This window comes from Micromonospora taraxaci (genome assembly GCF_007830095.1).
GTDB classification, from domain to species: domain Bacteria; phylum Actinomycetota; class Actinomycetes; order Mycobacteriales; family Micromonosporaceae; genus Micromonospora; species Micromonospora taraxaci.
The window spans coordinates 625,841-1,083,109 of record NZ_VIWZ01000001.1 but is presented as its reverse complement, the minus strand read 5'-3'; the positions used below and the strand labels follow the sequence as shown (position 1 = coordinate 1,083,109).

General features: G+C 71.0%; 438 protein-coding genes, 5 tRNA genes, 2 pseudogenes and 3 riboswitches (2 of these 448 only partly in view). Of the genes and pseudogenes, 153 read left to right on the top strand and 292 right to left on the bottom strand.

All coding sequences use genetic code 11. The annotated features are described in order from the left end of the window. From FHU34_RS05185 to FHU34_RS05175, 3 genes are all read left to right on the top strand, one after another. Positions 1-238, top strand: the 3' portion of a protein-coding gene (locus tag FHU34_RS05185; RefSeq protein WP_145778919.1) for an LLM class F420-dependent oxidoreductase. 713 nt of this gene lie to the left of the window's left edge; 238 of the gene's 951 nt are visible here — the last part of the coding sequence; its start codon lies off the left edge, out of view; the stop codon is at positions 236-238. Next, a complete protein-coding gene (locus FHU34_RS05180) occupies positions 235-543 on the top strand; it encodes a cupin domain-containing protein (RefSeq protein WP_088987605.1) in 309 nt (102 codons plus the stop codon). Before FHU34_RS05185 ends, FHU34_RS05180 begins: the two co-directional genes overlap by 4 nt. 77 nt (positions 544-620) lie before the next feature. Then, the gene (locus FHU34_RS05175; RefSeq protein WP_145778918.1) at positions 621-3,581 is read left to right on the top strand and encodes a hypothetical protein; all 2,961 of its coding nucleotides are present in this window, start codon (positions 621-623) and stop codon (positions 3,579-3,581) included. 111 nt (positions 3,582-3,692) lie between these two features. Here the strand turns inward: FHU34_RS05175 and thiC are convergent, their stop codons facing one another. The 7 genes from thiC to thiE all read right to left on the bottom strand — a co-directional run bounded on the left by thiC (position 3,693) and on the right by thiE (position 9,569). Beyond that, positions 3,693-5,285, bottom strand: a complete 1,593-nt coding sequence (gene thiC, locus FHU34_RS05170; protein ID WP_145778917.1) for a phosphomethylpyrimidine synthase ThiC — start codon at positions 5,283-5,285, stop codon at positions 3,693-3,695. A gap of 17 nt (positions 5,286-5,302) precedes the next feature. Further along, complete coding sequence (thiD, locus tag FHU34_RS05165) at positions 5,303-6,088, bottom strand: bifunctional hydroxymethylpyrimidine kinase/phosphomethylpyrimidine kinase (protein ID WP_145778916.1); 786 nt, start codon at positions 6,086-6,088, stop codon at positions 5,303-5,305. After that, positions 6,085-6,825, bottom strand: coding sequence for a thiamine phosphate synthase (locus tag FHU34_RS05160; protein WP_145778915.1), 741 nt, complete (start codon positions 6,823-6,825; stop codon positions 6,085-6,087). The genes thiD and FHU34_RS05160 overlap by 4 nt, the downstream gene beginning before the upstream one ends. Then, positions 6,822-7,601, bottom strand: a complete 780-nt coding sequence (locus tag FHU34_RS05155; RefSeq protein WP_269682317.1) for a thiazole synthase — start codon at positions 7,599-7,601, stop codon at positions 6,822-6,824. Before FHU34_RS05155 ends, FHU34_RS05160 begins: the two co-directional genes overlap by 4 nt. Continuing rightward, positions 7,598-7,798 (bottom strand): sulfur carrier protein ThiS, encoded by a 201-nt coding sequence (thiS, locus tag FHU34_RS05150; protein ID WP_145778913.1) that lies wholly within the window; start codon positions 7,796-7,798, stop codon positions 7,598-7,600. The genes FHU34_RS05155 and thiS overlap by 4 nt, the downstream gene beginning before the upstream one ends. After that, positions 7,789-8,946 (bottom strand): glycine oxidase ThiO, encoded by a 1,158-nt coding sequence (thiO, locus tag FHU34_RS05145; protein ID WP_145785445.1) that lies wholly within the window; start codon positions 8,944-8,946, stop codon positions 7,789-7,791. The genes thiS and thiO overlap by 10 nt, the downstream gene beginning before the upstream one ends. Then, entirely contained in the window at positions 8,943-9,569 is a 627-nt protein-coding gene (gene thiE, locus FHU34_RS05140) for a thiamine phosphate synthase (protein WP_145778912.1), read from the bottom strand. The genes thiO and thiE overlap by 4 nt, the downstream gene beginning before the upstream one ends. Next, positions 9,564-9,673, bottom strand: a riboswitch (TPP riboswitch). It overlaps the preceding gene by 6 nt. 302 nt (positions 9,674-9,975) lie before the next feature. Here thiE and FHU34_RS05135 point away from each other — a divergent pair. Together FHU34_RS05135 and FHU34_RS05130 are read left to right on the top strand one after the other, a co-directional pair. Then, positions 9,976-15,807, top strand: a complete 5,832-nt coding sequence (locus tag FHU34_RS05135) for a ThuA domain-containing protein (protein ID WP_145778911.1) — start codon at positions 9,976-9,978, stop codon at positions 15,805-15,807. 65 nt (positions 15,808-15,872) lie between these two features. Continuing rightward, positions 15,873-16,403, top strand: a complete 531-nt coding sequence (locus FHU34_RS05130; RefSeq protein WP_244311556.1) for a hypothetical protein — start codon at positions 15,873-15,875, stop codon at positions 16,401-16,403. Positions 16,404-16,575: 172 nt separating this feature from the next. Here the strand turns inward: FHU34_RS05130 and FHU34_RS05125 are convergent, their stop codons facing one another. After that, on the bottom strand, positions 16,576-17,538 hold the full coding sequence (locus FHU34_RS05125) for an aldo/keto reductase (RefSeq protein WP_208744927.1): 963 nt from the start codon (positions 17,536-17,538) through the stop codon (positions 16,576-16,578). 176 nt (positions 17,539-17,714) lie between these two features. Beyond that, positions 17,715-18,287 carry a peptidoglycan-binding domain-containing protein gene (locus FHU34_RS05120; protein ID WP_167524763.1) on the bottom strand — a complete coding sequence of 191 codons (573 nt, stop codon included), beginning with the start codon at positions 18,285-18,287 and terminating at the stop codon, positions 17,715-17,717. A 169-nt stretch (positions 18,288-18,456) separates the two neighbouring features. Here FHU34_RS05120 and FHU34_RS05115 point away from each other — a divergent pair, with 169 nt between their 5' ends. Then, on the top strand, positions 18,457-21,255 hold the full coding sequence (locus FHU34_RS05115; RefSeq protein WP_145778908.1) for an AfsR/SARP family transcriptional regulator: 2,799 nt from the start codon (positions 18,457-18,459) through the stop codon (positions 21,253-21,255). 38 nt (positions 21,256-21,293) lie between these two features. On the opposite strand, the gene FHU34_RS05110 is transcribed toward FHU34_RS05115, so the two are convergent. Beyond that, positions 21,294-22,973 carry an ABC-F family ATP-binding cassette domain-containing protein gene (locus FHU34_RS05110; protein WP_145778907.1) on the bottom strand — a complete coding sequence of 560 codons (1,680 nt, stop codon included), beginning with the start codon at positions 22,971-22,973 and terminating at the stop codon, positions 21,294-21,296. Between the two features lie 41 nt (positions 22,974-23,014). Continuing rightward, a complete protein-coding gene (locus FHU34_RS05105) occupies positions 23,015-23,620 on the bottom strand; it encodes a class I SAM-dependent methyltransferase (protein ID WP_145778906.1) in 606 nt (201 codons plus the stop codon). 103 nt (positions 23,621-23,723) lie between these two features. Between FHU34_RS05105 and FHU34_RS05100 the strand changes: the two genes are divergently transcribed. Then, a complete protein-coding gene (locus FHU34_RS05100; protein WP_244311555.1) occupies positions 23,724-24,854 on the top strand; it encodes a hypothetical protein in 1,131 nt (376 codons plus the stop codon). Positions 24,855-24,862: 8 nt separating this feature from the next. On the opposite strand, the gene truA is transcribed toward FHU34_RS05100, so the two are convergent. The 68 genes from truA to FHU34_RS04760 form a co-directional block, all read right to left on the bottom strand. Beyond that, entirely contained in the window at positions 24,863-25,693 is an 831-nt protein-coding gene (gene truA, locus FHU34_RS05095) for a tRNA pseudouridine(38-40) synthase TruA (RefSeq protein ID WP_145778904.1), read from the bottom strand. Positions 25,694-25,760: 67 nt separating this feature from the next. Further along, positions 25,761-26,318, bottom strand: a complete 558-nt coding sequence (rplQ, locus tag FHU34_RS05090; protein ID WP_145778903.1) for a 50S ribosomal protein L17 — start codon at positions 26,316-26,318, stop codon at positions 25,761-25,763. Between the two features lie 34 nt (positions 26,319-26,352). Further along, positions 26,353-27,375, bottom strand: a complete 1,023-nt coding sequence (locus FHU34_RS05085; RefSeq protein WP_007465227.1) for a DNA-directed RNA polymerase subunit alpha — start codon at positions 27,373-27,375, stop codon at positions 26,353-26,355. Between the two features lie 98 nt (positions 27,376-27,473). Beyond that, the gene (rpsD, locus tag FHU34_RS05080) at positions 27,474-28,100 is read right to left on the bottom strand and encodes a 30S ribosomal protein S4 (RefSeq protein ID WP_007465229.1); all 627 of its coding nucleotides are present in this window, start codon (positions 28,098-28,100) and stop codon (positions 27,474-27,476) included. Positions 28,101-28,113: 13 nt separating this feature from the next. Then, positions 28,114-28,521, bottom strand: coding sequence for a 30S ribosomal protein S11 (gene rpsK / locus FHU34_RS05075; protein ID WP_030329919.1), 408 nt, complete (start codon positions 28,519-28,521; stop codon positions 28,114-28,116). A gap of 87 nt (positions 28,522-28,608) precedes the next feature. Then, the gene (gene rpsM / locus FHU34_RS05070; RefSeq protein ID WP_030329917.1) at positions 28,609-28,989 is read right to left on the bottom strand and encodes a 30S ribosomal protein S13; all 381 of its coding nucleotides are present in this window, start codon (positions 28,987-28,989) and stop codon (positions 28,609-28,611) included. A gap of 213 nt (positions 28,990-29,202) precedes the next feature. Further along, the gene (gene rpmJ, locus FHU34_RS05065; RefSeq protein ID WP_088952025.1) at positions 29,203-29,316 is read right to left on the bottom strand and encodes a 50S ribosomal protein L36; all 114 of its coding nucleotides are present in this window, start codon (positions 29,314-29,316) and stop codon (positions 29,203-29,205) included. 91 nt (positions 29,317-29,407) lie between these two features. Next, the gene (infA, locus tag FHU34_RS05060; protein WP_007073013.1) at positions 29,408-29,629 is read right to left on the bottom strand and encodes a translation initiation factor IF-1; all 222 of its coding nucleotides are present in this window, start codon (positions 29,627-29,629) and stop codon (positions 29,408-29,410) included. 295 nt (positions 29,630-29,924) lie between these two features. Next, positions 29,925-30,503: a DUF1707 SHOCT-like domain-containing protein gene (locus tag FHU34_RS05055; RefSeq protein ID WP_145785443.1), complete on the bottom strand. Its 579-nt coding sequence runs from the start codon at positions 30,501-30,503 to the stop codon at positions 29,925-29,927. Between the two features lie 254 nt (positions 30,504-30,757). Further along, positions 30,758-31,609, bottom strand: a complete 852-nt coding sequence (gene map / locus FHU34_RS05050; protein ID WP_145778902.1) for a type I methionyl aminopeptidase — start codon at positions 31,607-31,609, stop codon at positions 30,758-30,760. Between the two features lie 87 nt (positions 31,610-31,696). After that, positions 31,697-32,350, bottom strand: a complete 654-nt coding sequence (locus FHU34_RS05045; RefSeq protein ID WP_088950228.1) for an adenylate kinase — start codon at positions 32,348-32,350, stop codon at positions 31,697-31,699. Further along, positions 32,351-33,679: a preprotein translocase subunit SecY gene (secY, locus tag FHU34_RS05040; RefSeq protein ID WP_145778901.1), complete on the bottom strand. Its 1,329-nt coding sequence runs from the start codon at positions 33,677-33,679 to the stop codon at positions 32,351-32,353. Between the two features lie 235 nt (positions 33,680-33,914). Continuing rightward, positions 33,915-34,358 (bottom strand): 50S ribosomal protein L15, encoded by a 444-nt coding sequence (gene rplO, locus FHU34_RS05035; RefSeq protein ID WP_088987584.1) that lies wholly within the window; start codon positions 34,356-34,358, stop codon positions 33,915-33,917. After that, on the bottom strand, positions 34,358-34,540 hold the full coding sequence (gene rpmD / locus FHU34_RS05030) for a 50S ribosomal protein L30 (protein WP_030329904.1): 183 nt from the start codon (positions 34,538-34,540) through the stop codon (positions 34,358-34,360). Before rpmD ends, rplO begins: the two co-directional genes overlap by 1 nt. Next, a complete protein-coding gene (gene rpsE / locus FHU34_RS05025; protein WP_013288621.1) occupies positions 34,540-35,154 on the bottom strand; it encodes a 30S ribosomal protein S5 in 615 nt (204 codons plus the stop codon). The genes rpmD and rpsE overlap by 1 nt, the downstream gene beginning before the upstream one ends. Before the next feature lie 33 nt (positions 35,155-35,187). Then, the gene (gene rplR, locus FHU34_RS05020; protein ID WP_145778900.1) at positions 35,188-35,577 is read right to left on the bottom strand and encodes a 50S ribosomal protein L18; all 390 of its coding nucleotides are present in this window, start codon (positions 35,575-35,577) and stop codon (positions 35,188-35,190) included. Continuing rightward, positions 35,574-36,116 (bottom strand): 50S ribosomal protein L6, encoded by a 543-nt coding sequence (gene rplF, locus FHU34_RS05015; protein WP_145778899.1) that lies wholly within the window; start codon positions 36,114-36,116, stop codon positions 35,574-35,576. Before rplF ends, rplR begins: the two co-directional genes overlap by 4 nt. Positions 36,117-36,132: 16 nt before the next feature. Continuing rightward, complete coding sequence (rpsH, locus tag FHU34_RS05010; RefSeq protein ID WP_007465270.1) at positions 36,133-36,540, bottom strand: 30S ribosomal protein S8; 408 nt, start codon at positions 36,538-36,540, stop codon at positions 36,133-36,135. 116 nt (positions 36,541-36,656) lie between these two features. Further along, positions 36,657-36,842, bottom strand: a complete 186-nt coding sequence (locus FHU34_RS05005) for a type Z 30S ribosomal protein S14 (RefSeq protein ID WP_007465272.1) — start codon at positions 36,840-36,842, stop codon at positions 36,657-36,659. A gap of 1 nt (position 36,843) precedes the next feature. Beyond that, positions 36,844-37,410: a 50S ribosomal protein L5 gene (rplE, locus tag FHU34_RS05000; protein ID WP_074314595.1), complete on the bottom strand. Its 567-nt coding sequence runs from the start codon at positions 37,408-37,410 to the stop codon at positions 36,844-36,846. After that, positions 37,410-37,730: a 50S ribosomal protein L24 gene (gene rplX, locus FHU34_RS04995; RefSeq protein WP_007465276.1), complete on the bottom strand. Its 321-nt coding sequence runs from the start codon at positions 37,728-37,730 to the stop codon at positions 37,410-37,412. The genes rplE and rplX overlap by 1 nt, the downstream gene beginning before the upstream one ends. Then, the gene (gene rplN, locus FHU34_RS04990) at positions 37,727-38,095 is read right to left on the bottom strand and encodes a 50S ribosomal protein L14 (protein ID WP_007073026.1); all 369 of its coding nucleotides are present in this window, start codon (positions 38,093-38,095) and stop codon (positions 37,727-37,729) included. The genes rplX and rplN overlap by 4 nt, the downstream gene beginning before the upstream one ends. Before the next feature lie 97 nt (positions 38,096-38,192). After that, complete coding sequence (gene rpsQ, locus FHU34_RS04985; protein ID WP_112584814.1) at positions 38,193-38,471, bottom strand: 30S ribosomal protein S17; 279 nt, start codon at positions 38,469-38,471, stop codon at positions 38,193-38,195. Next, a complete protein-coding gene (gene rpmC / locus FHU34_RS04980) occupies positions 38,468-38,704 on the bottom strand; it encodes a 50S ribosomal protein L29 (protein ID WP_007465283.1) in 237 nt (78 codons plus the stop codon). The genes rpsQ and rpmC overlap by 4 nt, the downstream gene beginning before the upstream one ends. After that, positions 38,704-39,129 (bottom strand): 50S ribosomal protein L16, encoded by a 426-nt coding sequence (gene rplP / locus FHU34_RS04975; protein ID WP_053653940.1) that lies wholly within the window; start codon positions 39,127-39,129, stop codon positions 38,704-38,706. The genes rpmC and rplP overlap by 1 nt, the downstream gene beginning before the upstream one ends. Before the next feature lie 3 nt (positions 39,130-39,132). Further along, entirely contained in the window at positions 39,133-40,002 is an 870-nt protein-coding gene (gene rpsC / locus FHU34_RS04970; protein WP_145778898.1) for a 30S ribosomal protein S3, read from the bottom strand. Further along, the gene (rplV, locus tag FHU34_RS04965) at positions 40,002-40,460 is read right to left on the bottom strand and encodes a 50S ribosomal protein L22 (protein ID WP_088987577.1); all 459 of its coding nucleotides are present in this window, start codon (positions 40,458-40,460) and stop codon (positions 40,002-40,004) included. The genes rpsC and rplV overlap by 1 nt, the downstream gene beginning before the upstream one ends. A 42-nt stretch (positions 40,461-40,502) precedes the next feature. After that, positions 40,503-40,784 carry a 30S ribosomal protein S19 gene (gene rpsS / locus FHU34_RS04960; RefSeq protein WP_007465299.1) on the bottom strand — a complete coding sequence of 94 codons (282 nt, stop codon included), beginning with the start codon at positions 40,782-40,784 and terminating at the stop codon, positions 40,503-40,505. A gap of 12 nt (positions 40,785-40,796) precedes the next feature. After that, positions 40,797-41,636 carry a 50S ribosomal protein L2 gene (gene rplB, locus FHU34_RS04955; protein WP_030329891.1) on the bottom strand — a complete coding sequence of 280 codons (840 nt, stop codon included), beginning with the start codon at positions 41,634-41,636 and terminating at the stop codon, positions 40,797-40,799. 12 nt (positions 41,637-41,648) lie between these two features. Continuing rightward, on the bottom strand, positions 41,649-41,951 hold the full coding sequence (gene rplW, locus FHU34_RS04950) for a 50S ribosomal protein L23 (RefSeq protein ID WP_007465304.1): 303 nt from the start codon (positions 41,949-41,951) through the stop codon (positions 41,649-41,651). Then, the gene (rplD, locus tag FHU34_RS04945; RefSeq protein ID WP_088987575.1) at positions 41,948-42,598 is read right to left on the bottom strand and encodes a 50S ribosomal protein L4; all 651 of its coding nucleotides are present in this window, start codon (positions 42,596-42,598) and stop codon (positions 41,948-41,950) included. Before rplD ends, rplW begins: the two co-directional genes overlap by 4 nt. Beyond that, positions 42,595-43,260, bottom strand: coding sequence for a 50S ribosomal protein L3 (gene rplC, locus FHU34_RS04940; RefSeq protein ID WP_088987574.1), 666 nt, complete (start codon positions 43,258-43,260; stop codon positions 42,595-42,597). The genes rplD and rplC overlap by 4 nt, the downstream gene beginning before the upstream one ends. Positions 43,261-43,271: 11 nt before the next feature. After that, positions 43,272-43,580: a 30S ribosomal protein S10 gene (gene rpsJ / locus FHU34_RS04935; RefSeq protein WP_007073037.1), complete on the bottom strand. Its 309-nt coding sequence runs from the start codon at positions 43,578-43,580 to the stop codon at positions 43,272-43,274. A 350-nt stretch (positions 43,581-43,930) separates the two neighbouring features. Next, a complete protein-coding gene (gene tuf, locus FHU34_RS04930) occupies positions 43,931-45,124 on the bottom strand; it encodes an elongation factor Tu (RefSeq protein ID WP_145778897.1) in 1,194 nt (397 codons plus the stop codon). Between the two features lie 212 nt (positions 45,125-45,336). Continuing rightward, positions 45,337-47,433 (bottom strand): elongation factor G, encoded by a 2,097-nt coding sequence (fusA, locus tag FHU34_RS04925; protein ID WP_145778896.1) that lies wholly within the window; start codon positions 47,431-47,433, stop codon positions 45,337-45,339. Between the two features lie 74 nt (positions 47,434-47,507). Continuing rightward, the gene (gene rpsG / locus FHU34_RS04920) at positions 47,508-47,978 is read right to left on the bottom strand and encodes a 30S ribosomal protein S7 (protein WP_007465317.1); all 471 of its coding nucleotides are present in this window, start codon (positions 47,976-47,978) and stop codon (positions 47,508-47,510) included. A 1-nt stretch (position 47,979) separates the two neighbouring features. After that, the gene (gene rpsL, locus FHU34_RS04915; RefSeq protein ID WP_007465318.1) at positions 47,980-48,354 is read right to left on the bottom strand and encodes a 30S ribosomal protein S12; all 375 of its coding nucleotides are present in this window, start codon (positions 48,352-48,354) and stop codon (positions 47,980-47,982) included. Between the two features lie 504 nt (positions 48,355-48,858). Then, positions 48,859-49,293 (bottom strand): phage holin family protein, encoded by a 435-nt coding sequence (locus FHU34_RS04910; RefSeq protein WP_145778895.1) that lies wholly within the window; start codon positions 49,291-49,293, stop codon positions 48,859-48,861. 489 nt (positions 49,294-49,782) lie between these two features. Further along, complete coding sequence (locus FHU34_RS04900) at positions 49,783-50,151, bottom strand: hypothetical protein (protein ID WP_145778894.1); 369 nt, start codon at positions 50,149-50,151, stop codon at positions 49,783-49,785. A gap of 94 nt (positions 50,152-50,245) precedes the next feature. Next, a complete protein-coding gene (locus FHU34_RS04895; RefSeq protein WP_145778893.1) occupies positions 50,246-54,133 on the bottom strand; it encodes a DNA-directed RNA polymerase subunit beta' in 3,888 nt (1,295 codons plus the stop codon). Between the two features lie 80 nt (positions 54,134-54,213). Next, the gene (gene rpoB, locus FHU34_RS04890) at positions 54,214-57,645 is read right to left on the bottom strand and encodes a DNA-directed RNA polymerase subunit beta (protein ID WP_145778892.1); all 3,432 of its coding nucleotides are present in this window, start codon (positions 57,643-57,645) and stop codon (positions 54,214-54,216) included. 569 nt (positions 57,646-58,214) lie between these two features. Next, on the bottom strand, positions 58,215-58,604 hold the full coding sequence (gene rplL / locus FHU34_RS04885) for a 50S ribosomal protein L7/L12 (protein ID WP_145778891.1): 390 nt from the start codon (positions 58,602-58,604) through the stop codon (positions 58,215-58,217). Between the two features lie 55 nt (positions 58,605-58,659). Next, a complete protein-coding gene (gene rplJ, locus FHU34_RS04880) occupies positions 58,660-59,205 on the bottom strand; it encodes a 50S ribosomal protein L10 (protein ID WP_145778890.1) in 546 nt (181 codons plus the stop codon). Between the two features lie 340 nt (positions 59,206-59,545). Beyond that, positions 59,546-60,235, bottom strand: a complete 690-nt coding sequence (locus tag FHU34_RS04875) for a hypothetical protein (RefSeq protein ID WP_145778889.1) — start codon at positions 60,233-60,235, stop codon at positions 59,546-59,548. Then, positions 60,232-61,122, bottom strand: a complete 891-nt coding sequence (locus FHU34_RS04870) for an ABC transporter ATP-binding protein (RefSeq protein WP_145778888.1) — start codon at positions 61,120-61,122, stop codon at positions 60,232-60,234. The genes FHU34_RS04875 and FHU34_RS04870 overlap by 4 nt, the downstream gene beginning before the upstream one ends. 80 nt (positions 61,123-61,202) lie before the next feature. Further along, complete coding sequence (gene rplA, locus FHU34_RS04865) at positions 61,203-61,919, bottom strand: 50S ribosomal protein L1 (protein WP_145778887.1); 717 nt, start codon at positions 61,917-61,919, stop codon at positions 61,203-61,205. Positions 61,920-61,997: 78 nt separating this feature from the next. Next, positions 61,998-62,429, bottom strand: a complete 432-nt coding sequence (rplK, locus tag FHU34_RS04860; protein WP_145778886.1) for a 50S ribosomal protein L11 — start codon at positions 62,427-62,429, stop codon at positions 61,998-62,000. 186 nt (positions 62,430-62,615) lie between these two features. Beyond that, on the bottom strand, positions 62,616-63,338 hold the full coding sequence (gene nusG, locus FHU34_RS04855) for a transcription termination/antitermination protein NusG (protein ID WP_088987561.1): 723 nt from the start codon (positions 63,336-63,338) through the stop codon (positions 62,616-62,618). Between the two features lie 39 nt (positions 63,339-63,377). Further along, positions 63,378-63,770: a preprotein translocase subunit SecE gene (gene secE, locus FHU34_RS04850; protein ID WP_145778885.1), complete on the bottom strand. Its 393-nt coding sequence runs from the start codon at positions 63,768-63,770 to the stop codon at positions 63,378-63,380. A 214-nt stretch (positions 63,771-63,984) separates the two neighbouring features. Next, positions 63,985-64,057 (bottom strand) — tRNA-Trp (locus FHU34_RS04845). Positions 64,058-64,186: 129 nt separating this feature from the next. Continuing rightward, a complete protein-coding gene (locus FHU34_RS04840) occupies positions 64,187-64,579 on the bottom strand; it encodes a MaoC family dehydratase (protein WP_145778884.1) in 393 nt (130 codons plus the stop codon). A 1-nt stretch (position 64,580) separates the two neighbouring features. Next, entirely contained in the window at positions 64,581-65,027 is a 447-nt protein-coding gene (locus FHU34_RS04835) for a MaoC family dehydratase N-terminal domain-containing protein (protein ID WP_145778883.1), read from the bottom strand. Between the two features lie 124 nt (positions 65,028-65,151). Continuing rightward, positions 65,152-65,319, bottom strand: a complete 168-nt coding sequence (rpmG, locus tag FHU34_RS04830; protein ID WP_007073056.1) for a 50S ribosomal protein L33 — start codon at positions 65,317-65,319, stop codon at positions 65,152-65,154. A gap of 132 nt (positions 65,320-65,451) precedes the next feature. Then, a tRNA-Met gene (locus tag FHU34_RS04825) sits at positions 65,452-65,524 on the bottom strand. A 24-nt stretch (positions 65,525-65,548) separates the two neighbouring features. Next, positions 65,549-65,621: transfer RNA gene (locus FHU34_RS04820), tRNA-Thr, on the bottom strand. 93 nt (positions 65,622-65,714) lie between these two features. After that, a complete protein-coding gene (locus FHU34_RS04815) occupies positions 65,715-68,243 on the bottom strand; it encodes a putative bifunctional diguanylate cyclase/phosphodiesterase (protein WP_145778882.1) in 2,529 nt (842 codons plus the stop codon). A gap of 33 nt (positions 68,244-68,276) precedes the next feature. Then, entirely contained in the window at positions 68,277-68,435 is a 159-nt protein-coding gene (locus FHU34_RS32835; RefSeq protein ID WP_167524762.1) for a hypothetical protein, read from the bottom strand. Between the two features lie 884 nt (positions 68,436-69,319). After that, complete coding sequence (locus FHU34_RS04810) at positions 69,320-70,510, bottom strand: epoxide hydrolase family protein (RefSeq protein WP_145778881.1); 1,191 nt, start codon at positions 70,508-70,510, stop codon at positions 69,320-69,322. Between the two features lie 353 nt (positions 70,511-70,863). Further along, positions 70,864-71,229 carry a hypothetical protein gene (locus FHU34_RS04805; protein ID WP_145778880.1) on the bottom strand — a complete coding sequence of 122 codons (366 nt, stop codon included), beginning with the start codon at positions 71,227-71,229 and terminating at the stop codon, positions 70,864-70,866. A 418-nt stretch (positions 71,230-71,647) separates the two neighbouring features. Then, positions 71,648-72,919 carry a pentapeptide repeat-containing protein gene (locus FHU34_RS04800; RefSeq protein ID WP_145778879.1) on the bottom strand — a complete coding sequence of 424 codons (1,272 nt, stop codon included), beginning with the start codon at positions 72,917-72,919 and terminating at the stop codon, positions 71,648-71,650. 158 nt (positions 72,920-73,077) lie between these two features. Then, positions 73,078-74,514: a tyrosine-type recombinase/integrase gene (locus FHU34_RS04795; protein WP_145778878.1), complete on the bottom strand. Its 1,437-nt coding sequence runs from the start codon at positions 74,512-74,514 to the stop codon at positions 73,078-73,080. Then, the gene (locus FHU34_RS04790; protein WP_030329852.1) at positions 74,511-74,696 is read right to left on the bottom strand and encodes a helix-turn-helix transcriptional regulator; all 186 of its coding nucleotides are present in this window, start codon (positions 74,694-74,696) and stop codon (positions 74,511-74,513) included. The genes FHU34_RS04795 and FHU34_RS04790 overlap by 4 nt, the downstream gene beginning before the upstream one ends. Continuing rightward, a complete protein-coding gene (locus FHU34_RS04785) occupies positions 74,693-76,447 on the bottom strand; it encodes a replication initiator (protein WP_145778877.1) in 1,755 nt (584 codons plus the stop codon). Before FHU34_RS04785 ends, FHU34_RS04790 begins: the two co-directional genes overlap by 4 nt. Further along, the gene (locus FHU34_RS04780) at positions 76,444-76,986 is read right to left on the bottom strand and encodes a DUF2637 domain-containing protein (RefSeq protein WP_145778876.1); all 543 of its coding nucleotides are present in this window, start codon (positions 76,984-76,986) and stop codon (positions 76,444-76,446) included. Before FHU34_RS04780 ends, FHU34_RS04785 begins: the two co-directional genes overlap by 4 nt. Next, on the bottom strand, positions 76,983-77,171 hold the full coding sequence (locus tag FHU34_RS04775) for a hypothetical protein (RefSeq protein WP_112671649.1): 189 nt from the start codon (positions 77,169-77,171) through the stop codon (positions 76,983-76,985). Before FHU34_RS04775 ends, FHU34_RS04780 begins: the two co-directional genes overlap by 4 nt. A 3-nt stretch (positions 77,172-77,174) precedes the next feature. Then, the gene (locus FHU34_RS04770) at positions 77,175-77,429 is read right to left on the bottom strand and encodes a hypothetical protein (protein WP_145778875.1); all 255 of its coding nucleotides are present in this window, start codon (positions 77,427-77,429) and stop codon (positions 77,175-77,177) included. After that, positions 77,426-79,048: an FtsK/SpoIIIE domain-containing protein gene (locus FHU34_RS04765; protein WP_244311554.1), complete on the bottom strand. Its 1,623-nt coding sequence runs from the start codon at positions 79,046-79,048 to the stop codon at positions 77,426-77,428. The genes FHU34_RS04770 and FHU34_RS04765 overlap by 4 nt, the downstream gene beginning before the upstream one ends. A gap of 148 nt (positions 79,049-79,196) precedes the next feature. After that, positions 79,197-79,592 carry a transcriptional regulator gene (locus FHU34_RS04760; protein WP_091402451.1) on the bottom strand — a complete coding sequence of 132 codons (396 nt, stop codon included), beginning with the start codon at positions 79,590-79,592 and terminating at the stop codon, positions 79,197-79,199. A gap of 663 nt (positions 79,593-80,255) precedes the next feature. On the opposite strand from FHU34_RS04760, the gene FHU34_RS04755 reads away from it, so the two are divergent. Then, on the top strand, positions 80,256-80,699 hold the full coding sequence (locus tag FHU34_RS04755; protein ID WP_145778873.1) for a hypothetical protein: 444 nt from the start codon (positions 80,256-80,258) through the stop codon (positions 80,697-80,699). Here the strand turns inward: FHU34_RS04755 and FHU34_RS04750 are convergent. The 4 genes from FHU34_RS04750 to FHU34_RS33545 form a co-directional block, all read right to left on the bottom strand. Beyond that, positions 80,689-81,465, bottom strand: coding sequence for a glycosyltransferase family 2 protein (locus tag FHU34_RS04750; RefSeq protein WP_244311553.1), 777 nt, complete (start codon positions 81,463-81,465; stop codon positions 80,689-80,691). The genes FHU34_RS04755 and FHU34_RS04750 overlap by 11 nt on opposite strands. Next, on the bottom strand, positions 81,453-82,274 hold the full coding sequence (locus FHU34_RS04745; RefSeq protein WP_145778872.1) for a GntR family transcriptional regulator: 822 nt from the start codon (positions 82,272-82,274) through the stop codon (positions 81,453-81,455). The genes FHU34_RS04750 and FHU34_RS04745 overlap by 13 nt, the downstream gene beginning before the upstream one ends. Positions 82,275-82,423: 149 nt before the next feature. After that, positions 82,424-82,573 carry a hypothetical protein gene (locus FHU34_RS33550; protein ID WP_244311552.1) on the bottom strand — a complete coding sequence of 50 codons (150 nt, stop codon included), beginning with the start codon at positions 82,571-82,573 and terminating at the stop codon, positions 82,424-82,426. Positions 82,574-82,760: 187 nt separating this feature from the next. Then, positions 82,761-83,096 (bottom strand): hypothetical protein, encoded by a 336-nt coding sequence (locus FHU34_RS33545; RefSeq protein WP_244311551.1) that lies wholly within the window; start codon positions 83,094-83,096, stop codon positions 82,761-82,763. Between the two features lie 551 nt (positions 83,097-83,647). Between FHU34_RS33545 and FHU34_RS34210 the strand changes: the two genes are divergently transcribed. The 3 genes from FHU34_RS34210 (at position 83,648) to FHU34_RS04720 (ending at position 85,857) form a co-directional block, all read left to right on the top strand. Beyond that, entirely contained in the window at positions 83,648-84,076 is a 429-nt protein-coding gene (locus FHU34_RS34210) for a GntR family transcriptional regulator (protein ID WP_167524761.1), read from the top strand. 22 nt (positions 84,077-84,098) lie between these two features. Next, a complete protein-coding gene (locus tag FHU34_RS04725; protein ID WP_167524760.1) occupies positions 84,099-85,160 on the top strand; it encodes a GmrSD restriction endonuclease domain-containing protein in 1,062 nt (353 codons plus the stop codon). A 298-nt stretch (positions 85,161-85,458) separates the two neighbouring features. After that, positions 85,459-85,857: a hypothetical protein gene (locus FHU34_RS04720; RefSeq protein ID WP_145778869.1), complete on the top strand. Its 399-nt coding sequence runs from the start codon at positions 85,459-85,461 to the stop codon at positions 85,855-85,857. A gap of 22 nt (positions 85,858-85,879) precedes the next feature. Here FHU34_RS04720 and FHU34_RS04715 read toward each other — a convergent pair whose 3' ends face one another. Beyond that, the gene (locus FHU34_RS04715) at positions 85,880-86,935 is read right to left on the bottom strand and encodes a site-specific DNA-methyltransferase (protein ID WP_145778868.1); all 1,056 of its coding nucleotides are present in this window, start codon (positions 86,933-86,935) and stop codon (positions 85,880-85,882) included. A 993-nt stretch (positions 86,936-87,928) separates the two neighbouring features. Continuing rightward, positions 87,929-88,012: transfer RNA gene (locus tag FHU34_RS04710), tRNA-Tyr, on the bottom strand. A gap of 147 nt (positions 88,013-88,159) precedes the next feature. Between FHU34_RS04710 and FHU34_RS04705 the strand changes: the two genes are divergently transcribed. Continuing rightward, positions 88,160-88,654, top strand: coding sequence for a YajQ family cyclic di-GMP-binding protein (locus tag FHU34_RS04705; protein ID WP_088987555.1), 495 nt, complete (start codon positions 88,160-88,162; stop codon positions 88,652-88,654). 147 nt (positions 88,655-88,801) lie between these two features. Further along, on the top strand, positions 88,802-89,440 hold the full coding sequence (locus FHU34_RS04700; protein ID WP_145778867.1) for a class I SAM-dependent methyltransferase family protein: 639 nt from the start codon (positions 88,802-88,804) through the stop codon (positions 89,438-89,440). A 625-nt stretch (positions 89,441-90,065) separates the two neighbouring features. Here the strand turns inward: FHU34_RS04700 and FHU34_RS04695 are convergent. The 10 genes from FHU34_RS04695 to FHU34_RS04650 all read right to left on the bottom strand — a co-directional run bounded on the left by FHU34_RS04695 (position 90,066) and on the right by FHU34_RS04650 (position 100,060). After that, positions 90,066-90,593 (bottom strand): dihydrofolate reductase family protein, encoded by a 528-nt coding sequence (locus FHU34_RS04695; protein ID WP_145778866.1) that lies wholly within the window; start codon positions 90,591-90,593, stop codon positions 90,066-90,068. A 77-nt stretch (positions 90,594-90,670) separates the two neighbouring features. Beyond that, positions 90,671-91,930 (bottom strand): MFS transporter, encoded by a 1,260-nt coding sequence (locus FHU34_RS04690; protein WP_145778865.1) that lies wholly within the window; start codon positions 91,928-91,930, stop codon positions 90,671-90,673. Between the two features lie 147 nt (positions 91,931-92,077). Further along, positions 92,078-92,953, bottom strand: coding sequence for a zinc metalloprotease HtpX (htpX, locus tag FHU34_RS04685; protein ID WP_145778864.1), 876 nt, complete (start codon positions 92,951-92,953; stop codon positions 92,078-92,080). 125 nt (positions 92,954-93,078) lie between these two features. Next, positions 93,079-94,566: an NADH-quinone oxidoreductase subunit N gene (locus FHU34_RS04680; protein ID WP_145778863.1), complete on the bottom strand. Its 1,488-nt coding sequence runs from the start codon at positions 94,564-94,566 to the stop codon at positions 93,079-93,081. Continuing rightward, positions 94,563-96,071: a complex I subunit 4 family protein gene (locus FHU34_RS04675; RefSeq protein ID WP_145778862.1), complete on the bottom strand. Its 1,509-nt coding sequence runs from the start codon at positions 96,069-96,071 to the stop codon at positions 94,563-94,565. Before FHU34_RS04675 ends, FHU34_RS04680 begins: the two co-directional genes overlap by 4 nt. Beyond that, on the bottom strand, positions 96,068-97,999 hold the full coding sequence (locus FHU34_RS04670) for an NADH-quinone oxidoreductase subunit 5 family protein (RefSeq protein WP_145778861.1): 1,932 nt from the start codon (positions 97,997-97,999) through the stop codon (positions 96,068-96,070). The genes FHU34_RS04675 and FHU34_RS04670 overlap by 4 nt, the downstream gene beginning before the upstream one ends. Further along, entirely contained in the window at positions 97,996-98,358 is a 363-nt protein-coding gene (gene nuoK / locus FHU34_RS04665) for an NADH-quinone oxidoreductase subunit NuoK (protein WP_145778860.1), read from the bottom strand. The genes FHU34_RS04670 and nuoK overlap by 4 nt, the downstream gene beginning before the upstream one ends. Beyond that, positions 98,355-98,915 (bottom strand): NADH-quinone oxidoreductase subunit J family protein, encoded by a 561-nt coding sequence (locus FHU34_RS04660; protein WP_244311550.1) that lies wholly within the window; start codon positions 98,913-98,915, stop codon positions 98,355-98,357. Before FHU34_RS04660 ends, nuoK begins: the two co-directional genes overlap by 4 nt. Before the next feature lie 25 nt (positions 98,916-98,940). Next, positions 98,941-99,549, bottom strand: coding sequence for a NuoI/complex I 23 kDa subunit family protein (locus tag FHU34_RS04655; RefSeq protein WP_145778859.1), 609 nt, complete (start codon positions 99,547-99,549; stop codon positions 98,941-98,943). Positions 99,550-99,634: 85 nt separating this feature from the next. Then, on the bottom strand, positions 99,635-100,060 hold the full coding sequence (locus FHU34_RS04650; protein ID WP_145778858.1) for an ester cyclase: 426 nt from the start codon (positions 100,058-100,060) through the stop codon (positions 99,635-99,637). 89 nt (positions 100,061-100,149) lie between these two features. On the opposite strand from FHU34_RS04650, the gene FHU34_RS04645 reads away from it, so the two are divergent. After that, on the top strand, positions 100,150-101,169 hold the full coding sequence (locus FHU34_RS04645; protein WP_145778857.1) for a glutathione S-transferase family protein: 1,020 nt from the start codon (positions 100,150-100,152) through the stop codon (positions 101,167-101,169). Positions 101,170-101,578: 409 nt separating this feature from the next. Here FHU34_RS04645 and FHU34_RS04640 read toward each other — a convergent pair whose 3' ends face one another. Both FHU34_RS04640 and FHU34_RS04635 read right to left on the bottom strand, forming a co-directional pair. Further along, positions 101,579-102,541 carry a complex I subunit 1/NuoH family protein gene (locus FHU34_RS04640; RefSeq protein ID WP_145778856.1) on the bottom strand — a complete coding sequence of 321 codons (963 nt, stop codon included), beginning with the start codon at positions 102,539-102,541 and terminating at the stop codon, positions 101,579-101,581. Next, the gene (locus FHU34_RS04635; RefSeq protein WP_145778855.1) at positions 102,541-103,332 is read right to left on the bottom strand and encodes an NADH-quinone oxidoreductase subunit C; all 792 of its coding nucleotides are present in this window, start codon (positions 103,330-103,332) and stop codon (positions 102,541-102,543) included. The genes FHU34_RS04640 and FHU34_RS04635 overlap by 1 nt, the downstream gene beginning before the upstream one ends. Before the next feature lie 105 nt (positions 103,333-103,437). Between FHU34_RS04635 and FHU34_RS04630 the strand changes: the two genes are divergently transcribed. After that, entirely contained in the window at positions 103,438-104,481 is a 1,044-nt protein-coding gene (locus tag FHU34_RS04630; RefSeq protein ID WP_167524759.1) for a glucose 1-dehydrogenase, read from the top strand. Between the two features lie 16 nt (positions 104,482-104,497). On the opposite strand, the gene FHU34_RS04625 is transcribed toward FHU34_RS04630, so the two are convergent. The 3 genes from FHU34_RS04625 to FHU34_RS33200 all read right to left on the bottom strand — a co-directional run bounded on the left by FHU34_RS04625 (position 104,498) and on the right by FHU34_RS33200 (position 107,314). Continuing rightward, the gene (locus FHU34_RS04625; protein ID WP_145778853.1) at positions 104,498-105,814 is read right to left on the bottom strand and encodes a DUF2252 domain-containing protein; all 1,317 of its coding nucleotides are present in this window, start codon (positions 105,812-105,814) and stop codon (positions 104,498-104,500) included. Positions 105,815-106,215: 401 nt separating this feature from the next. Next, positions 106,216-106,797 carry an NADH-quinone oxidoreductase subunit B gene (locus FHU34_RS04620; RefSeq protein ID WP_145778852.1) on the bottom strand — a complete coding sequence of 194 codons (582 nt, stop codon included), beginning with the start codon at positions 106,795-106,797 and terminating at the stop codon, positions 106,216-106,218. Between the two features lie 244 nt (positions 106,798-107,041). After that, positions 107,042-107,314, bottom strand: coding sequence for a hypothetical protein (locus FHU34_RS33200; RefSeq protein ID WP_208744926.1), 273 nt, complete (start codon positions 107,312-107,314; stop codon positions 107,042-107,044). A 247-nt stretch (positions 107,315-107,561) separates the two neighbouring features. On the opposite strand from FHU34_RS33200, the gene FHU34_RS04610 reads away from it, so the two are divergent. Together FHU34_RS04610 and FHU34_RS04605 are read left to right on the top strand one after the other, a co-directional pair. Then, a complete protein-coding gene (locus FHU34_RS04610; RefSeq protein WP_423438988.1) occupies positions 107,562-108,122 on the top strand; it encodes an RNA polymerase sigma factor in 561 nt (186 codons plus the stop codon). Continuing rightward, entirely contained in the window at positions 108,115-109,326 is a 1,212-nt protein-coding gene (locus FHU34_RS04605; RefSeq protein WP_145778850.1) for a hypothetical protein, read from the top strand. The genes FHU34_RS04610 and FHU34_RS04605 overlap by 8 nt, the downstream gene beginning before the upstream one ends. 53 nt (positions 109,327-109,379) lie before the next feature. Here FHU34_RS04605 and FHU34_RS04600 read toward each other — a convergent pair whose 3' ends face one another. Continuing rightward, positions 109,380-110,867, bottom strand: coding sequence for a pyridoxal phosphate-dependent decarboxylase family protein (locus FHU34_RS04600; RefSeq protein WP_145778849.1), 1,488 nt, complete (start codon positions 110,865-110,867; stop codon positions 109,380-109,382). A 27-nt stretch (positions 110,868-110,894) separates the two neighbouring features. After that, complete coding sequence (locus tag FHU34_RS04595; RefSeq protein WP_145778848.1) at positions 110,895-112,301, bottom strand: MFS transporter; 1,407 nt, start codon at positions 112,299-112,301, stop codon at positions 110,895-110,897. Between the two features lie 171 nt (positions 112,302-112,472). Between FHU34_RS04595 and FHU34_RS04590 the strand changes: the two genes are divergently transcribed. Further along, positions 112,473-113,036, top strand: a complete 564-nt coding sequence (locus FHU34_RS04590) for a SigE family RNA polymerase sigma factor (RefSeq protein ID WP_244311548.1) — start codon at positions 112,473-112,475, stop codon at positions 113,034-113,036. Continuing rightward, on the top strand, positions 113,029-114,240 hold the full coding sequence (locus FHU34_RS04585) for a hypothetical protein (protein WP_145778847.1): 1,212 nt from the start codon (positions 113,029-113,031) through the stop codon (positions 114,238-114,240). The genes FHU34_RS04590 and FHU34_RS04585 overlap by 8 nt, the downstream gene beginning before the upstream one ends. A gap of 66 nt (positions 114,241-114,306) precedes the next feature. Here FHU34_RS04585 and FHU34_RS04580 read toward each other — a convergent pair whose 3' ends face one another. Next, positions 114,307-114,621, bottom strand: a complete 315-nt coding sequence (locus FHU34_RS04580; RefSeq protein WP_145778846.1) for an MGMT family protein — start codon at positions 114,619-114,621, stop codon at positions 114,307-114,309. A gap of 61 nt (positions 114,622-114,682) precedes the next feature. Between FHU34_RS04580 and proB the strand changes: the two genes are divergently transcribed. Continuing rightward, positions 114,683-115,792, top strand: coding sequence for a glutamate 5-kinase (proB, locus tag FHU34_RS04575; protein WP_208744925.1), 1,110 nt, complete (start codon positions 114,683-114,685; stop codon positions 115,790-115,792). Between the two features lie 11 nt (positions 115,793-115,803). After that, complete coding sequence (locus FHU34_RS04570; protein WP_145778844.1) at positions 115,804-117,045, top strand: glutamate-5-semialdehyde dehydrogenase; 1,242 nt, start codon at positions 115,804-115,806, stop codon at positions 117,043-117,045. A gap of 4 nt (positions 117,046-117,049) precedes the next feature. Here the strand turns inward: FHU34_RS04570 and FHU34_RS04565 are convergent, their stop codons facing one another. The 6 genes and pseudogenes from FHU34_RS04565 to FHU34_RS34205 all read right to left on the bottom strand — a co-directional run. Continuing rightward, a complete protein-coding gene (locus FHU34_RS04565; RefSeq protein ID WP_208744924.1) occupies positions 117,050-117,904 on the bottom strand; it encodes a prenyltransferase/squalene oxidase repeat-containing protein in 855 nt (284 codons plus the stop codon). A gap of 186 nt (positions 117,905-118,090) precedes the next feature. After that, positions 118,091-119,272 (bottom strand): adenylyltransferase/sulfurtransferase MoeZ, encoded by a 1,182-nt coding sequence (gene moeZ / locus FHU34_RS04560; RefSeq protein WP_145778843.1) that lies wholly within the window; start codon positions 119,270-119,272, stop codon positions 118,091-118,093. Between the two features lie 123 nt (positions 119,273-119,395). Further along, positions 119,396-120,220 carry a DUF3152 domain-containing protein gene (locus tag FHU34_RS04555; RefSeq protein WP_145778842.1) on the bottom strand — a complete coding sequence of 275 codons (825 nt, stop codon included), beginning with the start codon at positions 120,218-120,220 and terminating at the stop codon, positions 119,396-119,398. Positions 120,221-120,322: 102 nt separating this feature from the next. Then, positions 120,323-121,177 (bottom strand): DUF3152 domain-containing protein, encoded by an 855-nt coding sequence (locus FHU34_RS04550; RefSeq protein ID WP_145778841.1) that lies wholly within the window; start codon positions 121,175-121,177, stop codon positions 120,323-120,325. A 5-nt stretch (positions 121,178-121,182) separates the two neighbouring features. Next, positions 121,183-122,157, bottom strand: a complete 975-nt coding sequence (locus FHU34_RS04545) for an alpha/beta fold hydrolase (RefSeq protein WP_145778840.1) — start codon at positions 122,155-122,157, stop codon at positions 121,183-121,185. Between the two features lie 23 nt (positions 122,158-122,180). Further along, positions 122,181-123,875 (bottom strand): annotated as a pseudogene (locus tag FHU34_RS34205) (DNA polymerase III subunit gamma/tau domain-containing protein); the annotation flags it as partial. Positions 123,876-125,658: 1,783 nt separating this feature from the next. On the opposite strand from FHU34_RS34205, the gene FHU34_RS04535 reads away from it, so the two are divergent. Then, on the top strand, positions 125,659-126,297 hold the full coding sequence (locus FHU34_RS04535) for a TetR/AcrR family transcriptional regulator (protein WP_030489514.1): 639 nt from the start codon (positions 125,659-125,661) through the stop codon (positions 126,295-126,297). 64 nt (positions 126,298-126,361) lie between these two features. After that, on the top strand, positions 126,362-126,589 hold the full coding sequence (locus FHU34_RS04530; protein WP_030329796.1) for a DUF3107 domain-containing protein: 228 nt from the start codon (positions 126,362-126,364) through the stop codon (positions 126,587-126,589). A 96-nt stretch (positions 126,590-126,685) separates the two neighbouring features. On the opposite strand, the gene FHU34_RS04525 is transcribed toward FHU34_RS04530, so the two are convergent. Beyond that, the gene (locus tag FHU34_RS04525) at positions 126,686-127,336 is read right to left on the bottom strand and encodes a ferritin-like fold-containing protein (RefSeq protein WP_145778839.1); all 651 of its coding nucleotides are present in this window, start codon (positions 127,334-127,336) and stop codon (positions 126,686-126,688) included. A gap of 284 nt (positions 127,337-127,620) precedes the next feature. Between FHU34_RS04525 and FHU34_RS04520 the strand changes: the two genes are divergently transcribed. Beyond that, complete coding sequence (locus tag FHU34_RS04520; protein ID WP_145778838.1) at positions 127,621-129,309, top strand: DEAD/DEAH box helicase; 1,689 nt, start codon at positions 127,621-127,623, stop codon at positions 129,307-129,309. A gap of 86 nt (positions 129,310-129,395) precedes the next feature. After that, positions 129,396-130,556, top strand: coding sequence for a class I SAM-dependent methyltransferase (locus FHU34_RS04515; RefSeq protein ID WP_145778837.1), 1,161 nt, complete (start codon positions 129,396-129,398; stop codon positions 130,554-130,556). 162 nt (positions 130,557-130,718) lie between these two features. Here FHU34_RS04515 and FHU34_RS04510 read toward each other — a convergent pair whose 3' ends face one another. Next, the gene (locus FHU34_RS04510; RefSeq protein ID WP_145778836.1) at positions 130,719-131,156 is read right to left on the bottom strand and encodes a hypothetical protein; all 438 of its coding nucleotides are present in this window, start codon (positions 131,154-131,156) and stop codon (positions 130,719-130,721) included. Positions 131,157-131,404: 248 nt separating this feature from the next. Here FHU34_RS04510 and FHU34_RS04505 point away from each other — a divergent pair, with 248 nt between their 5' ends. Continuing rightward, a complete protein-coding gene (locus FHU34_RS04505; RefSeq protein WP_088987517.1) occupies positions 131,405-131,821 on the top strand; it encodes a helix-turn-helix domain-containing protein in 417 nt (138 codons plus the stop codon). 241 nt (positions 131,822-132,062) lie between these two features. On the opposite strand, the gene FHU34_RS04500 is transcribed toward FHU34_RS04505, so the two are convergent. The 3 genes from FHU34_RS04500 to FHU34_RS04490 form a co-directional block, all read right to left on the bottom strand. Next, positions 132,063-132,989 (bottom strand): hypothetical protein, encoded by a 927-nt coding sequence (locus FHU34_RS04500; protein ID WP_145778835.1) that lies wholly within the window; start codon positions 132,987-132,989, stop codon positions 132,063-132,065. Between the two features lie 182 nt (positions 132,990-133,171). After that, complete coding sequence (locus FHU34_RS04495) at positions 133,172-135,292, bottom strand: RecQ family ATP-dependent DNA helicase (protein ID WP_145778834.1); 2,121 nt, start codon at positions 135,290-135,292, stop codon at positions 133,172-133,174. Between the two features lie 39 nt (positions 135,293-135,331). Next, the gene (locus FHU34_RS04490; RefSeq protein ID WP_145778833.1) at positions 135,332-136,999 is read right to left on the bottom strand and encodes an AfsR/SARP family transcriptional regulator; all 1,668 of its coding nucleotides are present in this window, start codon (positions 136,997-136,999) and stop codon (positions 135,332-135,334) included. Positions 137,000-137,141: 142 nt separating this feature from the next. Here FHU34_RS04490 and FHU34_RS04485 point away from each other — a divergent pair, with 142 nt between their 5' ends. Further along, positions 137,142-137,963, top strand: a complete 822-nt coding sequence (locus tag FHU34_RS04485; RefSeq protein ID WP_145778832.1) for a hypothetical protein — start codon at positions 137,142-137,144, stop codon at positions 137,961-137,963. 136 nt (positions 137,964-138,099) lie between these two features. On the opposite strand, the gene FHU34_RS04480 is transcribed toward FHU34_RS04485, so the two are convergent. The 5 genes from FHU34_RS04480 to FHU34_RS04460 are packed head-to-tail and all read right to left on the bottom strand — an operon-like array spanning position 138,100 to position 142,767. Further along, complete coding sequence (locus FHU34_RS04480) at positions 138,100-139,209, bottom strand: branched-chain amino acid ABC transporter permease (RefSeq protein ID WP_145778831.1); 1,110 nt, start codon at positions 139,207-139,209, stop codon at positions 138,100-138,102. Next, on the bottom strand, positions 139,206-140,096 hold the full coding sequence (locus FHU34_RS04475) for a branched-chain amino acid ABC transporter permease (RefSeq protein WP_088987511.1): 891 nt from the start codon (positions 140,094-140,096) through the stop codon (positions 139,206-139,208). Before FHU34_RS04475 ends, FHU34_RS04480 begins: the two co-directional genes overlap by 4 nt. Beyond that, entirely contained in the window at positions 140,096-140,821 is a 726-nt protein-coding gene (locus tag FHU34_RS04470) for an ABC transporter ATP-binding protein (protein WP_145778830.1), read from the bottom strand. The genes FHU34_RS04475 and FHU34_RS04470 overlap by 1 nt, the downstream gene beginning before the upstream one ends. Continuing rightward, positions 140,821-141,564 (bottom strand): ABC transporter ATP-binding protein, encoded by a 744-nt coding sequence (locus FHU34_RS04465; RefSeq protein WP_145778829.1) that lies wholly within the window; start codon positions 141,562-141,564, stop codon positions 140,821-140,823. The genes FHU34_RS04470 and FHU34_RS04465 overlap by 1 nt, the downstream gene beginning before the upstream one ends. A gap of 3 nt (positions 141,565-141,567) precedes the next feature. Then, positions 141,568-142,767 (bottom strand): substrate-binding domain-containing protein, encoded by a 1,200-nt coding sequence (locus FHU34_RS04460; protein WP_145778828.1) that lies wholly within the window; start codon positions 142,765-142,767, stop codon positions 141,568-141,570. Positions 142,768-143,113: 346 nt separating this feature from the next. Here FHU34_RS04460 and FHU34_RS33540 point away from each other — a divergent pair, with 346 nt between their 5' ends. Then, positions 143,114-143,197 (top strand): GntR family transcriptional regulator, encoded by an 84-nt coding sequence (locus FHU34_RS33540; protein ID WP_244311889.1) that lies wholly within the window; start codon positions 143,114-143,116, stop codon positions 143,195-143,197. A gap of 411 nt (positions 143,198-143,608) precedes the next feature. Here FHU34_RS33540 and FHU34_RS04450 read toward each other — a convergent pair whose 3' ends face one another. Further along, positions 143,609-144,733: a glycerophosphodiester phosphodiesterase gene (locus tag FHU34_RS04450; protein WP_145778827.1), complete on the bottom strand. Its 1,125-nt coding sequence runs from the start codon at positions 144,731-144,733 to the stop codon at positions 143,609-143,611. A 142-nt stretch (positions 144,734-144,875) separates the two neighbouring features. Between FHU34_RS04450 and FHU34_RS04445 the strand changes: the two genes are divergently transcribed. Together FHU34_RS04445 and FHU34_RS04440 are read left to right on the top strand one after the other, a co-directional pair. Then, positions 144,876-146,210 carry a TrkH family potassium uptake protein gene (locus tag FHU34_RS04445; protein WP_145778826.1) on the top strand — a complete coding sequence of 445 codons (1,335 nt, stop codon included), beginning with the start codon at positions 144,876-144,878 and terminating at the stop codon, positions 146,208-146,210. A 182-nt stretch (positions 146,211-146,392) separates the two neighbouring features. Further along, positions 146,393-147,061 carry a potassium channel family protein gene (locus FHU34_RS04440; protein ID WP_145778825.1) on the top strand — a complete coding sequence of 223 codons (669 nt, stop codon included), beginning with the start codon at positions 146,393-146,395 and terminating at the stop codon, positions 147,059-147,061. Between the two features lie 41 nt (positions 147,062-147,102). Here FHU34_RS04440 and FHU34_RS04435 read toward each other — a convergent pair whose 3' ends face one another. The 7 genes from FHU34_RS04435 to FHU34_RS04405 all read right to left on the bottom strand — a co-directional run bounded on the left by FHU34_RS04435 (position 147,103) and on the right by FHU34_RS04405 (position 155,796). After that, positions 147,103-148,743, bottom strand: a complete 1,641-nt coding sequence (locus tag FHU34_RS04435; protein WP_145778824.1) for a serine/threonine-protein kinase — start codon at positions 148,741-148,743, stop codon at positions 147,103-147,105. 71 nt (positions 148,744-148,814) lie between these two features. Continuing rightward, the gene (locus FHU34_RS04430; protein WP_145778823.1) at positions 148,815-150,377 is read right to left on the bottom strand and encodes a fused MFS/spermidine synthase; all 1,563 of its coding nucleotides are present in this window, start codon (positions 150,375-150,377) and stop codon (positions 148,815-148,817) included. A 36-nt stretch (positions 150,378-150,413) separates the two neighbouring features. After that, on the bottom strand, positions 150,414-151,430 hold the full coding sequence (locus FHU34_RS04425; RefSeq protein WP_425280516.1) for a coiled-coil domain-containing protein: 1,017 nt from the start codon (positions 151,428-151,430) through the stop codon (positions 150,414-150,416). A 185-nt stretch (positions 151,431-151,615) separates the two neighbouring features. Then, positions 151,616-152,425, bottom strand: a complete 810-nt coding sequence (locus FHU34_RS04420) for an inositol monophosphatase family protein (RefSeq protein WP_145778822.1) — start codon at positions 152,423-152,425, stop codon at positions 151,616-151,618. Beyond that, positions 152,418-152,870 carry a response regulator gene (locus FHU34_RS04415; protein WP_145778821.1) on the bottom strand — a complete coding sequence of 151 codons (453 nt, stop codon included), beginning with the start codon at positions 152,868-152,870 and terminating at the stop codon, positions 152,418-152,420. The genes FHU34_RS04420 and FHU34_RS04415 overlap by 8 nt, the downstream gene beginning before the upstream one ends. Beyond that, entirely contained in the window at positions 152,867-154,600 is a 1,734-nt protein-coding gene (locus tag FHU34_RS04410) for a sensor histidine kinase (protein ID WP_145778820.1), read from the bottom strand. The genes FHU34_RS04415 and FHU34_RS04410 overlap by 4 nt, the downstream gene beginning before the upstream one ends. Next, positions 154,597-155,796, bottom strand: coding sequence for a PP2C family protein-serine/threonine phosphatase (locus tag FHU34_RS04405; protein WP_145778819.1), 1,200 nt, complete (start codon positions 155,794-155,796; stop codon positions 154,597-154,599). Before FHU34_RS04405 ends, FHU34_RS04410 begins: the two co-directional genes overlap by 4 nt. 295 nt (positions 155,797-156,091) lie before the next feature. Here FHU34_RS04405 and FHU34_RS04400 point away from each other — a divergent pair, with 295 nt between their 5' ends. Further along, positions 156,092-158,512, top strand: coding sequence for a M28 family peptidase (locus FHU34_RS04400; RefSeq protein ID WP_145778818.1), 2,421 nt, complete (start codon positions 156,092-156,094; stop codon positions 158,510-158,512). Between the two features lie 107 nt (positions 158,513-158,619). Here FHU34_RS04400 and FHU34_RS04395 read toward each other — a convergent pair whose 3' ends face one another. Next, positions 158,620-159,108: a hypothetical protein gene (locus FHU34_RS04395; protein WP_145778817.1), complete on the bottom strand. Its 489-nt coding sequence runs from the start codon at positions 159,106-159,108 to the stop codon at positions 158,620-158,622. A gap of 282 nt (positions 159,109-159,390) precedes the next feature. Here FHU34_RS04395 and FHU34_RS04390 point away from each other — a divergent pair, with 282 nt between their 5' ends. Continuing rightward, positions 159,391-161,538: a tetratricopeptide repeat protein gene (locus FHU34_RS04390; protein ID WP_145778816.1), complete on the top strand. Its 2,148-nt coding sequence runs from the start codon at positions 159,391-159,393 to the stop codon at positions 161,536-161,538. A gap of 21 nt (positions 161,539-161,559) precedes the next feature. On the opposite strand, the gene FHU34_RS04385 is transcribed toward FHU34_RS04390, so the two are convergent. Both FHU34_RS04385 and FHU34_RS04380 read right to left on the bottom strand, forming a co-directional pair. Then, positions 161,560-162,501 (bottom strand): threonine/serine dehydratase, encoded by a 942-nt coding sequence (locus tag FHU34_RS04385; RefSeq protein ID WP_145778815.1) that lies wholly within the window; start codon positions 162,499-162,501, stop codon positions 161,560-161,562. A gap of 15 nt (positions 162,502-162,516) precedes the next feature. Beyond that, complete coding sequence (locus FHU34_RS04380; protein ID WP_145778814.1) at positions 162,517-163,317, bottom strand: 2OG-Fe(II)-dependent halogenase WelO5 family protein; 801 nt, start codon at positions 163,315-163,317, stop codon at positions 162,517-162,519. A 197-nt stretch (positions 163,318-163,514) separates the two neighbouring features. On the opposite strand from FHU34_RS04380, the gene FHU34_RS04375 reads away from it, so the two are divergent. The 3 genes from FHU34_RS04375 to FHU34_RS04365 all read left to right on the top strand — a co-directional run bounded on the left by FHU34_RS04375 (position 163,515) and on the right by FHU34_RS04365 (position 164,722). Then, a complete protein-coding gene (locus FHU34_RS04375; RefSeq protein ID WP_145778813.1) occupies positions 163,515-163,760 on the top strand; it encodes a hypothetical protein in 246 nt (81 codons plus the stop codon). A 91-nt stretch (positions 163,761-163,851) separates the two neighbouring features. Further along, on the top strand, positions 163,852-164,346 hold the full coding sequence (locus FHU34_RS04370; RefSeq protein ID WP_208744923.1) for a GNAT family N-acetyltransferase: 495 nt from the start codon (positions 163,852-163,854) through the stop codon (positions 164,344-164,346). Positions 164,347-164,377: 31 nt separating this feature from the next. Further along, positions 164,378-164,722, top strand: a complete 345-nt coding sequence (locus FHU34_RS04365; RefSeq protein WP_145778812.1) for a hypothetical protein — start codon at positions 164,378-164,380, stop codon at positions 164,720-164,722. Between the two features lie 15 nt (positions 164,723-164,737). Here the strand turns inward: FHU34_RS04365 and FHU34_RS32830 are convergent, their stop codons facing one another. Then, positions 164,738-164,911 carry a hypothetical protein gene (locus FHU34_RS32830; protein ID WP_167524758.1) on the bottom strand — a complete coding sequence of 58 codons (174 nt, stop codon included), beginning with the start codon at positions 164,909-164,911 and terminating at the stop codon, positions 164,738-164,740. 702 nt (positions 164,912-165,613) lie between these two features. Here FHU34_RS32830 and FHU34_RS04350 point away from each other — a divergent pair. Further along, a complete protein-coding gene (locus tag FHU34_RS04350) occupies positions 165,614-165,838 on the top strand; it encodes a winged helix-turn-helix domain-containing protein (protein WP_145778810.1) in 225 nt (74 codons plus the stop codon). 39 nt (positions 165,839-165,877) lie between these two features. On the opposite strand, the gene FHU34_RS04345 is transcribed toward FHU34_RS04350, so the two are convergent. Continuing rightward, positions 165,878-167,326: an ATP-binding protein gene (locus FHU34_RS04345; protein ID WP_145778809.1), complete on the bottom strand. Its 1,449-nt coding sequence runs from the start codon at positions 167,324-167,326 to the stop codon at positions 165,878-165,880. A 220-nt stretch (positions 167,327-167,546) separates the two neighbouring features. Here FHU34_RS04345 and FHU34_RS04340 point away from each other — a divergent pair, with 220 nt between their 5' ends. Further along, complete coding sequence (locus FHU34_RS04340; RefSeq protein ID WP_145778808.1) at positions 167,547-168,026, top strand: hypothetical protein; 480 nt, start codon at positions 167,547-167,549, stop codon at positions 168,024-168,026. Between the two features lie 122 nt (positions 168,027-168,148). Here the strand turns inward: FHU34_RS04340 and FHU34_RS04335 are convergent, their stop codons facing one another. From FHU34_RS04335 to FHU34_RS04320, 4 genes are all read right to left on the bottom strand, one after another. Beyond that, entirely contained in the window at positions 168,149-168,721 is a 573-nt protein-coding gene (locus tag FHU34_RS04335; RefSeq protein ID WP_145778807.1) for a hypothetical protein, read from the bottom strand. A gap of 28 nt (positions 168,722-168,749) precedes the next feature. Further along, complete coding sequence (locus tag FHU34_RS04330) at positions 168,750-169,004, bottom strand: Smr/MutS family protein (RefSeq protein WP_088987488.1); 255 nt, start codon at positions 169,002-169,004, stop codon at positions 168,750-168,752. A 164-nt stretch (positions 169,005-169,168) separates the two neighbouring features. Beyond that, complete coding sequence (locus FHU34_RS04325; RefSeq protein WP_145778806.1) at positions 169,169-169,537, bottom strand: tetratricopeptide repeat protein; 369 nt, start codon at positions 169,535-169,537, stop codon at positions 169,169-169,171. Positions 169,538-169,627: 90 nt separating this feature from the next. Beyond that, positions 169,628-170,398 carry an ROK family protein gene (locus FHU34_RS04320; protein ID WP_088987486.1) on the bottom strand — a complete coding sequence of 257 codons (771 nt, stop codon included), beginning with the start codon at positions 170,396-170,398 and terminating at the stop codon, positions 169,628-169,630. 62 nt (positions 170,399-170,460) lie between these two features. Between FHU34_RS04320 and FHU34_RS04315 the strand changes: the two genes are divergently transcribed. The 3 genes from FHU34_RS04315 to FHU34_RS04305 all read left to right on the top strand — a co-directional run bounded on the left by FHU34_RS04315 (position 170,461) and on the right by FHU34_RS04305 (position 173,424). Continuing rightward, a complete protein-coding gene (locus FHU34_RS04315) occupies positions 170,461-172,098 on the top strand; it encodes an ABC-F family ATP-binding cassette domain-containing protein (protein WP_145778805.1) in 1,638 nt (545 codons plus the stop codon). A gap of 38 nt (positions 172,099-172,136) precedes the next feature. After that, positions 172,137-172,445: a hypothetical protein gene (locus FHU34_RS04310; protein ID WP_124822832.1), complete on the top strand. Its 309-nt coding sequence runs from the start codon at positions 172,137-172,139 to the stop codon at positions 172,443-172,445. A gap of 253 nt (positions 172,446-172,698) precedes the next feature. Continuing rightward, entirely contained in the window at positions 172,699-173,424 is a 726-nt protein-coding gene (locus FHU34_RS04305; RefSeq protein ID WP_145778804.1) for a methyltransferase domain-containing protein, read from the top strand. Here FHU34_RS04305 and FHU34_RS04300 read toward each other — a convergent pair. Then, positions 173,421-174,428: a LacI family DNA-binding transcriptional regulator gene (locus tag FHU34_RS04300; RefSeq protein WP_145778803.1), complete on the bottom strand. Its 1,008-nt coding sequence runs from the start codon at positions 174,426-174,428 to the stop codon at positions 173,421-173,423. The genes FHU34_RS04305 and FHU34_RS04300 overlap by 4 nt on opposite strands. Positions 174,429-174,576: 148 nt before the next feature. Between FHU34_RS04300 and arfA the strand changes: the two genes are divergently transcribed. The 5 genes from arfA to FHU34_RS04275 all read left to right on the top strand — a co-directional run bounded on the left by arfA (position 174,577) and on the right by FHU34_RS04275 (position 180,346). Continuing rightward, positions 174,577-176,091: an arabinosylfuranosidase ArfA gene (gene arfA, locus FHU34_RS04295; RefSeq protein WP_145778802.1), complete on the top strand. Its 1,515-nt coding sequence runs from the start codon at positions 174,577-174,579 to the stop codon at positions 176,089-176,091. A 61-nt stretch (positions 176,092-176,152) separates the two neighbouring features. Beyond that, complete coding sequence (locus FHU34_RS04290; RefSeq protein ID WP_145778801.1) at positions 176,153-177,484, top strand: ABC transporter substrate-binding protein; 1,332 nt, start codon at positions 176,153-176,155, stop codon at positions 177,482-177,484. 6 nt (positions 177,485-177,490) lie between these two features. Then, on the top strand, positions 177,491-178,456 hold the full coding sequence (locus tag FHU34_RS04285; RefSeq protein ID WP_145778800.1) for a carbohydrate ABC transporter permease: 966 nt from the start codon (positions 177,491-177,493) through the stop codon (positions 178,454-178,456). 10 nt (positions 178,457-178,466) lie between these two features. Further along, positions 178,467-179,324 (top strand): carbohydrate ABC transporter permease, encoded by an 858-nt coding sequence (locus FHU34_RS04280; RefSeq protein WP_208744922.1) that lies wholly within the window; start codon positions 178,467-178,469, stop codon positions 179,322-179,324. Continuing rightward, positions 179,321-180,346, top strand: coding sequence for a glycoside hydrolase family 43 protein (locus FHU34_RS04275; RefSeq protein WP_145778799.1), 1,026 nt, complete (start codon positions 179,321-179,323; stop codon positions 180,344-180,346). The genes FHU34_RS04280 and FHU34_RS04275 overlap by 4 nt, the downstream gene beginning before the upstream one ends. Positions 180,347-180,391: 45 nt before the next feature. Here FHU34_RS04275 and FHU34_RS04270 read toward each other — a convergent pair whose 3' ends face one another. Next, positions 180,392-181,888, bottom strand: coding sequence for an amino acid permease (locus tag FHU34_RS04270; RefSeq protein ID WP_145778798.1), 1,497 nt, complete (start codon positions 181,886-181,888; stop codon positions 180,392-180,394). Between the two features lie 201 nt (positions 181,889-182,089). Here FHU34_RS04270 and FHU34_RS04265 point away from each other — a divergent pair, with 201 nt between their 5' ends. Together FHU34_RS04265 and FHU34_RS04260 are read left to right on the top strand one after the other, a co-directional pair. Beyond that, positions 182,090-183,748, top strand: coding sequence for a glycoside hydrolase family 10-like protein (locus FHU34_RS04265; protein ID WP_145778797.1), 1,659 nt, complete (start codon positions 182,090-182,092; stop codon positions 183,746-183,748). A 178-nt stretch (positions 183,749-183,926) separates the two neighbouring features. Further along, positions 183,927-184,460 (top strand): phospholipase, encoded by a 534-nt coding sequence (locus FHU34_RS04260; RefSeq protein WP_145778796.1) that lies wholly within the window; start codon positions 183,927-183,929, stop codon positions 184,458-184,460. 117 nt (positions 184,461-184,577) lie between these two features. Here FHU34_RS04260 and FHU34_RS04255 read toward each other — a convergent pair whose 3' ends face one another. Together FHU34_RS04255 and FHU34_RS04250 are read right to left on the bottom strand one after the other, a co-directional pair. Then, on the bottom strand, positions 184,578-187,424 hold the full coding sequence (locus FHU34_RS04255; protein ID WP_145778795.1) for an ATP-binding protein: 2,847 nt from the start codon (positions 187,422-187,424) through the stop codon (positions 184,578-184,580). Between the two features lie 152 nt (positions 187,425-187,576). Further along, the gene (locus FHU34_RS04250) at positions 187,577-187,792 is read right to left on the bottom strand and encodes an FmdB family zinc ribbon protein (RefSeq protein ID WP_145778794.1); all 216 of its coding nucleotides are present in this window, start codon (positions 187,790-187,792) and stop codon (positions 187,577-187,579) included. 54 nt (positions 187,793-187,846) lie between these two features. On the opposite strand from FHU34_RS04250, the gene FHU34_RS04245 reads away from it, so the two are divergent. From FHU34_RS04245 to FHU34_RS04235, 3 genes are all read left to right on the top strand, one after another. After that, positions 187,847-189,292, top strand: a complete 1,446-nt coding sequence (locus tag FHU34_RS04245; RefSeq protein WP_145778793.1) for a lytic transglycosylase domain-containing protein — start codon at positions 187,847-187,849, stop codon at positions 189,290-189,292. 75 nt (positions 189,293-189,367) lie between these two features. Then, the gene (locus tag FHU34_RS04240) at positions 189,368-190,384 is read left to right on the top strand and encodes a GNAT family N-acetyltransferase (RefSeq protein ID WP_145785432.1); all 1,017 of its coding nucleotides are present in this window, start codon (positions 189,368-189,370) and stop codon (positions 190,382-190,384) included. A gap of 93 nt (positions 190,385-190,477) precedes the next feature. Then, positions 190,478-193,756 (top strand): lamin tail domain-containing protein, encoded by a 3,279-nt coding sequence (locus FHU34_RS04235; RefSeq protein WP_145778792.1) that lies wholly within the window; start codon positions 190,478-190,480, stop codon positions 193,754-193,756. Between the two features lie 64 nt (positions 193,757-193,820). Here FHU34_RS04235 and FHU34_RS04230 read toward each other — a convergent pair whose 3' ends face one another. From FHU34_RS04230 to FHU34_RS04205, 6 genes are all read right to left on the bottom strand, one after another. Beyond that, entirely contained in the window at positions 193,821-194,330 is a 510-nt protein-coding gene (locus FHU34_RS04230; protein WP_244311547.1) for a helix-turn-helix transcriptional regulator, read from the bottom strand. A 571-nt stretch (positions 194,331-194,901) separates the two neighbouring features. Continuing rightward, positions 194,902-195,885 carry a porphobilinogen synthase gene (gene hemB, locus FHU34_RS04225; RefSeq protein WP_145778790.1) on the bottom strand — a complete coding sequence of 328 codons (984 nt, stop codon included), beginning with the start codon at positions 195,883-195,885 and terminating at the stop codon, positions 194,902-194,904. A gap of 20 nt (positions 195,886-195,905) precedes the next feature. Continuing rightward, positions 195,906-197,486, bottom strand: a complete 1,581-nt coding sequence (locus tag FHU34_RS04220; protein ID WP_124819086.1) for a bifunctional uroporphyrinogen-III C-methyltransferase/uroporphyrinogen-III synthase — start codon at positions 197,484-197,486, stop codon at positions 195,906-195,908. Further along, positions 197,483-198,451: a hydroxymethylbilane synthase gene (gene hemC, locus FHU34_RS04215; protein ID WP_145778789.1), complete on the bottom strand. Its 969-nt coding sequence runs from the start codon at positions 198,449-198,451 to the stop codon at positions 197,483-197,485. Before hemC ends, FHU34_RS04220 begins: the two co-directional genes overlap by 4 nt. Further along, positions 198,448-199,845, bottom strand: a complete 1,398-nt coding sequence (locus FHU34_RS04210; protein WP_145778788.1) for a glutamyl-tRNA reductase — start codon at positions 199,843-199,845, stop codon at positions 198,448-198,450. The genes hemC and FHU34_RS04210 overlap by 4 nt, the downstream gene beginning before the upstream one ends. Further along, entirely contained in the window at positions 199,842-200,612 is a 771-nt protein-coding gene (locus FHU34_RS04205) for a redox-sensing transcriptional repressor Rex (RefSeq protein WP_145778787.1), read from the bottom strand. Before FHU34_RS04205 ends, FHU34_RS04210 begins: the two co-directional genes overlap by 4 nt. Positions 200,613-200,982: 370 nt before the next feature. On the opposite strand from FHU34_RS04205, the gene FHU34_RS04200 reads away from it, so the two are divergent. Both FHU34_RS04200 and FHU34_RS04195 read left to right on the top strand, forming a co-directional pair. Beyond that, the gene (locus FHU34_RS04200) at positions 200,983-202,287 is read left to right on the top strand and encodes a sensor histidine kinase (RefSeq protein WP_145778786.1); all 1,305 of its coding nucleotides are present in this window, start codon (positions 200,983-200,985) and stop codon (positions 202,285-202,287) included. A 40-nt stretch (positions 202,288-202,327) separates the two neighbouring features. Then, positions 202,328-202,981, top strand: coding sequence for a response regulator (locus FHU34_RS04195; protein WP_145778785.1), 654 nt, complete (start codon positions 202,328-202,330; stop codon positions 202,979-202,981). On the opposite strand, the gene FHU34_RS04190 is transcribed toward FHU34_RS04195, so the two are convergent. The 3 genes from FHU34_RS04190 to FHU34_RS04180 are packed head-to-tail and all read right to left on the bottom strand — an operon-like array spanning position 202,962 to position 205,515. Continuing rightward, positions 202,962-203,624 carry an HAD family hydrolase gene (locus tag FHU34_RS04190; RefSeq protein ID WP_145778784.1) on the bottom strand — a complete coding sequence of 221 codons (663 nt, stop codon included), beginning with the start codon at positions 203,622-203,624 and terminating at the stop codon, positions 202,962-202,964. The genes FHU34_RS04195 and FHU34_RS04190 overlap by 20 nt on opposite strands. A gap of 21 nt (positions 203,625-203,645) precedes the next feature. Continuing rightward, positions 203,646-203,900, bottom strand: a complete 255-nt coding sequence (locus FHU34_RS04185) for a glutaredoxin family protein (protein ID WP_030329740.1) — start codon at positions 203,898-203,900, stop codon at positions 203,646-203,648. Continuing rightward, positions 203,890-205,515 carry an AMP-binding protein gene (locus tag FHU34_RS04180; protein ID WP_425280561.1) on the bottom strand — a complete coding sequence of 542 codons (1,626 nt, stop codon included), beginning with the start codon at positions 205,513-205,515 and terminating at the stop codon, positions 203,890-203,892. The genes FHU34_RS04185 and FHU34_RS04180 overlap by 11 nt, the downstream gene beginning before the upstream one ends. Positions 205,516-206,100: 585 nt before the next feature. On the opposite strand from FHU34_RS04180, the gene FHU34_RS04175 reads away from it, so the two are divergent. From FHU34_RS04175 to FHU34_RS04165, 3 genes are all read left to right on the top strand, one after another. Next, positions 206,101-207,084: an ECF subfamily RNA polymerase sigma factor, BldN family gene (locus FHU34_RS04175; protein WP_145778782.1), complete on the top strand. Its 984-nt coding sequence runs from the start codon at positions 206,101-206,103 to the stop codon at positions 207,082-207,084. A gap of 278 nt (positions 207,085-207,362) precedes the next feature. Next, on the top strand, positions 207,363-208,238 hold the full coding sequence (locus FHU34_RS04170; protein WP_208744921.1) for a DUF5667 domain-containing protein: 876 nt from the start codon (positions 207,363-207,365) through the stop codon (positions 208,236-208,238). A gap of 120 nt (positions 208,239-208,358) precedes the next feature. Then, positions 208,359-209,228: an HAD family hydrolase gene (locus FHU34_RS04165; protein ID WP_145778780.1), complete on the top strand. Its 870-nt coding sequence runs from the start codon at positions 208,359-208,361 to the stop codon at positions 209,226-209,228. Positions 209,229-209,275: 47 nt separating this feature from the next. Here the strand turns inward: FHU34_RS04165 and FHU34_RS04160 are convergent, their stop codons facing one another. The 11 genes from FHU34_RS04160 to FHU34_RS04110 all read right to left on the bottom strand — a co-directional run bounded on the left by FHU34_RS04160 (position 209,276) and on the right by FHU34_RS04110 (position 219,583). Beyond that, entirely contained in the window at positions 209,276-210,157 is an 882-nt protein-coding gene (locus FHU34_RS04160; protein WP_145785431.1) for a lysophospholipid acyltransferase family protein, read from the bottom strand. A 215-nt stretch (positions 210,158-210,372) separates the two neighbouring features. Continuing rightward, positions 210,373-211,449, bottom strand: a complete 1,077-nt coding sequence (locus FHU34_RS04155) for an NAD-dependent epimerase/dehydratase family protein (protein WP_145778779.1) — start codon at positions 211,447-211,449, stop codon at positions 210,373-210,375. Between the two features lie 121 nt (positions 211,450-211,570). Continuing rightward, positions 211,571-211,672 carry a 30S ribosomal protein bS22 gene (locus FHU34_RS04150; RefSeq protein WP_007465623.1) on the bottom strand — a complete coding sequence of 34 codons (102 nt, stop codon included), beginning with the start codon at positions 211,670-211,672 and terminating at the stop codon, positions 211,571-211,573. Between the two features lie 214 nt (positions 211,673-211,886). Next, positions 211,887-212,096, bottom strand: coding sequence for a helix-turn-helix domain-containing protein (locus FHU34_RS04145; protein ID WP_007465625.1), 210 nt, complete (start codon positions 212,094-212,096; stop codon positions 211,887-211,889). 214 nt (positions 212,097-212,310) lie between these two features. Further along, positions 212,311-213,495, bottom strand: a complete 1,185-nt coding sequence (locus tag FHU34_RS04140; RefSeq protein ID WP_145778778.1) for an ABC transporter permease — start codon at positions 213,493-213,495, stop codon at positions 212,311-212,313. Continuing rightward, positions 213,492-214,412, bottom strand: coding sequence for an ABC transporter ATP-binding protein (locus FHU34_RS04135; protein ID WP_145778777.1), 921 nt, complete (start codon positions 214,410-214,412; stop codon positions 213,492-213,494). Before FHU34_RS04135 ends, FHU34_RS04140 begins: the two co-directional genes overlap by 4 nt. Further along, positions 214,409-215,800 carry an efflux RND transporter periplasmic adaptor subunit gene (locus FHU34_RS04130; protein WP_145778776.1) on the bottom strand — a complete coding sequence of 464 codons (1,392 nt, stop codon included), beginning with the start codon at positions 215,798-215,800 and terminating at the stop codon, positions 214,409-214,411. The genes FHU34_RS04135 and FHU34_RS04130 overlap by 4 nt, the downstream gene beginning before the upstream one ends. A 42-nt stretch (positions 215,801-215,842) precedes the next feature. Next, positions 215,843-217,135, bottom strand: a complete 1,293-nt coding sequence (locus FHU34_RS04125) for a hypothetical protein (protein ID WP_145778775.1) — start codon at positions 217,133-217,135, stop codon at positions 215,843-215,845. Between the two features lie 57 nt (positions 217,136-217,192). Further along, positions 217,193-217,768, bottom strand: a complete 576-nt coding sequence (locus FHU34_RS04120) for a TetR/AcrR family transcriptional regulator (RefSeq protein WP_145778774.1) — start codon at positions 217,766-217,768, stop codon at positions 217,193-217,195. Beyond that, positions 217,761-218,561, bottom strand: a complete 801-nt coding sequence (locus tag FHU34_RS04115; RefSeq protein WP_145778773.1) for an alpha/beta fold hydrolase — start codon at positions 218,559-218,561, stop codon at positions 217,761-217,763. Before FHU34_RS04115 ends, FHU34_RS04120 begins: the two co-directional genes overlap by 8 nt. A gap of 101 nt (positions 218,562-218,662) precedes the next feature. Then, positions 218,663-219,583 (bottom strand): proline dehydrogenase family protein, encoded by a 921-nt coding sequence (locus FHU34_RS04110; protein ID WP_145778772.1) that lies wholly within the window; start codon positions 219,581-219,583, stop codon positions 218,663-218,665. A gap of 85 nt (positions 219,584-219,668) precedes the next feature. Between FHU34_RS04110 and FHU34_RS04105 the strand changes: the two genes are divergently transcribed. Genes FHU34_RS04105 through FHU34_RS04095 form a run of 3 tightly spaced genes read left to right on the top strand, consistent with a single transcriptional unit; the run spans position 219,669 to position 221,716 of the window. Continuing rightward, entirely contained in the window at positions 219,669-219,941 is a 273-nt protein-coding gene (locus FHU34_RS04105) for a hypothetical protein (protein ID WP_244311545.1), read from the top strand. Between the two features lies 1 nt (position 219,942). Next, the gene (locus FHU34_RS04100; protein WP_145778771.1) at positions 219,943-221,109 is read left to right on the top strand and encodes a glutathionylspermidine synthase family protein; all 1,167 of its coding nucleotides are present in this window, start codon (positions 219,943-219,945) and stop codon (positions 221,107-221,109) included. A 19-nt stretch (positions 221,110-221,128) separates the two neighbouring features. After that, positions 221,129-221,716 carry a CGNR zinc finger domain-containing protein gene (locus FHU34_RS04095; protein WP_145778770.1) on the top strand — a complete coding sequence of 196 codons (588 nt, stop codon included), beginning with the start codon at positions 221,129-221,131 and terminating at the stop codon, positions 221,714-221,716. A gap of 32 nt (positions 221,717-221,748) precedes the next feature. On the opposite strand, the gene FHU34_RS04090 is transcribed toward FHU34_RS04095, so the two are convergent. Next, entirely contained in the window at positions 221,749-222,555 is an 807-nt protein-coding gene (locus tag FHU34_RS04090) for a sugar phosphate isomerase/epimerase family protein (protein ID WP_145778769.1), read from the bottom strand. A 75-nt stretch (positions 222,556-222,630) separates the two neighbouring features. Beyond that, complete coding sequence (locus tag FHU34_RS04085; RefSeq protein WP_145778768.1) at positions 222,631-223,575, bottom strand: Ppx/GppA phosphatase family protein; 945 nt, start codon at positions 223,573-223,575, stop codon at positions 222,631-222,633. A gap of 80 nt (positions 223,576-223,655) precedes the next feature. On the opposite strand from FHU34_RS04085, the gene FHU34_RS04080 reads away from it, so the two are divergent. Next, on the top strand, positions 223,656-224,453 hold the full coding sequence (locus FHU34_RS04080; protein ID WP_145785430.1) for a DUF3109 family protein: 798 nt from the start codon (positions 223,656-223,658) through the stop codon (positions 224,451-224,453). 662 nt (positions 224,454-225,115) lie between these two features. Here FHU34_RS04080 and FHU34_RS04075 read toward each other — a convergent pair. Next, positions 225,116-225,799, bottom strand: coding sequence for a response regulator transcription factor (locus tag FHU34_RS04075; RefSeq protein ID WP_110563227.1), 684 nt, complete (start codon positions 225,797-225,799; stop codon positions 225,116-225,118). A gap of 23 nt (positions 225,800-225,822) precedes the next feature. Further along, entirely contained in the window at positions 225,823-227,106 is a 1,284-nt protein-coding gene (locus FHU34_RS04070) for a sensor histidine kinase (protein ID WP_145778767.1), read from the bottom strand. Between the two features lie 205 nt (positions 227,107-227,311). Between FHU34_RS04070 and phoU the strand changes: the two genes are divergently transcribed. After that, positions 227,312-227,968: a phosphate signaling complex protein PhoU gene (gene phoU / locus FHU34_RS04065; RefSeq protein ID WP_145778766.1), complete on the top strand. Its 657-nt coding sequence runs from the start codon at positions 227,312-227,314 to the stop codon at positions 227,966-227,968. A gap of 46 nt (positions 227,969-228,014) precedes the next feature. On the opposite strand, the gene FHU34_RS04060 is transcribed toward phoU, so the two are convergent. Further along, the gene (locus FHU34_RS04060; RefSeq protein WP_088987447.1) at positions 228,015-228,782 is read right to left on the bottom strand and encodes a phosphoglyceromutase; all 768 of its coding nucleotides are present in this window, start codon (positions 228,780-228,782) and stop codon (positions 228,015-228,017) included. Positions 228,783-228,934: 152 nt separating this feature from the next. On the opposite strand from FHU34_RS04060, the gene FHU34_RS04055 reads away from it, so the two are divergent. Both FHU34_RS04055 and FHU34_RS04050 read left to right on the top strand, forming a co-directional pair. Continuing rightward, complete coding sequence (locus FHU34_RS04055) at positions 228,935-230,218, top strand: MDR family MFS transporter (protein WP_145778765.1); 1,284 nt, start codon at positions 228,935-228,937, stop codon at positions 230,216-230,218. A 98-nt stretch (positions 230,219-230,316) separates the two neighbouring features. Beyond that, positions 230,317-231,606 (top strand): MFS transporter, encoded by a 1,290-nt coding sequence (locus tag FHU34_RS04050; protein ID WP_145778764.1) that lies wholly within the window; start codon positions 230,317-230,319, stop codon positions 231,604-231,606. A gap of 373 nt (positions 231,607-231,979) precedes the next feature. Here FHU34_RS04050 and FHU34_RS34130 read toward each other — a convergent pair whose 3' ends face one another. From FHU34_RS34130 to mshA, 3 genes are all read right to left on the bottom strand, one after another. Then, positions 231,980-232,903 (bottom strand): hypothetical protein, encoded by a 924-nt coding sequence (locus FHU34_RS34130; RefSeq protein ID WP_341874458.1) that lies wholly within the window; start codon positions 232,901-232,903, stop codon positions 231,980-231,982. Between the two features lie 313 nt (positions 232,904-233,216). Continuing rightward, on the bottom strand, positions 233,217-233,732 hold the full coding sequence (locus tag FHU34_RS04040) for a type III secretion system chaperone family protein (protein ID WP_145778762.1): 516 nt from the start codon (positions 233,730-233,732) through the stop codon (positions 233,217-233,219). A gap of 57 nt (positions 233,733-233,789) precedes the next feature. Continuing rightward, a complete protein-coding gene (gene mshA, locus FHU34_RS04035; protein WP_145778761.1) occupies positions 233,790-235,154 on the bottom strand; it encodes a D-inositol-3-phosphate glycosyltransferase in 1,365 nt (454 codons plus the stop codon). 204 nt (positions 235,155-235,358) lie between these two features. On the opposite strand from mshA, the gene FHU34_RS04030 reads away from it, so the two are divergent. Next, the gene (locus FHU34_RS04030) at positions 235,359-236,123 is read left to right on the top strand and encodes an SDR family oxidoreductase (RefSeq protein ID WP_145778760.1); all 765 of its coding nucleotides are present in this window, start codon (positions 235,359-235,361) and stop codon (positions 236,121-236,123) included. 16 nt (positions 236,124-236,139) lie between these two features. Further along, positions 236,140-236,943 carry a class I SAM-dependent methyltransferase gene (locus tag FHU34_RS04025; RefSeq protein WP_145778759.1) on the top strand — a complete coding sequence of 268 codons (804 nt, stop codon included), beginning with the start codon at positions 236,140-236,142 and terminating at the stop codon, positions 236,941-236,943. Positions 236,944-236,949: 6 nt separating this feature from the next. Here the strand turns inward: FHU34_RS04025 and FHU34_RS04020 are convergent, their stop codons facing one another. After that, positions 236,950-238,032, bottom strand: a complete 1,083-nt coding sequence (locus tag FHU34_RS04020) for a UDP-N-acetylmuramate dehydrogenase (protein WP_145778758.1) — start codon at positions 238,030-238,032, stop codon at positions 236,950-236,952. A gap of 69 nt (positions 238,033-238,101) precedes the next feature. Between FHU34_RS04020 and FHU34_RS04015 the strand changes: the two genes are divergently transcribed. The 8 genes from FHU34_RS04015 (at position 238,102) to FHU34_RS03980 (ending at position 246,129) form a co-directional block, all read left to right on the top strand. After that, entirely contained in the window at positions 238,102-238,860 is a 759-nt protein-coding gene (locus FHU34_RS04015; RefSeq protein ID WP_145778757.1) for a maleylpyruvate isomerase family mycothiol-dependent enzyme, read from the top strand. 185 nt (positions 238,861-239,045) lie between these two features. Continuing rightward, positions 239,046-240,353: an ABC transporter substrate-binding protein gene (locus tag FHU34_RS04010; RefSeq protein ID WP_145778756.1), complete on the top strand. Its 1,308-nt coding sequence runs from the start codon at positions 239,046-239,048 to the stop codon at positions 240,351-240,353. Positions 240,354-240,423: 70 nt separating this feature from the next. Beyond that, positions 240,424-241,413 carry a carbohydrate ABC transporter permease gene (locus tag FHU34_RS04005; protein ID WP_145778755.1) on the top strand — a complete coding sequence of 330 codons (990 nt, stop codon included), beginning with the start codon at positions 240,424-240,426 and terminating at the stop codon, positions 241,411-241,413. Continuing rightward, a complete protein-coding gene (locus FHU34_RS04000; protein WP_145778754.1) occupies positions 241,410-242,243 on the top strand; it encodes a carbohydrate ABC transporter permease in 834 nt (277 codons plus the stop codon). Before FHU34_RS04005 ends, FHU34_RS04000 begins: the two co-directional genes overlap by 4 nt. After that, entirely contained in the window at positions 242,240-243,619 is a 1,380-nt protein-coding gene (locus FHU34_RS03995) for a GH1 family beta-glucosidase (protein ID WP_145778753.1), read from the top strand. The genes FHU34_RS04000 and FHU34_RS03995 overlap by 4 nt, the downstream gene beginning before the upstream one ends. A 22-nt stretch (positions 243,620-243,641) precedes the next feature. Continuing rightward, the gene (locus FHU34_RS03990) at positions 243,642-244,649 is read left to right on the top strand and encodes a LacI family DNA-binding transcriptional regulator (RefSeq protein WP_145778752.1); all 1,008 of its coding nucleotides are present in this window, start codon (positions 243,642-243,644) and stop codon (positions 244,647-244,649) included. A gap of 168 nt (positions 244,650-244,817) precedes the next feature. Further along, positions 244,818-245,231 (top strand): RidA family protein, encoded by a 414-nt coding sequence (locus tag FHU34_RS03985; protein WP_145778751.1) that lies wholly within the window; start codon positions 244,818-244,820, stop codon positions 245,229-245,231. A gap of 1 nt (position 245,232) precedes the next feature. Further along, entirely contained in the window at positions 245,233-246,129 is an 897-nt protein-coding gene (locus FHU34_RS03980; RefSeq protein WP_145778750.1) for a GNAT family N-acetyltransferase, read from the top strand. Between the two features lie 129 nt (positions 246,130-246,258). On the opposite strand, the gene FHU34_RS03975 is transcribed toward FHU34_RS03980, so the two are convergent. Together FHU34_RS03975 and FHU34_RS03970 are read right to left on the bottom strand one after the other, a co-directional pair. Further along, complete coding sequence (locus FHU34_RS03975) at positions 246,259-246,774, bottom strand: O-acetyl-ADP-ribose deacetylase (protein WP_145778749.1); 516 nt, start codon at positions 246,772-246,774, stop codon at positions 246,259-246,261. 2 nt (positions 246,775-246,776) lie between these two features. Beyond that, positions 246,777-247,568, bottom strand: coding sequence for an EI24 domain-containing protein (locus tag FHU34_RS03970; protein ID WP_145778748.1), 792 nt, complete (start codon positions 247,566-247,568; stop codon positions 246,777-246,779). 68 nt (positions 247,569-247,636) lie between these two features. Here FHU34_RS03970 and FHU34_RS03965 point away from each other — a divergent pair, with 68 nt between their 5' ends. Further along, the gene (locus FHU34_RS03965) at positions 247,637-248,605 is read left to right on the top strand and encodes a helix-turn-helix transcriptional regulator (protein ID WP_145778747.1); all 969 of its coding nucleotides are present in this window, start codon (positions 247,637-247,639) and stop codon (positions 248,603-248,605) included. On the opposite strand, the gene FHU34_RS03960 is transcribed toward FHU34_RS03965, so the two are convergent. From FHU34_RS03960 to FHU34_RS03935, 6 genes are all read right to left on the bottom strand, one after another. Further along, entirely contained in the window at positions 248,596-249,510 is a 915-nt protein-coding gene (locus FHU34_RS03960; RefSeq protein ID WP_145778746.1) for an SDR family oxidoreductase, read from the bottom strand. The two genes, FHU34_RS03965 and FHU34_RS03960, sit on opposite strands and share 10 nt — an antisense overlap. A 53-nt stretch (positions 249,511-249,563) precedes the next feature. Then, positions 249,564-250,301 (bottom strand): alanyl-tRNA editing protein, encoded by a 738-nt coding sequence (locus FHU34_RS03955; RefSeq protein WP_145778745.1) that lies wholly within the window; start codon positions 250,299-250,301, stop codon positions 249,564-249,566. Positions 250,302-250,312: 11 nt separating this feature from the next. Next, on the bottom strand, positions 250,313-251,200 hold the full coding sequence (locus FHU34_RS03950; RefSeq protein WP_145778744.1) for an alpha/beta fold hydrolase: 888 nt from the start codon (positions 251,198-251,200) through the stop codon (positions 250,313-250,315). Then, positions 251,197-251,511, bottom strand: coding sequence for a DUF2516 family protein (locus tag FHU34_RS03945; RefSeq protein WP_145778743.1), 315 nt, complete (start codon positions 251,509-251,511; stop codon positions 251,197-251,199). Before FHU34_RS03945 ends, FHU34_RS03950 begins: the two co-directional genes overlap by 4 nt. A 70-nt stretch (positions 251,512-251,581) precedes the next feature. Continuing rightward, on the bottom strand, positions 251,582-252,208 hold the full coding sequence (locus FHU34_RS03940) for a hypothetical protein (protein WP_145778742.1): 627 nt from the start codon (positions 252,206-252,208) through the stop codon (positions 251,582-251,584). Beyond that, positions 252,205-252,837 carry a helix-turn-helix domain-containing protein gene (locus FHU34_RS03935; protein ID WP_145778741.1) on the bottom strand — a complete coding sequence of 211 codons (633 nt, stop codon included), beginning with the start codon at positions 252,835-252,837 and terminating at the stop codon, positions 252,205-252,207. The genes FHU34_RS03940 and FHU34_RS03935 overlap by 4 nt, the downstream gene beginning before the upstream one ends. A gap of 112 nt (positions 252,838-252,949) precedes the next feature. On the opposite strand from FHU34_RS03935, the gene FHU34_RS03930 reads away from it, so the two are divergent. Continuing rightward, positions 252,950-253,747 carry an alpha/beta fold hydrolase gene (locus FHU34_RS03930; RefSeq protein ID WP_208744920.1) on the top strand — a complete coding sequence of 266 codons (798 nt, stop codon included), beginning with the start codon at positions 252,950-252,952 and terminating at the stop codon, positions 253,745-253,747. A gap of 8 nt (positions 253,748-253,755) precedes the next feature. On the opposite strand, the gene FHU34_RS03925 is transcribed toward FHU34_RS03930, so the two are convergent. From FHU34_RS03925 to FHU34_RS03910, 4 genes are all read right to left on the bottom strand, one after another. Then, positions 253,756-254,715 (bottom strand): asparaginase, encoded by a 960-nt coding sequence (locus FHU34_RS03925; RefSeq protein WP_145778739.1) that lies wholly within the window; start codon positions 254,713-254,715, stop codon positions 253,756-253,758. A 94-nt stretch (positions 254,716-254,809) separates the two neighbouring features. Next, the gene (locus FHU34_RS03920) at positions 254,810-255,637 is read right to left on the bottom strand and encodes a beta-keto acid cleavage family enzyme (RefSeq protein WP_145778738.1); all 828 of its coding nucleotides are present in this window, start codon (positions 255,635-255,637) and stop codon (positions 254,810-254,812) included. 23 nt (positions 255,638-255,660) lie between these two features. After that, positions 255,661-256,773, bottom strand: a complete 1,113-nt coding sequence (ygfZ, locus tag FHU34_RS03915) for a CAF17-like 4Fe-4S cluster assembly/insertion protein YgfZ (RefSeq protein ID WP_145778737.1) — start codon at positions 256,771-256,773, stop codon at positions 255,661-255,663. Beyond that, positions 256,770-257,198, bottom strand: coding sequence for a Fur family transcriptional regulator (locus FHU34_RS03910; RefSeq protein WP_145778736.1), 429 nt, complete (start codon positions 257,196-257,198; stop codon positions 256,770-256,772). Before FHU34_RS03910 ends, ygfZ begins: the two co-directional genes overlap by 4 nt. A 69-nt stretch (positions 257,199-257,267) precedes the next feature. On the opposite strand from FHU34_RS03910, the gene FHU34_RS03905 reads away from it, so the two are divergent. After that, the gene (locus FHU34_RS03905) at positions 257,268-258,146 is read left to right on the top strand and encodes an aminotransferase class IV (RefSeq protein ID WP_145778735.1); all 879 of its coding nucleotides are present in this window, start codon (positions 257,268-257,270) and stop codon (positions 258,144-258,146) included. Here FHU34_RS03905 and FHU34_RS03900 read toward each other — a convergent pair whose 3' ends face one another. Both FHU34_RS03900 and mtfM read right to left on the bottom strand, forming a co-directional pair. Further along, positions 258,147-258,737 carry a heme-binding beta-barrel domain-containing protein gene (locus tag FHU34_RS03900; protein ID WP_145778734.1) on the bottom strand — a complete coding sequence of 197 codons (591 nt, stop codon included), beginning with the start codon at positions 258,735-258,737 and terminating at the stop codon, positions 258,147-258,149. Further along, the gene (gene mtfM, locus FHU34_RS33990) at positions 258,731-258,835 is read right to left on the bottom strand and encodes a small membrane protein MtfM (protein WP_030327764.1); all 105 of its coding nucleotides are present in this window, start codon (positions 258,833-258,835) and stop codon (positions 258,731-258,733) included. Before mtfM ends, FHU34_RS03900 begins: the two co-directional genes overlap by 7 nt. Before the next feature lie 12 nt (positions 258,836-258,847). On the opposite strand from mtfM, the gene FHU34_RS03895 reads away from it, so the two are divergent. From FHU34_RS03895 to FHU34_RS03885, 3 genes are read left to right on the top strand one after another with little or no spacing between them, the layout of a single operon-like run. After that, positions 258,848-259,222 (top strand): DsrE family protein, encoded by a 375-nt coding sequence (locus FHU34_RS03895; RefSeq protein ID WP_145778733.1) that lies wholly within the window; start codon positions 258,848-258,850, stop codon positions 259,220-259,222. A 60-nt stretch (positions 259,223-259,282) separates the two neighbouring features. After that, complete coding sequence (locus tag FHU34_RS03890) at positions 259,283-259,663, top strand: SCP2 sterol-binding domain-containing protein (RefSeq protein WP_145778732.1); 381 nt, start codon at positions 259,283-259,285, stop codon at positions 259,661-259,663. After that, positions 259,660-261,714: an amylo-alpha-1,6-glucosidase gene (locus FHU34_RS03885; protein ID WP_145778731.1), complete on the top strand. Its 2,055-nt coding sequence runs from the start codon at positions 259,660-259,662 to the stop codon at positions 261,712-261,714. The genes FHU34_RS03890 and FHU34_RS03885 overlap by 4 nt, the downstream gene beginning before the upstream one ends. Positions 261,715-261,733: 19 nt before the next feature. On the opposite strand, the gene FHU34_RS03880 is transcribed toward FHU34_RS03885, so the two are convergent. From FHU34_RS03880 to FHU34_RS03855, 7 genes and pseudogenes are all read right to left on the bottom strand, one after another. Beyond that, complete coding sequence (locus FHU34_RS03880) at positions 261,734-262,600, bottom strand: hypothetical protein (protein ID WP_145778730.1); 867 nt, start codon at positions 262,598-262,600, stop codon at positions 261,734-261,736. 88 nt (positions 262,601-262,688) lie between these two features. Next, positions 262,689-262,859, bottom strand: a pseudogene (locus FHU34_RS03875) (winged helix-turn-helix domain-containing protein); the annotation flags it as partial. 208 nt (positions 262,860-263,067) lie between these two features. Beyond that, positions 263,068-263,388 carry a DUF1416 domain-containing protein gene (locus tag FHU34_RS03870; RefSeq protein WP_088987414.1) on the bottom strand — a complete coding sequence of 107 codons (321 nt, stop codon included), beginning with the start codon at positions 263,386-263,388 and terminating at the stop codon, positions 263,068-263,070. Between the two features lie 2 nt (positions 263,389-263,390). Beyond that, complete coding sequence (locus FHU34_RS03865; protein ID WP_145778729.1) at positions 263,391-264,239, bottom strand: sulfurtransferase; 849 nt, start codon at positions 264,237-264,239, stop codon at positions 263,391-263,393. Between the two features lie 204 nt (positions 264,240-264,443). Next, entirely contained in the window at positions 264,444-264,521 is a 78-nt protein-coding gene (locus tag FHU34_RS34125) for an Ms5788A family Cys-rich leader peptide (protein WP_310503780.1), read from the bottom strand. 94 nt (positions 264,522-264,615) lie between these two features. Beyond that, the gene (locus FHU34_RS03860) at positions 264,616-265,404 is read right to left on the bottom strand and encodes an LmeA family phospholipid-binding protein (RefSeq protein ID WP_145778728.1); all 789 of its coding nucleotides are present in this window, start codon (positions 265,402-265,404) and stop codon (positions 264,616-264,618) included. Positions 265,405-265,508: 104 nt separating this feature from the next. Continuing rightward, on the bottom strand, positions 265,509-266,555 hold the full coding sequence (locus tag FHU34_RS03855) for a hypothetical protein (RefSeq protein ID WP_145778727.1): 1,047 nt from the start codon (positions 266,553-266,555) through the stop codon (positions 265,509-265,511). 242 nt (positions 266,556-266,797) lie between these two features. On the opposite strand from FHU34_RS03855, the gene FHU34_RS03850 reads away from it, so the two are divergent. The 7 genes from FHU34_RS03850 to pstB all read left to right on the top strand — a co-directional run bounded on the left by FHU34_RS03850 (position 266,798) and on the right by pstB (position 273,946). Continuing rightward, positions 266,798-267,517, top strand: coding sequence for a winged helix-turn-helix transcriptional regulator (locus FHU34_RS03850; protein ID WP_208745119.1), 720 nt, complete (start codon positions 266,798-266,800; stop codon positions 267,515-267,517). Between the two features lie 177 nt (positions 267,518-267,694). Next, on the top strand, positions 267,695-268,561 hold the full coding sequence (locus FHU34_RS03845; RefSeq protein WP_145778725.1) for a polysaccharide deacetylase family protein: 867 nt from the start codon (positions 267,695-267,697) through the stop codon (positions 268,559-268,561). 61 nt (positions 268,562-268,622) lie between these two features. Further along, the gene (gene mshD, locus FHU34_RS03840; RefSeq protein WP_145778724.1) at positions 268,623-269,549 is read left to right on the top strand and encodes a mycothiol synthase; all 927 of its coding nucleotides are present in this window, start codon (positions 268,623-268,625) and stop codon (positions 269,547-269,549) included. Between the two features lie 280 nt (positions 269,550-269,829). Continuing rightward, positions 269,830-270,936, top strand: coding sequence for a phosphate ABC transporter substrate-binding protein PstS (pstS, locus tag FHU34_RS03835; protein ID WP_145778723.1), 1,107 nt, complete (start codon positions 269,830-269,832; stop codon positions 270,934-270,936). Between the two features lie 39 nt (positions 270,937-270,975). Continuing rightward, positions 270,976-272,067, top strand: a complete 1,092-nt coding sequence (gene pstC / locus FHU34_RS03830; protein WP_145778722.1) for a phosphate ABC transporter permease subunit PstC — start codon at positions 270,976-270,978, stop codon at positions 272,065-272,067. Further along, positions 272,064-273,152 carry a phosphate ABC transporter permease PstA gene (gene pstA, locus FHU34_RS03825; RefSeq protein ID WP_145778721.1) on the top strand — a complete coding sequence of 363 codons (1,089 nt, stop codon included), beginning with the start codon at positions 272,064-272,066 and terminating at the stop codon, positions 273,150-273,152. Before pstC ends, pstA begins: the two co-directional genes overlap by 4 nt. 17 nt (positions 273,153-273,169) lie before the next feature. Continuing rightward, positions 273,170-273,946, top strand: a complete 777-nt coding sequence (gene pstB / locus FHU34_RS03820; RefSeq protein WP_088987405.1) for a phosphate ABC transporter ATP-binding protein PstB — start codon at positions 273,170-273,172, stop codon at positions 273,944-273,946. A gap of 110 nt (positions 273,947-274,056) precedes the next feature. On the opposite strand, the gene FHU34_RS03815 is transcribed toward pstB, so the two are convergent. Continuing rightward, positions 274,057-274,890, bottom strand: a complete 834-nt coding sequence (locus FHU34_RS03815; RefSeq protein WP_145778720.1) for an NUDIX hydrolase — start codon at positions 274,888-274,890, stop codon at positions 274,057-274,059. A 264-nt stretch (positions 274,891-275,154) separates the two neighbouring features. On the opposite strand from FHU34_RS03815, the gene FHU34_RS03810 reads away from it, so the two are divergent. Continuing rightward, on the top strand, positions 275,155-276,123 hold the full coding sequence (locus FHU34_RS03810) for a Gfo/Idh/MocA family protein (protein ID WP_145778719.1): 969 nt from the start codon (positions 275,155-275,157) through the stop codon (positions 276,121-276,123). 51 nt (positions 276,124-276,174) lie between these two features. Here the strand turns inward: FHU34_RS03810 and FHU34_RS03805 are convergent, their stop codons facing one another. The 3 genes from FHU34_RS03805 to FHU34_RS03795 all read right to left on the bottom strand — a co-directional run bounded on the left by FHU34_RS03805 (position 276,175) and on the right by FHU34_RS03795 (position 278,889). After that, positions 276,175-277,182, bottom strand: coding sequence for an inorganic phosphate transporter (locus FHU34_RS03805; RefSeq protein ID WP_145778718.1), 1,008 nt, complete (start codon positions 277,180-277,182; stop codon positions 276,175-276,177). Positions 277,183-277,192: 10 nt separating this feature from the next. Beyond that, positions 277,193-277,819: a DUF47 domain-containing protein gene (locus tag FHU34_RS03800; protein WP_145778717.1), complete on the bottom strand. Its 627-nt coding sequence runs from the start codon at positions 277,817-277,819 to the stop codon at positions 277,193-277,195. A gap of 128 nt (positions 277,820-277,947) precedes the next feature. Then, positions 277,948-278,889, bottom strand: a complete 942-nt coding sequence (locus tag FHU34_RS03795) for a PPK2 family polyphosphate kinase (protein ID WP_145778716.1) — start codon at positions 278,887-278,889, stop codon at positions 277,948-277,950. A gap of 144 nt (positions 278,890-279,033) precedes the next feature. On the opposite strand from FHU34_RS03795, the gene sigJ reads away from it, so the two are divergent. Beyond that, positions 279,034-279,999: an RNA polymerase sigma factor SigJ gene (gene sigJ / locus FHU34_RS03790; RefSeq protein ID WP_145778715.1), complete on the top strand. Its 966-nt coding sequence runs from the start codon at positions 279,034-279,036 to the stop codon at positions 279,997-279,999. A gap of 22 nt (positions 280,000-280,021) precedes the next feature. On the opposite strand, the gene FHU34_RS03785 is transcribed toward sigJ, so the two are convergent. Continuing rightward, positions 280,022-280,528, bottom strand: coding sequence for a DUF402 domain-containing protein (locus FHU34_RS03785; RefSeq protein ID WP_145778714.1), 507 nt, complete (start codon positions 280,526-280,528; stop codon positions 280,022-280,024). Between the two features lie 103 nt (positions 280,529-280,631). On the opposite strand from FHU34_RS03785, the gene FHU34_RS03780 reads away from it, so the two are divergent. Continuing rightward, complete coding sequence (locus FHU34_RS03780) at positions 280,632-282,839, top strand: ATP-dependent DNA helicase (RefSeq protein ID WP_208744919.1); 2,208 nt, start codon at positions 280,632-280,634, stop codon at positions 282,837-282,839. On the opposite strand, the gene FHU34_RS03775 is transcribed toward FHU34_RS03780, so the two are convergent. Continuing rightward, entirely contained in the window at positions 282,836-284,146 is a 1,311-nt protein-coding gene (locus FHU34_RS03775) for an AI-2E family transporter (protein ID WP_244311542.1), read from the bottom strand. The genes FHU34_RS03780 and FHU34_RS03775 overlap by 4 nt on opposite strands. A gap of 160 nt (positions 284,147-284,306) precedes the next feature. Here FHU34_RS03775 and FHU34_RS03770 point away from each other — a divergent pair, with 160 nt between their 5' ends. Continuing rightward, positions 284,307-284,645, top strand: coding sequence for a GroES family chaperonin (locus FHU34_RS03770; RefSeq protein ID WP_145778711.1), 339 nt, complete (start codon positions 284,307-284,309; stop codon positions 284,643-284,645). A gap of 81 nt (positions 284,646-284,726) precedes the next feature. Then, a complete protein-coding gene (locus tag FHU34_RS32825) occupies positions 284,727-284,894 on the top strand; it encodes a hypothetical protein (RefSeq protein WP_167524757.1) in 168 nt (55 codons plus the stop codon). A 24-nt stretch (positions 284,895-284,918) separates the two neighbouring features. On the opposite strand, the gene FHU34_RS03765 is transcribed toward FHU34_RS32825, so the two are convergent. Continuing rightward, positions 284,919-286,397 carry a PrsW family intramembrane metalloprotease gene (locus FHU34_RS03765; RefSeq protein ID WP_145778710.1) on the bottom strand — a complete coding sequence of 493 codons (1,479 nt, stop codon included), beginning with the start codon at positions 286,395-286,397 and terminating at the stop codon, positions 284,919-284,921. Positions 286,398-286,420: 23 nt separating this feature from the next. Then, positions 286,421-286,541, top strand: a riboswitch (SAM riboswitch). A 46-nt stretch (positions 286,542-286,587) separates the two neighbouring features. On the opposite strand from FHU34_RS03765, the gene FHU34_RS03760 reads away from it, so the two are divergent. Then, entirely contained in the window at positions 286,588-287,877 is a 1,290-nt protein-coding gene (locus FHU34_RS03760; RefSeq protein ID WP_145778709.1) for an aminotransferase class V-fold PLP-dependent enzyme, read from the top strand. Positions 287,878-287,881: 4 nt separating this feature from the next. Here FHU34_RS03760 and FHU34_RS03755 read toward each other — a convergent pair whose 3' ends face one another. After that, entirely contained in the window at positions 287,882-289,117 is a 1,236-nt protein-coding gene (locus FHU34_RS03755; protein ID WP_145778708.1) for an FUSC family protein, read from the bottom strand. A 106-nt stretch (positions 289,118-289,223) separates the two neighbouring features. Between FHU34_RS03755 and FHU34_RS03750 the strand changes: the two genes are divergently transcribed. After that, positions 289,224-289,880, top strand: a complete 657-nt coding sequence (locus tag FHU34_RS03750; RefSeq protein WP_244311541.1) for an HD domain-containing protein — start codon at positions 289,224-289,226, stop codon at positions 289,878-289,880. On the opposite strand, the gene FHU34_RS03745 is transcribed toward FHU34_RS03750, so the two are convergent. Further along, the gene (locus FHU34_RS03745; RefSeq protein WP_145778706.1) at positions 289,852-290,136 is read right to left on the bottom strand and encodes a DUF4031 domain-containing protein; all 285 of its coding nucleotides are present in this window, start codon (positions 290,134-290,136) and stop codon (positions 289,852-289,854) included. The genes FHU34_RS03750 and FHU34_RS03745 overlap by 29 nt on opposite strands. A gap of 68 nt (positions 290,137-290,204) precedes the next feature. Here FHU34_RS03745 and FHU34_RS03740 point away from each other — a divergent pair, with 68 nt between their 5' ends. Next, positions 290,205-291,605, top strand: a complete 1,401-nt coding sequence (locus FHU34_RS03740; protein WP_145778705.1) for an FAD-binding oxidoreductase — start codon at positions 290,205-290,207, stop codon at positions 291,603-291,605. A gap of 10 nt (positions 291,606-291,615) precedes the next feature. On the opposite strand, the gene FHU34_RS03735 is transcribed toward FHU34_RS03740, so the two are convergent. Next, positions 291,616-292,152 (bottom strand): hypothetical protein, encoded by a 537-nt coding sequence (locus tag FHU34_RS03735; RefSeq protein WP_145778704.1) that lies wholly within the window; start codon positions 292,150-292,152, stop codon positions 291,616-291,618. A gap of 88 nt (positions 292,153-292,240) precedes the next feature. Next, positions 292,241-294,073, bottom strand: coding sequence for a glycerol-3-phosphate dehydrogenase/oxidase (locus tag FHU34_RS03730; protein ID WP_145778703.1), 1,833 nt, complete (start codon positions 294,071-294,073; stop codon positions 292,241-292,243). 175 nt (positions 294,074-294,248) lie between these two features. On the opposite strand from FHU34_RS03730, the gene FHU34_RS03725 reads away from it, so the two are divergent. The 3 genes from FHU34_RS03725 to FHU34_RS03715 all read left to right on the top strand — a co-directional run bounded on the left by FHU34_RS03725 (position 294,249) and on the right by FHU34_RS03715 (position 298,078). Beyond that, a complete protein-coding gene (locus FHU34_RS03725) occupies positions 294,249-296,801 on the top strand; it encodes a S8 family serine peptidase (protein WP_145778702.1) in 2,553 nt (850 codons plus the stop codon). 16 nt (positions 296,802-296,817) lie between these two features. Continuing rightward, positions 296,818-297,750, top strand: coding sequence for a GNAT family N-acetyltransferase (locus tag FHU34_RS03720; RefSeq protein WP_145778701.1), 933 nt, complete (start codon positions 296,818-296,820; stop codon positions 297,748-297,750). Positions 297,751-297,829: 79 nt separating this feature from the next. Continuing rightward, a complete protein-coding gene (locus tag FHU34_RS03715; protein ID WP_145778700.1) occupies positions 297,830-298,078 on the top strand; it encodes a hypothetical protein in 249 nt (82 codons plus the stop codon). Between the two features lie 58 nt (positions 298,079-298,136). Here the strand turns inward: FHU34_RS03715 and groL are convergent, their stop codons facing one another. From groL to FHU34_RS03700, 3 genes are all read right to left on the bottom strand, one after another. Further along, positions 298,137-299,759: a chaperonin GroEL gene (gene groL / locus FHU34_RS03710; protein WP_145778699.1), complete on the bottom strand. Its 1,623-nt coding sequence runs from the start codon at positions 299,757-299,759 to the stop codon at positions 298,137-298,139. A gap of 272 nt (positions 299,760-300,031) precedes the next feature. Then, a complete protein-coding gene (locus FHU34_RS03705; RefSeq protein ID WP_145778698.1) occupies positions 300,032-301,219 on the bottom strand; it encodes a hypothetical protein in 1,188 nt (395 codons plus the stop codon). Positions 301,220-301,314: 95 nt separating this feature from the next. Beyond that, positions 301,315-301,518 carry a cold-shock protein gene (locus FHU34_RS03700; RefSeq protein ID WP_088991357.1) on the bottom strand — a complete coding sequence of 68 codons (204 nt, stop codon included), beginning with the start codon at positions 301,516-301,518 and terminating at the stop codon, positions 301,315-301,317. A gap of 309 nt (positions 301,519-301,827) precedes the next feature. Between FHU34_RS03700 and FHU34_RS03695 the strand changes: the two genes are divergently transcribed. Further along, positions 301,828-302,361: a GNAT family N-acetyltransferase gene (locus FHU34_RS03695; RefSeq protein WP_145778697.1), complete on the top strand. Its 534-nt coding sequence runs from the start codon at positions 301,828-301,830 to the stop codon at positions 302,359-302,361. 104 nt (positions 302,362-302,465) lie between these two features. Here the strand turns inward: FHU34_RS03695 and paaN are convergent, their stop codons facing one another. The 4 genes from paaN to FHU34_RS03675 form a co-directional block, all read right to left on the bottom strand. Then, positions 302,466-304,139 (bottom strand): phenylacetic acid degradation protein PaaN, encoded by a 1,674-nt coding sequence (paaN, locus tag FHU34_RS03690; protein ID WP_208744918.1) that lies wholly within the window; start codon positions 304,137-304,139, stop codon positions 302,466-302,468. Between the two features lie 50 nt (positions 304,140-304,189). Then, positions 304,190-305,209 (bottom strand): GNAT family N-acetyltransferase, encoded by a 1,020-nt coding sequence (locus FHU34_RS03685; RefSeq protein ID WP_145778695.1) that lies wholly within the window; start codon positions 305,207-305,209, stop codon positions 304,190-304,192. A 266-nt stretch (positions 305,210-305,475) separates the two neighbouring features. Continuing rightward, positions 305,476-306,762, bottom strand: a complete 1,287-nt coding sequence (thrC, locus tag FHU34_RS03680; RefSeq protein WP_145778694.1) for a threonine synthase — start codon at positions 306,760-306,762, stop codon at positions 305,476-305,478. Between the two features lie 10 nt (positions 306,763-306,772). Then, positions 306,773-306,908, bottom strand: a riboswitch (SAM riboswitch). A gap of 68 nt (positions 306,909-306,976) precedes the next feature. Next, positions 306,977-307,945, bottom strand: a complete 969-nt coding sequence (locus FHU34_RS03675) for a DMT family transporter (protein WP_145778693.1) — start codon at positions 307,943-307,945, stop codon at positions 306,977-306,979. Positions 307,946-308,036: 91 nt separating this feature from the next. Here FHU34_RS03675 and FHU34_RS03670 point away from each other — a divergent pair, with 91 nt between their 5' ends. Continuing rightward, positions 308,037-308,342, top strand: a complete 306-nt coding sequence (locus FHU34_RS03670) for an ArsR/SmtB family transcription factor (protein WP_145778692.1) — start codon at positions 308,037-308,039, stop codon at positions 308,340-308,342. A 157-nt stretch (positions 308,343-308,499) separates the two neighbouring features. Here the strand turns inward: FHU34_RS03670 and FHU34_RS03665 are convergent, their stop codons facing one another. Continuing rightward, the gene (locus tag FHU34_RS03665; RefSeq protein WP_145778691.1) at positions 308,500-308,949 is read right to left on the bottom strand and encodes a DoxX family protein; all 450 of its coding nucleotides are present in this window, start codon (positions 308,947-308,949) and stop codon (positions 308,500-308,502) included. A gap of 404 nt (positions 308,950-309,353) precedes the next feature. Here FHU34_RS03665 and FHU34_RS03660 point away from each other — a divergent pair, with 404 nt between their 5' ends. Then, complete coding sequence (locus tag FHU34_RS03660; RefSeq protein ID WP_244311540.1) at positions 309,354-310,040, top strand: DUF4232 domain-containing protein; 687 nt, start codon at positions 309,354-309,356, stop codon at positions 310,038-310,040. 9 nt (positions 310,041-310,049) lie between these two features. On the opposite strand, the gene FHU34_RS03655 is transcribed toward FHU34_RS03660, so the two are convergent. Both FHU34_RS03655 and FHU34_RS03650 read right to left on the bottom strand, forming a co-directional pair. Continuing rightward, positions 310,050-310,913, bottom strand: coding sequence for an ABC transporter permease (locus FHU34_RS03655; RefSeq protein ID WP_145778690.1), 864 nt, complete (start codon positions 310,911-310,913; stop codon positions 310,050-310,052). After that, entirely contained in the window at positions 310,913-313,777 is a 2,865-nt protein-coding gene (locus tag FHU34_RS03650; RefSeq protein ID WP_145778689.1) for an alpha/beta fold hydrolase, read from the bottom strand. Before FHU34_RS03650 ends, FHU34_RS03655 begins: the two co-directional genes overlap by 1 nt. A gap of 373 nt (positions 313,778-314,150) precedes the next feature. On the opposite strand from FHU34_RS03650, the gene FHU34_RS03645 reads away from it, so the two are divergent. From FHU34_RS03645 to FHU34_RS03610, 8 genes are all read left to right on the top strand, one after another. Beyond that, positions 314,151-315,329, top strand: coding sequence for a hypothetical protein (locus tag FHU34_RS03645; RefSeq protein WP_145778688.1), 1,179 nt, complete (start codon positions 314,151-314,153; stop codon positions 315,327-315,329). Further along, the gene (locus FHU34_RS03640) at positions 315,316-317,883 is read left to right on the top strand and encodes a sensor histidine kinase (protein ID WP_145778687.1); all 2,568 of its coding nucleotides are present in this window, start codon (positions 315,316-315,318) and stop codon (positions 317,881-317,883) included. Before FHU34_RS03645 ends, FHU34_RS03640 begins: the two co-directional genes overlap by 14 nt. Continuing rightward, positions 317,880-318,356, top strand: coding sequence for a roadblock/LC7 domain-containing protein (locus FHU34_RS03635; RefSeq protein WP_197699335.1), 477 nt, complete (start codon positions 317,880-317,882; stop codon positions 318,354-318,356). Before FHU34_RS03640 ends, FHU34_RS03635 begins: the two co-directional genes overlap by 4 nt. Beyond that, positions 318,353-318,838 carry a DUF742 domain-containing protein gene (locus tag FHU34_RS03630; protein ID WP_145778686.1) on the top strand — a complete coding sequence of 162 codons (486 nt, stop codon included), beginning with the start codon at positions 318,353-318,355 and terminating at the stop codon, positions 318,836-318,838. Before FHU34_RS03635 ends, FHU34_RS03630 begins: the two co-directional genes overlap by 4 nt. After that, positions 318,816-319,574 carry a GTP-binding protein gene (locus FHU34_RS03625; protein ID WP_208744917.1) on the top strand — a complete coding sequence of 253 codons (759 nt, stop codon included), beginning with the start codon at positions 318,816-318,818 and terminating at the stop codon, positions 319,572-319,574. The genes FHU34_RS03630 and FHU34_RS03625 overlap by 23 nt, the downstream gene beginning before the upstream one ends. Positions 319,575-319,612: 38 nt before the next feature. Then, a complete protein-coding gene (locus FHU34_RS03620) occupies positions 319,613-320,119 on the top strand; it encodes a hypothetical protein (protein WP_145778685.1) in 507 nt (168 codons plus the stop codon). A gap of 36 nt (positions 320,120-320,155) precedes the next feature. Further along, positions 320,156-322,366: an AAA family ATPase gene (locus tag FHU34_RS03615; RefSeq protein ID WP_145778684.1), complete on the top strand. Its 2,211-nt coding sequence runs from the start codon at positions 320,156-320,158 to the stop codon at positions 322,364-322,366. Between the two features lie 93 nt (positions 322,367-322,459). After that, on the top strand, positions 322,460-323,392 hold the full coding sequence (locus tag FHU34_RS03610; protein WP_145778683.1) for an NHL repeat-containing protein: 933 nt from the start codon (positions 322,460-322,462) through the stop codon (positions 323,390-323,392). A 49-nt stretch (positions 323,393-323,441) separates the two neighbouring features. Here the strand turns inward: FHU34_RS03610 and FHU34_RS03605 are convergent, their stop codons facing one another. The 9 genes from FHU34_RS03605 to FHU34_RS03565 all read right to left on the bottom strand — a co-directional run bounded on the left by FHU34_RS03605 (position 323,442) and on the right by FHU34_RS03565 (position 330,219). Further along, positions 323,442-323,951, bottom strand: a complete 510-nt coding sequence (locus FHU34_RS03605) for a GNAT family N-acetyltransferase (protein WP_145778682.1) — start codon at positions 323,949-323,951, stop codon at positions 323,442-323,444. A gap of 131 nt (positions 323,952-324,082) precedes the next feature. Further along, on the bottom strand, positions 324,083-324,979 hold the full coding sequence (locus tag FHU34_RS03600; RefSeq protein ID WP_145778681.1) for a hypothetical protein: 897 nt from the start codon (positions 324,977-324,979) through the stop codon (positions 324,083-324,085). Further along, the gene (locus FHU34_RS03595) at positions 324,948-325,547 is read right to left on the bottom strand and encodes a DUF3618 domain-containing protein (RefSeq protein WP_145778680.1); all 600 of its coding nucleotides are present in this window, start codon (positions 325,545-325,547) and stop codon (positions 324,948-324,950) included. Before FHU34_RS03595 ends, FHU34_RS03600 begins: the two co-directional genes overlap by 32 nt. 22 nt (positions 325,548-325,569) lie before the next feature. Continuing rightward, the gene (locus FHU34_RS03590) at positions 325,570-325,965 is read right to left on the bottom strand and encodes a phage holin family protein (RefSeq protein ID WP_145778679.1); all 396 of its coding nucleotides are present in this window, start codon (positions 325,963-325,965) and stop codon (positions 325,570-325,572) included. Further along, positions 325,962-326,600, bottom strand: a complete 639-nt coding sequence (locus FHU34_RS03585) for a hypothetical protein (RefSeq protein ID WP_145778678.1) — start codon at positions 326,598-326,600, stop codon at positions 325,962-325,964. The genes FHU34_RS03590 and FHU34_RS03585 overlap by 4 nt, the downstream gene beginning before the upstream one ends. A gap of 181 nt (positions 326,601-326,781) precedes the next feature. Next, complete coding sequence (locus FHU34_RS03580; RefSeq protein ID WP_145778677.1) at positions 326,782-327,183, bottom strand: DUF3263 domain-containing protein; 402 nt, start codon at positions 327,181-327,183, stop codon at positions 326,782-326,784. Between the two features lie 105 nt (positions 327,184-327,288). Further along, positions 327,289-328,305: an ABC transporter permease subunit gene (locus FHU34_RS03575; RefSeq protein WP_145778676.1), complete on the bottom strand. Its 1,017-nt coding sequence runs from the start codon at positions 328,303-328,305 to the stop codon at positions 327,289-327,291. Then, the gene (locus FHU34_RS03570) at positions 328,302-329,312 is read right to left on the bottom strand and encodes an ABC transporter ATP-binding protein (protein ID WP_145778675.1); all 1,011 of its coding nucleotides are present in this window, start codon (positions 329,310-329,312) and stop codon (positions 328,302-328,304) included. The genes FHU34_RS03575 and FHU34_RS03570 overlap by 4 nt, the downstream gene beginning before the upstream one ends. 121 nt (positions 329,313-329,433) lie before the next feature. After that, on the bottom strand, positions 329,434-330,219 hold the full coding sequence (locus FHU34_RS03565; protein WP_088987368.1) for a DeoR/GlpR family DNA-binding transcription regulator: 786 nt from the start codon (positions 330,217-330,219) through the stop codon (positions 329,434-329,436). Positions 330,220-330,419: 200 nt separating this feature from the next. On the opposite strand from FHU34_RS03565, the gene FHU34_RS03560 reads away from it, so the two are divergent. Genes FHU34_RS03560 through nagA form a run of 3 tightly spaced genes read left to right on the top strand, consistent with a single transcriptional unit; the run spans position 330,420 to position 333,423 of the window. Then, positions 330,420-331,349 (top strand): SIS domain-containing protein, encoded by a 930-nt coding sequence (locus FHU34_RS03560; protein ID WP_145778674.1) that lies wholly within the window; start codon positions 330,420-330,422, stop codon positions 331,347-331,349. Continuing rightward, positions 331,346-332,317: an ROK family protein gene (locus tag FHU34_RS03555; RefSeq protein ID WP_280116473.1), complete on the top strand. Its 972-nt coding sequence runs from the start codon at positions 331,346-331,348 to the stop codon at positions 332,315-332,317. The genes FHU34_RS03560 and FHU34_RS03555 overlap by 4 nt, the downstream gene beginning before the upstream one ends. Continuing rightward, positions 332,314-333,423: an N-acetylglucosamine-6-phosphate deacetylase gene (gene nagA, locus FHU34_RS03550; RefSeq protein ID WP_145778673.1), complete on the top strand. Its 1,110-nt coding sequence runs from the start codon at positions 332,314-332,316 to the stop codon at positions 333,421-333,423. Before FHU34_RS03555 ends, nagA begins: the two co-directional genes overlap by 4 nt. Positions 333,424-333,681: 258 nt before the next feature. Here nagA and FHU34_RS03545 read toward each other — a convergent pair whose 3' ends face one another. Further along, the gene (locus FHU34_RS03545; RefSeq protein ID WP_244311539.1) at positions 333,682-334,893 is read right to left on the bottom strand and encodes a DUF4032 domain-containing protein; all 1,212 of its coding nucleotides are present in this window, start codon (positions 334,891-334,893) and stop codon (positions 333,682-333,684) included. 132 nt (positions 334,894-335,025) lie between these two features. Here FHU34_RS03545 and FHU34_RS03540 point away from each other — a divergent pair, with 132 nt between their 5' ends. Both FHU34_RS03540 and FHU34_RS03535 read left to right on the top strand, forming a co-directional pair. Further along, positions 335,026-335,763 carry a phosphatase PAP2 family protein gene (locus FHU34_RS03540; RefSeq protein WP_208745116.1) on the top strand — a complete coding sequence of 246 codons (738 nt, stop codon included), beginning with the start codon at positions 335,026-335,028 and terminating at the stop codon, positions 335,761-335,763. An 11-nt stretch (positions 335,764-335,774) separates the two neighbouring features. Then, the gene (locus tag FHU34_RS03535) at positions 335,775-337,040 is read left to right on the top strand and encodes an APC family permease (RefSeq protein WP_145778670.1); all 1,266 of its coding nucleotides are present in this window, start codon (positions 335,775-335,777) and stop codon (positions 337,038-337,040) included. Here FHU34_RS03535 and FHU34_RS03530 read toward each other — a convergent pair. From FHU34_RS03530 to FHU34_RS03515, 4 genes are all read right to left on the bottom strand, one after another. Continuing rightward, positions 337,019-337,804 carry an ABC transporter permease gene (locus tag FHU34_RS03530; protein WP_145778669.1) on the bottom strand — a complete coding sequence of 262 codons (786 nt, stop codon included), beginning with the start codon at positions 337,802-337,804 and terminating at the stop codon, positions 337,019-337,021. The two genes, FHU34_RS03535 and FHU34_RS03530, sit on opposite strands and share 22 nt — an antisense overlap. Further along, a complete protein-coding gene (locus FHU34_RS03525; RefSeq protein WP_145778668.1) occupies positions 337,801-338,790 on the bottom strand; it encodes an ATP-binding cassette domain-containing protein in 990 nt (329 codons plus the stop codon). Before FHU34_RS03525 ends, FHU34_RS03530 begins: the two co-directional genes overlap by 4 nt. Before the next feature lie 30 nt (positions 338,791-338,820). Then, positions 338,821-341,670, bottom strand: coding sequence for an AfsR/SARP family transcriptional regulator (locus tag FHU34_RS03520; protein WP_145778667.1), 2,850 nt, complete (start codon positions 341,668-341,670; stop codon positions 338,821-338,823). Positions 341,671-341,816: 146 nt separating this feature from the next. Then, the gene (locus tag FHU34_RS03515; protein WP_244311538.1) at positions 341,817-343,916 is read right to left on the bottom strand and encodes a potassium channel family protein; all 2,100 of its coding nucleotides are present in this window, start codon (positions 343,914-343,916) and stop codon (positions 341,817-341,819) included. 94 nt (positions 343,917-344,010) lie between these two features. On the opposite strand from FHU34_RS03515, the gene FHU34_RS03510 reads away from it, so the two are divergent. The 4 genes from FHU34_RS03510 to FHU34_RS03495 all read left to right on the top strand — a co-directional run bounded on the left by FHU34_RS03510 (position 344,011) and on the right by FHU34_RS03495 (position 347,999). Beyond that, positions 344,011-344,493 (top strand): MSMEG_6728 family protein, encoded by a 483-nt coding sequence (locus FHU34_RS03510; RefSeq protein ID WP_145778666.1) that lies wholly within the window; start codon positions 344,011-344,013, stop codon positions 344,491-344,493. A gap of 26 nt (positions 344,494-344,519) precedes the next feature. Beyond that, positions 344,520-346,073: an FAD-dependent oxidoreductase gene (locus FHU34_RS03505; protein ID WP_145778665.1), complete on the top strand. Its 1,554-nt coding sequence runs from the start codon at positions 344,520-344,522 to the stop codon at positions 346,071-346,073. 65 nt (positions 346,074-346,138) lie between these two features. After that, positions 346,139-347,344: a hypothetical protein gene (locus tag FHU34_RS03500; protein ID WP_145778664.1), complete on the top strand. Its 1,206-nt coding sequence runs from the start codon at positions 346,139-346,141 to the stop codon at positions 347,342-347,344. A 211-nt stretch (positions 347,345-347,555) separates the two neighbouring features. Next, positions 347,556-347,999 (top strand): HNH endonuclease, encoded by a 444-nt coding sequence (locus FHU34_RS03495; RefSeq protein WP_088987353.1) that lies wholly within the window; start codon positions 347,556-347,558, stop codon positions 347,997-347,999. Between the two features lie 69 nt (positions 348,000-348,068). On the opposite strand, the gene FHU34_RS33195 is transcribed toward FHU34_RS03495, so the two are convergent. Both FHU34_RS33195 and FHU34_RS03485 read right to left on the bottom strand, forming a co-directional pair. Next, positions 348,069-349,685 carry a serine/threonine-protein kinase gene (locus tag FHU34_RS33195; RefSeq protein WP_244311537.1) on the bottom strand — a complete coding sequence of 539 codons (1,617 nt, stop codon included), beginning with the start codon at positions 349,683-349,685 and terminating at the stop codon, positions 348,069-348,071. Between the two features lie 86 nt (positions 349,686-349,771). After that, positions 349,772-350,545, bottom strand: coding sequence for an enoyl-CoA hydratase/isomerase family protein (locus tag FHU34_RS03485; protein ID WP_145778663.1), 774 nt, complete (start codon positions 350,543-350,545; stop codon positions 349,772-349,774). Between the two features lie 303 nt (positions 350,546-350,848). Here FHU34_RS03485 and FHU34_RS03480 point away from each other — a divergent pair, with 303 nt between their 5' ends. Continuing rightward, the gene (locus FHU34_RS03480) at positions 350,849-351,397 is read left to right on the top strand and encodes a hypothetical protein (RefSeq protein WP_145778662.1); all 549 of its coding nucleotides are present in this window, start codon (positions 350,849-350,851) and stop codon (positions 351,395-351,397) included. Here the strand turns inward: FHU34_RS03480 and FHU34_RS03475 are convergent. The 4 genes from FHU34_RS03475 to FHU34_RS03460 all read right to left on the bottom strand — a co-directional run bounded on the left by FHU34_RS03475 (position 351,385) and on the right by FHU34_RS03460 (position 353,084). Beyond that, positions 351,385-352,026, bottom strand: a complete 642-nt coding sequence (locus FHU34_RS03475) for a histidine phosphatase family protein (RefSeq protein ID WP_145778661.1) — start codon at positions 352,024-352,026, stop codon at positions 351,385-351,387. The genes FHU34_RS03480 and FHU34_RS03475 overlap by 13 nt on opposite strands. A 64-nt stretch (positions 352,027-352,090) precedes the next feature. Further along, the gene (locus FHU34_RS03470; protein WP_088991350.1) at positions 352,091-352,510 is read right to left on the bottom strand and encodes a VOC family protein; all 420 of its coding nucleotides are present in this window, start codon (positions 352,508-352,510) and stop codon (positions 352,091-352,093) included. A 35-nt stretch (positions 352,511-352,545) separates the two neighbouring features. Continuing rightward, positions 352,546-352,947, bottom strand: a complete 402-nt coding sequence (locus tag FHU34_RS03465) for a helix-turn-helix domain-containing protein (RefSeq protein WP_145778660.1) — start codon at positions 352,945-352,947, stop codon at positions 352,546-352,548. 60 nt (positions 352,948-353,007) lie between these two features. After that, a tRNA-Thr gene (locus tag FHU34_RS03460) sits at positions 353,008-353,084 on the bottom strand. A gap of 351 nt (positions 353,085-353,435) precedes the next feature. On the opposite strand from FHU34_RS03460, the gene FHU34_RS03455 reads away from it, so the two are divergent. Together FHU34_RS03455 and FHU34_RS03450 are read left to right on the top strand one after the other, a co-directional pair. Continuing rightward, positions 353,436-354,527, top strand: a complete 1,092-nt coding sequence (locus FHU34_RS03455) for an ABC transporter ATP-binding protein (protein ID WP_145778659.1) — start codon at positions 353,436-353,438, stop codon at positions 354,525-354,527. 169 nt (positions 354,528-354,696) lie between these two features. Next, positions 354,697-355,284, top strand: coding sequence for a hypothetical protein (locus FHU34_RS03450; protein WP_145778658.1), 588 nt, complete (start codon positions 354,697-354,699; stop codon positions 355,282-355,284). Between the two features lie 50 nt (positions 355,285-355,334). On the opposite strand, the gene rlmB is transcribed toward FHU34_RS03450, so the two are convergent. Together rlmB and cysS are read right to left on the bottom strand one after the other, a co-directional pair. After that, positions 355,335-356,465, bottom strand: coding sequence for a 23S rRNA (guanosine(2251)-2'-O)-methyltransferase RlmB (rlmB, locus tag FHU34_RS03445; protein ID WP_145778657.1), 1,131 nt, complete (start codon positions 356,463-356,465; stop codon positions 355,335-355,337). Further along, a complete protein-coding gene (gene cysS / locus FHU34_RS03440) occupies positions 356,465-357,880 on the bottom strand; it encodes a cysteine--tRNA ligase (RefSeq protein ID WP_145778656.1) in 1,416 nt (471 codons plus the stop codon). The genes rlmB and cysS overlap by 1 nt, the downstream gene beginning before the upstream one ends. Before the next feature lie 63 nt (positions 357,881-357,943). Between cysS and FHU34_RS03435 the strand changes: the two genes are divergently transcribed. Together FHU34_RS03435 and FHU34_RS03430 are read left to right on the top strand one after the other, a co-directional pair. Then, positions 357,944-358,687: an IclR family transcriptional regulator gene (locus FHU34_RS03435; RefSeq protein WP_425280515.1), complete on the top strand. Its 744-nt coding sequence runs from the start codon at positions 357,944-357,946 to the stop codon at positions 358,685-358,687. 248 nt (positions 358,688-358,935) lie between these two features. Continuing rightward, complete coding sequence (locus FHU34_RS03430) at positions 358,936-359,979, top strand: DUF559 domain-containing protein (protein WP_145778655.1); 1,044 nt, start codon at positions 358,936-358,938, stop codon at positions 359,977-359,979. A gap of 204 nt (positions 359,980-360,183) precedes the next feature. Here FHU34_RS03430 and FHU34_RS03425 read toward each other — a convergent pair whose 3' ends face one another. From FHU34_RS03425 to FHU34_RS03415, 3 genes are all read right to left on the bottom strand, one after another. Next, entirely contained in the window at positions 360,184-361,875 is a 1,692-nt protein-coding gene (locus tag FHU34_RS03425) for a S8 family serine peptidase (protein ID WP_167524756.1), read from the bottom strand. A 36-nt stretch (positions 361,876-361,911) separates the two neighbouring features. Continuing rightward, positions 361,912-362,649 carry an HAD family hydrolase gene (locus FHU34_RS03420; protein ID WP_145785425.1) on the bottom strand — a complete coding sequence of 246 codons (738 nt, stop codon included), beginning with the start codon at positions 362,647-362,649 and terminating at the stop codon, positions 361,912-361,914. Positions 362,650-362,742: 93 nt separating this feature from the next. Further along, positions 362,743-363,708, bottom strand: coding sequence for an EamA family transporter (locus FHU34_RS03415; RefSeq protein ID WP_145778653.1), 966 nt, complete (start codon positions 363,706-363,708; stop codon positions 362,743-362,745). 86 nt (positions 363,709-363,794) lie between these two features. Here FHU34_RS03415 and FHU34_RS03410 point away from each other — a divergent pair, with 86 nt between their 5' ends. Beyond that, entirely contained in the window at positions 363,795-364,340 is a 546-nt protein-coding gene (locus FHU34_RS03410; protein WP_145778652.1) for a CGNR zinc finger domain-containing protein, read from the top strand. Here FHU34_RS03410 and FHU34_RS03405 read toward each other — a convergent pair. The 3 genes from FHU34_RS03405 to FHU34_RS03395 form a co-directional block, all read right to left on the bottom strand. Next, complete coding sequence (locus FHU34_RS03405; RefSeq protein WP_244311536.1) at positions 364,307-364,882, bottom strand: GNAT family N-acetyltransferase; 576 nt, start codon at positions 364,880-364,882, stop codon at positions 364,307-364,309. The genes FHU34_RS03410 and FHU34_RS03405 overlap by 34 nt on opposite strands. Before the next feature lie 68 nt (positions 364,883-364,950). Next, positions 364,951-365,133, bottom strand: a complete 183-nt coding sequence (locus FHU34_RS03400) for a DUF397 domain-containing protein (protein ID WP_145778651.1) — start codon at positions 365,131-365,133, stop codon at positions 364,951-364,953. Next, the gene (locus FHU34_RS03395; RefSeq protein ID WP_145778650.1) at positions 365,124-365,936 is read right to left on the bottom strand and encodes a helix-turn-helix domain-containing protein; all 813 of its coding nucleotides are present in this window, start codon (positions 365,934-365,936) and stop codon (positions 365,124-365,126) included. The genes FHU34_RS03400 and FHU34_RS03395 overlap by 10 nt, the downstream gene beginning before the upstream one ends. 356 nt (positions 365,937-366,292) lie before the next feature. Between FHU34_RS03395 and FHU34_RS03390 the strand changes: the two genes are divergently transcribed. Beyond that, entirely contained in the window at positions 366,293-366,646 is a 354-nt protein-coding gene (locus FHU34_RS03390; RefSeq protein ID WP_145778649.1) for a hypothetical protein, read from the top strand. Here FHU34_RS03390 and FHU34_RS03385 read toward each other — a convergent pair. The 6 genes from FHU34_RS03385 to FHU34_RS03360 all read right to left on the bottom strand — a co-directional run bounded on the left by FHU34_RS03385 (position 366,591) and on the right by FHU34_RS03360 (position 378,379). Beyond that, positions 366,591-368,000 carry a class II fumarate hydratase gene (locus FHU34_RS03385; RefSeq protein ID WP_208744916.1) on the bottom strand — a complete coding sequence of 470 codons (1,410 nt, stop codon included), beginning with the start codon at positions 367,998-368,000 and terminating at the stop codon, positions 366,591-366,593. The two genes, FHU34_RS03390 and FHU34_RS03385, sit on opposite strands and share 56 nt — an antisense overlap. 35 nt (positions 368,001-368,035) lie before the next feature. Then, entirely contained in the window at positions 368,036-371,017 is a 2,982-nt protein-coding gene (locus FHU34_RS03380) for an AfsR/SARP family transcriptional regulator (protein ID WP_145778647.1), read from the bottom strand. Between the two features lie 311 nt (positions 371,018-371,328). Beyond that, positions 371,329-374,310, bottom strand: coding sequence for an AfsR/SARP family transcriptional regulator (locus FHU34_RS03375; protein WP_145778646.1), 2,982 nt, complete (start codon positions 374,308-374,310; stop codon positions 371,329-371,331). A gap of 258 nt (positions 374,311-374,568) precedes the next feature. After that, entirely contained in the window at positions 374,569-376,236 is a 1,668-nt protein-coding gene (locus tag FHU34_RS03370; protein WP_145778645.1) for a fumarate hydratase, read from the bottom strand. Between the two features lie 124 nt (positions 376,237-376,360). Continuing rightward, positions 376,361-377,815 (bottom strand): outer membrane protein assembly factor BamB family protein, encoded by a 1,455-nt coding sequence (locus tag FHU34_RS03365; RefSeq protein WP_425280514.1) that lies wholly within the window; start codon positions 377,813-377,815, stop codon positions 376,361-376,363. 72 nt (positions 377,816-377,887) lie between these two features. Further along, positions 377,888-378,379, bottom strand: coding sequence for an Lrp/AsnC family transcriptional regulator (locus tag FHU34_RS03360; RefSeq protein WP_145778644.1), 492 nt, complete (start codon positions 378,377-378,379; stop codon positions 377,888-377,890). Positions 378,380-378,518: 139 nt separating this feature from the next. On the opposite strand from FHU34_RS03360, the gene hppD reads away from it, so the two are divergent. The 6 genes from hppD to FHU34_RS03330 all read left to right on the top strand — a co-directional run bounded on the left by hppD (position 378,519) and on the right by FHU34_RS03330 (position 384,395). Next, positions 378,519-379,724 carry a 4-hydroxyphenylpyruvate dioxygenase gene (gene hppD / locus FHU34_RS03355; protein WP_145778643.1) on the top strand — a complete coding sequence of 402 codons (1,206 nt, stop codon included), beginning with the start codon at positions 378,519-378,521 and terminating at the stop codon, positions 379,722-379,724. An 11-nt stretch (positions 379,725-379,735) separates the two neighbouring features. Continuing rightward, the gene (locus tag FHU34_RS03350; protein WP_145778642.1) at positions 379,736-380,443 is read left to right on the top strand and encodes an RDD family protein; all 708 of its coding nucleotides are present in this window, start codon (positions 379,736-379,738) and stop codon (positions 380,441-380,443) included. Positions 380,444-380,519: 76 nt separating this feature from the next. Continuing rightward, on the top strand, positions 380,520-381,554 hold the full coding sequence (locus FHU34_RS03345; protein ID WP_145778641.1) for an RDD family protein: 1,035 nt from the start codon (positions 380,520-380,522) through the stop codon (positions 381,552-381,554). After that, positions 381,551-382,654, top strand: coding sequence for a histidinol-phosphate transaminase (gene hisC / locus FHU34_RS03340; protein ID WP_145778640.1), 1,104 nt, complete (start codon positions 381,551-381,553; stop codon positions 382,652-382,654). The genes FHU34_RS03345 and hisC overlap by 4 nt, the downstream gene beginning before the upstream one ends. 138 nt (positions 382,655-382,792) lie before the next feature. Then, a complete protein-coding gene (locus FHU34_RS03335; protein ID WP_244311534.1) occupies positions 382,793-383,347 on the top strand; it encodes a hypothetical protein in 555 nt (184 codons plus the stop codon). A gap of 124 nt (positions 383,348-383,471) precedes the next feature. Next, positions 383,472-384,395: a hypothetical protein gene (locus FHU34_RS03330; RefSeq protein WP_208744915.1), complete on the top strand. Its 924-nt coding sequence runs from the start codon at positions 383,472-383,474 to the stop codon at positions 384,393-384,395. Positions 384,396-384,488: 93 nt separating this feature from the next. Here FHU34_RS03330 and FHU34_RS03325 read toward each other — a convergent pair whose 3' ends face one another. The 6 genes from FHU34_RS03325 to FHU34_RS03300 form a co-directional block, all read right to left on the bottom strand. After that, a complete protein-coding gene (locus tag FHU34_RS03325; RefSeq protein WP_244311533.1) occupies positions 384,489-384,848 on the bottom strand; it encodes an LPXTG cell wall anchor domain-containing protein in 360 nt (119 codons plus the stop codon). Positions 384,849-384,948: 100 nt separating this feature from the next. Further along, positions 384,949-386,208 (bottom strand): outer membrane protein assembly factor BamB family protein, encoded by a 1,260-nt coding sequence (locus FHU34_RS03320; RefSeq protein ID WP_145778637.1) that lies wholly within the window; start codon positions 386,206-386,208, stop codon positions 384,949-384,951. 153 nt (positions 386,209-386,361) lie between these two features. Then, the gene (locus FHU34_RS03315; protein ID WP_145778636.1) at positions 386,362-386,844 is read right to left on the bottom strand and encodes an SRPBCC family protein; all 483 of its coding nucleotides are present in this window, start codon (positions 386,842-386,844) and stop codon (positions 386,362-386,364) included. A gap of 144 nt (positions 386,845-386,988) precedes the next feature. Next, a complete protein-coding gene (locus FHU34_RS03310; protein WP_088987326.1) occupies positions 386,989-387,198 on the bottom strand; it encodes a DUF397 domain-containing protein in 210 nt (69 codons plus the stop codon). Positions 387,199-387,372: 174 nt separating this feature from the next. Further along, positions 387,373-388,569: a fumarylacetoacetase gene (gene fahA, locus FHU34_RS03305; RefSeq protein WP_145778635.1), complete on the bottom strand. Its 1,197-nt coding sequence runs from the start codon at positions 388,567-388,569 to the stop codon at positions 387,373-387,375. Then, positions 388,566-389,435, bottom strand: coding sequence for a hypothetical protein (locus FHU34_RS03300; protein ID WP_145778634.1), 870 nt, complete (start codon positions 389,433-389,435; stop codon positions 388,566-388,568). Before FHU34_RS03300 ends, fahA begins: the two co-directional genes overlap by 4 nt. Positions 389,436-389,529: 94 nt before the next feature. Between FHU34_RS03300 and FHU34_RS03295 the strand changes: the two genes are divergently transcribed. Further along, entirely contained in the window at positions 389,530-390,696 is a 1,167-nt protein-coding gene (locus tag FHU34_RS03295; protein WP_145778633.1) for a homogentisate 1,2-dioxygenase, read from the top strand. Here the strand turns inward: FHU34_RS03295 and FHU34_RS03290 are convergent. Genes FHU34_RS03290 through FHU34_RS03275 form a run of 4 tightly spaced genes read right to left on the bottom strand, consistent with a single transcriptional unit; the run spans position 390,693 to position 393,467 of the window. Further along, entirely contained in the window at positions 390,693-391,721 is a 1,029-nt protein-coding gene (locus tag FHU34_RS03290; protein ID WP_145778632.1) for a tetratricopeptide repeat protein, read from the bottom strand. The two genes, FHU34_RS03295 and FHU34_RS03290, sit on opposite strands and share 4 nt — an antisense overlap. 10 nt (positions 391,722-391,731) lie before the next feature. Continuing rightward, the gene (gene ispF / locus FHU34_RS03285) at positions 391,732-392,217 is read right to left on the bottom strand and encodes a 2-C-methyl-D-erythritol 2,4-cyclodiphosphate synthase (protein ID WP_145785421.1); all 486 of its coding nucleotides are present in this window, start codon (positions 392,215-392,217) and stop codon (positions 391,732-391,734) included. Between the two features lie 13 nt (positions 392,218-392,230). Then, positions 392,231-392,926: a 2-C-methyl-D-erythritol 4-phosphate cytidylyltransferase gene (gene ispD / locus FHU34_RS03280; protein WP_145778631.1), complete on the bottom strand. Its 696-nt coding sequence runs from the start codon at positions 392,924-392,926 to the stop codon at positions 392,231-392,233. A 55-nt stretch (positions 392,927-392,981) separates the two neighbouring features. Next, positions 392,982-393,467 (bottom strand): CarD family transcriptional regulator, encoded by a 486-nt coding sequence (locus FHU34_RS03275; protein WP_007073334.1) that lies wholly within the window; start codon positions 393,465-393,467, stop codon positions 392,982-392,984. A gap of 328 nt (positions 393,468-393,795) precedes the next feature. Here FHU34_RS03275 and FHU34_RS03270 point away from each other — a divergent pair, with 328 nt between their 5' ends. Beyond that, a complete protein-coding gene (locus tag FHU34_RS03270) occupies positions 393,796-394,485 on the top strand; it encodes a hypothetical protein (protein WP_145778630.1) in 690 nt (229 codons plus the stop codon). Here the strand turns inward: FHU34_RS03270 and FHU34_RS03265 are convergent. The 4 genes from FHU34_RS03265 to FHU34_RS03250 form a co-directional block, all read right to left on the bottom strand. Beyond that, on the bottom strand, positions 394,474-395,100 hold the full coding sequence (locus tag FHU34_RS03265; RefSeq protein ID WP_145778629.1) for a hypothetical protein: 627 nt from the start codon (positions 395,098-395,100) through the stop codon (positions 394,474-394,476). The two genes, FHU34_RS03270 and FHU34_RS03265, sit on opposite strands and share 12 nt — an antisense overlap. A gap of 33 nt (positions 395,101-395,133) precedes the next feature. Continuing rightward, positions 395,134-396,183 carry a type III polyketide synthase gene (locus tag FHU34_RS03260; RefSeq protein WP_145778628.1) on the bottom strand — a complete coding sequence of 350 codons (1,050 nt, stop codon included), beginning with the start codon at positions 396,181-396,183 and terminating at the stop codon, positions 395,134-395,136. Between the two features lie 97 nt (positions 396,184-396,280). Next, the gene (locus FHU34_RS03255) at positions 396,281-397,447 is read right to left on the bottom strand and encodes an acyl-CoA dehydrogenase family protein (protein ID WP_145778627.1); all 1,167 of its coding nucleotides are present in this window, start codon (positions 397,445-397,447) and stop codon (positions 396,281-396,283) included. Between the two features lie 41 nt (positions 397,448-397,488). Beyond that, entirely contained in the window at positions 397,489-398,253 is a 765-nt protein-coding gene (locus tag FHU34_RS03250; RefSeq protein ID WP_145778626.1) for a methyltransferase domain-containing protein, read from the bottom strand. Between the two features lie 46 nt (positions 398,254-398,299). On the opposite strand from FHU34_RS03250, the gene FHU34_RS03245 reads away from it, so the two are divergent. The 4 genes from FHU34_RS03245 to disA all read left to right on the top strand — a co-directional run bounded on the left by FHU34_RS03245 (position 398,300) and on the right by disA (position 402,918). Then, a complete protein-coding gene (locus tag FHU34_RS03245; RefSeq protein WP_145778625.1) occupies positions 398,300-399,139 on the top strand; it encodes a UbiA family prenyltransferase in 840 nt (279 codons plus the stop codon). Between the two features lie 139 nt (positions 399,140-399,278). Beyond that, entirely contained in the window at positions 399,279-400,058 is a 780-nt protein-coding gene (locus FHU34_RS03240; protein WP_145778624.1) for a hypothetical protein, read from the top strand. An 85-nt stretch (positions 400,059-400,143) separates the two neighbouring features. Next, positions 400,144-401,601, top strand: a complete 1,458-nt coding sequence (gene radA / locus FHU34_RS03235) for a DNA repair protein RadA (protein WP_145778623.1) — start codon at positions 400,144-400,146, stop codon at positions 401,599-401,601. Positions 401,602-401,733: 132 nt separating this feature from the next. Further along, a complete protein-coding gene (gene disA / locus FHU34_RS03230; protein ID WP_145778622.1) occupies positions 401,734-402,918 on the top strand; it encodes a DNA integrity scanning diadenylate cyclase DisA in 1,185 nt (394 codons plus the stop codon). A gap of 46 nt (positions 402,919-402,964) precedes the next feature. Here the strand turns inward: disA and FHU34_RS03225 are convergent, their stop codons facing one another. The 3 genes from FHU34_RS03225 to FHU34_RS03215 all read right to left on the bottom strand — a co-directional run bounded on the left by FHU34_RS03225 (position 402,965) and on the right by FHU34_RS03215 (position 404,884). Next, on the bottom strand, positions 402,965-403,684 hold the full coding sequence (locus FHU34_RS03225) for a hypothetical protein (RefSeq protein WP_145778621.1): 720 nt from the start codon (positions 403,682-403,684) through the stop codon (positions 402,965-402,967). 118 nt (positions 403,685-403,802) lie between these two features. Beyond that, on the bottom strand, positions 403,803-404,375 hold the full coding sequence (locus tag FHU34_RS03220) for a peptide deformylase (protein ID WP_145778620.1): 573 nt from the start codon (positions 404,373-404,375) through the stop codon (positions 403,803-403,805). Beyond that, on the bottom strand, positions 404,372-404,884 hold the full coding sequence (locus tag FHU34_RS03215) for a glycine cleavage system transcriptional repressor (RefSeq protein ID WP_145778619.1): 513 nt from the start codon (positions 404,882-404,884) through the stop codon (positions 404,372-404,374). Before FHU34_RS03215 ends, FHU34_RS03220 begins: the two co-directional genes overlap by 4 nt. Before the next feature lie 96 nt (positions 404,885-404,980). On the opposite strand from FHU34_RS03215, the gene FHU34_RS03210 reads away from it, so the two are divergent. Continuing rightward, positions 404,981-405,892 carry an HhH-GPD family protein gene (locus FHU34_RS03210; protein ID WP_145778618.1) on the top strand — a complete coding sequence of 304 codons (912 nt, stop codon included), beginning with the start codon at positions 404,981-404,983 and terminating at the stop codon, positions 405,890-405,892. Positions 405,893-406,407: 515 nt separating this feature from the next. Here FHU34_RS03210 and FHU34_RS03205 read toward each other — a convergent pair. From FHU34_RS03205 to lysS, 3 genes are all read right to left on the bottom strand, one after another. Further along, entirely contained in the window at positions 406,408-408,951 is a 2,544-nt protein-coding gene (locus FHU34_RS03205; protein WP_145778617.1) for an ATP-dependent Clp protease ATP-binding subunit, read from the bottom strand. A 517-nt stretch (positions 408,952-409,468) separates the two neighbouring features. Continuing rightward, on the bottom strand, positions 409,469-409,813 hold the full coding sequence (locus FHU34_RS03200) for a histone-like nucleoid-structuring protein Lsr2 (RefSeq protein ID WP_145778616.1): 345 nt from the start codon (positions 409,811-409,813) through the stop codon (positions 409,469-409,471). A 112-nt stretch (positions 409,814-409,925) separates the two neighbouring features. Continuing rightward, the gene (gene lysS / locus FHU34_RS03195; protein WP_145778615.1) at positions 409,926-411,434 is read right to left on the bottom strand and encodes a lysine--tRNA ligase; all 1,509 of its coding nucleotides are present in this window, start codon (positions 411,432-411,434) and stop codon (positions 409,926-409,928) included. 90 nt (positions 411,435-411,524) lie between these two features. Between lysS and FHU34_RS03190 the strand changes: the two genes are divergently transcribed. Next, on the top strand, positions 411,525-412,265 hold the full coding sequence (locus tag FHU34_RS03190) for a class I SAM-dependent methyltransferase (RefSeq protein ID WP_145778614.1): 741 nt from the start codon (positions 411,525-411,527) through the stop codon (positions 412,263-412,265). Between the two features lie 74 nt (positions 412,266-412,339). Here the strand turns inward: FHU34_RS03190 and FHU34_RS03185 are convergent, their stop codons facing one another. The 7 genes from FHU34_RS03185 to FHU34_RS03155 all read right to left on the bottom strand — a co-directional run bounded on the left by FHU34_RS03185 (position 412,340) and on the right by FHU34_RS03155 (position 419,096). Further along, positions 412,340-413,098 (bottom strand): type III pantothenate kinase, encoded by a 759-nt coding sequence (locus FHU34_RS03185; RefSeq protein WP_145778613.1) that lies wholly within the window; start codon positions 413,096-413,098, stop codon positions 412,340-412,342. 17 nt (positions 413,099-413,115) lie between these two features. Continuing rightward, positions 413,116-414,012, bottom strand: coding sequence for a carboxylating nicotinate-nucleotide diphosphorylase (gene nadC, locus FHU34_RS03180; protein WP_145778612.1), 897 nt, complete (start codon positions 414,010-414,012; stop codon positions 413,116-413,118). Beyond that, positions 414,009-415,703: an L-aspartate oxidase gene (locus FHU34_RS03175; RefSeq protein WP_145778611.1), complete on the bottom strand. Its 1,695-nt coding sequence runs from the start codon at positions 415,701-415,703 to the stop codon at positions 414,009-414,011. Before FHU34_RS03175 ends, nadC begins: the two co-directional genes overlap by 4 nt. A 108-nt stretch (positions 415,704-415,811) precedes the next feature. Next, entirely contained in the window at positions 415,812-416,708 is an 897-nt protein-coding gene (locus FHU34_RS03170; protein ID WP_145778610.1) for a septum formation family protein, read from the bottom strand. Positions 416,709-416,803: 95 nt separating this feature from the next. Beyond that, the gene (gene panD, locus FHU34_RS03165; RefSeq protein ID WP_145778609.1) at positions 416,804-417,232 is read right to left on the bottom strand and encodes an aspartate 1-decarboxylase; all 429 of its coding nucleotides are present in this window, start codon (positions 417,230-417,232) and stop codon (positions 416,804-416,806) included. Positions 417,233-417,276: 44 nt separating this feature from the next. Further along, positions 417,277-418,125: a pantoate--beta-alanine ligase gene (gene panC / locus FHU34_RS03160; protein WP_145778608.1), complete on the bottom strand. Its 849-nt coding sequence runs from the start codon at positions 418,123-418,125 to the stop codon at positions 417,277-417,279. Further along, positions 418,122-419,096 (bottom strand): Rossmann-like and DUF2520 domain-containing protein, encoded by a 975-nt coding sequence (locus FHU34_RS03155; RefSeq protein ID WP_145778607.1) that lies wholly within the window; start codon positions 419,094-419,096, stop codon positions 418,122-418,124. Before FHU34_RS03155 ends, panC begins: the two co-directional genes overlap by 4 nt. A gap of 221 nt (positions 419,097-419,317) precedes the next feature. Here FHU34_RS03155 and FHU34_RS03150 point away from each other — a divergent pair, with 221 nt between their 5' ends. Continuing rightward, positions 419,318-420,550, top strand: coding sequence for an SAM-dependent methyltransferase (locus FHU34_RS03150; protein ID WP_145778606.1), 1,233 nt, complete (start codon positions 419,318-419,320; stop codon positions 420,548-420,550). After that, on the top strand, positions 420,547-421,734 hold the full coding sequence (locus tag FHU34_RS03145; protein ID WP_208641139.1) for an NADH-quinone oxidoreductase subunit D: 1,188 nt from the start codon (positions 420,547-420,549) through the stop codon (positions 421,732-421,734). Before FHU34_RS03150 ends, FHU34_RS03145 begins: the two co-directional genes overlap by 4 nt. An 18-nt stretch (positions 421,735-421,752) precedes the next feature. Here the strand turns inward: FHU34_RS03145 and FHU34_RS03140 are convergent, their stop codons facing one another. The 4 genes from FHU34_RS03140 to FHU34_RS03125 form a co-directional block, all read right to left on the bottom strand. Continuing rightward, a complete protein-coding gene (locus FHU34_RS03140) occupies positions 421,753-423,402 on the bottom strand; it encodes a hypothetical protein (protein WP_145778605.1) in 1,650 nt (549 codons plus the stop codon). A 106-nt stretch (positions 423,403-423,508) separates the two neighbouring features. Beyond that, complete coding sequence (locus FHU34_RS03135; RefSeq protein ID WP_145778604.1) at positions 423,509-424,513, bottom strand: glycine betaine ABC transporter substrate-binding protein; 1,005 nt, start codon at positions 424,511-424,513, stop codon at positions 423,509-423,511. A gap of 209 nt (positions 424,514-424,722) precedes the next feature. Beyond that, complete coding sequence (locus FHU34_RS03130) at positions 424,723-425,463, bottom strand: ABC transporter permease (protein WP_145778603.1); 741 nt, start codon at positions 425,461-425,463, stop codon at positions 424,723-424,725. Then, positions 425,460-426,146 (bottom strand): ABC transporter permease, encoded by a 687-nt coding sequence (locus FHU34_RS03125; protein ID WP_145778602.1) that lies wholly within the window; start codon positions 426,144-426,146, stop codon positions 425,460-425,462. The genes FHU34_RS03130 and FHU34_RS03125 overlap by 4 nt, the downstream gene beginning before the upstream one ends. A 2-nt stretch (positions 426,147-426,148) precedes the next feature. On the opposite strand from FHU34_RS03125, the gene FHU34_RS03120 reads away from it, so the two are divergent. Next, the gene (locus FHU34_RS03120; protein WP_145778601.1) at positions 426,149-427,153 is read left to right on the top strand and encodes an ABC transporter ATP-binding protein; all 1,005 of its coding nucleotides are present in this window, start codon (positions 426,149-426,151) and stop codon (positions 427,151-427,153) included. 54 nt (positions 427,154-427,207) lie between these two features. Here FHU34_RS03120 and FHU34_RS03115 read toward each other — a convergent pair whose 3' ends face one another. From FHU34_RS03115 to folP, 7 genes are all read right to left on the bottom strand, one after another. After that, a complete protein-coding gene (locus FHU34_RS03115) occupies positions 427,208-427,639 on the bottom strand; it encodes a hypothetical protein (RefSeq protein ID WP_244311531.1) in 432 nt (143 codons plus the stop codon). Between the two features lie 125 nt (positions 427,640-427,764). Beyond that, a complete protein-coding gene (locus FHU34_RS03110) occupies positions 427,765-428,073 on the bottom strand; it encodes a hypothetical protein (RefSeq protein ID WP_088987292.1) in 309 nt (102 codons plus the stop codon). A 58-nt stretch (positions 428,074-428,131) separates the two neighbouring features. Continuing rightward, positions 428,132-429,346 (bottom strand): ABC transporter permease, encoded by a 1,215-nt coding sequence (locus FHU34_RS03105; protein ID WP_145778600.1) that lies wholly within the window; start codon positions 429,344-429,346, stop codon positions 428,132-428,134. Positions 429,347-429,464: 118 nt separating this feature from the next. Further along, the gene (locus FHU34_RS03100) at positions 429,465-430,004 is read right to left on the bottom strand and encodes a DUF3180 domain-containing protein (RefSeq protein WP_145778599.1); all 540 of its coding nucleotides are present in this window, start codon (positions 430,002-430,004) and stop codon (positions 429,465-429,467) included. A 19-nt stretch (positions 430,005-430,023) separates the two neighbouring features. Further along, a complete protein-coding gene (gene folK / locus FHU34_RS03095; RefSeq protein WP_145778598.1) occupies positions 430,024-430,551 on the bottom strand; it encodes a 2-amino-4-hydroxy-6-hydroxymethyldihydropteridine diphosphokinase in 528 nt (175 codons plus the stop codon). Beyond that, positions 430,548-430,916: a dihydroneopterin aldolase gene (folB, locus tag FHU34_RS03090; protein ID WP_145778597.1), complete on the bottom strand. Its 369-nt coding sequence runs from the start codon at positions 430,914-430,916 to the stop codon at positions 430,548-430,550. Before folB ends, folK begins: the two co-directional genes overlap by 4 nt. Continuing rightward, positions 430,913-431,815 carry a dihydropteroate synthase gene (gene folP / locus FHU34_RS03085; protein ID WP_145778596.1) on the bottom strand — a complete coding sequence of 301 codons (903 nt, stop codon included), beginning with the start codon at positions 431,813-431,815 and terminating at the stop codon, positions 430,913-430,915. The genes folB and folP overlap by 4 nt, the downstream gene beginning before the upstream one ends. 356 nt (positions 431,816-432,171) lie before the next feature. Here folP and FHU34_RS03080 point away from each other — a divergent pair, with 356 nt between their 5' ends. The 7 genes from FHU34_RS03080 (at position 432,172) to FHU34_RS03050 (ending at position 440,711) form a co-directional block, all read left to right on the top strand. Next, positions 432,172-432,486: a hypothetical protein gene (locus FHU34_RS03080; protein WP_030327982.1), complete on the top strand. Its 315-nt coding sequence runs from the start codon at positions 432,172-432,174 to the stop codon at positions 432,484-432,486. Between the two features lie 13 nt (positions 432,487-432,499). After that, entirely contained in the window at positions 432,500-432,862 is a 363-nt protein-coding gene (locus tag FHU34_RS03075) for a hypothetical protein (RefSeq protein ID WP_053654782.1), read from the top strand. Positions 432,863-432,932: 70 nt separating this feature from the next. Next, positions 432,933-436,364, top strand: coding sequence for an ATP-binding protein (locus FHU34_RS03070; protein WP_145778595.1), 3,432 nt, complete (start codon positions 432,933-432,935; stop codon positions 436,362-436,364). 1 nt (position 436,365) lies between these two features. Next, positions 436,366-438,375 carry an MFS transporter gene (locus FHU34_RS03065; protein WP_244311530.1) on the top strand — a complete coding sequence of 670 codons (2,010 nt, stop codon included), beginning with the start codon at positions 436,366-436,368 and terminating at the stop codon, positions 438,373-438,375. A gap of 5 nt (positions 438,376-438,380) precedes the next feature. Continuing rightward, entirely contained in the window at positions 438,381-438,929 is a 549-nt protein-coding gene (locus FHU34_RS03060; RefSeq protein ID WP_425280511.1) for a hypothetical protein, read from the top strand. Next, positions 438,926-440,098, top strand: coding sequence for a M23 family metallopeptidase (locus FHU34_RS03055; RefSeq protein WP_145778593.1), 1,173 nt, complete (start codon positions 438,926-438,928; stop codon positions 440,096-440,098). Before FHU34_RS03060 ends, FHU34_RS03055 begins: the two co-directional genes overlap by 4 nt. A gap of 13 nt (positions 440,099-440,111) precedes the next feature. Beyond that, positions 440,112-440,711 (top strand): hypothetical protein, encoded by a 600-nt coding sequence (locus FHU34_RS03050; RefSeq protein WP_145778592.1) that lies wholly within the window; start codon positions 440,112-440,114, stop codon positions 440,709-440,711. Between the two features lie 2 nt (positions 440,712-440,713). Here the strand turns inward: FHU34_RS03050 and FHU34_RS03045 are convergent, their stop codons facing one another. Further along, positions 440,714-441,271: a hypothetical protein gene (locus FHU34_RS03045; protein ID WP_145778591.1), complete on the bottom strand. Its 558-nt coding sequence runs from the start codon at positions 441,269-441,271 to the stop codon at positions 440,714-440,716. Between the two features lie 194 nt (positions 441,272-441,465). On the opposite strand from FHU34_RS03045, the gene FHU34_RS03040 reads away from it, so the two are divergent. Continuing rightward, complete coding sequence (locus FHU34_RS03040; RefSeq protein WP_145778590.1) at positions 441,466-444,027, top strand: FtsK/SpoIIIE domain-containing protein; 2,562 nt, start codon at positions 441,466-441,468, stop codon at positions 444,025-444,027. A 28-nt stretch (positions 444,028-444,055) separates the two neighbouring features. Beyond that, complete coding sequence (locus FHU34_RS03035) at positions 444,056-444,775, top strand: hypothetical protein (RefSeq protein ID WP_145778589.1); 720 nt, start codon at positions 444,056-444,058, stop codon at positions 444,773-444,775. Positions 444,776-444,865: 90 nt separating this feature from the next. On the opposite strand, the gene folE is transcribed toward FHU34_RS03035, so the two are convergent. The 4 genes from folE to FHU34_RS32820 form a co-directional block, all read right to left on the bottom strand. Then, on the bottom strand, positions 444,866-445,531 hold the full coding sequence (folE, locus tag FHU34_RS03030; protein ID WP_145778588.1) for a GTP cyclohydrolase I FolE: 666 nt from the start codon (positions 445,529-445,531) through the stop codon (positions 444,866-444,868). Between the two features lie 35 nt (positions 445,532-445,566). After that, positions 445,567-447,585 (bottom strand): ATP-dependent zinc metalloprotease FtsH, encoded by a 2,019-nt coding sequence (ftsH, locus tag FHU34_RS03025; RefSeq protein ID WP_145778587.1) that lies wholly within the window; start codon positions 447,583-447,585, stop codon positions 445,567-445,569. 421 nt (positions 447,586-448,006) lie between these two features. Next, entirely contained in the window at positions 448,007-448,582 is a 576-nt protein-coding gene (gene hpt / locus FHU34_RS03020; protein ID WP_030328005.1) for a hypoxanthine phosphoribosyltransferase, read from the bottom strand. A gap of 100 nt (positions 448,583-448,682) precedes the next feature. After that, entirely contained in the window at positions 448,683-448,820 is a 138-nt protein-coding gene (locus FHU34_RS32820) for a hypothetical protein (RefSeq protein WP_167524754.1), read from the bottom strand. A 150-nt stretch (positions 448,821-448,970) separates the two neighbouring features. Here FHU34_RS32820 and FHU34_RS03015 point away from each other — a divergent pair, with 150 nt between their 5' ends. Continuing rightward, positions 448,971-449,933: a GlxA family transcriptional regulator gene (locus FHU34_RS03015; RefSeq protein ID WP_145778586.1), complete on the top strand. Its 963-nt coding sequence runs from the start codon at positions 448,971-448,973 to the stop codon at positions 449,931-449,933. Between the two features lie 42 nt (positions 449,934-449,975). Here the strand turns inward: FHU34_RS03015 and tilS are convergent, their stop codons facing one another. The 3 genes from tilS to dacB form a co-directional block, all read right to left on the bottom strand. Next, positions 449,976-450,968, bottom strand: coding sequence for a tRNA lysidine(34) synthetase TilS (tilS, locus tag FHU34_RS03010; RefSeq protein ID WP_145778585.1), 993 nt, complete (start codon positions 450,966-450,968; stop codon positions 449,976-449,978). A gap of 10 nt (positions 450,969-450,978) precedes the next feature. After that, positions 450,979-452,049, bottom strand: coding sequence for a zinc-dependent metalloprotease (locus tag FHU34_RS03005; RefSeq protein WP_088991339.1), 1,071 nt, complete (start codon positions 452,047-452,049; stop codon positions 450,979-450,981). Between the two features lie 105 nt (positions 452,050-452,154). Next, positions 452,155-453,624 (bottom strand): D-alanyl-D-alanine carboxypeptidase/D-alanyl-D-alanine endopeptidase, encoded by a 1,470-nt coding sequence (dacB, locus tag FHU34_RS03000; RefSeq protein ID WP_145785418.1) that lies wholly within the window; start codon positions 453,622-453,624, stop codon positions 452,155-452,157. Between the two features lie 79 nt (positions 453,625-453,703). Here dacB and FHU34_RS02995 point away from each other — a divergent pair, with 79 nt between their 5' ends. Both FHU34_RS02995 and FHU34_RS02990 read left to right on the top strand, forming a co-directional pair. After that, positions 453,704-454,039 (top strand): hypothetical protein, encoded by a 336-nt coding sequence (locus tag FHU34_RS02995; RefSeq protein WP_145778584.1) that lies wholly within the window; start codon positions 453,704-453,706, stop codon positions 454,037-454,039. 255 nt (positions 454,040-454,294) lie between these two features. Beyond that, positions 454,295-454,801: an inorganic diphosphatase gene (locus FHU34_RS02990; protein ID WP_145778583.1), complete on the top strand. Its 507-nt coding sequence runs from the start codon at positions 454,295-454,297 to the stop codon at positions 454,799-454,801. Between the two features lie 31 nt (positions 454,802-454,832). Here FHU34_RS02990 and eccD read toward each other — a convergent pair whose 3' ends face one another. Beyond that, a complete protein-coding gene (eccD, locus tag FHU34_RS02985) occupies positions 454,833-456,236 on the bottom strand; it encodes a type VII secretion integral membrane protein EccD (RefSeq protein ID WP_145778582.1) in 1,404 nt (467 codons plus the stop codon). Between the two features lie 101 nt (positions 456,237-456,337). Between eccD and eccCa the strand changes: the two genes are divergently transcribed. Beyond that, positions 456,338-457,269 carry the 5' portion of a type VII secretion protein EccCa gene (gene eccCa / locus FHU34_RS02980; RefSeq protein WP_145778581.1) on the top strand. 3,052 nt of this gene lie beyond the right edge of the window, so 932 of the gene's 3,984 nt are visible here — the first part of the coding sequence; the start codon lies at positions 456,338-456,340; its stop codon lies off the right edge, out of view.

Sequence of the window (457,269 nt, the reverse complement as noted above, 5' to 3'; positions counted from 1 at the left end):
TGCCATCGGCCGAACCGACGAGGAGGCCCGGCGGCGGGCCGCACCCCTGCACGAGAAGAGCGCACTGCCGCCGGAGGACCCGGTGGTCGGCTCACCCGCGCAGCTCGCACAGCGGATCGGCGAGTTCGCCGCCATCGGCGCCACCCGCGTACACCTCCGCCTGATCGACTTCGACGACCTCGACCACCTCGAACTGATCGCCGCCGAGGTGCTTCCCCAACTGGACGGAGAACGATGACCGACGTGATCGACGGGACCGAACTCGGTCCGGTGGGCCAGGAGATCGTGTTCGAGAACGACCGGGTCCGGGTCTGGCACATCCGCCTCGAGCCCGGCGAGCGGCAGCCGCTGCACCGGCATGACCACCCGTACCTGGTGGTGGCGATCGAGGGCGCGAAGAACGTCGTACAGACCATCGACGGCACCCGGATCGACGCCGACGAGCCCACCGGCGGTGTGGTCTACCGCGACCCGGGCGCAGTACATATGCTCACCAATGTCGGAGACACGACTTACCTGGCCCGGCTGGTCGAACTCAAGTAGACCCGCCGAGCGCGGGCCGGCGCGCCGCGCGGCGCGCCGGTGGCGATCGGGTGTACCAGGTGCGTAACGTGCCCGACATGGCCTTTCGGACCTGGGGCAGACTGCTGCTCACGGCGCTCGGCGTGAGCGTGCTGGCCGGGGCCGGCCAGCTCGGCGTCGCGTACGGTTTCGGCATCGTCCGGCTGACCGGCGCCTTCACCGGTACGACCGTCAACCAGTGGCCGACCCAGCTCGTCTGGGTCGGCTGGTTCGCCGCGAACGCCGCCGTCGTCGGCGCCGTCCTGACCGGACGCCTCGCTCGCCGCGACGCACCGCCGCCCAGCACGGGCCGCCAGTTGGCGATCGGTGGTGCGGCGGCGCTCGGCGCGACAGTCATCGCTCCGCTCTGCATGCAGCCCGCCCGTGCCGCCGAGTTGATCTCGGTGGACCCGGTGTGGGCGGTGGGCATCTGCGCCGTCCTCGGCGCGGTGATCGGAGCGGGCGCGGCGATCGCTGTCCTGCTCCGGCCCGAGCTGGGCTGGAACATGGCGGCCGTCGCCGGCGCGGTCTGGCTGCTGGCGCTGATCTCGGTACTGCCGTCGCTCGGCACGACCGGCCCACTGCCGACGGTTCGGCTCGGCGTCCTCGAGCCGAGCTGGCTGGACGACGCCGCCGCGCAACGGCTGGCGCTGCTCCTGCTGCCCATCGTGGCGCTGCTGGCCGGCGGGGCGACCGCCGGGCTGGCCCGCTGGCGGGGCCAGGCGCCACTGGTCAGCGGAGCCACCGGGGTGGCCGGGCCGGTGCTGGTGGCATTCGCGTACCTGACCGCGGGCCCGGGTGACGCGGTGGACCGCTACCAGGCCACCCCCTACTACGCCTCGTTGATCGCGATCCTCGCCGGCGCGCTCGGCGCGGCGGCAGCCGCGCTGCTTCGGTGGCCGGCCGGTGCTCCTACCACGGACCCGGAGGCGATCGAGCCCTCCGACATCCTGCGTCCGCTGCCCCCGGGCCCGGAGCTGCCGGGCGCGGCGTCGACGGACTCGCCGAACGAACCGGCCGCCGCCGAACGCACCGCCGTGGAGCCGCCCGCCGACACGAAGCCGGGCACCGTCGTCCCCGGTCCGTGGGCCGCCGAAGGCTCCGATGGTGTACGCACCGTCCCGGCCCACTGGGACTGGCCGACGACCACCGCGAGCGGCCAGCACGGTCCGGCCCCCGCCACTGCGGCAACCCCTGACGCGCTGTCCAGGCCCGCATCCTGGCTGACCGATCCGACCGGCGAGTTCACCGCCGACACGCGGACCCACAGGCTGGTCCCGGAGGCGGTCACCTCCTCGGCCGACACCGAGCACCCGGCCACCACCGAGATCAGCAGCCCGACCAACGCCGCCTCAACCAGCACCGCGTCGACCAGCACCGCCCCGACCGGTGCAGCGGCGACCGGTGCAGCGGCGACCGGTGGTGCAGCGGCGACCAGCGCCAAGGGCGGGCGCGCGGGTGCCACCGCCGCGGTGGCCGGCCCTGCCGACGGCGAGCCGACCGACAGCTCGACACCACGCACGAAAGGTCGACCGACCGACGACCGGGGCACCGGCACGACCAGCGTCGGTACGACCAGCTCGGGCACGACCGGTGCGGCCAGCGCAGTCAACACGGGCATGGCCAGCACTGCCAGCACGGGCATGGCGAGCGCGGCCAGCACGGGCATGGCGAGCGCGGCCAGCACGGGCGCGGCCAGCACGGGCACCGGTGAGGTGGCGGCACCGCTCAAGCCGCGCCGGACGCGTAAGCCTAAGGTCGGTTCGGATGCCACCCCTGACTCTCCTGGCGACCTGTCCCCGACCGAGTCGAGGAGCACCGACGAGACGACCACCGGGCGCACCAGGAAGGCCACCATGCCCGGTAAGTCCGCCGACCGCACCGGTTCCGACACCTCGGCCGACACTCCGGTGCTGAGCGACGCGAACCAGGGCACAGCTTCCGACCTGGGAGCCAAGGCCTCCCCGACCCGCGCGACGGCAGCGGCCCCGACCACCGCAACCGGCACCACCGAGGCACCGGCCGCACCTGACTCGAAGGCCGCAGCAGCCAACCCGCCACACACCCCGGCCGCCACCACCAAGAAGGACGCGGCCAACGTCAGGACAGCAGCAGCCGACCCGAAGGCAACGGCAGCGAAGCCCCAGCCCGCAGCCAGCCCAACGTCGGAGGTGGCCGACCCGAAGGCGGGCTCGCCGCGTACCCCGGTCGGCGCAACCCCCGACCCCACCGCGCCGCCGCCCGCCGCAGCCACCGCCACACCGGCCACCACAACGGCCAGTTCCGCCGCGTCACCAGCGGGCCCGGCCACTGCGTCGACAGCCGACCGGGCCGGCGACGCCGACAAGGCGCGGAAGGCCACCGAGGACGGTTCCACCGCTGGGCTGTTCGGGATCCCGGCCGCCGGCAACTCGGACACCGACCGGTGGACGCCTGCGCGATCGCCCTGGCCGGTCACCTCGGCCTGGAAGGTGCCGCCGCAGGCGCCTGGGCAGGAGTCGACGGCTTCGGATGCGCCGACCGGGCCGGAGGAGTCGACCGATCAGACGCCGAGGCCACGGCACCGAGCGCCGTTGCCGGACCTGAGCCGGGCCAGCACCTGGAACGCCTTCGACACCACCCGCCGTACCAGGCCGGCCGAGTCACCGGACCGTTCGAGCCCGGCCGCGAGCAGCCAAGCACCAGCTCCGCCCGAGAAGCCGAGCGCCCCGGTCGTGCCGGTCAGGGCTGGTACGACCGCCGACACCGACGACCCGGCTGACGTCGACGCCACGCCGACGGCCGGCAAGGTGGCGGAACAGCCTTCCCGGCGCGGACGGCTCGGTGGCCTCTTCCGCCGCAACCGGTCCCGGAGCGAGGAGCACCAGGATCCGGAAGGCACGACGGAACCGCTGCCGGCTCAGGACGAGGAGTTCGTCGACTGGGTCGCGGGGCTGAGCAAGCCGGTGTCGGACAACGAGCCGGAGCAGGGGAACGCCCGCCGTTCGCTGCGCTCCACCGGCCGGCACCACCGCGAGTAAGACCTGCCTGATCCACTCGGGTTCACTGAAGTCGGGCCATCCCGAACGCCTGGATACCGCGACACCAGTGAACCCGAGTCGATCATCAAACCGACCGCACGAGCCGGCCGGTCAGGCCAGCGGGAGGTAGACCCGGCCACCGCCGGAGACGAACTCTCCCGACTTGTCCTTCATGCCGCGTGCCGCGTACTCCTTGAGCTCCTGGGTGATCTTCATCGAGCAGAACTTCGGGCCGCACATCGAGCAGAAGTGCGCCGTCTTCGCCGGCTCGGCGGGCAGCGTCGCATCGTGGTACGACCGCGCGGTCTCCGGGTCCAGTGAGAGGTTGAACTGGTCCTCCCAGCGGAACTCGAACCGCGCCTTGGACAGCGCGTCGTCCCACGCCTGCGCCCCCGGGTGGCCCTTGGCCAGGTCCGCAGCGTGGGCGGCGATCTTGTACGCGATCACGCCCGCCTTCACGTCGTCGCGGTCCGGGAGACCGAGGTGCTCCTTCGGGGTGACGTAGCAGAGCATCGCGGTGCCGAACATGCCGATCATCGCGGCGCCGATCGCCGAGGTGATGTGGTCGTAGGCCGGCGCGATGTCGGTGGTCAGCGGACCGAGCGTGTAGAAGGGCGCCTCGTGGCACCACTCCTGCTGGAGGTCCACGTTCTCCTTGATCTTGTGCATCGGCACGTGGCCCGGGCCCTCGATCATCACCTGGACGTCGTACTCCCAGGCGACCTTCGTGAGCTCGCCCAGGGTGCGCAGCTCGGCGAACTGCGCCTCGTCGTTGGCGTCCGCGATCGAGCCGGGGCGTAGCCCGTCACCGAGGGAGAACGTCACGTCGTACTTCGCGAGGATCGCGCACAGCTCCGCGAAGTTGGTGTAGAGGAAGTTCTCCTCGTGGTGCGCCAGGCACCAGGCCGCCATGATCGAGCCGCCGCGCGAGACGATCCCGGTGACCCGGTCCACGGCCAGCGGCACGTACGGCAGCAGCACCCCGGCGTGCACCGTCATGTAGTCCACGCCCTGCTCGGCCTGCTCGATGACGGTGTCCCGGAACACCTCCCAGCTCAGCTTCACCGGGTCGCCGCCGACCTTCTCCAGGGCCTGGTAGATCGGCACGGTCCCGATCGGCACCGGCGAGTTCCGCACGATCGCCTCCCGGGTCTCGTGGATCCGCTTACCCGTGGACAGGTCCATCACGGTGTCCGCGCCCCACCGGGTGGCCCAGGTGAGCTTCTCCACCTCCTCGGCGACCGACGAGCTGACCGCCGAGGTGCCGATGTTGGCGTTCACCTTGACCAGGAACGCCTTACCGATGATCGCCGGCTCACACTCCGGGTGGTTGACGTTCAGTGGCAGCACCGCCCGGCCGGCGGCGATCTCGGCGCGCACGAGTTCCGGGTCGACGTTCTCGCGGATCGCCACAAACTCCATCTCCGGCGTCACCACACCGGCCCGCGCGTACGCGAGCTGCGTGGGTCGACGACCGTCCACACCGGCCAGTGGAGTGCCCGCACCCCGTACCGGTGCCACATCGCCCCGCTCGGCGATCCACGGGCCTCGCAACGCGGGCAACCCCACCGACGGGTCCGACCCCGGACCGGACGTGTCGTAGAGCCGTACCGGCGGATGGTCCCCGGTCAGCTCCACCTCCGCGAACGGCACCCGGACGTCCGGCCGTGAACCCTCGACGTACACCTTGCCTCGTGCCTGCATGACAGCCTCCCTGGTGATCAAGCGGACCAGCCGAAGTGGTTCAGCGGTCCGCGCCCCGCGCCCAGCTCCCAACTCCGCGCGCCATCCAGCGCACGGAGCACGTACTCCTTGGCGGCCCCCACCGCCGCCGGCACCGGATCGCCCAGCGCGAGCCGCACCGCGATCGCCGCCGAGAACGAACACCCGGTGCCGTGGGTGTGCCGTGTGTCCACCCGTGGGGCGCGCAGCAGAGTGGTGACGCCGTCGCCGTGCAGCACGTCGACCGCCTCGCCGCCGTCCAGGTCGCCGCCGGTGACCACCACGTACTCGGGTCCGCCGGCCGCGAGCGCCTCGGCGGCGACGACCATCGCGGCCACGTCGTCGACCGGGCGTCCGGTGATGGCCGCGGCCTCCGCGCAGTTCGGCGTCGCCACGGTGGCGTACGGCAGCAGCCGCTCCACCGCGCTCACCACGCCTAGCCGGTGACCACTGGTGGCGACCAGCACCGGGTCGACGACGAGGTGGGGCAGTCGACCGGCCCGTGCGGCCTCGGCCACCACGTCGGCGACCGCGGGGGTGCCGAGCATTCCCGTCTTCACGGCGGCGACGGTGAAGTCGGCGAGCACGCTGTCCAACTGCTCGGTGACAGTGCGCGGAGGCATCGGCAGGACGGCGTCGACACCCCGGGTGTTCTGCGCGGTGACCGCCGTGAGGACGCTGGTGCCGTACGCGCCCAGCGCCGCGAAGACCTTGAGGTCCGCCTGGATTCCTGCGCCGCCGCCGGAGTCGGAGCCGGCGATCGTCAGCAGTGTTCTCGGGGTCATGGTTCTTCCCTGGTTGCGGTTGAGGGCTGCGGCCGACCGTGCCCACTCCGGGCGGTCAGGCTTGATCCCTGCGTGGGCACGGTCGGCCGCAGCCCCCGTCGTGGAGACCTGGTGCCTCCGTGCCGGGTTTGGGTCAGCTCAGGGGTGGCCGCCTCGGCATAGGCGCTGGTCAGGGTGGCGGCTGTTTCGGCGGGGTCTTGGGCTCGCATGATCGCGCCCAGGACGGCTACTCCTGCTGCTCCCGCCTTGACGCAGGTGGTTACCTGGTCTGGGGTTTCTACTCCGCCGAGGGCCAGGACGGGGACGGGGCTGATGTCGATCAGCCGCCGCAGGCCGTCTGGCCCTAGGGGTGGGCCGTAGCCCGGTTTTGTCTTTGTGGGGTGGACCGGGGAGACGGTGGCGTAGTGCTCGGTGGTCAGGCGGTCCAGCTCAGCTTGGTTGTGGCAGGAGCGGCCGACCACTGTGTGGGTCGGTGGTGGGTACGGGCCGGCGGCCGGCAGGTGGACCGCATCGCCGCCGAGCGGGTCGGGGCCGGCCACGACGAGGGTCCCGCCGACGTCGGCGAGGATCGCGCGGAGGTCGGCGGCGAGGGCGGCGCGTTCGGCGCGGGGCAGGTCCTTCTCCCGCAGCACCACCCAGCGCACTCCCCCGGCCACGGCTCCCGCCACGACCCGGTCGAGCCGGTCCCGCGCGACGAGCCGGTCGGTCAACACGACGACACCGTCCGGCCCGGTCACAGGTCCGGTCTTCCCTCGTCGGGAGTGGAGGCGAGCGCGTGGAAACGTCGGGCGATCCGGCCGGCCCCGGCGGCCAGGTGTCCTGCCTCGACCGCGTACCGCATCGCGGTCGCCATCGCCACCGGGTCGGCCGCCCGGGTGACAGCGCTGGCGAGCAGCACCCCGTCGCAGCCCAACTCCATAGCCAGGGCGGCGTCGGAGGCGGTGCCGATGCCCGCGTCGAGGATCACCGGCACGTCCACGCCCTGCCGGATGAGCCGGATGTGGTGCGGGTTGCCGATGCCGAGCCCCGAGCCGATCGGTGAGCCGGCCGGCATCACCGCCGCACAGCCCACGTCGGCGAGGCGACGGGCCAGCACCGGGTCGTCGCTGGTGTACGGCAGCACTGTGAAGCCGTCGGCGACCAGCTCCTCGGCGGCGCGGAGCAGCTCCACCCCGTCGGGCAGCAGCGTCCGCTCGTCGCCGATCACCTCCAGTTTGACCCAGTCGGTGTCGAACGCGTCCCGGGCCAGCCGGGCCACCTTGACCGCCTCGGTCGCCGTGTGGCAGCCGGCGGTGTTCGGCAGCAGTCGTACCCCGCACCGGTCCAGCAGGTCCAACAGCCCGCCGGTGGAGCCGGGCGCGGTACCCACCCGACGCAACGCCAGCGTGACCAGCTCGGTGCCGGACGCACGGATCGCCTGCTCCAGGACATGCAGGTTCGCGGCGCCGCCGGTCCCGAGGATCAACCGCGAGGTGAACGTCTCCCCGCCCAGCTCGAACGACATGCCGCTCACCCGCCCTGCGCCGCGGTGAGCACCTCGACCCGGTCGCCGTCGCGCAGCGCCGTGGCCGGCCAACCCGCACGGGGTACGACCTCCCCGTTGACAGCGACCGCCACCCCACGCTGTTCGGGCACGATGTCGCGCACCAGGTCGGCCACCGACGAGCCGCCGGGCACGTTGCGCCCGGCCCCGTTCACCGTCAACTCCATTGGTCCCCCTCCGTGCTGCGATCAGGGCTGCCACCCGGCGTCAGGCCGAGAAACCGGTCGGCCCGAAACGGCGCGAGCAACGGGTCGCTTACGCCGTCGAGCACCAGGTCCGCGATCAGGTCGGCGGTGATCGGGGCGAGCACGATGCCGTGCCGGTGATGCCCGGTGGCGACCAGGACGTCCGGCCGGCCGGGCAGCGGCCCGAGGATCGGCGCGTTGTCCGGCGTACCCGGGCGCAGCCCGGCAACCGCCTCGACCAGGTCGTACTCGGCCAGTTCCGGCAGCAGGTCGACTCCGGCGCGGAGCAGGCGCTGCACAGCGCCGGCCGTGACGGTGGTGTCCGCCCGTTCCTCGACAGTCGCGCCGAGCACGACCTCCCCGTCGACACGGGGCACCAGGTAGACGGGTTCGCCGTCGGCGTACCCCCGGATCACGTGCCGGAAGCCCGGCGCGACGCCGTCGGGCGCGCGGAGCCGGAGGATCTGGCCCTTGACCGGCCGCACCGGTAGACCGGTGAGTGCCGCGGCCCCGCAGCCGGCGGCGACCACCGTCACCCGCGCGTCCACATCGGACAGACGCCGAACCGCGTGCGACACCAGCACCGCGCCGGCCTGCTGCGCCGCCGCGCGCAGCGCCGGCACCAGCAGCCGTGGGTCCACCTGGTGGTCGGTGGGCGCGAGCGCGCCGCCGCGCACCCTCGGAGCGAGCGCCGGCTCGCGTTCGCGCAGCTCGCTGGGACGCAGCGGGGTCACCGGCAGACCCAACCCCTGTTGGTACGCCCACAGCCTGCGCGCCTCGGCCAGGTCGTCGCCGGTCAGGCCGACCATCAGGGTGCCCTCGGTCCGGTAACCGATGTCGACGCCGGTCACCTCGTTCAACTCGGCGGCGAACCCCGGCCAGCGCTCGGCGGACGCCAGGAGCAGTTCGGTCAACTGCCGCTCACCGAAGTACGCCTCGGCGACCGGGGAGAGCATGCCGGCGGCCACCGCGGAGGCTCCCGAACCGGGCGCCGGATCGTGCACCACCACCCGCAGCCCTCGGGCGGCGCAGCGCCAGGCGATGGACAGCCCGATCGGTCCCGCCCCCACCACCGCCACATCCGGCCGGACCCGGTCGCGCGACGGCGGTGACGGGAACCGGCCGGTCAGCACGTCAGTGCCTCGATGAGCTGGGCCGTCGCCCGCGCCGGGTCGGCGGCAGCGGAGAGGGCGCCGACGACCGCCACCCCGTACGCCCCGGCTGCCCGCAGCGCCGGCACCCGTGCGGCGGTCACTCCGCCGATCGCGATGACCGGCACGTCGACGGCGTCGACGACGGCGCGTACCCCGGTGGGCCCGATGGGATCGGGTAGGCCGGACTTGGTGCTGGTGGTGTGGCACGGCCCGACGCCCAGGTAGCTGGCTCCGGCCGCGACCGCCTCGGTGGCCGTGCCCGGCGCGCGGGCGGTGGCGCCGAGCACTCCGGCGGGGCCGAGCACCCGGCGGGCGGCGGCGACCGGCAGGTCGTCGGCGCCGACGTGCCCGCCGGCGGCACCGACCGCGAGCGCCACGTGCAACCGGTCGTTGACCAGGCAGGTCGCCTCGTACGACGCGCAGAGCGCCAGCACCCGCCGGGCCAGGTCGTACGCCTCGCGGTCGGTGGCGGAATCCTCGACCCGGACCTGCACCACCAGTTCGGCACGGGCCGCCGTGAGGGCGGCCCGGACCACGGTGAGCGGGTCACGCCCGGGTCGGGTGTCGGTGATCAGATGCAGTCGCCCCAGGGACGGCACGGCAACACTCCTCCCTGCGCCGGCATTACCCGGATCAGGTTCGACGGTCGGGGGCTGTCAGCCCCCCTCTCAGCCCGGTACACCGGGCTCCCGTGGGTTACTTGCGTGTCACCGTACGACAGTTCCGCCGGTCTGCCAAGGCGGCGTCGACGGCGTCCGGCCCGGCCGCGACGAGCGAGATCGATGGGGCACTTCATACGGTCCTGTTCGGAATGTCGCCCGCCGTTGCAGAACCGTTACCCGTCTGCATCTTGCCCGACATCGAACCAGCCGAATTAATTTGTTCAGCGATTCGACAAAATGTCGGTGGGGCACCCTGGCACGGCGTCACCACCGGCTCCATGAGGGAGGGCGTTCGGCGAGCCGACTCCCGCGAACTCTCTGTCACTACGACACAGGAGGCGGCGTGTCCCGTTCTCGTCGTGCCCGCGTACCCATCACCGCAACACTGATCTCCCTGGCCATGGCCTCGACCACCCTGTTCGGCACGCCTGCCCAGGCAGCCGCCCAGGTTCCCCCACGGGAGGCGCCAGCCGCCGCCCCGGTCAGCCAGGTGGTGCCCAAGGCACCAAAGGCAGCGGCCGATCCCTTCTCCGTCTTGATCTTCTCCAAGACCGCCGGCTTCCGGCACGACTCCATCCCCACCGGCATCGCCGCCATCCAGCAACTCGGCGCCGCCAACGGATTCACCGTTGACAACTCCGAGGACGGTGCCGCATTCAACGACGCCAACCTGGCGAAGTACAAGGCGGTGATCTGGCTCTCCACCACCGGTGACGTGCTCAACGCCGAGCAGCAGGCGGCGTTCGAGCGCTACGTGAAGGCCGGCGGCGGCTACGTCGGCATCCACGCCGCGTCGGACACCGAGTACAGCTGGGCCTGGTACGGCGACCTGGTCGGTGCGTACTTCGCCAACCACCCGCAGAACCAGACGGCCACGGTCAAGGTGGAGGATCACGCCCACCCGTCCACGGCCGGTCTTCCGGACCGCTGGTCCCGGTTCGACGAGTGGTACAACTACCAGTCCAACCCTCGGCCGGACGTACACGTGCTGGCCAGCCTGGACGAGAAGAGCTACACCCCCGGCGCCGGCGCGATGGGTGCGGACCACCCGGTCGCCTGGTGTCAGGACTACGACGGTGGCCGGTCCTGGTACACGGGCCTGGGGCACACCCGGGAGTCGTACGCCGAGCCCCAGTTCCTCTCCCACCTGCTCGGCGGCATCCGGACCGCGGCCGGCGTCGAGAACGCCGACTGTGGCGCCTCGAAGACCTCGAACTTCGAGAAGGTCACGCTGGACAGCAACACCAGCAACCCGATGGAGCTGGACATCGCCCCCGACGGGCGGGTCTTCTACATCGAGCGCGACGGTCGCGTGCAGATCGTGAAGCCGGACACCGGCAACACGGTCACCGCCGTCGACCTGGACGTCTTCACCGGCAACGAGGACGGCCTGATCGGCATCCGGCTCGACCCGGACTTCGCCACCAACAACTGGGTGTACCTCTACTACGCCCCGAACGACGGGGTCACCCGCAACCTGCTGTCCCGCTTCACGGTGACCGGCGACACCATCAACCTGGCCAGCGAGAAGCAGGTGCTACGGGTCGACACCCAGCGCAACACCTGCTGCCACGCCGGCGGGAGCATGGCCTTCGACGGCGACGGCAACCTCTACCTGGCCACCGGTGACAACACCAACCCGTTCGAGTCGAACTCGTACTCGCCGATCGACGAGCGGTCGGGCCGCCAGGACTACGACGCGCAGCGCACCTCCGCCAACACCAACGACCTGCGCGGCAAGGTGATCCGGATCCACCCGGAGGACGACGGAACGTACACCGTTCCGTCGGGCAACCTCTTCGCGCCGGGCACCGAGAAGACCCGTCCCGAGATCTACGCGATGGGCTTCCGCAACCCGTTCCGGATCGGCACCGACCCGAAGACCAACACGTTGTACGTGGCGGACTACGGACCGGACGCCAACTCGGACAACCCGAACCGGGGCCCGCGTGGTCTGGTCGAGTGGAACATCGTCACCCCGGGCAACTACGGCTGGCCGTACTGCACGGGCACGAACGAGGCGTACAACGACTACACGTTCCCGTCCGGTCCGAGCGGCCCGAAGTTCGACTGCGCCGCACCGGTCAACAACTCGCCCAACAACACCGGCCTGACCAACCTCCCGCCGGTCGTCCCGGCGACCGTCGACTACGGGTACGCCGGTGACGCGCGCTACCCGGAGATCGGCGGCGGTGGCGCCCCGATGGGTGGCCCGGTCTACCGCTACGACGCCGACCTCAACTCCAACCGGAAGTGGCCGGCGTACTACGACGGTAAGGCTCTGCTCGGCGAGTGGAACCAGAACAAGATGTACACCATGCAGGTGACCCCCGACGGTAAGTCGCTTGTGGACATCAACCAGCTGCTCACCGGCATGAGCATGATCCGGCCGATGGACTTCGAGTTCGGTCCGGACGGCGCGCTGTACCTGATCGAGTGGGGCAGCGGCTTCGGCGGCAACAACGACAACTCCGGCGTCTACCGGATCGACTACACCGCCGGTGACCGTGCCCCGATCGCGGCGGCGTCCGCCAACCCGACCTCGGGTCCGGCGCCGTTGACCGTCACGTTCTCCAGCGCCGGTTCCCGGGACCCGGACGGCGGCGCGCTCACCTACGCCTGGACGTTCGGCGACGGGCAGACCTCCACCGAGGCCAACCCGACGCACACGTACGCCACGGCGGGCAACTACACCGCCCAGCTCACCGTCACCAACCCCAAGGGCCGGACCGCGGTGGCCAACGTGCCGGTCACCGTGGGCAACACCGCTCCGACGGTCTCCATCGAGTTCCCACCGGACGGCGGGTTCTTCAACTGGGGTGACCAGGTCCGCTACTCGATCAAGGTGACCGACCCCGAGGACGGGGAGATCGACTGCGCCAAGGTCGGGCTGCAGGTGCTGCTCGGTCACGACGAGCACGCCCACCCGCTGGAGCAGCACACCGGCTGCACCGGCACCGTCCAGACGTCGCTCGCCTCCGGGCACGGCGCCGAGGCGAACGTCTTCGCGGTCTTCGAGGCCACCTACACCGACAAGGGTGGTGCCGGCGGGTCCGGTGCCCTGACCGGCCGGCAGATCGAGGTCCTGCAGCCGAAGCAGAAGCAGGCCGAGTACTTCACCGCCACCGGGCGCGCTCCGGTGAGCACCGGCGGCGGCGACGCCGGCGTGCAGCGGGAAGCTGCCACCGACACCGCCGGCGGCGGTCAGAGCATCGCGTTCATCGAGGACGGTGACTGGTGGTCGGTCGCTCCGGCGGACCTGACCAACATCACCGAGATCCGCTTCCGGGCTGCCTCGGCCGCCGCAGGCGGTCGGATCGAGGTCCGCGCGGGTGCTGTCGACGGACCGGTGGTCGCCACGGCCACCGTGCCGGCGACCGGCGGGTGGCAGACGTACACGGACGTGAGCGCGCCGGTCACCGGTGCCGCGAGCGGCTCGCTGTACTTCCTGGCCCGTGACCCGAACGGCGGCTCCGGTTCGCTGTTCAACGTCAACTGGATGGACTTCGTCGGTCGCGGTGTCACCGAGAACGCGCCGCCGGTGGTCAGCGCCACGGCCACCCCGGCCACCGGCACCGCACCGGTCACCGTCGCCTTCGACGGCACGGCCACCGACGCCGAGGGCGACACCCCGTTGACGTACGCCTGGGACTTTGGCGACGGAGGCACGGCGACCACTCTGGACGCCAGCCACACCTACGCCACCCCGGGCACCTTCACGGCCACCCTCACGGTGACCGACAGCAAGGGCGCCAAGGCGTACGCCACGGTGCCGGTGCGGGTGGACGCTCCGGACACGTCCTGCTTCGGGGCGCGTTCGGACGACTTCAACGGCAACAGCCTCGACAAGGAGCGCTGGACCAGCGTCATCCGGGAGAACCAGCTCTACTCGCTCAGTGGCGGCGCGCTCCAGCTGCCCACTGCTGTGGGTGACCTCTACGGCGCTCGCAACGACGCCACGAACCTGGTGCTCCAGGCGGCTCCGACCGGCGCCTGGGAGATGACCACCAAGGTCACGCTCCCGGTGACGGCCAACTACCAGCAGGCAGGTCTGCTGGTGTACGGCGACGACGACAACTACGCCAAGGTGGACCTGCTGTACAACGGCAGCCGTCGGGTGGAGTTCATCCGGGAGACGGCCGGCACGCCTCGCAACGAGGCCGCCGACGCCACCAACGCACCTGCCGGTGACACCGTGTACCTGCGGGTCACCAGCGACGGGACGAACCTGACCGCGGCCGTCTCGGGCGACGGGCAGACCTTCACTCCGGTCGGCCGTTCGGCCGCGCTCGCCGGCATCACCAACCCGCGCATCGGGGTCTTCGCCCTCAACGGCGGCACCGAGGCACCGGTCGTCAACGCGGCCTTCGATTCGTTCCAGGTCACGCCGGACGCTCCGGCCGGCCCGGTCGACCCGTCGGACGAGTTCAACGGTGACACGCTGGACAAGTGCCGGTGGGACGCGATCCTTCGGGAGGACCCGACCGGTTACCGGGTCACCGGTGGCGCGCTGCGCATCGACGTGCCCAACGGTGACATCTACGGCACCGACAACACCGGGCCGAAGAACTTCATCCTCCAGACCGCGCCGTCGGGCGACTGGACCCTGGAGACGAAGGTCGACGGCAGTCTGCTGAACGAGCAGTACCAGCAGGCCGGTCTGCTCGTGCAGGCCGACGACGACAACTACCTGAAGTTCGACTTCATCGCGGACAACCAGGCCGGCCAGACGGTGACGCGGCGGATCGAGTTCCGCAGCGAGATCGGCGGGGCGGTCCAGAACCCACAGCCGGAGGTGACCAGCCTGACCAGTGCCGTGTGGCACCTCCGGTTGGCCCGCACCGGTGACACGTTCACCGCGTCGTACTCGGCCGACGGGACGACCTGGACCGCGTTGGAGGCGCTGACCAACACCGCTGTGGGTGCCACCCCGAAGGTCGGGTTGTTCACCCTCGGCGCCAACCAGACGGCCTCGAAGACCGCCGCGTTCGACTACTTCCGGTTGAGCACGAAGGTGGCCGACGAGACCGCGCCGGTGACCACGGCCGCCGTGTCCGGCACCCCGACCGAGGGGTGGTACACCGGGCCGGTGACGGTGACCCTCACCGCCGCCGACGAGGCCGGCGGTAGCGGGCTCGCCAGCACCGAGTACCAGCTGGACGGGGCCACCACCTGGACGGCGTACACCGCCCCGGTGGAGGTCACCGGTGACGGCGAGCACGAGCTGCGGTTCCGCTCGACCGACAAGGCCGGCAACGTGGAGGCGACAAAGACCGTCTCTGCCAAGATCGACGCCACTGCGCCGGTGACCACTGCGACGTTCGCTCCGGCGAACAACGCCGGCTGGCACAACGGCACGATCCCGGTCGTGCTGGCCTCCACCGACGCCGGTTCGGGTGTCAAGACCGTGGAGTGGTCGCTGGACGGTGGCGCGTGGACGCCGTACACGGCGCCGGTCGAGGTGACCGGTGACGGGCAGCACGAGCTGCTGTACCGCTCGACCGACAAGGCAGGCAACGCCGAGACGCTCAAGTCGGCGGTTTTGAAGATCGACGGCACCAAGCCGACGCTGCTGGTCTCCGGTATCGCCGACGGCCAGCTCTACGGTGACAGCCAGGACGTCAGGGTGTCCTGGCAGGCTGTCGACCCGACCTCGGGCATCGCGACTGTGGTCGGCACGTTGGACGGCCAGGCGTACGCCAGCGGCACCCTGCAGGCCATGTACGAGCTCTCGCTCGGCCTGCACGAGCTGACCGTGACCGCGACCGACAAGGCGGGCAACGAGACCACCTCGACGGTCCGGTTCTTCGTCACCACCTCGTTCCGGGACATGCAGGGTCTGCTGGACCGGTTCAAGGCGACGGGTCGGCTCTCGACCAAGGCGCACAAGCAGCTGACCAACAAGCTCGACGCCGTCCGCAAGTCCGAGGCGGCCGGCGACGACAAGGCGGCGGTGCGGCAGCTGACCGCGTTCCGGACGCTCGCCTCCGACACCGCTCTGGTGGGCGAGGCGGAGGTCCGGGATGCCCTGATCCGGGACGCCGATGCCATGATCGTCCGGCTCGGCGGCGCGGCCAGCAAGGCCGGGGTCAAGGCGAACGACGGCGAATCGGTCAAGGGCACCGGACGGCTCGGTGGCGATGCCACCCGGCTCGCACCCGGTCGCCAGCTCTGATCCGACGAGGCCCCTCTCCGACGCTCCGGCGTCGGGGAGGGGCCTCCCTCATCAGTAGTGAGGAGATGTCCGTGACGGGTATCCGCAAGGCGTTGGCCGCCGTGTTCGTCGGACTGGCTCTGATCCTGTTCGCCGCTGCCCCGGCGGCCGCTCAGGCTGACAAGCTCAAACTCGTGGTGGCCGGCGACGGCGCCGAGGGGGTCACCATCCAGGCCACCTACCCCGACGGGCGTCGGCTGGACCGGGTGGTGCGACTGGTCCTCACCGCCACCGGCCCGGACGGGCAGAAGGTCGGGCCGGTGCAGTTGGAGCCGCAGCCCGAGGGGCAGGGGTTCTACAGCAGCGGTCCGGTGCTCACCGCCGGCACCTGGAAGGTCAAGGTGAACTCCCCCGCTCCGCTCCCGGGTGAGGCCTCCGCAACGGTGCAGGCCCGTGCCGCGCAGTCTCCGCCCCCGCCGGAGCCGGTCTCGGTGACCAAAACGGCTGACGGCGCGGGCGGTGCGGGCTGGTGGCCGTACGCGGCGGCCGGCCTGGTCGTCGTCGCCCTGGCGATGGGGGTGGCCATGCTGTTCGGCCGCCGCCGCACCACCACCTGACCCATCGGCAATAGACGACAGGGCCGGGCCGCGACAGCGGCCCGGCCCTGTTCCGTCTCGGCTTCCCTGAAGTCGGGGTGTCCCGCGCAACAGGTCACCCCGACTTCAAGGAACGCGAGTGGATCAAGCGCGGCACGCGCCGTCGAGCAACGGAACCGGCACGGCACCGCGCTCAGAGGATGGCGCGCAGCGCTGCCAGGTCCTCGTCGCTGGGCTCCCAGGTGCCGGCGGCGGCGTTGGCGAGGACCTGCTCCGGCGTGGTGGCACCGGCGATCACCGAGGTCACCGCCGGCTGGGCGGCCAACCCACCGATCGCCACCTGGAGCATGCTCAGACCCCGCTCGGCCGCGTACGCCTCGATCGCCTCGATGGTGTCCCAGTCGGCCGCGGCGAGCCGCTCCGCGTACCGGCCGCCGCCGGAGAGCCGGCTGCCGGTTGGGGGCTGCTCACTGCGCTTGTACTTGCCGGTGAGCAGACCGTTGGCGAGCGGGAAGAACGGCAGCATGCCGAGACCGAACCGCTCACACGCCGGGATCACCTCGGCCTCCACGGACCGCTCCACCAGGCTGTAGTGATTCTGAGCGCTGATGAAGCGGGCCCGGCCGTTGGACGAGGCGACCCAGTCCGCGTCGGCGATCTGCCACCCGGCGAAGTTGGAGTTGCCCAGGTAGCGCACCTTGCCGTCGCGCACCAGGTCGTCCAGGGCGGCGAGGGTCTCGTCGATCGGGGTGCCCGGGTCGGGCTCGTGCATCTGGTACAGGTCGATGTGGTCGGTGCCGAGCCGGCGCAGCGACGCCTCCACCGCGCGGGCGATGTAGCGGCGCGCACCGCGTGCCCCGTAGTCCGGCCCGTTGAGGCCGTTCATGTCCATGCCGAACTTGGTGGCCACCACCACGTCGTCCCGGCGGCCCTTGAGCGCCTGCCCGAGCAGCTCCTCGGAGCCGCCCTGCGGTTCGCCGTAGATGTCGGCGGTGTCGAACAGGTTGATCCCGGCGTCCAGGGCCGCGTCCACCACCGCACGAGTGCCGTCGAGGTCCAGCTTGCGGCCGAAGTTGTTGCAGCCGATGCCGACCACGGAAACCACGAGCCCGGAGTCGCCCAGCCGGCGATAGGTCATCTCAGTCACGAGATCCACCCTATGCCGGCTGGACGCGCCCCACCCCGGAGGCAGCTCAACCGACTACCTCGGTGACCAGCTCACGGGCGGCACCGATGGTGTCGGTGAGCTCAGCGGAGCCATGGCCGACGGACCGGCCCCCCAGGGGCCGCCGAGACGATCAACGCCCAGCGGCCCCTGGCAATACCTAGAGATCAGCAGGAACGGCTGTTGTAGGTGGCCCAGTAGGGGCCACCGCCCTGCGGCGGGTAGAACCTGAAGTTTCCGTCGGGCGACCGCTGCAGGACGAACTCGTGCGCGCTGTACGGGCTGCGGGAACCCCTTGCCCCGTGATACACCACGTACCGCCACCCGTTCTGGTCGTCGTCCTGCACGAGCTTGTCGCCGGCCTTCGTCCAGCTGTTGCGGCCAGCTGAGCCGTCCGCGCCGAGGCTCTTGTCGCGCTGGAAGTTCCTCGTCGCGGCATCGGTCTGGTCGCCGAAGACCCCATCGATCCCGGACGAGGGCAGGTAGCCATTTGCCCAGAGGATGGTCTGCCACAGGCAGGTGACGTTCGAGCTGCGGTGCGTGCTGACGTTGACGACGCCCTCGTCATCGAAGTCGTCAGATACCCCACCGGTGCCGTGGACGTACGCCCGGCCGGTGTAGGAGCCGCTGGCCGCAGCCGGCGTGGCGACTGTGACGTTGATGCCGATGGCCAATGCCGCGCCGACTGCGGGCACCGCAGCCTTACGGAGTACGCGGCGGACGGAGTGGAACGAAGACATGCATCTCCTTGCCTGGGTGGTGTCTACTTCGGATGGGCGATGGGATGGTTGAAAGGTAAAGTGGGGCAGGTACATTCGCCGCACAACTGGCGTACAGGTCACCCGCCCGCCCCGTGATCCCGGGTGCGGCGCGCCTCCGGATTGCAACGCCCACCTGCGAGGTGCTTGGTTGCGTTTCGACATCCTTGGTCCGTTCCGGGTGTACCGCGAAGGCCGGCCGGTTCCGCTGGGCTCGGTGAAGCAGCGCCTCCTGTTGGCCACTCTGTTGCTGCGTCCCAATGAGGTCGTCGGCACCAACGAGTTGACCTCGATGCTGTGGGGCGACGAAGAGCCGGCGTCGGCCGCTGCGAACCTGCGCACCTACGTGCGCGGGTTGCGGCAGTCGCTGGGGGACGGGGGGTCCTGGGACGGGATAACAGCTGTGGCGGGCGGATACGTGCTCCGGGTGGGCCCCGACGAGCGGGACCTGGACCTCTTCGACGCCGCGGCGGCTCGGGGGCGCGACGCTCTCGTCACCTCCGACGCAGAGCGTGCCGAGGCCGAACTCTCCGCCGCGCTGGGCCTGTGGCGTGGGGCGCCACTGTCGGACCTGCCCCTGCGTTCGGCTCTCGCCAGGCGGGTGGCGCAGTTCGAGGAGCGCCGGCTGCTCGTCGAGGAGGACTACGCCGAGGCGGTGCTGGCGCTCGGCGCACCGGCCGACGTGGTGCGCCGACTGCGGGCCCTGCTCGACCTGCACCCGCTGCGGCAGCGGGCCTGGGGCCAGCTGATGGTGGGCCTGTACCGCATCGGAGACGTGGCCGGCGCCTTGGACGCCTTCCAGCAAGCTCGGCAGGCGCTGGCGGAGGAGACCGGCCTCGATCCCGCACCGGAACTCGTCAAGGTGTATGACGACATCCTGCATCACCGACCGGAATTGGCAGCGCAACCGCCATCGGGGTCGGACAGGCCGGTGCCGGGGCCGCACATCCTGCGCCCCGAACAGTTGCCACGAGCGGTACCGGAGTTCGTCGGCCGCAGCACCGAGCTGGCCAACCTCGACGCGCTACTGGACGGCGATTCACAGAGGTCGAGCACCGTGGTCATCTCCGCGGTGTCTGGCATGGCCGGCGTTGGCAAGACCGCCCTGGCGCTGCACTGGGCGCACCGGGTCGCCGGCCGCTTCCCCGACGGCCAGCTCTACGTCAACCTCCGGGGTTACGACGAGGCCGGAGTGGTGTCCCCGCTCGACGCCCTGTCCGAATTCCTCGAAGCGCTCGGCGTGCCCCACGCCCGGATACCCGCCGGCATGGAGGCCCGGACTGGTCTCTACCGCAGCCTGCTGGCCTCCCGCCGGATGCTCGTGGTGCTCGACAACGCCCGCGACTCCGCCCAGGTTCGCGCCCTGTTGCCCGGTTCCGGCGGCTGCATGGTCGTGGTCACCAGCCGTGACCGGCTCGGTGGTCTGATCGCCGCCGAGTGCGCGGTGCCGTTGACACTGGGCGTGCTCACGGCGGAGGAGTCGACGAGCCTGCTCGCCGGCCGGCTCGGGGCCGGCCGCCTTTCCTCCGAGCCGGCCGCGGTGGCCGACATCGTCGAGGCCGCTGGCCGGCTTCCGCTGGCGCTGGCGATAGTGGCGGCACGCGTCGCCACCCATCCCACGTTCCCGCTCGGCGCCATCGCCGCCGAGTTGCACTCCACCGAGACACGGCTCGACGTGTTGGCCGACGGCGACGTGCGGCGCGTCTTCTCCTGGTCGTACCTGGCCCTGGGGCAGGAAGCGGCCCGATTGTTCACTCTGCTGGGGCTGCATCCGGGCCCGGATCTGACCGCCGCCGCGGCTGCGGCACTCGCGGGCATTCCTACCGCAGCCGTCACGCCGCGACTGCGGGAGTTGACCCGGCTCAATCTGCTGGCCGAGCACACGCCTGGCCGCTACGCCTTCCACGATCTTCTACGCGCCTACGCGGCCGAGCTCGCTGAGTCGTCGGAGCGCGCCGACGAACGGGCCGCCGCCCGACAGCGCCTGTACGACCACTACCTGCACGCCGCCTATCCGGCCGCGCTACTGCTCCAGCCGCAGTGGCCCCCGATCGAGCCGGTGCCGCCGCTGCCCGTACCCGCCAGGCATTCGGTGACCGATCACGGCGGCGCGCTCGCCTGGTTCACAGCTGAGCACCGGGTGCTGATTCGGGTCGTTCGGCAGGCCGCCCAGAACGGGTTCGAAGCGTACGCCTGGCAGGTCGCCTGGGCGTTGAACACCTTCGTTGCACCGCGTGGCCTGTGGCAGGACCAGCTCGACATCCAGCAGGTCGCGCTGACCGCCGCAGAGAAGATCGACGACCTCGCCGGTCAGGCTGCCGCCAACCGGCTGCTCTCCCGTGCACTGACCCGACTCGGCGACCGCGATGCCGCCGAGCACCGGTTGAAGCGCGCACTCGAGCTGCACGAACGCCTCGGCGATCCGACTGGTCAGGCGCAAACGCTGCACAACTACTGCGAACTCTGCTATCTGGACGGCCGTTTCGACGAGGCCCTCGCACACGGTCGCGAGGCGCTACGGCTCTACCGGCTGGCCGGTAACCGCTCGGGTGAAGCTCGGACACTCAACGCGATCGGTTGGCTGCTGGCCACCACCGGCGACTACGCCCAGGCCATCGAGAGCTGCACCGAAGCACTCCACCAGCAACGACAGAGCGACGACCGCAACGGCCAGGCCGCGACGCTCGACAGCCTTGGCTTCGCCTACGACAACCTCGGTGAACGCGACCGCGCGGCCGACTGCTACGAGCAGGCGATCCAACTTTTTCGCGACTCCGCCGACCGCTACCACGAGGCAGAGACCCTCATCCGACTCGGGGACACCCGGGAAGGGATGGGCGACCTGACCGCTGCCGCCTTCGCCTGGCGCCAGGCCGTGCGGATCTACGAGGACGTGGGCGACCCCGCCGCCGCGCAGGCCCGCCGCCGCCTCGAACGCCTGGTTCCGTAGTAGTCGGTGCCAGAGCCTGAGTCGCCCGGCGGCGGGGATCAGCCGACGTCCCAGACCGGTTCCGGGGTCTCCACCACCTCGTTGTCGCCCCGGAACAGCACGAACCGGTCGAAGGAGCGGGTGAACCATCGGTCGTGGGTCACCGCGATCACCGTCCCCTCGAAGGCGTTCAGGCCCGCTTCGAGGGCTTCCGCGCTGGCCAGGTCGAGGTTGTCGGTGGGTTCGTCGAGCAGCAGCAGGGTCGCCCCGGACAGCTCCAGCAGCAGCACCAGGAAACGGGCCTGCTGCCCGCCGGAGAGCGTCCCGAAGCGCTGGTCGCCCTGCGCGGCCAACTCGTACCGACTCAGCACCCCCATTGCGGCGTGCCGGTCCATCCCGGTGCGGTGCTCGTCGCCCCGCCAGAGGATCTCGACAAGGGTCTTCGACATCAGCTCCGGGCGGTCGTGGGTCTGCGAGAAGTGCCCGGGGCGGACCCGGGCACCGAGCCGGGCCACACCGTCGTGCACCACCGGGGCAAGCGCTCCCGCGCCGTCGACCGGCCCGTTCGCCGGGTCGGGGTCAGTGCCGCCCCGGGCCAGCAACCGCAGGAAGTGCGACTTGCCGCTGCCGTTGGCACCGAGCACCGCCACCCGGTCGCCGTACCAGATCTCCAGGTCGAAGGGGAATGTCAGGCCGTCGAGCTCAAGCTGCTCGCAGACGACAGCACGTTTGCCGGTCCGCCCGCCGGACAGCCGCATCCGGATGTCCTGGTCCTTCGGGGGTACGGGCGGCGGCCCGGCCTCCTCGAACTTGCGCAACCGGGTCTGCGCGGCCTGGTAGCGCGAGGCCAACCCGTCGTTGTACGCGGCCTTCTGCTTGTACATCAGCATCAGCTCGCGCAGCTTCTGGTGTTCCTCGTCCCAGCGCCGCCGCAGCTCGTCGAGGCGGGCGTGCCGGGCGACGCGGGCGTCGTGCCAGCTGGCGAAGCCGCCCGGGTGCACCCAGGCGCTGCCACCTTCGACGGCGACCACCCGGTCGGCACTCTGGGCCAGCAGCTCACGGTCGTGCGAGACGTAGAGCACGGACTTGGTCGACTCGCGCAGTCGTGCCTCCAGCCAACGCTTGCCGGGCACGTCGAGGAAGTTGTCCGGCTCGTCCAGCAGCAGCACCTCGTCCGGGCCGCGCAGCAGCAACTCCAGGGCGAAGCGCTTCTGCTGACCCCCGGACAGGGTGCGCACCGGCCGGTCCCGAACCGCGTCCCACTGTTGGCCCAGCACGATCGTCGCGACGGTGTCGAAGAGCACCTCGGCGTCGTACCCGCCGGCCTCGCCCCAGGCGCCGAGCGCATCCGCGTACGCCAACTGGGCCTTGCCCGCGGTGTTGCTGAACTTGCCGCGGGCCTCGGCCGCCCGCATGGCGGTCTCGGTCTCGCCCAGCCGGCGGCCGGCGTCGCGCAGTGCGGGCGGGGCCAGCGACAACGCCAGGTCGGCGAGCGTCGACTCGTCGCCGATCATGCCGATGAACTGACGCATCACGCCCAGCCCACCGGCGCGTGCGACGACGCCGGTACGCACCGGCAGGTCGCCGGCGACCATCCTCAGCAGCGTCGTCTTCCCCGCGCCGTTCGGCCCGACGAGGGCGATCTTGGCGCCCTCCCCGACCCGGAACGACACGTCGGCGAAGAGTTCCCGACCGTCCGGCAGAATGTGCCCGACTCCTGCCACGTCCACGTATCCCACGCGGGGATCCTGCCCCAGTGAGGGCCGGAGGGGACATCCAATTACCGGGTGACTCGTAGCACCCGGAAGCCTTTCTGGCTGGCGTGCCGCTCCACCTGCCAGTTTTGCTCGGTGAGCCAGCGTTGCAACGAGTCACCGCCGAGGTGCCGGGCGACGACCAGCCAGCCGACGCCGTCCGGCGCGAGCCGCGGCAGCCAACGCAGCAGCAGCTCGTGCAGCCCGTCCTTTCCGATTCGGATGGGAGGGTTGGACCAGATCTCGGCGAACTGGATGTCCACCGGCACGTCGTCCGGCGCGCTGACCCGGACCCGGTCACCGGCACCGACGCGGACGGCGTTGGCGGCGGTCAGTTCACGGGCGCGGGCGTTGACGTCGACCGCCCAGATGGTGCTGTTCGGCGCGAAGTCGGCCAGTACGCAGCTGATCGGTCCGAATCCGCAGCCCAGGTCGAGCAGGTCACCGCTGGTGTCGGCGGCGGGCAGCTCGGCCTTGCGCAGGAGCACGGCGGTCCCCGGGTCGAGCCGGGTCGCGGAGAAGACCCCGCCGGCAGAGGCGAGCCGGTAGTCGCGGTCGACGACGGAGAACTCGACCTCGCGCGCCGGGGCGTCGCTGGCGGGTTGAGCAGTGAAGTAGTGGTCGCCGGTCACGTCGGCAATTCTCGCACCGGCCTGGGCGGGCCATGACGCGGCCTGCGCGCACAATTCTCCGAAATTATCACCAAAAGGGACAATGGCTCCTACTCTGGGCCACATGGTGTATCGGTACGAGTCCGATGAGGACGCTTTCGAGGAGTACCCGGAGCCCGGGTCCGATCTGTCGGTGCTCGGCGCCGGTCCGCCCCCGCCGGCCGGGCCATCTCCGTCACGCTTCCCCACGCCGTCGCTGCCTCGGCCGAATCAGCTCTCGCTGCCGTCATCCCCGCAGCGGTCGTCCTCGCTGCCGTCATCCCCGCAGCTGCCGTCGTCGCCACAGCTGCCGTCGTCGCCACCGCCGGCGGCCCGTGCCGAGATCCCGCCCGCCGAGCCAGTGGGCCAGGTCTACACCTCGGCGACGCCGATGGAGCCGCCAGCCCGGCGCGGCGGCGGCCGACTGTGGCAGGTACTGATCGGCGGGGCAGCCGTCCTCGTACTGCTCGCCCTCTGCGGCCTGGGTGCCGCCGCGCTGCTCACCGAACGCGAACCGCAACCGCAGTCGACCCCGACGCTCCAACCGAACGCCGCACCGCCGTCCGCTCCGGCGGAGCGGCTGACCCTGGACTCCCGGGACACCGACCAGGCCCCGCTCACCGCCAAGGAACTCTTCCCCGGCAAGGAGGTGAAGCTCGGCGACGGCCAGTCGAACTACCAGGTCGTCAAGACCCAGTCCAGCGGCAGTTGCGCCGTCGCCGCCACCGGCGAGGTCGCCGACCTGCTGGTCCGACTCGGCTGCAACCAGGTCGTCCGGGCGACCCTGCGCACTCCCGACGGCAACCACCTGGTCACCGCAGGCCTGTTCAACCTCACCGACAAGGTCAGCGCCGAACGGGCCCGGGACCGGGTTCGACAGCTGCTCGACGAGAGGCAGGGACGGTTCCGCGGGCTCACCGGCACCGAGGGCGACGGCACCGGCGTGCTGACCAGCGCCCCGGCACGGGTCGGCTGGCAAGTACGCGGGCACTACCTGGCGTACGCCCTGGTGGTCCGCGAGGACGGTACGGCGATCAAGGCGGGTGACGCCAAGGTCGGCGAGATCCTGTTCGACATGATCGAGCTGCACCTCAGCCGTGGAGTGCTGCAACAACGCGCCGACGGTGGCACCGCCGCACAGCCGACGGCAGCACCGACGGAGACCAACGGCACTCAGGGCGGCAGCACCGGGGACGACGACCTGCCGGGTGACTGACCCGCAGGTCAGCCCTCGATGGGGACCCGCAGCCGGCGGGTGAGGTCGGCGCGGCGGGCGTAGTCCGCCGGATCGGCCGGGTAGCCGACCGCGACCAGCGTCAAGCCACGCGCCGGTGCCACTGTCACCTCGCTGGAGCGAACCTGCTGGGTGAGCAGGCTGCCCGGCCACTCGACCGGGCGCCGGCCGTCGCCCGCCACCAGCATCGCCCCCACCAGGCTGCGCACCATCGCCTGGCAGAACGCGTCGGCCTGGACGGTGGCGACCAGGATGCCGTCGGGGTCGCGCCGCCAGTCCAGCCGGGTGACCTCGCGCAGGGTGGTCGCGTTCTCCTTGCGCCGGCAGTACGCGGCGAAGTCGTGTTCCCCGACCAGGCCGCCGGCAGCAGCGTTCAGCGCGGCCAGGTCCAGCGGCTTCGGCCAGGCCAACACCTCGTGCCGGCGCAGCGGCTCCGCGCCGAAGGGCGCGTCGGTGACCCGGTACTCGTAGCGCCGGAAGGTCGCCGAGAACCGGGCGTCGAAGTCCGCCGGCACCTCGGTCATCGCGCGTACGCGCACGTCGGTGGGGAGCAGCCGGGCCAGGCGTCGCAGCAGCCGCCCCTCGTGCTCCCGCCACACGTCGGCGGGCAGGTCCAGGTGGCACACCTGCCCGGTGGCGTGAACGCCCGCGTCGGTGCGTCCGGCCACCGTCAGCCCGGTGGCAGTACCGGCGCCGAGGACCAGGTCCAGGGTCTCGACAAGCACGCCCGCGACGGTGCGCCGGGTCGGCTGGGCGGCCCACCCGGAGAAGTCAGTGCCGTTGTACGAGACGTCCAGCCGCAGCCGGATCAGCTCGTCCACCTCGTACCTCCTGTAACGGGTCGGGCCCGACACCCCGATGGGGTGCCGGGCCCGACAATGCCCTTGATCAGGCCTTGTTCTCGGTGGCCTCGTCGCTGTCCTCGCGGGCGGCGTCGGTGTCACCGGACGCCGACACCGGCGCCTCGGAGTCCTGGTCGGTCTCGGCCGACTTCGGGGCCTCCTCGGCCGGGGCGAGCGCCTCGACCTTGTCCTGCTGCGCGGCCTTGCGGGCGGCGGTCTTCTTGTTCACCTTCGGCTCGGCGACCTGAAGCTCTTCCACCAGCTCGATGATCGCCATCGGAGCGTTGTCACCCTTGCGCGGACCGGTCTTCACGATCCGGGTGTAACCGCCGGGGCGGTTGGAGTACCGGGGCGCGATCTGGTCGAACAGGGCGTAGACGACGTCCTTGTCCTTGACGACACCCAGCACCCGCCGACGCGAGGCGAGGTCACCGCGCTTGGCCTTGGTGATGAGCTGCTCGGCCAGCGGACGCAGCCGCCGAGCCTTCGTCTCGGTGGTCTGGATCTTGCCGTGCTGGAACAGCGCAGTGGCCAGGTTGGCCAGCATCAGCCGCTCGTGCGAGGGGCTGCCGCCGAGGCGGGGGCCCTTGGTGGGCGTGGGCATTTTTGGTGCTCCTCAGTTGTGGCGGCAGCGCGGACTAGAGCTGCTCGGTCTCGCGGTAGTCGTCGGTGTCGTAGTCGGCCTCGCCGAAGGTGTCCACGACGTGCGCCGGGTCGAAGTTCGGAGCCGAGTCCTTCAGCCCGAGACCCATCCCGGCGAGCTTCATCTTGACCTCGTCGATCGACTTCTGACCGAAGTTGCGAATGTCGAGGAGGTCGGCCTCGGTACGCCCGATGAGCTCACCAACGGAGTTGATGCCCTCGCGCTTGAGGCAGTTGTAGGAGCGGACGGTGAGGTCCAGCTCCTCGATCGGCAGAGCGAGGTCCGCCGCCAGCTGGGCGTCCTGCGGGGACGGCCCGATGTCGATGCCCTCGGCGGTCTCGTCCAGCTCCCGGGCCAGCCCGAAGAGCTCCACCAGCGTCGAACCGGCGGAGGCCAGCGCGGTACGCGGGCCCATCGACGGCTTGGTCTCGACGTCGATGATCAGCCGGTCGAAGTCGGTGCGCTGCTCCACACGGGTCGCCTCGACGCGGTAGGTCACCTTCAGCACCGGCGAGTAGATCGAGTCGACCGGGATCCGGCCGATCTCCGCACCGGACTGCTTGTTCTGCGCGGCCGTGACGTAACCCCGGCCCCGCTCGACGGTCAGCTCCATGTCGAGCCGGCCCTTGCCGTTGAGGGTGGCGAGCTTGAGATCCGGGTTGTGCACCGAGACGCCGGCCGGCGGCTGGATGTCGCCCGCGGTCACGTCGCCCGGGCCCTGCTTGCGCAGGTACATGCTGACCGGCTCGTCGTGCTCGGAGCTGACGCACAGCTCCTTGATGTTCATGACGAGCTCGACCACGTCCTCCTTGACACCGGGGATCGTGGTGAACTCGTGCAGCACGCCGTCGATCTTGATCGAGGTGACGGCCGCGCCCGGGATCGACGACAGCAGCGTACGCCGCAGCGAGTTACCCAGGGTGTAGCCGAAGCCCGGCTCCAGCGGCTCGATGGCGAACCGCGACCGGGTCTCGTTGATCGACTCCTCGGACAGGGAGGGTCGCTGGCTGATGAGCATCTTTTCTCTTCTCTTCCGGGACGCCCGCTATTTGACGTCCACGACACAAACTGTTCCGGTGGCCCGCCCTTCCGGACGGGCCACCGCAACGAGCCCGACTACTTGGAGTAGAGCTCGACGATCAGCTGCTCCTGGACCTGCGTGTCAATGACCTGCCGGGCCGGGAGGGAGTGCACGAGCACCTTCATCTGGCTCGGGATGGCCTCAAGCCACGCCGGGACCGTCTTCGAGCCGGCCTGGGCCTGCGCGACGACGAACGGGGTGAGCTCCTTGCTCTTGCCCCGAACCTCGATGATGTCGTGCTCCTTGACGCGGTACGACGGGATGTCGACCTTCTTGCCGTTCACCGTGAAGTGACCGTGCTTGACCAGCTGGCGGGCCATGTCCCGCGAGTGGGCGTAGCCGGCCCGGTAAACGACGTTGTCGAGCCGCGACTCGAGGATCTGCAGGAGGACCTCACCGGTCTTGGCCTGCTTGCCAACGGCTTCCTCGTAGTAACCGCGGAACTGCTTCTCCAGCACGCCGTAGACGCGGCGGGCCTTCTGCTTCTCGCGGAGCTGGAGCAGGTACTCCGTCTCCTTGGTGCGGCCGCGGCCGTGCTGCCCGGGCGGGAACGGCCGGGACTCGAACGGGCACTTCGGACCATCGCACTTGCTGCCCTTGAGGAACAGCTTCATCTTCTCCCGCCGGCAACGGCGGCAGTCTGCACCGGTGTAACGAGCCATCTCTCTCTACCTCTCAGACCCGGCGACGCTTCGGCGGACGGCACCCGTTGTGCGGCTGCGGGGTGACGTCGGCGATCTGCCCGACCTCGAGGCCCACTGCCTGCAGCGAACGGATGGCGGTTTCCCGGCCGGAGCCGGGGCCCTTGACGAACACGTCGACCTTGCGCATGCCGTGCTCCATGGCGCGACGCGCGGCAGCCTCGGCGGCCAGCTGCGCGGCGAACGGAGTCGACTTGCGGGAGCCCTTGAAGCCCACCTGGCCAGCGGAGGCCCAGGAGATGACCGCACCGGTCGGGTCCGTGATGGACACGATGGTGTTGTTGAACGTGCTCTTGATGTGCGCCTGCCCGTGGGCGACGTTCTTGCGTTCCTTGCGCCGGACCTTCTTTACAGCGGCTCCGGCACGAGCCTTCGGTGGCATAAGTCTGTGCGCTCCTAGTTGACTTTCCGGACTGGGTTGCGGCCTGGCCCGCCTCGGCGGCGACCGACCCCGTCATCCGGTTAAGAACTACTTCTTGCCGGGCTTCTTCTTGCCGGCGACGGTCCGCTTCGGGCCCTTGCGGGTCCGGGCGTTGGTCTTGGTCCGCTGGCCACGCACGGGCAGGCCCCGGCGGTGCCGGATGCCGGCGTAGCAGCCGATCTCAACCTTGCGGCGGATGTCAGCGGCGACCTCGCGGCGCAGGTCGCCTTCAACCTTGTAGTTGCCCTCGATGTGGTCGCGGAGCTGCACGAGCTCCTCGTCCGTGAGGTCCCGAGCGCGCTTGTCCGGCGAAATGCCGGTGGCGGCGAGCGTCTCCAGGGCGCGGGTGCGACCGACCCCGAAGATGTAGGTGAGCGCGATCTCCAACCGCTTTTCGCGGGGGAGATCCACGCCGACTAGACGTGCCATGTGCGGGCGTACTCCTCGTTATGTGTGGCGGAGGTGTGGACCCGTCCCACCCCGCTACCGGCCGTCCCGTCTTTCCGACGCGATAAGCGCCGGCGACCGGGATCGGTCGCTGCCCAAGCGGGCCCCGGCCTCCGACCGGGGGTCAGCCACGAAGGAGTACGTCTCGCGTACCGCTCGCGGCTGGGACGAGCATGTGTGATGTGTGGGGCTGACTCAGCCCTGGCGCTGCTTGTGGCGCGGGTCACTGCAGATGACCATGACCCGGCCGTGCCGGCGGATAACCCGGCACTTCTGGCAGATCCTCTTGACGCTCGGCTTGACCTTCACGGTTGCCTTACTTCCCATCTGGCCCGGGGACGCGCGCTGCGCGACGCCGGACGTCGAAGACGGACACGGGACTTCCCGGCCGCCGTCAGGACTACTTGTAGCGGTAGACGATGCGCCCGCGGGTCAGGTCGTACGGCGAGAGTTCGACGACGACCCGGTCTTCCGGCAGGATGCGGATGTAGTGCTGCCGCATCTTCCCGCTGATGTGAGCCAACACCTTGTGGCCGTTCGCGAGCTCCACCCGGAACATGGCGTTCGGCAGGGGCTCGATGACCCGACCCTCGATCTCAATGGCTCCGTCTTTTTTCGGCATGTCCTCCGCTGTCCTGACGTCGATTGCTCCGGGCGGCCCACAACGCCTTACACGGAAATCTGATCTTGATCAGAAGACCGCGCCAGCCGCGGCTCCAGCTCCCACCGAAGCGCAGGGTGGGCATGCGGGAGTGGACGCTGTGCGCCGATCTGAAAGTGTACGCCCGCCAGCAGTCGCCCGCCAAACCGGCCACCCACCCCGACCCGCAGACTCTCGTCGATCATGAAGTTGACGTCACGACACGCCGTGGCCGGTGGCAACAACTTCATGATCGACCGGTTGCCCCCTGGGGGCTTTAGGCGGTGGGCGGTTCGTCGTCCCGTTCGCCGGCGCGCAACTCGCGCTTACGCTCCCGCTTCGACCGCTTACGCTGCCGACGGCGCTCCCGCTCGATCGACTGGCGCTGGGGCTCTCCCCCGGTCAGCCCCGTGATCGTGCGGACCAGCAGCACCGCGCCCCACGGCCCGGCCACCCAGACCGGCCAGAAGTAGAGCAGGTCCCGGCTGAGCAGCGAGGTCACCGCCCAGATCGTCACCACGATGGCTACCACGTTGAGGTACGGCAGCCACACCTCGGCCAGCCAGCGGGCGGTGACGCCACGGGTGGCGACCGGGCCGGGCTGGCCGTCCAGAGAGCCCACCGCCGGTGCCGTGGCCGAAGCCGGCGCCAGAGCGGACCGCTGCGGGGGCGTCACCGGCGGCAGATCGGTCAGCAGCGCTTCGAGATCGGCGTACGTGCGCGCTGCATAGGCCCGCTGCAACCGCTCGTCGTACTCGTGGAGGTCCAACCGGCCCTCGTCGAGGGCGACCCGCAACCGTTCGGCCACCGCTTCACGGTCCGCGTCCGCCGCTCGCATCCCGTCGCGCCCGTCCATGCCGGCAAGCATGCCACCGCCCCGCCAGTCCGGCCCGCCCGCGTCCCGGTCCCGCGCGCCCATGATCCACTCCAGATCGCCGACGTGGCGGTGTCCGAGCGACCTGCCACCGCCGGATCGGCGATACCGAGTCGATCATCAGGGTGGAGCGGTGTCGGGTGCGCTGGCCGGTCACCACACGGTCCGGGCGGTCACGTGGCCCGCCGGTCGGGGGTGACCGCCCGGCGAGGGGTGCCCCGACGGGATTCGGCCGGTCAGGAGGTCGTGGAGACCGCGGGCTGGCGGGCGGTGACCAGATCACCCAGTCGTGCCCGGCCCCCGTCGAAGGCGGTGAGCACCCACACCCCGTCCGGCAGCAGAGCCATCGAGTGCTCGACGTGCGCCGCCACCGAGCCGTCCCGGGTGACCACCGTCCACCCGTCGGACAACTCGACGGTACGCGGGGACGCCATCGTGATCATCGGCTCGATCGCCAACGCCATGCCGGCGACCAGGCGTGGACCCTTGCCCGGCCGACCGTGGTTGAGCACGTGCGGGTCCTGGTGCATCTCCGTACCGATGCCGTGCCCGCCGTAGCCGTCGACGATGCCGTATCGGCCACCCTTGCGGACGGCGGTCTCCACCGCGTGCGAAATGTCAGTGAGCCGGCCCTTGCCGCTCGCCGCACCACGGGCGGCGGCGGCGATACCGGCCCACATGGCGTCCTCGGCGACCTCGGCCATCTTCAGCAGCGCCGGGTCGACGTCGCCGACCCCGACGGTGATCGCGGAGTCGCCGTGCCACCCGTCCAGCACCGCGCCGCAGTCGATGGAGATGAGGTCTCCCTCGGAGAGCACCTGCTTCGGCGAGGGGATGGCGTGCACGATCTGCTCGTTGACCGAGGAGCAGATGGACGCCGGAAAGCCGTGGTAGCCCTTGAACGACGGGACGCCACCCGCCTCGCGGATCGTCGACTCGGCGATGGCGTCCAGATCGGCGGTGCTCACGCCGGGGGCGACAGCCTCCCGCATCCGGCGAAGCGCCTCGGCCACCACCAGCCCGGCGGCCCGCATCTTCTCGATCTGGTCAGGGGTCTTCAGCTGGATGTCCAGCTGGGGACGACGCATGGAGCGATTACCTTTCGTTGCCGAACAGCGGGGCACGTCTCGCGTACCCCGCTGTTCGCACTCTATCCGCCGTGACTCGGCCGGACCTCAGCCGCCGTACGACCGCAGGGCGTCGATGGCCCGGGTGGTGACGTCCTCCACCGGGCCGGTGGCGTCGATCCCGACCAGCTTGCCCTGGGCGCCGTAGTAGTCGACCAGGGGCGCGGTCTTCTCGCTGTATTCCCGGAGCCGAGTCGCGATCGTCTCCGGCTTGTCGTCGTCGCGCTGGAACAGCTCGGCGCCGCACCGGTCACAGATGCCCGGTCGGGTGGTGGCGTCGAACTCGACGTGCCAGATCTTGCCGCAACCCCGGCAGGTACGCCGGCCGGACAGCCGCCGGATCACCTCGTCGTCGTCGACCACCAACTCCAGGACCAGATCGAGCGCCGTCCCCAGGTCGGCGAGGAGCTTGTCCAGAGCGGCAGCCTGCGGAGTGGTCCGCGGGAAACCGTCGAGCAGGAACCCCTCGCTGGCGTCGGGCTCGGCCAGCCGGTCCCGGACCATGTTGATGGTGACCTCGTCCGGAACCAGCTCGCCCGCGTCCATGTACCGCTTCGCCTCGACACCGAGCGGAGTGCCCTGGGTGACGTTCGACCGGAAGATGTCCCCGGTCGAGATCTTCGGCACCGAGAGGTGCGCGGCGATGAACTCGGCCTGAGTGCCCTTGCCCGCGCCCGGCGGGCCAACCAGAACGAGTCTCATCTACCGCAGGAACCCTTCGTAGTTCCGCTGCATGAGTTGGCTCTCGATCTGCTTCACGGTCTCCAGACCGACGCCGACCATGATGAGCACAGCGGTGCCGCCGAACGGGAAGTTCTGGTACTGCTGGTTGTCCAGCCAGATGAAGAAGAAGTTCGGCAGGATCGAGATGACGCCCAGGTAGAGCGCGCCCGGCAGGGTGATCCGGCTGAGGATGAAGTCCAGGTAGTCGGCCGTCGGCTTGCCCGGGCGGATGCCCGGCACGAACCCGCCGTACTTCTTCATGTTGTCCGCGACCTCGGTCGGGTTGAACGTGATCGAGACGTAGAAGTACGTGAAGAAGATGATCAGCAGGAAGTAGACCGCGATGTAGATCGGGCTGCTCGGGTTGACCAGGTTGTTCTGGATCCACGCCTGGGTCTTGCCCGGGTCGTTCTGGTCGAAGAACTGCAGGGCCAGCTGCGGCAGGTAGAGCAGCGACGAGCCGAAGATGACCGGGATGACACCCGCCTGGTTGACCTTGAGCGGGATGTAGGTCGAGGTGCCGCCGTACATCCGCCGGCCGATCATCCGCTTGGCGTACTGCACGGGGATCCGGCGCTGCGCCTGCTCGATGAAGGTGACCGCGGTGATGACCACCAGGACCAGCGCGATGACCAGGGCGAACATGTCCCAGCCCTTGCTGGTCTTGATCTGCCAACCCTCGCTGGGCAGGCGGGCCGCGATCGAGGTGAAGATCAGGACGGACATACCGTTGCCGACGCCGCGGTCGGTGATCAGCTCACCGAGCCACATGACCATGCCCGTGCCGGCGGTCATCGTCATCACCAGGATGGTCAGGGTCAGCCAGTCCGGGATGCCGGTGCCGGTGGGGATGATCGGGAACTGGTCGCACTTGTTCTGGAACAGCTGCCCGGAGCGGGCCAGGGCCACGAACGCCGAGGCCTGCAGCACACCGAGGCCGAGGGTCAGGTAGCGCGTGTACTGCGTGATCTTCGCCTGACCGGCCTGGCCCTCCTTGCGGAGCTGCTCCAGACGCGGGATCACGACGGTCAGCAGCTGCAGGATGATCGACGCGGTGATGTAGGGCATGATGCCCAGCGCGAAGACCGAGAGCTGCAGCAGCGCTCCGCCGGAGAAGAGGTTGAGCAGGTTCACCACCCCGGTGGTGTCACCCTGAATGGTGTCGAGGCACTTCTGCACGTTGCCGTACGAGACGCCCGGGCTGGGGAGCGTCGCACCCAGCCGGTAGACCGCGATGATGCCTACTGTGAACAGCAGCTTCTTGCGCAGGTCAGGCGTACGGAACGCACTGAGAAAGGCGGACAGCAACTTCTTCCTCCTGCGCGAGGCGGGCCGCCGGTGATCCCTGGCGGGTCGGGGTGGATCACGGGCGAGCGCCCGCAATCCATGACTGGGATGGGACTCTAACAGCCCTACCCCGCTACGGGCAGATGCGCCCGACTACATAAATCGATTCCGATATTACCGGGCGCTAGGACCCCAGGCAGACCATGGCGCCCGCCAGTTGCTCACACAACCGGACGGGCGCCATGGGTCTTACGCCTTACAGCTCGGTGACGGAGCCACCGGCGGCAGCGATCTTCTCCTTGGCCGACGCACTGAACGCGTGCGCCGACACCTGGAGCGCCACACCGCCGAGGTCCCCGGTGCCGAGGACCTTGACCGGGTGACCCTTGCGGACCGCGCCGGCCTCGACCAGCTCCAGCGGGCCGACCTGGCCACCGTTCGGGAACAGCTCAGCGAGTCGGTCCAGGTTGACCACCTGGAAGACCACCTTGAACTTGTTCTTGAAGCCCTTCATCTTGGGCAGACGCATGTGGATGGGCATCTGCCCACCCTCGAACGCCGCCGAGATGTTCTTGCGGGCCTTGGAACCCTTGGTACCGCGACCGGCGGTCTTGCCCTTGGAACCCTCACCGCGACCCACACGGGTCTTCGCGGTCTTGGAACCGGGCGCCGGGCGCAGGTGATGCACCTTGATCGTCATTACTCGACCTCCTCGACCTTCACGAGGTGGTTGACCGTGAAGATCATGCCGCGGATCTCGGGCCGGTCCTCTTTGACCACCACGTCGTTGATCCGCTTGAGACCGAGCGAACGCAGCGAGTCACGCTGGTTCTGCTTGGTCCCGATACCGGACCGGAGCTGGGTGACCTTCAGGCGTGCCATCAGGACGCCACCCCCGCCCGCGACGCCAGCATGGCGGCCGGCGCGACGTCCTCCACCGGCAGACCACGACGCGCTGCGACCTGCTCGGGGGACTCAAGCCCCTTCAGGGCCGCCACGGTGGCGTGCACGATGTTGATCGGGTTCGACGAGCCGAGGCTCTTGGAGAGCACGTCGTGGATACCGGCGCACTCCAGCACGGCACGCACCGGACCACCGGCGATGACACCCGTACCGGCCGAGGCCGGCTTGAGCAGCACCACACCAGCGGCGTCCTCACCCGTCACCGGGTGCGGGATCGACTGGCCGATACGCGGAACCTTGAAGAAGTGCTTCTTGGCCTCCTCGACACCCTTGGCGATGGCCGCGGGCACCTCCTTGGCCTTTCCGTAGCCCACGCCGACCGTGCCGTCGCCGTCGCCCACGATCACCAGGGCGGTGAAGCTGAAGCGACGACCACCCTTCACGACCTTGGCGACGCGGTTGATCGCGACGACCCGCTCAAGGTGCGGGGTCTTCTCGACGGGCGCGTTTCCGCGGCCGCCCTCACGGCGGTTGTCGCGGCGACCACCCTCGTTGCCACCGGACCCGCCGCCACGGCGCTGTTGACCTGGCATCAGCAGCCTTCCTTATCTCTCGTGACGGGGTTGTTAGAACTCGAGCCCGGCTTCGCGGGCGGCGTCGGCAAGCGCGGCGACACGCCCCGCGTACCGGTTGCCACCGCGGTCGAAGACGACCTTGGAGACGCCAGCGGCCTTGGCCCGCTCGGCGAGCAGAGCGCCCACCTTGCCGGCGAGGGCGCTCTTGTCGCCCTCCGCACCGCGCAGCGAGGCGTCCAGGGTCGACGCCGACGCCAGGGTGTGACCCTTGGAGTCGTCGACGACCTGGGCGACCATGTGCCGCAGCGAACGGGTGACGACCAGGCGCGGACGCTCGGCCGTACCGGTGACGTTCTTGCGGACGCGGAAGTGTCGACGCGCACGCCCGACGGCGCGCTTGGCGGCGACACCGCGGCGGCGCTTGAGCAGCGTGGCGCTCACTTCTTACCTGCCTTTCCGGCCTTGCGGCGGATGACCTCGCCCTGGTACTTCACGCCCTTGCCCTTGTAGGGCTCCGGCGGGCGGATCTTCCGGATGTTGGCGGCGACCTCACCGACCTGCTGCTTGTCGATGCCAGCAACGTGGAACAGAGTCGGCCGCTCCACCGTGAAGGTGATGCCCGCCGGGGCGGCGACGACCACCGGGTGCGAGAACCCGAGCGCGAACTCGAGGTCCGAACCCTTGGCGGTGACCCGGTAACCGGTGCCGGCGATCTCCAGGCTCTTGCGGTAGCCCTCGGTGACCCCGACGATCATGTTGGCAACCAGCGTACGGCTCAGGCCGTGGAGTTCCTTGGCCTTGCGCTCGTCGTTCGGCCGGTTGACGCTCAGCTGCCCATCCTCGGCCCGCTCGATCGTGATCGGCTCGGCGAGGGTGTGCTCAAGCTGGCCCTTGGGCCCCTTGACCTTGACGGTCTGCCCGTCGATCGTGATGTCGACGCCGGTCGGTACCGGGATCGACTTACGTCCAATTCGCGACATTTCTACCTGTCTCCCGTTACCAGACGAAGGCGAGGACTTCCCCGCCAACACTCCGCTTGCGGGCCTGCCGGTCGGTCAGCAGCCCCTGGGACGTCGAAATGATCGCCACGCCCAGCCCACCGAGCACCCGCGGGAGCCCGTCCGACTTGGCGTACACCCGGAGACCGGGCTTGGACACGCGCTTGATGCCGGCCAGGCTCCGCTCGCGGTTCTGGCCGTACTTCAGCTCGACGACCAGTCGCTTGCCGACGGCGCCCTCCTCGGGCTCCTCGACCGACCAGGTGGCGATGTAACCCTCGGCCTTCAAGACCTCGGCGATGTTCGCCTTGATCTTGGAGTAGGGCATCTTCACCTGATCGTGGTACGCCTGGTTGGCGTTACGCAGACGCGTGAGCATGTCTGCGATCGGGTCGGTCATCGTCATGGATTTCGTCAGCCTTTCTCGCCGGGGTTCCCGGGGCATCAGCCCCGGGCCTACGGCGAAGAGCAATACCTAATCGGTGCAGGAGTTCCCGGCCGACGGCCGGGACGCGGTCGCCCTTACCAGGAAGCCTTGGACACGCCCGGCAGCTCACCGCGGTGAGCCATCTCCCGGATGCAGACCCGGCAGAGCCCGAACTTGCGGTAGACCGCCTTCGGACGCCCGCACCGCTGGCAGCGGGTGTACGCGCGAACCGAGAACTTCGGCTTCGCGGCCGCCTTGATGATCAGCGCCTTCTTGGCCATCTCAGTTCTCCTTGAACGGGAAGCCCAGGAGCTTGAGCAGCGCCCGGCCCTCGTCGTCGGTCGTGGCGGTCGTGACCACCGTGATGTCCATGCCCCGCTGGCGATCGATCCTGTCCTGATCGATCTCGTGGAACACCGACTGCTCGGTCAGACCGAACGTGTAGTTGCCGTGCCCGTCCAGCTTGCGCCCGTCCAGACCGCGGAAGTCGCGGATACGCGGCAGCGCGATGGAGAGCAGCCGGTCCAGGAACTCCCACATCCGGTCACCGCGAAGGGTGACCTTCGCGCCGATCGGCATGCCCTCACGCAGCTTGAACTGCGCGATGGACTTGGTCGCCCGCCGCACCTGCGGCTTCTGGCCGGTGATCGTGGCGAGGTCACGGACCGCGCCGTCGATCAGCTTGGCGTCGCGAGCAGCCTCGCCGACACCCATGTTGACGACGATCTTGACCAGCCGCGGCACCTGCATGGGGTTGCCGTAGCTGTGCTGCTCACGCAGCTGGGCCACGATCTCGTTGCGGTACCGCTCCTTGAGGCGCGGCATGGTCTTTTCGGTAGCCGTGGTCATCACAGGTCCTTACCGGTGCTACGCGCGATGCGGACCTTCTGGCCGTTGTCGTCGATCCGGTAACCGACGCGGGTCGGCTTGCCGTCGGAGTCCAGGACCTGCACGTTCGAGACGTGGATCGGGGCCTCCTGGGTGACGATGCCGCCGGTCTTGGCGCCACGCTGGGTGGTGCTGATGCGGGTGTGCTTCTTGACCCGGTTCACGCCCTCGACCAGGACCTTGTCCTGCCGCGGGTAGGCCGCAATGACCTTGCCCTTGGCACCCTTGTCCTTGCCGGCGATGACGACGACCGTGTCGCCCTTCTTGACCTTCACGGTCACAACACCTCCGGCGCGAGGGAAATAATCTTCATGAACCGCTTGTCCCGCAGCTCCCGGCCCACCGGGCCGAAGATGCGGGTACCACGCGGGTCCCCGCCGTCCTTGATGATGACGGCGGCGTTCTCGTCGAAGCGGATGTACGAGCCGTCCGGCCGCCGCTTCTCCTTGGCCGTGCGAACGACGACAGCCTTGACGACGTCGCCCTTCTTCACACCGGCACCCGGGATGGCGTCCTTGACCGTGGCCACGATGACGTCGCCGATGCTCGCGTAGCGCCGACCCGAGCCACCGAGAACCCGGATGCACAGGATCTCCCGAGCACCCGTGTTGTCGGCGACGCGCAGTCGCGACTCCTGCTGAATCACGTCTATCTCCTATGTCTGCCGGTTCTCCGGCCGCCGTGGCGGCCGGAGCCTGGCGGAACCAACGCCCGACGCAACGCCGGGCGAGCTCGAGCCTTCGCTACTTGGCCTTTTCCAGGATCTCCACGATCCGCCAACGCTTGGTGGCGCTCAGCGGCCGGGTCTCCATGATGAGAACCCGGTCACCGGTGCCAGCGGCGTTCTGCTCGTCGTGCACCTTCAGCTTGCTCGTACGGCGCATGATCTTGCCGTACAGCGCGTGCCGAACCCGGTCCTCGACCTCGACCACGACGGTCTTGTCCATCTTGTCGCTGACCACCAGGCCCTCACGGACCTTGCGGCGGGACCGCGCGGTGGCGGTGGCGGTGTCTTCGGTCATGATGCAGTCACCTCAGTCGGCGCGGCCGAGAGCCCCAGCTCGCGCTCGCGCATGATCGTGTAGATCCGGGCGATCTCCCGACGGATGACCTGCAACCGCCGGTTGTTGTCCAGCTGCCCGGTTGCGGCCTGCACGCGGAGGTTGAACAGCTCCGCCTTGGCCTCCCGCAGCTTCGTGACCAGCTCCTCCTCGGAGAGCTCACGCAGCTCGGTCGCCTTAACGCCCGCTGCCATCAGGATTCACCCACTTCGCGCGTAACAATGCGGCACTTCATCGGGAGCTTGTGGATCGCGCGACGCATGGCCTCTCGCGCGGTCTGCTCGTTGGGGAAGGACATCTCGAAGAGAACCCGCCCCGGCTTGACGTTGGCGACCCACCACTCGGGCGAACCCTTACCGGAACCCATCCGGGTCTCAGCAGGCTTCTTGGTGAGGGCCTGGTCCGGGAAGATCGTGATCCAGACCTTGCCACCACGCTTGATGTGGCGAGTCATCGCGATACGTGCCGACTCGATCTGCCGGTTCGTCACGTACGCCGGCTCGAGAGCCTGGATCCCGAACTCGCCGAACACCACCCGGTTACCACCCTTGGACGCGCCACTGCGGTCCGGGTGGTGCGGCTTGCGGAAGCCCTTCGGGGGCTTGCGCGGCATCAGCATCTGTCAGCCCTCCTGCTGCGTTTCTGCCGGAGCAGCCGCGGCGGCGACAGCGGAGCTGTCGACCGGCTCGCCGCTCGGCGTCTCGGCCTGCTGCGCGATGGTGGTCGCAGCAGCCCGGCCGGCCTCGGTGCCACCAGCCGTGGTGCCGGACGAACCCGACCGGCCACGGCGCGGACGCTCGGGACGGTCGCCGCGCTCACCACGACGCGGACGGGACGGACCGGCCTCGGCCGGAGCCTCCCGGCCCGGAACGGCGTCGCCCTTGTAGATCCAGACCTTCACACCGATCCGACCGAACGTGGTACGGGCCTCGAAGAAGCCGTACTCGATGTTGGCCCGCAGCGTGTGCAGCGGAACCCGGCCCTCACGGTAGAACTCGGTCCGGCTCATCTCGGCGCCGCCGAGGCGACCCGAGACCTGAACCCGGATGCCCTTGCAGACCGGGTTCTTCATCGCCGACTGCATGGCCTTGCGCATCGCCCGACGGAAGCTGACCCGGCTGGACAGCTGCTCGGCCACGCCCTGCGCGACCAGCTGAGCGTCCGACTCGGGGTTCTTCACCTCGATGATGTTCAGCTGAACCTGCTTGCCGGTGAGCTTCTCCAGCTCGCCGCGGATCCGGTCGGCCTCCGCACCCTTACGGCCGATGACGATGCCCGGCCGGGCGGTGTGGATGTCGACCCGAACCCGGTCGCGGGTGCGCTCGATGTCGACCTTGGAGATCCCGGCACGCTCGAGGCCCTTGGACATCATGCGGCGGATCTTGACATCCTCGCCGATGTAGTCCTTGTAGAGCTTGTCCGCGAACCAGCGGGACTTCCAGTCGGTCGAGATGCCGAGCCGGAACCCAGTGGGGTGAACCTTCTGACCCATTACTCGGCGTCCTCCGTCTTGCTCTGCGCTTCGGCCGGTGCGGCCTCCGTGGCCGGGGCGGCCTTCTTGGCCGCGGCCTTCCTCGGCGTTGCCGGCGCGACCGCTTCGACCGCCACGGTGATGTGGCACGTGCGCTTGCGGATGCGGTAGGCCCGACCCTGGGCCCGCGGCTGGAACCGCTTCATCGTCGGACCCTCGTCCACGAAGGCCTCGCTGACGAGCAGCGCGTCGGGGTCCAGCCGCTCGTTGTTCTCCGCGTTGGCGATCGCGCTAGCGAGCACCTTGTACACCTGCTCGCTCGCAGCCTGCGGCGCGAACTGCAGCACCGTGAGCGCCTCCTTCGCGGGCAGGCCGCGGACGAGGTTGACCACCCGGCGCGCCTTCATCGGCGAGATGCGCACGTGCCGCGCAACCGCCCGCGCGCCCGGAAGCACCGGAGCGTCGCCCTTTCCTGGCATCGCTGTAACCCCTTGTTCCCTCTATCCGTATGCCTGGCGGCGTCAGCGCCGACGGCTCTTCCGGTCGTCCTTCTCGTGACCCTTGAACGTGCGGGTCAGCGCGAACTCGCCGAGCTTGTGCCCGACCATCGCCTCGGTCACGAACACCGGGACGTGCTTGCGTCCGTCGTGCACGGCGATCGTGTGCCCCAGCATCTCGGGGATGATCGTCGAGCGCCGCGACCAGGTCTTGATCACGTTCTTGGAGCCCTTGTCGTTCTGAACTTCCACCTTCTTGAGCAGGTGGTCGTCTACGAACGGGCCCTTCTTCAGGCTGCGAGGCATGTCTTATCTCCCTCAGCCGCGCTTACGCGTGGCGTAGCGACGGCGGACGATCAGCCGGTCACTCGGCTGGCCCTTACGGCGGGTGCGGCCCTCGGGCTTACCCTGCGGGTTGACCGGGTGGCGACCACCGGAGGTCTTACCCTCACCACCACCGTGCGGGTGGTCGACCGGGTTCATGGCGACACCACGGACGGTCGGGCGCTTGCCCTTCCACCGCATACGGCCGGCCTTGCCCCAGTTGATGTTCGACTGATCGGCGTTGCCGATCTCGCCGATGCTGGCGCGGCAGCGCACGTCCACACGCCGGATCTCGCCGGACGGCATACGCAGGGTCGCGTACGCGCCCTCACGGCCGAGCAGCTGGATGCCGACGCCGGCGGAACGAGCCAGCTTGGCACCGCCACCCGGACGCAGCTCCACGTTGTGGATCGTGGTACCGACCGGGATGTTGCGCAGCGGCAGGTTGTTGCCGGGCTTGATGTCGGCGCCCGGACCGGACTCGACGCGGTCGCCCTGCTTCATGTCCTTCGGCGCGATGATGTACCGCTTCTCGCCGTCGGCGTAGTGCAGCAGCGCGATGCGCGCCGTGCGGTTCGGGTCGTACTCGATGTGAGCGACCTTCGCCGGCACGCCGTCCTTGTCGACCCGCTTGAAGTCGATCAGACGGTACTGGCGCTTGTGACCGCCGCCGTGGTGCCGCGTCGTGATCCGGCCGTGGGCGTTACGCCCGCCCTTCTTCGGCAGCGGAGCCAGCAGCGACTTCTCCGGCGTGGACCGGGTGATCTCGGCGAAGTCAGCGACACTCGAGCCACGTCGGCCCGGCGTCGTCGGCTTGTACTTACGGATAGCCATTGTCTACACCCCTCAGCTGACCGGGCCGCCGAAGGCCTCGATGCGGTCACCGTCAGCCAGCTTCACGATCGCCCGCTTGGTCGCCTTGCGCTGACCGAAGCCGGTCTTGGTGCGCTTGCGCTTACCCTGGCGGTTGAGCGTGTTGACCGTCAGGACGCGGACGTTGAAGATCTGCTGGATAGCGATCTTGATCTCGGTCTTGTTCGCGTCCGGGTGCACCAGGAAGGTGTACCAGTTCCGGTTCAGCTCGCTGTAGCTCTTCTCCGAGACGACCGGCGCCACGATGATGTCGCGCGGGTCGGCGATCGTGCTCACTTGCCACCCTCCTCGGTGGTCTCGGCGGGCACGCCCAGGAACTCGTCCAGGGCGTCCTTGGTGAAGACCACGTCGTCGGCCACGAGCACGTCGTACGTGTTCAGCTGGCCGGACTCGATCAGGTGCACGCGCGGCTCGTTGCGCAGCGACACCCAGTTCAGCTCGTCGGTGCTGCTCAGCACGACCAGGACCCGACGGGCCTCGGTGAGCTTCGCCAGCGTGGCCAGGGCCGCCTTGGTCGACGGCTTCTCGCCCGAGACGAACGCCTCGACGACGTGCACCTGCCCGGCGCGGGCCCGGTCGGAGAGGGCACCCCGCAGAGCGGCGGCCTTCATCTTCTTCGGGGTCCGCTGGCTGTAGTCGCGCGGCACGGGACCGTGCACGACGCCACCGCCGGCGAACTGCGGCGCGCGGATCGAGCCCTGACGGGCGCGACCGGTGCCCTTCTGCTTGTACGGCTTCTTGCCGCCACCGGCGACCTCGCCGCGGGTCTTGGCCTTGTGCGTGCCCTGTCGGGCCGCCGCGAGCTGGGCCACCACGACCTGGTGCATCAGCGCGACGTTGGCCTGCACGTCGAAGATGTCCGCCGGCAGCTCGACCGAGCTGCTGGTGGTGCCTTCGACGGTGCGCACGTCAACGGTGGTCACTTGGCCGCACCGCCCTTCTTCACCTTGCTCTTCGCCGCGGTACGGACCAGAACGAGCGCGCCCTTCGGACCGGGGATGGCACCCCGGACGAGCAGCAGGTTGTTCTCGGTGTCGACCGCCTGGACGGTGAGGTTCTGCACGGTGTACCGCACGCCACCCATCCGGCCGGCCATCCGGGTGCCCTTGAAGACACGACCCGGAGTGGCGCACGCGCCGATGGAGCCGGGCGAGCGGTGCTTGCGCTCGACACCGTGACCGGCGCCCAGACCGTGGAAGCCGTGCCGCTTCATCGGGCCGGCGTAGCCCTTGCCCTTGGTCTTGCCGGTGACGTCGATGGTGACGCCGGCCGGGAACTCCTCGACAGTGACTTCCTGGCCGAGCGAGTATTCCCCCGCGTCCGTGGTGCGCAGCTCGACGATGTGCCGGCGCGGCGCCACGTCCGCCTTGGCGTAGTGCCCGCTGATCGGCTTCTTGACCTTGCGCGGGTCGATGGTGCCGTAGGCCAGCTGGACCGCGGAGTAACCGTCCTTCTCGGCGCTACGAACCTGGCTGATGACGCACGGGCCGGCCTCGACCACGGTCACGGGAACAACGCGGTTGTTGTCCCAGACCTGGGTCATGCCGAGCTTGGCGCCCAGGATCCCCTTGACTTGCCTGTCCATTTGTCCGGTCCCTACAGCTTGATCTCGATGTCGACGCCAGCCGGCAGGTCGAGGCGCATGAGCGAGTCGACCGTCTTCGGGGTCGGGTCGATGATGTCGATCAGCCGCTTGTGCGTGCGCATCTCGAAGTGCTCGCGCGAGTCCTTGTACTTGTGCGGCGAGCGGATAACGCAGAAACGGTTGATCTCCGTGGGCAGCGGCACCGGGCCCGCGACCTGCGCCCCGGTGCGCGTCACCGTCTCGACGATCTTCCGAGCCGAGGAGTCGACGACCTCGTGGTCATAGGCCTTGAGCCGGATGCGGATCTTCTGTCCCGCCATGGTGGCTTCTGTTCCTTCTCTCGATGCCGCTGTGTTGCGGGCGCCTGTACCGGCTGGTACAGGCCCACTTCGCCGACCCCCGCGGTCGGGCGTGTCGCGCCCTCGGGCCGAGCTCCGCCCCATGGTTCCGGAGTGGTGCTGACCGCGCGGTGGGTCAAGGCGCCGATCGCATTACCGCGACCTGAACGCCGTGCGAGGGTGGTTGGCGACTGGGCCGCCAACCACCCTACGCTCGACTGACTCGCCACCCGGAGGTTCAGCGAAAGCCGAACACAGGCGACGAACTGTCGTTACGCAACCTGACTAGTATGCCGCACGACCGGCGGCGGGTCTAATCGGGGTTACCTAGTTCACTTGACGATCTTGGTGACGAACCCGGCGCCGACGGTGCGGCCACCCTCGCGGATCGCGAACTTGAGGTTCTCCTCCATGGCGATGGGCTGGATCAGCTTCACCGACATGGTGGTGTTGTCACCCGGCATGACCATCTCGGTGCCCTCGGGGAGGGTGACGACACCGGTGACGTCCGTGGTCCGGAAGTAGAACTGCGGACGGTAGTTCTGGAAGAACGGGGTGTGGCGGCCACCCTCCTCCTTGGAGAGGATGTAGACCGTCGCCTCGAACTCCGTGTGCGGGGTGGTGGTGCCCGGCTTCACGACGACCATGCCGCGCTCGACGTCCTCGCGCTTGGTACCACGCAGCAGCAGGCCGACGTTCTCACCTGCGCGGGCGTCGTCCAGGGTCTTCCGGAACATCTCGATCGCGGTGACCTTGGTCTTGAAGCCCTTCTCGCGGATGCCGACGACCTCGACGTCCTCGTTCGGCAGCAGCACGCCGCGCTCCACACGACCGGTGACGACGGTGCCACGACCGGTGATCGTGAACACGTCCTCGACGGGCATGAGGAACGGCTTCTCGGTCTCGCGCTCCGGCTGCGGGATCGCGGTGTCGACCGCGCTCATCAGCTCGAGGAGCTTCGCGGTCCAGACCGGGTCACCCTCGAGCGCCTTCAGCGCGGAGACCTGGACGACCGGCAGGTCGTCACCCGGGTACTCCTGCGAGGAGAGCAGCTCGCGGACCTCGAGCTCGACGAGCTCCAGGAGCTCCTCGTCGTCGACCATGTCGCTCTTGTTGAGCGCCACGACGATGTACGGCACGCCCACCTGACGAGCCAGCAGCACGTGCTCGCGGGTCTGCGGCATCGGGCCGTCGGTCGCCGCGACCACCAGGATCGCGCCGTCCATCTGCGCGGCACCGGTGATCATGTTCTTGATGTAGTCCGCGTGACCGGGGCAGTCAACGTGCGCGTAGTGCCGCGCCTCGGTCTGGTACTCGACGTGCGCGATCGAGATCGTGATGCCGCGGGCCTTCTCCTCCGGCGCCTTGTCGATCTCGTCGAACGGCGTGTAGGGGTTCAGGTCCGGGTACTGGTCGTGCAGGACCTTGGTGATGGCCGCCGTCAGCGTCGTCTTACCGTGGTCGATGTGACCAATGGTGCCGATGTTGACGTGCGGCTTAGTCCGCTCGAACTTAGCCTTCGCCACTGGTGTCCTCCTGTGGACTTCTTGGTTCGTACGCCCGGCGCGCCGGTCGGCGCTTAGGACTCTGTCGACAGCCTTTCCGGCCAGACGGCCGGAGAGCCTTTGTGGGTTCTGCGGCGATGAAGCCTACAGGCCCGGTCTCACGCGATCCGATCGTGGTGGCCGCGGGCGGGTGAAACCTCCCGCGACCAACCACGAATCACCTGCTCAGGGCGTTACTCGCCCGTTGCCTTGGCGATGATCTCCTTCGCGACGCTCTGCGGAACCTCGGCGTAGGAGTCGAACTGCATGCTGTAGCTAGCCCGGCCCTGGGTCTTCGACCGCAGGTCGCCGACGTAGCCGAACATCTCCGACAACGGCACCAGAGCCCGGACGATGCGGGCGCCGCTGCGCTCCTCCATCGCCTGGATGATGCCGCGGCGGGAGTTGAGGTCACCGATGACGTCACCCATGTTCTCCTCAGGAGTGGTGACTTCAACGGCCATCATCGGCTCGAGCAGTGCGGGATCGGCCTTGCGGGCCGCGTCCTTCATCACCATCGAGCCGGCGATCTTGAATGCCATTTCCGACGAGTCGACCTCGTGGTACTGGCCGTCCAGCAGCGTCAGCTTCACACCGACCAGCGGGAAGCCCGCCAGGATGCCGTACTGCATGGCGTCCTGGGCACCGGCGTCCACCGAGGGGATGAACTCCCGGGGGATGCGGCCGCCGCTGACGGCGTTGGCGAACTCGTAGGTCGGCGAGTCGTTGTCCAGCGGCAGCGGCTCGACGCTCACGATCACGCGGGCGTACTGGCCGGAACCACCGGTCTGCTTCTTGTGCGTGTACTCGACCTTCTCCACCTTGCGGCGGATGGTCTCGCGGTACGCCACCTGCGGCTTGCCGACGTTGGCCTCGACGTTGAACTCGCGGCGCATCCGGTCGACCAGGATGTCCAGGTGCAGCTCACCCATGCCGGAGATGACCGTCTGACCGGTCTCCTCGTCCAGCTGGACGCGGAAGGTCGGGTCCTCCTCGGCCAGGCGCTGGATCGCGGTGCCCAGCTTCTCCTGGTCGGACTTGGTCTTCGGCTCGATCGCCACCGAGATGACCGGCTCCGGGAAGGTCATCGACTCCAGGATCACCGGGTTCGCCGGGTCGGAGAGCGTGTCGCCGGTGGTGGTCTGCTTGAGACCCTGCACGGCGATGATGTCACCGGCCTGCGCCGACGGACGCTCTTCCCGCTTGTTGGCGTGCATCTGGTAGATCTTGCCGATCCGCTCCTTGCGGTCCTTGGTGGAGTTGACCACCTGCGAACCGGAATCGAGCGTGCCGGAGTAGACCCGCACGTAGGTGAGCTTGCCGAGGTGCTTGTCCGTCTGGATCTTGAAGGCCAGACCGGAGAACGGCTCCGAGTTCGACGGCTTCCGCAGCAGCGGGGTCTCACCGTCGGTGGCCGTACCCTCGATCGCGGGGACGTCCAGCGGCGACGGCAGGAAGTCGACCACGGCGTCGAGCATGGGCTGGACGCCCTTGTTCTTGAACGCCGAGCCGCAGAGCACCGGGTTGGCCTTGCCGGCGATGGTGGCACGCCGGATGGCGGCCTTGATCTCCTCGACGGAGACCTCCTCGCCTTCCAGGTACTTCTCCATCACCGAGTCGTCGACGTCGGCGAGGGTCTCCATCAGCTTCTCGCGCCACTCGGCTGCGGAGTCGGCCAGCTCGGCCGGGATCTCCTCGACCGCGTAGTCCTCACCCTTCTGGGTCTCCCCGCGCCAGGTGAGGGCGCGCATGCCGATCAGGTCGACGACACCGATGTGGTCGCCCTCGAGCCCGATCGGGATCTGGAGCACCAGCGGGGTGGCGTTCAGCCGGTCGATCATCATCTGCACGCAGCGGAAGAAGTCGGCACCGGTCCGGTCGAGCTTGTTGACGAAGCACATACGCGGGACGTTGTACTTGTCGGCCTGCCGCCAGACGTTCTCCGTCTGCGGCTCGACGCCGGCGACACCGTCGTAAACCGCGACCGCACCATCCAGGACCCGCAGCGACCGCTCGACCTCAACCGTGAAGTCGACGTGGCCCGGCGTGTCGATGATCTGGATCGTGTGGCCCTTCCACTCACACTTGGTAGCAGCGGAGGTGATGGTGATACCACGCTCCTGCTCCTGCTCCATCCAGTCCATGACGGCAGCGCCCTCGTGGACCTCACCGATCTTGTACGTGATACCGGTGTAGAACAGGATTCGCTCGGTGGTCGTGGTCTTACCGGCATCGATGTGCGCCATGATGCCGATGTTGCGTACGTTGGCGAGCGCGTCTGCGGCGGCCACTTCAATCCCTACTTATCGTCGTCTCGACTCAACTGGTGGCGGTTCCGGCGCCCGTGGGCGCCGGAACCAGGGTGTTACCAGCGGTAGTGCGCGAAGGCCTTGTTCGACTCGGCCATCTTGTGCGTGTCCTCGCGCCGCTTGACGGCGGCACCGAGGCCGTTGCTCGCGTCCAACAGCTCGTTCATCAGCCGCTCGACCATGGTCTTCTCGCGCCGGGCGCGGGAGTAGGTGACCAGCCAGCGCAGGCCCAGGGTGGTCGCCCGGGTCGGGCGGACCTCGACCGGAACCTGGTAGGTGGCGCCACCGACACGACGGCTGCGCACCTCGAGGGTCGGCTTGACGTTGTCCATCGCCCGCTTCAGGGTGACGACCGGGTCGGTGCCGGACTTCTCGCGGCAGCCCTCGAGGGCCGCGTACACGATGGACTCGGCGAGCTGACGCTTGCCGCGGAGCAGGATCTTGTTCACCAGCTGGGTGACCAGCGGCGAGTTGTACACCGGGTCAGCGACCAGTGGCCGCCGCGGAGCGGGTCCCTTACGCGGCATGTCAGCTCTTCTCCTTCTTCGCGCCGTAACGGCTGCGCGCCTGCTTGCGGTTGCGGACACCCTGGGTGTCCAGCGAGCCGCGAACGATCTTGTAACGCACGCCGGGGAGGTCCTTCACCCGGCCACCGCGGACGAGCACGATCGAGTGCTCCTGCAGGTTGTGACCGACGCCCGGGATGTAGGCGGTCACCTCGATCTGGCTGCTGAGCTTCACGCGAGCGACCTTGCGCAGCGCCGAGTTCGGCTTCTTCGGGGTGGTGGTGTACACGCGGGTGCACACGCCGCGCCGCTGAGGAGAACCCTTCAGCGCCGGGGTCTTGGTCTTGGTCGTCTTCGCCTGGCGGCCCTTTCGGACCAGCTGCTGGATCGTGGGCACCGGGTTTCTCCGCTCCCTTCGGCCGCATCCGCGGCCGCGCCGTCTGCTCGTTAACCGGCCTGATGACCGGCTCTCCTACATTCCGACCAGGGTCGCCTTGCGGAGACCCCGGCACCCGCGGTCGGGCGTGTCGCCCTCGTCACGGCTCCGTTGCGACGCTTTCGCGTGCGAACCGGAGTTTGTCACCGGTGCGCGGGTTACCCCGCCCCGGATCTTTGGCTTGTCGTGCCGCCGCCCGAACTCCGGAAACAGCGCACGCACGAGTTGCCCGGGCAGGCCCGGGCACAAGGGGAAAGAGTACCTACCACAACCGCCCAGGTCAAAACGGAATGGCCCGGCGACTGTCTCACATCCGCCGGCCGGATCTCGTCCTGCCCTGTCGCCCGCGATGGGCACCTACGAGCACAAGTGTACCGGCTTCCCCGCAGGACCACCCGTCGGCCCCGGGGCAGCACCGGAAAGCGCCACTGGTGCCATGACGGCACCGAAACGGACGGGAGTGGCCTAGGCCAGAGCGAGGAGCAACGCCAGGCCCAGGCCCAGGAGGCTGAGCACAGCTCCCACCACGCCGCAGCTGATCCCGGCCACCGCCAGACCACGGCCGGTGAAGCGGACGGCCGGAGGCGCTACCGGCCGGCGGATCTGCCGCTGACCGAGCAGCCCGATGACCACGGCTGCCACACCCGTCAGCACCCCGAGCACCGCGAACGCCCCGGAGGCCCAGGCCCCACCCTCGTCCACGAACGCCACCCCGAAGCAGATCACCAGCAGCGAGACCAGGGCCGACGCGATTCCGGCCACCAGCGCCCCGATGGCCAGCCCGGACGTGACCGGCGCCACGTCCAGGTGCACGACACCGAACGGCGTACCCGGAACGGTCTCGACCCGCTTCGGCGGTCGGCGCTGATCGTCGGTCGGAGGCGGCGGAGGCCCAGCCACGCCGTTCCATCCGGGCGCGTGACCCGGCGGCGGCGGACCCCACCCCTGGGGCACACCAGGCCCGGACGACGGCGCACCCCACCCGGGCGGCACGCCGGGCCCGGACGACGGCGGGCCCCACCCCTGGGGTGCGTAGGTCGGCCCACCGGAGACCGGGTACGGCTGGTGGAAGCCGGTCGGCACGGTCGGGCCCCAGCCGGGGTGCGGCGCACCCCAACCCGGCGCGGAGACCGGGGGGTGCGGTGGGCCGCTCGGACCCGGTCGCTCCCAGCCACTCGGCGCGGGCGAGGCCGGCGCGGGCGGCGTCGATGCAGGAGGGGTCGGCTCGGGCGGGGTCTGCGCGTCCGGAGGGCCGGCCGGTTCGTCCGCAGGGGGCCGCGCCGGTTCCGTCACGAGGTCCTCCTGTCGAAAGGGCACCACCGCCGCACGGTGGACACCGGCCAGGCTACCGCCGAGGACACCGCCGCCGGGGCGCGGCCACCGGCGGGCTCAGTCCATGTTCGTCGGGTAGTCGTGGCCGAACGGCGCGCCGGCCAACCGGACCACACCGATCACGACCGCGATCACCACGGTGACCGCGACCAGCACCAGGCCGGTCCAGGCCATCCGCTCCCCCCGCCGCAGCCAGGCGCCTCCGGTCAGGAAACCCCCCGAGGTGTACGCCTCACGGCGCGCCTGCCGCGCCAGTTGCAGTGCGACGGTCGCCGGCACCACCCCGCCGATGAAGAGCCCGGTCAACATGCCGAGCAGCCCCAGTGCGAAGACCGCCCGTGCCTTCGTGGCACGGGCCGGATCCGGGTCCAGCGGGTGACGCGGGTCCTGCTGCGCGACGGGCACCTGCCCGGGTGCGGTCGTCATCCCCCCATCATGCCGAACTCACCGCCGGGGTGGGTGGGTCCGGACACGACGAGGCCCCCGGCGGACACCGGGGGCCTCGTCGTGTGATTGGTGCTTAGCGGTACGACCCGAAGTCGAAGTCGTCCAGCGGCACAGCCTGCCCGCCGGCCGGCCCGAACCCGTAGTCGGTCTCCGGGTACCCGGTCATCGAGTAGACCTTGGCCTTGGCCTCCTCGGTCGGCTCCACCCGGACGTTGCGGTACTTGCTGATGCCCGTACCGGCCGGGATGAGCTTTCCGATGATCACGTTCTCCTTGAGGCCGACCAGCGAGTCGCTGCGCGAGTTGATCGCAGCGTCGGTCAGCACCCGGGTGGTCTCCTGGAAGGAGGCCGCCGAGAGCCAGGAGTCGGTGGCCAGCGAGGCCTTGGTGATACCCATCAGCACCGGACGACCGGCGGCGGGCTCGCCGCCCTCCGAGACGAGTCGGCGGTTCTCCGACTCGAACAGCGCCCGGTCGACCAGCACACCCGGCAGGAACTCAGTCGAGCCGGAGTCGATGACCGTCACCCGCTTGAGCATCTGGCGGATGATGATCTCGATGTGCTTGTCGTGGATGAGCACACCCTGCGAGCGGTAGACCTCCTGGACCTCACTGGTCAGGTGGACCTGGACCGCCCGCGGACCCATGATCCGCAGAAGCTCGTGCGGGTCGATGGTGCCCTCGGTCAGCTTCTCGCCGACCGCGACGTGACCGCCGTCGTGGGTACGGAGCTTGACCCGCTTCGAGATCTTGTCGTAGACGATCTCGTCGCTGCCGTCGTCCGGCACCACGATGATCTTGCGCGAACGCTCGCCGTCCTCGATCCGGATCCGGCCGGGGGTGTCGGCGATGGGCGCCTTACCCTTCGGGACCCGAGCCTCGAAGATTTCCTGAACACGTGGCAGACCCTGGGTGATGTCCTCACCCGCGACACCACCGGTGTGGAAGGTACGCATCGTCAGCTGCGTACCGGGCTCACCGATGGACTGGGCGGCGATGATGCCGACCGCCTCGCCGATGTCGACCGACTTACCGGTCGGCAGCGACCGGCCGTAGCAGGCCGCGCAGACACCCAGCTTCGACTCGCAGGTGAGCACGCTGCGGACCCGGACCGTCTCCACGCCGGCGGCGACGATCTTGTCGACCCCGATGGAGTTGATGTCCTGGCCGCGCTCGGCCACCACGGTGCCGTCCGGACCCTTGATGTCGTCGGCCAGCGTCCGGGCGTGCACGCTGGTCTCGGCGTGGGTGTGGACGACGAGCTTGCCGTCCAGCTTCTCGCCGATCTGCATCGGGATCGCCCGGTCGGTGCCGCAGTCCTCTTCGCGGATGATGACGTCCTGCGAGACGTCCACCAGACGACGGGTCAGGTAACCCGAGTCGGCGGTCCGCAGCGCGGTGTCGGCGAGACCCTTACGGGCACCGTGCGTGGAGATGAAGTACTCCAGCACGGACAGACCCTCCCGGTAGCTGGCCTTGATCGGCCGCGGGATGATCTCGCCCTTCGGGTTGGCCACCAGACCACGGATCGCCGCGATCTGCCGGAGCTGGAGCAGGTTACCGCGGGCACCCGAGTTGATCATCTTCCACAGCGGGTTCTCCTGCGGCAGCGCGGTGTCCATCTCCTTGGCGACCTCGTTGGTCGCCTTGGTCCAGATCTCGATGAGTTCGCCGCGACGCTCCTCGGCGGTCATCAGACCACGCTGGTACTGCTTGTCGATCCGGTCGGCTTCCTTCTCGTACTTCGCCAGGATCTCCGCCTTGCGCGGCGGAGCGATGACGTCCTCCATGCCGATCGTCACGCCGGACCAGGTGGCCCAGTGGAAACCGGCCTCCTTGAGCCCGTCCAGGGTGGCGGCCAGGGCCACCTTGGGGAAGCGCTCGGCGAGGTCGTTGACGATCGCCGAGAGCTGACCCTTGCGGATCTCGTAGTTCACGAAGCGGTAGCCCTGCGGCAGCGTCTCGTTGAACAGCACCCGACCCAGGGTCGTCTCGACGGTCAGCGGGTCACCCTCGACCCAGCCCTCCGGGGCGGTCCACGCCTCGGCGCCAGCGCCGTTGTCGACACCGATAACGCCACGCAGGCGGATCCGCACCGGCGCCTGCAGGTGCAGCTCGCTGTTGTCGAAGGCCATCCGCGCCTCGGCGTCCGAGCTGAACGCCCGGCCCTCGCCCTTCTCACCGGCGGTGAGGTGGGTGAGGTGGTACAGACCGATGACCATGTCCTGGGTAGGCATGGTGACCGGCTTACCGTCGGCCGGCTTGAGGATGTTGTTCGACGACAGCATCAGGATCCGCGCCTCGGCCTGAGCCTCGGCGGACAGCGGCACGTGCACCGCCATCTGGTCACCGTCGAAGTCGGCGTTGAACGCGGTGCAGACCAGCGGGTGGATCTGGATCGCCTTGCCCTCGACCAGCTGCGGCTCGAAGGCCTGGATGCCCAGGCGGTGCAGGGTCGGTGCACGGTTGAGCAGCACCGGGTGCTCGCCGATGACCTCTTCCAGCACGTCCCACACGACCGGGCGCTGACGCTCGACCATCCGCTTGGCGGACTTGATGTTCTGTGCGTGGTTGAGGTCGACCAGCCGCTTCATCACGAACGGCTTGAACAGCTCCAGCGCCATCTGCTTGGGCAGACCGCACTGGTGCAGCTTGAGCTTCGGGCCGACCACGATGACCGAACGGCCGGAGTAGTCGACGCGCTTGCCCAGCAGGTTCTGGCGGAACCGGCCCTGCTTGCCCTTCAGCATGTCGGACAGCGACTTGAGCGGGCGGTTACCCGGGCCGGTGACCGGCCGGCCGCGACGGCCGTTGTCGAACAGCGCGTCGACGGCCTCCTGGAGCATCCGCTTCTCGTTGTTGACGATGATCTCGGGAGCACCGAGGTCGATCAGCCGCTTGAGGCGGTTGTTCCGGTTGATCACGCGGCGGTACAGGTCGTTCAGGTCGGAGGTCGCGAAGCGGCCACCGTCGAGCTGCACCATCGGGCGCAGGTCCGGCGGGATGACCGGGACGCAGTCCAGCACCATGCCGAGCGGCGAGTTGCGGGTGTTCAGGAACGCCGCGACGACCTTGAGCCGCTTGAGCGCCCGGATCTTCCGCTGGCCCTTGCCGGACCGGATGGTCTCCCGCAGGCTCTCGGCCTCGGCGTCGAGGTCCATGTTCTGGACCAACGCCTTGATCGCCTCGGCGCCCATGGAACCGGTGAAGTACTCACCGAACCGGTCGCGCAGCTCGCGGTAGAGCAGCTCGTCGGTGACCAGCTGCTTCGGCTCCAGCTTGCGGAAGGTGTCCAGCACCTCGTCCAGGCGGTCGATCTCGCGCTGGGCCCGGTCGCGGATCTGGCGCATCTCGCGCTCTCCGCCCTCCTTGACCTTGCGCCGGACGTCCGCCTTGGCACCCTCGGCCTCCAGCTCGGCCAGGTCGGCCTCGAGCTTGGCGGCCCGCTTCTCGATCTCCGAGTCGCGGCTGTTCTCGGACTGCCGCTTCTCGGCCAGGATCTCGTTCTCGATCGTCGAGAGGTCACGGTGACGCGACTCCGCGTCCACGCTCGTCACGACGTACGAGGCGAAGTAGATGATCTTCTCGAGGTCCTTGGGGGCGAGGTCCAGCAGGTAGCCCAGCCGGCTCGGAACGCCCTTGAAGTACCAGATGTGGGTCACCGGAGCGGCGAGCTCGATGTGCCCCATCCGCTCACGACGGACCTTGGAGCGAGTCACCTCGACGCCGCAGCGCTCACAGATGATGCCCTTGAACCGGACCCGCTTGTACTTACCGCAGTAGCACTCCCAGTCCCGCTGCGGACCGAAGATCTTCTCGCAGAAGAGCCCGTCCTTTTCCGGCTTCAGGGTGCGGTAGTTGATCGTCTCAGGCTTCTTGACCTCGCCGTGCGACCACTGACGGATGTCGTCGGCGGTGGCGAGGCCAATGCGCAGCTCGTCGAAGAAGTTGACGTCGAGCACTATGTCCCCTATGTCGTCGTCTGTACTGCTAATTCTCGGGTGAGGTCGGGGGCCGGCGAACCGGCCCCCGACCGCTCACCTCAGACCTCTTCGACCGAGCTCGGCTCGCGCCGGGACAGGTCGATGCCCAGCTCCTCAGCGGCCCGGAACACCTCGTCGTCGGTCTCGCGCATTTCCAGGGCCACACCGTCGCTGGACAGCACCTCAACGTTGAGGCACAGCGACTGCAGCTCCTTGAGCAGCACCTTGAACGACTCCGGGATGCCCGGCTCCGGGATGTTCTCGCCCTTGACGATGGCCTCGTAGACCTTCACCCGGCCGAGCACGTCGTCGGACTTGATCGTGAGCAGCTCCTGCAGGGCGTAGGCAGCGCCGTACGCCTGCATCGCCCAGCACTCCATCTCACCGAAACGCTGACCACCGAACTGCGCCTTACCACCCAGCGGCTGCTGCGTGATCATCGAGTACGGGCCGGTCGACCGAGCGTGGATCTTGTCGTCGACCAGGTGGTTGAGCTTCAGGATGTAGACGTAACCGACCGCGATCGGGTCCGGCAGAGGCTCGCCGGAACGACCATCGAAGAGCTGCGCCTTGCCGGTACGACCGATCAGCTGCTTGCCGTCCCGGTTGGGCAGGGTCGACTCGAGCAGACCGGAGATCTCCTCCTCGCGGGCACCGTCGAAGACCGGGGTGGCCACGTTGGTGTCGCCCTCGGACTCGTGCGCGTCGATCGAGCGGAGCTGGCGCTTCCACTCGGCGTCGTCGCCCTCGACCTTCCAACCGGTCTTGGCGACCCAACCGAGGTGGGTCTCCAGCACCTGGCCGATGTTCATCCGGCTCGGCACACCGAGCGGGTTGAGCACGATGTCGACCGGGGTGCCGTCCTCGAGGAACGGCATGTCCTCGACCGGCAGGATCTTCGAGATGACGCCCTTGTTGCCGTGCCGGCCGGCGAGCTTGTCGCCGTCCTGGATCTTGCGCTTCTGGGCGACGTAGACCCGGACCAGCTCGTTGACACCCGGCGGCAACTCGTCGCCGTCCTCGCGGGAGAACGTGCGCACACCGATGACCGTGCCGGTCTCGCCGTGCGGCACCTTCAGCGAGGTGTCCCGAACCTCACGCGCCTTCTCACCGAAGATCGCGCGGAGCAGGCGCTCCTCCGGGGTCAGCTCGGTCTCACCCTTGGGCGTGACCTTGCCGACCAGGATGTCACCGGGGACGACCTCGGCGCCGATCCGGATGATGCCGCGCTCGTCGAGGTCGGCGAGCATTTCCTCGCTGACGTTCGGGATGTCGCGGGTGATCTCCTCCGGGCCGAGCTTGGTGTCCCGAGCGTCGACCTCGTGCTCCTCGATGTGGATCGAGGTGAGCACGTCCTGCTGCACGAGGCGCTGCGACAGGATGATCGCGTCCTCGTAGTTGTGGCCCTCCCAGCACATGAACGCCACCAGCAGGTTGCGTCCGAGTGCCATCTCGCCCTCGTCGGTGCACGGACCGTCGGCGATGACCTGACCGGCCTCGACGCGGTCGCCCTCGAAGACGACCGGCTTCTGGTTGACGCAGGAGCCGGCGTTGGAGCGGCGGAACTTGTGCAGCAGGTACGTCCGGCGGTGGCCGTCATCCTGGTGGATGGTGACGTAGTCGGCGCAGAGGTCCTCGATCACACCGCCGACCTCGGCGACCACCACGTCGCCAGCGTCGACCGCGGCACGGTACTCCATGCCCGTACCCACGAGCGGCGCCTCGGCCTTGACCAGCGGCACCGCCTGGCGCTGCATGTTCGCGCCCATCAGTGCCCGGTTGGCGTCGTCGTGCTCGAGGAACGGGATCATGGCGGTCGCGACCGAGGTCATCTGCCGGGGCGAGACGTCCATGTAGTCGACGGCACCGGGGACGACGTCCTCGGTCTCGCCGCCCTTACGACGGCAGAGCACCCGGTCCTCGGCGAACGTGCCGTCAGCCTTCAGGCGCGCGTTGGCCTGGGCCTTGACGAACCGGTCCTCCTCGTCCGCAGTCAGGTAGTCGATCTGGTCGGTGACCCGACCCTCGACGACCTTCCGGTACGGCGTCTCGATGAAGCCGAACGGGTTGACCCGGGCGAAGGTGGACAGCGCGCCGATCAGGCCGATGTTCGGGCCTTCCGGCGTCTCGATCGGGCACATCCGGCCGTAGTGGGACGGGTGCACGTCGCGGACCTCGAAGCCGGCCCGCTCCCGGGACAGACCACCCGGGCCGAGCGCGCTCAGCCGACGCCGGTGGGTCAGGCCCGCCAGCGGGTTGGTCTGGTCCATGAACTGGGACAGCTGCGACGTCCCGAAGAACTCCTTGATCGCCGCCACCACCGGGCGGATGTTGATCAGGGTCTGCGGGGTGATCGCCTCGACGTCCTGCGTGGTCATCCGCTCGCGGACGACCCGCTCCATGCGGGACAGGCCGACCCGAACCTGGTTCTGGATCAGCTCACCCACGGTGCGCAGGCGACGGTTGCCGAAGTGGTCGATGTCGTCGGCCTCGTAGCCCTCCTCACCGGCGTGCAGCCGGCAGAGGTATTCCACGGTGGCGACGATGTCGTCCTCGGTCAGCGTGCCCGTGGTGATCGGCACGTCGACTTCGAGCTTCTTGTTGAACTTGTAGCGCCCGACCTTGGCGACGTCGTACCTCTTCGGGTTGAAGAAGAGGTTGTCGAGCAGGGTCTGGGCGTTCTCGCGCGTCGGCGGCTCGCCAGGGCGCAGCTTGCGGTAGATGTCGAGCAGAGCCTCGTCGGCGCCGGCGATGTGGTCCTTCTCGAGCGTGGTCATCATCAGCTCGGACCAGCCGAACTTCTCACGAATGCGCTCGGCCGACCATCCGATGGCCTTGAGCAGGACCGTGACGGCCTGCCGACGCTTACGGTCGATGCGTACGCCGACCGTGTCGCGCTTGTCGATGTCGAACTCCAGCCAGGCACCCCGACTCGGGATGACCTTGACGCTGGAGAGGTCGCGGTCGGAGGTCTTGTCCGGCTGCTTGTCGAAATACACGCCCGGAGACCGGACGAGCTGGCTGACCACGACGCGCTCGGTGCCGTTGATGACGAAGGTGCCCTTGGGCGTCATCATCGGGAAGTCACCCATGAACACCGTCTGGCTCTTGATCTCGCCAGTGGTGTTGTTGGTGAACTCCGCGGTCACGAAGAGCGGAGCGCAGTAGGTCAGGTCCTTCTCCTTGCACTCCTCGATCGAGGCCTTGACCTCGTCGAAGCGCGGCGCCGAGAAGGAAAGTGACATGGTGCCGGAGAAGTCCTCAATGGGACTGATCTCTTCAAGGATCTCCGCGAGACCCGAGCGTGCGTGCGGGTCGTCCGCCGACCGGCCCTGCCAAGCCTCGTTGCCGACGAGCCAGTCGAAGGACTCGTTCTGAATGGCAAGGAGGTTGGGGACCTCGAGGTGTTCGGTGATCCTGCCGAATGAAACTCGGCGGGGAGCGAATGCGCTCGACGTACGACTGGTCTTCGCAGGGCGGGAAGCTGCCAAGATGCGTCCTTCCGAGGACCGGTGCTGCAGAACGGCTGGTACGCGTGCACTCCAATGACCCCACCAGAATTATCCGTAAACGGACATTTCCGAGCAGGGGTCGAGTCGGAAGGCAGCGCAAACTAGCAGTGTAGCCGAGAGGCTAACCGCTGTCCAGCCCACCCCGCAGGTCGTTTGCGGAACGCGCCTCGGCCCCCGTCAACCGGGGTCTGCCGGGCCGCTCAGAACGCAACTCCCCACTGGGCCGCTCGGGTGACCGCGACCGATGGTGCCGTCGCTGTCATACCCACATCGTGGCCGTCGCAAGCGCGGTGTCTTGCTGGTGTCAGCGTGCCTGGCAGGCCGGTGCCGCGTCAAGGGCCGGTATCCGGGTCGCTACTTCTTTCCTCCTGGAGGGCGACCCGCCGCGCCCGTCGGGATCCAGGACGCCGGTCGTCGGAGCCCAGCTCAGAGCCGGTCCGCGCCGGATCCACCAACACGGCGGGCGGCGATCCGTGTCGGATCACCGCCCGCCGTGACGCGATTCGTGTCCCGGCTCACGAGCCGGGTACGCGCTGGTGGAGCTCAGGTCACTTGAGGGTGACCTTGGCGCCCTCACCCTCGAGCTTGGCCTTCGCCTTCTCGGCGGTCTCCTTGTTGACCTTCTCCAGGATGGCCTTCGGCGCGGACTCGACCGCGTCCTTGGCCTCCTTGAGGCCCAGGCCGGTCAGCTCACGCACGACCTTGATGACCTGGATCTTCTTGCCACCGTCGGCGTCGAGGATGACGTCGAACTCGTCCTTCTCCTCCTCGGCCGGGGCAGCAGCGCCACCGGCGGCACCGCCGGCCGCGGCAACCGCGACCGGAGCGGCAGCGGTGACCTCGAAGGTGGTCTCGAACTGCTTCACGAACTCAGAGAGCTCGATCAGCGTCATCTCCTTGAACGCGTCGAGCAGCTCGTCGGTGCTGAGCTTCGCCATGTCTGGCGTCCTTTCCTAATGCTGATAAGTAAGAACTGGTGCGCCGTGGAAGCCCTCAGGCCGCCTCGGCGCCCTCCTTCTCGCGCTTGTCCTGCAGGGCAGCCGCCAGACGGGCGGTCTTCGACAGCGGGGCCTGGAACAGGGCCGCGGCCTTGCTCAGGTTGCCCTTCATCGCGCCGGCCAGCTTGGCCAGCAGCACCTCGCGGGACTCCAGGTCGGCGAGCTTCGTGACCTCGGCCGCGGAAATGGCCTTGCCCTCGAAGACACCGCCCTTGATGACGAGCTTCGGGTTGGCCTTCGCGAAGTCGCGAAGACCCTTCGCCGCCTCGACGACGTCGCCCGAAACGAAAGTCAGCGCGGTAGGACCGGTGAACAGCTCGTCGAGGCCGGTGATGCCCGCGTCCGTCGCAGCACGCTTCGCCAGCGTGTTCTTAGCGACCATGTAGCTGGTCTCGGCGCCGAGCGAGCGCCGAAGCTGGGTGAGCTGGGAAACCGTCAGACCGCGGTACTCGGTCAGCACGGTGGCGCCCGAGCTGCGGAAGCTCTCGGTCAGCTCAGCGACGGCCGTGGCCTTGTCGGCACGAATCGGCTTGTCCGCCATGTCCCTCCTCTCTCGTTACTCGAGGCTGGTCCCGTCACGGCCGAAGCCGGAACGGGAGCGGAGGCGACGCGACAACGAAAAAGCCCCGGCGCAGGGCGCACGGGGCGAGGGCCGGCGGATCGTCACGGTCGGCGGACCATGCTCACTGCCGAGTTACGCTTGCCGCCCTGCGCGGGTCGCCCGGTGTCGCGGGACCTTCGACCGTGCCGAAGCACGGTGACCAGCGGTCTCTGGGTGGTTCGACATCCATGAGAACACGGATGACTGTTGAAGACTACGCGCCCAGGTCACCAGCACCAAATCGCGCCAGGTGAGCCACGTCACCGACACCGACGCGGGGTCAGCCCTGGGCCCGCCGCCGCCACAGGTAGCCGCCGACGACCGCGGCGCTCCAGGCCAACGCCCACATGGTCAGCCCCAGCAGGCTGAGCGCGGCGGCGTCGCCTCCGGTGGCCCTGGCGGCGGCCATGATCGGCGGTGCCAGCCAGGGAGCCACCGAGCCGCTCAGGCCGAGCACCACCGCGCCGACACCGCCGAGGGCGAGCACCGCGACGCCGTACCCGGCACCGCCCACCGACGCCCGGCTGGCCAGAGCACCGAGGGCAACCGCAGCGGGTACGGCGACCAGGTGCGCCCACAGCCCCAGCGCGAGCCCGACCGGGATCGACCGGTCCCCCGGCTCGACCGGGCCGGAGACCCCGCCGACCAACCACGGGAACAGCAGCCCGACGCCCACCGTCACCAGCGCTGCCACGCTGGCCGCGAGGAGACCGGCCAACCGCTCGCGGGACACCCCGACCGCCACCTGTGCCAGCCGGCGCTGCACGTCCGGCTCCACGTCCAGGAGGATCTTGGTCTGCCAGGCGATGACAGGGAAGAGGACCACGGCCGAGACGCCGTACGCCTCCGCCGGCTGGGCACGACCGCCGCCGTAGAGGATGCCGAGCGTGACGAGGCCGGCGAGCAGCGGCGCGATCGCGCGGCCGGTCCGCAGGAAACCCGCCAGCCGCATCCGGATCAGGGCGTTCACCGGGCCTCCCCCGCCGCCGGCTCGACCACCGCGTCGGTCGCGTCCGGTTGCTCCGCTGTCGATTCCCCGACCACCTGCGACGGCGGCTCGGCGGGTCGGGCGGCACCAGCCTCCGGAAGAGGCTCGGTGGGTCGCGCCGGTGGCGCGGCGGTGGGGGCGTCGACGCGTACCCGCAGAATGTGATGCCCCTCGGCGCGCAACCGGGCGACGGTGCCGGCGGCCCGCGCGGCCGGCACCGCGACCTCGACCACCGCGAGCGTCTCGTCCGCCGCGGACGTCTCCTCGGTCAGCGAGCCGTCGGCCACCAGCCAGCGGCGCGCGGACGGCAACCGGACCGTTTCGCCCCGGTGGTCACTGACCAGAACGGACCCCTCGGCGGCGAGCACCTCGTCGATCAGCTCGGGCACCAGCTCGCGGGTGGCGGCGTCCAGCCCCTCCCACGGTTCGTCGAGCACCAGCAGGCCGGGAGGGCACAACATCGCCTGGGCCAGGCCCACCTTCTGCGCGGTGCCCTTCGACAGCTCCGGCAGACGGACCGAGCGGAAGGCGGACAGCCCGAGCCGGTCGATCCAGGAGGCCACCGCCTCGTCGGCCGCCGCCCTGCCCAACCCGGCCACCCGGGCCATCCCGGTCAGGTAGCGGGCCACTGTGAACGGCTGGTCGGCCGGAAAACGCTCCGGCACCCAGCCCACCCGGGCGGGTCGGTCGGTGACCCGGCCGCGGCCCGGCCGGAGCACCCCGGCCGCCACCTGAAGCAGCGTGGACTTGCCTACCCCGTTGCGGCCCAGCACGACCGCCACCTCGCCCGGACCGATCCGCACGTCGACGCCCCGCAGCACCCACGGCCCCCGCCGGTGGTACCGCAACCAGACGTTCTCCAGTCGCATGGCGTCGAGCCTGCCACACCATGAACGCGCCGGGGCGCCGCCACAGTCGTGACGGCGCCCCGGCGGAGCGAACTGTCGGCTCAGGCCTCGGCCGAGTCCTCACGGAGGTTCTTCACCAGGTTCGGGTCGACCGGGACACCCGGGCCCATCGTGGTGGTGAGGATGACCTTGCGGAGGTACTTGCCCTTGGCCGCGGACGGCTTGGCACGCAGCACCTCGTCGAGCACCGCGGCGTAGTTGTCCACCAGCTGGTTCTCCGTGAAGGAGGCCTTGCCGATGATCAGGTGCAGGTTGGAGTGCTTGTCCACCCGGAAGGTGATCTTGCCGCCCTTGATGTCCTGCACCGCCTTGGTGACGTCCATGGTCACCGTGCCGGTCTTCGGGTTCGGCATGAGGCCGCGCGGGCCCAGGATCCGCGCGATCCGGCCGATCTTGGCCATCTGGTCCGGCGTGGCGATCGCCGCGTCGAAGTCGAGCCAACCGCCCTGGATCCGGGCGACCAGCTCGTCGGTGCCCACCTCGTCGGCACCCGCCGCGGCGGCCTCTTCGGCCTTCGCGCCACTGGCGAACACGATCACGCGGGCGGTCTTACCGGTGCCGTGCGGCAGGTTGACCGTGCCGCGGACCATCTGGTCCGCCTTGCGGGGGTCGACGCCGAGGCGCATGGCGACCTCGACCGTGGCGTCGAACTTGACGTTGGTGGTCTCCTTGGCCAGCTTCACGGCCTCAGAGGGGGTGTAGAGCTTCGACCGGTCGATGACGTCGGCGGCCTTGCGGTAGCTCTTGCTGCGCTGCATTGCTGATTACTCCTGTGGTCTCTGGCGGGCCGCTCGGCGCGGGCCCTCCCACGGTCGGGTCGACGGCCTGGGCCGACGTCAGTCGTTGACGGTGATGCCCATCGACCGGGCGGTGCCGGCGATGATCTTCTCGGCCTGCTCGATGTCGTTGGCGTTGAGGTCGGCCATCTTCTTCTCGGCGATCTCACGCAGCTGGGCGCGGCTGACCGAGCCGACCTTCTCGGACTGCGGAACACCCGAGCCCTTCTGCACACCGGCGGCCTTGATCAGCAGCCGGGCGGCGGGCGGGGTCTTCAGCACGAACGTGAAGGACCGGTCCTCGTAGACGCTGATCTCGGCGGGGACGATGTCGCCCCGCTGGGACTCGGTCTGCGAGTTGTAGGACTTGCAGAACTCCATGATGTTCACGCCGTGCTGGCCGAGCGCGGGGCCGACCGGCGGGGCCGGCGTGGCCTGGCCCGCCGGCAGCTGAAGCGTGAACGTCTTGACGAGCTTCTTCTTCGGAGGCATGTCACTTCCTGGGGCTTGGAGCTGGGAAAATGCGGCTGTCGCCGCCCTCGGAGCGCGCACGGTCAGCGCGGTGCGACAGCGGCGACATTCAAGAGTAGCGCAGGCCGCAGCCCACTCGTCCGCCGAGGTCGAGCGGGAGGACTACGCCGACGTCGGCGGCGGGCCGAGCCCGCCGCCGACGACCAGTCAGATCTTGGCGACCTGGTTGAAGTTGAGCTCCACCGGGGTCTCGCGACCGAAGATCGAAACCAGCACCTTGAGCTTCTGCTGGTCTGCGTTGATCTCGCTGATCGTGGCCGGCAGCGACGCGAAGGCGCCGTCGGTGACGGTGACGGAGTCGCCGACCTCGAAGTCGAGGACCTTGATCTCCGGCTTCGCCTTCTTCTGCTCGGTCTCGACGGCCGGTGCCAGCCACTTCAGCACCTCGTCGAGGGAGAGCGGGGCGGGCCGGTCGGCCCGGTCGGTCGCGCCGACGAAGCCGGTCACACCCGGGGTGTTCCGGACACACGAGTAGGACTCGGCGGTCAGCTCCATCCGGACCAGGATGTAGCCCGGGAAGACCTTGGCCTGGATCTGGGAACGCTTACCGTTCTTGACCTCGACCTCTTCCCGGGTCGGCACCTCGACCTGGTAGATGAAGTCCTCCATGTCGAGGCTCGTGATCCGGGTCTCGAGGTTGGTCTTCACCTTGTTCTCGTAGCCGGCGTACGAATGCACCACGTACCAGTCACCAGGCGCGTAACGCAGCTTCTGCCTCAGCTCGGCGACAGCGTCGTAATCCTCGTCCGGTGCGGGCTCGGTCGTTGGGAACTCCGGCTCGCTGGCGGCCTCAACCGACTCGTCACCAGCCGCCGTCGCGACCGTGGACTGCTCGTCCACCGGTCCGGCGGTCTCGTCGTACTCAGGCACGCTCGCTCACTTCCGTCACTATCGGCTGGAGGCAGCCGGTCAGTCCGAGTTGCCGAAGACAAACAGCACGACCTTGGCGAAGCCGTAGTCCAGCACGCCGACGATCGTCAGCATCACCGCGACGAACGTCACCACCACGGCGGTGTAGGTCAGCAACTCCTTGCGGGTCGGCCAGATGACCTTACGCAGTTCGGCTACGACCTCGCGGAAGAACCGGGCGATGCGGCCGAACACGCCCACCCGACCCGTTTCCGACCGGGTGGCCGGCCGGCTGTCCGCCGACTCCGCCCGTGCGCGCGACCGCGTGGCGGTGCCGCCCCGGGAAACCGGCTCGTCCGCGCCGGTGGCGTCGTCGTCGGCTACGTCGTCGACGATCTCGTCATCCAGACGATCGTCGCCGGCGTCCTCGCCGTGCCGCTTATTGTCGGCCACTTCGCCCTCCGTCGCGGAATCTCGGGTCGCACGCCGAGCGGCGTACGCGGCGCTGGTCACGCCGGCCGGGCCCAACCGTCCCGCGACGGGCCGCGGCCGGTGGATCATCCGGAGGGCCCCGATTGCCTCGGAACCACCCCGCCGATGCCACCACCACGGGCCGGACGCCGCCATGGTGGCGGCGCGACCCACGGGAACGGTCAGGCCTGAGGCGCAGGGGTGACAGGACTTGAACCTGCAGCCTGCGGTTTTGGAGACCGCTGCTCTGCCAATTGAGCTACACCCCTATGTGGCAACACTCGCCCCACGCGGTCACAGACGACCGAGCAGGGGTCACTTGCCCCACGGCGGACCAGTGTACGGGTAGCCCCCCGACTTTCCCAACCGGTCTCCTCGCCACGCGTGGCGAGGAGGGTTCAGCGTGCCGTACGGATGGTTGCCCGGGCCTGCGAGAGCACCTTCTCGCCCAGGCAGGTCGCAGTCACGTCGAGGCGGGTCAGGCCTTCCTCGGTGACCTCACGGACCCGTGCGGTCACCTCGATCTCGGTGCCCTGGTCGTCGTCGGGCACCGCCACCGGTCGGGTGAAACGGACGCCGTACTCGACCACCGCGTCCGGTGCCCCCGCCCACTCGGTGACCGCCCGGCCGACCAGCGCCATGGTGAACATGCCATGGGCGATCACCCCGGGCAGACCAACCTTGGTGGCGACCCGGTCACTCCAGTGGATCGGGTTGAAGTCACCCGAGGCGCCGGCGTACTGCACCAGGTCGGCGCGGGTCACCCGGAACGTCTTGGCTGGAAACTCCATCTCAGGCCTCCCCGCGAATGACGTACCTGGCCCAAACGGCGACCACCGGTTCCCCGCCGACGGTGCTCACGTCGGTGCGCGTGGTCAGGAAGCCGTGCCCACCCCGGGTGCTGACGTCCTCGATCGTGTTGGTGCAGACCAGCTCGTCGCCCGCGACCACCGGCCGGGTGTACGCGAACCGCTGGTCGCCGTGCACCAGGCGGCTGTAGTCGACGCCCAGGTCCGGGTCCTCGATGATCTGACGGCTCGCGGCCATCGTGACGATCACCGGAAAGGTCGGCGGGGCCACCACGTCGCCGTGCCCCAGCGCCCGCGCGGCCTCCGGGTCGTGATGAGCCGGGTCCGTGGCACCGATGGCGCTGGCGAACTCACGGATCTTTTCTCGGCCCACCTGGTAGGGGGCGGTCGGCGGATAGGTCCGGCCGACGAAGGAAGGGTCCAGAGGCATGCCGCGAACCTACACGGAAAGCACAATCGCCGATCTGATCGGCAGGCGGCAGCGGAGCCGCGCCAGACCGGTCAGATCGGCGATTGGAAAGCTTCGACAGCGGCCGGCGCGAAGCCGGCAGCTATCAGCGGGTCTCGCGGTGGACCGTGTGCCGACCGTCACGCGGGCAGAACTTCTTCAGCTCGATGCGGTCGGGGTCGTTACGCCGGTTCTTGCGCGTGATGTAGTTGCGCTCCTTGCACTCCACACACGCCAAAGTGATCTTCGGCCGGACATCGGTAGCCTTCGCCACGGCGGAGTGCCTTCCTCGCTAACGGAAACAACTACGACGCGCCAGCCTAGACGCTGACAGCGCGGACATGCAAAGTGGGCGCCAGAAGCGCCCATTCTTACGACCACCGGCAACGAGCCCGGAAGACGAGAGTAGCGGTGGCCGGACTTGAACCGGCGACACAGCGATTATGAGCCGCTTGCTCTACCATCTGAGCTACACCGCTGCGATGGGTCCAGCTGAACCCTCGAGCCCCCTTACGGAATCGAACCGTAGACCTTCTCCTTACCATGGAGACGCTCTGCCGACTGAGCTAAGGGGGCCTGCGCGATCTCCCCGTGGGGCGCGCAGGAGTAAGAGTACACGGCCCGGCTCGACAGGTGAAATCGGATCCCCGGTGATCGTCCGCGCCCTGGTCAGGGCACGACTCGGAGGCGCGGAAGCTCCCCGTCGGCGGTCGTCTCCGGCTCGACCTGAGCACCGAACCAGGCGGCCAATCGCTCGTACGGCAGGGGCCTGCTGAACAGGAAGCCCTGCCCGATCTCACAGCCGATGTCCTGGAGAAGCTCCAGCGTCAGCTCACTCTCCACACCCTCGGCGACCACGGCCAGGCCGAACTGCTGCGAGAGGGTCACCACGGCGTTGACGATGGCCAGGTCCCCCGGGTCGGTGGCCATGCCCTGCACGAAGGAACGGTCCACCTTCACCTCGTGCACCGGCAGTCGGCGCAGGTGCGCCAGAGACGAGTCACCAGTGCCGAAGTCGTCCACCGACAACCGGACGCCGAGATCGCGCAGCCGTTGCAGGGTCGGGATGGGTCGGTCCGTGCCGTCCAGCACCCCCGCCTCGGTGATCTCCAGGGTGAGACGCTGCGCCGGCACCCGATATTCGCTCAGCAGCTCCTGCACGCGGTCCGGGAAGTGCTGGTCGGTGAGCGTACGGGCCGCGAGGTTGACCGCGATGGGCAGCGGCTGATCGGCCAGCGCCCAGTCCCGGCTGCGACGCAGCCCCTCGCGGAGAACCACCTCCGTGAGCCGGCTCAACTGGCCGGTGTGCTCGGCAACCGCCACGAAGTCCTCGGGAGCCACAGTGCCGTGCGTCGGGTGTTCCCACCGCGCCAGGCACTCGACACCCACCAGGCGCCGGTCCCGCAGTGTCACCTTGGGCTGGAAGTAGACCTTCAGCTCGTTGTCGTCCAACGCACGGCGCAGATCGCCGGCCAGGCCGAGCCGGCGCAGCGATCGGGACTCCAGCGCCGGGTTGAAGAGCTGCACACTGCCCGGCACCGACTTGGCGGCCGTGGCCGCCAGGTCGACACGCAGGAGCAGGGTCGCCGCGTCGCTGCCATGATCAGGGTGTACGGCCACCCCGACGGCGGTGTTCACGTCCAGGGTGAGCGCGTCGAAGACCATTTCGTCGCGGATCTGGTCGCGCAGTTGGGCGGCCAGCTCCAGCGCGGCCTCGGCGCTCTCCAACCGCAGCGTCACCAGGAACTCGTCTCCGCCCGCCCGGCCGACCAGCGCCGACGACGGCGCGCTGGCCCGCAACCGGCTGGCGACCTCGGCGAGGACCTTGTCCCCGGCGGCGTGACCGAGGGACTCGTTGACCTGGCGCAACCCGTCGACGTCGAAGAGCAGCAGCGCCACCACCTCACCGGGCAGGCGGATCTTGACCGACTCGTCCAGCGCGCCGATGATCCGCCGCCGATTGGGCAGCCCTGTCAACGTGTCGTGGTACGCGTCATGCCGCAACCGGTCGACCAGCCGCGAATTCTCCAACGCGACGGCGACGTGGGCGGCCACGGTTTCGAAGACCGGGATGTCAGCGGCCGTGAAATGGCCGACGTCACTGAGTCGGTTGACCACCTCGAGCGTGCCGATCACCGCCTGGCCGGACCGCAGTGGAACCACGATGACGTCTTTGACCTGGTGCTTACCCAGCGCCCTACGGACGTCATCGTCGTCGTCGAAGGCTCGCCCGGACGCCAGTGGGCGGCCGGACTGCCGAACCCGTTCGCGGACGATCGAGGGAGTAAGCGCGACGTCGAGCAGGCCACGGTCGTCGAGCCGGGCGCTCAGCAGGACCTCAGGGTGGCGACCCTGGGCCGGCAGCCAGAGCGTGGCGTACTCGGCCTGCATCAGCGCGCGGACCCGGTCCAGCAGCGCGTCGACCAGGCCGCCCTCCTGACCACTCTCGCTGATCGCCCGGGTCAGCTCGTACATGTTTCCGAGCGTGCGGTGCTGGCGAAGGAACTGAGCGTACGAGCGGTAGACCAGAACGACCGCGATCGCCAGTACCGCGATCAGGAGCACGGACCACAGGTTGGACTCGATCGCCATCAGGATCACCAGCCCGATGACGGCATTGATCGCGCAGATCACCTGCGGGGCAGGGGCGTTGCGGATCAACTCCCACCCCGCCTGCCACCCGTGCAGCAGGGTGATGACAGCGCTGATCGCAGCCAACGAGATCAAGCTGTTGACACTGACCACGGCGAAGAGGACAGCCCACGCCTTCGGGCCCACCCCCTCGACAGGAGGAAGCGCCAGCAGGACAACCCCCGCGGCCGAGGCGGCGCCGGCCGTTCTGGCGAGATTGAACCAGACCTTCGGAGCGCTGAGACGCCGACGAAGCTGGCCGACCAGCGCAGCCAGGACGGCGATCAGGACGACCGTCAGCGGCGGCAGGTAGAAGAAGGCAAGGACCAGCGGGATCTCAGTGACGATGACTTCGAGCGCCTGCCGACGTACGACGACCTGCAGCACCTGGGTGCTGGTCGCCACCATCACGCCGAAAATCGCCACCGCTCCGAAGAGATTGCCCGGAGGCGGCGGCCCAGCCAACGCGAGGACGAACGAGCAGACGATGGCCAGCACAGCCAGAGGTCCAGTGATCAGCCAGGCCTGCTCATTGGATCTACGGGCTGAGGGCGTTCCAGCCTTCATTCCGCTCCCTCGCTGGGTGTTGCGGAACCGGGCCTATCGGGCGACGGTGGCACCCTTGTCGAGGACCGGTGCGCCCCACGAGTAGTCGAACAGCTGAAGATCGCTGGCTTGACCAGAGAAGGCGCCCGCAAACGCGACCACGGCCGCGAACGCGAGGGCGGCGCGAAGGCGGCGCGGCGACCGTCCAAACATCAGCGTGCTCCTGTCGGGGGTCAGAACAAGAATCAGTGCCCCTGATCGTGCCACAGTCGAAACGACCCGCAAAGCCCACGTACGGCCGATCGGCATGACCGACCGGGCGAGCTGCGACGCTAGTTGACCGCCGCGTAATAACGCGCAGACAGAGCGTCTACGCAACGCGATCGCCAACTTCCCTTCGGCAGATAGTGCGGCTTCCAGCCAAGGCGGCGAATCGGAACTTTGCCCTTGCGGGCCCAGAGGCGACAAATCGCTCGATCCCCAGCTCTTCAGGACCAAGGCGAGAGCCCGTCCTGGCGGTGGAGAGCTGAGCCTCCGGTCCGGACCGCGCACGCCGTGTGGTTCGACCCCAGACCCCCTACGCACCCCCGGTGGTGAGACTAGCCGCTATCTCCCAGCCGGTGGAGACCGGGACGCAGAGAATTTGTTCGATCCGCTGATTGGGTGGCCTACCGAGAGGACGGGGCGGGAGGGGATGACCAGGCCCGCTCGGCACCCGGCCCGCACCCTCGGCCCGACAGCCTCTCTCGGGCAGAGCCCATTGTCGTCCGCGCCGACCCGATGACGTTCCGTCCCGACGTCGCGCCGTCGCCGCTGGTCGACATCGGCCTTGCCAGGGAAGGGGGCGTTCCGGCCACCGGCCAGGTTGCTTCTGTTTTGACGACGGCCGGCATCCGGCGGAAGGCAGGCCCGAAAGCCCTCGTCTGGCCACTGGCTGGTGCGACGTTCCGTAAGAATGCCGCTGCTCAGGGAACTTCTTACGATTGTGGTGGGGCGAGCGGCCCCAATCGCCACGATTCGCAGAACGAATTCATCGAAATGCCTGACGCTTTCAAACGCGCCATCGAAGTCCCTCGACAAGCGGTACGAAGTCCGGGTTATCGCAGCGGCCGGAATGCCGCCCGCACCTCGGCGGAGAAGAGCTCCGGCTCCTCCCAGGCCGCGAAGTGACCGCCGCTGGCCGCTTCGTTGAAGTACGCGACGCCGGGGTAGACGGCCTCGACCCAGCTGCGTGGGGCGGCCCAGATCTCCCCCGGGAACGTCGTGAAGCCAACCGGGACCGTGACCGGCGGAGGAGCCTGACCAGAGGCCTGGGCTGCGGCCAGGAAACGGCCGAACTCCCAGTACCAGCGGGCCGACGAAGCACCGGTACCGGTCAACCAGTACAACGTGATGTTGTCGACGATGGTGTCTCGGGTGAGCCCTCCGGCCGGCTCGCCGTCGACGAACGCGCGGGAAATCTTGTAGTAGCTGTCCGTGTCGTGGTCGAGCATCCAGGCGGCCAGCCCGACGGGTGAGTCCAGCAGTGAGTAGCCGATCGTCTGCGGCCGGGTGGACTGCTCAAGGAAATAGCCGAAACCGTCCATCGTGAACAGGTTGAGCGCGTCATGCGCCGCACGTTCCTGCTCAGAACCGGACGGCAACTGATCCTTGATACCGATCGCCCCGGCGAGCAGGTTGACGTGGATGCCGAGTAGCCCCTCGGGCCCCTGCCGGCCCATCGCATCCGTGACCGCAGCGCCCACGTCGCCACCCTGGGCGACGTAGCCCGCGTAGCCGAGGCGGTCCATCAACGTCGCCCACGCCTGCGCCATGCGGGCGGAGTCCCAGCCCGGGTCGGTTGGCTCCCCCGAGAACCCGTACCCCGGTAGGGACGGCAACACCAGGTGGAACGCGTCCTCGGGAGAACCGCCGTGCGCGGTCGGGTCGGTGAGTGGACCGATGACCCCCAGCAGCTCGGCGACCGAACCCGGCCATCCGTGCGTCATGATCAGTGGCAGGGCGTCCTCGTGCTGAGAACGGACGTGGATGAAGTGGATCTCAACCCCGTCGATGGTGGTCGTGTACTGCGGCAGCGCGTTCAGCTTGGCCTCGAACGCACGCCAGTCGTAATCGGTCGACCAGTAACGGGCCAACTCCTGGATCGTCTCCAACTGCACGCCCTGAGAGCGGTCGGTGACGAGCTCGCGGCTGGGCCAACGCGTGGCCGCGATCCGGCGGCGCAGGTCAGCGAGAGCCTCCTCCGGCGTGTCGAGCCGGAAGGGACGGATTTCGTTGTCGGCGGACATCTTCGCCACCTAACGGGTCGAGTCAGCCGGCGCGCCGAGCGCCGGTGGTGCTGGCACCCGCTAAGTTTCGCAGCGGCCGACGACCGGGCGGGCCGATTTCCGATCACCCACCCCACCGGAGTAGGGCGTCAGTCGGTCCGCCCCGCTTGGCCGACCGGGTCAGGTCACCGTGATGAGGGTCAGCGCCTCGATGATCGAGCGCCGGGTCTTGGCGGCCACTTCATCTCGGGGTACGGGCGCTGTGTGCGTACCACGTGGTGGGTTCTTGGTCCTCCCTCTCGCCGCCCGCGCGGGCGGCAGACCGCCCGTAAGCTTCCGCCCCCGCGCCGAGTTGGGGGCAGTCGATCCGCCGGCTACGGGCCTGAAGCGACTTCCCTGTCCTGACCAACCGCGAAGCAGGCGACGACGCGGGAGCCGTCAGGTGCAAGGAAGAGTTGGTGGAACCAGGCCGTCCCGTCGCCGCCAACCTGACCGATCAGCAACTCTCCCAAGTCCTCGGCCGAGACCAGCCGATCTAAGGCCTGGACGAATCCGAGCGTCCGGAAGCCACGCGAACGTGTGTGACGCTCTCGACGCCGGTAGATGGTGACCAGGGCCCCAATAGGTGCCGCCCCGTCGAAGACCGTGAAGTCGTCACCCGCTCGTAAAGCGCCACGGCATGACTCGTAGACGTCGCCGTCCTCAACGCCGAGCAGGACGATCAGGGTGTCTCGCTTCACCAGGCCATCCTGCTCGTCCGTGGACGTTCCGGGCCCGGAGCCGACGAGCCCGACCACAACAAGGGGGTACGGAAGCCGGTCGTCGGAGGTGCCCAGGACCGATCTGCTTGAGTCCAGGAACCCGCGCTCGGCCGCTTGACGTCGACCGGCAGGAACAAGATCGGCCCGCCCACAACCAGTCGTCAACGCCTGGACTCAGCCAGACGAACGACAACGGCCCCTGATCAGCATCTCTGCTGGTCAGGGGCCGTGTCTGCACCTGGTGGCGGGTAGAGGATTCGAACCTCTGAAGCTTTCGCGACGGATTTACAGGGCGTTCGCGATCTTGGCTCGATCGGCGCTCCCAGCCTGCCATTTTTCTCTACCAGGGCAGTGCCGGACCACCCACTGCCCACCATCTGCCCACGCTCAAGGATGCTCACCATTCCTGGGGGAGGACACCATCAGGAGGACGCCTACCGGGCCAATCGTCGAACGTGGGTGGCACTTCGAACGTCGCGCTGCTGAAGGACACCTCCCCACCGCTGAACGTCGCCTCGGTGAAGGACGCACCCTCACTGAACGTCGCCCCGGCGGAGGACACTCTTCCGCCGCTGAACGTCGCTCCGTTGAAAGACGCCCACCGGTCGATCTTCACAGCGTCGAGGAACACCTGTCCGCCACTGAACGTTGCGTCAACGAAGGACGCACCCTCACTGAACGTCGCCCCACTGAAAGACACCCGCCCACCACTGAACGCCACCCGGATGAAGAACACCGGACCACCGCTGAACGTTGCACCGTCGAAGAAGGTCCACCCACCACTGAACGTCGCGTCATCGAAGTACACCGCCCCACCGCTGAACGTCGCATCGTCGAAGAACACCCGCCCACCACTGAACGTCGCGCCGACGAAGGACACCTCCCCACCGCTGAACGTCGTACCCGAGAAGTTCCCGCCGTCGAAGACTGCGCCCGTGAAGTCAAAGTCGTAGCTACACCATGAGGTCGCATCGTCTTCGGCAAGACGTAGGTGCCTGCCGATGAGGCGCATGACCGTATGTCGCACCTCCCGTTCCTCGCGAGCCGCCCGCACCGTCTCCGCATCCACGATCGGCGCCTCACCGTCGCCCGGTACCGGAATCTCGTCAGAGGTATCCGAGGGCGGGGTGTAGGGCATGCGGAGGTAGGCGCAGAGGACGTCGATGCAGGTCTGCCGCCCTCCACGCCAATCATCGGCAAGTCCGGCCATGGCGTAGACGCCCGCGAGGCGTACGGCCGCTTTCTCCGACCCGAGTTGCTCGGATGCCTTGGCGAAGCGTTCGTTGAACAGCCGGACACCGTTGCGGTCAGTCTCGATCTTGGCGCGTCCGTCGGCTGCCTCAGCGAGAGCCTTGGTGACTTCGGCACGCAGGTCAGCAGCATGCGCCAGTTGGTGAGCGAATTCCGCCAGCGCGTTCGTGTGCTCCGCTACTCGCTGCCGGCGGTAGGCGACCACCAAGGCGGCAACACCACCGATGCCCGCCACAACGGCAAAGACGAGCTTCAAGAGGTCGAACAGCGTCGCCGCGGTGACGGTTGCACCCCGCTCAAGGCCAGGCCAACCGGCGAAGCCGAGAGCCGCAGCAATCAGGCCCCCGACTAGCAGCAACGCAGTTGCGACAGCCAAAGCGATTGATCGACGGATACCCCAGAGGCGTAGCTCTGGCACGCGACTATCAATGGCTGGAATCGAACTAACCGTGACACGAACCTCGGACGGGGTTGAGTTTTGCGACGCGGGCAAATCCACCCCCTCCTTCTAGCGCACCTCGTCCACATCAGCGCTCATTAGGACGTCCGCGAACATCGCCCAAGCCGGCAGCAACGTCACCCGAGGGCATCGCCGATCTTGTCGTTCATGGTGTCGTCTCCCCCGTCGATGCAGTTGGCGTAGACCCGGAGCAGGACGGCGACGCCGTGGCCCAGACGCCGGGCGACCTCGGTCGGCGGGACGCCGGCATTCAGCCAGAGCGAGGCCGCCGCGTGACGCAGGTCGTAGGGCCGGCGGACGAGCGGCGACGCGACCTGAGCATCGGTCATGACACGCTCACGGGCAAGCTTCCACCACCGGTCATAGACCGACTCGGAGAGCGGTCCACCGTGCAAGCCACGAAAGAATCGGCCGTCCGAGCCGACCCCGTGATTATCGACGTGCGCGCACAGCAGCTTGACGAGCCGAGGCGGGATCGGGACCGTACGAGTCTCAGCCCTTCCCCGGTGCTTGAGTCCGCGTCGCTCGTGCGAACCGCCGTCATCGGTCCAGTGCGACCCGGCGCGCGGCGAGGTGCCGGCGAGCACTAGGCGACCCCAGCGGTATTCGATCTTCTCGTGCTCGCAGGACCGGGAGGGCTTCACCGCCGCCAGGTCGTCGAAGTCGGCCCCGCAGTCGGTGCACCGGCCGGCGAGGTCGCAGTCTTCCCGCCGTAGGTCCGCGGCTTCCGAAGGGCGCATCCCCGCGTAGTAGAGGCAGCCGAAGAACGCGGTGACCTTGTCAGCCCGTTTGCCGAGAGATTTCACCGCCTCCAACAGCGTGGCCACCTGGGCCGGGTTCGCCACCACCCGCCGGTCGATGGACTGGGCGACCTCGGGGGCGGTCCACTGGACCCGGTCGACCGGGTTGGAGGCGATCAGCTCCAGCTCGACGGCGTACCCGAGCACGTTGTAGAAGGTGGCCCGCTTCCGCTGGACGGTGGAGGCAGCCGCGGGCTTGCCGTCGAGGCGTACGCACAGGCTGTCGAGGACGCGGCGGACCATCGCGGGCGAGTCCAGCTCGACGACCGGGAGGGACGCGGTTTCCAGCCAGGCCAGCGCCGCCGAGTGTTCGGGCGGAATCTCGTCGGACCAGCGGCGCGGGTTGAGGCCGTAGAGGTACAGCGCCTCCCGGAGTAGAGCGTCAGTCGGTCGGCCCCGCTTGGTCGGCCGGGTCAGAGTCACCGTGATGGAGGTCAGCGCTTCGACGATCGAGCGCCGGGTCTTGGCCGCCGCCCGCGGCCACTTCATCTCGACGTACGCGCGGCTGTGCGCGTACCAGGTGGTGGGGTTCTTGGTTCTGGCCTCGGAGACCGGGCGGCCGGTGGCCGGGTCGAAGGGCTCCCCCGCGTTGGCCGCCTGGACCAGCTCGGCGCGGAACGAGTGCGCCAGGGCTTTGGTACGGAACATGTCCTCGAAGCGTTGGCCGCTCACCGCCCAGCGAACCCGCCACGGCCGAGCCTTCCGGTCGGCGCGCTTGGCGATCTCCCAGATCTGGACCTCGTAGCTCTTCATGCGGCGTCCTGCTCCAGGTCGCCGAGCCACCGACCGAGCGCCGACCGGCGGACCCGCAGCTGCCCGTTCGGGAGCTTGATCACCCGTGGTCCCTTGCCGGTCTGCCGCCAGTAGAACCAGGTCGAGCGCGGTACGCGCAGCTCGGCGAGCACTTCCGGCACGGTCAACAACTCCTCGTTCACTGCGTTTCCTCCCCGTCGTGCTGTGCGCTGTGCTGAGTTGCCGAAAGATCTGGGGACTCCTGTGCGGCCCGGTCCTTGGCGGCGAGCAGTTCGGAGCGCCAGCGCGCCCGTTCGCTGATCGAACGCATGAGCCGGTGGGTCATCGGGCCGACGTCCGGGTCATCGGGTCGGGCAAGCTCCCAGGCGTGCCGGACCCGTTCGGTGGTGTCGCCCTGGTCGTCGACGAGCTGCGTGCCGTCGGTGGTGACGCCGAGCAGTGCCCGGACCCAGGCGCGCACGTCGTGCTTGTGGTCGGCGAGGGTCTTGCCGGACCAGTCGCGGGAGATGAGGATGCGCCGGCCGCCGATGCCGAGGGTGTCGCGCTGGTGGACCTTGCCCTTGCAGCGGCCGGGCTTGAGTTTGGCGTGCGCCTTCTTGGGCTGGACGCCGTAGAGCAGCCAGTTGGCGCACCGGTCGGTGCAGGGGGTCAGCTGGAGTTGCTGCCAGAGCCGGTCGAGGTGCTTGCGTTGCCGGTCGGTCGTCGCCTTGTGGCAGTCGCCGGTGTGCTTGGTGATGTATTTCGTGACGTACCGGATGGTCCGCTCGGCGTCCTCGGTGCCGGGCATGACGCCGCGGGCGTCGACCTGGGCGCCGAAGCGCACGACGTGCACAGGCTCGGCGTCCGGGTCGTCGTCGATGGCGTCGAGGGCTTCCGTCCAGGTGGTCAGTGGCTCGCGGGTGTCCGGGTCGACCCATGCCGCTGCCTGCTCGGCCCAGATCGGGAGCCGGTCGAGGGTGTAGCGCTGGACGTCGACCGAGGGCCACCACACCTGGTGGTAGGTCGCCGCCGCCACGGTTCGGAGCACGTCGCGAGGGATGGTGCCCCGGATGGCGAAGTGCGCGTGTGGGGCGAGGCGGCGTTGCGGTTCGACGCAGCCGGCGTACTGGACGTTCCAGCCCTCGCACCGTCGGAGGTTCTGCCAGAACCGGTCGAGGAGCCGGGGGAAGTGCACGGCGTCCCAGGCTGCGCGGCGGTAGTCGTAGCGGGCGGGGTTGACGGGGGTGCCGTCGGGGCGGACCGGGCCGTAGGAGTCGAGGGTGAGCGTGAGCCACATGGACGGTTGGTAGGTGGAGCCGTCCGGGGCGGTATAGGTCTTGCCGACGGTGCGGCGCTCGACCTTGCGCCGGGGCAGTTCGGGGGCATCTTGGCGCCGCTTGGTGGAGCGCTTGCGCCGTGGGCCGGGTTCGTCGTCCTGGTCCTCGTCGTCGGTGGTGTGTGGTGGCCCGACGCGCCCGCGCAGGCCCTCAACGGCGATGGCTTCCTCTACCTCGCGGATCGCCTCGTCGAGGTCGTTCACCTGGTCCCACTGGGCCGCCCTGACCGCCTCGTCGCGGGAGAACTCCAGGTGTGCGCGGAAGAGGATCAGGGACTTCTGCGCCTCGGTTGCGGGTTCCGGGCCGGGTAGCGGCTCGTCGTCGCGGTGCCAACCCTCGCGGATCTGGGCTTGCCGTAGCCGGCGGTTCTTCTTGGCGCACGGCGGGCACTTGTCCTCACGGGTCGCGCCGCAGGGCAGGTCGATGACTTCAGTCAGGCCGGTGTCGAGGTCGGTGCGGCGCATGGCGAGCGGGCGAATGCAGACGCCGTACTCGATAGCGATGTCCTTAAGGACGTCGATCGAGCGGGGCAGCGCCATGCGGGCCGCCCGCGACCCCGGCCGAGGAACAGGCGGGGTCGGGGCGGGTTCGAGACCGGGCAGGGTGGGAGCCGTCATCGGATGATCCCGACGACCTGGGGCCGGTTGTGCTGGACGACGCCGACCGGAGGCAGCACCGCGGCTGATGCCGGCGGCATCACCGGAGCCGGCGGCGCGGGTTCAACATGCTGCGGCTCGTCGTACCAATCGCCCTGCGGCTGATCGGGCTCGGATGCCGGCGGAGTAGCGGGTTCGCTGGAGAGGACGACCTTCACCAGGGCGAGGAAGGCCAGCGACGGCACTGCCGCGACGATCCAGCCCCAGACGGACGGTTCGGCTTCGGCGACCTGGGCGGCGAGGGAGAGCAGCGCGAACGCGACCAGGAGGACGCCGACCAGGCCGACGGAGCGACCGGCACGACGGCGGGCGCGGATCTCAAGGCCCAGGTAGATGGCCATCAGCTCGACCGCTACGGCGTTGGCCCAGCCGATCCAGTCGGGTTGGCCGTGGGCGACGGTCAGGTCGTGGACGTGGGTGAAGGCGGCGGCGCCGGCCATGGTGCCGATGGCGAGCAGGATCAGCACCCGTACACCGGATTCGGCGCGTTCCCGGATCATCGGCCGCCCCTGGTGTCGCGGACGGTCAGGATGATGCAGATCTGTTGGCCGTTGAGGTCTCGGCGGCGGTTGACCATGTGCGCCAGGCCGTGCAGGGCACCGGCGAGTCGGTCTGGGGAGCCGTTGAGTTCGATGTGCAGGGGCTTGAGGCGGTGGGTGCCGAGGAAGAAGCTCTTGAGGGACATCGGTTACCTCCGGGCCGGGGCGACGCGGGTACGGATGTGGTCGGGTGGCTCGCCGAGGGAGGCCACCGCTTCGGAGAGGCAGCGCCACAGCGCCCATGCCTCGTCGGGGGTCAGGTACATGCGGCGTCGGCCGCCACCAACGGCGAGATAGACCGGGTACGCGTCAGGCCGGGCGGGGTCGACGCGCACGGAGACGGCCGTGCTGGTGGCACCGTCGGCGCCGGGTGCCCGGAGCCGGTAGAAGGTCCGGCCGGTCACCGCGGCTCACCCCCGTCGGTCTCCCGGTCGAGGATGTTCAACAGCGAGTCGGGCAGCAGTGGTCCGCGACGCTGCCGGGGCAGAGGCGGCCGGGACGGTTCGGTGGCAGTTTCCCGGCCGACCTGGGCGAGGATGTCCGCCGCGTCGGCCGGCGCCGGGTACTCCGCGGCCAGCTCCCGGATGTGGTCGTCGGAGATGTAGGAGAAGCGGACCCGGGCCGGCTCGGGGGTGCCGTCGAGGATCACGTAGCCGACGCCCTTGGCCCAGCGCGGCATCTGGTCGGCGAGGGCACCCCGGTTGCGGGCACCATCACCCAACACGAGGTCGACCTGAGCGGCCTCGGTCAGGCCGAGAGCGATCCGGGTCGGAAACAGGTCCCGGAACGGCAGCACCTCCTTGCGGGGGTCCTGCAACGCCGCCACCACCAGGACGCCAACGCCGGCACCCTGCGACAGCAGCAACCCGAGCGACCCGGCGATGCGCTTGCGCAGGTCAACGTCCTGGAGGTACGCGGTCAGTGCCGCCATCTCGTCGATGACGACCACGACCAGGGGGTCATCCAGAGTTGGCGTGTGCACCCGCACCGCGCCGGCAAGCCGGGTCTGCCGCTCCCGCATCACCGTCACGGCCTCGTCGAGCAGATCGGCCATGGCCTCGAACGACTTGCAGGCGAACCGGGCGAACAACGGCCGGCCCATCGCGAACTCCATGCCGCCCTTGGGGTCGATCACCCAGAGCCGTACCAGGCCGGAGGAGATACCGCCGGCCAGGACTCGAACCAGCGACCACAGCACCGAGCCCTTACCGGAGCGAGTGGCGCCGCCGATGAGTACGTGCGTGGCGAGCAGGTGAAGGCACCAGTGCCGCAGGTCTTCCCGGCGCGCCAGGGGCAGAGCGGTGAAGTCGGGCACCGACGGGACGTCGAACGGATCGACCAGGGTGCGCAGCGCATCCGTGCGGACCACCACCAGATAGACCACCGACGGACGATCCCGGAACCGCAGCCGGTCCACCGCGCCCAGGACCAACGCCCAGTAGCCCGACCGGATCGGCGGATCATCGGGGCGCTCGGAGTAGACCCGGGCGTGTCGCCGGCCGAAGGCGTACGCGAGGTTTGCCGTTGCCTTTTGGAATTCCTCCGGTGTCTGGCCGCGGACCATGCGGATGGTCAGCACGTCGAGCGCCTGATCCGAGCGGACCCGCAGCAGCTCCGGCAGGACCGTGCGGTGGTCGTACACCTTGGCCAGGCCGCACAGCGTCATCGCCTCACGCCAGGCCCGCCGGTAAACGAAGAGCTGACGGAATCGACCGAGGATCGGGCCGGCGCACCAGGTCCACCAAGACGACTCGCGCCGCCACCGCCACAGCGCCGACACGGCGGCGGCCAGGACCACGGGCATGATCACGCCGGCCCGGCCGAACTCGCGGTAGAGGCTCACCCCGGCCACGACCAGGCCGACAGCGACCGGGTGGCGAAGGCACCACCACAGGCCCCGCCACAGCCACCGCAGCGCCAGGCCGATCGCGATCAGCCAGACAGGCAGCTCCAGCCGGCGCGGCCGGATCACCATCAGGTCCCCGGCGGTGGTCATCACGACCTCGCCACGAGGCCGGCGCATCATCGGGCACCCGCCACTGTGGGTCGCCGCAGGACGGCAGGCATACGCTTGGACATGTCACTACCTCTCTCGACAGAGCAGGGGAAAGAGACAGAGGGCGGGGCTGCCGTCCGCCAAGACCTGACAGCCCCGCCCACACCAAATGCGGCTACTGCGCCGCCTTCGTCGCCACGCCCGCCGGGGCTCGCATCCCGGTCGCCCGCAGCGAGTACGCCATCCGGCCGTTGTTGCCCACGTACGGCGTGACCGTCATGCCGTCGAACTCGACCGCCTCGAACAGGCCACCCGTCGGCGGCACCGGCTGGTAGTCCGCCGAGATCTTCACCGTCGTCTCCCGCGACCGCTTCCCCAGCTCCGGATCCAGGTCCATGACCCGGACCTGCCACACCCGCTGGCCGGTCAGCTTGTCCTTTGCCGGGCTACGCCGGCCGGTCTTCTCGTCGTAGTCCTCGACCTCGCCCAGAGACTCGGGCACCAACGCGCACCCCGCCGGAAACACGTCCTCACACCGCACCGCGAATCTCGTGCCGCCTCGCAGAGCCATCGCTCAACCTCCAACTTGTTAACTTGTCTGCCAAGTTGCGATCCAAGGTAGATGGCACTTGGCAGACAAGTCAACAACCAACCCCGCCTGAGCCCACATGGGCGCTCCACCGATTTGGGCTTTTAGTCCATCTTCGACCCGCAGCAAACTCGCGCTATTCAATTCAATTACAAATGCGGCTCAGCGAAACTCTGGCATGCAAAAGAAGGAGGCAAATTCCATCCATGATTACACTTTAAACAATTAGCAAAGCGGCCACACCCTTGACAGGAATGGATAGAAGGGTGCTACGATCTGAGCTATTGGCGCAATCGCGCAAACAGAAGGTTAACCGAAATGAGGTTGAAGGGATTTATATGACAGAACACCTGGCAGACTTTATCGATTGGATGCGCGCAGGCAGCGACAACCTGCTAATCATTCTAATTCAAATAATTGGCGGAGCTGTAGTGAAGATAATCGCCGCTGGCCGTGACCCGAGCAGGTCAAACCACAAGTGCGACGCGCCAGCTATCGTCACGGTCGACATGCAGACGAGAGTCACGATTCAGCAGCGACCGGCCACCCTCGACCGTAAGAGCGACAGGGACATCCGGAGGAATTGCATCTAAGCCGGACAGGCAACTCGCGGTACTCGGACCTGGTTCGGGGTACTTATGATGCATGGCAAACGAACGACAAAGCCCAGCAGTCGATGGGGTTCATTCTCGACCAAGCGGCTTGGACGATATGACGGTCGAAGCGCTAGGAGAGTTGAGCAAGGCTCTGGAGACTGTTCACCGGGTACGGGGTCACCTGTACTCGGTGCACCAGCTCGTCGGCGGCGCGGATCTCACCCTTGACCGGGTGGTGGAGCTGCTCCACGAGGCCGGGCACGACGAAATGGCCGACCGGGTCGAGCACGAGCTGTTGGGCCGCAACGTGCTACCCGGCCGGTGGACGTTCCAGATCGTGGAGGAGTTCGACGACGGCTACTACGCCGCGTTCCGGGAGATTGAGCGGGACGCGCGGGAGAAGTTGGCCGGCGGTCGGCGGCACATCTTCGAGGCGGAGATGAAGGAGCGGCGGCGTACCCACGGGATGCCGGGGCACGAGGCTACGCCGTAGCGCTGCCGCCGAAGCCGTTCGGGATCATCGAGGCCAGAGCCAACGCCCTGGCCTCGATGATTCTCATTCGTGCCTGGTACTCGGCCGGTTCCCGGTGGGCGGCCTGGCTGGTGACCTGGCCGGGCCACTTGCGGTAGAGCAAGCCGTACTCCCGGGTGAAGTACCCGGCGGTGACCGCGTTGGCGGCGAGCAGAAGGCCGGTGTCCTCGGAGGCGGGCAGGGCCATCCAGCCGCCCAGGGCGAAGACGAGATCCCGGCGCAGACACAGGGTCGCTGGGTGCACCGATGCGCGGTATTCGTTGGCCTGCCAGAACGACAGGACCGAACCGCGGTCGATGACCCCGCCAGCTGGGTCCTTGTCCCATCCGGCGGTCGACCCGTCGGGCAGCAGGTCGAGTACCCGCGAGGTGGTCCAGCCGATCTGCGGGTGCGCGTCGAACGCGGCGATGTCCCGGGCGAGCGCGCCGGGGGTCAACTGGTCGTCGGCGTCCAGGACCTTGATGAGTTCCCCGGAGACTCGGGAAAGAGCGAGGGTACGGGCAACACCAGGCCCACCTGGACGGCCGGTGCCGAGACTGATCCGGGGATCATCGGGCAGCGCGTCGACCAGGGCACCGGTCTGCCCGTCCTCCTGGACGAGCCATTCCCAGTCCCACCCGGCCGGCATCTCCTGCTTGGCCAACGACTCGTAGGCGCCAGGCACGTGCTCGATGCTGGGCGCGTGGACCGGGGTGATGACCGAGACGAGCTGCGTCAAGTTTTCCACCGCTGGAGTTTGTGGGAGTAGACAAGCTCGGTGCGGTCGCCCGGCATCACCACGTCGGCGACCTCGACGACACGACCCGTGGTGTCGATCGAGGTCTTCCGAACGGTGAGCACGGAGACGCCCGGGTCGATGTCCAGCAACTCGGCCTCGTCGGGCGACGGCGGGCGAGCGCGAATCTCGTCGTCGATCCGGTCCAACTCGATGCCGAGCGTGTAGAGCTGATGCTGCGTGCCGCCCGGCCACGGTTCCCTGCCCGCGTCGAGCAGATCCGGGTTCGCGGCCACCAGGTCGTACGGCAGGTAGGAGTACGACACGGTCAGCGGCGCGTTCTCGTGCCGCGACGACGTCCAGTAGACCCGGCGCAGCAACGGCGTACCCGGCTCGACCTGCAAGGCCGCGGCCATCTCCGCATCCGCCTCCACCCGGGAGTACTCGGCGTGGAACTTCAGGTCGTCGACGGTCAGGCCGGTGTCGTGCTCGGTGGCGCCAGTCTTCAGCCGCTCGTCCTCGTCGAGTAGGACGCGATCCTTCTCCCACTGGTACCGCTCGGTGTTACGGCGGCGTACCCGCTGGCGGGGTGCCCGCACGTAAGTGCCGCGGCCCTGCTCCGCGCGGACCAGGCCCCATTCGCGAAGCTGTCGGATGGCGTTGCGGACGCTGGTGCGCGAGAGGCCCGAGGTGTCGGCCAACTCGGTTTCGCTGGGCATGAGAGTGCCGGGGGCTAGTTCGCCGCTCACGATCTTCGCCCGCAACTCCTCCGCGAGTTGCAGGTAGCGAGGGCGCCAGTCCCGGCCTTGCACACCGGTCACCGTACCCCCTAGACGTTCCAACGTCTGCCAGGTGGTCCCGCCCGCGGGCCGTTCAGGAACCAGCGGTACGGCTACGGGGGCGCGCGGTGGCCGCGCAGGGCGCAGGCCAGGAGTACGAGGATCGACTGAGCCCCGACGGGTGTTGGCGTTCACTGCGTCTCTCCGGCCGGCTCGCCACCATCTGCCGGTGGCAGCATTTCCAGGTGGGCGTATACCAGCTCGTCAATGAGCCGGTCCACCTGCGCAGGCGACAGGAGTACGGTCTGCGTCGCGCCGTACCGGGTCGCGTCAAGCTTCACGGCTAGGTCCCGACGGGCAAATCTGTCAACGACCAGTTGGACGGTGACCCAGCCGGTCCGCTCCCGTCCGATGGTGGAGAGAAACCCGCGGTGCATCGGGTCGTTCGGTCCACAGCCTCGACACCAGACCGGGCACACGACCGGCGCGATCGACGACGGCGACCGACTCTCTGGAACGGCAGCGCCCTCACTCATCGCCGGCCCCCTGCTGCCCGGTGACCTGTGCCAGCGACCCGCGAAGTTGCTCGACCAGTTGGGCTGCCTGCGGCAAGGACAGCTCCGCCCAGGCGTTCCCGGCCCGGCACGTCACGTGAACGCCGACCATGGGAACACCCAGAGCCTCACTGCTGATGAGGTACGTGACGACGAGCCCGCCCGCCCGGCTCTCGCCGACCCGCTGCATGGGGCCGCGATGACGGCGGGCCATGTGCGTCATCACCGGCGGCACCAGATAGCCGCAGCGATCCGGGGCGCACCAGTCCGGATGGCTCGTGACGGCAGCCGGATTGTTCGTATGACTCATCGCGGCCACCGCCCGCCGTTGCCTCGGAAGAGCTGGGCTCGCGTCATCAAGGGCGCGTACCGGAGCGCTGGCAATTCGCGGGTGACACCCGTCGACCACTGCGGCGAGGAGGTAGTAGATCCCGCGCGTGGACTCGACTGAACGTTGCTGGTGGCACGCCGGGCAGATGGGCGCCTCCGAGACCACCGGGACGAGAGCCAATGGTGTCGACGATGGGAGCCGGACATCGCACCTCCACAGGTAGGCGGGGACCGGTGGCCAGCTACGGGGGAATGCGGCCGGCCACCGGCCCGGATGAAGGCACGGCGCACCGTCCGACGCCGGACGGGTCGGGTATCGCCGAGCCGACTTGTACGCGCGGCTACCGCAACCGGTCCGACAGGACGCCGCGCATCAGGTGCGACCAGGACCGGCGCGGGACCACCCCTGACACGAGCCGTCACCCCAGCCGCACACCTAGAAACGTATCTACAAGTGAACGAGTTGTCCAGTCATCGAATTAGGCCTCTTGGTTGACACTTGGTAAGACAAGTGCCAGGTACGGTGAACGCGTGCCCACCCCGCACTACGGCCAGCCTCGGTACCGCCTCATTGCTGAGGCGCTGAGAAGACGCATCGAGAGCGGAGCCATTCCACCTGGAGCCCTTCTGCCGGCCGAGAGCGCACTCGTAGCGGAGTTCCAAGTAAGCCGTGGCACCATCCGGCAGGCAATAGCTGCTCTACGAGAACTTGGTGTAGCCAACACCGAACACGGCAGGGGAACTTACGCCATGGCCAACGCGCAACCCTTGGCCCAGCATTGCGCTTCAGCAACACACCAACGCGAGATTCCGGCCGATACAGAGTTAGCGGCGCTTCTCGGTGTCGCGGCCGGAACAATCCTGATCGAACAGGAGAGCGTTATGCACCAAAACGGGGGAGCCAGGACAGTCGTCAGAAGTTATCGACTGCCCGAGACAGCAGAAGGCATCCAGCATTAGCAACCTGAGAAAGGAAATAAAGTTGAGCAACAATGCCCTTGCACAGCGCAAGGAGTTGAGTAAGCAGCGCCGCCAGGTCGACTTCGATACTTACGACGTTACCGTGGACGAGCTACTTAGAAGAGTGGAGAGGGGCCGCATCGATGTCGCTCCCGCCTACCAGCGCAAGTTCCGCTGGGACGCGGCCAGGCAGTCGGCACTAGTTGAATCAATCTTCCTCGGGATTCCTGTGCCTCCACTGTTCATGGCTACGAATGCCGAAGCGGGGCAGGCTAACAGCTGGGAGGTCGTCGATGGGCTACAGCGGGTCACCACTCTGGTCCGCTTTGCAGGCAGCGAGAAGGCCAAGAATAGAATCGGGATTTCTGAACGATCCCTTCGCCTCGCAGAGCTGGACAAATTGCCAACCTTTGAGGGCGCGGAGTTCTCGACCCTTCCGGGCGATCTGCAATCCTTGTTCGAAGACAGGCCGCTAAAGGTGGTAGTACTAAATGATAAGAGTGATGTCCGCGTTCGCTTCGACCTGTTTGAGCGAATCAACACGGGCGGAATACGACTAACCCATCAAGAGGTTAGAGAGTGCGTGTTCCGCGGACCTTTTATCGACATGCTCGAGACGCTTGCGGCCCACGAGAGCTTCAATTCGGCAATTCGGCTTGCAGAGAGCAACCAGATGGACGGCACTCGCGAGGAGTTCGTGCTGCGATTCTTTGCATACCTCGAGAACTACCTGAACTTTGAACACGCAGTGAAGGGTTTCTTGGATGACTTCACCATTGCTGCGCAGGGGAAACCAGATGTACCTCGGCGGACCAAAGTTTTTGAAAACACCTTCAGATTCCTGGCCAAATGCTTTCCCGAGGGTATCCGGAGTCGAAAGGGATTAACTCCCGTAAACCTGTTCGAAGGTGTCGCTGTTGGCGCGGCGTTGGCCCTTCAAGAGCGCCCGAGACTTGCCGCGCCGGTTGACGTGAGCTGGATTAACGGACCCGAACTTCGACCATTCGTCTCTGGTGCCACAAACACGCGTGCAAGAGTCAGGGGCCGGATCGAGTACTGCAGGGATAAGTTCCTTGAGTCCTAAGCTTGACTGCGAATCCCACCGCCAAGCCCTCCACGAGCGAGTGGAAGTAGCGAGGCGCTTGGTCGAGGCTACTCAGCCAAGACTGCTTCCCCTAGCTGAGGATGACGACCAAAGCTTCACCCCTCCCGCGGATGTCTCCCGTGAGGCTCGAGGGTTAGCGATCCTGCTCCTGTTTGCGGCCTACGAAAACCTACTGACCAGCCTCTGCAGAAGTCTTCTTGAAGCTGCGGCGCGGTCTCGGGCTCGAGCCAGAAGACTAAAGCCAGGAATTCAGCTGTTCCTGGTACATGGCGAGTTAATGAGCTTGGCTGACGGGGGGCGCAAGAAGCTTTGGAAGGCAGCAGGCCCCCAACTAGTAGGGGCCCTGTCCGACCGTCCAGCACGCGAGCTGAACAAGGAACTCTTTCCAGATGACGGCAGCTTCATGAAGTCCTCTCAGGTGAAGCTGCTGTGCGACGTATTCGATTTCGGTAATCCAGCGCCTATCTTACGAGAGGTTTGGGAGCAGATAAACGCCGTGGTCGAGCAACGAAACGGGATTGCCCACGGTCGACTGACACCGGAAGAGGTCGGTCGCCGGTACAGCCATGACGAGATCATGGCCCTAATTCAGGTTTGGGAAGATCGCTGGTCTGACTTCCTATCATGGATCGAAGGAGAGTGCCAAGGTCCGGGGTTCTACCTGGCAAGTCGATAGGGCATCGTTCCGGCCGATCATGTTACACACGTTTCAGCGTAAGCACGGTCTCCGACACTTTCCCCTTCGGATACAGTTTTGCGGCCTTGTTTAGAGAAGTGAGGGTTCGACTTACCTCGAAGGGCCGCTTCTCTGTGGTCGTCCAACCCCGCAAATTGGCCTCCTCTTCGCAAATATCAGCTAGTCGAATAGGTGCGTCCTTGTAGTACGAGTCTTGCACGACGAAAATCGCCACTGCACCTTTTTTGCACACGCGACTAATTTCATCTAAGCTGTCGACCAAGTCGTTAAGATACTGACAGGCCTGCTTCAGGTAGTACCCGCGCGAGGCTTTACTCTGATGTTCGGAGATAGCTTTCACCAATTGATTCGCTGTGGGTCCGTAGATGGCTCCCAACCGCGCATCCACAGGGCGGATCAGAGTGGTTCCCATCAGATGCTCGCGGAGACTCCTGTTTGCCAGGATGTCAGTCCCGAGAACAGCGAGCTCACGCGCGTACGCCACGGCGTAATCGATTCTAGTGAGGTACGGCGGCGACGTGAGGACGAGGTCAATCGAATCGCTGGCAATCGGAAGCGCCTTCGCTGATGAATTCACTAAGATGGGCCTCACACCAACCCTCATGTGAGATTCAAGCCGCTTACTTATATCTCGCTGTTCCTTAAGTAGCAGCGCGTCTAACTCTTCCGACTCAATCGCTACCTGCGGCCTATCCGGAGAGGTCCGTCTTACCCATGTCGGATTGCTTCCCTGGAAGCTTCTTGTCAGCTCTCGAACAACGCGGAACAGGGCGACCAGCGCCAACGCCCTGACGCCTTGGGGGGAGGAAGTCGCGAGAGAAGACCAACTCCGAAGACGCGAAGCCGTGGGTGGACTGAACCAGGCGAGCAACGGATCATCTTCAGCACAAATGTCTGCATTCGGCGGACTAGTCAATAGGCTGGCGGGCGCAATATTGGCGCGGAGATGCGCCACAATATTCGCGACGGGATTCAAGTCAACACCAACAGACGGCATGCCGGCCATCTGAGCAGCCAGAGTGGTGGTGCCGCTTCCATTCCAGGGATCCAACACCACCCCTGCCAGTCCCCCGCTGGCACTGAGGAGGGTCTCACGGGCCCACTCGAACGAGAAGCCTGCATAGTAGGGGAAGAGGTCAGCAAGGCCGGCTAACTCTGTCGGAGGACGCTTCGGTGAAAGAGGCCGATTACGTGGCTCAACGGAGGACCGGAGGTTGGCTAGGAGGCTAGCCTGAGCGAAAGTCTCACCACCGACGTGCGCCTTCACGAGCTCTCCCGGCCCCTTGTGACTCCAGACGGCGGTAGCCTAGTCCATCGACCATGCGGCGGACAGACGCCGGGGCTCGTGTTGATCATGCTCGCGCGAAGTGGTCTGCTCTCCTATCCCGTGGAGGGGGTCTGAGCTCTCCAACGTACGGGAGGTTGGAGCCCTCATGCCGCAGCCGGCCGGAACCTGTCAATCAGGTCGAACTTCCCACGCAGTGGCGACCAGACGCAGGTCGGCATGGCGTTCGGGACACGCGAAACTCAGTCCACAGCATGTATTGCCGATTCACTCTGTTCTGGATCAAGGCGCCGCGCTCCGCGCGGCGCGGGCGGTGAGCCGGCCGGCGGCAAGCCGCCCCGGCCGCCTCCGGCGCCGGGGCGGAGAGCCACCGACTGCCGCCGGACCGCCGCCCGGAGATGGCGACCGATGAGCAGCACGACCATGGCCAGGTGCCACGGAAGCCGGCGAACCGATCTGATCGAGGGCCAGGGCTTCCGACTGCCGCGCCAGTCCAACCCCAGGACTGGCTTGCCCCCGGGCTACCTACGCAGCCAGCTAAGCCCGCAGCAGCCTCAGCCGGGGCTCCAGGTGCGATCGTGCCGGGCCGGCAACTCCCGGAGCACGGACGTTCGCAGCCCCCAGAGGAGCCCTGAGAGGCAAGATCGACCCGCCCACCATCTGCCCACAACCAGTCGTCATCGGCTGGACTCAGCCGGACTTGGCCAGACAAACGACAACGGCCCCCGATCAGCATCTCTGCTGGTCAGGGGCCGTGTCTGCACCTGGTGGCGGGTAGAGGATTCGAACCTCTGAAGCTTTCGCGACGGATTTACAGTCCGCTCCCATTGGCCGCTCGGGCAACCCGCCAGGGCACCCCACCGCGTCGTAACGCGGCGGCGGAAGCAAGGATAGCGGCTCCACCCGGCACCCACGCAACCGGGTACGGTCAGGGGGTCGTGCCGCTGGTCGGCGGCCGACGGCAGGCCCAGACCGCCGGACAGCAGGAGCAGAAACATGGCAGCGAACCCGTCGTTCGACATCGTGAGCAAGGTTGACCGCCAGGAGGTCGACAACGCCCTTCGGCAGGCGGAGAAGGAGCTTGCGACGCGGTTCGACTTCCGCGGCACCGGCGCCGAGATCTCCTGGTCCGGCGAGGAGGCCATCGGTCTTCAGGCGGAGACCGAGGAGCGTGTTCGTGCCGCGCTGGACGTGTTCAAGGAGAAGTTGGTCAAGCGGAACATTTCGCTGAAGTCGCTGGACGCCGGTGAGCCGCGTCCGTCCGGCAAGATCTTCAAGATCGACTGCAAGGTGATCCAGGGCATCGAGACGGACAAGGCCAAGGCGATCAGCAAGAAGATCCGCGACGAGGGCCCCAAGGGCGTGCAGGCCCAGATCCAGGGCGACCAGCTGCGAGTCACCGGCAAGAAGCGGGACGACCTCCAGGCGGTCATCGCACTGCTCAAGGGCGAGGACTTCGGCGTCGCCCTCCAGTTCAACAACTACAGGTAGGGCGGGGACCATCAGCCCGGCAAGGGCGGCGCTGCCTGGGCACGCCGTCACTCCTGGTCGTCGTTGGTCGGCCGCGATCGGCCTCCGACGGCCTGATGGCGGCCAGGACGGCCTCGGTGTGAGCTTCGGCCTGGCAACGTTGCCCGGATGAGCGCCCCGACATACTGGCAGGCGTGGCATGAGCCCTATGCCGATGAAACGTCCCCGCTGTCGCGTCGACTGCGCCTGGTTCAGCAGCACATTGCGTCGTGGCTTGAGCAGCGTTCCGACGAGCGGCTGACTGCGGTGAGCGTGTGCGCCGGGCAGGGCCGTGACCTCATCGGCGTCCTCGCCTCAAGGTCTGATGCTCAGCGCGTACACGCGACCCTTCTTGAGTACGACGCGGGCAATGTGGCGGCCGCTCAGGCCGCCGCATCTCAGGCCGGGCTCTCCAACATCGTGATCAGGCAGGCGGACGCGGGCCGGCTGTCGTCGTACGCGGGGATGGTTCCGGCCGACCTGCTGCTCATGGTCGGGGTCTTCGGCAACATCTCGGACGCCGACGTAGAGCGAACCGTTGCCGCCCTACCTCAGATCTGCGCTGAGGGCGCCACCGTGATCTGGACCAGGACGCGGCGCGCACCGGACCTGACCCCAACGGTACGGGAGTGGTTTCGGGATGCCGGCTTCGTGGAGCAGGCGTTCCACGCTCCGGACGGCGTCCGATTCTCTGTCGGCGTTCACCGTTTCGAAAGCGCTCCGCGGCCCCTGGAACCTCAGGGAACCCTCTTCACCTTCCTGGGTTGACGCCAGAAGGTCGCTGCCCGAGATCTGCCGACCGGCTATGTGGCAGATCGAGTCACTGACCGCCAAGCGTCGTAGGCCCACCTGAGGTCCCCCGAGTGCGTGTCTGTGAAGACCGTCTCCAGGTACGTCTCATCGATGAAGGTGTAGCCGTGAAGGGTGGACCCGACATCGCCGTCGTGGTGGTAAACCCAGGCGGCACGATGACCGATCCCGCCTCGGCCCCCCTCACCCAGCTTGAGGGTGGGGCCTGGCGGCAGGTGGGCATCGAGCGAGGCGATGATGTCCGCCCCATCGGCACACCGCCATGGAGCGCCGGGCACGACCAGGATCGTGCGGCCGGGCGCACACCAGGTTGTGCCGCCGCCTTTGGCGCGCTCAGCCGTCCAGTCACCGTAGAGATCGATCGACCAACCATCGCCCAGAACCCGCCGCACGCCCCAATACTGCAACGGCAGCGCCCGGGACGCCTCCGAGCCCCGCCCGCGCCGGATGCTCGTCACCAAGATCCGCGCAACTTCAGGGATGTTGGTGTCTCCCGCACGCCGGAGGCAGCAACATCCCTGAAGTTGCGCGGATCTTGGGCGTAAGGCGTGGGCGAGGGGCGAGAGGCCGAAGGCGAGCGGCCTCAGTAGGCGACGCGGTACCAGTGTTCGGTCTCGCCGGGCAGGCGCACCATCCGCACCTTGGTGCCGCCCGGGTGGTCGAACATGCGTACCCCGTCTCCGAGCAGCACCGGGGCGAAGAACATGAGGACCTCGTCGAGCAGCCCGGCCTCGATGCACTGCTTGGCCACGTTCGCGCCGAGGACGTTGACGTACTTGTCCCCGGCGGCCTCCTTGGCCTGGGCGACGGCGGTGTGCAGGTCACCGACGAACGTGACGTCCGCGGGTGGCTCGGCCGGGGGCCGGTGGGTGAGGACGAACACCGGCCCGTGGTACTGGCCGCCGAACGCGCCTTCGCTGTCGGTGCCGCGGTTCGGGTCGTCGCCGCCGAACGTGCCGTTTCCGGCCAGGATCGCGCCGACACTGTGCAGCAGGCGCTCCGCCGTCGGATTCTCACCCCCGAGGTGGTCCGTCAGCCACGACATGTCACCGCCTGGGCCGGCGATGTAGCCGTCGAGTGATGCCGTCGCCGAATACAGAACCTTGGCCATCAGCCGAGGGTACGGCGCACTGCCCCACAGCGCCGCGTGGATCAAGCGGCGAAGAAGACGAGCCAGAAGACAGCGGGTCAGGCGGGGACGGGCTGTTCGGCGCGTACCGCAGTGGTTTCCGCGCGGGCGATGGGCCCGGCGGGGAGCGCGGCGACCCCGGCCGCGACGGCGACCGCCGCTCCGGCGAAGAGGAACGCCCAGCGGACGCCGCCGGCGTGGTCGACGATCAGGCCGGCGACCGAGCCGCCGGCCGCGCTCGCCGCGACGGCCACGGTGACGACCCAGGTGTACGCCTCGTTCAGCATGCCGGCGGGGGCGATCCGGCCGACCAGGGTGTTCTCCAGGGTCAGCGCGGGCGCGATGGTGGCTCCGCCGACGACCAGCGCGACTCCCAAAGCCAGCGGGGTGGGCATCACCGAGAACACCGCGAAGGTGCCGGCGAGGGCGGCGAGGAGCAGGGCGAACTGGCGGGTCATGTTCGGTGCCGGCTTGCGGACGCCGAACCACACGCCGCCGGCGGCGCTGCCGAGCCCCCAGACAGCGAGGAGAAGACCGGCCAGGCTCTCCGGGTCGTCGGTGGTGTGGCCGCTCGCGTACGCCGGAACGATCACGCCGGCGGCGCCGAACGCGATGCCCAACCCGGCCACGCAGACCAGCAGGGCCGGGAATCCGGCGACCCGCAGCGGCCCGAGCCCTCTGGCGTGGTGTTCCTTGGGGTGCGGCTGCCAGCCGCGCATGACCTGGCCGAGGGCCACGGCGGTGGTGCCGGCCAGGGTGACGACGGCCGCGCCGATCAGCGCGGCTGCCGCGTCGGCGACCAGGACGAAGCCGGCGACCAGCAGCGGGCCGAGCACGAAGACGATCTCGAAGAGCGTGGTCTCGGCGGCCAGTGCGGTGTTGCGCAGGGCGTACCGGCCGGAGTTGGGACCGGTCAGGTCGTTCCAGGCGCCTCGGATGGCGGCGGTAAGCGGCGGGTACGTGGCACCCGCCACGCCGCTGGCGAGGTAGATGGCGGCCAGGGCGTCGTCGCCCGAGCGGCTGGCGAGCAGCAGCCCGGTGAGCGCCAGGGGGTGGGCCACGGCGGTGACCAGGAGGACGGGGCTGGGGCCGACCCGGTCGGCGATCCGCCCTGCTATCGGGCTGAGCGCGGCGCCGGCGACGGCGTAGATCCCGCCTGCCACGGCGGCCAGCGAGTATCGCCCGGTCACCTGCTCGACCACCAGGAGCAGCGCCAGCGGGGTCATGCCGATCCCGAGCCGCCCGATGATGCCGGTGACCAGCAGCATCGGCGCGCCCGGGATTCGCCAGACTCCCAGGTACTGACGCAGCGCGACCACGGTGGACCTCCCGAGGATGTAATGAGTGTGAGCCGTTTACGACCCTAACGGCACGGTGCGACGGCAGACAGCGGTTATCGGCTCCGACACAGCACTCCGCCCGTACCCGGGGCGACCGGGTACGGGCGGAGGCGTCGATCAGCGGGGTCAGCGCTGGAACTGCACCGGCCCCGAGTTGCGGGCCATCTGCTCCAGCCGGGCGACCCGGTCCTCCATCTTCGGGTGCGTGGCGAACAGCGCCGCCATGCCGCCGCCCCGGAACGGGTTGGCGATCATGAGGTGCGCGGTGCTGGTGAGCTGACCCTGGGCCGGCAACGGCCGACGTCGGGCCACCGCATCGATCTTGCGGAGTGCGCTGGCCAGGGCGAGCGGGTCGCGGCTCAGCTCGGCGCCCGAGGCGTCCGCCTGGAACTCACGGCTCCGGCTGATCGCCAACTGGATCACGGTCGCCGCGATCGGGCCCAGGATCAGGGTCAGCAGCAGGACGGCCGGGTTCGGCCGGTCCTCGTCGTCCCCGCCGCCGATCGGGATGAAGAAGGCGAGGTTCGCCAGCAGGGTGATGATGCTGGCCAGGCCCGCCGCCACGCTGGAGATCAGGATGTCCCGGTTGTAGACGTGGGACAGCTCGTGCCCGATCACGCCGCGCAGCTCGCGGTAGTCGAGGATCTCGGTGATGCCCTGGGTCACGCAGACCGCCGCGTGCTGCGGGTTACGACCCGTGGCGAACGCGTTGGGCTGTGCGGTGGGGCTCACGTAGAGCCGGGGCATCGGCTGCCGGGCGTCGGCCGCCAACTCCCGCACCATCCGGTACAGCTCGGGGAACTGTGCCTCGGTGACCGGTTGCGCCCCCATCGAGCGCAGTGCGAGCTTGTCGGAGTAGAAGTAGGAAACGCCGTTCATGACCAGCGAGATGACGACAGCGATGACCAGGCCACCACTGCCACCGAACCAGTAGCCCACCGCCAGGATCAGGGCGCTGAGCAGGCCAAGCAGCGCTGCGGTCTTCAGACGGTTGTGGTGCACGATCTCTCCTTCGGTGCACGGATCGCCGGGATCCGCTGACCGGTGCAACAACCCGGTACCCGCCAACCATCCGTTACAACGCTGAGAGTTGACTGAGACTGCGCCGCAGGTCAGGCCAGGTCGGGTCAGCGGCCGGCGACGTCGAGCACCAACTGCGGGGCGACGCCGAGCACCACGGCGGCCACCGTCGTCACCGCCAGCACCACGGCCACCACACCCACCAGGGGTACGGCCGCAACGCCGCCGCCACCCGGGGTGGCGGGAGACGTGGGCGCCCAGAGGGCGGCGGTCACCCGCAGGTAGTAGGCGAGCCCGATCACCGCGTTCAGTGCCACCACGAGCGCCAGCCAGGCGGCACCGCCGTCCAGCAGCGCCCGGACCACTGTCACCTTCGCGAACAGGCCGGCGAGCCCTGGTGGCAGGCCGGCCAGGCCTACCAGCGCGAGGCCGAGCGCCGCCGCCCGCCACGGGTGCCGGCGGGCCGCCCCGCGCAGGTCGTCCAGCGTGCCGCCGTCGGCACCGGTCGGGCGCAGCGCGGTCACCCCGGCGAACGCGGCCAGCTCCAACACCACGAAGAAGACGGCGTACGCCACAGCGGCGGCGTACGCGGCGGAGCGGGCGTCGTCAGTGCGACCGGCGGCCAGCGCCAACGCCCCCAGCGGGGCGAGGATGTAGCCGGCCTGGGCGACGGACGACCACGCGAGCAGCCGGACGGTACGCCGCTGGCGCAGCGCGACCAGGTTGCCGACGGTCATCGTGAGCACCGCGAGGACGGCGAGCACCGGGCCGGTCTGGTCCGCCGGTAGTGCCCGCTGCACCACGGCGAGCAGGGCGACCAGGCCACCCAGTTTCGACGCGGTGGACAGGTACGCGGCCACCGGCAGCGGCGCGCCGTCGTAGGTGGCCGGCGCCCACGCGTGGAACGGCACCGCCGCCACCTTGAAGGCCAACCCGACCAGCAGTACCGCCACCGCCGCGGTGGTCAGTGGCAGGTCCCGCAGCTCCGGCCGGTCGGCGAGCAACGTACTGAGTCGGTCCAGGTGCAGCCCACCGGTCACCGCGTACAGCAGGGCAGCGCCGAGCAGCGTCAGCGTGGTGGCGACCACGCTGACCACGAAGAACGTCACCGCCGCCTCGGCGCTGGCGAGACTGCCCCGACGCAGGCCGACCAGCACGTACAGCGGCAGGGTCAGCGTCTCCAGGGCGACGATCAGGGTGATCAGGTCACCGGCCGCACCGAGCACCACGCCGCCGGTCATCGAGCAGGCCAGCAGGAAGCAGTATTCCCCCACCGGTGACCGCCCGGCCCGTAGCGCGGGCACCGACAGCCCGAGCACCCCCACTGTGAGCAGCGCGACCACCACGCCGACCAGGGCGGCGCGACCGCCGAAGATCCAGGAGCAGTCGGCTCCGACACAGAAGGTCCGCCGCTCACCACCCACGCCGACCACTGCCGAGCCGACGGCGGTGCCGAGCGCACCCAACGCCGCCGCCACGATCGTGGCCCGTGGCCGGGCCAGGATCAGGTCGGTGAGGAGCACGAGTACGGCGGTGCCGGCGGCCAGGTAGGCCGGGAGCAGCGCGACGCTGTCCACGCTCTGCACACCAGTCATGGGAGGACCACCCCGATCAGGGCGTCGACGGGAGTCTCGGCGACGCCGAGGACCAGCGCCGGGGCCAGCCCGATGGCCAACGCGAGCAGCACCAGCGGGACCCAGGCGGTCAACTCCGCACCGGCCAGGCCGGGACCGACCTGCCCGACGGCGGGGCTCGGACGGTTGTGGGTGACCTGGCGCAGCAACCGCAGGAAGTACGCGGCGGTGAGCGCACCGCCGACCGCCGCCAGCACCCCGAGGGTGGTCCAGAGCGGTCCGCCCACCTGGACGGCAGCGATCACCGCGAAGGCCTCACCCCAGAAGCCGGCCAGCCCGGGCAGGCCGAGCGACGCGATGGCCGCGAACGCGAGCAGACCTGCCAACCGGGGTGCGGTCTCCCGCAGCCCGGACAACTCGGCGAGCGCACCGGTGCCGGTACGGTCCTTCACCGCACCGGCCAGGAAGAACAGCAGACCGGTGATCACACCGTGCGCGACGTTGCCGATCAGCGCGGCCTGGATACCGGTGGTGGTCAGCGTGGCGACTCCCAGCAGCACGAAGCCCATGTGTCCCACGCTGGAGTACGCGATGAGCCGCTTCACGTCCGACTGGGCCAGGCAGACCAGCGAACCGACCAGGATCGCGGCCACGGCCAGCACGCCGAGCGCCGGCGCCGCCCAGCGGGCACCCTCCGGCGCAACCCCCACCGCCACCCGGATCAGACCGTAGGTGCCCATCTTGAGCAGCACGCCGGCCAGCACGACACTGCCCACGGTGGGTGCCTGGGTGTGCGCGTCGGGCAGCCAGGAGTGCAACGGCCACAGCGGGCTCTTCACCGCGAACGCCACCGCGAGCAGTGTGAACGCGGCCAACTGGGTGCCCCGGGACATCCCCGCGCCACCGGTCAGCGTCATCAGGTCGGCGGTGCCGGCGGCGGCGACCACGACGTAGACGCCGACCAGCAGCAGCACCGAGCCGAACAGCGTGTAGAGGGCGAACTTGCGGGCCGCCCGACGCCGGTCCGTGCCGCCCCAGCCGGCGATGATCGCGTACATCGGGAGGAGGACGACTTCGAAGAACAGGAAGAAGAGCACCAGGTCCAGGGCGAGGAACGTGCCCAGGATGCCCACCTCGACCACCAGCAGCAACGCGACAAGCGCCCGGCCGCTGCCGCCGTCGGGGACCCGCCACATCGTGTACGCGCAGCACAGCAGCGTGAGCAGCGCGGTCAACACCACCAGCGGCCACGAGATGCCGTCCACGCCGAGGTGGAAGCGCAACTCCAGACCGGGCACCCACTGCAGGTCCAGTTGGTGCCACGGACGCACCGCCGGGGCGTCGGCCGACCAGGTGACCCAGCCTCGACCGCCGAACACCAGCGGCACCGCGGCCAGCAGTGTCAGCGCCGCAGCGACAGTGCCGACCAGTCGGGCCGCCCGATCCCGGGGGATCGCGGCCACCGCGACCGCGCCGAGCGCCGGCACCGCCAGGACAGCGACGAGCAACACCTGCCCGAACGTCATTGAGTTACTCCGATCAGGGCGGCGGCCAACCCGATCAGCAGCGCGCCGGCCAGCACGCCGGCGGCGGCCCGGGGCAGCGCCGCCCGGTGCAGCACGGCCAACCCCGCCCCCAGCGCGGACGCGGCCCGACCGCTGCCCTCGACAGCGCCGTCCACCACCACCTCGTCGGTCGTGCGCGCGACGCGGGCCAGCGCCCGGACAGGGCGTACCACGACTGTGTGCTGGACGTCGTCGAGCCGGAACGCGCTGGCGAAGACCGGCCGCAGCGGACCCAGCGCGACCGCCGGATCGGCGGTCGGATCCCGTCGCCAACGCAGCCACACCAGCCCGGCGCCGACCAGCAGCAACGCGAGCGGCAACAGCAGCCCCGGACCGAGGTGGACCAGGCCGTCCTCGGAGCCAGCCACCGGAACTGTGGGGAAGCGCAGGCGGTCGGCGAACGCCCCGACGAACCCGAGAAGACCGAGCAGCGCGGCCGGCACGGCCAGCAGCAGTACCGGCCAGCGCAGCACCGCCGGCGGGTCGTGCGGCTGGACCAGCGGCAGGCGGGGTGCGCCGAAGAAGGCGCGAAGCAGCAGGCGACCGGCGTACCAGGCGGTGATCGCCACGCCGAGCAACCCGGCCATCCACACCAGCCAGCCCACCCACGACGGGGCCGGGCCGGTGCCCTCCAGCGCGGCGGCTTCGGCCACCGTCAACACACCGTCCTTGCTCCAGAAGCCGGCGAACGGCGGCACCCCGGCCAGTGCGCCCAGGCCCACCACGGTGCACCAGAACGTGACAGGCATGCTGCGGCGCAGCCCGCCCATCTCCGACATCAGCGTGGTGCCGACCGCGTGGATCACCGCGCCCGCAGCGAGGAACAACAGCGCCTTGAACGCGGCGTGGGTCAACAGGTGGAACAGCGCCGCCGACGGGGAGCCGACGGCCAGTGCACCCGTCATATAACCCAGTTGGGACACCGTCGACCAGGCCAGCACGCGTTTGATGTCGTCCTGCGCGGTCGCGGCGAGCGCGCCGAGCAGCAGGGTGATCGCGCCGACCACCCCGAGCACCGTCAGCGTCACCGGAGCGGCAGTGAACAGCGGGTAGAGGCGGGCCACCGCGTACACCCCGGCGGCGACCATCGTCGCGGCGTGGATCAGCGCCGAGATCGGCGTCGGGCCGGCCATCGCGTCCGGCAACCAGGTGTGCAGGGGGAACTGCGCGCTCTTACCGGCGACCCCGGCGAGCAGCAGCAGACCGGCGGCGGTCAACGTCGCGCCGGAGTGGTCGTGGGCGAGCACGTCGGCGATCCGGAAGCTGCCTGTCGACACGCCCAGCAACGCGATGCCGAGCAGGAACCCGACGTCACCGACCCGGGTCACCAGGAACGCCTTCATCGCCGCGGCGGGAGCGCCGGGCAGTCGGCGGTCATGGGCGATCAGCAGGTACGAGCAGAGGCCCATCACCTCCCAACCGACCAGCAGCATGATCAGGTCCCCGGCGACCACCACCAGCAGCATGGCGCCCGTGAAGAGGCTGATCTGGGCGGCGTACGGGGGGTAGCGGTGGTCGACGTCGATGTCGTCGTGCGGACCGCGACGCAGGTACCCGATCGAGTAGACCTGCACGGCCAGGGCGACAGCCGTGACCGCCACCGCGACCAGCGCGGCGGCGCCGTCCAGCCGTACGCCGAGGGTCACCGCCAGCCCGCCGACGTCGACCCAGGTGGTCGACGTCTCCGTCGGCCCGTCGACGGTCAACAGCAGCGCGACGGCCAACGCCAACGCGCCGGCCGCACCGGTCACGCCGAGCGCGACGGCAGCCTGCCGGGCCCGGCCACCGCCGGTCGTGTCGTCAGGACGCGGGGCCGCCGGCAGCAGCAGGCCGGCCAGGCCGGCGGTGAGCGGTACGGCAGGCAGCAACGCCCCGAGCAGCCCGGTCACCGGCTCGCCTCCGTGTCCAGAACAGCCGTCTCGCGACCGTCGACTGTCTGCGTCGGCTCGGTCAGCGGCACGTCGTCGACAGCAACGGTGGCCCGCAACCGGTAGAGCTGCAGGACGATGGCCAACCCCACGCCGATCTCGGCGGCGGCGAGGACGATGACGAACAGCGCGAAGACCTGCCCCGAGTGCGGGAGTACGGCGCGGGCGGTGCTGTCCGCGGTGACCAGGATCAGGTTGACCGCGTTGAGCATCAACTCGACCGACATCAACACCAGCACCGCGTTGCGTCGACGCAGTACGCCGTAGACGCCGAGCCCGAACAGCAGCGCGGCGGTGACGTACGGGATGACCGGCCTCACCGGCGCCCCCCGGGCTCCGCGTCGGCCAGCTCGGTGGGTGCCGCCGTCGCGCGGCTGGGCGGACGGCCGATGTCCGGTCGGGACAGCACGATCGCGCCCACCAGGGCGGACAACAGCAGCACCGAGAGCACCTCGAACGGCAACACCCAGGACTGGAAGATCTGCTCCCCCAGCCGCTCAGCGGTGCCCGTGTCGGGCAACGCGACGGTGCTCCAGCGGTACGCGTCGACGAGCAGCGCGGTCAACCCCAGCCCGGCGCCGCCACCGATCAGGGCGGCCGGCCAGCCCGGCCGGTCCAGGTCGTCGGAGGCACCGATCGGTGCCCGGGTCAGCATCACCGCGAACAACAGCAGGACCACCACAGCGCCCACGTAGATCAGCACCTGCACCCAGGCCACCAACTCGGCGCTGAGCACCAGGAAGTCACCGGCCAACGCGCCCAGGCACACCACCAGGTAGAGGCCGGCACGGACCAGGTGTCTGGTGGTCACCACCAGCACACCGGCACCGACCGCCACCGCGCCGAGGGCGAGCAGCAGCACATCCGCCCCGGTCACCGGAACACCTCCCCGGCTCGGGCGGTCACGACGCGGGGTCCTGGTCGGCTTCGGGGCGTACCGATGGAGAAGCCGGACGGGCGGCGGCGGCCTTGCGCGCGGCGGCCGTCTCCTCCTTGGCCGGCTCGCCGTTGGGGTCGTGCGCGGGCGGTGGCGGCACGGTGGCCATCCACTGACCGAGGTGGTCCTTGTCGTGCAGCAGGTCCTTGATGTCGTACTCGGCGTACTCGAACTCCGGCGACCAGTAGAGCGCGTCGAACGGGCAGACCTCGATGCAGATACCGCAGTACATGCAGAGCGAGAAGTCGATGTCGAACTTGTCGAGCACGTTGCGCTGCCGGGGGCGGGCGGCGCCGGGCACCGCCACCTCCTCCTTGTGGGAGTCGATGTAGATGCACCAGTCCGGACACTCGCGCGCGCAGAGCATGCAGACCGTGCAGTTCTCCTCCGACAGCGCGATCACGCCCCGCGAGCGGGGCGGCAGGTCGGGGGCGACGTCCGGGTACTGCTGGGTGGTCGACCGGCTGGTCATCGTCTTGAGGGTGACCGCCAACCCCTTCACCAGGCCCGCGCCGGGAAGGCCCCCGCGTTCGCTGGCGCCACCGTGCTCGCTGGGGTCGCTCATGTCGACCATCCTGCCCTGTGGCCCCGGCGCGCGCGACCACCACCCGCGGGTCGACGGCCCTACGGGGTACGCGAGGAGCGCGGTGGCCTGCCGATCAGTCGGACCCGTTGACGACGGTCGGGGGCAGCATCTCGACGCCGAGTTGTTGCAGCAACTGGAACAACTCGGTGCTGCTCCACACCTCGACGATCCGGCCCGCCGGGTCGAAGCGCAGGAACGTCGCGCCCGAGTAGCTCACGACCTGACCAGTCGGCGGCACCGGCCCGAACTGCCCTACGTGGGTGCCGGCCGCCCGCCAGTGCACCGCCACGCGCTCGCCGGCCGCCACCACGTCCACGATCTTGTAGCGCAGGTCGGGGAAGGCCGCCCGGCGCTCGCGATGCCAGGCCAACGTCGCCTCCGGCCCGGTGCCGCCCAGCCCCGGGCACTCCTCGGCGACCAACTCGTACGCCGATTCCTCCCGACGCGCGTTCCACACGTCGGCGATGAACCGCCGGGCCGCCGCCTCCACATCCGTCATGCCGGCGAGGGTATCCGGGCTCACCGCGTCGATCGGTCGGAGATCGGTAAGGATGGGGAGCAGGGCAGCAACACGACCGGGAGGCTGACGTGGGCGAGGAAACAGGCGGCAAGTACGTCGAGCCGGGTGGCGAGTTCACCCGCGACCAGCGGTACATCGCCACTCGGATCACCAAGGACGGACGCGACGGGTACCCGGTGGAGCCGGGCCGGTACCGGCTGGTGGTCAGTCGGGCCTGCCCGTGGGCCAACCGCCTGATCATCGTGCGACGGCTGCTCGGCCTGGAGGACGCCCTCTCGATGGGGGTGGCCGGCCCCACCCACGATGCTCGGAGCTGGACGTTCGACCTCGACCCGGACGGCCGGGACCCGGTGCTCGGCATCGAGCGCATCCAGGAGGCGTACTTCAAGCGCTTCCCCGGCTACGAGCGCGGCATCACCGTGCCGGCGATCGTGGACGTGCCGACCGGGCAGGTGGTGACCAACGACTACGCGCAAATGAGCCTCGACCTGTCGACGCAGTGGGTCGCGTACCACCGCGACGGCGCGCCGCAGCTCTACCCCGAGCACCTCCGCGCGCAGATCGACGAGGTCAACGACGTGGTGTTCCGGGACGTCAACAACGGCGTCTACAGGTGTGGTTTCGCGGGCAGCCAGGAGGCGTACGACAAGGCGTACCACCGGCTCTTCGACCGGCTGGACTGGCTCACCGAGCGGTTGACCGACCAGCGTTACCTGGTTGGCGACACCATCACCGAGGCGGACGTGCGGCTGTTCACCACGCTGGTCCGCTTCGACCCGGTCTACCACGGTCACTTCAAGTGCAACCGGCAGAAGTTGAGCGAGATGCCGGTGCTGTGGGCGTACGCCCGGGACCTGTTCCAGACCCCCGGTCTCGGCGACACCATCGACTTCGACCACATCAAGCGGCACTACTACGAGGTGCACCGCGACATCAACCCGACCGGGATCGTGCCGCTCGGGCCCGACCTGTCCAACTGGCTCATTCCGCACGGCCGGGACGCGCTGGGTGGCCGCCCCTTCGGTGACGGCACCCCGCCCCCGCCGCCGGTCGAGCCGGTCGACCCCGCGCACACCCCGCTGCGCTGAGCCGATCCGACCCACCTGACGCCGGTTCGTCGCCAAGATCCGCGCAACATCAGGGTTGTTGGTGTCTCCCGCGTGTCGGAGGCAGCAATATCCGGGACGTTGCTCGGATCTTGGGGCGTGGGCGTCGGGGGTGGGGCGTGGGGTGCCGGACGTGGGGCGTGGGTGCGGCCCATCGGGCTCGCCAGCGGCGGACCTGGCGCTGGAGGTGATCGTGAGGCGCTTTCGAGCTGAATCGTTTGTGACATCAGGCGGTATCTCGGCCGCCGCGGTGGTGCCGGGCAGCCACCGATTCGTTTACGACATCAGCTCGAAAGCGTCTCTCGGGCCCGGTCCGGAGCGCCGCGCGACATCAACCGAAGCGCCGCGGGCGGACCCTCCGTCGGCCCGAGACGATCGCGAGGGGAGCTGCCTACAGGGCGATGCGGACGGCGGCGGTGAGGACCAGTTGCCCGAGGGACGCGGGGACCAGCACCAGCCAGCAGAGCCGTTGCAGCTGGTCCTCGCGCAGCCGGGGGTAGGACACCCGGAGCCAGATGATCACGAACGACACGGCGAAGATCTTGAGTAGCGTCCAGAGCCAGCCGAGCTGGTCGTCGGCGAACGGGCCCTGCCAACCGCCGAGGAACAGCACAGTGGTCAGCGCGGCGATCACCACGATCCCGACGTACTCGGCGAGCAGGAAGAACGCGAAGCGCAGCCCGGTGTACTCGGTCATGTAGCCGAAGACCAGCTCCGAGTCGGCCACCGGCATGTCGAACGGCGGTCGGCGGATCTCGGCCAGCCCGGCGACGAAGAAGATGATCATCGCGGGCGCCTGCCAGAGCAGCCACCACGGCTGCCACGCCTCGACGATGCCGGAGAGGCTGAGCGTGCCCGCCGCCATCGCCACCGAGGCGGCGGCCAGCACCAACGGCAGCTCGTAACCGAGCAGTTGGGCGGCCCCGCGCAGCCCACCGAGCAGGCTGTACTTGTTGGCCGACGCCCACGCCGACATCAGCACCGCCACGACCCCGACACCGACCACGGCCAGCACGAAGAACAGGCCGATGTCCAGAGGTTGCCCGACCAGGTCGTTCGGGCCGAGCGGGATGACCAGCAGCACCAGCAGGTAGGGCACCAGCGCCACCGCCGGGGCCAACCGGAACACCGCCCGGTCCGCCTCCCGCGGGGTCACGTCCTCCTTCTGCACGAACTTGACCCCGTCGGCGACCAACTGGGCCCAGCCGTGGAAGCCGCCCGCGTACATCGGGCCGAGGCGCCCCTGCATGTGCGCCATCACCTTGTGCTCGGCCTGACCCACCAGCAGCGGCAGGGTGAGGAATGCGACCACCACCCCACCGATCCGGAGCACCAGCTCCACCCAGAGCGGCATCAGGTCGTACCCCCGTCGTGGTCGGGCCGGTCGTCGCCCGCCGCCGGCCCCGGCGCGGCCCGGTCGGTCGGTGCCGGGCCGTCGTTGTCGGCGGCAGGCCGGGGAGTACGCGCCGGACGGGCCCCCGGGGCGGGCCGCGCCGGACGCTCACCGGCCGGCCTGGCCGGGGTGCCGCCGCGCGGGCCCTCCCCCACACCACCCGCGCCGGCCGGGGTGGGCGTGGTGCCCCACTCGCCCGGAGCGGGAACGCCCGGGGGGCGGATCGGCCGACGCCCGCCGCCGGCCTCCGACTCGCCCGGTTCCTTCGCGCCCGGCCAGGGCTTGGCCACCCGGGACGCGAGCACGAACTCCTTGCGCAGCGGGTGACCCTCGAACTCCGGGGGCAGCAGCAGCGGCCGCAGCTCCCCGTGGCCGGCGAAGTCGATGCCGAACATCTCGTGGGTCTCCCGCTCGTGCCAGGCGGCACCCGGGTAGACGTCGACGACCGAGGCGACAGTGGCCGCACCGCGCGGCAACCGGGTACGCAGCAGCACACCGTGGCGCAGCCGCGTCGACCAGAGGTGCGCCACCACGTCGAAGCCGTCCGCCAGCTCGTCCACGGCGGAGAGCCAGTCGAAGAAGTCGCAGGCCAGCTCGGTGTCGTCGCGGGCCGCGCGGACAGCGGCCAGCCAACTCGCCGGTGGCACGTCGACTGTGGCGCGGGCGAACCGTTGCCCGCCGGAGACCGACGGGGTCACCTCGACGGGCGCGAGCAGCGCGACCAGCCGAGCGCCGACCTCTTCGGGAGTCATGCCGCTGATCCTAGTGCCGCCCGCACCCGCACCCGGTCGCCGCCGATGCCCAGCGATCTACCGGCTTTGGGCGCGGCGCAGCCCTCGGCGGGGAAGGATGAGGGCGTGCGCGCTGTGACTGTGAGACCCGGGGTGGCCAACTCGCTGAGCCTCGAGGACCAACCGGAGCCGGATGCCGAGGAGGGCTCGGTCCTGGTCGAGGCGTTGGCGGTCGGCATCTGCGGCACGGACCACGAAATCATCGCCGGGGACTACGGCGAGGCGCCGCCGGGCGCGGACCGCCTGATCATCGGGCACGAGTCGCTGGGCCGGGTGATCGAGGACGTGAGCGGCACCCTGCAACCCGGCGACCTGGTGGCCGGGATCGTCCGGCACCCCGACCCGGTCCCCTGCCCGAACTGCGCGGTCGGCGAGTGGGACATGTGCCGCAACGGTCAGTACACCGAGCACGGCATCAAGGCGCTACCCGGGTTCGCCCGCGACCGCTGGCGGATCGAGCACCAGTACGCGGTCAAGCTCGACCCGGCGCTGGCCCAGGTCGGCGTGCTGTTGGAGCCGACCAGCGTGGTGGCGAAGGCCTGGGACCACATCGAGCGGATCGGGCACCGGGCCGAGTGGCAGCCGCAGACCGTCCTGGTGACCGGGGCCGGCCCGATCGGGTTGCTGGCCGCGTTGCTCGGCGCCCAGCGCGGGCTCACCGTGCACGTGTTGGACCGCAACACCGAAGGGCCGAAGCCGGAGCTGGTCGCCGGGCTCGGCGCCACCTACCACACGGTGCCGGTCAACGAGCTGCCGTTCGAACCGGACGTGGTCATCGAGTGCACCGGCGCGCCCACCGTGGTCCTCGACGTCATGTGCAAGGCGGCACCGAACGGGATCGTCTGCCTCGCCGGGGTGTCCAGCGGGGGCCGGACCATCGACTTCGACGCCGGGGCGCTCAACCGGGCGCTGGTGCTGGAGAACAACGTGGTGTTCGGCTCGGTGAACGCCAACCGGCGGCACTGGAGCATGGCCGCGCAGGCGCTCGCCCGCGCCGACCAGGTCTGGCTCGAATCCCTCGTCACCCGTCGGGTACCCGTGAACCGGTACGCCGACGCGTACACCCCCGGGCCGGACGACATCAAGGTGGTGCTGGAGTTCGCGTCCTGAGTGACGCCTCGCCCGCTCAGATCCCCGGCAGCCGACCGTTGCGGAACAGGTCGACGAAGAGTTGGTGGTCCTGTCGGGCGCGCACCCCGTACGCGTGCGCGAAGTCCACCAGGTGAGCGACGAAGCCCTGCTCGTCGGTGTCCACCGCAGCGACGATCGCCTCCTCGGTGGAGTAGTCCACCAGGTCGTGACTGGACTCGTCGTCGGCGACCGAGTGCATCCGGGCCACCGCCCGACCGAGGTCGACGAGCACCCCGGTCAGCTCCTCCGGCTCGTTCACGTCGGACCAGTCCAGGTCGGCGGCGTACGGGGACACCTCGGCGACGAGCTGACCGGCGCCGTGCAACTCGGTGAAGCCCAACCACGGGTCGGCGTGCGCCTGCAACGCCCGCTGCGACTCGGCGGTCCGGTGCCCCTGGTGCTGGAAGTAGCCCCGGACCGTCTCGTCGGTGACGTACCGCGCCACGGCCGGCACCTGCGCCTGCTTCATGTAGATGACGACGTCGTTCTCCAGGGCCTGGGTGTGCCCCTCCAGCAGCAGGTTGTACGACGGCAGGCCGGCCGAGCCGATGCCCACGCCCTTGCGCAGCACCACGTCCTTGATCCGCGCCGCCACCGGCCGTAGCTGCGTCGAGCCGGTCGGCAGGGTGCCCAGATAATCCTGGAAGGCGGCGCTCACCAGATCCCGGGTGGCGTCGTCGATCTCGAAGACACCGTCGCCGATGGAGAAGCGCCGCTCGTAGTTGTCGATGGTGGTCTGCGCGGCGAGCAGGTCGACGCGGGTGTTGAGCCGTGCCTGCTGGAGCACCCGGCGCAGCACGCCGTCGGCGTTGTCCAGGGTGATCGAGCCGATCGCGTCGTCACCGCCGGCGGCGATCGCCCGCAACTCGGTCAGGTACGACCGCGCGAAGCCGGCCACCAGGTCCCCGATCGCCGTGTCGGAGAGGGCCTTGCCGTAGCCGAGCAGCGCCACGCTGGCCGCGAGCCGCCGTAGGTCCCAGGTGAACGGCCCGACGTACGCCTCGTCGAAGTCGTTGACGTTGAACACCAGTTGCCCGGACGCGTTCATGTAGGTGCCGAAGTTCTCCGCGTGCAGGTCACCGTGGATCCACACCCGGCTGGTCCGCTCGTCGGAGAACCGGTCGTCGGCGAAGTCGCCGCGCTGGTCGGCGTAGAACAGCGCGGCGCTGCCCCGGTAGAAGGCGAACGGCGACGCGGCCATCTTGCGGAACTTGCGGCGGAAGGCGGCCGGGTCGATCGCCATCGACGCACCGAACTCCTCGGTGAGTACGTCGACGATGTGGGCGGACCGCCGATCCACTGAACTGCTCATGAACCGCAGGCTAGTCCGGCTCGGCCACCCCGGACGCCGGACAACCGACTTGCCCCATTCAACCGAAAGGTCAGCACGGGGCAGCTCTGGGCGGTCTCGTCACCGATGCTGTACCGGACGCGGATCGATGGTTGTGCAACGGCAACCACACCATGGGTTCGCTGACGTCTATCTAGGCAGCCGACGTGATCGGCGCCGGCTGCCGTCACGGGAGGACAGATAGTCATGTTCCAAAAAACGGGGACTACTCACCGCCGCGCCGCTCGGCCTGACCGCGACGGTCGCCACGACCGGGTCGGCGGTCGCCGCGCCCGTCGGCGCCGGTGACCACACGCTCTCGGTGAGCAGGCTGATCCTGAGCCCGACCGGCCGGGGATACCAGGGCAGCGGCTCGGCCGCCGTCAGTTGGTGGTGGGCGGGCGCACCGGTGGCGCGGTGAGGGAGTCGACAGAACGCGGGGCAGCGGCTTCGCGGGGCGGCGCGTCCAACGGCGCGGCCAACACGTCACGCTGCGGCACGCCACCGATGCCGGACTGCTCGGCGGCGATCTTCTCCTGTAGGCGCAGGATGCCGTGCAGCAGCGCCTCCGGCCGGGGCGGGCAGCCAGGCACGTAGACGTCGACGGGGATGAGCTGGTCCACACCCTTGGTCACCGAGTACGAATCCCAGTAGGGGCCACCGCAGTTGGAGCAGGCGCCGAACGAGATGACGTACTTCGGCTCGGGCATCTGGTCGTAGAGCCGCTTGATCGCCGGAGCCATCTTGTCGGTCACCGTGCCGGAGACCACCATCAGGTCTGCCTGCCGGGGGCCGTGGGCGAACGGGATCACGCCGAGCCGGATGAAGTCGTGGCGACCCATGCTGGTGGCGATGAACTCGATGGCGCAGCAGGCCAGGCCGAAGTTGAACACCCAGAGCGAGTAGCGACGCCCCCAGTTCAACACGAACCGGATCGGCTCACCGAGCACTGCCGGTAGCTGCACGACCGCCCCCTTCTGTCCCCCACCGGACAGTCAACCACAGCGACTCCGAGCCTCGTTCCTGGCTTCGGGCGCGCCACTCAGAGCCACCGACGACGAGGCGCAGGAATCACCATCGAAGCTGACACGGGAAGACGGTTGAGCTGCCGAAAGGGCCCGGCCGACAATCTCGGCCGGGCCCGATCGGGCGTCGTCGTCCCGACGGCACGTCACACTCAGGCCGTCGTCACCGTCGAGCTGGGTCCGGTCAGCTCCCCGCGACACCCGGGCCGGGGCCGATCTCGCCGGGAGCGCCCGGGCCGGGGCCGATCTTCGCGGCCACACCCGGGCCGGGGCCGATCTCGCCCGGAGCACCCGGGCCGGGGCCGATCGCCAGGACCACACCCGGACCGGGGCCGATCTCGCCCGGAGCGCCCGGGCCGGGGCCGATCGCCGTGACGGCTGCCGCCGCGCCGCCCAGGCCGAGGGCCAAGCCGGCTGCCGCGGTCACTCCGGTGATCAGGATCTTTCGCATCGTCATGGTCTCTCCCCGTGCCGTTTGGTTGATGACATGACTGTACGGAACCGACGAATAACACAAAACCTACTTATAGCGGTACTTAACTATACTGATGCCCGTTGATGGACCACCTGATCTGTGCCACGCGGGCGCGATGTCCCGCAGACGACAGGGAACGCCTACCGGTTTTCCCGCAACCTGCCGGCGTACCCGAATGTGTGACCGGTGCTGGCGAACACGCCGCCCGCGGCCACCACGGGGAGGACGAGTGCTTGTGACGAGAGAAGTACAGGTGGGCGGACGGCCGCCGGACCCGCTGGGCAACTCCACCTCGGCCGCCAACGAACTGGTCTTCGACGACTTCTACCACGCCCATTTCCGTTCGCTGGTCGTGCAGCTCACCGCGTACACGGGTGACCGCGGGCAGGCGCAGGACCTGGTCCAGGAGGCGTTCTGCCGGGCGTACGCCCGCTGGGACCGGCTCGCCCGGTACGAGGACCCGTTGGCCTGGGTACGCAAGGTCGCCTGGAACCTCGGACACAACCGCTGGCGGCGGTTGCGGACCGCCCAGTCGTGGCTGGTGCGGCAACGGGAGACCCACGTCGCAGGGCCGAGCCCCGACCGGGTCGCCCTCGACGTCGCGCTGGCGAAGTTGCCGCCGAAGCAGCGACGGGCTGTCGTTCTGCACTACCTCGCCGACCTGTCGGTCGCCGAGATCGCCGCGCAGGAGCGGGTCGCCGAGGGCACCGTCAAATCGTGGCTGCACCGGGGCCGCACGGCCCTCGCGACGCATCTGCGGGACACCAACGAGGAGGTGCGGGATGTCTGAGCAGGAGACCCTCGGCCTCGCCGAGGAATTTGCCCACTACCGCCGTACCGTGCTGGACAAGGTCGAGGTGCCCGGTCCCGCCGCCGTCCGCCGGACGGTGCGAGGCCGCAACCGACGCCGGTGGGGAGCCACCGCCACGACGGCGCTCGCGCTGTTCGGCGGGTCCGCCATCGGGTACGCGGCGATGAACGGCCCGGACCACCAGCCGGGTCCGGTCGACCCGACGCCGAGCATCTCGGTGTCGCCCACCCCGGACAGCTCGACCAGCCCGACTCCCGGCCCCTCCGTGACCACTGGCGGCCCCACCTCGGTAGTGCCGGACGGCCGGATCAGCCGCGCCCAGTTGCTCGACGCGTCGGTGACCCTGCCGGCCTGGCGGGCCGGGCGGGACTGCCCGACCTCGGGGGTGCGGCTCAGCGGCGACAACGTCCGCGAGGGGGTCAACTGGCTGCTGACGCTCGACCACGGCGACGTCGACGGGGACGGGGCGGTGGAGACGGTGGCGCTCGTGCAGTGCGTGTTCGGCACCGGCGGCTCGATGCAGGTGGTGGCATTCGACCGGGACGAGCAGGGGAAGGTGGTCACGCTCGGCCGCGTGGTGATGACCACCATCGACAAGCCGCAGTGGTTGTTCGCCCTCGACGTGGTGGCCGACGGCACGGTCCGCGTGCAGGTGGGTGACATCGCTCCCGGGGGCGGCTGGTCCGCCGACTGGTCACAGCGGCAGTGGCGGAGCTACCGCTGGAAGGGCGACGCCTTCGCCCAGGTCTCCGGGCCGACGAGCTTCGGTCCGAACCCCAACCTGGCGGATGTCTCGGTCACCACCGGCGACCTCGTGTTGAGAACTGCGGACGACGGCTCCCGAACGGGTACGGCCACGGTGCGGATCCGCAACCGGGGCACGGGGCCGGTCGCCCGCGTGGGGGTGCGGTTGGCTGTGCCTGAAACGGTGCGCGCGGACGTCGACGGGTGGGAACTGTGCCCCGGCGCCCACGGCGACGTCGGAACGATCACCTGCAGCGTGCGTCAGCTCGCCGCCGGCGAAGAGATACGGCTGGATCTGGACTTCCGGGTGCTCGAAGGAATCACGCTCAGCACGGACAAGGCGGACGTGGAGGTCCAGCCGTGGGACGGCAAAGGTGACGTCCTGCCGGACGTCAAGAGAACCGACAACCTGGTGCAGATGAAGTTGATCTACGGCTGACGATCGCCGGCCGCGCCGCACGCCACGATGGCGTACGACGCGGCCGGCTCCGGTCACCAGGTGGGACGTTGCAGCAGGCCGACGAACTCGACCAGCAACCGTTCGCGCAACGCCGGCGGGGCGGCGTCGAGCAGCGTGTTCACCACGGCCAGGCGATCCGGCGTCGAGGCTCCCCCGCCACCGAGTCCGAGCCCGGCGGCCAGCCCGGCCACGAGTTCGGGCGTGAGGGCGTCCGGGGTCAGCGACGTCGCCAGTGCGATCAGCTCGGGCGGGAGGGCGACCGGACCGGCCGTCCGGGCGGCGGCCACCGCCTCGACCAGGTCGGGCCCGAACTCGGCGACCCGGGGCGCGACCGAGGCGGTCACCGTGAGGTGCACACTCGCTGGCAGCCCCGCGTACGACAGTTGGGGCTGGGTGTGCCAACCCCGCGCGGTCAGCTCGTCGACCAGGACGAACAGGTCCGGGCCGCCCTCGGTGGCCGTGAAGCACACCACCGTCGACTCCGGCTCGGCCATCAGCCGCAATCCGTCGACGGCGCGTACCGCGTCGGCCAGGCCGGCGACCGCGTCCCGGGTGACGGTGGCGAGCCGCAGGTAACCGTCGTCGCCGAGGTGCCGCACCGTGGCGTACGCGGCGGCGATCGGCCCGCCCGAGCGGGTGGACGCGATCACCGGGTTGATCATCGTGTAGCCGGGCCAGTCGGCGTACGCGAAGTACTGCGGGGCGCGGAGCGCGGCATCCCGGTGCAGCAGCACCGACACCCCCTTCGGCGCGTACGCGTACTTGTGCAGGTCCACCGAGATGGACGTGACCCCGGGTACCGCGAAGTCGAACGGCGGCACCGGCTCACCGAGGCGACGCAGGTACGGCAGGGTCCAGCCGCCGAAGCAGGCGTCCACGTGGCAGCGCACCCCGGCGGCGGCGGCCGCCGCCGCGATCTCCGCGACCGGGTCCACCACCCCGTGCGCGTACGACGGCGCGGAGCAGGCGACGAGCACCGTCTCCGGACGGATCGCGGCGGCCATCGCGGCCGGATCGGGACGCAGGGTGTCCGGGGAGACCGGCACGACGTCCATCGCCACCCGCAGGTAGTGCGCCGCCTTGGCGAACGCGGCGTGGGCGCTCGACGGCACCACGATCCGGGGCTCGGCGATCTCCGGGTGCGCGTCCCGGGCCGTCTTGACCGCGAGGATCAGCGACTCGGTACCGCCGCTGGTGACACTGCCGACGACGTCCGGGGCGGTCGTGCCCGGGCCGGCGCCGAGCACCCGGCCGGCAGCGCCCACCAGGGCGTTCTCCATCGCCAGCAGGGACGGGAACGCGGTCGGGTCCAGCCCGTTGACGTGCGCGCTCTCCCGGTGCGCGGCGGCGGTCAGCTCGTCCAGGCCCGGCACCGCGGGGTCGTAGACGTACGCGAACAGCTGCCCACCGTGGGTCGGCCGGTCACCGGCGCGCAGGCTCCGCACCTCGGCCAACGCGACATCCGCTGGCACCCCGAGAGGCAACGCGGCCCGGACCTCGACCCTGCTCTCGTCGATCATGGAGTCATGGTGCCCTTCTCGTGACGGTCAACGGCTTTCGTCCCCCAGCACAACTCCATGATCGACGCGGTCGGCACGGATCGGGTCAGCCAGGGCGGTGGGGGTGAGGGTGTACTGGCGGAGCAGGAGGATCGGTGGGGCGATCAACAGAGCCGGGATCAGCGTGAAGCCGAGCAGGACGCCCAGGCGGGCACCATCGGACTGGGCGGCGGCTGTTCCGGTGTCGGAGGAGACGTAGCCGGAGACCTGGAGCACCAGGCCGTAGATGCCCGGACCCAGTGCCAGCCCGAGGGTCTCCCCGGCCGTCCACAGGCCCGTGAACACACCCGCCTGTCGGCGACCGGTGCGCCTGGTGTCGTACGCGATGCAGTCCGGCAGCATCGACAGCGCGAAGACCTGCTGCCCGGCGTACCCGACGCCGATCACCGCGACCACCAGGTAGACGGCGACAGTCGGCAGCACCGACGCGGCGACCAGGGTGAGCGCCCCGACGGCGAGGATCAGCGAGGCGGCGACCAGCGCGGTCCGCTTGCCCAGCCGGGCACCGACCCGGGACCAGATCGGCATCACCAGCAGCGCCGGCCCGACGAAACAGACGAAGAGCAGGGTCGGCCCGCTCTCGTCGTCGCGCAGGATCTGCCCGGCGAAGTAGTTGACCCCGGCCAGGATCGTCGCCACCCCGGCGGACTGCACGACGAAACAGATCAGCAGCGCCCGGAACGGGCGGTTGGCGGCGGCAACGGCGAGTTGGGCGCGCAGGGTCGGCTCGCTCCCGCTCACCGTGCCGGTCGGCGCGGACCGGGTGCCGAGGAACGCCCCGACGGCGCCGAGGGCGATCAGCGCCGCCACGAACAGCCCCATCCACCGGTGCCCGGCAACACCGTCTCCGCCGGCGCTGACCACCAGTGGGGCGACCGCGCCGGAGACCAGGATGGCCAACGCCAGCACCGCGATCCGCCAGGTCATCAGCCGGGTGCGCTCGGTGTAGTCGTCGGTCAACTCCGCCGGCATTGCCACGTACGGCACCTGAAAGAAGGCGAACGCGGTGGCGGTGGCGAGGAAGGCGAACGCCACGTACGCGGCGGCGGCCGGGCCGTTGCCGAACGGCGCCGCGAAGATCGACGCGAAGAGGACGGCGAGCGCGAGGCCGGCGACGAGCAGGTACGGGCGACGAGCGCCCCAGCGTGAACGGGTGCGGTCGGAGATCCGCCCGGCGACCGGGTTGACCAGCACGTCCCAGGCCTTGGGCAGCAGCACCAGCAGGGCCGCGAGTCCGGCGGCCACGCCCAGCGTGTCGGTCAGGTACGGCAGGAGCAGCAGACCGGGCACGGTGCCGAACGCGCCGGTCGCCAGCGAGCCGAGCGCGTAGCCGGCGTGCACCGGGCGAGGCAGCGAGCCGGCGGCTGACGAGCCGGTGCCCAGCGGCGTTTTCATGGGGCCGAATGTTACTCACGTTATGCCGGAGGTCACATCCCTCATCCGCCCGCCCGATACCGACATCCGAACAGTCGGGTAGCCGGCAGCCGGGCACGCAACCGCCTCCGCAGCCTCGGAGTGTTACCAGCGCCGACGGCAAACCAGCCCGGCGGTGACGGGGGAGGGGCAGTGACAGCAACGATGGGAGCCCGCGCCAACGAGCCACCAGCCGCACGGACGGCCGGCGTGTCGGTCGAGGTGACGATCACTTTCGACGACTTCTACCACGCGCACTTCGGCAGCGTGACCGCCCAACTGTGCGCGTACACCGGGGATCTGGGGCACGCACAGGACCTGGCCCAGGAGGCGTTCTACCGGGCGCTGGCCCGCTGGGACCGCCTGGTCCGGTACGACGACCCGGTGGCTTGGGTCCGCCGGGTCGCCTGGAACCTGGCCCGCAGCCGCTGGCGACGCCTGCGTACCGCCCGCAACCACCTGCTGCGGCAGCGGCCCGCCGATGCGGAGGTGGCCGGGCCGAACCCCGACCGGGTGGCGATCGACGCGGCGTTGGCGCAACTGCCCGCCACCCACCGTCGAGCGGTCATCCTGCACTACCTGGCCGACCTGTCGGTGAGTGAGATCGCCGCTCAGGAAGGGGTGGCCGAGGGCACCGTCAAGTCCTGGTTGCACCGCGGTCGGACGGCACTGGCCGGACTGCTCGACGAGAACACCGAGGGGGTGTGCGATGTCTGACTTTGACCCGCTACTGCGCGAGCGCCTCATCGCGTACCGCAACGACGTGGTCACCCAGGTCGCTGGCCCAGGACCGGACCACGCCCGGCACCTCCTCCGCCGACGCCGTCGGATGACGGCGGTCGCCGTGGCCGCAGTGGCGGTCGTCCTGGTGGTGGCCCCCGTCGTCGCCAACGCCGCGCTGCGCGACGACCGGAACCCGCCGGTGCCGGCGGAGTCCGTCGAGCCAACGACCCCACCGACGTCGGCCCCGCCGACCCCCACACCGACCGGGTCGCCGTCGACGACCACCAGCACCCCGAATGCCCCGGACGGACGGATCAGCCGGGCCCAACTGCTCGCCACCCGGGTCGACCTGCCGAACTGGCCGTCGAACCTGGCGGAGCAGGGCTGCACCACCTCGAACGTTCGACTCAAGACCAACGCGACCGACCTGTTCGTGTCGGAGTTGGCGAACGACGCGTTCCGGTACGGCGACGTGGATGACGACGGTGCCGTCGAGACCCTCGCCGTCGTCTCCTGCCGGTACGCCGAGGCGTCAGCGAAGCAGGTGGTGGCCTTCGACCGGAACCCGGACGGTCGGATCGTGACACTGGGCAGGGTGGTCCGGACCGGCGACGGGTTCGACGACGTTCTCGCGGTGGAGATCAATCGGAACGGATCTGTCGAGGTGCGGGTGGCCGACATCGTGCCGTGCTGTGGCATACCGACCTATCTGGTGCGCGAACAGGTACGGACGTACCGGTGGGACGGGGAGCGGTTCGGTCAGACCGACGGCCCCACCGCGTTCGGCAAGGACCCCCGACTCACCGACCTGAGGCTGAGCATGAGCCACGAACTGGTCGACGTCCCCGGTGCCGACACCCGACGCAAACTCACCACCGTCTTCACCGTCACCAACGCGGGGCCCCTCGACGCGCCCCAGATGGCATTCCAGTCCATCGACGTCGGCGAACGGGCCGGCGGGGACTGGTCGAAGTGCGACCCGAACCCCGCGCCGCAGCAGTACGTGCCGTCGTGCCTGCTACCCGGGGTGCCCGCCGGTGAGTCGCGCCGCTACACGTTCGTCCAGTTGGTGCCGGGCAAGCCGGGGGCGGACGCGCACATCAGGACCTTCGAAGTCGAACACTACGACGCCCAGGATCGCCCTTGGCCCGACCTCAAGCCCGCCGACAACAGGGTCCGGTCCCCCATTCCGCTCTGAAGCACCCCGCGGTGCCCCGTTCCCTTCCCGGAACGGGGCACCGCGTGCACGCCGGTTCGGCCCTGGTCACCGATCCTCGTCCGGCGACCATCCGGCCGCCGCCATGTCCACCCCGGTCGGGCGGAGCGGCGTCCCCTCGGCGCGCAGGCGGGCCCGCGCCTCCCGCTCGTGGCCCGGTGGCAGCCGGCCAGCCGCCGTCACCACCCGGTGCCAGGGCACCGAGCCGCCATGGCGGGCCATGATGGCGCCCACCAGTCGCGCCGAGGCGCGACCTGATCGCTCGGCGAGCGCGTCGGCGACCGCGCCGTACGACATGACCCGACCCTCCGGGATCCGCTCGACCAGGTCGAGCACCGCCTCGACGTACTCGTCAGGTGTCACAATCCGCCACCATATGGGAAGGCCGCCGGGCGGTGCGGCCGTGACCACGCAGAATGGGCGGGTGCGCGACGCAGTCACGGCGGCCCGGCGGGTCGTCGTCAAGATCGGATCCTCCTCGTTGACCACCGCCACCGGCGGTCTGGCCGAGAAGCGCGTCGACGCGCTCGTCGACATCCTCGGTCGGCTCGCCGCCGAGGGGCGCGAGGTGGTCCTGGTGTCCTCCGGCGCGATCGCCGCCGGCCTCGCCCCACTCGGGCTCCCCCGACGCCCGCGCGACCTGGCCACCCAGCAGGCCGCCGCCAGCGTCGGGCAGGGCCTCCTGATCGGCCGGTACGCGGCCAGCTTCGCCCGGCACGGCCGCACTGTGGGGCAGGTGCTGCTCACCGTCGACGACGTGACCCGGCGGGCGCACTACCGCAACGCGTACCGCACGCTGCGCAAACTGCTCGACCTGCGGGCTGTGCCGATCGTCAACGAGAACGACACGGTGGCCACCCAGGAGATCCGGTTCGGCGACAACGACCGGTTGGCCGCGCTGGTGGCCGCGCTGGTGCACGCCGACCTGCTGGTTCTCCTCTCCGACGTGGACGCGCTCTGGACCGGCGACCCCACCAAGCCGCAGTCGACGCGGATCTCCGAGGTTCACGGCGACGCGGATCTCGCCGGGATCACCATCGGCGGGGCGGGCCGGTCCGGCGTCGGCACCGGCGGCATGGTGACCAAGGTCGAGGCCGCCCGGATCGCCACCGGCTTCGGCATCCCGGTGGTGCTCACCGCCGCCGACCTGGCCGGTCCGGCGTTGGCCGGCGAACCCGTCGGCACGCTGTTCCACCCGCAGCGGCAACGCCCGACGGCCCGGCTGTTCTGGCTGGCCCACGCCACGTCACCCCGGGGCCGGTTGCACCTCGACCCGGGCGCGGTCGCCGCCGTCGTCGGGCGGCGCAAGTCGCTGCTCCCGGCCGGCATCACCGCCGTGGACGGCACGTTCACCGCGGGCGACCCGGTGGACCTGGTGGACACCGCCGGCGCGTCGGTCGCCCGGGGTCTGGTCAACTACGACGCGGTGGAGCTGCCCGGGCTGCTCGGCCGCTCCACGTCCGAACTCGCCGCGGCGCTCGGTCCGGCGTACGAACGAGAGGTCGTCCACCGCGACGACCTCGTGCTGCTGTGAGGAGTGCTGGCATGACCGTCGTCGAGCAGGCGAAGCGGGCGCGGAACGCCGCCGCTGACCTGGCCACTGCCACCCGTACGGTCAAGGACGCCGCGCTGGTGGCGATGGCCGATGCGCTGGTGGCGCGTACCCCGGAGATCCTGACCGCCAACGAGGCGGACCTGGCGGCCGGGGGCGAGGCCGGGCTGAGCGCGGCCGTGCTGGACCGGCTCGCCCTCGACGCGGGCCGGGTGGCCGGCATCGCCGACGCGCTGCGCCAGATGGCCGCGCTGCCCGACCCGGTCGGCGAGGTGGTCCGCGGTTCCACCCTGCCCAACGGGCTGGAGCTGCGTCAGATCCGGGTGCCGTTCGGGGTCGTCGGCATCATCTACGAGGCGCGGCCGAACGTGACTGTGGACGCCGCCGGGATCTGCCTCAAGTCCGGCAACGCGGCGCTGCTGCGCGGGTCGTCGTCGGCCGCGCACTCCAACGCCGCGCTGGTCGAGGTGCTGCGCGACGCGGTGGCCGGGGCCGGGCTGCCGGCTGACGCGGTGCAGTTGCTCGACGCCAGCTCCCGCGACTCGGTCAAGGAGCTGATGCGCGCCCGAGGGCTCGTCGACGTGCTCATTCCACGTGGCGGCGCGTCGTTGATCCGCACCGTGGTCGAGGAGTCGACAGTGCCGGTGATCGAGACCGGGGTGGGCAACTGCCACGTCTACGTGGACGCCGCCGCCGACGTGGCGAAGGCGGTCGCGGTGACGCTGAACGCCAAGACGCAGCGCCTGTCCACCTGCAACACGGCCGAGTCGCTGCTGGTGCACGCGGACGTCGCCGACGCGTTCCTGCCGCCGATGCTGGCCGCGCTCGCGGAGGCGGGGGTGACAGTGCATGGCTCCCCCGAGGTGGCCGCGTACTCCGCAGCCGTCGTCCCGGCCACCGAGGAGGACTTCGCCACCGAGTACCTGTCCGCCGACATCTCGGTCGCGGTGGTCGACTCACTGGACGCGGCGGTCGCGCACATCCGCCGCTTCGGCACCGGACACACCGAGGCGATCCTCACCGACTCAGCGAGCGCGGCCCGCGACTTCGTCGCGCGGGTGGACGCGGCGGCGGTGATGGTCAACGCCTCGACCCGGTTCACCGACGGCGGTGAGTTCGGGTTCGGCGCGGAGATCGGCATCTCCACCCAGAAACTGCACGCCCGTGGCCCGATGGGTCTGCCCGAGCTGACCAGCACCAAGTACGTGGTCACCGGCGACGGTCACCTGCGCTAGGCACTCAGCGGGCAGTCACGCCCGCCGCGGCCGGCGTGGGCCGGGCGGCCCGGATCGCGGAGAGCGTGGCGTGCACGTCGAACTGGTGGCCGTCGTCGCTCTCCCAGCCGCCGTCGCTGCGCTGGGTCTCGGCCAGCCGGCGCAGGGCCCGCACCATGATCCAGTCCTGCGGGTCGATGCCGGCCCGGCGCAGGGTGGCCGCCAACCACGTCACATCACCCGGGGACATCTTCGGCATCCGTTCGGCGAGCACCACCTGGATCCGCGCCGACTCCTGGAACATCTCCTGGCGGTGCAGCACCGCCGCGCTCAACCACCCGGCGGCGAGGTACGACGGCCAACTGCCGTCCGGACGCAGCCGCGCGGCCAGGGATTGGGCCGCCGCCTGCACCACCCCGGCGTACGCCCCACCGACCCGATGGTCGAGCGGGCCCGAGGCGCGGGCGTCCCGGCCGGCGACGGTGAGCCAGAAACCGGCATTGGCCGACACGAGGAACCCGGCTTCCGGGTCGCCGGGTCGGGCCCACTCCGGGGCCGAGTCGGCCAGCGACGCGTCCTCGTCCCAACCACCGTCGGCCTGCTGCCGCGACGCCAGCCAGTCGAGTGCCCGACGCGCGGCGGGACGACCGAGCGCTCCCAGGTCGTCCAACTCGGCGAGCCGGAAGCAGGTGGCGTCGATCGAAGCCACCTCACCGCCCCAGGTGGCCGGCCAGCCACCGTCTGACGACTGGCCGACCTCCGCCGTCGCCAACAGTTCGGCGGGCACCGCGGTGCCGTTGCGCAGCCAGGAGAGGCGGGCGCGTTCCACCGCATCACCGTGCGCCACGACGAACCCGATCGCGGCTTCCAAGTCGACCACGGCGGGAACGCTACCTGCGCAGACGCGATCGCGCCTCGGGGAATCGGTTGGCCCGGCATGGCTGCGTCGCTCCGACCGCAGGGCCACCCAGCGTGACTTGCGTCGATTTGCCGCGACGAGCCGGCGGTTGCCGGGGCGGCCGTTGCGGGCCGGGTGCGGCCCGCTCGGCCGCCCCGGCCCGGTCGATCAGTACGCCGGCAGCGACGGGTCGATCTGCTTGATCCAGGAGAGCACGCCGCCCTGCACGTGTACGGCGTCGCGGAAACCGGCCGCCTTGAGCGCCGCGAGCGCCTCCGCCGAGCGGACGCCGGACTTGCAGTGCAGCACGATCTGCCGGTCCTGCGGCAGCTTCGCGAGGGCCTCGCCGGAGATGATGTCGCCCTTGGGGATCAGGGTGGCGCCGGGGATCCGGACGATTTCGTACTCGGCCGGCTCCCGCACGTCGACCAGGAAGATGTCCTTGCCGGCGTCCTGCCACTCCTTGAGTTCCAGGGCGGTGATGGTCGAGTCGAGCGTCGCCTCCTGGGCCTCCTCGGAGACCGCGCCGCAGAAGTCCTCGTAGTCTTCCAGCAGGTCGGTGACCGTCGGGTTCTCGCCGCAGAGCGCGCAGTTCGGGTCCTTGCGAACCTTGATCTTGCGGTATTCCATCTCCAGGGCGTCGTAGACCATCAGACGGCCGACCAGGGGCTCGCCGATGCCGGTGAGCAGCTTGATCGCCTCGTTCACCTGGATCGAGCCGATCGACGCGCAGAGCACACCCAGCACGCCACCCTCGGCGCAGGAGGGAACCATGCCGGGCGGCGGCGGCTCCGGGTAGAGGCAGCGGTAGCAGGGGCCGTGTTCGGCCCAGAACACCGACGCCTGGCCGTCGAAGCGGTAGATCGAGCCCCACACGTACGGCTTGCCGAGCAGCACCGCAGCGTCGTTGACCATGTAGCGGGTGGCGAAGTTGTCGGTGCCGTCGACGATCAGGTCGTACTGGGCGAAGATCTCGCGGACGTTCTCCCGGTCCAGCGCGGTGTTGTGGATCTCCACGTTGACCAGCGGGTTGATCTCGCGGATCGACGCCGCGGCGGACTCGGCCTTGGACCGACCGACGTCGGACACACCGTGGATGACCTGGCGCTGGAGGTTCGACTCGTCGACGGTGTCGAAGTCGATGATGCCGAGCGTGCCGACCCCGGCCGCGGCGAGGTATAGCAGGGCGGGCGACCCGAGGCCACCTGCGCCGACACAGAGCACCCGGGCGTTCTTGAGCCGCTTCTGCCCGGCTACCCCGACATCCGGGATGATCAGGTGGCGTGAGTAGCGGCGGATCTCGTCAACGGTCAGCTCGGCGGCGGGCTCGACGAGCGGGGGCAACGACACGGTGGACTCCCCGGGATCGGCGGTGTGAACCGCGCCATTGTTGCTCGCGGGGGCCCTGCTCGGCCATGAGGGAGGACACGTGGTCCGCGATGCGGGAGCGGGAATAACCGACGATGCCGTCGATCAGGGGACGATGTCACCCGCGTAGCGACGGCCGTCGAGGTAGGGCCAGGCGTTGGCGACGCACCCATCCAGGCCGTACGTCTGCTGCTGCATCACCGGGGCGGGCTCACCCGGCGCGGGGCAGGCCTCGTGCTGTTCGCCGAACTCGTGGCCGACCTCGTGGTTGATCACGTAGGTGCGGTAGGTGTCCAGCGAGGCGCCGTAGTCGGGGACCGCCTCCATCCAGCGGGCCAGGTTGATGATGACCTGGCCGGGCAGGCGGCAGGAGGTGTAGCGCTCGGTGGTCAGCCCACCCTCGGCGCACATCCGTTCGGACGTGACAGGGGTGGCCAGGTAGATGGTGAAGTCGGCGGCACCGGCGTCGGCCACCCGCTGCACCCGCAGCTCGCCGGAGGCGATCCAGCTCCGTGGGTCGGCCAGTACCTCGTCCACTCGGGTGGCGAAGGCCTCGGCGTCCTGGCCGGTGCCTCGTTCGACGACGACCCGGTACCGGCGCAGCGGGCCGTCCGTGCCGTGCACTGATGTCTCGCCGTCGGCAGCGGTGAACCGTCCGGCACCGACCGACGGATAGCTGGTGGGCACCGGATGCGCAGCCCCACCGCCGCGCCCCGTGCCGCCCTGGGTGGTGACGGCAGGAGTGACGGCCGCCGGCTCACCGTCGCCCCTGGCCAGCGGCACGCCGATGGCGGCGGTCAACACGAGCAGGCCGAACAGCAGGGTGCGGCGACGCCGCCGGTGCATCCGGGCCAGCGTGGGACGCACGTACACCGACCCGCCCGACGGGTCGGGCGGCTGGGGCGGGCCGTATCGGGACGACGGCGTCATGACGACGAGCCTGCCAGATTATTCGGGCATTTCTCCATTTTTGGAGCTATTGCCGCAAGACGCCTGATGGAGGGGTAGCAGGTCGGCGTGTCGACCCGTCACTCAGAGGGCGGGGCCGCTGTAGCGACGCCCTTCGAGGTACGGCCACGGGTTGACCCGGCACCCGTTCCAGAAGAGCGTCTGCTGCATCATCACCGGCGCCGGTCGGCCCGCGCCCGGGCAGCGCTCGTGCCGGTGCCCGAGCTGGTGACCCACCTCGTGGTTGACCACGTACGTCCGGTAGACCGACAACGGCACCCCGGCCGAGACGAAGTGCGGCACGGACAGCCGCCACCGATCCAGGTTGATGATCACCTGGCCGGGCGCACGACAGGACGTGTACGGCCGACCCCCGACCCGGATGTCCACTCCCCCGTCGGCACACATGCGACCCGCCGTGCGGGCCGTCGCCAGGTAGACGGTGAAGTCGCGAGGCGCGCCCCCCGGCACCTGTTGCAGCCGCAGCCTGCCACTGTCCACCCAACTGCCCGGACCGGCGAGCGCCGTCTGGACCGCCAGCGCGAACTCCCCCGCATCCTCGTTGCTGCCCGACTCCACAGCGACCCGGAAACGACGCACCTCACCCGCTCGCCCCAGCACCGGACCGGAGCGGGCGTCGTACCCGAAATCGCCGCTGCCGGCGCTCGGGACCGCACCGGGCATCCGCAGCACCGGAGGCGGGCTGGACGGCACCGCCGCGGAGGGCGACGGGCTGACCGACGGCGGCAGTGGCGCGGCCACCAGTGGCGGCACCGTGGAGATCTCGTCGGCGGCCAACCGTTCGGCGCCGGGGTGCCCACCCGGCCCCTCCGCGATCACGGTCACCGCCGCGCTCACCGCCAGCACCACCGCCACCAGTTGGGCGAACAGAGCGAAGCGTCGCTGACGACGGGCCGGGAGGCGGGCTGAGCTGGGCATCGGGCTCAGCCTGCCAGATCGGACCGCCCAACGGAGTCCCCCGTTTCGGCGAGCAGCCCGATCACCGCTCGGGCCACCAGTCGGGGCACCTCCAACTGCGCCACATGACCGACGCCGTCGAGCATCATCAACCGGCTGTCACGAATGACCCGCGCGGTCTGCGGCGCGACCCGCACGTCGACCAGACGATCCTGACGGCCACCCACCACCAGCGTCGGTGCGCGTACCGCCTCGGCGAGCCGCCACAACGAACCCGGCCCCGGCAGGTACGCCCGCAGGAAGCTGGAGACCAGACCACGGAACGTCCGGACGTACGCGGCCGCGTAGTGCTCCGCCTCGTAGCGGACCCGGATCTCCTCCAGCGCCTCGGCCCGACGTTGGTCGCAGATCCGGGTGAGATCGGCGACGCAGGCCTCCAACACCTGCTGGGCCATCACCTCGGGCGGAAGCTGGGTGAGGCGCCGGGCGACCAACCGTTCGCCGCGCGGAATGGCGAGCACCGGCAGCATCCGCCCCTGCAACGAGCGACGGAAGTCCAGGAACGGCAGAGCCGGGGAGATCAGGGTGAGCGTACGGACCAGGTCGGGCCGGAGCCCGGCCACCTGGACCGCCACCGCTCCGCCCAGCGAGTTGCCGAACAGGTGCACCGGACCACGGTCGGAGTGCTCGATCCAGCGGACGACGAGGTCCGCGAACGCCGGGATCGTGTAGCGGGGCCCCGGCTCGCTACGACCGAAGCCGGGCAGGTCGATCGCCTGACCGTCCAGCCGGTCGGCGAGCAGCCCGGCCAGGTCGGTCCAGTTCTGCGACGACCCGCCCAGCCCGTGCACGTACAGCGCCGGCTCCGCGCCAGCGGCTGTGGCCGGAGTGTCCCGCACGTACGTGACCAGGCCGTCGAGGCGGACCTCCCGGCCCGGCCACGGCGGGGGAACATGGTCGTCGGGAAGCAGGTGGTCCGGCCAGAGGGTGGCGCTTCTCATCGTTCCAGTCTGCCCCGGACCACTCAGGACAGCAGCGCCTCCAGCCGACGGTTCACCGCTGCCAGCGTCGCCCGGACCACCGCCTGCCGGGGATCACCGGCGACCAGAGCCGAGCCGGCGAGCTGCTCGACCCAGCCCTCACAGACGAGCAGTGCCACCACAGTGGCCACTTCACAGTTGCCGAACGGCACCACCGCGGCGTGCTCGACGAAGCAGCGCCCCCGCTCGGCGTTGTCGGCGCCGCGCAGCAACTCGTCGACCGCTGCCGCCGCCGCCACCGCGCAGAGCCGCAGCACGTAGCCGTCCACCGCCGGGCCGGTGGCGTACCCGGAGGCGGTCTCGCCCCCGGCCAGCAGCCGGACCTCCACGTTCGCGTCCAGGCCGAAGGTGCTGACCTGTACGTGGTCGATCACCACCCGTGGCCCCGGCGCGCCGCCCGTCTCCAACGGCCGGGACGGCGCCGACTCCGTCGTGGTCACCTGACCACCGGAGTACGACGTACCGAGCGTCGCCGGGCTGCCGGTGGCGGCACCAGCCGGCGCGGCCGAAACCGACCCCGGCTCCTCGACGGTGGCGCGACCCCGGTGCGGCGCGTTCGACCGGCGGCGGCGCGAGACGTCAGTGCCCGGCCTCTGCTCCGGGCCTGTCGGCACGGCCTCCACGCGACCGCCGGACGGTCGGATGGGCCCCGTCGAATCGGCCGCCCGAGCCTCACCGCCACGCGGGTCGGCGCCGGCATCGCGCAGAGCCGGGGTCGGGGAATCCGGGGTACGTCGTTCGGCGACCCGTGGCTCGGCCACGCGCCGGCGGACCGGCGGGGGCGGCGTGCTGGGCATGCCGGGCACGTTCTGCGGCGCGGCGGCCAGCCCCATGCGGTCCTGGAGCAGGCGGGCCACCTGTCGGCTCACCTCGGCCGGGTCGGCACCGTCGGCCAGGTCGAGTCGCAGGCTGTGCGCTCCGGCCGGGGTACGGCGCAGCGCGGCGTCGCGGACACCTGCCACCTCACGGACGGCGTCCAGGATCGCGTTGACGTCGAACCCCTCGGGGCGCTCCCGCAACGGTGCCGGCTCGTCGTCGCGGCGGAGGTGAGTGGCGATGCGGGCGAGTTCCGGGGTTTCGGCGGGTGGGTCCACAGCTGGCGGCTCCGGCACGACGGGCACGTCCGGCTCCGCGGGAACGCGCTGCGGCAGCACCACCGCTTTCGGGTCCGACTGCCGGTCGTCGGCGGCGGACGACGCCGGGTCGGGTGCGGATCGGCGAGCCGCATAGGGGGAGGCGGGCGCGGGGGCGGGGCGGTCGCGGGGTTCGGGCCCGTTCGCGGCGGGGGGTGGCACCGCCCCCGTCGAGGACGACGTGACATCGGTGGGTGACGGGGCGTTCGGCGGCGCGATCGGGCGGTGTGACTCGACCGGGCCGGGCGACTCCGGCGTCGCTGGACGGAGCCGGAATGGCCCGGTCGGCCGAACCTCGGGCCGGGTCGGGCCCGGGGTCTCGTCGTCACCCCCACGGGGGCGTTTGGCGGACTGGATCGCCGCCCAGGAAGGACGTTCGACCGGGGTGGCGGGAATGCGCCCCTCGGACCAGTCCGGCCGCTCGTCCCTGCTCGGGGTTGCCGAACCGGTCGGCGAACCACCGGCCCAGGAGGGGCGTTCCGCCACCAACGGCGGGCCCGCCGGAGCCGGTGGCGGGTCGGCCAGCGTGGGAGGTGCCCCCGCAGGCGCCGGAGGCGGTGTGGCGGGCGACGCCGGGCTGGTGGCCCAGGACGGGCGTGACGGCGGAGCGCTGGTCGGCTCGGCATCGGCTCCGCCAGCCCAGGACGGCCGGGACGGCGGAGCGCTGGTCGGCGCCGGGTCGGCTCCCCCGGCCCAGGACGGCCGGGTGGGTGCGGCGCTGCTCGGTTCGGCATCGCCTCCGCCGGCCCAGGACGGGCGGTCGCCCCGGGAGGCACTGGTAGCCCCGGACCCGGCCCAGGACGGGCGCTCGGCCGGCGGCCCACTGGTCGGCGTCGGACCATCGGCCCAGGACGGGCGCTCGGCCGGCGGCCCACTGGTCGGGGCCGGGCCACCGGCCCAGGACGGGCGTCCCACGGCGGGCGGCGGTGCCGGCGACGACACCGGCGGGCCGCTGGTCGGGGACGGGTCCGAGTCGACGGACCGGAGGGAACGATCGGCAGGTGGCGCAGCGGACGGAGCAGCCCAGGACGGGCGGGCGGTCGGCGGCACGCTGGCCGGTTCGACAGGATTGTCCGGCGCGGATTCGGACGCGGCCTCACCTCGCGCGGGCTCGTACCCACGCGGTGAATCGGCGCGGACCGGTTCGTACGGGCGGGGTGACTCGGCCCGTACCGGCTCGTATGGCTGGACCGGATCGGCGACCCAGCCGGACGCGGAATCGTCCCGCGTCGGCGGGCCGTCCGGCTCGTCGTTCTGCCGGGACCAGGGCGGTGCCCAACCACGGTCCCAGCTCGGACGGTTCCAGCTCGGCCCCGACCAGTCCGGCTCGACGGCCGGCGGCTCCCCGGCGCGGCGCGTCTCTCCCGAGCGGGGGCCTTCGGCGCCGCGACCCGGCTCAGCACCGCGACCCGGATCGGCCGCTTCGGCGTGCGCGTCCGGCCCCGGGGTGCGCCCCGGCGCTGCCGGAGGCTCCGGCGTCAGCGGGTCCCGCCAGTCGCGTGACGCGGCCGACGGGTCGTCGGCCGCGAGCCGTTCCGCGATCGGCGCATGGAAGCCGGGCGGCACCTCGAAGCCCGACGCGGCGGTGCCGACGGGCGGCACCTGGACGGCCGGCGGCGCCGAGGTGGGCAGCCCGGGCTCGGCCCAACGGGCGCGATGCGCGGCGGCGGGATCGGCTGTGGAACGTGGACCGGCGCCCGTGTCCGGCTCGCCGCCGCCCTGCTCCGCCGGCGGCACGGGACGTTGCGCGGGAACCACCAACCGGTCGCTGGCCGCCTCGGGTCGCCCCTCGCCGGGCAGCCCGGGCGGTGCGCTCACCGGCGTGGGACGTCCCCCGGTCGGTTCGAGACCGGGGCGACGGACGCCGTTGGTGTCGTCCGGGTGGCGGACACCGTTGGCGTGGTGGCCGTTGGCCCGAGCCGGTGGCTCCGGGTCGCCGGGCGACCCGGCCAGGGGCGACGGAAGGTCGCCGTGTCGGGTGGAGGAGGCACGCCAGCCGGAAGCCGGGTCGGGCTGCCAGCGCGGCGCCTGCTCCCGGGCATCCTCGCGGTCGGCGGCTCGGGGCCACCCACCTGCCTGAGGCGCCCACCCACTGACGGGACGACTCGGGTCGTCGTGCTGACCCGCTCCGTCACCGTGTTCTCCCGGGGTGGCGGCTCCGGGTTGCCCTGTTTCACTCACCGCGCGCTCCTTGGTCGCCCCCGCTGAGGCTACCGTGTGCCGAGAGTGGCGATAAGTTACAGCGGCGGGCCATTTCCACGACGGTGGTCAGTGACCTCGCCGGTCTGGGGGGAAAATGCCGGCTCGTACGGAGAACTCGGAGGATCCCATGACCGCTGCGGGGAATGGTGCACAGACCGCTGGCCGGCCCACCCGCCTGCCCCGCTCCGCGCGTCGTAAGCAGCTTCTCGCTGCGGCGCAGGAGGTGTTCGTCGCCCAGGGCTACCACGCCGCCGCGATGGACGACATCGCCGAGCGGGCCGGGGTGTCGAAGCCGGTGCTCTACCAACACTTCCCCGGGAAGATGGACCTTTACCTGGCGCTGCTCGACACGCACTGTGACGCCATCGTCGCTCAGGTGCAGGACGCGATGCGCGGCACCAGTGACAACAAGGAACGGGTCAGCGCCTCGGTGCGCGCGTACTTCGACTTCGTCGACCACGAGAGCGAGGCGTTCCGGCTCGTCTTCGAGTCGGATCTGCGCAACGACCCGGCGGTGCGGCAGCGGGTGGAGCGGGTCGAGCAGGGCTGCATCGCGGCGATCACCGACACCATCATCTCGGACACCGGGGTGAGCCGGGCGCACGCCGAACTGCTCGCCTCCGGGCTGGTCGGCGCCGCCGAGACGGCCGCGCAGTTCTGGCTGGCCGGTGGCCGGCAGGTGCCGAAGGCCGAGGCCGAGGCGTTGGTGGCCGCACTGTCGTGGCGGGGCATCGCGAGCTTCCCGCTGCAAGGTGAGTCAGCCTGACCGTCGACCCCGTGATCGGATAGCCTTCGCAGGGCGGTTCTTTCGCCCCAGTTGAGGAGGCACAGTGGAGGTCAAGATCGGCGTGCAGTACGCGCCGCGCGAGCTGGTACTGGACAGCGCGCAGTCGCCGGCCGAGATCGAGCAGATCGTGACCGACGCCTTCGCCGGTAACGGCGGCACGCTCTCCCTGACCGACGAGAAGGGCCGGCGGGTCATCGTTCCGGTCGAGAAGGTCGCCTACGTCGAGATCGCCGAGGCGTCGCCCCGGGCGGTTGGTTTCACCGTCCGCTGACCGGTCCGGCCATCGCGGCAGGTCGGCGTTCGGCCCACCTGCCGCAGGCCGGCCCCGGTCCCGGCCGCCGCAGACCGGTCCCGACCGGCTGGGCGGTCAGTTGTTCAGCCCGGCGGCGGCCATTCGCGCGGTGTGCGCGGCGGTGAGCCTGCCGAACAGCCCGGGCACGTCGACCCGGTCGTCCCGCGCGATGAGCGTGGTGAGTGCGGCCCGCTCGGTGGCGACACGGCTCGCCTGGGACAGCGCCTCGCCGACCAGCCGCCGCCCCCACATGGAGAGCCGGCCGGCCACCCGGGGGTCGTCGGCGACCGCGGCCCGGATCTCGGCCGCGGCGAATTCGGCGTAACGGGAGTCGTGCAGGACGTCGAGCACCAGTGCCCGGTCCGGTTCCTCCAGTGCGTCGGCGATCTCCCGGATGAAGTCGTCGGTGATGGCGTCGCCGACGTACGCCTTGGCGACCACCTCCGCCCAGTCCCGAGGCTCGGTCGAGTCGTGGTACGCCTGCAGCGGCTCGACGTACGGCGCCATCGCGGCCTCCGGCGGCACACCTAGCGCGGCGAGCCGGTCGGCGAGACGCTGGTAGTTGACGATCTCGGCGGCGGCCATCTCGTTCAGCGCGGCTCGCCGGCGCAGGTCAGGGGCGAGCCGTGCATCACCGGCCATTCGTTCGAAGGCGAGCAGTTCGCCGAAGGCGACCAGGCCCAGCAGATCGGCGACGGCGGGACCGGGGGTGGTCGGCGTGGACACGAGCGCAGGCTACCCCGTATCCGAACGCTCGGGCGGACGTGACGTAGGTCACATTTGCTTGCCCCGCGTGGCGAGTGGCCGGATGGGAATCGGGACGGGGGCATGCCTGTTCAGGTAGCATGGAGCAGTTGCCGTGGGCGCCGATCTGATCGAAGCTCAGCCCGCGGCGCGCGTGCGGCCCGGTCCGGCTCGGCAGTCTGCCGCCGACCGTGTGGCCCGCGTCATACCGAACGCGCCCTGAGGACATGACGGGCGCACCCACGAGAGGGCACCCCCACATCCAGATGAGCGAGTTGACTCAAGATCTGATGGACGGCCAGGAACTGGCCCCCACCGCCCCGGTTCGACCGGAGGCCCCCACGTTCGCCGCACTCGGCGCCCGCGCCGAGACCGTCGAGGCTCTGGCCGCGGCCGGCATCACCCGCGCCTTCGCCATCCAGGAGTACGCGATCCCGATCGCGCTGCGCGGCGTCGACCTGATCGGCCAGGCGCCCACCGGCACCGGCAAGACCCTCGGCTTCGGCGTACCCCTGTTGGATCGGGTGTTCGCGCCGGGCGAGGGAAGCGACGGTGTCCCGCAGGCGCTGGTCGTCGTCCCCACCCGTGAGCTGGGCATCCAGGTCGCCAAGGACCTGGCCGCCGCCGGCCGCACGCGCGGCGTCCGGGTGCTGCCGATCTACGGCGGCGTGGCGTACGAGCCGCAGATCGACGCGCTGCGCAAGGGCGTCGAGATCCTGGTCGGCACCCCCGGCCGGTTGATGGACCTGCAGAAGCAGAAGCACCTCCGTCTGGACCGGGTGCACGCCCTCGTCCTCGACGAGGCCGACCGGATGCTCGACCTGGGCTTCCTCGACGACGTCGAGAAGATCCTCGCGATGCTTCCGGAAGACCGGCAGACGATGCTCTTCTCGGCCACCATGCCGGACCCGATCGTCACCCTGTCCCGGCGCTTCCTGCGCCAGCCGATGACGATCCACGCCGGGCACACCGCCGAGACCGGTCCGTCGCCGCAGACCCAGCAGTTGGTCTACCGCACCCACTCGATGAACAAGGTCGAGGTGGTGGCACGCATCCTCCAGGCGGAGGGGCGTGGACTGACCATGATCTTCACCCGCACCAAGCGGGCCGCCGACCGGGTCGCCGAGGACCTCGACTTCCGCGGGTTCGCGGTCGCCGCGGTGCACGGTGATCTCGGCCAGGGCGCTCGCGAGCGGGCACTGCGCGCCTTCCGCGCCGGCAAGATCGACATTCTGGTCGCCACCGACGTGGCGGCCCGAGGGCTGGACGTCACCGGCGTCACCCACGTGATCAACTACGACTGCCCGGAAGACCAGGACACCTACACCCACCGGATCGGTCGTACCGGCCGGGCCGGCGCGACGGGCGTGGCCGTGACCTTCGTCGACTGGGACGACATGCCGCGCTGGCGGATCATCGACAAGACCCTCGGTCTGGAGATGCCGGAGCCGCCGGAGACGTACCACACGTCGCCGCACCTCTACACCGACCTGCACATCTCCACCGAGGTCAGCGGCACGCTGCCCACTGCCGAGCGCACCCGGGCCGGGCTGTCCGCCGAGATCGAGGAGGACCTGGGCGGGACGACACGCTCCCGCCGGGGCGACGGCGGTGGTCGGGGTTCCCGACGCGGTGAGAGCCGCAGTGAGGGGCGGGGCGAGCGCCGTGGTCGGGGCGACGGTCGCCGTGACCGCTCCGACTCCGGCACGCCGGCCGTCGCCGAGGCACCCGCGGTCGACGCCACCGAGGAAGGCACCCGTACCCCCCGCCGTCGGCGGCGTCGCCGGGCCGGCGAGGTGGTCGCGGGCGAGGCGACCGCGGTGATCGCCGCCGAGACCGCCGCCACCGAGCCGGCCGCCGCATCCGACGGCGAGCCGTCGAAGCCGCGTCGCCGCCGGCGTCGCCGTGGTGGCGGCTCCGGTGCGGGTACGCCGGCCGAGGCGACCGCCGACTGACCAGCAGCCACACCTGACATCCCCCGCACCGCCCCGCGCGGTACGGGGGATGTTCCCTTCCCACCCCACCTGCCGAAGATGGAACGATGCCGGAACCACTGGACGCTGCCCTGACCGAGGTCCGGGCGCTGCTACTCGACCCCGCGCTGACCCGGGCGGTCGCCGCCGGACGACGCCGTGGGCACCGCCCCTCGATGGTTCGGGCCGAGCTGCGGCCGGTGACGCTCAAGGCCGGGCCCCGCATCCAGATCTCCACGTCGGACGGCGCTCGCCCGTACACCCGTAACGTCGCTCCCGGCGCGGAGGCCGCCGTTGCGGTCGACGAACTGTTGGCCGAGCCCTTCGGCAACTGGCACGTGGAGACGGCCGACGCGACGCTCCAACTGCGGGTGACCAAGTCCGGCGAGGCTCAGGTGCACCGGGCCGCGACCACCCGTGCGGCGGCGACGCCGGGCGGGAACGACCGGGCCAAGGAATACCTCCTCGATCCCGGTGACCCGATCTTCACCGAGATCGGCGGCTCGGCGGCCAAACGACGCCAGGTGGACGCGTTCCTGCGGGCCCTCGCCGCGACCCTGCCCGACGACCTGACCGGCCCGCTCCGGGTCGTCGACCTGGGCTGCGGCAACGCCTACCTGACGTTCGCCGCGTACCGCTACCTGACGGGTCGCGGGCTGGACGTCCACCTGATCGGTGTGGACGTCCGGGAGGACCAGCGGCAGCGCAACACCGAGCTGGCGCAGCGGTTGGGCTGGGCCGACCAGGTCAGCTTCGTGGCCGGCACCATCGCCGACGCCGTCGTCGACCCCGCGCCCGACCTGGTGCTGGCGCTGCACGCCTGCGACACCGCCACCGACGAGGCGTTGGCTCGCGCGGTGCGCTGGGAAGCCCGCTGGGTGCTGGCCGCCCCCTGCTGCCACCACGACCTGGCGAAGCAGCTCCGCGCCCACCCGGCCCCGTCCCCGTACGAGCTGCTGACCCGGCAGGGCATCCTGCGCGAGCGCTTCGCCGACGTGCTCACCGATGCGCTGCGCGCCGGGTTGCTGCGGGTGCACGGGTACCGGGCCGAGGTGGTGGAGTTCGTGGACTCCCAGCACACGCCGCGCAACCTGCTGATCCGTGCGCGCCGCACCGGCGGCGGGCCGACCGAACCGCAGCGTGCGGAGTACCGCGAGCTGGTCGACCAGTGGCAGGTCACGCCTCGGCTGGAGACCCTGCTCTCCGCCGACGACGAAAAGCTCGCCTAGGGCGTGTGTCAAAGTCCTCGGTCGTGCCGAGGCGGAGTCCAGGCGGCGGTCCGGCAAGGCGGAGATGGGCTTGGATACCGGTGTTGTATCCGAGCCCATCTCCAACGCCGCCGGCCGTCGTCTGGGCCCGCCGCAGGCCGGCCAGGGGCTTTGACACACGCCCTAACGGCGGCGGTCGCTGCGGTCGCGGGCGCCGGCACCGCCGTCGAGGACGGACACCCGGTCGGCACCGAGCCGGTGGCCGGCCCGATCGCCGTCTCCCGGAGCGGTCGGGAACGGGACGACCTTGCCCGCGCTCTCGGCGTTGCCGGCCGCGGCGAAGGCGTTCCAGGAGATGTCCACCAGCAGCTTCTTGACCTCGGCGTGCCGGACGGCCGCACTGTGCTGCAACGCCATCCGGGCACCGAGCACGACACCGACCAGCGTCGTGGTGATCGCGCCGGTGGCGGCCAACACGTGCAGACCGGTCGCGGAACTGGTGCGGAGCGCCAGGACCAGCAGCCAGATCCAGAAAGCGGCAGCGAAGACGCCGGCCTTGGCGACGAAGAAGAGGCTCACCGCACCGGGCTGGTACGGCTGGGGGCGGCTCGGTTCGGCCATGGTGCTCCTCGGCGATGGTGCGGTCGGAGGCGGCAGGCGCGATACGCCAGGCCGGGACGGGCACCGAGCTTAGTGGAACAACGATGATGATCGCTCGGTGCAAATTTCGGACCGCACCATGCTGCCGGAGAAAAAGTCTCATTCACGGGACAGTTTGTGCGGTCAGTCAATTGTTTCCGCCCTTGGGCGTACTACCCTCGGAAGGCGCATCGTCCCGGTGCTCCGGCAGGGGGGAAAGACACACAGGGATGGCATCAGCCGACGTATCACCACAGATGGCCTTCGCCCGCTTCGTCCGGCGCGCCATCGATGACGCTCGCGACGAACGTGGCTGGACCGTGACCGATCTTGCCTCACACACGGGCGTTGGTCGCTCCACCGTGTTCCGCTGGCTCGCTGGTGACTGGCAGGACTATCCCGAACTGGCGAAGGTACGCGGCTTCTGCGCCGCGCTGGATCTGCCGGTCGCCGCGGCCTTCCGTGCGCTCGGGTTGCCCGACGCCGGCCCCACGCCCCGCCGACGCCACGACGACGGCCCCGTCGAGGCGGACGTCCGCGCCATCCTGGACCGGCTGGCCGATCCCACGGTCCCCGCCGAGGAGAAGCACCACATCCGCGACCTGCTCCGCTACCTGGCCCGCCGCCCCATCCGCCGCGCCGGCTAACCCCACGCCCCACGCCCGAGATCGTCACAACATCGGGGATGTTGCTGCCTCAAACGCAGCGGAAGCAGCAACATCCCCGATGTTGCGCGGATCTGCCGGCTCAGCCCGGAACGGGTCGATCCGCCACAGCCGACCCAGCCCGAGCATCGATCATGAAGTTATTGCCACGACGCGCCGTGGAAAGTGGCGATAACTTCATGATCAACGGAACGAGAGGGGGCGGGCAGGGGCGGGTGGGGCTTTAGGGGACGGTGAGGGTGAACTCCGCCGTGTGGACCGTGGGGCCTACCTGGAAGTCGAGGTAGAGGCGGTAGCGGCCCGGCCCCGGGGTGGTCAGCCAGAACTTGATCTGGCCGTCCAGCAGTTCCGGCTCCGGGTGCACGTGCAGGTAGCCGAGGTCGCCCTCGCGCAGTGCCACCAGGTGCCCGTACGCCCCGAGGTAACGCTCCAGCGGGGCGGCTCCGCCCTCGCCGTCGACCCGGAAGGTCAGTGGCACTGTCGTCCCGGCCTGCGGGGTGCCCTGGTAGCCGACCGTGAACCCGTCCACCGTCGTCGAGGTGGCCGGTCCCGGCAGCGGGCGAGGCTGGTAGTCACCGGGCACCACCAGGTCCGCGCCGAGGGTCACCGCGGTCTGCGCGCCGGTGTCCGCGACGACGGTGAAGTCGGTGTACGCGCGCCAGACGCCGGACTGCGCGAGGGTCAACGGCACCGACCAGGTGCCGTCGGCCGCCATGGTCGGGTGCAGGTGCTGGTAGCCGGTCAGGTCCCGGCGTACGACGATGAGGTGCATCGGCTTGTCGTGCACGACGGCGAAGCGGGTGACCGGCCGACGCTGCACGTCGCGTACCTGGAAGCGGAGCTGACCGGGGCGACCGGCCGTGAAGTCGGTGGACAGCGGCACCAGGGTGAGCCCGGCCGAGCTGACCGCCAGGCCACCCGGCTCGGTGGGCGCGCCCTGGTCGGTGCCCGTGGCGGTGCCGTGGTTGTGCGGGCCGATGCCCGGTGGGTCGGTGTGTTCGGCGGCCAGGGAAGGGACGCCGGCGGTGGTGCCACCCTCGTTCAGCCGGCCGAGGCCGAAACCGAGCAGGACCGCCAGCACCAACCCGCCGACCACCAGGGCCAGCCGGAGTGTGGCCCGGTCCGGCGCGGCGGAGACCTGGTCAGGCACCGCCGACACCCAGCACGTGAACCCCCTGGTCGAAGGCGGCGCGGGTGTCGGGCTGCTGGTCGGTCATGCCGCCCACGGTACCGTCGCGCCCGGCCGACCCGGACCGACGCCCGGACGGCGTGGCGACGATCGCATTCGACGCCGCCCGGGAACTTCTCCACCGACCGGCACCGAAGCGGGCGTCACCCGGCGACGGCGAGGGCGAGCGGGAGCACGTCGGGTGCGCCGGCCCGGCGCAGTGCCCGAGCCACGAGCGTCATCGTCCAACCCGAGTCGATCAGGTCGTCGACGAGGAGCACCGGGCCGTCCAGGCCAGCCAGGGCGTCGGCCAGCTCGGTCGGCACGGTGAAGGTGTCGTGCAGCGCGCGTACCCGTTGGGCGCTGTTGCCGCGCGGCCCACCGGTGCCGCCCGCACCAGCTGGCGTGACCTGGCCGAGGAGCGGCAGCCGGCCCACGGCGGCGATCCGCTCGGCGAGCGACCCGACCAGCCGGGGCCGCCGCCGGGAGCCGACCGCGACCACGGCCACCGGCCGGCGGGGCCACGGGTCGTCGCCGTGCGCCCACGCCTTCAGCACCTCCACCACGGCGCCGGCCACGTCGTCGGGCACCGGCCCGTCGGGCGCCTCCGGGCCGACAAGATCCCGCAGCCGGCCACCCCAACCCAGGTCGGAGAGACGCCCGACCGCACGGCCCGGCAGGGCCTGCTCCGCGGGGGCGATCCGGCCTTTGAGGGGTACGCCCACCGCGTCGAGCCCGGTCGGCCAGAGCTTCTTCGGGGCGATCTCCACACCGGGCCGGCCCAGGAAGGTCTGCGCGGCGGCGAGAGCGGCCGTCGACACGTCGGCGACGAAGAGGGGCTCGGCGCACCTGTCGCACCGACCGCAGTCGGTCGCCCCGGTGTCGTCCAGGCGTTCCCGTAGATACCGCATCCGGCAGTCGGACGTGGTCGCGTACTCCCGCATGGCCTGTTGCTCGACGGTGCGCGCCTCGGCGACGCGGCGCAACCGGGCCTCGTCATAGGTCCAGGGCTCGCCGGTGGCGAGCCAACCACCGCGCACCCGGCGGACCGCGCCGTCCACGTCGAGAACCTTGAGCATCAGCTCCAACCGGGCCCGGCGCAGGTCGACGAGGGGTTCGAGGGCCTGGGTGGAGAGCGGGCGGTCGGTGTGCAGGGCGGCCAGCACGGCCCGGACCTGCTGCTCCGGCGGGAACGCCAGCGAGGCGAAGTATCGCCAGATCGCGGCGTCCTCCGCACCGGGCAGCAGCAGGACCTCGGCGTGCTCCACGGCGCGACCGGCGCGGCCGACCTGCTGGTAGTACGCGATCGGCGACGGTGGCGCGCCGAGGTGGACGACGAAGCCCAGGTCGGGCTTGTCGAAGCCCATGCCGAGCGCGCTGGTGGCGACCAGCGCCTTGATCTTGTTGTCGAGCAGGTCCTGCTCGGCGGCCCGCCGGTCGGCGTCCTCGACCTGCCCGGTGTACGAGGACACCGGGTAGCCCCGGGAGCGCAGGAACTCGGCGGTCTCCCCCGCCGCCGCAACGGTCAGCGTGTAGACGATCCCCGAGCCGGGCAGCTGATCCAGGTGGTCGGCGAGCCAGGCCAGCCGGTGCGCCGGGCTGGGCAGGTCGAGCACCCCGAGGCGCAGCGACTCGCGGTCCAGGGTGCCGCGCAGGACGAGTGCGTCGCCCAACTGCTCGGCCACGTCCTCGGTGACCCGGGAGTTGGCGGTGGCGGTGGTGGCCAGCACCGGGGTGCGCTCGGGCAGCTCGGCGAGGAACGTGCGCAGCCGCCGGTAGTCGGGGCGGAAGTCGTGCCCCCAGTCGGAGACGCAGTGCGCCTCGTCGACCACCAGCAGCCCGGTCGTCGCGGCCAGCTTGGGCAGTACGCCGTCACGGAAGTCCGGGTTGTTGAGCCGTTCCGGGCTGATCAGCAGCACGTCCACGGCCCCGGTCTGGATCTCGGCGGTGATCTCGTCCCACTCGTCCAGGTTCGCCGAGTTGATCGTGCGGGCCCGGATGCCGGCCCGGGCCGCCGCCTCGACCTGGTTACGCATCAGCGCCAGCAGCGGCGAGACGATCACCGTGGGGCCGTGCTCCCCGCCGTCTCGCAGCAGGGCGGTGGCCACGAAGTAGACAGCCGACTTGCCCCAACCGGTGCGCTGCACACAGAGCACCCGCCGCCGGTCGACGACCAGCGCCTCGATGGCCCGCCACTGGTCCTCGCGCAGCCGAGCGTGGTCACCGGCCAGCCGGCGCAGCACCGCCTCGGCCCGCTCCCGTACCGCTGCTCGATCGTGGCTCATCCGGCATTTCTACCAGCCATCGCCGGGGAACCCCCACGGTCAACGGGGCCCGAAACGCTCCGACCGCGTCGTCACGGGAGTGTGCACCGGCAGGAAGAGCAGGACGTCGCGGAGCGCCTCGGTGGCCGCGACCGGAAGCGGGCAACGCGCCGCCAACTCCTCCATCGACCCGTACGGGCCGCGTACCCACCGGTCCATCGCCACCTGCCGGCGTTGCGCATCGGTGAGCCCGGGCAGCGTGGCGAGCACCTGATCGGGTACGGCGTTGACGTCGACGAGCCCGCCGTCGTCGAAGGCGCGGGGCAGGTCCGGTCGGCCGATCGCGAACTCCAGACGTGCCGAGGGGTAGCGGTGCAGCAGGTTGCGCGCCTGCTGGCGGCGAATCCGGCGCTCCTCCTCGAGGGCCTGCGCCACGCGCGGCCGTCCGGTAATCCGTCCCCAGACCCAACTGTTGAGCAGGACTATGTGCGCGGAGCCCACCAGCCAGCAGAGAAAGATCACGCCGAGCCCGGAGAACACCTCCGCCGGCGAGTCCTCCGTCTCCAGGTCATCGGTGGCGATCATGACGACCAGCAGCGTCGCGGTGAGAAAGTAGCCGAGGGCCGCGAGGCCGAGCCGTCGACTGCGCCGTCGCACCGCGTACGCCAGCACCACCAGCCAGGTCCCGGTGCCGAACGACACGAGTGCCAGGAGGGTCCCGAGGACTGTGGTGGTGGTGCTCACCCACGTTGGTAGCGGGTGCCGCTCCCGGCGTGGCTGTTCGACAGCGAACGGCGAAGGCGAGCCGGCGGGCAGACCGTCACGTGCGGGTTGGAGCGGCGAGGGCAGATCCGCGTAGTGAGGAACGGGCGCCGGGGCCGGCGGGACGGGCGCCGGGGCCGGGACTGTCGCCTGGACCGGGACTGCCGGAGCGGGTCGCCCTGCGTTCGGGACACCGGCGGTGAGGGTCGGGTCGGCCCGCAGGATCCGCGCGTGCAGCTCCCGGAGCGCCTCGCCGGGCCCGATGCCGTGCTCCTCGCGGAGCAGGCTGTCGATGTCCCGGTACGCAGCGAGTGCCTCGGCCTGCCGACCGCTTCGGTACAGCGCGAGCATGTACTGGTGGCGCAGCCGCTCCCGGACCGGGAACTCGGCCACCAACTCGACCAGCTCACCGACCGTCTCGCGGTGCCGCCCGCTGTCCAGTTCCAGCTCCGCGCGGGTCTCCAGGGCGACGGCCCGTAGCTCCACCAGGCGGTGCCTGGCGGCCTCGAACACACCACCGGAGAAGCCGGTGAACGGCTCCCCGTGCCACCGGGCCAGAGCATCCGTCAGCTCGGCCAGCGCCTCCTCCGGGCTTTCCGACGCGTGCCGCCGGGCGGCCTGGACGCCCCGCTCGAAGCGGATCGCGTCCACCGCCTCCGGGTCGACCCGGAGCAGATAGCCGGCATCGGTCAGGCTCAACACCTGCCCGGGCGTACGCGGCGAACGGTCCGGCTCCAGCACCCGGCGCAGCCCGGCGACGTACTTCTGCACGACGTTGGGGCCGTTCGCGGGCGGATCCTCCGGCCAGACCGCCTCGATGATCTGCCCGGTGGACACCGGACGGCCCGGGGCGAGCAGCAGCACGGCGAGCACCGCGCGCTGTTTGCCCGGACCGAGGTCGATCTCCCGGTCGGCGTACCAGGCCCGCTGAGGCCCGAGGATCTCGAAACGCAGCTGTCCTGACATGCGAGTTTCCGCTCCTGACACCCCCGTGAGCACCGGACGGCAGTGCCCGGCAGCCGGACGGCAGCATATCGGCAGCCGGACCGCCGTGATGGTCCGCAACATCGTCGTCGGCAGAAGCCACGCAGCGAGAAAGAGACATGCGATGACACAGGCAACGGGCACCGCCGGCACCTTCGGGCGGACGGTCGGCACGATCGCCGCCGCACTGGCAGCGACCACCTTCCTCGGGGGTTGCGGGACGAAGGACGAGCCCGCCGCGGCACCGCAGAACAGCCCGGCCGCCAGCCCCAGCGTCAACCCGAAGGACGCGCTCCTGGACGCCGTACCGGACGGCTCCGAGGGGGCGTTCCGGTTCAGCGGCAAGGATTCGACGAGCACCATTAACGGCCGGATCGATCCGACGGCCAAGGCGTTCGAGCTCAACATGAACATGCCGCCCGACTCGGACGGCATCGTGGTGAAGATGTCGTTCCTGGTGATCGAGGACCAGAACTGGGTGAAGGCGAAGTTCAGCGGCCGCTCCGGCCTGCCGAAGTTCCCCGACAAGTGGATGAAGCTGGACCGGGCGAAGTTGACCGACGCCGCGAGCATCCCGACCTACGACGGCGTGGACCAGGGCAACGCCGGCCCGCTCATCCAGGCGGCGACGTCAGTTGAGGAGAAGAGCCCCGGGCAGTACGTCGGGTTCATCGACGTGAGCGAGGCGGAGGCGGCGAAGGCGCTGGACGACGGCGAGGCGGCGGCGCTCGGCGAGGCGGCGAAGAAGGTGCCGTTCACGGCGGTGGTCGGTGCGGACAAGCACCTGGCGTCGCTGACGCTGAAGATTCCGGCCGCCGGCAAGGCGAAGGCGTACGACTACGTCATCAACTACGCCGACTACGGCAATGCCCCGAAGATCACCGTCCCCACCGGCAACGCCGCCACCAAGGCCCCGACGATGGCGTACGAAATGCTCAACGGCTGACCCACACCACCGGAGGGCGGCGGCCACACGGGGGGCCGCCGCCCAATCCCTGTTGATCAAGAGGTTTGCGTCATCGTTCGGCCGAATCCTGACGCAAACCTCTTGATCAACACGGTCGGGGTCAGCGGGGGCGGGGTCAGGGGCGGGGGCGGGGGCGGAGGGAGCGGGTCAGGTGGGCGACGCGGGGGGCCAGGCCCGCCAGGCCGCCGGGGAAGAAGTAGACGGCCAGGATGAAGACCGTCCCCAGGACGAACAGCGGCTGGCTCAACGGGTGACTGAGGACAGCCGGCAGGCTGTCGACGGCGTCGCTGGTGCCGAAGGCGGTGAGCCGGTGGTCCAGGTACATGTAGAGGACACCTCCGAGCACCGGCCCCCACCGGGTGCCCGGCCCACCGAGCACCACCATGACCAGCAGCGACAGGGTCAGCTCGGAGGACGTGATGTGCGGCGACGCGCCGCCGACGATCAGGACGTAGACCACCCCGCCCGCCGACGCCAACCCACCGGCCAGCGTGAACGCGACCAGCTTGTAGCGGTACGGGTCCAACCCGAGTACACCGATCCGCCGTTCGTCGTCACGCAGACCGGCGAGCACCCGACCGGTCGGCGACCCGCTGACGCGGTGCACCACGAAGACCACGAGCGTCAGGTACGCCAGTGCCAGCCAGTACAGGTTGACGGTGTTCGTCACCCCGACCAGGCCGGCGGGCAACCCGGACACGTCCAGCGGCAGGCCCTCCTCGCCTCCGGTGAGCCCGCCGAAGTCCCGGGCCACCAGGATCGCCCCGACCTGCGCGAAGGCCAGCGTGACCATGGCGAACGCGATGCCCACGGTCCGCAGGGCCACCGCTCCGAGCAGCGCGGCGAGGATCGTGCCGCCGGTGACGGTCAGCAGGGCTGCCTGCCACAGCGGCAGCCCGGCCCGGGTGACGAGGATGTCGGTGCCGTAGACGCCGGCGGCGAAGTACAGCGCGTGCCCGAAGGAGAGCATCCCGGTCCGGCCGAAGAGCAGGTCGTATCCGGCCGCCAGCCCGCCGAAGATCAGGCAGATGGCGAGGATCTGCAGGGTGCCGGGCGAGTTGACCGGCCCCTCGAAGATCCCCGGCAGGGAGATCGTCGAGTACGGCAGGATCGCCAGCACGACGAGCGCGACGAGCGGCAGGAACGGGCGGACCCGGTGCCACCGCCCCCGCTGCGGGGTCAGTTCGTCCGGCACCTGCGCGGGAGGCGCGTCGATCACCGTCATGCCGTTGCCACCTTTCCGGCGATGCCCTGCGGGCGCAGCAGCAGCACCACGGCCAGCAGCCCGACCACGCAGATGTCGCCCAGCCCGGACGTGCCGTAGTAGTTGACGAACTGCTGCACCAGCCCGACCACGACCGCCGCGTACGCGGAGCCGACCACCGAGCCCATCCCGCCGATCACCACCACGATGAACGCGAAGATCAGCAGTGAGCTGCCCTGGCCGGGCGAGACGGTGCCGAAGTAGACACCGCCCAGCGCCCCGGCGAGCGCCGCTGCCGCCCCGCCGATCGCGAAGACGAGCGTGAACGCCTTGCGCACGTCGATGCCGAGCGCGGTCACCATCTCCCGGTTCTCCACCCCGGCCCGGATCACCAGGCCGTACCGGGTCCAGCGCAGGAACGCCAGGATCGCGCCGAGCACCAGCACCGCCGCGATGATCAGCAGCAGGCCGCCGTTCGGCACCTGCGCGCCGAGGATCCCGGTCACCTGCCGGGTCCAGTCGGGGCGCGGGAACGGACGGGCGTCCGCACCCCAGGTGGCCTGCAACAGCGCCACCCCGGCCAGCGACAGGCCGACGGTGACCAGCACCTGCTCGATGGTGCGGGAGTAGAGCGGACGGATCAGCACCAGCTCGACCAGGATCGCCACCAGCGTGCCGGCGGCCACTCCGAACGCGACAGCCAACACGAAGCCGAACCCGTCGGGGCCCGCGCCCGGCAGGTTGCCCGCCGCCCACCAGGTGCCGTACGCGCCGACGCCGAGGAACAGCCCGTGCGCGAAGTTGAGCACGTCGGCCAGGCCGAAGACCAGGGACAGGCCGGAGGCGACGAGGAAGTACAGCGCCGCCAGGCCGAGCCCGGTCAACGCCAACAGGATCACGGTGCCCATCAGTGTTTCACCTCCGCCGAGCCGACACCCAGCAGCGACTTGGTCAACGCCGTCTCCAACAGCAGCTCGTGGGCGTCGCCGGTCCAGGCCACCTTGCCGGCGGCTAGCACCACCGCATCACGGGCCAGCCGGCGTACGACAGCCAGGTTCTGCTCGACGAGCAGCACCGGCACCGACTCCGCCACCCGTTCCAGCACCTCCGCCACCTCGGTCACCACCTTCGGCGCCAGCCCCTTGGTCGGCTCGTCGACCAGCAGCAGCCGGTTGTCGTTGAGCAGCACCCGACCGATCGCGAGCATCTGCTGTTGGCCGCCGGAGAGCGAGCCGGCCCGTTGCCGTCCGCGCCGGTCCAGCTCCGGGAAGAGCGCGAAGACCTTGTCGTACGCCGGGCTGGTGCCGCGCCGTTCGGCGAGCCGGAGGTTCTCGGCGACGGTGAGGCCGGCGAACACGTCCCGGTCCTCCGGCACGTAGCCGAGCCCACCGCGGACCAGCCGGTGGGTGGGCTGGCTCAGCAGACTCTGCGCGCCCATCCGGATGGTGCCGCGGACCTCCCCGGCGGGCGGGGTGAGCCCGAGGATGGCGCGCAGCGTGGTGGTCTTGCCGACGCCGTTGCGGCCCAGCAGGACCGTCACGCCGGTCGGGGCGACAGTGAAGGACACGCCTTGGAGGATGTGCAGTCCGGAGATCCGGACCGACAGGTCCTCCACACTGAGAACGGGTTCCATTAGAGCGACTCCCCCAGGTAGGCCTCTTGCACTGTGGGGTTGGCCATCACCGTCTCCGGGGTGTCGCAGGCCAGCAGCGCGCCGTGGTGCATGACGGCGATCCGGTCGGCCAGCTCCAGGATGACGTCCATGTGGTGCTCGACCATCAGCACCGCCCGACCGCTGTCGCCGGTCAGGGACTTGATGACGGCGACCAGTTCCGGGATGTCCTCGGCGCTGACCCCGGCCATCGGTTCGTCCAGCAGCATCACCCGGGGTTCACCGGCGAGCAGCAGGGCGATCTCCAACTTGCGCTTCTCGCCGTGGGCCAGGGTGCCGGCGAGTGCCGTACCCCGGTGGGCGAGGCCGACCCGGTCCAGCGCCGCGTCGGCGGCGGCGGCCACCTCCCGGTCGGCCGCCGCCCGCCGCCACAGTGCCATCGAGCCCCCGCGGTGCGCCTGCACGGCGAGCCGGACGTTCTCCCGCACGCTGAGCGAGCCGAAGACCGAGGACGCCTGGAAGGTACGGCCCAGCCCCAGGCGGGCACGCCGGTGCGGCGGAAGCGCCCCGATGTCCTGCCCGTCCAGGGTGATCCGGCCCTCCGTGGCCCGACGCAGGCCGGTGATCAGGTTGAACAGTGAGGTCTTGCCGGCGCCGTTCGGCCCGATCACGCCCAGGAACTCCCCGGGCTCGAGGTCGAGGTAGACGCTGTCGACGATGGCGACCTCACCGATCCGCCAGGTCAGACCGCGGGTGGCGAGCATGGGTCAGCCCTTCATGGCCACGGCCGGTGGCGCGGTCTCGTCACCGGTGAGGCTCTTCTGCGCGGTGGCCGTGAACGCGGTGCCGCTGCCGGCAAGCTTGGCCTGGAACATCGGCTGGAGCAGCGCGTGGTCGGCGGCCCGGATGGTCATCTTGCCCTTGACCCCGTCGAAGCTCCAGCCCTCCAGAGCGGTGACCATCTTGTCGACGTCGTCCCCGCCCTCCTGCGCCGCCCGGACCACCATCTGAGCGGCGGCGAAGCCGTCCGGGTGGAACAGGTCGATGGTGTTGACAGTCGCCTTCAGCGCCTTGCTGGCCTCGGTGTCGCTGGCACCGTCGAAGTAGTGCGACAGGAAGGAGATCTTGGTGCCGGCAGCACCGAAGGTCGGCCACGAGGCGCGGATGTCCAGACCCGTGACCACAGTGGTGGACGCGAGCACACCCTGCTGGTCGAGGGTCTGCCACATGGCCGGGGCGGTGGTGCCGGCCCAGGCCACGAAGAGCAAGTCCGGCTTGGCGGTCTTGATCTGGCTGGCGAACGGGGTGAATTCGGTGGCGCTGGCCGGGGCCCGGACACTGCTCACGGTGGCGCCCGCCCCACCGATGACGGCCTTGACGGCCGCCTCGTTGGCGTCGCCGAACGCGCCGTCCTGAGCGAAGACCACTACCTTCTTGCCGGCCGGGTCGCCGATGAACGACTTGGCGGTCACCACGTCCTGGTAGGACTGCCGGCCGGAACGGAACGTGTACTTGTTCGCGCCGGTCACCGCGTCGGTGGCGGCCGGTCCACTGATGAACAGGACCTTGTTCTGCGCCGCGATCGGCGCGACCTGCAACGCCACGCCGGAGGCGGTGGAACCGGCGATGATCTTCGTGCCCTTGCCGATCAGGTCCTTCGCTGCGGAGACCGCCTTTGCCGGGTCACCCGCGTCGTCGACCTCGGTCAACTCGATCTTCCGGTCACCGACCTTGCCGGTGCCCTTCGTGGCGAAGTCGAGCCCGGCCTTGAACCCCTCGATGTACTGCTTCCCATAACTGGCCAGGGCACCCGACTGGGAGTACACCAAGCCGACCTTGACCGGCGCGGCGCTGTCGCCGCCGCCGGTGGCGGTGTCCTGCGGGCTACCACAGGCCGTGGCGGCCAGCGCCGCGGCCATCATCGTGGCGGCGGACAGGAACGCCCGCCGCGTGTGCCGGACCGTCATCGCGACTCCAGGTGAGGACAGGATGCTGTGTTGTCGGCTCACGCTAGAAGTGACGTCACCCACGAGCTATGTGGCAGAAACACACAAGTAACAGGAATGAGGTGGCCCGGGGTTACAACGGCCCGCACGACCACCGGAGCGTCGTCGTTCCCGGTGGCCCGAACCCCCACGGACCACCCGAGGTCTGTGTCGCCTCGCCCCATCTGCCCCGATCGGTCAACCACAGGGACCGTCATGGGCCGCCGGGCGCGGGCAGCGCCGACGACCGTCGAGCAGGCTGTCGCAGAAGAAGCCGGGCGACAAACTGCCCTCCATCCGGAAACTCGCCGAGACCTATGCCGTGCACATGAACACAGCCTCGCGGGCGCTCTCGCTACTTCACGACCGCGAGCTGATCACCGGCCAGCCCGGCCGCGGCACACCTATGTGACCGATCAGCCCGGGAGGTAACTCCTCCACCCCCGCGAGCAGGCGAAGATTGCGTCAACATCCCTGTTGTTGCTGTCTCAACCCGCCTCAAGGCAGCAACATCAGTGAAGTTGCTGCCGCGTCCGAGTCGATTCCTCGAAGATCGTGCTCGATCGTGGTTGTAGGGGCCTCGAACTCGCGGCGATGCCACTACATCCTGGATCCAGCGTGATCTTGCGGGGGCCGGACCGCGGCGGGCGCTTGACCGGCGCGAGGCTGCGTGGGGCGGGCGCGGCGTACCCCGGATGTGCCGCTGGCCCGCAGTCCGGGTGGCGGACGACGGGCCAGCGTCTGGGCCGGGCGTGATCGGCCCAGCGATCGACCGTAGCGGATCAGCTCCGGCCGAGGTCGGTTCCCGGCGAGGCCGGCGGGGTCAGTTGTCGGCGAGGCCGGCGCGGGCGGCGACGGCGGTGTCCGGGTGGTCGCTGAAGACGCCGTCCAGGCCCAGACCCAGGAAGAGCTCGTACTCGGCCGTGATGTCGCCGCGAGCGTTGGGATCGGTGCCGATCCGGAAGTCCACGGGGAGGAACTGGTTCTCCGCGCGGAACGTCCAGGAGTGCACGAGCAGCCGCTCGCGGTGCGCGTCGCGTACCACGTTGGTGGGGGCGAGCAGGTTGCCGGCCGCGTCCCGGGGCACCAGCAGGTTCTTGTTCGCGCCGATGCCGTCGGCGTACCCGGCGATCCACTTCAACCCCGCCGGCGTGACGAGGTCCTGGTAGCTGCGGGTGTCACCGGCGACGGTGAAGTCGTACGGGCGGCCGGTGGCGTCGAGCAACTGCACCAGCTTCACGTCGGTGAGTCGGCTCAGGCGACGCAGGTTCGCCGTCTCGAACGACTGGATGAAGACCGGCGAGTTCCTGCGGTCCAGCTTGTTCTGCCGCAGCACCTTCAGCAGCGGCTCCTCCAACGGCTTGCCGATCGACGTGAAGTAGGTCGGGTGCTTGGTCTCCGGGTAGATACCGATGGTGCGGCCCCGTGCCCGCCCCTCGGTACGGGCCAGGTCGATGACCTCCTGGAGGGTGGGCACCTCGAAACGGCCGTCGAAGGCGGTGTTCGCCACCCGGACCTGCGGCAGTCGTTCCTTGGCTCGCAGCGTCTTCAGCTCGGCCAGTGTGAAGTCCTCGGTGAACCAGCCGGTCACGGCGACACCGTCGATGGCCTTGGTCGCCTTGCGGGCCGCGAACTCCGGGTGGGCCGACACGTCGGTGGTTCCGGAGATCTCGTTCTCGTGCCGGGCGACGAGCACGCCGTCGGACGTCGACACCAGGTCCGGTTCGATGTAGTCGGCGCCCATCCGGATCGCCAGCCGGTACGCCTCCAGGGTGTGTTCCGGCCGGTAGCCGCTGGCACCTCGGTGACCGATCACGATCGGACGGTCGTTCGCCCGGGTGCGGTCCGCGCCGGTCGAGGGCTCGGCGGCGGCCATCGTGGGCACGGCCACGGCGGCGGCGGCGAGCAGCGCGCCGGCCACGCCGAGGGTCGAGAGGGTACGTCGCAACGCCGTCTCCTGTCATCGAAGGGTGTCGCGGACAGCAGACCGCCCGCGGTTGGCCGGGAGTTGGTCGACGACTGACCGGCAGGTGAATCTCCGGAATGGGCGTTCCCGCTCCGACATCGGTCCGGAAAAGGAAGATTGTCTGGTGCGCTGGTTCCTTCGCAATCCCGTGCGGCTGGTGCCGCTGGGGTTCCTGGTGCCGATCCTGCTGGGCACCGGGCTGCTGATGGCGCGCTGGGCAACAGTCGATCACCAACGTCCGCCACTGGTCACCGCGTTGTTCACCGCCACCTCGGCGGTCTCGGTGACGGGAATGGCGATCAACGACACCCCCAACTACTGGTCCGGCCCCGGCCTGGTGGTGATCACCCTGCTCACCCAGCTCGGCGGACTCGGCATCCTCACCGCCGCGGCGCTGGTCATCCTGGTGGTCTCGCGCCAACTGGGCCTGCGCAACCGGCTGCTGGTGCAGGCCGAGACGGCGGAGTTCGGGATCGGCGACGTGGCCCGGCTGCTGCGTCGGATTGCGGTGACCGTCTTCGCCTGCGAGGCGGTGATGACCGCCGTGGTAGCCGGCCGGCTCTGGTGGGCGTACGACTACGGGCCGGGACGGGCCCTCTGGTCAGGGGGGTTCCACGCTGTCCAGGCGTTCAACAACTGCGGATTCGCGCTCTACAGCGACGGACTGTTGGGCTTCGCCCGCGATCCGTGGGTGTCCCTGCCGCTGGCGTTGGGTGCCATCGTCGGCGGTCTCGGGTTTCCGGCCCTGTTCGAGGCGGTTCGTGAGTGGCGCAAGCCGGCGAGGTGGGTGGTGGCCACGAAGCTGACCATCTGGGGCAGCCTCGCCCTACTGCTGCTGGGCTTCGCCGGCCTGCTCGCCGCCGAGTGGACCAACGCCAGCACCATCGGCTCGTACGACGCCGCCGGCAAGACTCTCGCGTCGTTCACCCAGATCGCGTTGAGCCGCACCGGCGGTTACGACGTGCTCAACATCGCCGACCTCCAGGAGGAGAGCTATCCGCTGCTGATCGTGCTGATGTTCATCGGCGGCGGCAGCGCCAGCACGGCCGGGGGGATCAAGGTGTCCACGTTCTTCCTGCTCGGGTTCACCATCTGGGCGGAGCTGCGCGGCGAGCCGGACGTGACGGTCGGGCACCGCCGGGTGGCCACCGCCAGCCAGCGACAGGCCGTCACGGTGGCTCTGCTGAGCGTCGCGCTGGTCACGGCCGGGACGATGCTCCTGCTGCTGCTCACCGAGGGTGTGCGGTTCGTCGCTGCCCTGTTCGAGGTCACCTCCGCGTTCAGCACCACCGGGCTCACCGTCGGTCTCGCGGCTGAACTGCCGGCCAGCGGCCAACTCGTGCTGACCGTGCTGATGTTCATCGGCCGGGTCGGGCCGCTCACCCTGGGGTCGGCGATCGCCCTGAACACCCGACGCAGGCTCTACCGCTACCCCCAGGAACAACCAATTGTCGGTTAGGGCATGTTTCATAAGGGCGGCCGAGCCGAGGCGGAGTCCGGGCGGCGATCCGGCAAGGCGCGGTCGCGTCCGGATACCGGTGTTGTATCCGGACGCGACCGCAACGCCGCCGGGCGTCGTCCGGGCCCGCCGCAGGCCGGCCAGCTCTTATGAAACATGCCCGAGAGACGAGGAGGGTCGAGGTGTCCGCGAGACGATCTGACGGCGGCGGGATCGTGGTGATCGGGTTGGGTCGCTTCGGCTGCCACCTGGCCGCGTCGCTCACCCGGATGGACCGCGAGGTGCTGGCCGTCGACCGCAACCCGGCCCAGGTCCAGCGCTTCTCCGACAAGATCGACCGGGTGGTCCAGGCCGACTCCACCGAGGAGGGGGCGCTCCGTCAGCTCGGCGTCGCCAGTTTCGCCCGGGCGGTGGTGGCCATCGGGGCGTCGGTGGAGGCGAGCGTCCTCACCGTGCTGGCGTTGGTCGAGTTGGGTGTGCCGCAGATCTGGGCGCGGGCCACCTCGCAGAAACACGCCAAGATCCTGTCGTCGGTGGGCGCGCACCACGTGATCTTCCCGGAGGCGGAGACCGGTGACCGGGTGGCGCACCTGATCGTCAGCCGGCTGCTGGACTTCGTCGAGTTCGACGACGACTTCGCGATCGCCACCGTCCGGGTTCCGGAGTCGTTCGTCGGGCGCACCCTGCTCGACCTGCGCCCGGACGAGCGTTCCGGGGTCCGGGTGATCGGCGCGAAGGTGCCCGGCGAGCGTTTCCGGTACGCCTCGGACGACACGACCCTCACGCAGGGCGGGGTGCTGATCGTGGAGGGCGGGATCGACCAGGTCCAGCGGTTCGCGGGGCGACGCTGACCATCACTTCTTCTTCGGCCCACCGTGCCCCTCAGGGGCCTTCACCCTTTTCCCGGACCACCCTGCCCCTTGGCCTCGCCGGCCTTCCCGGGCCCCTTTCCGGGCTTCGGCGGCTTCGCCTTCTGGGCGGTGCCACCGCCGGCGCCGCTGGGAGTCGTCGCCTTCTTCGGCGGTGCCTTCGTGGTGGCCGCCGTCGTCGCCGGTGCGGTGGACGGGACGCTGCCGGCCACCCCGGAGACGCGTACCCCGCAGGTCACGTCACCGAGTCGGAACTCCACCGGCAGCGGGTTGGCCCCGCTGTACGTGCCGGACAGGGTGAGCTTCTCGGCGGCGCCGGGCGCCAAAGTGGTGCGCTGGGCCGCGGGTCGGATCAGCACCGTGCTCCCCTGCTGCTGCACCGACGTCGGCTCGGCCTTCGTCACGGTCTGCTGGCCGGGGAACGTGAAGTTCATCGTCCAGTCCCGGAGTTCCTGCTTGCCGGTGTTGGTCACTGTCAGCTCGGCGGCGAAGTCCTTGCCGGTGTCGGCCCGCAGCGCGTACGTGACGTCGCAGGTCGCCGCCTGCGGCAGGCCCATCCGCGCCTCGGTGGTCGGCCGGTCGTCGCCGCTGGCCGGGCTGCGCGAGGTGAAGCCCCACATGGCGCCGGTGACAGCGATCAGGCCGACGGCTGCCACCCCGGCCTCCACCCGCCGGCGACGCCGGTCCATCCGCCGGCTCCGGTTGCGGGTGCGGGACAGCGGCAACGCGTCGGTCGCCGCGGACCACGGCAGGATCGTCGTGCCCGCGTTGGCCAGCGCAGCCGGGTCCAGTTGCCCGGCGGCCGGCGAGACCGGCACCGCGGCAAGCATCCCGGCCGCCTCGGCGAGGGTCCGGGCCAGTTCCGCGGTCGCCGGGCGGTCACCGGGCCGCTTGGCCAGGCACCGCCGCACCAGGTCGGTCACCTCGTCCGGCAGACCGGGCACCGGCGGCATCGGGTCCGGGTCGTTGTACATGTGCGCGCGCAGCATCTGCGTGGTCGTGTTGGCCTGCCAGGGCAGTCGACCGGTGAGCATCCGGTAGAGCAGCAGACCGACGGCGTACACGTCGGTGGCCGGGGAGACCTGGCCGTTGTCCAACCTCTCCGGAGCGAGGTACGCGGGGGTGCCGAGCAGCGCGCCGTCCGGGCCCTTCTCGCTCTCCCCCACCAGCGCGGAGATGCCGAAGTCGACGACCTTCACACCGGTCGGCGTGAGCATCACGTTGCCCGGGGTGACGTCACGGTGCACCACACCACGCGCGTGCGCGGTGGCCAGCGCCGAGCTGACCTCGGCGCCGATGGTCACCGCCTCCCGCCACGGCAGACTGACCTCCCGGCCCAACCGGTTGGCGAGTGAGGCTCCGTCGACCAACTCCATCACCACGTACGGCACGGTCAGGCCGACCTGCTCGGACTCGCCGTAGTCGTACACATTGGTGATGTTGGGGTGGCAGAGCCGCGCCGCGGCCTGCGCCTCCACCCGGATCCGGTGCCGGAAGGCCCGGTCGCTGGCCAGCCGCGAGGCCAGCACCTTCACCGCGACCTGGCGTCCCAACACCTCGTCGTAGCCACGCCAGACCACCGACATGCCGCCCGCGCCGAGTTGCTCGACGAGCCGGTACCGCTCATCGAGGAGTTGCGCGTTGTTCCGGTCCCCACCGCCCATGGTGGCCGTTGTTGCCCAGGCTGGACACACCTACACCTGTTGGATCGGAATCGGTCAGGAAAGTCACCCGATCAGGCGGTCGCCAAGAGTTGGTCCACCGGGGCGTAGTCGTCGGTCAACACCAGCGCCGAGCCGACGAACTCCGTGAGCTCCGCGCCGGAGAGCAGGCTGACCTTGGGGTCCACCTCGCTCAGCCGAGCGCGAACGGCCTCCAGCGGCAGCGGCGCGTCCGAGCCGACGATGAGGAAGTTGGCGCCCTGCTGTTCGGCGAGTGCCTCCGGCGGCGCGATCAACGCGACGTGCCGGAACTCCGCCGCAACGGTGGCCAGCTCGGCGCGGATGAACCGCAGTGGCGGGTAGTCGATGACGTTCTGCACGTACACCCCGCCGGGGCGGGTCACCCGCCGAATCTCGGCCGCCATCTCCCGGGTGGCCAGGTGCCACGGCACCACCAGGTGGCCGAACGCGTCACCGACGACCAGGTCCCGGCTGTCCGTCGGTTCGCCGGCCACCAGCATCCGGGCGTCACCCACCACCGCCCGCAGCTCCGGCCCCGTGCGTACGCCCAGTTCCTGCTTGCCCAGCTCGACAAGGCCGCCGTCGATCTCGAACACCACGTTCTCGGTGCCCGGCCGGGTGGCGGTGAGGTAGCCCGGGACGGTGAACCCGCCGCCGCCCAGGTGCAGCGCGTCCAGTCGCTGCCCGGCCGGCGCGGCGACGTCGGCGACCGCACCGATCCACTTCGTGTACGCGTACTCCAGGTGCTTCGGGTCGGCGAGGTCCACGTACGAGTGCTGGGCCGAGTTGAGCAGGAGCGTCCGACCGGTGGGCCGGTCCGGGTCCGACGCGACCCGGGCGCAGTGGTACGCCGTCTCGATGTCGCACGGGTTCGGCGCGATCGTGGTCAGCCCCGCCCCGACCAGGCCGAGGACCGCCAACGCGGCCCTGGTCCGGGCGGGGCCGGGCAGTTCGGTGGGCTCCTGCCGGCGCAGGTACCAGCCGAGACCGATACCGACCAGCCCGAGCGCGATCGCGAGGGTCAGCAGGATGACAGTGCTGCGCAGCGCGGCGACCAGCACGAATCCGGTGAGCAGGGTGGCGGTGATGCCGCCCAGGGTGCCGATCCCGGAGAGTCGACCGACCACCTGGCCGGTGCGGCGTAGGTCGGCGAGTTGGAGCTTCACGACCAGCGGGGTGACGGCGGCCAGGAGCGCGGCCGGCACGAACACGGCCAGCGCCACCAGCAGCAGGATGCCGCTGGCCGCCCCGCCGCGCAGCACCTCACCGGCGTAGCGGACCACCGGCAGGGTGATCGCGGTGGCGATGCCAGCCAGCACCAGCGCCGGCGCCAGCAGGCCACGCGGGTTGCGCCGGTCGGCCAGCCAACCACCGGACCACGCCCCGTACGCGATGGCGGCCAGCGCGATGCCGATCACCGAGCTGGTCACCTGGAGGGTCACCCCGACGTACGGGCCGACCAGGCGCAGCGCGACGGTTTCCAGCACCAGCACGGCCCCGCTGGAGAAGAAGACCAGGAAGGCAGCCAGACCATTGGGCAACGCCCGGCCGGTGACCGGAGCGGGCGAGGCCGGGGACGCTGGTGGGGCCGTTACGTCGGACGGTGGGGAGCTCATCGTCGCGATGGTACGCAGCGAAGCTGGTGCTTCGGGTCAGTACATCGAGAGATGAACATGGTTCGTGTGGGATGCGGCGGGGCTGCCGCTGCCGCTGTACGAGCGCCACCCCGTGCCGGGATGCCAGATCTGCCGGTACCAGATCACGTAGAGCACCCCGAGGCGGTCGGCGTTGCGCACGTGCCAGGCGGCCAGGCTGTCCCCGTACGACTTGTCGCCGCCGGTCGCGTTCTTGTCCTCGAAGCCGTTCGTGGCGGCCGAGAAGTCGCAGGCCCGACCCTTCGGGTGCTCGCCACCACCGCCGCTGCGCTTGCAGGAGACGTGCCGCTTGTAGCCGGCCGCCTGGGTCTGCTTGAGCGCGTTCAGGGTGCGCGGGGTGATGCAGCCGGACGTGGTCGGGTCCTTCACCGAACACGACTCCGACGGCCAGGACCCGTCCGAGTTACGCGGGGCCGGGGTCGCCGAGACGGAGCTGCCGCCGCTGAAACCGCTGCTGCTGCCCGAGCTGACCTCGGCGAGCGCGGCCTCGGCCTCCTTCTTCTTCTTCGCCATCACGGCGAGTTGCTTCTGCTGCTCGCGGACCTCGGCGTCGATGGCGACCTTGGCCTGCTGCGCCTGCTCTTTGGCCTCGACGAGGTCACGCAGCCGCTTGGCGTCGCGCTGGGCCATCAGGTCGAGGTCGCTCACTCGTTCCAGGAACGCCTGCGGCGTGCTGGTGTTGAGCAACATCGTCGCCGGGGTGAGCCGGCCGACCCGGTACGACTGTGCGGCTACCTCGCCCACCTGGGCGGTCAGCCCGACCATCCGACCCTCGACAGTCGTCAGCTCGCCGGCCAGCGCCGTCTGGCGGCGCTTGGAGTTGTCCAGTTTGGCCTTCGCCTCGATGTGGCCCTTGGCGGTCAACTCGAGAGCGTCCTGGAGCTTCTTGCTGCCGCCCTCGCCGGGCTCCGCGTACGCGGGCACGGCGGCACCGCCGAGCACCAACGCGACGGTGGCGAGCAGAGCGAACAGGGCGCGGCGGCCGAGCCGCGGGCGAAGCCTGGTCCTGGGCACGAAAGCGTCCTTCCGTCGACCGCCGGTGAACCAACTGCGGCGGCGTCCCCGCCGGCGCCTGTCGGCGGCCTGCTGGCGGAGACCGCCGGTCACGATACCGGACGACGGCCTGGTGACCAGCCCCTCGACCGCCGGGCCGCCCAGATGTCGACAGAGCGTTTCGGCGTCGTCGCGCAGGGCGCGGATCAGCTGTCGAGGAGGGCGTCGCGGACCTCGGCCCAGACCTGTTCGTTGGCGGCGACGAGCAGGCCGCGGTCGTCGTCGGCCGGGTGGTAGTCGGCGCCGTCGAAACGGCGGGCGACGCCACCGGCGGCGCGGACCAGCAGGGTGCCCGGCGCATGGTCCCACGGCAGGGTGCGCCAGAAGAGGACGAACTGCTGCTCTCCGGTGAGGATGTCCAGGTACTCCCGGCCGGCGCAGTGTTGGCCGGGCAGCAGCTCACCGAGCTGCCGACCGCCGGCGCGGACCCGGTCCCGGGTCTCCGGCGGCAGGAACCGGGTCATCGCCGCCCCGCGCAGCTCGCCCAGTGGTGGGGTCGAGGTGGTGCGGTCCACCGGTCGGCCGTTGAGCAGGGTGCCGTCGTCCGCCGAGCCGACGGCGAGGGTGTCGGCGAGCGGGTCGAGGATCCAGCCGGCGGCCGGTCGCCCGTCGGTCAGCAGCGACACCATCAGGGCGAACGGTCGGCGTCCCGCAGCGAAGTTGGCGGTGCCGTCGACGGGGTCGACCAACCAGACGTCCCCGCCGTCGCGCAGGTGCCGCAGCAGCCCCGGGTCGTCGGCGACGCCTTCCTCGCCGACCACCATCGAGCCCGGCCGGAGCCGACGCAGCCCCGCCGAGAGCAGTTCCTCGGCGCGACGGTCGGCGACGGTGACCACCTCACCGGGTGCCTTCTCCGACACGTCGTCGTCGTCGAGCTTGCGGAACAGCGGCAGCACGACCTGGTCGGCGGCCTCCCGGAGGAGGTCACCGACGTCGTCGAGCAGGGTGTCAGCCACGCGGCGGCAGCTTGACCACGCTGACGAAGAACTCGTCGATCTGGCGGACCACCGAGATGAAGCGCTCGAAGTCCACCGGCTTGGTCACGTAGGCGTTGGCGTGCAGCTGGTAGCTGCGCAGGATGTCCTCGTCGGCCTGGGAGGTGGTGAGCACCACGACCGGGATCCGACGCAGCTCCTCGTCCTTCTTGATTTCTTCGAGCACCTCCCGGCCGTCGCGGCGGGGCAGGTTGAGGTCGAGCAGGATCAGGTCGGGCGGGACCGCGTCGGCGTACTGACCCTCCCGCCGCAGGTAGGCGAGCGCCTCGGCACCGTCGGAGACGACGGTCAGCCGGTTGCGCAGCTTGTGCTCCTCGAACGCCTCCTGGGTCATCAGCACGTCACCCGGGTCGTCCTCGACGAGCAGGACCTCGATCGGGCTCTTGCCATCCGCCGGCGCGGTCATCCCACCGTCTCCCTCATGTCACCCGTTCTACCGCTTCCCGACGGCTCGTCGGCCCGGTCCGGCCGGTCCGTCCCGTCGGACTGCTCGGCCAGCGCTGCCGGAGCCTTGTTCGGGGGCGTCGTGTCGCCCTCCGGCAGAGCGGGTGGCTGGTCCGGCGACTCGACGGCGGCAGCCGCCTCCACGTCCGCCGGCAGCGCCGGCAGGGTGAAGCGGATCGCGGTGCCCTCCGGCACGTCGGTGTCCACCCAGACCCGGCCGCCGTGGTACTCGACGATCTTCTTGACGATGGCCAGCCCGATGCCGGTGCCCGGGTACGCGTCCTTCGAGTGCAGCCGCTGGAAGATCACGAAGATCTTGTCGGCGAACTCCGGCTCGATCCCGATGCCGTTGTCCTCGCAGCTGATCTCCCACTCGGCGCCCACCAGACGGGCCGAGACGTGCACCTTGGGCAGCACGTCGGCCCGGCGGAACTTGATCGAGTTGCTGACCAGGTTGGCCAACAGGTTGGTGAGCAGCGGTTCCTCACCCGAGATCACCGGCAGGTCGGTCCAGGTCAGCTCAGCGTCGGCGTACTGCCGGGCGGCCTCGGTCTGCCCGGCCACGTCGCCCATCACCTTGTTCAGGTCGACCTCGACGAAGCCGGTGGTGAGCCGGCCGATCCGGGAGAACGCGAGCAGGTCGTTGATCAGACGCTGCATGCGCTGGGCGCCGTCCACCGCGAACGCGATGTACTGGTCGGCCCGCTCGTCCAGCTGCCCGGCGTAGCGGCGCTGGAGCAGCTGGCAGAAGCTGGCCACCTTGCGCAGCGGCTCCTGCAGGTCGTGCGAGGCCACGTACGCGAACTGCTCCAGGTCACGGTTGGACCGGGTCAGCTCCTCGGCCTGCTTCTGGAGTTGGCTGTTGACCCACTCGATGCGCTCGCGCGCGCCCCGCACCTCGGCCAGGTCGGCGGCGATCTTCTGGCGCATCGCGTCCACGTCGTCGCCGAGCCGGATGAACTCCGGCGGGCCGACGGTGGAGATGCGGTGCTGGTAGTCGCCCTCGGCGACCTCGCGGACCTGGTTGGCCAGGCCGGTCAGTGGCCGGATCACCATCCGGTCCAGCGAGAGCAGCAGCACGGCGCCGGCCACGACCACCACGAGGGCGGCGACGATCAGCAGGACGACCAGGACGTTACTGCTGGTCCGCACATCGGTCGCGGCCTGCTCACGAGCGGTCAGAATCTCCGCCTGGAGGTCGTTCACCGCAGCGCGCACCTGGTCGAACTGCTGTCGGGCCGCTTCGGTAATCAACGCCTGCCCGGCTCTGGTGCCGCTCTGCTCGGTGGTGCTGATCACCGGTTCCGCGACCGACTGCCGCCACTGCGAGCTGCGCTGCTCGACGGTCCGCAACTCCTGACCGATCTGCGGATAGTCGTCGAGCAGCGCCCGCATCGAGGTGACGACGCTCGTCTCCTGCGCGAGCCCTTCCCGGTAGGGATTCAGGTCGGCCGGGTCACCGCTGACCGCGTACCCGCGGATCCCGGTCTCCTGATCGAGCAACGCGTTGAGCAGTTCCTGCGACTGCACCCGCAACGGGCCGGTCTGATTCAGAACGGCGTCGATCTGGGTGCGGTTGCGGGCCGCCACCGCCGCCTCCGCGGCGGCCAGACCGATCAGCAACACACCCACGACGGTGAGCAGGGTGACGACCCGGCGGCGCAGACTCCAGCCGCCGACCACCGGCTTCACCGGCCACCTCCCCGGCTGACCAGCAGCATGGCCACGTCGTCGGCGAGCGGGCCACCGTTGAGCCGCTCGGCCCGACCGACCAGCCAGGCCGGCAGCTCGGTCAGCGACACCTCGCGGTTGGCCGGTTCGCCGAGCAGACCGCTCAGACCCGGCACGTCGAGGCGTTCGTTGCCCTCGCCCACCCGCCCCTCGATGAGGCCGTCGGTGTACATCAGCAGGGACCAGTCATCGGTGTCGAACTCCAGGTCGTAGGCGATCGGCCGGCGGGGTCGTACGCCCAGCAGCCGGCCACCGGGCGCGGGCACCGGGGCGACCCGGCCACCGGAGAGCAGCAGCGGCGGCGGGTGCCCGGCGAGTCGGACGGTGGCCCGGTTGGCGTCCAGGTCCAGTCTGGCGGTGGCCACGGTCGCGAAGATCTCCTGAAGGCGGCGTTCGCTCATCAGCACCTGCTCCAGCGCGGGCAGCACCTCGTCGTCCGGCACTCCGGCGAGCACCAGGGCCCGCCAGGCCACCCGCAGCTCGACGCCGAGCGCGGCCTCGTCCACCCCGTGCCCGCAGACGTCGCCGACGATCAGGTCGAGGCGGTCCGGGCGGGTCTGCACCACGTCGAAGAAGTCCCCGCCGATCAGCGCGGCGTGCCGGCCCGGCCGGTAGAAGGTGTGCACCGCCACCTGGTCGGTCGTCATCAGCGGCTGTGGCAGCAGGCCGCGTTCGAGGCGGGCCGACTCGGCCTGGCGCAGCTCGACCTCGCGCAGCCGGCGGGCGTTCACGTCGGCGCGCTTGCGCTCCACGGCGTAGCGCAGTGCCCGGGTCAGCAACACCCCATCGACCTGACCCTTGACCAGGTAGTCCTGCGCGCCCTCGGCGACCGCGACGACACCCAGGTGCTCGTCCGAACGGCCGGTCAGCACACAGACCGCGGCACCGCTGGACATCTCCAGCACCTGGCGCAGCCCGTCCAACCCCTGCGCGTCGGGCAGGCCCAGGTCGAGCAGGACGCAGTCCACGTCCGTGATCCGCTGCCGCGCCTCGCTGAGACTGGTGGCGACCACCAGGTCGATCATCGAGTTGGTCTCGGCGAGTAACTCGCCGACCAGGAAGGCGTCACCCTCGTCGTCCTCCACCAGCAGCACCCGCAACCGCTCTCCCGGTGGCAGGTTGGCGTGCCGCGCCAGGCCGCCATGCGGGTACGACACGACAGGGGAACCGGTCAGACCGGGTCCCCGGGTCGGCCGGGTCACCGCCGCGAGGCGCGGGAGTTCGCTGGTGATGTCGGGCTCCTTCCGAGTGCCCTGCTGATCCTGTATTAGACAACGGTCGCACACAACACGACGCCTCCGGCGCGGGCGGGGAGGGGGATGGACCGCGTCACTGCCCATCGGATGACAAACCAGGCGGCGGTCGAGGTACGGCGTACCGGCCATCCCATCTGGCGGCACCGAGGGGCAGGATGGTGCCACCCCAGGCCCCACCACCCCCCGAGGAGTTTCCGTGGGCGCACCCACCACCCCGGCCACGACGGGCACGCCGTCCCGCCCGACTCGGGGCGTACCCCCGGCCGACCGGGCGCTGACGCGACCTCGCCGGCGGCTCCTGGCCGCCGCGGCGGCTCTGGTCGCGCTGGCCGCCGTCGGCGCCGGCAGCCTGCTCGACCTGCGTACCCCGGCGCCGAAGCCGGCGGACGCGCCGGCTGGTGAGTTCAGCGCGGGCCGGGCGTACGAGGACGTCCAGGTGATCGCGGCCCGGACGCACGTCGCCGGCAGCCCGGCCAACGACCAGGTACGCGCGCACATCGAGCAGCAGTTGCGCGGGCTGGGCCTGGAGACCGAGGTGCAGGACACTGTGGCACCGGAGGCCGGACAGCTCAGCGGGGCTGCGGGCGGGGCGACGATGGCCCGCGTCCGCAACGTGGTGGCGCGGCTGCCCGGCACCGCGTCGACGGGCCGGATCTTCCTGGTCGCCCACTACGACTCGGTACAGACCGGGCCGGGCGGCAACGACGACGCCGCCGGCACCTCGGCCATCCTGGAGGTGGCCCGCGCGCTCACCACCGGCCCCCGGCCGCGCAACGACATCGTCTTCGTGTTGACCGACGCCGAGGAGGCGTGCCTGTGCGGCGCGTCGGCGTTCGCCGCCAGTCACCCGCTGGCCGCCGACGGCGGCGTGGTGTTGAACCTGGAGGCCCGGGGGTCCACCGGGCCGGTGATCATGTTCGAGACGTCGAAGAACAACGCGAAGCTGGTGGACGTCTTCGGCCGGGCCGCCCCGCACCCGGTCGGCACCTCGTTCGCCGTGGAGATCTACCGCGCGCTGCCCAACGACACCGACTTCACCGCGTTCCTCGACCAGAAGTTCGTCGGGCTGAACTCGGCGTACATCGACGGCGGCGCGATCTACCACACCCCGTTGGACACCCCCGCGGCCATGGACCGGGGCAGCCTCCAGCAGCACGGCGACAACGCGCTGGGAGTGGCCCGGGAGTTCGGCGCTGTCGACCTGACCGACCTGCGCTCCGGGCACGACGCCACCTACTTCCCGGTCCCCGGTGGTCTGGTCCGCTACCCGGGCTGGCTCACAGTGCCACTGGCCCTGCTCGCGGTGGCAGCGGTGGTCGCGCTGGGCTGGCTGACCCGTCGGCAGGGTCGGGCCAGCACCGGCCGGCTGGCCGCCGGCTTCGGGCTGGCCCTGGTGCCGATCGTGGCCGCTCCGGTCGCCGCCCAACTGCTCTGGCTCGCGATCACCACGATCCGACCGGGGTACGCCGAACTGCTCGACCCGTACCGACCTGTCTGGTACCGGTTGGCCGTCCTGGCGCTGGCCGCCGCCATCCTGTTCACCTGGTACGCGCTGACCCGCCGCCGGATCGGCCCGGCCGCCCTGGCCGTCGGCGGGCTGGCCTGGCTGGCGCTGCTCGGCGTGCTGCTCGCCGTGGCGGTGCCCGGCGGGGCGTACCTCACCACTCTGCCGGCGCTGGCCGGCGCGCTCGGCGGGCTGGTCGCGCTGCGTACCCGGCAGACCGGGCCGTGGCCGGTGGTGGCGGTGACCGCCGCCGCGGCCGTCGGCGTGCTCATCCTGCTGCCCACAGTGGTGCTGCTCTTCCCGGCGCTGGGGATGGGCATGGGCGGGGTGGCCGCGCTGTTCGCGGTGCTGCTCGGCCTGACCGCCCTGCCGGTGGTCGACCTCCTGCACCCGCAGGCCGGTGGCCAGCGCGGGCTGCTGGCGCTGCGGGCCCGGCGGCTCGGTGTGCTGCCGGCCGGGGCAGCCGCCGTGGCGGCGGTGGTGCTCGCCGGGGTCGGGCTGGCCGTCGACCGCTTCGACGCCGCGCACCCCGCGCCCACCCATCTGATGTACGCGATGGACGCCGGCACCGGTCAGGCCCGTTGGCTCAGCCACGAGAGCGATCCGCAGCCGTGGACGGACGGCTACGTGGACGGGATGGCCGACGTCGGCGACGACTTCCCCGGACTCGGCGACGGTGAGCTGCGGGCCGGGCCGGCGCAGACGGCGAACCTGCCGGCGCCGAAGCTGGACGTGCTGGGCGACGCCACCGCCGGCGGCGAACGCACGCTGCGGCTGCGACTGACCCCGCAGCGGGCGGCCCGGCTCGCGACCCTGCACGTCGACACGTCGACCGCGACCGTGCTGCGGGCCGAGGTGGCCGGACGGTCGGTGCCGGTGGAGCCCCGCGAGGGGAAGTGGGGCTTCGGGTTGGTCTTCCACGCCCCGCCGACGGAGGGCATCGAGGTCACGCTGACAGTGCGGCCCACCGCCGCGCAGGTCGCACTGCGGGCGATGGACGCCAGTGACGGGTTGGAAGCTCTGCCCGGTTTCCAGACCCGGCCGCCGGCCGTCGGCGTCGTAGGGTCGCACAGCTCGGAGATGTTGGCGGTCGCCCGCACCTATCCCATCTGACGGACACGGCGGTGGTCCGGCGTGGCGAATCGCCCACCGGACCACCGACTATTCGTCGTCACCGAAACGCCGGTCACCCTTTCCGGAATCGTTCAGTCGGAATGTGGTCAGTCCACTGGCTCGGGCTGACCGGCACCGATACGGTGCCACCGATTTCCGTCGTGATCGGTGAAGGTGAGATCCACCAGAACGGTGTCGGTCGGGCGTAACCGGTGTTCGGCCGTAACGGTGACGAAGATGTCCTGCTTGTCGCGGCCAGGAATCCGGCGGACGTGTTTCGCGGCGGCCAGCTCGACGGATGTGCCGTCCGGGTCGTCCGGCGCGACGACCCGGGCCAGCACCGCCACGTCCAGCACCGGGGCGTCACTCTCGTTGGCCACCGTGACCCGCAGAACCGACGTGCCCCGGATCTCGACCACCGCCGACACCAACCGGGCCTGACTGGCCCGGATCCGCAGGTCGTCGCTGCGTCGGGCGCGAATCTCCCGCCGCAGTCCAAGGTAGACGAACAGCACACTGGCGATGGAGCCGACCGCGCCGAACCAGTCCGGTACGGAACCCCAGTCGACCACGTCCTGGATTGGCGACCAGTTCATCAGTCCATCGTGGATGCCCCTGTCGAGCGCTACACACGGCGGATCGGCCGGATTCGACTGCGAAATGGGAATCGGGACACCGATTACGGTCATCCGCGTGGCCTGAACGGTGAGTGTGCAACACAGCACGACGGTGGATAGGCTTGCTGTCGACGTGGTGTGGGCGACAATCCCTCCGACTGTCCATCAGATGGACAGGATCTTCCGCCGCCGACCCCACTGCAATATCGCCACCGAAGGGGGACCGCATTGACTGCGGACGTTCCACCCGAGGATGTCACAGTGCCCCGGCCTGCGTACGACCGGCCGAGTCGCGTCTCCGTGGACCCACCGCTCGGGCGACTGGACAGCCCCCTGCACGGCCGCGACGCCCTGATCGACGAGATCGTGCGGCCCGCGGAAGGCACCGAGGGGCCCTCGGTGCACATCCTGTGCGGCATGGGCGGCTCCGGCAAGAGCCACGTCGCCCTGGAGATCGCCCGTCGCGCGCGGGCCGACGGCCGGACGGTCTGGTGGGTGCAGGCCGGGCGGCTCAACTCCGGCATGCGGGAGGTGGTCAGCCAACTCGGCGCCTCGGAGACCCAGGTCGACCAGGCCTGGGCTGGGATGATCAGCGCCACCGACCTGGTGTGGCGCTACCTCAACCAGGCCGCACAGCCCTGGTTGCTGATCTTCGACAGCGCGGACGAGCCCGCCACCCTGGGCCCCACCGACGGGGTGCTTGCCGACGGCACCGGGTGGTTGCGCCGCCCGGAGGCCGAGGACGGCGTGGTCATCGTGACCACCCGGGACGGCAACCGGGCCACCTGGGGCACCTGGTCGACGCTGCACCAGGTGCGCCCACTGGCCGCCGACGCCGGCGCGCAGGTGCTGATCGACCGGGCCGGTCAGCAGGCCGGTGACCTGGCCGACGCCCGTGAGCTGTCCCGTGAGCTGGGCGGTCTGCCCCTCGCCCTGCGCGCCGCCGGCAACTACCTGAAGTCGGTCAACGCCAGCCCGGTCTGGCGTGGCTCGTCCACCATCACCACCTTCGCGGACTACCGCGCCGCCGTGCAGCGCCGGTTCCGTTCACCGCTCGACGCCCCCGACGTCGACCTCGACGAGTCGCTCGGTCTGGAGATCGTCCGCGAGGTCGACGACCTGTCCCTGGACCTGCTGTCCCGCCGCAAGCTCCAGCAGAGCCGGCCGCTGCTCAACGTGCTGGCCTGCCTGAGCGTCTCCCCGGTGCCCTACGAGGTGGTGCTCAAGCCGGCCATCCTGGCCGAGTCGCCACTGTTCAAGGGGCTCACCGGTCAGCAACGGGTGAAGGTGCTGGAGGGCATCGCCGACCTCGCCCTGGTCGACTTCGACGTCCAGGACGAGGTCACCGACCCGGCGTTCGCGCACGTGCTGTCACTGCACCCGCTGGTGCACGCGATGTTCCGCGACCGCGACGAGGTCCGTGAGCAGATCGCCGAATACCACGGGCTGGTCATGAAGCTGCTGCTCGCCGCCACCGAGGGGCAGAGCCCGGACGACTCGGCGGCCTGGACCAACTGGGACGTCCTGGTGCCGCACCTGGTCGAGGCCGTGCGGGGTTACCTCGTGCCGCAGAAACACAAGCACGACCCCGAGACGGTACGCCGAGCGCTGGAGCTGACCCGGCTCACCGCCCGCTACCTCATCGCGGTCGGCCTACCCGGCTCGGCCTTCGACATCCTGGACCCGATCATCCGTGGCTGCGCCGCGTACGACCACGACCTGGACCGGCCGCAGGTGCTGGCGCTGCGCCACGAGCTGGGCCGCACCTGGTTGGAGCGCAACCAACCGGAGATGGCCGACCGGGTGCTCCGCGAGGTGATCCGTGACCGCACCAGGGTGCTGGGCAGCGACGACGCCGACACCCTCGCCAGCCGGCACAAGCTCACCAGAGCGATCATGGCGCAGCGCCAGTGGCCGGAGGCCGAGTCGGAGCTGCGGCAGATCGTCGCCGCCGAGGACCAGGTCCGCGGCCCCGAACACTGGGACACCATGATCATGCGGCACAGCCTGGCGCTGGCGGTGCTCGCCCAGCAACGGGCACCCGAGGCAGAGGAGATGCTGCACGCCATCCTGGAGGTCCGCTACCGGCTGTGGCCGCTCAACCAACCGGAGACCTGGCAGGCCCGACACACGCTGGCCCGCTGCATGCAGGCGCAGGGCCGGCTCGCCGAGGCGGAGGCCGAACTGCGGGCCACACTGGCCACCGTGGAGCCCCGGCACGCCGACCGCAGTGAGGTGCTGGCCATCCGGGCCACCCTGGCCGCGGTGCTCCTGCTCGACGGGCGACTGGAACCAGCCATCGAGGAGTACGAGCGGCTGCTGGCCGACCGTCGGCGCCTACTCGGGGACACCCACCTGGACACTCTCCAGATCGAACACGCGCTGCGCCGTCTGCGAAACGGCGACTGACCGGGTCGGTGCTTCGCCCGGTCAGTGCGGCGCGGCCGGGCCCAGGTCGCTCGGGTCGGTGTTGCCACCGCAGATGACCACTGCCACGCGCTCCCCCGGCTGTGGCACGTACGCCCCGCCGACCAGCGCGGCCAGCGCGGCGGCGCCACCCAACTCGGCGGCGACCCGCAGCTCCGACCAGAGCAGCCGGCGCGCACGCACCAGGTCCTCGTCGCGGACCAGCACGGACACCACACCGGTGCGGCGGGCGGTGTCGTAGGCGATCTCGCCGATGCGGCGGGCGCCCAGCGAATCCGTGGCGATGCCACCGACCTCGATGTCGACAGGTCGACCCGCCTTGAGCGCCGAGTGCAGGGTGGGGATCTGCTCGGGCTCGACGGCGACGACACGCACCGACCCGTCGAACCAACTGGCGATGCCGGACACCAACCCACCGCCGCCGACCGCCACCAGCACGGTGTCGATCCCGTCGACCTGCCGTTCCAACTCCCGGCCGACGGTCCCCTGACCGGCCACCACCTCCGGCTGGTCGTACGCGTGCACCACCAACGCGCCGGACTCCGCAGCCCGCTGCGTGCTCGCGGCCAGCGCCTCGGCGTAGTGCTGGCCCACCTGGCGCACCTGGGCACCGAGCCCGGCCAACCGCTGCACCTTGACTGGCGAAGCGGTGACCGGCACGAAGACCTCCGCCGGAACGCCCAGCGACCGGGCCGCGTACGCGACGGCGAGGCCGTGGTTGCCGCCCGACGCGGCGATCACCCCGGCCGCCGGCAACGAGCCCTGGAGCATCCGGTTGAACGCCCCGCGCGGCTTGAACGAGCCGGTGTGCTGATGCAACTCCAGTTTGAGACTGAGCTGCCCCGGCACCCCCAGGTCGGCACCGTCGACGGCGATGACCGGGGTTTCCCGGACCCGCCCCTCGACCAGTGCCGCAGCCGCCTCGACGTCGCTTCTGTCCACCATGGGAAACGCCCTTCGCTACGACCAGAGGGCCAGTCGGCCGTCGTCGGTGAGCCCGACAAAACATCCTATGGAGATCCGGCGGCCATCGGTCGCGGGACGCACCGTGTGATAGTGCCGGGGATCGAACAGGAAACCCTCCCCGAGCGTGGGCCGCAGCGTCAACGACTGCGTGTCGGCCGTCACCGACTCGTCAAAGCCGTACCCGCCGGGGATCCGCTGCTCCTCGTCGCCCGGCTGCCACCGCCGCCGCCACAGCACCGTCTCGCCACCTGCGGGCGGAACCCGGACGTAGATGTTGAACGCCAACTGCGCCACCACGTCACCGTCGAGCAGCCGGCCCGCGTACTCCCGGACCGCGTCGTCGAAGTGCACCTGGAGGCCGGCGTTGATCTCGCGGACGATGCCGACGTGCATCTCCCGACCCTGCCGACGGCCGGGTGCGACATCCGGCCAGGCGGTCCGGAACGCCGCCAGGCACAACTCCCGTGGCGAATCCGGCAGGCCCAACGTGGACCAGCTCTTGTCGGCCGCGCGGGCCGCGTCCCAGTAGTCGTCCCGAAGCTCACCGGCGGCCCGGTGGTCGTTGATGGCCGGGCCGAACTTGGCGACGACCGGAAAGACCCGACTCTCGTCGTAGCGGTCCATCGGCGCGTCGGCGAGCGCAGCCGTGATCGCGTGACACCGGGCGGCGGACAGCAGCCCCGGCACCCGGATGGCGGCCAGCCGCCCCGCGATGAGCCCGGCGACGTCCGCACGGGTGATCGATTCTGATTCGACGGCGACGAACAATGGATCGGTACTGCTCGAATGCTGCACGGCGGTCCTCCCGTAACGAAGATCCCTCACCGGACATGTCGCGCCCCCCGACCCGCGCACCGTGCAATGTACAAACCGTCGGCAAGACCGGCTTTACGCAGTTCCGGGCTGGCTGGCGAGGCCGCCGCTACCATCGGCGCAACCGGGGTACGCGACACCGAGCCGTACGGCGGTAGCTTTCCACCGATCGGAGAATGGTGACGATTCCCGACGTGCCGCATGATGCGAATAGCTCGAACGCTGACGAGGAGTTCGATATGGCTGGCGCCGGTCCGACGGATCTTGACTTGCACGTCGACCGCCTGGAAATGGCACGTCGAATAGCCCGGGAGATGATCGAGTCCGATCACCTGGCGTTGGAGCTGGCCGTCCGGCAGCGCCCCCAGTGCTGGTCCCGCCGCCCGGTCGGCCACAGCGCCCGCGCCGACGCAACGGGTCACTGACCTAAGCCTCTGTTTCCAGTTCACCGCCCCAGGCCTCCACCGTACCGGTGCTGATCTTGGCTTTGCCGATCCTGTGTGCGACGCTTCGGCGGTGACTGACCTCGGCATCCGTGCGGCTACCTCGGCTGATTCCGAATTCCTGGTCGACATGCTCGTGGAGGCCGTGAACTGGCTGCCCGAGCGCAACTGGTCCCGCGAAGAGATCCTGGCGAACCCTGCGCTGGCCCACTATGTCGCCGGCTGGATGCGGCCAGACGACTTCGGCCTGGTTGCGGTGGACCCGACTGATCGGCCGGTCGGCGCGGCCTGGTTCCGATTCCTGACCGCCGCCGATCCGGGCTACGGGTACGTGAGTGACGACGTTCCAGAGCTGACCATCGGCGTGGTGGAATCCTGGAGGGGTCGGGGTGTGGGCCGGGTGCTTCTGCGCGCTGTTCTGGACGCCGCACGAGCACGCGGCATCCGCACCGTGTCGCTGAGCGTGGAGCGGGCGAACTTCGCCGCGAGGCTGTACGCCGCCGAAGGGTTCCGCACTGTCGAGTCGTTCGAGGACGCGGACACGATGGTCGCTGAGATCGAGGGCTGACCCCGCTCGCTCAGCAGCGGATACTTCGCTCATGACTCTGGCACCGTCACGCACCCACCTCGTTGACGCGCGCTCATCCTTCCTGGTGCTGGCCGGCTGGTACGTGGCCGTCGTCGTGTCGTTCGGCCTGTTCCTCAGCACGCTTTCCGGGTCGGTCCCCGCAGGCTGCGGCGAGGTATGCGACTCCGAACGGTCGCGGGCGCTGCTCTTCGGGCTCTACGTGGCCACGCCCGCGCTGTTCCTCGCGTTGCTGGTCAGCCTGGCGATGCTCGCGGTGCTCGTCTCCCGCGCCCGGATCCGCTCGTCGGCAGTGGTGGGCACGCTGTCCGCGGTGCTTCCGCTGGTCGTCTGCGGCCTCCTCGCCGTCAGCCTCTGAGCGCCACCGCTCGCATCAGATCAGCCGCTGGATGCGGATCTTCGGACGTTCGTTCCGCAGGTGGCCGTGTTTGTGCTGGCGAATCTGCTCGTCCCAGACTTCCTGGTCGTAATCGGGCTCTGGCGGGATCCACCTGTGGGAGCCGTCGCTGTAGTGGAACTTCTCGTCACCCGCACGAAGGATGCTCATCGGGTCCAACCGAGGAAGCGGTAGTGCAGACGGCCGGCGGGAACGTGGGCCAGGTCCTGGGCGGCATCAACCAACTGGGCGGCCAGGTAAAGGGCAAGTGACACCGGCGCCCTGTCGTACTCCGCTTGCAACTCTCGGCGGCGGGTGTCGCATGGCCAGTCCGCACCGCAACCAGCGCAGATCCAAGCCGGGGTGATCGCGAGGTGGCTCGTCATTGAGTTCCGTCCTGACTCGGCCAGTGACGGCTACTAATCGGGATGCGGTGGCGACTTCTGCATGGCAGGTCTGCACCGCAGCGACAGATGCGTCGCCAGTGCCGCCAGGACCAGATGGGTCGGTGGCGGCGCGTCAGGGTGAGCGCCACTGCGATGACGTACTCGTCGTACGACACGCGCCGCTGGGCGCTATTCAATCCCGGCTGCCCAGCACCGGAATTCCTGGCAGCGCCCGCAGTTGCGGCAGTTGCACCGTTCGGTCTTGTCACGATGCCTCCCGCCGACGACTGGGGTTCCGTGGGCACCCGGTCAGCCGTGTCCGGAGACAGGGCACCCACGGCAGGACGACCCGGCCGCCAAGCTGGGTAGCCCCACAAGCAACTTAGGACGCAATGTGCGCAGGGTCAACAGCTACGACACATAGCGTTGTAAGTTGAGCCAGAGATGTGGTCTGCTTGCACCAGCCGCCAAGCTGGGAGCACCACCTATGTCTGAAGCCGCGTACCTACAGGTCGCCCGAGATATCCGCGAGCAGATCAGCTCCGGCCAGTTGAAGCCGGGCGACAAGCTGCCGTCCTTCGCCGCACTGTGCGAGCACTACGACGTCAGCAACACGGTGATCCGCGCGTCCATGCTTCTACTCAAAGCCGAGGGCTTGATCGACGGCCGGCAGGGCAAGGGCGTCTACGTCGCCAACCCGCTCCCCCGATAGGCCCCGAAGGCCGCCGTTGGCCCAACTGGGTCGTCAGCGTCAGGCCGACCATGCCTGGACGACATCGCCAGGTCCCCAGACCAGGTCCACGGCTCCAGCCGGGAGGTCGACTCCGGAGCGGCTGACCACGACCAGGCCACTGACCCCGGGCTGGAAACCCGGAATGAGCGGGGCGTCACGCCGTAGCTCGTCGAGATGGTGCCGGTCGAACGGTCCGTCCTGCCATTTGATGGAGCCGGCGAAGGCGATGCGGGAAGCGATCGGGGCTCGATCGGCTCCGACAAGATCGATCTCAGGGTTGGACTGCCGGTTCCACCAGCCGCCGACTTCCCACGTGTCGGTCCAGGGCAAACCGCCGTCGCCGGCGGAGATGGCGAGCGCATCGCGGATGATCGGCTCGACGGCGTTGCCCCGCCAGGAAGACCACCGACTGTCGAGGATCGCGCGAGCAGCCGCTGACCGGTCGCGCAGAACCAGTTGATGTACGTCGCGCAGAATGGCCAGATACAGGCGCAGGTTGCTGTCGGCGATCCGGTACTGCGCCAGTTTGCTGGGCTTCGTGGACAGCGGCTTGTCGACAGCGAGGACCTGTTTCTCCTCGACGAGCCGGTGAAGCAGCGGGGAAAGGGTGCCGGAGCTGACCGGGCCGCCGCGGTCGCCCGCGGCAGCGGCGATGTTGCTGAATGTGCGGCTGCCTGCCCCGCCGACCGCTTCCAAGATGCGCCGGGCAGTGTCGGGGGCGGGAAATTCCGAAGCCAGGGACTGTTCGGGGACGGTGAACAAGGCTGACGTCTTGTTGGCAATCTCCTCACTCAGGAACTCGGCGGGAGGCGTTCCCGGGATCCACTCCAGGGCGACACCGGGCAGCCCGCCGGTGATCAGATGCGCATCGATCGCGTCCGCACCGCTCAAACCGGTCACGGCAGCGGTTTCGGCAGGATTGAACGGGCCGAGGACCATGTTCGTGGCCCTGCCGTAGAACGGGCGGTCGTACTCGGTGAACCGCTGCATCATGTGCAGATCACTGCCGAGCAGGAGCAACAGCACTGGCTTGCTGGAGATGAGCCGGTCCCAGGCCACCTGAAGGTGCCCGTCGAACGTGGTGTCCTGCTCGGAGATCCAGGGCAACTCATCGAGGACGACCACACTGGGCGTGTCGGGCAGAACACCCGCCAGGACCCGCAGCATGTCTCCCCAGCCACCGGCCGGTGGCTGGGACGGCAGAAGGTTACGACCACCAGAGTCGAGCAGAGACGAGTCGCGCAGGGCACCGAGGAAGTAGTCGACGGCTTCGATACTCGATGCGCCTTTGACCGCGGTGTAGAAGCAGTACGGCAGATCGACCCGGTCACACAACTCCTGCACCAGCCGCGACTTGCCCACCTGCCGGCGACCGCGGATGGCGACAGCGCGGCCCCCTCCGGTGCGCTTCACATGATCGAGCTGCTTGGTGAGCAGGTCGAGTTCGGTGCGCCGACCGACGAACATCGACCCTCCCGAAGCTAGATTGAATCTTACTTCGAAGCAGTCTACCTAGAAGTTGGCCCGACATCCCGGAGGCATCGAGACGTTAGCGCCATCTCGCCCAACACCCGATCCTCGAACCGGGCCAGCCCGCCCAGCGGCACGGCGCTAGAGGTCCACGTCCACTGCATCTGGACGGTGATGGACAGGAGGTTCCGTTGCACGGCACTGCTTCAATTGCGTCATGAGCATTGATCCAACGGTTGCTGTTGCCGTAATCGCAGCGACTACGGCCTTAGTCGGATACCTTCTCAGCAACGCCGCGACAAGGCGCACGGAGAGAGCTCAGAGATATGCAGAGGCGCTGGAGATGGTGGAGCGTTACCGGCAGCTCCCTTACACATTTCTGCGACTGCACGATGAGACACCCGAGACTCGGGCCAACCTCGCCGAGATCCTCGGAGACACGCAGAAGTCCCTGTCTTTCTATCGTCGCTGGCTCACGTTGGAGTCCACCGAGATCGGCGCGGCATACGACAATCTGGTAGACAAGGTGAGAGAAAGGAACAGCGAGTTCAGAAAAGATGCCTTATCAAGGCCAGCTCCCGCTGCGGACGTCGACATAGAGGCCGGGTACCTGTACACGTTCGACGACAGGGCGGAGCGGCTGGCATGCATCAAGCTAATGCGGAAGAACCTGGGACTCCTCAGGAACTTGCTTTAGGAGGAGGAAATCCAGCACTCGTACATCCAGCTGCCAGCCCAGCAGTTGGTGCTGCCCAGCCAGCTTGTTCACCCCTTCGGCAGGGCTACCAACCCAGGCGGCACCGGCCGCGACGAATATGGCTAGATTTGAGCATCAGACTGCGAGTCCCACCAGCGCGGCCCGTAATCTGGCGTGTCCGGATTGGCGAAGTAGAACGGCACCCCGATGCTGCTCGCTGCCGCCTGGCCCTTCTCGACAGCTTCAGCGGCTTCCGGCCATGGCGGAACCTCGCCTCTGAACAAGCGGATATCACTGCCGTGGCGGAACCCCGCTAGTGGCAACTCGTCGAAGCAGGGGTGGTGGCAGCTTGGCCGTCGCACAATTGCGTACAGCCTGACAAACCAGCCTTGGGTGTCTCCATCCCACAGAGCCTCCAAGGCAACGACCGGCTCCGTAACCGCCGTGACCGCCTCGACCAACTGCGGTACCTCGATGGCCGGCTCCTCGGGCTCAACCAAGCCCGCTGCGCGAAGCTGCGCCGAACGCGCAAGCATCATGTCCTGGGCTTCGTACAGACCCGGCTGAGGCTCAAGGCCGCCGTCCGAGCGCAACAGCTTCACGGCATGTATCAGTTGCCGCTGCCGAAGGTGCTCGTCGATCCGATCGCGCACCGGCGAGGACAGCGAAGCCCACCACGAACCCTGTTCCTTCATGACCCCAGTCTCGAAGAAGGCCATACAGCTACTTCCAGCGGAAGTGGACGAAGAGGCGGCCGAAGTTCTTCGAGTCCTTCTCCACCCGGTGGTAGAGCTGCTTGACGTCCTTCTGGTCGAGGAACCGCAGCACGCGCTTCTTGAGCTGGCCGGACCCCTTGCCGGGAATGATCTCGACGAGGGTGGCCTTCTTCGCCACCGCCTCGTCCATGATCCCGCGCAGCGCGCGGTCGATGTCCTGGCCCTTGTTGAAGATGTCGTGCAGGTCCAGCTTGAGCTTCATGCCGCAGCCCCCGGCCGGTCAGGTCCCATGTCCGCCATCCTAGGCACGCCGGACGGCAGGCCCACCAGACGACCGGGGCCGCCCACCGAACGACCAGGGACAGCCGCCGGACAACGAAGGGGCGGCCCCGGAGGACCGCCCCTGCCACGTCACCGGTTCACGCCTTAGCGTGTGCCGCCCACTCGGGTCTCCACCCGCTCCAGCGCGGTCCGGTAGTCGTCGTTCGTCGCGTACATCGCGGCGGCGATCCGCAGGTGCCGCAGCGCGTCGTTGTGCCGGTTCAGCCGCTCCAGCGTCCGACCGAGCACGTGGTGCGCGTAGTGGTCGCTGGGGTCCCGGTCGATCAGTTCCCGAAGGTGCTCCTCGGCCCGGTTGAGCTGGGCCGACTGGAAGTACGCCCGGGCCAGCAGTTGCCGAACGGCCGCGTTGCCGGGTTCGGCGTCGACGATCGGCTCCAGCAGTCGGGCTGCTCCGTTCGGGTCACCGGTTTCGAAGAACATGGTCGCCCGCCGGTAGTCCGCCAGAAGATCCATCTGCCCCACCCCCTCGGTCGCACCGTCACCTGTTCCGACGCTGGCACAACACCGGACGTTTGGCGACTGTTCCCGGGAGTCGAGAAGGGGTCAGGTGCGGGCGTCCCGACGTCCGGCGGAAAGCTCCCAAGCACGGACACCGCCGACGATTCCGGCGGTGTTCGGCACCACTACCACGTCGTCGCCCATCCGGGCGAGCTGCTCGGGCCGGATCAGTCGGGAGTTGCCCCCGCCCAGGTAGAGCCGGTCCCACCGGAACACCGGGCGCAGCCCGTCCACCACCTGCCGGATCCGGCGGGACCAGAAGGCGTCGCCGAGTCGCCGGCGTTCCGGCTCACCCACGTACGTGTCGTAGGTGGTGCCCCACCGCACCGGCGCGTGCGACAGCTCCAGGTGCGGAGCGAGCACCCCGCCGTCGAAGAGCGCGCTGCCCAGCCCGGTCCCCAGGGTCAGCACCAGTTCGCAGCCGGTGCCGGCGACCACCCCGGCGCCGTGCACCTCGGCGTCGTTGAGCACCAGCGCCGGCACCCCGAAGGCGTCCGCGAGGGCGCCCCGCGCGTCCCAGCCGGACCACTCGGCGAGCAGGTCCGGGTCGACGCGACTGCGGGGGCCGCTGCGGGTCACGTAGTGCGGCGTGGCGACCACCACCCCGTGCCGGATCATCCCGGGTACGCCGACGGTGAGCCGGTCCGCCGTCGGCAGGCGTCCGCCCAGATCCAGCAGGGTCGAGACGAAGAGCGCAGGCGGCAAGGGGTACGGGGTGGGCACCCGCAACGGTCGGGCCCGCATCGTGCCCGCCTCGTCCAGCACGGAGGCCTTGATGCCTCCGCCGCCGCAGTCGATCGCCAGTGTGGTCACCACGCCGTTGAGTCTGCCCGCTGCCGTCGGATCGTATGCCGGCAGCCGGATAGGCTGCCGTCCTGATGAGCGCCACGATGATCGTCAAGGACCTGGCCGCCGGGCACGGCGACCGCTCACTCTTCGCCGGTTTGGACCTGGTTGTCGCCCCCGGCGACGTGATCGGCCTGGTCGGGCCGAACGGGGCCGGCAAGTCGACGCTGCTGCGTACCCTCGCCGGGTTGTTGCCGGTCGAGGCCGGCAGCGTCCGGATCAGCCCGCCCACCGCGACTGTCGGGCACCTGCCGCAGGAGCCGGAACGGCGACCGGGTGAGACGGTGCGTGACTTCCTGGCCCGACGGACCGGGGTGACCGCCGCGCAGGCGGCGTTGGACGCGGCGACCGAGGCGTTGACCGCCGGGACGGCGGGCGCCGACGACGCGTACGGCGACGCCCTGGAGCGCTGGCTCGCCCTCGGCGGCGCGGACCTGGACGAGCGCGCGGAGCAGGTGAGCGCCGACCTGGGTCTGGCGGTCGACCTGGACCACGCCATGACCGGGTTGTCCGGCGGTCAGGCGGCCCGGGCGGGGCTGGCGTCGCTGCTGCTCAGCCGGTACGACGTGTTCCTGCTCGACGAGCCGACCAACGACCTGGACCTGGCCGGGTTGGAGCGGCTGGAGGAGTTCGTCACCGGGCTGCGTGCCGGCACGGTACTGGTCAGCCACGACCGAGAGTTCCTGACCCGCACGGTGACTCGGGTGTTGGAGCTGGACCTGCCGCAGCAGCAGGTCAACCACTACGGCGGTGGCTACGCGGCCTACCTGGAGGAGCGCGAGGTGGCGCGTCGGCACGCCCGCGCGGACTTCGAGGAGTACGCGGACACGAAGGCCGGCCTGGAGGCGCGGGCGCGCACCCAGCGTGGCTGGATGGAGAAGGGCGTGAAGAACGCCCGTCGCAAGGCCACCGACAACGACAAGATCGGTCGTAAGTTCCGCAGCGAGGCGAGTGAGAAGCAGGCCGCCAAGGCCAAGCAGACCGAGCGGTTGATCGAACGGCTCGACGTGGTCGAGGAGCCCCGCAAGGAGTGGGAGCTCCGAATGGAGATCGCCGCCGCGCCCCGCGCCGGCGCCGTCGTGGCCACGCTGCGAGGTGCCGTGGTACGCCGAGGCGGGTTCACCCTCGGCCCGGTCGACCTCCAGATCGACTGGGCGGACCGGGTCGCGGTCACCGGGGCGAACGGCTCCGGCAAGTCCACCCTGCTGGCCGCGCTGCTCGGCCGGCTTGCGCTGGACGCCGGCACCGCCTCACTCGGGCCCGGCGTCGTTGTCGGTGAGGTGGACCAGGCCCGCGGGTTGTTCCTCGGCGACGCGCCGCTGATCGACGCGTTCCACGCTGCCGTACCCCACATGTCGCCCGCCGACGCGCGGACCCTGCTGGCGAAGTTCGGGCTGCGGGCGGCGCACGTGCCCCGCCCGGCGGCCACCCTCTCCCCCGGTGAGCGGACCCGGGCGGCGTTGGCCCTGCTCCAGGGCCGTGGAGTCAACCTGCTGGTGCTCGACGAGCCCACCAACCACCTGGACCTGCCCGCCATCGAACAGCTCGAATCGGCACTGGCCACCTACCCCGGAACGCTGCTGCTGGTCACCCACGACCGGCGGATGCTGGCCGCCATCGAGACCAACCGGCGACTGCGGGTCGACGGCGGGCGGATCGCCGAGGATTGATCCGGGTCCGCGGGCCGCTGCGGGGTGAGAATGACGCCATGCTCAAGTGGGAGTACGCCCTGCTGGTCCGCCGCCGCCAGGCGGCGACCAACGACCTCGGCTGGGAGGTCGTGTTCGTCTGGTATGGCCCGGACGGCTCGATGGTCGACGTGACGCCCTACGGCGACACCTCGCTGGCCCACCTGAACCGGGCCGGCGACCAGGGCTGGGAGCTGGTCGCGATGAGCGAGGACCCGTCCCTGCCCGGCAACCATGAGTTGCACCGCTATCACCTCAAGCGGCCGAAGCCGGCCGACCCGCCGCCCCGCCAGCGCATGCGCGGGGGCCGCCGCACCCTCTCCGGCTGACGTGCCGCCGCCGGGCCCGGCATGCCCTGTGCGCGGGCCCGCCGCACGCCCTCCGGCTGACCCGCTGCCGCCGGGCCGGCATGCCCTGATGAGCGTGATTCCGCTGTGGCATCTAGATGCCACAGCGGAATCAGCCTCGTTCCGGTCCCGGCCCCGCCGGGACCGGCTGGTGCACGGCGGCGCGACGGATCGATCCGGAGATCGGGGCATACCGGGCGCGATTGCGGGTATCGCGCGGCGGGAGGTGGCCCGAATGGTCGCTTTGGCACAGACTCCGCCCTCGGCCGACCGGCTACGGGCGATCGACGATTTCCTCGCTCAGGCGTGGGCGGACCAGGTCCGGCACGACGACCGGCTGCGGGACCTGGCGGTGGAGGTGCGGTTCGACCGGGGGGTGGCCCACCTCAGCGGGGACGTTGCCGAACCCGGCGAGTTACGGCTGGTACGCGACCTGGTGGGGCGACTGGCCGGCGTCTACGGCGTCTGGTGCCGGGTCGGCATCGGCGGACGGGCGCCGGTGGTGGTGGACCTCGGTTGCGGGCCGACCAAGCAGTGGTCGAGCAACCTGGGTCTGGACATCTATCCCGCGCCGGGGGTGAACGCGGTAGCGGACCTGTCCGGCTCCCTGCCGCTGGCGGACAACTCGGTGGACGTCCTCTTCGCGGTGCACATCCTGGAGCACCTGATCGACTTCCTGCCGCTGGTGGACGAGTGCCACCGGGTGTTGCGGCCGGGTGGCGTCCTGCACGTGATGAGCCCCTGGTGGGGGCACGTGAACGCGGTGGCCGACCCGACCCACGTCCGGTTGATGGACGTGCAGACGTTCAAGGGGATCTGCCAGGGCCGGCCGCCGGGCACCCCGCGGTGGTACCCGCTGCACGCGGGCTGCGACGGCGCCTCGATCTTCGCCGACCTGACCCCACTCCCCCCGGACGGCGACCTGGCATCCAAACCGCACCTGGCCCGCTTCTTCGACTAGGGAGTCCTCGTGGACTCGCGCAGTTCCAGGCGGTAGGGAGCGGAGAGCGCTTTTGCGGGGGCGGCCCGGTCGCCGTCCAGGCGGTTGGCCAGGAGTTCGACAGCCAGGTGGGCGATCCGCTCCTTGTCCGGCGCGACGGTGCTCAGGGTGGGGATGGAGAACCTGCCGTCCTCGATGTCGTCGAAGCCGACCACTGCCACGTCCTCGGGCACGCGCAGACCAGCCTCGTGGAGTGCGCGCAGGGCACCGAGGGCCAGCGTGTCGTTGAAGCAGAAGACGGCGTCGGGGCGTACCCCCGAGGTGAGCAGGCCCCGCATCGCGGCCGCACCGTCGGCGCGGTGCCAGGCCGACGCGGGCGCCACCAGGGCCTCGTCGTAGTCGAGCCCAGCGGCGCGCAGCGCGTCGGCGTAGCCGGCCAGGCGCAGTCGGGCGCTGGCGCCCTCGTCGGTGCGCTGGGAGCCGATGGCCGCGATCCGGCGGTGGCCGAGCTTGATCAGGTGGTCGGTGATCTCCCGGGCCGCGGTCACGTTGTCGATCACCACGCGGTCGGCAGGGCCATGCTCGACCCGCTCGCCGAGCAGCACCATCGGCGTGCCGTCCAGGCCGGCCAGGTCCTCGGCGGTGAGCGCCAACGGGCTGAAGATGAGCCCGTCGATCAGGTGGTCGGTGATGCCGGAGGCGACCACCCGTTCCTGCTCACGCCGGCCGCCGGTCTGGTCGATGAGCACCGTCCATCCGTACGCGGCGGCGGCGGTGACCACGTGGCGGGCCAGCTCGGCGAAGTACGGGATGTCCAGTTCCGGTACGGCCAACGCGATCACGCCGGTGCGGCCCTTGCGCAGGTGCCGGGCGGAGAGGTTGGGCCGGTAGTTGAGCTCGGCGATCGCCTCTTCGACGCGGGCCCGGGTGTCCGGCCGGACGTGCACGTAGCCGTTGACGACGTTGGAGACGGTCTTGACCGACACCCCGGCGCGCTCGGCCACGTCCTTGAGCCTGTGCCGCACTTCGCAACCTCCCCGATGTAACCCAGCGCACCATACCTCGCCGCCAGCTCTTTACAACGTTGACTACAACGTTGTAGAAACGATGGACACCGGGTGAACGGTGACTGCGCTCACCCGGGCATCGGCAATGAGGAAAGGTGGCACCCCCTTGCGGACCGCGCAGCTGACGATCGACCCGGCCTTCTCCATCGGCCCGGCCGACCGACGCCTCTTCGGCTCCTTCGTGGAGCACATGGGGCGGTGCGTCTACGGCGGCATCTACGAGCCCGGCCACCCCAGCGCCGACTCCCGCGGCCTGCGCCGCGACGTGCTCGACCTGACCCGTGAGCTGGGCGTCTCGGTGGTCCGCTACCCGGGTGGCAACTTCGTCTCCGGCTACCGCTGGGAGGACGGGGTGGGCCCGGTCGGCGACCGGCCGCGCCGGCTCGACCTGGCCTGGAAGACGATCGAGACCAACGCGTTCGGGCTGGACGAGTTCATGACCTGGGCCGCCGAGGCGGGCGTCGAACCGATGATGGCGGTCAACCTCGGCACACGCGGCGTCCAGGAGGCCCTGGACCTGCTGGAGTACGCCAACCACCCGGGCGGCACGGAACTCTCCGACCTGCGACGCAAGCACGGCGCCGAGGACCCGTACGGGGTGCGGCTGTGGTGCCTGGGCAACGAGATGGACGGCCCCTGGCAGGTGGGCCACAAGACCGCCGACGAATACGGCCGCCTCGCCGCCGAGGCCGCCCGCGCGATGAAGATGATCGACCCGTCGGTCAGCCTGATCGCCTGCGGCAGCTCCAACCGGCGGATGCCCACCTTCGCCGCCTGGGAGGCGACGGTGCTGGAGCACACCTACGAGCACGTCGACTACATCTCGGCGCACACCTACTACGACCCGTCCGACGGTGACCAGGCGAGCATCCTGGCCTCGGCCGTCGACATGGACAACTTCATCACCGAGGTCGTCGCCACCGCCGACCACGTGGCCGCCAAGCAGCGGCAGAAGCGCAAGCTGAAGATCTCCTTCGACGAGTGGAACGTCTGGTACGAGTCCCGCCTCCAGGCCGACCTGGACCGGCGCGGCTGGGTCGAGGCCCCGGCGCTGATCGAGGACGACTTCACGGCTGTCGACGCGGTGGTCGTCGGCGACCTGCTGATCACCCTGCTGCGCCACGCGGACCGGGTCGGGGTGGCCGCGCAGGCCCAGTTGGCCAACGTGATCGCGCCGATCCGCACCCGCAACGGCGGCCCGGCCTGGCGGCAGAGCATCTTCCACCCGTTCGCGCTGACCGCCCGGTACGCCCGGGGCACCGTGCTGCGCACCGACCCGGTGTCGCCGCGCTACGACACGAAGAGGTACGGGGACGTGCCGGTGCTCGACACCGTCGCCGTGCACGACGAGGAGACCGGCGAGCTGACCGTCTTCGCGGTCAACCGCGACACCACGGACCTCCCGCTGGAGATCGACCTGCGCGGTCTGCCAGGACTATCCGGTTACTCCTTCCAGAGCATCGCTGCCGGGTCTGACCCGTCGGCGACCAACACCGAGGCGGAGCCCGACCGGGTGACGCCCCGGGAGCTGCCCACCCCCACCCCCGACGGCGGCCGGTGCACAGTGCGCCTGCCCGCCGTGTCCTGGAGCGTGCTGCGCTTCGGCCCGGCCAACGCCTAGGTGCCGCACCGGTTCTGAGCAGGCACAATTCATCCCGTCCCCCTTCAAGGAGAGATAAAGCATGATCCAGAACGACATGAGCCGGCGTCGCCTGCTCGGCCTCGGTCTCGGACTCGGCGCTGCCGCCTCGCTGACCCTCGCGGGCTGCGGCGGAGGCGACGACAGCGCCTCCGGCCCGGCCGCCGGCAACGGCGGCAAGGAGTACACCGGCCCGAAGGTGGACCTGAAGCTGTGGAACGGCTTCACCGGCGGCGACGGCGACATCTTCAAGGCGCTGGTGAACCAGTTCAACACCGAGCACCAGAACATCGCCGTCTCGATCGCCACGTACCAGTGGGAGGACTACTACAACAAGCTCCCCGGTGCGGCCTCCAGCGGCAACGGTCCGGACATCGCGGTCATGCACATGGACCAGCTCGCCACCTTCGCCGCCCGCGGCGTGATCACCGAGCTGGACGACGTGGCCAAGACCCTGGAGCTCTCCGAGGGTGACTTCGCCCCCACGGTGTGGAAGGGCGGGCTCTACAACAACAAGCGGTACGGCATCCCGCTGGACATGCACCCGCTGGGCTTCTACTACAACAAGGCCGTCATGCAGAAGGCCGGTCTGGACCCGAACAAGCCGCCGACCACCAAGGACGACTACACGGCGGCCCTGGTCGAGCTGAAGAAGGCCGGCGTGCAGGGCTTCTGGGTCAGCCCGTTCCAGTTCACCGGCGGTATGACCTTCTACTCCCTGCTCAACCAGTGGGGCGGCACCCTCTTCGACGCCGAGGTCTCCAAGGCGACCTTCAACTCGGACCCGGCCGTCGAGGCCTGCACCTGGCTGGTCGACATGATCAAGCAGGGTTACTCGCCGGCCAACGTCGGTCAGGACGCCGACTACCTGTCGTTCAAGAGCAACAAGAACGCCTTCACCTGGAACGGCATCTGGCAGATCAACGACCTCAAGAAGAGCCCCGAGGTCCAGTGGGGTGTCGCGCCGCTCCCGCAGATCGGCAGCAAGCCGGCGGCGTGGGCCAACTCGCACAACTTCACCATCGTGAAGCAGCGGGCCAACAACGCCAACAAGGTCGCCGGGGCGAAGGTCTTCATCAACTGGCTGAGCGAGCACTCGCTGGACTGGGCCAAGGGCGGGCAGATCCCGGCCCGTAAGGCCGTCCGTGAGGGTGCCGAGTTCAAGGCGCTGCCGGAGATCTCGGCGCTCGCCCCGGAGCTGGAGTACGCGGCCTTCCCGCCGGCGGCGCCGGGTCTGGGCGAGGTCATGACGACCTTCTACAACTCGTTCAACGAGGCCGCGCTGGGCAAGAAGTCGCCCAAGCAGGCGCTGGACGACGGCGTGGCGAAGGCCAACAAGCAGCTTGAGGACAACCGCAAGAAGTACGGGAGCTGATAACCCGTGGCGGACGTGATCGAGGTCGGGGCGGCGCGCGGTGACGCGCCGCCCCCGGCGGCCACAGCAGCCCGCCGGGCCGCCTCGGCGGGTCGGACCAGACGGGCGACGCCATACCTGTTCCTCGCCCCGTACCTGGTCCTGTTCGGGGTCTTCGGCCTGCTGCCGATCATCCTGGGTCTCTGGCTGAGCGTGCACCAGTGGGACTTCCAGCTGCCCAACCGGCCGTTTGTCGGGTTGGACAACTACAAGCAGTTGTTCTCCAGCGACTCCGCCGTCTACGGCGACTGGTGGCAGAGCGTCCGGGCCACCGCGATCTTCACGGTGCTGTCGGTGCCGCTGCTGGTGGTCGTACCCCTCGGGTTGGCTCTGCTGTTGAACCGCTCCTTCCCGGGCCGGACCTTCTTCCGGGCGATCTACTTCGCACCGTATGTCCTGGGTGTGGCGGTGATCGGCCTGCTCTGGCGGTTCCTGCTCGACGCCAACCTGGGTCTGGTCAACCGGCTCCTGGGCGTGGTCGGGTTGCCGTCGGACACCCCCTGGGTGACCAACATGCCCTGGGCGTGGATCTCACTGGTCGGGGTGACCGTCTGGTGGACGTCTGGCTTCAACGCGGTGATCTACCTGGCCGGTCTGCAGGACATCTCGCCGGAGCTGTACGAGGCGGCCCGGATGGACGGCGCGAACGCGTGGCAGCGGTTCCGCAACGTGACACTGCCCGGCCTGCGTCCGGTGCTGCTCTTCGTGATCACCACGACCGTGCTCGCCTCGGCGAACATGTTCGGCCAGTCGTTCCTGATCACCCAGGGGACGCCCGGCACGGAGACCCGCACCGTGGTGTGGTTCATCGTCGAGGAGGGCCTACGGAACAACAACGCCGGTCGTGCCGCCGCGATGAGCATCGTGTTCGCCCTGATGCTGGCGGTCGTGAGCATCGCCAACTTCCGCCTCTTCCGCTACCGGGAAGACTGAGGGGACCGCCATGACGACGCCCACGCCGACCACCGGCGGCTCCGCATCGGGTCTGCGCCGGGTCGGGCTCTACGCCACCCTTGTCGCGCTGGCCCTGATCTTCCTGGTTCCGCTGGTGTGGATGGTCATCACCTCACTGAAGACCTACAGCGCCGCCCAGCAGATCCCGCCGAGCTGGCTACCGGACCCGCTCGCCGGCTACGGCTACGAGCAGATCCTCAACAACTCGGCGAACCCGGTGCTGCGCTGGTTCCTCAACAGCATGGTGGCCGCCACGCTGCACGCGCTGCTGGTGCTGGTGACCGCCTCGATGGCCGCGTACGCCCTGGCCCGGCTGAAGTTCCGGGGGCGCGGGGTGAGTTTCGCGCTGATCGTCGGGACGTTGTTCATCCCGCCGACCTCGCTGATCATCCCGAACTTCCTGATCGTGGACCAGCTCAACTGGATCGACACCCTGGCCGTGGTGGTGGTGCCCGGCGCGGCCAGCGCGTTCGGGGTGTTCTTCCTGCGGCAGTTCTTCCTCTCCCTGCCGAACGAGCTGGAGGAGGCTGCCACGCTCGACGGGGCGAACCAGTGGCAGATCTTCGTCAAGGTGGTGCTGCCGCTGTCCAGGCCGGCGTTGGCCACCCTGGCGGTGCTGTCGTTCCTCACCAACTGGAACGACTTCCTGTGGCCGATCTTCGTGTTGTTCAGCCCGGAGAAGCTCACCCTGCCTCCGGGCCTGGGTCTGCTCCAGGGCTCGTACGTCACCGACTATCCGGTGATCATGGCGGGTGCGGTGTTGGCCAGCCTGCCGGTGCTGATCCTCTTCGTGCTCGCGCAGCGGCACATCATCCAGGGCGTCTCCCGCAGCGGTCTGAAGGGATGACGCGCTCGACCGCCCGGCGACGCGGCGCGGCGGCGATCACCCTCGCCGCCGCGCTGCTCGTCACGGGCTGTTCCGACGGCGACGAGACCACCTACACGAGCAACGGGAGTGGCCCGAGGATGTTCACCAACCCGGTCGTCAGCACCGACGCCCCGGACCCGCAGGCGATCCAGGTGGGCGACACCTGGTACCTGTTCCACACCAACTCGCAGGGCCACAACGTCCCGGTGCGCACCTCGTCGGACCTGGTCGACTGGACCGAGGCGGAGGACGCCCTGCCGACGCTGCCGGACTGGGCGGACCCCGGAAAGACCTGGGCGCCGGAGGCGATCGAGCTGGCCCCGGACCGGTTCCTGCTCTACTACACGGTCGCGGGGCGGGAGTCCGGTCGGCAGTGTGTCGGGCGGGCGGTGGCCAGCGCGCCGCAGGGGCCGTACTCCGACGACGCGACCGGCCCGCTGATCTGCCAGGCCGAGTTGGGCGGGGCGATCGACGCCAGCCCGTACCGGGACGCCGACGGCAGCCTGTGGCTGCTGTGGAAGAACGACGGCAACGCGATCGGGGTGGACACCTGGCTCTGGTCGCAGCGCCTCGCCGACGACGGCCTGACGCTCGTCGGCGAGCCGACGAAGTTGCTCAAGCAGACCGAGCCGTGGGAGGGCACCCTGATCGAGGGGCCGTTCTTCCACCGCCAGGACGGTCGGCTGCTGCTTTTCTTCGCGGCGAACGCGTACGACCGGGCGGAGTACGCCGAGGGGTACGCGGTCTGCGAGAGCCCGACCGGCCCGTGTGTGAAGGCCACCGAGAACCCGATCCTGAAGAGCACCGACGTCGCCTCCGGCCCCGGCCACGCGTCGATGGTGGTCAAGGACGGCCGGACCTGGCTGCTGTACCACGCCTGGCCTCCCGGTCAGGAGGGCAGCACCGATCCGGGTCGGCAGGTCTGGCTGGACGAGGTGACCTGGGTCGACGGCAAGCCGGTCGTCAAGGGTCCGACCGGCACGCCGCAGCCCCGTCCCTGAGCTGATCGATCGTGCGGAGGGGCGCTCGGCCCCTCCGCACGTCGGTCAGTTGGTCGGCTCGCGGGGCGACGGGGCGACGGCCGGCTCGTGGCGGGCCAGCCGGTTGCGGCGATAGCCGTAGCCGAAGTAGATGAGCGCGCCGAGCAGCATCCAGGCGAGGAACCGCAGCCAGGTCTCCACCGACAGGTTCAGCATCAGGTAGAGGCAGGCCAGCGCGGAGACGATCGGCAGCACCGGGGAGAACGGCACCCGGAACGGCCGCTCCAGGTCAGGGCGCTTGCGGCGCAGGATCGGCACCGCTACCGACACCAGCACGAACGCGCAGAGCGCGCCGATGCTGACCAGATCGGCCAGGGCGGACAGCGGCAGGAACCCGGCCAGCAGCGCGACCCCCACCGTCATGATCGCCGAGATCCGGTACGGGGTGCCCCAGCGCGGGTGCACCTTCGCGATCGAGGGCGGGATCAGGCCGTCCCGGGCGATGGCGAAGCCGATCCGGCCCATGGCCACCAGGTCGACCAGGATGACGCTGGTCAGGCCGGCGACAGCGGCGATGGAGACCAGCACGGCGGCCCAGCCCGCGCCGACCGACTCGAAGGCCGACGCGATCGGGGCACCACGGTCGATCTCGGTGTACGGCACCATGCCCACCACGACCAGCGAGACGCCGATGTACAGCACTGTGGAGATCAACAGCGTGCCGAGCAGACCCAGGGTGAGGTCCCGCTTGGGCTTGCGCGTCTCCTCACCCAGGTTGGCCACGGCCTCGAAGCCGGTGTACGCGAAGAAGACCACAGCGGCGGCGCTGAGCACTCCGACGAAGCCGAAGACCGACGGTTCCAGCCCGAAGAGCGCCTGGGTGACCGGCTGCTTGATGCCGTCGTCGCCGCTGCCCGCAGGCTCGGCCGGCGGAATGAACGGGGTGAGGTTGGCGGCCCTGACGAAGAACAGGCCGGCCACCACCACGAAGACGCAGATGGCCACCTTGACCAGCACCAGCAGGTTGGTGATCCGGGCGGACTCGCGGATGCCGACGATCGCGACGACGCCGAGGATCAGCACGATGGCGATGGCGCCGAGGTTGACGGTGCTGCCCTCCTCGCCGAACCAGCGGGTCGGCAGGTCGAGCAGTTCGGCGAGATAGCCGGACCAGCCTCGGGCGACCACCGCGGCACCGAGCGCGAACTCCAGCAGCAGGTCCCAGCCGATGATCCAGGCGACGATCTCGCCCATCGTGGCGTACGCGTAGGTGTAGGCGCTGCCCGCGGTCGGCACGCTGGAGGCCAGCTCGGCGTAGCAGAGCGCGGCGAGCAGGGCCACCACGCCGGCGATGGCGAAGGAGATCACCACGCCCGGCCCGGCGCTGTCCCGGGCCTCGATCCCGGTGAGCGTGAAGATCCCGGTGCCGATCACGATGCCGATGCCGAAGCCGGTGAGGTCGACCGCCCCGAGCCGCCTCTTCAGCCCGAGCCCACCTTCGGAGCCGTCCGCCTCACTCTGGGCTATCACGTCCTTGATCGGTTTTGTTCGTAGCACGGACACGCGGTCACCCCTCCCACCGTGCGACCACCTGGTGGCGGCCGGTGACCGGCGTTGCTACCCAGCGGCGGGAATGGTCAACCACGAACCCTTGCGGTTCTCATCCGATTGTGAAAATTTCCTACCAGCGGTAGATAGCCATCGGCGAATCTTGCCGAACCGCCGCGTTGATCACACGGGAGCCCCAACGAAGGGACACACCGCATGAAGGCAACTCGACTCGGAGCCGCCGGGCTCGTCACCGCCCTGCTCGGCACCCTCGTCGCCGCCACCCCCGCGAACGCGACACCCCGCACCACCAGCACCGACACCACCACCTGCACCACCGACGCGGCCACGCCGAAGCGGCAGTTCCGCGCCATGTGGATCTCGTCGGTGGTCAACATCGACTGGCCCAGCAAGGCGTCCCAGACCAGCCCCGACCGGGTCGCCGCCCAGCAGGCCGAATATCGCGGACTGCTCGACCTCGCCGAGCGACTGCACCACAACGCCGTCGTGGTGCAGGTCCGGCCCACCGCCGACGCCCTCTGGCCCTCTCCGTACGAGCCCTGGTCGGAGTACCTGACCGGCACCCGTGGGCAGGACCCGGGCTGGGACCCGCTGGCCTTCCTGGTCGACGAGTCGCACAAGCGCAACCTGGAATTCCACGCCTGGTTCAACCCGTACCGCGTCTCCATGCCGGCCCCCGGCGGCGCCGGCGCGGACCTCAACCTGCTCGCCCCCGGACACCCGGCCCGGCAGCACCCGGACTGGACCTTCGCCTACCCGCCGGCCGGCGTCGCCGGCAGCCGGCTCTACTACAACCCCGGAATTCCCGAGGTACGCGAGTTCGTGCAGACCGCGATGATGGACGCGGTCCGCCGCTACGACGTCGACGGCGTGCACTTCGACGACTACTTCTACCCGTACCCCAGCGGCACCCACCAGGTGCCCGACGACGCCACCTTCGCCGCACACAACCGGGGCTTCACCGACCGGGCGGACTGGCGACGGGACAACATCAACCTGCTGATCCAGGAGATGAACGGCAAGATCAAGGCGGCGAAGCCGTGGGTGAAGTTCGGGGTCAGCCCGTTCGGCATCTGGCGCAACAAGACCGCCGACCCGCTCGGCTCGGACACCACCGGCAGCCAGTCGTACGACATCATCTCCGCCGACACCCGAAAGTGGATCAAGCAGGAGTGGATCGACTACGTGGTGCCGCAGCTCTACTGGTACATCGGTCAGTACCCGGCCGCCGACTACGCCCGGCTGGTGCCGTGGTGGGCCGAGACGGTGCGCGGCACTCGAGTGCAGCTCTACATCGGCCAGGCCGACTACAAGAGCGGCGATCCGGCGTACGGGCCGTACTGGCAGAACCCGCGTGAGCTGTCCGACCATCTGACGCTCAACAGGTCGTACCCGGAGGTGCAGGGCAACGTGCACTTCTCGGCCGTCCAGGTGCGGGCCAACCGGCTCGGCGCGACCGACATCTACGCCGCCGAGCACTACTCCCGCCCGGCGCTCGTACCGGCGATGCCACACCTGCCGGCCAAGCCGTTGCTCTTCCCGGTGGTCACCAAGGCCGCACGGCAGGCCGACGGAGTCCGGCTGACCTGGCGTCAACCGGCTGACGGGGCCGGGCCCCTCGGCACCGCCACCTCGTACGCGATCTACCGGTTCGACGGCACCACACTGCCCGGTCGGTGCGACACGGCGGACGCCGCACACCTGGTCGACACCGTGCGAGCCACGCCGGGTGGCACCCAGTCCTGGGTGGACACCACCGCCGCGCCCGGCCAGCGCTACACCTACCAGGTGACCGCGCTGGACCGGTCGGCCAACGAGAGCCCTGCCAGCCCGCCGGCGTTCAGCCTGCGCTGACGCGCCTCTCCGAATGCCCCGGACGCCCAAACGTCCGGGGCATTCGTCTGTTTCAACGCATGTCACCAATAGTTGGCGACACGCATACCGCCTAGTTGATCAGTTGATCGACACTGATCGACATCCGGTGACCCGCCGGTAACTTCCGTCCCACCCGCCCACCCCGCGGAGGTAACCCGTGCCCCGACGTCTCGCCACCCTGTTCGCCTCGGGCGCTCTCGCGCTGCTCGCCACCCTCGTCGCCGCCTCCCCCGCCGCCGCCGTCACCCCCGCCCAGAAGCTGTCGGTGCTGTCCAGCTGGACGCAGACCAGCGCGTCCAGCTACAACTCCTGGAACAGCGCCCGGGTCAACCGGGCCCCCTGGGCCGAGTACGACTTCAACTGGTCCACCGACTACTGCTCGTCCAGCCCGGACAACCCGCTCGGGTTCACCTTCAACCTGGGCTGCTACCGGCACGACTTCGGCTACCGCAACTACAAGGCGGTCGGCCAGTTCCCGGCCAACAAGTCCCGCCTGGACAGCGCCTTCTACGAGGACCTCAAGCGCGTCTGCACCACGTACAACACTGTCGTCCGTCCGGCCTGCTACAGCCTGGCCTGGACCTACTACCAGGCGGTCAGCATCTTCGGCTCGGTAGCGGCCGTCCAGCAGGCCGACATCGACCGCGCCGCCCGCATGAAGGCCCAAGCCGAAGCCGCCGCCCGCGCCTAACCCCACTGCCCCCTCCCACCCCAACCCCACCCCGCCCTCCCGCGGTGATCAAGAGGTTTGCGTCAGAATTCGGGCTCCCGATGACGCAAACCTCTTGATCACCAGGAACTGGTGGGGTCAGGCGCGTTCGGTTCGGGATGCGGGGTGGCGGTCGGGGTCGGGGTCGGCGGGGAGGCGAGGGGTCGGCTGGGACAGGCTCGTGCTGAAGCGGGTCGAATCCGCGGCCAGGTCCGGGTGTTCCACGTCGAGTGCCAGCGCTGCCGCCTCGTCCAGCCCCAACTCGGCACCCTCGCCGTACGCGTCGTCGAAGGCCGTATCGCCCAGCACCGTACGCAGCTCCGCCTGCTGGTCCGCCCAGTAGCCGCCGTAGATGCCCGGGGTCGCCCGCATACTCGCCCGGGTGGCCTGCGCCGCCCCGAAGAGACGGGCAGCGGTCACCCGCTCCCCGCCGATCGCACAGCGCACCGCGATCGCGTTCAACGTGTCGCACGCGCGGCCGTGGTAGCCGTGGCCCATCCGGGAACGCAACGCCACCAGCAGATGCTCATGTGCGGCGACGACATCGCCGCGGGCCAGGGCGACCATCCCGAGCAGCATGTCCACCGATCGCCGTCCCCGCTCCACCGGCCGGGCGGCCTCCACCGGGCGGACCGCGGCCAGCAGCTCCGCCGCCTCCTCCAGCGCGCCCCGCCGCCACAGCAGCTCGGCCAGGCTGAACACCGCGAACAACGCCTCGCCGACCACGTCCTGCCCGTGCGCCCAGTCGATGACCTCCCGGCACACCCGCTCGGCCTCGACGAACTGCCCCATGTCCACCAGCGGCGCGGCCCTACCGGCGAGCACCCGCGCCAGCAACCCCGCGTCACCGGCCTGCCGGGCGGCCGCCTCGGCCCGCTGCGAGTAGCGCAGCTCCTCAGCGAACTCGCCGTCGGCGCCGGCGTGCAACGAGTGCATGTGGTAGGCCGCTGCCAGCTCCGACTCCGGGATCCGCTCCCCCGTCTCGGCGATCCGCCCGTACAACCGGAACAGCCACAGCCGCCCCTCCCGGGCCAGGCCCCGCTCAAGCCACCACTGGTCCAGGCCACCGGCCAGCCCGAGACCGGCGCGTGCGCTGCCACCGGTGGCGCACCACCGCAGCGCGGCACGCAGCTCCCCGGCCAGCGGGTCCAGTGCGTACAACGACAGCGTGACCGGTCGGCCGTCCTGGCCCAGGTGTGCCCGGTCCAACGCATGCGCCGACCACGCCACGTGCCGGTTCCGGGCGGCCTGCTCCTCGCCCGCCTCGACCAACCGTCGCGCCGCGTACGCCCGGATGGGGTCGAGCATGCGGTAGGTGCTCCCGGACGCACGCGGCTCGGCCAGGACCATCGACTTGTCCACCAGCACCGAGAGCGGGTCCAGCGGGTCGTCACCGAGCAACCACTCCACAGTCGCCAGGTCCACCGGCCCGGCGAAAACCGCCAGCCACCGCAGCAGACGGGCGGCCCGGGGCCCCAGCGTCCGGTACGACCAGGTGACGGTGGCCTGCATGGTCAGGTGCCGCTCGGTGGCGGAACGCTGCACGGCTCTGCTCGCCGGAGTGGGCGGTGACGCCCCGGCCGCAGCGGCGACCAGGTCCACCGTGTCCTGCTGGTTGCCGGACCAACCCCGCTCGACCGGCGGCGGCTCCGGATCGTCCCGCCCGGCGTCCAATGTGCCGAGCACATCGTCGAGCCGCTCGGCGAGCTGACCGACGGAGAGCACCCGCAGCCGGGCGGCCGCCAACTCGATGGCGAGCGGCAACCCGTCCAGCCGCTGCACCACCCGGCGCAGGTCGGCCGACTCGGTCGGGTCCGGCTGCCGGCCGCCGCGTGCCGCCGCCGTCCGGTCCAGCAGCAGCGCCACCGCGTCGCTCTCCGCGCCCTCCGTCTGCGGGTCGACAGCGAGCGGCGGGATCCGCCACACCACCTCACCCGGCAGGCTGAACGACTCACGACTGGTGGCCAGCACCCGCACGCCGCCCCCGCCGGACAGCAACCGCGCAATCACCTCCGCGCAGGCGGCCGGTTGGGTGTCACAGGTGTCCAGCACGACCAACATGCGGCGGTTGGCCGCGTACTCGACCAGGGTGTCCAGCATCGGACGACCCGGCTCGGGTCGCAGGCCGAGCACCGCGGCGATCGCGAACGCCACCAGCCCCGGGTCGGTCACCGCGGCGATGTCGACGAACCAGACCCCGTCCGGGTACGACTCGACCACGCCGCTGGCGAGCTCCACCGCGAGGCGGGTCTTGCCCGCGCCGCCCGCGCCCAGCACCGTGACCAGGCGGTGTTGCCGCACCAGCAGGCCCAACTCGACGCGCTCGGTCTGCCGGCCGACGAACGAGGTCACCTGGGTCGGCAGGTTGTGCGCCACAGTGTCGGCGGTACGGGGGCGGGGGAACTGCCGTTCCAGACCCGGCGCGACCAGTTGGAACAGTCGTTCCCGATCGTCGAAGCCGCGCAACCGGTGCAGGCCCAGGTCGAGCAGGGTCGCACCGGGCGGCAAGGGCTCGGCCCGACGTGCCGTGGACGCCGAGCAGAGCACCTGCCCGCCGTGCGCGGCGGCGGCCACCCGGGCGGCTCGGTGCACCTCGGGGCTGGCGTATTCACCGTCGCGCGGCTCGGCGTAGCCGGTGTGCAGGCCCATTCGTACCCGTGGGGCCGCTTCCCGGGTGGGCCAGTCGTGGCTGGACAACGCCCGCTGGGCGGTCAGGCACGCGGTCAGCGCCGCAGCGGCGTCCTCGAAGGCCAGGAAGAACGAGTCGCCCTCGGTCAGCAGCTCCGCGCCACCCGTGCTGGCCAGTGTCCGGCGCAGCAGCCGCCGGTGCTCGGCGAGCACCGGACGGTAGTCCGGGCCGAGCAGCTGGGCCAACCGGGTCGAGCCCTCGATATCGGTGAACACGAAGGTCACCCAACCGCTCGGGAGCTGGATCCGTGGCGACATGCGTGGAACCTCCGCCCGTGACGTCGGATTCATGCTGCCTGAGTCCGAGCGGTCACACATCGTGAGAACGGCCGGGCAGGTGCCGCCTCAAAGTGCCACTCGGCCCTGCTCCCGGCAAGGCCAGCCCACCATGCGGCAGAAAATCGGCCCGATCAGCAGCCGCAGGCGCCGCCGCAGCACCCCCCGCCGGTGGGTGCCGGGGCACCACCGGTGGCACCACCCCGGCCGGTGACCGCGATCGCGGACAGCAGCTTGACCGTGTCGGTGTGTCCGTGCGGGCAGTTCGCCGGGTCACCGGCCGCCGCCATCGAACGGTTGACCTCGAAGGTGTCGCCGCAGGCGCGGCAGCGGAACTCGTACCGGGGCATGCACCCAGGGTACGTGGATCTGACGTTCGGCGGGGTATGGGTGATACTCGACGTGTGGTGGACGGCGAGGACGACACGCGTGTGCAACGGTTACGACCGGCCGCTCCTCTGGACGGGCCACTGGAGGGTTCGGGGGCGGCGCCTGATCCGGTGTCTGCGGTACCTCGCCCCCGCCGACCCTGGCTGAGCGGACGTTCCGGGGGTGCGACGAGCACACCAGCGGTCACGCCGACCGACGCCGCTGATTCCAAGCCGGACGTGGACGGCACGCCGGCCCCGGGCACGCCCGGCTCGACCACCGACGGCGGGAACGCGCCGGCCGACACCCCGAAGACCGAGGCCGCAGCGGTCGCGGAACCGAAGATCGAAGACCCGAAGGCCGCAGGTCCGACGACCACGGAGGCCAAGCCCACAGAGGCCAAGGCCGCAGAGGCAGAGGGCACCGACGCGCAACCCACGACGGTGGCCGTCGTCAAGGATCCGGCGAAGACCACCGTGGACGAACTGCCGGTGGTGCCGGCGTCCGGACCGGCCCGGCGACGCCGGGTGCCCTTCGCGCACGCGGTACGGCTGGAGCCGCGCCGGGCGGCAACCACCGCCGCCTACGCGACCCGCGCCTGGGCTCGCCGCCCGAGCGGTCGACTCACCCTGCCGGGTGTGTTCCTGCTGGCGCTGGTGGCCGCTACCGCCGCGGCGGGTGCGCTGCTCGTGCCGGCCACGATTCGCGCACCCCGCCCGGTCGCGGCCGACGCCACCGCGACGGCGACGCAGGGCGCGCCGCCCGCTGTGCCGCCCGGCCTCCCCGTCGAACCGCTTCCCACCGGCCCACTCCCGACCGGCCCGTTCCCGACCGGTTCGGTCCCCGGCGGCGGGCTACCCAGCGGCGGACTGCCGACCGGGCAGCCGACCGTCGGGCCGGTGATCGGAGGCCGACCGTCCGACGCCCTGGCCGGCTGGGCTCAGCAGGTGGGCGCCAAGGTGGGCGTCCCGGCTGTCGCCATGCAGGCGTACGGCTACGCCGAGCTGGTCCTCGCCCAGACCAACCGCAGCTGCGCGCTGAGCTGGACCACGTTGGCCGCGATCGGCCAGGTCGAATCGGGGCACGGCTCGGCGAACGGTGCCCGGTTGGGCCAGGACGGCAAAGCCCTGCCGAAGATCATCGGCCTTCCGTTGGACGGAAAGGGTGGCCGGATGCGGATCATCGACACCGACCGTGGGGACCTCGACGGCGACCGGGTTCTCGACCGCGCGATCGGGCCGATGCAGTTCATCCCGAGCACCTGGAAAGAGATCGGCGCGGACGCCGACAACGACGGAATCAAGGACCCGCACGACCTGGACGACGCCGCCCTGGCGGCGGGCAACTACCTCTGCAAGGGCGGGCGCAACCTGAGCATCGCCGGCGACTGGTGGAACGCGATCCTGTCCTACAACGATGTGCAGCGGTACGCCCAGGACGTCTACGACACCGCGAACCGGTACGGACGGGCCAGTCGCTGATGAAGTGATCGTCTCGATACGTTGGAGAACTGGACACTTCCCCCGGGCAGCTGTTAGCGGCAAGCTAGACGGGTGATGGTGCGCGAGTGGGACCCCAGGACCGCGTCGTCTGCCGAGATCGCGTCGCTGCTGGCCACGCTGAACGCGGTTCTGGCGGCCGATCTGCCGCAGGACCCGCCGTGGCGGGAGACCTCGCTGCGGGAATACCTCACCGAGGTGATGCCGGGTGAGCGGCGGATCTCCTGGATCGCCCAGGCTGAGCCGACCGGCCCGGACGACCCGGGCGCGGTACTCGGCCAGGTGCACGTGCTGCTCCTCGGTGACATCGGCGTGCTCGAGGTGCTGGTGCACCCGTCCGCGCGGCGCAGCGGTCTGGGCCGTGACCTGGTGTTGCTTGCCGCCCGCCGGGTCTACCAGGAGGGCTTCCAGTCGATCGGGGTGGAGGTCGTCGGCGACACGCCCGCGGTGGCCTTCTACGAGTCGCTCGGCTTCACCAGGGAGTACGTGGAGACCCGCAGCGTGCTCGACCTGACAGCTGTCGACTGGGCCGAGCTGGCCGAGATGGCGACCGGCATCGGCGCGGGTTACCACCTGGAGTTCTTCCCGGGCGGGCCGCCGGACGACCTGCTTGAGGCGTACGCGCGGGCGAAGGCCGAGGTGCGCGACGTCGACGAGGTTGAGCTGCGCCCCAGCTCCTACGACCCGGAGCGGCTGCGCGACAGCCTCGACACCCTGCACCGGCGGGGCATGAAGCCGTACATCGTGCTCGCCCGGCACGAGCAGAGCGGCGAGGTGGCCGGCCTGACCGAGGTGGTCGTCCCGGCGCAGCACCCGACCCGCGCCGACCAGTACGACACGATCGTCGCGCAGGACCACCGGGGTTACGGCATCGACCGGGCGATCAAGGCTCGGATGCTGTTGGAGTTGCGCTCCGCCGAGCCGGAGCTGATCGAGGTGCAGACGTGGAACGCACAGGCCAACGAGGCGATGCTGAAGGTCAACGCCGAGTTGGGTTACCGGTCCGACCGGGACTGGTGCGAATACAGCGTCGACGTCGCTGAGCTGGTGCACCGCCTCGACCCGCCGCACTGAGGGAATTCACGAAACTGTCCATTAGGGGATGGACGGTGGACAGTCGCGCACCTTAACGTGCGTTGACCCCCATCCACCCATCGTGGAGGCCCTATGCGCCCGCGCCGCTCACTCGCCGCGCTCGCGACCGCCACCGCCGCCGTGACAGTCACGGCGCTCGGCGTCGCACCCACCGCGGCCAGCGCCGCGCCCACCGACCTGTTCATCTCGGAGTACGTCGAGGGTTCGTCGAACAACAAGGCGATCGAGCTGTTCAACGGCACGGGTGCCGCCGTCGACCTGACGGCCGGCGGCTACCAGTTGCAGCTCTACTTCAACGGCTCCACCACGGCCACCACTGTCGCGTTGACCGGCACCGTGGCAGCCGGCGACGCGTTCGTGTTCGCCAGCGCCTCGGCCGGGGCCGCCATCCTCGCCCAGGCCGACCAGACCACCGGGGCGAGCCTGTTCAACGGTGACGACGCGATCGTGCTGCGCCGGGGGACCACTGTGCTCGACTCGATCGGGCAGGTGGGCGTCGACCCGGGCACCGAGTGGGGCGCCGGCACGACCAGCACCGCGGACAACACCCTGCGTCGGCTGCCGACCGTAGCCGCCGGTGACACGGACCCGTCGGACGCGTTCGACCCGGCCACGCAGTGGGCCGGCTTCCCGGTCGACACCTTCGACGGCCTCGGCACGCACACGGTCGACGGCGGGGGCCCGGTCGACGCGCCGGCCACGCTGACCTGCGGCAGCGCACTGGTCACCGCGGCCGGCACGGCCGCGACCCGCGAGGTCACCGCCACCGACCCCGACGACACGATCGTCGAGCTGGCGGTGACCACGGTCAGCCCGACCCCGTCCAGCGGTTCGATCACCCGTACCGCGTTCACCCCCGCAGAGGGTGTGGGCGGCACCGCCCGCGCCACCGTCAGCGCGAGCGCCGACCTCGCCGCCGGGGCGTACACCGTGACCCTGACCGCTACCGACGCGGGCGGTGGCACCGCGACCTGCGCGCTGGCTGTGCAGGTGACCCGGGAGCTGACCGTCGGCGAGGTGCAGGGTCCGACGACCGACGCCGAGGCGGGTCCGACCGACAGGTCGCCGCTCGCGCCGGCGAGCGGCAACGGCACGAGCAGCACGCTGTACGACGTACGCGGTGTGATCACCCAGTTGACCCTGGCGCGCACCTCGGCCGGGGCGGAACAGCACGGCTTCTTCCTGCAGAGCCGTACCGGCGACACCGACGGCGACCCGACCAGTTCCGACGGCATCTTCGTGTTCATGGGCGCGTTCACCTCGCTGGTCGGCGGCTACGTGCCGACCGTCGGGGACGAGGTCGTGCTGCGGGCCCGGGTGTCGGAGTACTACAACTTCACCCAGCTCTCCGGTGCCTCCCTGGTCCGCCGGATCGCCGGTGGCCTGGCCGTGGACACCTCGGTCGCGGTCACCGACGCGGTGCCACCGGTCGAGCTGACCGACGCGCAGCGTTTCTGGGAGCGGCACGAGGGCGCCCGGATGCGGGTACGGGCGGGCAGTGGCGCGGTCAGCGGACGGGACGTGTTCTCGTCCACTGCCGACGCCGAGCTGTGGGTGGTCGACCGGGACGACCCGCTGCTGGACCGCGCCGGCCCGTACACCAGGCGGGTCTTCCGTGATTCGCACCCGCTGGACAACGACCCGACCCGCCGCTTCGACGACGGCAACGGCCAGCGGACGTTGCTCGGCAGCATGGGTGTGAAGGCCACCGCCCGGGACAGCACCGCGCTGCTCCCGCCGGCGCACACCTTCGACACGCTGCGGGCGGACGCGGTGGGCGGCGTCTACTACTCGTTCGAGAAGTACGGCGTCCAGGTCGAGAGTGCCGAGTTCGACGCCGGTGCCGACCCGTCCAGGAACAACCCGCCGAAGCCTGCTGACCGGTCGCAGGAGGTGGCGGTCGCCACCTACAACGTGGAGAACCTGTACGACTACCGCGACGACCCGTTCGACGGCTGTGACTTCGCGGGCAACGCCGGCTGCACCGGGGTCAGCCCACCGTTCGACTACGTGCCAAGCAGCGAGGCGGACTACCGGCAGCAGTTGGCCGCGCTCGCCGATCAGATCGTCAAGGACCTGCACGCCCCGGACCTGATCCTGGTGCAGGAAGCCGAGGACCAGGACATCTGCACGGTCTCCGGCACTGCGCTGAGCTGCGGCGACACCAACGACGCGGACGGTGCGCCGGACAGCATCCAGGAGCTGGCGCTCACCGTCGCGGCCGCTGGCGGGCCGGCGTACGCCGCCGCCTATGACCGGACCGGCGCGGACGCCCGCGGCATCACCGCCGCCTTCCTCTACCGCACGGACCGGTTGTCGCTGGCCGCTGCGACGGCGAACGACCCGCTGCTGGGCTCGACACCAACCGTGCAGTACCGCTCGGCGGGGTTGCCGACCAACGCCGACGTGCAGAACCCGAAGGCCCTCAACGCGGTGCTGCCGTCGGACGTGGACACCTCGACCGGCAAGGACGGGAACAACGTCTTCACCCGTGCTCCCCAGTTGGGCAAGTTCACGGTGGCCGCCGCGCCCGGCTCGTCGGAGCGGTTCACCCTGTACGCGCTCAGCAACCACTACTCCTCCGGCCCGGACAGTCGGGTCGGGCAGCGGCGGGAGCAGGCTCGCTACGGGGCGGCGATCGTCACCGCGATCGAGGCGGCCGACCAGACGGCCCGCGTGGTGTACGGCGGGGACCTCAACGTCTTCCCCCGACCGGACGATCCCATCGCCACCGGCGACCAGCCCACCCCGTCGGACCAGCTTGCCCCGCTCTACGAGGCCGGCCTGCACAACCTGTGGGACAACCTGGTGGCGGAGGTGCCGTCGTCGGCCTACTCGTACAGCTTCGAGGGGCAGGCGCAGACGCTCGACCACCTGTTCGTCAACGACGCGCTCCACGACGACCTGGTGCAGGTGCGGGCGGCACACGTCAACGCCGACTGGCCGGCGGAGTTCACCGGCGACGGGTCGCGGGGTTCCAGCGACCACGACCCGCAGGTGGCCCGGTTCCGCTCCCGGGCGTCGTTGACCGTCGCCGACACGGCGGTGGTCGAGGGCAACCAGGGCACCCGGCAGCTCACCTTCACCGCCACGGTGTCCCGGCCGCTGTCCCAGCCGGTGCTGCTCTGCGCCGCCACCGTCGGCGTCACCGCGCAGGTCGGCTCGGACTTCGACGCGTACGCCGGCTGCAAGGTGTTGGCGGCCGGGCAGACGTCGGTGGTGTTCCCGGTGACAGTGCGCGGTGACCGCAAGCGGGAGTCGGACGAGAAGCTGACGTTGCTGGTGGCCGGCGTACCCGGTCTCCGGCTGGCTGATCCGCTCGCGGTCGGCACGATCACCAACGACGACTGACGTCGCGCGTTCCGGCGAGGCCCGTCGACCCGTACCGGGTCGGCGGGCCTCTCTCGTGCCTGGTTCACACCAGCCCACGTGGGGGCCAGGGCGGCCGGGGCAGGTGCCGGTTCTGGGCCACACGCACCTCCCACTGGCTGCGCCGACGCATAGCGTCCCGGACCTCCCGATTGCGGTAGAACGTCTCCGGCGGACGGGCGAGCCCGTAGATGTCCGCCCACCACTCGCCCGGCTCAGGGTCGAGGATGGTGTCCAGGTGCGACGGGTAGCGACGCTCGGCGCCGTTGAGAGTGTCCTGCCAGTCACGCATCGGTTTCAGCACCCGGCCGAACTCGTCCACCACGGCCAGCCGGCAGCCCACCACTCCGATGATGCGCCGGAGCAGGACGATGCTCGGCACCATGCGACCGGCCTCGATCCTGCCGATGGTGGCGTGGTGCACACCGGCCCACCGGGCCAGCTCGCGTTGGCTCAGGTCGGCGCGGCGCCGAACCGCTCGGACGATGCCGGCGGCCGGCCAGGGTGCGTCGGACGGTTCGGTGATCAGGACCGGCTCGGCTGAGGAATCACTCACGCCGTCACCGTCCCGCCTGGTGCGGCTGGCCGCAATCCCGAACGCCTCAGCTGTGGACAACGAGCTGGCCTGTGGATAACTCCCACGGCTGGCAGATGACTGTCCGTGTTTTGAGCGCTGGAATGTGTCGCCGTCACGTTGAGTAAAGGATTTCACGCTGGTCGGCCGAGTCGGCAGCATCCGACCGCGCCCGACCCTCGCTCGACCAGGGAGAATCCGTTCCCGGCGGCCGGGCACCCGACACCCTGGCCGACCCCTTTGCTCTGCAGTTCGATATGCGCCAGTGACCGAGGGTAGGCGTCGCCGTCGTGGGTGCAAAGCAAAGGGCGAAAGGAGGGTGGTGGGGGCTGGGCGGATGGTTACGCTGCGCAAGTGGGCATGACCTACGCTCCGCAAGCCGGTGTGGCCAGTGGGTCGTCAGTTGGCCGCCGATCGGGCTACGAGTCGGCGGTCCCAGGGACGACGCGGTCAGGACGCGGCAGGACGTGCGCGAGCCGGCGCGGCCCCGCACGTTGCGAGACGGCGCAACCAGCAGGGGCAGGCAGGCCCAGGGGGGCAGGCAGGCCTTGGGTCAGTAGCGCTCGCGCAGCAACTGGGCGGCTTCGACGGCCCAGTAGGTGAGGATGACCTGCGCACCGGCCCGCTTGATCGAGGTGAGCGTTTCCAGCATCACCCGCTCCCGGTCGATCCAGCCGTTCGCGGCGGCGGCTTCGACCATCGCGTACTCACCGGAGACCTGGTAGGCGGCGACCGGGACGTCCACGGCGGCCCGTACCGCCGACACCACGTCGAGGTACGGCAGCGCCGGCTTGACCATCACCAGGTCGGCACCCTCGGCCACGTCGAGCGCAACCTCGCGCAGCGACTCCCGCAGGTTGGCCGGGTCCTGCTGGTAGGTGCGTCGGTCGCCCTCCAGCGCCGACTCCACCGCCTCCCGGAACGGGCCGTAGAAGGCGGAAGCGTACTTGGCGGCGTACGCCAGCACCGCCACATCCTGGTGCCCGGCGGCGTCGAGGGCCCGGCGCACCACGCCGACCTGGCCGTCCATCATCCCGGACGGCCCGACCATGCCGACCCCGGCGGCGGCCTGGGCCACCGCCATCTCGGCGTACGCGGCGAGGGTGGCGTCGTTGTCGACCTCGCCGTCGGGGGTGAGCAGCCCGCAGTGCCCGTGGGAGGTGAACTCGTCCAGGCACAGGTCGCTCATCACCACGGTGGCGTCACCCACCTCGGCCACCACATCGCGGATCGCGACGTTGAGGATGCCGTTCGGGTCGATGCCGCCGGAACCGGTCGGGTCCCGCTGCTCCGGCACGCCGAAGAGCATGATCCCGCCGACCCCGGCCTGGACGGCCTCGACCGCCGCCTTGCGCAGCGAGTCCCGGGAGTGCTGGAGCACTCCCGGGAGCGACCCGATTGCCCGGGGCTCGCTCAGCCCTTCCTTGACGAACATCGGCACGACCAGCTCGGCCGGGTCGACCCGGGTCTCGGAGACCAACCGGCGGATCGCCGGGGTGCGGCGCAGCCGGCGGGGCCGGATCTCGGGGTACGACATGGAAGGGCCTCCTCGAACGACTACCGGAAGCGCAGGGCGGTCGGGCCCTGCACCTTCGAGCCGCGGCGCTGCTTGGCCGGCATGGCGGCCAGCTTCTCGCGCAGCTCGACGGCGTAGGCGGCGAGCGCCTCCACCAGGTCGGGCACCGAGGCGTGCGGCGGCTGGACGTCGACCCGAAGGCCGAACTCCGTCGCGGTCTCCGCCGTCTTGGGCCCGATGACGGCAACAACGGTGCGGGCGTGCGGCTTCCCGGCGATGCCGACCAGGTTGCGCACGGTGGAGGACGAGGTGAAGAGCACCGCGTCGAAGCCGCCCGACTTGATCGCGTCGCGGATCTCGGCGGGCGGCGGCGCGGCCCGCACCGTCCGGTACGCGGTCACGTCGTCGACCTCCCAGCCGCGCTCGGTGAGCCCGGCGGCGAGCGTCTCGGTGGCGATGTCGGCGCGCGGCAGCAGCACGCGGCCCACCGGGTCGAGGATCTCGTCGTGCGGGGAGAACTCGGCCAGCAGCCCTTCGGAGGACTGCTCCCCGGCGGGGATCAGCTCCGGCTGGATGCCGAACGCGCGGACCGCGTCCGCCGTGGCCTCACCGATGCAGGCGATCTTGACGCCGCCGAAGTGCCGGGCGTCCAGGCCGTGCTCGGCGAACTTCTCCCAGACCGCGCGGACCGCGTTGACCGACGTGAAGATCACCCAGGCGTACCGGCCGTCGACCAGGCCCTTGACGGCCCGCTCCATCTGCGCCGGAGTACGCGGCGGCTCGACAGCAATGGTCGGCACCTCGCACGGGATCGCCCCGTACGCGCGCAGTCGGGCGCTCATCGCGCCGGCCTGCTCCTTGGTGCGGGGTACGAGCACCTTCCAGCCGTACAGCGGGCGGTTCTCCCACCAGCTCAGCTTGTCGCGCTGGCCCACCCCGACACCGACGGTGAGCACCACCCGGCCGGTGAAGCCGAGCGCGGCGGCCACGAAGCTGTCCACTGTCGACGTGGTCGTGTACTGGGTCTCGCCGGTGCCGTCGCCGGTCACGCCGACGCCGGTGGTGCCGTCGACCCCGGCGGCGAGCAGCCCGTCCCGGACGGCGGCGAGGTCACCGGCGTCCACGGCGAGCGCGAGGGAACCCCGGCCGACGGCAGTGGCCAGCGCCTCGAAGTCCAGTGCGCTGACGTCCTCGACGTCGGCGGCCGTACGCACACCCGGCAGCGGAACACCGGCGTAGGTGGCCACACCCTCGGCCTGGCCGACGCCGGGCACCACCTCGAAGTGGGCGGCGGTGCGGGCCACCGCCTGCACCTCCTTGACCACCGAGTCGTGGCCGAACGGGTCACCAGCGACCAGGTGCACCGCGTTCAACCCGGAACGGGCCGCGGAGATCAGCACCTTCGCCACGTCCCCCGGCGCGCCTTCGGCGGGGGTGAACTCGGCGTCGTCCCTGGCTTCGGCGCGTACGACGGCGAGCAACGACTCCGGGACACCCCGGTCGTAGATCACCTGGTCGGCGTCGACCAGGGCGTCGTGCGCCCGGCGGGTCAGCAGGCCCGGGTCACCGGGGCCAGCCCCGACGAACGCGATACGGCCGACGGGCTTACGGGTGCGGGTCATTCTGTGCTCCCAAATTGCTGGGTCCCCGGGCCGGTGTGTCCTTCGTGGCCGAGGATCGAGTCGGCGCCGAGGTCGAGGAGTTCGGCGGCGAGTGCCTTACCGATCTCCGCCGCGTCGGCGGGCGTTCCGGTGCGGGACAGCCGGAGGTCACGAGTGCCGTCCGGGCTGATCACCGCCCCGCGCAGGTAGATCTCATCGCCGGTCTCGCCTTCGGCGAGTTCGGCAAAGGCGGCGACGGGTGCGCTGCACCCGGCCTCCAGGGTTGCCAGAAACGCGCGTTCCGCGGTGACCGCGGCACGCGACGGTGCGTGGTCGAGCACCGCGAGCAGCTCGACCAGGTCCTGGTCGTCGGCCCGGCACTCCACAGCGAGCGCCCCCTGGGCGGGGGCGGGCAGCATGAGCATCGGGTCCAGCGATTCGGTGATCACGTCGAGCCGCCCGAGTCGGGCCAGCCCGGCTCGGGCCAGCACGACAGCGTCGAGATCGGCGTCGGGGCCGAGCACCCGCGCCAGACGGGTGTCCACGTTGCCGCGGATCGGGGTGACCTCCAGTTGCAGGCCGAGGGCGTGCAACTGGGCGATCCGGCGCAGCGCGCCGGTGCCGATGGTGGCCCCGGGCGGCAACTCGGCGAGCGTCCGACCGCCGCGGGCGACCAGCGCGTCACGCGGGTCCTGCCGGGCCGGCACCGCCGCGATGTGCAGCCCGCCGTCGGCAGCCGTGGGCAGATCCTTGTAGGAGTGCACGGCGAAGTCGATCGTCCTGGCGGCCAGGGCGTCGCGCAGCGCGGAGACGAACACCCCGACGCCGAGCCGGTGCACCGGCGCGTTGGAGCGGTCGCCCGCCGTGACGACCTCGACCAGCTCGACGGGGCGGCCGGTGGCGGCGGTCAACGCTTCGGCGATCTGGCCGGACTGGGCCATCGCCAGGGCGCTGCCCCGGGTGCCGAGGCGCAGGGGGGCGGTCATCGCGCACCTCCGGTGGGCGGGGTCGGCTCGGCGGTGTCGACCCGGGGCATCGGGTCGGTGCCGGGCAACGGCAGGCCGAGGTCGGGCGTGAGCACGTCCGGAACGGTGTCCACCGGCGAGGTCTGCGGGACCTCGAGGTCGAACAGTTCGCGCAGCAGGGCCGCGTACTGGTCGCCGCCGGGCTCGGCGGCCAACTGCCGGACCTTGACGGTGGGTTGGTGCAGCAGTCGCTGCACGACCCGGTGCACCGTGCGGGCCACCTCGGCTCGCAGGTCGTCGCCGAGGTCGGGGCGGCGCTGGGCGAGCCGGCGCAGCTCGGCGGTGACGACGTCGTCGGCGCGACCGCGCAGCGCGGCCACTGTGGGTGCCACGTCGGCTCCGCGCAGCCAGGTGAGGAAACCCTCCACCTCGCTCAGCACGATCCGTTCGACGGCTGCGGCGTCGGCGGCGGCCGGACCGTCGGCGAGCAGCGCCGCCATCCGGTCGATGTCGATCACCTCGACGCCGGGCAGCTCGGCAACGCCCTCTTCGACGTCGCGCGGGACGGCCAGGTCAAGCAGGACGAGCGGACCTCGGGCCGGGTCCCGTTCGGCCAGGGCGGCGCTGACCAACGTACGGGTGAGGACCGGTTCGGTGGACGCGGTGGCGGCCACTACGATGTCCACTGTGGAGAGGGTGTCGGCCAGCTCGGTCATCGGCGCGGCACTCGCCCCGTACGACTCGGCGAGCCGGACGGCCCGGTCGGCGCCCCGGTTGCTGACGGTGAGCGGGCCGGCTCCCAGTCGGGACAGCGTGGCCACTCCGAGCGAGCCCATCGCGCCGGCGCCGACCACCAGGGCCGGGCGGCCCACCAGGTCGCCGTCGAGGTGCCCGGCGGCCAACTCCAGCGCGGCGGTGACGACGCTCTGGCCGGCCCGGTCGATGCCGGTCTCGGCGTGGGCCCGCTTGCCGACCCGCAGGGCCTGCTGCATCAGCTCGTGCAGCAGGCGGCCGGCCGAGTCGGCGCCGGTGGCCCAGTGGTACGCGTCACGCAACTGCCCGAGGATCTGCGCCTCGCCGACGACCATCGAGTCCAGGCCGGTGGCGACCCGGAAGACGTGGTCCACGGCGGCGGTGTCGTAGTGCACGTACAGGTGGCTGGCGAGCGCCGCGGGTGGGCTGCCGGCCTGTTCGGCCAGGACGGCGCAGACGTCGCCGAGCCCGCCGTGGAAACCGGACACGGCGGCGTACACCTCCACCCGGTTGCAGGTGGAGACGATCACCGCCTCGGAGACGTACGGCTGGGCGATCAGGCGGTCCAGGGTTCGGGTCAGGTCGGCGGGGGGCACGGCCAGCTGCTCCAGCGTGGCGACCGGGGCGGTCCGGTAGGACGCGCCGACGACGAGCAGTTTCACGTGCCGATCGCCTCCTGGGTGTCGGTGGCCGCGAACCCGCCGGGCAGGGCGGTGAGAGCGGACCCGCCGGTGGCGGGCAGCGCGGTCAGCGATGCCTTGCGGTGCTCGTGGAAGGACAGAATCTGCAGCTCGATGGCGAGGTCGACCTTGCGCACGTCGACCCCCTCCGGAACCGAGAGTACGCACGGCGCGAAGTTGAGGATGCTCGTCACGCCGACGGCGACCAGTTGGTCGGCGACCTGCTGGGCGGCGGCGGCCGGGGTGGCGATCACGCCGATCGCGAGGGATTCCTCGGCGGCGACTGTGGGTAGGTCGTCGACATGCCGGACGACCAGGCCGTTGATCACCTCGCCGACGCGGGAGGGATCGGCGTCGAGCAGTGCGGCGATCCGGAAGCCTCGGCTGGCGAAGCCGTCGTAGCCGGCCAGGGCGTGACCGAGATTACCCACGCCGACCAGGGCGACAGCCCGTCGTTGGGTGAGCCCGAGCACATACTCGATCTGCTCGATCAGGAGCGCGACGTCGTAGCCGACTCCCCTGGTGCCGTACGAGCCAAGGTGTGAGAGGTCCTTGCGGAGCTTCGCGGAGTTGACTCCGGCAGCGGCGGAGAGGCCCTCGCTGGAGACCGTCTCGTGCCCGCTGTCGGCGAGGTTGTGCAGCGCGCGCAGGTATTCCGGGAGCCGAGCGACGGTCGCCTCGGGCAGGTCCGGGAGCGCTGGTACGGCACCGGCGCGGCCGGGCGCGCCTGGGTGACGGTGCTGACTCATGAGACTCCGTGCGGTGCGATCCTCGGCCAACTCCGCTGGTCGGCCGCTTATGGACTCCCGCTGGCGACCGAGGTTGCCGGCTGTGCTAGCAGGGCGCGTCGGAGTCACAGCGTAGGCGCTTGTGAAGACGTGCACAAATCGCGATCTTGCCGCTGCGTCACGCAACCTCACCAGCACCTCCATTCCGCAAGATCGATCCGGCGGGTCTGCCCGCGCGCCGCCCGGGCGATTATTGCTCAATCCCGACTTCTCTGACCAATCCCGCGCCGAGCCTTCCGGAGGTCGTCCCGCAGGTGGTAGGGGCAGCACTACGGAGGAGAGGCGGGGCTTCGGGATGGGGGCGGGAGGTCCGGATGCCTAGCCTTTTGGCATGACCGCCGTTGCCGCCACCAGCGAGCCACCGACTCTGGCGCCGAGCATCCCCCGCCAACTCTTCCTCGACTCCGGGTACGTGCTGCTCGGCCTGCCCCTGGCGCTGGCCAGCTTCATCGTCCTGATCGTCGGCCTCTCGGTCGGCGTCGGCCTGGTGGTCACCGTGATCGGCCTGCCGATCCTCAGCGGCACCCTGTACGCGGCCCGCGCGCTGGCCGACGTCGAGCGGCTGCGGCTGCCCTCGGTGCTCCGTCAGCCGCGGATCCGCCCGCACTACCGACTCCCCGAGGCGGGGGCGAACGCCTGGCGGCGGATCTTCGTGCCGATGCGGGACGCCCAGTCCTGGCTCGACCTGGCACACGGCATCCTGCGGCTGATCGCGGCGGTCGGCACCTTCGTGGTGACGGTGGCGTGGTGGGCCGCCGCGATCGCCGGCTCGCTCTACTGGGCGTACGACTGGGCCCTGCCCCACCCCTCCGGGGAGGGCGACCAGGATCTGGCCCAACTGCTCGGCCTGGGGGACTCGACCACCGCCCGGATCGGCCTGAACACCGCGCTCGGGGTGTTCTTCCTGATCACCCTGCCGATCGTGGTCCGGGGCTGCGCGCTGCTCCAGGCCAGCTTCGCCAAGGCCATGCTCACCGGGGTGGCCGAGATGCGGGACCGGATCACGGTGCTGGAGGAGCAGAAGCGGGCCGCCGTGTCCGCCGAGGCGTCCGCGCTGCGCCGGTTGGAACGCGACATCCACGACGGCCCCCAGCAGCGGCTGGTCCGGCTGGCGATGGACCTCAGCCGTGCCCGGATGCAGCTCGCCTCCGACCCGGAGGCGGCCGGCCGGACCATCGACGAGGCGGTCACCCAGACCCGGGACACGCTGGCCGAGTTGCGGGCGCTGTCCCGGGGCATCGCCCCACCGATCCTGGTCGACAGGGGCCTGCCCAGCGCCCTGGCCGCCATTGCCGCCCGCGGGCTGGTCCCGATCGAGCTACAGGTGGATCCGCAGCTCGGCACCCCGGCCGGGCGGCTCGACCCGGCGGTGGAGAACACCGCGTACTTCGTGGTGGCCGAGGCGTTGACCAACGTCGCCAAGCACGCCCGGGCCACCGAGGCCACGGTGGCCGTCGCCCGGCACGGCGCCCACCTCCAGGTGCGGGTGGGTGACGACGGACAGGGCGGCGCACACCTCGCCAAGGGTCACGGTCTGGCCGGAATCGCCGACCGGGTACGGGCCGCCGGCGGTGAGCTGACCGTGGTCAGCCCGAGCGGCGGCCCCACCGAGGTCCGCGCCGACCTGCCGCTGTGAACCACCGAAAGGCAGCCCCGACGTGGTAGACAACACAGCCATGCGCATCGTGATCGCCGACGACGCCGTCCTGCTCCGCGAAGGGCTGGTCCGGCTGCTGACCGAGAGTGGGCACCAGGTGGTGGCCGCCGTCGGGGACGGCGACGCGCTGGTCGAGGCGGTGGTGGAGCACCAGCCCGACGTGTCGATCGTCGACGTCCGGATGCCGCCGTCACACACCGACGAGGGGCTGCGGGCGGCGGTGGAGGCCCGTCGGCTGGTGCCGCGTACCCCGATCCTGGTGCTCTCCCAGTACGTCGAGGTCTCGTACGCCGATGATCTGCTCGCCACCACCGGCGGCTCCGGTGGTGGGATCGGTTACCTGCTCAAGGACCGGGTCGCGGCGATCGACGAGTTCCTGGACGCCCTACGCCGGGTCGCCGGCGGCGGCACGGTGCTCGACCCGGAGGTGGTCGGTCAGCTCTTCGCCCGCCGCCGCCGCGACGACCCGCTGAGCGAACTGACCCCACGCGAGCGTGAGGTGCTCGCGTTGATGGCGGAGGGGCGTTCGAACACCGCCATCGCCCGCGCCCTCGTGGTCAGCGACGGGGCGGTGGAGAAGCACGTACGCAACATCTTCACCAAGCTCACCCTGCCGCCGGACACCGAGCAGCACCGTCGGGTGCTGGCCGTCCTCACCTATCTGCGGAACTGACCTGCCGGGCCAGGGTCACCGCGTCGGTGAGGGTGTCGGCCACCGGGTGACCGGAGGCGCGCAGCCGGGCCGGGTCGGTGAACCCGCCGGTGTAGAGGACCGCCCGGCCGCCCACTGCGTTCGCCGCGTCCGCGTCGTCGATGGAGTCACCGATCAGCACCACCGAGGTGCCGTCCACGCCCAGCTCGGCCAGGTGCAGTTGGAGCGACTCGGCCTTACGGCCGCCGCCGACAGTGGCCCGCAGCCCGTCGACCCGGGCGAAGTGGCCGGTCAGCCCGTACGTGTGCACGGTCGGCACCAGCTCCTCGTGGAACCACATGGAGAGCAGGCTCTGGCCGCCCGGCCAGGCGGCCATCGCGGTGCGCGCGTCGGCGGCCAGCTCACAGGTGGTCAACCCGGTGCGGTACGCGTCGTGGAAGATCCGGTCCAGTCGGCCGAACTCGTCGTCGTCGACGGCCTGGCCGAGCACCTCGGCGTAGTACTCGGCGATCGGTCGGCGGAACCGCACCCGGTGCTCGTCCAGGGTGACCGTCGGCCCGCCGAGGCTGGCGAAGACGACGTTGGTGGCGGACACCACCAGGCTGAGGTCGTTGAGCAGGGTGCCGTTCCAGTCCCAGACGAGGTGCGGGTGCGCAGTGGTCATCAGAGCACCCTAGGCCCCGTTTCAGAGCTGCGGCGTGGTCAGGTCCCGCAGCAGCCGGTCCTCCTCGACCCGCCAGTAACCGTGCTCCTTGCCGTCCAGCATCACCACCGGCAGCCGGTCCCCGTACTCCCGCTCCAGGCCCTCGTCGCCGGTGACGTCCCACTCGACCCACTTGTCGCCGGTGACCGCCACCACCCGGTCGAGCGCCGCCTTGGCGTCGTCGCACAGGTGGCAGCCGGGTCGGGTGATCAGGGCGAGCCGGGCGTCAGTGGCCATCGGTTACCTCCGTGCGGGTGTCGGCGGGTGCGGACGCTCCGGCCGGGGCCGCCGACCGGAGCTGGGTCTTGCGTACCTTGCCGATCGCCGAGTGGGGCAGGGCGTCGACGATCTCGACGGCGGTCGGGCACTTGAACCGGGCGAGGTTCCGTGCGCAGTGGGCGAGCAGGTCGTCGCTGGTCACCGGTCGCCCCGGCTTCGGCACCACGTACGCCCGCACAGTCTCGCCGGTCCGCGGGTGCGGCACACCCAGTACCGCCGACTCGGCCACCTCGGGGTGCCCGGCCAGCACCAACTCGACCTCGTGCGGATAGACGTTGAATCCGTTGACCAGGATCAGCTCGCCGAGCCGGTCGACCAGGAAGAGGTCCCCGTCCTCGTCGGCGTAGGCGATGTCCCCGGTGCCCCACCAGCCGTCGGCGTCGGGCCCACCCCGACCGTCGGGCCAGTAGCCGTCGAAGAGGTTGGGGCCGCGCACGACGATCTGCCCCGGGTCGGTGCCCGGCGTCATATCGGAGATGTCCAGCTCGTCCGGGTCGTCGTCGGGGACGGCAAGCCCGTCGCGCCAGAGGTCCACCCCGTCGGCGCCGACCAGGCGTAACCCCACCCCGGGCAGTGGACGGCCGATCGAGCCGGCCTTGGCCACACCACCCACCAGGGTGGAGGTCAGCACCGGGGCGGTCTCGGTGAGGCCGTACCCGATGTGCACCTGATGCCCGGTGGCCTCGGTGAAGCGCGCCGCGACCGGGGGTTCCAGCGGCGCCGCGCCACAGACCGCCACCCGCACCGACGCGGTCGCCGCGCGGGCCGTGGGGGCATCGGCCCAGGTCAGGAACATCGACGGTACGCCGACCAGCACGGTGACCCGGTGCCGGGCGATCTCGTCCAGCCCTGCGGTCGGGCCCAGCTCGTCGAGCAGCACCCCGGTTGCGCCGTTGTCGATGACGGCACCGAGCCCCGAGTTGAGCCCGTACGCGTGGAACAGCGGCAACGCGAGCAGCACAGTATCCGCCGGCCCGACCACCGGCGGTTCGATCCCGTCGACCTGCTGGAGGTTGGCGAGCAGCGCCCGGTGCGAGAGCATCGCCCCCTTGGGTCGCCCCTCGGTGCCGGAGGTATAGAGCAGTACCGCCAGGTCGGTGCCGCCTCGGCGCGGGCGGGCCGGGCCGGGTGAGTCGGCTGTCGGCGGCGTGCTGTGCACGGCGACGAGCGCGGGCAGTTCGGCGGTCAGGTCGGCGACGAGGTTTCGGATCTGGTCGGTGGCGACGAGCACCGACGCGCCGGAGTCGGACAACACGTGCCGCAGTTCCGGTGCGGTGAGGCCGGGGTTGACCGGCACGGCGACCAGTCCCGCCCGCAGAGCGCCGAGCCAGGTGACCACGAAGTCGATGGTGTTCGGCAGCGCGATCGCGACGCGTGGCGGCGTACCGCCGGGGTCGGTGTGCGGGGCGGCGGCGGACAGACCGCGCGCGGCGGCGTCCACGGCGGCGTCCAGGTCGGACCAGCTGACCGTCTGGTCGCGCCAGTGCAGCGCGGCCCGGTCGTTGCGGTCGTGAGCCGCCCGGCGGACCCGGTCGGCGAGGTTCGGCGCGGGGTTTACCGAGGCGTCCTGCACGGTGATCGAGTCTGGCACAGCGGGCGACGACAGGCCACGCCCGACGGGTGGGTCCGCGCCTGGGCGGCGACCCCGCGAGAGTCCCACTGACGGGACTGCACCGTGTGCCATGGGCGACCCGATCGGGTCCTGCCGATGGGACGGGCGACGCCGTCCACAAGCGCTTCGGCGCGCCCGTTCGACCACCCGACGCGACGGGCCGACCGAACGTCCAACAAGCCCCCGATCAGGTAATCCATCGTGGAACAGCGTGCGAACGGAAAGTCAAACGCACACGACGGACAACCGGTCCGGCATTGGTGCGACGGAGCGGGAAATACTTCCGCCTTGTGTAACGGACTTGCCACGCGCGGGTGACGTTGGCCCTATCATCACTCGGGTCGGGTCACCCCATTTGCCGTGAGTCGACACCCCTCAGCCCGAGGAGGCCCCCGTGCCTGTGAGCGCATTGGACCAGCACCTCCAGGGGAATTGCCGCCCGTCGGCAATCCCCGCGACCGTTCTGCCCGACCGGGAGCCCGGTCGGCCCGTCCCGACGACCCACAGACCGACCCGTCCGACCGACAACGGGGCGGGGGCAGCACGGTGACCACCTTCGGTTACGCGGAACGCCCGCTCGGCCTGACCGGTCAGCCGGCTCGCTCCCACGTCAACGAGCGACCCACGGCCCGTTCCCCGCTGGACGATCCACACGGCACCGCCGTGCGGGGCGACGGCGCGGCGCAGCGGATCCGCAGTCGGCCACACACCAACGAACCCACACCGCGCCCGTCGGTGCCCGGCGGCAACGCGAAGACGCCCGGGGGCCGGGTCGGTGCACCCCCCCGGCCGTTGCCCGCGCAGGGCCGACGGGGAAGCGACACACCCGCGGTGACTACCGACCCGGCGGCGGGCGAGACGGCGGTGATTCCGGCGGTGCCGGCGGAGACGGCGGTGATTCCGGCGGTGCCGGCCGAACCCGCCACCACCCCGACCGGGTTCCCGAGCCGCCCGGACCCGTCCGACCCGGCCACCGAGGTCTGGACGCTGATCGAGCGGGCCCAGGCCGGCGATTCCGAGGCGTTCGGCCTGATCTACGACCGGTATGTGGACACTGTCTTCCGGTTCGTCTACTTCCGGGTCGGCAACCGCCAACTCGCCGAGGACCTCACCTCGGACACCTTCCTGCGCGCGCTCAAGCGGATCGGCAGCTTCACCTGGCAGGGTCGCGACCTCGGCGCCTGGCTGGTGACGATCGCCCGCAACCTGGTGGCGGACCACTTCAAGTCGGGCCGGTACCGGCTGGAGGTCACCACCGGCGACGTGCTCGACGCCGACCGGGAGGACCGGGGCCCCGAGGGCAGCCCGGAGGCCGCGGTGGTGGAGCACATCACCAACGTCGCGCTGCTCACCGCCGTGAAGCAACTCAACCCGGAGCAGCAGGAGTGCATCGTTCTCCGCTTTCTCCAGGGTTTCTCGGTCGCCGAAACGGCCCGCGCCATGGGCAAGAACGAGGGCGCCATCAAGGCCCTCCAGTACCGGGCGGTTCGCGCCCTGGCCCGACTCCTCCCGGACGGCTTCCAACCGTAGATTGTTTCGAGAGACCGATGGATGTCGATCAACGTCTGCCCAGCTCAGAGCCGGTGCGGCACGGTGACAACCATCACTTTGTGTAATTTCCGCCCCGCCTGGCCCGTAACCCGTGCCCGGTCCGCCGCGTTTCTCCGGGTGCGACCGGTGGAGGTCCCGGCAGGCCCGGGCACCGAGGTCCCACCGGTACGCCGGCGGCACCTCACCTCCGTGGTGTCACACTGCCGCCCGGTCGCTGGCAACGACGGCGGCCGACCGGCCGTGACCAGCGAGAGGAGGTGCCTGCGGTGGACGACATCCTCTTCTCCCGCCGGCGCGCCGAGCGCTTCGCGCAGCTTCTCGACGAGGCCAACGGGGCTCGGCGGCACCACGTGCGATCGCGGGTGGACGCCCAACTCGCGCCACTCGTAGCGGTGGGCCAGCGACTCAGCGTCGATCCCCCGGCTGTCGAGGTGAACCCGGAATTCCGGACCGGCCTGCGGGCGATGCTGCTCGCGACGGCCGAACGGGAAGGGCTGGGCACCGCCCCGGCAGCCAGCGAAGCGGCCACCACGACGACCCGCGGGCGGCTGCTACCGGCGGTCACCGCGCGGCGGGCCCGAGCCCGGGGCGCGATCCTGGTCGGCATCGCCGCCGGCGCCATCGCTGTCTCCGGCATCTCCGCCGCCAGCGAGAACGCGGTGCCCGGCGACGCGCTCTACGGCATGAAGCGCTCGACCGAACGCGCCCAGCTCGCCCTGGCCAGCTCGGACATCAGCCGCGGCCAGCTCTTCCTGGACTTCGCCCGGACCAGGCTCGGCGAAGCCGCCAAAATGCGCGGCGACCGGATCGGCTACAGCGCGGTCCTCGACGACATGGACGCCGACACCCGGCAGGGCGTCCGCCTGCTCACCTCCGCCGCGGTGCAGCGGGCCGAGCCGGGCAGCCTGGACACCCTCAACACCTTCGTCGCAAGCCAACGTCGCGCGGTGAGCGGCCTGCTCGACGGGAGCACCCGCGCCGACCGGGAACGCACCCAGCGGTCGCTGCTCCTCCTGGACGACATCCGGGAACGTTCGGACTCGCTGCGCGCGGCAATCGCCTGCGGCCTCCCGGCCCCGACCACCAGCGACACCCTCGGGCCCGATCCGAAGGCCTGCCCCGGGTCCCGCTGATCCCTATACCGCACGTCCGACCGGCCGCGCCACAGTTCGTTGTGTGCTCGGCCGGTCGACCGTCTGCGGCGGATACCCTCGCTGGGAGGCATCCGTCGTACCGGTGAGGAAGGGAGTCGCGTGGCGCGCAGCCGTAAGGTGACGGTCAGCACCGACGCCGAGGGGCACACTGCGGGCTGGGCGGAGACCGACCTGGCTCCGGCCACCGCACCGGACACGGCGGCCGCGGCGTTCTTCGACGTGGACAACACGATGATGCAGGGCGCGTCGATCTACTGGTTCGCCCGTGGGCTCGCCTCCCGCAACTACCTCACCACCGGTGATCTGGCCCGATTCGCCTGGCAGCAGCTCCGGTTCCGGCTGCTCGCCCGGGAACACGCGGGTGACATGTCACTGGCCAAGGAGGCCGCGCTGGCCTTCGTGCAGGGCTGGCGGGTCGACGAGGTGGAGCACCTCGCGGAGGAGATCTTCGACGAGATGATGGCTCCCCGGATCTGGGCCGGCACCCACCAACTCGCACAACGCCACCTGGACGCCGGCCAGCGGGTGTGGCTGGTCAGCGCCGCCCCGGTGGAGATCGGCCGGGTGATCGCCGCCAGGCTCGGTCTCACCGGTGCTATCGGCACTGTGGCCGAGGTGCTGGACGGGGCGTACACCGGGCGGTTGGTGGGTGACCTGATGCACGGGCCGGCGAAGGCCGAGGCGGTCACCCAGCTCGCCGCGGTGGAAGGGCTCGACCTGACCCGCTGCGCCGCCTACAGCGACTCCGCCAACGACCTGCCGCTGCTCTCCGCGGTGGGCAGGGCGGTGGCCGTCAACCCGGACGGCAGCCTGCTGCGTCAGGCCCGCCGGCACGGTTGGGAGGTCCGGGACTTCCGCACCGGCCGGCGGGCGGTGAAGATCGCGGTGCCGTCGACAGCGGCAGCCGGGTTGGTCGCCGGCGCGGTCACCGCCGGCCTGACCCTACAGCGACGCCGTCGCGCCGGCTGACCTCACGCGTCACGCTGTCGCGTTGGCCGGCTGTCGTGTTGGCCGGCTCAGGGGCCGAACGGGTCGGGCCGTCGCTCCAGCAGCGTGTGCACGGTCTGCTGGATGGTCTCCCGCACCTGGTCGGCGAGGTTGAACACCACCAGCGGGTCGTCCGCCGAGTCGGTCAGGTGGGCGGTGGGGATCGGCGGGCAGAACTCGATCAGCCACTTGCTCGGCAGCGGCACCATGCCCAACGGCCCGAGCCACGGAAAGGTCGGCGTGACCGGGAAGTACGGCAGCTTGAGCAGCCGCGCCAGCGGCTTGATGTCGGCGAGCATCGGGTAGATCTCCTCGCCACCCACGATGGCGACCGGCACGATCGGCGTGCCGGTGCGCAGCGCCGCCGAGACGAAACCGCCCCGCCCGAACCGTTGCAGTTTGTACCGGTCGGCGTAGAGCTTGCCGATCCCCTTGAAGCCCTCGGGGAACACGCCGACCAGGTCACCCGCGCCGAGCAGCCGCTCCGCGTCCGGGTTGCAGGCCACAGTGCCGCCGGTCTTGCGGGCGATCTCGGAGACCACCGGCATCCGGAAGACCAGGTCGGCGCCGAGCAGACGCAGGTAGCGGTGCGCGGGGTGCTTGTCGTGCAGCGCCGCCGAGAGGATCAACGCGTCCAGCGCCACAGTCCCCGAGTGGTTGCCGACCACCAGGGCAGGCCCGTCGACCGGCACATGCTCGACACCACTGACCTCGGTGCGGAACCAGTCGCGGTAGAGCAGCCGCAGCAGCGGGTGGAAGACCGCGTCGGTCAACTCCGAGTCGAAGCCGAACTCGTCGACCTCGTAGTCACCAGAGAGCCGCCGGCGCAGGAACGCCAGACCGTTCGCGACCTTGCTGTCCCAGTGGTCCCCCGGCCGGTCCGCCACGGCCGGCTCGGTGCCACCCGACATCCCAGCGTCCGCGGGGTCGCCCGCGTTCGCGACGGGCTCGTCGGTGGCAGCGGTGTCGACCTCGTCGGCAGGCGGCGTCGGGGGCGGGGTCGGCGCGACCCGCGCGACCGGCCGGTGCCCGTTACGCCGCGCCGGCTCCGCGTCCGGCGCGGGCGACTGCTGCGGTACGTCGAAACGCCCGACCCCCTGCGGGTCACGTCCCTCCGCGGGCCCGTTCATGACGACCGTTCCCGTACTGCCGCGCGGACCTGTCGGATGCCGTCCCGGACGAGCTGTTCGGCAACTGCCAACTGGTCCCGGGTGACCACCACCCCACCGTGGTGGGCGCGGATGAAGTCCTCGAACGCTTCGGCGGTGGAGCGCGGCGTGAAGCCGTACTCCTGCTCCAGCCGGCTGGTGTCGACCACGCGGCCGTGCACGAAGAGGTCGACCTGGTCCAGGCCGTAACGGCCGAAGCCCATGGTGCGGGCCAGTGCCGCGGCACCGGAGAGACCCGGTTCCAGCACCGGCACAGCCACCCGGCCGGCCCGCCGGATCGCCTGCGACAGCGACAGCACCCCCGGACCGGCGACGTTGTAGGTGCCGGGATGGTCCTCGACGATCGACCGGTGCAGCACCTCCAACGCGTCGTCGAAGTGCAGGAACTGCAGACGGGGGTCACGGCCGAAGACGGTCGGCACGAACGGCTGCGCGAAGTAGCGGGTCAACGTGGTGTCGGCGGTCGAACCGATGAACGGCGCGAAGCGCAGCACCGTCGCGGTGACGTCGGGCCGGCGGCGGCGGAAGCCGCGAACGTACCCCTCGAGGTCGAGAATGTCGCGGCCGAACCCGCCGCGTGGCACCTCGCGCGGTTCGGTCTCCTCGGTGAAGACCGCCGGGTCCCGGAACGAGACCCCGTACGCGGCGGTCGACGAGCGGACCACGAGCTTGCGCAGCCGGGGTGCCCGTTGGCAGGCGGCCAGCAGGTGCATGGTGCCGATGACGTTCTGGTCCTTCATGGCCGACCGACCACCGTGCTGCTGGTCGGGGGCGCTGACCAGCGCGAGGTGCACCACCGCGTCGACGTCCAGATCGGCGAGGAGGCCGCCGAGCGAGTCGCTGTCGAGGCGGATCCTTTCGACCCGGTCCAGCAGGTCGGTGAACTCGGTGCCCGAGTCCGGGGCGTCCACCCCGATGACCCGTTCGATCCGAGGATCGGCGGCCAGTCGGGCCGCCACGTGGGCGCCCAGGTAGCGGCCCACCCCGGTGACGACGACGACCCCCGGAGCACCTGAGGTGCCACCGGGGGTCATCTGACGCACCTACCCCGGCAGGAAGGACCGAGCCGGGACGACCACGGCCTGATCACCTGAGCCTCCGGGGATCGACAGTTAGGCAAGTGACGCCGAACGCCGGGCGTAAGCCCGGCGGCGATCACTTGCCGAGACGGCGACGCTGGACGCGGGTCTTGCGCAGCAGCTTGCGGTGCTTCTTCTTAGCCATGCGCTTACGGCGCTTCTTGACCACCGAGCCCATACGACAGCCTTTCGATACAACGTGCGGGGCGGACCGGATGACACCACGCAGGTGGCGACGGCGACCGCTTGCGGACAACGGACCGGACCAGTCTGGGCGGCGGGGCGCACCTGTGGGGTCTCGGTCGGGCTCCAGGGTAGCCGGAGAGCGTAAGCCGGACCAACGCGCCCCCGTCGATGCCGGTTAGGTGGCACTCGGAGGGCGGGGCGGTGGCTCAGGCGGTCTCCTGAAAAGCACCCCGGAGATATTCGTGCACCGCATGCTCTGGCACCCGGAATGAGCGGCCGACCCGGACGGCGGTGAGCTCACCGCTGTGCACCAGGCGATAGACCGTCATCTTCGACACCCGCATGACCGTCGCCACCTCAGCAACGGTCAGGAACTTGACCTCCGACAGCCGTCCGTCGGACTGCGACCCGGCCATGGCTCACCGACCCATCCCATGCCCGGCGCGTGCCAACCCGACGGATGCTCCGGGCCGGGCCGACGACGCGCGTGTTACCAGTACGGTAGCGGGGCGGTTGTGACCGGCGCGATCCCTTCGTACAACTGATCATGTTTCTCCTCACCGGTTCACCCGATCCGTGCTCCCGGTTTCCGCCCACCTGAGGCCGCCGTCCCGTCTGTTCCGCCGTTGCTCACTCGGCGCGCAGCGCCACCACCGGGTCGAGGCGGCCGGCGCGCTGCGCGGGGACGACCCCGAAGACGATGCCGACCACGGCTGACACGCCGAACGCGAGCGCCAGCGACCACCAGGTGATCGCGGCCGGGATCGGCGACAGGGCGTCGACCAGCAGGGCGGTCCCCACGCCCAACGCCATTCCGGTCAACCCACCGATCGTGGTGAGCAGCACCGCTTCCAACAGGAACTGCACCCCGATGTCGCGGGGACGCGCGCCGACCGCCTTGCGCAGACCGATCTCCCGGGTCCGTTCCCGGACGCTGACCAGCATGATGTTGGAGACACCGACGCCGCCGACGAGCAAGGAGATGCCGGCGATGGCGGCCAGTACGCCGGTGAGGACGCCGAGGATGTCGCCGAGCACACCGAGGATCTGCTGCTGGGTGACAGCGCTGAACTCGGTGTCGGGGTGGCGGCGGTTCAGCTCGGCGACGATCCGCTCGCCCAGCTCGTCGATCCGCTCCCGGTCGGGTGCCTTGACCGCGATGCCGTCGACCCGCTGGGTGCCCCAGAGCCGCTGCGCGGCGGTCACCGGCACGTGCACCTCGTCGTCCCGGTCGACGCCGAGGCTCTGCCCCAGCGGCGCGAAGACGCCGATCACCCGGAACCGCACCCCGGCCAGCGCCACCTGCTGGCCGAGCGGGTCCCGGTCGGGGAAGAGCGCGCGGGCGACCGAGTCGCCGAGCACCGCCACGCGTCGGCTGGTGTCCACGTCGGTGCCGGTGAGGTAGCGACCACGGGCCAGGGAGCGGGTGAACACCGCGGGGGTGGTCTCCAGCACCCCCTGCACTGTGGTGAAGTCGGAGCGGTTGCCGGCCCGGGCGGTCGCCCCGGAGGCGACGGTTACCGCCACCCGGTCCGGGTCGCCGACCACCCGGGTGACGGCGTCCACGTCGCGAAGGGTCAGCGGCGACACCACCGGAGCGTTGCCCACCTCGATCCGGCCGGGGACGACCAGCAGCAGGTTGGAGCCGAGGCCCTCGACCTGTTGCTCGACCTTCTGTTTGGTGCCGGTGCCGATGGCCACCAGCAGGACGACCGAGGCCACCCCGATGATCACCCCGAGCATGGTGAGGGCGCTGCGCAGTCGGTTGGCGCGGAGGGCGTCCAGCGCGACCCGCCACGCCTCGGCGACCCTCACGTCGCGCCGCCGGGCGGCTCGATGTCGGGCTGATCAGCAGCGGCCTCGCGCTGCTCGACCTCGCGCGGAAGGCACCCGGTGGCTCCGGCGGCGCCACCGGAGCCACCGGGTGGGTGCCCCGGGCCGCTTCCGGACGCGGACCGGGGCTCCGCGCTGGGAGCGGGGACCAGTGTCGCAGGTCGACCGTGATCGACGGACGGCGGTCGATCATGGGCGGACAGCGGGTCGTCGCTGTCCGCCACGACCACCCCGTCGCGCATGGTGATCCGCCGGCGGGCACGCGCCGCCACCTCCTGGTCGTGGGTGACCATCACCAGCGCCACGCCGGACTCTGCGTTCAACCGCTCCAGCAGCTCCAGCACGGCCGCGCCGGTGACGCTGTCCAGGTTGCCGGTGGGCTCGTCGGCCAGGAGCACTGTCGGCTCGGTGACCAACGCGCGGGCGATCGCCACCCGTTGCTGCTCGCCGCCGGACATCTGGTTGGGCCGGTGGTCCAGCCGGTGCCCGAGGCCGACCCGGCCGAGCACCGCCGCCGCCCGCTCCCGCCGTCGCCGGGCGGACACACCCCGGTAGACCAGCGGCAGCGCCACGTTCTCCACGGCCGACGTACGCGGTAGCAGGTGGAACGCCTGGAAGACGAAACCGATCGTCTCGTTGCGCAGGGTGGCCATCTCCGGTGGGGCCAGGGTGTTGACGTCCCGCCCACCGATCACCAGGCGGCCACCGGTGGGGCGGTCCAACCCGCCGAGGAGGTGCATGAGGGTGGACTTGCCCGAGCCGGACGGGCCGACCAGGGCCACGTAGTCCCCCGGTTGCACGACCAGCGACACCCCGCGTAGCGCCTCGACGGACACCCCGTCGAGTTGGTAGGTCCGGGACACGTCCACCGCCTCGATCGCCGGCGGGGCGCCGGTCACCGCACCTCCTGGCCGTCGCGGACCTGGTCGGTGCCGCGCACCACGATCCGGTCACCCGGTTGGACACCGTTGAGGATCTGCACGAGATCGGACCCCTGGACGCCCACTGTCACCGCCGCCCGCCCGGCCTTGCCGTCGCGGACCACCCAGACCGCGTCGCGGCCGTCGGCGGAGAACACCGCCGAGGCGGGGACGGTCACCGCGTCGGCGGCCTCGCGTACCCGCAGGTGGACTATCGCGTTCATGCCGGGGCGGGGCGTCGGCGCCGGCTCGTTTTCGGCCAGCTTCCCGGCGCCCAGGGCGAGGCGCACCCGGTAGGTGACCCCGCCCTGGGCGGAGTTGGTGGGCAGCACGTCGACCGAGCGGACGGTGGCGTCGTAGCTGGCCCCGGTGACGGCGTCCAACTCGACGGCGGCGGTCACGCCGGCCTTGACCAGCAGCACGTCGGTCTCGTCCACCTCGGCGAGCAGCCCCAACTGCCCGGTGTCCACCACGGTCAGGACCGGTGTCCCGGCGGTGACCCGGCCGCCGACCGCTACCGCGTCGTCGACCCCGGCCGGTGGCCCGCCCTGGCCGGGGGCCAGCACGGACGGGTCGAGGCCGGCGGCCTGGGCACCACCGGCCTGCTCCAACAGCCCGGCGAGACCACCGGTCGGGCTGCCACCGGCCCGAGTGCCACCCGGCTGCACCACGCCGGCGATCGGAGCGCGCAGGGTCAACGCGTCCACTGTCGACTTCGCCAGGTCGTACCCCTGCTGGGCCTGGAGCCGCTGCGCCGCGGAGAGCGCGCCGACGGCGGAGCTCAACCCGTTGATCCCCCGCTGGACGGAGCGCACGGCCTGGTCGGCGCTGCGGGCGGCGGCGGTGTACTGCCGCTTGGCGGCCGTCACCTGGGTCAGCAGCGCGCCGCGCACCTTTGGGTCGGCGATCTTCTCCGCGGCCTCGCGGGCGGCGTCGAACGCCTCGTTCGCGGCCTTGTCCGTGCCGCGTCGGCTGCTGGTCAGGTCACCAGTGGAGACACCCCGGCCGGCGCGCTTCGCCGCGTCCAGGGCCTCCTTCGCCTGCCGGAGCCGCTGCTGGGCGGAGGGCGAGTCGACCACGGCGAGGACCTGACCGCGCTTCACCGACTGGCCGGGCTGGACGGGGAGGCTCGCCAGCGTGCCGTCGGCGGGAGCGGTGAGGGTGGCGGCGGCCCGGGCGGTCACCGTCGCCGGCGCGTCGATCACCTCGCTGACCGGGTTGCGGGCCGCGGACGCCAACGCGAGGTCCGGGGCGTCGTCGCCACAGGAGGCGGCGGTGGTGGCGGTGAGGACGGCGACGGCGGTCAGGGCGACGAGCAGGCGGGGCCGCGTGGTGCCGGCCGGCCGCGGCAACTGGGGGCGGCGCACCCATCGATGGTACGACCGACCGTCACACCGCCGACCAGCCCGTCAGGCGGTGGCGGCGCGGATGTACGCGACGCACTCGTCGTGCAGCGTCGTCCACTTCTCACCGAACGCCTGCTCGGCGGCCACGTCGAGGGTGTCGCGCTCGTGCACCACGGCCTTGAAGAAGGCGAGCAGCCGCTGCGGCCCGTACCTGTCGACGAGGTGTCGGACGGCGAGGTAGCCGACGCCGTAACTGCCGGCGACCCGCTCGGCGGAGGCGTCGGCGGCGGGGTTGACGCCCGCCAACTGACCGTCCCAACCGCCCCGGACCAGTTTGCGCACCTCGGCGATGCCCTCGTACCGGTCGACCGCCTGGCCGCCGGCACCTGCCAATTCGGCCAGCCCCTCCACCAGCCACCAGGTCGTCTTGCCCGGGTAGCCGCGCTCGGGCAACGAAGCGGCGTGCGTCAGCTCGTGCCGGAGCAGGTCGTCGGTGCCGCTGCTGGAGAGCCCTTCGGCGTTGAGCACCACCTCGTGGTGGCCGCCGCCGACTGTCACCGCGTACCCGCCGGTCCACTCCGGGCGGTCGCCGCCGTACCACCGCTGCCACTCGGTGGGACCGGCGTAGAAGATCCGGTAGCGGTCCGGCGGCGACCCGGTCAGCGCGTACCCGTCGGCGACCTTGGCCGCCGCCTCGGCCTGGGTGAGCAGGCCGGGCAGTTTGCCGCGCAAGGCGGGGGTGGTGGCGACGATGGTCCGCGCGCCGACCGCCACGGCCAGATCGCTGATCTCCCACGGTCGGGTGCCGGTCTCCACCGACTTGGATTCCTCAAGCGCGACCAGGCGGGGCTGGTCGCCGTTCTCCCGCCAACGGGTGCCGATCAGCACCGGGCTGGGCCGGCAGTTCGGTGCGACGAAGCAGTACTGGAAACGCACCAGGAGCCGCCACTCCCCCGGCTTGCCGATGACCGGTGCGGGCAGACCGCTCGGTTCGGCCCGCCAGACGGTCACCTTGAGCTCGCGGAGCGCGGCGAAGCGTCGACGCAGGTCACCGTGTGCCGCGGGGTCGGCGACGGCGAGGAACCCGGCGCGGTCCCCACCGAGCAGCGCGGTGGACTGCCGGTTGAGCTGAGTGGTCATCCGGTCGGCGAGCGCTCGGGCCGCCACTGTGGCGGGATCGTCGGCCGTCGAGACGCCGGCTCGGCTGAACGTGGACCGGGCGCCGTTCTCCCGGATCACTCCGACGACGAGCACCGCCGGCACGCCGCAGCCCAGCAGCACGACGACCACCAGGAACACCGTCCACAGCGGCCAGAGCCGCCGTGGTGCCGGCCGTTGCTGCACCCCGTCAGTCACCCGCCGAAGGGTACGACCATTCCCTGAGCGGGGTGAGGCCGCCCCGGGCCGGTCCGTTCAGGCGTCCGTGACCGGCCAGGAGCGGAACGAGATGTCCATGCTGGCAACCAGTTGGTGGTACGAGCGGTCGAGTTCGCGGGGCAGGCCGAAGCCGCCCGCGGCCTCCAGGGCGACGAAGCCGTGCAGGGCGCTGCGCAGGGCACGGGTCGCGTCCACGGCGTCGTCGCCGGTGAGCCCGTACCCGCGCAGCACCGCGAAAATGGCGCCGACCGCCCGCTCGCCCGCCTCGACGTGCTCGGGATCGGTCGGGTCGGGCACCTGCTGGGTCGCCGGGTAGCGGCCCGGGTGCCGGCGGGCGTAGTCGCGGTAGGCGTCGGCCATCGCCCGCAAAGCGTCCCCACCGGAGCGGCCGACGGCGGCGCTGGTCAGCTCGGTGGCCAGCTCGGCGGTGGCCAGCGCGGACAACTTCTGGGCCAGCGCGTCCGCACCCCGCACGTGTTTGTAGAGGCTGGGCAGCGCCACCCCGAGCCGGCTGGCGAGCGCGGCCAGGGTGAGCTGGTGGTAGCCGACCTCGTCGGCCAGCCGGGCTGCCTCCCGCACCACTGTTTGCTGGTTGAGACCGACCCTAGGCACCGGTGCACACCGCCAGGAAGCCGAGCAGCTCGTCGGCCGTGCGCTGCGGCCGGTCGGCGTGCGGGTAGTGGCCGGACTCCTCGATCATCCGGGCCTCGGCGGTGCGGAACAGCCGCCGGGCTGCTCGTGCCTCGGCCCCCGGGTCGGGGAAGTCCGGGTCCTTGGTGCCCATCAGCACCAGCACCGGCTGCCGCACCTGCGGGGCGCGGGCCGTCCAGTGCGGCTCGACCGGCACGATCACACCGCGCATCGCTGCCATCCGGCCGGGCTCGCGCAGGTTGGCCACCATCGACCTGCGGTACGCGGCGTCGTCGGCGGGGCGGTGCACCGGGAACAGCGTCTTGTGGAACATCCCGAACAGTCGAGGGCTGTGCAGCACCGACCACATCGCCATCCGCACCAGCGGGTTGAGCCTGGGCTGACCGACGAACGCGCCGACCTGCACGATGCCGCTGACCAACTCGGGCGCGTCGGTCGCGGCGAAGACCACCGCCGCCGCGCTGGACGAGCTGCCCACCAGCACGGCTGGACCGGCGTCGATGTCACGGACCACGGCCAGCAGGTCCGCGCCGACCTCCGCCGGTGCGTACGTGGGCCAGCCGACGCTGGACTCTCCGTGGCCCCGGACGTCGACCGAGGCGACCCGGTGGCCGGCCGCGACCAGCAGCGGCACCAGGTGCCGGTAGCTCGCCCGGTTCTCTCCCATGCCGTGCGAGAGGACGACCAGAGGGCCCTCGCCGTGCACCTCGTACGCGATGTGGCCGCCGTCGTGGCGAACCTGGCTAGTTGTCATAGCCGTAAAGCTAACCTACTTAGCCAACCTGGTCAAGTCGCACACGCGAACGGGCCGGCGGGACCACAGGGGTCACCGCCGGCCCGTCGACCGAATCCCGGTTACTTCTTGGAGATCAACGCCCGGCCGAAGAAGACCAGGTTGGCCGGGCGCTCGGCGAGCCGGCGCATCAGGTAGCCGTACCACTCGTCGCCGTACGGGACGTAGGTACGAACCGTGTAACCCTCGCCGGCCAGGCGCGCCTGCTCCTCCGGGCGGATGCCGTAGAGCATCTGGAACTCGAAGCGCTCCGGCCCCCGGTCGAACCACCGAGCCCGGTCCTCACCGATGGCGATCATCCGAGGGTCGTGGGTCGCCAGCATCGGGTAACCGTCGCCGGACATCAGGATGTTCATGCACCGCACGTACGACTTGTCCACCTCACGGGCCGACTGGTACGCCACCGACTCCGGCTCCTTGTAGGCGCCCTTGCACAGCCGCACCCGCGACCCGGCGGAGGAGAGCTCCCGGCAGTCCGACTCGGTCCGGCGCAGGTACGCCTGGAGCACCGCGCCCGTCGACGGGAAGTCCTTGCGCAGCCGGCTCAGCACCTCCAGCGTCGAGTCCGTGGTGGTGTGGTCCTCCATGTCCAGGGTGACAGTGGTGCCCGCCGCGTCGGCCGCCGCGCAGATCGCCCGCGCGTTGTCGTACGCCAACTGCTCGTCGAACATCTGGCCGAGCGCGGACAGCTTCACGCTGACCTCGGCCGCCGGGGTGAGCCCGGCGGCGGCGAGCAACTTCAGCAACTTCAGGTACTCGTCACGGGTGGCGGTGGCCTGTTCAGGGGTGACGGTGTCCTCACCGAGGTGGTCGAGGGTGACCGCGAGACCGTCGTCGACGAGCCCGCGGGTCGCGCGCAACGCGTCGTCGGTGGCAGCGCCGGCGACGAACCGGCGAACGACGTCCCGGGTGTACGGGGCGGTCGCGACGAGCCGCTCGACCTGGGATGACCGGGAGGCGGCGAGGATGACGGAACGGAGCATGAGCCGAGCGTAACGCCCCTGCCAGGCCCCCCGCCGAGGGGCGGCCGGGGCTGCGGTGCTGGCGCGCATCGGCTACAACGATGCCGTGGACCAACGCCCCCGCCGCCGGCTCCGGTCGGCCTCCGTGCAGCTCGGCGCGCTCACCGCTCTCGCGCTCGCCCTCTCCGGCTGCAACATGACCTCGGACGACGACGATGACGACGACTGCGCCCTCGGGCCGGTCGGCGGCGGTGACACCGTCGCGCTGGCGATGCGGGTCCCCGACCCGGCCGCCGGTCGCGCCGCGCCGGAGCCGACCACCGCCGCCCTGCCCGACCGCGGCGGGTTCGGCACCCACCTCGCCGCCTGCGGCGGCTGAGATGCGCCGCGAGACCGTCACCCCGCGACCCGACTGGAACACCAGCATCCGGGAGCAGGGCCTGATCTACGTCGACACCGAACTGCCCGACGGCGGGATCATGTCGTACTGGGACGAGACCGCCGCGTACGCCTTCGACCTGGACGAGGTGCTGCGGCTGGAGGAGGCCACCGAGGAGCTGCACCGGATGTCGGTGGCCGCCGCCGAGCACGTGGTGGCCCACCGCCGGTACGCCGAGTTCGGCATCCCGGCCTGGGCGGCCGACGCGGTGGCCCGGTCGCTGCGCGAGGCGCCACCCACCCTCTACGGGCGCTTCGACCTGGCGTACGACGGCACCTGGCCGCCGAAGATGCTGGAGTACAACGCGGACACCCCGACCGCGCTGGTCGAGGCGAGCATCATCCAGTGGTACTGGCTGGAGCAGAGCCGGCCGGAACTGGACCAGTGGAACAGCCTGCACGAGCGGCTGGTCGGCACCTGGGCGAAGATCGGGGCCGGCTTGCACGAGCCCCGGGTGCACGTGCTCTGGTCGAACGAGGAGGAGTCCGGCGAGGACCACATGACCGCCGGTTACCTCGCCGAGACCGCCCGACAGGCCGGCCTTGACGTCACGTTGCAGCCCATCCAGGAGATCGGCTGGGACGGCCGGCGCTTCGTCGACGCCGACGACCAACCGGTCACCACGTGCTTCAAGCTCTACCCGTGGGAGTGGATGCTGGCCGAGCCGTACGGGCCCGCGGCGCTGGCCCCGGGCACCCCGACCACCTGGATCGAGCCGGCCTGGAAACTGCTGCTGTCCAACAAGGCGTTGCTCGCGGTCCTGTGGGAGCTGTACCCCGACCATGAGTACCTGCTCCCGGCCTACCTCGACTCGCCGCGCGGCATGCCGGAGTACGTGGCCAAGCCGCTGCTCGGCCGGGAGGGCGGCTCGGTACGCATCGTCACCGCCGACGAGGAGATCCACAATCCGGGGATCTACGGCGACGAGGGCTGGTGCTACCAGGAGTTCCGGGCGTTGCCGCAGTTCGCCGGCAACCGGGTGGTGCTGGGCAGCTGGATCGTCGACGGCGAGTCGGCAGGGGTCGGGGTGCGGGAGAGCGCCAGCCTGATCACCGACGGCTACGCGCGGTTCCTGCCGCACTACATCGACGCGCCACGCACCCCGTGAGTCGTCTACCGTTGGGGGCGTGAACTTCGACGCGTACGCCCGGACCGGTGTTGACCTGGTCAACGCCCGCCTGGACGACCTCGACGACCTGCGTGCCCTCTTCACCGAGGACCACTCCTGGATGAGCGACGAGGTCGTGGAACGTGATGTGGCGATTTTCCGGCGGGCGCAGAAGCGGCTGCGGGACGTCTTCGAGTACGGCACCTCGGGGCGCGACGCCCAGGCGGTGACCGAGCTGAACGCGCTGCTGGAGGCGTTCCCGGTGCAGCCGCGCATCTCCGGGCACGACTCCAGCGACTGGCACATGCACGTAACCAGCCGGGGCGCGTCGGTCAGCGCGGAATACCTGGCCGGTGCGGCCTGGGGGTTGTCGGTCTGGCTGTGCGAGTACGGCAGCGCCCGCTTCGGGGTCTGCGCCGACGAGCGCTGCGGCAACGTCTACCTGGACACGTCGTCCAACTGCTGCCGGCGGTTCTGCTCCGAGCGCTGCGCCACCCGCTCGCACGTGGCCGCGCACCGGGCCCGCAAGCGGGCGGCAGTCGGTGAGCAGGTGACTGTCGCGCCGCAGCCGACCGGCGGCGTCGACTCGCTCTCGCCGGTCAGCTGACGCCGTAGCCGCCCCCTTCGCGGGCGGACGGGTCAGGCGTCGACCGGGGACGACGCGGTCAGGTGTTGGCGGGCGAACTCCAACGCGGCACGCAGGTCCGCCTCGCGCACCGCGCGGCTCTTCGCGCCCCGGGTGGCGACCTCCACCGCCACCGCCCCGGTGAAGCCCCGTCCGGCCAGTGAGGAGAGCAGCTCACCGCAGGGCTGGGTGCCGCGACCGGGCACCAGGTGCTCGTCGCGTCCCCCGCCGGTGCCGTCACCGAGATGTACGTGCGCCAGCCCGGCGCCCATCCGGTCGGCCATCTCCAGGGGGTCGCTGTGCGAGGCCGCGCAGTGCGAAAGATCCAGGGTGTACGCCGGGTAGCCGGTGTCGGTGGGATCCCATCCGGGGACGTACGGGACGAACTGCCGCCCCGCCATCCGCACCGGGTACATGTTCTCCACGGCGAACCGCAGCCCGGGGAACCGGTCCCCGACGGTGGCCAACCCCTCGGCGAAGTTGCGGGCGTAGTCCCGCTGCCAGGTGAACGGAGGGTGCACCACGACGGTCGGCGCTTCCAACGTCTCGGCCAGCTCTGCGGCCTTGCGCAGCCGCTCCCACGGGTCCGGACTCCACACCCGCTGGGTGACCAGCAGGCAGGGCGCGTGCACCGAGAGCACCGGCACGCCGTAGTGCTCCGACAGGCCGCGCAACGCGCCCGCGTCCTGGCTGACCACGTCGGTCCAGACCATCACCTCGACGCCGTCGTACCCGAGTGCCGCAGCCAGTTGGAACGCCGCCGCGGTCGGCTCGGGAAAGACCGACGAGCTGGACAGGAGCACGGGAACGCGGGAAGTCACATCAGCCAGCGTAGCCCGGTGGTGCTCAGGACATCGTGACGAGAGCCGGCAAACCACCCGAAACCGGATCTCCGATCAGATCGGTTCGAGTTGATCGAGCCGGCGGAGGATGACCCCCTCACGCAGGGCCCACGGGCAGATGTCCAGCGAGTCCATGTCCAGCCGGCGCATCACCGCCTCGGCGACCACCGCGCCGGCCAGCAACTGATGGGCCCGACCGGCGCTGACCCCCTCCAACTCCATGAGCTGAGCCGGTGGGATGTGCCGGATGAACCCGATCACCTGCCGCAACCCGGCGCGGGTCAGGCTGCGCCGCACCCACAGTCCGGCACCGGACGGCGCCGCCCCGGCCAGCCGGGCCAGGGTGCGGAACGTCTTCGAGGTGGCCACCGCCCGGTCCCAGCCGACCTGGGTGATCTGGTCGGCCACCTTGTCCAGCCGACCCTCGACGTACTCCCGGAGCTTCTCGACGGCCTCCGCCGACGGCGGCGCCGCGCTGGCCGGGTCGACCCGCAGCCGCTCCCGGGTCAGCCGGCCGGCACCGAGCGGCAGCGAGATCGCGACGTCCGGGTCCTCGTCGATCCCGGCCGCGATCTCCAGGGAGCCACCGCCGATGTCCAGCACCAGCAGCCGCCCCGCCGACCAGCCGAACCATCGCCGGACAGCCAGGAACGTCATGCGCGCCTCGTCCGCCCCGGAGAGCACCGCCAGGCGTACGCCGGTCTCGTCGCGGACCCGGGCCAGCACGTCGGCCGCGTTCGTGGCGTCACGCACCGCGGACGTGGCGAACGCGATCAGGTCGTCGGCCTCCAACCCGGCGGACGCCGCCTTGGCCATGCCGACGGCCTTGACCAGGCTGTCCGCGCCCGCCTCGGTCAGCGCGCCGTCGGGGCCGATCTGCTCGGCCAGCCGGAGCACCACCTTCTCCGAGTGCGCAGGCCACGGGTGCGCGCCGTGGTGTGCGTCCACCACGAGGAGGTGCACCGTGTTGGATCCGACGTCGAGGACACCCAGTCGCATGATGAAGACCCTAGGCGCAACACGTTTGCGCGGCTCGCCGGCCTGCCGACCGCACCCCGCGTACGCTGGGCCGGGTGACGATGGAGCTCCGTGTGCTGGTGGACGACCCGGGCGATCCCCGTAGCCGCGAGGTGCCACTGGACTTCCCCCGGGAGTGGATCGAGTTCGCCGACCCGGCTGACGAGACGCACCTGATCCGGGCCGACCTGACCTGGCTGCTGTCCCGCTGGACCTGCATCTTCGGCAAGGGCTGCCACGGCATCATCGCCGGCCGCGCCGCCGACGGCTGCTGCTCGCACGGGGCGTTCTTCACCGACTCCGACGACGAGAAGCGCGTCCGCAACGCCGTCAAGCGGCTCACCCCGTCGACCTGGCAGCACTTTCAGCGCGGGTTCAAGAACTGGACCGACGAGGACACCATCGACGGCAAGACCCCGGCCCGCCGCACCGCCACCCAGGGCACCGAGGGTCCGTGCGTGTTCCTCAACGACGCCGACTTCGTCGGTGGCGGTGGCTGCGCCCTGCACGCTCAGGCGTTGCGCGACGGGGTCCACCCGCTGGAATACAAGCCGGACGTCTGCTGGCAACTGCCCATCCGCCGAGATCAGGACTGGGTCAAGCGGCCGGACAACTCCAAGGTCCTGGTCTCGACCCTGTCCGAGTTCGACCGGCGTGGTTGGGGAGCCGGCGGGCACGACCTGGACTGGTGGTGCACCTCCTCGACGGACGCGCACGTCGGCGCCGAGCCGATGTACCTGTCGTACGGGCCGGAACTGACCGCGCTGATCGGCGCTGCCGCGTACGAGCGGCTGGCCGAGCTGTGCGCGGCCCGGACGCGGCAGGGCATGGTCGCCCCGCACCCCGCCGACGAGATCTAGCGGGCCCGGTAGCAACCATGGTGGCTGCGACACTGCCACCTGCCTGGTGAGCGACGCCAGAACAGCCACGGAGGAGCCGGGCACGTCTGACGGGACGCCTTTGGAGCTGAATCGTTTATGACATCGGAAGATGGATGGTCCCGCGGGCCGGGTTGGGGTGGCATCGAGTCGAGGCATGGGCGCTCAAATTCAGCGGGACCAATCGGGGCGAACCGCACACGTGGCGCGGCGCTCTGGGGCGTGTGAACCGCGCCCTGCCGCGCTTGCGGGTTGATCCACTCCGTTTCGCCGATATCGGGGTATCCCGAGCGCTCGGATACCGCGATATCGGCGAACCGGTGTGGATCAAGGCGGTGCTGGTCGTTGGCTGGGGGATTTCGGCAGGTTGGGTGTGCGGCAGCGGGTGCTGGCCGGAGCGGTGGGCTTGTATCCCCCACTACGAACTTGGCTCGATGACGTCGGCTCCACGGACGCCGGCTCCACCGGCGTCGGCTCTCCGACGTCCGCCGGTGATTCGTCTGTGACATCAGCTCCAAAGGAGCACCGACAGACGCCCGTCCCCCACCCCACAGCCCTTCAGCTCTCGAAACCGGCCCGCTGAGTAAGCGCGCACACGCCGAAGGGGGCCTGCGCCGAGCGCAGACCCCCTTCGCGTACGCCGATCACGGCTCGAACTTGTAGCCCAGACCCCGGACGGTAACGATGAAACGAGGCGCGGACGGCTCCGGCTCGATCTTGGAGCGCAGGCGCTTGACGTGCACGTCCAACGTCTTGGTGTCACCGACGTAGTCGGCACCCCAGACCCGGTCGATGAGCTGGCCTCGGGTGAGCACCCGGCCCGCGTTGCGCAGCAGCAACTCCAGCAGCTCGAACTCCTTCAGCGGGAGCTGCACGGCCCCGCCGTCGACGGTCACCACGTGCCGCTCGATGTCCATCCGCACCGGGCCGGCGGCCAGGGTGGGAGCACCCGTCTCGGCCACCTCCGGGCTCTGCCGGCGCAGCACCGCCCGGATCCGGGCGACCAGCTCGCGCGGCGAGTACGGCTTGGTGACGTAGTCGTCGGCGCCGATCTCCAGCCCGACCACCTTGTCGATCTCGCTGTCCCGGGCGGTGACCATGATGATCGGCACGGCCGACCGCTGCCGCAGTTGCCGGCAGACCTCGGTGCCCGACATCTCGGGCAACATCAAGTCGAGCAGCACGATGTCGGCGCCGGTCCGGTCGAACTCGGTGAGGGCGTCGGTCCCGGTCGCGGCGACCGAAACCTCGAAACCCTCCTTACGGAGCATGTACGACAAGGCGTCGGAGAACGACTCCTCGTCCTCGACCACCAGAACGCGGCTCAACGGGGATTTCCTTTCCATTGCTGTCAGACCTGCCGTAGCCCAGCCGGACCGGAGTCGATCCCAACCGGCGGCAGTGTCGCCAGAAGGTCGTCCGGTGGGCTGGCGGGCAGCCGGAGGGTGAACGTCGACCCACCACCAAGAGTGCTCGACACCTCGACCCGTCCGCCATGGTTGCTCGCGATGTGTTTCACGATCGCCAGTCCGAGCCCGGTGCCGCCGGTGGCACGCGAGCGGGCCTGGTCGGCTCGGTAGAACCGCTCGAAGATCCGGTCCACGTCCGTCGGGGCGATGCCGATGCCCTGGTCAGCGACGGCGACCTCGACGTGCTCGTCGTCGCCGCGGAGGGTGACCCGGACCGTGGTGTCCTCGCCCGAGTAGTTGATGGCGTTCTCCACCAGGTTCGCGACCGCCGTGGCGAGTTGGGAGTCGCTGCCGTACGCGGTGAGGCCACGATCACCGTCGACGGTCACCTCGACCCCCCGCGCGGAGGCCGTGGTGCGGGTCCGATCGACCACCTCGGCGATCACCCAGTCCAGCGCGACCGGCTCCGGTGGCGGCTGCGGTTCGGCGCCCTGCAACCGGGTCAGCTCCAGCAACTCCTGCACCAGCCGACCCAGCCGGGTCGACTCGTGCTGGATCCGTTCGGCGAACCGCCGGGCGGCGACCAGGTCCTCGGAGAGGTCGGGTGCTGCGGCGTCGGCTGGCTCGGTCGCGTCCAGCAACGCCTCGGCGAGTAGTTGGAGCGCCCCGATCGGGGTCTTGAGCTCGTGGCTGACGTTGGCCACGAAGTCGCGGCGTACGCGGGTCAGCCGGTGCGACTCGGTCACGTCGACCGCCTCGACGGCGATGAAGCTGTTGCCGATGCCCATCGCCCGTAGGTGCACGCCGAGCGGGTTCTCCCCGGCGCCGTCGCGACCTCGGGGCAGGTCGAGCTCGATCTCGCGCCGCACTCCGGTGCGCCGCACCTGGCCGGCGAGGGTACGGATCAGCGGGTGCGCGGCGATCGAGCCGGGGGTGCTGCCGGTCCGCAGGAGCCCCATCGCGCGGGCAGCCGGATTGATCAGCACGGGGACGTCGTCGTTGTCGAGTACCACGACACCGGCGCGGAGCGAGTCGATCGTCCGGCGGCCGAGCCCGGTCTGCTGCTCGTCGGCTATCGCGGGCCTCCCCCTGCTCCAGCGGGAGCTCACGCTGCCCGTCGACGTGGAGCGACGGTCCCGCGCGGGCAGGAACCGGGGCAGCAGGAAACCGGCGGCCATCCCGGCCACCAACGCCACGGCCACCACGACCGCCACCGCCCACTCCACCCGGCGATCGTAGGGGCATTGTTAACCTGGCTACCACACAGATCGGGACGAACTACCCTCGCTTCCGAAACTGTTCACCCCTGCGTCTGGCGTCGTTCACCGTGGTTCATCCCGGATCCGTCCGCGCGCCCTACCGTTGGCGTCGCACCTGCTCAACCCCCTGCGCCGGCACCCGTCGGCGGGCGACCGACCACAGGACGTGATGATGCGCGACGAGTTCCGGGCCGACCTCCAGATCGTCAGCCAACTGCTGGTGGACATGGCGGAGGGCGTCCGCGCCGCCATGCGCCAGGCCACCCGGGCCCTGCTCACCGCCGACCGGCAGTCCGCCGAGACGGTCATCGAGCGGGACGCCGAGATCGACGACCTCTACCGGCACGTCGAGGAGCGGGTCTGCGACCTGCTCGCCCGACAGGCGCCGGTCGCCTCCGACCTCCGCGCGATGATCACCGCGCTGCACGTGGCCGCTGACCTGGAGCGGATGGGCGACCTGGCCGAGCACGTGGCGAAGACGGCGCTGCGCCGGCACCCCTCGCCCGCCGTCCCGGCCGAGCTGCGGGCGGTCTTCACCGAGATGTCCGAGATCGCCGACCGGATGGCCGTGAAGATCGGCTCAGTGCTGGCGAAGCCCGACGCCGACCTCGCCAGCGAGCTGGACGGTGACGACGACGCCATGGACGAGCTGCACAAGAACCTGTTCGCGGTGCTGCTCGGCGACGACTGGCCGTACGGGGTGGAGACCGCGATCGACGCCACCCTGCTGGGCCGCTTCTACGAGCGCTTCGCCGACCACGCGGTCAACGCCGGCGAGCACGTGGTCTACCTGATCACCGGAGAGAGCAGCCCCACCAGCACCAACTGACGCGAAAAGGAAGGGCCCCCGCGATGCGGGGGCCCTTCCTTCGTGTTCAGCGGCCCTGGTTGGCGACCGCGGCGGCGGCTTCCTTCGCCGCCGTCGGGTCGAGGTACGTGCCGCCCAGGCTGAGCGGACGCAGCTGCGGGTCGAGGTCGTAGCGCAGCGGGATGCCGGTCGGGATGTTCAGTTTGGCGATCGCCTCGTCGGAGATCTGGTCGAGGTGCTTGACCAGAGCACGCAACGAGTTGCCGTGCGCGGCCACCAGCACCGTCCGGCCGGCCAGGATGTCCGGCACGATCGAGTCGTACCAGTAGGGCAGCATCCGGTCGACGACGTCCTTGAGGCACTCCGTCCGCGGCATCAGCTCGGTCGGCAGCAGCGCGTAACGGGGGTCGCCCACCTGCGACCACTCGTCGTTGTCGTCGATCGGCGGCGGCGGCGTGTCGTACGACCGGCGCCAGAGCATGAACTGCTCCTCGCCGTACTCGTCGAGGGTCTGCTTCTTGTTCTTGCCCTGCAGGGCGCCGTAGTGCCGCTCGTTGAGCCGCCACGACCGGCGCACGGCGATCCAGTGCCGGTCGGCGGCGTTGAGCGCCAGCTCGGCGGTGCGGATCGCCCGGCGCATCACGCTGGTGTGCACGACGTCCGGCAGCAGGCTGTGCTCGCGCAGCAGCTCGCCGCCACGCCTCGCCTCGCCCTCGCCCTTCTCGGTCAGGTCGACGTCCACCCAGCCGGTGAAGAGGTTCTTGGCATTCCAGTCGCTCTCACCGTGCCGCAGCAGGACCAGCGTCCCGACGGTGGGCCCTTCGCTCGCAGTCATGCGGATCATCCTGCCTCAACCGCCGAGTGGACACGCGGGCACCCGTCGTGACGACCACCACGTGAAAATGCGGATGACCAGCGGCTCCGCCCGCCGCTAGGGTTGTAAGGCACGGCAGTCACATCGGTCATTACTTGCAAGCGGGGCGCCATATGCGGACGATGCGGAGTTGGTTCCGGGACACCACCGGCGGCCTACCGACCACCTTCTGGTACCTGTGGTCAGGGACCCTGATCAACCGACTCGGCTCGTTCGTCCTCGTCTTCCTCGCCATCTACCTGACCCAGGAACGCGGCTTCTCCGCCTCCCAGGCGGGCCTGGTGATCGGCCTCTGGGGCGTCGGTGGGGCGTTCGGCACGACCGCCGGCGGCACCCTCGCCGACCGGTGGGGCCGGCGACCGACGCTGCTCACCGCACACGTGGGCGCCGCCGCCATGATGCTCGCGCTCGGGCTGGCCCGGGACCTCTGGGCTGTGGCGCTGGGCGCTCTGCTGCTTGGCATGTTCGCCGAGGCGGCCCGGCCCGCGTTCGGCGCGATGATGATCGACGTGGTGCCGGCGAAGGACCGACTGCGCGCGTTCTCGCTCAACTACTGGGCCATTAACCTGGGCTTCGCCTGCGCCGCCATCCTCGCCGGTCTCGCCGCGCAGGCGGACTACCTGCTGCTGTTCGTGGTCGACGCCGGCACCATGCTGGTCACCGCGCTGATCATCTTCGTCAAGGTGCCGGAGACCCGGCAGTCCGGCGCGTCCACCGCCACCGCTTCAAAGGTCTCGCGCGGCGCCCTGCGCACGATCCTCACCGACCGGGTCTACCTCGGCTTCGTGGCACTCAACCTGTTCGCCGCGCTGGTCTTCCTCCAGCACATCTCGATGCTGCCGATCGCGATGGGCGACGACGGGCTGAGCCCCGCCACCTACGGCTCGGTCATCGCGCTCAACGGCATCCTCATCGTGGTCGGCCAACTCTTCGTACCCCGTCTGATCCGGGGTCGGAGCCGCTCACACGTGCTCGCGCTGGCCTCCGTGGTGATGGGCGTCGGGTTCGGGCTGACCGCGTTCGCCGGCACCGCCTGGCTCTACGGGTTGACAGTGCTGATCTGGACGGTGGGCGAGATGCTGAACTCGCCGTCCAACTCCACGCTGATCGCCGAGCTGTCCCCGGCCGAGCTGCGCGGTCGCTACCAGGGCGTGTTCTCCCTCTCCTGGCAGATCGCCGGAGCCAGCGCGCCGATCCTCGGTGGCCTGGTGCGCGAGCACGTCGGCAACGACGCGCTCTGGTACGGCTGCGCCGCGCTGGGCGCCCTGACCGCTGTGGCCCACCTGGTGTCCGGGCCGGCCCGGGAGCGGCGCGCCACCGAGCTACGTCGCTCCGGCGAAGCGTTGGCGCCGGTCACCGCCGACCGGGGAACCCAGCCCGCCGAGGCCGTCGCCTGACGACACGCCCGAAGATCAGACCTGGACTGGCGCGACGCGGCTCGAGTTTTCTACCGTGCAGAGGAAACGGTTAAGAAACTGAACTGTCGGGAGGACGGTTGCACGCCGTGCGGCGCTGGTGGCACGACACCGCGGGCGGGCTCCCCGCCACCTTCTGGTACCTCTGGGTCGGCCTACTGATCAACCGGGCCGGCGCCTTCGCCATGCTGTTCCTCTCGCTCTACCTCACCGACGTACGCGAGGCGAGTGTCGGGCTCGCCGGCACCGTCGTCGGCCTGTACGGGGCCGGCGGCGCGGCAGGTGTGCTGCTCGGCGGGGTGCTGGCCGACCGATGGGGCCGACGGGCGACTCTGCTCGCCGCGCACCTGACGACTGCCGCACTGATGGTGGCGCTCGCCTTCAGCCAGTCCCTCCTCCTCATCGCGGTGCTCGCCGCGCTGGTCGGCGTGGTCCACTCGATGCCCAGTCCGGCATTCGTCGCGGCGATCGTCGACGTGGTGCCCGCCGAACGCCGCTCGCGCGCGTTCAACCTCCAGTTCTGGGCGTTCAACCTGGGCATGGCTGTCGCCTCGTTGCTCGCCGGGGTGCTGGCCGAGGCGAGCTTCACCGCCCTGTTCCTGGTCGACGCCGCCGCCACGCTGACAGCCGCCGTCGTCATCGGCTGGAAGGTGCCGGAGACCCTGCGCCTGGCCACGTCGCCAGCCGACCAGGCACCCGCCGCCGGTCCGGCACCGAGGTCCCTCCGGACCCGCCGACCAGGACTGCACACCGCCCTCACCGACCGAACCTTCCTGGTCTTCGTCGGGCTCACCTTCGTCCTGGCCGTGCTCACCATGCAGACGTCGACGATCATGCCGCTGGCCATGCGCGCGGACGGCCTGGGCCCATCGGCGTACGGGCTGGTGGTGGCGCTCGGCGGCGCGCTGATCGTGATCGGGCAACTGTTCGTACCCCGGCTGATCGACCGACACCGCAAGGACGTCGTGCTGGCCACCTCCACCGCACTGCTCGCGCTCGGTTTCGGGGTGCTCGCCGTCGCCGACGAGCTGGCCGTCTACCTGGGTGCCGCGGTGGTCTGGACGGTGGGCTCGATGATCGCCGCACCGCCCAACGCACAGATCAACGCCGACCTGGCACCGCCCCAACTACGGGCGCGCTACCAGTCGGTCTTCTACCTGACGTTCCCGGCCGCCGCATTCGTCGCCCCCACCCTCGGCGGGGTGAGCCTCCAACACCTCGGCGACCGGCACTGGCTGATCGTGGGTGGGCTGGGCCTGCTGGCCGCACTCGGGCACCTGCTGGCCGGACCGCCCCGGGAACGGCACGTCACCGCACTGCAGAAAGCCGCGGAGCCACTCACACCCGCAGACCGGATATCGGCGTCGTAATTGCCGCAACAACGCAAAGCGCCCACCACTACCCGAAGGTTGTGGTGGGCACCCGCCGGTGGGGCCGGCGGCGGCGGGCAACACTCACCCCCGTAAGCATCGCCCGCTCACGCCGCCGGTCCAAACAGGTGGTCACCGTCCCCCAACGGCTAATCCACCCGTCCCCTCGCGTCTCGCCTGGTGCACGGATCTGATCGATCCGCCGCTCCCCCGAACGTTTCCAAGCGTGACGCGGCGCAATAAAGCTAGTTCGCCCGGATTCTGGATTCAACCCAGAACGGCTGTCTCGCCCGTCACAACTGACGAGTATCCGCTGCTCCGGCCTCGGTCATTGGCAACAGCCGCGTACCCGCCGGCCATTCCCGCAAACACCTCAACCGTCTTCCCGATCGGGTGACTCGGTCCGGAAGAAGTTGCTCGGCCGACCGTCCCGCAACTGTTCCTGATAAATCAGGTTCAGCCGCCGCAGGTCGAAGGTGTAGAACCACTCATCCCAGGTGATCTCACGGATTCGGCCGCTTTCCCGGTATCCGGGGATGTTGAAGGTCAACACACCCGCCCGACCATCCCGCTCGGTGCCGGCGATGGTCGCCGGCTTGGCGCCCCGATCCCGGGCCCACCGCTGGATCACCTCGTGATTCGCGGTGATCAGGCTCCGCCCGGGCCGCTCCGGCCGATCCATCGTCGACGAGATCACCTGCGAGCTTCGGACCGACCGCCCGGTTCCCCGTCCGGTCCGGATCCCGCCGGCCGCCGCCGAAGGAGGCGCGGTGCGCTTGGCAGGTGCCGCACGCTTCGCCGCCGGCCGCGCCGACGCCTTCTTGGCTGGTGCCTTCTTGGCCGGTGCCTTCTTGGCCGCCACCTTCCGCGCGGAGGCCGCCTTCCGCGCCGACGCGGTACGGGCCGTCGCTGTCTTGCGCGCGGCGGTCGACTTGCTCGCCGCTGTCGTCTTCTTCGCGGGAGCCGCCTTGCGCGCGCCCGTGGTCGCCCGCACCGACGTCGTCCTCGTCGCGGCGGTGGTCCTCTTCGCCGCGGTGGTCTTCTTCGCAGCGGTGGTCTTCTTCGCAGCGGTCGTTCTCTTCGCGGCGGTCGTCTTCTTCGCGGCGGTCGTCTTCTTCGCGGCGGCCCGCTTCGCGGGAGCGCTCTTGTTCGCCGGCGCGGCCTTCGCGCGACCAGGTGCCGCCCTCGCCGCCGACTTCTTCGTCGCGGCGGCCCGACCGGCCGACGCCCTGGTGCCGGTGGCCCGACCAGCCGGTCCGGTGCTACGCCGACCCGCGCCAGAGGCACCGGACCGCAGCGAGCGGACCAACTGTTTCACCAGCTCGGGCTTGCGCAGCGCGGAGATCCCGGAGACCCCTCGTTTGCGCAGTTGCCCGCGGATGTCGTCCACCCGCATCCGGGAGATCTCCGACTCGGAGACTCCCGGGGTACCCGGCGTCTGGTTGCCGGCCTGCCGTTTGGTAGTGGTCGCAGTCCCGCCGCGACCTGAGCTGTTCCGCTGAGCCATGGGACGCTCCGCTCCTCGACACTCCGTCCTCGGCGCGCGGGGGTCCCTTGCCGCACCGCGCGGTGCGGCATACCCGTCAGGAGCAGTCCGAACCTCTGCCGGGTCAGGCCGGGTCTGGGCCGGCGCCGGAGGGCTCGAAGAGATGCGCGAACGCGGCCAGGTTGGCGGTCGACTCGCCGCGCTTGACCCGCCACTCGTACTCGCGCCGGATCGAGCTGCCGAAGCCGATTTCCAGCATCGTGTCGAACGACTCGTCGGCGTACGTGAGCACCGACCCGAGCAGCCGGTCCAACTCGTCGGCGTCCACGCCGGCCGGGTTGACCCGCCCGGTCAGGTAGACGTCGCCGACGGCGTCGGTGGAGAAGGAGACGCCGTACATCCGCGCGTTGCGCTGCAACAGCCAGGCCCACAACTCCTCGCGCCGCTCGTCGGGCTGGCGCATCACGAACGCCTCGATCCGCAGCGCGTGCTCGCCGACGATCAGGTTGCAGACCGTCTTTAGCTTGTGGGTGCCCGGCAGGGTCACCGCGTACGAGTCGGGGCCGGTCGACTCCCAGGCCAGGTCCCGCTCGGCGCAGACCGACTCGATCAGGGTCGCAAGATCGCTCTTCGGGCTCACCGGACCCACTCTACGACCGACCTGGCCGGCGCACCTGTCGACGACCGACGCCCCGGGTCACCAGGAGCAGGAGAGCGCGGGATCACACGCCAGGTCAGCCGCGAGCCGAGCGCGGTGCGCGGCGATGGCCTCGCCGTACACACCGAGCAGACCTGCGACCGTGCGGTCCCAGGAGAAGTGGCGGGCGTGCTGCGCGGCGCCGTGGGCCAGCGTCGCCCGGCGGGCCCGGTCCGGCAGCAGGTGGCCCAGCGCGCGGGCCCAGTCGACCGGGTCGTGGCCGTCGATGAGTACGCCGCTGACCTGATCCCGCACGGCGGTGACCAGTCCTCCGACGGCGGCGGCCAGCACCGGCGTACCGCAGGCCTGCGCCTCCAGGGCGACCAGCCCGAACGATTCGTTGTGCGACGGCACCGCGACCAGGTCGGCCGCCCGGTACAGCGCCGGCAGGTCGTCCCCGGTGAGCGGTGGCAGGAACCGCACCCCGTCGGTGACCCCGAGCGTGGCGGCCAGCTCGATCAGCGCTGTCGGCCGGTCCAGCCCACTGCCGCTGGGACCACCGCAGATGACCACCGTCACCTGCTCGGCGAGTGCCGGGTCGCGCTCACGCAGGGCGGCAACCGCACGGATCAACACGTCGGGGGCCTTGAGCGGCTGGATCCGACCGACGAAGGCGACGACGTACCCGTCGGTCGGCAGCCCGAGCCGGCGGCGAGCCTCGCGGGCAGCCGCGGACCGGTCGCCCGGCGCGGGGCGGAACCGGTCCAGGTCGACTCCCGGTTGTACGACGGACACCCGGGTCGGGTCGGCGTCGTAGCGGGCGATGAGGTCGCTGGCCTCGACCCGGGTGTTGGCGACCAGCCGGTCGGCCTCGGCGACGACCTGCTCCTCGCCGATGACGCGGGCCTTCGGCTCCGGCCGGTCACCGGCCGCGAGCTGAGCGTTCTTGACCTTCGCGAGGGTGTGCGCGGTGTGCACCAGCGGCACCCCCCACCGCTCCTTGGCCAGCCAGCCGACCTGGCCGGAGAGCCAGTAGTGGGAGTGGATCAGGTCGTAGTGCCCGGGCGGGCGCGACGCCTCGGCGCGCAGCACCCCGGCGGTGAAGGCGCAGAGCTGCCCGGGTAGTTCCTCCTTGGTGAGGCCCTCCAGGGGGCCGGAGGTGATGTGCCGGACCTGCACGCCGGGTGCCATCTCGACCACCGGGGGAAGGTCACCGGAGGTGGCCCGGGTGAAGATCTCCACCTCGACGTTGGCCTCGGCGAGTCGCCGGGCGACTTCGAGGATGTAGACGTTCATCCCACCGGCGTCGCCCGTGCCGGGCTGGTGCAGGGGGGAGGTGTGCACCGAGAGGGTGGCGATGCGGTGGGGCCGGGGCCACGGTCGGGCACCTCGTTGCCGCCCGACGCCGGTGTGCATTTCCGCCACATCCGCTCCTTCTTCACGGTTGATGCCGTCTCGCACGACCGGCGCTTCTCGGTCAACCTTTACGCCGGATGTCATCTTCCCCATCGGGCATCGGAAATTCCCCAGCGCGGCCCCCACGCGTGACGGACCTCATCACCGGACGCCGTCGATGGCTGCCCCGCGCCCGGTCGGGGCGGGTCGTGTAGCCGGGGGGACAATGCCGCTATGACCTCTGTCGCCATCGTCACCGGAGCGTCCAGCGGAATCGGCGCGGCCACCGCCCGCCGGCTCGCCGCCGAGGGCTTCCACGTGCTCGCCGCCGCCCGCCGAGCCGATCGGCTCGCCGACCTCGTCGCCGAGATCACCGCCTCCGGCGGGCAGGCCACCGCCGTGACCTGCGACATCACCTCGGACGAGTCGGTGGCCGCACTGGCCGAGACCGCCGCCCAGGCACCCGGGCCGGTCACCCTGCTGGTCAACAACGCTGGCGGGGCGCGCGGACTGGACCCGGTGGAGTCCGGCTCGGTCGCCGACTGGCAGTGGATGTACGACGTCAACGTGCTCGGCACGCTGCGGGTCACCCAGGCGTTGCTGCCGGCGCTGGAGGCGTCCGGCTCGGGCACCATCGTGGTGGTCTCCTCCACCGCCGGCCTGACCGTCTACGAGGGCGGGGGTGGCTACACGGCGGCGAAGCACGCGCAGACCGCCATCGCCGGCACGCTCCGCCTGGAGTTGTGCGGCCGGCCGCTGCGGGTGATCGAAATCGACCCGGGCATGGTGAAGACCGAAGAGTTCGGGTTGGTTCGCTTCGAGGGCGACGCGGAACGGGCAGCTGCGGTCTACGCCGGGGTGCCGGGGCCGCTGGTCGCCGAGGACGTCGCCGACTGCATCGCCTGGTGCGCGACCCGCCCGGAGCACGTGAACATCGACCGGCTGGTGGTCCGGCCGCGGGCGCAGGCCGCCCAGCACAAGGTGCACCGGGTCTCCTGACTCGGGACCCGGGCGCATGAGCGGGGCTCCACGACGCCGACCCCTGGGGGTGGTCACCCGGGGCACGACCAACCCGAACCGGCTGCGTCGGGTGGACAACTGGATCGTCGCCACCTGCGCCGACCGACTGCGGGAGGCGAACGATCCGCTGGTGGTCGACCTCGGCTACGGCGCCACTCCGGTCACCGCCGTGGAACTGCGCGCCCGGTTGGCGGCCGGGGTCCGTCCGGACGTACGGCTGGTCGGGTTGGAGATCGATCCGGCCCGGGTGGCCGCGGCGGCCCCGGCCGCCGACCCACCTGGCCTGACGTTCGCCCGGGGTGGGTTCGAGTTGGCCGGGCTCCGGCCCGTGCTGGTCCGCGCGTTCAACGTGCTGCGGCAGTACGACGAGAGCGAGGTGCCGCACGCCTGGCGGACGATGACCGGCGCGCTCGCCCCGGGGGGCGCGCTCGTCGAAGGCACGTGCGACGAGTTGGGCCGGCTCGCCAGTTGGCTGCTGATCGACGCCGACGGCCCTCGGACGCTGACCCTCGCCGCGAAGCTCACCACGCTGGGCAGCCCGGCGGAGCTGGCCGAGCGGCTACCGAAGGCGCTGATCCACCGCAACGTGCCCGGCGAGCCGGTGCACGATCTGATCCGTGCCCTGGACGACGCCTGGCAGGCTGCCGCCCCGTACGTCACCTTCGGCCCCCGGCAACGCTGGCTGAGAGCTGTGGGCCGCCTCCGGGAGATTGGCTGGCCGGTCCTGGACGGCCCCGCCCGCTGGCGTCAGGGCGAGCTGACCCTCCCCTGGGCGTCGGTGGCACCCAAGGACGGCTAGGGCGCTCTAGAGGGTGCAGTTGACCAGGACGGGCTCGGGGTGGAGGGTCACGCCGAAGCGGGCGTGCACCTCGTCGCGGATGTCGCGAGCCAGGGCCAGCAGGTCGGCGGTCCGGGCGGTGCCGCTGCGGTTGGTGAGGGCGAGGGTGTGCTTGCTGGAGATGGCCGTGCCACCCGGCCCGGGGTGCCCCTTGGTGAAGCCGGCCTTGTCGATCAGCCAGGCCGCGCTGACCTTGACCATGCCGTCGGCTCCGGGCCAGGCGGGCGGGTCGCCCAGGTCGGCGGCGCGTTCCCGGAGCAGCTCGTACGTCGCGCCGTCGAGCACCGGGTTGGTGAAGAAGGAGCCGACCGAGCGGGTGTCCGGGTCGTTGGCGTCGAGCACCATCCCCTTGCCGGCCCGCAGTCGCAGCACCGCCGCTCGGGCGTCCGCCAGCGGCACCTGGTCGCCGACCTCGACACCGAGGGCCCTGGCCAGCTCGGCGTAGCGCACCGGCCCGGAGAGCGGAGACCGGGTGAGCTGGAAGTCGACGGAGAGCACCACCCAGCGGTCCCCGTACTTGAAGATGCTGCCCCGGTAGGCGAACCCGCACTCGGCGGCGGGGATGATCCGGCGGGTGCCGTCGACCCGGTCGTACACCTCGACGCCGGTGATCGTCTCGGCGACCTCCTGGCCGTACGCGCCGACGTTCTGGATCGGGGTCGCGCCGGTCGAGCCGGGGATGCCGGAGAGGCATTCCAGGCCAGCCCAGCCGTTGGCGACGGTGGCGGCCACCAGGTCGTCCCACGGTTCGCCGGCGTCGACGCGTACGGTGACCGATTCGACGTCCTCCGCGACGACCTGGAGGCCTCGGGAGCGCACCAGGACGACGGTGCCGGGGAAGCCGGCGTCGCCGATGACCACGTTGCTGCCACCGGCCAGGATCAGGACCGGCTCGTCCGCGGCGCGGACCGCCCGGATGATCTCGTCGGCGCTGCCGGCGGCCACGATCCGCGCGGGTGTCCCACCCGTCCCTAGGGTCGTGTAGCTGGCCAGTGGACCAGGGATGGCACGATCGGCTGCGGTTGTCGGCTGGGCGGAGGCGTCTGGCACGCCCTTCACCTTAGGCTGACTGATAGCCGTGGCACCCACTGGTCGCCCGGCACCCCCGGGAGGATGGCGATGAGCAGACTGCAGGGCAGCAAGGATTTTTGGATCGGGGCGCTCCGGGCGGAGGGTCCGGCTTTCGCGGCGGCGGTCGCCGAGGCGCCGCCGGAGACACCGGTGCTGTCCTGTCCGGGCTGGACGGTCAACGACGTCACACTGCACCTCGCCGGCATCTACCAGTGGGTTTCGTCGTTCGTCGGCTCCGGCTCGACCACCCAGCCGGCCCGCCGGGTCCCCCTTGAGGCGGAGCCGGGCGTGAGCCCTCTCCAGGTGTGGCAGCAGGGGTACGACCGGCTGCTGACCGTGTTCGATGGCCTGGACCCGGAGGCGCCGGCGTGGAACTGGGCGCCGCAGCCGAAGAAGGCCGGCTTCTGGCCGCGTCGGATGGCGCACGAGACCGCTGTGCACCGGTGGGACGCCCAGCTCGCGATCGGGGCGGGTGACCCGGTCGAGGCGAAGCTCGCGGCCGACGGGGTGAGCGAGGTGCTGGACACCTGGCTGCCGGCCGGCCGGCGGCAGGTGCCGGGTGACTGGCACGGCGTGGTGCAGCTCTCCGCGACCGACGCCGCTCAGGACTGGTATCTGCGGCTCCGTGGCGAGGGGGTGGCGCTGCTCGACACGGCGACCATCTTCGACCACGACGACCATCACGCCCGCGCGCAGGTCAGCGGCACCGCCAGCGACCTGTTGCTGGCTCTTTGGGGTCGGGTGAGCTTCGAGACGCTGGACGTGGCCGGCGATCCCAACCTGCTGAACGGTCTGCGTACCGGCTGATTGGTTCCACCGCTCCGCGAGGGCGTCACCCATCGACGGGTGACGCCCTCGCGTACGTCGTGGGTCACGTCGGGATATCAAAGAGAGCGCTCTCTTGACAGCGGGTTGAGTGCCCACCACCCTGTCGTGAGAGCGCTCTCTTGCCTATCGATCACCACCGACCACCTTGAGAGAGGTCGAAACCCATGGCTGTCTTCCCGCGCCGCCGCCTCGCCGCGGTGGCCCTCGCCGCGACCACCGCCCTGCTCGTCACCGCCGGCTGCGGCGGCGGCGACGAAGAGGGCGGGGACGGTCCGGTCACCCTCACCGTCGACGTCTTCGGCCAGTTCGGCTACGAGCAGCTCTACAAGGACTACATGGCCGCGAACCCCGACGTGAAGATCGTCGAGCGCGGCACCGGCACCAACCTCGACGAGTACTCCCCGAAGCTGACCCAGTGGCTCGCCGCCGGCCGGGGCGCCGGCGACGTCGTGGCCATCGAGGAAGGGCTGATGGTCGAGTACAAGGCGAACCCCGGCAACTTCGTCAACCTGCTGGACCACGGCGCCGCCGACCTCAAGGGCAACTTCCTCGAATGGAAGTGGAACGCCGGGCTGACCGCCGACGGCAAGCAGCTCATCGGCCTCGGCACCGACGTCGGTGGCATCGCCATCTGCTACCGCAAGGACCTCTTCTCCAAGGCCGGCCTGCCCACCGAGCGGGACGCCGTCTCCCAGCTCTGGCCGACCTGGCAGGACTACATCGCCACCGGCGAGAAGTTCGTCGCGGCCAAGACCGGCGCGTCCTTCCTCGACGCGGCCACCAACACCTTCAACACCATCCTGCTCCAGACCGCCGGCAACACCACCGGCTACAGCTACTACGACACGAGCGGCAACCTCGTTGTCGACAGCAACCCGGCGGTACGGCAGGCGTGGGACACCACTATGGACATCGTCGACTCGGGCCTCTCCGGCAAGTACGGCTCGTGGTCCGAGGAGTGGGTCTCCGCGTTCAAGCAGTCGAAGTTCGCCACCATCGCCTGCCCCGCCTGGATGACCGGGGTGATCGAGGGCAACGCCGGCCCGGCCGCCCAGGGCAAGTGGGACATCGCCCGGGTGCCCGGCAACGGCGGCAACTGGGGTGGGTCACACCTCGCCGTACCCAAGCAGAGCAAGCACCAGGCCGAGGCGATCGAGCTGGCGAAGTTCCTGACCAGCGCCAAGGGCCAGATCGGGGCGTTCAAGGAGAAGGGCCCGCTGCCCTCCTCGCCGCAGGCGCTGGACGACCCGGCGATCGCCGGCGCGACCAACGCGTACTTCTCCGGGGCACCGGTCGGCACCATCTTCGGCACCGGCGCGAAGAGCCTCAAGCCGGTCTACATGGGCCCGAAGAACCAGGCCGTCCGCACCGAGGTGGAGAACGCCGTACGGACCGTGGAACTGGGCCAGCGCAACCCGGGGCAGGGCTGGACCGACGCGGTGACCAACGCGAAGAAGGCCGCCGCCAAGTAGCCCAACCCAGCGTGCGGGCGGGCTCCGGTGACCGGAGTCCCGCCCGCACGGCGGAAAGGAGTTCCCGGGCATGACCGTCCAGCTCGACGCCCGTCCGCCGGTCGTACCGGCACCCAAGCGTTCGACGGGTCGCCTCAGCCGGCTCGACACCCGGCTCTCGCCGTACCTCTACATCGCCCCGTTCTTCCTGCTCTTCGCCGTCTTCGGGGCCTACCCGCTGGCGTACACCTTCTGGGTCTCGCTGCACGACTGGGACCTGCTGGGCAGCGAGCACCCCTTCGTCGGGGCGGAGAACTACACCCGCCTGCTGGCCGACGTCGACTTCTGGCACGCGCTGGTCAACACGCTCGGGATCTTCGTCATCTCGACGGTGCCGCAGTTGCTCGCCGCTCTCTGGCTGGCCAACCTGCTCAACCGGGGCCTGCGGGCGCGTACCGCCTGGCGGATGGCCGTGCTCGTCCCCAACGTCACGTCCACCGCCGCGGTGGCGATCGTGTTCGGGGTGATCTTCGGCCGCGAGTTCGGCATGGTCAACTGGCTGCTCGACATGGTCGGTGTGGACGCCATCGGCTGGAAGTCCAACCGGTTCGCCTCCTGGGTGGCCATCTCCGCCATGGTCGACTGGCGGTGGACCGGCTACAACGCGCTGATCCTGCTGGCCGCCATGCAGGCCATTCCCCGCGACCTGTACGAGTCGGCGTCCATCGACGGCGCGAACCGGGCCCGGCAGTTCTGGTCCATCACCGTGCCACTGCTCAAGCCGACGATCATCTTCTGCGCCATCATCGCCACCATCGGCGGGTTGCAGCTCTTCACCGAACCGCGCCTGTTCCACTCCGGCACCAACCCGATCCGCGGTGGGCCGATGCGCGAGTCGCAGACGCTGACCATGTACATGTTCGAGAACGCCTTCGCGCCGCACTACAACTTCGGGTACGGCTCGGCCGTGGCCTGGCTGCTCTTCGCGCTCATCGCGATCGTCGCGGCGATCAACGTACTGGTCCTCCGCCGTCTCGGCGGCGACTCGGGCCCCACAACCCGGAAGGGAGCGGCCCGATGAGCCGGCTCTGGCGGGCCAGCCCGCTCACCTACCTGGCCCTGATCGTCGCCGGCGGCCTGTCGGTCTTCCCGATCTGGTGGATGTTCGTGGTCGCCAGCCGGTCCAGCGACGCGATGGGGCAACTGCCGCCGCCGATGACGCCCGGCGGCAACCTCGGCGCCAACATCGCCCGACTGTTCGACAACACCGACGCGTACTTCCTGACCGGGCTGATCAACTCGACGATCGTGGCCACCACGGTCACCATCTCCGTGGTCCTGTTCTCCAGCCTGGCCGGGTTCGCCTTCGCCAAACTGCGGTTCCGGGGGCGCAACGCGCTGCTGCTGGTCATCATCGCGACCATGATGGTGCCGACCCAGCTCGGCGTGATCCCGCTGTACCTGCTGATGACCAAGCTGGAGTGGAACGACCGACTCCCCGCGGTCATCGTGCCGGCGCTGGTCACCGGCTTCGGGGTGTTCATGATGCGGCAGTACGCCGGCCAGGCGGTCAGCGACGAGCTGATCGAGGCCGCCCGGATGGACGGCTGCGGCACCGCCCGGATCTGGTGGCACGTCGTCCTGCCCGCGCTGCGTCCCGCTGCCGCCGTCCTCGGCCTACTCACGTTCATGACTACCTGGAACGACTTCCTGTGGCCGTACGCTGTGCTGAACGACCCGGCGAATCCGACAGTGCAACTCTCCCTGCGGGCACTGTCGGACGGGTACTACCAGGACATGTCGCAGGTGTTCACCGGGACAGCCATCGCGACGCTGCCCCTGCTGTTGGTGTTCGTGTTGTTCGGCCGGCAGATCATCGGCGGGATCATGGAAGGTGCGGTCAAGGCGTGAGCGAGATCCGATTTCCCGAACACTTCCTCTGGGGTGCGGCCACCGCCGCGTACCAGATCGAGGGCGCGGCCCGCGACGACGGCCGCGGACCGTCCATCTGGGACACCTTCAGCCGTACGCCGGGCCGGGTCTACCAGGGCCACACCGGCGACGTCGCCTGCGACCACTACCATCGGTACGCCGACGACGTGGCGCTGATGTCCGAGTTGGGCCTGCGGGCGTACCGCTTCTCGGTCGCCTGGCCCCGGATCCAGCCGGACGGCACCGGCCCGGCCAACCCGCGCGGGCTGGACTTCTACGACCGGCTCACCGACGCGCTGCTCGCTCGGGGAATCGACCCGATCGTCACCCTCTACCACTGGGACCTGCCCCAGGCCCTCGGCGACCGAGGCGGCTGGACCAACCGGGACACGGCCGAGCACTTCGCCACGTACGCCACGGCCGTGTACGCCCGCCTCGGCGACCGGATCGACACGTGGACCACCCTCAACGAGCCGTGGTGCTCGGCCTACCTCGGCTACGCCAACGGAATACACGCCCCCGGCGAGCAGGACCCGGGGGCGGCCTTCAGCGCCGTACACCATCTGCTGCTCGGGCACGGCCTCGCGGCGCGGGCGCTGCGGACGGCCGGCGCGCGCAGCGTCGGCATCACCCTCAACCCGGCCGATGTACGCCCGGCCGACCCGGAGAGCGCGGCGGACGCCGCAGCGGTCCGCCTGGTCGACGGCCTGCACAACCGGATCTTCCTCGACCCGCTGCTGGCCGGCGGCTACCCGGACGACGTTCGCGAGCACGTGGCACGGATCGTCGAACCGACATTCATCCGCGACGGTGACGAGAAGCTGATCGCCGCCCCGATCGACCTGCTCGGGATCAACTACTACGCGCCCGGCTACGTGGCAGGTCGACCCGACGGCGCTGGCAACAGCGCGTACCCGGGCACCGAGGGCACTGTGCACTTCGTGCCGCCGACCGGGCCACTGACCGACATGGGCTGGATGATCGAGCCGGCCGGGCTGACCCGGCTGCTGGAACGGATCGCCACCGACTACCCCGGCGTGCCGCTGCTCATCACCGAGAACGGTGGGGCTTTCCCTGACAAGCCCGGCGCCGACTCGCCCGACGGGCCGACCCAGGTGATCGACACCGATCGCATCGCCTACCTCGACGGGCACCTGCGCGCGGCGCACGAGGCGATCTCCCGGGGCGTGGACCTGCGCGGTTATCTCGTATGGTCATTACTGGACAACTTCGAGTGGGCGGAGGGTTACCGCAAGCGGTTCGGGATCGTGCACGTCGACTACCTGACCCAGCGGCGCACACCGAAGGCCAGCGCCCGGTGGTACCAGGAGGTGATCTCCCGGAACGGGCTGTGACGAGCGGGGGGGGGAAGGCGCGATGACGACGGCGCAGCGGCCGACGCTCGAAGCGGTGGCGGCGCGGGCCGGGGTGTCCCGTGCCACCGTGTCCCGGGTGGTCAACGGCTCCACCACGGTGGCCGAGCCGATCCGGGAGGCGGTCACCCGGGCCGTCGCCGAGTTGGGGTACGTGCCCAACCTCGCCGCCCGCAGCCTGGTCACCCAACGCACCGACTCGATCGCCCTGGTCATGCCGGAGGCCGCCACCCGGGTCTTCTCCGACGACCAGGTGTTCCCCGGCATCATCAGGGGCGTCAGCCAGGAACTGGAAGCCGCCGACAAGCAACTGGTGCTGATGCTCGCCGGCTCCCCCGCCGGGCATCAACGGGTCGAGCGCTACACCACCGGCCGGCACGTCGACGGGGTGCTGTTCGCCTCGCTGCACGGCGCCGACCCGCTGCCCGGCACGCTGGCCCGCCTCGGCATTCCGGTGGTGGTCAGCGGCCGGCCGCTCGGCGACGTGCCCGTGCCGTACGTCGACGTCGATCACGTGGCCGGAGTGACCGCAGCCGTCCGACACCTGATCGACAGTGGTCGCCGACGGATCGCCACCATCGCCGGGCCACAGGACATGGTCGCCGGCATCGAACGGCTCAGCGGTTACCGCAGCACGGTCGCCGACGCCGGGTTGCCCGAGCTGATCGCCGTCGGCGACTTCACCCGGGAGTCCGGGTCGGCGGCGATGCGGCACCTGCTCAGCGAACACCCCGACCTGGACGGCGTCTTCGCCGCCTCCGACCTGATGGCACACGCCGCCCTACGAACGCTGCGCGAGGCCGGCCGGCGGGTGCCGGAGGACGTCGCGGTGATCGGCTTCGACGACATCGAGACCGCCGCGTACACCGAACCGCCGCTGACCACGGTCCGGCAGCCGATCGTGGAACTCGGCCGCGCCATGACCCGCCAACTGCTCCGGCTCGCCGCCGGGGAGACCATCGAGCAGAGGGTCATGCTCCCCACCGAGTTGATCCGCCGAGCCTCCGCCTGACCCGAGGCCCGCCGTCCCGCCCCAAGATCCGCACAACATCAGGGATGTAGGTGCCTCTCGGCGCTCCGAGGCCCCTATATCCCTGATGTTGCTGCCTCGTTCCCCCGGACACGGGGCGGGGCGGTTAATCCGTCGCTCCGGCGGGAGATGGTCGCTAGCCTCGCCGGCATGTCGGACCCTGTCGCACTGCTGCACGTCCCCGCCCTCTCCGACGTCGCCGAGTACGCGTACGCGGCTGTCGTCGAGCCGCCCGCCCGGCTCGTGTTCACCGCCGGCGCGTGCCCGCTGGACGCCGAGGGCCGCACCGTCGCGCCGGGCGACCACGCCGCGCAGGCCCGGCAGGCGATGGCGAACCTGGAGACCGCCCTCGCGGCGGCCGGTGCCACCCCCACCGACGTCGTAAAGACCACCGTCTACGTGGCGTCGTCGCAGCACAAGGACCTGGTGACCGCATGGGAGGTCGTGCGGGACTTCTTCGGCGACCACGATCCGCCCAGCACCCTGCTGGGGGTGGCCGTGCTCGGCTACACGGACCAGCTCGTCGAGGTCGAGGCCGTCGCGGCCGTACGGACGGGGGCCTGACATGCGGATCCGTGTGGCACAGCCGGACGACGCGCCGGGCGTGGTGGCCCTGCGGACGTTGGTCTTTCCGTACCTGGTTCGCGGTGTCGAGTCGACCCGAAAGATGATCGCCGAACCGCCGCCCGAGGAGGAGTGGACCGCGTTCGTGGCCGAGGTCGACGAGCAGGTGGTCGGTTGGGTGTCCGCCGAACGCATCGGCACGACATCGGCGGCGAACGTCGGTGGCATCAACCTGTTGCACGTGCACCCGGAACACCGGCGACGTGGCACCGGCACCGCCCTGCTGACCGCCGCGACCGACTTCCTCCGCCCGTTGGGAATCCGCCGGGTTCGCGCCATGGCACTGCCCGACGGGCTGCCGTTCGCGCGCCGGCACGGCTACGAGCCCAGCCGGGAGGTGCGCTACTCGGCGCTCGACCTGAATCCAGCACCCGCGCTGCCCGACCCGCCACCGGGCGTGCGGCTGCTCCCGATCGCCGACCTGGACCCGCACCTCCTGTACACGGCGGACGTGGCCTCGGCGGCAGACGAACCGGGCGACGTGCCGGTCGACGCGAAGAGCTACGAGAGCTGGCAGTACGACGTATGGGACAACCTGGGGCTGGACAAGGCCGCCAGCGTCGCGGCCGAGATCGATGGTGAGGTGGTCGCGTTCAGCCTGGTCAAGCGGGACGGGGACCGGATGTGGTCGGACTACACCGGCACCGTTCCGGCGTATCGGGGCCGAGGGCTGGCGCGGCTGGCCAAGACGGCGGCGCTGCACCGGGCCGCTGCGAACGGCGTGCGCGTCGCGTACACCTCGAACGACGAGGCGAACGCGCCGATGCTCGCGATCAACGCCCGACTCGGCTACCGACCGGTGGCATCCCAGTGGTCCTGCCTGGCCGAACTGACCTGATCCGTAACCGGCTGAGCCGCGCGATCAGCACCTGATCTTCGGTGATCAAGTGATGAAAAGTAGGTCCGCGTGGCCCCTGGAACCTACTTTTCATCACTTGATCGAGGCAGAAGCGGAGAACCGGGCCGGTCAGCCGGCCTCGAAGACCTGGCGGGCGACGGCGTGGGTGTCGGCCCCGAACAGCACCAGGCGCGTCTCGGTGACGGCGGTCGGGGTGGCCGAGCGCAGCACGCCGAGGGCCTGGCGGACCGCGTCGTCGATCGGCCAGCCGTAGATGCCGGCAGAGATCAAAGGAAAGGCCACTGTGGTCGCGCCCAGTTCGTCGGCCACCTGGAGGCTGTTGGCGTAGCAGTCGCGCAGCAGCGCGGAACGGTCCTCGTTGCCCGACCAGACCGGCCCGACGGTGTGGATCACCCAACGGGCCGGCAGCTCACCGGCAGTGGTCGCCACCGCCTGCCCGGTCGGCAGTCCTCGGCCGTAGTGGGATGCGCGCAGCGCCCGGCAGTCGGCCAGGATGGCCGGCCCGCCCCGCCGGTGGATGGCCCCGTCGACCCCGCCGCCGCCGAGCAGGGACGAGTTCGCGGCGTTCACGATCGCGTCCACCTGCTGGGTGGTGATGTCGCCCTCGACCAGGATGATCTCCACGGCTAGCTCTCCTCGATCGGCTGGCCGAGCGAGCGCCGGGCCAGCAGGGTGGCACCGGCGACCGCCGCCGGCATGATCAGCACGGCGCCGAGTGGAATGAGGAAGCAGAGGAAGACCGCAACCCCGAAGCCCAGCGAGGTGGGTCGGTCGGCCTTCAGGATCGTCCGGCGCTGGGGCAGCCGCATCCCGCGCCGGTAGAACGGTGCCCCGACCAGCTCCACGGCGAGGAACCAACCACCGACCGCCGCCCCGACAACCGGGACGACCGTCTGACCGACCACCGGGATGAACCCGGCGAGGAAGAGCGGAATCCCGACCAGCGCCGCGAGCGCCACCAGGCGTACTGAGTCCGCGGAGCTGCGGCGCAACGACGACCAGAAGGGCACGTCCACCGCGCCGGGCGTGCCGCCGTACCGCTGCTCGACCTGCTCGGAGATCTTCTCGTAGAACGGGTCGCCGATGACCAGGGTGACGGCGGTGAAGCTGACCACCGCGAGCAGGCCGCCGAGCCCCAGGAAGGCCAGCCCGGCGACCACCCGGACCAGGCTGCGGCCAGTCTTCGACCAGTCGTCGGCGAACGGGGTGACCAGCGCGGCGAGATCGTCCACGAAGTACACCAGGGTGGCGAACGCACCCACGAAGAGCGCGCCGGAGATCAGCGCCGGCACGATGCCGAGCAGCATCAACCCCGGGCTGCGCACATAGAGACCGAGCCCCCGCAGGAGCAGCCCCGCCCCGGCGAGGAAGCGGCCGACGGCCCCGGTCACCGGGCTGGCGATTCTGCTGGCGTCCACGATCGAGCAGCCTAACGACCGGTGATCGAATCCGCCGGGCGGCGAGCGGTACGAGGCAGGATGGGCTGGTGCGCGCCTCCCGACTGATCTCACTGCTGCTGCTGTTGCAGGCACGCGGCTCGATGACGGCGGGCGAGCTGGCACGGGAGCTGGAGGTCTCCGAGCGGACCGTCTACCGGGACGTGCTGGCGCTCTCCGCCGCCGGGGTGCCGGTCTACGCCGACCGGGGTCGGGACGGCGGATACCGGCTGCTCGGCGGTTACCGCACCCGACTGACCGGGCTCACCCGGGACGAGGCGGAAGCGCTCTTCCTCTCCGGGCTGCCCGGACCGGCCGGCGACATGGGGCTCGCCGACGCGGTCGCCGCCGCCGAGTTGAAGGTGCTCGCCGCCCTGCCGCCGGCCCTGCGGGACGCCCCGGCACGTGCGGGGCAGCGGTTCCACCTTGACGTGCCGGGCTGGTTCCGGGAGACCCCGCCCCCACCGTGGCTGACCGACCTGGCCCGCGCGGTCTGGCGCGACCGGGTCGTGGAGTTGCGCTACCGGCGTGGCGACCGGGAGGTGACCAGGCGGGTCCAGCCGTACGGGCTGGTGCTCAAGAGTGGGGCCTGGTATCTGGTCGGCCGGGTCGACGACGACACCCGCACCTACCGGGTGGACCGGGTGACCGGGGTCGAGGTGACCGAGGAGAGCTTCGCGCGGGACGAGGGCTTCGACCTGGCCGGGCACTGGCGCGAGCAGGCCGGGTCGTTCCTGAGGACCATGCTGCGGGCCGAGGCCACCGTCCGGCTCAGCCCGGCGGGTCTGCGCCGGCTCCGGCACCTGGTCGATGCCCCCTTCGTGTACGACGAGGTGGTGGCCGCCGCCGGAGAACCCGACGGGCAGGGCTGGGTGGTGGCCCGGCTGCCCGTCGAGTCCGTCGGGGTGGCGTACCACCAGCTGCTGGGTCTCGGCCCCGAGGTGGAGGTCCTCGACCCACCCGAGTTGCGGCGGTTGTTCACCGACGCGGCCGACCGGTTCCGGGCGCTCTACCGGTAGCCGGTCACGTCCGACGGTTTGCCCGCGTCGACCACCTCGGTGATGTAGCGGAAACCCTCGGGTTGGCTGCCGTCGACGTCGGTGAAGCCGTACACCTTGGACAGCGTGCCCGCGTCGACGGACTGGCCGTTCCAGCGGGCCTTGTCGTCGTCGGCGGCGAGCGCGGCCACCGCCCGGCCGACGAAGGCCGGCGTCTCGGAGATGAGGAAGTTCGGGTCGGTGGCGGCCCCGTCGCGCCAGTTGTCCTCGGTCACGCCGAAGTGCTCCAGCATCGCCTCGGAACGGATCCAGCCGGGGGTGAGCGCGACGGCAGTGCAGCCGTGCGGCTTCAGCTCGTGCGCCTGGCTGAAGGCGAGCCGGTTGACCGACACCTTGGCCAGGTCGTAGAAGAGCGACAGCCGGTAGTTGTCGTCGTTGTACGCCTTGGTGCCGTCGCCCATCTCCACCACCAGGCCGCCGGGCCTGCGGATCAGCAGCGGCAGAGCGAAGTGGCTGGTGATGATGTGCGTGTCGATGGCCAGTCGAAGGGTGCGGAAGCCGGCGTCCAACGGCTGCTCCCACACCGGCTTCTCCCAGGTGACCAGCGGGTCCCCACCCCAGATGTCGTTGACCAGCACGTCGAGTCGGCCCTGTTCGGCGTCGATCCGGGCGACGAGGTCGAGGACCTGCTCGGGCACCAGGTGGTCGACCTGGACGGCGATGCCAGTGCCTCCGGCCCCGGTGACCATCTCGGCGGTCTCCTCGATGGTCTCCGGCCGTTCCATCTCCGATCGGCCAGCCCGGGTGCTGCGGCCGGTGGCGTACACGGTGGCGCCGGCCGCCCCGAGTTGCACGGCGATCTGCCGTCCGGCGCCTCGCGTGGCACCGGCGACGAGCGCGATCTTTCCAGCGAGCGGTTGTGTCATACCCGCGAGGTTGTCAGCGATACCTGACAACCGCCGTCCGAATTACCGAACTGTCAGTCCACCAGGCGGACGCGGACCCGACGGTTGGCCCGGCCCTTGCTCTCCACCTTCACCACCTGCACCTTGCCGATCTGCGCTGTCGACGCGACGTGGGTGCCACCGTCGGCCTGCACATCCAGGCCGACGATGTCGACGATCCGGACCTCCTGCTCGTCCGGCGGGATCAGGTTGGACTGGGTGCGGATGATGTCCGGCAGGGCCAGTGCCTCGGTGCGCGGCAACACCCGCACGGCGACCGAACGGTCCGCGGCCACCTCGGCGTTGACGAGTTCCTCGATGCGGCTCTTGAAATCCGGGGGCACCTCGGGGAGGTTGAAGTCCATCCGGGCCTCACCGGGTTCCATCGAGTTACCCGTCACCAGCGCGCCGAAGTCGCGGAACACCACGCCGCAGAGCACGTGCAACCCGGAGTGTGTACGCATCAACCGGGTCCGACGCTCGTCCTCCAGCGCACCGACGACCTCGGTGCCGACCGGCGGAAGCGGGTCACCCTCGGCGGGGATCAGATAGAGGTCGTCGCCCTTACGGGTGCCGACGATCCGGGTCTGCACGCCCTGCCACAGCAGAACGCCGTGGTCCGGCGGCTGACCACCGCCGCCCGGGTAGAAGGCGGAGCGGTCCAGCACGATGCCCTGCTCGGCGTCCGCGTGCAGGACCGTGCACGTCCACTCGCGCAGTGTCGGGTCGGCGAGGTCGAGGCGATGTGTGCGGCCATGCTGTGTGACGCCCATGACAGGGCAGGTTACTCGTTGAGGAAGCCGGCGATGCGGTCCCGCAGGTCGGCGCGTTCCGACCAGAGGACGCCGGGCCGGTCGTACACGTGGAGGGTGGCCTGCGGCAGTGCGGCGGCGAGCCGCTCGGCGACCTCGACCGGGTGCAGGTCGTCGCCCGCGTTGGCGATGACCAACGCCGGCGCGGTGACCGCCGCGAGGTCGCTGGTGGTGCGCAGCGGCGTCTGGTCCGCGAGGCTGGCCAGGCTGCCGGCGAGTCCGTCACGGAGCAGCTGGTCGAGTCGCTGCCGCAGGTACGCCCAGCCGGCGGGGGTGTTGCGGACCGCTGCGGGCAGCTCCAGGGTGACGACGTCGGCGACCACCGAGGCGTCTCCGCTCTCCACGGCCTCCAGCAGGTCCGTGATGCGGTCCCCGGCCACCGGGCCGCGCGGCTGGTCGAGCACCGCGGGCAGGAAGAAGACCAGCTTCTCGAAACGGTCCGGGCTCTCCGCGAGCAACCGGCAGAGGGCACCGGCGCCGAGGCTCGCGCCGAAGGCGCGGCTGGCACCGCCCAGATCGGCGATCGCCCGAAGGTCGCGGGCCAGGTCGGAGTACGTCCACGGCCCGTCCGGCGCCTCGGATCGGCCGTGCCCGCGGAACTGGAAGAACACCTTGCGGCCGGTCACCCCACTGCCGAACGGACGGGTGGTGGCGATGCCGTTGCCCAGCCCGTGCGCGAACACGGTCACCGGATCACCGGTGCCGGTGATCAGCCGTTCCAGCTGTACGCCGTGCGGGGTGGCGACCAGGTCGGTGTCCGGTTCCGGGAGCGCCGGGCGGCCGGTACGCGGCCCACCCGGGCCGGGCCCCCAGGTGCGGGGCCCGCTGTCCGGTGGAGGGGGCCAGCGAAAACCTCTCACCAGAAACCTTTGCCGTCACCGAGCTCGCGGAGGCCGATTCGGACATCGAGCAGGTAGATCAGGCCGGCGGCGATGCCGATCAGTCCGAAGAGGCTGATCGGCCCGAAGCCGAGCAGGGTCAGCACGAGGCAGACCGCCAGGATGGCGATCCAGCCACCCTTGGGAAGTGTCCCGATGGCGGGGAAGGCGTCGGAGCGCTGCGTGATCGCGTGCACCAGGGCGACGCCCTGAACGATCAGCGCGAAGACGAGCAGGATCAGCTCGATCACGTAGCGGACTTCGAACGCGAAGATCGGCGCGGCGTTGGCCATGCCGGCAAGCTTATGTCGAGGACCCCGGCTTCGTCCGACAAGGACGCCGCCGGGGTCGTCGACAGGGTTACTACTCGGCCGCCGGGCGGGTCCGCTTGGTGGCCCGGGGCAGCTTCGCCGACGGGGTGGCGGCGGGCTTCGCGGCCTTCGGAGCGCGCGCGACCTTCTTGACGGCGGCCGGCTTGGCCTCGGCGATCTCGGCCACGTCGGCCGGGGTCGGCACCGCGGCCGGGGCGGTGGCGGTGGGGGTGGTCTCAGGCGGGGTCACGGCCTGGGTGGCCTCGATGTCGGCGTTGACCGTGTCGGCAGCTTCCAGCACACCAGCGCCGACAACCCGCTCACCACGGGCGACCAGGGCGCCGTACGCGGCGAAGGCCCGCTCCTGGGCGGCCTGGGCCCCGGCGACCACCATGGCGGCGTTGCGGGTCGCGGCGGCCCGCAGCTTGTCCAGGTCGGCCGACTCGCGGAGCTTGGCCAGGTCGGCCGACTCGCGAAGCTTGGCCAGGTCCAACTCGTTGGCCTTCTGACGCAGCTCGTAGCCGGTCAGCACGGCCCGACCACCCAGGTCGGCGACGACGCGGGTGCTGAGGACGCCGACCACGGCGGGCAGCTTGCGCAACTGCTCGATGGCCAACTCACCGGCGCCTGCGGCGGCGTAGATCGGGGCGGGGATGCGGTTGGTCTTCGGCTCGCTCATGACGTCTCCTCTTCGGCCGCCTCGGCGGCCTTGCGTGCCGCCGGACCGGCGGCCTTCTTCTCGGGGGTGTTGGTGCTGCCCGGGGCGGGTGCGGTGCCCGCCTCGGTGACGGCGACCGACTCGATCACGGCCTCGGTCGGGGTGCCGCCTGCGGTGGTGGGACCGGTGGCGGCCAGGTTCGCCAGGTCGGCGGGCTCGTCGCCGACGTCGGTCGGGGTGGTCGCCCCGGGCGTGCCGCCGGTGGGCCCGGTGCCGCCGCCCTCGGCGGCCGCCTGGGCCTCGGCCAGCCGGGTGTTCTCCCGGCGGAACGTCTCGTAGATCTGGGTGAGGGACTGCTTCTGGGCCATCGTCAGGTCGGTGTCCACGGCGATGGCGGCGAGCACACCGTGGCCCTCCTTGTCGTCGAGCAGGCCGGCGCGCAGGTACATCGCCGGGGTGGAGACCCGCAGCGCGCTCGCCAGTTGCTGGAGCACCTCAGCGCTGGGCTTGCGCAGGCCGCGCTCGATCTGACTGAGGTACGGGTTGCTGACCCCCGCCTGCTCGGCGAGCTGCCGGAGCGAGATCTTGGCGTTGCGCCGTAGATCGCGGATGAACCCGCCGACGTCGGGAAGGTCCTTCGGTGTGGCCATGACTGCGACGTTAACCGGCTCCGCTAGCTCTTGCAAGCAAAACGCTAGCCACAGTTAGCAACGTCTCAGCACCGTGGTTGCGCCCCGCTCCACGGGTCCGTACGGTCCGTCCGTGCACAAGATCACAGTCAATGGAGCAAGCATCGCGTACGACGAGGAAGGCACCGGCTCGCCCGTCGTACTCCTGCACGCTGGCATCGCCGACCGGCGGATGTGGCGGGGGCAGATCTCCGCGCTCGCCGCCCGCCACCGGGTGATCGTCCCGGACCTCCGTGGCTACGGAGACTCGGAGCTGCCTCCGACCCCGTTCACACACCACGACGACGTGGCGGGGCTGCTGGACGCACTCGACCTGCCCCGGGCCGCCCTGGTCGGCTGCTCCTTCGGCGGGGCCGTCGCCATCGACACCGCGCTCGCCCACCCCGACCGGGTCAGCGCGCTCGCGCTGTTCGACACCGCGGTCTCCGGCAACGAGTGGTCCGACGAGGCGAACGACCTCTGGGACGACCTGGTCGGCGAGGTCGACCCCGACGACTTCGTCGCGGGCGCGGCCGGCGAGGTGCGGTTCTGGGTGGTCGGCCCGGGTCGACAGCCGGAGGACGTCGACCCCGCGCTGATCACGTTCACGCAGGAGATGGACCAGCGCGCGCTCGCCGCCGAACTGGCGCTCGGCGCGGTCGAGGTGGGAGAACTGACGCCTCCGGCCATCGATCGCCTCGGCGAGCTGACGGTGCCCGTCCTGGTCACCGCCGGGGCTGCGGACGTACCGGACATCCGCCGGCTCGCCGACCGGATCGCCGCCGAGGTCCCCGGCGCGGTACGGCTGCCGGACATCCCGGACGCCGCGCACCTGTTGCCGCTGGAGCGCCCGGAGCCCGTCAACGCCGCCCTGCTCGACTTCCTGAGCTGACCACCCGGTCACCAGAGCGGGCGGACCGCCCCCACTGGAACTCCGCCACCGAAGAGCGGAACCTCGGCGTACTCGGTCAGCACAGGTGCGTCCACGCCGAGCCGGCGCAGCGCGGAGACCAGCACCGGCATCCGCGCCCGGTCGGCGCCGTCGTCGATCTTCAGCGCGACGGCGCCGACGCCCGGCACTGCCACCGCGATCACACCCTCGGCGCCGACCTTGGCCAGCAGGCCCGGAACGCCACGCATCAGCCGGGTGTCATCGGCCTGGGTGCCACCGACGATCTCCGGGTACGCGCGCATGGCGTCGGCCACCGTCCGCGGCACCGAGCCCGGCTCGGCGTCGACCAACCGGAGGAACGCCCCGGCCAACCCGGTCAGCGACACCGCGAGCACCGGAGCGCCGCAACCGTCCACGCCCACCGCCGCAGCCTGCTCGCCGGTGAACTCCTCGATGGCCGCCCGCAGGCGCTGCTGGAGCGGGTGCTCCGGCCGCCAGTACCCTTCCAGCGGCCAACCGGCAGCCTCGCAGGTCAGCAGCATTCCGCTGTGCTTGCCGGAACAGTTCATCTGCACCCTGGTCGGGCCGCCCCCGGCCCGCAGCACGCCCTCCCGGGCCGCCGCGCCCACCGGCAGGTCGGGTGGACAGTGCAGGGCCGAGGCGTCCAGTCCGGCCCGGTCCAGCAGCGCGCCGACCCGGGCCAGGTGGAAGTCCTCACCTGCGTGACTCGCCGCGACCAGTGCCACGTCCGCCGGGTCGGTCAACGGCAGGCCGGCGCGGAGCATCCCGATCGCCTGCATCGGCTTGCTGGCCGAGCGGGGGAAGATCGGCGAGGTCACGTCCCCGGCGGACGCCAGCACCGCGCCGGCGGCGTCGAGCACCACCACCGAACCGCGGTGCGCACCCTCCACGAACCCGGAACGGACCACCTCGGCGAGCGGGTCGCCACCCTCGTACGTCTTCGTCACGGGCTGGACGGTACCGACGGCACTGGGGTGCCCGTCGGCGGGGTGACCTGGTGGTCCACCGGCCGGGTGACAGGAGCGCGGGGCAGACCCGGCCTTACAGCCCGAGCAGCTCGCGAGCCTCGGTGGTGGTCAATGGAGGGCGCTGCGCGAGCTGGGCGAAACCCACAGCGCGGGCGACCAGTTGCATGTTCGACTCCACCGGGCGGCCCTTGGCGTACGTCACGGTGTCCTCCATGCCGACCCGCAGGTGCCCGCCGGTCGACAGCGAGGCCAGCATGACCGGAATCGTGCTGCGGCCGATGCCGGTGGCCGAGAAGGTGGTGCCCTCGGGCAGGTCCCGCAGCATCCGGTGGGCCGCGACCAGCGTCTCGGTGGTGCCCGGCATGCCTCCCGGCACACCCATCACGAAGTCGACGTGCACGTGCCCGCCGGCCGGCAGCCCGTACTTGCCGAGGAGGCGCTGCAACGCGGACAGGTGGCCAAGGTCGAAGATCTCGTACTCCGGCACGATCCCGCGTTCCTGCATCCGGGTGTGCAGGTCGACGATGAACTCCCACCGGTTGAGGAAGACGTCGTCGCCGAAGTTGACGGTGCCCATCGTGCAGGAGGCCATGTCCGGCCGGGCGTCGAGGACGGCCAGCCGAGCGGCCTCCGGGTCGGTCACCGCGCCGCCGGAGGAGAGCTGCACGATCAGGTCGGTGCTGTCCCGCAGTGCCGCCACGGTGTCGGCCAGACGCACCGGGTCGAGGGTCGGCTTTGCCTCGTCGTCACGGATGTGGACGTGGATCACGGCGGCGCCGAGCGCCTCGCACTCCTTCGCGGTGAGCAGCAGCTCATCGAGGGTCACCGGCAGCGCCGGCACCTCCGCCTTGGCCGACTCAGCGCCGGTCGGGGCCACCGTGATCAACGTCCCTGTCGTCATGCCGGCGATCCTAGACGCCCGGGTCAGGACGGGTCGATCGCCGCCGCCGTCTCGCCGATCAGCAGCGCCGCGTCGTCCGGAACGTTCCGCTTGACCACCGCGAGCGCCACCTGACCCAGCTCGTGGTGCAGCACGGCGGTGCCGACGAAGCCGACCGCCCGGCCGTCGAGCATCACCGGCGTACCGGCAGTGGGCGGCTGGTCGGTGGTCACCCCGTCCAGGTGCAGCAGTACGAGGCGACGCGGCGGCCGGCCCATGTTGTGCACCCGGGCCACCGTCTCCTGCCCCCGGTAGCAACCCTTGTCCAGGTGCACGGCGGGACCGATCAGGTCGACCTCCGCCGGAATCGTCCGGTGGTCGGTGTCCACCCCGACCCGGGGCTGACGGGCGGCCACCCGGATCGCCTCGTACGCCCACAGCCCCGCGACCGGCACCCCGGCGCCGCGCAACTCCGCCACCACCTGGTCCATCGCCGAGCGGGGCACCAGCAGGTCCACCCCGAGCGGGACCCGTCGGGCCCAGCCGCCGATGGGCAACGGCTTCACGTCGTACCGAACGCTGGCCCGCTGTGGCACGGCACCGTGGGGGAACTTCGGACCCGGCACCGCGACCAGGTCCGGCGCGGCGAGTCCGCTTACGCCGAGCGTGCTCAGCGCCTCCGTCGCCGCCGGCCCGACCAGCGACAACAACGCCCGCTCGGCGGTCGCGTCACGCGGCTCGACCTTGCTGAAGAACCGCATCTTCTCCAGGTAGGTCAGCAGACCCTCGGTCGCACCCGGATCGGTGTCCAGCCAGGCGGTCTCACCGTCCTCGGCGACCAGAGCGTGCTGCTCGATGTGGCCGTGCGGGGACAACACCAGCAACTCGGTGCCCTCACCGGCCGCCAGCGCGGTCAGGTGCTGCGAGGTGACGGTGTGCAGCCAACTCGCCCGCTCTTCCCCGGGCACCGCGATGACCCCCCGGTGCGACCTGTCGACCAGGCCGACAGCGGTGTCGAGGGTGCGTTGCTCACGCAACGGGTCACCGTAGTGGGCGGCCACCCCGCGCACCCCGGCTGCGACGTGCGCCGCGTCCGGCTGATCACGGCTGGCCTCGTCGATGCTCTCGACGGCTACCGCACCCGCGATGTCGATCATTTGTCGTCCCCGTTCTCGCAGCGTACGCAGACGCCGAAGAGTGACACGTGCCCGATGTCCACCCGGAACCCCCGCTGCGTGGCCAACTGGTCGGCGAGCGGGCGCAGCATCTCCGGCTCGATCTCGTCGATCGCGCCACACTCCCGACAGACCAGGTGGACGTGTTGGTGCTCACCCGCCGCGTGGTACGTCGGTGAACCGTGCGACAGGTGCGTGTGGGTGACCAGGCCGAGCCGTTCCAGCAGCTCAAGCGTGCGATAGATGGTGGTGATATTGACGCCGGCGGCGACCTCCCGCACGGCGGTGTGCACCTGCTCCGGGCTGGCGTGCCCCAGATCGAGCACCGCCTGAAGGACGAGCTGCCGTTGGGGCGTCAGCCGCAGCCCACGGGCCCGCAGCATTTCCGCGAGGGAGGATTCGGACACGGTCCGATCATAGTTCGGCAATCGCCGCGACCCCCTGCGAGCGGCAGGCCGCCGCTACGCTCGGCTGTCATGGTGACGTCGCCGGTCGGAAAAGCCCCGGTCTCTCCGAGCCCCCGGATCGCCGTGCTCGGCCGGGGCCTCATCGCGACCGACGAGCCGGTGCTCCGCGGCGACGACCTGGGCGTCCTGCGCGGCGACGGGCTCTTCGAGTCCATGCATCTGCGCGAGGGCCGGCCGTGGCTGCGCGACGAGCACCTGGCCCGGATGACCACGGCCGCGGCAGCCGTCGACCTGGACCTCCCCCCCACCGACGTGCTCGTCGACCTGCTCGACACGGTGTGCGCCGGCTGGCCCGTCCAGGTGGAGGCCGCGCTGCGGCTGGTCTGCACCCGAGGCTCCGAGGCCGGTGGCCCGCCGACCGTCTACGCCACGGTGACCGAGGTGCCGGCGTCCTCCCGGGCTGCCCGCCGCACCGGGATCACAGTGGCGATCCTGCCTCTGGGGGTGCCCGCCGACGCGCGTACCGGGCTCGACTGGTTGCCGGCCGGCATAAAGTCCACCTCGTACGCGGTCAACAGCGCCGCCCGCCGCTGGGCGCACCGGGCCGGGGTGGACGACGTGCTCTGGGTCTCCTCGGACGGGTACGCCCTGGAGGGGCCGATCGCGAACGTGGTGTGGCTCACCGGAGACACACTCTGCACGGTGCCGGCCGCCACCACCGGCATCCTGCCCGGCACGACAGTGGCCTGGCTGCTCGCCCACGCCCCCGAACTGGGCCTGAGCGCCGCCGAACGGATGGTCACACCGGCCGAGCTGCACGACGCCGACGGCGTGTGGTTCAGCTCCTCTGTACGCGGGCTCGTCGAGGTCCGGACACTGGACGGGGTGCGCCGGGACCACTGCCCGCGCACCCCCGCCCTGCAAGCCCTGCTGGGTTTCCCCGTCTAGTCAGCCGCCGACCCGGACGAGCCGGGCGGAGAGGTGCGGGCTGAGCCCGTGCCCCATGGCCGCCATCTCCTGCGCGTAGAGCAGCGCACCCTCGACGATGCCGAAGAGCCGGTGCCCGCCGGTGACCTCCTTGGCGGTCGGGGTCCGGACCACCGCGTCGGTGGCGAACTCCAACTGCGTGCCGGTGCGCTTGCCCAGGTGCAGCTCCATCACCCCGGTCGGTGTGGTGAGCACCGCCTCCAGCTCGTCGGTAGCCCGCCCGTCCACCACCACCGGTCGCCACCAACCGACCTCCCGGCCAGCCGGGCGGACCGGCTTGCTCTGCTCGTCCAGGATCCAGGCACGGGACTCGTAGTGCAGGAACGGCCGCCCGTCGTGGCTGATCCGGATCTCCTGGGCGTAGTCGAAGTCCTCGATAGTGGGGAATCCGCCCTTGCCCCGGCCACGCCACAGCCCGATGTAGGGCAGCAGGCCGTCCAGGGTGGGGTGCAGCTTCGGCCCGACCCGCAGGTCGTGACTCTCCTCGAACGGGTACTCCTCGACCGGCGGCGCGTTCAGCCACGGCGGCTGCAGCGGATTCTCGCTCACCAGCGTCCTCTCGAAATGCGTACGGCAAGGTAGACCAGGCCACCGGCGAGCCCGCCCAGGCCAGCGACCAACAGGCTGACAAACCCGATCTCGGTAACCATCCCGACCATCCTATGCTGGGCCACATGGCCCGCACTCTCGTCGTCAAGGCCACCGCGGGGGCGGACGCCCCGGAGCGGTGCGCGCAGGCATTCACGGTCGCCGCGACGGCCGTCGCGGCCGGGGTGGACGTGTCGCTCTGGCTGACCGGTGAGTCGACCTGGTTCGCGGTGCCCGGGCGCGCCCAACAGTTCGAGCTGCCGCACTCCGCACCTCTGGCCGAGCTGCTGCACGTCATCCTGACCAGTGGTCGGGTGACCGCCTGCACCCAGTGCGCGGCCCGACGGGAGATCGGCCCGGACGACGTGCTGCCCGGGGTCCGGATAGCGGGTGCCGCCGTCTTCGTCGAGGAGGCGTTGGCCGAGGGCGCGCAGGCACTGGTCTACTGAGCGCCGGGGCGGAGTGCCGATACCGACCCGACAACTCGGGCGGCTGCCTACGATTCGGATGTGACCGAGGCGGCGGAGAGGTTCTTCGAATCACTGCCGGCGCGTGCCCCTGACGTCCTCGGCGGCCTGACCGACGGGACCCTCCAGATCGACCTCGGCACCGACCATCAGACCGAACACTGGCTGGTACGCATGCGGCCCGGGTCGGTGCAGGTGAGTCGAGAACGCGGCCCTGCCGACGCCATCTGGTACAGCAGCGCGGCCCTCTTCGACCGGCTGATCAGCGGTGAGGCCCAGAGTGTCGCGGCGGTGCTGCGCAACGAGAGCACGTTCAGCGGGAACGTGGTGCTCTTCCTCGCCTTCCGCCGGTTCTTCCCCAACCCGCCCGGCACCCGCGACCCCCGTGAGACGGCCCGCAGAACAGCCGGGCGATCGGTGTGAGGGACCTCGTCAGCATCCTGGACGGCAACACCTTCCTGGTCAGCGACCGTCGGGGAGACATCGAGCCGTCCCAGGACTTCCCCACCGGGCTGTTCTCCTTCGACACCCGGTTCCTGTCCAAGTGGGTGCTCACCCTGGACGGCCAACGGCTGCACGCCCTCTCCATGGACGACGCCGAGTCGTACCGCACCAAGTTCTTCCTCGCCCCAGGCGAGCCCACGCACTACCTGGACGCGAAGGCGTCGGTGATCCGCAGCCGGGCGATAGTGGGCAGCTTCGAGGAGGAGCTGACAGTGCTGAACCACGGCGGCACGGACGTCGAGTTCACCGTCCGGATCGACGTCGAGGCCGACTTCGCCGACCTGTTCGAGATCAAGGACTCCCGCCAGAAGCGGGGGACGACCACCGTCACGGTCTCGGACGGCCAACTCCGACTCACCTACCGACGGGAGGCGTTCCACCGGGAGACGACCGTCACGACCACCGCGCCGGCGCAGGTCGACGCCGACGGGTTGACCTTCCGCATCCGGATCGCCCGCAACAGCAAGTGGACCACCCGGCTGCACGTGTCCAGCGTCGTCTACGGGGCGCGCGGCGAGGACATCCGGACAACCCTGCCGTACGGGGGCAGCCGCAGCGCGAACGCGATCCGGGCCGAGCAGCAGGAGCTTATCGACCGGGCACCGAAGCTCGGCTGCGACTGCGAGCCACTGGCCGGGGCGTACCGGCGCAGCCTCAACGACCTGGCCGCACTGCGCTACGAGTCGATCGCCCTGGGCGTACGGCTGATCGCCGCCGGGCTGCCCTGGTTCATGACCCTGTTCGGCCGGGACAGCATCATCACGTCGTTGCAGGTGCTGCCGTTCCTGCCGGAGTTGGTCCCGCCGACCATCCTGATGCTGGCCGGCCTGCAGGGGCACCGGGTGGACGACTTCCGGGACGAGGAGCCCGGCAAGATCCTGCACGAGCTGCGGTACGGGGAGACCGCCGGCTTCGAGGAGCAGCCGCACTCGCCGTACTACGGGTCGGCCGACTCGACACCACTGTTCGTCATCCTGATCGACGAGTACGAGCGGTGGACCGGCGACGCCGCGCTGGTCCGCCGGCTGGAGCCGCAGGTCCGCGCCGCGCTGGAGTGGATCGACACGTACGGCGACCTGCTCGGCACTGGGTACCTCTGGTATCAGACCCGCAACCCGGAGACCGGTCTGCAGAACCAGTGCTGGAAGGACTCCTGGGACGGCATCTCGTACGCCAACGGTCAGTTACCCGGCTTCCCCCGGGCAACGTGCGAGTTGCAGGGGTACGCGTACGACGCGAAGATCCGGGGCGCCCGGCTGGCCCGGACCTTCTGGAACGACAGGGCGTACGCCGACCGGCTGGAGCGGGAGGCCGCCGATCTCAAGCGGCGGTTCGATCGCGACTTCTGGATCGCCGACCGCGGGTACTACGCGCTCGCGTTGGACGCCGACGGGCGGCAGGTGGACGCGCTGACCTCGAACATCGGGCACCTGCTGTGGAGCGGCATCGTGGACGAGTCCCGTGCCGGCAAGGTGGTCGAGCACCTGCTCGGGCCGCGCCTGTTCTCCGGGTGGGGAGTGCGGACGCTCGCCGAGGACGAGGGTCGGTACAACCCGATCGGGTACCACGTGGGCACCGTGTGGCCGTTCGACAACTCGATCATCGCCTGGGGCCTGTGGCGGTACGGCTACCGCGAGGAGGCCGGCCTGATCTGCGACACGATGCTGGCGGCGTCCCGGTACTTCGAGGGGCGGCTGCCGGAGGCGTTCGCCGGCTACACCCGTGATCTCACCGACTACCCGGTGGAGTACCCGACCGCGTGCAGCCCGCAGGCCTGGTCGAGCGGAACCCCGCTGCTGCTGCTCCGGGTGATGCTGGGGTTGGACCCGCAGGGCGAGCACCTGATCATCGACCCGGCCGTGCCTCCGGGGATGGGTCGCGTCGAACTACTGGACATCCCCGGCCGGTGGGGCAAGGTGGACGCGTTGGGCCGCAGTCGGGGCCCGACGGATCAGCCGGACGGCAGCTGATCCGAGCTGGCCGCTCGGCTCAACCCGGGCAGCCGACGGTGGCGGCCACTCGGACGGCGTCGTCCGGGCCGAGCTCGGCCAGCACTGTGACCGGGCCGGTGCGATACGCGTACACCGGCGGCTCGTCCACCAGAGGGGCGTTGCCGGCCAGCGCGGCGAGCGCGGCCGTCGAGGCGGCCGGGCCGGGACCGCCCGCGGACCGCACGGTCTGGGCCAGCCCGCCACCCGGGCAGGGCGCGGTGACCAGCTCCGGCGCCGCGTCGCTCGGCCGGCCGAGCGCCCCCAGCGCCGCAGTCAACGCGGCGGCCTCCGGGCCAGTCGCGGTGGCCGTGGCCGGCGCGTAGCCCGAGCCGGTCGGACGGCAACCGGTGTCGACGACCAGTCGGACCTGGCCGTCCACCGTCGGCCGCCCTTCGACGGCAACGAACTCCCCGGCGTCGGCGTACAGCTCCGGGCCGTTCAGCCCCGACCCGACCCGGGCCCGCCAGCTTGTCGGCAGCCGCTCGGCGATCCCGGTCAACACGGTCCGCTCGGTGCCGGTGGGCGCGAGCACGCCCACGTCCCGTCGCAACCTCGCCCCGTCGGCGAACGGGGTGACCCGGCAGCCCTCCGCGACCCTCGCCGCGCCCAGCTCCAGCAGATTGGTCGCCCCCGCCGCACGGACCAGCTCACCGACCGCCCGGTCGACCACCGGGCCGGCCTGGTCAAGGGTGCGCTGCTCGCGCACGGTCGGCGGATCGTCGCGGACCGACGTCCAGGTGAGTACGGCCAGCAACACGGCCCAGGCCGCCGTCGCGGCCAGCAGCCACCGCCGCCACGGCCGGGCAGGCACCGGCGCGGCGGGACCAGCCGAAGGGGCCCAACCCGTCTGCACAGCACCGCTCACCCGGCCATGGTGTCACGCCTCCGCCGCCGAGCCAGCAGCGGAGGCGTGGGCCCGGAGTCGGGGCAGGGCGGCGGGGTCAGGTGGGCTGCGGTGGCTCCGGCGGGGTGCCCGGCCGGAGGGTCGACGTCGGGCCACCAGACGACGGGAACAGCATCGCCCGCAACTCAGCCAGGTCCGGGCAGCTCACCACCTGCCCGGTCCCGTCGAGTCGTCGGAGCACCCGCTCGACCACGGCGGCATCCGCGCTCACGCAGACCACGAGCGGAACCTCGTCACCGGACGCACCGCCGTCACTCGCGCCAACCTCGATATCCACCTCTAGATAGTGACGCATACCGATTGATGTGATTGGTCCGCCGAGCCCAGGGTGACACTGAAATTACTTCTCGTCACCGACGTCCCCGGAAGATCGACCGGGGCCGGTCACCCATGACGGGTGACCGGCCCCGGTCGATCAGAGCGGTGGGTCAGGCGACGGTGACGGCAACCTCGTTGACGCCCCGACCGGCGGTGACGGCGGTGTCGCCGTTGCCGTGCCGGGACAGCGCCCGCAGCGTCCAGGAGCCCGGCGCGGCGAAGAACCGGAACTGGCCGGCGGTCGAGGTCACCACCTCGGCGGTGAACTCACCGGTCGAGTCGAGCAGTCGGACGTACGCGCCCGGCACCGGCTCGTCCTCGGCCGAGCGGACGATCCCGGTGATGACGGTTTCCTTCTCCAGGTCCAGGCTGGCCGGCAGCGGCGCGGCCTGGTCGGGTGCCGCGCAACCCGCAGCGGTGGGAAGCGTCATGATCAGGCCTCCCCGGGTTCGTCACCGAGGGCAACCGGCACGCCGACCAGCGAGCCGTACTCGGTCCAGGAACCGTCGTAGTTCTTGACGTTGCGGTGGCCGAGCAACTCCTGCAGCACGAACCAGGTGTGCGAGGAGCGCTCGCCGATGCGGCAGTAGGCGATCGTCTCCTTGCCGTCGTCGAGCCCCGCGTCGCCGTAGATCTTGCGCAGCTCGTCGTCGGACCGGAAGGTGCCGTCCTCGTTGGCCGCCTTGGACCACGGGACGCTTATCGCGGTGGGGATGTGACCGGCCCGCTGCGCCTGCTCCTGCGGCAGGTGTGCGGGGGCGAGCAGCCGGCCGGCGAACTCGTCGGGGCTGCGCACGTCGACCAGGTTCTTGGTGCCGATCGCGGCCACGACCTCGTCGCGGAAGGCCCGGATGGAGGTGTCCGGCTCGCTCGCGACGTACTGCGTCGCCGGGCGGGTCACCGAGTCGGTGACCAGCGGGCGGGCGTCCAGCTCCCACTTCTTGCGGCCGCCGTCGAGCAGCTTCACGTCGCCGTGGCCGTAGAGCTTGAAGTACCAGTAGGCGTACGCGGCGAACCAGTTGTTGTTGCCGCCGTAGAGGATCACGGTGTCGTCGTTGCTGATGCCCCGCTCGGAGAGCAGCGCCTCGAACTGGGACTTGTTGACGAAGTCCCGGCGGACCTGGTCCTGCAGGTCGGTCTTCCAGTCAATCTTGATGGCGCCGGCGATGTGGCCGGTCTCGTAGGCCGAGGTGTCCTCGTCGACCTCGACGAAGACGACGCCCGGGGCGTCGAGGTTCTTCTCGGCCCACTCGGCCGAAACGAGTGCGGTGTCGCGACTCATCGAATCACTCCCTGGTGAGGATGGATGGTGAGCCAACGCGCGAGTATCGATGGTTTCAACTGTCGCACCACGCGCGGGACCCAGCGGAAGGACGGATCACGGGTTCGTGCGACGGCGCCGCTGCCGGGCGTTCGGTGGGAAACCGGAGGGTGCGAGAACCCTGTGCCGGTGGCCGCCGTCAGGCGGCCGGAGACAGCCCCGCCGTCAGATGACGGGGCGACACAGGCAGGTGGCCACGCGGCACAGGTCGACCGCGCGCCGTTTGGTGAGGTGGGTCCCCATGGGCAGGGAGCCTACCAGCCAGTGACCGTGCTGCCACTCAGCCGACCACCATCCGGGATCGACCGAATGGTGGACGACACCGCTGACCGGGGAGTCAGCCAACGGAATTGATCGGCACGTTCTTCGCGTCGACGGTGACCGCCAAGCCTTCCGGCAGTGGTCGAACCTCGCGCACGGTGAGCTGGAACGGCAGGTCAGGCAGGGGTACGTCGACCGAGATGCCCTTGGCGTAGTTGTTCAGCAGAGCGCGGGCCAGCGGCAGGTTCGGCAGACCGGCAGCGTCCAGGTCGTTGAAGCGCAGGGCGACAGCGCCGTTGTCGGCGACGGTGACGTCGGCGGTGCCGGCGACGGTCAGCTTCTGACCGAGGATGTCCACGGGCGCGGTGACGGCGAGCTTGCCGTTCTGCTCGCCGAGCTTGAGCCCCGGGCGCTTCAGCAGGGCGGCGAGGCTGTCGTAGCTGATCGTGCCGGCGCCGTTGACGGTGTCCGCGACGATGTCCCCCTGACCGGAGCGCAGGGTGTCCAGCGAGGCCCGTACGTTGCGGGCGGTCACATCCAGCACCGGCAGCTGCACGGCGTCACCTTCGACCGAGGCCCGCACGTCCCGCAGATTGATGGTGATCCGCTGATAGCGGCCGTCGAGCACCTGGGTAAGGAACGGAGTGCCGGCCACCTCCACGTCGGGCCTGGCGGCCTGGGCACCCTGCTTGGCGATCTCCTGACCGACCCGGTCGGCGATGGTGCGCTCGGCCACCCCGACCGCCACCCGGTCGGCAACCACCAGCAGCCCGCCCACCACCAGGAGCAGGACGATCAGGCCGACGAGCAGTTTGCGGCCGCGCCGTCGGGGACGTGCTCCGTCCGCCGGATAGTCCTCCGCCACGCCGCCTCCCGTCTTCGTCCGCCGCGTCGCGACGGATCGTCCACACCGGTGCCGCAGCGCGGCGCACCCGTAGGTACCCGACCGGCGCCGGGCTCAACCGTGACTCAGAGGAAGAGCATGCACATGGCGTACGCGGCCGGCGCCGCCAGGGCGAAGCCACCGAGCGGACCCTGCATGTGCCGGGCCACCCACATCGTGGGCGGCTCTCCGGCCATCAGCCGGCCCGCTTCCGCGTACCCCACCGCGAGGTCGGCGAGCACGGCGGTGACCGCCGCGACCAGGCCGATCACGGCGGCCCGGGTCGGCGTGAAGGGAGCCACCAGGTAGCTGCCCAGAAGCGCGCTGGTCAGCGTGCCGACCATCGCGCCGGCCACCACACCGGCGGCGCCGCGGGGCACCTGCGGGGCCAGCCGGGGCCACGGCAGTACGGCGTCGGTGAGCCGGGCGACAGTCAGCGCGACGCCACTCGCCGTCAGGCAGACGGTGATCGCCTGGGTGCCGGCCGGGATCCGGCTGAGCACGATCAGGGTGCCGAAGGCCACCACCCCGACCACGATCAGCAGCGTCGCGCCGAGGGAGTCGGTGACGCGGACCCGGTCGACCCGACGGACCAACTGGCCGAGCACCGCGGCGACGAACCCGCCGACGGCCAGGTAGCCCAGTGGGGCCAGCCCGGCGATGTCGCTCTGCACCGCGGCGACGTCGGCGAGTGCCGCGACTCCGGCGCTGATCCCGGCGACCACCAGCAGCGCGGGCGGCCGCATGGCCATCGTCCAGGCGAGCACGAAGAGCAACTGGACGCCGAAGATGATGAAGGCGAACGGCAGCCGGTGGCCGGGGCCGGACGTCTGCGCGCCGAGCACCAGGCCGACGCCGAGCAGCGCGGCGAAGCCGGCGATGGTCAACGCGAGCTGGCGGTGCACCTCGACCGGGGGTACGACCTCCTCCTCCGGCTCGTCGACCTCGTCTTCGGATTTGCGGGCCGGCTCCCCGGAGCGACGGGCCCGGCGAGGCCCACCCCGTTCGCGGCGATCGCCATCGGTGGTGGCCGGACCGGTACGCGGCGCGCGGGTCGCCGCGGCGGCCGGGCCCGCATGGGGCTCGGCGGGCCACGATTCGCGGCCGGCCTCGGGCGAGGTGGAGGGAAACACGACCCGATCGTGCCAGACCGACCGCCGGAGGCGGTGGTCCCGGGTTTCGGCAACGTTAAAAACTGCGCCACGATCAGGGGCAAGGTAGACAAACAGGAAATGGCCTGGGGGCGCGGCCGGAGCGATCCGCTACGCTCAACCTCGTTACCCGCCCGTCAGCGACGCCGGGGCCACGCAATTTCTCAGCACACTCCGCCATGGGTGTGACTGGTCGCGTGCGGCCGAGCGCCGCCGGGACGGAGGTGATCGTGGAGATCCTGTTGCTGGTGACCGCGCGCGCAGGCGAACCGTCGGCTGTGCTGCCGGCACTCGACCTGCTGCCGCACTCGGTCCGCACCGCGCCACGCGACGTACGCACCCTGGTCGCGGGCCCCAGCCCGGACGCGGTGCTGGTGGACGCCCGGTCGGAGTTGAGCGAGGCCCGAGCGACGTGCCGGATGCTGCACGCCACCGGGCTCGGCGTGCCGCTGGTCGCTGTGGTGACCGAGGCCGGTCTGATCGCACTCAACGCCGACTGGGGCGTCGACGACGTCATCCTCGCCTCGGCCGGGCCGGCCGAGGTCGAGGCACGGCTGCGGCTGGCGGTGGGCCGGCTCAGCAACACGACCGCTGGTGCGGGTGGCTCGATCCGGGCCGGCGAGCTGAACATCGACCCGGACACCTACGCGGCCAAGCTCAAGGGCCGCCCACTCGACCTCACCTACAAGGAGTTCGAGCTGCTGAAGTTCCTGGCCCAGCACCCGGGCCGGGTGTTCACCCGGGACCAGCTCCTGCGGGAGGTCTGGGGCTACGACTACTTCGGTGGCACCCGCACTGTCGACGTGCACGTCCGGCGACTGCGCGCCAAGCTCGGCTCGGAGTACGAGTCGATGATCGGCACGGTCCGCCAGGTCGGCTACAAGTTCGTCGTGCCGCCGTCGCGTTCGCTGCCCGAGGCGGAGCACGCGCCCCTGCCCGTCTGACCCGCGCCCCTGCCCGTCCGACCCGAAAGTCGCGCCACCAAATTCCCGTATGCCCTTTTTGCGCAGCTTGGCGGTTTTATTCTGACTGCCGGGTTTGCCGGAGAAGGGGGCGACGGTGCGCGCAGTCAGCACGGGGGCGACGGGTCGGCCTGGCCGGCAAGCGGGGCGGAAGCCGTGATGCGGGGCGGTTCGACAGCGAGAGCGACGGGGATCGTGACGCTGGTGCTGGCGGCGCTGCTCGGTTCGGCGTATGCGCTGGGCCGCAGTCTCGTCCTTGATCCGGCCCCTCGGCACCCCACCAACGTCACCACCAACGCCGACGGGCCGCACTACGCCGACCAGCCCAGCGACGGCGACCCGGACAGCGCGCCGCACCCCGGCGGCAGCACGGGCCCGGCCGAGGCCGGCCAGGACGGTTCCGGCCGCGACGCCGGCGGTGACAAGCTGTTCGGCGCGCACGAGACCACCGGGTCCCCCCGGCTCGCGCTGACCTTCGACGACGGGCCGGACCCCCGGTACACCCCGCAGGTCCTCGCCACGCTGCGCGAGTTCGACGTGCGAGCCACGTTCTGCGTCGTCGGGGAGAACGCCCAGAACCATCCCGACCTGATCCAGGCAATCGTCGACGAGGGTCACACCCTGTGCAACCACTCGTGGCACCACGACGTCGGCCTGGGCGCCCGCTCGGCCGACGCGATCCGCGCCGACCTGCTGCGCACCAACGACGCGATCCGGGCGGCAGTGCCGAACGCACCCATCGTCTGGTACCGCCAACCCGGCGGCGCCTGGACGTACCCGGTGGTGTCGGTGGCGCGGCAACTCGGCATGACCCCGCTGCACTGGTCGGTCGACCCGTCGGACTGGGACCTGCCCGGTGCCAGCAAGATCACCGCAACGGTGGTGACCCAGGCCGCGCCGGGCTCGGTGGTGCTGCTGCACGACGCCGGTGGCGACCGGCAGGGCACGGTGGACGCCCTGCGCCGGATCCTGCCCGACCTGACCGCGCGTTTCGAACTGGAGGCACTACCCACCGATCCGACCTGAACCGCAGCCTTTGCGCGGCGACGGTCCGGGCGGCACGACACGCAACGGATACGGTGACGGGATGAGCAGCGCGGAGCCGACCAGCGACCAGGTGACCCGGACCGACCGACTGGCACCTGGGGAGATCGCCGACGTGCTGGCCCTGGCCAGCACCGCGGCCGACACCGACGGCGCGAACCCGCTCGACGAGCACGTCCTGCTCCGACTGCGCGACCCGGACGCCCCGGCGCTGCACCTGATCGCCCGTGCCGACGACGGCACCCTGACCGGGTACGCGCACCTGGACACCACCGATCCGGTCGGCGGAATCGGCGTCGAACTGGTGGTGCACCCCGCGTACCGGCGGCGGGGCACCGGGCGCGCGTTGGCCCGGGGCGTACTCGCGTCGGCCACCGGGCCGTTGCGGGCGTGGGCGCACGGCGACCACCCCTCGGCTGCGGCGCTCGGCGTCGACCTCGGCTTCACCCGGGCACGGGTGCTGTGGCAACTGCGCCGTTCCCTGGCCGCCCCGCTCGGCGAGCCGCGTCTGCCCGACGGGGTGGCGCTGCGCGCGTTCCGGCCCGGGGCGGACGACGCGGCGTGGCTGACTCTCAACGCGCGTGCCTTCGCCGAGCACCCCGAGCAGGGCCGCTGGACCTCGGACGACCTGCGGGTCCGGCTGGCCGAACCGTGGTTCGACCCGGACGGCTTCCTGCTCGCCGAGGAGACCGGGACCGGTCGGCTGCTCGGTTTCCACTGGACCAAGGTGCACGAGCGGCCGGGCACGGCCCGGATCGGCGAGGTGTACGTGCTGGGGGTGGAGCCGACCGCGCACGGTGGCGGGTTGGGCCGGGCGCTGACCACCGCCGGGCTGGCGTACCTGCGGGACAGGCGTGGCCTGGACCGGGTGATGCTCTACGTGGACGAGTCGAACACCGGAGCCGTCGCGCTCTACGAGCGGATGGGCTTCGCCCGCTGGTCCGCGCACATCAACTACCACCTGGGCTGACTGTCGAGCTGGGTCACCGGCGAGTAACGGCCGGGCGTCGGCGACATAACAGCGAACCGGAAATATGACCATACTTCCGACAGGTGTACCCGGGTTCACTTAGCGGACAACTCACCCTCAGCGAGCGGTCACCTCGACGGCCGTACGTGTTCACCTTGCGTTCACTTGCGACCGGCGAACCGGCTACCTGGCACTTCTAACTTTCGTGTCAGCCGGTCACTGCCGGTCCTCGGGCCCCGGGATCGGGGTGCCAAGTCAGACGCGAAGGGAAACCCCTCAGGTGAAGCTCCAGCGGTACGGCGCTATTGCCGGCCTCGCTCTTGCCGCGACGCTCGGTCTCAGCGCATGCGGCTCGGACAACAACGAGCCCGCCTCCGGCGCGAGCGCTTCGGGCTCGGCCGCCGCGGTCGACTGCGCTACCGGCACGCTGAACGCCCAGGGCTCGTCGGCGCAGAAGAACGCCATGGCCGAATGGATCAAGGCGTACCAGCAGAAGTGCCAGGGCACGACGATCAACTACGAGCCGACCGGCTCGGGCGCGGGCATCCAGGCGTTCATCGCCGGGACCGCCGACTTCGCCGGCTCCGACTCCGCCCTCAAGCCGGAGGAGCAGCCGCAGGCCGACGCCAAGTGCGTCGGTGGCAAGGCCATCCACCTGCCGATGGTGATCGGCCCGGTGGCTGTCGCCTACAACGTCAGCGGCGTGGACAACCTCCAGCTCAAGCCGGCCACCCTGGCGAAGATCTTCGCCGGCAAGGTGACCAAGTGGGACGACGCGGCGATCAAGGCCGACAACCCGAGCGCCACGCTCCCGTCGACCACCATCCAGACCGTCCACCGCTCGGACGAGTCGGGCACCACCGACAACTTCACCAACTACCTCTCCAAGACCGCCGAGGCGGACTGGACCCTCGGCAAGGCCAAGGCGTGGAAGGCCCCGGGCGGCACCGGCGCCAAGGGCTCCGACGGCGTGGCCAGCTCGGTCAAGGGCGCCGACGGCTCCATCGGTTACATGGAGTGGTCGTTCGCCGAGAACGCCGGCCTGAAGATGGCCAAGATCGGTAACGGTGCCGGCGAGTTCGCCGCGCTGACCGCCGAGGCGGCTGGTAAGACCATCGCCGGTGCCGCGATCGAGGGCCAGGGCGACGACCTCAAGCTGAAGATCGACTACAACACCAAGGAGGCCGGGGCCTACCCGATCGTCCTGGCGACGTACGAGATCGTCTGCAGCAAGGGCCTCGCGGCCGACAAGCTCGCGCTGGTCAAGGGTCTGCTGGGCTACGCCGCCAGCGCCGAGGGCCAGAACTCGCTGACCGACCTGGGCTACGCCCCGCTGCCGGAGACGGTCCGCACCAAGGTCGAGACCGCGGTCAAGAACCTCTCCTGACCCGAACCCACCACCTCCGCAACCGAATCGAGCGAGCAGATGGGTGAAACCCCTCACCGCTCGGCCGACGCCGGCACCGGCGGGACGCGCGTGACCCAGAGTCACGAGTGGCCCGCCGGTGCCTCGGCGCGTGTGGCCGAGGCACCAGTCAGCACCCGTTCCCCGGGCGGCGCCGGGCTGGGCGGCGGCGGCGCGCTGCCGCGCAGCCGTAAGTTCGGCGCCGAGCGGGCCTTCCGCGGTCTCACAATGGCCGCCGGCACCGCGGTTCTGGTCATCATCGCCGCCATCGCGATCTTCCTGATCGCCAAGGCGGTGCCGGCCCTGCGCGCCAACACCGAGAACTTCTGGACTTACGAGGGCTGGTCCCCCAACGAGACAGAGCCGAAGTTCGGCATCGGCACCCTTGCCTTCGGCACCGTGCTCAGCGCGGCGCTGGCGCTGCTGATGGCGGTGCCGGTGGCGCTGGGCATCGCGCTCTACCTCTCGCACTACGCACCCCGCCGGTTGGGCACCGCGCTCGGCTTCCTGATCGACCTGCTCGCCGCCGTACCGAGTGTGGTCTTCGGCCTCTGGGGGCGGGACATCTTCATCAACCCGGTCCGCGACTTCTCGGTCTGGCTGAACGAGTACTTCGGCTGGATCCCGATCTTCGGCGGTGACGGGCCTTTCGGTAAGTCGATCATGCTGGGTGCCCTGGTGCTCGCCATCATGGTGCTGCCGATCATCACCTCGCTCTCCCGCGAGGTGTTCCTCCAGACGCCGACCGCCAACGAGGAGGCCGCCCTCGCCCTGGGCGCCACCCGGTGGGAGATGCTCCGCACCGCGGTCCTCCCCTACGGCCGCCCCGGCATCATCGCCGCGGTGATGCTCGGCCTCGGTCGGGCCCTGGGCGAGACCATCGCCCTGGCCCTGACCCTCGGCATCACCTTCGGCATCTCGTTCAACCTGATCCAGAACGGCGGCAACACCATCGCCGCCAACATTGCCAACGCGTTCGGCGAGGCGAACGAGACCGGCCGGGGCGCGCTCATCGCCTCCGGCCTGGTGCTGTTCACCATCACGCTGATCGTCAACATCACGGCGCGGGCGATCATCTACCGCCGCCGGGAGTTCACGGAGTCGGCCGCATGACCACAACCGTCACCTCCCACCGCACCCGCCCGCCGGCCCAGCCCGAGTCGCTGCGGGCGAAGCGGCTGCCCGCGTACGCCGCTCCGGTCATCGCCGTGGCGGCCCTGGCGCTCTCCGCCGCGATCGTCTACGGCACCGACATCGGCGGCCCGGTCCTCGTGGTCGCCCTCGCCGCGATCCTCTACCTGGTCGGACTCTTCGCCGCGGCCAACGCGGTCGAGGGGCGCCGGTCGGCTCGTAACCGCACCTGGAGCGCGCTGATCCACTCCGCGTTCGTGCTAGCGGTGCTGCCGCTGGTGTCCGTGGTCTGGACGCTGGTCAGCAAGGGTGCCGACCGGCTGGACGTCAACTTCTTCCAGACCTCGATGAACAACATCGGGGCCCGCGACGCCAACGGTGGCGCGTACCACGCCATCGTCGGCACGCTGGAGCAGGTCGGCATCGCCACCCTGATCACCGTGCCGCTCGGCGTCCTCTGCGCGATCTACATCGTCGAGTACGGCCGCGGTAAGTTCGCCTTCGCGATCCGGTTCTTCGTGGACGTGATGACGGGCATCCCGTCGATCGTCTCCGGCCTGTTCGTGTTGGCGTTCTGGGTGTTGGTCGTGTCCCCGTGGTTCAACGACGGCCGACCGAGCTTCTCCGGCTTCGCCGCCGCGCTCGCGCTCAGCGTGCTCATGCTGCCGACCATCGTCCGGTCCACCGAGGAGATGCTCCGCCTCGTCCCGGCGCCACTGCGCGAGGGCGCCTACGCGCTCGGCGTTCCCAAGTGGAAGACCATCCTGCGGGTGGTGGTGCCGACGGCGCTGCCCGGCATCATCACCGGCGTCATGCTGGCCATCGCCCGCGCGGCCGGCGAGACCGCGCCGGTCCTGCTGGTCGCCGGGGGCGGCGCCGCGATCAACACCAACCCATTCGAGAACAACCAGTCGTCGCTGTCCCTCTTCGTCTACCAGCAGGCCGGTGACGCGTCGAAGTACGCACCGGCACGGGCGTGGACCGCGGCACTCACCCTGGTCGCCCTCGTGCTCATCCTGACGATCGCGGCGAAGCTGCTGGCCCGTCGCAACAGGCTCAGCCGATGAACCCCGGAGGTACCACCATGGCCAAGCGCGTCTCCGCCTCGAACGTCACCGCGTACTACGGGGGCTTCAAGGCGATCGAGAACATCAACCTGACGGTCGAGCCGAAGACGGTCACCGCCCTCATCGGGCCGTCCGGTTGCGGCAAGTCGACGTTCCTGCGGTCCATCAACCGGATGCACGAGGTGCTGCCGGGGGCCCGCGTCGAGGGCAGCCTGACCATCGACGACCAGGACATCTACCACCGGGACGTCGACGTCACAGCGGTCCGCCGCACGATCGGCATGGTCTTCCAGCGGCCGAACCCGTTCCCCACCATGAGCATCTTCGAGAACGTGGTGGCCGGGCTGAAGCTCAACGGGGTACGCAAGAAGTCGATCCTGGACGAGGCCGCCGAGAAGGCGCTGCGCTCGGCGAACCTCTGGGACGAGGTCAAGGACCGGCTGGGCAAGCCCGGCGCGGGTCTCTCCGGCGGTCAGCAGCAGCGACTGTGCATCGCCCGGACCATCGCGGTCGAGCCGCAGGTCGTTCTGATGGATGAGCCGTGCTCGGCGCTGGACCCGATCTCCACGCTGGCGATCGAGGACCTGATGTTCCAGCTCAAGGACAAGTTCACGATCATCATCGTGACGCACAACATGCAGCAGGCCGCGCGGGTCTCGGACCGGACCGCCTTCTTCTCCATCGAGAAGACCGGCGACCCGGGCCGCCTGATCGAGTACGACAACACCCAGAAGATCTTCAGCAACCCGAGCGTGAAGAAGACCGAGGACTACATCACCGGCCGCTTCGGCTGAGCCGACCCGACGGCACTCGTCGATCATGGAGTTGTGGTGCCCGACCAGAGCGCGAAGGGCGCTTTTGCCCCCACCACAACTCCATGATCGACGGGATGGGGCGGGGCCGCTCAGCTGAGGACGAAGCGGGGTTCGCCGTTCGGGGGTAGGTCCAGGCGTGGGGTGACCGGGGTGGCGGCATCCCGATCGGCCGCCGCCCGGGCCACTCCGGCCAGGTCGCCGGCCGCCGCCACCTGGGCCAGCGTGACCAGGGTCGGTGGCAGCATGGTCAGCTCGCCGGCCTTCGCGCGGGCCAACGCGTCCGCCGGCCGGATCCACAGGGTGTGGTCGGCCTCGCCGGAGACGTCGCGGGTCCGTTGGCCGGCCGGCAGCAGGGCGACGAAGAAGTACGTGTCGAAGCGGCGCGGCTCGAACTCCGGGGTGATCCACCGGCTCCACGGCAGCAGCAGGTCCGACCGGAGGGTGAGCTGACGGTCGGCGAGCAGGGCGGCAAAGCCCAGCCGGCGAGCCTCCAGGTCCTGGCGGGCCGCCTCCCAGTCGTCGCCACTGACGTCGCCCACCACTGTCGCCGGGTCCGGGCCGGCGAGCAGCACGCCCGCCTCCTCGAAGACCTCCCGCGCGGCGGCGCAGACGACCGCCTGGGCCGCGCCCGGGGCCACCCCGAGCCGCCCGGCCCACTCGTCTGGCGTGGGCCCGGCCCAGTCCAGGTGTGTCTCGGAATCGGAGCGGTCCACCCCGCCACCGGGGAAGGCGTACATGCCCCCGAAGGTCATGGCGGCGACCCGGCGGATGACGTACACCTCGAAGTCGGCGTCGGTCGGACGCAGCAGCAGCACGGTGGCCGCGACCCGGGGCACCGCCGGGGTGCCGCCCTCGGCCTGGAACCGGCGGGCGTGCTCGACCAGGGCGGCCGGGGCGGCGAAGCCGTCACTGTCGATCGTCATGCCGCGAGCCTAGTTCCCCCGGTCGGGCTCCCTGGCCCGGCCGATGCGCCGGTCCAGGGAGCCGCACCGGTCCAGACGTCCTTTGCTCTGCATATGCGGGCGCACCACCTCCGGCCGTGACGTGGTGCATCGGCATAAGCAGAGCAAAGGACGTAGGTGAGGTGGGCGGGGGCGGGCGGGACGGCGAGGCGACCGGGCCTCACCGCGATGTCCGACAGCTGAGCCGGCGGCGAACAGTTCACCCAGCTCGGTTAGCGTTCCGGCATGACTCGTTGGGGCATCCTGGCCACCGGCCACATCGCCAGCCGTTTCGCCGAAGACCTCCGGCTGGTGCCGGACGCCGAGCTGGTCGCGGTTGGTTCCCGTTCCGTGGAGAGCGCGCGGCGTTTCGCCGACACGTACGGCGCGAAGCGCGCGCACGGCTCCTGGGTGGAGCTGGCCGCCGACCCGGAGGTGGACGCGATCTACGTGGCGACCCCGCACTCCGCGCACTACGAGGCGGCGATGACCTGCCTGACCGCCGGGCGGGCGGTGCTGTTGGAGAAGCCGTTCACCCTCGACCTGGCGACCAGCACCGAGTTGGTGGACACCGCCCGCGCCGCCGGGGTCTTCCTGATGGAAGCCATGTGGATGCGGACGAACCCGCTGATCCTGCGGATGGTCGAGCTGGTCGCGGACGGGGCGATCGGCACGGTGAGCGGTGTCCGCGCCGACTTCGGGGTGGCCGGGCCGTTCCCGCCGGACCACCGGATGCGCAACGCGGCACTCGGCGGGGGCGCCCTGCTGGACCTGGGCATCTACCCGATCAGTCTGGCCCACCTGCTGCTCGGGGTGCCGCAGCACATCCGGTCCTGGGCGCAGATCGGCCCGGAGGGCACTGACGAGAACACCGGCATGCTGTTCGGCTACGACACCGGCGCGCTGGCGACGCTGAGCTGCGGCATGGTCGGGGCGACCAACCTGTCCGCCTCGATCACCGGCAGCGCGGGCCGGATCGACCTGCCGGAGCCGTTCTTCCGGCCGGGTTCCCTCACTGTGCACCGGGACGGCGCCGAGCCGGAGACGATCACCGCGGACACGGCGGGCAACGGCTACCAGTACGAGGCGATCGAGGTGCAGCGCTGCCTGGCCGCCGGTCTGACCGAGAGCCCGCTGGTGCCGCACACCACCACCCTGGAGGTGATGGCACTGCTCGACGCGGTGCGCGAGCAGATCGGCGTGCGCTACGAGTGAGGAAAGGAGGCCCCCGGCCGGAGCCGGGGGCCTCCTTCTCGACGGGAACGGTCAGCCGAAGAGCGGCCGGACCAGCAGGTAGGTGACGCAGGCGATCAGCGCGGCGGCCGGGAACGTGATGATCCAGGCGATCACGATGTTGCCGGCGACGTTCCAGCGGACCGCTGACAGCCGCTTGGTCGCGCCCACACCCATGATCGCCGAGGTGATCGTGTGGGTGGTGGAGATGGGCGCCTTGAGCACCAGAGCGTTGAAGTAGAGCACCGCGCTGGCCACCGTCTCGGCCGCGAAGCCCTCCGGCGGCCCGAGGTCGATGATCTTCCGGCCCAGCGTGCGGATGATCCGCCAACCACCGGCGTACGTGCCCAGGGCCAGCATCGTCGCCGATGTCCAGAACACCCAGCCCGGGATGTGCGTCTTGCTCTCCTGGAAACCACCGGTGTACAGCGCCAGCACCACGATGCCCATGGTCTTGGCGGCGTCCTGCATGCCGTGGCCGACGGACATGGCGGCCGCCGAGGCGGTCTGCGCCCACCGGAAGCCCCGGTTGAGCTTGCCCGGCTGCCCCTTCCGGAACAGCCACAGGATGGCGAGCATCAGGAGGTAACCGAGGGTGAGACCGACGATCGGCGAGAGCACCATCGGCAGCAGCACCTTCTCGCCGATGTTGACCCACTGCACGATGCCGCCGGTGGACAGCAGGGTCGCGCCGACCAGACCGCCGAAGAGCGCGTGCGAGGACGACGAGGGCAGACCGAAGTACCAGGTGATCAGGTTCCAGGCGATGGCGCCGAGCACCCCGGCGAAGACCACCCCCAGGCTGCTCACCCCGGTGGGCAGGGTGACCAGGCCGTCGCCGACGGTCTTGGCGACTCCGGCGCCGAAGTGGGCGCCGATGAAGTTGCCGACCGCGGCGAGCCCGAGGGCGATCCGAGGTGTCAGCGCCCGCGTGGAGACGCTTGTCGCGATCGCGTTGGCGGCGTCGTGGAAGCCGTTGGTGTAGTCGAACGCCAGGGCTACCCCGATCACCGCCAGCACGGCGATGAGTTCGGGTGTCACGGTCACAGGATCAGGACTCCTTGACCGCGATGGTCTCGACGGTGTTGGCCACGTGCTCGAAGGCGTCGCAGGCGGCCTCCAACTCGTCGGCGACCTCCTTCATCTTCAGCACCGTCAGCGCGTCGTACTCACCAGAGAAGAGTCGGACGAGCAACTGCCGGTTGATCCGGTCGCCCTCGTTCTCCAGGCGGTTGCACTCGATCCAGTAGTCCTCGAGGTCCTTCATCGACTTCAGCCGGGGCATCGCCTCGGCGGTCAACTTGGCCTGCTGGTCGAGCACGTTGACCATCTCGTGCAGTTCGCGGGGCAGCGCCGGCAGCTCGGTCAGCCCATACAGGTAGAGCAGGTCGCCGACCGCTTCCAGGTGGTCCATCACGTCGTCCAGCAGCGAGCCGAGCCGGTAGATGTCCTCCCGGTCGAACGGGGTGATGAAGGTCGAGTTGATCTTCTTGTACAGGTCGTGGGTGATCTGGTCGCTGTCGTGCTCGACCTCGGTCAGCCGCTCGCTGACCGACTGCACGTCCACGCCGGGCAGGGCCAGCTCGTTGAGCAGCGCGGTGCCCCGGACCAGGTTCTGCGCGGCCCTGGTGAAGAGCTCGTAGAAGGCGCCCTCGGTGGGGCGGAAGGAAAACTTCACAGCACAGACCTCGTCGCGTCGGTGGAAGGGTGGCGGCGCCCGAAGAGCGACCGCTCGGTGAATGCTAGGAAACGGCTGAACCGCGAATTCGCCGGCCCACCCCTGGCCAGGCCTCATTCACCGCTCGTTTACCTACTGTTCATCTCGGCTGTCCCACGCGTACCCGGTCCCCCAGCACACAGCCGTTCCCGCTCCTCGTCCACGTCGAAATCGGCAGCCGGATACCCCAGGTCGAGAGTGTCGAACGTCTCACGGAGCAGGTGGGCCACCGCCCAGTCCCTGTACCACTTGCGGTCCGCCGGCACCACGAACCAGGGCGCGGCGTCCGTCCCACACCGACTGAGGGCCTCGGCGTACGCGGCCTGGTAGTCGTCCCAGTGCCCTCGGGAGTCGATGTCGGACGGGTTGTACTTCCAGTGCTTACGCGGGTCGGTGAGGCGTTCCAGCAGGCGCTTGCCCTGCTCCTCGTACGAGATGTGCAACATGACCTTCACCAGGGTCATTCCACCCTCGGCAAGCTCCCGTTCGAACGAGTTGATCGCGTCGTAGCGGGCCCGCCAGGTCGCCTCCGGCACCAGCGACCCGACCCGGGCGATCAACACGTCCTCGTAGTGCGAACGGTTGAACATCCCCACGTACCCCGGCGGAGGCAGCTCGCGACGGATCCGCCAGAGGAAGTCGTGCCGCAACTCCTGGCGGGTCGGCGGCCCGAACGAGCGGATGTGCAGACCCAGCGGGTTCATCGCACCGGCCACCCGCTTGATCGTGCCGTCCTTGCCACCGCAGTCCATCGCCTGGAGCACCAGCAGCACCCGATGCGCCGGCCGCTCCGACCCGGTCTTGGCCATCGCGAAGAGCATCTCCTGCTGCTGGGCCAGCTCACCGCCGACCAGCTCCACCTGCTCTCGCGCCCAGGCCTTGCGGCGCTCGCCGCGCCCCGCCGTCTCCGGAAGGCCGGGCGTGGAACGGGGGTCGATGGCACCGAGGTCCACCGGCGCGGTGACCCGCAGCAACTCCCGCACGGAGCCGCCAGAGGGTGCCACGATCTGCCGTTGCTGGGGTGCGCTCATCCACGGATCATCGCCCACCCGCAGGCCATCCGCCCGCCAAGGGACCCTCCCCGGGACGGCCGCCCGACCGTCCGGGGCTGCCGGTACCTGCGGTTGCCGCGAGGATGTACGCCAGGACGGTGCCGACCGGGAGGATGGTGGGTCGTGCGGGACCTGGCGACGGAGTTCGAGGCCGAACGGGGTCGGCTGCTCGCGGTGGCCCACCGGATGCTGGGCAGCCGCGCCGAGGCGGAGGACGCGGTGCAGGAGACCTGGCTGCGCTGCGCCGCTGCGCTCGCCGACCCGAGCGCCCGCGCCGAGATCCGTGAACTGTCCGCGTGGCTGACCACCACCTGCGCCCGGATCTGTCTGGACGTGCTCCGCTCGGCCCGGGTCCGTCGGGAGGCGTACCCCGGTCAGTGGCTTCCGGAGCCGGTGGTGAGCCCGTTGGGCGGCGGACCGTCCTCGGACGGGTACGCACCCGACCCGGCGGACCGGGCGGTCCGCACCGAGCAGGTCGGTGCGGCGTTGCTGGTGGTGCTGGAGCGACTCGCACCGGAGCAGCGGGTCGCTCTCGTGCTGCACGACGTGTTCGCGGTGCCGTTCGCCCGGGTCGCCGAGGTGCTCGGCACCACCGAGGTGTCGGCCCGACAGCTCGCCTCCCGGGCACGCCGGGCGGTCACCGCGCCGGACGTCCCCCGGCACACCGCCGGCCTGGCCGAGCAGCGTCGGGTGCTCCAAGCGTTCGTCGTCGCGACCGAGTCCGGCGAGTTGGACCAGTTGCTCAGGGTGCTCGCCCCGGACGTGGTGTTCGTCGGCGACTCCGGCGGGCACTTCCCGGCGGCACGGCGGCCGGTGCTCGGCGCGGACGCCGTCGGCCGTCTCACGCTCGGTCTGTTCGGCCGGACCGGCCGGTACGCCCAACGCGTCCGGTCCCGGCCGGTGCTGGTCGACGGCGTACTCGGCCTCCAGATGGAGACGACGCACAGCGACGGCCGGCCCATCCGCCTGGTCACCGCGTTCGCGGTGCACGAGGGGCGGATCACCGCCATCTACAACCAGCTCAATCCGGAGAAGCTCGCCGCTCTGGTGCCGTTGGGCGACGACGACACCTGGCCGCCGCGCTGGTGAACCGACCCCGCCGTGGGCGGTGTCAGACCACGAGAGCCAACCACTTGCGGTACGCGCCGGCGAACGGCTCGGTGCCGTCGCCGAGGGCCCCGAACAGCCGCTGGGCGGCTGCCTCGGCCTCGGCCACCACGTCGTCCGGGTAACCGAACCGGGCCCGGTGCTCGGCGAACTCGTCCTCGTCGAGCAACTCCACCAGACCGGTGGCCCGACGCCGCACCACGTCCAGGTCCAGGTCGATGAGGTTCACGGTGTCGTCGGATTCCCAGCGGGCCGGGGTGGTGATGTCGCAGTAGACCTCGCTGGTGCGCGGTGGGGGGTTGAACATGGCCGTCCACCAGGCGCGATGGGGCACCAGCAACACGAACGGGATCTTCTCCACCGAAGGCCGGCCGTGGTAGACCGACTCGGTGCCCTCGGGCACGCCGAGCCAGACGCCGAGATCGTCCTCGGTGAGCCGGCGGGCCGGGTAGTCGCGGTGGGCGCTGCCGTCGTACTTGCGGTAGATCACTCGGACCATGTCGCTCGGCATGATTCGCACCCTAACCGATACTGCCCACGCGTCGTAGCGCGGCGGTAACCGGACGGCGCGGACCGACGTGGACCCGGCCGGCCGGCTCCGCGCCACGCGGCGGATGGGCGCAGCCGGTGTCGGCGGCGACGGGTACCGTCGCACGGTGACTCCGCCCCGCACCGCCACCGGTTCCGCCACCCCGTCGGCCCGTGCCAAGGGCCGGCGGCGGGGTGCCCGACCCAGCGGCACGGAGCTGCTGGCGGCGGCGGTCGGCGCGGTGCCCGGCGGCGCGGAACGTCCCGGGCAGCTGCAGATGACCACGGCGATCGAGGAGTGCGTGGCCGGCGGCGAGCACCTTCTCGTGCAGGCGGGCACCGGCACCGGCAAGTCGCTGGCCTACCTCGCACCGGCGCTGACCGTGGACGGCCCGGTGGTGGTCTCCACCGCCACTCTGGCGTTGCAGTCCCAGCTCGTCGACCACGACCTGCCCCGACTGGCCGACGCGGTCGAGCCGGTGCTCGGGCGTCGCCCCACCTTCGCGGTGCTCAAGGGCCGGCACCACTACCTGTGCCTCGCCCGACTCGACAACTCCACCGAGGAGGAGCCGGAGGACACCCTCTTCGACGCCCCTGCGGCTCGCCCCGGCGGCGGGACGAAGTGGCTCGGCGAGGCGGGCCGGCTGGGCAAGCAGATCGAGCGGCTACGCGACTGGGCCGAGAAGACCGCCACCGGCGACCGCGACGAGCTGGACCCGGGCGTGGACGACCAGGCCTGGCGGCTGGTGTCGATGCCCGCCCGGGAGTGCGTCGGTGCGAGCCGCTGCCCGTTCGGGCAGGAGTGCTTCGCCGAGGCGTCACGGGCCCGGGCCCGTGAGGCGGACATCGTGGTGACCAACCACAGCCTGCTCGCTGTCGACATGCTCGCCGACCGGCACATCGTTCCGCCGCACAAGCTGCTCATCGTCGACGAGGCGCACGAGCTGGCCGACCGGGTCTCCTCCGCGGCCCAGGCGGAGCTGGTGCCGGAGCTGATCGACCGCACCACCCGCCGGGCTCGCACACTGCTGCGGCCGGAGACCGCCGAAGCGCTCACCGCGGCCGGCGACGCCCTCGCGGTGGGGCTGGCCGAGGCACCGGCCGGGCGCATCACCGCCGGGCTGCCCACACCCTTGCGGGAGGCGTGCACGCTGCTCGACGCGGCGACCCGCTCCGCCCTGGACGCCATCGGCGACATCAAGTCCGACGACCCCGACCCGGTCCGCAAGCAGCAGGCCAAGGCCGCGCTGGACGAACTCTCCACCACCGCGCAGCGGCTGCTGGAGGAGGGCGACCACGATGTGGCCTGGGTCGAGAAGAACGACAGCGGCAGCCGCCGGGCCCTGGTGGTCGCGCCGCTGTCGGTGGCCGGCACCCTCGCCACCCACCTGTACGACGAGCGCACCGTCGTCGCCACCTCGGCGACCCTGGCGCTGGGCGGCCGGTTCGACACGGTGGCCCGCGCCCTCGGGCTGGACGCTCCCCCACCCGCGCCGCCGTCCCCCGCGTCGGCCGCGCTGGCTGCCCGCACCGGCCCGGGTCGTCCGGTGGCCGAGACACCGGGCCGTCGACTGGCCGGAGACGTGCCCCCCAGTGCCGTCGTACCGGCCACCGAGGGCCCCGGATGGCGGTCACTCGACGTCGGCTCGCCGTTCGACTACGCCCGGCAGGGCATCCTGTACGTCGCCGCGCACCTGCCCCGCCCCAGCGTCTCCGGGCTGCCCGAGGCTGCCGGAGAGGAGTTGCTCGGGCTGGTCGGAGCACTCGGTGGTCGTACCCTCGGGCTCTTCTCCTCCCGGCGGGCCGCGCAGCAGGCCGCGGAGCTGCTGCGGGCGCGGACCGACCTGCCTGTGCTGTTGCAGGGCGAGGAGGCCCTGCCGTTGCTGGTCCGCCGGTTCCGTGAGGAGCGCGCCAGCTGCCTGTTCGGTGTGATGTCGCTGTGGCAGGGCGTGGACGTGCCGGGTGATGCGTGTCAGCTCGTCGTCATCGACCGGCTGCCCTTCCCGCGCCCGGACGAGCCGCTGGCGGCGGCCCGCGCAGCTGCCGTGGACGCGGGCGGCGGCTCCGGCTTCGCCGCGGTCAGCGTGCCGATCGCTGCGGTGCGGCTGGCTCAGGGTGTGGGCCGGCTGATCCGCGCGACCGGCGACAAGGGCGTGGTCGCGGTGCTCGACTCCCGGTTGGAGACGGCTCGCGGTTACGGGCCGTTCCTGCGGCGGTCGCTGCCCCCGTTCTGGTATACGACGCGCCCTGAGGTGGCTCGCGGCGCCCTGGAACGCCTCGCCGGCACGCCCTAGGGGGCCTGGGCGGCGACGACCACGGCGTCTGGTGGGGTGTCCGGGACCCTTCGGGCGGCGAGCCGACGGACGGCGGTGTTCAGCACTGCGATGAGCGGCACGGAGACCAGCGCGCCGGTGATGCCGGCGAGTACGACACCCGCGGCGATACCGATGATCACCGCGAGCGGGTGGAGGGCGACCGCCCGTCCCATGATCAGCGGCTGGAGCACGTGCCCCTCGATCTGCTGCACACCGATCACCGCACCCAGGATGATCAACGCGGTGACCGGGCCGCTGTCGACGAGTGCGACGAGCACCGCGACGCCGCCGGACAGCGCCGCACCGACGATCGGGATGAACGCGCCGAGGAAGACCAGCGCGGCCAGCGGGAAGGCGAACGGGATGTCGAAGATGACCAGGAAGATGCCGATGCCGACCGCGTCGATGAAAGCGACCAGGACGGTCGCGCGGACGTAGGCGACAAGCGTCTGCCAGGAGGCCCGGCCCGCGTCGTCGACCTTCCACCGGGCGGCCACCGGCAGCAGCCGGACCAGGAAGCGCCAGATCCGGTTGCCGTCGCGCAGGAAGAAGAACGTCGCGAAGAGCACGAGCAGCGTGCCGGTCAGCACCTCGGCCAGCGTCGCCGCGGTGCTCAGGGCGCCGCTGGTGAACTTCGAGGTGTTGTTGTTGATCCAGCCCTGCGCCTCGTCGATGTAGCGGTCGAGCTGGGTGTCGGAGAGGTGCAACGGGCCCGTCTTCAGCCAGTTCTGGATCTGCCGGACGCCCTCCGAGGACTTCTCGCTCAGCTCCGGTACGCCGCGAATGAACTCGTTGACCACGAGGGTCAGCGTGCCGATCACCGCGGCCAGGCCGCCGACCAGCACCACCGCCGTCGCCAGCGACCGGGGGAACCGGGCCCGCAGCAGCCAGCCCACCGCCGGCGCGAGCAGCGCGGAGAGCAGCAGCGCGATGGCCAACGGAATGATCACGATCTTGATCGTGCCGACGATCCGGAGCAGGGCCCAGGCCACCACACCGATCACGATCAGGCGCCAGCACCACGCGGCAGCGATCCGTAGCCCGTGCGGGACGTCCGCGTCATCCCGGCTGGAGGTCGAACTGTGCAGGTCCACAGGAGGTTCAGCCCCGTAGACCGAGGCATTCGGCGGCGCGGTCGGCCCCGGTACGGCCGGGGACGCCACCCGGGCGCCCGCCGACACCTCGCTCAACTCGTCGCTCGATGTGCCCTCGTCGGCGCGCGCCGACTCCTGTCGTGACTGGTAGGCGCGGCGAAGCCGCCCGCGTACCCGCTCGAAGCGGCTCAAGCGCACCTCCTGGCAGAAGAGACCGGTCCACCCACGGCGACAGGTCGGACAGCATACGTCCGTTGCCGACACCGTAGGGCAGTTCCGCCACACAGTGCCCCCGCCGCCACCGGCGTAACCACCGGCGGCGCGCCGTCGGCCACACGGTAGCGTCTGCGGCGTGACCGCCGACAACGATCTCGACGCCGGCCTGCCGATCCGTCTGCTGCACGACCGGGTGCTGGTGCGGATGGAGGGCAGCGAAGGCGAACGTCGCTCCACCGCCGGCATCGTCATCCCGGCGACCGCCGCGGTCGGCAAACGCCTCGCCTGGGCCACCGCCGTGGGAGTGGGCCCGAACGTGCGGGCCATCGTCTCCGGCGACCGGGTGCTCTTCGACCCGGACGACCGTTCCGAGGTCGAGCTGCACGGCCGCGGGTACGTGCTGCTGCGCGAGCGCGACGTGCACGCCGTGGCCGCCGAGCGGATCGAGAACGACCCGACCGGCCTCTACCTCTGACCCACCCTCCCCCTGCCGCGCACCGTTTGCCCGGCCGCACGACGGGAAGCCATCCGGCGACCGTGGCCCTGGGGAGGGACGATGCCGGTATTCGTGAAGAAGCTGCTGACCTGGGGCAGCGTCGCGTTCCTGATCTACTTCATGGCCTTCCGGCCGGACGGTGCCGCCCAGATGTTCCGGGCGATCGGAGCCGCGTTGATCGCGATGTTCCAGGGGTTCGGTGACTTCCTCACCTCGCTGATGACCTGAGCCGCCAGCGGAGGCCAGCGGCCGTCAGTGGTGGCCCGGGTGCCACGGCGCGGGCGGGCGCAGGCCGGGCCAGCCGGGTGGGGCGTACCCGACCGGGGGCGGTGCGGGGGCCAACACCACCGGAATCGGCACCACCGGCTCGTCCGGCGCGTCCACCGGGCGCTGGGTGCCGTCCGGGAAGCGCAGGTGGTAGCGGCTGCCGTCCCAGAGCCCGGCCGGGGCCTGCGGATCCCGACCGACGAAGACCGACCGGTACGCGCTGATCGCGTCCAGCAGCTCCCGCTCCTCCCGTGCGGTCCGTTCCTGGTCGGCGGCCTTCCGGTCCAGGCCGCGCAGGGTGCCGTCGCGCAGCAGGGCCAGGCGGGTGGCGGCGGACTGGTAACCGCGCATCGCCCGGACCCCGGCGTCACCGGCCACCCGCCGCGCCCAACTGCGGGCCGCGTGCCGTCGCCCCAGGCTGCTCAGCGCGGCCACCTCGGGCGGGCTCAGCCAGCCGGCGCGTACGTAGTCCGGCAGGACGCGCTCGGTGAGCCGCCCCTCCCAGGCGCGCAGCCACACCGCCAGTCCCACAGTGCCGAAGAAGACGGGCACCATCAGGCCCAGGAAGCCGTACAGCATGATCACGGCCTCGCCGGTGGCCTGGGTCAGCGTGGGCAGCAGGTTCCACGTGCCGTGCAACATCATCGCCAGCAGCAGGCCGGCGATCGGGGCGAGCACCCGCACCCGCCGGTCCGCCGTCCGTGCGGCGATGCCCAGGCCGAAACCCGTCATCGAGGTGAAGAGCGGATGGGCGAACCCGAACAGCAGGATCCGCAGGATGAAGATCGCGATGACCTGCTGGATGCCGGTGGCGGGGCCATACCTGTCGACACCGGACGCGTAGCCCAACCCGCCCAGGTAGAGGATGTTCTCCACCATGGCGAAACCGACCGCCGACAGCCCGCAGTAGACCAGGCCGTCGGTGATCCCGGACCACTCGCGGCGGCGGAACACCAGCAGCAGGATCGGGCCGAGCGCCTTCGTCGACTCCTCGATGAACGGCGCCACCAGCACTCCGGTGAGCGCGGACGGCAGACCCCAGTCGGCGAAGCGGTTGGCGGCGAAGTCGTTCACCGTCAGCGAGGCGGCGGTGGAGACGAACGCGCCCCAGGCGAAGCAGAAGATCAGGTATTTCAGCGGCTCGGGTTCGTACCGGTCCAGCCAGAGGAAACAGGCGACCAGCACCGGCACCGGCAGGATGGCGGCGGCCACCCCGATGAGCAGGGCCTGCGCGCCGAGCGACTGGCCGAGCGTGAAGACCATGAACACCGCGCAGGCGGCGATGAGCAGCACCACGCCGGCCAGCGCCAGGAACCGCCGCCAGCCCAGTCGGCGCCTCGGCATCCGGGGGGCCTCGCCGACGGACGGGGCCGTGGATGCGGGCGGCGACGGCAGGGGTGAACCGGGCGGGGTGTCGGCCATGCGGTCAGCGTAGCCATCCGCCGCCGGCTGGTCCGGTCGCATCGGTAGCCGCTATGCTGCCGGCAGGTCACGAGTGCCAGCGCGAAGCCCCGGCTTGCTGGCCGGCAACCCTCGTCGAGTTCGCGGTGGGGTGCCCCGGGTGATGACCGGGCCCAGCCCGATCGGTGTGCTGGGCAAGCGCGGACCCCGTCCCGACAGTGCACCCGGGGTCCCTGACCCCGGAGGTTCCGGCGTGCCCGTCACCCTTCTCCCCTCGCTGCCCACCCGCTTCGACGCCGCACCCGAGCCGATCGCGCCCGAGCCGGCCTCGTCGGGGCCGCTCGACGTCCTCGGCGTACCGGGCGAGATCAACCTGGACTACGCCGCCAGCGCGCCGTGCGCGCGGGCCGCCGCCGACGCGGTGGCCGAGCTGCTGCCCTGGTACGCGAGCGTGCACCGTGGGGCGGGAGCGTTGTCCCGACGCTGCACCCTCGCGTACGAGCAGGCCCGACAGACGGTCGGGGACTTCTTCGGCGCCCGAGCCGACGATCACGTGATCTTCACCCGCAACACGACCGATGCGCTCAACCTGCTGGCACGGGCCCTGCCGGCCGGCACGACGGTGGTCACCTTCGCCGGTGAACACCACGCCAACCTGCTGCCCTGGCCGCGCGGCTCGGTGCGGCTGCCGGTGCCCACCGACCCGGACGCTGCGGTACGCGACCTCGCCGCCGCCCTGACCGAACTGCGCCGGGGCAGCAACCCGGCGCTGCCGGTGCTGGTCGCGGTGACCGGTGCGAGCAACGTGACCGGGGAACTGTGGCCGGTCACCGAGCTGGCCCGGGTGGCCCACCGGCATGGCGCCCGGATCGTGCTGGACGCCGCGCAACTCGCCCCGCACGCCCCGGTCGACCTGCTCGCGTTGGACGTCGACTACCTGGCGGTGTCCGGCCACAAGCTGTACGCGCCGTTCGGTGCGGGTGTGCTGATCGGCCGGGCGGACTGGCTGGACGCCGCACCGCCGTACCTGGCCGGCGGCGGTGCCACCAGCCACGTCGGACCGGCGACCCACGACGTGAACTGGGCGACCGGGCCGGCACGGCACGAGGGCGGCACCCCGAACCTGCTCGGCGCGGTGGCGCTGGCGGCCGTGTGTACGGCGCTCGACGACGCCGACCGTGCCGCGCTGGCCGCCCACGAGCAGGCGCTGCTGACCCGACTGCGGACCGGCATCGCCGCTCTGCCGCACGTCGTGGAGCTGCGCACCTTCGGCCCGGACGCGCCCCGCGTCGGGATCGTCTCGTTCGTGGTCGTCGGCTGGGACTCCAGCGACGTGGCCGCTCGGTTGGCCGCCGAACACCACATCGGCGTACGGGACGGGTTGTTCTGCGCCCACCCGCTGGCGCGACGTCTGCTCAGCGAGGCGGCGGGGCGTACCGGCCGACGGGACCTGCCGCCCACGGCGCTGCGGGCCAGCATCGGCCTGGGCACCACCGAGGCGCAGCTGGACAAGCTGCTCGCCGCGCTCGCCGACCTGGGGTGAGGGCTCAGCCGACGGGTGGGGCGGTGGGCGGTTTCGGCGTCTCGTCGGGTTTGGCCGGCTCGGCGACCGGCCGCTCCTGCTCACCGAAGGCGGTGCGGATCCACCGGTTCGCCTCCTCCTGCTCGATCCCGGAGGCCACCAGCAGGTCGCTCGCTGTGGTGCGGATCTGGGCGACCACCACGCTGCCGGAGAAGCCGACGCCGGCCCCGTACGCCCGGCCGGCCTCGCTGACCGCCCGCAGGGACCGCTCCCGGGCCTTCTCCGGCTCCTCCCCGGCAGCGAACTCGTGCTTGAGCAGCCGGACCGACTCGGCGAGGTGACCGACCGCGTCCGGCATCGATTCGGGCACCGGCTCCTCGTCCTCGATGAGGGTCACCGATCGGCGGATCAGGGTGCCGCTGTTGCGCATCGCCCGGTCGATCGGGTCGGCCGCCTCCGCGTAGTGGGTCAGTTCATCGCGGCGGTGCCAGCGGGCCGGGGAGAGGGTGGCGGTCTCCTTCGCGCCCTCGATCGCCTCGCCCAACGTGGCCAACTCCTCCTTGTTGTCGCGCAGCCGCTCCAGTGCGCCCTGGATGGTGGCCCGATCCCGACTGCGCAGCCCGTCGGCGGTGGCGTCGAGTTGGGTGGCGAGCAGGTCCAGGGCGGGTCGGGCGGCGCGGTTGATCACTCGAAGCGGGTTCAGCGGTAGCAGCACCGCCGTGACCAGCAGCGCGATCCCACCGCCGAGGAACGCGTCGACGAAGCGGGGGATCTCCAGGTTCTGGGTCGACGGGCTCAGTGTCACGATCAGCACCGCCGTGGCCGCCGCCTGGATGACGATGGCCACGCTCGCCCCGGCGAAAATGGTGAGCAGGATCGCGACAGTGACCACCAGGCCGAGTTGCCAGGCCCCGGTGCCGAGCAGGTAGATCAAGAGGTCGCCGACGGCCACCCCGACCCCCACCCCGACGATCAACTCGATGGTCCGGCGGAACCGCTGGCCCACCGACGCGGCGAGGGTGCCGACGGCAGAGATCGGCGCGAAGACCGGTTGCGGGTTGCCGAGCACCTTGTGCGAGATCAGGTACGCGAGCCCGGCAGCCAGCCCGGCCTGCACGGCGAGCCCGCCGGCCATCCTCACCCGGTGCAGACGGTCGTGCAGGGTGGCCCGGCTGCGATGGCGCAGTTGCTCGGTCGCCTCGGCGATCCGGGCACCGTCGATGTCCACCAGCCCGTCACGCAGCGCGGTACGTCGCACCATCGGCTGTCGCTTGTCCCGGGCCACGGCCATGGGCGCGACTACCCGTGGTGGGCGCGCTGAATCCTCCCTTCCCGCGCCTGGCGGGCGGATGCGGCAGACTCGGGCGGTGGTTGATCTGCTGCATCGGTGGCGAATCGCGGTCCGGGGTGTCGGCGCGGGCCCGGACGCGACGTCGGCGAGGGCTGGGGAGCAGTTGCTCGACCGGTGGCGGGAGCGGCACCGGCACTATCACACAGTGGCCCACCTGACGGCGGTGCTCGACGTGGTGGACGAGCACGCCGACCTCGCCGGCCAGGTCGACCTGGTGCGGCTGGCGGCCTGGTTCCACGACGCCGTCTACGACCCGCGAGCCGCCGGTCACGACAACGAGCACGACAGTGCCGCGGTGGCCGACGAGGTGCTCACCGGGCTCGGGGTGCCGGCGTCCTCCGTCGCCGAGGTTCGCCGGCTGGTGCTGCTCACCGCCGGGCACACTGTGACACCGGGCGACCGGGACGGCGCGCTGCTCTGCGACGCGGACCTCGCCGTGCTGGCCGCGCCGGCGGCCACGTACGAGCGGTACGCGGCGGCGATCCGACGGGAGTACGCCCACGTGCCGGAGCCGGCCTTCCGGGCCGGGCGGGCGGCGGTGTTGACCGGCCTGCTGGCGCTGCCCGCGCTGTTCAAGCTGCCGTCGCTGGCCAGCCGGTGGGAGGAGCCCGCCCGGGACAACGTGCGCCGCGAGCTGGCCGCGCTCAGCGAGGAGTCGGAGGGCGCGGACTGACCAGGTGCTTCGGGCGACGCAGTCCGGCCGTGCGGAGCAGCCGGACCAGTTCCCGGCTCGGCACCACCTGGGCGCCGAGCCACACCGCCGCCGCGAACCGGTCGGCCGGAATGTCGTAGTGGTCCCGGTCGAAGCCGCGCCGGGGCGCGCCGAGCGTCTCGGCGAAGGCGTGCAGCTCGGCGTACGAGACGTCGCTGATCAGATGCGACCAGAGCCGACCGCGCCACGGCCAGGCAGGCCGGTCCAGGTAGAGCATGATGCCCAAGCTATCCCGTGCAGTCGATCATGTTGATGATCGCGGGCCGGCGACCTAGCCTCGGCTGCATGGCCCCCACCGATCTCCTCGACGACCTGCGCGACGCGCTCGGCGACGACGCCGTGCTCACCGACCCGGACCTGCTGCGGATGCACCAGCGGGACGAGGCCGACCTGTGCGCCGCCGGCACCCCGCTCGTGGTGACCCGCCCGCGCAGCACCGAACAGGTGGTCGCCGTGGTGCGGGCGGCGGCGCGACACGGCGTACCGGTGGTGCCGCAGGGCGCGCGGACCGGGCTGGCCGGCGCGGCCAACGCTGTGGACGGCGCGGTGGTCATCAGCACCGTCGCGATGGACGAGATCCGGGAGATCGACCCGGTGAGCCGGATCGCTGTGGTCCAACCCGGAGTGGTCAACGCGGCGCTCGCCGGGGCGGTCGCCAAGCAGGGGCTCTGGTACCCGCCGGACCCCGGTTCCTGGGAGTCGTCGACGATCGGCGGCAACGTGGCCACCAACGCCGGTGGCATGTGCTGCGTGAAGTACGGCGTGACCACCGAGTACGTCCTCGGCCTGGAGGTGGTGCTCGCCTCCGGTGAGGTGCTGCGCACCGGCCGGCGTACGGCCAAGGGGGTGGCCGGTTACGACCTGACCCGGCTCTTCGTCGGCTCGGAGGGAACCCTTGGCGTGATCACCGAAGTGACCGTGGCGCTGCGACCCGCACCGGCCGACTCGCTGACCCTGGTGGCGGTCTTCCCGTCCACCGCGGCAGCCGGCGCCGCGGTGGCCGAGATCGCGGCTCGTGGCCTCACCCCGAGCCTGTTGGAGCTGCTCGACCAGACCCACCTACGGGCGATCGAGGCTTTCCAGCCGATGGGGTTGCGCACCGACGCGCAGGCGCTGCTGCTGGCCGCGGCGGACACCGGCCCCCGGGCCGCCGACGACCTGGCCGGCCTGGCCGCTGTGTGCGAATCGGCTGGCGCCGACGAGGTCTACGCGGCCACCGACGCGGTGGAGGCGGCGGCGCTCCTGCAGGCCCGTCGGCTGGCGCACCCGGCGATGGAGAAGTTCGCCGCCGACGCGTACCCGGGCGGCAACGGCGGTCTGGTGATCGACGACGTGGCGGTGCCACGTGGCTCGCTCGCGGCGCTGCTGGACGGGGTGGCCCGGATCGCGGCGGAGTGCGAGGTGCCGATCGGCGTGGTGGGGCATGCCGGGGACGGCAACATGCACCCGAACATCGTGGTCGACCGGGCCGACCCGGCGAGCGTGGAGCGGGGCCGGCGGGCGTTCGACGAGATCATGCGGCTCGGCCTCGACCTGGGCGGCACGTGCACCGGCGAGCACGGGGTGGGGCTGCTCAAGCGGGACTGGCTGGCCCGGGAGATCGGGCCGGTCGGCGTCCGGGTGCACCAGGCGATCAAGTCGGCGCTCGACCCGGCCGGTCTGCTCAACCCGGGCAAGGTGCTCTGAGCGGCTGCGGTCAGCCCTTGACCTCAGCCGGGGTCGCCTGGGTGAGCAGCAGCAGGATCTCGCCGGCGACAGGTGTGCGCTCCTCACCCGGGCAGTCCTGCGAGGTGATCAGCCCGGCCGAGGTGATGAGGCTGGACGTCAGCGCGTCGATGCAGGTGGTCCGGTAGCGCCGGGCCTGGTCGGTCTCGTCGGCCAGCGCCGGGTTGGCGAGCAGCACCTGGAGCCGTTCGGTCAACTCCGGGGCGAGGGTGCCCCGGGAGGTCACCCCGTCGCCGGCGCAGTCGAGGCACTGCCACGCGCCGTTGCGCTCGACGCTCAGGGTGCGCAGTGGGCCGTCCTCGCCGAGCCGTTGGACCAGGGTGACCTGACCGGCAGCGACGGTGGCGGGTATCTCCAGTTGCGACCCACCTCCCGCCACGGCTGCGGTCGGTTGCGCGACGGTTTTACCCGGCTCGCCGCCGTCGAACAGCGAGCACCCGGTCAGGGCGCCGGCGAGCGCGACGGCGAGGAGGGGTGGGAGCAGACGGGGGCGCGCGCGGGGTAGCACGCGCGGAAACCTACCCCACCGTAGGTAGCGTTCGAAACCACCATCCGGGTCGGTATCGATGGTTACCCATTGGTAACGTCGCAATTCGTCATCGAGCGGACGATCGCAGCTCCGCCTGGTCGTCGTCGCCACCCCGGTCGGCCGCGTAACCACGAACGTCCGGAGCACCGAGCCGGGCCGCGTCCGCCGCCGCGTCGTCCGGCATCAGCTGAGACTGCCGCTCCGCCTCCACCCGGGCGCGGTAGTGCTCCACCTCGCGGGCCCGGGTCGCCGCGTCCCAACCCAGCACCGCGCCCATCAACTCGGCGGCGTGCTCCGCCGACTCCAACCCCCGATGACTGGTCTCGAACGAGATCCGCGTCCGTCGGGTCAGCACGTCCTCCAGGTGCAGCGCGCCCTCGGCCCGCGCCGCGTACGCGACCTCGGCCGCCAGATACTCCGGAGCACCCGCCAGCGGAGACGCGAGCAGCGGATCGGCGTCGACAAGCGTCAGCAGGTCCAGGGCGAGGCTGCCGTACCGCTCCAGCAGATGCTCCACCACACCCACCGGTACGCCGTGCCGGCGAGCCAGGTCGGCCCGGTCCCGCCACATCGCCGGATATCCGTCGGCGCCCAGCAGCGGCAGGTCGGCGGTACGCGACGGGCGGGTCCCACCGAGCCTGCGGGCCGCACGGTCGACCACGTCGGAGGCCATCACCCGGTACGTCGTGTACTTGCCACCGGCGACCAGCAGCAACCCGAGCATCGGCTCGAAGACCGCGTGCTCGCGGGAGAGCTTCGAGGTCGAGTCGGCCTCGCCGGCCAGCAGCGGCCGCAGCCCCGCGTAGACGCCCTCGATGTCGGCGGTGGTCAACGGCCGGTCCAGCACGGTGTTGACCTGTTCGAGGAGGTAGTCGATGTCGCTCGCGGAGGCCGCCGGGTGGGACCGGTCCAGCCGCCAGTCGGTGTCCGTGGTGCCGATGATCCAGTGCCCGCCCCACGGGATGACGAAGAGCACCGACTTCGCCGTACGCAGGATGAGCCCGGTCTCACCGGTGATCGCCGAGCGGGGCACCACCAGGTGCACCCCCTTGGACGCGCGTACCCGGATGCCGGGCCGCAGGCCCACGTCGTTCAGCATCCGGGACATGTCGTCGCTCCACACACCCGTGGCGGCGATGACGGTACGGGCGTGCACCTCGAACTCCGCGTCCGGTGAGCCCGCCGGCGCCTCCAGGTCGCGTACGCGGACACCTGTCACCTCACGCGCCTGCCGGATCAGCCCGACGGCACGGGCGCTGCTCACCACTGTCGCGCCGAGGCTGGCGGCGGTGCGGGCCAGGGTGACCACCAGGCGGGCGTCGTCGACCTGCCCGTCGTAGTAGCGGATCGCCCCGGCCAGCGCGTCGGCCCGCAGACTCGGGAAGATCCGGCGGGCGCCCTCCCGGGTCAGGTGCCGGTGCAGCGGCATCCCCCGGCCACCGCCGAAGAGCCCGGCGAAGGCGTCGTAGGTGGCCACGCCCGCGCCGTAGTACGAGCGGCGGAAGATCCGGGCGGGCAGGTCGCGCAGGCCCCGCCCGGCCGGCAGCGGCACCAGGAACGGCACCGGACGGACCAGGTGCGGCGCGAGCCGGGTGGCGAGCAGGCCGCGCTCGGTGAGCGCCTCGTGCACCAGGTGGAACTCCAACTGCTCCAGGTAGCGCAGGCCGCCGTGGATGAGTTTGCTGGACCGGCTGGAGGTGCCGGCGGCGAGGTCGCGCGCCTCGACGAGGGCCACCTTGAGGCCCCGGGACGCCGCGTCCAGGGCCGCGCCGGCACCTGTCACCCCGCCCCCGATGACCAGCACGTCGAAGCGCTCGGCGCGCAGTCGGCGCAGGTCGGACACGCGGCGGACCGGCGACAGCTGGCCGGCGACGGATCGGGAGACATTCGGATCACGCACCCGTCCACGGTAACCCCGTGCCCGCCTGTCGACATTCGTCGCCCGCCCGTGCCGTGCTCGCCTGTACCCCGCTCGGACCGGCGTAGCCGCCCCTCCTGCCTTGATCAGGGCCTCCATCCGACCGCGACGCGATGTCCGGGTCTGAACCGTTCGACATTGGTCGTAAGGTTCTCGGATGCACGGTGAGCCTGCGCACCACGACCTCAACGATCGCGGTTCCCCCTGGCCGGTGGTCGCGGCCGTGCTGGTCGGCTGCTGGACGGTCGCGGTCACCGTGGCCATCCAGTCCGGCGGCTGGGTCACCGATCAGGTGCTGCTCGGGTTCGGACGGGACCGGGTCGGCTGGCTCTGGCCGGTGCTCGGCCTGGCCGCTGTCGTGCTGGTGGGCACGCCCGCCCTGCTGCTCGCCGTCGTGCCCCGGTCGACAACGGTCCGGGCCACCGGGCGGGTCTGGTTCGTCGGGGCCGTCGCGCTCGCGGTGCTCACCGCGCTGCGGGTCGTGCCGCCGGTGCACCACGAGGCGTACCTCGCCGCGCTGGCCGCCATAGCCACGCTCACCGCACTTGTCGTGCGCCGGTCAGCCCGCCGGCAGGCGTACCCGGGAGCAGCCGCAGCGGTCAGTGGCGCGGCACCCACCGAGAACAGCGACACCGCGCGGATCGAAGCCGACGACGCCGCACCGACCGAAGCCGGCGACGCCGCACGGACCGGGGCAGAGCCGGCCGGACGTGCACACCGGCCGGGGGCGGTGCCGCTGCTCGCGGTCGCCGCCGGGTTGGCGATGCTGCTGCCGTGGGCCTGGCTGGGCGCGCTCGGCGGGCTCCTGGAGACGATGCTCGCGCTGCTGGCGTCCGCCGCGCTCGGATTGTTGGCCGCGACCCTGCTGGACGCCACGTTCTGGTCCCGGTTCGCGGTCGGCCGGCCACCCCGGCCGGGCCGGCTGGTGCTGGTCGGAGGCCTGGTCGCCGGGGTTGCGCTGCTGCTGCTCGCGGCCGGCACCGGCCAGTCCGGCGCGCAGTTGCCCGCGCTGTGGACCCTGCCGCCGGTGGGCTTCGCACTGGCCGCCCTGTGGGCTGCGGCCTGGCGGCCCACCGTCGACCCGGCCGACGCCGCACGCGCCGGCCGGACGGCGACCGGTTGGCTCGTGGGCCTGACCGCGCTCGGCCCGCTCGCCTTCACCGACCCGGAAGAGATCAGCCTGCTGCTGATCGGCACCCGGGACGTTCCGTTCTGGGTGGCGGCTGCGACCGGCGCCGGGCTCGCCGTCGCCGTCCTGGTCGCCATCGGGTACGCGGTGCTGCTCGCCCGGCCGTCGGCGCGTACCCCGAACCGTCGGCTCGCCGCGGTGACCGCCATGGTGCTGTTGGTGGCGTTCGGCGTGGTCGACCTCGGCCCCGGCCAACCCGGCCTCTACGGCGAGCGGCTGCTGGTGGTGCTGCGCGCGCAGGCGGACCTGACCGGTCTGCCGACCGGCGCGGCGGGTCGGGCCGGTCGGGACGCCCGGGCGACGGAGGTCTACCGGCGGCTGGTGGCGACCGCCGAGCAGAGCCAGGCCGACCTGCTCCGGGAGCTGAACCGACTCCGACTCGACCCGGTGTCGTACTACCTCGTGAACGCCGTCGAGGTGGACGGCGGCCCGGCGGTGCGCGCGTGGCTCGCCCGCCGGCCGGAGGTGGACCGGGTGCTGATCAGCCAACGCCTCCGCCCGCTGCCGGCCCCGGCCGGGCAGAGCCGGGGCACCGCGCCCAAGCCCACCGGTCCGGAGTGGAACATCAGCCAGATCGGTGCCGACAAGGTCTGGTCCCAGCTCGGGGTGACCGGATCGGGCATCGTGGTCGGCAGCTCGGACTCGGGGGTGGACGGCACCCACCCGGCGCTGCGAGCGCAGTTCCGCGGTGGCGACGACTCCTGGTACGACCCGTGGGACGGCACCCGCAGCCCCACCGACCAGGGCGGACACGGCACCCACACGGTCGGCAGCGCGGTCGGGCGGGACGGCATCGGGGTGGCCCCGGACGCGCAGTGGGTGGGCTGCGTCAACCTGGACCGCAACCTCGGCAGCCCCGGGCACTACCTGGACTGCCTCCAGTTCATGCTGGCCCCGTTCCCGACCGGTGGTGACCCGTTCACGGACGGCCGCCCGGAGCGCGCACCGCAGGTGTTGACCAATTCGTGGGGCTGCCCGTCCATCGAGGGGTGCGACCGGCGTGTGCTGCGGCCGGCCACCGCAGCGCTGGATGCCGCCGGGATCTTCGTGGTCGCCGCGGCCGGCAACACCGGCCCGTGGTGCGCGTCGATCGACGACCCGCCGGCCCCGTTCCCCGACGTGCTGACCGTGGGCGCTGTGGACTCGCAGGGACGGGTCGCCGAGTTCTCCTCGCGGGGGCCGGTTCCGGGCGTGGGTAAGCCGGACGTGCTGGCGCCGGGTGTGGCTGTGGTGTCGGCCATGCCGGGTGGCACGTACGCGGCGCTGGACGGCACTTCGATGGCGACCCCGCAGGTGGCGGGGGTGGTCGCACTGATGTGGTCGGCGAACCCCGCGCTGGTCGGCGACCTGACCCGGACCCGGCAGATCCTGCGGGACACCGCCACGGCGGCCACCCCGACGTACCGCTCCCGCAACCCGTCCGACGACTGCGGCACTCCGTCGAACGTCACCGGCGCCGGCCAGGTCGACGCGTACGCCGCTGTCAGCGCTGCCGCGGGGGTGCGACCCGGTACCCGGTGATCTAGGGTCGGCGACCATGGACGCCGAGATCACCGTCACCGAGCTGAGCGCCGACCTGGTCCCCGCCGTGGTGCGGCTCTGCGAGCAGGCTCTGGACCTGCCCGAGGACGCCGCCGAGGCGGCACCCATCGTGGACGTGCTCTGGCCTCGGGCCGCCGGCGACCGGCGGGTGGTGGGGCTGGGCGCGTACCGGGACGCGGACCTGGTCGGGGTGTTGATCTGCTCGGAGTCGTCGACCGAGCCGGGCATCGGGCACGTCGACCTGGTCGCGGTTCTCCCGCAGCAGCGCCGTCGAGGTGTCGGCCGTTCGCTGCTGCGCCGGGCCGAGCAGGTGCTCGCCGAGCGCGGCGTGACCGAGGTGCTGTTGGCCGGGAACCCGCCGTACTACGCGTGGCCGGGCATCGACGTCCGCTACACGCCGGCGGTGTGCGCCGCCCTGGCGCTGGGCTACCAGCAGGACCGGACCGCCTGGAACATGACCGCCGACCTGTCGTACGACGGGTCGCCGGCACTGCGGTCCACGGAGGCGGCCGAGCGTCGGCTGGCCGACCAGGGCGTGACCGTACGCCGGGCGGAGCCGAGGGACCTGCCGGCGCTCACCGCGTTCGCCCGGGCCACCTTCGGCGGCACGTGGGACGGCGAGTTGAGCGGGTCGGTGGGTCGTGACGGCGCTGGCTGCCACCTGGCGGAGCGGGGCGGCGAGGTGCTCGGCTTCGCCGCGTACGGGTCGTCGCGGCCGAGCTGGTTCGGGCCGATGGGCACCGCGCCGGCAGCCGAGGGCTCGGGCATCGGTGGGGTGCTGCTGCGGCGCTGCCTCCGGGATCAGCAGGCAGCCGGGCTGGACCGGGCGCAGATCGGCTGGGTGGGGCCGGTGCCGTTCTACTCGGGCAGCGCGGGCGCCTGGATCGAGCGGGTCTTCTTCCTGTACCGACGGACGTTGACGGAATAAACACGTCAAACGGGACATGGATCCATTCGCCCGCATCGGGCCATCGATGCCCCCTACCGTTTCGGTAGAGGAGGCAGCCATGACCACGGATGACGACCAGACCGAGGACGGCCCGCCGATCACCTGGAAACCGGTCGGCGAGCTCCCCGGCCAACTGCCGTTCGACCGGCTCGACTACGGCGATGCCGAGCAACTCGCCGAGATGACCACCGACGGGGAGCCGCCGGTGGTCGAGGAGCCGCGCGAGATGGTGGACGCCCCGATCCAACTGCTTCCGCCGTACGACCGGGCGCAGAAACGGCGCAACCAGCGCCCCCTACCGACCTGACGACGAACGGGGCGGACCGCGTCAGCGGCCCGCCCCGTTCGGTGTGTCGGAACTGGACTCAGAAGTCCATGTCCCCGCCACCCGGGCCAGCCGGGGCAGCCGGGGTCTTCTCCGGCTTGTCCGCGACAACGGCCTCGGTGGTGAGGAACAGCGCCGCGATGGAAGCGGCGTTCTGCAGCGCGGAGCGCGTCACCTTGGCCGGGTCGATGATGCCCGCGGCCAGCAGGTCGACGTACTCGCCGTTGGCGGCGTTGAGGCCGTGACCCGACTCGAGGTTACGGACCTTCTCCACCACGACGCCGCCCTCGAGGCCGGCGTTGACGGCGATCTGCCGCAGCGGGGCGTCCAGCGCGACCTTGACGATGTTCGCACCGGTCGCCTCGTCGCCGACCAGGTCGAGCTTGTCGAAGGCGGTCTTGCCGGCCTGGACCAGCGCGACGCCACCACCCGGGACGATGCCCTCCTCGACGGCGGCCTTCGCGTTGCGAACGGCGTCCTCGATGCGGTGCTTGCGCTCCTTGAGCTCGACCTCGGTGGCCGCGCCGACCTTGATGACCGCAACGCCGCCGGCCAGCTTGGCCAGCCGCTCCTGCAGCTTCTCCCGGTCGTAGTCGGAGTCGCTCTTGTCGATCTCGGCCCGGATCTGGTTGACCCGACCCTGGATCTGCTCGGCGTCACCGGCACCGTCGACGATGGTGGTCTCGTCCTTGGTCACCACGACCTTGCGGGCGCGGCCCAGCATGTCGAGGCTGGCGGCGTCGAGCTTGAGGCCGACCTCCTCGCTGATGACCTGGCCACCGGCGAGGATGGCGATGTCGGTCAGCATGGCCTTGCGGCGGTCACCGAAGCCCGGCGCCTTGACGGCGACCGACTTGAAGGTGCCACGGACCTTGTTGACCACCAGGGTGGCGAGGGCCTCGCCCTCCAGGTCCTCGGCGATGATCAGCAGCGGCTTGCCCGACTGCATGACCTTCTCCAGGATCGGGAGCAGGTCCTTCACCGACGAGATCTTGCTGTTGGCGATCAGGATGTACGGGTCGTCGAAGACGGCCTCCATACGCTCCGGGTCGGTCATGAAGTAGGCCGAGATGTAGCCCTTGTCGAAGCGCATACCCTCGGTGAGCTCCAGCTCCAGCCCGAAGGTGTTGCTCTCCTCGACGGTGATGACGCCTTCCTTGCCGACCTTGTCCATCGCCTCGGCGATGATCTCGCCGACGGTGCTGTCGCCAGCGGAGATGGAGGCGGTGGAGGCGATCTGCTCCTTGGTCTCGACGTCCTTGGCGAGCTTGGACAGCTCCTCCGAGACGCTCGCGACCGCGGCCTCGATGCCCCGCTTCAGGGCCATCGGGTTGGCACCGGCGGCCACGTTGCGCAGGCCCTCGCGAACCAGGGCCTGGGCCAGGACGGTCGCCGTCGTCGTGCCGTCACCGGCAACGTCGTCGGTCTTCTTGGCGACCTCCTTGACCAGCTCAGCGCCGATCTTCTCGTACGGGTCCTCGAGCTCGATCTCCTTGGCGATGCTCACACCATCGTTGGTGATGGTGGGGGCACCCCACTTCTTCTCGAGCACGACGTTGCGGCCCTTGGGGCCGAGGGTCACCTTTACGGCGTCGGCGAGCTGGTTCATGCCCCGCTCGAGGCCGCGGCGCGCCTCTTCGTCGAACGCGATCATCTTGGCCATACGGCGTTGTCCTCCTGGACACTCACGGGCCACCCGAGATGTGTGCCTCGGATGGGCCGCCTGGTGTACGCACCTTGGGACGTCGCCACCTGGCGACGACGACGTCCTTCGGCCGGGCCGGATAGCCCGCGACGACCGGCCATGTGCCGCCCCGGCGTCTCCACGCCGGTGCAACCTGGCCCCACCGTCCCGACCATTGGCACTCACGGTATGCGAGTGCCAATGACTTGTTTAGCACTCTCCCCTGCCGAGTGCAAGCACGATGAGGCCGCTCAGCCGAGTTCGGCGGCCAGTCCGGCAGCGTTCACCGGCGCCTCATGGGCGCGCTGCTCGGTGTACGTCAGCAGCAGACCGATCATCTGGGCGAGGTGGGCCGGCAGGGCCAGGACCGCGGTGACTCCGATCACCACCACCGCACCGACCGCGGTGCCCGCCGAGGCGAAGGGATCCGTACCGAACGCGGCGGTGCCGAAGCCTTCGATGGCGCTGGCGACGAAGCTGACGACGATCACCGCGAGGGCCACCAGCGCCACCCGGCCGAGCAGCAGGCCGAGCCGGTCGTGGAACATCCGGAACGATCGGCCGATCGGGTTGTGGCGCTCGAAGAGGTAGACCGGGCCGGCCATGCTCAGCGCGAACGCCAGGTAGATGCCCGGGAGTACGCAGAAGCAGACTCCGATGCCGATGAGCAGACTGACCAGCAGGGTCCAGCCCCACAGTCCGAGCGCCCGACGAAGGCCGTAGCGGAGCGCGGAGTCGAGGCTGGCCGGCTGACCCACGGCCTGCCGGGTGATCACCCAACTACCGGCGGCCCACCCGATGGCCTGCACCAGGCCGATCACCAGACTCCCGCCGACCAGCACGGCCAAAAGACCCGCCAGTTCCGCGACGAAGTTGTCCGGCAGCGCGGCTGTCGAACTCGTCTCGACCTCGGCAGCCCACGTGGCCGACGGGTCCAACCCGAGAGAGATCACCGACAGCACCGCCGCGGGCAACACCTGGGTGAGCAGCATGATGGGCACCAACTGCCGCCAGCCCCGGCGCAGCGCCTCCCCGCACCTGGTGAACCAGCCGCCGATGCCGGCGCCGGGTGGGGTGACCAGGGGATCGTTCGGGTCGAAGCCGTAACCGGGCGGGTACCACCCGATCGGCGGCCCCGGATGCCACTGTTGCCCGCCGTAGGGACCCGCGCCGGGCGGGTAGCCCCCGGTGGGCGGAAACACCCAGCCCTGCGGCGGCGGACCCCAGGCGCCCTGCGCCGGATCCGCACCCGGCGGAGGACCGCCCGCACCCCAGGCACCCTGCGCGGGGTCCCACCCCGGTGGAGGACCGGCCGGCGGTACGCCTGGTTCCCCACCCGGCGGCGGACCGGCAGGGCCGGGTTGGCTCTGGGTCGGGTCGGACGGGCCCGGCTCACCCGGCCCGGACGGTGGGGTGGACGAGGGTGGCTGGTCGGTCATGAACGCTCCTCAGCATCGGCTGGAACGGTTCACGATCTTCCCGGTTGCGCGCCCGTGCCGCTGCCCCGACGCGCGGGGCTGTCGGTGCACGAAATTCAGCCGATGACGCGTACGTGTTCCGCCTGCGGACCCTTCTGGCCCTGCGCGATCTCGAACTCCACCCGCTGGCCGTCCTCCAACGCCTTGTAGCCGTCCATCTCGATCGCGGAGAAGTGGACGAACACGTCCTGACCGCCGTCGACGGCGATGAAGCCGTAACCCTTTTCGGCGTTGAACCACTTCACGGAACCCTGTGCCACGGTGCCACTTCCCTCACTCTGCGCGGCGTTGCCTGCCCGGCGCACGACACAGCCGGACGCCATCGGAGCACCGCTCAGCAATCGATGACGGCCATTGAAAGCGGTGACCGAAATCGCACGCTACACGAGGAGTGACAGCCGTGCACGACCACAAATCGGGCATATTTCAGTGCGGCTGGATCATGTCGGCGGACCGGTTTTCCGATCCACCGGGATCCAGGGTGGTGGATGGCGGTGAGGGCCCATGGGCTACCGGCGGCTGAGAGGCGCGGCCGGAAACCGGTTCCGCCCTGTGGTAGGCATGCGGACATGACCATCGACACCGGTTCGCCCGGCCTGCGGCAGGCGGAGATCCGCCGGGTTCGGCCGATGGATGCCGCCCGGATGCGGGCGCTGCGCCTGGAGATGCTCGCCGACGCGCCGTTGGCCTTCCTGGAGACGATCGCGGACGCGGCGGCCCGGTCCCACGCCGAGTACGCCGCGCGGGTCGCCTACACCTCCGCCGGCCCGAACAACGCGCAGTTCGTCGCGGACCCGGGCCGTGGGCGGCTGGTCGGGCACGCCGGCGGCACCATCGCTCCGACCGAGGCGGGGCTGACCGTGATCTACGCCGTGTACGTCACGCCGACCTGGCGGGGCAGCGGCCTGCTCGGCGAGCTGATCGACGGTGTGGCCGCCTGGTCGCGGTCCTGCGGCCGACCGGAGTTGCTGCTGGAGGTCGTGGTGGGCAACGACCGCGCCTACCGCGCCTACCAACGGCTCGGTTTCGAGGACACCGGCGTACGGGTCCCCCACCCGAACATCCCCGCGATGACGGAGCTGCAGATGCGCCGCCCAGCCTGACCCCCCCACCCTCCCCTCCCGCCAGCGACCGGTGATCAAGAGGTTTGCGTCAGGAACCGCTCTCGCGCTGACGCAAACCTCTTGATCACTTCGGCCGTCGAGTGTCAGGCCGGTCGTCGGGACTGGACGATCCGGAAGCGGTTCGCCACGTACGCGCCGTCGGTCAGGGCCGCGTTGGCCGCCGCGTTGGCGCCACTGCCGTGGAAGTCGGAGAACGCCGCCGACTGGTTCACGAAGACCCCGCCGGTGAGGTTGCAGGACAGGTGCACCCCCACCTCGACCGCGACCGCCTCGGTGGCGTCCAGCACCGACTCGTCGGTGGAGTAGACCCCAGCGGTGAGCGCGCCCTTCTCGCCGACCGTGCGACGCAGCAGCTCCAGGCTGTGCGCCGTCGAGTCGGTCGCGATGGCGAACGAGATGGGCCCGAACCACTCCCGGCCGTACGTCTCCGCGTCGTCAGCGGCCAGCTTCACGATCGTCGGGGTACGCACCACCGCGTCGGCGTACGCCGGGTGGTCCACGGTCCGCGACTCCAACACCGGCTCGCCGACCTTGGTGACCTCGGCCAACCGCTCCAACACCCCGTCGTTGACGATGGCGCCGGTCAGCTCCACACCCCGGGCCGGGTCGGCGGTGAGCTTGCCGACCGCTGCGGCGATCCCGCCGGCCACCTCGTCGAAGCTCTTGTGCCCCTGGTCGGTGTCGATGCCGCCGGCCGGGATGAGGATGTTCTGCGAGGTGGTGCACATCTGACCGCTGTAGAGGGTCAGCGTGAAACCGAGGTTGCGGCACATGCCGGCGAAGTCGTCGGTGGAGTCGATGACGACGGTGTTCAGACCGGCCTTCTCGGTGTAGACCGACGCCTGCCGGGCGTGCGTCTCCAGCCAGTCGCCGTACTCGGTGGAACCGGTGAAGTCGACGATCTTGACGGCCTGGTGCAGGGCCAGGTCGCTGGCGAGCTTCTCACCGGGGGCCTCGGCCGCCAGCATGACCAGGTTCGGGTCGAAGCCCGCCTCGGCGAGCACCTCCCGGGCGTACTTCACAGTGATGGCCAACGGCAGCACCGCGCGCGGGTGCGGCTTGACGATCACCGGGTTGCCGGTGACCAGCGAGGCGAACAGCCCGGGGTACGAGTTCCAGGTCGGGAAGGTGTTGCAGCCGATCACCAGCGCCACCCCACGCGGCACCACGTGGAACGTCTTGGTCATCCGCAGCGGGTCGCCCTTGCCGGCGGCCTTCTCCCAACCGGCGGTGCCCGGGTGACGGGTCATCTCGGCGTACGCGTACGCCAGCGCCTCCAGGGCACGATCCAGCGCGTGCGCGCCGCCGGCCTGGAAGGCCATCACGAACGCCTGCCCGCTGGTGAACTGCACCGCGTTGGCCAGCTCGAAGATGTGCTTGTGCAGCCGGTCGAGGATCTCCAGGCAGACACCCACCCGGGCCTGCGGGCCGGCGTCGCGCCACGCGGGCAGCGCGGCGGAGGCGGCGCTCACCAGCTCGCCGGGACCGGCGTGCGGGTACCGCACCGCCAACTCCACCCCGAACGGGCTCGTCTCGGTGGCGACCCGCACGCCGGCGCCCGGCTGGTCGAGCGGAAAATCACCACCGAGGTACGCCTCGAAGGCGGCCTTGCCGTCGGCGGCGGCGGTCTCGCCGTACACCCGGGGGCTGGGAGATTCGGGATAGGCGGACCAGTAGCCCCGCTCCGTGATCGCGGTCAGCGCACGGTTGAGGGTGTCGGCGTGCCTCTCGTACAGGGGATGCGGGGTCTCCGTCATGCCCGCCATCATGCCTGAGGCAGGTACGCGAGCAGTAGCGCCGATACCCGTCAGAGGGTGAGCTGCCAGTCGGTCCAGGCGTCCACCGGGCGGAAGCCGAGCTGCTCGTTGATCGCCACCATGTAGCTGTTGCTGGCCGCGTTCCAGGTGTCGATCACCTGTACCGCCGGCTCGTGGGTGAGCAGGTGGTGCAGGTTCTCCGCCTTGGCGATCAGGCCGAGCCGGTGCCCACGGTGGGCCGGGTCGACGATGGTGATCTGCTGGAACGCGTGCCAGTCGGCGGAGGCGCCCACGTCCAGCAGGGTCCAGGCGACCAGCCGGCCGGACTCCTCGTGTCGCATCCCCAGGTGGTAGCGCCTCCGACCCCTGGCGTCCAGGGCGCGCTCGTTGCCGCGGATGCGTTCGGCGTCCACCTGCTCCGGTTCCCACTGCACGTCGCCCATGGGCGCGTCCATGAGCAGCCGGCCGTCCAGGTAGGCGATGTCCGCGACGTACTCCTGCGGGGTTGTTCCCTGCCAGCAGACCGAGTGGTAACCCTCGGCCCGCGGCCGGGCCTCGGCCAACGCCGCGCGCAACGCGACCCGGTCGATCCCTCCGACGTCGAGCCGGCGACGCACCTCCGCCAACGCGGACCGGGCGCCGGTGGCTGCGGCGAAGGCGTCACCAGCGGCCGACCGCGCCGGGCCGTCGGGCAGCGCGGAGACGGCCATCGCGACGACCCTCTTGCGCCCGTGCTCGCGGAGCAGACGCACCGCGTGCTCGTGCAGCGCCCGGCCGACGCCCCGCCGCCGCAGCTCGGGGTGCACCACCAGCTCGACAGTGGCGTTGTCGGTGTTGTCCAACTGGGGCAGGTCCAGTTGGAGGTAGCCGGCTGGCACACCATCGAGTCGGGCCAGCGCCCAGAGCGACCGGGTGCCGGGCATGGGCGTATGGAACAGCGCGTCGAAGCGTCGCCGGCAGAAGGGCGGGAAGTCCGGCAGGTCGACGTCGTTGGCCGCCGACCCGATCCGGTACGCCTCGTCGACAGCGGCCCGCTCGGCACCGTCGAACGACGTGATGGTGATGCTCATGCCGCTGAGCGTGCGCCCCGGAAAAGCGATCGGGCCAGCGAATTACTCGCTGGCCCGATCGAACGTGGTCGGGAGGGACACTCGCACAACGCCTCCGGCGTTGGGTCGCAAGAACTTCAAAAGTCTTCGGCGAAATGCCCTCCCGCACGGAGCATCTTGCGCCGTCCGGTTCCTGCCGTCAAGTCCGTAGCGGCGGGTTTTCCACACTCACAGCGAAAACCCAGTTACCCGGCGGATCGCCCCGCCTCCGTCTGGACGATGAGGGATCAGCCGAGGAGGCCGGCGTCGCGGGCGGCCCGCAGCGAGGGCTTGATGTGGTGGGTCGGCCCGACCTGACCGGCCACCGCGTCGATGGTCTTGAGGCCCTCGCCGGTGTTGAACACCACGGTCTCCGCGGTCGGGTCGAGCCGACCGGACTCGACCAGCTTGCGCAACACCGCCACTGTCACACCGCCAGCGGTCTCCGCGAAGACACCTGTGGTGCGGGCCAGATCGCGGATGCCCGCGCGGATCTCGTCGTCGTCGGCGTACTCCATCCAGCCGCCGGTGCGGCGGACCGCCTCCAGGGCGTAGACACCGGCGGCCGGGTCGCCGATGTTGAGCGACTTGGCGATGCCGGTGGGCTTGACCGGGGTGATCGAGTCGGCGTCGTCGTGCAGGGCGACGGCGATCGGGTTGCAACCGGCGGACTGGGCGCCGAAGACCTTCCACCCGCCGGCCGGCGCCTCGACCAGGCCGATCTCCACCAGCTCGGTGAACGCCTTGTCAATCTTGGTGAGCAGTTCGCCGCTGGCCATCGGGATGACCACCTGCGCCGGGATCCGCCAGCCAAGCTGCTCGGCAACCTCGTAGCCGAGCGTCTTGGAGCCCTCCGCGTAGTACGGCCGGACGTTGACGTTGACGAACGCGGTGTCCTCGAACTCGTCGGTCTCCACCAGTTCGCCGCAGAGCCGGTTGACGTCGTCGTACGAGCCGTCGATGGCGACCAGCTCGCCGCCGTAGACGGCGGTGGTGATGACCTTGCCCTGTTCCAGGTCACTGGGGATGAAGACGACCGAGGGCACTCCGGCACGGGCGCCGTGCGCGGCCACCGAGTTGGCCAGGTTGCCGGTCGACGCGCAGGCGAACCGGGTGAAGCCGAGCGCCCTCGCTGCGGTGAGCGCCACCGAGACGACCCGGTCCTTGAAGGAGTGCGTGGGGTTGGCGCTGTCGTCCTTGACCCAGAGCGGGGCGGTGATGCCCAGCTCGGCGGCGAGGTGCGGGGCCGCCACCAACGGGGTCAGCCCCGGGTCGAGGGTGACCCGGGTGGTCGGGTCCTGACCGGCGGGGAGGAGTGCGGCGTACCGCCAGATGTTCTTCGGCCCGGCCTCGATCTGCTCCCGGGTGACCGTCGCCAGGGCGGCGGTGTCGTAGTCGACCTCCAGCGGGCCGAAACACTCGTAACAGGCGTGCTGGGCGACGAGCGGGTAGCGCGCCGAACAGGCACGGCAGACCAGGGCGCGGGCGGGGCTGGCGGAGGTGTCGATGCCGGAGGCGGCGAGCGTCGACGTCATGTCGAGAGTCCTCTCATCTTTCCCCGCATCGCACGGTGCGGCGGGGACGGAATTGGCACCTGCCCCGCCTGTCGCTCAGCGGTGAGCGCGCGGGGTGGTTGCCGGGGCGTCGTCGGGCCGTATCCCTCAGCCCCTCTGGATGAGGTATGCAGTTGTGCCGTCGAGTCTAGGACAACGCTGTCGGCAGTAGCTACCGCTGATCCCAGGTAGTGGGTCAGCGGGCGCTCACCGCCGCGCGGTCGGTCACCGCGATCGGATCCGTGACCGCGCTCGCACCGGGCAGCGACGAGGCCCGGGTCCGGGGGCGGTTGGCCAGGTTCGCGGCGACCAGCGCGGCGATGGTGACGGCGGCACCGACCAACTCGACCGGCTCCGGACGGTAGCCGCGGGCGATCTGCACCGCGAACGTGGTCACCGGGACCAGATTCATGAACAGCGCGGCGTTGGCGGCACCGAGCCGCTGCACTCCGGTGTTCCAGGCCAGCACCGCGATGACAGCTCCCACAATCACGGCGTACGCCAACTGTGGGGTGACCGCCACGAGGTCGGCGGCGGCCGGCGCGTGCTGCCAGCCGACGGCGTCCGCGCCGATGCTCGCGGCCAGCATCGCGGCGGTGCCGGCGAGCGCGGTCAGCGTGGTGAAGCGCAGTGGCGACCACCCGCCGAAGCGGCTGGCACCGTGCGTGTAGATGCCCCAACCGAGCACCGCGCCGATCATCATCAGACCGCCGACACCGAACTGACCGAGCCCGGCCAGGCTGCCGCGGGTGATCACCAGGCCGACGCCGAGGAGCGCCACCAGGGAGAGGCCTAGCAGGAGCGGCTTCGGGCGTACGCCGTCACGGGCCCAACGGACCAGTTGGGTGATCACCGGGGTGGTGGCCACGAAGAGCGACACCTGCTGCGGGGCGGCGTGTTCGAGCGCCAGGTTGGTGAGCACGTTGAAGCCGGCGAAGCCGACCACGCCGAGTACCGCCACCTCGACCATCCGGGCACCGGGCCGCAGCGCGTCGACACCCTCGCGGAGCAGCAGGATGGCGACCAGGACGACGGCGGCGAGGAGGTAACGGGCGGTGGTCAGGTTGAGCGGGTCGACCCGGTTCAACGCGCTGGCCAGGACCGGGAACATCACCCCCCAGCCGAGGACGGCGATCAGCGGGTAAGCGGCGGCGCGGGATCGCATCGGCAGCTCCAATGTTCGAGTATCGTCGAACTAACGACACCGACCCTAGGAGCTTGTTCGAGAATTGTCGAACAACGGTTACACTGGTCACATGGAGCCGCACGAGCCCGACCTGACCGCCGTACCGGTCACTGCTGTGCTGGCCGCACTCGCTGACGACGTGCGGCTACAGATCGTCCGGGCGCTCGCCGAGGGCGGTGAGGCCGCCTGCGGAAGCTTCGACTTCGGCGTCTCCAAGGCGACCCGCAGCCACCACCTGAAGGTGCTGCGCGAGGCGGGCCTGACCCGCACCCGCGCCGCCGGCACCAGCCGCCTGGTGCGGCTCCGCCGCGACGAGGTGGACAAGCTCTACCCCGGCCTCCTGGACGCGGTCCTCACCTCCCGCCCGCAGGCCTGACCACCCCGGCTCCCTGGTCCCGAACCTGTCCCGCGCAGCCTTTGGAGCTGAATCGTTCACGGCATCACCGGACGGACCACTTCCCCAGACCACTCCCCCGGCGCGCGTCGCCGGAACCACCTCGTCGGGGCTCCGGCGACGCGCGGAACGGGTGCGGTCAGACGGACACCGGGCTGGGTTCGGCCACCGAGGACGGCGGAGCATCGGTGCGGCGTCGGAAGAGCAGTGCGTCGAGCGCCCACGGGCCGGAGCCGAGCGCGGCGACCAGCAGGAACGACCAGCAGAAGAGGGCCGACAGTTCACCCCCGTTCTGCAGCGGCAGCAGGTGGTCCGGCTGGTGCACGACGAAGTAGGCGTACGCCATCGAGCCGGACGCGAGGAGGGCGGCTGGTCGGGTGAACAGCCCGACCAGCACCAGGGCGCCGCAGACCAACTGGATCAGGGCGGCCCACCAGCCTGGCCAGGTGCCGACCGGTACCGCCTGGCCGGTCATCGGGTTGCCGCCGAACAACCCGAAGACCGAAGTCAGACCATGCAACGCGAACAACAGACCGATCACGATGCGGAACAGGGACAGGGTCGGCCCGCCGAGCCGAGAGACGTTCATGGGTACCTCCATCGAAGGAAACAGATCTCTTCAATGTGAGGCATGAAAGTATCGAAGCTTATAAATTCCTTGCTAGTGGGAAAGTCCCCGGTCGGAATGTACCGCCGTCGAGCGCGCCGCGTCGAGCGCTCCTCGCCGCCCGAGGAGGCTGCCAAGCCACAGACCTGCACCAATGCGCGAACAACACAGGCAAAGACCTCGTGGGCACGCTCCCATAGTATGGATGGCACCTGTCCAGCTGCCCGGCACCCGGGGCAGGAGGGCCGCTAGTCAAGGTCACGCTCGATCTTGCCGCGGCGCGACCGGGCAGCGACGCAATGGCGGAAGCGCCGGACTGGAACGGCCCGGCCTGCGGCGCGAGGGTCGGGCAGCGGTGGGACACCTCGATGGGTGAGGATCGACAGATGATCTCCAGCCATACGGCAGCACGGCGACGGGCCGGCGCAGCGATCGCGGCGGCTCTTCTGCTCACCGCCTGCACCCCCGGCGACCATCGCGGCCAGGGCGGAGACCCGACGGGCCCGCCGCCGACCCTGTCGAGCCCCACCCCGTCGGCAAGCATCGAGCCGCTGGCGGCGTGTCCGGCCTCCGGCGTGCAGATCCGGTCCACCGGGTCGGACGCCGCGATGGGCCTACGCGCCCTCGGCCTTGAGCTGGTCAACTGCGGCGACCGCCCCTACCAGCTCAACGGGTACCCGATCCTGCACGTGTTCGACGAACAGCGCGAGCCGGTCATGCTGCGCGTGGTCAACGGCGCCAAGGAGATCACCTCGGGCTTCGACCAGCCGGCCGGGCCGGTCACCCTCGCCCCCGCCGAGCGGGCCACCGCCGTGGTGCTCTGGCGCAACCTCGTCACCGATTCGACAGTGGTCGCGACGAACGGGAAGTACCTGACTGTCGCACCGGCTGCCGGGCAGCCGGCCGCCGAGGTCGACCCGGACGGGCCGGTCGACCTCGGCAACACCGGCCGGATCGGCGTCAGCGCCTGGAAGAAGGCCGCCCCGGCCACGCCGGTGCCGACGCGTCCAGCCCGGCCGCCGGCGCCGAGCGCGGTGCCGTCGTCGGTGAGCCCGCCTGAGGGTCGGCTGTGAGCGCAGCCCCTAGGACGTGATGTCCTTGCGGGTGAAGCGCCAGAACGCCAACCCCCAGAACAGCGTCGCGTAGCCGATCGCCGAGACGCAGCCGCGTACCACGTCGTCGGTCTGCACCGGGGTCGACAGCAGCCCCAGCCAGGCGGTGCTGAAGTGGGTGGGCAGGAAGTCGCGTACCGCGCCCAGGGCGGTGATCTGGTCCAGGATGCTGGACAGGATCCACAGCAGCACCGCGCCACCCACCGCGCCCAACGCGGCGTCAGTGGTCACCGACAGCAGGAACGCCAGCCCGGCCACCACCAGGAGTACGACAGCCAGGTAGCCGAGCACCGCCAGCAACCGGAGCAGCCCCTCGGTGGGTTCCAGCTCGGCGGCGACCGTGCTGCGCAGCGGCGACCAGCCGTACCGCAGGGTCCCGACCAGCAGCGCGGTCCCGGCCAACAACAGCAGGGCCAGCCCCGAGTACGCGAGCGCGACCACCAGCTTCACCGTCAGCAACCGGGCCCGTGGCACCGGGATCGCCAGCAGGTAACGCAGGCTCCCCCAGCTCGCCTCGCTCGCCACCGTGTCCCCGCAGAACAGCGCGACGACGACCACCAGCAGGAACGACGCCGACACGAAGATCGAGAACAGGGTGAAGTTGAGGCCGCCCGAGGTGGCCAACTCGACCAGGCTGGAGAACTCGTTGCGGCCGTTGTCGTCGTCGCCCGAGTCGAACTGGAAGGCGATCAGGATGATCAGCGGCAGCAGCACCATGAAGCCGAGCGCCAACTGGGTACGCCGCCGGGACGCCTGCCGCCGGAACTCCGCCGCGAAGGGCATGGTGGCCGACGCCCGGTAACCGCGGGCCTCGCCCGCTTCGGAAACAACCATCACCGGTCACCGCTTCCCCGAGAGTTCTCGCCCACCAGGGCGAGGAACGCGTCCTCCAGGCGGCGCCGGGGCACCACCCGGTCCACCCCGATGCCGGCGCGCACCAGCTCGGCCACCACCTCGCTGCGGGCCGTTCCGTTGGTGTCCACCACCAACTGGCCGTCGCTCTCCGGCAGCACCCGGACGCCGTGCAGCCGGTCCAGCACCGCCCGCGCCGCGACCCGGTCGCTGACGTCGAACAGCACACTCGGCGACTCGCCCACGATTTCCTCCACCGGCCCGGACGCCACGATCCGGCCCTTGTTCACCACCACCGCGTGCGTGCAGGTCTGCTCGACCTCGGCCAACAGGTGGCTGGAGACGAGCACCGCCCGACCGTCCGTGGCGTAGCGCTGGAGCACCCGGCGCATCTCGGCGATCTGCGGCGGGTCGAGCCCGTCGGTGGGCTCGTCCAGCACCAGCAACTCGGGGAGGCCGAGCATGGCCTGGGCGATGGCCAGGCGCTGACGCATGCCGTGGCTGTAGTTCTTGATCTTCCGGTGCACCGAGTCGCCCAGGCCGGCGATCTCCAACGCCGCGTCGAACTGCGCGTCCTCCCACGGCCGCCCGGTGGCTCGCCAGTACGCCTTCAGGTTCTCCAGACCCGACAGGTGCGGCAGGAAACCAGGCCCCTCGACCAGTGCGCCGATCCTCGACAGCACCGGCGAGCCGGGCACCAGCCGGCGACCGAAGACGTAGATCTCCCCGGCGGTCGGCTGGGTCAACCCCATCAACACCCGCAGGGTGGTCGTCTTGCCGGCGCCGTTGGGCCCGAGCAGACCCACCACCTGACCCGGGTGCACCTCGAAGTCCACGTTCGACACGGCGACGAAGCCGTCCGCGTACTCCTTGCGTAGTGCGCGCACGGCCAGCGGGGTGTCCGCGTACTCCGGATGCACCGAGCGGTCCTGGCGACGGTGTCGGCGGCGGACCACTGCGACGACCACGACGAGCCCGACCGCGATGGCGGCGAGCAGGCCGGCGAGCACCCAGCGCCAGAGCGTCGCGGCGGTGGGGATCGGCTCGCCGCTGACAGTGGGCACTGTGACCGCGCCGTCCGCCGCGACCGTGTAGACGGTCGGTTGCGCGGGTGTGGTGTACGCCTGGTCGGAGGTGGCCACCACGAGGCGCAGCCGGTGGCCGGCCTCCACCCGCCGGACGATCGCGGGCAGCGTCACGGTGACCGGGCGGGCGTCCTGCACCTGCTGCGGCAGGCCGGTGAGCCGGATCGGGGCGACCAGCCCGTTCGGCAGGGTGGCCGCGCCGTCCGGGTCGACGTCGTAGAGCTTGACGAAGAGCACCGCCTCGCCGGTCGGCGACGCGGCCCGCACGGTGACGGTGGGCGCCCCGGCGACGTCCACCGCCTCGGTCAGCGGCGCCGACTCGAACCGGGCGTGCTGGCCGGGCACGTCGCCGGCGACGCCGTCCAGCAGCGAGGCGAGGCCACCCGCGAACGGGATCGAGGAGATGGCGGCCGGGTTGCCGTTGGGCGGGTTCGCGACCGGCTGGGCCGGACCGGCGACCGGGATCTCCCGGCGCGCGTTGCCGGTCAGACCCGGGTAGTCGGCGCGGCGGAAGGCGGTGGCGACGAGACCCCTGTCGAGCGCGTCGAACCCGGCGATCCGGGACCAGGTGAAGTCGTCACCGGGCGCGCCGCCCTCACCCTTGACGTAGTGGTCGAGCCACTGGACGGTCAGGAACTTCACCCGGTCCTCGTCCGAGCGGGGTCCACTGCCCCCGTCGTGCCCCCCGGTGAACCAGGCGACGCGGACCGGGGTGCCGGTGGCGGCGATGCCGCGCGCGTTCGCGTCGGCCTCGCCGAGGGGAAAGAGCGTGTCCGCCTCGCCCTGCACCAGCAGGGTGGGCGCCTTGATCCGGTCCAGTACGCCCGCCGGGCTGGACCGACGCAGCAGGTCCACGGCAGCCTGGTCGGCGCGACCGGTGGTGGCGATCCGCAGGTACGCGGCGCACACGTCGGCGGCGAAGCGACCACAGGACGGGTCGGCGGCACCGGTCGGGGCGCCGCCAGGACCGTTGCCCGGGCCCGCGCCCGGCCCGGGGCTGGGTGGACCGGCCGACTCCGGTGCGCCCTGCGGCGCGGCGGCGGTCGCGCCGGAGAGCCCGGCCGGACCGGAGCCCACGTTGCCCCCACCACCGAAGAAGAGGCCGGCCCAGCCCTTCTTGAACACGCCCTCGGTCGGCGCCCCGCCGGTGCTCTCCGGCAGGAACGCCCGGGACAGGTCGTTCCAAGTAATCATCGGGACGATCGCGTCGACCCGGGTGTCCTGGGCGGCCAGCAGCAGCGCCAACCCGCCGCCGTACGAGCCGCCGACCACACCCACCTGCGGGTCACCGGCGGCGTTGGTACGCACCTCCGGCCGAGCTGCCAACCAGTCCAGCAGCCGCTGGGCGTCCCGCACCTCGTAGTCCGGGTTGTCCAGGTGGATCTCGCCGCCGCTGCGGCCGAAGCCCCGCGCGGTCCAGGTCAGCACCGCGTAGCCGCGCCCGGCGAACTCCTCCGCGTCGGAGCGCACCGACTCCTTCGTGCCACCGAACCCGTGCGCCAAAAGCACCGCCGGCACCTTCCGACCCGACGACGCGTCGTCGGGCAGGTAGAAGGTCGTGTCCAGGTCCACCGGTTGGTCGCCGGCAGGTCCGGAGCGGACGGTGAGCATCGCGCTCTCGGTGCGTACGCCCGGCCCCTGCGGCCACACCGCCCAGGTCACGGCGGCGGCCAGGAGCACGACGACCGCCGCTGCGGCGATCGCGCGACGGCGGGTGGGCAGGGCACGCCGGAACCACGCGGCCGGCGACGGCGGTGTCATGCGGCACACGGTACGGCCCACAGCCTGAGCGTTGGCTGAGATCCGCCGTACGTCCGTCCGGTTGCCCCGATCGGTGGCGGACAAGGGTGCGAGCGCGCAACGTCCGACGCGGCCCAGTGAGTTGACTTCGGATTCCGTGAATTCCGATCTTTTCGCGGATATCCCTATCGATCCCTCCATGTCACACCCATCGCCGCAACAGAGCGTGCCCAGGACGCGGACAAATGGTGACATCGCTCGAAGTGACGCGAACCTGACTCGGCGACCAAGGCCTGACGAGTGGGGCGTTCGATTAGTTTTCCGGTCCGGTGCACGGGACTGTTCGGCTACCCGAGACCGCGCCAATCCGCGCCCACGCCGGAGGAGACAACACATGACAGTCCCCGCGCCGCGGGCCCGCCGACGGCCGTCCACCATGGGCCGTCTGCTGCCGCTGCTGCTCATCGGGGCACTACTCGCGCCGGTGGGGCTGCTCGTCACGTTCGCCTGGCAACAGACCAGTGACGACCGGTCCCTGGCCGCCCGCGAACGGCTCGGCGTGCAGTACCTCACCGCTCTGGCCGGAGTCACCGACGCCCTGGTGGAGGCCCAGTCCGCCACCGTCAACGGCCGCCCGGTCGCCCAGGAGGCGTTGGACCGGGCGGTCGAGGAGGCCGCCGCGGTGGACGCCCGCATCGGCGTCGAACTGCTCAGCCAGGAACGCTGGGCCGGCGTACGGGCCAAGCTGGAGGCGCTGCGCGGACGCAGCGCCTCCGACCCGGAGTCCGCGTACACGGCGTACGGGGAGGTCTCCGATCTTCTGCTGGCCCTGCACCGCAAGGTCCGGGAGAGCTCCGGGCTGGTCCGCGACCCCGTGGCCGACTCCTTCTTCCTTCAGGACAGCGCCGGCCAGGAACTGCCCGAGGCGGTGGTGGCCGCCGGTCGACTCGCCGACCTGGGTTCGCTGATCTCCCGTCGACCCGCCGCCGAGCAGGCCCGAGGCCTGATGGAGCTGAGCGGCCTGCGGGTGGCCGCGCTGGCACCCGCCGGCGACCTCGTCGACAACCTGCGCTCCGCCGTGGACGGTTCGGAGAGCACCGACCTCGGTGCCAACGTGCTGACCCCGCTCGACACCTACCAGCGCTCGGTGGAGGCGCTGGCCGCCTACTCCACGCCGGCTAAGGGCACGGGTCTCGTGGACCAGGCCCAGTTGGCCGCTGCCGCGCTCAACACGCACCGCTCGGCGCGTCAGCTTCAGCCGGTCATCCTCGCCGAACTCGACGCCCAACTGGTGGAGCGCATCGACGAGCTGGACCGGGACCGCTGGTTGATCATCGCAGCGGGGGTGGTGGCAGTGCTGTTGCTGGGCTGGCTCGCCGCGCTGCTGCTCAACGCCGCTGCCCGGGCCCGACGCCGGGCCGCCCTCGCCGCCAGCCACACCGACAGCCCGGACACTCCGGTGCGCAACGACTCGTGGCAACCAACGGTCAGCGAGCCCCGAGGGCTGCAACCCGCCGGCGTCGTCCGGGAACCGGAGACCGCACAGTGGGGGGCGTTCGATGCTGCTCGGTAGGCTCCGCATCCGCGGCAAGCTCGCCCTGCTCGTGGTGATCCCGCTGCTCAGCATGGTCGGACTCGCCGTGCCGGTCATGCTCGACCGGGTGGCCGCAGCGCAGCGGGCCGGCGACACCGCCGAGCGGGTACGTCTCGCCAGCCGGGTCGGCAGCCTGGTCCAGGAGCTGCAGCAGGAACGCATCCTCTCCATCGGTTACCTGCTCGGCCGGGTGGAACGGAGCGAACTGGTCCGCAAGTCCGCCGACGTGGACGACCGGGTGGCCGACCTGAGAGCCGGTCGCAACGAAGCGTTGACCGACCGGGTGGACAACGCCCTGGACCGGGTGGACAGCCTCGTCGACCTGCGGGCCGCCGTGCTGGCCCGGGCCGCGAACCCCGGTCAGGTGATGGAGAGGTTCCGCCCGATCAACACGGGGATCATCGAGTCCCTGCGGCTGGTGTTCGGTGTGGACACGGACACGTTGCCGGGTCGTCAGGTGCTCGCTCTCGACGGGCTGCTCCGGTCCGACGAGGGCCTGGCCTCCTGCGCCACGTTGAGTCTGCTCGTCAAGGCGGCCGGCACCCCGGACACCGTCGCCGGTTACGTGGCGTGCATCGCCGCGCTCCAGGTCGACAACGCACGCTTCCGCAGCCTGATCACGCCCGAACAGCTCGCTGTGGCCCAGCTCAACGACGCGGCTGTGGCCGCTCGTACCAGCCCGGACTTCCTGGTCACCAGCGCCCGGGACCCGGCCGCCGCAGTCCGCCCCGTGCCGATGGAGGCGCTCTTCCCGGCCGTCCGCACGATGATCCGGCTCGGCCAGTTCGTCGAGAAGAAGCTGATCGCCGACGTCCTCGCCGAGGCGACCGCCGAGCAGCGGCGGGCGCTCACCGCCGCGTACCTGGTCGGTGCCGCGGCGGCGTTGATCCTGACGCTGGTGGTGCTGCTCAGTGTGGCGGTCGCGCGGACGGTGGCTCGACCGTTGACCCGCCTCACCAGCTCCGCCGACCGGGTCGCCCGGGTCGCCGAGGCCGAGCTGGTCCGGGTGACCGACGACGAGGCGGAGAGCCCACAACCGGTCCGTTTGGAACCGGTGGACATCCGGGCCAACGACGAGATCGGCGACCTGGCGCGGGCCTTCGACCGGGTGCAGAACACCGCGGCGCGGCTGGTCGAGCGGCAGGTCGCCGGCCGACGCAACGTGGCGCAGATGTTCGGTCACGTCGGGCGGCGCACCCAGAACCTGGTGGGCCGGCAGATCGCACTGATCGACAGGTTGGAGCAGCAGGAGGCCGACCCGGGTCGGCTGGAGCACCTGTACCGCCTCGACCACATCTCCAGCCGGCTGCGCCGAAACGCCGGCAGCCTGGTGGTGCTCTCCGGCGCGGCCGGGGCCGACGGCCACACCGCGCCGGTGCCGCTGGCCGACCTGGTCCGGTTGGCGCTGGGCGAGATCGAGGACTACACCCGGGTCGAGGTGCGGGTGCCGGCGGGCATCTCGGCCGCGCCGGCGGTGGTCGGCGACCTCATCCTGGCGTTGGCCGAGCTGATGGAGAACGCCACGGTCTTCTCGCCGCCGCACACCCGGGTGCTGGTGGCCGCCGAGGCGGCCGGCCTCGGCGCGCGGATCACAGTGGTCGACCACGGAATCGGCATGAGCGAACAGCGGCTGGCCGAGGAGAACGCTCGGTTCACCCGCCGGGAACGGCTCGACCTGGCCCCCACCGAGGTGCTCGGTCTCTTCGTGGTCGGTCGGCTGGCACGTCGGCACGGCTGGGAGGTGGGTCTGGCCGCCACCGGAGGCGGTGGGGTGACCGCACACCTGGAGATCCCGTCGACGTCACTGGTGCTGCGCCGCGCCGACCGGGCCGGAGCTGCCGTGGCCCGGGCCACCGTGCCGGAACGAGACCGGCGTACGCCGGCGGCAGCGGAGACCGAGCAGGACGCCCGCGCTCTCGCGGCAGCCGTCGCCTCGCCGGCCCGATTCGACTCGGATCTCCTCAGCCGGGCCACCCGCAGCCTGGAGGCTGGCCCGTCCTGGAACGCGTTCGGCCACAGCCAGCCCGAGCAGGCCGATCCCCCCACGCCCCCGGCGCCGGAACCGTCGGCCGCGCCGGCCGGGCCGCGGATCCGGCAGCGGGTGCCCGGGGCCAGCCTGGGCGCCTCCACCGCGCCGACCCGGCCGGTCGACGCCACCGGGGCGGACCCCGCCGCGGCCCGCGCGTTGGTCGAGGCGTTCCAAGCCGGTGTACGCCGAGCCGAGGCGACAGGCGTCAGGTCCAGCGTGGCCGACCCGGGCGCGACAGTCGACCTGCCGAGCACACCGGGAGGCGCCGGTCCGACGGTGGCAGACAACGCTGGCCCGTCGGACGGCGCTCCGGGTCGACCCCGGCTGAGCCGACGGGTGCCGGGGGCGAACCTCACCGTCGTCCCGGCGTGCCAACCGCCCAGTACGCACCTCGGTGACCCGGCCGAGGTCCGGAACCTCATCAGCGAGTTCGAGGCGGGCGTTGCCCGCGCTCTGCGCGAAGTCAGCCCAGACCACCGGAACGAAGAAGGATCATCACGGTGACCAGCCCCTTCCTGCACGACAATGTCGAGCACCAGAGCCAGCCCGCCGCCAGTGGGGACCTCAGCCCGGAGGCCCGCACGTTCAACTGGCTGCTTGATTCCTTCACTTCCAGCACAGCCGGGGTCCTGGAGGCGATCGCGGTCTCCTCGGACGGCCTGCTGATGGCCATGTCGGCGATCAAGGACCGGTCCAACGCGGAACGGTTGGCGGCTGTCGTGTCCGGGATGACCAGCCTGGCCGGTGGGGCAGCCAGCTGGTACGCGCTCGGCGGTCTGAACCGGGTGATCGTCGACATGGCCGACGGTTACCTGCTGATCAGCGCGATCAGCAGCGGTTCCGTGCTCGGGGTGGTCGCCGACCGGTCGGCGAACCTGGGCACCGTCGCATACGAGATGACGCTCTTCGCCGGGCGGGCCGGCGGTGCCCTGACCCCGCGTCTGATCGTCGAGTTGAAGAACGCCGTCCAGCAGTGACCCCGGAGGTCGCCGGCGAGGACGCGGACCCGGACCCCAGGGTCCGGATCCGCCCGTACCTGCGCACGCCGCCTCCTGCGGGGGACGGCGCGGCGGCACCGGCGCTGCCCGAGCCGGAGCTGGGCGGTGGCGGGCCGGCAGGTCCGCGTCCGTTCGTGCTCACCTCCGGGCGGGTGGCCGGTGCCGACCCGGCGATCGGGCTGGAGACCCAGGTGACCGTCCGGATGGACAGCGGCTGGTGGTCCGGCCCGCCGGACGCGGTGATGGCACCGGAGATCCAGGCGATCATCGCGCTCTGCGCCGAGCCGATCTCGGTGGCCGAGATCTCGGCCCGGACCCGGTTGCACTTCGGTGTGACGCGGGTCCTGGTCGGTGACCTACGGGCGTCCGGGCACCTGGACGTGCACGTCTCCGACACCGACGACGCCCTCGATCCCAATCTCATCCTGCGAGTGATTGATGGACTCCGTGCGATCTCCTGAATGGCCGGTCGCCCCGCTGGGCGGGGCCTCCGCGAACAGCGCCGCCGCCCGGTACGGCATGTCACCGGGAACCGGGCCGATAGTCGGGCGCGCCGGTCCGCCTCCGAGCGCCCCACCGCCGCCGTACCAGCCCTCGTCGGGTGCGCTGCCGACGCCGCCGGTCGGTAAGCCGGCCGCGCCGCCGATCCCGGTCAAGATCCTGGTCGCCGGGGGCTTCGGGGTGGGCAAGACCACCACGGTCGGCGCGATCTCCGAGATCGCACCCCTCACCACCGAGGCTGAGATGACCACCGCCGGGATCGGCGTGGACGACCCGGGTGCCCGGTCGACCAAGACGACCACCACCGTGGCGATGGATTTCGGTTGTGTGACCATCGACCGCAGTCTCAAGCTCTACCTGTTCGGCACGCCGGGGCAGTCCCGGTTCGGCTTCATGTGGGACGACCTCGCGCGGGGGGCGCTGGGCGCGCTGGTGGTGGTGGACAGCTCCCGGCTGGACGACTGCTTCCCGGCGATCGACTTCTTCGAGCGGGCCGGGCTGCCGTTCGTGGTCGGGGTCAACGCCTTCGACGGGCGCCTGGCCTTGGAGCTCGGCGAGATCCGTTGGGCGCTGGCCATCGGCGACCATGTGCCGCTGGTGCAGTTCGACGCCCGGGACCGGCTGTCGGTGCGGGACGCTCTGCTGGTCGTCCTGGACCGTGCGCTGGACCGGGCAACGCGGGACCGGAGGGCCTGAGCCGACCGGCTCCGGCCGTGGCGGGAAGGAGTGATGTGGTGAGGGGTGACCTCGACGAGACGCTGGCGCGACTGGCCCGGCGCGAGGAGGCGCAACGCCGACGGGTCAACGACCAGGACGACACCACACCGCCGTCGGGTCAGCCGGTTCTCGGGCGCGGCAACGCCCGGCCGGGCCGGCACGACCCCCGCCACGCGGGGGCCGACCCCTCGGGCGACACGGCCGGGTGGGGTCCGGTCGAGGAGGTGGCCGAGGCGGTACGCCAGGTCGTCGGTGCCCACCCGGGGCTGGCGGTCACCGTGCACGTGGAGCACGACGGGCGGACGTACCCGTTGCGGGTGTCCTGGGACGGGTCGGACGTCACTGTCGGTCCGGTGCCCGCGGCGGCCCCGATGGAACCTCCACCGACGTGGCCGCTGTCCGGCCGGACGGTGCCCGCCTGGGCTCCCGGACCGGTCGGCTTGACCCCGGACCCGGCGGCCCGGTTGGCCGAGTTGATCCGGCGGGACCCGTCGTTGTTGGACGAGTTGGATCCGCGGCGCTGACCGGCGGAGGTGGCTGACGACAGCTACGGTCGGGCGGTGGCGCAACCCGACCTGACCTTGACGGCGAGCCTACGGCCGGCCGCGCTGGACGCCCGACGGGGCATCGTACGGCTGCACCCGGAGGCGATGACCGCGCTGGGCCTACGTCCCGGTGACCCGGTCCGTCTCGCCGGCCGCCGGGAGACGGCCGGGATCGTGGCGGCGGCTGCTCCGGGCGCGAGCAGCGCCCTCCTGTACGCCGACGACCTGGTCCTGGGCAACCTGGGCCTGCGCGACGGCGGTCAGGTGCGGGTCAGCCCGGTGCCGCTGACCCCGGCGGGTCGGGTCGTCCTGGCCGGTCCGGTGGGGGTGGTGGCGGCGGTGAGCCCGGAGATGCTCCGGCTCGCCCTGCTGGGCAAGGTGCTCACCGCCGGTGACGACGTGTCGCTGTTGCCGCAGGACGTGCTGCCGGACGCGTCGGTGCGCGGCCTGGTCGAGGCGGCTCGTCGCAGCCTCGCCAACACCGTCGGTTTCGCCTGGACCAGCACCCTGCTCACAGTGGTCGCGGTCGAGCCGGCCGCCGGCGCTCTGGTCACCATGAACACGGCGGTCGCCTGGGAGCATGGCGCGGCCACGCACGGGCCCGGCCCGGTCGACACCGCGCCGCCCGAGCCGCGCGGCACGACCGACACGGCCCCGGCCGACGACGCCCCGGACGTGGACGAGCTACCCGGGCTGCGGGCCCAGGCCGAGGAGCTGACCGAACTGCTCGACCTCGGTTTCCACCACCGGGAGGTACTGGGCCGGCTGGGCACCACCATCTCCCTGGGTGTGCTGCTCGTCGGCCCGGCGGGCTCCGGGAAGTCGGCGCTGGTCCGGGCTGTCGCCGCCCGGGTCGGTGCCCGCGTCCACGCGATCTGGGCACCGGAGGTGGCCGCGCTGGCCAACCAGGCCGCCGCCGACCGACTGCGCGCCGCGGCGACAGCGGCCCGCGCGGGCGGTCCTGCTGTGCTGCTGGTCAGCGACGTCGAGGCGCTCGCACCGGCGGACGAGCCCGGCCCGGTGGCGACGGTGTTCCGCCAGGTGCTCGCGGAAAGCGTCCGGGCCGGCGTCGCAGTGGTCTGCGCCACCAGCCGACCGGAGGCGGTCGACAGCGCGCTGCGCGCGCCGGACCTGTTGTCGCTGCGGATCAACGTCCCGCTCCCCGACCAGGCGCTACGCCGCGAACAGCTCACCGTGCTGACCCGGCAGGTGCCACTGGCCGACGACGTCCGGCTGGACGAGGTGGCCGGGCGGACCCCCGGGTTCGTCGCAGCGGACCTGGCCGCGCTGGTCCGGGAGGCCGGCGTACGCGCGGCACTGCGGCAGAAGTCCGCCGAGACGCCGACGGTGTCGATGGCCGACTTCACCGCCGCCCTGGAGGTGGTCCGGCCGACCACGATGGCGGCGTCCACCCTGGACCTGGCGTCGGTGACCCTCGACGACGTGGGTGGCCTGGACGAGGTCAAGCAGACACTCACCGAGTCGGTGTTGTGGCCGTTGACCTACCCGGACACCTTCGCCCGGCTCGGGGTCCAACCGCCGCGTGGCGTGCTGCTCTACGGGCCACCTGGCTGCGGCAAGACGTACCTGGTCACGGCCCTGGCCGGGTCGGGGCGGGCCAACGTGCTGTCGGTGAAGGGCGCGGAACTGCTCTCCAAGTGGGTCGGCGAGAGCGAGCGCGCGGTCCGGGAACTGTTCCGCCGGGCCCGGGAGGCGGCCCCCACCCTGATCTTCCTGGACGAGGTGGATGCGCTGGCCCCGGTTCGCGGTCAGGCCACCGACGGGGGCACCACAGACCGGGTGGTCGCCGCGCTGCTCACCGAACTGGACGGGGTGGAGACGCTACGCAACGTGGTGGTGGTCGGCGCGACGAACCGGCCGGACCTGGTCGACCCGGCGCTGCTGCGACCGGGCCGGTTGGAGCGGCTGGTCTACGTGCCGCCGCCGGACGGGCCGGCCCGCGCGGAGATCCTGCGGGCCGCGTCCCGCCAGGTGCCGCTGGCCCCGGACGTGGACCTGTCGACCCTCGGCGACGAGTTGACCGGCTTCTCCGCCGCCGACTGCGCCGCGCTGGTGCGGGAGGCGGCGCTGGCCGCCATGCGTGAGTCGCTCGCCGCCGCAACGGTCACCGCCGCGCACGTGGCGACCGCGCGAGCACGGGTACGCCCGTCGCTGGACCCGGCCCAGGTGGCCTGGCTGGCCGCGTACGCCGCTGACCGGGAGTGAGCAGACCAGCACAACCTTTCGTCGCGCCCCAGACGTCCGTAGAACGACATGCTCCTGAGTGGAGTCGTCCACTCCGACGTCAGGCGGTGCTCCTTGCACAGGCTCTTCTCCCTTCTCGTCGTCCCGCTGCTGGCGGCGGCGACAGTGTCCACGGTCGGCGCACCGGCGGCCGCCCACCCGTCGAAGCCGTTCCCGGCCCGGATCGCCCTGCCCGACGGGTTCACCCCCGAGGGGTTGACCATCGGCCACGGCACGACCGTCTACGTGGGATCCGTTCTCGACGGCGCGGTGTGGCGGGGTGACCTCCGCACCGGGCGCGGCTCGGTGCTGATCCCCGGCACACCGGGTAAGCCCAAGGCGGGCCTCGAACTCGACCGGCGGGGCCGGCTCTGGACCGCCGACTTCTACACCGGCGGGGCCAGCGTGTACGACCCGCGCACTGGTACCCGGCTGGCCCACTACCAGTTCAACGACGGGTCGAGCACCCTGGTCAACGACCTGGTGATCACCGAACGGGCGGTCTACTTCACCGACTCCGTACGCCCGGTGCTGTACGTGGTGCCGCTGGGCCCGGGCGGTCGGCTGCCGGCTCCCACCGCCTTCCAGGTGCTGCCACTCACCGGTCCCGGGGCGACGCCGGACGCGTTCAACAACGGGATCGTGGCGCTGCCGAACGGAGATCTGCTGGTCGCACAGATGCTGACCGGGCAACTGGTACGCGTCGACCCCCGTACCGGCGGCAGCGGTCTCTTCGACCTCGGCGGCTACTCGGTGGACCGGGCCGACGGGCTGGTGCTGCGGGGGCGCACCCTGCACGTGATCCGCAACCTGTCCAACGTCATCGCCGTGGTCCGGCTGAACGGCGCGTACACCGCCGGGGTGGTGCAGCGGGAGATCACCGGGCCGCAGCTGCGGTCACCGGCCACCGGTGACCTGCTCGGCTCGGCGTTGTACGTGGTGAACGGCCGCTTCGACGTGGAGTCGACGCCGAGCACCGACTACGACATCGTCCGCGTACCTGCCTGACCCGGGACGGTCGGCGGTGGCCTGCCCGGTCGCCGCCGACCGGACGGCGTCAGAGCGCGGGTGGCGTCGAATCCAGGCAGATCTCGGCGCGCACCTTCCCGCCCTGCTCATGCAGTTTCGCGCCACATTTTTCGAGGACGGCGACAGCGCCTACGTTGTCCGGAGTCGTCTCCGCTACCACGATCCGCATGCCCGCTCGGGCGGCGGCGTTCAACAGCTCCCGCAGGGCGGCCGCGCCGATCCCCTGTCCGCGCGCCGAGCGACCGAGCCACATCCCCGTCTCGACCGTGTCGGGCTCGTCACAGTGCGTCATCCGCACCATGCCCACCACCTCGCCGCCGGCGAGGATCGCGTACATCTGCGAGCGGGTCGGGCCGTCCAGACCTCCGAAGCTCGCCCGATGGAACTCCCGAAACGCCTCGCGGCGGGCGAGCGACCAACCGGCGGGGGCTTCGACCGGCGGCATGACATCGCCGGGCTCCGCCTCGGCAGCCGCTACGGAGAGCAACGGCTCCAGGTTCCCCTCGTCCACCGGCTCCAGCCGGACCGCACCCGCCACGTGCCGCAGTCTGCCGCCCCCATCGGCCGAAGTCCACCCCAATGGCGATGCACTGGCGGTCCGGCTACCGGTCCCGGCCGGTCGGGCGGCCTGGGTGTTGCTCATCACGCTCTGTCGTCACCCGTTGGTGGTCAGGCGGTCGGCTCGAACTCGCAGAACACCACCGAGGCGTCGTCGGTCGCCTTGTGCCGGCGCAACCGATCACTGTGGTCGCGCTCGGCGGCCCGGACCCGGTCGATCAACCCGCCCGGCCCGTCCACGCTCAGCAGGTCCAGCAGACCGGGCCAGTCGGTCAACCCGAACTGCTCCACGGCGCTGGACGCGCCGTCGCTGAGCAGAGCCGCCCGGCGGAGCGCCGTCGGACCGTGCCGGGGCAGGGTCCCGGTCACCGCGTGGAAGGCCGCGTCGGGGTCGGCCGCCGCGACCCAGTAGCCGTGGGTGCGGTTCATCCGCTCCCGCTGGACGCTCACCGCGTGCCGGAACCGGGTGGCCGGGTCCGCCGCCCCGCCCGGCAGCACGGCGACCGTCTCCCGCAACTCCGCCATCGCCGCGTCCAGCCGGTTGTCGGTCACCACGCTCACCTGACCGCCGCAGTCCAGGACCAGTGGGCTGTCGCAGAGCACCAGGTAGTCGACCTGGTCACCGCAGTCGCGCAGGAGGCAGACCGTGCTGGACGGGGTGCCGGGATGGTCGAGGTCGCACTGCTCGCCGTGGTCGGCGCGTACCGCGAGGATGGCGGCGGCCAGGTTACTGGTCAGACGGGCCGCCGGGCGGACCGCCTCCGCCACGGCGATCCGGGCGGCCAGGTGCCGCACGTACCACTCCGGCCCGTGCACGCAGCCGGTGTCGAAGCCCTCCGGCACTGTCGCGCCGTCGAGGACACCGACCAGCGGGCCGATCCGGAAGACCAGATCCTCGTTGACCGGTCGGCCCGGGGCCGGCGCGGACGCGGATCGCACCCGCATCGTCGACGCCGGCCCCGGCACGCCGATCGGGTCAGCGCTGCCGGAGGTCGTCGGCGGCCGCATGCGCCTCTCCCTGCACCTGGCCGGCGGCCGAACGGCCCTGGTCGCGTACCGCGGACATGCCCTGCTGGGCGCTGGAGCGCACCGACTGTGCCGCCTGCTGCGCCGGCTCGCGCATGTTGTCCTGCATCTGGCGCCCGACCTGGCTCGCCTGCTGGCGAAGCTCGTCGGAGTGCTCACTGACCAGGCCGCGGGCCCGTCCGGCGAGTTGCCGCTCCCGCCCGCTCGGCGGAATCAGCGAGGCAGCCAGCAGACCGACGCCGAAGGCGACCATACCCGCGGCAAGCGGGTTGCCCTGTGCCTGCTCACGGGACTGCTGCCCGAGCGACCGGGTCTCGTCGCGTACCGCTCCGGCCGCGTGCGACATCCGTTGGTTGGCTTCCTGACCCAGATGGTTGGAGTTGCCCATCATCTTCTCCTTCGCTCGGGTGAGCGCGCCACGAGCCTGCCCGACGCTGTCACCGGCGATCCGACGCGGGTTGACCTTGTCGGCCAGGGCGTCGACGTCACTGCTCAACTCGTTGCGGGTGGTCTCGATCTCCCGCCGGATCCGATCCGGATCACTGGACATGATCTGTTCCCTCCCGACTGGTTCAGCGGCCCCGCAGAGCGTCCGGCAACTCCCGGGCGGTCTGCTTCGTCCGGGGCAGAACGGCACGTGCCCGCTTCAGCTGGGTCCGGGCGTTGAGGAAGAGGCCACCGGCGACGGCGGCCCAGATGATCGCGACGATCAGCGCCGCCCATCCCTGGTCCATCACGTTGGACAGCCCCCACCACACGGCGTACGAGACGAACAGCACGGCCAGGAACCCGGCCACCCCCGCACCGCCGAACATCCCGCCGGCCTTGCCCGCCTGGCTGACCTCCTCGCGCAGCTCGGCCTTGGCCAGCTCGACCTCCTTGCGCACCAGAGTGGACACGTCCCGCGTCACGTCACCGAGGAGTTCACCGACCGACGCCTGGGTGCGTTCCTTCTCCGGGGCGCTCACGGTGCGACCCCGCCGGGCAGGTCCGACTCGGGACGACCGGCCGGCGAGACGTTCCGCGCCCGCGCCGTCCCGACGTACGGCTGCTGACCGGTATCCGCCGGTGCGCCCTGCGGTGCCGGCTGCGCGCCGCCCGAACTCCCGTTTCCACCGTCGTCGGAGGCGGGCGCGGTCAGACCACGGGTGAGCCGCCCGACGAGTAGTCCGGCGACAGCCGCGCCCGCCAGGAACGTCCCCGGGTGGCGACGTGCGTACGTGCGTACCTCGTCGAGGACCTCGCCGGGTTCGCGTTCGTCGAGCCACCCGGCGGCCTGCTGGGCGGCGTCGGCCGCCTTGCGTACCACCTGACCGGCCAGCCCGGAGTCGCCGTCCCGCTCGGCCATCGAACCGAGGTTCTGGCCCAGGTCGCGAAGTCCTTCGGCGGCCCGTCGCTGTTGCGTCTGCGCCTGATCTCGAAGCTGCCCACCGGCCTGGCCGGTCAACTGCTGGGCCTGTCGTCGCGCCTCAGCGGCCACCTGCCCGCCCTGTTCGGCGGCGCTGTGGGCGACCTGACCGCCCGCCTGGGTAGCCTGGTGGCCTACTCGGGAAGCCTCCTGCCGGGCCTGCTGCGCACGCCCGCTCTGATTCGTTGCCGTCATGCTCCGCTCCCCCCTGGGTGCTCGGTCGCCTGGCGACCCCGGAACGTCTGCCGCCTACCCGCCTGGCCAGCCGGCATGCGAGGTGCCGACTGGCCGGGACGGGAAGGCCGGCAGTGGGGGCCGCACCGGGAGGAACCGCCTAACCCGACCGGCAGGGACACAGCGGGAGGTAGTGCGCCGGTCAGCGGCGGCGGTTGCGGGCCCGGGACGAACGCAGCCGACGGAGTCGACCGACCAGCACCGGGTCGGCGGCGAGCGCGGCAGGGTTGTCCAGCAGCCCGTTGAGCAGTTGGTAGTAGCGGGTCGAGGAAACTCCGAACGTGTCCCGGACGGCCTGCTCCTTGGCCCCGGCGTGCCGCCACCACTGCTGCTCGAAGGCGAGGATGGCCCGCTCCCGCTCGGTCAACAGGGCCGCCGGGTCGACAGGCTGGACGGGCGCTGGTTCGTCGGTCGGCTCGGCCGGCTGCGCCGGCTCGTCGGCGGTCTCGATGGGCGGCGCCGGCCGGGGAGTCGGAACGGTCGGCCCGACGCCACCCGGACGAGCGTCGGCGGACGACTCTGGGGTGGTGGCGTCGGCGGACATTCGCTCAGCCTAGCCAGCGAGCACCCCTGTCGCAGCAGCCGGCGCGGCGGTGCCCGAACGCACGGAGGCCCCCGGCGTGTGCCGGGGGCCTCCGTAGCCGGTATCTCAGGAAATGTCGCGGCGACGCATCGCCCAGAGCGCAGCCCCGAGGATCACCACCAAGCCGACCGAGAACATGACTGACGACTGCTGCCAGGTGATGTCCATCGTCTCCGGCTTGCACTCCCCGTAGAAGGTCGCGTTGCAGGAGTTCCAGTTCTGCAGGGTGACCGTCTTGGTCATCCAGGCCAGCGCGTACGTGGGCAGCAGCCAGGCCTCGGCGAACTTCACGTTCGCCATCGACAGCAGGATGCCCAGGCCGAACTGGCCGACCACCATCAGCGCCACCACGCCGCCGAGGGCCATCGCGGTGTGCCGACCCAGCGAGGCGAGGGCGAAGCCGATGGTGGTCAGCACCAGCACCAGCGCCACACCGCGTACCCCGGTCAGGATGGCCGACTGCATGACGCCGGACGTCACCTTCTCGGTGCTGCCCCGGAAGGTGGCCACCGCCCAGAAACCAGCGAACCACAGCACCGCGGCGGGCAGCGTCACCGCCAGGATGCCGGTGAGCAGCGCGGCCAGCTTGGTGAGGAGTACGGTGAGCCGCTTCGGCCGCCAGAGCAGCAGGTTCATCATGCCGCCGGTGCTCCACTCGGCACCGACGAAGGACGCGCCGATCACGAACCCGACGAGCGCGAGGATCGCCGCGAACGGGATCAGCGTCTCGTCGAACGTCTTCCGGAAGTTGAACGTCGACGGCAGGAACCACTCCGCCTTGATCTCCTCCCGGGGCGGCGGCGTGATCACCGAACAGTCGTCCGGGTAGCGGCCGTCGCTCGGCGTGCCGGCCGTCTTGGCCTTCTCACACTCCGCGCGCTCCCTCTCGCTCCAGCGCACCTGCTCCTGGTACTGCTGGTCCGCCTGACGCTCGGCCCGGGCAAGCTGCCCAGCGTCGATCTTCTGGTTGGTGAAGAACACACCGACCACCACCGCCGCCAGCACCACCAGACCGAGCAGCGTCATGTAGCGGGTGAAACGCCGCTTGGCGAGCCGGCGCAGCTCCGTACGATAGAGGCTCACGCGCCCCACCCTCCTCCGGCGGGGCCGGGCTGACCCGTCCCGCCGACCTTCATGGACTCGTCGACCTGCCGGTGCTGACCGGGTACCGGCGCGGTGGCGGTCAGTTCGAGGAAGACGCTCTCCAGATCGACGGCGATCGGCGCCAACTCGCTGACGTAGAGGTTCTGCTCGGCGAGCAGCCGCGTCACCGAGGCCGGCTTGTCGACGCCGGCCAGCATCAGGTGGTCGGGGTGCCCGGTGACCCGGATCCCGGCCTTGGTGAGCGCCTCGGTGGCCACCGGCAGGTCGCTGACCGCCTCCAACCGGATCCGGACCGCACCTGACGAGTGCTGTGCGAGCACCTCGTCGACCGGGCCGAACGCGACCCGCCGACCCAGCGAGATGATGGTGACCGAGTCACAGATCAGCTGGATCTCACCGAGGATGTGGCTGGACAGCACCACTGTCATCCCCGATTCGGCGAGGTTGCGCATCAACGTGCGCATCTCCCGGATGCCGCCCGGGTCGAGGCCGTTGGCGGGCTCGTCGAGGATGAGCAGCTTCGGGTTCTTCAGGAGGGCCGAGGCGACGGCGAGCCGCTGCTTCATGCCCAGCGAGTACGTCTTGACTCGCTCCCCCGCCCGGTCGCGCAGCCCGACGAGTTCCAACACCTCGTCGACGCGGGTGGCCGGCACCTCGCCCGCCCCGGCCAGTAGGGACAGCGTGTCCCGCGCCGTGAAGTGCGGGAAGAACTGCGGGCTCTCCACAATCGCACCGACCTGGCCGGCGACAGCGGGCAGCGCGTCGGGAACCTCGTGCCCGAGCAGCGCCATCCGGCCGCCGTCGGGTCGGATCAGGCCGAGCAGGGTACGCAGCGTGGTGGTCTTGCCGGACCCGTTGGGGCCCAGGAAGCCGTGCACCTGCCCCGCGTCGACCCGCATGTCGAAGCCGTCGAGCGCGTTGCGGGTGCCGCGTCGACGACTCTTGTACGTCTTACGTAGACCTTCGATCTCCAGGACAGCTGGCAAGCTGCACCTCCCCCGATGGGTGGGCGTGACAGCCGACACCATACGCGGTATGCAGACGCACGCAATACGCGGTATGCATCGACGCGCCGAATGGGCTACTTCATCGACGGAACGTGACGGCTCAGGCGCAGACGACCTGGACGCCGGCGGCGCGGAACGCCTCCACCACCTCCGGTGCGGCACCGGAGTCGGTCACCAACGTCTCCACCCGCTCGACGGGGCAGATCCGGGCGAAGGCGTGGCCGCCCAACTTGGACGAATCGGCGATGATCACCACGCGCTTGGCCCGGGCCACCATCAGGTTGTTCATCGCCGCCTCGCCCTCGTGATGGGCGGCCGCGCCGAGCTGCGGGTCGATCGCGTCCACACCTAGCAACGCGACGTCCAGGGTGACCTCACGCAGCAGCGCCCCGCCCAGCGGGCCGACGAGTTCGAACGACTTCGGGCGCACCACCCCGCCGGCCACCACGACCTTCATCCGGGACCGCACCAGCAGCTCGTTGGCGATGTTCAGGGCGTTGGTGACCACTGTGAGCTGGGCGCCCTCGGCGCTGGTGTTCAGGTCCGGCCGGACGGCGAGGGCCCTCGCCACCTCGGTGCTGGTGGTGCCGCCGTTCAGGCCGACCACGGTGCCCGGCGTGACCAGCGCGGCGGCGGCCGCGCCGATCCGCTGCTTCTCCGCCGAGTGCTTCGCCGTCTTGTAGCGCAGCGGCAGGTCGTACGAGACGCCGTTGGCGACCGCGCCACCCCGCGTCCTCGTGATCATCTGCTGCTGGGCGAGCTGGTCGAAGTCACGCCGGATGGTGGCCTGGGAGACGTCCAACCGCTCGGCTGCCGCCTCGACGCTGACCCGGCCGTTGTCGGTCAGCATCTCGAGAAGGGCGTTCCATCTGGCGTACCGGTCCACCGCGGAGGCCCTCCCAGCAACTGCACGGACGGTGATTGATTGCGTGCACACTAGTGCGCGAAACTAGGTGGGCGCAAAAGACTGACCTGCGCGATCGGCTAGCCGGTTGCCACGACCACCCGCATTCGCGCAGAATAACGCGCGAAATGCGGGTCTAACGAGCCGTATTGCGCACCGGTCGCCCCTGCGAGGAGTTTGCCATGGCGTACGTGGACGCGGAGATCGCGAGCCAACCCGACTGCTGGCGGGAGGCGGCCGAGCTGGCCGGCGTCGTCCACGGCGACCTCCCGCGCCCCGGTGAACGAGTCGCGGTGGTCGGTTGCGGCACGTCGTGGTTCATGGCCATGGCGTACGCGGCCCGCCGCGAGCAGGCCGGCCAGGGTGAGACCGACGCGTTCCAGGCGTCCGAGTTCCCCACCGGCCGCCACTACGACCGGCTGATCGCCATCAGCCGCTCCGGCTGCACGACCGAGGTGCTCGAACTGCTCGCCGCACTGCGCGGGCGGACACCCACCACTGTCATCGTCGGCGACCCGGCGTCCCCGGCCGTCGACCTCGCCGCCGCCGCGGTGACCATGCCCTTCGCCGACGAGCGGTCGGTGGTGCAGACCCGCTTCGCGACCACCGCGCTGGCCCTGCTCCGCGCCCACCTCGGCGACCCGGTCACCGCCCTTGCCGCCGACGCCGAGGTGGCGGTGCGCTCCCCGCTGCCGATCGACCCGGCCACCATCGGGCAGGTCACGTTCCTCGGTCGGGGGTGGACGATCGGGTTGGCCCAGGAGGCCGCCCTGAAGTGCCGCGAAACGGCGATCTTCTGGGCCGAGGCGTACCCGGCGATGGACTACCGACACGGGCCCATCTCGGTCGCCGCACCCGGCCGGCTGGTCTGGGCGTTCGGCGAACTGCCCGACGGGCTACCCGAGGACGTGGCCGCGACCGGCGCGGCTTTCGTACACAGTCGCACCCACGGTTGGCGCACGGTGCTCGGTAGCTGGTCCGCTGGTCGTACCCCGGTCGACCCCATGGCCGACCTGATCCTGGCGCAACGCTTCGCAGTCGCGCTGGCCACCAGCCGGGGCCTCGACCCGGACGCGCCCCGGCACCTGTCCCGGGCCGTGGTGCTGGCGTGAGCCGCGGCGACGCCGCGCCTACCGACCCGGTGGTCGTCGCGCTGGACGTCGGCGGCACCGGCATGAAGTGCGCCCTGGTGCGGCCGGACGGCGTCGCGGTACGCACCGAGCGGCACCCCACCGACGCCGCGCGCGGCCCGGCGGCAGTGGTCGCCACCATCCTGGACGTCGCCGAAGGGCTCGCCGACAAGGCCCGCGCCGACGGCCTCACCCCGATCGCGGTCGGCATCGCCGTCCCCGGTGTGGTGGACGAGGCGCGCGGGGTCGCGGTCTGGTCGGCGAACGTGGGCTTCCGGGACGTACCCCTGCGGGACCTGGCGGTGCGGCGGCTCGGCCTGCCGACGGCGCTCGGTCACGACGTGCGTGTCGGTGGTCTCGCCGAGGCCCGGCTCGGTGCCGGTCGCGGCACCGGGCACGTGCTGTTCGTGGCGATCGGCACCGGCATCGCCGCAGCGCACGTCGTGAACGGCCACGCCGCAGTGGGCGCGCACGGCGCTGCCGGGGAGATCGGCCACATCCTGGTCCGGCCGGACGGGCCGCGCTGCGGCTGCGGCCGACCCGGCTGCCTGGAGGCGGTCGCCTCGGCAGCGGCGGTCGGACGCCGGTACGCCGAACTGGCCGGCGAGGCCGCCGACGCTCCGGTGTCAGCCGCCGAGGTGGCCGAACGGGCCGCAACCGGCGAACCACTCGCCAGCCAGGTCTGGCAGGAGACGGTCGAGGCGCTCGCCGACGGCCTGGCCAGCGGGCAGGCGCTGTTCGACGTGGCGACGATCGTGCTCGGCGGCGGCCTCGCCCAGGCCGGTGATCTGCTGCTGACCCCGCTGCGGGCGGCGCTGCACGAACGGATGACCTTCCACCGGGAGCCGCAACTGGTCGCGGCAGCCCTCGGCGACGAGGCCGGTTGCCTCGGTGCTGCCCTGCTCGCAATGGACGCCGTGCGCGGCCACGACCACCAGGAGAAACGATGACGGTACGGGTGAACGGCCGCGTGGTGACCCCGACCGGTGTCATCCGACAGGGCTGCGTCGAGTGGGACGGGGATCGGATCACCGCGGTCGCCGAGTACCCGACGGTCCGTGACGGGCACTGGATCGTACCGGGCTTCGTCGACATGCACACGCATGGCGGCGGCGGGCACACCTTCACCACCGGGGACACCGACGAGGCCCGGGCGGCTGCCGACTTCCACCTCGCGCACGGCACGACCACAGTGCTGGCGAGCCTGGTCAGCGCACCCTTCGAGTTGATGCGCTCGGCCACCGAGGCGTTCACCCCGCTGGTTGAGGAGGGCGTGCTGGCGGGTGTCCACTTCGAAGGGCCGTACCTCTCCGCGTCGCGTTGCGGCGCCCAGAACCCGGAGTACCTCCGCGACCCGTCGACCGACGAGCTGACCGAATTGATCAAGCTGGGCCGGGGCGCGGTCCGGATGGTCACCCTCGCCCCGGAACGCGACGGCGCGTTGGAGGCGATCAGGCTGCTCGCCTCGCAGCGGGTGGTGGCGGCGGTCGGCCACACCGACGCCACATACGAGCAGACCCAGGCCGCCGTCGCCGCCGGTGCCAGCGTCGGCACCCACCTGTTCAACGGCATGCGACCGGTGCACCACCGCGAGCCGGGCCCGGTGGTGGCCCTGCTCGACGCGCCCACCGTGATCTGTGAGCTGATCGCCGACGGGGTGCACCTGCACGACGGCATGCTGACCTACGTCGCCGCGACCGCCGGTCCGGACCGGGCCGCGCTGATCACCGACGCGATGGCCGCCGCCGGAATGGCCGACGGGGAGTACGAGCTGGGCGGTCAGGCCGTCACAGTGACCGACGGGGTGGCCCGGCTCGCCCGCGACGGCGCGATCGCCGGAAGCACCCTGACCATGGACGCCGCACTGCGGCACGCCGTGAGTGCCGGAATCCCGATCGCCGACGCGGCTCGGATGGTGGCCACCACCCCGGCCCGGGCCATCGGCCTGGGCGACCGGGTCGGCGCCCTCCAGGTCGGACTCCGCGCCGACCTGGTGGTGCTGGACGACGACCTGAACGTGGTGCGGGTGCTGCGCGGAGGCTCCTGGGTGGACTGACAGTTACCGCCCCCGCTGAGAGCCAGGCCGCTACCGACCGCGCCTGGTGCGCCGCCTGTCGAGCTGCCCCACATCCGGGGCAGACCAGGCGCGCGAGCACCCCGACGCGGGATCGCCTCCACGGTGCCGGTCACGTCGCGCTGCCCCACATCCGGGGCAGCTCGACAGGGCACCTGGAGAGCCTTTGGAGCTGAATCGTCTACGACATCAGCTCCAAAGGCAGCCACCAGATAGTCCGGTCGCCGAACCGGCGGGGTCTCAGCTCAGGCTGGGGACTTCCACGCCGAGGATGGCCTGCTCGTCGGGGCGGTGCACCAGCACGTCGGTCAGGTACGACTGGACCGCGTGGCGCATTCCGACGTCCCGGCCAGCCTGCTCGGAGAGCAGCCACTTGTGCTCGATGATCTGCGCGAACAGCTCCTGCGGCTCCAACTTTCGACGCAGGTGCGCGGGAACCGCCCGGACGACCGGCTCGAAGACCTCGGTCAGCCAACGGTGCGCGGCCTGCTGCTCGTCGATCAGGTCGCTCTCCGCCCGGTAGGCGTCCAGGTCGTTGAGCAGCTTGCGCGCCTGGTTCTCCTCGGCGTCCAGACCGGTCAGCCGCAGCAGCCGCCGGGTGTGGTAGCCGGCGTCCACCACCTTCGGCCGGACCAGGAAACGTCCGTCCTCGCCACCCGACATGGCCACCTCGGCCACGTCGAAGCCCAGTTCGTTGAGGCGGCGGATCCGGCCCTCGATGTCGCGCCGGGCCTCCCGCTCGATCGCCTGCTCGTAGGTGATCTCGTGCCACAGCCGCTCGTAGCGTTGCACGACCTCCTCGCAGACCACCTCCGGGTCGATGGACTCGTGCAGCAGGCCGGCGGCCTGCAGGTCCAACGCCTCGCCGAAGATGTTCACCCGGGCGATCTCCAGGTCCTCACCGCGCTGACCGTTGGAGAGCGAGTTGTGCAACGCGCCGGTCTCCGCGTCCACCAGGTAGGCGGCGAACGCACCCGCGTCCCGGCGGAACAGCGTGTTCGACAGCGAACAGTCGCCCCAGAAGAAGCCGGTCAGGTGCATCCGCACGATCAGGGCGGCGAGCGCGTCGAGCAGCCGGCTCATCGTCTCCGGTCGCAGCGTGTGCGAGAAGAGCGCACGGTACGGCAGCGAGAACTGGAGGTGCCGGGTGATCAGCACCGATTCGAGGGGCTCCCCGTCCTCGGTCTGCCGGTCGGCGACGACAGCCACCGCCTCGACCGAGGGGAAGTCGATCCGCTCCAGGGCCCGGAGCAGGTCGTACTCCCGCTCGGCGATCCGCTCGCGGGTCTCCTTGAACGCGTAGACGTAGTCACCGAGCCGGACGAACCGGACGATGTGTCGGGAGATGCCCTGCGGCAGGGCCACCAGATGTTGGGCAGGCCACTCCTCCAGCGGAGTCGACCAGGGCAGGTCGAGCAGCGCCGGGTCGACGAGGGCAGACGTGATCCGCACGGGCACAAGCATGACGCCTCGCCCCCCGCATCCGCCTCACTTCGTGGTTGGGCCCACAGCGCCGAACACCCCGGCCTCGCATCGGGCCGGTAGCGTGGTCGCGTGCTCAAACCCACGGCGGTACGACGTGACCTGCGGCTACGGCCCGTCCGCCCGGCCGGCTGGTGGTTCGACGCCCTCCTGCTCGTCGGTCTGGTCGGGTTGACGGCGGCGCTCGCCGCCAATCACCTCTTCGGGTTGGACCGGGCGGTCGCCGACTGGGCCGACGCGCATCGACCGACGGCGGCCTACTGGGTCGCCCGGGTGCTGAACTTCCTCGGCCAGGGCACCCCGCTCACCCTGATCGGCGTCGGGCTGGGCGTGCTGCTGGCCGTCCGGCTGCGGTCGGTGCGGCCGATCCTGCTGCCGGTGGTCGGGTTCGTGATCACGACCTTCACTATCGGTCCGCTGAAGGTCTGGACCGCGCGGGCGGCACCGAGCGCCAGCGTCAAGGAGCCATACCTGTCGCCCGACCAGACCCTTCCGCTCTTCCACGACGACCTGCCGGTGCGATTCGCCCAGTCCTACCCTTCGGGGCACGTCGCCAACGCCATCGTCTGGTACGGCGTCATCGCGCTGCTGCTCGCCCCGCTGGCCCGCAGCTTCGGCCGGCAACTCCCAAGCCGGCTGGTCACCGTGATCCGCATCGTTCCGCCGCTGGTGGTCCTCACCACCACCACCTACCTGGGTTGGCACTGGCTGACCGACTCGGTGGCCGGGCTGCTGCTGGGGCTCTTCCTGGACCGGCTGCTGCACCGGGTGCCCTGGGACGACCTGCCCCTCCCCGGTCGGTTACGCGAATGGGACCGGCCGTTCACGTCGTACCCCTAGGGTTTCGGTCCGTGGATCAACTGGCGCGGCGGCTCGGCGTACCCGATGCGGTTGTCATCGGTCTGGGCTCGATGCTCGGCGCGGGCGTCTTCGTGGTCTTCGGTCCGGCCGCGGCGGCGGCCGGCGGCGCCGGTCTGCTGCCCGCGCTGGTGCTCGCCGGTTTCATCGCCTTCTGTAACGCGACCAGCTCGGCGCGGCTGGCGGCCCGTTACCCGGAGTCCGGCGGCACCTACGTCTACGGGCGGGAACGTCTCGGGCCGTTCGCCGGGTTCGTGGCCGGTTGGGGGTTCGTGGTCGGCAAGACGGCGAGCTGCGCGGCGATGGCGTTGACCATCGGGGCGTACCTGTGGCCGGGGCAGGCCCGGCTGGTCGCGGTCGGCGCGGTGCTCGCGGTGACCGCCGTGAACCTGCGAGGCATCGCCAAGACGGCCACCGCCACGAAACTGCTGGTGGCGCTCGTGCTCGCGGTGCTGACAGTGGTCGCTGTGGTCGGCGTGGTGGGCGGTCCGGTGCGCCTGGACCGGTTGGGCGAGGCGGGCGGCTCCGCGCGGGGCGTGCTCACCGCGGCAGGGCTGCTGTTCTTCGCCTTCGCCGGGTACGCACGGATCGCCACCCTCGGCGAGGAGGTCCGCGACCCGCGGCGGACGATCCCCCGCGCGGTGCCGCTGGCCCTCGGGCTGGTGTTCGCGATCTACCTGGTGCTGGCGGTGGTCACGCTCGGCGTGCTCGGCGCCGACCGGCTGGCCGATTCCGCCGCGCCCCTGGTCGACGTGGTGACCGCCGCCGGGCTGCCCGGCCTGGCGTGGGTAGTCCGCGCCGGTGCCACCATCGCCGTCGTCGGGGTGCTGCTGTCCCTGGTCGCCGGGGTCGGCCGGACCACCCTCGCCATGGCCCGCCGCCGTGACCTGCCCGGCGTGCTGGCCGCCGTGCACCAGGTACGCCAGGTGCCCCACCGGGCCGAGGTGGCGGTGGCCGCCGTGGTGATCGTTGTGGTGCTGCTCGGCGACGTACGGCAGGCGATCGGCTTCTCCAGCTGCACGGTGCTGGTCTACTACGCGATCACCAACGCGGCGGCGCTCACGTTGGGCCGGGACCCGGACCGGCGGTCGCCGGTCCGGGTCGTTGCCGCTCTGGGGCTGGTCGGCTGTCTGCTGCTCGCTGTCAACCTGCCGCTCGGCAGCGTCCTCGCCGGGTTCGGCGTGCTCGCCGTCGGAGCCGCCTGGTACGCGCTACGGGCGGGCCACCGGTGGCCTGGTCAGCGGCTCAACCGCCGGTAGCGGCGCACCGCCAACGGGGCGAAGATCGCGATCAGGAGCGCCGGCCACAGCACCGCCAACAGCATGGCGTGCTCCGCCGGCCAGGAGTCGCCACCCAGGCCCGGGTTGCCGAACAGTTCGCGGATCGCCGCGACGGTGGCCGACAGCGGGTTCCACTCCGAGATCGTCCCGATGACCGACGGCATCAGCTCGGGCGACACGAAGACGTTGGAGATCGCGGTGAGCGGAAACGCGGCCGGGAAGACGATCACGCCGACGGTGTCCGGGTTACGGACGAGCAGCGCCAGGTAGATCCCGATCCAGGTGATCGCGACGCGGAGCAGCAGGAGCAGCCCGACGGCGAGCAACGCCTTGCCCACACCCTGCCGCCACTGCCACCCGACGAGCAGACCACAGATGAGCAGGGTGGACATCTCCAGCAGCGCGCGGAGCAGGTCGGCCGCACTGCGACCGGTCATCAGGGCGGACCGGGCCATCGGCATCGACCGGAACCGGTCGACGACACCTCGACTGAGGTCCAACGCCACGCCGGTCGCGGTGGCGCCCAGGCCGTACAGCATCGTCATCACGAACACGCCGGGCAGCAGGAACTCGCGATAGTTGCCACCGCCGGCCACCTGCATGCCGCTGCCGAACACGTACCCGAAGACCAGCACGAACATGATCGGCAGCGAGAAGTAGAGGATCAACTCCTCCGGCGAGCGGATCACGTGGATCATGTTCCGCCTGGTCATCGTCCAACCGTCGGCCACCGCTGCCGTCATGCCAGGTCCGCCTTTCGTCCTACCCCGACGGGCTCGCGAGCCTCGTCGGGCCGGTGCCCGGTCAGGTACAGGAACGCCTCGTCCAGCGTCGCGCGCCGCAGACCGATGTCCTCGACAGCGATCCCCGCGTCGTCCAAGGCCCGCACCACGTCGACCAGCCCGGCGACCCGGTCGGCCACCGGAACGCTGAGTCGCCGGACCTCCGGATCGACCTCGGGTTCAGCGCCGCAGATCGGCCCGACGATGCGGGCGGCCCGGGTCAGGGCGGCGACGTCGCGTACCACCACCTCGACGCGGTCACCGCCGGTCATCGCCTTCAGCTCGTCCGGTGAGCCCTCGGCCACCACCCGCCCGGCGTCGATCACCGAGATGCGGTGGGCGAGCTGATCGGCCTCCTCCAGGTACTGCGTGGTGAGCAGCACAGTGGTCCCGTCCGCGACCAGCGCGCGAACCAGGTCCCACACCTGGTTGCGGCTGCGCGGGTCCAGGCCGGTAGTGGGTTCGTCGAGGAAGAGCACACGCGGGGTACGGATCAGACTGGCAGCGAGGTCCAGCCGTCGGCGCATCCCGCCCGAGTACTCACCGGCGGAGCGACTCGCCGCGTCCTCCAGCCCGAACCGTTCCAGCAGCTCGTCGGCGCGTTGACGGGCCGCCCGGCGGCCGAGCCGGAACAGCCGGCCGAACAGCTCCAGGTTCTGCCGGCCGCTGAGGGTCTCGTCGACCGCCGCGTACTGCCCGGTCAGCCCGATCCGGGCACGCACCTCGTCCGGCTGGCGCAGCACGTCGTACCCGGCCACGCTGGCCCGGCCCGCGTCGAAACGCAGCAGCGTGGCAAGGATCCGTACCGCCGTCGTCTTACCCGCGCCGTTGGGGCCGAGCAGCCCGTACACCGTGCCGGTCGGGACGGCCAGGTCGAACGAGTCCAGCGCGCGGGTCGGGCCGTACCGCTTGCCCAGGCCCTCGGCGACCACTTCGAATGTCGTCATGCCCCCACGGTGCGGTGGTCTGCTGACGGGTCACGCACCGTCCGCTGACGGTGGCGCACCAGGCCCGACCTTCTCCGCCTCGGCGATCTGCTCGAGAACGAACACGACCTCCGTCCTCGTTGCCTCGCCGACGTACCAGCCGGTGAGTCCCCCGATCAACGCCGCTTCGCAGAACCGCCTCGCCTCGGCCAGGTCGCCGCTCAGTCGTGCCACCTGGGCGAGGCCGAGCCGGGCGGCGGAGACGAATTCCGGTGCGCCGCTACGCTGCGCGAGGAGCAGGGCGGCGGCGAAGTCGTCGCGCGCCGCGGCGAGGTCACCGGCGCGCAGCCTGATCTCGCCCCGGGTACGCAGCATGTCGGCCTGGTCGACCACCGATTCGAGTTCTTCGGCCAGCCTCATGGCCTGGTCCATGTGGGCGCCCGCCGCTTCCGGATCGTCGCGCCAGGCCGCGAGTTCGCCGAGCACCCCCAATGTGATCATGCATCCCCAGCGGTCCCCGGCCTGCCGGAACCCGTCGAGCGCAGTCTCCAGTTCCGTTCCGGCCTGGTCCCACCTACCACTCCACATCAGCGCCGAGCCGCTCCCCATCGCGCCCAACGCGTTGATCCACACGTCCGAGCCGACCAGCCGTCGCAGCTCCCGCATCAGCTCGTTGACGTGCTCGGACCCGCCCGACGGCGGGCCGGCCGAGATCCCCGACAGATACAGCAGAAAGGGTTGCCGGGGCGGTCGGTCGAGACTGCGGATGACGGAACGCTGCGTACCCAGCGAGTCCAGAGGCCCGGATCCGCCAAGCGAGGCGTTGTAGACGCAGAGCGCGTACTCCTCGCGCAGCTCCGGAGGCGCTTCGGCGCCGAGCAGACCGAGGACGTCGGCGGCCAGCCGGGCACCTTCGCCGCGCATGCCGCGCAGCCACCAGTAGAACGACAGGGCCGCGACCATGCCGGCCGCGTCGGCGGCGTCACCTGCTGCGGTGGCACGGCGCAGCGCGGCGTGGAGGTTGTCCCGTTCGGCGTCGAGCCGTCGCAGCCAGTGCAACTGCTCCGGGCGTCGAAGGTGGTCGCTGGCGTTCCGGGCGAACTCCAAGAAGTACGCGGTGTGCGCACGACGCTGGTCGTCGGCCTCGCCCGCGTCGGCGAGACGCTCGGCGCAGAACGCACGGACCGTCTCCAACATCCGGTAACGACCATCTGCCATCTCCACGAAGGACTTGTCGACGAGACCGGTCAGCGCCTCCACGAAGTCACCGCGGGGCAGGCCGCAGACCTGCCCCGCCGCTTCCAGCGTCGCGCCACCGGCGAAGACGGTGAGACGACGGGCCAGTCTGCGTTCCGCGTCGTCGAGCAGATCCCAGCTCCACTCGACCACCGCCCGGAGTGTGCGGTGTCGCGGCGACGCGGCACGGCTGCCCATCGACAGCAGTCGGACCCGGTCGTCGAGGCGGACGGCCACCTCGGCGACGGGCAGCGCACGCAGCCGGGCGGCGGCCAACTCGATCGCCAACGGCAGGCCGTCGAGGGTGCGGCAGATCCGCAGCACCGTGTCGACGTTGGCCGGCGTGATGGTGAAGTCGGGTACGACGTCGGCGGCCCGCTGGGCGAAGAGTCGGACGGCGGCAGAGTCGTCGGCGTGCCGCGCGGACGCGCCCGGTGGTGGCACTGTGAGCCCGGACAGCGGGCACAACGCCTCGCCGGCCAACCCGAGCGGTTCGCGGCTCGTGGCCAGGACACGCAATGCCGGGCACGCGCCCAGCAACCGGGCGGCCAGCCGGGCGGCGTCGGCGATGACGTGTTCGCAGTTGTCGAGCACGAGCAGCAGCCGACGCTCGGCGAGCGCCTCGACGAGCCGGTCGGTGGGGTGCCGACCCGGCTCGGCCGGGGCGCGCAGGCCCGCGTCGCGCAGGCCGAGCGCGGTCAACACCGCCTGCGGTACGTCGGAACCGTCGGCCAACCCGGCCAACTCGACGAAGCGGACCTCCCCGTCCTGGCGGCCGGCTGCCTCGATCGCCAACCGGGTCTTGCCCGCTCCTCCGGGACCGATGAGGGTGACCAGCCTCCGTTCGCCGAGCAGATCGCCGACGCGCTTGAGCTCCTCGTCTCTCCCGACGAACGTGGTGAGCTGGCTCGGCAACGCCCGTTGGGTCGCCCCGCGTTCCTCACCGCGAAGCACCGCGAGGTGGATCGCGGCCAGCTCCGCCGACGGGTCGGCACCGAGCTGCTCTGCGAGGGTGCTCCGGGCGTCCTCGAACTCGGCCAGCGCCTCCGCCGGCCGGCCCAGTGCGGCCAGGGCACGCATGAGCTGGCCCCGTGACCGCTCCCGCAGCGGATGCGCGACGACGAACTCCCGCAGCTCCGCGACCAGTGCGGCCGACGCACCCATCGCCAGGTCCGCGTCGACCCGGTCTTCGATCGCGGCCAGCCGTAGTTCGTCCAGCCGGGCCGCCTGGGCGGGCGCGCCCGGCACATCGGCCAGGGCGGGGCCACGCCACAGCTCCAGCGCCTCGCGCAACACGGTCGCCGCTCGGGGCCAGTCACCACCGGCGAGCGCGCGCCGCCCGGCCTCGGCACGTCGCTCGAACCGGTACGCGTCGACATCCTCGGGGTCCACGGCGAGGCGGTAGCCGGCCGGGTGGAACTCGATCGGGTTCTGCTCGGCGGGCAGAGTCTGGCGCAGCCGTGACACCTGGGACTGGAGCGCGTTGACCGCACCTCGGGGCGGGTGTTCGCCGTACAGGCCGTCGATCAGTCGGTCGGCGGAGACGACGCGTCCCGCGTCGAGCAGGAGGAGCGCCAGCAGCGCGCGCAGCCGAGGGCCGCCCACGGGAATCTCGCGCCCGTCGGCCAGCAGCACCTGGGTCGGCCCCAGGATGCGGAAACGCATGCCATGGATTGTCGCTCAGCGCCGGTCTGTACCTACGGCCCGATCTGCCGACTGCACGGTTCGGCGAAATCGCGGTATCACAGCGCCGGGGATACCCCCACATCGGCGAAACGGAGTGGATCAACCCGCAAGCGCTGGGATGCGGTTCACGCGCCCCGGGGCGCCCTGGGGGGTTCGTGAATGCTTGCGCGGTGTGCTCGAGAGTCAGGTTCGTCCCGTAGGCGAGCGTCGTCAGCCAGCTGGCCCGACCACTCGTCAACGCCCGCACCCTGGGCCGGCGGCACGGCCCCGACGGTTGGCAAGCGGGACGGTGACACCGGGTGGGCCGCGCCCGGGGCGGAGGCCGCTACCTCCTGATCGCTCGGTCCGGCCGGCGAGGCGTGCTCGGCAGGGACGGGCAGCGACCCCGCGGATCGGGCGGCGCCGGGTGACGCCGGCACGGGCCGGGGCACCGATCCGACGTGACCGGGCGGCGTCAGCGTCCTGCCCGGCACGGGTGGGGCGCACTGCCGGGTCAGCCAGTCCAACCCGCGCCGGCGGGCGACGACTGTCAACCGGTCGCCCGCGAAGATCACCTGTCGGGGGTCGAGGTCCTTCCACCAGATCGTCTTGCCACCGCCGGCCGGAGTCCGGGCGATCAGTCGGACCTGCCCGTCCCGGTTGACCACGTCCAGCGGTCGTCCGTCCAGCTCGGATCCCGCGGCGACCGGCACCTCGGCCACCGGCAGCGCGTGCCTGTCGACCGGGATTGTGGTGATCACCGCGCGTTCGGTGAGCGCACCGATGAAGGCCGGGGCGGCCAGGTAGGAGACCGACCGGGACACCCCGAGGGCGAAGGTCTCCTCCACCCGCTCGGCGAAGTCACCGTCGAAGAACCGCAGCACCACCCGCAGGTCGTTACGCAGGTCGCGGGCGGTGAGCGCCGCCTCCAGGTTGGCGACATCGTCGGTGGAGGCCACCACCAGCGCCTGGCATTCCGCCACCGACGCGGCGACGAGCGTCTCCGGCAGTGCGGCGTCGCCAACGATCAGCGGCACCTCCAGTTGACGGGCCAGGGCGGCGCCGCGCGGTTCCGGGTCCTTGTCGATCGCCACCACCTCGACGTCGTACTCGCGCAGTTGCGCCATGACCCGGGTGCCGACGTTGCCCAGACCGATCACCACGACGTGCCCGGCCCGCGCCGGCTGCAACCGGCCGGTGTGCAGAGCCAGCCGGGCGTTGACGATGCCGTCCACCACCACCGCGGTGATCAGCGGGATCAGCGCCAACCCGGCCAGGTTGAGCACCACCTGCATGATCTGCGCGTCCGGCGGCTTGCCGGTGTCCGGGTCGGCGCCGCTGAGCGTGGTGACGAGCGTCAGGTACAACGCTTCCAACGGAGAGACGTTCTCGGCGCGGGAGATCAGCGCCCCCAGCACCGCGATCAGCGCGAGCACCAGCATCACCGCGATGCCGATCTTGCGGGTGGCGAACCCACGGACGGCCCGCATCAGTACGGCGACCGGGCGACGCCGCCGGCGGGCCCGGACCAACCGACGGGCGGCGACCTCGGTGCCCGGTGGCTGCCCGGTCGCCTCAGCGAGCACCAGGTCCGCGCCGGCCTGCTCGGCCGGCAGCAACTCCACACCCTGCGCCTCGGTGAGGTGGGCCAACGCGCACACCACGTCCTGCGGTCGGACGTCGGCCCGCCGCGCCACCCGTAGCGTCTTGTCCCGATGTTGAAAGGAGCTGGGGTCGACCTCGTTGAGGGCGGCGGCCACGAAGGCCGGCGCGGCCATCTCGGCGTCGGAGAGCACCTCGACCGGCGCCTTCAGCAGTTTGCGCACGCCGTCGGCGAGGGTGCCGTTGAACATCCGCAGCACCTGGCGGACCCGCTGGTCGACGGCCTGCGCGCAGAGCGCGGCGTGCAGGTTGCCGACGTCGTCCTGGTTCAGCAGGGCCAACCCGGCCGCCCCGGCCAGACCGGCGGCTTCGAAGGTGTCCACGTCCAGCCGATCCGAGCGGACCACCCGGACTCCTCGTAGTGCCGCCACGTCCGGGCCGTTGCTGCGGTAGCGCTCCGGCACCACGACTGTCACCCGGGCCCCACCCACCGGCAGTTCGGATTCGAGCATCGCCCGGGCCACGTAGTAGGCGAGTGCGTCCTTGCCGCAGACCACGTAGTGCGGGCGCGGATCGCCGGCGGAGCGCAGCCGCCAGTTCCACTCGACCGCCCGTCGCGCCCGGTCCCGCCACGGCTCTGCCATGCCCGGATCGTAATCAGCGCTGCCCTGCTGGGCGACCCTGTCCGGATCATCCCCGGTCAGGAATGCCCGCTTCGGCGACGGGTAGAGCAGCGGCATGCAGACGTTCCTCCCGTACCCGGACTTCCTGGCCAGCGCCCGCACGCTGGACCAGAAGCGGCTGGGCAAGCAGCGGGTGGAGGCCATCCAGGTGCTACGCGGGCTCACCCGACCCGATTACGGCTGGCGCAACCATCCGGCCGTGAAGATGTGGGCCGGGTACGAGGAGGCGCTCACCCGCTACGGGCTGGACATGTGCGCGGTGTGGACCGAGCCGGGGCGGGCGGACACCTGCGCCACCACGATGACCGTCGACCTCGCCGCCGCCTGCGGGGCCGGTGTCGTACGCACCCAGGAGGAGCTCGATCAGGCCGGTGAGCTGCCCCCGTGGCTGGGTCGCGACGACCTGCACCTGAGCCACCGCTCGTCGTTGCTGCGGAAGGACCCGTCGCACTACCGCCCCCTGTTCGGCAACGACGTCCCGGAGGATCTGGAGTACGTCTGGCCCGCCTCCGACCGCGAGCGCCGCTGCCTTCCGTAGGGGAGACTGGCCGACGGAGGTGTGCCATGGCGTTGTCGCAAATGGTGGGTCGGCTCATCGGCGTACGGCAACACGTGGTGGACCCGGGCGGCGGTGGCGCGGACCGTGTGCCGCGACCCACCACGGCGGTGGTGGTCGGTGGCGGCATCGCCGGCATGTCGGCGGCGGTGGTGCTGGCCGAGCGGGGTGTGGCGGTGACCGTGCTGGAGGCCGCAGCGACGCTCGGCGGTCGACTGGGTGCCTGGCCGGAGGCGCTCCCCGACGGCAGTCAGCAGAACGAGCACGGTTTCCACGCGTTCTTCCGGCAGTACTACAACTGGCGCTCGATCCTCCGCCGGGTCGACGCTGATCTGGGCTTCCTCAAGCCCATTCCGGGCTACCCGATCCTCAGTGAGCAGTGGCCGACCGAGGAGTTCGGCAAGCTGCCACCGGCGCCGCCGGCGAACCTGCTCGCGCTGCTGCTGCGCAGCCCCAGCCTACGCCTGGCCGACCTACGACTGATGGATCGGGACGCCGCGTTGCCGCTGCTCACCTACGATCCGGTACGCACCTACGCCGAGTTGGACGACACCACCGCCGATGAGTTGCTGGCCTCGCTGCGGCTGCCGGACCGGGCCCGAGCGATGCTGTTCGAGGTCTTCTCGCACTCGTTCTTCAACCACGAGGCCGAGATGTCGGCCGCGGAGATGGTCGCCCAGTTCCACTTCTACCTGCTCGGCAACCCGGAGGGGCTGGCGTTCGACTGCCCCGACGAGGACTACGCCACGGCGATCTGGGAGCCGCTGACCCGGCACGTCGAGAAGCACGGCGGGCGGGTTCTCACCAGCTCCGCCGCGACCGGTGTGCACCGCGACGCCGACGGCTGGCGGGTGACCACCACCGACGGCGGCAGTCACCCGGCCGGGCACGTCGTGCTCGCTGTCGACCCGCCGGCGCTCGCCGCGCTGGTCGCGGCGTCTCCCGATCTGGTCGCGCAGGCACCGGAGCTGGCGGCACGGATGCCCGCGTTCGGCCGGCCCGGTCCGCCGTACGCGGTGGCGCGCTACTGGTGCGACGGGGACGTGGCCGCCGAGCGGGCGGTGTTCAGCGGGGTGTCCCGGCAGCCGACTCTGGACTCGGTGACGCTCTACCACCGGCTGGAGGACGAGCCGAGGCGCTGGGCGCGGCAGACCGGCGGGTCGGTCATCGAGCTGCACGCGTACGCCTGCGAGCCCGGCGTTCCGGCCGACGAGCTGGCCGAGCGGATGCGCCGCGAGCTGGTCGCGCTCTGGCCGGAGGTCGGCGAGCTGCGGGTCCGCGAGTTGCGGGCGCGGGTCGAGGCGCAGGCGCCGGCGTTCACGCCGGGCAGCCACGCCTGGCGTCCGGGGGTACGCACCGACGCGGCCGGCGTCTACCTGGCCGGCGACGGTATCGCCACGGACTTCCCGAGCGCGTTGATGGAACGCTCCGCGGCGACCGGGATCATCGCCGCGAACCACATCCTGCGGGCAGAGGGCGCCTCGGCCGAGCCGGTGCGTTCGATCCGACCGCGAGGGCTGCTGGCCGGACGAGGCAAGCCGAATCGACAAAACCCGACATAAGCCACATAAACTGCCGTACGCTCGAATGATCAACCGTCGATCGCTGGACGGGAGGGCAGCGGCAGATGTCACCACTGCACCGCGCCGGCGGGGAAAGCGGCCCACCGGTCGACGAGATCGGCCGCGACGACGCGTACCCCCTGATCCGCGACGAACGCTCCTGCATCGTCACCGCGTTACGACTGGGCTGGTGGATGGCCGACGCCTACCACCACGGTCAGCACGCGGACCTGGGCGCAGCCTCCGCCGAGGCGCGTCCGGCCGTACCACCGGCCAAACTCTCCAACCTCACCGAGATGTCCCCGCACCGACGGATGCGGATGTACCTCGACGGCGTGGACGTCGCCCTGGCCCAGATCGCCGAACTCACCCGACACAACGGGCCGGTGCCCGACACCGTCGCCGCCCGGGCCCTCCTGCCCGACCTGGACCGGCCCGACAACGCCGACCCGGTGCCCCTGCTGCTCGCCCTCGACGACCTCAACGTGGACGTGCTCCGCTGGGCGATGGCCACCAACCACCGGGTCGGCCTGGCCTACCGGCTGGGCCGGTCGGTGGCCGACACCGTCCGGGCCGGCGACGCCACCCAGTTGCTGAGGCAGTTCGGCGGTCGGCAGATCCAGATCAGCAGGTGGTTGGACGAGCTGGCCACCGTCCTGCCGCCGTACTCGGCAGCCGTGGTGCGTCGGTCCCTGGCCGCCTGGTCGAGCGCCGTCGACAGGGCAGGCCACGGCGACCCGGCCGTGCCGACGCCCGTCGAGCTGAGCCGGGCGCTCCGCGGTCAGGGTGACCTCTGGCGCGACGTGCTCACCGGCGGCCTGCACCCGCGCGACCTGCTCGACGAGGAGGACTACGCGGTGATCGCCAGGAACCTGATGATCCGGGACCGGCGACTGGTGGCGCAGGCGGCACGGGGCATCTTCTGGCCGGTGCTCGTACCCGTGCTGGTGGTGCTCTTCGCGGTGGTCGGCGTGAGTGCCGCCGCAGCCGCCGGCTCACCCGCCACCCGGGCCACCGTCGCCCTGGTGGGCCTCGGCGCCGGACTGGCCGCGATCTGGCGGTCGGTGTCCGGGCCGGCGCTGGCGGTCGCGGGCGAGGTCAACCGCCCGCTGCTGGACAGCGAACTCACCGCGCGGATGGCCGTGCGGTTGAACCGACCACTGACCACCGCCCAGGCCCCGCCGCGAGCGACGTCCCGCCGCCAGCGGCGTCCCGAGAACGCGGGCCGATCGAAATACGTTGCCGGTGTCTCCCCCGCCGACCTACCGTGATCGCGCAAGGTCAACCGCCACCGCAGGAGCAGCTATGACGATGTCGCACGTCACCACCGTGCCGTCGTTGCTGCCCAGCGATGGTTGCCGAGCGGAACGTCCCCGGGCGGGCCGGCCCGACTGACGCGTACCCGTACGCATCGAGCCGCCCGTCCGACAGCCGGACCGGGCGGCTCTTCGCTGTCCGGTCACCGTGTGGAAAGGAGTCCCGGTGGACGCCGTCCTCGTCGTCAACGCCGACCTCGGCCCGCTGCACCGGGTCACCGTCCAACACGCCGTCCGGATGCTCTGCCGTCGGGTGGCCGAGATCCACGAGGCCGAGCCGGACCAGGTGATCGGGGTCTTCCCGATGCCCCGGGTGGTACGGCTCGTCCGCTACGTGGTCACCAGGTGGCGTTTCAGCTCCGGACCGGCCTGGTCCCGCTCCGGTGTGCTGCGCCGCGACGACAGGTGCTGCGCGTACTGCGGCGGAGCGGCGTCCACCATCGACCACATCCTGCCCCGCTCTCGCGGCGGCCGGAACACCTGGCGGAACACCACCGCCGCCTGCTACGCCTGCAACCAGCGCAAGGGCGACCGGACGCCGGCGGAGGCAGGCATGCCACTGCGCCGGGAACCGGTGAACCCGGGCTGGGGGGCGCTGGCCGGGCGGTGACGGACCGGCCGGCGGGAACGGGGGGTCGTGTCCGGGTACGTCCCGGGCACGGCACCCGCCGGCCCCCGATCAGACGGTGCGCTCCTTGACCTTGGAGTTCGGGTGACCGTTGGGGCAGTTCAACCGAATCTCACTGCGATGTTCCAAAGAGGCCAGGTCGACCTGGATCTGCTTCGCCGGGCCCGGGTCGTACGCCTCGGCCCGGAAGCCGGGGGCGGGCGTCACCGCGAGCACCTCGACCGACTTCCCGACGCACCGAAAGGTGACAGTCCCGCCGCGCGCGTCCACCGACGTGCCCACGCCAGGGGTAGGCGTCGGCGCGGCAGCGGTCGGGCTCACGGTCGGGCTCGGCGCTGGACTGCTGGCGGACGGGCTCGGGCCAGTCGGAGGGCCCGACCGGGTAGCAGGCGCGCCGGTGCGAGCGGGCGGGACGACGGCCGGTCCCGTGTCGTCCACGACGAGTGGCTCCTCGCTGCTCGGCATCCCCACAGTGGTGGTGCCCGGGCCGCTACCCGTCGAGGGCCCCTTCGGCCCGTGCCGGCGGTTGTTCGAGTCGCCGAGTGACCCGGCCATCGCCACCGCGACCAGCACCGCACCGCTGACCGCCACCATGGCCCGTCGCCGCCGCCATGATCCCCGCTGGGAAGCCGGGACGGCGCTCCCTGGTGCGGCCGGAGCGGCGCGCGACGCGCGGTCCTCTTCGGTGCTGGCAGCCCCCGTGCTGGCGGCCGTCCCGTCCGCGTCAACGCCCGGCTCGGCGGCCGTCCCTCCCGGGCCAGCGGCCGGCTCGGCGGCCATCCCTCCGGTGTCAGCGGCCGGCTTGGCGGCCTCGGGGGCCGGACTGGCAGCCGTCCCGCCGACCTCGGCGGCCGGGCTCGCAGCGGCGGCGTCGAGCAGGATGCGGGCCGCCTCGACGGCCGGCGGCCGGTCAGCGGGATCGCGGGCCAGGCACCAGCGGTAGAGCCGGTGGACCTCGGACGGCACACCGTCGATCGGGGGCAGCGGGGCCGGCTCGACGTGCGTGTGGGCGCGGAGCATCCCGCTCTGCGCCTCGGCAGGCCACGGCAGCCGACCGGTGAGCACCCGGTGCAGCAGCAGGCCGAGGGCGTACACGTCGCAGGCCGGCAGAACCTCGCCGGCCTCCAGCCGCTCCGGGGCCAGGTAGGCAGGCGTGCCCAGCAACCGCCCCTCGAAGTCGATTTCCGAGTCTCCGGCCGCCGCGGCGATGCCGAAGTCGAGCACCTTCGCGCCCTTGGGTGTGAGCATCACGTTGCCCGGCTTGATGTCGCGGTGCACCAACCCCCGCGCATGCGCGTCGGCGAGCGCGGAGGCCACCTCGGCACACACCCGCAGACCAGCGCGGGGCGGCAACGGCCCGACCGCCAGCCGCTGTTCGAGGGTGTGACCGCCGAGCAACTCCATCACCACGAACGGAACCTGGACGCCGTCGACCGACGACTCGCCGTAGTCGTAGACGCTTGTGACGTGCGGATGCGACAGCCGGGCCGCCGCCCTGGCCTCGCCCTGGATCCGCTGCCGCGCGCCTGCGTCCGAGGCGACCAGCACCTTCACCGCGACATCCCGTTCGAGCACTTCGTCGTACGCCCGGTGCACCGCCGACATGCCACCACTGCCGAGGCGCTCCAGGAGCCGGTAGCGGCCCGCAAGCAACTGATCACGCTGCACGACCGACAGCCTGCCGTACCGACCCGACGTCGGGCCACCCGGGATTGAGATCCTGCGATGAGTGGGACGGAGCCTCGGCTACGCAGTCAGTCGCCGGTCGGTGGTTGCCAGGCGAAGCGGGGCGTACGACGCTCGGCTATCGCCGCGACACCCTCCCTGGCCTCGCCGGTGGTCACCACCTTCCGGTGCCACCAGGCCACCCGCGCCGGCCCGGCCCGATCGTCGATGATCTCCTTCGCGGCGGCGACGCTCACCGGCGACCGTTGGGCGATCGTCGCCGTCAACTCGTCCACCCGTCCGGCGAGCCGGTCAGCCGGCAGCACCTCGTCGACCAGGCCGACCCGCAGGGCGCGTTCGGCGTCGATCAGCTCGGCGGTGAACAGCAGGTGCTTGGCGGCGGACGGGCCCACCAGCCGGGCCAGTCGGCGCGTGGTCGGTGCCGGATAGACCAGACCGAGCCGGGCCGGCGGTACGCCGAAACGGGCGTCGTCCGCGGCGATCCGCAGGTCACAGGCGACCGCGAGCTGGGCGCCACCGCCGACGCAGGCACCCCGAATGGCCGCCACTGTCGGCTTGGCGAAACGGGCCAGCCGTTCCTCGGCATCCACGGCGATGCTGGCGTCACCGGCGTCCAGCAGCTCGGCCAGATCGCCGAGGTCGGCACCCGCGCAGAAGGCGTCGCCGGAGCCGGTGAGCACCAACGCCCGTAGGTCGGGGTCGGGCTCCAGCCGGTCGAGCAGTTCGGGGAGCTGACGCCACATGGCGGCCGTCATCGCGTTACGCCGAGCCGGATTGTGGATCACCACCGTCGCGACCGGCCCGGTCACCTCGACTGTCAACTCCGCGTCCGACACGCCCACCTCCCCATCCGCGCCACAGTGCGCAACGACGCCGACCGACCCGCGACGCACCCGACCCGCGACGCGACGCCGACCGACCCGCGTCGCCGCGCGCCGGGCCCGGCGACCATAACCGCGCCGGCCCGTGACCGATCGACCAGGCCCGCCGCAGGCGTTGTGCTGGGCAATCTTGGACAGTTTCCGTTAGCGCGTAACGGAAACTGTCCAAGATTGCCATAACCGAGCGAGGCACGGGATCGATGACGCCGTCCGGAGGATGCCCTTGACGGGGAACCGATGCTGCGGGCCGCGCGTCCGACGAGGGTGAGAGCCACCTCGACAACCGGCGTCACCGTCGCGCTACTGGTCGCCCTGCTGACCGGATGCACCAGCACCGACCGGGCCGGCACCGCCGGAGATCCTCCTCCGGAGACCCCCGCCCCGACGGCCACCGTCCCGCCCACCGGCATCCCAACGCCCGGCGTCACCCCGACAGTCGCCCCGACTGTCGATGCCGCCGCCGCCCAGGTGACGCTACGAATCTTTGGTGGCTTCGCCGGGCGCGGTGACGCCATCACCGTCGAGCCGGACGGCCGGTGGACCATGGTGGACCGGGCCGGCAGTCGACGCAGCGGCAAACTCACTCCTGCCGACCTGGGTAGCCTGACCAGCCTGGCCACCGACCCCCGGCTGGCTGCCGAAGCGGGGCCGCCACCCACCTCGACCAGCTGCTCAGACGTGTTCCACTACCGGCTGACGGTCGGCGGCAACGAGAGCGGGTACGCCGACTGCCCGGCCGACGCCAGTCCGCCGCCGGCCACCCAGGCGGTGGTCAAGCTGCTGCTGCGAGCCACCGGCACCTACAGCAGGTAGTCCGGCGGCAGGCCGGTGGCCCGCAACTCCGGCGGAAGATGAGCCACGTCGTTGACGGCGAGCAGGTTCGGCGGGCCGGAGGGGCTGTACCGGATCACGGTCAACCCCGCGTTGTGCGAGTTCAAGCCCAGCCAGCGCCGCTCCGGCGCGTCGAGGGCGTGCCGCACCAGCCAGCCGATCAGGAAGGTGTGCGTCACGACCAGCTCGCGGACCGGCTCGTCACCGGCTGTCGCCTCGACGGCCGGCCCGGCGAACCGCCGCACGGCCGCCGCCGTCACCCGCGGCCCGTCGACCCGCTGGGCCGCCGTGAACTGGGCCAGAAATGTCGCGTACGCGGGCGGCAGGCCGGTCGGGTCCGTGTCGTGTGGAAGGTGGTCACCGGCCAGCTCCGTCTCGTACACCGGAACCTCGGGCAGCGACTTGGCGATCAGCTCGGCGGTCTGCGCGGCCCGGCGCAGCGGCCCGTGGTGGACGGCGGCGAACCGCCGGCCCCGCAGCCGTTCGCCGAGCAGGGTGGCCTGCTGCCGGCCCCTCTCCGACAGGCCGGAGTCGGGCTCCTCGATAGCGCTGCTCAGAGCGGTCAGGTCCTGTTCGGCGTGCCGGGCGAGGTACAGCAGTCGGGTCACCATGTCGAACACCCCAACACACCGGGAGGCGCGGTTGCGACCCCGCGCCCCCCGGTCCCGGGCACCCTTACGCCCGCGGGAACATCTGGCCGATGCGGATCTTGTTGCCGAACGGGTCCCGGATGCCGAAGTCGATCCCGTACGGGCGCTCGGTCGGCTCGTCAGTGATCTCGACGCCCTTCGCCACCAGGTCCTCGTGCGTCTTGTGGGCGTCGTCGGTGGTCATGAAGAGGTACCCGCCCAGGGCGCCCTTCGTGAGCAGCTCGCGGACCTGCTCGGCGGTGGCCGGGTCCATCGCCGGTGGGCCCGGCTTCTCCAGCAGGATCTCCCGCTCCGGGTCGCCGGGAAGGTTGACAGTCAGCCACCGCATGAAGCCGAGATCCTGATCGGTGTTGACCTCCATGCCGAGCTTGTTCACGTAGAAATCGAGCGCCTCGTCCTGGTCGAGGACGTAGATCTGGGAGCGGCTGATCGCGTTCATCGTCATGCCCATGACGCTAGAGGTCGACCGTGACCTGCTGCTTATCCAAAACTGCTGGGTCGCGTCCAGGCTTTGGTGAAGCACGACGGGACGTTGGCCGAAGCAACGCGATGACGCCGGAAATCGGAGGGCGACTCGCCGACGATCTGCCGGAACGTCCGGCTGAACGTGCCCAGGCTGCCGAAGCCGACGGCGTAGCAGATGTCCGTCACATCCCGGTTGGTCTCCACCAGCAACGTCATCGCCCGCTCGACCCTGCGACGTTGCAGGTAGCGGTGCGGGGTCTCACCGAACGTGGCCCGGAAGGTACGGATGAAGTGCGCCTCGGAGACGTGCGCGATCCGGGCCAGGGCGGGGATGTCCAGAGGCTCGGCGTACGCCCGGTCCATCGCGTCCCGGGCGCGCAGCATCGCCCGGTTCGACTCCTCCACCGCCCGACTCATCGGCCTCGTCTCGCCCGGTCGACCGTTACGCCCCCCCGATGCGGGATCGGAGGGTATAGATGGAGCCCCCGGCCGGGATCGAACCGGCGACATCTCGCTTACAAGGCGAGTGCTCTGGCCAGCTGAGCTACAGGGGCGCGTGTGTCGAGGTCAGCATAGCGAGTGACTTCCGGATATCCCGCTCGCGAGGCCTCCCGAGCACGGGAAACGTCAACAACCCGACGCCGGTACGCCTTCACGGCGCTCGGCGGTGTGTCGATTGATGTCCGACCGTGCCGGAGTGACCGGAATGCGTAGCCCGGCCACCGTCGTTCGATGCTCCCTCACCTTGGCAGCACGGGGAAACACGTTTACGGTTCATGACACGGACGACGACCCGGCGCCCTCGCGACCGAGCCGCCGTCCGTTGACCGGCGCGGACACGTGCCGGTCGCTCCTTCACTCGGATCGTCCGGCACGTTCCTGCCGGTGAAAGGAAGCGCTTCACCATGGCTACGGTCACCTATTCCAAGGCGTCCCGGGTCTACCCGGGCCAAGAGCGTCCCGCCGTCAACGAGCTGGACCTCGAGATCGGCGACGGCGAGTTCCTCGTCCTGGTCGGCCCCTCCGGTTGCGGTAAGTCCACGAGCCTGCGGATGCTCGCCGGCCTGGAGGACGTGGACGCCGGCTCGATCTACATCGACCAGCGTGACGTCACCCACCTCCCCCCGAAGGCCCGCGACATCGCGATGGTCTTCCAGAACTACGCGCTCTACCCGCACATGACGGTGTACGAGAACATGGCGTTCGCCCTCAAGCTGCGCAAGACCTCCAAGTCGGAGATCGACCGGCGGGTCAAGGAGGCGGCCGGGCTGCTCCAGTTGGAGGAGTACCTCAGCCGTAAGCCGAAGGCGCTCTCCGGTGGTCAGCGTCAGCGTGTCGCGATGGGCCGGGCGATCGTCCGCGAGCCGCAGGTCTTCCTCATGGACGAGCCGCTGTCGAACCTCGACGCCAAGCTGCGTGTGCAGACCCGTACCCAGATCGCGTCCCTGCAGGCCAAGCTGGGTGTCACCACGGTCTACGTCACCCACGACCAGGTCGAGGCCATGACCATGGGTCACCGGGTCGCGGTGCTGCTCGACGGTGTCCTGCAGCAGGTGGACACCCCGCGGGCGCTCTACGACACCCCGGCCAACGTGTTCGTCGCCGGCTTCATGGGCTCGCCCGCCATGAACATCAAGACCGTTCCGCTGAACGAGAAGGGCGCCGAGTTCGCCGAGATGTACATCCCGCTGACCCGGGAGCAGGTCGAGGCGGCCCGCGCCGAGGGTGGCGACGGCAAGGTCACCGTGGGCTTCCGCCCGGAGGACTGCGAGCTGGTCAGCCCGACCGAGGGCGGCATGCCGGTCGTGGTCGAGCTGGTCGAGGACCTCGGCTCGGACGCCAACGTCTACGGTCACGCCGCGCTCGGTGGCAACTCGGAGCGCTTCGTCGTCCGCACCGACCGGCGCAACATGCCGAACATGGGTGACACCGTGTTCGTCAAGCCGACCGCCGGTCGCAGCCACGTCTTCCACGCCACCACCGGCACCCGGATCTGACGTAACGCCGTACCGACAGGGGGCGGTCCGCTTCGGCGGGCCGCCCCCTTCGTCGTACCGGCGAGGGGGTGTCAACCCCTGGAGCCAGCACGGAGATGGCTCTGTGGGGTGACCCAGTGCGGGCGGACATGGTCGTACCGTCACGGCATTCCGACGCCGAGGAGACGCCGTGCCCACGATCGCCACCGTCCACCCGACCATCCGTGGTCGGCAGTACCGGACCGCCCACCTGGCCGGCCGCAGCCTCGCCTACTGCGCGGCGTTGATCCCGGTCGCCGTGTTCACGCTGGTGACCGCCCCGCTGGGGCGCTCCGGTGCCGCTGTCGCACGGTGGCGGACTCTACGTACCTGGCTGCTTCGACTGCCGTCGACGGCCGGGCCCGGCCGACGGCCCGGGATGGTCGCGGTGCTCGGCCACGCGGGGCTCAGCCTGCTCGTCGGTGCGGTGGCCCTGCTGCCGATCGGCGTCGAGGTGCTCATGGTGCTGCGCGGCGTGCTGTACGGCGTGGTGGACCCCGGCCCGTACGACAGTTCCTGGGGTGGCCCGAGCCGGGGCGGCGCCTGGCTGGCGCACTTCCTCGTCGGCCTGCCGCTGGCCGCCGCCGGGCTGGCCGCACTGATCGGCATCGCCGCCGTGCACCAACGGCTCACCGGCCGCCTGGACGGGGAGCGGAGCCCGCTCTGGTTGCTGCCGACCGTGCTGCTGATGGCGGTCGCCGGGGCGCTGCTCTTCGTCGCGTGGACCCACCAGATCTGACGACGAAGCCCTCTCCCACGCATGGGCGAGGGAGAGGGCTTCGACCTGGTCTACAGCTCGACGGACCGCCGGCGAGCAACCTCGGCCAGGGCGACCGCCGCCGCCACGCTGGCGTTGAGCGACTCGACCTCGGAGATCATCGGGATGCTGACGGTGAGGTCGCAGGTCTCTCCGACCAGGCGGGAAAGCCCTCGGCCCTCGGAACCGACCACCACCACCAGCGGGCCGACAGCGGCCTCCAGGTCGTACAGGTCGGTGTCGCCGTCGGCGTCCAGGCCGACGACCATGAAGCCGGCGTCCCGACACGCCTTCAACGACCGGGTCAGGTTGGTCACCTGCGCCACGGGCACCCGCGCGGCCGCGCCGGCACTGGTCCGCCAAGCGGTCGCGGTGATTCCGGCGGCACGACGCTCGGGTACGAAGACACCCTGCGCGCCGAACGCCGCAGCCGACCGGATCACCGCACCCAGGTTGCGGGGGTCGGTGACACCGTCCAGCGCGACCAGCAGCGGGGCCTGCTGCTCCAGGGAAGCGGCGACCATGTCCTCGAAGGGCTGGTACGCGAACGGCGGCACCTGCAACCCGACGCCCTGGTGCAGCACCCCACCGGTCATCCGGTCCAACTCGGCCCGGCTGATCTCCAGGTTGGCGATGCCCCGGTCGGCGGCGGTCCGGATGATCTCCTTGGTCCGCTCGTCCACGTCGATGCCCTGGGCCGTGTAGAGCGCCGTCGCCGGCACCTGGGCGCGCAGCGCCTCCAGCACCGGGTTACGCCCGACCAACAGCTCCGGGGTGTCCTTGGACGGGTTGGACTTGCGCCCCGGGGAGACCCGAGGACCGGACCGCGTGGTGGGCTTGCCACCCCGACCGCCGGTCGCGCCCCGGCCGACCGGTACGCCCCGACCGCCACCCTTGCCCCAGGTGGTGTCCTTGCTGCCCGGCTGACCGATCTTCGGGGCGCGCCCCTCCTCGGCCGCCACCCGGCGCTCCTTGTCCTGCTTCCAGGCGGTGCGCTGCGGCAGCTTCTCGGTGCCCGAGTAGCCCTTGTGCCACGGCCGCTCGTCGGCGGGCAGGGTGCGACCCCGCCCGGCCAACGAGTCCTTGTTCTTGCCGCCGGAGCCCTTGGGGGCGCTTGCCTTCGACGTCAGTCGCCGGCCACGGCGCTGCGAGTTGCCGGCCATCAGTCCTGCTCTCCAATAGTCCAACGGGGGCCCTGGGGGGTGTCCTCGACCACCACGCCGGCCAGCTTGAGCTGGTCACGTACCGCGTCGGCGGCGGTCCAGTCCTTGCGGCCCCGGGCCTGCGCGCGCTGCTCCAGGGCCAACGCGATCAGGGAGTCCACCACGGCACGGAGATCATCTGGTCGGCCGCCACCGGTCCAGGCCGGGTCGAGGGGGTCGATCCCGAGGATATCCAGCATTGCCCGTACCACGGCCAGGGTGGTGCGGACAGTCACATCGTCGCCGGCGCTCAGCGCGGTGTTGCCGTCCCGCAGGTGTTGTTGCAGCACGGCCAGCGCGGCGGACGTGTTGAGGTCGTCGTCCATCGCCGCCACGAACCCGGCCGGCAGGTCGCCCAGCTGCCCGGCACCGACCCGCTCGGCCGCCCGCTGCACGAAACCCTCGATCCGGCGGTACGCGGTGGCCGCGTCGCGCAGCGAATCCTCCGAGTAGTCGATCAGCGAGCGGTAGTGCGCGGCGGCGTAGTAGTAGCGCAGCTCCACCGGCCGGACCCCGAGCGAGTCCACGTACGCCAGGCCCAACGCATTGCCGGCGGACTTGCCCATCTTGGCCCCACCGATGCTGAGCAGCCCGTGGTGCACCCAGTAGCGGGCGAACGGCAGCCCGGCGGCCTGGGACTGGGCGATCTCGTTCTCGTGGTGCGGGAACGTCAGGTCCAGCCCGCCACCGTGGATGTCGAACTCCGGGCCGAGATACCGCCAGCACATCGCCGAGCACTCGATGTGCCAGCCCGGACGGCCCAACCCCCACGGCGACGGCCAGTACGCGTCCGCCGGCTCGTCCGGTTTGGCACCCTTCCAGAGCGCGAAGTCACGCGGGTCCCGCTTGCCCCGGTCGGGCGCGTCCCCGGCCGACTGCATCGCGTCCGGCGACTGACCCGACAGCGACCCGTACGCCGGCCAGGACGCCACGTCGAAGTAGACGTCGCCGGAACCGTCGGTGGCCGGGTACGCGTGCCCGTCCGCGATCAACTTCGTGATCAGCTCGTGCATTTCCGGGATGTGCCCGGTGGCGCGCGGCTCGTAGGTGGGCGGCAACACGTTCAACGACCGGTACGACTCGGCGAGGAGCAACTCGTTGGCGTATGCGATCGACCAGAACGGTCGCCCCTGGTCGCCCGCCTTGACGAGGATCTTGTCGTCGATGTCGGTCAGGTTGCGGATGAAGGTGACCTCGTAGTCGGCGGCCAGCAGCCAGCGACGCAGCACGTCATAGTTGACGCCGGAGCGAAGGTGACCGATGTGCGGCGGAGCCTGAAGAGTGAGACCACACAGGTAGACCCCCACCTTGCCGGCTTCCCGCGGGACGAAGTCCCGCACCGATCGGGTGGCGGTGTCATACAGGCGTAGCGTCACCGTACAAGGGTAGCTGTCCGTGCCTGTCCGGGTCCGCCGGTGCCGGGTCGTACGCTGCCAGGCGTGGATGCGACCGCACGCTCCGGTGAGACTCCGGCCGACCCCAGCGCCCCCGCCGCCGGGCTCCCGAGCCAGGCTGACGGCGTCGCGGTGCAGGCCGACGCCCGTGCGGGGCGGGTCGGGGAGGCGTCGCAGACCCTTGACCGGGGGTTGCGGTTGCTGCACCTGGTCGCGGACGCCCCGGGCGGTCTGACCGTCACCGAGGCCGCGCACCAACTCACCATCGGCCGCGCGGCCGTCTATCGACTGGTCAGTCCGCTGATCGGGCACGGCATGCTCCGCCGGGACAGCGACGGCCGACTACGCCTCGGCGCCGGACTGCTGCACCTGGCCCGACGCGCTCAGCCGCTGCTCGCCGAGGGCGCGCTGCCCGCGCTACGACGCCTCGCCGAGCAGGCCGGCGCGACCGCGCACCTGACAGTGGTCGAGGCCGGCGACGGCGTTGCGCTGGCCGTGGTCGAGCCGAGCTGGACGTCGTTCCACGTCGCGTACCGGGCCGGGGCACGGCATCCGCTGGACCGGGGGGCGGCGGGCCGGGCCATCCTGGCCGGTCGAATCGGGCTGGCGGAGCCGGTGAGCAGCAGCGGGGAGTTGCAGTCCGGGGCGTACGGGGTGGCCGCACCGGTGCTGGGCGTGCCTGGCCTGGAGGCCAGCGTCGGGGTGGTCGCGCTCGCCCCGCTGGACGTCGACACGATCGGCCCCCAGGTGCTGGCCGCCGCGAAGGCCATCGCCAACGCCTTGAGCTGACCGATTCGCCGTCCGCCCGCCCTCGTTTGACCGCTCGCCGCCCCAACAAGCGCCCGATCAACTCCAGATCGCCGACGTGGCGGCATCGCCAGCGTTCGATTGCGCCACATCGCCGAGATGGTGATGATCTCGCTGCATAACACGTCCCGCAGGGCTTCTGGCGGTTGTCCACAGGCAGGCGCGGGGCGACAAGACGGTGCTGTCCACAGGGGTATCGACCACCATCTCGAACGTCGGAGGCTGGCTTCATGCCTCCGCGCCCTCACCTCCCTTCCGCCCTCGCCTGGCAGGTCTTTCGCGGCTCCACCGCCATCGGGCAAGGCTTGATCACCAGACACCAGTTGCGCGGTTCGTCCTGGGTCCGGCTTCGCCATGACGTGTACGCGGACGCCCGCCTCGACCGCAACCACGAACTGGCCTGCCGTGCCGCAGCTCTGCGGCTACCGCCGCAGGCGATGATCGCCGGCCCTTCGTCGGCCTACCTGCACGGCATCGAGCACGCCGCCGGATTCGTCGACGACATCCACGTGCTGGTGCCGAGGATCGTCCGCGTCGACTCTCAACGCCGCCTTCACGTGCACGTGTTCGACGCAGAAGCCGCCGAAGCCGCCGACGCCCTGACCCCCGCCCTGACCGCCGGCAGGCAGTCGCCCGTGGCTATGCGCGCTGTGCCCCACGCACCGCCACCCACGCCGATCAGCATCCCGCCCGACCTACGGCCAGCGACACCGATCAGGCCTCCGCCCGGTGCGCTCGGCGGTGCCACTCTCCGCCGAACCAATCCGGCATCTGCGGCGTGGGAGACAGCCGTCTGGTTGGAACCGCTGCGGGCAGTCGGAATTGTCGACTCATTGCTCGCTACCGGCTTGACCACCCGGGCCGAGTTGGCAGCTGTCGCCACCGCCAATGCTGACCGGCCCGGCGGCCGACGGGCGCGTTGGATTTTCGACCTTGCCGATCCAGGAGCGCAATCGCCACCCGAGTCCCAACTGCGGGTGCGTCTGGTACTCGGCGGACTCCCCCGGCCGGTCACCCAACACCCGATCCGGCTGCCTACTGGGCTCGTTCTCCACCCCGACCTGGCCTGGCCCGATTTCCGGGTGGCGGTGGAGTACGACGGCCGATGGCACGCCGATCCCGAGCAACTGCACCGCGACCGTCGGCGGCTCAATCTCCTCGTCGGTGCGGGCTGGCTGGTCCTTCACGTGACCAGCCGGCGTCTCCAGAAGGAGTTCCCCGCCGTGCTCAGCGAGATCCGGTCCGCCCTGATCACCCGCGGCTGGCGCCGTTGACCGGCCCACGCCGTGATCCACTCCAGCTCGCCGAAGTGGCGGTTACCCGTTCACCTGACACAGCCATATCGGCGATCTGGAGTCGATCAAGCCCCGCGGAACGCGTCGAAGGGGCCCACGTCCAACCCGGCGAGCCCGCAGGACGGGCCGGGAACGCCAGCGGGCCCGGTCGACAGTGGTCGACCGGGCCCGCTGGGTGGTGCCTTACGGGCGGGCGTTCGGCTTGAGCGGGGTCTTCACCGCCGCGTAGGCGTCGACGATCCCGTAGCCGTAGAAGCCGTTGAAGTTGACCCCACCGGCGCAGTACGCGTCGTAGGTCTCGTCCCGGCCCTCGTTGCGGTACTGCTGCAACCGCGGCTCCGGGCAGGCGTGCTCGGCGGCCGTGCGGTAAAGGTGCTGCTCAACCAGGTCCGGCGACATGCCGAAGCCAGACCGGCCCTGCGTCTTGCCGTACCGGCTGACGATCAGCGCGGCGACACCGGCGGCGTGCGGGGACGCCATCGAGGTGCCCTGCAGGTAGGTGTAGTAGCCGCACTCACCGTTGGCCTTGCACTGCTTGAAGACCGACTCCTCGAAACCGGCGACGATGTTGCCGTCGGCGTCGACCGAGCCCTCCTCCTGAAGCACGTGCTTCGGGTACGTGGACAGGATCATGTTGGCGTCGGTACGGAACGTGTCGGTGCCGAAGCCGTCCCGGAACCAACCGCCCGGGGCTGCCACCGAGATCTGCTCGGTGCCGTAGTTGGAGAAGTCCGACTTCTTGCCGGACGGGCCGACCGACGACACACCGATCACGTGCGGGCCTTCGGTGGGCAGGTCCCAGCAGCTCTCGTTGTCGATCGGCCGCGGGTGCGGGTCGGCGCCGTAGTCCGGGCTCGTGGTGTCGGTGCGCGGCGCGCCCAGGTCTTCGTTGTTGTTGCCGAGCGCACCGACCAGGGTGACGCCCTTGTTGTGGGCGAAGACCAACGCCCGCTTCATCGCCTTGATGATGGCGCGCTGTTCGGCCTGATCCTCGGGCGAGTCGGCGGGGTTGGCGGTGCAGTTGTAGAGCCACGGGTCGACGTAGAACGACATGTTGACCACGTCGATGCCGGACCGACCGGCGTGCAGGAGGGCGTTGACCACCGGCTCGAGGAAGAAGTAGCCGGAGTCCTGGCCACCCTTGAGTTCGACGAGCGAGACGTTGGGGGCGACACCGGAGAGGCCGAAGCCGTTGGCGGCGGCACCGATGGTGCCGGCGACGTGGGTGCCGTGCCCACCGTCGTCGGTGCCCACCGGGTCGAGGCAGCTCGGCACCTCGCAGGGGCCGTCCACATCGGTCAGGTCGGGTGCGAAGTTGCGCGACAGCGCCCAGTTGAAGTTGGGCGCGATGTCCGGGTTGCTGGCGTCGACGCCGGTGTCGAGCACGCCGACGGTCACCCGACGGTCACCCGGCTCGATCTTGCGGGCCTTGTCGGCCTGGAGCATCGCCAGGCCCCAGAGCTTGTCGTCGAGCGGGTCGAGCTTGGCGCCCTTCCGGGCGGCGGCACCAGCGGCAGCAGCACGGGTGGCTGCGGTCAGGTGCTCCTGCTCGACGCGGTCCAGCTTGGGCTTGCGGCCGATGGCCTTCTGCTCGGCGGCGCCGATCAGCGTCGGAGCGGCGGTCGCCTTGGCCGCGAAGTCGGCCCGGTCGCTGGTGACCTGGTACATGCCGACCTCGTCGGACCGGGACACCACAGTGCCGCCGGCCGCCCGGATCGCGGCTACCGCCGTCTCGGCGGCGACACCGTCCTCGGCGACGACGGTGAAGGTGCGGGAGGTGCTCGGCGCGGCGCTGGCCGGCACGCCCAGCCCCGCAGCCGTCAGTGCCAACACTGCCGCGGTCGCGACAGCACCGGCGGTGAAGCGCTTGCTCACCACATCGGATCCTCTCGTTGAGGGACGTGGCAGCCATCACACAGCACCCAGCAGGTTTACGCCACCTGAACGTCCGTTATGGCGGCGAATCTCTGCTTCAGCAAACAACGCCAGCGCCGCCGACAGGTCCGCCACGGTGGACACCTCGGCATCGGGCGTGTGACCGAGCGGGCGGGGCAGGCCGGCACGGTTCAACCACACCGAGCGCAGGCCGGCGCGGCGGGGTGCCACCACGTCGTGCTCCCACGAGTCACCGACGTACACGATCTGCTCGGCCGGCACCCCCGCCGCACTGACGACCGCGGCGTAGAACTCCGGGGCGGGCTTCTTGGGCAGGCCGTTCTCGTGCGCGTACACCTCGAAGGCGAACTCGCCGACGAGCCCGCACCGTTCGGCGCGACTGTTGCCGTTGGTAGCGAAACCCAGCGTGTAGCTCTCGCGGAGCGTGGCCAGCGCCGCCGGCACGTCGGGGAACGGTCGGGTGAGGGCGAACCGGCGGGCGAAGAAGAGGGCCGCGAACTCGTCCAGGTGGTCGCCCAGCTCGGCGCGGGCCAGCGACCTGGCCAGGGCGGCGCGTCGGATCTCCATGACCGGGGCGGCCGCCAGCTCGCCGAAGACCGCACCCCAGTCCGACTCCAGCTCGTCGAGCGTCACCTCGGCCGCCGCCGGGGTGCGCCGTCGCATCTCGTCGAGGACGGCGATCAACCCGCCCGTCACCGCCGGCCGCAGATCGAGCAGGGTTTCGTCGGCGTCGAACACCACGGTGGTCAGCACGACGCCCACTGTCTCACCGACAGAGAGCGCCAGCACGCGCACCAGCGCCGGACGGCAGGCACCGGACACCGGGCCGCCAGGGAGCCGGCACGCCTACCGGCCGTCGAGCGCCAACGCCGGCTCGGGCGTGACCGGCGTGGGCTCCGAGGGCGACCCACGCAGCTCGTCGAGGCGTACCAGCGCGACGCCGGCGACGATCAACGCTCCGCCGAAGAGCTGCCAGCCGGTGGGCAGCTCGTTCAGGAAGAGCCAGGCGATCAGCACCGCGAACAGCACCTCGGTCAGCCCGACGAATGACGACAGCCGGGGGCCGAGGATGCGGGTGCCGGCGATCCCGGCCAGGTACGCGATGACGGCGGCCACCAGCGACAGCCCGGCGATGGGCAGCATCCAACTGGTGGTCTGTCCGGCGAAGGTGACGTCGCCGAAGGTGGCGTGCAGGGGCAGCAGACCGGTCAGCCCGACGAGGAGCAGCACGCCGGCGCCCACTGCCATCCCGCCGCTGGCCATGGCGACCGAGGGTAGGCGGGGGTCAACCCGACCGGCGAGCACGAAGTAGCCGGCCAGGCCGAACGCCGCGCCCAGACCCCAGAGCACGCCCACCGGGTGGAAGTCGGCGGTGCCGGCGAGGTCGAGGACGAACGCCAACCCGACCAGGGCGGCCACCGATCCGGCCACGGTGAGCCGGCGGGGTCGCTGCCCGTGTCGCAGCCACATCCAGCCCACGACGAGGATGATGCCCAGGTATTCGAGCAGCAGCGCGACACCGACGGGCAGGTAGCGCACGGCGTTGAAGAAGCAGACCTGGGCCAGGGCCACCCCGAGGAGCCCGAACATCCCGATCGCCGTGGCGTTGCCGCGCAGCACGGACCACCTGCCCCGCAGTGACAACAGGGCGGGGATCGCCAGCACGAGGGCGGCCACGCCGACCCGGGCGATCACCGCCGACTCGGCCGACCAGCCGGCCTCGATGAGTGATCGCGCGAAGGTGCCGGAGGTGGCGAAGGTGACTGCGGAGAGCAGCGCCAACGCGGCGCCGGCAGCAGGTCGTGAGTGCATGTCGCGCTCCTCGGGGACGGCACCGTGTCATGAGCAAACTATCCTTGTACTGATGACGCTAGGCGTCCGCCCTGACAGGAGTCAAGATGCTATTTGCTCATGACACCGAATGTTCGCTGATCGCCACCGCCGCGCTGGTCAACACCGCGGGTCGGGACGGTGAGCTGTTGCCCGACGTCGCCGCGCTCGACGCGTTCTTCGTCCGCCACTCCTACAGCGGCCGGCACGAGCACACCGACGCCGAGTTGCGCGCCGTGAAGGAGCTGCGACCTCAACTGCGCCGCATCTGGCACGCCGAGCCGCCCGAGATCGTCGCGCTGGTCAACGGCCTGCTGCTGGAACACAAGGCGTTGCCCCAGCTCATCGAGCACGACGACGAGCCGTACCACCTGCACGCCGTTCCCCGCGACGCTCCGCTGGCCACCCGTATCGCGGTGGAGGCGGCGATGGCCATGGCCGACCTGGTCCGCGCGCGCGAGCTGAGCCGGCTTCGCATCTGCGAGTACCCGGACTGCGACAACGTCGTCGTCGACCTGTCCCGCAACCGGTCGCGGCGGTTCTGCGAGGCCGGCTGCGGCAACCGCGCCGCCGTGACCGCCTACCGTGCGCGCCGAGCCGCCGGCCGCTCCTGAACCACCTCGTACTCCACCTCGCCGTGCTCGGTGCCCAGGATCGGCTCGTCCCACTGAAGGTGGAAGGTGCGCACGTAGTGCAGCCCCGCCTTCGCCATCACCCGCCGGGAGCGCTCGTTGACCGTCATCGTCTCGGCCCAGACCCGACGCACCCCGACGGTGTCGAAGGCGTAACGGACCAGCGCCCGCGACCCCTCGGTGGCCAGCCCTCGCCCCCACGCCGAGCGGCGCAGCCGGTAGCCCAACTCGGCCTCGCTGCCGTCCGCCGACGGGTCGAGCGCGAACCAACCCAGGAATTCGCCCGACTCCCGATCGTGCGCCGCCCAGCGACCCAACCCGGGATGCCGCCCGTACTGGGCCAACAACCTCGGCAACTGCTCGTCCCGGACCGTCGCCAGCGACGTGGGCACCCCACCGCTGAGGAACCGCATCACCTCGGGGTCGCTGTCCAACTCGACCAACGCGTCCACGTCGTCCATGGTCAGCCGCCGGAACCGCAGCCGCTCGGTCTCCGCTGGAACCACCAGGTCACCGCCATCCACGACCGGATCATCCCGCCGCGCCAACCCCACCGTCGAGCCGTTTACCCGCCGCGCGCCAGGCAGTCGCGTCAGCGCGGGGGCGCGACCACGAAGAGCCGCCAGGAGTACGCGTCGACAACGAGCACGGGCCCGTCCGGGTCCTTGCTGTCTCGCACCCCGACCACGCCCCCAAGGTCCGTAGCCACCTCGACACACTGGTCGTTGGAACCACTCCGGCTGCTCTTGCGCCACCGGACTTCGGTCAACTCCACGTCTCCGCCACCTCCCTCAGCAACTCGATCGACTCCTGCGGAGGCAACGCCTGTCCGAGAGTCGCTTCCCATGTCCACTGTAGGCGCAGCAGATCCGCGGGCTGATCCAGCTCTTGGCCGCCGATCTGGCCACCGAGGTAGGCGAGATCACTGTGATCGGCCACCGTGGCGAGGATGAACGGTCCGTTCAGGCCCGGGTACTCCTCGGCAGAGCGCGGCACGACGTGCAGCTGAACTCGTGGATGCTCGGTCGCCAGGCGCGCCAGGTGCACGGCCTGCTCGCACATCACCTTCCGACCGCCGACGCGGCGTCTCAGCACCGACTCGTCCATCACCGCGACCAGGTGCGGCGGTCGGTCACCGTAGAGAACCCGCTGGCTGTCCATCCGGTCGGTCAGCCGACGCTCCACCTCGTCGGCATCGAGCAGCCGGTCCGACTCGAAGACAGCGCGGGCATAGCCCTCGGTTTGCAGCAGCCCAGGCACGTGCAGCGGGTCGAACCAGCGCAGCGCACGCGCCTCCGCGAGGATCGCTCGCCAGCCGCGCAGCCAGACCTGGGCCTTGTCCAAGCTCACCAGTTCAGTGGACATGCGGCCGAAGAGGCCGCCGGTGTCCAGGGCCCGGTCGACAAGTTCCAGGTACTTCGCGGTGGGCGGCTGCTGACCCAACTCGACGGCGCTGACCATCGACGCCGAGTAGTTGACCGCCTTCGCCAACTCGTCCTGACTCCAGCCCTGCCGGACCCGAGCCCGGCGCAGCTCCGCGACCAGGAACGCCGCCGCCGTCATCTGCCCATCGGCCATGCCAGCCGCCCTCCACCCCGCCGACGATCGATTCCAGCCGGTCGCCAACGGTGTCACCACCGAACACAAGGCGGCTGTGACGACGCGACCAAACCCTTCCGAACGTAGTCGCCCGATCACCAGACTGTGAAGCGCGACGCCGCTCCCCGTCCCCCGGGTCCAGCGGCATCGCACGGGACCGCCCGCTCCCCCGTGCCGGGCGGTCCCACCCCACCGACCACGCGGCCTTCTTCGAGATCTTGGACAGTTTCCGTCAACTGCTGACGGAAACTGTCCAAGATCTCGGCAGTTTGGGCGGTGGGGCGGACGGCGGGGGTGATGCCACAAACGAGTCAGCTCGAAAGGACGGCAACACCATGTCCCGGACCACCCTGGACGACCGAGCGCCGACTCCACGCCGCACGCACCTGCCACTGCGCCCGCTCTGGCTCTGCCGGGTCTGCGCCGCGCCGTGGCCGTGCCCGGTGGCCCGGCTCACCCTCTGCCAGGAGTACGCCCACGACCGGATCGCGTTGAGCGTCTACCTGTGCACGGTCCTCCACGACGCGGCGGCCGACCTGTACCGGCTCAACCCGCACGACGGCCCGGACCCGGCAGCGCTCTTCACCCGCTTCCTCGGCTGGACGGCACCACGCGGTGTCCGCGCCGAGCAGGTCAGGGGTGGGTCATCCGGAGCAGGTCCAGCGTCTCGTCCAACTGGGTCTCGGTGAGCTTGCCCGAGTCGACGTGGCCCCGGGAGATCACCACCTCACGGATCGAGGTCTGCTTGGCCAACGCCTCCTTGGCGATCGACGCGGCCTCGTCGTACCCCAGGTAGCGGTTGAGCGGGGTGACGATCGACGGCGAACCCTCGGCGTACGCCAGGCAGACCTCGGCGTCCGCGACGAGGCCGACCACCAGCCGGTCGGCGAAGAGCCGGCTCACCGCGGACAGCAGCCGGATCGACTCCAGTAGGTTGCGGCCCATCACGGGGAGCATCACGTTCAGCTCGAAGTCGCCCTGCGAGCCGGCGAAGCCCACCGTCGCGTCGTTGCCGATCACCTGGGCGCAGACCTGCCGCATCGCCTCCGCGACGACCGGGTTGACCTTGCCGGGCATGATCGACGAGCCCGGCTGGAGGTCGGGGATGCGCAACTCACGGAGGCCGGCGCGCGGGCCGGAACCCATCCACCGGATGTCATTAGCGATCTTGTAGAGGCCTACCGCAAGAGTCCGCAGCTGCCCCGAAGTCTCCACCAGCGCGTCGCGGGCGCCCTGCGCCTCGAAGTGGTTGCGCGCCTCGGACAACGGCAACCCGGTCGACTCGCGCAGCTTGTCGATCACCGCGGCGGCGAAGCCGAGCGGGGTGTTGATCCCGGTGCCCACGGCGGTGCCGCCCAACGGCAGCTCGGCCAGTCGGGGCAGCGCGCCCTCCAGCCGTTCGATCCCGTAGCGGACCTGGGCGGCGTACCCGCCGAACTCCTGGCCGAGGGTGACCGGTGTGGCGTCCATCAGGTGCGTACGCCCCGCCTTGACCACCGTCTCGAACTCCGCGGCCTTGGCCTCGAGCGCGGCGGCAAGGTGCGCCAACGACGGCAGCAGGTCCTCCACGATGAACTGGGTGGCCGCCAGGTGGATCGAGGACGGAAAGACGTCGTTGCTCGACTGGGAGGCGTTGACGTGATCGTTCGGGTGCACCGGTGAGCCCAGCTCACGGCTCGCCAGGGTGGCGATCACCTCGTTGGTGTTCATGTTCGACGACGTGCCCGAGCCGGTCTGGAAGACGTCCACCGGGAACTGGTCGTCGTAACCACCGTCGGCCACGTGGGCGGCGGCGGCGGTGATGGCGGCGGCCACGTTCGCGTCGATCACGCCAAGCTCGCCGTTGACCTCGGCCGCCGCACCCTTGATCTGGGCGAGGGCTTTGATCTGGGCCGGTTCGATGCCCCGGCCGGAGATCGGGAAGTTCTGCACCGCACGCTGGGTCTGCGCCCGCCACAGCGCCTCGGCGGGCACCTCCACCTCGCCCATCGAGTCGCGTTCGATGCGGTAACCGGTCGCCTCTGGAGTCGTCACGCGTACCATCCTGCCGCGCCCGTGGCCGACCCGCAGATGATCCGTCAGCCCAACTCGGTGAGCAGCCTCTCCACCTCGTGCCGGTCCGGCGACTCGATCTGCCGGAACAGCGTCAGCGCCTGCTCCAGGTGCGCGCGGGCCGCCGTCGGATCCGTGGCCCGTACGCAGCGGGCGACGCCCTCCAACGCCCAGGCCTTCTCGTAGCGGGCGCCGAGCCGGCTGGCGTCGGCGAGCACCCGGCGGTGCAGGTCGAGCGCGCTGGCGGCGTCCCCCTGCTCCAGGATCGCCCGGGCCAGCAGATTGCGGGACGCACATTCCCCCATCCGGTCGCCGGCCTCCATCATCGCTACCAGCGCGTCCCGGTGCAGGGCGGCGGCACGTTCCGGGTCGCCGGCGACGCGTTCCATCATGCCGATCTCGTTGAGCACCTCTCCCTCGCCGAAACGGTCGCCTAGCCGGCGTTTGAGGGACAGCGCGACCCGCAGCAGGCGGCGGGCAGGACCCAGGTCGCCCATCCGGTGCCGGATTATCGCGAGGTGCCCCAGCGCATTGTGGGTCTGCCGGAGGTCCTTCGCCTGGCGAGCCAGCAGGAGATGCAGTCGGGCGTGGCGCAGGGCCTCGTCGTACCGCCCCCACCGGATCAACGCGTAGCACAGGTTGTGCAACAGATTGGTCAGCTCATGCACGTCGGCCAGGCTGCGGATCATGCTGAGTGCCTCGTCGAACTTCGCCTTGCCCTGCCGGAAGTCACCGTTCGCGGCATACGAGATGCCGAGATTCCAGAGCGTGCTGAGCACGTCGCCGCGCAGCCCGAGCTGGCGGCGCAACCTGAGCGCCACCTCCATCGACCGGATCGCCTCCGGGAAGCGGGCCAGCCGGAAGTACGCCGAGGAGAGGTAGTTCAGCATCACGGCGATGGCCGCCTCGTCGCCCAGCCGCTCGGCTACGCGAAGCCCGATCGTGTGGGTCTCGATCAGCTCGTCGAGGTGCCCGCCCTCGAAGTTGAGCCGCCAGCAGGCCCGGGCCAGCTTCCAGCAATGAACCGGGAAGCTTTCCTCCTCGGCTACCCGAACGAGGGCGGTGAGCCCGGTGTGGTTCTCCTCGAACCACCCCCACCCCTCGGCCACCGGCACAGCCATCAGATCCGGACGCCGGGGCGTGTCCGCGGGAATGTTGCGGCGACTGCCCGCCGCCTCGATCCTCCGGGCGATCGCCAACGTGATGGACAGATGGTGGTCCAGCAGCCGCTCCACTGCGGCCCGGCGCTCGATGTGCCGCTCCGGGCCGGCGAGCAGCAGCCGGGCGTACTCACGGAGCAGGTCGTGTAGCCGGTACCAGCCCGGCTGCACCTCGTCCACCAGGTGCGCGTCGACCAACTCGTCAAGCAGGTCCTGGGTGTCGGTCAGGGGCAGCTCGGCGAGGGCGGCGGCAACTCGGCTGTCCAGGCGTCCCCCCGGATACAGGCTGAGCAGCGGAAACAGCCGCTGCGCCGTCGGTGAGACCTGCTCGTACGACAGGGCGAACGCCTGCCCCACCGAGCGCTGCCCGGCGGTCAGCTCGGCCAGCGGACCCGCTCCGGTGACCAGCCGCTCGGCGAGGTCCGCGACCCTCCAGCGAGGCCGATGCGCGAGGCGTGCGCCGGCCAACCGGATGGCGAGCGGCAGGTGGCCGCAGCGACGCGCCACCTCGGCCGCCGCCTCCGGTTCGGCGGCGATCCGATCCAGGCCAGCAACCCGGCCGAGCAGTTCGATCGCCTCATCGGCGTCGAGGACCGGCAGTGACGACGGCCGACCCTCGTCGAGCCCGACCAGTCGACGACGACTGGTGATGAGGACCAGGCAGTGCGGGCCGTTGGGCAGCAGCGGGGCCACCTGGTCGGCGGTGCCGGCGTTGTCCAGCACCACCAACGCTCGCCGACCGGCCAACTCGATCCGCCACAGCGCCAACCTGTCGTCAAGGTTCTCCGGCACCCGCTCCGCCGGCACGCCGAGCTGGCGCAGCAGGGCCGCCACGGCCGTGGCCGGCGTCAACGGTCGGCGTTCGCTGTGCCCGTGCAGATCGATGAAGAGCTGGGCGTCGGGATAACGGTCGGCGAGCGCGGTCGCGACGTGTACGGCGAGCGTGGTCTTGCCGCTGCCGGCCATCCCGTCGACCACCTGGATCCGGGTGCCGTCCTCCTCAATCTCCTTGACCAGGCGGGCCACCGTCTCCTGCCGACCGATGAAATCCCCGATCGCCCGGGGCAGTGAGCGGACCGGGCCGACGGGTTGAGCCGGTCGACCGGCCAGGGCGAGGTCGCCGGCGAGCACCCGCTGGTGCAGCTCCTGCAATTCGGCGCCCGGTTCGATGCCCAACTCGTCGGCGTATGTCTGTCGGCCCTCCCGATAGACGGCGAGGGCGTCCGCCTGTCTCCCGACCGACGACAGGGCCAGCATCAGTTGACCACGCAAGCGCTCCCGCAGGGGATGCCGATCGACGCTCTCCGCCAGTTCCTCGATCAGCTCCGCGGCCCGGCCGAGCCGCAGCTCGACCTCGACGCACTCCTCCAGCGCGGTGAGGCGTTGCTCGTCGAGCGCCTGCGCCCGACGACGGACGCTGACGCTGGGGATGCCAGCGAGTGCCGGCCCTCGCCACAGCGCCAGGGCGGCGCGGAAACCTGTACGCGCCTCGGCCAACCGGCCGGCCACAACGGCGGCCCGGGCCGTCTCCACGCCTCTAACGAAGACGTCGGCATCCAGGTCGTTCGGGGTGGTCCGGACGCCGTATCCGACCGGGTCGGTGACGATGAGCTCGGGTGCGAGGTCGAGTTCGGTGAACCGGCGGCGCAACCGGGACACGCAGGTCTGCAACTGGGCCCGGGCGGTGGCTGGGGGGCTGTCCTCCCACACGGCGTCCACCAACTCGTCGACGGGCACGAGCCGACCGGCCCGCAACAGCAGCGTGGCGAGCACGATTCGATCCCGACCCGCGGTGACAGTGGCCTCACCACCACCAACCCGCAGAGGCCCCAGGATCCCGAACCGCATCTACTCCTCCACCCCCGTGGCGCACCAACCAGCAGCGTAGTCCCGTCATCACCGCCCGACACAGCACGGTGATAGCGATGTGAGAGCGGATCGAGTGCGGCACACCGGAAACTTGTTCCAGGTTGGCGGTGACGACATCCGACGGGGGCGGTGCGCCCGTCCCACCCCAGCGGGGCGGGCGTACCGATGTCGGTGCAGAACTACCGACGCCGGAAGCGCCAGGCGAAAGCCTGGCGCTTCCACGCGTGTCGGACCGCTCGGTGCTGGCCGACGGTGAGCTGCCCCGCCGCCGGCAGACCGCTGATGGCCCATCAGCCCAACTCGGTGAGCAGTCGGCTCACCTCGTGCTGGTCCGGCGACTCGATCTGCCGGAACAGGTCCAGCGCGCGGATCCAGTGTGACCGGGCCGCGGCCGGGTCGGTGTCCCGCAGACAGCGGGCGATCCCGTCCAGCGCGTGGGCCTGCTCGTGCCGGGCACCCATTCGGACGGCTTCGGCGAGCACACGCCGGTACAGGTCGGCAGCGCTGGTGACGTCCCCCTGGTCGAGAAGCGCACGGGCCAGGAAGTTGCGCGACACGCAGGCGCCGGTGCGGTCTCCGGATTTCGTCACCGCGCCGAGCGCCTCGCGGTGCAGCGTCGCGGCGGCCTCGGGCCGGCCCAGGATCCGCTCGATCGCGCCCAGTTCGTTGAGGACCTCACCCTCGCCGAAGCGGTTGACCTGGCGGCGTTTGAACTGCAACGTCAACCGCAGGAACCGGCGTGCACCCGCGTAGTCGCCGAGTCGCGCCCGCACCGCGCCCAGGTGCCCCAGCGCGTTCCACAGGGCGCTCATGTCCCCGATCTCGCGGGCCAGGCTCAGCTGACGCCGCGAGACCCGCCGCGACTCCGGGTAACGGCCCCAGGCCATCAGCAGGATCGCCTGGTTGTTGAGCATCGCGACGACCTCCGCCGGCTGGTCCCTGGCGGAGACGAGCGCCAGCGCCGCGGCGGAGTGGACCAACGCGGGAGCAAGTTGCCAGTTCGCCCCGTACGCGACGGCCAGGTTCCGGCGGACAGTCGCCTCACCACGCCGGTCGCCGAGCTGCTGACGCAGTCGAAGCGCGACCTCCATCAACTTGATGGCCTCCGCGAACCGCCCGAGCCGGAAGTAGCCCGAGGAGAGATAGTTCTGCACGGTGGCGATGGCCCCCGCGTCACCGAGCTGCTCGGCGGCGCGCAACGCGACTGTGTGGACGTCCACCAGCTCGTCCAGGTGGCCGCTCATGAACAGGTGGAACCAGGACGTGCGGGCCAGCTGCCAGCAACGTTCCAGTTGCCCCTCTGCGGCGGCCAGCCGCACCAGCGCCGGCAGCGCGGCCCGGTTGGCGTCGAACCAGGCGGCCCCATCCGCAGCCGACTTCTGCACCAGATCGGCTCGCGGGGGTTCCGGCAGCACCAGGGCGGAACGGCTGGCCACCGGCTCCATCTGATTGGCGAGAGCGTGCGCCACGTGCAGGTAGTGATCAAGAAGCCGGACGGTGGCGGACCTTCGGCTCGCTGCCGTCTCGCTGGTCTCCAGCAGTTGCTGGGCGTACTCGCGCATGAGGTCGTGGAAGCGGAATCGGCCGAGTGCCGGTTCGTCGACGAGGTGCGAGTCGGCGAGATTGTCCAGGAGACTCTGGGCTTCCGGCAGGGGCAGGTCGACGACCGCCGCCGCCACCCGATCGTCGAACGACCCCTCCGGGTGCAGCGCCAACAGCCGGAACATCCGCTGCTGGTCGGGTTCGAGCTGCGCGTACGACAGGGAGAACGCCTGCCCGACGGAACGCTCGCCGGCCGACAGCTTGGTCAGGGTGTCCCGTCCCGGGGCGAGCCGGTCCGCCAGGTCGTGGATCTGCCACCGGGGCCGGTGGACGAGCCGGGCCCCCGCCAGCCGGATCGCCAGGGGCAGGTACCCGCAACGGCTGGCCACCTCGGCAGCCGCCTCCGGCTCGGCGGCGACCCGGTCGGGACCCAGCACCCGCCCGAGCAGCTCCACTGCCTCCTCGGGGTCCAGCACAGCCAGCGACGTCGGCTTGCCACCGTCCAGCCCGACGAGCCGGCGGCGGCTGGTGATCAGGGTGAGGGTGTCCCGGCCGCTGGGCAGCAGCGGTGCAACCTGAGCGGCGCTGGCGGCGTTGTCGAGCACCACGATCGCCCGCCGTCCGGACAGTTGGCTGCGCCACAGGGCAGCGCGTTCGTCGGTGTCGGCGGGCATCCGGTCGCCGGGGACGCCGAGCTGGCGGAGCAGCGCGGCAAGGGCGGTGGTGGCCGGCAGCGGTGCTCGTTCGCTGTGCCCGTGCAGGTCGATGAAGAGGTGCGCGTCGGGGTAGCGGTCCCCGAGCGCCGTGGCGATGTGCACGGCCAGCGTGGTTTTTCCGCTGCCCGCCATGCCGTCGAGGAGTTGAATTCGGGCGTCGTCTTCCTCGATCTCCTTCACCAGCCGACCGAGCGTCTCCTGCCGTCCGGTGAAGTCGCTGATCGACCGGGGCAGCGCCCGGACCTGGGTGAAGGACCGCTCCTCCGGGCGGGTCACGGCCAGATCGCCGGCGAGTACGCGTTGGTGCAGCTCCTGCAACGCGGCACCCGGCTCAATGCCCAACTCGTCGGCGTAGAACCGCCGGCCCTCCCGGTACACCGTGAGCGCGTCGGCCTGCCGGCCCACCGACGACAGCGCCAACATCAGCTGGCCTCGCAGACGCTCCCGCAGCGGATGCCGATCGACGCCCTCGGCCAGTTCCCCAATCAACTCCGCGGCCCGCCCGAGGCGCAACTCGACCTCGACGCACTCCTCCAGCACAGTCAGGCGCTGCTCGTCGAGCGTCTGCGCCCGACGGCGGACGCTGCGGTTGGGGATGCCGCCGAGCGCCGGCCCGCGCCAGAGCGCCAGGGCCGCGCGGAACCGCTCACCCGCCTCAGCCGGACGACCGGTCACGGCGGCGGCCCGGGCCGCTTCGACCGTACGGGCGAAGACCTCGGCATCCAGGTCGTCCGGGGCGGTGCGGATGCCGTACCCGACCGGGTCGGTGACGATGACATCCCCGGGCAGCTGCAACTCGGCGAAACGACGACGCAACCGCGACACACACGTCTGCAACTGGGCACGGGCGGTGGCCGGAGGATTCTCCTCCCAGACCGCGTCGATCAGCTCCTCCACCGGCACCAACCGGCCGGCCCGGAGCAACAACATCGCGAGTACGACCCGATCCCGACCCGCGGTGACAGTGGACTCGCCACCGCCGACCCGCAGGGGCCCCAGGATCCCGAACCGCATCTGCTCCCCCGCCTCACCGCCGCACCTTTCAGCAGAGTAGTCCGGCGATCACAAATCGCCGCAGCCAGGCGATAGGGATCTGAGAGCGGATCGACAGTGGTCCTGAGCAGACTCGCTGTGCGTTGTCGGTGACGACATCCGACGGGGGCGGTGCGCCCGTCCCACCCCAGCGGGGCGGGCGTACCGATGTCGGTGGTGCACGGGCGACAGAAGGGGCGCCGGGCGAGTTCGCCCGGCGCCCCTTCGCGTACGTGTCGGTCAGTGGCGGCCGATGGTGAGCACCGGCTTGGTGACCTCGGCGAAGAAGTCGTTGCCCTTGTCGTCGACCACGATGAAGGCCGGGAAGTCCTCCACCTCGATCTTCCAGACCGCCTCCATGCCCAGCTCCGCGTATTCGAGGACCTCGACGTGCTTGATGCAGTCCTGAGCGAGGCGGGCGGCGGGGCCGCCGATCGAGCCGAGGTAGAAGCCGCCGTGCTGCTGGCAGGAGCGGGTCACCTGACCGGAGCGGTTGCCCTTGGCCAGCATCACCTGGGAGCCACCGGCGGCCTGGAACTTCTCCACGTAGGCGTCCATCCGCCCGGCGGTGGTCGGGCCGAAGGAGCCCGACGCGTACCCCTCGGGGGTCTTCGCCGGGCCGGCGTAGTAGACCGCGTGGTCGCGCAGGTACTGCGGCATCGGCTCGCCGGCGTCCAACCGCTCCGCGATCTTGGCGTGCGCGATGTCCCGGGCCACCACGAGCGGGCCGGACAGTGACAGCCGGGTCTTCACCGGGTACTTGGACAGCTCGGCGCGGATCTCGTCCATCGGTCGGTTGAGGTCGACCCGTACGACCAGCTCTGCGTCCAGCGAGTCGTCGGTGACGTCGGGCAGGAAACGCGCCGGGTCGGTTTCGAGGCGCTCCAGCCACACGCCCGACGGGGTGATCTTGGCGACCGCCTGCCGATCCGCCGAACAGGAGACGGCGATCGCCACCGGGCAGGACGCGCCGTGCCGGGGCAACCTGACCACCCGCACGTCGTGGCAGAAGTACCGGCCGCCGAACTGCGCGCCGATGCCGAAGTTGCGGGTCAGCTCCAGCACCTCCGCCTCAAGCTCCAGGTCACGGAAGCCGTGTGCGCTCATCGAGCCCTGCGTTGGCAGCGCGTCGAGGTACTTGGCGCTGGCGTACTTCGCGGTCTTCAGCGCGTACTCGGCGGAGGTGCCGCCGATGACGATGGCCAGGTGGTACGGCGGGCAGGCGGCGGTGCCGATCAGCCGCAGCTTCTCCTCCAGGAACTGCATCATCCTCGTCGGGTTGAGCAGTGCCTTGGTCTCCTGGTAGAGGTACGACTTGTTGGCCGACCCGCCGCCCTTGGCCATGAACAGGAACTTGTACGCGTCCGGGTGCCCGTCCGGGTCCTCCGCGTACAGCTCCACCTGGGCCGGCAGGTTGCTGCCGGTGTTCCGCTCGTCCCACATGGTGAGCGGGGCGAGCTGGGAGTAGCGCAGGTTGAGCTTGGTGTACGCCTGGTAGACGCCCCGGGAGATGGCCTCGGCGTCAGCTCCGTCGGTCAGCACGTGCCGGCCACGCTTACCCATCACGATCGCGGTGCCGGTGTCCTGGCACATCGGCAACACGCCACCGGCGGCGATGTTGGCGTTGCGGAGCAGGTCCAACGCGACGAACCGGTCGTTCGGCGAGGCCGCCGGGTCGTCGATGATCGCCCGGAGCTGGGCCAGGTGCGCAGGGCGCAGGAAGTGCGCGATGTCGTGCATCGCCTCGGCGGTCAGCGCGGTGAGCGCGGCCGGCTCCACGGTCAGGAACCGGCGGCCTCCCGGGCCGTGTACGACGTCCACACCCTCGTCGGTGACCAGGCGATAGTCCGTCTGGTCCGGGCCGGTCGGCAGCAGAGGGGCGTACGAGAATGCGGCGGCACTGCTCATGAGCGGCAAGCCTAGGGCAGACCGGTCGATCACTCCCACCCGCCGGGCGCGTCCTGGGACGCCGCTCTCATCTGCCGCGCGTCAGCCGCCCAGCCGTCGCGCCGAGGAGCAGGTGAATCCCCGCTCAGCCGTCCTTGCCACCCTCCGGCTCCGGGCACAGCTCACCCTTCGGCCCGCAGTCGCCGTTGTTGGGCCCACCGGGCCCGGAGCCGGGTCCGGTGCCACCCGGGCGGGGATTCCCACCGTCGCCGGGCGGTCGGGCAGGCGAGCCTCCGGCCGCGCCGAACCGGACGTACCCGATCTCCCGGCCCTCCCCGACGATCATGCCCTGCGAGCCGACCGCGAGGGCGTTCGCCGAGGTGCGCAGGGCGGCCAACTCCTTGCCGCTGCGCGGGTCCACAGCGACCAGCCGGGACGGCTTCTCGTCGGCGACCACCGCCGCGTACGGGGTGAGCGCGGCACCGGCCTTGCCACTGGCGGGGCGCGTCCAGAGCACCTTGTCGGTGCCCAGCTCACGGGCGATCACCGAGCGCTTGTCGGCAGCCCGGAACACCGCCACACGGTCGTCCACAGCGATCAACTTGGTGCCCGACTCACCGACCCAGAGCAGCCGTCCGTCGTACCCGTCGATGACCGCTTCGCGGCCGTCCGGGCCCACGCCGATCAGCACGTTCCGCGCGCCCTGCGGGTCCTCCCGCTGTACGCAGCCGGCGGAGTCGGCGGTGCGCAGGTTGACCCCGGCCCGCTGCCAGGCCTCCTGGCCGGTCGCCGGGTCCCGGGCGGAAATGGCGAAGTAGCAGGCGCCGTCCTGCGAGCGGGCCGCGATCCGCAACATCCGGCCGCCCACCACCGACAGCCGCTCGTCGCGGGCGGGCTCGACGTTCTGCAACACCCGGCCGGTGGCGGTGTCGACCACGTGCACCCGTCCGTCCACCGGGAAGCCGAGCAGGGGCGGCGCGGTCTCCGCCCCGGCCACCCCGTCGTCGATCCGGGTGGAGGTGAGCCGGCGGGTGCCGCGCAGGCCGGGGTTGTCGGCGAGCAGGCCGCTGTGCACCCCGGGTAGGAAGGCCGTCCAGAGTGGCGCGGTGCCGCGCGGGTCCCAGGCGCTCAGGGTGCAGTCGGTCGCGTCGGTGCAGCGGGCGTCGAGAAGCAGGTTGCGGTACGTCCACACGGCCACCGCGTCGTCGTCGCGTCGCCGGGTCGCGCCGGTGGACGGGTCGAGCAGCTCGTACCCCTTGACCAGCAGCTTGCCCACGGCGACGACCGGGTCCCGGTCACCGCCGGCCACCGCCGACCAGTCCGCCTTGCGTTCCCAGAGCTGGGTGCCGGTGGCCAGGCTGCGGGCCTCGACCCGGGTGCGCTGCTCGACCACGACGGCGTCGCCGGCGATGGTCACGCTGCGCGGAGTGCCGCCGACCCGTTGCTGCCACACCACGTCGGGCTCGGAGATGGGTTCGCTGCGGTCCACCCACTCCCACAGGCCGGGGAAGGGGTTCCACACGCCGGTCGCGGCGAGGGCGACGACCACGGCGAGGCCGAGCAGCAGCCCACCGCGCACGCTCCCCTTCGCCACCCGCACACCGTAGCCACGATCGCGGATCTTCCGTACGCCCGCGCCGCCGTGTCGCCGCGCTTTCTGCGACCGAAGGTGTTAGAGCGCCCGCACGGCGCTGCGCACCAGCGGCAGCGTGCGATAGGGGATCTGCTCGGCCAGCGCGATGATTGTCGACGCGCGGGTGATGCCGGCGGACGAGACGATCTGGTCGATGACCCGTTGCAGGTCGGTGTTGGAGCGGGCCACGATCCGGCAGAGCAGGTCGCTGGAGCCGGTGATGGTGTGCGCCTCCAGCACCTCGGGGATCGCGGCGAGGTGGGCGGTGACCGGGTCGTGGCCGTGCCGCTGGCTGATTTCGAGGGTGACGAAGCTGGTCACCCCGAACCCGATCGCGGCCGGTGCGATCTCGGGGCCGAAGCCCTCGATGACCCGCCGCTCCACCAGTTTGTCCAGCCGGGCCTGCACGGTGCCGCGGGCCACCCCGAGCCGCCGGGAACACTCCAACACCCCGATCCGCGGCTCCTCGGCGAGCAGTTCGATCAAGCGCACGTCGAGCGCGTCGAGCTGTACATTCTGCTCACCATTCATGGGTGAAGACCATACCGAATGCGCAACCTGACCAGCACTTCCGTCGACAGTTGCCCAGCCGGTGCCGGGCCAGCGATCCTCGCCACAAGAACCGACAACGGCGGCCCACGAGGCCGGCCGGTACGCGAGGGAGCCCACCATGACCCAGGCGATCGACCGACCCCAGTCGACCGAGGACGTCGACGTCGACCGGCTCGTCGGCGCTGTCGACCACGACATCAGCCACGACCCGTTCCCGGTCCGGGGTCTCGACCACGTGCACTTCCTGGTCGGCAACGCCAAGCAGGCCGCCCACTACTACTCCACCGCGTTCGGCATGACCTGCGTGGCGTACCGCGGCCCCGAGCAGGGCTACCGCGACCACGCCCAGTACGTGCTGACCAGCGGCTCGGCCCGCTTCGTGCTGACCGGCGCGGTGCGCCCGGACGCCGACGGCACCGAGCACGTGGCGAAGCACAGCGACGGGGTCAGCGACATCGCGCTGGAGGTCCCGGACGTGGACGCCGCGTACGCGCACGCCATCGCGCAGGGCGCCGCCAGCGTCGTCGAGCCGCACGAGGTGACCGACGAGCACGGCACGGTCCGGATGGCCGCCATCGCCGCGTACGGCGACACCCGGCACACCCTGGTCGACAGGTCCCGCTACACCGGGCCGTTCCTGCCCGGCTTCGTGGCCCGCGGCCCGATCGTGGACCGCCAGCCGATGATCGCCGCAGGCATCCAGCCGAAGCGCTTCTTCCAGGCCGTCGACCACGTGGTCGGCAACGTGGAGCTGGGCCGGATGGACGAGTGGGTCGAGTTCTACAAGCGGGTGATGGGCTTCTCCAACATGGCGGAGTTCGTCGGCGACGACATCGCCACCGACTACTCGGCGCTGATGAGCAAGGTCGTCGCGAACGGCACCCGCAAGGTGAAGTTCCCGCTCAACGAGCCGGCGATCGCCCGCAAGAAGTCGCAGATCGACGAGTACCTGGAGTTCTACCAGGGCCCGGGCGCGCAGCACATCGCCGTCGCCACCAACGACATCCTGGCCAGCGTCGACGCGATGCGCGCCGCCGGCGTGGAGTTCCTGGAGACCCCGGACTCGTACTACGACGACCCGGAGCTGCGCGAGCGCATCGGCAAGGTCCGTGTGCCGATCGAGGAGCTGAAGGCCCGCAAGATCCTGGTCGACCGGGACGAGGACGGCTACCTGCTCCAGATCTTCACCAAGCCGGTGCAGGACCGCCCCACTGTCTTCTTCGAGCTGATTGAGCGGCACGGCTCGCTGGGCTTCGGCAAGGGCAACTTCAAGGCGCTGTTCCAGGCGATCGAGCGCGAGCAGGAAGCCCGCGGCAACCTGTAACACTTGCGAGCGTGACGCAGCCTCCGTCGTACCCGACGCCGCCGGCCGGTGGGCCTCAGCCCGCCGCCGGCGGCTTCGTGCCGCCGCCCGGACCACACCCCCAGGGGTACGCCGCGCCGCCGCAGTACGCCCCACCCGGGTACGCCCCGCCGCAGTGGTACGCCGGGCCGCCCGGCCCGCCACCGCCTCCGCTGAGCCCGAGCGGTCAGCCGCTGGCCGGCTTCGGCGACCGGTTCCTGGCCTGGCTGATCGACACGGCGTTGGCGACTGCCGTCCTGTTGACCCTGTTCCTGCCGGTCTTCTTCGTCCTCTGGTGGCGGATGCTCAGCGAGTTGAACCAGACCAACCCGGACGGCACCCTGGTGGAGCCCGACCCGGGCACCTTCTTCCTCGAGTTCTTCCTGCCGATCCTGCTGCTCCAGCTCGCGCTCTTCGTGCTGATGCTCGGGCTCTACTGGCTCTACTACGTGGAGTACCTCAAGCGCGACGGTCAGACGCTCGGCAAGAAGATCATGAAACTGCGCGTGGTGCCGCTCGACCCGTCCCGGACGCTGGACCGGGGGATGGCTGGCCGGCGGTGGCTGGTGCAGCACCTGGCCGCTCCACTGGTCCCAGGGCTCAGCTACGCCGACGGTTTGTGGCAGCTCTGGGACAAGCCGTGGCAGCAGTGCCTCCACGACAAGTTCGCCGGAACCGTCGTCGTTAAGGTGTCCACGTGAGCGAGCGCAGCGAGCGAACCAGCAGGCCCATTGGCGTGGCGCCTCGCGCCGTCGCGCAGCGAAGCGGAGTGACGGCGTGAGCGTGCAACCCGGCTGGTACGTCGACCCCGCCGACACCGAGACCCGACGCTACTGGGACGGCGAGGGTTGGCTCGGCGCGCCCATTCCCGTTGACGCCACCCCGCCGGACGGTCCTCCGCCGGTCGAGCCGGTCACCCCGGCCGCGGCCCCGACCTCCGGCCCGGCCGCCCCCGGCACCGAAGCCGTCGCACCGGGCGGGCCGCCGCACCAGGGCCCACCTCCCGGGTACGGCCCACAGCCGGGCTACGGCCCACCACCGGGGCAGGGCCCCGGGTACGGCCCGCCACCAGCACAGGGTCCGGGCTGGGGACCACAGTCCGGCCCGCCCGGTTGGGTTCCGCAGGGCGGGCCGCCTGGTTGGGCACCTCCGGGCGGTCAACCCGGCTGGGTGCCGCCGGCTGGTCACCCCGGCTGGCCCGGACGGCCGCCCGAGCCGAGGCCGCACGGGCACAGGCTGGCCGGTTACGGTCGCCGACTCACCGCCCGGCTGATCGACTTCGGTCTCATTCTCGCGCTGAACGTGCTGGTCAACGGTTGGTTCATCTGGCGCCTGGCGCAGGAGTGGGCGCCGTTCTGGCAGGAGTTTCTCCGGCGCGCCGAGCGTAACGACACGTCCGCCGAGGGCATGCCGATGCCCGGCGAGCAGGCCGAAATGCTCCTCGTGGTGATCCTGCTGATCGCCACCGCGCTGTGGCTGGCGTACGAGGTGCCCTCCATGGCCTCCGGTGGGCAGACGTTCGGCAAGCGGTTGATGCGGATCCGGGCGGTGCCGACGGCTGCCGACCAACCGCTGGGCTTCGGCCGGGCACTGAGCCGGTGGAGCACGCTGGGCCTACCGACGCTGCTCTGGTACTGCGCCGGGATCGGCCTGGTGCTGCAACTGGTCGATTCCCTCTCTCCTCTCTTCGACCACCCCCTGCGTCAGGCGCTGCACGACAAGCGCGCGCAGACCGTGGTCGTCGAGGTCCCCTACCGCCCCGGTCCCGCCCCCTCGGACGACCGCAACCAGCCCTCGGGAGACACCCCATGACCGACTCCGGACGTCACCAGCCGGCCCTGCGGCTGACCCGCGCCGACCTGGACGCGTTGCCCAACTACGTGCCTGGGCGCAGCCCCGCCGACCTGGCTCGCGAGTTGGGCCTTCCGGAGGCCATCAAACTGGCCAGCAACGAGGTTCCGTACGGGCCGCTGCCGGGTGTGGTGGAGGCGGTCACCGAGGCGATCACGGCCTCTCACCGCTACCCGGACATGGGCGTGGTCGCGCTGCGGGACGCGCTGGCCGAGCGGTACGGCGTGGACGCCGACCGGATCGCCACCGGCTGCGGGTCGGTGGCGCTCGCCGAGCACCTGGTCCGGGCCACCTGCCTGCCCGGGGACGAGGTGCTCTACTCCTGGCGGTCCTTCGAGGCGTACCCGATCATCGCGGCGACCAGCGGCGCGACCAGCGTGCGGGTGCCCAACGACGCCGGGCACGGGCACGACCTGGCGGCGATGGCCGCGGCCGTGACCGACCGGACCCGGGTGATCCTGGTCTGCAACCCGAACAACCCCACCGGCACCGCGGTACGCCGGGCGGAGCTGGACGCGTTCCTCGACGCGGTGCCGGACGACGTGCTGGTGGTGATCGACGAGGCGTACCGGGAGTTCGTCACCGACGCGGAGGTGCCGGACGGGCTCGACTACCTGGACCGGCCGAACGTGGCGGTGCTGCGCACCCTGTCGAAGGCGTGGGGGCTGGCGGGGTTGCGGATCGGCTGGTTGGTCGCCCAGCCGGTGGTGGCTGCCGCGATCCGCAAGGTGGCTACCCCGTTCTCCACCAGTACGGCCGCACAGGCCGGGGCGCTCGCCGCGTTGACCCAGGTTGCCGAGATGGAGCGTCGGTGCGCCCTGGTCATCGCCGAGCGGGACCGGGTCACCGAGGCGCTGCGCAAGTTCCTGCCCGATGTGCCGACGAGCCAGGCCAACTTCGTCTGGCTGCCGCTGGCCGACCGTTCGGTGGCGTTCGGTAAGGCGTGCGAGGCGCGCGGCGTGATCGTGCGGCCGTTCGCCGGCGACGGCGTCCGGGTCACCATCGGCACCCCGGCGGAGAACGACGCTTTCCTGGCGGCTGCGGAGGCGGCGTTGGCCTGAGCGCAGGTCTGTCATCTATGACCAGACGATGACGGGCGAGACATTTGTCCGCTTTTGAGTGCTTTAAGCCCTATCTTCCGAAGTAGTCGGACGTGCCGAGGACCACGCCGACCCACTTCGAGAAAACGGGGTAACACAGTGCGCAAAGCCAAGATCTGTCTTGCCGGGGCAGCCGCCGCGGCGATGGTGGGATTCCTCGCCGCGCCGGCTGTCGCCGCGCCCACCGACACCACCGACACCACGTTCGAGGTTCTCGCCGGCACGCTCGACATCGTCGCGCCGGCCGCCGCCGACCTCGGCACCGGCGCACCCGGTGGCACCATCACCGGCCAACTCGGCACGGTGACCGTCACCGACTCCCGGGCCTCCGACGACGCGTCCTGGGTGGCCACCGTGACGGCAACGGTCTTCCAGACAGGCACCAGCTCCCCGCCCGAGACGGTGCTCCCCGAGGAGATCGACTACTGGTCCGGCCCGGCGACAGCCACCACCGGCACCGGCACCTTCACACCGGGGCAGCTCACCGCCGGCGACGCCGCACCGCTGTCCAGCGTCACCCCGCTCGTCGCCTTCACCCACAGCGGTGGCACCGGCGGCAACACCGCGAGCTGGAACCCCACCCTGGTGGTCAACGTCCCGCTGGACAGCATCGCGGGCGTCTACACCGGGACGGTGACGCATTCGGTGGCGTAGCCCCCGGGGGCGGTCGACCATCACGGTTGCGCTCGCCCTGTTCTGCCTCGCCGGTCCGGGTCTGTCGACCCGGGCCGGCGCGGTCGAACCGGGTACGGGGGCGGACGACAGGATCGGGATCCGGTTGCTGGAAGCACCTACCGATCGCCGGTCCGACCCTCGCGCACTGCGCTACATCGTCGACCACCTGCCGCCGGGCACCACCATCAAGCGGCAACTGCTGATCGTCAACCGCACCGACGAGTCCCGTCGCGTCGACGTGTACCCGGCGGCCGCCACACTGGACGCCTCGGCGTTCCGCTTCGGCGAGGGCCGCGCCGAGAACGAGCTGACCTCCTGGGTCACCGTCGACCACCGCACCGTCGAGCTGGCACCGCGGGCCGAGGCACGGGTCCGCGCGACCATCACCGTGCCGCCTGCCGCCTCCCGGGGCGAACGGTACGGGGTGCTCTGGGCGTCCACCACCAGCACGCCCCGCGCCTCCAGCGAGATCGCCCAGGTGCACCGCGTCGGAGTACGGATGTATCTCGACATCGGGCCTGGCGGCGAACCCGCCTCCGACTTCTCGATCGGTGCGATAAGCCCGGCCCGCAGCGAGGCAGGTGAGCCGTCGGTGACCGTCCAGGTCCGCAACACCGGGGGTCGCGCACTGGACCTGACCGGCACGGTGACCCTGACCGACGGTCCGGCCGGCAGCCGGGCGGGACCGTTCGCGGTCGGGCAGGGCGTCACGCTGGCACCAGGCGCCTCCGGACAGGTCGTCGCACGGTTCCCTGTCGAGCTGCCCAACGGGCCCTGGAAGGCGGAGGTGAGCTTGGAGAGCGGCATGGTGAAGGGGAGCGCCACCGCGCAGATCCGGTTCCCCGACGCGGGTCAGATCGGCACGAAGGGCAGTGTCGTGTCCCGGCTCACGTCCGCCTGGGCGGTGGGGGCCGCCGTCGCGGGCCTGCTGCTGGTCACCGGCCTCGCGGTGCTGGCCCGCAGATCCCGTCGGTCCGGTCGGCCTCCAGCCGGTCGACCGCGAGAGCGGATCTCGGCCGGCAGCTGACACTCTGGCCGGAGTGCACGTCAACGGCCGGCGCCGACGGCTACGTCAGTCCGTCTGACGTCGACCCCGCTGCTGGCAGCGGGCGGGCTTGCGTCACGCCGGCCGCCGTCGGCGGGCAGCGAGCCAGCCGACGACCAGCAGGGTTCCGCCCAGCCCGACGAGCAACAGGGTCGACCCGCCCGAACCGGTGACCGGCAGGTGCCCGCCGTGGCTCGGGCTGGGTTGCGGCGTGGTGGGTGTGGGAGTGGGCGGCGACCAGGTCGGCGTCGGGGTCGGGGTCGCCGGCAGGATCTCGAAGGTGACGCCTTTGTTGGCCGACGGTTCGGCCCGGACGGCGCTGCCGAGGCGCGCCGAGGCGGGTTCGGCGGTCAGCACCGGCGGGACCGCCAGCGCGAGGCTCGCGGAGGCGGCTAGCGCGCCTCCCACGAGGTAGCTGGCTGCTGTCCTACCCATGCGCCGACCCCTTCCCACGGAAACGTGAACCATGAGAAACATACCCCTTCTGGACAAAGGGTACGAACGGGTCGAGCGCCCCGGTCGGAAGACGCCCCGATCAGGTGGCGGCCAGGATCAACGCCTCGCCGGTGTAGTAGTAGCGCTGATCGTCACCGTCCGGATCGACCGGCTTGCGGAGTCGTTCGACAGCGACGTAACCGTCCGCCACCGCCACCGCCCCGGGGGCCCAGCCGGTGCCGTCCGAACCCACGTTGAGCGGGAAGCGGGACAGCTGGGCACCCGTCACCGGGTCCAGCGTCACCAGGTCGTTCACCTCCGTCAGCAGGTGCACCCGGCCAGGCTGTGCGGCCAGCACCCGGGCAGCGCCCAGGTCCGCGGACCGCCACAGTTCGGCGCCCGTCCGCGCAGATCGCCCCACCGCCACCCCGTCGAGGACGACGACGGCCTGCTCACCCACCAGCACGACACCGGCCGGATCCAGCGCGGGGGCAGCGACCGGCGCGCCGGCACCCAGCAGCCAACCCCGGCCGCCCGCGTCGCCCGGACCTGCGGTCCGCAGCGCCAGGCAGTCCGACTGTCCGGTACGACAGCCGAGCGGCGTCACCACCAACTCGTCGGAGGAACCACCCGGCGGTCGCCAACGCTCGCGCACCACGCCGGTCAGCGCGTCCCGGAACTCGATCGTGGCCGGCCCTGCACACCTGTCCAGACCGATCAGCTGGCCGGCGGCGGTGGTCCCGACATCGCTGCGACAACTGCCAGGCAGGTCTACCCGCCACAGCTCCCGACCGTCGCGCACCTCGACCCCGCGCGCCTGGGCGTCCCCGCTGACCACCAGCACCGTCCGGCCGTCCGGAAGGTCGGCGAGTCGGAGCCCGCGCGGCTCCCAGACCGTGGCCGCCCCGGTACGGCGTACCACAGCGGAAGTCGGGGCGGGCTTCGGACCGTCGGCTCTCCAGAGCACCCCGCCGGTCCGGGCGTCGAGCGCGACCAGTTGGCCGTCGGACCAGCGGCTGACCACAGTGCTGCCGCTGGCCACGATCCCGGTCAGTTCCGCCGGCCAGCGCCGGTACGACCAGTACGGGCTGGTCCGGTACCGCCCGTCGACCGGCCGGTCGGCGTAGACCTGACGGTGCGCGGCGTACACCCGCAGCCTCGCGTCCACGATCAACGGGGCGACCGGAAGCCGGCCGATCACTCCGGCGGGCGGCCGGGCCGGGGCCGGGTAGTCACCCCTCGCCACGGTGCTCACCTCCGCCGGCGCGAGCACCCGGTGGACGACGACCGCGACGGCCGCGGTCGCGAGCAGCGCCGCGACCACCGTCACGAGCCGTCGCCGGCCTCTCGGGAACCCCATGCCGCACCTCCGCCCGGCACCCTACCCAGCGGAACCGGCCGCACCCCGCTCAGGTCGCAGCGACAGTGGTCACGCCCGGTGCGGTCCGGTACCGCTTCAGCGGTCAGAACGGGCCCTGGGCTGAGCTCCGCGCTGCCTCGGCCCGGTCGGCTCTCAGGCGGCTTCGAGCGAGCCGATGACGCCGGCCGCCGCCGCCAGGTCGGCGAGATCACGCCGGAGCGCCACCTCGACCGCACGCGCGGCAAGGCCACCGAGCAACAGAGCCACCACCCGGCCGTACGGGGCGATCGGCACCGCTTCCTGGGTGACGGTGATCGCTGTGCCACCCCGGCGGCGACGCCGGACGGGGCGCAGGCTCCAGGTGATCCGGTAGTCGACGCCGGCACCGGAGGAACACAGCACCAGCCGCTGCGGAGCGAACGCCTCCACCACCAGGAATTCTTCGCTCGACGTGCCGCCGCCCGGCTGGGCGCGCTCCTCACGCCAGGCGGTGCCGGGGCCGAACGGCCCCGGGGTGAGCACCTCGATCGGGCCGGCCGCGGTCAGCCGGGCCGTGCGGCCGGGCAGGTCGGTCAGCAGACGCCAGACATCGACAGCGTGTGCCTCGATGATTCTGGTAACCGCCACCGTCGACATGCCACCCTCCCGTGTCCCCGACGGTACGCGGAGTGAGGGCCGGACGGGGCCCCCGGGACGGAATTTCCACCACCCGGAGGCCACTCTGTCCGATTGGACTGTTGCTCGGCACCGGGCGTCGTCGACCGGTGCCGAGGCTGTCGGTCAGCGTTCGAAGCGACCGGCTCGAATCGCGCCGATGAAGGCTGTCCACCCCGGCGGGCTGACCGCGAGCGTGGGGCCAGCCTGGTCCTTGGAGTCGCGGACCGCGACCAGACCGTGGACATCGACCAGGTTGTCCGCCACTTCCACGCAGAGCCCCTGGTCGTTGGAACGGCTACTGGTACGCCAGATCGCGCCCGCAAGATCGTGCATCGTCGTTACCTCCGTGTGCGATGGACGCCCCACCGCTCACAGCCGGGCAGCGCCCGGCCCGGATTGCGCGGCGAGGCAACGGGATCCGGACGATCAACGGCTCAACGAGGGCCGGTTATCGCACGGGCTGTGCGATAACCGGTCCCGTGCACGAGACGGATGGATCGCGCCCGCTCAGACGGCCGGACGAACAGTGCCGGTGACCTCGCCGAGGGCGATGGTGGTGCCGTCCGGACCGGGCGCGGTGGCGGTGATGGTCACCGTGTCGCCGTCGGCCAGGAACGTGCGGGTCTCGTCGCCCACCTTGACCGGCTCCGCCCCGCCCCAGGTCAGCTCCAGGAACGATCCGACCTGCGACCGGTCCGGGCCCGAGACGGTGCCGGAGGCGTACAGGTCGCCGGTGCGCAGTGACGCGCCGTTGACGGTGAGGTGCGCCAGCTGTTGCGCCGGGGTCCAGTACATGGTGGCGAACGGCGGCTCGCTGACCTGTTCGCCGTTCCACTCGACCACCAGTCGAAGGTCCAGGCCGAGGTGCGGCACGTCCCGCAGGTAGTCGACCACAGGCGGGTCCTGGTCGGGGGCGGGGACGAAGGCGTCGCCGAGCGCGTCCAGCGGCGTCACCCAGGCCGAGACCGAGGTGGCGAACGACTTGCCGAGGAACGGCCCGAGCGGCTGATACTCCCAGGCCTGGATGTCGCGGGCGGACCAGTCGTTGACCAGCACCACGCCGAACACGTGGTCGGCGAAGTCGTCGACGGCGACCCGCTGACCCATCGGGCTGGGTACGCCCACCACGAAACCCACCTCGGCCTCGATGTCGAGGCGTACCGAGGGGCCCGTGACCGGGCCGTCGGCGGAGGGGCGCTGCCCGGTCGGTCGGACCACCGGTGTGCCGGACACGACCACGGTGCCGGCCCGCCCGTGGTAGCCGATCGGCAGGTGCTTCCAGTTCGGCAGCAGCGGCGGCTGACCGGGGCGGAAGATCTGACCGACGTTCGAGGCGTGGTGCTCGGACGAGTAGAAGTCGACGTAGTCGGCGACCTCGATCGGGAGCAGCAGCTCCACGCCCTCCAGGGGCACCAGCAGCGGCTCCACCGCGGCCCGGTGCGCCGGGTCGGTCAGCAGCTCGGTGATCCGCTGCCGTACCGCCGTCCACTGCGGACGGCCCAGCGCCATGAAGTCGTTGAGGGTGGGCCGGCACAACGTACCGGCGGCCAGCACCAGGTCGGCGGCCTCCGCCGCGGCCAGGTCGAGCACCCACGACCCGATCCGTACGCCGATCCGTGGCTGCCCCCCGTCGGTCCGGAACACCCCGTACGGCAGGTTCGTCACCCCGTACGGCGAACCGTCGGCACCGGTCACCCACGTCATGCGTCGTAGCCCCCGTTCACCAGCCCAAGCCGGATCAGATCGGTAAGTGGTTCCAGGATGCTGCACGAGCCGAAGCCGACCCACAGCGGGCGCGGCGCGTCCAGCCGTGCGCTCGCGCGCTCCAGCAGGGGCCGCGGGTCGACAACTGTCAGCAGCTCGGCGACCGTCTCCATTCGCTCCCCGTCGGCGGCGGCCAGGGCGGCGGCCAGCACGTTGGCGTAGCCGTGGTGGGTGAAGCCGGTCTCCGGGTCCAGGTGCCGGATCGCCTGGTGCAGCCCGGCGGTGAGCTTGAACGGCAGGCCCCGGTCGCGGCAGGCGCAGATCACGGCGGCCAGCTCGGCCGGTGTGGGGAAGAGTTCGGCGGCCAGGCCGCCGGTGCGGAACTTGGCGGCGATCGGCACCCCGTCGGCGCGGGCGGCGGCGAGCGCGTCCAGTGCGCCCATCAGCCCGAAGGTCAACGGCAGCTCGGCGTATACGGCCTCGACACCCGGCATCGCGTCGGTGAGCCGCAGCAGTTCGGCGATGCCGGGCAGCGGGTCCTCGCCGCGCTTGGCGACCGCCACCTCGACCTGTCGGGCCGTGACGCCGTCGGGCGCCAGGAACGACAGCGCGAACGGCAGGCGGGCGATACCTGTGTCACCGATCAACCCGATCACCAGACCCTCGCCCGGGTCGACGAGACCGGTCAGCTCGCCCGCCGCGACGGTCGAGGCGGGAAGGAGCAGCGGGCCGACCAGGTCCGCGTACCAGGCGGCGCGGTGTCGACGGTGAGCGGCGAGCGCGTCGGGGAGCGTGGCGCTGCCCGGCGGGAAGACGGCGGCGTCGTCCACCAGGCCGTCGAGGAGTGCGGGCACCTGCGTTGACACGGAACAAGAATGTACGGGACGCTACGAGGAACGGACAACAGCGTCCGATTATCGGACGCTGTTGATCGGTGAACGGAACAAATCGGGAGGCGAGATGCCGTACTACCGCAGCGTCGGCGACGTGCCGCGCAAGCGCCACACCCAGTTCCGTCAGCCCGACGGGACGCTCTACGCCGAGGAACTGATGGGCCAGGAGGGCTTCTCCTCCGACTCGTCGCTGCTCTACCACCGGCACGCGCCCACCGCGATCCTGGCCGCCGACGAGTTCACCCCGCCCACGTTCACCCGAGCGCCGAACCTGCCACTCAAACCCCGCCACCTGCGCACCCACAAGCTGGACACCGGCGGCTCCGACCCCGTCCTCGGCCGGCAGTACCTGCTCGCCAACGACGACGTCCGCATCGGGTACGTGCTCGCCGACCGGCCCTCACCGCTGTTCCGCGACGCCACCGGCGACCACTGCCTGTACGTCGAGTCGGGCACCCTGCGGGTCGAGTCCCCCTTCGGGGTGCTGGACGCGGTCGCCGGCGACTACGTCATCATCCCCACCTCGACCATCCACCGGCTGGTGCCCACCGGCGACCAGCCCGTCCGCCTGCTCACCGTCGAGGCGTCCGGGCACATCGGCCCGCCCAAGCGCTACCTCTCCGTACGCGGCCAGTTCCTGGAGCACTCGCCCTACTGCGAGCGCGACGTGCGCGGCCCGGCCACGCCCCTGCTCGTCGACGGGGAGGAGGTGGAGGTGTTGGTCCGCCACCGGCGTGGTTGGACCCGCTACGTCTACGCCCAGCACCCGTTCGACGTCGTGGGCTGGGACGGTCACCTCTACCCGTGGGCGTTCTCCATCCACGACTTCGAGCCGATCACCGGCCGCATCCACCAGCCCCCGCCGGTGCACCAGACCTTCCAGGGCCCCAACTTCGTCATCTGCTCGTTCGTGCCCCGCAAGGTCGACTACCACCCGGACGCGATCCCGGTGCCGTACAACCACCACAACGTCGACTCCGACGAGATGCTCTTCTACACCGGCGGCAACTACGAGGCCCGACGCGGCTCCGGCATCGAACAGGGCTCGATCTCCCTGCATCCGTCCGGCTTCACCCACGGCCCCCAGCCGGGCGCGGCGGAGCGTTCCATCGGTGCTGACTACTTCGACGAGTTGGCCGTCATGGTCGACACCTTCCGCCCCCTGGACCTCTGCGACGCCGCCAGCGCCTGCGAAGACGAGGGGTACGCCTGGACCTGGGCGCGTCGCGGCTAGCGGATCGCCGTCCTGGTGAAGACTGCGAACTCGGCCACCGCCGTGGCGGCGATCGCCAGCACCAGCGGCCACGGGGAGCCGATCACCGCGTACACCAGCAGCAGCAGCGGCGCGGCAGCCACTGTGTAGACCGCCAGGGCCATCGCCCGGTCCGAGTGCAGCATGGCGGGCAGGACGGTCCGGGTCAGCCCCGGGAGCCGGGCCGCGAGCTGCCAGACCACGATCCCACCGGTGAGCGCGGCGAGCACCGCCAGGACGCGGGAGAGCCCGTCGCTCGCCGCAGCCGCGACAGCGACCACCACCGCTGCCGCCAGTGACCAACCCGCGCCGTAGAGCACCAGGCGGTGCAGGCCGTACGCGAGCGTCCGCGGCGAGTCGATCCGGCTCGGGCTGATCGTCACCGCCTCGGCCACGTGTTCCAGTGCCTCCGACCAGCGACGCTGCTCCAGCCGCATGACACCGACGTCGTGCCCGGCCTCGGCGATGCGCGGATCGAGCCGCAGCGCCTCCCGGTAGGCCCGCTCGGCCAGGTCGAACAGATCCAGCCGGGCGGCGACCAGACTGAGCACCAGATGCGCCTGCGGCTCCTCGGGGGCCAGCTCGACCCCGCGCCAGGCCGCGTTGAGCGCCGGCTGCCCGTTGCGGGAGTCGGCCAGGATCGCGGCGGCGCTGCGTTGGGCGTACGCGTCGGCCGGGCCGAGGGCGAGAATCCGGTCGGCGGTGGCTGCCGACTCGGAGTAGCGCTCCAGGTCGGCCAGTGCCATGGCTCGGACGACGAGTGGCGGCAGGGCCTCCGGTGCGGCGGCCACGGCCGTATCGGCAGCGGTGAGCGCCTCGGCCGGGCGGTGGGCGGCCAGGTGCACCCGGGCCAGCATGGTGAGGGCTTCCATGTCGTCCGGCTGGAGCGCCAGCCCGTAGGTCAACTCGCCGGCTGCCTCGTCGTGGCGGCCGAGTTCGGCGAGGAGTTGGGCGCGCTGGACGTAGCCGTCGGCGGCGGACCGGTCGGGGGCGGGGTCGGTGGACATCGCGGCGAGCTTAGGCGGCCGGCGCGTCGTACACCAGGGCCACCGCGATGCCGGCCAGCCCTTCCTCGCGCCCGGGGAAGCCGAGCCCGTCGGTGGTCGCGCCGGACAGCGTGACCGGGGCGCCGACGGCGGAGGAGAGCACCTGCTGCGCCTCCGCACGACGTCGGCCGATCTTGGGGCGGTTGCCGACGACCTGCACGGACACGTTGCCGATCTCCAGGCCGGCGGCCCGCACCCGGCGGGCCGTCTCGGTCAGCAGCGCTACGCCGGACGCGCCGGCCCACTCCGGCTCACCCACCCCGAAGACGGCACCGAGATCACCGAGGCCGGCGGCGGAGAGCAGCGCGTTGCAGGCCGCGTGTGCGACGACGTCGGCGTCCGAGTGCCCGGCGAGGCCGTCCTGGTCGGGCCAGAACAGCCCGGCCACCCAGCAGGGTCGACCGGGCTCGAACGCGTGCACGTCGGTGCCGATGGCCACCCTGGGGACGATCATGATCAGAGCGTACGCGTCAACCACCGGTGGCGAGCAGATGCTCCGCCAGAGCCAGGTCGAACGGTCGGGTGATTTTCAGTGCGTATTCCGAGCCCGGCACGCAGCTCACCGCGACGCCCTGCTTCTCGACCAGCCCAGCGTCGTCGGTGAGGGGATCACCGGCTGCGGCGTGCGCGGCGCTGAGCACGGCACGGCGGAAACCCTGCGGCGTCTGCACCGCGCGCAGGGCGGAACGGTCGACGGTGCCGAGCACGACCTCGCCGGCACCGACCTCCTTGATCGTGTCCACGACCGGTAGGACCGGGATCACCGCGTCCCGCCCGTCACGGACCGCCGCCGCGACCGATTCGACCAGCTCGGACGGGGTCAGTGCCCGAGCGGCGTCGTGCACCAGGATGATCGACGGGCCGGCGGGCACCGCGGCCAGCGCGGCGGCGACCGACGCCTGCCGTTCCGCACCGCCGGGGACGACGATCACCGGCGCGACCGGGGTCAGCAGTTCACGGACGGCCGTCACCTCGGCGACCGGCGCGGCCACCACGATCGTGTGCACCGACGGTGCGGCGGCCAGCCGACGCACGGCGTGCACCAGGAGCGGCTCTCCGGCGAGCAGCCGCAGCGCCTTGGGTCGGCCCGGACCCAGACGTACACCGGCACCCGCCGCAGGCACGAGGACCGCGACGTCACCGCGCGGATTGAGCTGCGCGGTCACGTCGCGGTCCTCGGTGGTTTCTTCACTACGAAGTGGGACGACGATGCTGTGCGGACTAGGCCTCGGTGAGGACCTTGTCGAGCAGCGTCTCCGCCTCGTCCTTGGTGCTCTTCTCCGCCAGCGCGACCTCGCCGACGAGAATGTCGCGGGCCTTGGCCAGCATCCGCTTCTCGCCTGCGGACAGGCCCCGCTCCCGCTCCCGGCGCCACAGGTCACGCACGACCTCGGCGACCTTCAGCGGGTTGCCGGAGGCCAGCTTTTCCAGGTTTGCCTTGTAACGCCGCGACCAGTTGGTCGGCTCCTCGGTGTGCGGAGCCCGCAGAACGTCGAAGACCTTACCGAGGCCTTCTTCGCCGACCACCTCTCGAACGCCCACGATCTCGGCGTTCTCAGCCGGCACCCGGACCGTCAGGTCACCCTGCGCGACCCTCAGGACGAGGTATTGCTTAGGCTCGCCCTTGATGACCCGAGTCTCGATTGCCTCGATGAGTGCGGCCCCGTGGTGGGGGTAGACAACGGTCTCGCCGACACTGAAAACCATAGGTTCGAAACCCCTTTCGCTGTGTCTAGGGTAACACGGTCAGGCACCGATGTCTCACCGATGTCCTGACCGTTGGCGCAGCTCAGGGGCCCTGTGAGAGGTCTTGCTTCAGCTTGACAGGCGGTCAAACCAATGGTTCGAACACGCTCCGTAACGTGCGGATGACTGCCCGGCACGGGTGAACAGAACGTCGAGATCAAGGGCTATGCGCTCCTCCCATGGTAGCCCGGCCGGCAGGACTGCGCCCAGGTGTAGCGAGAGGAGCCCCTGGTGCGCGACCCTGGAGACCGAGCCGCACTCCGCTCTCGAGACCCTTCCAGGAGGTCCGATGGGCAAGCCGGATGCTGAGGGCCACGGGCCGGCCGACGGCCTGCCCGGCCTGCCACCCGAGTGGGGCCGGGTCGTGGTCCCCGACGACGCCTCCGCGCTCGCCGCCGAGGCCGCCCAGATCCGCCGCGAACTGCGCAGGGCCACCGGCCTACCCGGCGACCACCGGGCTCTGGGACTGCCGCTGCTGGTCCTCCTGGTCGCGGTCCTCACCACGCTTGCCGGCCTGCTCGTGGTCACCTGGCCGCGAGCGGGCCGCACCGACCGTCCGACCCCGGCGCCCTACTCACCGCCCGCGACCCTCGCCGGACGGGCCCTGCCCGCACTCGACCTGGTCGACACGGGTCAGGCACCCGTACCGCTGCGCGGCCTGCTCCCCGCCATGATCATCCTTCTGGACGGCTGCCCCTGCCCCGACCGCGTCGGCGATGCCCTGGCCGCCGCGCCCGCCGGGGTCTCCGTGGTGACGGTCACCGGCGGCCGGACGGTCCCCAGCCCACCGCCCGACCAGCGGCAGGCCCGAGCGCTGGCCGACCCCGCCGGAGGGCTGCGCTCGTTCCTCGGTCAGCCCGCCCGTCCCGGTGTCGCGACCGCTCTGCTGGTCGACCGCACCGGCACGGTGACCCGGGTGCTGCCCGACCTGGGGCCGGTCGACGCATACCGAGGTGACCTGAGCGCCCTAGCGGGGTAGCTCGACGAGCTGGGCCTCGACGTCGACCTCCCGCTCCCCCGTCGCCGACAGCGCCACCCGGAACGGCCGGCCGTGCGACAGCACCCGGGCATTGGCGACGGTGCCGTCGCAGTCGATCTCCGACGGCCCGGCCAGACCGGCCCCGACGACCGTCACCGTCAGGCTGCCCGGCCTGGTGCACCGGTACTGCAACAGGAGACGGGCGGCGCCCTCAGCCGACTGCCGGACCATGCGCTCCCCCGGGGCGAGCGCCGCCCGCTCTCGCCAGACCGTCTCCCGGAACGCGGGCAGGCCGTCCCGGAAGAAGATCCGGCCGGGATCTCCCCGCACACCGGTGACCTCGCCCGTCTCCGAGTCGATCTCCGCCCAGAAGCCTTGCGGCCCGCTGACAATCTCACCCGACTCGTCGAACCGGATGGTGAACCGCTCACCGGGCTCGACCGAGGTGACCAGGGGGCGATCCAACGGCACGGGCTCACTCGGCGCGGCCGTTGAAGGGCCGGCCGTCGGGGCGGGCGCGGCGGCATGCCACCACCCGCCACCGGCGGCCAGCACGGCCACCGCCGCACCCCACAGCACCGCCGAGCGCAGCCGATCGTCCGTCGTCGCCCGCATTCACCGAGCCTACCGGGCGGGACGCAGAGACGTTCAGTCCTGTCGATCGAGGAGGGCGGCGTACAGGGTGAGGCCGGGGCCGAAGGCCAGCATGACGACACGTCGAGCGGCGGGCGTCGTACGGCTCAGCCGGTCCAGGATCAGCAGCACCGTCGGCGACGAGCAGTTGCCGTGCTCGTCCAGCGTCGCCCGGGACGCCGCCAGCCCTTCCGGAGGCAACGCCAACTCGCGCTCGACCACGTTGAGGATCCGCGGCCCTCCCGGGTGCACCGCCCAACCGTCCACCTCGGAGCCGGTGACACCGTGCCGCGCCAACAGGTCGTCGACCAGCTTGCGGACGTGCCTCGACAACACCTGCGGCACCTTCGGTGACAACCCCATCCGGAAACCCGCGTCGGTGACATCCCAGGTCATGTGGTCGGCCGTCGAGGTGTCGGTGACGGACGTGACCTCGCGCAACGCGTACCCGGGGCCGCCCGGCGTGACCACGGCGGCGACCGCGGCGTCCGAGAAGAGCGCGTGCGAGACGATCTGCTGGGTGTCCACCCTGGCGCTGGACGGTTGGATGTGCAGGCTGGTCAGCTCCGCGCAGAGCAGCAGCGCCGGCCGCCCCCGCGCGGTGACGAAGTCACTCGCCGCGCCGAGCCCGGGCAGCGCCGCGTAACAGCCCATGTGGCCAACGAACATCCGCTGGGTGTCCGCCGCCATGCCGAGGTCCCTGGCGAGCAGGATGTCCAGCCCGGGGGTGGCGTACCCCGTGCAGGAACACACGATGAACAGGCCGATGTCACCGGCACCCAGCCCGGCCGCGGTCAACGCACGGCCCACCGCCTCCTTGCCGAGCGGAAGGGCCTCGACCTGGTAGCGACGCATCCGGCGTTCGGTCGGCCAGTCCGACACGTCCTCCAGCAGCGGGTTGACGGCGGCCTGCCGCCGGGTCACCCCGGAGTTCGCGAAGATGCGCTGGGCCAACGACCGGGTGGTGCCGGAGAAGTGCCGGGAGAAGAAGCCCTCCCACAACTCGTCTTGGAGAGCGGACGGCGGCTGTGCAGTCCCGAGCCCCGCGATCACTGGTACGGACACGATCCCCACCTCTCGTCAGATGCTGTCCTCCCCCTGGTCGTCCCACCAGCCACCTCGACTGGCCTTTCCTCCTCCGCACGGGTCACACCCGGCCGGCTCACCAACGTGGTGCCGATCCGTCGCGATCCGGGTCGCCGCCCAACGCGGCGATGCCCAACCAGTCGGCGCAGACGTCCGACGTGGCCGGGTGCAGTGAGCCGCACCGTGCGTCCCGGTAGAGCCGCTCCAACGGATGGCCACGGCGGGTCGCCGAGGTGCCCGCCGCCTCCAACACCGACGCCGCCACCTCGGCGGCCGTGGTGCCGGCGAGCAGCTTCGCGCGCCACACCCAGCGGTTGGTCTCCTCGTCGCCCGGCGCCTCGTCCACCCGGCGGGCCGCCTCGGCGACCACCAACTGGGCGGCTGCCGTCGCCGCGTCCGCCCGACCCAGTCGCGCCCGCACCGCCGGCAGACCACCCAGGTTGCGAGCGTTGAGATGCTCGGCCGCCGCGTCGATGGCCGCCCGGGCCACCCCCACGTAGACGGCCGCGTAACTGGCCACCAACCAGTGCGGCATCAACTGGGCGACCACCAACGCCAGCCCTTCGACACCGCCGAGCAACCGGTCGCTCGGCACCGTGACGTCCAGGTGCAAGTCGTGCGACGAGGTCGCGCGCATGCCCAGCGAGTCCCAGGTCGGCTCCACGGTCAGCCCGTCACCGGCCGGCACCAAAAACTGCGACACCACCGACTGGTCGGCCGCGCTGCGCGCCGCCACCAGGTAGCCGTCGGCATGCCCGGCCCCGGAACAGAAGGTCTTGCTGCCCTTGAGGTGCCAACCTCCGTCGGTCGCCTCGTAGGCAGTGGTGAGCTGGGACAACCGGGCGCCCGCGCCACGCTCGCTCATCGCCACCGCGTACCAGGAACCCTCCGCCGCGGCGGTCAACAGCCGGTCCCGGGCGGCCAACGCCTCGTCCGGCACACCGAGCGCCTCGGCCAACTCCTCGGTCACCGCCCCCAGGGCACCGGTCACCGAGGCGTGCATGTTGAACACCAACGCGGTCGCGCCGTTGCCCCGGGCAAGCTCGGTGGCCACCGCCGCGTACTCGGCGAAGCTCGCCCCCAGACCGCCCAACGCCTGGGGCACCATCAACCCGAAGAGCCCAGACTCCCGCAGATCACGGAAGTCCTCGGTGGGGAAGGAACCGTCCCGGTCGTGCTCCGCCGCCCGCGCGGCGAACCGCGGCGCCAACCGGCGGGCTGCCTCAAGCGCCTGAACCGTCATATCGTCTCCTCCTCGGCGTCCCATACCCCGCCACGGCCCGACTATCCTTTGCGGACCCCCCGGCCCTGGTAGAGAACGGCGGTGGACCGGGTCGGCACGATGCGCGGCGGTCGGCCGGCGGGCGCCGCACCGGTAGCGCGGGCGCGGCGCAGCAGCCAGGCGAGCAGGCCCCCGACCTGCGGACGGATGCCCCGGAGCCGCAGGTCGACACCGTGCCGGGCACACTCGGCCACCAGAGCCTGAGCGTCCACGAACAACCGAGGGTCGTGGATGCCGCGCGGCACCGTCGGCAGTCGCTCGGCGATCCGCACCGCGACGAGCCGGGCCAACGCCGTGTCGTTCAGGGTGTCCAGCACCAGCAGGCCGCCCGGACGCAGCAACCGGCACGCCTCGGCCACCGCGCGCGGCCACGCCGGCACATGCTCCAGCAACTCACCCGCGGAGACCACGTCGGCGCAACCGCTCGGCAGCGGGACCGCGGTGGCGTCGCCCTGGACCACCCGTACCCCGTGCTCGGCTGCCTGGACCAACGCCGAACGAGTCAGGTCGACTCCGATGTGGTGGTAGCCCTTGCCGGTCAGGTGCGGCGCGAGCAGACCCGCACCGCAACCCAGATCCACCAGCACAGCGCCCGGACGGGTGGCCGGCGGCACCAGTGCCGCGCGGGCCTCGGCCAGCCAGTGCAGCATCGCGAACGCACCGTCGGGCCGCCACCACTCACCGGCCAGGTCGTCGTACTGGCGCGGATCGTTGCGCGGCAGCACCCTGGGATCGGTGGACGCCGCAGCCGCAGCCACGTCTCGCATGGAACCGAGCGTGGCACGACTGCTCGGTAACGACCAGACTTCCCTTATGTCGTCGAGGGTGTTAGGGCTGGTCAGAGCGAGCCATCCGGAACCGGCCGCAGCCGTGACCGCGGTCTCCGGTCTGCTGGCGTGGGGGGTGGGTCACCGGCCGGCCGGAATCGTCTCCGTCGTGCTCGCCGTGCTGGCCAGCCAGCTCGCTGTCGGCTGGACCAACGACGCGCTGGACGCCGAGCGGGACGCCACTGTGGGGCGTACCGACAAACCGGTGGCCGCCGGCGCGGTCGGCCGGCGCACCACGGCCTGGGCCGCCGCGGTGGCCGCGGTGGCCTGCCCGTTGCTCGCGCTGACCACGAACCCGACGGCGGCGTTCTGGCTCACCGTCGCCCTGGTCTCCGCGCTGCTCTACGACTGGCCGCTGAAGGCGACGGTGTTCTCGGTGCTGCCCTACGCCGTCTCCTTCGGCGCGCTGCCCGCCTTCGTGGTGCTGGCGCTGCCCGGCCAGCCGACCCCGCCCGCCTGGCTGGTGGTCGCGGCGGCGTGCCTGGGTGCCGGCGCGCACTTCGCCAACGTGCTCCCCGACCTGGCCGACGACGCTCGGACCGGGGTGCGCGGCCTGCCCCACCGGTTGGGCGCCGCCGGCAGCCGGACCGCGGCGGCCGGGCTGCTCCTCGCGGCGACCGCGGCGCTGGTCCTCGGACCACCCGGGCCGCCGTCGGCGATCGGCCTGGCGGCGGTCGGCACGGCCGCTGTGGTGCCACCACTGAGCTGGTACGCCGGCCGCTCGGCGGTCCGGGCCGGCCGGCGACCGGTGTCGGCCTTCCGAGCGATGCTGTTGGTGGCCCTGATCGACGTGGTGCTGCTGGTGGCGAGCGGTCGGGTGGTGTGAGGGGCACCCGAGCAGGTGGCAATGCCGGGTCCGCGTGCGGGCCTCGATCAGCTCCAACTACCCTGGAGCGCGGTCTGCGCGGGTATGGCCACCGTGCCCGGCGTGCGGCCGGGTGGGGATTGTGACGAGGAGGACCGACGTGACGCGCTCGATCAGGGGATCCCGGCGGGCGGCCCTGTTGCTGTCCGGGATTGCGGCGGCCAGCCTGCTGGCGTCCGGATGCGGCACCGGTCAGATCGCCGAGACCGCGTTGAAGGAGCCGTCGGTCCAGGGCGTCAGCCTCACCACCAACAACGGCTCCTTCTCGGTACGCGGGCTGCTGGTGGACTACCCGGGCGCCGAGGGCTACCGGGCCGGCCAGGACGCGACGCTCGGTGCCGTGATCTACAACGACTCGAAGGAGACGGTGACTGTCACCGTCACCACCGAGAGCGCACGCGAGGTGGTGATCAGCGGCGGCTCGGCGAGCCCGTCGCCGTCGACCTCGGAGTCCGCCTCGATGAGCCCGTCCCCGTCCGGTTCGGCCACCCCGTCGTCTCCGACGTCCCGCTCGGCCAGCCCGTCGGCGACGCCCTCCGAGACCGGCTCGTCCTCAGCCACCCCGTCCGCCCCGGAGTCCGCGCGGGCGTCGGGTTCGGCCAGCCCGTCCGCGCCGGGTCAGCCGGCCCGGATCGAGCTGGCGCCGCTGAGCTACGTCCAGTTCAACTCCGAGGCGACCACGCAGCTCCGGCTGATCGGCCTGACCGAGGCGCTGCGCTCCGGCCAGAACGTCGTCGTGACCTTCGACTTCGGTAACGGCAACACGGTCACCGGGCAGGCACCGATCGCGGTGCCGCTCACCCCGGCCGCACCCCCCTCGCCGATCATCGAGCGCGAGGGCGGCTACGAGGGCAACGAGGGCGGCACGACCCACGAGTGACCCGACCGTCACATCGACGAACACCCCGGCGTGGTGACCACCACGCCGGGGTGTTTTCGTCGTACGCGAGGGCTAGCGTCCTGATGTGACCACCTCCCGATCAACCCCTCCGCGTGGCGGCGCGGCCGGTGCCGCCCGTGGCCGGTCCAGCGCCCGCGAGCCGCGCCCGGCCTACGAGTGCGACGCCTGCGGCCACCAGCCGCCCAAGTGGGTGGGGCGTTGCCCGGAGTGCGGCGAGTGGGGTTCGGTGGTCGAGAGCACGATCACCGGCCCGACCGTCTCCGGCCGGGTGGTCAGTTCCCGGATGCCGTCCGAGCCGGCCCGGCCGATCGCGACCATCAGCGCCGCTCCGGCCCGCGCCCGCCCCACCGGGGTGAGCGAACTGGACCGGGTGCTCGGCGGCGGCCTGGTCCCCGGCGCCGTGGTGCTGCTCGCCGGTGAGCCCGGCGTGGGCAAGTCGACCCTGCTGCTGGACGTTGCCCAGCAGTGGGCGGTCGGCTCCGGCAGCCCTTCGCTGGTGGTCAGCGGCGAAGAGTCGGTCAGCCAGGTGCGCCTGCGCGCCGAGCGGATGGGCACCCTGCACGACCAGCTCTACCTCGCCGCCGAGAGCGACCTGGCCTCGGTGCTCGGTCACCTCGACGCGGTCAAGCCGGGCCTGCTGGTGCTCGACTCGGTGCAGACCATCTCGACCACCGGCACCGAAGGGGTGCCCGGCGGGGTGACCCAGGTCCGCGCGGTCACCGCCGCGCTGGTCTCGGTCGCCAAGGAGCGGGGCATCGCCACCGTGCTGGTCGGGCACGTCACCAAGGATGGCCAGGTGGCCGGGCCCCGGGTGCTGGAGCACCTGGTCGACGTGGTGCTGCACTTCGAGGGCGACAAGCACTCCTCGCTGCGCCTGGTGCGCGGCGTGAAGAACCGGTTCGGCGCGGCCGACGAGGTCGGTTGCTTCGAGATGCACGAGGGCGGCATCAGCAGTCTGGCCGACCCGTCCGGGTTGTTCCTGACCCGCTACGCGGAGCCGGTCCCGGGCACCTGCGTGACAGTGGCCATGGAGGGGCGACGAGCGCTGGTCACCGAGGTGCAGGCCCTGATCGGCGCAACGGTGGCCGGGTCACCCCGACGCACCGTCTCCGGCCTCGACTCGGCACGACTGGCGATGGTGCTCGCGGTGCTGCAACGGCGCACCGAGCGGCTGACGCTGCACGACCGAGAGGTCTTCGCCGCCACGGTGGGCGGCATCCGGGTGGTGGAGCCGGCCGCCGACCTGGCTGTCGCGTTGGCGGTCGCCTCCGGCGGGCTCAACCTGGCGATCGCTCCACACCTGGTGGCGATCGGTGAGGTGGGGTTGACCGGTGAGGTGCGCCGGGTCGGGGCGGTGCCGCGGCGGCTGGCCGAGGCGGCCCGGCTGGGGTTCAAGGTGGCCCTGGTTCCGCCCGGTTGCGGCCCGGCCAGCACCGGCGCCGGCCCCGAGCAGATGCAGGTGACCGAGGTCACGGATGTCCGTTCGGCGCTGCAACATGCGGCCCGCGCGTCCGCCGAGTGACCCACCGTGCCGACGCGGGCGGCCATACCGGACAGCACGTCGCAAGAGGGAAACCGGTTGGAAGGGCCGCATCGTGACACATCACAGTAACCACGACAGCACCCACCGCACGGCAGTCCGTAGACTGTGCCCGTGCCGATCGACCGCGATACCACCAAGCCAGCCGGCGCGCCGCCCCAGGCCCGCACCGGCGCCGTGGGCTCGCCCGCCCGCCCGATCAGCGTGAGCGTGACCGCAGGCGCCGCCGGGAGTGCTGGGGACCCGTTGCGGGCCAACCTTGCCCTGATGGCCCCGGGCACGGCGTTGCGCGACGGTTTGGAGCGCATCCTGCGGGGTCGCACCGGTGCGCTGATCGTGCTCGGCTACGACAAGGTCGTCGAGGGTCTGTGCACCGGCGGCTTCCCGCTGGACGTGGAGTTCTCCGCGACCCGGGTCCGCGAGCTGTGCAAGATGGACGGCGCCGTCGTGCTCTCCAGCGACGGCACCCGGATCGTCCGGGCAGCCGTCCACCTGATGCCCGACCCGTCCATCCCGACGGAAGAGTCCGGCACCCGGCACCGCACCGCTGAGCGGGTGGCCCGGCAGACCGGTTACCCGGTCATCTCGGTCAGCCAGTCCATGCGGATCATCAGCCTCTACGTCAACGGCCAGCGGCATGTGCTGGACGACTCGGCGGCCATCCTCTCCCGCGCCAACCAGGCGCTCGCCACCCTGGAGCGTTACAAGCTCCGCCTGGACGAGGTCTCCGGCACGCTCTCCGCACTGGAGATCGAGGATCTGGTCACCGTCCGGGACGCCGTGGCCGTGGTGCAGCGCCTGGAGATGGTTCGCCGGATCGCCGACGAGATCGCCGGTTACGTGGTCGAGCTGGGCACCGACGGCCGTCTACTCGCCCTCCAACTCGACGAGCTGATGGCCGGCGTGGACGCCGACCGGACGCTTGTCATCCGGGACTACCTCCCGGTCGGCCGCAAGTCGCGCACGCTGGACGAGGCACTGGTCGAGCTGGACCTGCTCGGCGCCACCGAGTTGATCGACCTGGTGTCGGTGGCGAAGGCGATCGGCTACCCGGCCGCCTCCGACGCGCTCGACGCAGCGGTCAGCCCGCGCGGCTTCCGACTGCTGGCCAAGGTGCCCCGACTGCCGGTGGCGGTGGTCGACCGCCTGGTGGTGCACTTTGGCAGCCTCCAGCGGCTCCTGGGCGCGACGGTGGAGGACCTGCAGGCCGTCGAGGGGGTTGGCGACGCCCGGGCCCGAGGCGTCCGTGAGGGGCTGTCGCGGCTCGCCGAGGCATCCATCCTGGAACGCTACGTCTGACCCGGTAACGCCACCTGTGGCCCGGCGACGCTGCGTCTGACCCGGGTCAGCCGGTGACGGTGAGCTTCGCGGGTGAGCTGAGTTTCGTGCCCACCCGGGCGAACACCTGGTACGACCCGGCGGGCGGGAACGGCCCGGCTGCCAGCCCGCTGCCGTCGCACCGGCTGGTGTCCCGGCCGTTCCAGGCCACCTGGTAGGAGCGCTCGAAGTTCGGTGTGAAGGACTGCACGTCCGCACCCTGCGCCTTGCCGCAGGTGTCCGACGACCAGATCTTCTCCGCACCGGACTTGACGAAGATCTCCTGCGCCTCGGCACCGACGTTCCGGCTGCACGTCCGGTCCGACGTGTTCTTGATCTTGAGTTGCAGGTCGACCAGCGCCCCCCGCTGGACGGAGGTCGGGCTCGCCACCGAGACGACGCTGATCTCGTCGTTGGTGCAGGTGCCGTCGTCTTCCGAGCCGGCCGCCGCGCCCAGCGCAGGGTCGTTGCTGGTGATCGCCGGGCTCGGGCTCGTCGGACCCGAATCAGCGGATGTGGACGGCGACGGAGCCCCGGTCTGCGGTGTCAACACCGGCCCGTTGGGATCAGACGTCGCGGAGGACGTCGCCGACGGCGAACCCCCCGCCTTCGGATCCTGACCGCCGGAACGACCCGACTGGGTGCACGAATAAAGCAGGACAATCAGGAAGAGAAGCCCCGCTCCGAGTACGACGACGCGACGCCGCCAGTACACGGCGGGTGGCAGGGGGCCGACCGTCAGACGCATGATGCCCCCCACCGTAGTCGCGCTCCACCCACCAGCACTGTGCGACGCGCCGGAGCCGCCCCCGAGCGCACGTACGAACCTCCACTGAGGACGGATGGGCGGACCGTCCGGCAGCCGATCAGAGGTAGACCTTCCGCTGGTAGACGGCGTGCGCACCCGCAACCCGATCAAGGAAGAGCAGGCCCGCACAGTGGTCGATCTCGTGCTGCAACGCCCGGGCCTCGAACCCGTCGGTCACCAACCGGACCTGCTCACCCGTGCCCGGTAGATCGCCCTCCACCACCAGCCGACTGGCCCGCTTCACGTCCCCGGTCAGGTCCGGCACCGACATGCATCCCTCCCGGCCCGGCTTCCAACGAGTCGCCTCGACCACGCGGGCATTGCAGAGCACGAACGTGCCATGCACCGTGACCGCCTTCGGGTGCCCCGTCACGTCGACAGCGAACACGCGAGCACCCACACCGATCTGCGGAGCGGCCAACCCGACGCAGCCCGGCGACACCCGCATCGTCGCCACCAGGTCGGCCGCGAGCTGAACCGTCTCCTTCGCTGTCGGATCGACCTCCTCGGCGGCCCGACTCAGCACCGGGTGTGGGGCCGACACCACCGGCCGCACCTCACCCGGCACGACCAACGACTCGGGTGTCCACCCGCCCAGACCGTCATCCGGGACGCTCTCGCCGCCGGTCACAACAGATCCGGGTCCGCCGGCCGGAGCGTGACCTCCACGCCCAACTCACCAGCCGTCCGGTGCAGCCGGTCGACGAGCGTGTCGGCCACACCGGCCGGCAACTCCACCTCGGCCAGCACCACGTAGAGCGAACCAGCCAACCGCGTACTCAGGTCCGTGACGTTTCCACCGGCGTCGACGAGCACCCGCGTCATCGCCGCGACGATGCCCATCCGGTCCGAACCGTGCACCGCCATCACGTACGGCTCACCCGCCGGAGGCACGTCGCCGTCCGGCGTGACCGCGCGTACCGTCGCCAACAGCTGACCCTCGGCGGCCAGCGGCGCCAACGCGACCTCGACCTCGTCCGCGCCCGGCCCGGTGCAGATGAGGGTCATCGCGAAATGCCCCCGCAGCCGCGTCATCGTGCTGTCGGTGAGGTTGGCGCCCAGTCCGGCCAGCACCTCGGCGACGTCGGCCACGATGCCCGGCCGGTCCCGACCGATGACGGTGATCGCGAGCTCGTTCATCCGCGCATTCTCTCCGATCCGACGAGCGCCGTCGTGGCACCCCGCCCGAGCCGCCCATCCAGCGGGATCGCGGAGCGTGACATCATCGACGACGCCATGACTCAACCCGATTTCGCCACAGTGGTCAGCCGATGGTTCCAGCAGCACGCCCGCAAGCTGCCGTGGCGTGAACCCGACGTCACCCCGTGGGCCATCCTGGTCAGCGAGGTCATGCTCCAGCAGACGCCCGTCGTCCGAGTCGTACCAGCCTGGCAGGCGTGGCTGGCCCGCTGGCCGGACCCGGCAGCGCTGGCGGCCGACACCCAGGCCGAGGCGATCCGGATGTGGGGACGCCTCGGCTACCCCCGTCGGGCGGTCCGGCTGCGGGACTGCGCCGTCGCCATCGTGGACCGGCACGGCGGCCAGGTACCGGACCGGTTGGAGCAACTGCTGGCACTGCCCGGCATCGGCACGTACACGGCGCGGGCGGTGGCCGCATTCGCGTACGGGCAGCGGCACCCGGTGGTCGACACCAACGTGCGCCGTGTGGTCAGCCGAGCGGTGGCCGGCGAGCCGGACGCCGGACCCGTCACCCGACCCGCCGACCTGGTCGCCACCGAAGAACTCCTACCGGAGGAACCGGCCGCGGCGGCACTCGCCAGCGCCGCTTTCATGGAGCTGGGCGCGGTCATCTGCACGGCCCGGTCACCGCGCTGCACGGCCTGCCCGGTCGAATCGATCTGCGCGTGGCGGGCCTCCGGCCAGGAGGCACCGGCCGGGCCAACCCGCCGACCCCAGCGGTACGCGGGCACCGACCGACAGGTACGTGGCCTGCTCCTGGGGGTGCTGCGGGAGTCCACCGGGCCCGTCCCGCACCAACGGTTGGACCAGGTCTGGACCGACGATGTCCAGCGCGCCCGCGCCCTCGCCGGCCTGGTTCAGGACGGACTCGTCGAAGCAGCAGGCAGCGACAGCTTCCGCCTCGTCGGCGACGGTCCGTCCCACCCCACCGCCGACCTCACCACCTGAGACGCCGCACCCCGCGCCGCCCAGGCTGGCCCGCCACCCCTGCCACCTGCCGGGCCCGGCTCTGCGCAGCCCTGCGCGGCGCGGCGCCGGGCCCAAGATCGTGCTCGATCCTGGATGTAGTGGTCTCGCCCGCGCCGAAGGCCACTACATCCAGGTTGTTGCGTGATCTTGCGGTCGCAAGCGTCCACAGGACACCAAAGCCACCCGCGACCTCGCCCCCCGCCCCTCCATCGCCACCACTCCGCCCGCAACATCAGGGAAGTTGCTGCCTCCGGACGCCGTGAGCCAGCACTATCCCTAATGTTGCGGAGATCTTGCGGGCGCGGCAGGGCGGCGCAGCAGGCCACAGTGTGCCCGGCGGTTCGGGGCGGTCGGGCCAGACCGAGCGAGCCGAGGCGAGCGCGGAGGGCGGGCGGGCCGAGGGGACGGGGCGGGCGTGAGCTGCGCGAACAGCGAAAAAGGCGGGGCCCCGGTGGCTCATGCCACCGGGGCCCCGCCCCTTGCTGCTGGTCGTGCTACTCGTCGGCGCCCGCTGCTGCGGTGCCGGCGGCGGTGCCACCGAGGTCGGCCGGAACAGCGTCCGGAACCTCGACCGGCTTCTCCGCACCCCGGAAGACGAGCTTGGACTTGTCGATGTCGTTCGGGTCGCCCTCGCAGTCCACCACGACGATCTGACCCGGGGTCAGCTCGTTGAACAGGATCCGCTCGGAGAGGTTGTCCTCGATGTCGCGCTGGATCGTGCGACGAAGCGGACGGGCACCGAGCACCGGGTCGAAGCCCTTCGCCGCCAGGTACTTCTTGGCGTTGTCGGTCAGCTCCAGACCCATGTCCTTGTTGCGCAGCTGGCCCTCGATCCGCTGGATCATGATGTCCACGATCGAGAGGATCTCGGTCTGGCGCAGCTGGTGGAAGACGATGGTGTCGTCGATCCGGTTGAGGAACTCAGGCCGGAAGTGCTGCTTGAGCTCGTCGTTGACCTTCTGCTTCATCCGGTCGTAGTTCGACTCGGAGTCCTCCGAGGCCTGGAAGCCCAGCGACACCGCCTTGGCGACGTCACGGGTGCCCAGGTTGGTGGTCAGGATGATGACCGTGTTCTTGAAGTCCACGATCCGACCCTGACCGTCGGTGAGCCGACCGTCTTCGAGGATCTGCAGGAGCGTGTTGAACACGTCCGGGTGGGCCTTCTCGATCTCGTCGAAGAGGACCACCGAGAACGGCCGACGCCGCACCTTCTCGGTCAGCTGCCCGCCCTCGTCGTAGCCGACGTAGCCGGGAGGGGCACCCACGAGCCGGGAGACCGTGTAGCGGTCGTGGAACTCGGACATGTCCAGCTGGATGAGGGCATCCTCGCTGCCGAAGAGGAACTCGGCGAGCGCCTTGGACAGCTCGGTCTTACCGACACCGGACGGGCCGGCGAAGATGAACGAGCCCGACGGGCGCTTCGGGTCCTTCAGGCCGGCCCGGGTACGCCGGATCGCCTTCGAGACCGCCTTGACCGCGTCCTCCTGGCCGATGACGCGCTTGTGCAGCTCGTCCTCCATGCGCAGCAGGCGCGAGGTCTCCTCCTCGGTCAGCTTGTAGACCGGGATGCCGGTCCAGTTGCCGAGCACCTCGGCGATCTGCTCGTCGTCGACCTCGCTGACGACGTCCAGGTCACCGGCCTTCCACTCCTTCTCCCGCTGAGCCTTCTGACCGAGGAGCTGCTTCTCCTTGTCACGCAGCTGGGCGGCGCGCTCGAAGTCCTGAGCGTCGATCGCGGACTCCTTGTCGCGACGCACCTGGGCGATGCGCTCGTCGAAGTCACGCAGGTCTGGCGGCGCGGTCATCCGACGGATCCGCATCCGGGCGCCGGCCTCGTCGATCAGGTCGATCGCCTTGTCCGGCAGGAAGCGGTCGGAGATGTACCGGTCGGCCAGAGTTGCGGCAGCCACCAGGGCTGCGTCCGTGATCGAGACGCGGTGGTGCGCCTCGTAGCGGTCGCGCAGGCCCTTGAGGATCTCGATGGTGTGCGCCAGCGAGGGCTCACCCACCTGGATCGGCTGGAAGCGGCGCTCGAGAGCGGCGTCCTTCTCCAGGTGCTTGCGGTATTCGTCGAGGGTGGTGGCACCGATGGTCTGCAGCTCACCACGAGCCAGCATCGGCTTGAGGATGCTGGCGGCGTCGATCGCGCCCTCGGCGGCACCCGCACCCACCAGGGTGTGGATCTCGTCGATGAACAGGATGATGTCGCCGCGGGTGCGGATCTCCTTGAGCACCTTCTTGAGGCGCTCCTCGAAGTCACCGCGGTAGCGGGAGCCGGCGACCAGCGCACCCAGGTCGAGCGTGTAGAGCTGCTTGTCCTTCAGAGTCTCGGGCACCTCGCCCTTGATGATCTTCTGGGACAGCCCCTCCACCACTGCCGTCTTACCGACGCCGGGCTCACCGATCAGGACCGGGTTGTTCTTGGTACGGCGGGAGAGCACCTGCATGACCCGCTCGATTTCCTTCTCGCGCCCGATGACCGGGTCGAGCTTGCCCTCGCGGGCGGCCTGGGTCAGGTTGCGGCCGAACTGGTCCAGCACCAGGCTGGTCGACGGCGCGGCCTCACCCGGCGCGGCACCCGCGGCAGCAGGCTCCTTGCCCTGGTAGCCGGAGAGCAGCTGGATCACCTGCTGGCGGACCCGGTTGAGGTCGGCGCCGAGCTTGACCAGCACCTGGGCGGCGACGCCCTCGCCCTCACGGATCAGCCCGAGCAGGATGTGCTCGGTGCCGATGTAGTTGTGGCCGAGCTGCAGCGCCTCGCGCAGCGACAGCTCCAGCACCTTCTTGGCCCGCGGCGTGAACGGGATGTGCCCGCTCGGCGCCTGCTGGCCCTGGCCGATGATCTCCTCGACCTGCTGGCGGACGCCCTCCAGGGAGATGCCGAGGCTCTCCAGGGCCTTTGCCGCGACGCCTTCACCTTCGTGGATCAGGCCCAGCAGGATGTGTTCCGTACCGATGTAGTTGTGGTTGAGCATCCGGGCCTCTTCTTGGGCCAGGACGACAACCCGTCGCGCTCGGTCGGTGAACCGCTCGAACATGCCCTCGTGCTCCTCACGTGCCGTGCGCCTTGATGGTCAAGATCTTGGCGGGGCCGGTGCACGAACGTCCGGGACGGGCGTCCGTGCCTCCTTACTCTATCGTCGCCGACCGACTCAGCTGAGGTCGTGTGTCTCTGCTCTGGGTCGGTTCCACGTCGTTTTGGACAACCGTCCGCGCTCAGGAGGTGTTCCGGTAGTCCTGTCGCTACGCGCAGAGCGAAATCCGACTGGCGTGACAGGAGCCCGATCCGGCCTCCGAAGGCGCTGTGGAAGCGCTCCGAGGGGGCTCGGAGGGGCGGCCAGGGGTCGCGACAAACGCCGCGCCCGGCCCCGAGGAAGGTTGTCCACAGGTTGTGGATAGCTGCTCCACTGGTTGTGGACAACGCCGCCGGGTGGCGAATGCTTCCCGGGTTCCGGCCGGACCTCGGTCGGATACGGCGACGCCGGCCCGGAGAGGTGCTCCGGCCCGGCGTCGGTGTCGCCTGCGGTGGCTGCTCGCCACCTGGTTGCTGACTGATCAGCGCTTGGCGTGGTACTCGTCGACGATCTCCTGGGGGATACGACCCCGGTCCGAGATGTCCTTGCCGGACTTCTTGGCCCACTCCCGGATCGCCTTGTTCTGCTCCCGATCGGCGGTCGCGCCACCCCGACCGCGGGCGGCACGCCCACCGATCACGACGCCACCACGGCCGACCTTGGTGCCGGCACCCACGTACGAGGCAAAAGCGTCGCGCAATTTAGCGGCGTTGGCCTTCGACAGGTCGATCTCGTACTGAACGCCGTCGAGGGCGAACTTGACGGTCTCGTCAGCGTCCCCGCCGTCCAGGTCATCGACCAGCTTGTGAATGATCTGCTTGGCCACGTCCCACATTCCTTTCGAGCAGGGTGCTCCTGCTTAACGAGAGCACAATAACCCGTAAGCCGCTTCCGGCGTCAATAGGATGCCGTTACGGCTCGGCGCGAGCCGGGCGAGACTACTCGGGGCGGACCAACGGGAAGAGGATCGTTTCCCGAATTCCCAGCCCGGTCAGGGCCATCAACAGGCGGTCGATTCCCATTCCCATACCGCCGGCCGGCGGCATTCCATACTCCATCGCCCGAAGAAAGTCCTCGTCGAGACGCATCGCCTCGTCGTCGCCGCGGGCCGCCAGCTGCGCCTGGGCCACCAGCCGCTCGCGCTGCACGACCGGGTCGACCAGCTCTGAGTACCCGGTGCCCAGCTCGAAACCGAGCACATAGAGGTCCCACTTCTCGGCCAGACCCGGCTCGCTGCGGTGCGCTCGGGTGAGCGGGCTGGTCTCCTCCGGGTAGTCCCGCACGAAGGTGGGCGCCTCAAGGCTGGGCACGACCAGTTCCTCGAACAGTTCCTCGGCCAGCTTGCCCGGCCCCCACTTCGGGTCGACGGCCAATCCCACCTTGTCCGCGTACTCGACCAGACGGGTCCGGTCGGTGCGGACCGTGACCTCCTCGCCGAGCGCTTCGGAAAGCACACCGAACAGCGTCACGGATCGCCACTCGCCGCCCAGGTCGAACTCCCGCCCGTCGGCGTGGGTCACCACCATCGAACCGCTCACCGCGATCGCCGCCTGTTGCACGAGATTACGGGTCAGCTCGCCGATCGTGTCGTAGTCCCCGTACGCCTGGTACGTCTCCAGCATCGCGAACTCCGGCGAGTGCGAAGAGTCGACACCCTCATTACGGAAGTTGCGGTTGATCTCGAAGACGCGGTCGACGCCACCAACGACGGCGCGCTTGAGAAACAGTTCCGGCGCGATTCGAAGATACAGATCGGTGTTCAACGCATTGCTGTGGGTCACGAACGGGCGGGCCGTCGCGCCACCATGAAGCAGTTGCAACATCGGCGTTTCCACCTCGATGAAGCCCTGCCCGTGCAGTGAATCGCGCAGACTGCGTACGGCGGCCGCCCGGGTACGGACCATCTCCCGTGCCTGCGGCCGGACGATCAGGTCGACGTAACGCTGCCGGACGCGGGCCTCCTCGGAGAGCGGCTTGTGGGCCACTGGCAGCGGGCGCAGCGCCTTGGCGGTCATCTCCCACTGTTGGGCCAGCACCGACAGCTCACCGCGGCGGCTGGTGATCACCTCACCGGTGACGCCGACGTGGTCACCGAGGTCGACCAGGCGCTTCCACGCCTCCAGCCGCTCCGGCCCGACCCGGTCCAGGGAAAGCATCGCCTGCAGCTCGGTGCCGTCGCCGTCCCGAAGGGTCGCGAAGCAGAGCTTGCCGGTGTTGCGCACGAAGATCACCCGACCGGTGACAGCGACCTGGTCACCGGTCGCGGTGTCGGTCGGCAGGTCGGCGTAGCGCTCCCGGACCTGCGCCAGGGTGGTCGTGCGGGAGAAACCGACCGGGTAGGGCTCGATGCCGTCGGCGAGCATCCGGTCCCGCTTCTCCCGGCGGACCTTCATCTGCTCGGGAAGGTCGTCGGCGGGGTCCACTGGCACGGCGTTCTGCTCGCTCACGGCACGCTTCCTCAACGAAGGATTGTCGGCGGGGTCAGGCCCGAGCGTACTCAAGCCCTCATCGGGTCGTTAACGGATAACCTGCGCGGCATGGCGGATCACACTCAGGCCCTCTCGTTCGGCGCGGCGGCAGCCGAGTACGACCGGTTCCGCCCCCGTTACCCGGATCGGGCCGTGCGGTGGGCGCTGGATGGGTTGGGCAGTGCCGCGCGTGTCGTCGACCTGGGCGCGGGCACCGGCATCCTCACCCGCGGGGTGCTCGCCCTGGGCCACGAGGTGACCCCCGTGGAACCGGACCCCGACATGCGTGCCCAGCTGGCGACCGCCACCCCGGGGCTCACGGCACTGGCCGGCGGCGCGGAGTCGCTGCCGCTGCCCGACGGAGGCGCGGACGCGGTGGTGGTGGGGCAGGCGTACCACTGGTTCGACCGGGAGTTGGCGCACGCCGAGATCGCCCGGGTGCTGCGGCCCGGTGGGACGTTCGCCCCGATCTGGAACATTCGGGACGAGCGGGTCAGCTGGGTCGCCGAGCTGGGCCGGATCGCGCACCTGGGGGACAACGCGGGCAACGTGATCGAGAAGTACCCCGACTTCGGCCCGGCGTTCGAGCCGATCGAGCTGGGCGAGTTTTCCCACCACACCACGCTCACGCCGGACGACATCGTGGCGATGCTGCACACCCGCTCGTACTGGCTCACCGCCGCGACGGAACGGCGGGCGACGGTCGACCGGGAGCTGCGGGAGCTGCTGGCCACCCACCCCGACCTGGCCGGCAGGGAGACCGTCGAGCTGCCGTACCGCACGATCGTCCTGCGGGCCCGGCGGCACTGACCGGGCCCGGCGGCACTGACCGGGCCTCGCGACGCGGACAGCCCGCGCGGCCACCGACGCCGGCTACGGCCGGGTCACCTGTTGCGTTCGTAGACCATCCGCAGGCCGATCAACGTGATCATCGGTTCGTGGTGGGTGATGCTGCGGCATTCGTTGATCACCAGGGAGGCGAGGCCGCCGGTGGCGATCACCGCCCGCACCTCGCCCAACTCCTCGGTCATCCGCTCGACGATCCGGTCCACCTGGCCGGCGAAGCCGAAGTACAGGCCGGCCTGGAGGCATTCCACGGTGTTCTTGCCGATCACCGACCGGGGCTTGGTGGCCTCGACCTTGCGCAGCTGCGCGGCCCGGGCGGCCAACGCGTCGAACGAGATCTCGATGCCCGGGGCGAACGCGCCACCGAGGAACTCACCGCGCTCGCTGATCACGTCGAAGTTGGTGGTGGTGCCGAAGTCCACAACGATCGACGGCCCGCCGTAGAGGGTGTACGCGGCCAGGGTGTTCACCACCCGGTCGGCGCCCACCTCCTTCGGGTTGTCGATCGCCAACTGCACACCGGTGCGCACACCGGGCTCGACCACGACGCTCGGCAGGTCGGCGTAGTAGCGGCTCAGCATGGTGCGCAGCGACCGCAGCGCCGCCGGCACCGTGGAGCAGGCAGCCACCCCGGTGATCTCGACGTTGTCCCCGGCGAGGAGGCCCCGGAACATCAGGCCCAGCTCGTCCGCCGTCGAGCGGGCATCGGTCTTGATCCGCCAGGAGTGCACCAGCTTGTCGCCGTCGAAGGTCGCCAGCACGGTGTTGGTGTTTCCGATGTCGATGCAGAGCAGCACCCACGCAGCCTAGACAACTACTCGATACGCAGGTCCAGCGCGATGTCCAGGATCGGCGACGAGTGGGTCAGGGCGCCCACCGAGAGGAAGTCGACGCCGGTCGCGGCGTACCGACCCGCCACCTCCAGGGTCAGCCCGCCGGTCGCCTCCAACTCAGCCCGGTCACCCACCGCCGTGACCGTCTCGGCCAACACCTCGGGCGTCATGTTGTCGCAGAGCAGGAAGTCCGCACCGGCCTCCACGGCCTCCACCGCCTCGTCGACAGTGGTCACCTCGACCTGCACCGGCACCTCCGGGAACGCCTCCCGGACGCGCCGGAAGGCAGCCGTGATGCTCCCTGCCGCCAGCTTGTGGTTGTCCTTGATCATGGCGACGTCGTAGAGGCCCATCCGCTTGTTGGTGCCCCCACCGGCCCGTACCGCGTACTTCTCCAACGCCCGCAGACCCGGCGTCGTCTTACGGGTGTCCAGGACCATCGCCTTCGTGCCGGCCAGGGCGTCCGCCCAGGCGCGGGTGTGCGTCGCCACCCCGGACATCCGGCAGAGCAGGTTGAGCGCCGTCCGCTCGGCGGTCAGCAGCAACCGGGTCGGGCCGGTCACCGTCGCCAGCACCGCGCCGCGGGCCACCCGCTCGCCGTCCCGGGCCAGCACCGACACCTCGACGGTACGACCGAAGCCTGTCACCTCGCCCACCAGCTCGAACACGGCTGCGGCCACGGCCATCCCGGCCAGCACCCCGTCCGCGCGGGCCACCAGATCGGCGGTGTCGGTCTGTTCCGCCCCGATGGTGGCCACGCTGGTGACGTCGAGGAAGTCCGGACCCAGATCCTCGACCAGCGCGGTCTCGATCACCTGCCGCACCTGGGCCGGGTCCAGACCGGCCGCACGCAACGCCACCCGAGTCGACTCGATCATGACTTCCCCTCCCATTGCTGCGTTACCCGGCCCTGCGCCCCGACCGACCCGACCAGGTGGCCCAGCCACCGCTCGTCGGCCGTCGGGAAGTCCTCCCGCCAGTGGCAACCCCGCGTCTCACCGCGTGCGTACGCGGCACCCACGAGCGTCGACGCCACGGTGAGCAGGTTCGTCGCCTCCCAGTCGGCGGTCCGCGGCCGGCCCCGGGCGGCGCCCAGCTCGGTGAGCGTTCCGGCCGTCCCGGCCAGCGTCGTCGCGGACCGGAGCACCCCGGCACCCCGGGTCATCGACCGTTGCAGGGTCGGCGTCACCTCGGCGGGCAGCACCCAACCCGCGCCGCCACGCCAGGCACCGGTGTCGGCCGGCTGCACCTGCTCGGGCAGGCCGGCCGCGATGTCCTCGGCGATCCGTCGGGAGAAGACCAGGCCCTCCAGCAGGGAGTTGCTGGCCAGCCGGTTCGCGCCGTGCACGCCCGTGCAGGCCACCTCGCCGCACGCGTACAGGCCGGGGATGGAGGTGCGACCCCGCAGGTCGGTGCGGACACCGCCGGAGGCGTAGTGGGCGGCGGGTGCCACCGGGATCAGGTCGGTCGCCGGGTCCACGCCGATCGCCAGGCACGACGCCACGATCGTGGGGAACCGTCCGGCCAGGAAGTCCCCGCCCAGGTGCCGCGCGTCGAGGAAGACGTGGTCCGCGCCGGACGCCAGCAGCACCCGGTGGATGCCCTTGGCCACCACGTCCCGGGGTGCCAGTTCGGCCAACTCGTGCTGACCGACCATGAACCGCTTGCCGTCGGAGTCCACCAGGTACGCGCCCTCGCCCCGCAGCGCCTCCGAGACCAACGGTTGCTGCGCGTGCCCGGCACCGGGTACCCCCTCGCCGGACGGGGTGATCAGGGCTGTCGGGTGGAACTGGACGAACTCCAGGTCGGTCACCGCCGCGCCGGCCCGCAGCGCCAGCGCCACCCCGTCCCCGGTGGAGACCGCCGGGTTGGTGGTGGCCGAGAAGATCTGCCCCATCCCCCCGGTGGCGAGCACCACCGCCCGGGCCAGCAACGCCCCGACGCCGTCCTCGCTGCCCTCGCCGAGCACGTGCACTGTGATCCCGCAGGCCGGGCCGAGCCCGTCCGGGCCGTCCCCGGGCGCGCGCAGCAGGTCCAGCACCAGGGCGTGCTCGAACAACCGGATCCACGGGTCGCGCTGCACCGCGGCGTGCAGAGCCCGCTGCACCTCCGCGCCCGTCGCGTCCCCGCCCGCGTGCACGATCCGGTCCGCCCGGTGCCCGCCCTCACGGGTCAGCATCAGGGAGCCGTCCGGATGACGATCGAACTCGGCGCCGATGCGGATCAACTCGCGCAGCCGGGTGGGGCCCTCCTCGACCAGCACCCGGACCGCCGCCGGGTCGCAGAGCCCGACCCCGGCGATCTCGGTGTCCCGGGCATGCGCCTCCGGAGTGTCCGTCGGGTCCAGCACGGCGGCGATGCCGCCCTGCGCCCACCTGGTCGAACCGTCGTCGATGTTGACCTTGGTGACCACCGTGACGTGCAGGCCCGCCTCGCGCAGGTGCAGCGCCGCTGTCAGCCCGGCAACCCCGGAACCCACCACGATCACGTCGGTGGTCTCCACCCAGCCGGGAGCAGGCGCGGCCAGCAACGTGGGCAGGGCCGGCAGGTCGACGGTCGGAACGTCCATCCTCCCAGTCAACCCGAACGATCCTCGCCCGGGGCGGCGGGGGCGGGACGAGTGTTTTCGGCTACCCCGTCCGCCGCCGTCCGCGTCGCGCCGGCCGGGGGCTCACTGTCACTTCGTCCGGACCGGAAGGCCGGCCGGGCCCGCGCCCTTCAGCGAGGCGGTCACCGTACGGTTGCTGAGCCACAGGTAGCAGCGCACGCCCCGGTCACCGACCTTCCATCGCCCCGCACCCGGTGGACGGACCACCACACCACTGCGAAAGCGCAGGTCGGCGTCGTCCGGCACGCCCACGTACCGACTGAGGGCGCTGCGGCACCCGGTGTAGAGGGGCGCCCAGTCGGAGTCCCGGGTCGGGTATGGCACGTCCGGCGCACGCCACACCCCGACGAACTCGGCGTCGTGCTGTCGGGCGCACTCCACCGGCACCAGCGTCTGCACACTCCGGCCGGCCGCCACCCGGGTCTGCTGGCAACCGAGCCGCAGCCCGGAGGGCCCCTTCAACGCGTCGCGCAGGCTGCCGGACCGGACCACCACTGTGGCCCCCGCCTCGGTGGTGGTCAACTCGGTCAGGTCGCACCGGAACCAGCGGGAACCCGCACCCCAGCCCGGGCCGGACGGCAGCGCCACGGACAGCCGCAGCCGACCCGCCCGCCAGTCGTCGCCCACGTAGCCGGTCGCCCGGGTGTCGCACTCGGCGAACGCGCCCCGCAACTCGGCCGACCCGCTTGCCGGGGCGCTCGCCCGCTCGACGGGAAACGCCCCCACGTGCACGGTCTCCAGTCGGTGCGGACCGGCGCAGTCCACCGGCTCGTAGCTGGCCAGGGTGACCACCTCGGTGAAGTCGGCGGCCTGGCACACACCGGCGGACGGGGTGAACGCCGACGGTGGCGGCAGCGCCGCCCAGTCGTCGGTCAGGTCACCGTCCAGGCCACCGGAGCCGGCGCAGCCAACCAGCAACAACGCTGCCCCGGCAGCGACGATCACTGTCGTCATGGCACGGCGCATCGCGGCCTCCCCCAGCCACCGACCGGCTTACGCCAGTACCCCAGGGTAACCGCTAATGACCTTCTGGTGACAGACCGGAATCGCCTCGCAGGGGATCAGACAGCGGACACGGCCAGTGGGCTCGGCACCGGGTCACCGACCATGCCGGGTGCCACCACAGCCGCGTCCGCGCCCAACTCGATCACCCGGTTGTCGGCGTCCACGTGCACCACCCGTGGGCGGTACGACCGGGCCTCGGCATCGTCCATCTGCCCGTACGAGATGAGGATGACCAGGTCACCGGGGTGCACGAGATGCGCGGCGGCACCGTTGATGCCGATCACGCCGCTGCCCCGCTCGCCCGGGATCACGTACGTCTCCAGCCGGGCGCCGTTGGTGATGTCCACGATCGCCACCTGCTCGCCGGGGAGCAGGTCGGCGGCGTCGAGCAGATCCTCGTCCACTGTCACGGAACCGACGTAGTGCAGGTCGGCCTGGGTCACCGTGGCGCGGTGGATCTTCGACTTGAGCATGGTCCGCAACATCGGGGTGGCCTTTCACAAAGTTGGTGGAGGTCGGTGCGGCCGCGTCAGGGGCGCGGGGCGAGGTGGACGGCCGCGTTGTCGATCAACCGGGTGGCACCCACCCAGGCGGCGATCACCAGCCGGGCCGGCCCGGACACCGGCCCCGGCTCCAGCTCGGGGTCGGTGAGCACCAGGTAGTCGAGGCGGGCGCAGGGCGTACCGGCACCGAACGCGGCGTGCGCGGCGGTCAGCACCGCGCCCGCGTCACAGCCGTCGTCGGCGGCCCGCGCACCAGCCCGCAACGCGGCGGACAGGCTCAGCGCGGCGGCCCGCTCCGGCTCGCTCAGGTAGCGGTTACGGCTCGACAACGCCAGCCCGTCCGGCTCCCGGACGGTCGGCACGCCGACCACCTCCACCGGCACGTCCAGGTCCCGGGTCATCCGCCGGACCAGGGTCAGCTGCTGGTAGTCCTTCTCGCCGAAGAACGCCAGGTCCGGCCGGGTGAGCTGGAGCAGCTTCAACACCACTGTGAGTACGCCGTGGAAGAAGCCGGGGCGACTCGCGCCCTCCAACTCCGCGCCGAGCGGGCCCGGATCGAGGCGTACGCGGGGCTGGCCGTCCGGATACATGTCGGCTACCGCCGGGGCGAAGACCAGGTCGGCCCCCGCCCGGCGGCACACCTCCAGATCAGCGTCGAGGGTGCGCGGGTACCTGTCGAAGTCCTCGTTCGGCCCGAACTGCAACGGGTTCACGAAGATCGTCACCAGCACGTGGTCGGCCTGTTCCCGGGCCGCGCGCAGCAACGTCTCGTGCCCGGAGTGCAGCGCGCCCATGGTCATCACCACCCCGACCGTGCCCTTCAGGGCGGCCCGGGCCTCGGCCAACTCGGCGCGCGTGTGCACGACGTGCGTCATGCGGTCACCTCCCGACTCCGGTCGGCCAGGACGCCGAGCAGCGACTGCGCGTCGACCGGCCGCAGCCGTCCGGCAGCGATCGCCCGGTCGGCGGTACGCCGGGCCAACGCCAGGTACGCGGGAACGGACTCCGGGGCGGTGGCGGCCAGCCGGGCCAGGTGCCGCTCGACGGTGCCGGCGTCGCCCCGGGAGACCGGCCCGGTCAGGGCGTCGTCGCCCAGTCGCAGGGCGTTCTCCAGGGCGGCCCGCAGCAGCGGGGCGAGCACCTTCTCCGGCCGGTCCACCCCGGCGTCGCGCAGCCGGTCGGTCGCCTCGTTCACCAGGGTCACCAGGTGGTTCGCGCCGTGGGCCAGCGCGGCGTGGTACAGCGGGCGGTCCGACTCGGCCACCCACTCGGGCACGCCGCCCAGGTCGGCCACCAGTCGGGCGGCCAGTGGGCGCAGCTGGGCATGGGCGGTCACCCCGTACGAGATGCCGGCCAGCCGGGCCAGGTCGTCCGGCGTACCGGTGAAGGTCATCGCGGGGTGCAGGGCGAGCGGTTGGGCGCCCACCTCGGTGGCCGGCGCCAGCACGGCGAGGCCGTGCGCGCCGGAGGTGTGCGCGACCACCTGGCCGGGGCGCAACGCACCTCGCTCGGCGAGGTCGGCCACCACGGCGGCCAACGCGTCGTCCGGCACCGCGATCAGCAGCAGGTCGGCGGCAGCGTGCGCCACGGCGGCGACCGGGCGGCGTGGCACCTCGGGCAGTAGCAGTGCCAGCCGGGCACGGCTCGCTCCGGAGCCGCCCGCGACGGCGACCACCCGGTGCCCGGCGGCGGCGAGTGCGGCACCCAGGACGGCTCCGACCCGACCGGCTCCGATGACACCGACGGTCAGCAGGCGGGGGGCGACGGGGGCGCCGAGAACGGCGCGATCCCGCGATGCGGCGGGCCCGTGCGGGGCGGCCGGACGCGGGCGCAACGGTGCGCTCATGACGACGATCCAGTCCTCGAGAAGGGGTACCGGTCGATCGCAAGTATGCGCCCGGCCCGCCGAACCAGGACAAGCATGTGTGAAAACCTTCACCACCGAAATAAGGGTCCCCTGCGCCATCTTGATCAGGTGATGAAAAATAGGGGCCGGGATCCGTTTCGACCTGCTTTTCATCACCTGATCACCGCGCACCCCTCTGCACCCTGGACTCGGAGTTGACGATGCCGCTCGCCTGGCGGGACGCGATGAGCCGGGCCCTCTACGGGCCAGACGGTTTCTTCGTCACCGGCACCGGGCCGGCCGACCACTTCCGAACCAGCGTGCACGCCTCCCCAGCCTTCGCCAGCGCGCTGCTTCGCCTGATTGTCGAGGTGGACACCGCCCTCGGACACCCCTACCGACTCGACGTGGTCGACGTGGGCGCTGGGCGTGGAGAGCTGCTCCGTGCTCTCGTCGGGCTCGCGGTGGGGGTTTCCGGGGAGCCCGCCCACTCCGGGCGGTCAGGCTTGATCCCTCCGTGGTCGGGCTCCCCGGAAACCCTGACTCCCACGGCCGCCGCACGTCCGTCACTCGCCGAACGTGTGCACTTCACAGCCGTCGAGTACGCACCCCGCCCCGAAAACCTGCCAGCAGAGATCAACTGGACCGATGAGATCCCCGAGGGCATCACCGGACTGTTGATCGCCACCGAGTGGCTGGACAACGTCCCCCTCGACGTGGCCGTCCACACCGAAGACGGCTGGCGGTACGTGCTGGTCGACCCCACCAGTGGCACGGAGACGGTAGGCGATCTGGTCAGCCCCGCCGACCATCACTGGCTGACCACTTGGTGGCCCCACCCCACGAGCCAGCCTGACACGGACCCTGATCCGACCTCGCCTGACGCGACAAGCGCAAGCGCAAGCGAGTCAGGTTTCGGGGCAGCCCGGCCGGCGCAGGGATCAAGCCTGACCGCCCGGAGCCGGCCGGGCTGCCCCGAAACCCCCCACAGCAACCGCGCCGAAATAGGGAGGACCCGGGACGAGGCCTGGGCCACCGCGGTCCAGAAGATCGAGCGGGGCCTGGCGGTGGCCGTCGACTACGGGCACCTGCGGGAGAGCCGGCCGGTCGACGGGACGTTGACCGGGTACCGGGCTGGGCGGCAGGTGCCTCCGGTTCCGGACGGGTCGGCTGACGTGACAGCGCACGTGGCCGTGGACTCGGTCGCCTCCGCCGGCGCGGAGGTCGCCCGGTGTGCGTACTCCCTGGTCTCGCAGTCCGAGGCGCTGCGGGCGCTCGGGGCCGACGGCGGCCGACCGCCGCTCAGCCTGGCCGGCAGTGACCCGGCGGGGTACGTGCGGGCGCTGGCCGCGGCGTCGGCGGTGGCCGAGCTGACCGATCCGGCCGGGCTCGGCGGGCACTGGTGGCTGCGCCAACCGGTCGGCATCCCGCTCGGCCCGGCCGTGGCACGATGACGGGCATGACCACCGACGCCGGGGACCTTCGCGAACTGACCGTCGGCACCGGGGCCGGCCTGGTCGCCGGCACCGGCGACCAGCAGCTCGGCACCGACATGGTGCTGAACATCGGCCCGCAGCACCCCTCGACGCACGGTGTGCTGCGGCTGAAGCTGGTGCTCGACGGCGAGCGGGTGGTCGCCTGCGAACCAATCGTCGGCTACATGCACCGGGGCGCGGAGAAGCTGTTCGAGGTACGCGACTACCGGCAGATCATCGTCTTGGCCAACCGGCACGACTGGCTCTCGGCGTTCTCCAACGAGCTGGGTGTGGTGCTCGCTGTGGAACGCCTGATGGGCATGGAGGTGCCGGAGCGGGCCACCTGGCTGCGGATGGCCCTCGCGGAGCTGAACCGGGTGCTCAACCACCTGATGTTCCTCGGTTCGTACCCGTTGGAGATCGGGGCGATCACGCCGATCTTCTACGCCTTCCGGGAGCGGGAGACCATCCAGGCGGTGATGGAGGAGGTCTCCGGCGGCCGGATCCACTACATGTTCAACCGGGTGGGGGGCCTCAAGGAGGAGGTGCCCTACGGCTGGACCGGTCGGGCCCGCGCGGCGATCGGTGAGGTACGACGGCGGCTGCCCGACCTGGACCACCTGATCCGCCGCAACGAGATCTTCCTGGCCCGGACCGTGGGCGTGGGCGTGCTGTCCGCCGCGGACGCCGCCGCGTTCGGGGCGTCCGGGCCGGTGGCCCGCGCCTCCGGGCTCGACCTGGACCTGCGCCGCGACGACCCCTACCTGGCGTACGACGAGCTGGACGTGCCGGTGGTCACCCGCACCGCCGGGGACTGCCACGCCCGCTTCGAGGTGCTGCTCGACCAGGTGTACGCGTCACTGGACCTCGCCGAGCAGTGTCTCGACCGGGTGGACCAGCTGACCGGGCCGATCAACACCCGACTGCCGAAGGTGCTCAAGGCGCCGGAGGGGCACACGTACGCCTGGACGGAGAACCCGCTCGGCATCAACGGCTACTACCTGGTGTCCCGGGGTGAGAAGACACCGTGGCGGTTGAAGCTGCGCACCGCCTCGTACGCGAACGTGCAGGCGTTGGCCACCCTGCTCCCCGGCTGCCTGGTCCCGGATCTGATCGCGATTCTCGGCTCGATGTTCTTCGTCGTCGGGGACATCGACAAGTGACCCGGAGGGTCTGACCGGTCAGCGCCAGCGGTCGGGCGGGGTGCCGCCGGCACGCGGTACGTCGTCCTGCGGCGGGTAGCCGTAGCGCTCGTCGACCCGGCGGCGACCGGGCCGCTCCGGGACGGGTTCCGCCTGGTGGCCGCGCTGGCGCGGTGGGCGCCATTCGTCCGGCACCGGGACGCCGCCCTCCGGCAGCGCCGGCCGGCCCGCCGGCTCACCCCGCCAGCCACCGTCGCGATCGTGCCGGCGCGCCGGCTCGTCCCGGTGGTACGCCTCGGGTTCCCCACGACGGCGCGGTTCGTCGTAACCGCGCGGCTCCTCGTAACCGCGCGGCTCCTCGTAACGGCGCGGCTCCTCGTAACGGCGCGATTCGTCGTGCCGGCGCGGCTCCTCGTGCCGGACGGCCGCCCAGCGGTCGGCCATCCGGTATTCGGTACCGCTGGCGTCGGCGTGCACCTCGGCCCTGCGCTCGCCGACCCGCAGCTCACGGCCGTTCTCGTCGTCGCGGACGGCGGCCCACCGGTCACCGGCCCGCAACTGCGACCAGTACTCACCGGTGTCGTCTGCCCGCAGCGGTGGCCCGGACTGCGGCGCGGCGGCGTTCGCCCGGTCACGCTGCTCCGACCAGCCGCGATCGTCGGGGCTGTCCCAGGAGCGTGAGGCGGGCCCCTCCGGCGTGCGATGCGACCGGGCCACAGCAGACTCGTCGGCGTGGGCGTACGCGTCGCGCGGATCGGTCCACTCCGGCTCGTCAGGGCGGCCCGTCCAGCCCGACTCGCTCTCCTCGAAGTCCGGAGTGCGCCGCTCGGCGCCCCGGCTCCACTCCTGCGCCGGCGGGGTCCACTGCCCGGCGTACCCGCCGCCGCCGTAGCGCCCTGCGGGCTCCGGGTGCCCGCCGTCCACCACCGTGTGCCGGGTGGTGACGTGCACGGTCTCGGTGTGCCGGACGACGCCGGCCGGCCGGTGTCCGGGTTCGGGGCGGTCGTGCTCCCGGGGGCGGGCTGAGCCGTACGCGGTGCCGGCCGACCGTTCCGCGCCGTACATCCCGGCGGCGGCCGGCGGTTCGACGGCCTCCCTCGGGTACGCCGACTCGTCGTGGGCCACCCGCTCGGGGCGAGCCCGTCGGGGTGCGTCGTCCGCGGCGGAGACCCGGGCACGGCCCGCTGGCGCGTCACCCGGCGCCTGGACCCGGCTGCGGGCCACCGGCACCTCGTCCACGGGCGGCTCACCGGCCGGCACCCGCGCCCGCCCGGCACCCGCCGGATCGCCAGCGGGAACGGCACCGGCGAGGGCGGCACCGCTGGCGTCGAGACGGCGGCGGATCGCGCCGATCCCCTCCTGAGCCCGTTGCGCCTGGTCAAGCGCCTGGTTACCGCGCTGGGCTGCGGCCACGATCTCGGCGCGCAATTCCCGGCGGAGTTCCTCGACTTCTTCCAGCAACTCGTCGGCCCGCGCCCAGGCGCCCTCCGCGTCGGGGCGCAGCGCGATGGAGAGACCGATCAGCACCACAGCGACGATGGCGAGCACCGCGGCGAAGCGCAGCGGGCCGTTGCCGTCGGCGACCAGCAGGATCAGTGCCGCCACCGGCGCCAGGGCGACGCCCGCCCAGAAGAGCATGGTCAGCAGCGGTGGTTGACGCCGGGTGTCAGGGGTGGCCGGGGCTGGCATGGCTGTGCAGCCTACCGAGGAGATCCGCCGGAGGGAACGGGGTCCCGGACGCGAGGACGCCCCCGCACGGTCGGGGCGGGGGCGTCCTCAGCACCTCAGGAAATGCTCAACTCGTCGCGAACGCGCCGTCCGACGAGAAGATCAGACCCACGCTGATGGAGCCGTCGCGCAGACCGCTCTTGGTCAGCGGCCCGCCCTGGTCCAGAGAGGAGAACTTGCCCACCGACAGCCCGTACGTCTTCTCCAGGCCGGGCTTGCAGAACGGGCGCTGCTCGCACTCCGGCGGGCCACCCAGCACCGTCGCGCTGCCGGAGCACTTCGCGGCCAGCTCGGACAGGGTGCGCACGCCGTACTTGTCGGCGAAGGCCTGGGTCACCGCGAAGGCGTTCTGGTCCTGCGCGGCGGCCGGGGCACCGAAGGTGATGCCCACCTTGTCGCCCTCGGCCTTGAGCGCGGTCACCGTCGTGTTGATGTCCGGCGAGGAGATCGGCGGAGGAGTGCCACCCTTGGCCTTCGTGTTGAGGAACTCGGCCATCGTCGCCGCGTACTCCGGGACGACCTGGATCTCGCCCTTCTCCAGCGCCGGCTCGTAGAGCTCCCGGTTGCCGATCTGCTGCACCTTGACCTGGTAGCCGGCGGCGGTGAGCGCGATCCGGTACAGCTCGCCCAGGATCTGGCTCTCGGCGAAGTTGCCGGCCCCCACCGTAATGTCGCCGCCCGGGCCCTTGGCGATGCCCGCGGTGAGGTTGTTGGCCGTCGCGAACTCCTCGGCCGCCACCTTCGGGGTCTTACGCTCGTCGTTCACGGCCTTGTTGAGCTGGATCAGCTTCGGGGTGTCCAGCGCCGCGGAGACCTTGTCCAGTGCGGCGATCAGCTGCGGGTTGGCGGCCTTGCTGTTGACCGCCGGGATGACGTTGTCGGAGTTCTGGAGCTTCTTGTCGTCCTGCAGGGCGATGAGCTGCTGACCGGCGACCGGGGCGCAGCCGGCGCCGGAGGCGCTGGTTGCGGGTGCGTCGGTGCCGGACGAGCCGGCACCACCGCAGCCGGTGAGGAGTGCCGCCCCGGCGACGGCGCTGACCGCGCCGATGGCCAGACGTGTGCGTGCGCGCATGTGCCCGCCTTCCGTGTCCCGGCGCGACCCGTCTCGGGCCGGCCGCGTGTCCGACGGGCGATCCTGACTGTCGGCCGCCCGCGAATATCCACCCAACATGGTCCGGAAGCGACCGACAACCTGAGGTGGACTTCGTCACCGCATCGTCACCGATCGGCCCACCCTCGGCCGCCCGCTCGACGCGGGGCTCACCCGGACGAGTCAGCGGGTCAGGCGCGTCCGGTGGCGTCGGCCGGCCGGGGCCGGGCCGCGCCCTGCCGCCCGCGCCGCAGTGGACGAGGGGTGACCAGCCGTTCGACGCCACCCAGAACGACCTCGGCCAGCAGCGCCAGGCCGGCCACCAGCACACCGCCGGCGACGATCTGCCCGCCGCCGGCCGCGATACCGATGCCGAAGCCGGTCCGGATGATCTGGCCGAGGCCACCACCGTTGACGAAGGACGCCAGCGCCGCCGTCGCGATCACCTGGACCGCTGCGGTCCGGAAACCGGCCGCCAGGTAGGGCACCGCGAGCGGCAGCTCGACGCGACGCAGCAGCTGCCCGCCGGACAGGCCCATCCCCCGGGCCGCGTCGCGGGTCTCCGGGTCCACCTGCCGCACCCCGGTGTACGCGTTGGCGAGCAGCGGTGGCACGGCGAAGACGGCCAGCGCCACCACGACCGGCGTACGCCCGAAGCCGCTGGCGAAGACCACCGGCAGGATGGTCAGCAGCGCCAGGGTGGGGATCGCCAGTGTGGCGTTCGACACCAGCACCACCAGGCCGCCACCCCGACCGACGTGCCCGAGCCAGAGGCCGAGCGGCCAGGCCACCAGGCAGCCGAGCGCCACCGCCAGGGCGGAGATGGTCAGGTGCTCGCCGAGGCGGTCCAGCATGCCCCCGGGGTTGGTCCAGTTCAGCGGGTCGTTGATCCAGACGATGGCCTGGCTGATCGGGTTCTCCGCGACGCTCACCGTGCCCTCCGGGTGGACCAGGGGGTCACCAGTCGGGCGACCAGGACGAGCAGCAGGTCGAGCACTACCGCGAGCGCCACACAGAGCAGCGCGGCGGTCATGATCTCGGCCTTGTAGAGGTTGTTCTGGAAGCCCGCGAAGATCAACTGCCCGAGACCGCCGTGCCCGACCAGCACCCCGACCGTGACCAACGCCACCGTCGAGACGGTCGCCAGCCGGACGCCGGTCACGATGCCCGGCAGGGCCAGTGGCAGGTCGATCCGGAACAGCCGGCCCCACCGCCCGTAGCCCATGCCCTCGGCGGCCTCGCCGACCTCCGGAGGCACCTGGTTGAGCCCGGCCACCATGTTGCGCACGATCAGCAGCAGCGCGTAGAGGACGAGCCCGACCAGCACCGTCGTCGTACCGGTGCCCAGGTAGGGGGCGATGAACGCGAAGAGCGCCAACGACGGGATGGTGTAGACGACCCCGCTGACGGCGAGGATCGGCCCCGCGAGCGGACGGAACCAGTACGCCAAAACGGACAGCGGCAGGGCGATTAGCACCGCGATCAACACCGCGCGCCCGGTGAGGGAGGCGTGTTCGCGCACCGCGGCGAGGATCGTGTCAGAGTTGTCCCGCACGTACTGCCAGGAGAACCAGGGGTTACCCGGGTCGGCCCGGTAGCTCAGGCGGAAGGACATACGTGGACGTTACCCCGGAGGCTGCCGACGTGGCCGAATCCCCTCGTGCGGCGTCAATCTCCCTGCAGGGCATCCAGAAGCGCTACCCGAACGGCACCGAGGCCGTCCGGGACCTCAGCCTGGACGTCCGGGCCGGCGAGCTGGTGGTGCTGATCGGCCCGTCCGGCTGCGGCAAGTCGACAGTGCTGCGCATGATCAATCGTCTGATCGAGCCGACCGACGGCCGGATCATGCTCGGCGACGAGGACGTCACCGACGTCGACCCGGTGCGGCTACGCCGCCGAATCGGGTACGTGATCCAGAACGTCGGCCTCTTTCCACACCAGACGGTCCGGGCCAACGTGGCCACCGTGCCGGGGCTGCTCCGATGGCCCAAGAGCCGGACGAAGGCGCGGGTCGACGAACTGCTCGACCTGGTCGGGCTGGACCCGACCCAGTTCGGCGGTCGCTACCCGAACGAACTGTCCGGCGGCCAGCGGCAGCGGGTCGGGGTGGCGCGTGCCCTCGCCGCCGACCCGGTGGTCCTGCTGATGGACGAGCCGTTCTCAGCCGTCGACCCGATCGTGCGGGCCCGCCTCCAGGAGGAGTTCCTCCGCCTCCAGGCAGAGGTCCGCAAGACGATCGTGCTGGTCACCCACGACCTCGACGAGGCCGTCCGGCTCGGCGACCGGATCGCTGTGCTCTCCGGGGGCGGGCACCTGGAGCAGTACGACACGCCGGCCGCGTTGCTCGGCGCGCCCGCCACCCCATTCGTACGCGAGTTCGTCGGCGCCGACCGGGGCATCCGCCGGCTGGCGGTCACCCCACTCGACCTGGAGTCACTGGAGCCGGTGTCCGGCGACGCTGCGGCCGACCTGCCCACCGTCGCACTGGACGGCTCCGCGTACGACGCGTTGGCGGTGCTGCTCACCTCGGGGCGGGACCAGCTCGTGGTGACCGACGCCGGGCGGCCGGTGGGCACGCTCACCCGACAGCGCCTGCTCGACCTCGGCCGCACGACGAACTGACGCGACGCCGACCGGGCCTCCGGGCCGACCAGTCCCGGGCTGGCCGGCGTCGGGTCAGGCGCGGCCGCCGAGGCTGGCGGTGCCGATGATCCAGCCGGTGAGGAAGCCGTAGCCGGCACCCGTGCTGGCGTCCTGCATGGCGCCCAGCAGGGACGGGGTGGGGCCGAGCAGCGCCGCGAGCACGGCCGCGAGCCCGGCGGCCAGCACGTACGCGGCCCAGCCGGAGAAGAACTGGCTGACCGAGCCGGGCACCCGGGCCACCTGGGCGGCGGGCAGCAGGTAGAGCAGACCCACAGCGAGGACCACCACCAGCACGGCTCGCAGGTCGGCGGCGAACAACCCGCCGGCCTGCCCGTCCGCGTCGAGCCGCCACGCCGGCCACGCGAGCAGGCGCACGTAGAACGCAGCGGCGGACTGCGGGTCGGTCTGCGTGGCGGCCCAGCCGGTGAAAGCCGGGCTGCCAGCGATGCCGACCAGCAGCAACACGGCGAGCGCGCCGGTGCCGGCCGCCGTGCCGTAACGACCGACCGGACCAGAACGGTGCAGGAGCGACGCGAAACGCCCAGACCCCGAACCGGTAGCTCGGGCCGACCTGGGCTGCCCCGAGCGGCTCAGTGCTTCATCAGGTAGTCGATGAAGGCGGCCCGCAGCAACGGCGCCGACTCCTCGTACCCGTGACCGGTCAGCTCCCGCCACAGCGCGTTGGCCTCGTCGATCGTCGGGCCGATCGAGTTCGGCGCGCCGTCCAGGACCGTGGCCTCGTCCGCGTTCGGCAGGTGTCGTATCACCGACCAGTAGAACCCGACGTCGCGACGCTCCCGGGCCAGGGCGAACGCCCGCTCCCGCAGCTCCTCGGTGGGCAACGCGTCAAGCTCCTCGAAGGAGGTTCCGCCGGGGGTGGCGGCAGGTGTGTCGGTCATGCCGCCGAGCCTAACCGTCGAGATCAGCCCCGGCTCGGCGGACGCGACGCGACGCCTGTCACCGCTCGTCGGTGTCCCAGCGGCGCGGGCCGTCCTCCCAACGCGGATCCCGCCACGGGTCGACCGGTTGGGGCGCGGCGGGAGTCGGCAGCGTCGGGGGCCAGTTGTCGACCGGTTGGGACTGCGGCATGGTCCAGCCCGTGCTGATCGTGCCGTCGTTGACCGGCTCGGGCTTGTCGATGCTGCCCGGCCGGGGTCGTCCGAACGTCTCGACCAGCCGGGTGACCAGCAGTCCGACGCCGAGCACCGCCCCACCGACCGCCCAGTTGCTCAGCGTCCAACCGCGCTCCGGCGCGTACGTCTGGAAGAGGGTGACCACACCGACCGCCAGCAGCGTGCCGAACACGCCGCCCCGTCGGCCGTAGGCGCTGGTGCCCGCGAGCAGGGTCACCCCCACCGCCAGCACCGTCCAGTCGAGGCCCGAGGTGGGCGCGACGAGTTCGGGGCCGTTCGCCGCGAGCAGCACACCGGCGAGGGCCGCCAGCACGCTGGACCCGACCAACGCGACAGCGGTGACCACGGCGGCCAGCGTGCCCCGCCGTCGGGCCGGGTCGGATATCGGCCGGTACCTGCCGACCAGCCGCCGGATGGCCCGGATGGCACCGAACAACCCGCCGAGGACGGCCACCGCGGCGAAGCCGGCGAAGAGGTATCCGGCGCTGCGCCCCGGGTCGTAGTCGCCCTGCACCAGCACGGGCGCCGAACGCCGTTCGATGTACACCACCACGCCGGCCGCGCCGGCCAGGCTGGCAGCCCAGCCAGGCACGTGCAGCACCACCACGACCAGCGCCAGCGCGAGCCCGCCGAGCGCGGCGACCGCCACGGCCGGGCCGACCGACGCCAGCAGACCCCGATCGCCCTGCTCGGCGTAGTGCAGGGCAGCGGCGACGGCGATCGGCCCCACGGCCAGGTTCGGTGCCGCCGTACGCAGGCTCAGCCCGGCGGCCAGCGCGAGCAGTCCCAATCCGACCGCGGCCACCAGCAACGTCCGCAGGTTGCCGCCGCGCAGAGCGGCCGGATCGTCCTGCCAGAGCAGCCAGCCCAGGGCAGCCAGCCCGGCCAACAGCAGGAGCTCCCACCCCAGATGTACGCCGATCCGGTCCCGGCCGGGTTCACCATGGGTGGGGTCGTCGAAGACGTTCTCCAAAACGGCGGCGGGCACCCCGGACGAGGGTTCCGCCGACCGTTCCCGGCCCACTTCTTCGTACCCCATGACGCCGCCTCCCAGTGGCCGGCCGTCCCCGGTCCGGCGCGTGGACGAACCGTGGGTGGCCCTTGCTCCCCGATCGCAGGCACCGTACCCGCGCCCGCAGCCGGGCGTAACCCCCTGCTCAGCGCTGGCCGGGGCGGCTGTCCCGTGGGTCCTGCTCGCGGTCGTCGTCCGGACGCTCCGGCACCCGGCAGGAGCGCTCCAGCCACAGCGCGGCACCGACCAGAGCCAGCGAAGCGAGCAGTCCTCCGCCCGCCGCCGGACGATCGTCCATGGCGGCACGGGTGGTCTCCACGAAGAGCCACCCGGTGAGGCCCGCGTAGAAACCGGCGAAGATGGCCGCCGCCAGTGCCGACGCCTTGGCCAGCACCACGAAACGGGCGACCAGCAGCGGGTTGACCGGCTCCCGGCCGGGCTTGCGCTCGATCCGGCCCCGGGTGTTGATCGCGGCGTACGCCTCGAGCACCGCCAGCCCGGCCAACGTCACCACCGGCAGCCAGGGCAGCCGGGGAATGCCGCTGTAGTAGAGGGTGCTGATCAGCAGCCAGGCAACCGCCGCCGCGGCCAGGGCGGCCACGACGAGAGTCGAGATCCGGGTGGGGCCCATCCGGGACCGATCCGGGCCCGACCCGCCCGGTGGTGGGGACTTCGCCTGCGTCATGCCGGCCGGCTCCGCTCGGTCATGCCGTCGACTCTAACGCCAACTCCGGTCGGGGACGCAGTTCCAGCGCCTCGTCCGCCGCGGGACCGGTGGTCAGCAGGTCGGTCAGCCAGCCGTGACCGGGCAGCCGACCGTACGGCTGGATATCGATCCACGGTCGCAACACGAACGCGCGCAGGTGCGCTCGCGGATGCGGCAGGGTCAGCTCCGGGTCGTCGCTGAGCACCGGCTCGTCGTCGTCACCCCAGACGGCGATCACGTCCACGTCGAGGGTGCGCGGGCCGAACCGCCGCTGCGGGTCACGCACGCGCCCGGCCGCGCGCTCCGCGTCCCGGGCCCGCTCCAGCCAGTCGCGCGGGGTCGCGCTCCCGTCCTGGACCAGCACCACCGCGTTGAGGTACGCGGGCTGGTCGGCGTCGCCCCACGGTGGAGTCTCGTACACCCCGGAGAGCACGAGTACGGCGTCGCCGAGCGTGGCGACGGCCGTGCGCAGGTGCTCCAGACGGTCGCCCAGGTTGCTGCCCAGCGACAAGACGGCCCTGGTCATCGGGCCCGCGTCCGGGTCATGGATACGGCCACGTCGGTGAAGGTGTGCGGCACCGGCGCCTCCGGTTTGTGGACGGTGATCGTGGCGGTGGCGACCCGCTCGTCGGCCAGGCAGACGGCGAGGAGCCGGTCCGCGAGAGTCTCGATCAGGTTGACCGGCTCACCGGTCACCACGGCGACCAGGCGTTCGGCCAACTCCCCGTAATGGACGGTGTCGGTGACGTCGTCGCTGGCGGCGGCCGGTGCGAGGTCCATCTCCAGGACGGCGTCGACGACGAAGTCCTGCCCCTGTGCCCGCTCGAAGTCGTACACCCCGTGCCGGCCACGAGCCCGCAGGCCGGTCAGCTGGATCCGGTCCGTGCTCATCGCCGTGCCTCCTGCTGCTGGGTCTCTCGGGCCTGGACCACCTGTTCCTGGCCGGGCGTGGCGGTCAGGCGCGGGCTGCCGGTCGCGACCCAGACGGCGAGCGCGTCGGTGGTGGCCTGCACGTCGTGCACGCGTACGCCCCAGGCGCCGGCGGCGACCGCCAGCACACTGGTGGCCACTGTCGCCGCCTCCCGCTGGGCGGTCGGCCGTGGCGTGCCGTCCGGGGCGGCGAGCAGTCCGCCGAGGTACGACTTGCGGCTGGCGCCGAAGAGCAGCGGGTAGCCGAGGTCCAGCAGCTCCGGCAGTCGGGCGCTGAGCTCCCAGTTGTGCGCGGCCGTCTTGGCGAAGCCGAGGCCGGGGTCGACGACGAGACGCTCGGCGGCCACCCCGGCGGCCAGCGCCGCGTCGACGCGTTGGGTCAGCTCGGCCCGCACATCGGCCACCACGTCGGTGTAGGTGGCCAGCTCACGCATCTGACGGGAGTGGCCCCGCCAGTGCATCAACACCCAGGGACAGTCCGCGTCACGGACCACGCGGGCCATGTCGGGGTCGGCGAGCCCGCCGGAGACGTCGTTGACCACCGCCGCGCCGGCGGCCAGGGCGGCCTCCGCCACCCGCGCTCGGCTGGTGTCGATGCTGACCATGACGCCGGCGGCAGTCAGCTCCCGGATGACCGGCAACACCCGATCGACCTCGGTGGCGGCGTCGATCCGCTCGGCACCCGGGCGGGTCGACTCGCCGCCGATGTCCACCAGGTGCGCGCCAGCGTCGCGCAGACGGACGCCGTGTCCGACGGCGGCGTCGAGGTCGGCGTACCGTCCGCCGTCGGAGAAGGAGTCCGGTGTGACGTTGAGGACGCCCATCACCACCGGGCCCGGAGCCCGCACCAGATCGGTCACGACTAGACGGTACCGGTCGCGGCAGCGGTGCCCGCCGACCCGGGTCGGCCTCGCACCACCACCCCTGACGTGCTCGTTAGAACAGGTGTACGATCGGTCATTCGGGCAGCATCGGGCAGGCCCTTCGCGGCTTGTCGCAATCCGGGGCGGCCCGTACGCTTTGGAATTGGCCAGCATCGAGATGGCGAAGCTTGGAGGGAGGGCCGAAGCGGGGGAAAACCGCCCAAACCTCGCCACGCTCTGTGGTGAGTAACGAACACAGGGTCAAGAACGCTGCGCCCTGTGGAGCACTTTTCCCGCCAGGTTCGCCTATTGCACCGCAGCGGCACCGCCGGCCGCGCTATGGGGAGGTTCCAGTGATCGCCTTCGAGCTCATGGAGACGGCGTCGTCCGGCGTCGCCCACGCGCTCTCCACCCTGGCGTCGGCTCCGCTCGCCGAGCCGGCACCGAAGGGGATCGACACCAACAGTGTCGTCACCTTCTTCGCCAGCAAGATCGCGCCGATCCTGCTCGCCGTCCTCGGCGTCATCTTCATCGGTCGTGCCAGCCGGGGCGAGATCTCCAAGGTGCTGACCAGCTCCGCGATCGCCATCGTCGGCCTCGCCTTCATCGCTGGCGCGGCAACGCTCTTCTTCGTCGGCGATTACCTGATCGACCTGATCTTCGAATAGGCGCGTTCACCAGATGCGGCTGCGCACCGACGACGACATCTACCGGGCCCGCCTGGTCTACCTCGGGCCGCCCGGTTACACCCTTCCGGTCCACCTGCCCTACGCCCAGTACGGGCTCTTCATGCTGCTGGTCCCCCTCTACATGTTCATCCACTGGCTGTTCACGTTGACGGTCGAGCTCTTCCCAGCCTGGGAGATCGCGCTCGCCATCGTGACCACGTCGTTCATCTTCCGGCACGTCGACCCCGATCGGCCGGCGCGGGTGGTCATCCGCACCGCGCTGACCGACTGGCGACGCACCCGGGAGCCGGCGGTCGAGCAGCGCGATCCGCGTCTGGTCGGCAGCCGGATCAGGATCCGGGAGGAGCTGGCATGACCGGGCGTACGCCGATTGGTCCACCGCAGCAGGCGGGCAGCAGGGTGTCGACAGTCGGTAGGGCGGTCGCATGAGTCGCTCGTCCACGCCGGGTCCCCCGGCCGGCCGCCCGGCCGTGCCGGCAGGTCACCGTGCGCAGTCATTCGACTACACCGACGACGAGGACGAGGTCGCGCTCGATCCCGCGTTGGTGACGTCGCCCGGCCACGGCGCGGTCGGTGTGTTCCAGGCGCCCCGCCCGGTCCCTCGTCGGACGCCCCCCGCCGAGCCGAGCGCGGTCTCCGCCGGCGAGAACGCCGACATCGACTCGCCCTTCCTGGACCTGTTCGGTGGCTCCCGGCCCGGCCAACGAGCCGTCTCGGCCGGCCCGAGCACACGGGAGCAGGTGGCGATCCCGCAGCAGCAACCGCCTGCGGCCGGTCCGACACCAGCTCGACCGGTTCCCGAACTGGAACCACCGTGGACCCCCGACGACCAGCCCGGCAACGGCGGCCGGCGCGTCGAGCCTCGGCACGGCGGCTACCCGGGCAACGAGTCGCGGGTGCCGCACCAGGCCGGCGATCGACTGCCGATGCTCCGGCCGACCGACGAGCCCCACCCGGTCGCCGAGGGCGCACCGGTGTCGAGGCCCCTCGGTCCGGCGACCCGCCCACCCGAGAGCACGCCACCCGCCCGGCCGACGGCGACGTCGGGTCGACCGACGGCACCTGTGGAACGACCTCCGGCCCCCACCCCACCGGCAGATCGGCCAACCGCCCCCGTCGAGCATCCGGCCAGCGCCACTCCGATGGACCGGCCAGCTCTGGAGCGGCCCCAACGCCGCACCAATGGCGCGGATCGGCCCAAGGGAGTCGGCAAGGAGGTCGCCACGCCCCGGGGACGCGCCGCCAGCCGCCAGGACCGTCCGACGAAGCCGACCCGGATCCGCGCGCCGAAGATCAAGTTCGGCGATCGGGACCCCTCGGTCGAACTGGCCATCACCGAGATCGCCGGTCACCTCACCTTCACCCCCAACACGGTCACCGCCTGGTACTGGCTGCCCGAGGTCCGCTGGGCATTCCGGCCGGACGCCGAACGCGAGGCGCTCCTGTCGGCGATCTCCGAGCAGTACGCCGGCCTCGCCGGCTTCCGGCTGCACCTCCGCCGCACCACCCGGCCGTTCCCCGCCGACGAGTGGGCACGCACCATCGACGCCCATACCGCCGCACCGCTCGCCGACGTTCCCGGCACCACCGGCTGGGCCGATCACCTGGTCGCCGCCCAACGGCACCTGATGGCGGTCAACCACGCCGAGGGCCAGACCTACCTGGGCGTCACCTTCGCCCGCCGGTCCCTCGGCGACTCCCTCACCGAACGGATGCTGCGCACCTTCGGTCGCGGCACCGCCGAGGGCGAACGCCGCAAGCTAGGCCGCACCGTCGAACAGTTCGACGAGGTGCTCGGTGCCTTCGGCATGCGGGGCCGACGGGTCACCGCACAGGAGTTGGAATGGTTGCTCTACCGCTCGGTGGCACTGTGCATGGCACCCCCCGGCACCCTCTCGCCGGTCACCGACGGGCGCTGGGAACGCGGTGACCTGCTCGCCCTGACCGAGCAGGTGGAGCGCTACCGCACCCCGTACGGCTCGACCGTCAAGCTGGTCAACCGGATGACCGGCGAGGAACGGCACGTGGCCGTGCTCGCGGTCGGCCGGATGGAGCCGCTGGAGATCCCGGAACGGCACGAGCCCTGGCTGCACTTCCACGAGCGGCTGCCCTGGCCGATGGAGATCTCCACCCGCGTCGACATCCTCGGCTCCGGCGACTCCTTCCGTAACCTCGAACACCGGCTGCGGATGATCCGCTCGCAACAGCTCGACTACGCCGAGCACGGCATCGACGCACCCCCGGAGCTGGAGCGGCTCGCCAAGCGCGCGCTGGTCATCGGCGACGAGATGACCACCGGCCTGCCGGTCGACTCGGCCCGTGCACACGGCTGGCACCGGATCGCTGTCGGCGGCCGGACCAGGGAGGAATGCCTGGAGCGGGCCCGCCGGCTCATCCAGCTCTACTCCCGGGAACTGCGCATCTCGCTGCAACACCCGAAGAACCAGGACTGGCTGGCCCGCGAGTTCATCCCCGGCGAGCCGATCGCCAACACCGGGTACGTCCGGCGTATGCCGGTGCCGTTGCTCGCAGCCGCGCTCCCCCAGGCTGCATCGAACGTGGGCGACCGGCGCGGCGACCTGATCGGTCGGACCGCCGGCACCTGCCGCCGCCCGGTCTTCCTCGACCTGCACTTCCCCATGGAGGTCCGGGAACGCTCCGGCCTCGCGGTCTTCGTCGCCGAACCGGGTGGTGGCAAGTCGACACTGCTCGGCGCACTGGGCTATCTGGCCGCCCGCAGGGGCGTCCAGGTGACCCTGCTCGACCCGTCCGGGCCGCTGGCCCGCCTCTGCTCGATGCCCGAGCTGCGGCCGTACTCCCGGGTGTTGAACCTGACCGGCTCGGAGCACGGCACCCTGGCGCCCTACTCGCTCATCCCGACGCCGCTGCGCACCGAGTTCGGCACCGGGGCCGCCGGTGACCGCGAGTTCGAGATCGCGGTCTCCAACGCGCGGGCCGAGCGGCGGATGCTGGTCCAGGACATCTGCATGATGCTCGTTCCGCCGCAGGTGGCCAGGGAGGCGTCCACCGCCACCCTGTTCCGGCACGCCGTCCGCCAGGTTCCCGCCGAGGAGACGTCCACCCTCGACGACGTCGTGAGCTGCCTCGGGCGCCTCGACGACGACGCCGGCAAGGAACTGGCCAACCTCCTGCTGGACACGGCCGAGATGCCCCTGGCCATGCTCTTCTTCGGCCGTCCCCCGGAAGGGCTACTCGGCGCCGACGCCGCACTCACCGTGATCACCATGGCCGGGCTACGGTTGCCCGACCTCAAGATCGAACGTGAGTACTGGTCAGCCGAGGAGGCGCTGGCCCTGCCGATGCTGCACACCGCGCACCGGCTCGCCGTCCGGCGCTGCTACGGCGGCTCGATGTCGTCCCGCAAGCTGGTCGGCCTGGACGAGGCGCACTTCATGGAGGGTTGGCGGTCCGGGCGCTCGTTCCTGGTCCGACTCGCCCGCGACTCCCGTAAGTGGAACCTCGCCGCGCTGGTCGCCTCGCAGAACCCCCGCGACATCCTCGGCCTCGACGTGCAGAACCTCGTCTCCACCGTCTTCGTCGGCCGCATCGCCGAGGACGCCGAGATCGCCTCCGAAGCGCTGCGACTGCTGCGAGTGCCGGTGAACGACGGCTACGAGGCCACTCTCGCTTCGCTCTCCGCCGCCGACACCAACTCGGCCTCCCGCCTCGGCTTCCGCGAGTTCGTGATGCGCGACGTCGACGGCCGGGTGCAGAAGGTCCGCGTCGACGTCTCGTACGTCGAAGGGCTGCTGGACCACCTCGACACGACGCCGGCCGCGATCGCCGCGGCGGCCGGAGTCCTACCGAGCATCCCCCTGCCGGATCTGGAGGCGTGACATGGCTAGGGCCTGGGTCAAGGTCCTCGGTCGAGCCGAGGCGGAGGGCCGGGCCGCTGGCCCTGGGGCCCGGGCAAGGATCGCGTCGTTTCTGCTCGCCCTCGGCGTCCTGGCCGGGGCCACCCTCACCTGGCCGCTGATCGGTGCGGAGGCCGCAGCCGCCGCACCGCCCGTCGCCCAAGCCCGCGCCGACCTCTGCACGACAGCCGAATGGCAGGCCGACTTCCGCGCCTGCGTACAGAAGCTTCAGACAGTAAGCGAAGACGAGGTCAAGTGCCGTAACGCGCCGACCCCGGGCACGCCGGACTCGGGCCTCGCCGGCTGGTTCGCCGGCCGGCCAGACTCCGCCAAGGAACTCGGGCCGAAGGGGCTCTACAGCGACTACGGCTACGCCGGCTACAGCTACCCGACCTACGACATCCCGGGCGGCTGCGCATCGTCTGTCCTGCACCCGGACTACAAGTTCACCACCACCGTCGCGAACGGGGAGTTCATGATCGCCACGGCGATCGTGGGAGCCTCAAACGCACTGCGGGAGCGGGCCTGGGACCCGCGCTCAATGTGGGGCTGGGCGGACCCGCTGGTCGAGCAGGCCACCAAGGCCGTGTACGAGAAAGTGTTCAGCGTCTTCGGCATCATCACCCTGTGCGTGGTGGGGCTCTATCTGCTCTGGCGGTCCCGTCAGTCAGACATGAGCAACGCGATGACTACCGCGGGCTGGGCACTGCTGGTGATGGTCGCGGTCACGGCACTCGCCGCCTGGCCGGTCAAGTCGGCGAACATCGCGGACGGCACCCTGGTCACCACATTGGGTGTCGTACACGACGCCGTGGGCCCCGCAGCCCGGGACACACCACCGGATCGTTGCGCCGTCCCTAACCCGGACGCTTGTGTAGACAAACGACTGCCCGCTGTACGCGCCAGTGACACCGCGACCGAGGCGATGCTCTACCGGAACTGGCTACGAGGTGTGCTGGGTTCGGCGGACAGCGAGACCGCTCGGAAGTATGGCCCCGCCTTGTACGACGCCAAGGCGCTCTCCTGGGACGAGGCCGAGAAGCTGCGCGCCAACCCGGCAACTCGGGAGGCGACGATCAAGGCCAAGCAGCAGCAGTGGGCACGGGTTGCCCAGCAGATCCAGACCGAGGACCCGGAGGCGTACGAGTACCTCCAGGGCGTGCGAGACATGGACCGGGTCGGCGCGGGGTTCATCGCGGTGCTGGCCGCGTTGCTCTTCGCGATGTTCGACCTGACGGCGTCGTTGCTGGTCCTGCTGGGTTTCCTCATCTTCCGATGGGCGGTGATCGCGGCACCGATCCTGGGTACCGTGGGTCTGCTCCGGCCCGCCAGCGCCGGCCTACGACGGTTGGCGAACGCCGTGGTCGCCGCGGTGTTCAACATCGCCATCTTCGGCACCGGGGCCGCGATCTACCTTTTCGCGGTGGATCTGATCATGAGCACACCAACCCTGGCAGGTTGGCTTCAGGTAGTGCTCGTCTGGCTCTGCGGGGTGGTCGGCTGGCTGTTGCTGCGGCCGTACCGACGGATCACCCAACTCGGCGGCAAGGACAGCAGCGAGGCGGTCAGTTCGGCCGGCTCCTGGCACCGCCGGTTCTTCCGCGACATGCGGACGGCCGCCCGACTGGACGTGGCAGAGCCGGGAGGCACGGCCGAGCCGGTGGGCGGACGTCGACGATCACCCGACGCGGAGCAGACCCGACTGCGCCCGGAGGCCCGCCGGGAGGATCCGGTTTCGACGCCGTCGGCCGCCGGCGACGGTCAGCGTGAGAGGGGACGCCCCGACGGCCGGGAACGCCCCGACGAGGCACCGGCGGCCGAGACCGGAGGCCGGGGCCGTCCTGTCGCACCTCAGCCACGTCGCCGGCAGCCGGCAACGTGGACCGAGCCGGACGTGCCGGCCGAGAACCCGTCGTTCGTCGTCTACCGGCCGGGGTCGACGGAGCGCACGCCGGACCGTTCCGGACCGCGGGTGCGCTCAGAGGCGCGGTGACGGTGATGCGACGGGCGCTGGAGTTTCTCTTCACCCGGGCGTTGCGGTCCCGGCTGGGCGTGGCGCTGGTCATCGCGGTACTCGTCTTCGGTGTGCTCGGCGCAGCCCGGTTGGTCTCCGGGCCCCTCGATCCGACGGACGGCTTGAGCAGCCGCCCGAACAAGCCGATCACCACAGTGGACCCGACGACCGGTGACGACGGGGTGCTCTCCAGCGAGGCTCCGCCGTCACCGGTGACGTCGCCCGGTGCCCGGACGCCCGAACAGACCGCAGACCGTTTCGCCAAGGCATGGCTGGGCCGCCCCGGGATGACCACGGAGGAGTGGCAGGCCGGACTCCGGCCGCTCTCCACGCCGGCCTTGAGCGAGAAGTTGGCCGGCGCCGAACCCGAGACTGTGCCCGCCGAGCAGGTCGCCGGCCCGCCGACCATGCGGGAGCGCACCGAGACCTTCGTCGAATTGCTACTTCCGCTGGACAACGGTCGGCTGCGGCTGGAACTCGTCACCTCCGACAAGGGGTGGATGGTCGACGTGGTGGATTGGGAGCGGCCATGACTGCCAGCAGGGGTCCCGCCCTCCGCAGGCCGGTGCGGGTCGGCGTGATCGCCACGATGCTCACCGGTGTGTTGCTTCTGCTCTGCTGCACCGGCGGGACCGCGGCGTTCTTCCTGAGTGGGCTCGGCGGCGACGCGGAGGACGGGGACAACCTGGCTGGCTGGGGTTGCGGACCGGTCCGTCCGGTGGACATCGTGGGCGAGTTGCCGCGGTTCGCCGAGTACGGCGACGCGCAGGTTCGCAACGCCGCGATCATCATCAAGGTCGGTCAGGACATGGGCGTCCCCTCGCGGGGTTGGGTGATCGCCCTGGCAACCGCGATGCAGGAGTCAGCCCTGCGCAACCTGGCGAACAGAGCCGAGCCCGAGTCCCTCAGCCTGCCGAACGAGGGCGTCGGGGCCGACCACGACTCGCTGGGGCTGTTCCAGCAACGGCCCGGTTGGGGGTCGGTCGCCGAGCGGCTGACTCCCTCGTATGCAGCTCGAAAGTTCTACGAGAAGTTGGTCAAGGTCCGCAGTTGGCAGCGCCGACCGCTGACGGTGGTGGCGCAGCAGGTCCAGGTCAGCGCCTATCCGGACGCGTACGCCAAGCACGAGGAGTTGGCCAGCAAGCTCGTGAACGCGCTGGCCGGCGGCGCGGCCCGCACCGTCGAGATCAACGGCAAGGCGGTGTGCGACGCGGCCGAGCGCGGCGAGATTGCTGCCTCCGGTTGGACCGCACCGATGCCCGGCGACGTCGGATCCGGCTTCCGCACCGCCAGCCGACCCAGTCACCACGGGGTGGACATCGGCGCGGCGAAGGGCACCGAGATACGCGCTGCGGCGGCCGGTCGAGTACTGGTCGCTGATTGCGACCCCGACAACAGGAATCGCCGGGACTGCAACGTCGACGGGTACCCGGACAAGGGCGGCTGCGGCTGGTACGTCGACCTGCTGCACGCCGGTGGCTACATCACCCGCTACTGCCACATGGTGGTCCAGCCGCGCGTCACGGTGCATCAGATCGTTGCGGCAGGCGACGTGATCGGGCAGGTGGGCAGCAGCGGCAACTCCTCCGGCCCGCATCTGCACTTCGAGGTGCACGAGCGCAACAACCGGAAGAGCTCCGGCGCCGTCGATCCGGTTCCGTTCATGCGCGAGCGGGGCGCCCCGCTGCGTGCCGCCGAGTGAGGCCACCGCAAGCATGACCGGACCGTTGCCGGACCCGTTCGCCGATCAGCCAGACTGGGCGCCCCGGCCGCCCCGGCCGCTGACCGTCGTGCCCGCCACCGAGCGGGTGGAGCTACGTGGGCGACGGGTGCTGGTAGGGCTGCCGGGGTTGGGTTGGCGAGGAGACCTGCGCGCGGACGACCGGGTGGTGCAGAACGCCCGGACCTACGTGCCGGTGATCCCCGAGCACGAGTGGTACCGGGCCGAAGCCGATCAGGTGGAGGTGTTCGCTCCGCTGGTGCCGGTCGAGCGGGTCTGGGTGGAGACGGTTGGCAGCCGCCCAGTGGCGGAGGGTGAGCGGGAGACCGGCATCCGGTTGGTCTCGCTGGACGGACCAGCACACCGGCCACCCACACCCGTCTTCGAGGCCGACGCGGTGACCGGTCGGCGGGTGGTGCACGTCGAGGGCGGCCTTGAACATCGCGACCTGCGGGCAGTCACCGAGACCTACTCGGGTGCGGAGGGAGACATCTGCGTCCGGATCACGCCGGAGGTGGAGTGGTACCGCTGGGCCTGGCGCGGCCAGTCACCCACCACCTTGGAGGTGCCGGTCCATCTGTTGTGGGTCGAATGACGTCAGCTGACCTTTGTTCCGCTGCAAACTCGCCAACCGTCGTCATCCCGCGTTCCAAACTGCCAGGGTTGGCGGTCGCTCTGATTAATCCCGTCCACACGAGCCGAGATGATCAACGTGACCTCGACAGCGGCGGACCGCCCCTGCTTCTTAACGCTGAGGCTCCCCCAACTGAGGGATATCGCTACATTGAAACGCTTCTCACGCTCAAGGAGGTCGCTCCGCAGGGTCCGGATAGCCTCCAACTGCGCCCCACCCTCGCAGGTGTAAAGGTCTGCTCTCGCGTCGTTGCGGTCCACGAGGAATGCGCGTAGGTAGTTGTCCACGGCCACGTCGGGTGCGCTGCGATCGGGGGCTGCCGCCCGGTTGTACAGCACGTAGCCCGTGACGGCTCCGGCCATGCAGAGCACAGCGAGGACCCCGGCGACGACCGTGAACACGGTCCGCATTCGACGGCGCGGCGGCTGAGGCGCCGGTGGTGCCGCAGCCGGCGGCAGCTGCTCGGACGGTGCCCGTTGGGCCGGTACGCGGGAGACCTGGGAACCGGCGGGGGGCTGCACTGATTCCACCTCCTGAAGTTATCGGCTGGACGCCTCGGAGCCAATGCCTCAGATCCAGCGGATCGTGACGGACCCCTCCCCACCGGTGAGATCCACGACATCCCCGGCGCACCGCCGAGGCACCTCCCGGAGGAGCGGACCCGGCTGGGATACCGTCTCTGCTGGGGAGGGGTTGCCAACCTCGGGCAGAGGGGGTGGACGCGGTGGCCGGTCCGAAGGCACGTACGAACCGCGCCGCAGCTCTGCACCGTCGGGCGGCGGCAGTCGCGACCGCCGCTGCCGGGATCCTGGACGAGACGCGACCGGCCCCGGCCGATCAACGCCGCCAGTACGAGGTGGCCGACCGTCTGCGCGAGGTTGCGGCACGACTGGCTCCGGGTTGGTCGGGTGCGGCACTGGACTCACTGACCGTGGACACTTCGGCGGGTGATGGTCCGCCGCTGTTCGTGCGGGTCGGCACGGCGGCGCCGTTGGATGACGCCCGATTTCCCGCGTTGGTGCCGTTGGTGGGCACCGGTCATCTGAGCGTGGACGCGGACGCCCGGGAGCCGCGGGTGGCGGGTCTGCTCCGGGCCGTACTCCTGCGGTTGTTGGGTGCGACACCGGCGGGTGCCCTGTTGGTTCGTGCGGTGGATGCCACTGGTTCGGTGCTGACGTCGTTCGGTCCGCTCGCCGATGCTGGCCTGTTGCCGCCGCCTGCGGTGGACGTGACGGGTCTGCGTGCGGTGCTGACCGAGGCGGAGCAATGGGTCACGCCGGGTGCGAGTGGGCGGCGTCGCCACGACCGCACGTTGTTGTTGGTGGTCGCGGCGTTGCCGGAGTCGACTGGCCCGAGCGACCTGGCACGGCTTGAGGCGCTGGCCGAGCAGGGCCCGGTGGCGGGGTTGCATCTGGTGGTGGCCGGTTGGCCCCCGGCCGGCCCGTACGCGGTCCGGGCGCCGCTCCCGCGTACCACCGCTGTGGCCTTGCGCAACGCGTACGCGTTGGTCGGCGATCCGCCGGGGGCGTCCTTCGCCGGGCCGGGCGCGGATCCCCCGGGTGGGTTGAACTCGCCGGTGTTCGTGGAGTCGGATCCGCCGGCCGAGTTGGTGGACGCGGTTTGTCGACGGCTGGCCGAGCAGGTGGAGGCGGGTTCACGGTTGGCGTTGGCGGCTCTGCTGCCGCCGACGGGTGAGCGTCTGTGGGAGTCGGACTCCGTGGACGGAATGACGACAACTGTCGGCGATGCCGGAGGCCGGTCGGTGCCGCTGGGCTTCACCGAGTTGACGCCGCACTGGCTGGTGAGTGGCCGTTCCGCAGGGGGCCGTGCGGCGTTCCTGACCACGGCGTTGCTGGGCCTGGCCGCCCGGTACGGCCCGGACGAGCTGTCGCTCTACCTGGCGGATCTCGGCGAGGGTGAGTCCTTCGTGGAGTTCCTGCAGACTGAGCGGGACCGGTCGTGGATTCCGCAGGTGCGGGCTGCCGCGATGGCCGCGGACCGGGAGTACGTGCGGGACCTGCTCGACGAGCTGACGGCCGAGGTGCGGAGGCGGGCGGAGGCGGCGGCGCGGGCCGGCGGGCAACGGTTCGCGGAGCTGCGTCAGCATCAGTCGCTGCCCCGAATCGTCTGTGTGGTGGAGAACGTGCCGTTGCTCTTCGCCGAGCGGGACCGGCTGGCCGCCGAGGTGGCGGCCCAGGTGGACGGGCTGGCCCGGTCCGGTCGGGCGTTCGGCGTACACCTGGTGTTGGCCGGCGCGGGTGAGCTGGGGTTGAGTGTCCGCGCGGACGCCGGTCACCGGGATTCGGTGCTCGGGCAGTTTCCGGTGCGGGTGGCGTTGCCGGGCGGCAGCCCGGTGCTGGAGCCGACGAACGACTCGGCGGCCGGCCTGCCGGTGGGCAGCGCGGTGGTCAACACCGCCGGAGGGCTCGGCGGTCCTCGGGGTGCGATCCGGGGTCACGAACGCCTGATCCGCTATCCGGACCCGCAGGACCACCCGGAGGTGGTGGAGGAGCTTCGGCACGAGTTGTGGGCGGCCCGCCCTGCCGGGTCGGTGCCGCCGGTGGTTTTCGCCGGTTACGCCCGACCTCTGCTGAGCAACGATCCGCGGCACCGGGCGGCGTTGGCCGGGCAGGCGCACGGGCCGGCCGCGCTGCTGGGCCGTGCGGTGGACCTGGCCCGCTCGACGGTCGCCGTGCCGTTGGGGCCGGCGGCCGGGCGTAACCTCGCGGTGCTGGGTTCGGGTGCCGCGGCGGGCGGGCTGTTGGCGACGGCCGCCCGGAGCACCGCCGACCATCATCCGCCGGGCACCGCTCGTTTTCTGGTGGCGGCACCGGATCCGAGCTCGCGGGCGCTGGCGGAGGCGTTGACCGCCGAGCTGGCCACCCGGCATTCGGCCGAGGTGGTGGACCTGCCGACGCTGCTGGCGGATTCGGCCGATGACCTGCCGACGTACCTGGTGGTCTTCGGTCTGGACCGGCCGGGCCCCCGGGAGTTGCCGGTGGACCGGCTGCGGGCGTTGCTGCGGGACGGGCCTCCGACCGGGAGGCACCTGCTGGGCTGGTGGCGTGCGGTGCCGCCGTTCGCGGCGTTGTTCGAGCCGGCGGGCGAGGTCGACAAGCTGGCCGCCGTGGTCGTGCTGGACGTGCCGGTCCCGCAGCTCACCGCCGTCTTCGGGCGACCGGTGGAGTGGCAGGTTCGCCCCGACCGGGCGGTGCTGTGGGACGGTCCCGACGAGCGGGGCCGGGTCCTGGTGCCGTTCGCTGACGAGACCGGCTGATCCGGTGGCGCGAGCGGGAGGTGTCGAGGTGGGTCCGAACGCGACGGTGACCGGGCCGGGACGGCAGCGGTCTGCTTCGGCGAACGGCGAGGTCACGCCGACGGCGGTCGAGCCCAGCGCGGTCTGGGCGGAGTACCTGGCCGCGGCGCGTCAGCTGGATGGGGTACGCCGCAGCGCGGCTGCCGCAGCCGGTGAGCAGGCCCGGTCGGCGGAGGCCGCCCGGGAGGAGCTGACGGCTGTCCGAACCGGGCTGGCGAGTCAGCAGGAGAGGCTGCGGGAGCTGGGCGTACCGGCGATCTCCCTGGTGCCGTCGCCGCCGGAGCTGACCGAGGCGGCCCGGTCGATGGCGGGCGGCCCGGCGGCGGTGCTGGCGGCGCTGCGGGCCGCGCGGGGTCGGGCCGAGGCGGCGGACGCGGCGTTGGGCACGCGCCGCCGGTTCCGGCCGGGGTCGTGGTCGGTCTGGGCGCGCAACCTCCTGGTGTACGGGCCGTTGGCGCTGGTGGTGCCGTTGATCCAGGTCGCGGTGTACGCGGCCACGGGCATCGGGCCGGCCACCGTGGCGGCGCTGATCTGTGGGCTGCCGATGCCGGCGGTCGCGTTCGTCGCCGGCTGGGTGGGCATCGGGCGGTTGTTCCGCGTCGGCCCGGCTGAGCGGCTGGACCGCACGGTGCGCTTCGGCGCGCTGGTGTGTCTGGTGCCGGCGGTGCTGGTCACGGCCGGTCTGCTGCTGGCCCTGCTCCCCGGCTGACCAGCGAGGGCTCGCGGGGCGCGGTTGGGGCAGGAACGGAACCGGCCGGCCGTCCCGGGAGGGGTCGGCCGGCCGTGGTGTGTCGGTGGGTCAGCGGGGGATGATCAGCGCCATCGCCTCGGCCCGCGACTTCGAGTCCGTCTGCAGGATGCCGCGCACCGCTGACGTGATGGTCTTGGCACCGGACTTCTGGATGCCGCGCATCGCCATGCACATGTGCTCGCACTCGAGCACGACGACGACCCCGCGTGGTTCGAGTTTGCTCATCAGCAGGTCGGCGACCTGGGAGGTGAGCCGCTCCTGCACCTGGGGTCGACGGGCGAAGACCTCGACCAGCCGGGCCAGCTTGGACAGGCCGGTGATCCGCCCGTCCGGGCCGGGGATGTAGCCGATGTGCGCGCTGCCCCGGAACGGCAGCAGGTGATGCTCGCAGAGGCTCATCACGTCGATGTCCCGGACGATCACCAGTTCTTCGTGGTTGGCCTCGAAGGTGGTGCTGAGGACCTGCGCCGGGTCGACCCGCAGCCCGGCGAAGAGCTCGGCGTACGCGCGGGCGACCCGGGCCGGGGTCTGTTGGAGCCCGTCGCGGTCCGGGTCCTCACCGACCGCGATCAGGATCTCGCGGACGGCCTTCTCGATCCGGCCCAGGTCGACGGCGTCCTCGACCGGGCGGCCGGTCAGCTTGCCGCTGATCAGCCGCGCGGCCACGTAGTCCAGCTCGTCGTCGCCGTCGGGTTCGGTCGCAGAGACGGCCAGCTCCCGGTGGGGGGAGCTGGCCGTCGGGTCGTTGCTCAGTGCGTGCCGTCCGAGTTGTTGGACGGCGCCCCACCGCCGACCGACGCCTGCGCGCCGTCAGCCTGGGCCTGCGCCTTGAGCTTGTCCTTCTCCGCAGGGGTGAGCACGGGCGGCTCGGTGGAGGGCTGGCGCTTGCCGAAGCCGTTGTACGGTGCCAGCGGCGGGCGCTTGACCACCCGGGAGCAGATCCGCGCCATGTCGGCGGTGGAGAGAGTCTCCTTCTCCATCAGCTCGAGCACGATGTTGTCCAGGACGTCCCGGTATTCCACCAGGATCTCCCAGGCCTCGTCGTGCGCCAGCTCGACCAGTGCCCGCATCTCGCCGTCGATCTCGGCGGCCACCGAGTCCGAGTAGTCCCGCTCGTGGCCCATGTTGCGGCCGAGGAACGGCTCGTCTCCGCTGGTGCCGTACTTGATCGCGCCGAGCTTGGAGCTCATGCCGTACTGGGTGATCATCGCGCGGGCCAGTTGGGTGGCCTTCTCGATGTCGTTGCCGGCACCGGTGGTCGGCTCGTGGAAGACCAGCTCCTCGGCGGCCCGACCGCCCAGCGCGTACGCCAGGGTGTCGATCATTTCGGCGCGCGTCTGGGTGTACTTGTCCTCGGTGGGGAGCACCAGGGTGTGGCCCAGCGAGCGGCCACGCGACAGGATCGTCACCTTGTGCACCGGCGCGGCGTGCGGCAGCGCCCAGGCGACCAGCGCGTGCCCACCCTCGTGGTACGCGGTGATCTTCTTTTCCTGGTCGCTCATCACGCGGGTCCGTCGCTGCGGACCCGCGATCACCCGGTCGATCGACTCTTCCAGCGAGTCGTTGGTGATCGCCCGCTGGTCCTTGCGGGCGGTGAGCAGGGCCGACTCGTTGATCACGTTGGCCAGGTCGGCGCCGCTGAAGCCCGGGGTACGCCGTGCCACCGAGTCGAGGTCGACGTCGGGGGTGAACGGCTTGCCCTTGGCGTGCACCCGCAGGATGGCCTTGCGACCCTCCATGTCGGGGGCGTCCACCGGGATCTGCCGGTCGAACCGGCCTGGGCGCAGCAGCGCCGGGTCGAGGATGTCCGGCCGGTTGGTGGCGGCGATCAGGATGACCCCGCCCTTGGTGTCGAAGCCGTCCATCTCGACGAGCAGCTGGTTGAGCGTCTGCTCCCGCTCGTCGTGACCGCCGCCCATGCCGGCGCCACGGTGCCGGCCGACGGCGTCGATCTCGTCGACGAAGACGATCGCCGGGGCGTTCGCCTTGGCCTGCTCGAAGAGGTCGCGGACCCGGCTCGCGCCGACACCGACGAACATCTCCACGAAGTCGGAGCCGGAGATGGAGTAGAAGGGCACCCCGGCCTCCCCGGCGACCGCGCGGGCCAGCAGGGTCTTACCGGTGCCGGGCGGGCCGAACAGCAGCACGCCCTTCGGGATCTTGGCGCCCAGAGCCTGGTACTTCGCGGGGTTCTGCAGGAAGTCCTTGATCTCGTGCAGTTCCTCGACGGCCTCCTCGGCACCCGCGACGTCCGCGAAGGTCGTCTTCGGAGTGTCCTTGGTGATCATCTTCGCCTTGGACTTGCCGAAGTTGAGCACCCGGGAGCCGCCGCCCTGCATCTGCGACATGAAGAACAGCAGCAGAAGGACGAGCAGCGCGATCGGCAGCAGGTTGACCAGCAGGCTCACCCAGATGCTGTCCGAGGAGACCTTGACGTCGGCCGGGCCGGTGACCCGGTTGGCCGCCTTGGCGTCCAGCACCTCGTTCCAGATCTGGTCGCCAGCCTGGTACGGGAACTGAGCCTCGATCTTGTCGGTCTCGGTCTTGCCGAACTTCGTCTTCTGAGCGAGGTCCAGTTGGACCGTCTGCTCCTTGTCCTGGAAGACGACCTTTTTGATTTTGGCGGTGTGCAGCTGATCGAGCGCAACGGAAGTGTCCACGCGGTGGTAGCTGGGACCAGCGGTGAACAGTTGACTGAGCACAACGGCGCCGAGGATGACCAGGATGATCCAGACCACCGGTCGGCGGAAGAAACGCGTACGTTCCATACTGTTGTCGAGCGCCGGGGCGCCCGCATCCTCCTGATCGACGTCCTGACCGTCTGATGGTGTCGCCGCGTGTGCGGCGGCCGGAGCCGCCGTGCGGGCCGGCCTCGACCCCGAGGCGCGAAAACTGCCGCGCCGCGGTCATTCGACGGTACACCGTGTACGCGAGGAGTGAGCTTGCGAGCCCCGCAGTCGTGCACCATCAAACGCCCCGGGTCGGAACCGGCGTGGCGGGGAGTCCGGCCCGGCCACCCGAACGCCCGGTCACGCGGTCGAGGGGGTCGGGCGCGGAGTAACCTCCGGGCCACCGTGGTCCACGGTAACCGCAACACCTGAGAGCGCGCTGAACGTCGGCTTGATGGATGCCGATGCGAATGGGCCTCATACCGCCGTCGAGCCGCCGCTACGGCTCGCAGCCGGGACGTCAGGAGCGGGCGTAGACCTCGGGCTTGAGCACGCCGACGTACGGCAGCTCTCGGTAGCGCTCACCGAAGTCCAGGCCGTACCCGACCACGAACTCGGTGGGGATGTCGAAGCCGACGTACTTCACCGGGACCGGCACCTTGACCGCGTCCGGCTTGCGGAACAGCGCGACCACCTCGACGCTCGCCGCCGAGCGTGACTCCAGGTAGCGCAGCAGCCAGGAGAGGGTGAGCCCGGAGTCGACGATGTCCTCGACGACCACCACGTGCCGACCGGCGATGTCCCGGTCCAGATCCTTGAGGATGCGGACCACGCCGGACGAGGTGGTGCCCTGGCCGTAGGAGGAGATGGCCATGAAGTCCAGCTCGGCCGGCGGGCCGTTGCGGCCCAACGCCCGGGCGAAGTCCGCCATGAACATCACCGCACCCTTGAGTACGCACACCAGCAGCAGTCCGTCGCCCACGTGGGCGTAGTCGGCGGAGACCTGCTTGGCCAGCTCCGCCGTCTTCTCGCGGATCTGCGCCTCAGAAATGATCACGTGGTCGATGTCGGCGTCGTACCAGGAGCCGTCAGCCATGACTCCTAGCCTGCCGTACGTCGGATGGCCTCCGTCGGCGGGGCCGCACCTTTTGGCGCGGTCCCGCCAAGGATTTTCTACGCAAATCGAGCTAATCACATCAGTTGGTACGGGAACGCCATCGGCGACCGTCATCGCTCGGCTTCCAGTCGGCCGAATCGTGGCTGTCCGCGGTGAGCCCGGCCGCCGAGGCGGCGGCGAGCAGGACGAGGAACAGGAGAAGGAACAGGAACTCCATGGCGGCGCTCGCTTTCGCATGGTTGCTGTCGGTTTCGCCGCCGGTGCGCACCGGACTGAGACCAGTCTGCGCCCACCCGAACCGCCCGGACAGTGGCAGGAATGCCAGTGACCATCGATTTACTGCCACCTGTCGGGTTACCCTCGTCACATGCTCCGATCCGTTGCCGTCCTCGCCCTCGACCAGGTCGCTCCGTTCGAGCTCGGCGTGCTCGCCGAGGTGTTCGGCACCGACCGCACCGCCGACGGATTCCCCGGCTACCGCTTCCAGGTGTGCAGCCCCGACGGCGCTCCGGTGCGAACGTCGTCCGGCTTCCACCTCACGCCACACGCCGACCTCGGGCCGGTCGACGAGGCCGACCTGGTCGCCGTACCCGCGCACAGCCAGGGCACCACCGTCCCCGGCCCGGTGCTCGACGCGCTCCGCCGTGCCGACGCGCGCGGGGCGTACCTGTTCAGCGTCTGCTCCGGGGCCTTCCTGCTCGGCGCGGCCGGGCTGCTCGACGACCGGGAGTGCACGACCCACTGGCGGCACGTGGACGAGCTGCAACACCGGCACCCCCGCGCCCGCGTGCGGTGCAACTCGCTCTACGTCCAGGACGGTCGGCTGCTCACCAGCGCCGGCACGGCGGCCGGCATCGACGCCTGCCTGCACCTGATCCGCCAGGAGCACGGCTCGGCCACGGCGACCCGGCTGGCCCGGCGGATGGTGGTCCCGCCGCACCGCGACGGCGGCCAGTCCCAGTACGTCGAGGCGCCCATCCCGAAGGCACCCGAGGCACCCACCCTGGAGCCGGTGCTGGAGTGGCTGATGGGCCACCTGGACCGGACGATCACCGTGGAGGAGTTGGCCGCGCGCGCTGGCATGGCACCCAGGACGTTCGCCCGCCGCTTCCGCGCCGAGACCGGCACCACCCCGCACGACTGGCTCACCAACCAGCGGGTGTTACTGGCCCGCCGGCTGCTGGAGGAGACCCCGTTGAGCGTGGAGGCAGTCGCCGACCAGGCCGGCTTCGGCGACGCGGCGGCGCTGCGCCACCACTTCAGCCGCCGGGTCGGCGCCACCCCACACAGCTACCGGACCACCTTCCGGGACCGGGCACACAGCGGCTGACAGCGGCTCCGCCGACCGCGACCCGGCCCGGCAGGCGGCGTTTCAGCCGACGGCTACGGGGGCCAGCCGGTCGGCGCGGCGGAGGACCCGGACGCCGCCGGGCAGGTCCGTCGGGCCCTGACCGTGCCAGGCGGTGACCAGAGCGTCCAGCGCGCCGACGTGCCGGTGCGACAACGCACCCGGCTGGGCGCCCAGCTCCCGCGCCCAGGCGTGCAGCACCCGGCCGCGTACCGCAGGGGTCAGGGCGAGCAACGCCGGCGCGGAGAGCCCTCCGTCGGGGTGCCGAGCCGCCGTCAGCGCCGTCCCCGCCAACTCGTCGAGCGCGGCGTTGTCGGCCGCCACCAACCGGGCGGTACGCGCGAGGTTGTCCACCACCCCGGGCCCGAGCGCCCGCACCAACGCCGGGAGCAGGTCGGCCCGTACCCGGGACCGGGCGTACGACGGGTCGGTGTTGTGCGGGTCCTGCCACGGGTTCAACCCGAGCACGGCGCACGCGGCGCGCGTCTCGTCCCGGCCGATCTCCAACAGCGGACGCAGCAGCGGCACACCGTCCAGCTCACGCCGGGCCGGCATCCCCGCGAGCCCGCGTGGACCGGCACCCCTGGCGAGCGCGAGCAGCACGGTCTCCGCCTGGTCGTCACGTGTGTGCCCGGTGAGCACAGCTACCGCGTCGTGCTGCCGGGCGGCCTCGGCCAGTGCCTCGTACCGAGCGTCCCGAGCAGCCGCCTCCGGCCCACCCGGACGCCCCGCCACCTCCACCCGGGCCACCGACGCGGCCGTGAAACCGGCTTCACGGGCCCACGCGGCCACCGCCTCGGCGCGCTCCGCGGAGCCGCTCTGCAGGCCGTGGTCGACGCTGACGAGCACCGTGCCGCGACCCAGACGGGGTGCCACGAACACGGTGGCCGCCGCGAGAGCAAGCGAGTCGGCGCCGCCCGAGCACGCGACCAGCACCGGCCCCTCCGAAGGCAGACCGGTCAGAGCACGGCGGACCGCCACCCGGATCGCGGCCACCGGCGGAGCGAGCACGGCCACCGTCGGGTGGTCAGCCAGCGGCCGGGATGGTGCCGGCCGGACCGTGCACCCGGGCGACCCAGGCGTCCGGGTCGCCGAGCTCCGACAGCCGGGGCAGCGTGAGCGGCGAGTTGAAGATGGAGTTGAAACCCTCCATGCCGACCCGCTCCACCACACCGTGCACGAACTTGCGCCCCTCGGCGTACTGGCGCATCTTGACGTCCACCCCGAGCAGCCGACGGATCGCCTTCTCCAGCGGGTTGCCAGCCTCACGGCGGCGGTTGAACGACGCCCGGATCCGCTCCACGCTCGGGATCACCTGGGGCCCGACGCCGTCCATGACGAACTCGGCGTGCCCCTCCAGCAGGGTCATCAACGCGGTGAGCCGGTCCAGCACGGCCCGCTGCGCCGGGGTCTGCACGATGTCCAGCACGCTGGTGCGGCTGTCCTGGTCGCGGACCGCCTCGGACAGGGTGGCCACCCCGCGCCGCAAGCGCTCGACCAGGTGCTCGCTCCCGCTGGACGAGGCGTCGACGAACGCCTGCACCTCGCTCAGGAAGTAGGCCCGCATCCACGGGACTGCCGTGAACTGGGTCCGGTGGGTCACCTCGTGCAGACAGACCCAGAGGCGGAAGTCCCGTGGGTCGGCGCCGAGCTTGCGCTCCACCTCGACGATGTTCGGCGCGACGAGCAGCAGTTGGCCCGGGTCGGCTGAGAAGACCTCGTACTGGCCGAGCACCCGGCCGGAGAGGTAGGCCAGCACCGTCCCGGCCTGCACCCCGGTCAACCTGGACCCGATCGCCTCGGTCAACGCGCCCGGCTGCTTGTCACCGGAGAGCCGGCTCACCAGCGGGGTGATCACCTCACGGAGGCCGGCGATGTTGGTCGCCGCCCAGTCGCGGCGGTCGACCACCCGCACCGGCGGGTGTGACACCTGCGCCGTCAACCCCGTGTAGTCGGCCACGTGCCCGGCCGCCTCGTCGGTCAGCCGCCGCAGGTCGCCGACCACGTCGGTGGCCTCGGCGTACGACACCCGGGGGCCCGACTTGCTCAACGCCCCCGCGGTGGCGGCGGCCAGATCCCAGTCCACGAACTGCGCCATGAACCCACCGTACCCGCGCCGCGACACCCCGGCCCGGCCTCGCGTCCTCGATCGACGCCGATGGCCGGTCCGGCAGGGGGCCGGACGACCCCGGCTCGGCGACCGTCAGCCGCAGCCGCAGCCGGCCAACGCGGCGGTGATCCGGTCCAGCGCCGGTTGGGCGGTCTCCTTCCCGCCCGGCACCTGGTCGGTGAGCACGGCGAAGGTGAGCAGCCGACCGTCGGCGGTGGTGACCAGGCCCGCGATGGAGTGCACGGCGGTCAGCGTGCCGGTCTTGGCCCGGACGCTGCCCGCACCGGCGGCGGTGCCGGGGGTGTTCCGGTAGCGCTCGTCCAGGGTCCCGGACCAGCCGCCCACCGGCAGACCGCCGAACACGCCGGCCAACTCCGGATGGTCCGGACTGGCCGCCAGCCGGATCAGGTCGGTCAGCAGCGACGGGCTGATCCGGTTGCGGCGGGACAACCCGCTGCCGTCGGAGAGCGTGATCTCGTCGGCCGGCAGACCCAGCTCGGCCACCTGCGCGTCCATCGCGGCGGCGCCACCGTCGAACGAGGCCGGTTGGTTACGGGCCAACGCGACCTGGCGGGCCAACGCCTCGGCCACCAGGTTGTCGCTCTCGCTGATCATGATGTCGACCATCCGGATCATCGGCGGGGACTGCACCACGCCCAGCTCGGCACCGGGCGCCGGGGTGCCACCGGCTGCGGCCTGGGCCGGAGCCGGTGCCGTGCCACGCTTCACGGTGTCGGTCGGCACGCCGAGCAGCCGGGCGAACGCCTTGCCGGCGGCCAGGTCCGGTTCGGCGAACCGCGCGGCCGCCCCGTGGTCGACGCTCGGGTCCCTGCGCGCGCCGTCGGTCATCAACGCCGTCACCGCGCCGCCGGACCCGCCGGTGGGGATGTCGTCGTCCCAGCCCGGGCCGTAGACCGGGCCGGAGTAGACCGACCCGTCGACGGTCACACTGGTCGGGGTGGCCCCGCCGAGCGCGGTGCGCACCTGGGCAGCCAGGTCGTCCAGGCGTGCCGCCCCCGGGTAGTAGCCCTTCTTGTCGATCGCCAGGGTGGGATCGCCGCCCCCGATGATCACCACTTCGCCGGCCTTCGCACCGGCGACGGCGCGGGTGGGTATCCGGTAACCGGGTCCACGGGCGGCCAGCGCGGTCACCCCGGTCGCCAGCTTGGTCACCGAGGCGGGGACCGTGCCGTCGTCCGCGCCCTTGGCGAACAGTGTCTGGCCGGAGATCACGTCGGCCACCGAGACGTTCACCCGGCTGCCGAGTGCGGCGACGCCGACCAGCGGGTCGAGCACGGCACGAACCCCGTCGGCGGTGGGCAACGGCGCGTTCGCGTCCGGGCCGGCCAGCACGTCCGACGGATCGGGATCCGGGGTCACAGCGGCAGCCTTCGGGCCGGACCCGGCGTCGTCGCCCAGCCAGCCGGCGACAGGGCCGGGTCGGGTGACGACGACTCCGACGCCGGCGAGCACCAGCAACAGCACGACGGCCAGCACCACCGGCAGCCGCCGACGGCGGCCCGGCGTGACGGGCGCGGGCGCGGCATCGGCGGACGCGGGCAGCGCGGAGATCGGCGGGCCCAGCGGCGGGACGCCGCCGGGAGTGTTCGGGGCGTGGCCGGACGCCGGGCTGAGCGGCGCGGTGCTCACCGGGACCGAGGCACTGCCGCGCGACGAACCGCCCGGCGCGGGACTGACCGGCACCGACGCACTGCCCCTCGGCGAACCGCCCGAAACGGGACTGACCGGAACCGACGCACTGCCCCGCGGCGAACCGCCCGACGCCGGGCTGACCGGCACCGAGGCGTTTCCCTGCGGCCTGCCGCTCGCCGGTCGGTCACCGCCGAGCACCGGGAAGCGACCGTTGTTCGGGCCGGGAGGGGGTGACCCGCCCGGCGGGCGCCAGGGCAGCGGCGGAGGCCTCTCGGGCGACGCCTCCGGCGGCTGGTTCGCCGGCTCGGGAGTCCGTGGAAGGTGAGCCTCAGGCACCGGGACGCGACCCGTCGCACCGCCGGAACCGGATCGTCCGGTACCGTGCCCGGAGCCCCCGTCCGGGCGGTAGTGTGAATCTTCCCTCCCCACGACCCCCTCCTCCCCCAGCGAAAATCGGCTTGGGTGACACTACTTCGGTCCGAAGACTATGCGGCGGCCGGAGTCGGCGGGTGGGCATTCACCTGTCCGGAGGGCGCCAGTGGTTCCGTTAGCCAGCGTGGGCAGACGAGGGAGCGTGCAGATGGATTTCGACGTTACGGTTGAGATCCCGAAGGGTCACCGGAACAAGTACGAGGTGGACCACAAGACCGGCCGGATCCGGTTGGACCGCACCCTCTTCACCTCCACCCAGTACCCGGCCGACTACGGGTTCATCGAGGGCACTCTGGGTGAGGACGGCGATCCGCTGGACGCCCTGGTGCTGGTCCCCGAGCCGACCTTCCCGGGTTGCCTGATCCGCTGCCGCACCATCGGCATGTTCCGGATGACCGACGAGAAGGGCGGGGACGACAAGGTCCTCTGCGTGCCCTACGAGGACCCTCGCCAGGAGCACCTGCGCGACATCCACCACCTCGGCGAGTTCGACCGGCTGGAGATCCAGCACTTCTTCGAGGTCTACAAGGACTTGGAGCCCGGCAAGTCGGTGGAGGGCGCGACCTGGGTCGGCCGCACCGAGGCCGAGGCCGAGATCCACGCCTCCTACCAGCGGGCCAGGGACGCCGAGGCGCGCGGCGAATCCCTGCACTGACGACCGTTGACGCACCGGGCCCGGTGGCCGCTCAACCGAGCAGCCCCCGGGCCCTGTCGTACAGGTCGAGCACCGCGCAGGCGATCGGCACCACGGCGACCACCAGCGCCGTGTCGGTGAGGTCGGCAGCCCGTCCGACGTACGGGGAGACTGGCCGGCGGGCGTACCCGGTGCCGGCGGCGATCGTCACCAGGGCCAGCACCGCGCCACCCAGGACCAGCGCGAGCCGCGCCGGCTCGTCGACCCGGCCGACCAGTACGGTGCCGAGCATCGCGTAGCCGGCGAGGCCGGCGAGCACCGTCGGAACCCGGTGCCGCAGCGCCACGAACAGTCGAGAGCGCAGCAGCAGCACGGCCGAGGTGACCGCCACGAGCACCCGGCCGGCCGTTCCACCGACGACCCCTAGTACGACCGCTGCGGCCACCGCCAGCACGGCGTGCCCGATCAACATGCCGGTGAGCATCTCCTCGGTACGGATCACCGCGGCGTGCACCCGGCCGCGGTCCGGGAGATCGCGGGCCCGCGCGGGCTCGTCCACGGGGGCCGAGGTCGGCAGGGTGATGGGCGGCAGGGGCAGCTTGCCCAGCCGGATGGCCAGCAGCGGGATCACGCCGACGGCGAAGACCAGCGCGCTGAGCAGCACCGCCGCCGTGCCGGCCGGGGTCAGCAGCAGCCCGCCGAGCGCAGCACCGGCACCGGTCAGGCCGACCGTGACGCCGGCGACGAAGACCCGTAGCCGGCTGGCCACCCCGAGTAGGCCGATCAGCGCCACCAGCAGCAGTGCCACCGAGCCGGCCAGCAGTTCGGGGGCGCCCACCCAGCGGGCCGGGCCGAACGGCGCGACCGGGTCGCCGGAGCCGACCGCGAGGGCGCCGGCCGTGAACGCGTACGGCAGCGCGTAGCCGCCCAGCGTCGCCCCGGTCGTTCCGTCGCCGTTGGCGCGGGAGGCCACCGCGCCGGCCACGGTGAGCACCAGCGCCACCGCGGCGGCCGCCAACCAGCCGGGCCGGTGCGTCGGGCCGCTGACGAACAGGGCCAGCAGTCCGACGGCGAGCGGGACGGCGGCACCGGCCAGGCTGGCGACGCGGGTGGCGGTGGGCGACCAGGCACCGCCTCGGCGGCGGGCGCCGTCGGCGATCGCCTCGACCACGTCGTCGTACTCCAACTCGGGCCAGTGCGCACGGGCCGGCACCAGGTGCAGCACCTCGCCGTCGCGGACACCCTGCGGCAACAGCGCCTGGGCGGTCGCGAGCACCCCGCCGTCGGTGCGGCGCAGGACCCAACCGCCGTGCTGCTCGCCGTCGTCGGCCAACCCGACGCCGGCGTGTCGGAGCACGTCAGGCAGCAGTTCGGCCAGGGGCACCTGCTCCGGCAGGGCGACGTCCAGCCGTCGTTGCGGCGCGCTGATGGTGACGCGGGCCAGCCCGGTAGTCATCGACTGGTCTCCATATCGACGGGGGTCGGAGGCTGCGCGGACGACAGGACTTTACCTACCATGAGTCCAGCTCGGGTTACCCAGCGCTGTCAGGAGGCCGAGTGTCCACCGTCGTCATCAAGCGTCCGCCGCGCCGACCAGCGCCGGAAATCCCCGCCGGCGAACTGCCGGTGGAGGCGCCGCCGGAGATTCCGGTGGTGACCGGCGGGCGATGGCAGCAGATGCTCATGCTGCTGCCGATGCTCGGCGGCACTGTCGCGATGGCGATGATGTTCGGCCGGGGCGGCGGCGCCTACTCGTACGTGGTGGGCGGGATGTTCGGGCTCTCCTCGCTGGCGATGTTGGTGACGTCCTGGGGCAGCGCCTCCGGCACACCGAAGAAGTCCGAGATGATGGCCGCCCGGCGGGAGTACCTGCGGCACCTGGCCACGCTGCGGCGGCGGGTGCGGCGGACCGCCGGCCAGCAGCGGGCGGGGCTCTTCTACCGGCATCCCGACCCGGGTCGGCTCTGGTCGACGGTCGACAGCCACCGGGTCTGGGAGCGGCGACCGGGCGACCCGGATTTCGCGGTGGTCCGCGTCGCCGTCGGGCCGCAGACCCTGGCCACCCCGCTCGTCGCACCGGTGACCCGGCCACTGGAGGAGCTGGAACCGATGACCGCCGGCGCGCTGCGTCGCTTCCTGGACGCGTACTCGGTGGTGCCGGACCTGCCGGTGGCCCTCTCGCTGCGCAGCTTCGCCCGGGTGCACGTCCGATCCGCCGGCCGGGCCGCGGGTGGCGCCCCCACGACCGGCGGCCCACCCACCGGTGACCCGGTGGCGCAGGCGTTGGTCCGGGCCGTGCTGACCCAGCTGGCGGTCTTCCACGCTCCCGACGAGCTCCTCGTCGCGGTCTGCGCCGGACCGGAACGCCGCGCCTGCTGGGAATGGGTGAAGTGGCTGCCACACGCACATCACCCCAGCCGCACCGACGCGCTCGGCCCGCTGCGACTGGTGACCAGCTCCGCCGCCGAGCTCGAAGGGCTGCTGGCGGA

Excerpts from the sequence above, each read along its gene's own strand:
- FHU34_RS05180 (WP_088987605.1), top strand. The coding sequence starts at position 235 with ATGACCGACGTGATCGACGGGACCGAACTCGGTCCGGTGGGCCAGGAG.
- FHU34_RS05175 (WP_145778918.1), top strand. The coding sequence starts at position 621 with ATGGCCTTTCGGACCTGGGGCAGACTGCTGCTCACGGCGCTCGGCGTG.
- thiC (WP_145778917.1), bottom strand. The coding sequence starts at position 5,285 with ATGCAGGCACGAGGCAAGGTGTACGTCGAGGGTTCACGGCCGGACGTC.
- thiD (WP_145778916.1), bottom strand. The coding sequence starts at position 6,088 with ATGACCCCGAGAACACTGCTGACGATCGCCGGCTCCGACTCCGGCGGC.
- thiS (WP_145778913.1), bottom strand. The coding sequence starts at position 7,798 with ATGGAGTTGACGGTGAACGGGGCCGGGCGCAACGTGCCCGGCGGCTCG.
- FHU34_RS05130 (WP_244311556.1), top strand. The coding sequence starts at position 15,873 with ATGTCCGTGACGGGTATCCGCAAGGCGTTGGCCGCCGTGTTCGTCGGA.
- FHU34_RS05120 (WP_167524763.1), bottom strand. The coding sequence starts at position 18,287 with ATGTCTTCGTTCCACTCCGTCCGCCGCGTACTCCGTAAGGCTGCGGTG.
- FHU34_RS05100 (WP_244311555.1), top strand. The coding sequence starts at position 23,724 with ATGGTGTATCGGTACGAGTCCGATGAGGACGCTTTCGAGGAGTACCCG.
- rplQ (WP_145778903.1), bottom strand. The coding sequence starts at position 26,318 with ATGCCCACGCCCACCAAGGGCCCCCGCCTCGGCGGCAGCCCCTCGCAC.
- FHU34_RS05085 (WP_007465227.1), bottom strand. The coding sequence starts at position 27,375 with ATGCTCATCAGCCAGCGACCCTCCCTGTCCGAGGAGTCGATCAACGAG.
- rpsD (WP_007465229.1), bottom strand. The coding sequence starts at position 28,100 with ATGGCTCGTTACACCGGTGCAGACTGCCGCCGTTGCCGGCGGGAGAAG.
- rpsK (WP_030329919.1), bottom strand. The coding sequence starts at position 28,521 with ATGCCACCGAAGGCTCGTGCCGGAGCCGCTGTAAAGAAGGTCCGGCGC.
- rpsM (WP_030329917.1), bottom strand. The coding sequence starts at position 28,989 with ATGGCACGTCTAGTCGGCGTGGATCTCCCCCGCGAAAAGCGGTTGGAG.
- infA (WP_007073013.1), bottom strand. The coding sequence starts at position 29,629 with ATGCCGAAAAAAGACGGAGCCATTGAGATCGAGGGTCGGGTCATCGAG.
- FHU34_RS05055 (WP_145785443.1), bottom strand. The coding sequence starts at position 30,503 with ATGGACGGGCGCGACGGGATGCGAGCGGCGGACGCGGACCGTGAAGCG.
- map (WP_145778902.1), bottom strand. The coding sequence starts at position 31,609 with ATGCGTCGTCCCCAGCTGGACATCCAGCTGAAGACCCCTGACCAGATC.
- FHU34_RS05045 (WP_088950228.1), bottom strand. The coding sequence starts at position 32,350 with ATGAGACTCGTTCTGGTTGGCCCGCCGGGCGCGGGCAAGGGCACTCAG.
- rplO (WP_088987584.1), bottom strand. The coding sequence starts at position 34,358 with ATGACGATCAAGGTGCATCACCTGCGCCCGGCGCCCGGTTCCAAGACC.
- rpmD (WP_030329904.1), bottom strand. The coding sequence starts at position 34,540 with ATGGCACGCCTGAAGGTCACCCAGCTCCGGTCCGGTATCGGGACCAAG.
- rpsE (WP_013288621.1), bottom strand. The coding sequence starts at position 35,154 with ATGCCAGGTCAACAGCGCCGTGGCGGCGGGTCCGGTGGCAACGAGGGT.
- rplF (WP_145778899.1), bottom strand. The coding sequence starts at position 36,116 with ATGTCGCGAATTGGACGTAAGTCGATCCCGGTACCGACCGGCGTCGAC.
- rpsH (WP_007465270.1), bottom strand. The coding sequence starts at position 36,540 with ATGACGATGACCGACCCGATCGCAGACATGCTCACGCGTCTGCGTAAC.
- FHU34_RS05005 (WP_007465272.1), bottom strand. The coding sequence starts at position 36,842 with ATGGCCAAGAAGGCGCTGATCATCAAGGCGGCCGCGAAGCCGAAGTTC.
- rplE (WP_074314595.1), bottom strand. The coding sequence starts at position 37,410 with ATGACCACGGCTACCGAAAAGACCATGCCGCGCCTCAAGGAGCGGTAC.
- rpsQ (WP_112584814.1), bottom strand. The coding sequence starts at position 38,471 with ATGACCGAAGACACCGCCACCGCCACCGCGCGGTCCCGCCGCAAGGTC.
- rpmC (WP_007465283.1), bottom strand. The coding sequence starts at position 38,704 with ATGGCAGCGGGCGTTAAGGCGACCGAGCTGCGTGAGCTCTCCGAGGAG.
- rplP (WP_053653940.1), bottom strand. The coding sequence starts at position 39,129 with ATGCTGATGCCGCGCAAGCCCCCGAAGGGCTTCCGCAAGCCGCACCAC.
- rpsC (WP_145778898.1), bottom strand. The coding sequence starts at position 40,002 with ATGGGTCAGAAGGTTCACCCCACTGGGTTCCGGCTCGGCATCTCGACC.
- rplV (WP_088987577.1), bottom strand. The coding sequence starts at position 40,460 with ATGCCAGGAAAGGGCGACGCTCCGGTGCTTCCGGGCGCGCGGGCGGTT.
- rpsS (WP_007465299.1), bottom strand. The coding sequence starts at position 40,784 with ATGCCTCGCAGCCTGAAGAAGGGCCCGTTCGTAGACGACCACCTGCTC.
- rplB (WP_030329891.1), bottom strand. The coding sequence starts at position 41,636 with ATGGCTATCCGTAAGTACAAGCCGACGACGCCGGGCCGACGTGGCTCG.
- rplC (WP_088987574.1), bottom strand. The coding sequence starts at position 43,260 with ATGGACAGGCAAGTCAAGGGGATCCTGGGCGCCAAGCTCGGCATGACC.
- rpsJ (WP_007073037.1), bottom strand. The coding sequence starts at position 43,580 with ATGGCGGGACAGAAGATCCGCATCCGGCTCAAGGCCTATGACCACGAG.
- rpsG (WP_007465317.1), bottom strand. The coding sequence starts at position 47,978 with ATGCCGCGTAAGGGACCCGCTCCGCGGCGGCCACTGGTCGCTGACCCG.
- FHU34_RS04900 (WP_145778894.1), bottom strand. The coding sequence starts at position 50,151 with ATGACGACCGCACCCGGGCAGGTGCCCGTCGCGCAGCAGGACCCGCGT.
- rplL (WP_145778891.1), bottom strand. The coding sequence starts at position 58,604 with ATGGCGAAGCTCAGCACCGACGAGCTGCTCGACGCGTTCAAGGAGATG.
- rplJ (WP_145778890.1), bottom strand. The coding sequence starts at position 59,205 with ATGGCGGACAAGCCGATTCGTGCCGACAAGGCCACGGCCGTCGCTGAG.
- FHU34_RS04870 (WP_145778888.1), bottom strand. The coding sequence starts at position 61,122 with ATGCGACTGGAGAACGTCTGGTTGCGGTACCACCGGCGGGGGCCGTGG.
- rplA (WP_145778887.1), bottom strand. The coding sequence starts at position 61,919 with ATGCAGCGCAGCAAGAGCTACCGCAAGGCCGCCGACGTCATCGACCGG.
- rplK (WP_145778886.1), bottom strand. The coding sequence starts at position 62,429 with ATGCCTCCGAAGAAGAAGCTCGTCAAGACGTTCACGCTTCAGCTGCCG.
- FHU34_RS04840 (WP_145778884.1), bottom strand. The coding sequence starts at position 64,579 with ATGGAGTTTCCAGCCAAGACGTTCCGGGTGACCCGCGCCGACCTGGTG.
- FHU34_RS04835 (WP_145778883.1), bottom strand. The coding sequence starts at position 65,027 with ATGCCTCTGGACCCTTCCTTCGTCGGCCGGACCTATCCGCCGACCGCC.
- FHU34_RS04815 (WP_145778882.1), bottom strand. The coding sequence starts at position 68,243 with ATGAAGGCTGGAACGCCCTCAGCCCGTAGATCCAATGAGCAGGCCTGG.
- FHU34_RS32835 (WP_167524762.1), bottom strand. The coding sequence starts at position 68,435 with ATGTTTGGACGGTCGCCGCGCCGCCTTCGCGCCGCCCTCGCGTTCGCG.
- FHU34_RS04810 (WP_145778881.1), bottom strand. The coding sequence starts at position 70,510 with ATGTCCGCCGACAACGAAATCCGTCCCTTCCGGCTCGACACGCCGGAG.
- FHU34_RS04795 (WP_145778878.1), bottom strand. The coding sequence starts at position 74,514 with ATGAAGAGCTACGAGGTCCAGATCTGGGAGATCGCCAAGCGCGCCGAC.
- FHU34_RS04785 (WP_145778877.1), bottom strand. The coding sequence starts at position 76,447 with ATGACGGCTCCCACCCTGCCCGGTCTCGAACCCGCCCCGACCCCGCCT.
- FHU34_RS04780 (WP_145778876.1), bottom strand. The coding sequence starts at position 76,986 with ATGATCCGGGAACGCGCCGAATCCGGTGTACGGGTGCTGATCCTGCTC.
- FHU34_RS04775 (WP_112671649.1), bottom strand. The coding sequence starts at position 77,171 with ATGTCCCTCAAGAGCTTCTTCCTCGGCACCCACCGCCTCAAGCCCCTG.
- FHU34_RS04765 (WP_244311554.1), bottom strand. The coding sequence starts at position 79,048 with ATGCGCCGGCCTCGTGGCGAGGTCGTGATGACCACCGCCGGGGACCTG.
- FHU34_RS04760 (WP_091402451.1), bottom strand. The coding sequence starts at position 79,592 with ATGGCTCTGCGAGGCGGCACGAGATTCGCGGTGCGGTGTGAGGACGTG.
- FHU34_RS04755 (WP_145778873.1), top strand. The coding sequence starts at position 80,256 with ATGGCAAACGAACGACAAAGCCCAGCAGTCGATGGGGTTCATTCTCGA.
- FHU34_RS33545 (WP_244311551.1), bottom strand. The coding sequence starts at position 83,096 with ATGAGTCATACGAACAATCCGGCTGCCGTCACGAGCCATCCGGACTGG.
- FHU34_RS04720 (WP_145778869.1), top strand. The coding sequence starts at position 85,459 with ATGAGCTTGGCTGACGGGGGGCGCAAGAAGCTTTGGAAGGCAGCAGGC.
- FHU34_RS04705 (WP_088987555.1), top strand. The coding sequence starts at position 88,160 with ATGGCAGCGAACCCGTCGTTCGACATCGTGAGCAAGGTTGACCGCCAG.
- FHU34_RS04700 (WP_145778867.1), top strand. The coding sequence starts at position 88,802 with ATGAGCGCCCCGACATACTGGCAGGCGTGGCATGAGCCCTATGCCGAT.
- FHU34_RS04695 (WP_145778866.1), bottom strand. The coding sequence starts at position 90,593 with ATGGCCAAGGTTCTGTATTCGGCGACGGCATCACTCGACGGCTACATC.
- FHU34_RS04680 (WP_145778863.1), bottom strand. The coding sequence starts at position 94,566 with ATGACTGGTGTGCAGAGCGTGGACAGCGTCGCGCTGCTCCCGGCCTAC.
- FHU34_RS04675 (WP_145778862.1), bottom strand. The coding sequence starts at position 96,071 with ATGACGTTCGGGCAGGTGTTGCTCGTCGCTGTCCTGGCGGTGCCGGCG.
- FHU34_RS04655 (WP_145778859.1), bottom strand. The coding sequence starts at position 99,549 with ATGGTCGACATGAGCGACCCCAGCGAGCACGGTGGCGCCAGCGAACGC.
- FHU34_RS04650 (WP_145778858.1), bottom strand. The coding sequence starts at position 100,060 with ATGACGGATGTGGAGGCGGCGGCCCGGCGGTTCATCGCCGACGTGTGG.
- FHU34_RS04640 (WP_145778856.1), bottom strand. The coding sequence starts at position 102,541 with ATGCCGCTCTGGGTGGAGCTGGTGCTCCGGATCGGTGGGGTGGTGGTC.
- FHU34_RS04635 (WP_145778855.1), bottom strand. The coding sequence starts at position 103,332 with ATGACTCCCGAAGAGGTCGGCGCTCGGCTGGTCGCGCTGCTCGCGCCC.
- FHU34_RS04625 (WP_145778853.1), bottom strand. The coding sequence starts at position 105,814 with ATGAGCAGTTCAGTGGATCGGCGGTCCGCCCACATCGTCGACGTACTC.
- FHU34_RS33200 (WP_208744926.1), bottom strand. The coding sequence starts at position 107,314 with ATGACGATGCGAAAGATCCTGATCACCGGAGTGACCGCGGCAGCCGGC.
- FHU34_RS04605 (WP_145778850.1), top strand. The coding sequence starts at position 108,115 with ATGTCTGAGCAGGAGACCCTCGGCCTCGCCGAGGAATTTGCCCACTAC.
- FHU34_RS04600 (WP_145778849.1), bottom strand. The coding sequence starts at position 110,867 with ATGATCGACGAGAGCAGGGTCGAGGTCCGGGCCGCGTTGCCTCTCGGG.
- FHU34_RS04595 (WP_145778848.1), bottom strand. The coding sequence starts at position 112,301 with ATGAAAACGCCGCTGGGCACCGGCTCGTCAGCCGCCGGCTCGCTGCCT.
- FHU34_RS04585 (WP_145778847.1), top strand. The coding sequence starts at position 113,029 with ATGTCTGACTTTGACCCGCTACTGCGCGAGCGCCTCATCGCGTACCGC.
- FHU34_RS04570 (WP_145778844.1), top strand. The coding sequence starts at position 115,804 with ATGACCGTCGTCGAGCAGGCGAAGCGGGCGCGGAACGCCGCCGCTGAC.
- FHU34_RS04555 (WP_145778842.1), bottom strand. The coding sequence starts at position 120,220 with ATGACGCCGTCGTCCCGATACGGCCCGCCCCAGCCGCCCGACCCGTCG.
- FHU34_RS04550 (WP_145778841.1), bottom strand. The coding sequence starts at position 121,177 with ATGCCCAGCTCAGCCCGCCTCCCGGCCCGTCGTCAGCGACGCTTCGCT.
- FHU34_RS04545 (WP_145778840.1), bottom strand. The coding sequence starts at position 122,157 with ATGAGAAGCGCCACCCTCTGGCCGGACCACCTGCTTCCCGACGACCAT.
- FHU34_RS04535 (WP_030489514.1), top strand. The coding sequence starts at position 125,659 with ATGACCGCTGCGGGGAATGGTGCACAGACCGCTGGCCGGCCCACCCGC.
- FHU34_RS04520 (WP_145778838.1), top strand. The coding sequence starts at position 127,621 with ATGAGCGAGTTGACTCAAGATCTGATGGACGGCCAGGAACTGGCCCCC.
- FHU34_RS04515 (WP_145778837.1), top strand. The coding sequence starts at position 129,396 with ATGCCGGAACCACTGGACGCTGCCCTGACCGAGGTCCGGGCGCTGCTA.
- FHU34_RS04510 (WP_145778836.1), bottom strand. The coding sequence starts at position 131,156 with ATGGCCGAACCGAGCCGCCCCCAGCCGTACCAGCCCGGTGCGGTGAGC.
- FHU34_RS04505 (WP_088987517.1), top strand. The coding sequence starts at position 131,405 with ATGGCATCAGCCGACGTATCACCACAGATGGCCTTCGCCCGCTTCGTC.
- FHU34_RS04495 (WP_145778834.1), bottom strand. The coding sequence starts at position 135,292 with ATGAGCCACGATCGAGCAGCGGTACGGGAGCGGGCCGAGGCGGTGCTG.
- FHU34_RS04490 (WP_145778833.1), bottom strand. The coding sequence starts at position 136,999 with ATGTCAGGACAGCTGCGTTTCGAGATCCTCGGGCCTCAGCGGGCCTGG.
- FHU34_RS04485 (WP_145778832.1), top strand. The coding sequence starts at position 137,142 with ATGACACAGGCAACGGGCACCGCCGGCACCTTCGGGCGGACGGTCGGC.
- FHU34_RS04480 (WP_145778831.1), bottom strand. The coding sequence starts at position 139,209 with ATGACGGTGATCGACGCGCCTCCCGCGCAGGTGCCGGACGAACTGACC.
- FHU34_RS04475 (WP_088987511.1), bottom strand. The coding sequence starts at position 140,096 with ATGGGCACCGTGATCCTGTTGGCGTTGACCGGGCTCGGCCTGGCGGCG.
- FHU34_RS04470 (WP_145778830.1), bottom strand. The coding sequence starts at position 140,821 with ATGGAACCCGTTCTCAGTGTGGAGGACCTGTCGGTCCGGATCTCCGGA.
- FHU34_RS04465 (WP_145778829.1), bottom strand. The coding sequence starts at position 141,564 with ATGCTCGCCACCCGCGGTCTGACCTGGCGGATCGGTGAGGTCGCCATC.
- FHU34_RS04460 (WP_145778828.1), bottom strand. The coding sequence starts at position 142,767 with ATGACGGTCCGGCACACGCGGCGGGCGTTCCTGTCCGCCGCCACGATG.
- FHU34_RS33540 (WP_244311889.1), top strand. The coding sequence starts at position 143,114 with ATGAACACAGCCTCGCGGGCGCTCTCGCTACTTCACGACCGCGAGCTG.
- FHU34_RS04435 (WP_145778824.1), bottom strand. The coding sequence starts at position 148,743 with ATGGGCGGTGGGGACCGGAACAACGCGCAACTCCTCGATGAGCGGTAC.
- FHU34_RS04430 (WP_145778823.1), bottom strand. The coding sequence starts at position 150,377 with ATGAGCTCCCCACCGTCCGACGTAACGGCCCCACCAGCGTCCCCGGCC.
- FHU34_RS04415 (WP_145778821.1), bottom strand. The coding sequence starts at position 152,870 with ATGACCGCGCCGGCGGATGGCAAGAGCCCGATCGAGGTCCTGCTCGTC.
- FHU34_RS04395 (WP_145778817.1), bottom strand. The coding sequence starts at position 159,108 with ATGAACTGGTCGCCAATCCAGGACGTGGTCGACTGGGGTTCCGTACCG.
- FHU34_RS04385 (WP_145778815.1), bottom strand. The coding sequence starts at position 162,501 with ATGGTGGACAGAAGCGACGTCGAGGCGGCTGCGGCACTGGTCGAGGGG.
- FHU34_RS04365 (WP_145778812.1), top strand. The coding sequence starts at position 164,378 with ATGACTCTGGCACCGTCACGCACCCACCTCGTTGACGCGCGCTCATCC.
- FHU34_RS32830 (WP_167524758.1), bottom strand. The coding sequence starts at position 164,911 with ATGAGCATCCTTCGTGCGGGTGACGAGAAGTTCCACTACAGCGACGGC.
- FHU34_RS04350 (WP_145778810.1), top strand. The coding sequence starts at position 165,614 with ATGTCTGAAGCCGCGTACCTACAGGTCGCCCGAGATATCCGCGAGCAG.
- FHU34_RS04345 (WP_145778809.1), bottom strand. The coding sequence starts at position 167,326 with ATGTTCGTCGGTCGGCGCACCGAACTCGACCTGCTCACCAAGCAGCTC.
- FHU34_RS04340 (WP_145778808.1), top strand. The coding sequence starts at position 167,547 with ATGAGCATTGATCCAACGGTTGCTGTTGCCGTAATCGCAGCGACTACG.
- FHU34_RS04335 (WP_145778807.1), bottom strand. The coding sequence starts at position 168,721 with ATGAAGGAACAGGGTTCGTGGTGGGCTTCGCTGTCCTCGCCGGTGCGC.
- FHU34_RS04330 (WP_088987488.1), bottom strand. The coding sequence starts at position 169,004 with ATGAAGCTCAAGCTGGACCTGCACGACATCTTCAACAAGGGCCAGGAC.
- FHU34_RS04325 (WP_145778806.1), bottom strand. The coding sequence starts at position 169,537 with ATGGATCTTCTGGCGGACTACCGGCGGGCGACCATGTTCTTCGAAACC.
- FHU34_RS04315 (WP_145778805.1), top strand. The coding sequence starts at position 170,461 with ATGAGCGCCACGATGATCGTCAAGGACCTGGCCGCCGGGCACGGCGAC.
- FHU34_RS04310 (WP_124822832.1), top strand. The coding sequence starts at position 172,137 with ATGCTCAAGTGGGAGTACGCCCTGCTGGTCCGCCGCCGCCAGGCGGCG.
- FHU34_RS04305 (WP_145778804.1), top strand. The coding sequence starts at position 172,699 with ATGGTCGCTTTGGCACAGACTCCGCCCTCGGCCGACCGGCTACGGGCG.
- FHU34_RS04290 (WP_145778801.1), top strand. The coding sequence starts at position 176,153 with ATGATCCAGAACGACATGAGCCGGCGTCGCCTGCTCGGCCTCGGTCTC.
- FHU34_RS04280 (WP_208744922.1), top strand. The coding sequence starts at position 178,467 with ATGACGACGCCCACGCCGACCACCGGCGGCTCCGCATCGGGTCTGCGC.
- FHU34_RS04275 (WP_145778799.1), top strand. The coding sequence starts at position 179,321 with ATGACGCGCTCGACCGCCCGGCGACGCGGCGCGGCGGCGATCACCCTC.
- FHU34_RS04265 (WP_145778797.1), top strand. The coding sequence starts at position 182,090 with ATGAAGGCAACTCGACTCGGAGCCGCCGGGCTCGTCACCGCCCTGCTC.
- FHU34_RS04255 (WP_145778795.1), bottom strand. The coding sequence starts at position 187,424 with ATGTCGCCACGGATCCAGCTCCCGAGCGGTTGGGTGACCTTCGTGTTC.
- FHU34_RS04250 (WP_145778794.1), bottom strand. The coding sequence starts at position 187,792 with ATGCCCCGGTACGAGTTCCGCTGCCGCGCCTGCGGCGACACCTTCGAG.
- FHU34_RS04240 (WP_145785432.1), top strand. The coding sequence starts at position 189,368 with ATGGTGCGCGAGTGGGACCCCAGGACCGCGTCGTCTGCCGAGATCGCG.
- FHU34_RS04235 (WP_145778792.1), top strand. The coding sequence starts at position 190,478 with ATGCGCCCGCGCCGCTCACTCGCCGCGCTCGCGACCGCCACCGCCGCC.
- hemB (WP_145778790.1), bottom strand. The coding sequence starts at position 195,885 with ATGTCGTACCCCGAGATCCGGCCCCGCCGGCTGCGCCGCACCCCGGCG.
- FHU34_RS04220 (WP_124819086.1), bottom strand. The coding sequence starts at position 197,486 with ATGACCCGCACCCGTAAGCCCGTCGGCCGTATCGCGTTCGTCGGGGCT.
- hemC (WP_145778789.1), bottom strand. The coding sequence starts at position 198,451 with ATGACCGCCCCCCTGCGCCTCGGCACCCGGGGCAGCGCCCTGGCGATG.
- FHU34_RS04205 (WP_145778787.1), bottom strand. The coding sequence starts at position 200,612 with ATGAGTCAGCACCGTCACCCAGGCGCGCCCGGCCGCGCCGGTGCCGTA.
- FHU34_RS04200 (WP_145778786.1), top strand. The coding sequence starts at position 200,983 with ATGACCGCCGTTGCCGCCACCAGCGAGCCACCGACTCTGGCGCCGAGC.
- FHU34_RS04195 (WP_145778785.1), top strand. The coding sequence starts at position 202,328 with ATGCGCATCGTGATCGCCGACGACGCCGTCCTGCTCCGCGAAGGGCTG.
- FHU34_RS04190 (WP_145778784.1), bottom strand. The coding sequence starts at position 203,624 with ATGACCACTGCGCACCCGCACCTCGTCTGGGACTGGAACGGCACCCTG.
- FHU34_RS04185 (WP_030329740.1), bottom strand. The coding sequence starts at position 203,900 with ATGGCCACTGACGCCCGGCTCGCCCTGATCACCCGACCCGGCTGCCAC.
- FHU34_RS04160 (WP_145785431.1), bottom strand. The coding sequence starts at position 210,157 with ATGTCGGGTGGCACCGAGCCGGCCGTGGCGGACCGGCCGGGGGACCAC.
- FHU34_RS04155 (WP_145778779.1), bottom strand. The coding sequence starts at position 211,449 with ATGACCCCCGGTGGCACCTCAGGTGCTCCGGGGGTCGTCGTCGTCACC.
- FHU34_RS04150 (WP_007465623.1), bottom strand. The coding sequence starts at position 211,672 with ATGGGCTCGGTGGTCAAGAAGCGCCGTAAGCGCATGGCTAAGAAGAAG.
- FHU34_RS04145 (WP_007465625.1), bottom strand. The coding sequence starts at position 212,096 with ATGGCCGGGTCGCAGTCCGACGGACGGCTGTCGGAGGTCAAGTTCCTG.
- FHU34_RS04115 (WP_145778773.1), bottom strand. The coding sequence starts at position 218,561 with ATGACAACTAGCCAGGTTCGCCACGACGGCGGCCACATCGCGTACGAG.
- FHU34_RS04110 (WP_145778772.1), bottom strand. The coding sequence starts at position 219,583 with ATGCTCCGTTCCGTCATCCTCGCCGCCTCCCGGTCATCCCAGGTCGAG.
- FHU34_RS04100 (WP_145778771.1), top strand. The coding sequence starts at position 219,943 with ATGCGCCGCGAGACCGTCACCCCGCGACCCGACTGGAACACCAGCATC.
- FHU34_RS04085 (WP_145778768.1), bottom strand. The coding sequence starts at position 223,575 with ATGCGACTGGGTGTCCTCGACGTCGGATCCAACACGGTGCACCTCCTC.
- FHU34_RS04080 (WP_145785430.1), top strand. The coding sequence starts at position 223,656 with ATGGAGCTCCGTGTGCTGGTGGACGACCCGGGCGATCCCCGTAGCCGC.
- phoU (WP_145778766.1), top strand. The coding sequence starts at position 227,312 with ATGCGCGACGAGTTCCGGGCCGACCTCCAGATCGTCAGCCAACTGCTG.
- FHU34_RS04060 (WP_088987447.1), bottom strand. The coding sequence starts at position 228,782 with ATGACTGCGAGCGAAGGGCCCACCGTCGGGACGCTGGTCCTGCTGCGG.
- FHU34_RS04055 (WP_145778765.1), top strand. The coding sequence starts at position 228,935 with ATGCGGACGATGCGGAGTTGGTTCCGGGACACCACCGGCGGCCTACCG.
- FHU34_RS04030 (WP_145778760.1), top strand. The coding sequence starts at position 235,359 with ATGACCTCTGTCGCCATCGTCACCGGAGCGTCCAGCGGAATCGGCGCG.
- FHU34_RS04025 (WP_145778759.1), top strand. The coding sequence starts at position 236,140 with ATGAGCGGGGCTCCACGACGCCGACCCCTGGGGGTGGTCACCCGGGGC.
- FHU34_RS04015 (WP_145778757.1), top strand. The coding sequence starts at position 238,102 with ATGAGCAGACTGCAGGGCAGCAAGGATTTTTGGATCGGGGCGCTCCGG.
- FHU34_RS04010 (WP_145778756.1), top strand. The coding sequence starts at position 239,046 with ATGGCTGTCTTCCCGCGCCGCCGCCTCGCCGCGGTGGCCCTCGCCGCG.
- FHU34_RS04005 (WP_145778755.1), top strand. The coding sequence starts at position 240,424 with ATGACCGTCCAGCTCGACGCCCGTCCGCCGGTCGTACCGGCACCCAAG.
- FHU34_RS04000 (WP_145778754.1), top strand. The coding sequence starts at position 241,410 with ATGAGCCGGCTCTGGCGGGCCAGCCCGCTCACCTACCTGGCCCTGATC.
- FHU34_RS03990 (WP_145778752.1), top strand. The coding sequence starts at position 243,642 with ATGACGACGGCGCAGCGGCCGACGCTCGAAGCGGTGGCGGCGCGGGCC.
- FHU34_RS03985 (WP_145778751.1), top strand. The coding sequence starts at position 244,818 with ATGTCGGACCCTGTCGCACTGCTGCACGTCCCCGCCCTCTCCGACGTC.
- FHU34_RS03980 (WP_145778750.1), top strand. The coding sequence starts at position 245,233 with ATGCGGATCCGTGTGGCACAGCCGGACGACGCGCCGGGCGTGGTGGCC.
- FHU34_RS03960 (WP_145778746.1), bottom strand. The coding sequence starts at position 249,510 with ATGACACAACCGCTCGCTGGAAAGATCGCGCTCGTCGCCGGTGCCACG.
- FHU34_RS03955 (WP_145778745.1), bottom strand. The coding sequence starts at position 250,301 with ATGGGCGTCACACAGCATGGCCGCACACATCGCCTCGACCTCGCCGAC.
- FHU34_RS03945 (WP_145778743.1), bottom strand. The coding sequence starts at position 251,511 with ATGGCCAACGCCGCGCCGATCTTCGCGTTCGAAGTCCGCTACGTGATC.
- FHU34_RS03940 (WP_145778742.1), bottom strand. The coding sequence starts at position 252,208 with ATGAGCGAGCCGAAGACCAACCGCATCCCCGCCCCGATCTACGCCGCC.
- FHU34_RS03935 (WP_145778741.1), bottom strand. The coding sequence starts at position 252,837 with ATGGCCACACCGAAGGACCTTCCCGACGTCGGCGGGTTCATCCGCGAT.
- FHU34_RS03920 (WP_145778738.1), bottom strand. The coding sequence starts at position 255,637 with ATGACGACAGGGACGTTGATCACGGTGGCCCCGACCGGCGCTGAGTCG.
- ygfZ (WP_145778737.1), bottom strand. The coding sequence starts at position 256,773 with ATGATCGACATCGCGGGTGCGGTAGCCGTCGAGAGCATCGACGAGGCC.
- FHU34_RS03905 (WP_145778735.1), top strand. The coding sequence starts at position 257,268 with ATGGTGACGTCGCCGGTCGGAAAAGCCCCGGTCTCTCCGAGCCCCCGG.
- mtfM (WP_030327764.1), bottom strand. The coding sequence starts at position 258,835 with ATGGTTACCGAGATCGGGTTTGTCAGCCTGTTGGTCGCTGGCCTGGGC.
- FHU34_RS03895 (WP_145778733.1), top strand. The coding sequence starts at position 258,848 with ATGCTGGGCCACATGGCCCGCACTCTCGTCGTCAAGGCCACCGCGGGG.
- FHU34_RS03870 (WP_088987414.1), bottom strand. The coding sequence starts at position 263,388 with ATGACGCTTCCCACCGCTGCGGGTTGCGCGGCACCCGACCAGGCCGCG.
- FHU34_RS03865 (WP_145778729.1), bottom strand. The coding sequence starts at position 264,239 with ATGAGTCGCGACACCGCACTCGTTTCGGCCGAGTGGGCCGAGAAGAAC.
- FHU34_RS34125 (WP_310503780.1), bottom strand. The coding sequence starts at position 264,521 with ATGGGGACCCACCTCACCAAACGGCGCGCGGTCGACCTGTGCCGCGTG.
- FHU34_RS03845 (WP_145778725.1), top strand. The coding sequence starts at position 267,695 with ATGCGGGGCGGTTCGACAGCGAGAGCGACGGGGATCGTGACGCTGGTG.
- mshD (WP_145778724.1), top strand. The coding sequence starts at position 268,623 with ATGAGCAGCGCGGAGCCGACCAGCGACCAGGTGACCCGGACCGACCGA.
- pstC (WP_145778722.1), top strand. The coding sequence starts at position 270,976 with ATGGGTGAAACCCCTCACCGCTCGGCCGACGCCGGCACCGGCGGGACG.
- pstA (WP_145778721.1), top strand. The coding sequence starts at position 272,064 with ATGACCACAACCGTCACCTCCCACCGCACCCGCCCGCCGGCCCAGCCC.
- pstB (WP_088987405.1), top strand. The coding sequence starts at position 273,170 with ATGGCCAAGCGCGTCTCCGCCTCGAACGTCACCGCGTACTACGGGGGC.
- FHU34_RS03815 (WP_145778720.1), bottom strand. The coding sequence starts at position 274,890 with ATGACGATCGACAGTGACGGCTTCGCCGCCCCGGCCGCCCTGGTCGAG.
- FHU34_RS03810 (WP_145778719.1), top strand. The coding sequence starts at position 275,155 with ATGACTCGTTGGGGCATCCTGGCCACCGGCCACATCGCCAGCCGTTTC.
- FHU34_RS03795 (WP_145778716.1), bottom strand. The coding sequence starts at position 278,889 with ATGAGCGCACCCCAGCAACGGCAGATCGTGGCACCCTCTGGCGGCTCC.
- FHU34_RS03785 (WP_145778714.1), bottom strand. The coding sequence starts at position 280,528 with ATGCCGAGCGACATGGTCCGAGTGATCTACCGCAAGTACGACGGCAGC.
- FHU34_RS03780 (WP_208744919.1), top strand. The coding sequence starts at position 280,632 with ATGGGCGCAGCCGGTGTCGGCGGCGACGGGTACCGTCGCACGGTGACT.
- FHU34_RS32825 (WP_167524757.1), top strand. The coding sequence starts at position 284,727 with ATGCCGGTATTCGTGAAGAAGCTGCTGACCTGGGGCAGCGTCGCGTTC.
- FHU34_RS03765 (WP_145778710.1), bottom strand. The coding sequence starts at position 286,397 with ATGCGACCGGACCAGCCGGCGGCGGATGGCTACGCTGACCGCATGGCC.
- FHU34_RS03755 (WP_145778708.1), bottom strand. The coding sequence starts at position 289,117 with ATGGTGCGACGTACCGCGCTGCGTGACGGGCTGGTGGACATCGACGGT.
- FHU34_RS03745 (WP_145778706.1), bottom strand. The coding sequence starts at position 290,136 with ATGCTCTACCTGGACCGGCCTGCCTGGCCGTGGCGCGGTCGGCTCTGG.
- FHU34_RS03740 (WP_145778705.1), top strand. The coding sequence starts at position 290,205 with ATGGCCCCCACCGATCTCCTCGACGACCTGCGCGACGCGCTCGGCGAC.
- FHU34_RS03725 (WP_145778702.1), top strand. The coding sequence starts at position 294,249 with ATGCACGGTGAGCCTGCGCACCACGACCTCAACGATCGCGGTTCCCCC.
- FHU34_RS03720 (WP_145778701.1), top strand. The coding sequence starts at position 296,818 with ATGGACGCCGAGATCACCGTCACCGAGCTGAGCGCCGACCTGGTCCCC.
- FHU34_RS03715 (WP_145778700.1), top strand. The coding sequence starts at position 297,830 with ATGACCACGGATGACGACCAGACCGAGGACGGCCCGCCGATCACCTGG.
- groL (WP_145778699.1), bottom strand. The coding sequence starts at position 299,759 with ATGGCCAAGATGATCGCGTTCGACGAAGAGGCGCGCCGCGGCCTCGAG.
- FHU34_RS03705 (WP_145778698.1), bottom strand. The coding sequence starts at position 301,219 with ATGACCGACCAGCCACCCTCGTCCACCCCACCGTCCGGGCCGGGTGAG.
- FHU34_RS03695 (WP_145778697.1), top strand. The coding sequence starts at position 301,828 with ATGACCATCGACACCGGTTCGCCCGGCCTGCGGCAGGCGGAGATCCGC.
- paaN (WP_208744918.1), bottom strand. The coding sequence starts at position 304,139 with ATGACGGAGACCCCGCATCCCCTGTACGAGAGGCACGCCGACACCCTC.
- FHU34_RS03685 (WP_145778695.1), bottom strand. The coding sequence starts at position 305,209 with ATGAGCATCACCATCACGTCGTTCGACGGTGCCGAGCGGGCCGCTGTC.
- thrC (WP_145778694.1), bottom strand. The coding sequence starts at position 306,762 with ATGACGTCGACGCTCGCCGCCTCCGGCATCGACACCTCCGCCAGCCCC.
- FHU34_RS03675 (WP_145778693.1), bottom strand. The coding sequence starts at position 307,945 with ATGCGATCCCGCGCCGCCGCTTACCCGCTGATCGCCGTCCTCGGCTGG.
- FHU34_RS03670 (WP_145778692.1), top strand. The coding sequence starts at position 308,037 with ATGGAGCCGCACGAGCCCGACCTGACCGCCGTACCGGTCACTGCTGTG.
- FHU34_RS03665 (WP_145778691.1), bottom strand. The coding sequence starts at position 308,949 with ATGAACGTCTCTCGGCTCGGCGGGCCGACCCTGTCCCTGTTCCGCATC.
- FHU34_RS03660 (WP_244311540.1), top strand. The coding sequence starts at position 309,354 with ATGATCTCCAGCCATACGGCAGCACGGCGACGGGCCGGCGCAGCGATC.
- FHU34_RS03655 (WP_145778690.1), bottom strand. The coding sequence starts at position 310,913 with ATGGTTGTTTCCGAAGCGGGCGAGGCCCGCGGTTACCGGGCGTCGGCC.
- FHU34_RS03650 (WP_145778689.1), bottom strand. The coding sequence starts at position 313,777 with ATGACACCGCCGTCGCCGGCCGCGTGGTTCCGGCGTGCCCTGCCCACC.
- FHU34_RS03645 (WP_145778688.1), top strand. The coding sequence starts at position 314,151 with ATGACAGTCCCCGCGCCGCGGGCCCGCCGACGGCCGTCCACCATGGGC.
- FHU34_RS03640 (WP_145778687.1), top strand. The coding sequence starts at position 315,316 with ATGCTGCTCGGTAGGCTCCGCATCCGCGGCAAGCTCGCCCTGCTCGTG.
- FHU34_RS03625 (WP_208744917.1), top strand. The coding sequence starts at position 318,816 with ATGGACTCCGTGCGATCTCCTGAATGGCCGGTCGCCCCGCTGGGCGGG.
- FHU34_RS03600 (WP_145778681.1), bottom strand. The coding sequence starts at position 324,979 with ATGCGGCCGCCGACGACCTCCGGCAGCGCTGACCCGATCGGCGTGCCG.
- FHU34_RS03595 (WP_145778680.1), bottom strand. The coding sequence starts at position 325,547 with ATGTCCAGTGATCCGGATCGGATCCGGCGGGAGATCGAGACCACCCGC.
- FHU34_RS03585 (WP_145778678.1), bottom strand. The coding sequence starts at position 326,600 with ATGACGGCAACGAATCAGAGCGGGCGTGCGCAGCAGGCCCGGCAGGAG.
- FHU34_RS03580 (WP_145778677.1), bottom strand. The coding sequence starts at position 327,183 with ATGTCCGCCGACGCCACCACCCCAGAGTCGTCCGCCGACGCTCGTCCG.
- FHU34_RS03560 (WP_145778674.1), top strand. The coding sequence starts at position 330,420 with ATGGCGTACGTGGACGCGGAGATCGCGAGCCAACCCGACTGCTGGCGG.
- nagA (WP_145778673.1), top strand. The coding sequence starts at position 332,314 with ATGACGGTACGGGTGAACGGCCGCGTGGTGACCCCGACCGGTGTCATC.
- FHU34_RS03530 (WP_145778669.1), bottom strand. The coding sequence starts at position 337,804 with ATGACGGCAGCGGTGGCCGACGGTTGGACGATGACCAGGCGGAACATG.
- FHU34_RS03525 (WP_145778668.1), bottom strand. The coding sequence starts at position 338,790 with ATGACGACATTCGAAGTGGTCGCCGAGGGCCTGGGCAAGCGGTACGGC.
- FHU34_RS03520 (WP_145778667.1), bottom strand. The coding sequence starts at position 341,670 with ATGCGTTTCCGCATCCTGGGGCCGACCCAGGTGCTGCTGGCCGACGGG.
- FHU34_RS03515 (WP_244311538.1), bottom strand. The coding sequence starts at position 343,916 with ATGGCAGAGCCGTGGCGGGACCGGGCGCGACGGGCGGTCGAGTGGAAC.
- FHU34_RS03510 (WP_145778666.1), top strand. The coding sequence starts at position 344,011 with ATGCAGACGTTCCTCCCGTACCCGGACTTCCTGGCCAGCGCCCGCACG.
- FHU34_RS03505 (WP_145778665.1), top strand. The coding sequence starts at position 344,520 with ATGGCGTTGTCGCAAATGGTGGGTCGGCTCATCGGCGTACGGCAACAC.
- FHU34_RS03500 (WP_145778664.1), top strand. The coding sequence starts at position 346,139 with ATGTCACCACTGCACCGCGCCGGCGGGGAAAGCGGCCCACCGGTCGAC.
- FHU34_RS03475 (WP_145778661.1), bottom strand. The coding sequence starts at position 352,026 with ATGGTGACCCGACTGCTGTACCTCGCCCGGCACGCCGAACAGGACCTG.
- FHU34_RS03470 (WP_088991350.1), bottom strand. The coding sequence starts at position 352,510 with ATGACGATGAACGCGATCAGCCGCTCCCAGATCTACGTCCTCGACCAG.
- FHU34_RS03465 (WP_145778660.1), bottom strand. The coding sequence starts at position 352,947 with ATGAGTCGGGCGGTGGAGGAGTCGAACCGGGCGATGCTGCGCGCCCGG.
- FHU34_RS03455 (WP_145778659.1), top strand. The coding sequence starts at position 353,436 with ATGGCTACGGTCACCTATTCCAAGGCGTCCCGGGTCTACCCGGGCCAA.
- rlmB (WP_145778657.1), bottom strand. The coding sequence starts at position 356,465 with ATGGCCGGCAACTCGCAGCGCCGTGGCCGGCGACTGACGTCGAAGGCA.
- FHU34_RS03430 (WP_145778655.1), top strand. The coding sequence starts at position 358,936 with ATGCCTCCGCGCCCTCACCTCCCTTCCGCCCTCGCCTGGCAGGTCTTT.
- FHU34_RS03415 (WP_145778653.1), bottom strand. The coding sequence starts at position 363,708 with ATGCACTCACGACCTGCTGCCGGCGCCGCGTTGGCGCTGCTCTCCGCA.
- FHU34_RS03410 (WP_145778652.1), top strand. The coding sequence starts at position 363,795 with ATGCTATTTGCTCATGACACCGAATGTTCGCTGATCGCCACCGCCGCG.
- FHU34_RS03395 (WP_145778650.1), bottom strand. The coding sequence starts at position 365,936 with ATGGCCGATGGGCAGATGACGGCGGCGGCGTTCCTGGTCGCGGAGCTG.
- FHU34_RS03390 (WP_145778649.1), top strand. The coding sequence starts at position 366,293 with ATGTCCCGGACCACCCTGGACGACCGAGCGCCGACTCCACGCCGCACG.
- FHU34_RS03385 (WP_208744916.1), bottom strand. The coding sequence starts at position 368,000 with ATGGTACGCGTGACGACTCCAGAGGCGACCGGTTACCGCATCGAACGC.
- FHU34_RS03380 (WP_145778647.1), bottom strand. The coding sequence starts at position 371,017 with ATGCGGTTCGGGATCCTGGGGCCTCTGCGGGTTGGTGGTGGTGAGGCC.
- FHU34_RS03375 (WP_145778646.1), bottom strand. The coding sequence starts at position 374,310 with ATGCGGTTCGGGATCCTGGGGCCCCTGCGGGTCGGCGGTGGCGAGTCC.
- FHU34_RS03370 (WP_145778645.1), bottom strand. The coding sequence starts at position 376,236 with ATGAGCAGTGCCGCCGCATTCTCGTACGCCCCTCTGCTGCCGACCGGC.
- FHU34_RS03360 (WP_145778644.1), bottom strand. The coding sequence starts at position 378,379 with ATGAATGGTGAGCAGAATGTACAGCTCGACGCGCTCGACGTGCGCTTG.
- hppD (WP_145778643.1), top strand. The coding sequence starts at position 378,519 with ATGACCCAGGCGATCGACCGACCCCAGTCGACCGAGGACGTCGACGTC.
- hisC (WP_145778640.1), top strand. The coding sequence starts at position 381,551 with ATGACCGACTCCGGACGTCACCAGCCGGCCCTGCGGCTGACCCGCGCC.
- FHU34_RS03325 (WP_244311533.1), bottom strand. The coding sequence starts at position 384,848 with ATGGGTAGGACAGCAGCCAGCTACCTCGTGGGAGGCGCGCTAGCCGCC.
- FHU34_RS03320 (WP_145778637.1), bottom strand. The coding sequence starts at position 386,208 with ATGGGGTTCCCGAGAGGCCGGCGACGGCTCGTGACGGTGGTCGCGGCG.
- FHU34_RS03315 (WP_145778636.1), bottom strand. The coding sequence starts at position 386,844 with ATGTCGACGGTGGCGGTTACCAGAATCATCGAGGCACACGCTGTCGAT.
- FHU34_RS03310 (WP_088987326.1), bottom strand. The coding sequence starts at position 387,198 with ATGCACGATCTTGCGGGCGCGATCTGGCGTACCAGTAGCCGTTCCAAC.
- fahA (WP_145778635.1), bottom strand. The coding sequence starts at position 388,569 with ATGACGTGGGTGACCGGTGCCGACGGTTCGCCGTACGGGGTGACGAAC.
- FHU34_RS03295 (WP_145778633.1), top strand. The coding sequence starts at position 389,530 with ATGCCGTACTACCGCAGCGTCGGCGACGTGCCGCGCAAGCGCCACACC.
- FHU34_RS03290 (WP_145778632.1), bottom strand. The coding sequence starts at position 391,721 with ATGTCCACCGACCCCGCCCCCGACCGGTCCGCCGCCGACGGCTACGTC.
- FHU34_RS03275 (WP_007073334.1), bottom strand. The coding sequence starts at position 393,467 with ATGGTTTTCAGTGTCGGCGAGACCGTTGTCTACCCCCACCACGGGGCC.
- FHU34_RS03270 (WP_145778630.1), top strand. The coding sequence starts at position 393,796 with ATGGGCAAGCCGGATGCTGAGGGCCACGGGCCGGCCGACGGCCTGCCC.
- FHU34_RS03265 (WP_145778629.1), bottom strand. The coding sequence starts at position 395,100 with ATGCGGGCGACGACGGACGATCGGCTGCGCTCGGCGGTGCTGTGGGGT.
- FHU34_RS03255 (WP_145778627.1), bottom strand. The coding sequence starts at position 397,447 with ATGACGGTTCAGGCGCTTGAGGCAGCCCGCCGGTTGGCGCCGCGGTTC.
- FHU34_RS03250 (WP_145778626.1), bottom strand. The coding sequence starts at position 398,253 with ATGCGAGACGTGGCTGCGGCTGCGGCGTCCACCGATCCCAGGGTGCTG.
- FHU34_RS03245 (WP_145778625.1), top strand. The coding sequence starts at position 398,300 with ATGTCGTCGAGGGTGTTAGGGCTGGTCAGAGCGAGCCATCCGGAACCG.
- FHU34_RS03225 (WP_145778621.1), bottom strand. The coding sequence starts at position 403,684 with ATGCGTCTGACGGTCGGCCCCCTGCCACCCGCCGTGTACTGGCGGCGT.
- FHU34_RS03215 (WP_145778619.1), bottom strand. The coding sequence starts at position 404,884 with ATGAACGAGCTCGCGATCACCGTCATCGGTCGGGACCGGCCGGGCATC.
- FHU34_RS03210 (WP_145778618.1), top strand. The coding sequence starts at position 404,981 with ATGACTCAACCCGATTTCGCCACAGTGGTCAGCCGATGGTTCCAGCAG.
- FHU34_RS03205 (WP_145778617.1), bottom strand. The coding sequence starts at position 408,951 with ATGTTCGAGCGGTTCACCGACCGAGCGCGACGGGTTGTCGTCCTGGCC.
- FHU34_RS03190 (WP_145778614.1), top strand. The coding sequence starts at position 411,525 with ATGGCGGATCACACTCAGGCCCTCTCGTTCGGCGCGGCGGCAGCCGAG.
- nadC (WP_145778612.1), bottom strand. The coding sequence starts at position 414,012 with ATGATCGAGTCGACTCGGGTGGCGTTGCGTGCGGCCGGTCTGGACCCG.
- FHU34_RS03175 (WP_145778611.1), bottom strand. The coding sequence starts at position 415,703 with ATGGACGTTCCGACCGTCGACCTGCCGGCCCTGCCCACGTTGCTGGCC.
- FHU34_RS03170 (WP_145778610.1), bottom strand. The coding sequence starts at position 416,708 with ATGCGCCGTGCCATGACGACAGTGATCGTCGCTGCCGGGGCAGCGTTG.
- panD (WP_145778609.1), bottom strand. The coding sequence starts at position 417,232 with ATGTTGCGGACCATGCTCAAGTCGAAGATCCACCGCGCCACGGTGACC.
- panC (WP_145778608.1), bottom strand. The coding sequence starts at position 418,125 with ATGACGCACGTCGTGCACACGCGCGCCGAGTTGGCCGAGGCCCGGGCC.
- FHU34_RS03155 (WP_145778607.1), bottom strand. The coding sequence starts at position 419,096 with ATGAGCGCACCGTTGCGCCCGCGTCCGGCCGCCCCGCACGGGCCCGCC.
- FHU34_RS03150 (WP_145778606.1), top strand. The coding sequence starts at position 419,318 with ATGCCGCTCGCCTGGCGGGACGCGATGAGCCGGGCCCTCTACGGGCCA.
- FHU34_RS03145 (WP_208641139.1), top strand. The coding sequence starts at position 420,547 with ATGACGGGCATGACCACCGACGCCGGGGACCTTCGCGAACTGACCGTC.
- FHU34_RS03140 (WP_145778605.1), bottom strand. The coding sequence starts at position 423,402 with ATGCCAGCCCCGGCCACCCCTGACACCCGGCGTCAACCACCGCTGCTG.
- FHU34_RS03135 (WP_145778604.1), bottom strand. The coding sequence starts at position 424,513 with ATGCGCGCACGCACACGTCTGGCCATCGGCGCGGTCAGCGCCGTCGCC.
- FHU34_RS03125 (WP_145778602.1), bottom strand. The coding sequence starts at position 426,146 with ATGTCCTTCCGCCTGAGCTACCGGGCCGACCCGGGTAACCCCTGGTTC.
- FHU34_RS03110 (WP_088987292.1), bottom strand. The coding sequence starts at position 428,073 with ATGACCGACACACCTGCCGCCACCCCCGGCGGAACCTCCTTCGAGGAG.
- FHU34_RS03105 (WP_145778600.1), bottom strand. The coding sequence starts at position 429,346 with ATGGGGTACGAAGAAGTGGGCCGGGAACGGTCGGCGGAACCCTCGTCC.
- FHU34_RS03100 (WP_145778599.1), bottom strand. The coding sequence starts at position 430,004 with ATGACGCAGGCGAAGTCCCCACCACCGGGCGGGTCGGGCCCGGATCGG.
- folK (WP_145778598.1), bottom strand. The coding sequence starts at position 430,551 with ATGACCAGGGCCGTCTTGTCGCTGGGCAGCAACCTGGGCGACCGTCTG.
- folB (WP_145778597.1), bottom strand. The coding sequence starts at position 430,916 with ATGAGCACGGACCGGATCCAGCTGACCGGCCTGCGGGCTCGTGGCCGG.
- FHU34_RS03075 (WP_053654782.1), top strand. The coding sequence starts at position 432,500 with ATGCGGCTGCGCACCGACGACGACATCTACCGGGCCCGCCTGGTCTAC.
- FHU34_RS03070 (WP_145778595.1), top strand. The coding sequence starts at position 432,933 with ATGAGTCGCTCGTCCACGCCGGGTCCCCCGGCCGGCCGCCCGGCCGTG.
- FHU34_RS03065 (WP_244311530.1), top strand. The coding sequence starts at position 436,366 with ATGGCTAGGGCCTGGGTCAAGGTCCTCGGTCGAGCCGAGGCGGAGGGC.
- FHU34_RS03060 (WP_425280511.1), top strand. The coding sequence starts at position 438,381 with ATGCGACGGGCGCTGGAGTTTCTCTTCACCCGGGCGTTGCGGTCCCGG.
- FHU34_RS03055 (WP_145778593.1), top strand. The coding sequence starts at position 438,926 with ATGACTGCCAGCAGGGGTCCCGCCCTCCGCAGGCCGGTGCGGGTCGGC.
- FHU34_RS03050 (WP_145778592.1), top strand. The coding sequence starts at position 440,112 with ATGACCGGACCGTTGCCGGACCCGTTCGCCGATCAGCCAGACTGGGCG.
- ftsH (WP_145778587.1), bottom strand. The coding sequence starts at position 447,585 with ATGGAACGTACGCGTTTCTTCCGCCGACCGGTGGTCTGGATCATCCTG.
- hpt (WP_030328005.1), bottom strand. The coding sequence starts at position 448,582 with ATGGCTGACGGCTCCTGGTACGACGCCGACATCGACCACGTGATCATT.
- FHU34_RS32820 (WP_167524754.1), bottom strand. The coding sequence starts at position 448,820 with ATGGAGTTCCTGTTCCTTCTCCTGTTCCTCGTCCTGCTCGCCGCCGCC.
- FHU34_RS03015 (WP_145778586.1), top strand. The coding sequence starts at position 448,971 with ATGCTCCGATCCGTTGCCGTCCTCGCCCTCGACCAGGTCGCTCCGTTC.
- FHU34_RS03005 (WP_088991339.1), bottom strand. The coding sequence starts at position 452,049 with ATGGCGCAGTTCGTGGACTGGGATCTGGCCGCCGCCACCGCGGGGGCG.
- FHU34_RS02990 (WP_145778583.1), top strand. The coding sequence starts at position 454,295 with ATGGATTTCGACGTTACGGTTGAGATCCCGAAGGGTCACCGGAACAAG.
- eccD (WP_145778582.1), bottom strand. The coding sequence starts at position 456,236 with ATGACTACCGGGCTGGCCCGCGTCACCATCAGCGCGCCGCAACGACGG.